The sequence below is a fragment of the Brevibacillus borstelensis genome, from assembly GCF_036700025.1.
GTDB classification, from domain to species: Bacteria; Bacillota; Bacilli; order Brevibacillales; family Brevibacillaceae; genus Brevibacillus; species Brevibacillus borstelensis.
Genome location: NZ_CP144922.1, coordinates 4,672,501 through 5,133,873 on the forward strand (window position 1 = coordinate 4,672,501; position 461,373 = coordinate 5,133,873).

432 protein-coding genes, 8 pseudogenes, 4 riboswitches and 1 other annotated feature (2 of these 445 cut by a window edge) are annotated in these 461,373 nt (G+C 51.0%); of the genes and pseudogenes, 151 read left to right on the top strand and 289 right to left on the bottom strand.

Annotation, left to right across the window (positions count from 1 at the left end):
- Positions 1–795, bottom strand: the 5' portion of a protein-coding gene (locus V5G20_RS22395; RefSeq protein WP_003391644.1) for a nucleotidyltransferase-like protein. 75 nt of this gene lie to the left of the window's left edge; 795 of the gene's 870 nt are visible here — the first part of the coding sequence; the start codon lies at positions 793–795; its stop codon lies off the left edge, out of view.
- 118 nt (positions 796–913) lie between these two features.
- On the opposite strand from V5G20_RS22395, the gene V5G20_RS22400 reads away from it, so the two are divergent.
- Complete coding sequence (locus V5G20_RS22400; RefSeq protein ID WP_003391641.1) at positions 914–1,288, top strand: YgzB family protein; 375 nt, start codon at positions 914–916, stop codon at positions 1,286–1,288.
- Positions 1,289–1,378: 90 nt separating this feature from the next.
- On the opposite strand, the gene V5G20_RS22405 is transcribed toward V5G20_RS22400, so the two are convergent.
- The 3 genes from V5G20_RS22405 to nth all read right to left on the bottom strand — a co-directional run bounded on the left by V5G20_RS22405 (position 1,379) and on the right by nth (position 4,695).
- Positions 1,379–3,118 carry a glycosyl hydrolase family 18 protein gene (locus V5G20_RS22405; RefSeq protein WP_003391640.1) on the bottom strand — a complete coding sequence of 580 codons (1,740 nt, stop codon included), beginning with the start codon at positions 3,116–3,118 and terminating at the stop codon, positions 1,379–1,381.
- Between the two features lie 275 nt (positions 3,119–3,393).
- Complete coding sequence (perR, locus tag V5G20_RS22410) at positions 3,394–3,828, bottom strand: peroxide-responsive transcriptional repressor PerR (RefSeq protein WP_003391638.1); 435 nt, start codon at positions 3,826–3,828, stop codon at positions 3,394–3,396.
- Positions 3,829–3,978: 150 nt separating this feature from the next.
- A complete protein-coding gene (gene nth, locus V5G20_RS22415) occupies positions 3,979–4,695 on the bottom strand; it encodes an endonuclease III (RefSeq protein ID WP_338462275.1) in 717 nt (238 codons plus the stop codon).
- Positions 4,696–4,832: 137 nt separating this feature from the next.
- On the opposite strand from nth, the gene V5G20_RS22420 reads away from it, so the two are divergent.
- Complete coding sequence (locus V5G20_RS22420) at positions 4,833–5,738, top strand: complex I NDUFA9 subunit family protein (RefSeq protein WP_227278508.1); 906 nt, start codon at positions 4,833–4,835, stop codon at positions 5,736–5,738.
- Positions 5,739–5,904: 166 nt separating this feature from the next.
- On the opposite strand, the gene V5G20_RS22425 is transcribed toward V5G20_RS22420, so the two are convergent.
- The 5 genes and pseudogenes from V5G20_RS22425 to bcp all read right to left on the bottom strand — a co-directional run bounded on the left by V5G20_RS22425 (position 5,905) and on the right by bcp (position 10,181).
- Positions 5,905–6,759, bottom strand: a complete 855-nt coding sequence (locus tag V5G20_RS22425) for a DinB family protein (protein ID WP_003391631.1) — start codon at positions 6,757–6,759, stop codon at positions 5,905–5,907.
- A 399-nt stretch (positions 6,760–7,158) separates the two neighbouring features.
- Entirely contained in the window at positions 7,159–7,707 is a 549-nt protein-coding gene (locus tag V5G20_RS22430; protein ID WP_024984685.1) for a cob(I)yrinic acid a,c-diamide adenosyltransferase, read from the bottom strand.
- A gap of 119 nt (positions 7,708–7,826) precedes the next feature.
- Positions 7,827–8,585 (bottom strand): annotated as a pseudogene (locus tag V5G20_RS22435) (class I SAM-dependent methyltransferase); the annotation flags it as partial.
- A 12-nt stretch (positions 8,586–8,597) separates the two neighbouring features.
- Positions 8,598–9,650 carry a M42 family metallopeptidase gene (locus tag V5G20_RS22440; RefSeq protein WP_003391626.1) on the bottom strand — a complete coding sequence of 351 codons (1,053 nt, stop codon included), beginning with the start codon at positions 9,648–9,650 and terminating at the stop codon, positions 8,598–8,600.
- Between the two features lie 57 nt (positions 9,651–9,707).
- Positions 9,708–10,181 (bottom strand): thioredoxin-dependent thiol peroxidase, encoded by a 474-nt coding sequence (gene bcp / locus V5G20_RS22445; protein WP_003391624.1) that lies wholly within the window; start codon positions 10,179–10,181, stop codon positions 9,708–9,710.
- A gap of 178 nt (positions 10,182–10,359) precedes the next feature.
- On the opposite strand from bcp, the gene V5G20_RS22450 reads away from it, so the two are divergent.
- Positions 10,360–10,980 carry a winged helix-turn-helix domain-containing protein gene (locus V5G20_RS22450; protein ID WP_024984688.1) on the top strand — a complete coding sequence of 207 codons (621 nt, stop codon included), beginning with the start codon at positions 10,360–10,362 and terminating at the stop codon, positions 10,978–10,980.
- Positions 10,981–11,117: 137 nt separating this feature from the next.
- A complete protein-coding gene (locus V5G20_RS22455) occupies positions 11,118–11,762 on the top strand; it encodes an HAD family hydrolase (RefSeq protein ID WP_122958746.1) in 645 nt (214 codons plus the stop codon).
- 89 nt (positions 11,763–11,851) lie between these two features.
- On the opposite strand, the gene proS is transcribed toward V5G20_RS22455, so the two are convergent.
- The 6 genes from proS to V5G20_RS22485 all read right to left on the bottom strand — a co-directional run bounded on the left by proS (position 11,852) and on the right by V5G20_RS22485 (position 18,511).
- The gene (gene proS / locus V5G20_RS22460; RefSeq protein ID WP_003391618.1) at positions 11,852–13,318 is read right to left on the bottom strand and encodes a proline--tRNA ligase; all 1,467 of its coding nucleotides are present in this window, start codon (positions 13,316–13,318) and stop codon (positions 11,852–11,854) included.
- A gap of 319 nt (positions 13,319–13,637) precedes the next feature.
- Positions 13,638–14,243 carry an ECF transporter S component gene (locus V5G20_RS22465; RefSeq protein ID WP_024984690.1) on the bottom strand — a complete coding sequence of 202 codons (606 nt, stop codon included), beginning with the start codon at positions 14,241–14,243 and terminating at the stop codon, positions 13,638–13,640.
- A gap of 261 nt (positions 14,244–14,504) precedes the next feature.
- A riboswitch (FMN riboswitch) is annotated at positions 14,505–14,657 on the bottom strand.
- Positions 14,658–14,919: 262 nt separating this feature from the next.
- Entirely contained in the window at positions 14,920–15,717 is a 798-nt protein-coding gene (locus tag V5G20_RS22470; protein WP_003391613.1) for an ABC transporter permease, read from the bottom strand.
- A 6-nt stretch (positions 15,718–15,723) separates the two neighbouring features.
- Entirely contained in the window at positions 15,724–16,518 is a 795-nt protein-coding gene (locus tag V5G20_RS22475) for an ABC transporter permease (protein WP_024984691.1), read from the bottom strand.
- On the bottom strand, positions 16,511–17,521 hold the full coding sequence (locus V5G20_RS22480; RefSeq protein WP_338462283.1) for an ATP-binding cassette domain-containing protein: 1,011 nt from the start codon (positions 17,519–17,521) through the stop codon (positions 16,511–16,513). Before V5G20_RS22480 ends, V5G20_RS22475 begins: the two co-directional genes overlap by 8 nt.
- Before the next feature lie 105 nt (positions 17,522–17,626).
- On the bottom strand, positions 17,627–18,511 hold the full coding sequence (locus tag V5G20_RS22485) for a PP2C family serine/threonine-protein phosphatase (protein ID WP_024984692.1): 885 nt from the start codon (positions 18,509–18,511) through the stop codon (positions 17,627–17,629).
- A gap of 198 nt (positions 18,512–18,709) precedes the next feature.
- Between V5G20_RS22485 and V5G20_RS22490 the strand changes: the two genes are divergently transcribed.
- The 6 genes from V5G20_RS22490 to V5G20_RS22515 all read left to right on the top strand — a co-directional run bounded on the left by V5G20_RS22490 (position 18,710) and on the right by V5G20_RS22515 (position 28,058).
- Positions 18,710–19,996, top strand: coding sequence for a glutamate-1-semialdehyde 2,1-aminomutase (locus tag V5G20_RS22490; RefSeq protein ID WP_003391602.1), 1,287 nt, complete (start codon positions 18,710–18,712; stop codon positions 19,994–19,996).
- Between the two features lie 242 nt (positions 19,997–20,238).
- Positions 20,239–20,379 carry a hypothetical protein gene (locus V5G20_RS22495; RefSeq protein ID WP_170208403.1) on the top strand — a complete coding sequence of 47 codons (141 nt, stop codon included), beginning with the start codon at positions 20,239–20,241 and terminating at the stop codon, positions 20,377–20,379.
- 257 nt (positions 20,380–20,636) lie between these two features.
- Positions 20,637–25,181, top strand: coding sequence for a glutamate synthase-related protein (locus tag V5G20_RS22500; RefSeq protein WP_338462286.1), 4,545 nt, complete (start codon positions 20,637–20,639; stop codon positions 25,179–25,181).
- A 368-nt stretch (positions 25,182–25,549) separates the two neighbouring features.
- The gene (locus V5G20_RS22505) at positions 25,550–26,233 is read left to right on the top strand and encodes a zinc metallopeptidase (RefSeq protein ID WP_024984694.1); all 684 of its coding nucleotides are present in this window, start codon (positions 25,550–25,552) and stop codon (positions 26,231–26,233) included.
- 140 nt (positions 26,234–26,373) lie between these two features.
- Positions 26,374–27,204, top strand: a complete 831-nt coding sequence (locus V5G20_RS22510; RefSeq protein WP_227278020.1) for a pyrroline-5-carboxylate reductase dimerization domain-containing protein — start codon at positions 26,374–26,376, stop codon at positions 27,202–27,204.
- Positions 27,204–28,058, top strand: coding sequence for an NAD(P)-dependent oxidoreductase (locus V5G20_RS22515; protein WP_338462290.1), 855 nt, complete (start codon positions 27,204–27,206; stop codon positions 28,056–28,058). The genes V5G20_RS22510 and V5G20_RS22515 overlap by 1 nt, the downstream gene beginning before the upstream one ends.
- Positions 28,059–28,100: 42 nt before the next feature.
- On the opposite strand, the gene V5G20_RS22520 is transcribed toward V5G20_RS22515, so the two are convergent.
- The 7 genes from V5G20_RS22520 to fabL form a co-directional block, all read right to left on the bottom strand.
- Complete coding sequence (locus tag V5G20_RS22520) at positions 28,101–28,331, bottom strand: hypothetical protein (RefSeq protein ID WP_003391591.1); 231 nt, start codon at positions 28,329–28,331, stop codon at positions 28,101–28,103.
- 49 nt (positions 28,332–28,380) lie between these two features.
- Complete coding sequence (locus V5G20_RS22525) at positions 28,381–29,667, bottom strand: MFS transporter (RefSeq protein ID WP_122957787.1); 1,287 nt, start codon at positions 29,665–29,667, stop codon at positions 28,381–28,383.
- A 138-nt stretch (positions 29,668–29,805) separates the two neighbouring features.
- Positions 29,806–31,014 carry an MFS transporter gene (locus V5G20_RS22530; protein WP_003391587.1) on the bottom strand — a complete coding sequence of 403 codons (1,209 nt, stop codon included), beginning with the start codon at positions 31,012–31,014 and terminating at the stop codon, positions 29,806–29,808.
- 20 nt (positions 31,015–31,034) lie between these two features.
- Entirely contained in the window at positions 31,035–32,819 is a 1,785-nt protein-coding gene (locus V5G20_RS22535; protein WP_003391586.1) for an ABC transporter ATP-binding protein, read from the bottom strand.
- Positions 32,820–32,947: 128 nt separating this feature from the next.
- On the bottom strand, positions 32,948–33,484 hold the full coding sequence (locus V5G20_RS22540) for a DUF402 domain-containing protein (protein WP_003391584.1): 537 nt from the start codon (positions 33,482–33,484) through the stop codon (positions 32,948–32,950).
- 47 nt (positions 33,485–33,531) lie between these two features.
- Positions 33,532–33,945: a GNAT family N-acetyltransferase gene (locus tag V5G20_RS22545; protein WP_003391582.1), complete on the bottom strand. Its 414-nt coding sequence runs from the start codon at positions 33,943–33,945 to the stop codon at positions 33,532–33,534.
- A 126-nt stretch (positions 33,946–34,071) separates the two neighbouring features.
- Positions 34,072–34,830, bottom strand: coding sequence for an enoyl-[acyl-carrier-protein] reductase FabL (gene fabL / locus V5G20_RS22550; RefSeq protein WP_024984700.1), 759 nt, complete (start codon positions 34,828–34,830; stop codon positions 34,072–34,074).
- A gap of 194 nt (positions 34,831–35,024) precedes the next feature.
- Here fabL and V5G20_RS22555 point away from each other — a divergent pair, with 194 nt between their 5' ends.
- Positions 35,025–35,249, top strand: coding sequence for a hypothetical protein (locus V5G20_RS22555; RefSeq protein WP_003391578.1), 225 nt, complete (start codon positions 35,025–35,027; stop codon positions 35,247–35,249).
- 198 nt (positions 35,250–35,447) lie between these two features.
- Here the strand turns inward: V5G20_RS22555 and V5G20_RS22560 are convergent, their stop codons facing one another.
- Positions 35,448–37,415 carry a methyl-accepting chemotaxis protein gene (locus tag V5G20_RS22560; protein WP_122957788.1) on the bottom strand — a complete coding sequence of 656 codons (1,968 nt, stop codon included), beginning with the start codon at positions 37,413–37,415 and terminating at the stop codon, positions 35,448–35,450.
- A 513-nt stretch (positions 37,416–37,928) separates the two neighbouring features.
- Here V5G20_RS22560 and V5G20_RS22565 point away from each other — a divergent pair.
- Positions 37,929–38,084, top strand: coding sequence for a hypothetical protein (locus V5G20_RS22565; RefSeq protein WP_170208397.1), 156 nt, complete (start codon positions 37,929–37,931; stop codon positions 38,082–38,084).
- A 134-nt stretch (positions 38,085–38,218) separates the two neighbouring features.
- Entirely contained in the window at positions 38,219–38,377 is a 159-nt protein-coding gene (locus V5G20_RS22570) for a YrzI family small protein (protein ID WP_003391572.1), read from the top strand.
- A 27-nt stretch (positions 38,378–38,404) separates the two neighbouring features.
- Here V5G20_RS22570 and mutY read toward each other — a convergent pair whose 3' ends face one another.
- Positions 38,405–39,517: an A/G-specific adenine glycosylase gene (gene mutY, locus V5G20_RS22575; RefSeq protein WP_251247235.1), complete on the bottom strand. Its 1,113-nt coding sequence runs from the start codon at positions 39,515–39,517 to the stop codon at positions 38,405–38,407.
- Between the two features lie 24 nt (positions 39,518–39,541).
- Positions 39,542–39,832 (bottom strand): MFS transporter, encoded by a 291-nt coding sequence (locus V5G20_RS22580; RefSeq protein ID WP_024984702.1) that lies wholly within the window; start codon positions 39,830–39,832, stop codon positions 39,542–39,544.
- Positions 39,833–40,044: 212 nt separating this feature from the next.
- On the opposite strand from V5G20_RS22580, the gene V5G20_RS22585 reads away from it, so the two are divergent.
- Together V5G20_RS22585 and V5G20_RS22590 are read left to right on the top strand one after the other, a co-directional pair.
- The gene (locus V5G20_RS22585) at positions 40,045–41,046 is read left to right on the top strand and encodes a metal-dependent hydrolase (RefSeq protein ID WP_171506091.1); all 1,002 of its coding nucleotides are present in this window, start codon (positions 40,045–40,047) and stop codon (positions 41,044–41,046) included.
- 144 nt (positions 41,047–41,190) lie between these two features.
- Positions 41,191–41,736 carry a pyridoxamine 5'-phosphate oxidase family protein gene (locus V5G20_RS22590; protein ID WP_003391564.1) on the top strand — a complete coding sequence of 182 codons (546 nt, stop codon included), beginning with the start codon at positions 41,191–41,193 and terminating at the stop codon, positions 41,734–41,736.
- A gap of 133 nt (positions 41,737–41,869) precedes the next feature.
- Here V5G20_RS22590 and V5G20_RS22595 read toward each other — a convergent pair whose 3' ends face one another.
- The 4 genes from V5G20_RS22595 to V5G20_RS22610 form a co-directional block, all read right to left on the bottom strand.
- On the bottom strand, positions 41,870–42,331 hold the full coding sequence (locus tag V5G20_RS22595) for a carboxymuconolactone decarboxylase family protein (protein WP_003391562.1): 462 nt from the start codon (positions 42,329–42,331) through the stop codon (positions 41,870–41,872).
- A gap of 80 nt (positions 42,332–42,411) precedes the next feature.
- On the bottom strand, positions 42,412–43,203 hold the full coding sequence (locus V5G20_RS22600; protein ID WP_122957790.1) for a dioxygenase: 792 nt from the start codon (positions 43,201–43,203) through the stop codon (positions 42,412–42,414).
- Positions 43,204–43,358: 155 nt separating this feature from the next.
- On the bottom strand, positions 43,359–43,835 hold the full coding sequence (locus tag V5G20_RS22605) for a DUF3221 domain-containing protein (RefSeq protein WP_227278023.1): 477 nt from the start codon (positions 43,833–43,835) through the stop codon (positions 43,359–43,361).
- A gap of 171 nt (positions 43,836–44,006) precedes the next feature.
- Positions 44,007–44,615 (bottom strand): superoxide dismutase, encoded by a 609-nt coding sequence (locus V5G20_RS22610; protein WP_003391556.1) that lies wholly within the window; start codon positions 44,613–44,615, stop codon positions 44,007–44,009.
- A 203-nt stretch (positions 44,616–44,818) separates the two neighbouring features.
- Between V5G20_RS22610 and V5G20_RS22615 the strand changes: the two genes are divergently transcribed.
- The gene (locus V5G20_RS22615) at positions 44,819–45,589 is read left to right on the top strand and encodes a TSUP family transporter (protein WP_003391553.1); all 771 of its coding nucleotides are present in this window, start codon (positions 44,819–44,821) and stop codon (positions 45,587–45,589) included.
- An 82-nt stretch (positions 45,590–45,671) separates the two neighbouring features.
- On the opposite strand, the gene V5G20_RS22620 is transcribed toward V5G20_RS22615, so the two are convergent.
- Together V5G20_RS22620 and V5G20_RS22625 are read right to left on the bottom strand one after the other, a co-directional pair.
- On the bottom strand, positions 45,672–45,857 hold the full coding sequence (locus tag V5G20_RS22620) for a hypothetical protein (RefSeq protein ID WP_003391551.1): 186 nt from the start codon (positions 45,855–45,857) through the stop codon (positions 45,672–45,674).
- A gap of 20 nt (positions 45,858–45,877) precedes the next feature.
- A complete protein-coding gene (locus V5G20_RS22625; protein ID WP_003391547.1) occupies positions 45,878–46,108 on the bottom strand; it encodes a YneF family protein in 231 nt (76 codons plus the stop codon).
- 150 nt (positions 46,109–46,258) lie between these two features.
- Between V5G20_RS22625 and V5G20_RS22630 the strand changes: the two genes are divergently transcribed.
- Together V5G20_RS22630 and V5G20_RS22635 are read left to right on the top strand one after the other, a co-directional pair.
- A complete protein-coding gene (locus V5G20_RS22630; protein WP_122957792.1) occupies positions 46,259–47,005 on the top strand; it encodes an N-acetylmuramoyl-L-alanine amidase family protein in 747 nt (248 codons plus the stop codon).
- Between the two features lie 16 nt (positions 47,006–47,021).
- The gene (locus V5G20_RS22635) at positions 47,022–47,372 is read left to right on the top strand and encodes a hypothetical protein (RefSeq protein ID WP_243014771.1); all 351 of its coding nucleotides are present in this window, start codon (positions 47,022–47,024) and stop codon (positions 47,370–47,372) included.
- Between the two features lies 1 nt (position 47,373).
- Here V5G20_RS22635 and V5G20_RS22640 read toward each other — a convergent pair whose 3' ends face one another.
- Entirely contained in the window at positions 47,374–48,201 is an 828-nt protein-coding gene (locus tag V5G20_RS22640; protein ID WP_003391542.1) for a metallophosphoesterase, read from the bottom strand.
- 178 nt (positions 48,202–48,379) lie between these two features.
- Between V5G20_RS22640 and V5G20_RS22645 the strand changes: the two genes are divergently transcribed.
- Positions 48,380–49,825: an IS1182 family transposase gene (locus V5G20_RS22645; RefSeq protein WP_024985259.1), complete on the top strand. Its 1,446-nt coding sequence runs from the start codon at positions 48,380–48,382 to the stop codon at positions 49,823–49,825.
- 69 nt (positions 49,826–49,894) lie between these two features.
- Here the strand turns inward: V5G20_RS22645 and V5G20_RS22650 are convergent, their stop codons facing one another.
- The 6 genes from V5G20_RS22650 to V5G20_RS22675 form a co-directional block, all read right to left on the bottom strand.
- The gene (locus V5G20_RS22650) at positions 49,895–50,524 is read right to left on the bottom strand and encodes a response regulator (RefSeq protein WP_003391540.1); all 630 of its coding nucleotides are present in this window, start codon (positions 50,522–50,524) and stop codon (positions 49,895–49,897) included.
- Positions 50,521–51,642 (bottom strand): HAMP domain-containing sensor histidine kinase, encoded by a 1,122-nt coding sequence (locus V5G20_RS22655; protein WP_003391538.1) that lies wholly within the window; start codon positions 51,640–51,642, stop codon positions 50,521–50,523. The genes V5G20_RS22650 and V5G20_RS22655 overlap by 4 nt, the downstream gene beginning before the upstream one ends.
- A 13-nt stretch (positions 51,643–51,655) precedes the next feature.
- A complete protein-coding gene (gene liaF / locus V5G20_RS22660) occupies positions 51,656–52,531 on the bottom strand; it encodes a cell wall-active antibiotics response protein LiaF (RefSeq protein WP_024984704.1) in 876 nt (291 codons plus the stop codon).
- 30 nt (positions 52,532–52,561) lie between these two features.
- Positions 52,562–53,125, bottom strand: coding sequence for a class I SAM-dependent methyltransferase (locus V5G20_RS22665; protein ID WP_024984705.1), 564 nt, complete (start codon positions 53,123–53,125; stop codon positions 52,562–52,564).
- Positions 53,126–53,215: 90 nt separating this feature from the next.
- On the bottom strand, positions 53,216–53,911 hold the full coding sequence (locus tag V5G20_RS22670) for a PspA/IM30 family protein (RefSeq protein ID WP_338462307.1): 696 nt from the start codon (positions 53,909–53,911) through the stop codon (positions 53,216–53,218).
- Between the two features lie 87 nt (positions 53,912–53,998).
- On the bottom strand, positions 53,999–54,409 hold the full coding sequence (locus tag V5G20_RS22675) for a LiaF transmembrane domain-containing protein (RefSeq protein ID WP_003391529.1): 411 nt from the start codon (positions 54,407–54,409) through the stop codon (positions 53,999–54,001).
- Between the two features lie 378 nt (positions 54,410–54,787).
- A riboswitch (cyclic di-AMP (ydaO/yuaA leader) is annotated at positions 54,788–54,926 on the top strand.
- Positions 54,927–54,931: 5 nt separating this feature from the next.
- Here V5G20_RS22675 and V5G20_RS22680 point away from each other — a divergent pair.
- The 3 genes and pseudogenes from V5G20_RS22680 to V5G20_RS22690 all read left to right on the top strand — a co-directional run.
- Positions 54,932–55,441, top strand: a pseudogene (locus V5G20_RS22680) (C40 family peptidase); the annotation flags it as partial.
- A 380-nt stretch (positions 55,442–55,821) separates the two neighbouring features.
- Positions 55,822–56,541, top strand: a complete 720-nt coding sequence (locus tag V5G20_RS22685) for a response regulator transcription factor (protein ID WP_024984708.1) — start codon at positions 55,822–55,824, stop codon at positions 56,539–56,541.
- Positions 56,542–57,912, top strand: a complete 1,371-nt coding sequence (locus tag V5G20_RS22690) for a sensor histidine kinase (RefSeq protein WP_003391524.1) — start codon at positions 56,542–56,544, stop codon at positions 57,910–57,912.
- A 211-nt stretch (positions 57,913–58,123) separates the two neighbouring features.
- Here the strand turns inward: V5G20_RS22690 and V5G20_RS22695 are convergent.
- From V5G20_RS22695 to V5G20_RS22710, 4 genes are all read right to left on the bottom strand, one after another.
- A protein-coding gene (locus V5G20_RS22695; RefSeq protein ID WP_155808037.1) for an IS3 family transposase occupies positions 58,124–59,472 on the bottom strand; the annotation gives its coding sequence in 2 pieces (ribosomal slippage) (positions 58,124–59,028 and positions 59,028–59,472; 1,350 coding nt in all).
- 87 nt (positions 59,473–59,559) lie between these two features.
- Positions 59,560–60,909: a cytochrome P450 gene (locus V5G20_RS22700; protein WP_024984709.1), complete on the bottom strand. Its 1,350-nt coding sequence runs from the start codon at positions 60,907–60,909 to the stop codon at positions 59,560–59,562.
- A 244-nt stretch (positions 60,910–61,153) separates the two neighbouring features.
- On the bottom strand, positions 61,154–61,717 hold the full coding sequence (locus V5G20_RS22705; protein ID WP_003391520.1) for a biotin transporter BioY: 564 nt from the start codon (positions 61,715–61,717) through the stop codon (positions 61,154–61,156).
- 82 nt (positions 61,718–61,799) lie between these two features.
- Positions 61,800–62,357: a hypothetical protein gene (locus tag V5G20_RS22710; protein ID WP_003391518.1), complete on the bottom strand. Its 558-nt coding sequence runs from the start codon at positions 62,355–62,357 to the stop codon at positions 61,800–61,802.
- 175 nt (positions 62,358–62,532) lie between these two features.
- Here V5G20_RS22710 and V5G20_RS22715 point away from each other — a divergent pair, with 175 nt between their 5' ends.
- A complete protein-coding gene (locus tag V5G20_RS22715) occupies positions 62,533–63,765 on the top strand; it encodes an aminopeptidase (RefSeq protein ID WP_003391515.1) in 1,233 nt (410 codons plus the stop codon).
- 1 nt (position 63,766) lies between these two features.
- Positions 63,767–64,072, top strand: coding sequence for a hypothetical protein (locus tag V5G20_RS22720; protein WP_003391512.1), 306 nt, complete (start codon positions 63,767–63,769; stop codon positions 64,070–64,072).
- 156 nt (positions 64,073–64,228) lie between these two features.
- Here V5G20_RS22720 and yhfH read toward each other — a convergent pair whose 3' ends face one another.
- The 7 genes from yhfH to V5G20_RS22755 form a co-directional block, all read right to left on the bottom strand.
- Positions 64,229–64,390, bottom strand: coding sequence for a protein YhfH (gene yhfH / locus V5G20_RS22725; RefSeq protein ID WP_003391510.1), 162 nt, complete (start codon positions 64,388–64,390; stop codon positions 64,229–64,231).
- A 211-nt stretch (positions 64,391–64,601) separates the two neighbouring features.
- Positions 64,602–65,849, bottom strand: a complete 1,248-nt coding sequence (gene ilvA, locus V5G20_RS22730) for a threonine ammonia-lyase IlvA (protein WP_327956938.1) — start codon at positions 65,847–65,849, stop codon at positions 64,602–64,604.
- Positions 65,850–65,942: 93 nt separating this feature from the next.
- Positions 65,943–66,208, bottom strand: a binding site (T-box leader).
- A 322-nt stretch (positions 66,209–66,530) separates the two neighbouring features.
- Positions 66,531–66,872 carry a hypothetical protein gene (locus V5G20_RS22735; protein WP_003391505.1) on the bottom strand — a complete coding sequence of 114 codons (342 nt, stop codon included), beginning with the start codon at positions 66,870–66,872 and terminating at the stop codon, positions 66,531–66,533.
- A 70-nt stretch (positions 66,873–66,942) separates the two neighbouring features.
- Positions 66,943–68,637: a DUF4179 domain-containing protein gene (locus V5G20_RS22740; protein ID WP_338462316.1), complete on the bottom strand. Its 1,695-nt coding sequence runs from the start codon at positions 68,635–68,637 to the stop codon at positions 66,943–66,945.
- Positions 68,618–69,178, bottom strand: a complete 561-nt coding sequence (locus V5G20_RS22745; RefSeq protein WP_024984713.1) for an RNA polymerase sigma factor — start codon at positions 69,176–69,178, stop codon at positions 68,618–68,620. Before V5G20_RS22745 ends, V5G20_RS22740 begins: the two co-directional genes overlap by 20 nt.
- A gap of 506 nt (positions 69,179–69,684) precedes the next feature.
- Positions 69,685–71,409, bottom strand: coding sequence for a DUF4179 domain-containing protein (locus V5G20_RS22750; protein ID WP_338462318.1), 1,725 nt, complete (start codon positions 71,407–71,409; stop codon positions 69,685–69,687).
- The gene (locus V5G20_RS22755; protein WP_003391496.1) at positions 71,399–71,962 is read right to left on the bottom strand and encodes an RNA polymerase sigma factor; all 564 of its coding nucleotides are present in this window, start codon (positions 71,960–71,962) and stop codon (positions 71,399–71,401) included. Before V5G20_RS22755 ends, V5G20_RS22750 begins: the two co-directional genes overlap by 11 nt.
- A gap of 256 nt (positions 71,963–72,218) precedes the next feature.
- Between V5G20_RS22755 and rlmD (V5G20_RS22760) the strand changes: the two genes are divergently transcribed.
- Positions 72,219–73,775, top strand: a complete 1,557-nt coding sequence (rlmD, locus tag V5G20_RS22760) for a 23S rRNA (uracil(1939)-C(5))-methyltransferase RlmD (RefSeq protein WP_227278279.1) — start codon at positions 72,219–72,221, stop codon at positions 73,773–73,775.
- Positions 73,711–74,094 (top strand): VOC family protein, encoded by a 384-nt coding sequence (locus V5G20_RS22765; protein WP_003391488.1) that lies wholly within the window; start codon positions 73,711–73,713, stop codon positions 74,092–74,094. Before rlmD (V5G20_RS22760) ends, V5G20_RS22765 begins: the two co-directional genes overlap by 65 nt.
- A 281-nt stretch (positions 74,095–74,375) precedes the next feature.
- Here V5G20_RS22765 and V5G20_RS22770 read toward each other — a convergent pair whose 3' ends face one another.
- A complete protein-coding gene (locus V5G20_RS22770; protein ID WP_338462322.1) occupies positions 74,376–74,957 on the bottom strand; it encodes a type 1 glutamine amidotransferase family protein in 582 nt (193 codons plus the stop codon).
- A 159-nt stretch (positions 74,958–75,116) separates the two neighbouring features.
- Positions 75,117–75,458, bottom strand: a complete 342-nt coding sequence (locus tag V5G20_RS22775; protein WP_031933154.1) for a winged helix-turn-helix transcriptional regulator — start codon at positions 75,456–75,458, stop codon at positions 75,117–75,119.
- Between the two features lie 138 nt (positions 75,459–75,596).
- Here V5G20_RS22775 and V5G20_RS22780 point away from each other — a divergent pair, with 138 nt between their 5' ends.
- The 4 genes from V5G20_RS22780 (at position 75,597) to V5G20_RS22795 (ending at position 78,001) form a co-directional block, all read left to right on the top strand.
- Positions 75,597–76,259, top strand: a complete 663-nt coding sequence (locus tag V5G20_RS22780; RefSeq protein WP_003391483.1) for an NAD(P)H-dependent oxidoreductase — start codon at positions 75,597–75,599, stop codon at positions 76,257–76,259.
- 328 nt (positions 76,260–76,587) lie between these two features.
- Positions 76,588–77,022, top strand: a complete 435-nt coding sequence (locus V5G20_RS22785; protein WP_039071387.1) for a MarR family winged helix-turn-helix transcriptional regulator — start codon at positions 76,588–76,590, stop codon at positions 77,020–77,022.
- Between the two features lie 3 nt (positions 77,023–77,025).
- A complete protein-coding gene (locus V5G20_RS22790; RefSeq protein ID WP_003391476.1) occupies positions 77,026–77,664 on the top strand; it encodes a nitroreductase family protein in 639 nt (212 codons plus the stop codon).
- Between the two features lie 34 nt (positions 77,665–77,698).
- Entirely contained in the window at positions 77,699–78,001 is a 303-nt protein-coding gene (locus V5G20_RS22795) for a putative quinol monooxygenase (RefSeq protein WP_081924438.1), read from the top strand.
- Here the strand turns inward: V5G20_RS22795 and V5G20_RS22800 are convergent.
- Positions 77,925–78,602 carry a hypothetical protein gene (locus V5G20_RS22800; RefSeq protein ID WP_338462326.1) on the bottom strand — a complete coding sequence of 226 codons (678 nt, stop codon included), beginning with the start codon at positions 78,600–78,602 and terminating at the stop codon, positions 77,925–77,927. The two genes, V5G20_RS22795 and V5G20_RS22800, sit on opposite strands and share 77 nt — an antisense overlap.
- A 367-nt stretch (positions 78,603–78,969) precedes the next feature.
- On the opposite strand from V5G20_RS22800, the gene istA (V5G20_RS22805) reads away from it, so the two are divergent.
- The 5 genes and pseudogenes from istA (V5G20_RS22805) to istB (V5G20_RS22825) all read left to right on the top strand — a co-directional run bounded on the left by istA (V5G20_RS22805) (position 78,970) and on the right by istB (V5G20_RS22825) (position 84,669).
- Positions 78,970–80,193, top strand: coding sequence for an IS21 family transposase (gene istA, locus V5G20_RS22805; protein ID WP_024982953.1), 1,224 nt, complete (start codon positions 78,970–78,972; stop codon positions 80,191–80,193).
- Entirely contained in the window at positions 80,190–80,993 is an 804-nt protein-coding gene (gene istB / locus V5G20_RS22810) for an IS21-like element helper ATPase IstB (protein WP_024982952.1), read from the top strand. Before istA (V5G20_RS22805) ends, istB (V5G20_RS22810) begins: the two co-directional genes overlap by 4 nt.
- A gap of 28 nt (positions 80,994–81,021) precedes the next feature.
- Positions 81,022–82,265 (top strand): annotated as a pseudogene (locus V5G20_RS22815) (IS3 family transposase); the annotation flags it as partial.
- Positions 82,266–82,438: 173 nt separating this feature from the next.
- Positions 82,439–83,944 (top strand): IS21 family transposase, encoded by a 1,506-nt coding sequence (gene istA, locus V5G20_RS22820; RefSeq protein ID WP_023555239.1) that lies wholly within the window; start codon positions 82,439–82,441, stop codon positions 83,942–83,944.
- A complete protein-coding gene (istB, locus tag V5G20_RS22825; protein WP_023555238.1) occupies positions 83,941–84,669 on the top strand; it encodes an IS21-like element helper ATPase IstB in 729 nt (242 codons plus the stop codon). Before istA (V5G20_RS22820) ends, istB (V5G20_RS22825) begins: the two co-directional genes overlap by 4 nt.
- A 326-nt stretch (positions 84,670–84,995) precedes the next feature.
- Here the strand turns inward: istB (V5G20_RS22825) and V5G20_RS22830 are convergent, their stop codons facing one another.
- The gene (locus tag V5G20_RS22830) at positions 84,996–85,373 is read right to left on the bottom strand and encodes a hypothetical protein (RefSeq protein ID WP_039071388.1); all 378 of its coding nucleotides are present in this window, start codon (positions 85,371–85,373) and stop codon (positions 84,996–84,998) included.
- Between the two features lie 392 nt (positions 85,374–85,765).
- On the opposite strand from V5G20_RS22830, the gene istA (V5G20_RS22835) reads away from it, so the two are divergent.
- Together istA (V5G20_RS22835) and istB (V5G20_RS22840) are read left to right on the top strand one after the other, a co-directional pair.
- Positions 85,766–87,274: an IS21 family transposase gene (istA, locus tag V5G20_RS22835; protein WP_251256056.1), complete on the top strand. Its 1,509-nt coding sequence runs from the start codon at positions 85,766–85,768 to the stop codon at positions 87,272–87,274.
- The gene (istB, locus tag V5G20_RS22840) at positions 87,271–88,014 is read left to right on the top strand and encodes an IS21-like element helper ATPase IstB (RefSeq protein WP_025846873.1); all 744 of its coding nucleotides are present in this window, start codon (positions 87,271–87,273) and stop codon (positions 88,012–88,014) included. The genes istA (V5G20_RS22835) and istB (V5G20_RS22840) overlap by 4 nt, the downstream gene beginning before the upstream one ends.
- On the opposite strand, the gene V5G20_RS22845 is transcribed toward istB (V5G20_RS22840), so the two are convergent.
- On the bottom strand, positions 87,989–90,163 hold the full coding sequence (locus V5G20_RS22845; protein ID WP_338462329.1) for a hypothetical protein: 2,175 nt from the start codon (positions 90,161–90,163) through the stop codon (positions 87,989–87,991). The genes istB (V5G20_RS22840) and V5G20_RS22845 overlap by 26 nt on opposite strands.
- Before the next feature lie 323 nt (positions 90,164–90,486).
- On the opposite strand from V5G20_RS22845, the gene V5G20_RS22850 reads away from it, so the two are divergent.
- Positions 90,487–91,296: a methyltransferase domain-containing protein gene (locus V5G20_RS22850; protein ID WP_003391191.1), complete on the top strand. Its 810-nt coding sequence runs from the start codon at positions 90,487–90,489 to the stop codon at positions 91,294–91,296.
- Positions 91,297–91,577: 281 nt separating this feature from the next.
- Here the strand turns inward: V5G20_RS22850 and V5G20_RS22855 are convergent, their stop codons facing one another.
- Positions 91,578–91,943, bottom strand: a complete 366-nt coding sequence (locus V5G20_RS22855) for a winged helix-turn-helix transcriptional regulator (RefSeq protein WP_003391188.1) — start codon at positions 91,941–91,943, stop codon at positions 91,578–91,580.
- Positions 91,944–92,085: 142 nt separating this feature from the next.
- On the opposite strand from V5G20_RS22855, the gene V5G20_RS22860 reads away from it, so the two are divergent.
- Entirely contained in the window at positions 92,086–92,634 is a 549-nt protein-coding gene (locus V5G20_RS22860; RefSeq protein WP_338462332.1) for a cysteine hydrolase family protein, read from the top strand.
- 213 nt (positions 92,635–92,847) lie between these two features.
- Here V5G20_RS22860 and V5G20_RS22865 read toward each other — a convergent pair whose 3' ends face one another.
- From V5G20_RS22865 to V5G20_RS22875, 3 genes are all read right to left on the bottom strand, one after another.
- Positions 92,848–93,276 (bottom strand): VOC family protein, encoded by a 429-nt coding sequence (locus V5G20_RS22865; protein WP_003391183.1) that lies wholly within the window; start codon positions 93,274–93,276, stop codon positions 92,848–92,850.
- Positions 93,277–93,544: 268 nt separating this feature from the next.
- Positions 93,545–95,359 (bottom strand): oligoendopeptidase F, encoded by a 1,815-nt coding sequence (gene pepF, locus V5G20_RS22870; protein ID WP_003391181.1) that lies wholly within the window; start codon positions 95,357–95,359, stop codon positions 93,545–93,547.
- A 45-nt stretch (positions 95,360–95,404) separates the two neighbouring features.
- The gene (locus tag V5G20_RS22875; RefSeq protein ID WP_338462334.1) at positions 95,405–95,812 is read right to left on the bottom strand and encodes an SRPBCC domain-containing protein; all 408 of its coding nucleotides are present in this window, start codon (positions 95,810–95,812) and stop codon (positions 95,405–95,407) included.
- 296 nt (positions 95,813–96,108) lie between these two features.
- On the opposite strand from V5G20_RS22875, the gene V5G20_RS22880 reads away from it, so the two are divergent.
- Positions 96,109–96,708 carry an undecaprenyl-diphosphatase gene (locus tag V5G20_RS22880; RefSeq protein WP_338462336.1) on the top strand — a complete coding sequence of 200 codons (600 nt, stop codon included), beginning with the start codon at positions 96,109–96,111 and terminating at the stop codon, positions 96,706–96,708.
- 169 nt (positions 96,709–96,877) lie between these two features.
- On the opposite strand, the gene V5G20_RS22885 is transcribed toward V5G20_RS22880, so the two are convergent.
- The 3 genes and pseudogenes from V5G20_RS22885 to V5G20_RS22895 form a co-directional block, all read right to left on the bottom strand.
- Positions 96,878–97,363, bottom strand: coding sequence for a methylated-DNA--[protein]-cysteine S-methyltransferase (locus V5G20_RS22885; protein WP_338462338.1), 486 nt, complete (start codon positions 97,361–97,363; stop codon positions 96,878–96,880).
- Positions 97,347–98,264 (bottom strand): DNA-3-methyladenine glycosylase family protein, encoded by a 918-nt coding sequence (locus tag V5G20_RS22890; protein WP_003391170.1) that lies wholly within the window; start codon positions 98,262–98,264, stop codon positions 97,347–97,349. Before V5G20_RS22890 ends, V5G20_RS22885 begins: the two co-directional genes overlap by 17 nt.
- Positions 98,265–98,316: 52 nt before the next feature.
- Positions 98,317–98,876, bottom strand: a pseudogene (locus V5G20_RS22895) (bifunctional transcriptional activator/DNA repair enzyme AdaA).
- A gap of 379 nt (positions 98,877–99,255) precedes the next feature.
- On the opposite strand from V5G20_RS22895, the gene V5G20_RS22900 reads away from it, so the two are divergent.
- The 8 genes from V5G20_RS22900 to V5G20_RS22935 all read left to right on the top strand — a co-directional run bounded on the left by V5G20_RS22900 (position 99,256) and on the right by V5G20_RS22935 (position 104,786).
- Positions 99,256–99,891, top strand: coding sequence for a TetR family transcriptional regulator (locus V5G20_RS22900; protein WP_031932143.1), 636 nt, complete (start codon positions 99,256–99,258; stop codon positions 99,889–99,891).
- A gap of 24 nt (positions 99,892–99,915) precedes the next feature.
- Positions 99,916–100,473, top strand: a complete 558-nt coding sequence (locus V5G20_RS22905) for a GNAT family protein (RefSeq protein ID WP_338462341.1) — start codon at positions 99,916–99,918, stop codon at positions 100,471–100,473.
- Between the two features lie 212 nt (positions 100,474–100,685).
- Positions 100,686–100,817, top strand: coding sequence for a hypothetical protein (locus V5G20_RS22910; protein WP_285850520.1), 132 nt, complete (start codon positions 100,686–100,688; stop codon positions 100,815–100,817).
- A gap of 120 nt (positions 100,818–100,937) precedes the next feature.
- Entirely contained in the window at positions 100,938–101,486 is a 549-nt protein-coding gene (locus V5G20_RS22915; protein ID WP_039071415.1) for a GNAT family N-acetyltransferase, read from the top strand.
- A gap of 334 nt (positions 101,487–101,820) precedes the next feature.
- Positions 101,821–102,717 (top strand): hypothetical protein, encoded by an 897-nt coding sequence (locus V5G20_RS22920; protein WP_003391154.1) that lies wholly within the window; start codon positions 101,821–101,823, stop codon positions 102,715–102,717.
- Between the two features lie 88 nt (positions 102,718–102,805).
- A complete protein-coding gene (locus V5G20_RS22925) occupies positions 102,806–103,552 on the top strand; it encodes an NERD domain-containing protein (protein WP_003391152.1) in 747 nt (248 codons plus the stop codon).
- 47 nt (positions 103,553–103,599) lie between these two features.
- The gene (locus V5G20_RS22930) at positions 103,600–104,271 is read left to right on the top strand and encodes a restriction endonuclease (protein ID WP_039071416.1); all 672 of its coding nucleotides are present in this window, start codon (positions 103,600–103,602) and stop codon (positions 104,269–104,271) included.
- A 110-nt stretch (positions 104,272–104,381) separates the two neighbouring features.
- Positions 104,382–104,786: an acetylxylan esterase gene (locus V5G20_RS22935; protein WP_003391148.1), complete on the top strand. Its 405-nt coding sequence runs from the start codon at positions 104,382–104,384 to the stop codon at positions 104,784–104,786.
- 173 nt (positions 104,787–104,959) lie between these two features.
- Here the strand turns inward: V5G20_RS22935 and V5G20_RS22940 are convergent, their stop codons facing one another.
- The 5 genes from V5G20_RS22940 to V5G20_RS22960 all read right to left on the bottom strand — a co-directional run bounded on the left by V5G20_RS22940 (position 104,960) and on the right by V5G20_RS22960 (position 110,386).
- The gene (locus V5G20_RS22940; protein WP_003391146.1) at positions 104,960–105,688 is read right to left on the bottom strand and encodes a hypothetical protein; all 729 of its coding nucleotides are present in this window, start codon (positions 105,686–105,688) and stop codon (positions 104,960–104,962) included.
- Positions 105,689–105,690: 2 nt separating this feature from the next.
- Complete coding sequence (locus V5G20_RS22945; protein WP_338462349.1) at positions 105,691–106,650, bottom strand: sugar phosphate isomerase/epimerase; 960 nt, start codon at positions 106,648–106,650, stop codon at positions 105,691–105,693.
- A gap of 295 nt (positions 106,651–106,945) precedes the next feature.
- Positions 106,946–108,244, bottom strand: a complete 1,299-nt coding sequence (gene ltrA / locus V5G20_RS22950; protein ID WP_024985477.1) for a group II intron reverse transcriptase/maturase — start codon at positions 108,242–108,244, stop codon at positions 106,946–106,948.
- A gap of 595 nt (positions 108,245–108,839) precedes the next feature.
- Complete coding sequence (locus tag V5G20_RS22955; RefSeq protein ID WP_003391143.1) at positions 108,840–109,682, bottom strand: 1,4-dihydroxy-6-naphthoate synthase; 843 nt, start codon at positions 109,680–109,682, stop codon at positions 108,840–108,842.
- Positions 109,682–110,386, bottom strand: a complete 705-nt coding sequence (locus V5G20_RS22960; RefSeq protein ID WP_251237662.1) for a futalosine hydrolase — start codon at positions 110,384–110,386, stop codon at positions 109,682–109,684. The genes V5G20_RS22955 and V5G20_RS22960 overlap by 1 nt, the downstream gene beginning before the upstream one ends.
- Before the next feature lie 598 nt (positions 110,387–110,984).
- Between V5G20_RS22960 and V5G20_RS22965 the strand changes: the two genes are divergently transcribed.
- The gene (locus tag V5G20_RS22965) at positions 110,985–112,148 is read left to right on the top strand and encodes a bis-aminopropyl spermidine synthase family protein (RefSeq protein WP_338462352.1); all 1,164 of its coding nucleotides are present in this window, start codon (positions 110,985–110,987) and stop codon (positions 112,146–112,148) included.
- Between the two features lie 243 nt (positions 112,149–112,391).
- On the opposite strand, the gene V5G20_RS22970 is transcribed toward V5G20_RS22965, so the two are convergent.
- Entirely contained in the window at positions 112,392–113,114 is a 723-nt protein-coding gene (locus tag V5G20_RS22970) for a class I SAM-dependent methyltransferase (RefSeq protein ID WP_003391137.1), read from the bottom strand.
- A gap of 228 nt (positions 113,115–113,342) precedes the next feature.
- Here V5G20_RS22970 and V5G20_RS22975 point away from each other — a divergent pair, with 228 nt between their 5' ends.
- Together V5G20_RS22975 and V5G20_RS22980 are read left to right on the top strand one after the other, a co-directional pair.
- A complete protein-coding gene (locus tag V5G20_RS22975; RefSeq protein WP_251237659.1) occupies positions 113,343–114,530 on the top strand; it encodes a glycosyltransferase family 61 protein in 1,188 nt (395 codons plus the stop codon).
- A gap of 104 nt (positions 114,531–114,634) precedes the next feature.
- A complete protein-coding gene (locus V5G20_RS22980; RefSeq protein ID WP_170208411.1) occupies positions 114,635–116,071 on the top strand; it encodes a glycosyltransferase family 4 protein in 1,437 nt (478 codons plus the stop codon).
- 31 nt (positions 116,072–116,102) lie between these two features.
- Here the strand turns inward: V5G20_RS22980 and V5G20_RS22985 are convergent, their stop codons facing one another.
- Positions 116,103–118,277 carry a hypothetical protein gene (locus V5G20_RS22985; RefSeq protein ID WP_251255744.1) on the bottom strand — a complete coding sequence of 725 codons (2,175 nt, stop codon included), beginning with the start codon at positions 118,275–118,277 and terminating at the stop codon, positions 116,103–116,105.
- Between the two features lie 316 nt (positions 118,278–118,593).
- Here V5G20_RS22985 and V5G20_RS22990 point away from each other — a divergent pair, with 316 nt between their 5' ends.
- The 4 genes from V5G20_RS22990 (at position 118,594) to V5G20_RS23005 (ending at position 121,466) form a co-directional block, all read left to right on the top strand.
- On the top strand, positions 118,594–119,007 hold the full coding sequence (locus tag V5G20_RS22990; protein ID WP_311067759.1) for a GNAT family N-acetyltransferase: 414 nt from the start codon (positions 118,594–118,596) through the stop codon (positions 119,005–119,007).
- A gap of 66 nt (positions 119,008–119,073) precedes the next feature.
- On the top strand, positions 119,074–120,081 hold the full coding sequence (locus V5G20_RS22995; protein WP_003391126.1) for a helix-turn-helix transcriptional regulator: 1,008 nt from the start codon (positions 119,074–119,076) through the stop codon (positions 120,079–120,081).
- A gap of 65 nt (positions 120,082–120,146) precedes the next feature.
- Positions 120,147–120,410, top strand: a complete 264-nt coding sequence (locus tag V5G20_RS23000) for a zinc ribbon domain-containing protein (RefSeq protein ID WP_003391123.1) — start codon at positions 120,147–120,149, stop codon at positions 120,408–120,410.
- Between the two features lie 171 nt (positions 120,411–120,581).
- Entirely contained in the window at positions 120,582–121,466 is an 885-nt protein-coding gene (locus V5G20_RS23005) for a YitT family protein (protein WP_003391120.1), read from the top strand.
- 63 nt (positions 121,467–121,529) lie between these two features.
- On the opposite strand, the gene V5G20_RS23010 is transcribed toward V5G20_RS23005, so the two are convergent.
- Entirely contained in the window at positions 121,530–121,976 is a 447-nt protein-coding gene (locus V5G20_RS23010) for an aminoacyl-tRNA deacylase (RefSeq protein WP_003391118.1), read from the bottom strand.
- A gap of 63 nt (positions 121,977–122,039) precedes the next feature.
- On the opposite strand from V5G20_RS23010, the gene V5G20_RS23015 reads away from it, so the two are divergent.
- The 4 genes from V5G20_RS23015 (at position 122,040) to V5G20_RS23030 (ending at position 125,042) form a co-directional block, all read left to right on the top strand.
- Positions 122,040–122,495: a GNAT family N-acetyltransferase gene (locus V5G20_RS23015; protein ID WP_003391117.1), complete on the top strand. Its 456-nt coding sequence runs from the start codon at positions 122,040–122,042 to the stop codon at positions 122,493–122,495.
- A gap of 178 nt (positions 122,496–122,673) precedes the next feature.
- Positions 122,674–122,760 (top strand): YjcZ family sporulation protein, encoded by an 87-nt coding sequence (locus tag V5G20_RS23020; RefSeq protein WP_031932133.1) that lies wholly within the window; start codon positions 122,674–122,676, stop codon positions 122,758–122,760.
- Positions 122,761–123,455: 695 nt separating this feature from the next.
- Complete coding sequence (locus V5G20_RS23025) at positions 123,456–124,139, top strand: ABC transporter permease (RefSeq protein ID WP_039071420.1); 684 nt, start codon at positions 123,456–123,458, stop codon at positions 124,137–124,139.
- Positions 124,140–125,042, top strand: a complete 903-nt coding sequence (locus V5G20_RS23030) for an ABC transporter ATP-binding protein (RefSeq protein WP_031932132.1) — start codon at positions 124,140–124,142, stop codon at positions 125,040–125,042.
- Positions 125,043–125,107: 65 nt separating this feature from the next.
- Here V5G20_RS23030 and V5G20_RS23035 read toward each other — a convergent pair whose 3' ends face one another.
- Both V5G20_RS23035 and V5G20_RS23040 read right to left on the bottom strand, forming a co-directional pair.
- Entirely contained in the window at positions 125,108–125,596 is a 489-nt protein-coding gene (locus V5G20_RS23035) for an HAD-IA family hydrolase (protein WP_338462359.1), read from the bottom strand.
- 304 nt (positions 125,597–125,900) lie between these two features.
- Positions 125,901–126,323: a thioesterase family protein gene (locus tag V5G20_RS23040; protein ID WP_338463490.1), complete on the bottom strand. Its 423-nt coding sequence runs from the start codon at positions 126,321–126,323 to the stop codon at positions 125,901–125,903.
- A 173-nt stretch (positions 126,324–126,496) separates the two neighbouring features.
- Here V5G20_RS23040 and V5G20_RS23045 point away from each other — a divergent pair, with 173 nt between their 5' ends.
- The 3 genes from V5G20_RS23045 to V5G20_RS23055 all read left to right on the top strand — a co-directional run bounded on the left by V5G20_RS23045 (position 126,497) and on the right by V5G20_RS23055 (position 128,610).
- The gene (locus V5G20_RS23045; protein WP_003391106.1) at positions 126,497–126,952 is read left to right on the top strand and encodes a DinB family protein; all 456 of its coding nucleotides are present in this window, start codon (positions 126,497–126,499) and stop codon (positions 126,950–126,952) included.
- On the top strand, positions 126,949–127,515 hold the full coding sequence (locus tag V5G20_RS23050) for a GNAT family N-acetyltransferase (protein ID WP_122958382.1): 567 nt from the start codon (positions 126,949–126,951) through the stop codon (positions 127,513–127,515). The genes V5G20_RS23045 and V5G20_RS23050 overlap by 4 nt, the downstream gene beginning before the upstream one ends.
- A gap of 177 nt (positions 127,516–127,692) precedes the next feature.
- On the top strand, positions 127,693–128,610 hold the full coding sequence (locus V5G20_RS23055) for a DMT family transporter (protein ID WP_338462362.1): 918 nt from the start codon (positions 127,693–127,695) through the stop codon (positions 128,608–128,610).
- A gap of 20 nt (positions 128,611–128,630) precedes the next feature.
- On the opposite strand, the gene brnQ is transcribed toward V5G20_RS23055, so the two are convergent.
- Positions 128,631–129,965 (bottom strand): branched-chain amino acid transport system II carrier protein, encoded by a 1,335-nt coding sequence (gene brnQ / locus V5G20_RS23060; protein ID WP_338462364.1) that lies wholly within the window; start codon positions 129,963–129,965, stop codon positions 128,631–128,633.
- Between the two features lie 202 nt (positions 129,966–130,167).
- On the bottom strand, positions 130,168–131,091 hold the full coding sequence (locus V5G20_RS23065; RefSeq protein ID WP_031932130.1) for a DNA-3-methyladenine glycosylase 2: 924 nt from the start codon (positions 131,089–131,091) through the stop codon (positions 130,168–130,170).
- Between the two features lie 107 nt (positions 131,092–131,198).
- Between V5G20_RS23065 and V5G20_RS23070 the strand changes: the two genes are divergently transcribed.
- Positions 131,199–131,777 (top strand): spore coat protein, encoded by a 579-nt coding sequence (locus V5G20_RS23070; protein WP_024985414.1) that lies wholly within the window; start codon positions 131,199–131,201, stop codon positions 131,775–131,777.
- A 74-nt stretch (positions 131,778–131,851) separates the two neighbouring features.
- On the opposite strand, the gene V5G20_RS23075 is transcribed toward V5G20_RS23070, so the two are convergent.
- A complete protein-coding gene (locus tag V5G20_RS23075) occupies positions 131,852–132,772 on the bottom strand; it encodes a proline dehydrogenase family protein (RefSeq protein ID WP_003391092.1) in 921 nt (306 codons plus the stop codon).
- 185 nt (positions 132,773–132,957) lie between these two features.
- Between V5G20_RS23075 and V5G20_RS23080 the strand changes: the two genes are divergently transcribed.
- The 3 genes from V5G20_RS23080 to V5G20_RS23090 are packed head-to-tail and all read left to right on the top strand — an operon-like array spanning position 132,958 to position 137,186.
- Positions 132,958–134,733: a sigma-54 interaction domain-containing protein gene (locus V5G20_RS23080; RefSeq protein WP_422387985.1), complete on the top strand. Its 1,776-nt coding sequence runs from the start codon at positions 132,958–132,960 to the stop codon at positions 134,731–134,733.
- Between the two features lies 1 nt (position 134,734).
- Positions 134,735–135,880 carry a winged helix-turn-helix domain-containing protein gene (locus V5G20_RS23085; RefSeq protein ID WP_338462368.1) on the top strand — a complete coding sequence of 382 codons (1,146 nt, stop codon included), beginning with the start codon at positions 134,735–134,737 and terminating at the stop codon, positions 135,878–135,880.
- A 55-nt stretch (positions 135,881–135,935) separates the two neighbouring features.
- Positions 135,936–137,186 (top strand): MFS transporter, encoded by a 1,251-nt coding sequence (locus V5G20_RS23090; protein WP_338462370.1) that lies wholly within the window; start codon positions 135,936–135,938, stop codon positions 137,184–137,186.
- Between the two features lie 59 nt (positions 137,187–137,245).
- On the opposite strand, the gene V5G20_RS23095 is transcribed toward V5G20_RS23090, so the two are convergent.
- Positions 137,246–137,866, bottom strand: a complete 621-nt coding sequence (locus tag V5G20_RS23095) for a PilZ domain-containing protein (RefSeq protein ID WP_122958439.1) — start codon at positions 137,864–137,866, stop codon at positions 137,246–137,248.
- A gap of 118 nt (positions 137,867–137,984) precedes the next feature.
- Between V5G20_RS23095 and V5G20_RS23100 the strand changes: the two genes are divergently transcribed.
- The gene (locus tag V5G20_RS23100) at positions 137,985–138,158 is read left to right on the top strand and encodes a YlaF family protein (RefSeq protein ID WP_003391083.1); all 174 of its coding nucleotides are present in this window, start codon (positions 137,985–137,987) and stop codon (positions 138,156–138,158) included.
- Between the two features lie 10 nt (positions 138,159–138,168).
- Here V5G20_RS23100 and V5G20_RS23105 read toward each other — a convergent pair whose 3' ends face one another.
- From V5G20_RS23105 to V5G20_RS23115, 3 genes are all read right to left on the bottom strand, one after another.
- A complete protein-coding gene (locus tag V5G20_RS23105; RefSeq protein ID WP_003391081.1) occupies positions 138,169–139,224 on the bottom strand; it encodes a tetraprenyl-beta-curcumene synthase family protein in 1,056 nt (351 codons plus the stop codon).
- Positions 139,225–139,382: 158 nt separating this feature from the next.
- Complete coding sequence (locus tag V5G20_RS23110; RefSeq protein WP_003391078.1) at positions 139,383–140,303, bottom strand: response regulator; 921 nt, start codon at positions 140,301–140,303, stop codon at positions 139,383–139,385.
- A gap of 4 nt (positions 140,304–140,307) precedes the next feature.
- Complete coding sequence (locus tag V5G20_RS23115; protein WP_003391076.1) at positions 140,308–141,585, bottom strand: sensor histidine kinase; 1,278 nt, start codon at positions 141,583–141,585, stop codon at positions 140,308–140,310.
- Between the two features lie 195 nt (positions 141,586–141,780).
- Here V5G20_RS23115 and V5G20_RS23120 point away from each other — a divergent pair, with 195 nt between their 5' ends.
- From V5G20_RS23120 to V5G20_RS23130, 3 genes are read left to right on the top strand one after another with little or no spacing between them, the layout of a single operon-like run.
- Positions 141,781–142,794, top strand: a complete 1,014-nt coding sequence (locus V5G20_RS23120; protein WP_003391074.1) for a TAXI family TRAP transporter solute-binding subunit — start codon at positions 141,781–141,783, stop codon at positions 142,792–142,794.
- A 7-nt stretch (positions 142,795–142,801) separates the two neighbouring features.
- Positions 142,802–143,332, top strand: coding sequence for a DUF1850 domain-containing protein (locus tag V5G20_RS23125; RefSeq protein ID WP_039069989.1), 531 nt, complete (start codon positions 142,802–142,804; stop codon positions 143,330–143,332).
- On the top strand, positions 143,313–145,274 hold the full coding sequence (locus V5G20_RS23130; RefSeq protein ID WP_031932127.1) for a TRAP transporter permease: 1,962 nt from the start codon (positions 143,313–143,315) through the stop codon (positions 145,272–145,274). Before V5G20_RS23125 ends, V5G20_RS23130 begins: the two co-directional genes overlap by 20 nt.
- A 178-nt stretch (positions 145,275–145,452) precedes the next feature.
- On the opposite strand, the gene V5G20_RS23135 is transcribed toward V5G20_RS23130, so the two are convergent.
- Positions 145,453–146,577: a cation:proton antiporter gene (locus V5G20_RS23135; RefSeq protein WP_003391068.1), complete on the bottom strand. Its 1,125-nt coding sequence runs from the start codon at positions 146,575–146,577 to the stop codon at positions 145,453–145,455.
- A 169-nt stretch (positions 146,578–146,746) separates the two neighbouring features.
- Positions 146,747–147,604: a CvfB family protein gene (locus tag V5G20_RS23140; RefSeq protein ID WP_228006766.1), complete on the bottom strand. Its 858-nt coding sequence runs from the start codon at positions 147,602–147,604 to the stop codon at positions 146,747–146,749.
- Positions 147,605–147,966: 362 nt separating this feature from the next.
- On the opposite strand from V5G20_RS23140, the gene V5G20_RS23145 reads away from it, so the two are divergent.
- A complete protein-coding gene (locus tag V5G20_RS23145) occupies positions 147,967–148,746 on the top strand; it encodes an undecaprenyl-diphosphate phosphatase (protein ID WP_003391064.1) in 780 nt (259 codons plus the stop codon).
- Between the two features lie 184 nt (positions 148,747–148,930).
- Here the strand turns inward: V5G20_RS23145 and V5G20_RS23150 are convergent, their stop codons facing one another.
- Together V5G20_RS23150 and V5G20_RS23155 are read right to left on the bottom strand one after the other, a co-directional pair.
- Positions 148,931–149,137, bottom strand: a complete 207-nt coding sequence (locus tag V5G20_RS23150; protein WP_003391063.1) for a hypothetical protein — start codon at positions 149,135–149,137, stop codon at positions 148,931–148,933.
- A 56-nt stretch (positions 149,138–149,193) separates the two neighbouring features.
- Positions 149,194–149,556, bottom strand: a complete 363-nt coding sequence (locus V5G20_RS23155; RefSeq protein WP_024985408.1) for a toprim domain-containing protein — start codon at positions 149,554–149,556, stop codon at positions 149,194–149,196.
- A gap of 165 nt (positions 149,557–149,721) precedes the next feature.
- Between V5G20_RS23155 and V5G20_RS23160 the strand changes: the two genes are divergently transcribed.
- From V5G20_RS23160 to V5G20_RS23180, 5 genes are all read left to right on the top strand, one after another.
- Positions 149,722–149,883, top strand: a complete 162-nt coding sequence (locus tag V5G20_RS23160; protein WP_338462376.1) for a hypothetical protein — start codon at positions 149,722–149,724, stop codon at positions 149,881–149,883.
- A 258-nt stretch (positions 149,884–150,141) separates the two neighbouring features.
- Positions 150,142–151,392 carry an MFS transporter gene (locus tag V5G20_RS23165; RefSeq protein ID WP_327970238.1) on the top strand — a complete coding sequence of 417 codons (1,251 nt, stop codon included), beginning with the start codon at positions 150,142–150,144 and terminating at the stop codon, positions 151,390–151,392.
- Positions 151,393–151,517: 125 nt separating this feature from the next.
- A complete protein-coding gene (locus V5G20_RS23170; RefSeq protein ID WP_031932125.1) occupies positions 151,518–152,855 on the top strand; it encodes an ammonium transporter in 1,338 nt (445 codons plus the stop codon).
- Positions 152,755–153,915, top strand: a complete 1,161-nt coding sequence (locus V5G20_RS23175) for a DUF294 nucleotidyltransferase-like domain-containing protein (protein ID WP_003391050.1) — start codon at positions 152,755–152,757, stop codon at positions 153,913–153,915. The genes V5G20_RS23170 and V5G20_RS23175 overlap by 101 nt, the downstream gene beginning before the upstream one ends.
- A gap of 12 nt (positions 153,916–153,927) precedes the next feature.
- Positions 153,928–154,659, top strand: a complete 732-nt coding sequence (locus tag V5G20_RS23180; RefSeq protein ID WP_024985405.1) for an exonuclease domain-containing protein — start codon at positions 153,928–153,930, stop codon at positions 154,657–154,659.
- Positions 154,660–154,738: 79 nt separating this feature from the next.
- Here V5G20_RS23180 and V5G20_RS23185 read toward each other — a convergent pair whose 3' ends face one another.
- The 9 genes from V5G20_RS23185 to V5G20_RS23225 form a co-directional block, all read right to left on the bottom strand.
- A complete protein-coding gene (locus V5G20_RS23185; RefSeq protein ID WP_003391046.1) occupies positions 154,739–155,212 on the bottom strand; it encodes a YbaK/EbsC family protein in 474 nt (157 codons plus the stop codon).
- Entirely contained in the window at positions 155,205–155,921 is a 717-nt protein-coding gene (locus tag V5G20_RS23190) for an MOSC domain-containing protein (protein ID WP_024985404.1), read from the bottom strand. The genes V5G20_RS23185 and V5G20_RS23190 overlap by 8 nt, the downstream gene beginning before the upstream one ends.
- A 31-nt stretch (positions 155,922–155,952) precedes the next feature.
- Positions 155,953–156,753 (bottom strand): NAD kinase, encoded by an 801-nt coding sequence (locus V5G20_RS23195; protein WP_003391042.1) that lies wholly within the window; start codon positions 156,751–156,753, stop codon positions 155,953–155,955.
- A 141-nt stretch (positions 156,754–156,894) separates the two neighbouring features.
- Complete coding sequence (locus V5G20_RS23200) at positions 156,895–157,344, bottom strand: NUDIX domain-containing protein (protein WP_003391040.1); 450 nt, start codon at positions 157,342–157,344, stop codon at positions 156,895–156,897.
- A 177-nt stretch (positions 157,345–157,521) separates the two neighbouring features.
- Positions 157,522–157,923, bottom strand: a complete 402-nt coding sequence (locus V5G20_RS23205; RefSeq protein ID WP_251237651.1) for a YugN family protein — start codon at positions 157,921–157,923, stop codon at positions 157,522–157,524.
- A 189-nt stretch (positions 157,924–158,112) separates the two neighbouring features.
- Positions 158,113–159,207 carry a hypothetical protein gene (locus tag V5G20_RS23210; protein ID WP_024985399.1) on the bottom strand — a complete coding sequence of 365 codons (1,095 nt, stop codon included), beginning with the start codon at positions 159,205–159,207 and terminating at the stop codon, positions 158,113–158,115.
- 116 nt (positions 159,208–159,323) lie between these two features.
- A complete protein-coding gene (gene thiO / locus V5G20_RS23215; protein ID WP_338462384.1) occupies positions 159,324–160,442 on the bottom strand; it encodes a glycine oxidase ThiO in 1,119 nt (372 codons plus the stop codon).
- Between the two features lie 95 nt (positions 160,443–160,537).
- Positions 160,538–160,650, bottom strand: a riboswitch (TPP riboswitch).
- A gap of 61 nt (positions 160,651–160,711) precedes the next feature.
- On the bottom strand, positions 160,712–160,957 hold the full coding sequence (locus V5G20_RS23220) for an excisionase family DNA-binding protein (RefSeq protein ID WP_003391033.1): 246 nt from the start codon (positions 160,955–160,957) through the stop codon (positions 160,712–160,714).
- Positions 160,944–162,305: a glucose-6-phosphate isomerase gene (locus V5G20_RS23225; RefSeq protein WP_003391031.1), complete on the bottom strand. Its 1,362-nt coding sequence runs from the start codon at positions 162,303–162,305 to the stop codon at positions 160,944–160,946. The genes V5G20_RS23220 and V5G20_RS23225 overlap by 14 nt, the downstream gene beginning before the upstream one ends.
- Positions 162,306–162,537: 232 nt before the next feature.
- On the opposite strand from V5G20_RS23225, the gene V5G20_RS23230 reads away from it, so the two are divergent.
- The 3 genes from V5G20_RS23230 to V5G20_RS23240 are packed head-to-tail and all read left to right on the top strand — an operon-like array spanning position 162,538 to position 165,734.
- The gene (locus V5G20_RS23230) at positions 162,538–163,803 is read left to right on the top strand and encodes an efflux RND transporter periplasmic adaptor subunit (protein ID WP_031932122.1); all 1,266 of its coding nucleotides are present in this window, start codon (positions 162,538–162,540) and stop codon (positions 163,801–163,803) included.
- A 27-nt stretch (positions 163,804–163,830) separates the two neighbouring features.
- Positions 163,831–164,550 carry an ABC transporter ATP-binding protein gene (locus V5G20_RS23235; protein WP_024985396.1) on the top strand — a complete coding sequence of 240 codons (720 nt, stop codon included), beginning with the start codon at positions 163,831–163,833 and terminating at the stop codon, positions 164,548–164,550.
- The gene (locus V5G20_RS23240; RefSeq protein WP_338462388.1) at positions 164,547–165,734 is read left to right on the top strand and encodes an ABC transporter permease; all 1,188 of its coding nucleotides are present in this window, start codon (positions 164,547–164,549) and stop codon (positions 165,732–165,734) included. Before V5G20_RS23235 ends, V5G20_RS23240 begins: the two co-directional genes overlap by 4 nt.
- A 132-nt stretch (positions 165,735–165,866) precedes the next feature.
- Here V5G20_RS23240 and V5G20_RS23245 read toward each other — a convergent pair whose 3' ends face one another.
- The 3 genes from V5G20_RS23245 to V5G20_RS23255 are packed head-to-tail and all read right to left on the bottom strand — an operon-like array spanning position 165,867 to position 166,528.
- Entirely contained in the window at positions 165,867–166,052 is a 186-nt protein-coding gene (locus tag V5G20_RS23245; protein ID WP_003391021.1) for a hypothetical protein, read from the bottom strand.
- A 54-nt stretch (positions 166,053–166,106) separates the two neighbouring features.
- Positions 166,107–166,253: a hypothetical protein gene (locus V5G20_RS23250; RefSeq protein ID WP_003391018.1), complete on the bottom strand. Its 147-nt coding sequence runs from the start codon at positions 166,251–166,253 to the stop codon at positions 166,107–166,109.
- Positions 166,253–166,528, bottom strand: coding sequence for a YqkE family protein (locus V5G20_RS23255; protein WP_003391016.1), 276 nt, complete (start codon positions 166,526–166,528; stop codon positions 166,253–166,255). The genes V5G20_RS23250 and V5G20_RS23255 overlap by 1 nt, the downstream gene beginning before the upstream one ends.
- 86 nt (positions 166,529–166,614) lie before the next feature.
- Here V5G20_RS23255 and sspK point away from each other — a divergent pair, with 86 nt between their 5' ends.
- The 5 genes from sspK to V5G20_RS23280 all read left to right on the top strand — a co-directional run bounded on the left by sspK (position 166,615) and on the right by V5G20_RS23280 (position 170,351).
- Positions 166,615–166,746, top strand: a complete 132-nt coding sequence (sspK, locus tag V5G20_RS23260; protein ID WP_003391014.1) for a small acid-soluble spore protein K — start codon at positions 166,615–166,617, stop codon at positions 166,744–166,746.
- A 22-nt stretch (positions 166,747–166,768) separates the two neighbouring features.
- Complete coding sequence (locus V5G20_RS23265) at positions 166,769–167,116, top strand: DUF3905 domain-containing protein (RefSeq protein ID WP_003391012.1); 348 nt, start codon at positions 166,769–166,771, stop codon at positions 167,114–167,116.
- Positions 167,117–167,265: 149 nt separating this feature from the next.
- The gene (locus V5G20_RS23270) at positions 167,266–167,568 is read left to right on the top strand and encodes an iron-sulfur cluster biosynthesis family protein (protein WP_003391010.1); all 303 of its coding nucleotides are present in this window, start codon (positions 167,266–167,268) and stop codon (positions 167,566–167,568) included.
- 119 nt (positions 167,569–167,687) lie between these two features.
- Positions 167,688–168,806 carry a site-2 protease family protein gene (locus V5G20_RS23275; RefSeq protein ID WP_031932121.1) on the top strand — a complete coding sequence of 373 codons (1,119 nt, stop codon included), beginning with the start codon at positions 167,688–167,690 and terminating at the stop codon, positions 168,804–168,806.
- Positions 168,807–169,004: 198 nt separating this feature from the next.
- On the top strand, positions 169,005–170,351 hold the full coding sequence (locus tag V5G20_RS23280) for a hemolysin family protein (RefSeq protein WP_172920609.1): 1,347 nt from the start codon (positions 169,005–169,007) through the stop codon (positions 170,349–170,351).
- A gap of 217 nt (positions 170,352–170,568) precedes the next feature.
- Here V5G20_RS23280 and V5G20_RS23285 read toward each other — a convergent pair whose 3' ends face one another.
- Positions 170,569–170,799, bottom strand: a complete 231-nt coding sequence (locus V5G20_RS23285) for a hypothetical protein (protein WP_003391004.1) — start codon at positions 170,797–170,799, stop codon at positions 170,569–170,571.
- A 4-nt stretch (positions 170,800–170,803) separates the two neighbouring features.
- The gene (locus tag V5G20_RS23290) at positions 170,804–171,847 is read right to left on the bottom strand and encodes a TIR domain-containing protein (protein WP_003391003.1); all 1,044 of its coding nucleotides are present in this window, start codon (positions 171,845–171,847) and stop codon (positions 170,804–170,806) included.
- A 497-nt stretch (positions 171,848–172,344) separates the two neighbouring features.
- Here V5G20_RS23290 and V5G20_RS23295 point away from each other — a divergent pair, with 497 nt between their 5' ends.
- Entirely contained in the window at positions 172,345–173,823 is a 1,479-nt protein-coding gene (locus V5G20_RS23295; RefSeq protein WP_003391000.1) for an Lsa family ABC-F type ribosomal protection protein, read from the top strand.
- Positions 173,824–173,917: 94 nt separating this feature from the next.
- Here the strand turns inward: V5G20_RS23295 and V5G20_RS23300 are convergent, their stop codons facing one another.
- The 3 genes from V5G20_RS23300 to atoS form a co-directional block, all read right to left on the bottom strand.
- Entirely contained in the window at positions 173,918–175,246 is a 1,329-nt protein-coding gene (locus tag V5G20_RS23300) for a short-chain fatty acid transporter (protein WP_003390998.1), read from the bottom strand.
- Between the two features lie 130 nt (positions 175,247–175,376).
- Positions 175,377–176,804, bottom strand: a complete 1,428-nt coding sequence (locus V5G20_RS23305) for a sigma-54-dependent transcriptional regulator (RefSeq protein ID WP_039069997.1) — start codon at positions 176,802–176,804, stop codon at positions 175,377–175,379.
- A complete protein-coding gene (atoS, locus tag V5G20_RS23310; RefSeq protein ID WP_031932119.1) occupies positions 176,801–178,627 on the bottom strand; it encodes a two-component system sensor histidine kinase AtoS in 1,827 nt (608 codons plus the stop codon). The genes V5G20_RS23305 and atoS overlap by 4 nt, the downstream gene beginning before the upstream one ends.
- Positions 178,628–178,721: 94 nt before the next feature.
- Between atoS and V5G20_RS23315 the strand changes: the two genes are divergently transcribed.
- The 4 genes from V5G20_RS23315 to V5G20_RS23330 all read left to right on the top strand — a co-directional run bounded on the left by V5G20_RS23315 (position 178,722) and on the right by V5G20_RS23330 (position 181,830).
- Positions 178,722–179,192, top strand: coding sequence for a low molecular weight protein-tyrosine-phosphatase (locus tag V5G20_RS23315; protein ID WP_039069999.1), 471 nt, complete (start codon positions 178,722–178,724; stop codon positions 179,190–179,192).
- Between the two features lie 94 nt (positions 179,193–179,286).
- Entirely contained in the window at positions 179,287–179,622 is a 336-nt protein-coding gene (locus V5G20_RS23320) for a VC0807 family protein (RefSeq protein WP_122958445.1), read from the top strand.
- Between the two features lie 76 nt (positions 179,623–179,698).
- A complete protein-coding gene (locus V5G20_RS23325; RefSeq protein ID WP_141334231.1) occupies positions 179,699–179,926 on the top strand; it encodes a hypothetical protein in 228 nt (75 codons plus the stop codon).
- A 965-nt stretch (positions 179,927–180,891) separates the two neighbouring features.
- Positions 180,892–181,830 (top strand): macrolide 2'-phosphotransferase, encoded by a 939-nt coding sequence (locus V5G20_RS23330; protein ID WP_003390990.1) that lies wholly within the window; start codon positions 180,892–180,894, stop codon positions 181,828–181,830.
- Between the two features lie 178 nt (positions 181,831–182,008).
- Here V5G20_RS23330 and V5G20_RS23335 read toward each other — a convergent pair whose 3' ends face one another.
- The 6 genes from V5G20_RS23335 to V5G20_RS23360 form a co-directional block, all read right to left on the bottom strand.
- Positions 182,009–182,830, bottom strand: coding sequence for an alpha/beta hydrolase (locus V5G20_RS23335; RefSeq protein WP_051925403.1), 822 nt, complete (start codon positions 182,828–182,830; stop codon positions 182,009–182,011).
- A gap of 177 nt (positions 182,831–183,007) precedes the next feature.
- A complete protein-coding gene (motB, locus tag V5G20_RS23340) occupies positions 183,008–183,826 on the bottom strand; it encodes a flagellar motor protein MotB (protein WP_003390984.1) in 819 nt (272 codons plus the stop codon).
- Positions 183,819–184,622: a flagellar motor stator protein MotA gene (gene motA, locus V5G20_RS23345; RefSeq protein WP_003390981.1), complete on the bottom strand. Its 804-nt coding sequence runs from the start codon at positions 184,620–184,622 to the stop codon at positions 183,819–183,821. The genes motB and motA overlap by 8 nt, the downstream gene beginning before the upstream one ends.
- Positions 184,623–184,736: 114 nt before the next feature.
- A complete protein-coding gene (locus V5G20_RS23350) occupies positions 184,737–185,468 on the bottom strand; it encodes a ZIP family metal transporter (RefSeq protein WP_003390979.1) in 732 nt (243 codons plus the stop codon).
- Positions 185,469–185,684: 216 nt separating this feature from the next.
- Positions 185,685–186,467 carry an IucA/IucC family C-terminal-domain containing protein gene (locus tag V5G20_RS23355; RefSeq protein ID WP_003390977.1) on the bottom strand — a complete coding sequence of 261 codons (783 nt, stop codon included), beginning with the start codon at positions 186,465–186,467 and terminating at the stop codon, positions 185,685–185,687.
- Positions 186,468–186,779: 312 nt separating this feature from the next.
- The gene (locus V5G20_RS23360; protein ID WP_338462410.1) at positions 186,780–188,507 is read right to left on the bottom strand and encodes a methyl-accepting chemotaxis protein; all 1,728 of its coding nucleotides are present in this window, start codon (positions 188,505–188,507) and stop codon (positions 186,780–186,782) included.
- Positions 188,508–188,702: 195 nt separating this feature from the next.
- Here V5G20_RS23360 and solA point away from each other — a divergent pair, with 195 nt between their 5' ends.
- Positions 188,703–189,833 carry an N-methyl-L-tryptophan oxidase gene (solA, locus tag V5G20_RS23365; protein WP_003390975.1) on the top strand — a complete coding sequence of 377 codons (1,131 nt, stop codon included), beginning with the start codon at positions 188,703–188,705 and terminating at the stop codon, positions 189,831–189,833.
- 93 nt (positions 189,834–189,926) lie between these two features.
- Here the strand turns inward: solA and V5G20_RS23370 are convergent, their stop codons facing one another.
- The 4 genes from V5G20_RS23370 to V5G20_RS23385 form a co-directional block, all read right to left on the bottom strand.
- Positions 189,927–190,757 carry a protein-glutamine gamma-glutamyltransferase gene (locus tag V5G20_RS23370; protein ID WP_003390971.1) on the bottom strand — a complete coding sequence of 277 codons (831 nt, stop codon included), beginning with the start codon at positions 190,755–190,757 and terminating at the stop codon, positions 189,927–189,929.
- Positions 190,758–191,003: 246 nt separating this feature from the next.
- Positions 191,004–191,423 carry a GNAT family acetyltransferase gene (locus tag V5G20_RS23375; protein WP_122958448.1) on the bottom strand — a complete coding sequence of 140 codons (420 nt, stop codon included), beginning with the start codon at positions 191,421–191,423 and terminating at the stop codon, positions 191,004–191,006.
- A gap of 472 nt (positions 191,424–191,895) precedes the next feature.
- Positions 191,896–192,120: a Spo0E family sporulation regulatory protein-aspartic acid phosphatase gene (locus V5G20_RS23380; protein WP_081787877.1), complete on the bottom strand. Its 225-nt coding sequence runs from the start codon at positions 192,118–192,120 to the stop codon at positions 191,896–191,898.
- Between the two features lie 188 nt (positions 192,121–192,308).
- Positions 192,309–192,617 carry a hypothetical protein gene (locus tag V5G20_RS23385; protein WP_338462416.1) on the bottom strand — a complete coding sequence of 103 codons (309 nt, stop codon included), beginning with the start codon at positions 192,615–192,617 and terminating at the stop codon, positions 192,309–192,311.
- 49 nt (positions 192,618–192,666) lie between these two features.
- On the opposite strand from V5G20_RS23385, the gene V5G20_RS23390 reads away from it, so the two are divergent.
- Both V5G20_RS23390 and V5G20_RS23395 read left to right on the top strand, forming a co-directional pair.
- A complete protein-coding gene (locus tag V5G20_RS23390) occupies positions 192,667–192,999 on the top strand; it encodes a transposase (RefSeq protein WP_025848869.1) in 333 nt (110 codons plus the stop codon).
- Positions 192,990–193,919 (top strand): IS3 family transposase, encoded by a 930-nt coding sequence (locus V5G20_RS23395; protein WP_283858068.1) that lies wholly within the window; start codon positions 192,990–192,992, stop codon positions 193,917–193,919. Before V5G20_RS23390 ends, V5G20_RS23395 begins: the two co-directional genes overlap by 10 nt.
- Positions 193,920–194,095: 176 nt before the next feature.
- Here the strand turns inward: V5G20_RS23395 and V5G20_RS23400 are convergent, their stop codons facing one another.
- From V5G20_RS23400 to V5G20_RS23460, 13 genes are all read right to left on the bottom strand, one after another.
- Positions 194,096–195,016: a helix-turn-helix transcriptional regulator gene (locus V5G20_RS23400; protein WP_338462418.1), complete on the bottom strand. Its 921-nt coding sequence runs from the start codon at positions 195,014–195,016 to the stop codon at positions 194,096–194,098.
- A 234-nt stretch (positions 195,017–195,250) separates the two neighbouring features.
- Complete coding sequence (locus V5G20_RS23405; RefSeq protein WP_251237644.1) at positions 195,251–195,946, bottom strand: LrgB family protein; 696 nt, start codon at positions 195,944–195,946, stop codon at positions 195,251–195,253.
- The gene (locus tag V5G20_RS23410) at positions 195,924–196,316 is read right to left on the bottom strand and encodes a CidA/LrgA family protein (RefSeq protein WP_338462421.1); all 393 of its coding nucleotides are present in this window, start codon (positions 196,314–196,316) and stop codon (positions 195,924–195,926) included. The genes V5G20_RS23405 and V5G20_RS23410 overlap by 23 nt, the downstream gene beginning before the upstream one ends.
- A gap of 99 nt (positions 196,317–196,415) precedes the next feature.
- On the bottom strand, positions 196,416–197,300 hold the full coding sequence (locus tag V5G20_RS23415) for a LysR family transcriptional regulator (RefSeq protein ID WP_024985382.1): 885 nt from the start codon (positions 197,298–197,300) through the stop codon (positions 196,416–196,418).
- Positions 197,301–197,314: 14 nt separating this feature from the next.
- Positions 197,315–197,653, bottom strand: coding sequence for a DsrE family protein (locus V5G20_RS23420; protein ID WP_003389248.1), 339 nt, complete (start codon positions 197,651–197,653; stop codon positions 197,315–197,317).
- A 323-nt stretch (positions 197,654–197,976) separates the two neighbouring features.
- Positions 197,977–199,419 (bottom strand): dipeptidase PepV, encoded by a 1,443-nt coding sequence (gene pepV, locus V5G20_RS23425; RefSeq protein ID WP_024985381.1) that lies wholly within the window; start codon positions 199,417–199,419, stop codon positions 197,977–197,979.
- Between the two features lie 36 nt (positions 199,420–199,455).
- A complete protein-coding gene (locus V5G20_RS23430) occupies positions 199,456–200,475 on the bottom strand; it encodes an ABC transporter ATP-binding protein (protein WP_003389251.1) in 1,020 nt (339 codons plus the stop codon).
- Positions 200,476–200,499: 24 nt separating this feature from the next.
- Complete coding sequence (locus V5G20_RS23435; protein WP_003389253.1) at positions 200,500–201,429, bottom strand: ABC transporter permease; 930 nt, start codon at positions 201,427–201,429, stop codon at positions 200,500–200,502.
- A gap of 4 nt (positions 201,430–201,433) precedes the next feature.
- On the bottom strand, positions 201,434–202,369 hold the full coding sequence (locus tag V5G20_RS23440; protein ID WP_338462426.1) for an ABC transporter permease: 936 nt from the start codon (positions 202,367–202,369) through the stop codon (positions 201,434–201,436).
- 71 nt (positions 202,370–202,440) lie between these two features.
- Complete coding sequence (locus V5G20_RS23445) at positions 202,441–204,099, bottom strand: peptide ABC transporter substrate-binding protein (RefSeq protein WP_003389255.1); 1,659 nt, start codon at positions 204,097–204,099, stop codon at positions 202,441–202,443.
- 198 nt (positions 204,100–204,297) lie between these two features.
- Entirely contained in the window at positions 204,298–205,479 is a 1,182-nt protein-coding gene (locus V5G20_RS23450; protein WP_031932108.1) for an ROK family transcriptional regulator, read from the bottom strand.
- Positions 205,480–205,833: 354 nt separating this feature from the next.
- Positions 205,834–206,751, bottom strand: a complete 918-nt coding sequence (metA, locus tag V5G20_RS23455) for a homoserine O-acetyltransferase MetA (RefSeq protein ID WP_003389257.1) — start codon at positions 206,749–206,751, stop codon at positions 205,834–205,836.
- A 255-nt stretch (positions 206,752–207,006) separates the two neighbouring features.
- Positions 207,007–208,530: an MDR family MFS transporter gene (locus V5G20_RS23460; protein ID WP_338462430.1), complete on the bottom strand. Its 1,524-nt coding sequence runs from the start codon at positions 208,528–208,530 to the stop codon at positions 207,007–207,009.
- Between the two features lie 651 nt (positions 208,531–209,181).
- Between V5G20_RS23460 and V5G20_RS23465 the strand changes: the two genes are divergently transcribed.
- The 3 genes from V5G20_RS23465 (at position 209,182) to V5G20_RS23475 (ending at position 211,018) form a co-directional block, all read left to right on the top strand.
- Positions 209,182–209,304, top strand: coding sequence for a hypothetical protein (locus V5G20_RS23465; protein ID WP_255320373.1), 123 nt, complete (start codon positions 209,182–209,184; stop codon positions 209,302–209,304).
- Positions 209,305–209,389: 85 nt separating this feature from the next.
- Positions 209,390–209,602: a hypothetical protein gene (locus V5G20_RS23470; RefSeq protein WP_003389263.1), complete on the top strand. Its 213-nt coding sequence runs from the start codon at positions 209,390–209,392 to the stop codon at positions 209,600–209,602.
- Positions 209,603–209,785: 183 nt separating this feature from the next.
- Positions 209,786–211,018 (top strand): MFS transporter, encoded by a 1,233-nt coding sequence (locus tag V5G20_RS23475; protein ID WP_003389264.1) that lies wholly within the window; start codon positions 209,786–209,788, stop codon positions 211,016–211,018.
- Between the two features lie 5 nt (positions 211,019–211,023).
- On the opposite strand, the gene V5G20_RS23480 is transcribed toward V5G20_RS23475, so the two are convergent.
- The 9 genes from V5G20_RS23480 to V5G20_RS23520 all read right to left on the bottom strand — a co-directional run bounded on the left by V5G20_RS23480 (position 211,024) and on the right by V5G20_RS23520 (position 221,501).
- The gene (locus V5G20_RS23480) at positions 211,024–211,917 is read right to left on the bottom strand and encodes an AraC family transcriptional regulator (protein ID WP_003389265.1); all 894 of its coding nucleotides are present in this window, start codon (positions 211,915–211,917) and stop codon (positions 211,024–211,026) included.
- A gap of 228 nt (positions 211,918–212,145) precedes the next feature.
- Positions 212,146–213,411, bottom strand: coding sequence for a cytosine deaminase (locus tag V5G20_RS23485; RefSeq protein WP_338462434.1), 1,266 nt, complete (start codon positions 213,409–213,411; stop codon positions 212,146–212,148).
- A 49-nt stretch (positions 213,412–213,460) separates the two neighbouring features.
- Positions 213,461–214,717 carry a cytosine permease gene (codB, locus tag V5G20_RS23490; protein ID WP_031932101.1) on the bottom strand — a complete coding sequence of 419 codons (1,257 nt, stop codon included), beginning with the start codon at positions 214,715–214,717 and terminating at the stop codon, positions 213,461–213,463.
- Between the two features lie 302 nt (positions 214,718–215,019).
- A complete protein-coding gene (locus V5G20_RS23495) occupies positions 215,020–216,474 on the bottom strand; it encodes a nicotinate phosphoribosyltransferase (protein ID WP_003389268.1) in 1,455 nt (484 codons plus the stop codon).
- A 219-nt stretch (positions 216,475–216,693) separates the two neighbouring features.
- The gene (map, locus tag V5G20_RS23500; RefSeq protein WP_122959021.1) at positions 216,694–217,443 is read right to left on the bottom strand and encodes a type I methionyl aminopeptidase; all 750 of its coding nucleotides are present in this window, start codon (positions 217,441–217,443) and stop codon (positions 216,694–216,696) included.
- Positions 217,440–218,096, bottom strand: coding sequence for a TetR/AcrR family transcriptional regulator (locus tag V5G20_RS23505; RefSeq protein WP_122959022.1), 657 nt, complete (start codon positions 218,094–218,096; stop codon positions 217,440–217,442). The genes map and V5G20_RS23505 overlap by 4 nt, the downstream gene beginning before the upstream one ends.
- A 185-nt stretch (positions 218,097–218,281) precedes the next feature.
- Positions 218,282–219,556, bottom strand: a complete 1,275-nt coding sequence (gene eutH / locus V5G20_RS23510) for an ethanolamine utilization protein EutH (protein WP_003389271.1) — start codon at positions 219,554–219,556, stop codon at positions 218,282–218,284.
- Between the two features lie 692 nt (positions 219,557–220,248).
- Positions 220,249–221,178 (bottom strand): IS3 family transposase, encoded by a 930-nt coding sequence (locus tag V5G20_RS23515; protein WP_283858068.1) that lies wholly within the window; start codon positions 221,176–221,178, stop codon positions 220,249–220,251.
- Positions 221,169–221,501, bottom strand: a complete 333-nt coding sequence (locus V5G20_RS23520; protein WP_025848869.1) for a transposase — start codon at positions 221,499–221,501, stop codon at positions 221,169–221,171. The genes V5G20_RS23515 and V5G20_RS23520 overlap by 10 nt, the downstream gene beginning before the upstream one ends.
- Positions 221,502–221,676: 175 nt before the next feature.
- Between V5G20_RS23520 and V5G20_RS23525 the strand changes: the two genes are divergently transcribed.
- Together V5G20_RS23525 and V5G20_RS23530 are read left to right on the top strand one after the other, a co-directional pair.
- Positions 221,677–222,003 (top strand): helix-turn-helix domain-containing protein, encoded by a 327-nt coding sequence (locus V5G20_RS23525; protein WP_024985204.1) that lies wholly within the window; start codon positions 221,677–221,679, stop codon positions 222,001–222,003.
- Positions 221,943–222,827: an IS3 family transposase gene (locus tag V5G20_RS23530; protein WP_155808033.1), complete on the top strand. Its 885-nt coding sequence runs from the start codon at positions 221,943–221,945 to the stop codon at positions 222,825–222,827. The genes V5G20_RS23525 and V5G20_RS23530 overlap by 61 nt, the downstream gene beginning before the upstream one ends.
- Positions 222,828–222,907: 80 nt before the next feature.
- On the opposite strand, the gene V5G20_RS23535 is transcribed toward V5G20_RS23530, so the two are convergent.
- Complete coding sequence (locus tag V5G20_RS23535; protein WP_003389272.1) at positions 222,908–224,608, bottom strand: DUF262 domain-containing protein; 1,701 nt, start codon at positions 224,606–224,608, stop codon at positions 222,908–222,910.
- 128 nt (positions 224,609–224,736) lie between these two features.
- A complete protein-coding gene (locus V5G20_RS23540) occupies positions 224,737–225,162 on the bottom strand; it encodes an NUDIX domain-containing protein (RefSeq protein WP_003389273.1) in 426 nt (141 codons plus the stop codon).
- A 307-nt stretch (positions 225,163–225,469) separates the two neighbouring features.
- Here V5G20_RS23540 and V5G20_RS23545 point away from each other — a divergent pair, with 307 nt between their 5' ends.
- Entirely contained in the window at positions 225,470–226,111 is a 642-nt protein-coding gene (locus V5G20_RS23545; protein WP_003389274.1) for a TetR/AcrR family transcriptional regulator, read from the top strand.
- The gene (locus V5G20_RS23550; RefSeq protein WP_003389276.1) at positions 226,108–226,803 is read left to right on the top strand and encodes an MBL fold metallo-hydrolase; all 696 of its coding nucleotides are present in this window, start codon (positions 226,108–226,110) and stop codon (positions 226,801–226,803) included. The genes V5G20_RS23545 and V5G20_RS23550 overlap by 4 nt, the downstream gene beginning before the upstream one ends.
- A gap of 116 nt (positions 226,804–226,919) precedes the next feature.
- On the opposite strand, the gene V5G20_RS23555 is transcribed toward V5G20_RS23550, so the two are convergent.
- Positions 226,920–227,771 carry an alpha/beta hydrolase family protein gene (locus tag V5G20_RS23555; protein ID WP_338462441.1) on the bottom strand — a complete coding sequence of 284 codons (852 nt, stop codon included), beginning with the start codon at positions 227,769–227,771 and terminating at the stop codon, positions 226,920–226,922.
- 12 nt (positions 227,772–227,783) lie between these two features.
- Positions 227,784–228,209, bottom strand: a complete 426-nt coding sequence (locus V5G20_RS23560) for a PH domain-containing protein (RefSeq protein ID WP_338462443.1) — start codon at positions 228,207–228,209, stop codon at positions 227,784–227,786.
- Between the two features lie 228 nt (positions 228,210–228,437).
- Between V5G20_RS23560 and thrC the strand changes: the two genes are divergently transcribed.
- Entirely contained in the window at positions 228,438–229,700 is a 1,263-nt protein-coding gene (gene thrC, locus V5G20_RS23565; RefSeq protein ID WP_031932097.1) for a threonine synthase, read from the top strand.
- Between the two features lie 237 nt (positions 229,701–229,937).
- On the opposite strand, the gene V5G20_RS23570 is transcribed toward thrC, so the two are convergent.
- Both V5G20_RS23570 and V5G20_RS23575 read right to left on the bottom strand, forming a co-directional pair.
- Positions 229,938–230,378: a GNAT family N-acetyltransferase gene (locus V5G20_RS23570; protein WP_003389281.1), complete on the bottom strand. Its 441-nt coding sequence runs from the start codon at positions 230,376–230,378 to the stop codon at positions 229,938–229,940.
- Between the two features lie 34 nt (positions 230,379–230,412).
- Positions 230,413–230,841, bottom strand: coding sequence for a CPBP family intramembrane glutamic endopeptidase (locus V5G20_RS23575; protein ID WP_338462446.1), 429 nt, complete (start codon positions 230,839–230,841; stop codon positions 230,413–230,415).
- 425 nt (positions 230,842–231,266) lie between these two features.
- On the opposite strand from V5G20_RS23575, the gene V5G20_RS23580 reads away from it, so the two are divergent.
- The gene (locus tag V5G20_RS23580) at positions 231,267–232,022 is read left to right on the top strand and encodes a DUF2087 domain-containing protein (RefSeq protein WP_003389283.1); all 756 of its coding nucleotides are present in this window, start codon (positions 231,267–231,269) and stop codon (positions 232,020–232,022) included.
- A gap of 67 nt (positions 232,023–232,089) precedes the next feature.
- Positions 232,090–232,431, top strand: a complete 342-nt coding sequence (locus V5G20_RS23585) for a GIY-YIG nuclease family protein (protein ID WP_003389284.1) — start codon at positions 232,090–232,092, stop codon at positions 232,429–232,431.
- 277 nt (positions 232,432–232,708) lie between these two features.
- Here the strand turns inward: V5G20_RS23585 and V5G20_RS23590 are convergent.
- The 3 genes and pseudogenes from V5G20_RS23590 to V5G20_RS23600 form a co-directional block, all read right to left on the bottom strand.
- Positions 232,709–233,922: pseudogene (locus V5G20_RS23590) on the bottom strand (IS256 family transposase).
- 117 nt (positions 233,923–234,039) lie between these two features.
- Complete coding sequence (locus V5G20_RS23595; protein WP_171505749.1) at positions 234,040–234,543, bottom strand: hypothetical protein; 504 nt, start codon at positions 234,541–234,543, stop codon at positions 234,040–234,042.
- A 64-nt stretch (positions 234,544–234,607) separates the two neighbouring features.
- On the bottom strand, positions 234,608–235,201 hold the full coding sequence (locus tag V5G20_RS23600) for an amidase domain-containing protein (protein WP_338462450.1): 594 nt from the start codon (positions 235,199–235,201) through the stop codon (positions 234,608–234,610).
- A gap of 20 nt (positions 235,202–235,221) precedes the next feature.
- On the opposite strand from V5G20_RS23600, the gene istA (V5G20_RS23605) reads away from it, so the two are divergent.
- Positions 235,222–236,730, top strand: coding sequence for an IS21 family transposase (gene istA / locus V5G20_RS23605; protein WP_024985261.1), 1,509 nt, complete (start codon positions 235,222–235,224; stop codon positions 236,728–236,730).
- Positions 236,727–237,470 carry an IS21-like element helper ATPase IstB gene (gene istB, locus V5G20_RS23610; protein WP_227278642.1) on the top strand — a complete coding sequence of 248 codons (744 nt, stop codon included), beginning with the start codon at positions 236,727–236,729 and terminating at the stop codon, positions 237,468–237,470. Before istA (V5G20_RS23605) ends, istB (V5G20_RS23610) begins: the two co-directional genes overlap by 4 nt.
- 74 nt (positions 237,471–237,544) lie before the next feature.
- On the opposite strand, the gene V5G20_RS23615 is transcribed toward istB (V5G20_RS23610), so the two are convergent.
- The 6 genes from V5G20_RS23615 to V5G20_RS23640 all read right to left on the bottom strand — a co-directional run bounded on the left by V5G20_RS23615 (position 237,545) and on the right by V5G20_RS23640 (position 242,754).
- Complete coding sequence (locus V5G20_RS23615; protein ID WP_338462452.1) at positions 237,545–238,330, bottom strand: hypothetical protein; 786 nt, start codon at positions 238,328–238,330, stop codon at positions 237,545–237,547.
- A 590-nt stretch (positions 238,331–238,920) separates the two neighbouring features.
- Positions 238,921–239,484 (bottom strand): DUF4825 domain-containing protein, encoded by a 564-nt coding sequence (locus V5G20_RS23620; RefSeq protein WP_171505751.1) that lies wholly within the window; start codon positions 239,482–239,484, stop codon positions 238,921–238,923.
- Position 239,485: 1 nt separating this feature from the next.
- Positions 239,486–240,154 carry a permease prefix domain 1-containing protein gene (locus V5G20_RS23625; RefSeq protein WP_338462454.1) on the bottom strand — a complete coding sequence of 223 codons (669 nt, stop codon included), beginning with the start codon at positions 240,152–240,154 and terminating at the stop codon, positions 239,486–239,488.
- Positions 240,151–240,507 carry a PadR family transcriptional regulator gene (locus V5G20_RS23630; RefSeq protein WP_171505753.1) on the bottom strand — a complete coding sequence of 119 codons (357 nt, stop codon included), beginning with the start codon at positions 240,505–240,507 and terminating at the stop codon, positions 240,151–240,153. Before V5G20_RS23630 ends, V5G20_RS23625 begins: the two co-directional genes overlap by 4 nt.
- 364 nt (positions 240,508–240,871) lie before the next feature.
- Complete coding sequence (locus V5G20_RS23635; RefSeq protein ID WP_338462457.1) at positions 240,872–241,213, bottom strand: cupin domain-containing protein; 342 nt, start codon at positions 241,211–241,213, stop codon at positions 240,872–240,874.
- A 176-nt stretch (positions 241,214–241,389) separates the two neighbouring features.
- Positions 241,390–242,754 (bottom strand): glycoside hydrolase family 10 protein, encoded by a 1,365-nt coding sequence (locus V5G20_RS23640; RefSeq protein ID WP_327925926.1) that lies wholly within the window; start codon positions 242,752–242,754, stop codon positions 241,390–241,392.
- A gap of 314 nt (positions 242,755–243,068) precedes the next feature.
- Here V5G20_RS23640 and V5G20_RS23645 point away from each other — a divergent pair, with 314 nt between their 5' ends.
- Complete coding sequence (locus tag V5G20_RS23645) at positions 243,069–244,220, top strand: hypothetical protein (RefSeq protein WP_338462460.1); 1,152 nt, start codon at positions 243,069–243,071, stop codon at positions 244,218–244,220.
- Between the two features lie 113 nt (positions 244,221–244,333).
- Here the strand turns inward: V5G20_RS23645 and V5G20_RS23650 are convergent, their stop codons facing one another.
- A complete protein-coding gene (locus V5G20_RS23650) occupies positions 244,334–244,864 on the bottom strand; it encodes a GNAT family N-acetyltransferase (protein WP_003389292.1) in 531 nt (176 codons plus the stop codon).
- A 276-nt stretch (positions 244,865–245,140) separates the two neighbouring features.
- Here V5G20_RS23650 and V5G20_RS23655 point away from each other — a divergent pair, with 276 nt between their 5' ends.
- Both V5G20_RS23655 and ltrA (V5G20_RS23660) read left to right on the top strand, forming a co-directional pair.
- Positions 245,141–246,658, top strand: coding sequence for a class I adenylate-forming enzyme family protein (locus V5G20_RS23655; RefSeq protein ID WP_024984262.1), 1,518 nt, complete (start codon positions 245,141–245,143; stop codon positions 246,656–246,658).
- Between the two features lie 564 nt (positions 246,659–247,222).
- Positions 247,223–248,521 (top strand): group II intron reverse transcriptase/maturase, encoded by a 1,299-nt coding sequence (gene ltrA / locus V5G20_RS23660; RefSeq protein ID WP_024985477.1) that lies wholly within the window; start codon positions 247,223–247,225, stop codon positions 248,519–248,521.
- 238 nt (positions 248,522–248,759) lie between these two features.
- Here the strand turns inward: ltrA (V5G20_RS23660) and V5G20_RS23665 are convergent, their stop codons facing one another.
- The 7 genes from V5G20_RS23665 to V5G20_RS23695 form a co-directional block, all read right to left on the bottom strand.
- Entirely contained in the window at positions 248,760–250,766 is a 2,007-nt protein-coding gene (locus V5G20_RS23665) for a PAS domain S-box protein (protein WP_338462463.1), read from the bottom strand.
- Entirely contained in the window at positions 250,708–251,517 is an 810-nt protein-coding gene (locus V5G20_RS23670; protein ID WP_003389295.1) for a CheR family methyltransferase, read from the bottom strand. The genes V5G20_RS23665 and V5G20_RS23670 overlap by 59 nt, the downstream gene beginning before the upstream one ends.
- Positions 251,518–251,571: 54 nt before the next feature.
- Positions 251,572–254,271 (bottom strand): ATP-binding protein, encoded by a 2,700-nt coding sequence (locus V5G20_RS23675; protein WP_338462465.1) that lies wholly within the window; start codon positions 254,269–254,271, stop codon positions 251,572–251,574.
- A 182-nt stretch (positions 254,272–254,453) separates the two neighbouring features.
- The gene (locus tag V5G20_RS23680) at positions 254,454–254,666 is read right to left on the bottom strand and encodes a hypothetical protein (protein ID WP_003389297.1); all 213 of its coding nucleotides are present in this window, start codon (positions 254,664–254,666) and stop codon (positions 254,454–254,456) included.
- A gap of 108 nt (positions 254,667–254,774) precedes the next feature.
- The gene (locus tag V5G20_RS23685; protein ID WP_285843918.1) at positions 254,775–255,521 is read right to left on the bottom strand and encodes an amino acid ABC transporter ATP-binding protein; all 747 of its coding nucleotides are present in this window, start codon (positions 255,519–255,521) and stop codon (positions 254,775–254,777) included.
- Between the two features lie 14 nt (positions 255,522–255,535).
- Positions 255,536–256,195 (bottom strand): amino acid ABC transporter permease, encoded by a 660-nt coding sequence (locus V5G20_RS23690; protein WP_003389300.1) that lies wholly within the window; start codon positions 256,193–256,195, stop codon positions 255,536–255,538.
- 123 nt (positions 256,196–256,318) lie between these two features.
- Entirely contained in the window at positions 256,319–257,098 is a 780-nt protein-coding gene (locus tag V5G20_RS23695) for an amino acid ABC transporter substrate-binding protein (RefSeq protein WP_003389301.1), read from the bottom strand.
- A 338-nt stretch (positions 257,099–257,436) separates the two neighbouring features.
- Here V5G20_RS23695 and V5G20_RS23700 point away from each other — a divergent pair, with 338 nt between their 5' ends.
- The 4 genes from V5G20_RS23700 to V5G20_RS23715 all read left to right on the top strand — a co-directional run bounded on the left by V5G20_RS23700 (position 257,437) and on the right by V5G20_RS23715 (position 259,909).
- Positions 257,437–257,637 carry a hypothetical protein gene (locus V5G20_RS23700; protein ID WP_141334151.1) on the top strand — a complete coding sequence of 67 codons (201 nt, stop codon included), beginning with the start codon at positions 257,437–257,439 and terminating at the stop codon, positions 257,635–257,637.
- Positions 257,638–257,762: 125 nt separating this feature from the next.
- Positions 257,763–259,055 carry a helix-turn-helix domain-containing protein gene (locus V5G20_RS23705; protein WP_024984258.1) on the top strand — a complete coding sequence of 431 codons (1,293 nt, stop codon included), beginning with the start codon at positions 257,763–257,765 and terminating at the stop codon, positions 259,053–259,055.
- A gap of 13 nt (positions 259,056–259,068) precedes the next feature.
- Complete coding sequence (locus V5G20_RS23710; RefSeq protein ID WP_155807985.1) at positions 259,069–259,209, top strand: hypothetical protein; 141 nt, start codon at positions 259,069–259,071, stop codon at positions 259,207–259,209.
- Between the two features lie 523 nt (positions 259,210–259,732).
- Entirely contained in the window at positions 259,733–259,909 is a 177-nt protein-coding gene (locus V5G20_RS23715) for an aspartyl-phosphate phosphatase Spo0E family protein (protein ID WP_122957607.1), read from the top strand.
- A 78-nt stretch (positions 259,910–259,987) separates the two neighbouring features.
- Here the strand turns inward: V5G20_RS23715 and speD are convergent, their stop codons facing one another.
- The 22 genes from speD to V5G20_RS23825 all read right to left on the bottom strand — a co-directional run bounded on the left by speD (position 259,988) and on the right by V5G20_RS23825 (position 282,662).
- Positions 259,988–260,806: an adenosylmethionine decarboxylase gene (gene speD, locus V5G20_RS23720; protein WP_024984257.1), complete on the bottom strand. Its 819-nt coding sequence runs from the start codon at positions 260,804–260,806 to the stop codon at positions 259,988–259,990.
- Positions 260,807–260,982: 176 nt separating this feature from the next.
- Entirely contained in the window at positions 260,983–261,531 is a 549-nt protein-coding gene (locus V5G20_RS23725) for a DUF2812 domain-containing protein (RefSeq protein WP_003389305.1), read from the bottom strand.
- Entirely contained in the window at positions 261,524–261,871 is a 348-nt protein-coding gene (locus V5G20_RS23730; protein WP_024984255.1) for a PadR family transcriptional regulator, read from the bottom strand. Before V5G20_RS23730 ends, V5G20_RS23725 begins: the two co-directional genes overlap by 8 nt.
- Before the next feature lie 176 nt (positions 261,872–262,047).
- On the bottom strand, positions 262,048–263,313 hold the full coding sequence (gene ltrA, locus V5G20_RS23735; protein ID WP_024985202.1) for a group II intron reverse transcriptase/maturase: 1,266 nt from the start codon (positions 263,311–263,313) through the stop codon (positions 262,048–262,050).
- Positions 263,314–263,940: 627 nt separating this feature from the next.
- On the bottom strand, positions 263,941–264,540 hold the full coding sequence (locus V5G20_RS23740) for a response regulator transcription factor (protein ID WP_003389308.1): 600 nt from the start codon (positions 264,538–264,540) through the stop codon (positions 263,941–263,943).
- A complete protein-coding gene (locus V5G20_RS23745; RefSeq protein WP_024984254.1) occupies positions 264,537–265,673 on the bottom strand; it encodes a sensor histidine kinase in 1,137 nt (378 codons plus the stop codon). The genes V5G20_RS23740 and V5G20_RS23745 overlap by 4 nt, the downstream gene beginning before the upstream one ends.
- Before the next feature lie 66 nt (positions 265,674–265,739).
- Positions 265,740–266,795 carry a fatty acid desaturase gene (locus tag V5G20_RS23750; protein WP_338462474.1) on the bottom strand — a complete coding sequence of 352 codons (1,056 nt, stop codon included), beginning with the start codon at positions 266,793–266,795 and terminating at the stop codon, positions 265,740–265,742.
- Positions 266,796–267,046: 251 nt separating this feature from the next.
- Positions 267,047–268,285, bottom strand: coding sequence for a winged helix-turn-helix domain-containing protein (locus V5G20_RS23755; protein ID WP_338462476.1), 1,239 nt, complete (start codon positions 268,283–268,285; stop codon positions 267,047–267,049).
- A gap of 29 nt (positions 268,286–268,314) precedes the next feature.
- Entirely contained in the window at positions 268,315–270,216 is a 1,902-nt protein-coding gene (locus tag V5G20_RS23760; protein ID WP_227277695.1) for a DEAD/DEAH box helicase, read from the bottom strand.
- A 191-nt stretch (positions 270,217–270,407) separates the two neighbouring features.
- The gene (locus tag V5G20_RS23765; RefSeq protein ID WP_122957602.1) at positions 270,408–271,193 is read right to left on the bottom strand and encodes a 2-keto-4-pentenoate hydratase; all 786 of its coding nucleotides are present in this window, start codon (positions 271,191–271,193) and stop codon (positions 270,408–270,410) included.
- A 12-nt stretch (positions 271,194–271,205) separates the two neighbouring features.
- Entirely contained in the window at positions 271,206–272,234 is a 1,029-nt protein-coding gene (gene dmpG / locus V5G20_RS23770; RefSeq protein ID WP_003389314.1) for a 4-hydroxy-2-oxovalerate aldolase, read from the bottom strand.
- 16 nt (positions 272,235–272,250) lie between these two features.
- Complete coding sequence (locus V5G20_RS23775; RefSeq protein ID WP_338462480.1) at positions 272,251–273,135, bottom strand: acetaldehyde dehydrogenase (acetylating); 885 nt, start codon at positions 273,133–273,135, stop codon at positions 272,251–272,253.
- A 20-nt stretch (positions 273,136–273,155) separates the two neighbouring features.
- Complete coding sequence (locus V5G20_RS23780) at positions 273,156–273,941, bottom strand: 2-keto-4-pentenoate hydratase (protein ID WP_003389316.1); 786 nt, start codon at positions 273,939–273,941, stop codon at positions 273,156–273,158.
- 33 nt (positions 273,942–273,974) lie between these two features.
- On the bottom strand, positions 273,975–275,444 hold the full coding sequence (locus V5G20_RS23785; RefSeq protein ID WP_003389317.1) for an aldehyde dehydrogenase: 1,470 nt from the start codon (positions 275,442–275,444) through the stop codon (positions 273,975–273,977).
- Positions 275,445–275,455: 11 nt separating this feature from the next.
- On the bottom strand, positions 275,456–275,917 hold the full coding sequence (locus V5G20_RS23790; RefSeq protein ID WP_031932080.1) for a RidA family protein: 462 nt from the start codon (positions 275,915–275,917) through the stop codon (positions 275,456–275,458).
- Between the two features lie 7 nt (positions 275,918–275,924).
- The gene (locus V5G20_RS23795) at positions 275,925–276,923 is read right to left on the bottom strand and encodes an amidohydrolase family protein (RefSeq protein ID WP_031932079.1); all 999 of its coding nucleotides are present in this window, start codon (positions 276,921–276,923) and stop codon (positions 275,925–275,927) included.
- Positions 276,914–277,450: a 3-hydroxyanthranilate 3,4-dioxygenase gene (locus V5G20_RS23800; RefSeq protein WP_243014518.1), complete on the bottom strand. Its 537-nt coding sequence runs from the start codon at positions 277,448–277,450 to the stop codon at positions 276,914–276,916. Before V5G20_RS23800 ends, V5G20_RS23795 begins: the two co-directional genes overlap by 10 nt.
- 43 nt (positions 277,451–277,493) lie before the next feature.
- The gene (locus V5G20_RS23805; protein ID WP_338462484.1) at positions 277,494–278,054 is read right to left on the bottom strand and encodes an NAD(P)H-dependent oxidoreductase; all 561 of its coding nucleotides are present in this window, start codon (positions 278,052–278,054) and stop codon (positions 277,494–277,496) included.
- A 127-nt stretch (positions 278,055–278,181) separates the two neighbouring features.
- Positions 278,182–279,690: a 4-hydroxyphenylacetate 3-hydroxylase family protein gene (locus tag V5G20_RS23810; protein ID WP_338462486.1), complete on the bottom strand. Its 1,509-nt coding sequence runs from the start codon at positions 279,688–279,690 to the stop codon at positions 278,182–278,184.
- A 147-nt stretch (positions 279,691–279,837) separates the two neighbouring features.
- The gene (locus tag V5G20_RS23815) at positions 279,838–281,124 is read right to left on the bottom strand and encodes a TRAP transporter large permease (RefSeq protein ID WP_003389324.1); all 1,287 of its coding nucleotides are present in this window, start codon (positions 281,122–281,124) and stop codon (positions 279,838–279,840) included.
- Positions 281,121–281,600 carry a TRAP transporter small permease gene (locus V5G20_RS23820; protein ID WP_338462488.1) on the bottom strand — a complete coding sequence of 160 codons (480 nt, stop codon included), beginning with the start codon at positions 281,598–281,600 and terminating at the stop codon, positions 281,121–281,123. The genes V5G20_RS23815 and V5G20_RS23820 overlap by 4 nt, the downstream gene beginning before the upstream one ends.
- 21 nt (positions 281,601–281,621) lie before the next feature.
- Positions 281,622–282,662, bottom strand: coding sequence for a TRAP transporter substrate-binding protein (locus V5G20_RS23825; RefSeq protein WP_003389326.1), 1,041 nt, complete (start codon positions 282,660–282,662; stop codon positions 281,622–281,624).
- Positions 282,663–283,092: 430 nt separating this feature from the next.
- On the opposite strand from V5G20_RS23825, the gene V5G20_RS23830 reads away from it, so the two are divergent.
- From V5G20_RS23830 to V5G20_RS23840, 3 genes are all read left to right on the top strand, one after another.
- Positions 283,093–283,932 (top strand): methyl-accepting chemotaxis protein, encoded by an 840-nt coding sequence (locus V5G20_RS23830; protein WP_338462491.1) that lies wholly within the window; start codon positions 283,093–283,095, stop codon positions 283,930–283,932.
- 64 nt (positions 283,933–283,996) lie between these two features.
- Positions 283,997–284,644 carry a Crp/Fnr family transcriptional regulator gene (locus V5G20_RS23835; RefSeq protein WP_003389328.1) on the top strand — a complete coding sequence of 216 codons (648 nt, stop codon included), beginning with the start codon at positions 283,997–283,999 and terminating at the stop codon, positions 284,642–284,644.
- 41 nt (positions 284,645–284,685) lie between these two features.
- Positions 284,686–285,339, top strand: a complete 654-nt coding sequence (locus V5G20_RS23840) for a Crp/Fnr family transcriptional regulator (RefSeq protein WP_003389329.1) — start codon at positions 284,686–284,688, stop codon at positions 285,337–285,339.
- Positions 285,340–285,387: 48 nt separating this feature from the next.
- Here V5G20_RS23840 and V5G20_RS23845 read toward each other — a convergent pair whose 3' ends face one another.
- The 21 genes from V5G20_RS23845 to V5G20_RS23945 all read right to left on the bottom strand — a co-directional run bounded on the left by V5G20_RS23845 (position 285,388) and on the right by V5G20_RS23945 (position 311,228).
- On the bottom strand, positions 285,388–287,268 hold the full coding sequence (locus V5G20_RS23845; RefSeq protein ID WP_171505763.1) for an ABC transporter permease: 1,881 nt from the start codon (positions 287,266–287,268) through the stop codon (positions 285,388–285,390).
- Positions 287,269–287,280: 12 nt separating this feature from the next.
- Positions 287,281–288,048 carry an ABC transporter ATP-binding protein gene (locus tag V5G20_RS23850; RefSeq protein WP_003389331.1) on the bottom strand — a complete coding sequence of 256 codons (768 nt, stop codon included), beginning with the start codon at positions 288,046–288,048 and terminating at the stop codon, positions 287,281–287,283.
- 403 nt (positions 288,049–288,451) lie between these two features.
- A complete protein-coding gene (erm, locus tag V5G20_RS23855) occupies positions 288,452–289,393 on the bottom strand; it encodes a 23S ribosomal RNA methyltransferase Erm (RefSeq protein ID WP_243014508.1) in 942 nt (313 codons plus the stop codon).
- Between the two features lie 510 nt (positions 289,394–289,903).
- On the bottom strand, positions 289,904–290,218 hold the full coding sequence (locus V5G20_RS23860) for a metal-sulfur cluster assembly factor (protein WP_003389334.1): 315 nt from the start codon (positions 290,216–290,218) through the stop codon (positions 289,904–289,906).
- Positions 290,219–290,421: 203 nt separating this feature from the next.
- On the bottom strand, positions 290,422–295,317 hold the full coding sequence (locus V5G20_RS23865; RefSeq protein WP_338462495.1) for a collagen binding domain-containing protein: 4,896 nt from the start codon (positions 295,315–295,317) through the stop codon (positions 290,422–290,424).
- 368 nt (positions 295,318–295,685) lie between these two features.
- Positions 295,686–296,489 (bottom strand): transglutaminase-like domain-containing protein, encoded by an 804-nt coding sequence (locus V5G20_RS23870; RefSeq protein ID WP_003389336.1) that lies wholly within the window; start codon positions 296,487–296,489, stop codon positions 295,686–295,688.
- A 14-nt stretch (positions 296,490–296,503) separates the two neighbouring features.
- Positions 296,504–296,590: riboswitch (cyclic di-GMP riboswitch) on the bottom strand.
- Between the two features lie 91 nt (positions 296,591–296,681).
- A complete protein-coding gene (locus V5G20_RS23875; protein ID WP_251255227.1) occupies positions 296,682–297,359 on the bottom strand; it encodes a class D sortase in 678 nt (225 codons plus the stop codon).
- A gap of 22 nt (positions 297,360–297,381) precedes the next feature.
- Positions 297,382–298,521, bottom strand: a complete 1,140-nt coding sequence (locus V5G20_RS23880) for a response regulator (RefSeq protein WP_122957596.1) — start codon at positions 298,519–298,521, stop codon at positions 297,382–297,384.
- A 210-nt stretch (positions 298,522–298,731) separates the two neighbouring features.
- Positions 298,732–299,712, bottom strand: coding sequence for a hypothetical protein (locus V5G20_RS23885; RefSeq protein ID WP_227277704.1), 981 nt, complete (start codon positions 299,710–299,712; stop codon positions 298,732–298,734).
- Positions 299,713–299,779: 67 nt separating this feature from the next.
- Positions 299,780–300,313 carry an RNA polymerase sigma factor gene (locus V5G20_RS23890; RefSeq protein ID WP_003389340.1) on the bottom strand — a complete coding sequence of 178 codons (534 nt, stop codon included), beginning with the start codon at positions 300,311–300,313 and terminating at the stop codon, positions 299,780–299,782.
- Positions 300,314–300,624: 311 nt separating this feature from the next.
- Positions 300,625–301,371: a 4'-phosphopantetheinyl transferase family protein gene (locus V5G20_RS23895; protein ID WP_024984245.1), complete on the bottom strand. Its 747-nt coding sequence runs from the start codon at positions 301,369–301,371 to the stop codon at positions 300,625–300,627.
- A gap of 128 nt (positions 301,372–301,499) precedes the next feature.
- Positions 301,500–301,760: an acyl carrier protein gene (locus V5G20_RS23900; RefSeq protein WP_003389343.1), complete on the bottom strand. Its 261-nt coding sequence runs from the start codon at positions 301,758–301,760 to the stop codon at positions 301,500–301,502.
- A 13-nt stretch (positions 301,761–301,773) separates the two neighbouring features.
- The gene (locus V5G20_RS23905) at positions 301,774–302,811 is read right to left on the bottom strand and encodes a 3-oxoacyl-ACP synthase III family protein (RefSeq protein ID WP_024984244.1); all 1,038 of its coding nucleotides are present in this window, start codon (positions 302,809–302,811) and stop codon (positions 301,774–301,776) included.
- Positions 302,812–304,494 carry a thiamine pyrophosphate-binding protein gene (locus V5G20_RS23910; protein WP_031932069.1) on the bottom strand — a complete coding sequence of 561 codons (1,683 nt, stop codon included), beginning with the start codon at positions 304,492–304,494 and terminating at the stop codon, positions 302,812–302,814.
- Positions 304,491–305,717, bottom strand: coding sequence for an aldehyde dehydrogenase family protein (locus tag V5G20_RS23915; RefSeq protein ID WP_003389346.1), 1,227 nt, complete (start codon positions 305,715–305,717; stop codon positions 304,491–304,493). Before V5G20_RS23915 ends, V5G20_RS23910 begins: the two co-directional genes overlap by 4 nt.
- Positions 305,699–307,153 carry a class I adenylate-forming enzyme family protein gene (locus V5G20_RS23920; protein WP_003389347.1) on the bottom strand — a complete coding sequence of 485 codons (1,455 nt, stop codon included), beginning with the start codon at positions 307,151–307,153 and terminating at the stop codon, positions 305,699–305,701. The genes V5G20_RS23915 and V5G20_RS23920 overlap by 19 nt, the downstream gene beginning before the upstream one ends.
- Before the next feature lie 10 nt (positions 307,154–307,163).
- Positions 307,164–308,075, bottom strand: coding sequence for an ACP S-malonyltransferase (locus V5G20_RS23925; RefSeq protein WP_024984243.1), 912 nt, complete (start codon positions 308,073–308,075; stop codon positions 307,164–307,166).
- Between the two features lie 12 nt (positions 308,076–308,087).
- Positions 308,088–309,023 (bottom strand): ACP S-malonyltransferase, encoded by a 936-nt coding sequence (locus V5G20_RS23930; RefSeq protein ID WP_031932066.1) that lies wholly within the window; start codon positions 309,021–309,023, stop codon positions 308,088–308,090.
- Positions 309,024–309,042: 19 nt separating this feature from the next.
- Positions 309,043–309,795: an SDR family NAD(P)-dependent oxidoreductase gene (locus V5G20_RS23935; protein ID WP_003389350.1), complete on the bottom strand. Its 753-nt coding sequence runs from the start codon at positions 309,793–309,795 to the stop codon at positions 309,043–309,045.
- Positions 309,785–310,432 (bottom strand): GNAT family N-acetyltransferase, encoded by a 648-nt coding sequence (locus V5G20_RS23940; protein ID WP_024984241.1) that lies wholly within the window; start codon positions 310,430–310,432, stop codon positions 309,785–309,787. Before V5G20_RS23940 ends, V5G20_RS23935 begins: the two co-directional genes overlap by 11 nt.
- Before the next feature lie 148 nt (positions 310,433–310,580).
- Entirely contained in the window at positions 310,581–311,228 is a 648-nt protein-coding gene (locus V5G20_RS23945) for a response regulator transcription factor (protein WP_003389352.1), read from the bottom strand.
- Positions 311,229–311,460: 232 nt separating this feature from the next.
- Here V5G20_RS23945 and V5G20_RS23950 point away from each other — a divergent pair, with 232 nt between their 5' ends.
- Positions 311,461–312,507 (top strand): helix-turn-helix transcriptional regulator, encoded by a 1,047-nt coding sequence (locus V5G20_RS23950; protein ID WP_338462505.1) that lies wholly within the window; start codon positions 311,461–311,463, stop codon positions 312,505–312,507.
- On the opposite strand, the gene ltaE is transcribed toward V5G20_RS23950, so the two are convergent.
- Genes ltaE through fabF form a run of 8 tightly spaced genes read right to left on the bottom strand, consistent with a single transcriptional unit; the run spans position 312,455 to position 331,579 of the window.
- Positions 312,455–313,501, bottom strand: coding sequence for a low-specificity L-threonine aldolase (ltaE, locus tag V5G20_RS23955; RefSeq protein ID WP_003389354.1), 1,047 nt, complete (start codon positions 313,499–313,501; stop codon positions 312,455–312,457). The two genes, V5G20_RS23950 and ltaE, sit on opposite strands and share 53 nt — an antisense overlap.
- Complete coding sequence (locus tag V5G20_RS23960) at positions 313,482–314,738, bottom strand: ATP-grasp domain-containing protein (RefSeq protein ID WP_024984239.1); 1,257 nt, start codon at positions 314,736–314,738, stop codon at positions 313,482–313,484. The genes ltaE and V5G20_RS23960 overlap by 20 nt, the downstream gene beginning before the upstream one ends.
- Positions 314,713–315,768 (bottom strand): cysteine synthase family protein, encoded by a 1,056-nt coding sequence (locus V5G20_RS23965; protein WP_003389356.1) that lies wholly within the window; start codon positions 315,766–315,768, stop codon positions 314,713–314,715. Before V5G20_RS23965 ends, V5G20_RS23960 begins: the two co-directional genes overlap by 26 nt.
- Positions 315,768–316,658, bottom strand: a complete 891-nt coding sequence (locus V5G20_RS23970; protein ID WP_003389357.1) for a hypothetical protein — start codon at positions 316,656–316,658, stop codon at positions 315,768–315,770. Before V5G20_RS23970 ends, V5G20_RS23965 begins: the two co-directional genes overlap by 1 nt.
- The gene (locus V5G20_RS23975; protein WP_003389359.1) at positions 316,655–318,160 is read right to left on the bottom strand and encodes an argininosuccinate lyase; all 1,506 of its coding nucleotides are present in this window, start codon (positions 318,158–318,160) and stop codon (positions 316,655–316,657) included. Before V5G20_RS23975 ends, V5G20_RS23970 begins: the two co-directional genes overlap by 4 nt.
- 4 nt (positions 318,161–318,164) lie before the next feature.
- Positions 318,165–322,112 carry a non-ribosomal peptide synthetase gene (locus tag V5G20_RS23980; protein ID WP_003389360.1) on the bottom strand — a complete coding sequence of 1,316 codons (3,948 nt, stop codon included), beginning with the start codon at positions 322,110–322,112 and terminating at the stop codon, positions 318,165–318,167.
- Between the two features lie 29 nt (positions 322,113–322,141).
- Positions 322,142–330,319, bottom strand: coding sequence for an amino acid adenylation domain-containing protein (locus tag V5G20_RS23985; RefSeq protein WP_338462509.1), 8,178 nt, complete (start codon positions 330,317–330,319; stop codon positions 322,142–322,144).
- 18 nt (positions 330,320–330,337) lie between these two features.
- On the bottom strand, positions 330,338–331,579 hold the full coding sequence (gene fabF, locus V5G20_RS23990) for a beta-ketoacyl-ACP synthase II (RefSeq protein ID WP_024984235.1): 1,242 nt from the start codon (positions 331,577–331,579) through the stop codon (positions 330,338–330,340).
- A 438-nt stretch (positions 331,580–332,017) separates the two neighbouring features.
- Between fabF and V5G20_RS23995 the strand changes: the two genes are divergently transcribed.
- From V5G20_RS23995 to V5G20_RS24005, 3 genes and pseudogenes are all read left to right on the top strand, one after another.
- A complete protein-coding gene (locus V5G20_RS23995; protein WP_003389363.1) occupies positions 332,018–332,668 on the top strand; it encodes a hypothetical protein in 651 nt (216 codons plus the stop codon).
- Between the two features lie 272 nt (positions 332,669–332,940).
- Positions 332,941–334,380 (top strand): serine hydrolase, encoded by a 1,440-nt coding sequence (locus tag V5G20_RS24000; protein WP_338462512.1) that lies wholly within the window; start codon positions 332,941–332,943, stop codon positions 334,378–334,380.
- A 182-nt stretch (positions 334,381–334,562) separates the two neighbouring features.
- Positions 334,563–334,822, top strand: a pseudogene (locus tag V5G20_RS24005) (GNAT family N-acetyltransferase); the annotation flags it as partial.
- 56 nt (positions 334,823–334,878) lie between these two features.
- Here V5G20_RS24005 and V5G20_RS24010 read toward each other — a convergent pair.
- A complete protein-coding gene (locus V5G20_RS24010; RefSeq protein WP_031932061.1) occupies positions 334,879–335,451 on the bottom strand; it encodes a GNAT family N-acetyltransferase in 573 nt (190 codons plus the stop codon).
- A 295-nt stretch (positions 335,452–335,746) separates the two neighbouring features.
- Between V5G20_RS24010 and V5G20_RS24015 the strand changes: the two genes are divergently transcribed.
- A complete protein-coding gene (locus tag V5G20_RS24015) occupies positions 335,747–336,628 on the top strand; it encodes a GNAT family N-acetyltransferase (RefSeq protein ID WP_327925936.1) in 882 nt (293 codons plus the stop codon).
- A gap of 185 nt (positions 336,629–336,813) precedes the next feature.
- Here V5G20_RS24015 and V5G20_RS24020 read toward each other — a convergent pair whose 3' ends face one another.
- The 12 genes from V5G20_RS24020 to V5G20_RS24075 all read right to left on the bottom strand — a co-directional run bounded on the left by V5G20_RS24020 (position 336,814) and on the right by V5G20_RS24075 (position 351,059).
- Positions 336,814–337,737 carry a hypothetical protein gene (locus V5G20_RS24020; protein WP_338462514.1) on the bottom strand — a complete coding sequence of 308 codons (924 nt, stop codon included), beginning with the start codon at positions 337,735–337,737 and terminating at the stop codon, positions 336,814–336,816.
- 37 nt (positions 337,738–337,774) lie between these two features.
- Complete coding sequence (gene istB / locus V5G20_RS24025) at positions 337,775–338,503, bottom strand: IS21-like element helper ATPase IstB (RefSeq protein WP_023555238.1); 729 nt, start codon at positions 338,501–338,503, stop codon at positions 337,775–337,777.
- Positions 338,500–340,005 carry an IS21 family transposase gene (istA, locus tag V5G20_RS24030; protein WP_023555239.1) on the bottom strand — a complete coding sequence of 502 codons (1,506 nt, stop codon included), beginning with the start codon at positions 340,003–340,005 and terminating at the stop codon, positions 338,500–338,502. The genes istB (V5G20_RS24025) and istA (V5G20_RS24030) overlap by 4 nt, the downstream gene beginning before the upstream one ends.
- 636 nt (positions 340,006–340,641) lie before the next feature.
- Positions 340,642–341,253, bottom strand: coding sequence for a TetR/AcrR family transcriptional regulator (locus tag V5G20_RS24035; protein WP_003389369.1), 612 nt, complete (start codon positions 341,251–341,253; stop codon positions 340,642–340,644).
- A gap of 593 nt (positions 341,254–341,846) precedes the next feature.
- On the bottom strand, positions 341,847–342,275 hold the full coding sequence (locus V5G20_RS24040; protein ID WP_003389374.1) for a VOC family protein: 429 nt from the start codon (positions 342,273–342,275) through the stop codon (positions 341,847–341,849).
- 274 nt (positions 342,276–342,549) lie between these two features.
- Positions 342,550–343,293, bottom strand: coding sequence for an IS21-like element helper ATPase IstB (gene istB, locus V5G20_RS24045; RefSeq protein ID WP_227278642.1), 744 nt, complete (start codon positions 343,291–343,293; stop codon positions 342,550–342,552).
- A complete protein-coding gene (gene istA / locus V5G20_RS24050; RefSeq protein WP_024985261.1) occupies positions 343,290–344,798 on the bottom strand; it encodes an IS21 family transposase in 1,509 nt (502 codons plus the stop codon). Before istA (V5G20_RS24050) ends, istB (V5G20_RS24045) begins: the two co-directional genes overlap by 4 nt.
- Positions 344,799–345,053: 255 nt before the next feature.
- Positions 345,054–345,563, bottom strand: coding sequence for a tetratricopeptide repeat protein (locus V5G20_RS24055; protein ID WP_003389375.1), 510 nt, complete (start codon positions 345,561–345,563; stop codon positions 345,054–345,056).
- Between the two features lie 198 nt (positions 345,564–345,761).
- Positions 345,762–347,459 (bottom strand): AlwI family type II restriction endonuclease, encoded by a 1,698-nt coding sequence (locus tag V5G20_RS24060; RefSeq protein ID WP_338462517.1) that lies wholly within the window; start codon positions 347,457–347,459, stop codon positions 345,762–345,764.
- Positions 347,460–347,469: 10 nt separating this feature from the next.
- A complete protein-coding gene (locus V5G20_RS24065; protein ID WP_338462519.1) occupies positions 347,470–349,374 on the bottom strand; it encodes a Dam family site-specific DNA-(adenine-N6)-methyltransferase in 1,905 nt (634 codons plus the stop codon).
- A 432-nt stretch (positions 349,375–349,806) separates the two neighbouring features.
- Complete coding sequence (locus tag V5G20_RS24070) at positions 349,807–350,736, bottom strand: IS3 family transposase (RefSeq protein ID WP_283858068.1); 930 nt, start codon at positions 350,734–350,736, stop codon at positions 349,807–349,809.
- Complete coding sequence (locus V5G20_RS24075; RefSeq protein ID WP_025848869.1) at positions 350,727–351,059, bottom strand: transposase; 333 nt, start codon at positions 351,057–351,059, stop codon at positions 350,727–350,729. Before V5G20_RS24075 ends, V5G20_RS24070 begins: the two co-directional genes overlap by 10 nt.
- Before the next feature lie 49 nt (positions 351,060–351,108).
- Between V5G20_RS24075 and V5G20_RS24080 the strand changes: the two genes are divergently transcribed.
- From V5G20_RS24080 to V5G20_RS24090, 3 genes are all read left to right on the top strand, one after another.
- Positions 351,109–351,297, top strand: a complete 189-nt coding sequence (locus V5G20_RS24080; RefSeq protein ID WP_338462521.1) for a hypothetical protein — start codon at positions 351,109–351,111, stop codon at positions 351,295–351,297.
- Positions 351,294–351,590 (top strand): hypothetical protein, encoded by a 297-nt coding sequence (locus V5G20_RS24085; RefSeq protein ID WP_338462523.1) that lies wholly within the window; start codon positions 351,294–351,296, stop codon positions 351,588–351,590. Before V5G20_RS24080 ends, V5G20_RS24085 begins: the two co-directional genes overlap by 4 nt.
- A 106-nt stretch (positions 351,591–351,696) precedes the next feature.
- A complete protein-coding gene (locus V5G20_RS24090) occupies positions 351,697–352,434 on the top strand; it encodes a helix-turn-helix domain-containing protein (RefSeq protein ID WP_338462525.1) in 738 nt (245 codons plus the stop codon).
- A gap of 232 nt (positions 352,435–352,666) precedes the next feature.
- Here the strand turns inward: V5G20_RS24090 and V5G20_RS24095 are convergent, their stop codons facing one another.
- Positions 352,667–353,887 (bottom strand): IS256 family transposase, encoded by a 1,221-nt coding sequence (locus V5G20_RS24095; protein ID WP_025845625.1) that lies wholly within the window; start codon positions 353,885–353,887, stop codon positions 352,667–352,669.
- Between the two features lie 145 nt (positions 353,888–354,032).
- Positions 354,033–355,247 (bottom strand): IS256 family transposase, encoded by a 1,215-nt coding sequence (locus tag V5G20_RS24100; protein ID WP_338462527.1) that lies wholly within the window; start codon positions 355,245–355,247, stop codon positions 354,033–354,035.
- Between the two features lie 610 nt (positions 355,248–355,857).
- On the opposite strand from V5G20_RS24100, the gene V5G20_RS24105 reads away from it, so the two are divergent.
- From V5G20_RS24105 to V5G20_RS24115, 3 genes are all read left to right on the top strand, one after another.
- The gene (locus tag V5G20_RS24105) at positions 355,858–356,643 is read left to right on the top strand and encodes a recombinase family protein (protein WP_338462529.1); all 786 of its coding nucleotides are present in this window, start codon (positions 355,858–355,860) and stop codon (positions 356,641–356,643) included.
- An 86-nt stretch (positions 356,644–356,729) separates the two neighbouring features.
- Entirely contained in the window at positions 356,730–357,062 is a 333-nt protein-coding gene (locus tag V5G20_RS24110) for a transposase (protein WP_025848869.1), read from the top strand.
- Positions 357,053–357,982 carry an IS3 family transposase gene (locus V5G20_RS24115; RefSeq protein WP_283858068.1) on the top strand — a complete coding sequence of 310 codons (930 nt, stop codon included), beginning with the start codon at positions 357,053–357,055 and terminating at the stop codon, positions 357,980–357,982. The genes V5G20_RS24110 and V5G20_RS24115 overlap by 10 nt, the downstream gene beginning before the upstream one ends.
- Before the next feature lie 247 nt (positions 357,983–358,229).
- Here V5G20_RS24115 and V5G20_RS24120 read toward each other — a convergent pair whose 3' ends face one another.
- The 5 genes from V5G20_RS24120 to istA (V5G20_RS24140) all read right to left on the bottom strand — a co-directional run bounded on the left by V5G20_RS24120 (position 358,230) and on the right by istA (V5G20_RS24140) (position 362,275).
- Entirely contained in the window at positions 358,230–358,352 is a 123-nt protein-coding gene (locus V5G20_RS24120) for a hypothetical protein (RefSeq protein ID WP_338462531.1), read from the bottom strand.
- Positions 358,353–358,730: 378 nt separating this feature from the next.
- Positions 358,731–359,660: an IS3 family transposase gene (locus V5G20_RS24125; protein ID WP_283858068.1), complete on the bottom strand. Its 930-nt coding sequence runs from the start codon at positions 359,658–359,660 to the stop codon at positions 358,731–358,733.
- On the bottom strand, positions 359,651–359,983 hold the full coding sequence (locus V5G20_RS24130) for a transposase (RefSeq protein ID WP_025848869.1): 333 nt from the start codon (positions 359,981–359,983) through the stop codon (positions 359,651–359,653). Before V5G20_RS24130 ends, V5G20_RS24125 begins: the two co-directional genes overlap by 10 nt.
- Positions 359,984–360,257: 274 nt before the next feature.
- On the bottom strand, positions 360,258–361,037 hold the full coding sequence (istB, locus tag V5G20_RS24135) for an IS21-like element helper ATPase IstB (protein WP_024985201.1): 780 nt from the start codon (positions 361,035–361,037) through the stop codon (positions 360,258–360,260).
- Positions 361,034–362,275: an IS21 family transposase gene (gene istA / locus V5G20_RS24140; RefSeq protein WP_024985200.1), complete on the bottom strand. Its 1,242-nt coding sequence runs from the start codon at positions 362,273–362,275 to the stop codon at positions 361,034–361,036. The genes istB (V5G20_RS24135) and istA (V5G20_RS24140) overlap by 4 nt, the downstream gene beginning before the upstream one ends.
- Before the next feature lie 128 nt (positions 362,276–362,403).
- Here istA (V5G20_RS24140) and V5G20_RS24145 point away from each other — a divergent pair, with 128 nt between their 5' ends.
- On the top strand, positions 362,404–363,762 hold the full coding sequence (locus V5G20_RS24145) for a recombinase family protein (protein ID WP_338462533.1): 1,359 nt from the start codon (positions 362,404–362,406) through the stop codon (positions 363,760–363,762).
- Between the two features lie 12 nt (positions 363,763–363,774).
- Here V5G20_RS24145 and rlmD (V5G20_RS24150) read toward each other — a convergent pair whose 3' ends face one another.
- Both rlmD (V5G20_RS24150) and V5G20_RS24155 read right to left on the bottom strand, forming a co-directional pair.
- Entirely contained in the window at positions 363,775–365,154 is a 1,380-nt protein-coding gene (gene rlmD / locus V5G20_RS24150; RefSeq protein ID WP_338463492.1) for a 23S rRNA (uracil(1939)-C(5))-methyltransferase RlmD, read from the bottom strand.
- 403 nt (positions 365,155–365,557) lie between these two features.
- Entirely contained in the window at positions 365,558–366,448 is an 891-nt protein-coding gene (locus V5G20_RS24155) for a diacylglycerol kinase (protein ID WP_003389377.1), read from the bottom strand.
- A gap of 142 nt (positions 366,449–366,590) precedes the next feature.
- Here V5G20_RS24155 and V5G20_RS24160 point away from each other — a divergent pair, with 142 nt between their 5' ends.
- Entirely contained in the window at positions 366,591–367,556 is a 966-nt protein-coding gene (locus V5G20_RS24160; RefSeq protein WP_024983571.1) for an ROK family glucokinase, read from the top strand.
- 195 nt (positions 367,557–367,751) lie between these two features.
- Positions 367,752–368,219, top strand: a complete 468-nt coding sequence (locus V5G20_RS24165; RefSeq protein WP_338462537.1) for a helix-hairpin-helix domain-containing protein — start codon at positions 367,752–367,754, stop codon at positions 368,217–368,219.
- Positions 368,220–368,470: 251 nt separating this feature from the next.
- On the opposite strand, the gene V5G20_RS24170 is transcribed toward V5G20_RS24165, so the two are convergent.
- From V5G20_RS24170 to V5G20_RS24190, 5 genes are all read right to left on the bottom strand, one after another.
- Positions 368,471–369,385 (bottom strand): DMT family transporter, encoded by a 915-nt coding sequence (locus V5G20_RS24170; protein WP_024983569.1) that lies wholly within the window; start codon positions 369,383–369,385, stop codon positions 368,471–368,473.
- Positions 369,386–369,528: 143 nt separating this feature from the next.
- Complete coding sequence (locus V5G20_RS24175; RefSeq protein ID WP_003389382.1) at positions 369,529–370,710, bottom strand: ABC transporter permease; 1,182 nt, start codon at positions 370,708–370,710, stop codon at positions 369,529–369,531.
- A complete protein-coding gene (locus V5G20_RS24180; protein ID WP_003389384.1) occupies positions 370,710–371,438 on the bottom strand; it encodes an ABC transporter ATP-binding protein in 729 nt (242 codons plus the stop codon). The genes V5G20_RS24175 and V5G20_RS24180 overlap by 1 nt, the downstream gene beginning before the upstream one ends.
- A 133-nt stretch (positions 371,439–371,571) precedes the next feature.
- Positions 371,572–371,922, bottom strand: a complete 351-nt coding sequence (locus tag V5G20_RS24185) for a hypothetical protein (RefSeq protein ID WP_003389386.1) — start codon at positions 371,920–371,922, stop codon at positions 371,572–371,574.
- Positions 371,923–371,996: 74 nt separating this feature from the next.
- On the bottom strand, positions 371,997–372,680 hold the full coding sequence (locus V5G20_RS24190; RefSeq protein WP_003389388.1) for an MOSC domain-containing protein: 684 nt from the start codon (positions 372,678–372,680) through the stop codon (positions 371,997–371,999).
- A gap of 215 nt (positions 372,681–372,895) precedes the next feature.
- Between V5G20_RS24190 and V5G20_RS24195 the strand changes: the two genes are divergently transcribed.
- Positions 372,896–374,614 carry an RNA polymerase sigma factor gene (locus V5G20_RS24195; protein ID WP_122957620.1) on the top strand — a complete coding sequence of 573 codons (1,719 nt, stop codon included), beginning with the start codon at positions 372,896–372,898 and terminating at the stop codon, positions 374,612–374,614.
- Between the two features lie 242 nt (positions 374,615–374,856).
- Here the strand turns inward: V5G20_RS24195 and gatB are convergent, their stop codons facing one another.
- From gatB to gatC, 3 genes are read right to left on the bottom strand one after another with little or no spacing between them, the layout of a single operon-like run.
- Positions 374,857–376,293 carry an Asp-tRNA(Asn)/Glu-tRNA(Gln) amidotransferase subunit GatB gene (gene gatB / locus V5G20_RS24200; protein WP_251255303.1) on the bottom strand — a complete coding sequence of 479 codons (1,437 nt, stop codon included), beginning with the start codon at positions 376,291–376,293 and terminating at the stop codon, positions 374,857–374,859.
- A gap of 5 nt (positions 376,294–376,298) precedes the next feature.
- Positions 376,299–377,771, bottom strand: a complete 1,473-nt coding sequence (gene gatA / locus V5G20_RS24205) for an Asp-tRNA(Asn)/Glu-tRNA(Gln) amidotransferase subunit GatA (protein WP_024983566.1) — start codon at positions 377,769–377,771, stop codon at positions 376,299–376,301.
- A 35-nt stretch (positions 377,772–377,806) separates the two neighbouring features.
- Positions 377,807–378,097, bottom strand: a complete 291-nt coding sequence (gatC, locus tag V5G20_RS24210; RefSeq protein WP_003389393.1) for an Asp-tRNA(Asn)/Glu-tRNA(Gln) amidotransferase subunit GatC — start codon at positions 378,095–378,097, stop codon at positions 377,807–377,809.
- An 861-nt stretch (positions 378,098–378,958) separates the two neighbouring features.
- On the opposite strand from gatC, the gene V5G20_RS24215 reads away from it, so the two are divergent.
- Positions 378,959–379,390: an SRPBCC family protein gene (locus V5G20_RS24215; RefSeq protein ID WP_338462545.1), complete on the top strand. Its 432-nt coding sequence runs from the start codon at positions 378,959–378,961 to the stop codon at positions 379,388–379,390.
- Between the two features lie 143 nt (positions 379,391–379,533).
- Here the strand turns inward: V5G20_RS24215 and asd are convergent, their stop codons facing one another.
- Positions 379,534–380,382, bottom strand: a complete 849-nt coding sequence (gene asd, locus V5G20_RS24220) for an archaetidylserine decarboxylase (protein WP_039070043.1) — start codon at positions 380,380–380,382, stop codon at positions 379,534–379,536.
- A gap of 157 nt (positions 380,383–380,539) precedes the next feature.
- On the opposite strand from asd, the gene V5G20_RS24225 reads away from it, so the two are divergent.
- Positions 380,540–381,451, top strand: coding sequence for a diguanylate cyclase domain-containing protein (locus V5G20_RS24225; RefSeq protein WP_003389397.1), 912 nt, complete (start codon positions 380,540–380,542; stop codon positions 381,449–381,451).
- On the opposite strand, the gene V5G20_RS24230 is transcribed toward V5G20_RS24225, so the two are convergent.
- The 7 genes from V5G20_RS24230 to V5G20_RS24260 form a co-directional block, all read right to left on the bottom strand.
- Positions 381,441–382,406 (bottom strand): MraY family glycosyltransferase, encoded by a 966-nt coding sequence (locus V5G20_RS24230; protein WP_003389398.1) that lies wholly within the window; start codon positions 382,404–382,406, stop codon positions 381,441–381,443. The genes V5G20_RS24225 and V5G20_RS24230 overlap by 11 nt on opposite strands.
- Before the next feature lie 139 nt (positions 382,407–382,545).
- On the bottom strand, positions 382,546–384,093 hold the full coding sequence (pruA, locus tag V5G20_RS24235; RefSeq protein WP_003389399.1) for an L-glutamate gamma-semialdehyde dehydrogenase: 1,548 nt from the start codon (positions 384,091–384,093) through the stop codon (positions 382,546–382,548).
- Positions 384,094–384,357: 264 nt separating this feature from the next.
- Entirely contained in the window at positions 384,358–385,425 is a 1,068-nt protein-coding gene (locus tag V5G20_RS24240; protein ID WP_003389400.1) for a CamS family sex pheromone protein, read from the bottom strand.
- Positions 385,426–385,476: 51 nt separating this feature from the next.
- Positions 385,477–386,358, bottom strand: coding sequence for a hypothetical protein (locus V5G20_RS24245; RefSeq protein ID WP_003389401.1), 882 nt, complete (start codon positions 386,356–386,358; stop codon positions 385,477–385,479).
- Between the two features lie 41 nt (positions 386,359–386,399).
- Entirely contained in the window at positions 386,400–388,415 is a 2,016-nt protein-coding gene (gene ligA / locus V5G20_RS24250; RefSeq protein WP_122957583.1) for an NAD-dependent DNA ligase LigA, read from the bottom strand.
- A gap of 102 nt (positions 388,416–388,517) precedes the next feature.
- Positions 388,518–390,848: a DNA helicase PcrA gene (gene pcrA, locus V5G20_RS24255; RefSeq protein ID WP_024983561.1), complete on the bottom strand. Its 2,331-nt coding sequence runs from the start codon at positions 390,846–390,848 to the stop codon at positions 388,518–388,520.
- Positions 390,849–390,986: 138 nt separating this feature from the next.
- Positions 390,987–391,799 carry a VanW family protein gene (locus V5G20_RS24260; protein ID WP_338462551.1) on the bottom strand — a complete coding sequence of 271 codons (813 nt, stop codon included), beginning with the start codon at positions 391,797–391,799 and terminating at the stop codon, positions 390,987–390,989.
- Between the two features lie 348 nt (positions 391,800–392,147).
- Between V5G20_RS24260 and V5G20_RS24265 the strand changes: the two genes are divergently transcribed.
- Positions 392,148–392,978: a glycerophosphodiester phosphodiesterase gene (locus tag V5G20_RS24265; RefSeq protein WP_003389407.1), complete on the top strand. Its 831-nt coding sequence runs from the start codon at positions 392,148–392,150 to the stop codon at positions 392,976–392,978.
- 255 nt (positions 392,979–393,233) lie between these two features.
- On the opposite strand, the gene V5G20_RS24270 is transcribed toward V5G20_RS24265, so the two are convergent.
- From V5G20_RS24270 to V5G20_RS24280, 3 genes are all read right to left on the bottom strand, one after another.
- Positions 393,234–393,920, bottom strand: coding sequence for a heptaprenylglyceryl phosphate synthase (locus tag V5G20_RS24270; protein ID WP_003389408.1), 687 nt, complete (start codon positions 393,918–393,920; stop codon positions 393,234–393,236).
- 16 nt (positions 393,921–393,936) lie between these two features.
- Positions 393,937–394,227 carry a YerC/YecD family TrpR-related protein gene (locus V5G20_RS24275; protein ID WP_003389409.1) on the bottom strand — a complete coding sequence of 97 codons (291 nt, stop codon included), beginning with the start codon at positions 394,225–394,227 and terminating at the stop codon, positions 393,937–393,939.
- 114 nt (positions 394,228–394,341) lie between these two features.
- Positions 394,342–395,388: a DUF3048 domain-containing protein gene (locus V5G20_RS24280; RefSeq protein ID WP_031932046.1), complete on the bottom strand. Its 1,047-nt coding sequence runs from the start codon at positions 395,386–395,388 to the stop codon at positions 394,342–394,344.
- A gap of 169 nt (positions 395,389–395,557) precedes the next feature.
- On the opposite strand from V5G20_RS24280, the gene V5G20_RS24285 reads away from it, so the two are divergent.
- The 3 genes from V5G20_RS24285 (at position 395,558) to V5G20_RS24295 (ending at position 399,139) form a co-directional block, all read left to right on the top strand.
- On the top strand, positions 395,558–396,265 hold the full coding sequence (locus tag V5G20_RS24285) for a response regulator transcription factor (protein ID WP_003389411.1): 708 nt from the start codon (positions 395,558–395,560) through the stop codon (positions 396,263–396,265).
- The gene (locus V5G20_RS24290; protein ID WP_003389412.1) at positions 396,262–397,662 is read left to right on the top strand and encodes a sensor histidine kinase; all 1,401 of its coding nucleotides are present in this window, start codon (positions 396,262–396,264) and stop codon (positions 397,660–397,662) included. Before V5G20_RS24285 ends, V5G20_RS24290 begins: the two co-directional genes overlap by 4 nt.
- A gap of 235 nt (positions 397,663–397,897) precedes the next feature.
- Entirely contained in the window at positions 397,898–399,139 is a 1,242-nt protein-coding gene (locus V5G20_RS24295) for a branched-chain amino acid ABC transporter substrate-binding protein (protein WP_039070048.1), read from the top strand.
- Positions 399,140–399,315: 176 nt separating this feature from the next.
- Here V5G20_RS24295 and V5G20_RS24300 read toward each other — a convergent pair whose 3' ends face one another.
- From V5G20_RS24300 to V5G20_RS24330, 7 genes and pseudogenes are all read right to left on the bottom strand, one after another.
- Positions 399,316–400,452, bottom strand: coding sequence for a M20 family metallopeptidase (locus V5G20_RS24300; RefSeq protein WP_338462559.1), 1,137 nt, complete (start codon positions 400,450–400,452; stop codon positions 399,316–399,318).
- 12 nt (positions 400,453–400,464) lie between these two features.
- Entirely contained in the window at positions 400,465–401,265 is an 801-nt protein-coding gene (locus V5G20_RS24305) for an ABC transporter permease (RefSeq protein WP_003389417.1), read from the bottom strand.
- Complete coding sequence (locus tag V5G20_RS24310) at positions 401,262–402,104, bottom strand: ABC transporter permease (RefSeq protein WP_024983555.1); 843 nt, start codon at positions 402,102–402,104, stop codon at positions 401,262–401,264. Before V5G20_RS24310 ends, V5G20_RS24305 begins: the two co-directional genes overlap by 4 nt.
- A 2-nt stretch (positions 402,105–402,106) precedes the next feature.
- Positions 402,107–403,201, bottom strand: a complete 1,095-nt coding sequence (locus V5G20_RS24315; RefSeq protein ID WP_024983554.1) for an ABC transporter ATP-binding protein — start codon at positions 403,199–403,201, stop codon at positions 402,107–402,109.
- 8 nt (positions 403,202–403,209) lie between these two features.
- A pseudogene (locus V5G20_RS24320) lies at positions 403,210–403,920 on the bottom strand (extracellular solute-binding protein); the annotation flags it as partial.
- A gap of 137 nt (positions 403,921–404,057) precedes the next feature.
- On the bottom strand, positions 404,058–405,356 hold the full coding sequence (gene ltrA, locus V5G20_RS24325; protein WP_024985477.1) for a group II intron reverse transcriptase/maturase: 1,299 nt from the start codon (positions 405,354–405,356) through the stop codon (positions 404,058–404,060).
- Positions 405,357–405,859: 503 nt separating this feature from the next.
- Positions 405,860–406,288: pseudogene (locus V5G20_RS24330) on the bottom strand (ABC transporter substrate-binding protein); the annotation flags it as partial.
- Between the two features lie 200 nt (positions 406,289–406,488).
- On the opposite strand from V5G20_RS24330, the gene V5G20_RS24335 reads away from it, so the two are divergent.
- The 3 genes from V5G20_RS24335 to V5G20_RS24345 all read left to right on the top strand — a co-directional run bounded on the left by V5G20_RS24335 (position 406,489) and on the right by V5G20_RS24345 (position 409,029).
- The gene (locus V5G20_RS24335) at positions 406,489–407,265 is read left to right on the top strand and encodes an IclR family transcriptional regulator (RefSeq protein ID WP_003389421.1); all 777 of its coding nucleotides are present in this window, start codon (positions 406,489–406,491) and stop codon (positions 407,263–407,265) included.
- A gap of 135 nt (positions 407,266–407,400) precedes the next feature.
- Complete coding sequence (locus tag V5G20_RS24340) at positions 407,401–407,847, top strand: MerR family transcriptional regulator (protein ID WP_122957580.1); 447 nt, start codon at positions 407,401–407,403, stop codon at positions 407,845–407,847.
- 6 nt (positions 407,848–407,853) lie between these two features.
- Positions 407,854–409,029, top strand: a complete 1,176-nt coding sequence (locus tag V5G20_RS24345; RefSeq protein WP_122957579.1) for an MFS transporter — start codon at positions 407,854–407,856, stop codon at positions 409,027–409,029.
- Positions 409,030–409,858: 829 nt separating this feature from the next.
- Here V5G20_RS24345 and V5G20_RS24350 read toward each other — a convergent pair.
- The 13 genes from V5G20_RS24350 to V5G20_RS24410 all read right to left on the bottom strand — a co-directional run bounded on the left by V5G20_RS24350 (position 409,859) and on the right by V5G20_RS24410 (position 425,055).
- On the bottom strand, positions 409,859–410,821 hold the full coding sequence (locus tag V5G20_RS24350; RefSeq protein WP_122957577.1) for an aminopeptidase: 963 nt from the start codon (positions 410,819–410,821) through the stop codon (positions 409,859–409,861).
- Positions 410,818–412,017 (bottom strand): aminotransferase class V-fold PLP-dependent enzyme, encoded by a 1,200-nt coding sequence (locus tag V5G20_RS24355; RefSeq protein ID WP_024983552.1) that lies wholly within the window; start codon positions 412,015–412,017, stop codon positions 410,818–410,820. Before V5G20_RS24355 ends, V5G20_RS24350 begins: the two co-directional genes overlap by 4 nt.
- Positions 412,018–412,043: 26 nt before the next feature.
- Complete coding sequence (locus V5G20_RS24360; RefSeq protein WP_003389428.1) at positions 412,044–413,132, bottom strand: M24 family metallopeptidase; 1,089 nt, start codon at positions 413,130–413,132, stop codon at positions 412,044–412,046.
- Between the two features lie 47 nt (positions 413,133–413,179).
- Positions 413,180–414,778 (bottom strand): OPT/YSL family transporter, encoded by a 1,599-nt coding sequence (locus V5G20_RS24365; RefSeq protein ID WP_003389429.1) that lies wholly within the window; start codon positions 414,776–414,778, stop codon positions 413,180–413,182.
- Between the two features lie 66 nt (positions 414,779–414,844).
- Complete coding sequence (locus V5G20_RS24370; protein WP_338462566.1) at positions 414,845–415,618, bottom strand: IclR family transcriptional regulator; 774 nt, start codon at positions 415,616–415,618, stop codon at positions 414,845–414,847.
- Between the two features lie 195 nt (positions 415,619–415,813).
- Positions 415,814–416,131, bottom strand: a complete 318-nt coding sequence (locus V5G20_RS24375) for an AzlD domain-containing protein (protein WP_003389432.1) — start codon at positions 416,129–416,131, stop codon at positions 415,814–415,816.
- Positions 416,124–416,807, bottom strand: coding sequence for an AzlC family ABC transporter permease (locus tag V5G20_RS24380; protein ID WP_003389433.1), 684 nt, complete (start codon positions 416,805–416,807; stop codon positions 416,124–416,126). Before V5G20_RS24380 ends, V5G20_RS24375 begins: the two co-directional genes overlap by 8 nt.
- A gap of 229 nt (positions 416,808–417,036) precedes the next feature.
- Positions 417,037–418,692: a PLP-dependent aminotransferase family protein gene (locus V5G20_RS24385; RefSeq protein ID WP_338462568.1), complete on the bottom strand. Its 1,656-nt coding sequence runs from the start codon at positions 418,690–418,692 to the stop codon at positions 417,037–417,039.
- Between the two features lie 232 nt (positions 418,693–418,924).
- The gene (locus V5G20_RS24390; protein WP_024983547.1) at positions 418,925–419,632 is read right to left on the bottom strand and encodes an ABC transporter ATP-binding protein; all 708 of its coding nucleotides are present in this window, start codon (positions 419,630–419,632) and stop codon (positions 418,925–418,927) included.
- 17 nt (positions 419,633–419,649) lie between these two features.
- Positions 419,650–420,426, bottom strand: coding sequence for an ATP-binding cassette domain-containing protein (locus V5G20_RS24395; RefSeq protein WP_039070053.1), 777 nt, complete (start codon positions 420,424–420,426; stop codon positions 419,650–419,652).
- 19 nt (positions 420,427–420,445) lie between these two features.
- A complete protein-coding gene (locus tag V5G20_RS24400) occupies positions 420,446–421,720 on the bottom strand; it encodes a branched-chain amino acid ABC transporter permease (protein WP_024983546.1) in 1,275 nt (424 codons plus the stop codon).
- Between the two features lie 9 nt (positions 421,721–421,729).
- Positions 421,730–422,680 carry a branched-chain amino acid ABC transporter permease gene (locus V5G20_RS24405; RefSeq protein WP_024983545.1) on the bottom strand — a complete coding sequence of 317 codons (951 nt, stop codon included), beginning with the start codon at positions 422,678–422,680 and terminating at the stop codon, positions 421,730–421,732.
- Positions 422,681–423,291: 611 nt separating this feature from the next.
- A complete protein-coding gene (locus V5G20_RS24410) occupies positions 423,292–425,055 on the bottom strand; it encodes an adenine deaminase C-terminal domain-containing protein (RefSeq protein ID WP_338462572.1) in 1,764 nt (587 codons plus the stop codon).
- A gap of 162 nt (positions 425,056–425,217) precedes the next feature.
- Between V5G20_RS24410 and V5G20_RS24415 the strand changes: the two genes are divergently transcribed.
- The 4 genes from V5G20_RS24415 (at position 425,218) to V5G20_RS24430 (ending at position 427,748) form a co-directional block, all read left to right on the top strand.
- The gene (locus V5G20_RS24415) at positions 425,218–425,760 is read left to right on the top strand and encodes a YgaP family membrane protein (protein ID WP_081924285.1); all 543 of its coding nucleotides are present in this window, start codon (positions 425,218–425,220) and stop codon (positions 425,758–425,760) included.
- A 15-nt stretch (positions 425,761–425,775) separates the two neighbouring features.
- Complete coding sequence (locus tag V5G20_RS24420; protein ID WP_003389442.1) at positions 425,776–425,913, top strand: EYxxD motif small membrane protein; 138 nt, start codon at positions 425,776–425,778, stop codon at positions 425,911–425,913.
- A gap of 93 nt (positions 425,914–426,006) precedes the next feature.
- Positions 426,007–426,450 (top strand): MarR family winged helix-turn-helix transcriptional regulator, encoded by a 444-nt coding sequence (locus V5G20_RS24425; RefSeq protein WP_003389443.1) that lies wholly within the window; start codon positions 426,007–426,009, stop codon positions 426,448–426,450.
- A gap of 11 nt (positions 426,451–426,461) precedes the next feature.
- Positions 426,462–427,748 carry an MFS transporter gene (locus V5G20_RS24430; RefSeq protein ID WP_243014217.1) on the top strand — a complete coding sequence of 429 codons (1,287 nt, stop codon included), beginning with the start codon at positions 426,462–426,464 and terminating at the stop codon, positions 427,746–427,748.
- 248 nt (positions 427,749–427,996) lie between these two features.
- Here the strand turns inward: V5G20_RS24430 and purD are convergent, their stop codons facing one another.
- From purD to V5G20_RS24450, 4 genes are all read right to left on the bottom strand, one after another.
- Complete coding sequence (purD, locus tag V5G20_RS24435) at positions 427,997–429,265, bottom strand: phosphoribosylamine--glycine ligase (protein WP_003389445.1); 1,269 nt, start codon at positions 429,263–429,265, stop codon at positions 427,997–427,999.
- A gap of 27 nt (positions 429,266–429,292) precedes the next feature.
- The gene (purH, locus tag V5G20_RS24440) at positions 429,293–430,840 is read right to left on the bottom strand and encodes a bifunctional phosphoribosylaminoimidazolecarboxamide formyltransferase/IMP cyclohydrolase (protein ID WP_338462575.1); all 1,548 of its coding nucleotides are present in this window, start codon (positions 430,838–430,840) and stop codon (positions 429,293–429,295) included.
- Positions 430,841–431,022: 182 nt separating this feature from the next.
- Complete coding sequence (locus V5G20_RS24445; protein ID WP_024983539.1) at positions 431,023–431,397, bottom strand: hypothetical protein; 375 nt, start codon at positions 431,395–431,397, stop codon at positions 431,023–431,025.
- 137 nt (positions 431,398–431,534) lie between these two features.
- Positions 431,535–432,002, bottom strand: a complete 468-nt coding sequence (locus V5G20_RS24450) for an SRPBCC family protein (RefSeq protein WP_003389449.1) — start codon at positions 432,000–432,002, stop codon at positions 431,535–431,537.
- Positions 432,003–432,195: 193 nt separating this feature from the next.
- On the opposite strand from V5G20_RS24450, the gene V5G20_RS24455 reads away from it, so the two are divergent.
- Together V5G20_RS24455 and V5G20_RS24460 are read left to right on the top strand one after the other, a co-directional pair.
- Positions 432,196–432,771 (top strand): sigma-70 family RNA polymerase sigma factor, encoded by a 576-nt coding sequence (locus tag V5G20_RS24455; RefSeq protein ID WP_003389450.1) that lies wholly within the window; start codon positions 432,196–432,198, stop codon positions 432,769–432,771.
- The gene (locus tag V5G20_RS24460; RefSeq protein WP_172921204.1) at positions 432,755–434,218 is read left to right on the top strand and encodes a hypothetical protein; all 1,464 of its coding nucleotides are present in this window, start codon (positions 432,755–432,757) and stop codon (positions 434,216–434,218) included. Before V5G20_RS24455 ends, V5G20_RS24460 begins: the two co-directional genes overlap by 17 nt.
- A 109-nt stretch (positions 434,219–434,327) precedes the next feature.
- Here the strand turns inward: V5G20_RS24460 and purN are convergent, their stop codons facing one another.
- The 7 genes from purN to purC are packed head-to-tail and all read right to left on the bottom strand — an operon-like array spanning position 434,328 to position 441,320.
- A complete protein-coding gene (purN, locus tag V5G20_RS24465; RefSeq protein ID WP_375338684.1) occupies positions 434,328–434,942 on the bottom strand; it encodes a phosphoribosylglycinamide formyltransferase in 615 nt (204 codons plus the stop codon).
- The gene (gene purM / locus V5G20_RS24470; protein WP_024983537.1) at positions 434,936–435,976 is read right to left on the bottom strand and encodes a phosphoribosylformylglycinamidine cyclo-ligase; all 1,041 of its coding nucleotides are present in this window, start codon (positions 435,974–435,976) and stop codon (positions 434,936–434,938) included. The genes purN and purM overlap by 7 nt, the downstream gene beginning before the upstream one ends.
- 60 nt (positions 435,977–436,036) lie before the next feature.
- Complete coding sequence (gene purF, locus V5G20_RS24475) at positions 436,037–437,455, bottom strand: amidophosphoribosyltransferase (RefSeq protein ID WP_024983536.1); 1,419 nt, start codon at positions 437,453–437,455, stop codon at positions 436,037–436,039.
- Complete coding sequence (gene purL, locus V5G20_RS24480; protein ID WP_338462579.1) at positions 437,440–439,683, bottom strand: phosphoribosylformylglycinamidine synthase subunit PurL; 2,244 nt, start codon at positions 439,681–439,683, stop codon at positions 437,440–437,442. Before purL ends, purF begins: the two co-directional genes overlap by 16 nt.
- Positions 439,664–440,356 carry a phosphoribosylformylglycinamidine synthase subunit PurQ gene (purQ, locus tag V5G20_RS24485; protein ID WP_003389458.1) on the bottom strand — a complete coding sequence of 231 codons (693 nt, stop codon included), beginning with the start codon at positions 440,354–440,356 and terminating at the stop codon, positions 439,664–439,666. The genes purL and purQ overlap by 20 nt, the downstream gene beginning before the upstream one ends.
- A 3-nt stretch (positions 440,357–440,359) precedes the next feature.
- Positions 440,360–440,608: a phosphoribosylformylglycinamidine synthase subunit PurS gene (gene purS, locus V5G20_RS24490; RefSeq protein ID WP_003389459.1), complete on the bottom strand. Its 249-nt coding sequence runs from the start codon at positions 440,606–440,608 to the stop codon at positions 440,360–440,362.
- Positions 440,601–441,320, bottom strand: a complete 720-nt coding sequence (purC, locus tag V5G20_RS24495) for a phosphoribosylaminoimidazolesuccinocarboxamide synthase (protein ID WP_031932028.1) — start codon at positions 441,318–441,320, stop codon at positions 440,601–440,603. The genes purS and purC overlap by 8 nt, the downstream gene beginning before the upstream one ends.
- Positions 441,321–441,578: 258 nt before the next feature.
- Here purC and V5G20_RS24500 point away from each other — a divergent pair, with 258 nt between their 5' ends.
- Together V5G20_RS24500 and V5G20_RS24505 are read left to right on the top strand one after the other, a co-directional pair.
- Positions 441,579–443,297 carry a methyl-accepting chemotaxis protein gene (locus V5G20_RS24500; RefSeq protein WP_039070057.1) on the top strand — a complete coding sequence of 573 codons (1,719 nt, stop codon included), beginning with the start codon at positions 441,579–441,581 and terminating at the stop codon, positions 443,295–443,297.
- 61 nt (positions 443,298–443,358) lie between these two features.
- Positions 443,359–444,231 (top strand): MBL fold metallo-hydrolase, encoded by an 873-nt coding sequence (locus tag V5G20_RS24505; RefSeq protein ID WP_227277838.1) that lies wholly within the window; start codon positions 443,359–443,361, stop codon positions 444,229–444,231.
- Positions 444,232–444,309: 78 nt separating this feature from the next.
- On the opposite strand, the gene V5G20_RS24510 is transcribed toward V5G20_RS24505, so the two are convergent.
- Positions 444,310–445,086, bottom strand: a complete 777-nt coding sequence (locus V5G20_RS24510; protein WP_024984821.1) for a hypothetical protein — start codon at positions 445,084–445,086, stop codon at positions 444,310–444,312.
- A gap of 139 nt (positions 445,087–445,225) precedes the next feature.
- Between V5G20_RS24510 and V5G20_RS24515 the strand changes: the two genes are divergently transcribed.
- Together V5G20_RS24515 and V5G20_RS24520 are read left to right on the top strand one after the other, a co-directional pair.
- Positions 445,226–446,425, top strand: a complete 1,200-nt coding sequence (locus tag V5G20_RS24515; RefSeq protein ID WP_003389466.1) for an iron-containing alcohol dehydrogenase — start codon at positions 445,226–445,228, stop codon at positions 446,423–446,425.
- A gap of 171 nt (positions 446,426–446,596) precedes the next feature.
- On the top strand, positions 446,597–447,712 hold the full coding sequence (locus V5G20_RS24520) for an aminopeptidase (RefSeq protein WP_171506113.1): 1,116 nt from the start codon (positions 446,597–446,599) through the stop codon (positions 447,710–447,712).
- A 241-nt stretch (positions 447,713–447,953) separates the two neighbouring features.
- On the opposite strand, the gene V5G20_RS24525 is transcribed toward V5G20_RS24520, so the two are convergent.
- Positions 447,954–448,799, bottom strand: a complete 846-nt coding sequence (locus tag V5G20_RS24525; RefSeq protein WP_243014221.1) for a DUF169 domain-containing protein — start codon at positions 448,797–448,799, stop codon at positions 447,954–447,956.
- A gap of 210 nt (positions 448,800–449,009) precedes the next feature.
- On the opposite strand from V5G20_RS24525, the gene V5G20_RS24530 reads away from it, so the two are divergent.
- Positions 449,010–449,594: a hypothetical protein gene (locus tag V5G20_RS24530; protein ID WP_039070060.1), complete on the top strand. Its 585-nt coding sequence runs from the start codon at positions 449,010–449,012 to the stop codon at positions 449,592–449,594.
- Between the two features lie 171 nt (positions 449,595–449,765).
- Here the strand turns inward: V5G20_RS24530 and V5G20_RS24535 are convergent, their stop codons facing one another.
- The 9 genes from V5G20_RS24535 to V5G20_RS24575 all read right to left on the bottom strand — a co-directional run bounded on the left by V5G20_RS24535 (position 449,766) and on the right by V5G20_RS24575 (position 458,314).
- The gene (locus V5G20_RS24535; protein WP_243014222.1) at positions 449,766–451,376 is read right to left on the bottom strand and encodes a gamma-glutamyltransferase family protein; all 1,611 of its coding nucleotides are present in this window, start codon (positions 451,374–451,376) and stop codon (positions 449,766–449,768) included.
- A 22-nt stretch (positions 451,377–451,398) separates the two neighbouring features.
- A complete protein-coding gene (locus V5G20_RS24540) occupies positions 451,399–451,929 on the bottom strand; it encodes a chromate transporter (RefSeq protein WP_024984816.1) in 531 nt (176 codons plus the stop codon).
- On the bottom strand, positions 451,926–452,507 hold the full coding sequence (locus tag V5G20_RS24545; RefSeq protein ID WP_039070062.1) for a chromate transporter: 582 nt from the start codon (positions 452,505–452,507) through the stop codon (positions 451,926–451,928). The genes V5G20_RS24540 and V5G20_RS24545 overlap by 4 nt, the downstream gene beginning before the upstream one ends.
- Before the next feature lie 33 nt (positions 452,508–452,540).
- The gene (locus V5G20_RS24550) at positions 452,541–453,017 is read right to left on the bottom strand and encodes an Lrp/AsnC family transcriptional regulator (protein WP_024984814.1); all 477 of its coding nucleotides are present in this window, start codon (positions 453,015–453,017) and stop codon (positions 452,541–452,543) included.
- A gap of 230 nt (positions 453,018–453,247) precedes the next feature.
- Entirely contained in the window at positions 453,248–455,143 is a 1,896-nt protein-coding gene (locus tag V5G20_RS24555) for an FtsX-like permease family protein (RefSeq protein WP_003389474.1), read from the bottom strand.
- Positions 455,118–455,888, bottom strand: a complete 771-nt coding sequence (locus V5G20_RS24560; protein WP_003389475.1) for an ABC transporter ATP-binding protein — start codon at positions 455,886–455,888, stop codon at positions 455,118–455,120. The genes V5G20_RS24555 and V5G20_RS24560 overlap by 26 nt, the downstream gene beginning before the upstream one ends.
- Before the next feature lie 98 nt (positions 455,889–455,986).
- Positions 455,987–457,003, bottom strand: a complete 1,017-nt coding sequence (locus V5G20_RS24565) for a sensor histidine kinase (RefSeq protein WP_243014225.1) — start codon at positions 457,001–457,003, stop codon at positions 455,987–455,989.
- On the bottom strand, positions 457,000–457,698 hold the full coding sequence (locus V5G20_RS24570; RefSeq protein ID WP_024984812.1) for a response regulator transcription factor: 699 nt from the start codon (positions 457,696–457,698) through the stop codon (positions 457,000–457,002). Before V5G20_RS24570 ends, V5G20_RS24565 begins: the two co-directional genes overlap by 4 nt.
- 103 nt (positions 457,699–457,801) lie before the next feature.
- Complete coding sequence (locus V5G20_RS24575) at positions 457,802–458,314, bottom strand: sigma-70 family RNA polymerase sigma factor (RefSeq protein WP_003389478.1); 513 nt, start codon at positions 458,312–458,314, stop codon at positions 457,802–457,804.
- Between the two features lie 337 nt (positions 458,315–458,651).
- Here V5G20_RS24575 and V5G20_RS24580 point away from each other — a divergent pair, with 337 nt between their 5' ends.
- Both V5G20_RS24580 and V5G20_RS24585 read left to right on the top strand, forming a co-directional pair.
- Positions 458,652–459,836, top strand: a complete 1,185-nt coding sequence (locus tag V5G20_RS24580) for a hypothetical protein (RefSeq protein ID WP_227278014.1) — start codon at positions 458,652–458,654, stop codon at positions 459,834–459,836.
- A 63-nt stretch (positions 459,837–459,899) separates the two neighbouring features.
- A complete protein-coding gene (locus tag V5G20_RS24585; RefSeq protein WP_024984810.1) occupies positions 459,900–460,406 on the top strand; it encodes a hypothetical protein in 507 nt (168 codons plus the stop codon).
- Positions 460,407–460,611: 205 nt separating this feature from the next.
- Here the strand turns inward: V5G20_RS24585 and V5G20_RS24590 are convergent, their stop codons facing one another.
- Positions 460,612–461,373 carry the 3' end of an FtsX-like permease family protein gene (locus tag V5G20_RS24590; RefSeq protein WP_338462591.1) on the bottom strand. It continues 3,441 nt past the right edge of the window, so the window shows 762 of its 4,203 coding nt (coding positions 3,442–4,203); its start codon lies off the right edge, out of view — the gene reads right to left on this strand; it ends in the stop codon at positions 460,612–460,614.

Sequence of the window (461,373 nt, forward strand, 5' to 3'; positions counted from 1 at the left end):
TGAGCGTTGAACCATCTTTTCTATAAGAAGAGAAAGCTCGATCCCGGATTCGCCTATCGCCGTATGTTCGGCCAATTCATGCAGCTTCCACGGACTCGTCCGAGTCTCCATCACTTCTAATAAATAGCGAACCGATTCCTTTAATCGAGAAGAAAGAAAAAAATCCATTGGCAGCAAAATGAGCTCAATTCTCTTTTCCAGCTCTTCGTGGTTTAGTGTCAGTTCTTCGTATAATTTATAAACGGAAGGATCCAAATTCTTTACCTGCGTCCATAACGCAGATTCCGGCTGCTCCCCCGCCCGAAACACAATCCATTTCGCCCATACGTACAAGGCTTTCAATAAAGCGTGGTAGGCGTCGAGGACCATTCCTTCTTGAAGGTAATCCCTTGTTTCCTGAAAGGCGTGCAGCAAACGCGAATATTCTTTGAAAAGCATCCGTTTCTGCAGAGATTCGGGAAGCTTGCTTAACCGCTGGCGCAAACGGTAAATGAAATCATCTTTATCCCATAAAACCTCTCCGCGCTGCAGCCATGTGACCAGCTTTTCATCAAGTCCCTGAACAAGCCCTTTCTCCAATTCCCATGCGCTTACTTTCTGTTCCCATATGACTTTTTCTTCTGTTATCACCTGACGGACTCCCGCTTGATTCTGGGCGCCGTTGACCACGACCAGATAACCGGCTCGCTCGTAAAAGGGAGGGACTTTTACGTGATCGGGCAAGACAAGCACTGCCTGAACTTCCTGCCGCTGTTGAAGTGACTGCAGAAATTGCTTGTGCTCCTCTCTCAGCAAAGTGCTTCCCTCCATTCCTCCGTAGTTTGAACATATGGATTCTACATGGTCTGTCTGTTTCCTGCTTGTCAACAGACAATTCCTTTGTATGCTATACTGGAAACCAGGAGGAATGATAATGAAGAAAACTGACCGCCTAAGCAAAATTAAAAGAATGCGTTCCTGGGGCAACTGGAGCATGGGAATCGGCATTTTGTCGATGTATACAGGCTACGCGTTTTTCGCGGGATATCTCGATTTTATCCCTTTCCTGGGAACTTTGTTGAAGGGTTCTTATGTATTTATGACTCTCCTTTTAATCATCGGTTTTTTGCTGACTATGGGGGCGACCGTTATGTTTATGATTTCCGGAATGGTCTCCACCTCGGCACCGCAAGTGGAATGCCCCTCCTGTAACAAGGTAACAAAGATGCTCGGAAAAGAAGACGCTTGTATGTTTTGTGGACAGCCTTTAAAGCTGGACGATGAACAGCCTCAGCAAAACCACACCTGAGGGGCTCGACACGAAACAAAACATCACAAAAAACCACCCGTCACAGTCAAGTGATCCAGGTGGTTTTTCGCATTTTTCACCGCTTTCCTCTTATTCCGCCGCATTCAAGCTTGCATCGATCGCTTCCCAGATAGCCGGCTGCTCATAGCCCCGCCGCCATGAGGCTACCCCCGCGAGATCGTATTTCTTTACAAGCTCCATGCGCTTTTTCATCGACGAGACATCCTCCATCCACATCTTGTAGACAGCTCCGTCAGCCGGGTCCTTGTATTCAACATAGAGCTGACCGGTTGCTTCATCCGGTTTTGGCGTCAGCTTCCTCTCTTGCACCCATTTCTCAGCCGTCGGCATCGACAATGCCTTTGACGTTACTTTAATGCTGCCATCCTGCTGTTTGGCCTCTTTCCACAAGCGCGTATAGAATGGAACGCCCAGCAGCACCTTTTCCGCCGGCACTTCTTCCAAGACTCCCTTCAGTCCGTTTTCGGTCCACGGCAGTGAAGCGACGGAACCGGCCTTCGGACTCGATGCCCAGTGCTCGTCATAGGTCATCACAGCCATGTAGTCTACGACTTCGCCCAAAGCCTTCCGGTCATAAAAGCGAGACCACATGTCACTGGTCGATTTAATCGTGACATCCACAGAGACGACCAGCCCCTGCTGATGAAGGTATGGCGTCAGCTCCCGAACGAATTGGACAAGCTTGTCCTTTTCCTCGATGTAGACATTTTCAAAATCGAGATTGATCCCATCCAAATCGTACAGATAAGCGTAGTGAAGGATTTGGGAGATGACCTTGTCACGTTTTTCATAACTGGACAAAACGGACCGCGTCCAATCCGGATTAAATCCGTTGGTTACAAGCCCCCACACCTGATAACCCCGCTTGTGGGCCCATTGGACGTACGCAGGATCAGCCTTGTTAATCAGTGTTCCTTCGGCATCGCTTAGCTCAAACCAGGTCGGGGATACGACATTCACGCCTGGCATGCTGCCGATCTCGGCCGTATTCGGATTTCGCTTGACGACTTGTTCCCAGGTGAGATTGACCTTTTTCCCTTTCGGTGTCCATAAAACAGGCAAGGATTCTGCCGGCTGTTCCAAATTGACCTTTCTTACATCCCCTTGCTCGACGACCTTCTTGGGCAAATAACCGGATATGCCGTCAGCGGACAAGACCTGGTACCACTCCTCTTCTTGTCCCAGCACGTCCACTACGGCTCCTCCCGGCAGTTCTGCCAAATAAGGGGAACGATGCGTCGGCTCTAAACGAAGCCGGACCTTCTCTTCATCCTTTAGTACATGTGCCTGCTGGATTTCGTACTCGTTTTTCTCTACGCGCAGCACCCCGCTTGTCTCATGCCGCGTAAAGGCATACGGATACAGCTTTTCCAGAGGGGCAAGCGGGATGTAGCGGTGGCCGCCAATGATGGAGACTGGCACCTGCAAATCCACCGGCTTCTTGTTCAAATAGGCCACCAATTGGCCGCTCTGCATGCGGAGAACCTTGTCCTTGGTTGTAATGATCAGCATCTTGGTCGGCTCTTCCCAATGAATGTGCGGGTCGAGGCGCTCCTGAATAAATTCAAACGGCAGCAAAATCTGATCGCCTTCCATTGCATACGGCTGCTTAAAAGGCTCGCCCTCGAAGACAATGGGACGTTCGTTTCCTAAATAGGGCAACACCTGTTCATTCGACGGCTTCAGTTCAAAATACCAATACCCAAACCCGGCAGCCAAAACCAGGAGCATCAAAAAAAGGAGCGGAGCCCTGCGCTTTCGTCTCTTGCGTCGTCTCGCTCGTCTATCCAAGGCTACTTCCAGACTCATCGACTACTCCCTCCGCTCAACCGCTTCTTGACTTGACCATATGTATAACATGCATTGACGGCTGTATTCCTCTTATCGTACCTTCTGTTCACTCTATTCACAACCTTCGAGAAACTGGAAATGGCTAAAACCTTCCTTCAAAGATGACGTGGCAATCGCCAAAAGGTTACATGTCTCGCCCTAATTTGCATAAACATCTCAGCGCAACAAAAAAACACCCTCTCTCCAACGAAAGCCTGTTGGAAGCAGAAGGTGTTCTTTGAGCGACACATTCCTCAATGCGTCTTCTTTTGACAATCTTCGCATACCCCGTATACCTCCATCCGGTGTCCGGTTACACGAAATCCAATGGTTTTTGCGGCCGAAGCCTCGGCATCTCGGAGATAAGGGTAGTGGAAATCCCGGATCGAACCGCATTCCGAACAGATCGCGTGGTAGTGATCTTCCTCCACATTGGCGTCAAAGCGGCTGGACGCATCTCCGTAGGTAAGCTCGCGCACCAGACCCGCATCCTTAAAGACGCGCAGGTTATTGTAAATAGTCGCCACGCTCATATTGGGGAATTTCCCCTCCAGAGCCTTGTAAATCTCATCAGCTGTCGGATGGGTCATCGTCCCCAACAAATAGGATAGAATGGCATGACGCTGAGGTGTCATCCTTACCCCGGTGTTCTTTAGGATTTCAACAGCTTTTTCTACACGCTGTGACATTGTGCTACACCTCACAGTCTTTCGCACGATGAATGTACATGGTTTGTCAAACCCTTTGATTAGAATTACTTTAAATTAAGTGTACTTCTAATCAAGGAAAACTGTCAATATACATTCACCGGAAATCGGAATCGATGATTCAGACATTCATCAGCCCTGCGATGCTGCCGTTTTTTTGGCGGTGGCAGCTGTTTTCGCCGTCTCTTTTGTCCGCGATGACTTCGCCTTCTTCTCTTCGGCCAGGGCGTACCTGCACATGTCCTTCAAAGGACAGATGCTGCACTGTGGAGTACGAGCGGCACAGATGCGTCGTCCATGCCAGATGAGCCAATGATGGGCATCCGACCACTTTTCCTTGGGGATCCGCTTCATGAGCTGACGCTCCACCTCGTCCACATTGTCGCTTTTGGCCAAGCCGAGGCGATTGGCAACCCGAAACACGTGTGTATCGACTGCGATGGCTGGAACTCCAAAGGCGTTGGACAAAACGACATTGGCGGTCTTTCTGCCTACGCCGGGAAGCGCCTCCAGCTCCGCATGGTTTTGCGGAACCTCCCCGTTGTACTTTTCGTAAAGGATCCGGCAGGTCTCCAGGATGTTTTTACTTTTATTTTTATACAATCCCAGCCCTTTTATATGCTCCTCCATTTCCTCTTGTGTCATGTGGAGAAAATCTTCCGGTTTATTGTGTTTTTGAAACAAGGGCGCAGTAATCTCATTTACCCGTTTATCTGTGCACTGGGCTGACAGGATCGTCGCAATCAACAGCTCAAAAGGCGAGGTATAGTTCAACTCACAGTGAGCATCTGGGTATGTTTGGTAAAGTATTTCCAAAATGTCATCTACGGGTACTTTGCGTTGAGCCAAAGCTTGGACCTCCTCTCTTTCTATTAGTATTATACGCTCTTTTGTCAATCCACCGGGAGAGCGCATCAGCAATGGAGCAAGCTGTCTATCTGGTGTACAATGGAACCTGGGAGTTTTTTACTTTAGGGGGGATATGGATGAAAGTGTTCCTGACGGGCGGTACCGGCTTTGTAGGAAAGGGTATATTGGCAAAACTGGCAGAAGACGGACATGAGGTCGTTTGCCTGGTTCGTCCCGGTTCGGAGGAAAAATGGCGCAAGCAAAACCAGGCAAGTGAAAATGCTAGAGTCGCCGCCGGTGATCTGTTCGACCCCGATTCACTTTCCCGGGCGATGGCTGGCTGCGACGCCGTTATCCATCTGGTAGGCATTATCCGTGAACAAAAGCAAAAGGGCATTACATTTCCCCGGATTCATGTGGAGGGGACCCGAAATGTTTTGCAAGCCGCCAAGAAAGCAGGCATCCGGCGCTTTGTTCACATGAGTGCGCTTGGAGCGAGAGCCAATGCGACGAGCGGGTACCATCAGAGCAAATACGAAGCAGAACAGCTCGTGAAGGGCAGCGGCATCCCTTACGTCATTTTCCGTCCCTCCGTGATCTTCGGTCCGGGAGATGAATTCGTCAACATGCTGGCCGATCTTGTCCGTATGCCTGTGACCCCCGTGATTGGAGACGGCTCCTATCTCCTGCAGCCCGTTGCCAGCCAGACAGTAGCAGATGTATTTGTCCAGGCTCTCTCCCGAGAATCTGCTGTCGGACGAATTTTCGAGACGGGCGGACCGGAACCAGTCTCCTATGGAGCGATTCTCGACGCTATTGGCGAAGCCATCGGCAAGCGCAAAGTACGGAAAGTGCATATTCCGCTGGGATTGATGAAGCCGGTCATTAATCTGATGGAAGGTTTCTCCTTCTTCCCGATCACCAATACCCAACTGACGATGCTGCTGGAAGGAAACGCATGCTCGGATACGGAATCGCTGTACGACATATTTGACACAGAGAAAATTCCTTTTTTGCAAGGAATCAAAGCGTACTTGCGCTAAAATGTTAGCGGAATATCAACGGAGATGTTCAAACCTCCTTCCCGCCCGAGAAGACATAAAATACGGCCGGCCACCCCGAACTAAACCGAGGGCAGGCTGGCCATCGTGCTCCTCTCCCCTTTTCAAGATCTCTAACCGCTTTTGGTTCCTTTCATTACCTGGCCTTTTATACTCCATGAACCTTCCGGGTTTCAAGAATTTGCCCGATATGATGCAAAGCATGTCCCATGAGCGGCTCGATCCGCTGGCGAACGGATACGATGTGTCCCGATGACAGAGAGACCGTTCTGTCCATCGCGTCGGGCAGGTGCTTCAACAGGCCGCCGATATGAGAGCGGATCGCGCAAAACAGCTCGACCTCCGCTTGTATGCTGCGATGGGCATAATCCAATCCGGCCGCCCATACGTCAGGGTCGTAAGCATTCCCGTGAAATACCCTCCCTGGCTCCGCCAGAGCGAACTTCACCATCGCCAGCGAGGTTGCGTCCGAGTCTACCATATGTAAAACGATTTGGCGAATCGACCATTTTCCGGGAGCACGGGACAAGTCAAGCTGCTGATCGTTCAGTCCCTCCAGCGCTTTCTTCAGACGAGTCGGGGCTTCGTCGTAAAAGGCTATGATCTGCCCGTCACTCAGATTCCGCCCGCCCCAGAATGTGATCACATAGCCTTCCGGATCAGTCACACTGAGACGTTCCCAGCCCCATTCCGTTTCTACCCATTCCGCATTGTGCTGCTTTTGAGCCAGTACCCGATCGCGATATTCATAAAATGACGAAGGTGCGGAAAGATAGAAGCTCTGTCCAAGGATTGGCTGGTCAAACACTTCCGTCAAATACAAAGAAAGGTCTTTTTGCTCTGTTCCCGCCAGTAAAATCCGCTCACCGCCAGGGGCAATCAAAAATGTCAGCTGCTGCTCTCCCTCCACCTGCTCAACGTCAAATCCCATCAATCTGCGGTAAAATTCCAACTGTTCAGTAAATTTATTCGTCCGCAAGCACTTGTCCGCTTTCTGAAACATACGAATCCCTCCTTTTCAAAAATGGATTGCCTCGGGAAATGTCTGGTTCCCTTTCATGGCTTTAGAAAAGGGATGCAAGCTGCTCTGGATTAGAGAGCAGCCTCATCGGAATTTGCATCGGAATATACGTTACAAGCATGCTGCGACGTCCATCATTTTTGTATCGGACTAGAGCAGAACGCTGCCCGAAAAGCAAGCCGGAATCGGAACCCCGGCGCAAAAGCTTGGTTCAGAAGTCTGGATCGGGAGCCTGGTTCAAAAGCTTCGGTCGAAGCCTACTTCGGAAACCCGGTCGAAAGTATAGTTGAAGTATGGTCAAAAGCATGGTTCGAAAACTGGTTCAGAAGCCCGGACTGGAAGCCCGCATTGAAAGCCTGGACAGGTACACGCCGCCCTTCTCTATTCGTGCAATTGAAGCTCTTCATGCCCTGTCTCGCGATTGACATACCTCGCCACGACAAATAAATAATCGGACAAGCGATTCAAATATTTCACGACAGCGGCGTTTACCTCTTCCTGGTTTGCGACCATTACTGCCTTGCGCTCAGCCCTGCGGACTACGGTGCGGGCTATGTGAAACGCGGCGGCAGCCGGATGCCCGCCCGGCAAAATAAAGTTGGTCAGTTGAGGCAAAGCAGCGTCAAGCTTGTCGATTTCCCCTTCCAAAAAGAGTACATCCTCTTCCTGGATCGGCCATCCCACCTGTTTTCCCACAGGGGTGGCAAGCTCCGCTCCAATGTGAAACAGCTTGGTTTGAATGACGTGAAAAACTTGACGAAGTTCCTTCCATTCGTCCCCGGCAGGCAGGAGAGAAAGTGCAAGGCCAATGCTTGAATTGGCTTCGTCACATGTTCCGTACGCTTCTACGCGATCCGCAAACTTCGGGACGCGAACGCCAAACACCAGTGACGTTTCGCCCTTGTCCCCTGACTTTGTATAAATTTTCACCGTCAGTCCCCCATTCTTCTTATTTCCCCGGAAATCGACACGGGGACATCCCGCTTGCGCTTTATCCATTCGCTCCCTTGAAAGCAGTTCGGTCGCTTGAAAGAAGTTCGCTCCCTTGAAAGCAGTTCGGCGACTACTATCAATTCGCTGCTGGAAGAATCGAACGGCTTTTTGTCAAAGGAGCCGTAACGCTGCGTCACCTTGAACCCATTGAGCCGAAGCAAATGGTGCAGCTCGGCGGGGAAGATGTAGCGCAGCGTAAATCGCCCGACAACTCTTTCGGTCACGACACCGTCCGGTGAAGTCCGTTCATAAGTCCGAGTCACCTCGGATAGCTGCTGGAAATGGTCGTAGCGTGTGTAGTCCCACATTGCAACCTCTTCTCCCGTTTCCAATCGGAAAGTGCCGCGGAGCGACATCTTTTCGCTCTCCTCATACAAATGGCTGATTTTGGGCACAAACACATTAAAAACCAGCTTTCCTCCAGGTGCCAGGTGCTTTCGGATGCAAGCCAGCGCCTTCATCTGCTCCTGGATATGCAGCAGATGCAAAAAGGAGCGAAACGGGATCATAATCAGTGAAAACGTCTTTTGCAGATCAAAGGAGCGCATGTCTCCCTGGATCAGCCGAAGGCGATCCGCTACACCGTGTTTTTCCGCCTTTTCCTGCGCTCGCTTCAGCATCTCGGACGACAAATCCAGCCCGGTGACGGACAAACCCGCTTCTGCCATCGGTATGCTGGTACGGCCAGTCCCGCATGCCAGATCCAGCACCTCGCCACCTGCATGACGAGCCATATCGAGGTAAAACTCCACGTCACCTGCCATGCCGCGCTGTGTCAAGTCGTAGTAGTCGGCCCAGCGGTACATATCACTCATAGCAAAGTCCTCCTATGCTTGCAGCTCTTCAGACTGGATGTAGGCCAGGACCAGTTTTCCCGTATTCTCCAGCGCCTCTTTGTGTGTTCTTTCATGGGAGTGAGAAGCGTCCACGCCCGGACCGATCAGGCCGTGAACGATGTCGTATCCGGCTCTCAGCGCCGCGCTGGCGTCCGAGCCGTAATACGGATAAATATCGACCTGGTAGTTGAGACCCTGCTCCTCGGCCAGGCGCACCAAATGCTTGCGCAAGCCGTAATGGTAAGGGCCGGAGGAATCCTTGGCACAGATGGACACGCAGTATTCATCTGTCGTCTGTCCGTCTCCGATCGCCCCCATGTCGACAGCCAGATATTCGACCACTTGTGCCGGAACGCTGGAATTGCCGCCATAACCGATTTCCTCGTTGTTGCTGATCAGGAAATGCGTCGTATACGGAAGCTCGATGCCGCTTTCTCCGATATGCTTGAGCACCCCGAACAAAATCGCTACGCTCGCCTTGTCGTCGATATGGCGCGATTTGATAAAGCCGCTCTCGGTAACTGTTACACGCGGGTCAAAGGAGACAAAATTGCCTACGCTGATGCCAAGCGCAGCCACGTCTTCCTTTGTTTTTACTTTCTCGTCCAGCCTGACTTCCATGTTGCTTTCGTTGCGCTCCATTTTGCCAGCTTCCCGGCCATACACATGTACAGATGCCTTGGTCGACAAAATGGTGCCGGTAACAAGTCGGCCGCTGTCTGTCTCAATCGTGCAGTGCTCCCCCTCAATGGCATTGAATTCAAAGCCGCCGATCAAAGCGAGCTTCAGCCGGCCATTGCTCTTGATTTCCTTTACCATCGCGCCCAAGGTATCGACGTGAGCCGTCAGCAGACGATGCTTTTCCTTGTTTTTGCCCGGCAGCGTCGCCAGTACCGCTCCTTTGTTGGTTTTTACATAGTTGACGCCCAGTCGATCGAGCTCGTCTGCCACCCAGGACATCACCTTGCCCGTATTTCCCGATGGGCTTGGCGTGTTGGCCAGTTGGCAAAACGTTTCTACCATATATGCAGTGGACAAAGTCATTATTTGTTCCCCCATTGATTTATTGGTTGTCCCCCGTTCTCTCCATTGAGGAACGGATTACGGCCTGTGCAGCTCTTCCCGGATAAACGCGAGCACCTCCTGGACGTGCCCTTTTACCTTAACCTTGGGCCAGACCTTGGCGATGTTTCCTTCCGCATCGATGACAAAGGTCGTCCGCTCGATGCCCATGTACTCGCGCCCGTACATCTTTTTCAAGACCCATACGCCATATGCTTCCGCGATCTGATGGTCGGTGTCGGCCAGCAGCGGAAAGGGCAGTTCGTGTTTGGCGACGAACTTGTCATGGGATTTCACATCGTCGGGGCTAATGCCCAGTACGACCGTATTCAGCTTGGCAAAATCGGGATGATAATCCCGGAAATCGCATGCTTCTGTCGTACATCCCGGCGTCATGTCCTTTGGATAAAAATAGAGCACCACATTTTTCCCGCGAAAATCAGCCAGAGAAAGCTCCTGACCGTTGCTCGCCTTGAGGGTAAAATCTGGTGCAGCTTGTCCTGCAGCGACCATTTTTGATCCCGTCCTTCCACTAAAAACTGCTTTTCATTTGGTCTCATTTTACCACAAGCTTACAGCTACTTCATCCGCTTGCACGTTGCGCTTTTGCACAGAAAACGATAATATGGATGGATAGTAATGATAAAGAAATATAAAATTTGCGTAGGTAGCTGGATGGTGAAGAATGGCGATGAAAGAATTTTTTAACGTAACAGACCCGGAAGCCCTCAAATCCCTTGCTATACCAGAACGTGTAAAGATTTTGGAATTGTTTGAGGATCTTGAGCCCCGTACAGCCAAGCAGATTGCAACCGAGCTGGGGGAAAACGCCGCCCGTCTTCACTATCATGTGAAAGAACTTGTGCGCGTAGGCTTGTTGCAGCAGGTAGACACGAGAGTAAAAGGCTCGATCGTGGAAAAGTACTACGAGCCTGTAGCCAAAGTCATTCAGGTGAAGCTGCGGCTGATGATCGAGGAAAACGCACAGCAGCTGAGCGATATCATGTTTACCCCTTTCCGCACGACGGAAAAGGATCTGGTGCGTACGCTCAACCGGTTTGTAGCCAGCGACGTGGATGTGCGCAAGGAGTACAAGGATACGTTCGCTTACAACCTGACTGAATTTTATTTAAGCCAAGAAGAAAGAAATGAATTGGTTGCCGAGATTAGCGACCTTCTCCAAAAGTACAAAGGACTGAAAAATGAAAACGGACGACGGAAGTTTAAGTTCTTTGATGTCTTGTTTCCCGTTACTCCTCCTGACCCGAGTGAAGACGACGAGGACGACGACTTTGAAGACAACGAGGCATGAAAGAACTCATCTTCGCATAAGACTGAACGAACAATCAGAAATCGCAGCAGTATGCTGAAGCTGACCAGTATGCAAAAACAACCATGAAAACCATCCGCTGTGATGGTTTTCTCCATTTTTGACCAAGGAGGCTTACGATGCGCACCATTCTATTCGATTTCGACGGGACCGTAGCCGATACGCTGCCGATGATCTTCAATTCCTTCCGTTCTACCTTTCAGCACTTTCTTCAGCGCCACTACACGGATCAGGAGATCGTCGCGATGTTTGGCCCGCCTGAGATGGGGATTCTGGAAAACATGATTGCCAGCGAGCAATTGGCGGATGCCGTGACCCATTTTTACGACTTCTACGCAGCCGAGCATCGGCGCGTGTCCAATCCGCCGGAAATGATCCGGCTGCTCGACCGCTTGCAGCAAGCCGGCATTTCGATGGGGATTGTCACAGGAAAGGGCAGACGAAGCGCAGATATCTCTCTGAAAGAGTGGGGGCTTGCCCCTTATTTTGATGTGGTGATCGCCGGGGATGAGGTGACAAATCCGAAGCCCGATCCGGAGGGGATTTTGCTTGCGATGGAGCAGCTTGGTGCAACGCCCGAACAGACCATCTACGTCGGCGACAGCAACGCGGATATTATAGCCGGGAAGGCTGCCGGACTGGTGACAGTAGGAGTCACCTGGCTTCCGGTCACGCAAAAAACGGGAGGCTTTCAGCCGGAACCGGATTACGAGTTTACGGATACGGATGCGTTTGCGGAATGGGTATTGGGGCGTCAAAAATAAGACGCCCCCTTTTTCATTTCGTATTTGTTGGTCTAGCTTGGCCGTAAGCGTTCTTTCGTCGGGTTTGATTTTGGCCTGATGGCCTTGCCTTAGTAAGCCCGGGCAAACCAGACCGTGTGCATCGCCTCTTTGCCGCAGCAGATGCATGCGGATTTTTGTGCAGGCGGCTCGAACGGGATGTTGCGGGAGGTGAACTTGGTCTCTTCCTTTACCTTTGCTTCGCAGCCATTGTCGCCGCACCAGCCCGCAAGCACCCAACCCGCGATGCCGTTTTCTTTCTCGGCGGTCTCCGCGTGCTGCTTCAATTCTTCGAGCGTGTTGATCTCCAGATGCGAATGGGCATTGCGGAATTCGACTGCCCGCTGGTACATGTTTTGCTGGATTTCCTCAAGCAGGTTTACGACCGCCTCTACTGCATCCGCAAGCGGAGCCGTGATCTTTTCCCCGGTATCGCGGCGGGCCAGAATGACCTGACCGTTCTCGACATCGCGCGGACCGATTTCCAGACGGATCGGAACGCCGCGCATCTCCCATTCGTTGAATTTCCAGCCGGGAGTCTCCTCGCGCAGGTCAGCCCGGACCCGTACGCCTGCCGCTTTCAACTGATCAAAGAGCGGATCGAATGCTGCCATCACCCTTTCACGCAGCTTTGGCGGTCCAACCGGAATCATCACGACCTGCGTAGGCGCTACACGAGGCGGCAGCGACAGCCCCCGGTCGTCCCCGTGCACCATGATCATCGAGCCGATCAGGCGGGTAGAGGTCCCCCAGGATGTCGTATGCACGTATTTGAATTGATTGTCGCGGTCCAAGTACTTGATCTCGAAGCCCCGCGCAAATTTTTCTCCCAAATAGTGCGAGGTGCCGGCCTGTACGGCCTTGCCGTCCTTCATCATCGCTTCGATGGAGTAGGTGTCGACAGCGCCAGCAAACCTCTCGCTCGGCGTCTTTTGCCCCTTCCAGACCGGGATCGCGAGCAGTTCCTCCACGACCTCGGCGTAAATGTCCAGCATCTGCATCGTTTCCTGACGGGCTTCCTCCTCTGTGGCATGGGCGGTGTGTCCCTCCTGCCACAAAAATTCGGAGGTGCGCAGGAACGGCATCGTCCGCTTTTCCCAGCGGAATACATTTGCCCACTGATTGATGAGTACCGGCAAATCTCTGTAGCTTTGAATCCATTGACTGTACATATGGCCGATCATCGTCTCCGAGGTCGGCCGCAGCGCAAGGCGCTCCTCCAACTGTTCCCCCGCAGCTTCCGTAACCCATGGCAGTTCCGGGTTGAAGCCTTCTACGTGCTCTTTTTCCTTCTGAAAAAAGGATTCGGGAATCAGCATCGGAAAATAGGCATTGCGGTGGCCGGTTTCCTTGAACCGCTTGTCCATCGCCTCCTGGATCCGCTCCCACAGCTCAAATCCGTCCGGCTTGAAAACGATACAGCCGCGCACAGGCGTATAATCCATCAGATCCGCTTTTTTGATCGTGTCGATGTACCAGCGCGAAAAGTCTTCAGACTGCGGCGTGATTTCTTTGACAAATGCTTTTCCTTCTTTCAATGCCCTTCACTCCTTCATGAGCTTCTTTTCAAAAACGCAAAAAACCCCTATCCCAAAAAGGGACGGGGGAAACTCTCCCGCGGTACCACCCTGATTGACCGCTGCTGCCACAAGCATCTGCGATCCGCTCTAACCCGTTAACGGAGGGAATCCGGCATGGCTCGTCGCCAGCAGCTCCAGGATGGGGAGCAGGTGCATTCGTGCATCGACCTTTCAGCCAAGGGCCGACTCTCTGCGCCACATTCGCTACCTGCGGGTCCTTTCACAGCCATTTTCGCCTGTTTCTTGGGCAATATGGTAGCAGACCCGCCGGGCAATGTCAATTTCTTGCATAAAGGCTGAGTCTCGGTGCCAGCTTCACGTAGAGCGGATAAGCGACTACGGAGACCATGATTCCTTTTATCAGGTTAAACGGCACGATGCCGTACAGGATCAAAGACCATACGCTCTCAGCCTGGAATTGCGCGACCAGCTGCTCCAGCGACACCTGATACAAAGCCGCATAGGCGGGCAGCAGGAAGTAGGCGTTGGCTACCGCCATGACAGCCGTCATCAGTACAGTACCGATAGCAAGACCGGCCATGAAGCTCATTTTCCCCTGTTTCATCCGCTGCAGCCAAACCGCTGCGACGATGAAGCTCGCACCCGCCACTACGTTGGCCAGCTCGCCGATCAAAAGGCCGTCCGTATTTTTAAACAGCATGTGCAGCGCATTCTTCATCACTTCGACGATAACGCCTGCCATTGGGCCGTAGAGCAAGGCGCCGATCAATCCGGGCAGCGTACTGAAATCGAGCTTCAAAAACGTAGGCATGAGCGGCACCTGAAATTCCAGGTACTGCAAGACAAATGCGACCGCCGCCAGCATGGGAATCGTCACCAGCCGCTGCGTCGCTTGCGATGTGGGAATCGCGGTTCCTTTCATCTGTACCATCTCCTCATTGGTTTCTTCCTTCTTGAGGAATGGCAACAGCATACACCCGGACGTGCCCGCGTTCGGTCCTTGCACAGCAAAAAGCCCTGAGAAACAACATCTCCTCAGGGCTTTGGCACACATGCAAAGACAACGAAACAGACCTGTGCTCTTAAAAAAGGGTACGTAAACAGAAGGGCCGAAAAGCGGCACCCAGCCCGTCGTGCAATACCCATGCACAAGCAAACAAGCACGCACAGCGTACGTACTGTCGTCATCCTTCTCCCATCCAGACTGTACTGTCGGCTCTGGATTTGCACCAGATCCTGCACTCCGGAAGCTTTCGCATCGCGGAGGCTCGCGGGCTTACGCGCTTTTGGCGCGATCACCGCCGGTCGGGAATTTCACCCTGCCCCGAAGGAATGTATGTGATTTTACATGGATATTATACAGTGCCGCACTCGGATTTGACAATGCTGGAAGTGTTCCCTGCTATGGTCGTTGCGAATCTCCTGCGTAGCTCCCATCGCTTTTGGGAAACCTGCCGCAAATTTCGGCTATCATTTGCGGAGCAAACATGATCAGCCAGGGGAACATAGCGAGGTAGAAAGAAAGCAATTTTTCCCAATACGACAAAAGCATGCAAAAACCCTCCCCCAAGACGGAGGAGGGTCAGGCAGCAAGCCGATTACGACCCTGCTCCGCTGTATTTGCGCACACCCCAGTTCCAGACGACCAGTCCGATGCTGAAAAAGACGATTCCCACGACGGGAGTAAACGCCGCATACGCGTACCACGTTTCCTTGCGGAGAAAATACGCCGCCGGATACACGCCGACAAAGGCAAAGGGCAGCACGTACGTGAGCACAAACCGGATTACCTTGTTGTACACGTCGACCGGGTAACGCCCATACTGCTGAATATTCCAGATCATCGGCGAAATCCCTGTCCGGGAATCGGAGAAAAAGCTGATGGCCGCAATGGCCGTGTAGACCCCGCCATAGATCAGCATGCCGCTGACGACGAGACCGACAAACAGGAACGGGTCGTACCACGTAAAGGACAAATCCAGCTGAATAGCCGCATAGCCCATAATGATCAAACCGGTGATGACGCCAAAAATCCGGTCCGGTGCGATCGACTCAAGACAGACCTGTGCGAGATTGTGCAGCGGCCTGGTCAGGACGCGGTCCATCTCTCCGCGAATAATGTACCGCTCGTTGAAATCCCAGAAGCCGAAAAACATCGAAAACAGCGCGTACGGGATGAGGAAAAAGCCGTAAATGAAAATAATCTCGTCGCGCGTCCAGTCATTGAGCAGCGGCACGTGCTGAAAGACGACGACGATAAACACGAGGTTGATCAGCTCATTGATCAGATTGGACACGAGCTCCCCGAAAAAATCAGTCCGGTACGCGAGACGCGTTTTGAAATACTGTCCCAAATAAGTGGCAAAAATGCCCAAGACATGCTTGATTTCACCCATTGCTTCTTATCCTCCCTGCACGACCAGCTTGGTCTGGGCTCTGCGCCACAAGACGAAGATCGGGATGAGAATGACCGCGACCCAAATCGCCTGGAATCCGATCATTTGCCACGCGCGGGACGCCGGTATAGCCCCGGTGAAGATGACGCTGGGATAATAGTTGATCGCCTGAAACGGCAGATATCCCATCAGCGTCTGGGCCCAGCCGGGGAAAAAGCTGATCGGCAGCACCAGGCCGGAAAGAAGGTCGACGACTACCCGCTTGGCCCGCATCATCCCGTCATTGCGGAAGAGGAAAAAGGTAACGAGACCGGTCAACAGATTCAACTGCGTGTTGATGACAAACGCGAACATCAGGCTGAGCAGATACATGCCCCACGCTTCGGGCGTGCTCGGGAATTGAAACGGAATGAACAGGCTGATCAGGAAAATGCCCGGCGCGGCGAAAAACAGCATGCGGAAAATCCCTTCGCCGAATGCCTGCGCCGTCTTGACCGAGAGATAATTGTAGGGGCGGATCATCTCGATCGCCACTTTTCCCTCCCGGACCTCCTGCGCCATCTCCATGTCGATGTTATTGAAATAAAACGCCCGCGACATCCAGGCGATGGCGACATACGCCGTCATCTGCTCTACCGAAAGACCGCCGAGCTGCTGCTGTCCGCCGTAAATCGCCCCCCAGAGGAAGTAGTACGCCCCGATGTTGATCGCGTAGATGATGATGCCGCTGTAGTAGTTGACGCGATACGCCAGCAAGGTCAGAAAGCGGATGCGGATCAGTTCCAGGTAAAGCTTACCCATGGCTGACTACCTCGATGTCTGTAGAGTAGATATTGCGGACGATGTCCTCCGTGCTCGCTTCCATAATTTTGACGTCGCTGATGTCAAACGAGGCCATCACGGTGGACAGGACGAACGGCAGCATTTCCTGGCTGCGCGACACTTTTACGCGCAAAGCAAAGTCGTTTTCCCGAATGATCTCACAGGGCAGCTCGCCGAGGACCGTCCGCAGCTCTTCGGCTGACGTCCGCTTTTTGAACTGAAAGGCCACTTCCGTCCCATTTCCCCATTTTTCCTTCAGGTTTTCGAGCAGCCCGTCAAAAATAAGCTTGCCTTTGTCCATGACCAGCACTCTTTTGCACAGCGCTTCGATGTCGGTCACATCATGTGTGGTCAACAGAATCGTCATATGCTCGGTATCGTTTAAATTTCGCAAAAACTCGCGAATCTTTTGCTTTACGAGTACGTCCAGACCGACCGTAGGTTCATCCAGAAACAGCAGGCGAGGCTTGTGGATCAGCGCCGCCGCCACCTCACAGCGCATCCGCTGGCCGAGGCTCAGCTTGCGTACAGGCTGGCTGACGAACGAACCGATGTCGAGCTCCTCGATCAAACGGTCGAGCCAGCGCTGTCCTTCATGCTCTTCGACCTTGTAGACGCTTTTCAGCAGACGGAAGGACTCCAGCGGGGACAGGTCCCACCAAAGCTGCGAGCGCTGGCCAAACACGACGCCGATGGAGCGCACGTAGTCCTCCCGCTGTTTTTGCGGGACAAAGCCGTTGATGACGATCTCCCCGCCGCTCGGGTTCAGGATGCCCGTCAGCATTTTGATCGTGGTCGACTTCCCTGCCCCATTTTCTCCGATCAGGGCGAACATTTCCCCTTCTTCTACGGAAAAGGACAGGTCGTCGACCGCTTTGACCGTCTTGTATTCCCTGCTGAACAGGTCGCGAAACGCGCCTCCCAGACCGGCGCGGGCTTGATGAATGCGAAACTCCTTTTGCAAATGGTTGACTTGAATCATGATTAACCGCCCTTTTGTCGCTTTTGAGTAGGATTCCACTGCTTAGTGTATATGAGCAGGCTGATTTCTGCAAAAATCAATGTGCTGCCAACTGCAACCTTCAATCTAAAGCCTTGGAAGACCATACGGCTCAGTCGCAGGCTCGTTCTCGGGAAGGCAAATGACGACACCGGTTTTGTCATCGGCAGGCTTGAACCGCGGGTAGGCGATGCACTCCGGATCGCTTTTCTCCAACTGGACCAGTTCATCTGTATACGCCTGCAGCCCTTTTTCCAGGATGGGACAGACCGTTTTCTCCCAACCGATGCTCCCTTCTCCGCGCGCGGCCGGCCAGAACAGTCCATCTGTCAGCAGGAGCACTGCCTTCAGGCCGATCCGGTTGATCCTCCCGTACTCCAGAAAGTCTCCGCTGAGCGGCTCGCCGTTCAGCACGCCGTATCCTCCCGGCGTATTTGCCTGATAGCGGTTGTGAACGAGGATGTCGCGAACGCTTTCAATCAGTTCAGCCCTTGTGCTTAAGCCTTGGCGAATGCCTTCTTCCCACTTTTCCATCGCGGCTGCTTCCAGGTGATTTACCTGCAGATGAGTCAGGACGCGGATCGAATCGTCGGCATACACGGCAAAGATCATGCAGTCTCCCGTCTGGGCATAGTGAAGGTGTGTCCCATCGAGCTTCACTACGGCGGCGGCTGCACCCCACAAAGCTTCCTTTTGGCTCAAATCGATTTCTTCGGAGATCATATAATCCCGAAGGCGCTCGTTGGCTGCGAGCAGTACAGACGGCAAATCGGCGTCTTTTCCGACAGCCGCCAGATGATCGTGAACGATCCGGGCCGCCATTGCCCCTCCACTCTGCCCGGTCCTGGTGACAAACGGCACCAAAGACGAAACACCGTCAATCACGGCAAATATCTGCTGAGCCGTGTTTATCAAAAAACGATCCTCATTATTGCCGCTGTAACCGGGTATGGACAACGCTTCGACGTTCATTCGCCCTCTTCCCTTCCGCTCTTGTTTTTACAATCCGTCCAAGCCGGAACAAGTCGTTATCAAAGGCTGGCTTGGAAGCTGACAGGCTGAATTGTATCACTTTTCCAAATACGGTTCCAGCTGCAGCTCTGCCGATTACGCCAACCTTCAAGTGTGATAAGATGAGGATGGACTTATGGACGAAAAGAGGGAATGAACATGAACCGCGAAAAATCTGCCCGCCTGCATGAACAGGCGATGGACGTCATCCTCGGCGGGGTAAACAGCCCCTCCCGCTCTTTCAAAGCTGTCGGCGGCGGCGCTCCTGTCACGATGGAACGCGCGCAGGGAGCCTATTTTTGGGATGTCGACGGAAACCGCTACATAGATTACCTGGCTGCATACGGTCCGATCATCACGGGCCACGCCCACCCGCATATCACAAAAGCTATCTCGGAAGCGGCTGCAAACGGGACGCTGTACGGGACCCCTACTCCTTGGGAAATCAAATTTGCGACGATGATTCGCGAAGCCATCCCGTCGATGGAACGGATTCGCTTCAACAACTCCGGGACGGAAGCGGTGATGACCTGCATCCGCGTGGCTCGTGCCTATACAGGCAGAGTCAAGGTAATCAAGTTTGCCGGCTGCTATCACGGCCACTCCGATCTCGTGCTGGTCGCTGCGGGTTCCGGTCCATCCACACTGGGCATTCCCGACAGTGCGGGCATCCCGCAAAGCATCGCGAGCGAAGTGATTACCGTACCGTTCAACGACACGGAGGCGTTCAGAGAGGCGATCCGCGTCTGGGGAGCGGAGACGGCGTGCGTGCTCGTCGAACCGATCGTCGGCAATTTCGGGATCGTCCCGCCGAAACCGGGCTTTTTGGAAAGCGTAAACGAGATCGCCCACGAGGCAGGTGCGCTCGTGGTTTACGATGAAGTGATCACGGCCTTCCGCTTCTGCTACGGCGGCGCGCAAAACCTGCTCGGCGTTGAGCCGGACTTGACGGCTCTGGGAAAAATCATCGGCGGCGGACTGCCTATCGGCGCTTACGGCGGGCGACGCGAGATCATGGAGCAGGTGGCACCGCTCGGCCCTGCTTACCAGGCCGGGACGATGGCCGGTAATCCTGCCTCGATACGCGCCGGTATCGCCTGCCTGGAGGTACTTAAGCAGCCAGGCGTATACGAGGAATTCGAACGCCTCGGAGCCTTGCTTGAGGCAGGAATTCGGAAATCGGCAGACGCCCACGGCATCAAGGTGCAGGTCAACCGCGTAAAAGGAGCGCTCGCCGTATACTTTACGGACCATCCGGTATATGACTACGATACGGCCCAGGCGGCAGATGGCGAACTGTTTGCCCGATTCTTCCGGCTCATGCTGGATGAAGGCATCTGCCTGGCACCATCCAAGTACGAAGCGTGGTTTGTCACGACCGCCCATACAGAAGCGGATATTCGGGACACGATCGCGGCTGTGGATCGCTCGTTTGCCAAGCTCTAAGATCGTAGATGTTGCTGTCGCAGCATGCGGTTCAACCCCGTATCATACAACGCAGCGGTGCCAGCGGGAATAGGCAGGTGCCGGAGAGAATAGCCCGATGCTTGCGGGAATAGCCCGGTACTTGCGAAATAGCCCGATCTTGGTTGTATAGGTCTCCTGCCGGGGAAGATTTTCCTGAACGAAAACCGCAGCTTCCTCCACATACTAAGCGGGACAGCATACCACCGCAGGAGGGATTTTACGTGTCCAAAGGGGAAAAAACCTACCCGCAAGCGCCGGAAAAAACGTTGGACCCCAAAATGAGCTCCAAGATGATGGAAGTCGTCGGCTTTCAAAATCCGCGAAAGACGGAGCACCACAAAACGCAAGACCACGACCGCTAGCATTTCATACCGCAACGCAAAAAGCATGCTCTGCCGCGGAGCATGCTTTTTTCCTTTTGAAAACGCTATATTCCATGAATAAAAATACATTTTTTATCGAGAAAAAACATTTTATTCTAATTAAAACGCTTACATTTACATGATTATCCAAACCCCGATTGTGTACTCCATTCATTCATGTTATTCTTAGCACTACTATTTTGAAGTTTCCGACTATTGGTAAAGGAGGTGGAGGGTCAGTTCGTCTGACCGCAACCATGAGAAACTACCTGCAAAGAGAAGCAATCGAAACGTTTCAAAACTATCACAGGATTGAGCACGATAGCTGCGGAATCATCTGTGTCATCGAAAAAGCGGGAGCCCCTACGCGAGCTAACGTGGATGAAACCATCCGGTCGCTGATTCAAATGGAGCATCGTTCCGGATTTATCGACGGGGAAGGAGACGGCTGCGGCATCCTGACGGACATCCCTCGTGCCCTCTGGTCCACATACCTCCATCAGGCAGGGCTGGACGGCGGTTTTGCCTACGACAAACGATTCGCAGTGGCCCATCTCTTCGTGCCTCAAGCCAGTCATGACCCTGAGGAGGTTCAAAGGCAGGTACGGCAGCTTTTCGCCGAGTATTCCATCGACATTATGCTTGAGCGGGTACAAGAGGTGGACTCTGCCGCTCTCGGGAAAAACGGCAAACGCGACGAACCGCTTTTCTGGCAATTGGCCTTGTCCTCCCAAGAGGAATTGACTGGCTACCCGTATGCCCAGCGGCTGTTTGAATTGCAGATCGCCATCGAGACGGCTCACCATGTTCATGTCGCTTCGCTCAGTCCGTACACTGCCGCGTACAAGGTAATGGGCGCCGCCTCCATCCTGCCCCGCTATTTCCGCGATCTGGCTGATGATCGCTTCGCGTCGTCCGTGACGATCGGACACAATCGCTACTCGACCAACACCCTGTCCAACTTCTTCCGTGTCCAGCCGTTTTCGCTGCTTGGCCACAACGGAGAGATCAACACCATCAGCAAGCTGGAGGAGGAGGCGCTCCTGCTCGGCGTTCCGCTCGTAGACGGTGGAAGCGATTCGCAAAATGTCAACCGGACAGTCGAAACCTTCATCCACCGTTATGAACTCAGCCTGTTTGAAGCGATGGAAATTGTCTTCCCTCCGATCCATCACGAAATGAAAAACCTGCCTGTCCATCTGCAGGACCTGTATGCCTATCTGCGCCAGGCCTGGGGACATTTTGCCCAAGGTCCGGCCGGCATCGTGTCGCGCTACGGAAATGAGTGCCTGTTCAGCGTCGACGCGCTTGGCCTGCGGCCGCTGTGGATGGTGGAAAGCGCAACCTCCTACTACTTCTCCTCGGAGCAGGGAGTCATCCCTGTCCACCAGATGACGGCCGAGCCGAAGTCCCTGGCCCCTGGCGAAAAGGTGGGCGTCCTTCTGCACCCGGATCGGGAAGCGGAAGTCGTGCCTCACCACAGCCTGCAGCAACTGGTCCATGACCGTTTCACGAGCAAGGTCAAGAAGGATGGCTGGCGGCAGCATCTCTATTTCGCATATGAGGCAAATGCGCTCGTCTCCGAGCCGGATGCAGAACCCCCTGCCTCGTCGGTGTACAGCGCATTCGGCTGGGACCGGGAGCAAATCCAGTTGGTCGAGCAGATGTCTGCCAACGGCGTCGAGCCGATCCGTTCCCTCGGACATGACGGCCCCCTCGGAGCTCTGTCCAAGGAGCGGCAAAACCTGGCCGATTACCTCAAGGAGAGCGTTGCAGTCGTCACCAATCCGGCGATAGACCGCGACCGGGAAATGGAGCACTTCTCTACCCGCGTCGTCGTCGGCTCGCGCGTCCCGCTCTCGGCAAAGCCGGTTCCCGGATTGCGCCTGGAGCTGCCTTCTCCCGTACTGTTTGAAGGCCAGTCGCTGCAGGCCGCCGCTGCGCAGCAGGGCACCTTCTCCTTGGAGCAGGTCCTCCACTATTTGAATAACCACCCGTCCAGCATTTCGCTGGTGTCCACTTCTTTTTCCAAAGAGGAAGGGCTGGAAGGCGGTCTGAAGAGAATAAAGCAGACGGTTGTGCAAGCTGTGCAGGACGGTGCAGTGCTGGTCGTTCTGGACGATACGGAAACGCATCGCAGCGACAAGTTCTGGATCGATCCGCTGCTGGCGGTGGCAGCCTCTGACCAGGCGCTGAAAGCCGTTTTTCTCGAAGACGGAGACAATTTGCGCCGCCGCGCCTCTCTCGTGCTGCGCTCCGGCTCGATCCGCTCGCTGCACGATCTCGCTCTGGCAGTCGGCTTCGGTGCGGACGCGGTGTCGCCGTATTTGATGTTCGCCACAGCCTTTGCCAAGGATGGGGTGACATCGGCAACAAACTTGTACAGCGCGTTGAACAAAGGGCTGGAAAAAGTAATTTCCACCATCGGCATTCACGAGCTGCGCGGATACGGACGATTGTTTTCTTCTATCGGTCTGCGCCAGGAGCTTGCTTCCGCCCTGTCCATCATCAATTTCTGCGGATCGGCCGAGTCGGGGCTTTCCTTTGCCGACCTGGAAGCGGACAGTATCCAGCGCTCGCGCGATTACGCAAGCGAGACGGCCCGTGAAGCCAAGACCTTCCACATCTTCCCGCGCCTGTGGAAGCTGATCGGACAGGTCGCGGCGGGAGACATTCCCTACGCCGACTACGCGCAAAAGCTGGAGGAAAACGAGCGGGAGAATCCGATCGCTATTCGCCATACAACCGACTTCGCCTTTGACAAGAACGCTCGACAGGAGCAGGGCAGGGTCGAAGCGGAACAGGTGGATCTCAGCGTAGGCAGCCATTCCCTGCCGTTCCTGATCTCCTCCATGTCCTTTGGTTCACAGAACGAGACGGCATTCCGCGCCTATGCCGAGGCAGCGGAACAACTGAATATGATCAGCATGAACGGGGAAGGCGGCGAGATCAAAGACATGCTCGGCCGCTACCGGAAAACACGCGGAATCCAGGTTGCTTCGGGCCGTTTCGGCATCAATATCGAGCTGGCAAATGCGGCAGACATCCTGGAGATCAAGATCGGCCAAGGCGCCAAGCCAGGCGAAGGGGGACACCTTCCCGGCTCCAAGGTAACAGCCAAAATCGCCGCTGCCCGCAATGCGACGATCGGCTCTGACTTGATCTCTCCGTCCAACAACCATGACATTTACTCCATCGAAGATTTGGCGCAGATGATCACCGAGCTGAAAACAGCCAATCACGAAGCAAAAGTATGCGTGAAAGTGCCAATCGTCCCCAATATCGGCACGATTGCCGTCGGGATCGCCAAAGCAGGTGCAGATTTCATCACGCTTTCCGGTTTTGACGGTGGTACGGGAGCGGCCCGCGTCCACGCCTTGCAGCACGTGGGACTCCCTGCGGAAATCGGCGTCAAAGCCGCTCACAACGCACTGCTGGAGGCGGGATTGCGCCACAAGGTGGAGCTGTGGGCGGACGGCGGCGTGAAAAGCGCCGCTGACGTCGTCAAGCTGATGCTGCTGGGGGCAAACCGCATCGGATTCGGCACACTGGCTATGATCGCAGTCGGCTGCACAACCTGCCGCGGCTGCCACCTCGATACATGCCATGTCGGGATCGCCACGCAGATTGACTCGCTCGAAGAAGCGCATGAAAAAGGTCTGCGCCGCTTTGTTCCCCGCCAGTTTGATATGGCGGTGGAGGGCCTGAAAAACTTCTTTACCCTGTTCGGCGAAGAGGTCCGGCGGATTACAGCCGCACTCGGCTTTAGCCGTACACAGGATCTGGTCGGACGCTCCGATCTATTGGTGCAAAGCCGTCTGCTGGAGAAGATCGACCTTTCGTCTTTGCTTGCGCTCCACCCGCAGTTTGGCACTGCCGAAAGCGTTGACGCGGAACAAGAGGAAAGCCGTGTGCTCGTAGCTGCCGGTGCCCACGCAGGAGAGGCGCAGGGGCGCTATTATCAGGCGGATAGGCCCATCCAGGAAACCTTCAGCAGCGTTCTCTCCGGGCAGCGGGTCCTCGGCAGCCGCTGGTCGGGGGCACGGGTGAAAGACCATCTGGACGGAAGCTATGCCTCCCTGCCGGAGGTGTCGCTTCACTTCACCCACGGCAGCGTTCCGGGCAACGGTCTGGCTGCCTACAATGCGCAGGGCGTCAACATCCGCGTCCAGGGCGGCGCACAGGACGGGGTAGGCAAAACCAGCTTTGGCGGCCGCGTCTCGATCCTTAAGGCAAAGGGATTGAACGGCGCTTACATCAACGGCTCAGTGGGCAAAAGCTTTTGCTACGGGGCACAAAAAGGGCTCTTTATCGTCCAGGGCAACGCCGACTCCCGCGCCTGCATCCGCCTTTCTGGCGCCGACGTGGTCTTTGGCGGCGAAATCACCCAGCCGATCAGCGACCAGCTTGGAGGCATCGGGGCTCGCGCCAACCTGAAAGGCTTTGCCTTTGAATACATGACAAACGGCCGAGCTGTGGTGCTCGGTGATCCAGGGCCGTGGATCTGCGCCGGGATGACCGGAGGCGTCGTCTACGTGCGGCTTCAGCCGGAGCTCGGCTTTGGCCGCGACGCATTGGAGCGCCGAATCGCCAAAGGAGCCAAAGTGTTTTTGTATCAGCTCGACGACAAAGGGACGAGCGATGTTCAAGAGCTGCTTTCCGCTTACAAGGAAGAGCTGCTCGCTACCGAGCAATATGAAACAGCCAGCCGCATCCAAAAGCTGATCGAGAATCCGGCGGACAACTTCCTGATGATTTCGCCAAAGAAAGAGCAGGCCGATCCGTCTGTCTCGACCGAGTGACGCTCCGCCAAACCCTTTATTCCCAACTCTTCCCCTGCCAGGGAGGAGTTTTTCTTTTTTGCACATATAAACGTCCATTTATATTGTCAAAGATAGTCAGAGATTGTACAATAGAAGGAAAGATGCGATCATGAACTGATCATGTCTTGCATGTTTCAAGGGTCAACAGCAATTTTCCGACAGTCAGGCAGCTAATGGCATTCGCCTCGGCCAGGGAAACACGCTCCCGGGAGAAGCAGGGATGTTTTGCACAGAAAAATGAAACTAGCGCCCGCCATAATCGTAGATGTAGGTAATGGGCACAATAGATGGATGCTTTTATTCATGGAAAAATTCATTATGAGAAAATGAGGAGTGATCACTTCATGCTGTTGTTTCACCCCATGGATTTCCTGATTTTCATTGCCTTTGGTCTTTCGCTGTGGGCCCAGTTCCGCGTGAAGGGGACCTTCAACCGCTTTGCGGATGTGCCCGCATCCTCTGGTCTGACTGGGGCCGAGGCTGCCCGCCGAATGCTGGACGAAAACGGCTTGACCAATGTCCCTGTCGAACACATTCCCGGTACGCTTACCGACCATTACGACCCGATTTCCCGTGTCGTTCGTCTGTCCGATCCGGTATATATGGGCAATTCGATATCCGCTATCTCGGTCGCCTGCCACGAGGTAGGCCATGCGGTCCAACATAAGGTGTCCTATCCGATGCTGGTTGCCCGCCATCGCATTTTCCCTGTCGTCAACCTGGTATCCGGCGTTGCGCCTCTGCTGCTGTTGGCCGGCTTCTTTTTCAAGGCTGCCAATCTGCTGCTTCTGGGGATTTTGTTCTTCTCCGCAGCAGTAGCCTTCCAGCTGATCACACTGCCGGTGGAATTCAACGCCAGCAGCCGCGCGAAAACGATGATGGTGAAAATGGGCTTCATCCGCAACAACGAAGAAAGCGGCGTAAACAAGGTCCTCGGTGCCGCAGCCCTCACTTATGTGGCGGCAGCTCTGATCTCTGTTCTGGAACTGGTCAAGTACGTCATGATCTTTACCAACACGAGAGAGGAATAACCACTGCTTTGACTTGACGCCTATGACGCGTTAGGCTTTGACCGTTGCGATCATTCACTCAAGGTACAGCTCCCTTTTTCGGGACTGTACCTTTTTCATTCCCGATTTGTTAGGATAGGATTGGAAGGAAGGGAAGCAAAATGGTCATCGGAATTATCGGATTAGGAAACATTGGGCAAATGCTCGTCAAAGGTCTGTCCAGGAGCCGGGTTGTCTCCCCCAGCGATATGATCGTCTTTAACCGCAGCCGGGATAAGGCCGCGGAATTGCAGCGGCTTTATCCGTTTGAGCTCGCCGCTACCGCCCAGGAGACAGCAGACAAGGCAGACATGCTGTTCATTTGTACCAAGCCTCTCGATGTGCTGCCCGTCCTGCGGGAGCTGACTCTCCCTGCAAGGCTGCATCTCGTCTCCGTAGCTGCCGGCGTCAGCCTGCAAGACCTGGAGACGGTACATAGCGGCCCTGTCAGCAAGGTAATCCCGACTGTCACCTCGGAAGAGCTCCGCGGGGTGTCCCTGTTTGCAAGCAACCGCCTGGTGAACGATACGCAGCGAGATAGCCTGCGGCTCCTGCTCGACGCACTCGGCACGGCTAAAGAGGTTTCCGAGGAAAGCATCGAGACCGCGACAATCCTGACAAGCAGCGCTCCCGGGCTGATCGCGGGCATACTGGAAGCCTTCGCACAAGCCGCGGTGAGGACATCCCCCGAGCTTGGGATTGATACCGCACGGCGGATGCTGACAGAAACACTGGCCGGCACCTCTCTGTTGCTGAAAGGCCAGGAGCTTGGATTTGACCAGCTCATTGAGAGAGTCGCTACAAAAGGCGGCATTACCGAGGAAGGTCTCGCTGTTTTGGGGCGGACGCTGCCGCAAGCTTTTGACGACCTTTTTGCAATGACAAGCGAGAAGCACGCCTTGTTAAAACAGAAAGTACAGGCACAAATTATCGATCGCAAAGGAGAACAGTGATGAAAGTCGGATGGATTGGACTTGGCAACATGGGCATTCCGATGGCGAGCAATCTGCTGGCGGCCGGGTATGACGTTTGTGTATGGAACCGGACTCCCGCAAAGGCAAAGCCGCTTGTGAGCCTTGGGGCTGTCATCGCCGAGTCGATGGAGAAATTAGTAGAGAATTGCGACATCATTTTTACGATGGTAAGTGACGACGATGCCGTTCGATCCATTTATACAGGAGCTGGCGGATTGCTGTCTGCCGCTGTCCGGGGCAAGCTGGCTGTGGACATGAGCACCGTTTCGCCGGAGACCTCCCGTTTTCTCGCACAGAAATGCCGGGGAGCCGGTCTGCGTTTTCTCGATGCACCCGTTTCCGGCAGTGTGGGGCCAGCAAAGGAAGGAAAGCTCGTCATCATGGCAGGAGGAGAGCAGCAGGATTTTGAGCAAGCGAAGCCTATGCTGGACAAGCTGGGAAAAACGGCTCTTCACCTCGGACCGAACGGAGCCGGAACCTCGGCCAAGCTGGCGATCAATCTGCTGCTTGGCATTACTGTGCAGGGCGTGGCGGAAACGCTGCTGTTCGCACGTGGAATGGGCATCACTACCGAACAGATGCTGACGATCATCTCCGAGAGCGCTGTCGGAACGCCGCTCATACGCGGGAAGGCCGCTTCCATTTTGGCCGATGACTATCCGGCTGCTTTCGCTTTGAAGCACATGGCCAAAGATTTGCGCCTGGCACGCGAAGCGGGAGTCTCTTCCCCTCTGGCAGAGTCTGTAGCAGCCAGCTACCGGACCGCACTGGAGGAAGGCATGGGGGATCTCGATCTGATGGCTATCCTCCGTTTTCTCGATCCGGAGAAATAAGAAAAGGCCCTTTACAACAAGGGCCAATTAGCAATTGTTCAATCAAGTCAACACGCTGGAGACAAGTAGCAGGAGAACAAGGAGAAAGAATGCAGCGAGAAAGGAATAGCCAAAGACTCTCAGCCATTTCGGCATGGAGCGCATATCCACTGGCTTTGGCGGTCCCCCTCCTTCTGCTGCCTGGGCCTGTTCCAGCAGCGGATTGACAGGCTGATCAGCTATCGGGGGATTGCCTGCAGGCTGACTCTCATGTATTTTGGTCTTTCCCGTCATCCAGACTCACTCCCTTAAAAAAAAGCTGGGGCAAACACCTCAGCTTTTTCTATTTTTCACTCCATTCGGCTTGAGCGGAAAATGCTCCATTTCTTCGCAGCTTTATTCCGACAACAGCCGATGTGCCGAGCAGGACAAAGGCGAGTATATATACGGAGCGGACACCGGCCAAATCGGCAAGTCCCCCCATGATCAGTACGGATAAACCAAACGTAACCGAGTCCAATGTTCCCTTGGCTGACAGTACGAGCGGCAGGGAAGCAGGCGGAGACGCTTCCTGCAGCATCGTTTGCTTGGCTACCTGCTGGAGCTGGTAAAAAGGGCCGAGGGCAAAGGACAAAAGAAGCGCACTCCACGCCCATGTGCCAAGACCGAACAAAAGCGTGATCAGCCCGGAGAACAGCGTGCCTGTCAGAACAGCAGCCAGGAGCCGCGTGCGCATGCGATCAGCGCAAGCCAGCACTACAGCTCCGCCAGCGACCGAGCCCAGCATGTAGGCAGCATTGATGTATCCCCACCACTCTTCGCCTCTCTCAAGTACCGTATGAACGTAAGGAAGCAGGATGGCGGCCATCCAGACGGCTCCTGCCAAGCCTTCCAGCACTTCCATCTGCACGAGCAGCCGCAGCGGCCGCTGATTTGTGATCAGACGCCAGCCAGTCGTCCAGGACTGGGCTGCGTTATCATGCTCTTGCACAGCGCCTTTCAACGCTTTGTCGGGGTTGTCGGGTGTGGTGGCGGTGGATTTGTCGACGCTTTTTCCAAGCGGCCAAACCGCAAGCGTAGCTGCCACATAGGCAAAAAACGTTCCCCACAGCACATGCGCATATCCGAGCATAGCCACCAGCAATCCGCCAGCCGCCCAACCGGCAAACTGCAGCGTCTGGTCAGAGGTCGCCATCAGTCCATTCGCCCTTACCAGGCCGTCGCGCGGCACCAATGACGGAACCATGGCATTTCGCGCAGGGGAAGCCCAGCCGTCCAAAAAGGCGTTGGCAAAGACAAAGCCAAAAACAAGGAGCAATTTTCCCGTACCGAGCTGCTGGTCCGCCGCACTTGCATAACTGAGAAACAACGCGAGCAGGCCGAGCAGTATCGTTTTCAACCCTTGCGAAGCAAGCAAGGCCCCAGCCAGCGTGACCCGCCTGAAGAACAGCGGCGCGAGCAATCCGCTGAGCGTTTGTGCCGCGACAAAGAGAATCGGGACAGCCCCCGTGTAAAGAGCCGATTGGGTCGAGACGTACACGGCTGATACGACTGCCACCACGTAAAATACATCGCCAAGATTGGCCAAAGACTGCCCGGAAAACAGCAGCCAATACCGTTTTGTGAACATGACAAATAAACCTCCTGTCGGTCTTCCAAACAAATTATGCTTTTGATAGCTTCTGTTTGGGTGAACAAGCCGACAAGAGGTTTACAATGGAGGAATACTCCTTTCACGAACAGTGTTATGTAAATCAATCTTACTTGATCAGGTCCCTTCCTGCAAGACTTCCTTTTTCCGGAAAAAGCTGAAGTATACCCAGCCTGCATTGATGAGCAAAAACGCACTGGTCATCCAGAAAACGCCGTTGATGCTCACGTAGCCCGCCATAAAGCCGCCGATCATCGGCCCCAGCATGCTTCCGATGCTGACAAAGCTGTTATTGTATCCGTAGACCCGGCTGACCATATGAGTCGGGGTGGCACGGCGGAGCAAGGCATTGACCGATGGGAGCAGTCCTCCGAGCGACAAGCCCAAAAGGAAGCGCAGCAGCACCAATTGCCATACGGCGGTGACAAAGCCTTGAGGGATGAACAACAGTCCGGCAACCAGCAAGCAGCCGAGAAGCACTTTTTGCGAGCCGAATCGGTCGCCAAAACGGCCCAAACGAGGAGCTGCCAGCACATTTGCCGTTCCCATCGCGGCTTGGACGATCCCCGCCCAGAGGGCTACGTTGCCCGCACTGCCCAAGAGAATACCGATGTAGACTGGCAGGATGGGGATGATGCTAAAGAGAGCAAACTGAATCATGACCGTCACAAAAAACAGAACAGGGAGCTTCTTGGATGAAAAAATCATGCGAAAATCATCGCGCAGACTGGTCCGCTCCTTTTCTTCCGGCGGAACGAACGTCTCTTTTACCGTAAAGGTGATCACGAGTGTAGCCAGTAAAAGCAGGGAGCCTGTAACGACAAATATCATCCGAAACCCGATACGTGGTTCCAAAAGCCCGCCAAACAGCGGACCCATGATGGACCCTGCTGTAATAAAGGATTGCAGAAGTCCCTGAGCCCAGCCAATCTGCTCCTTCGGCGTTGAAGAAGCGACGAGGGCGGTACTCGCCGGGATAATACCGCCAACCATCCCGTTCAACAGCCTGAGGCCAAGCAGCATCCACAGGGAGTTGGCAAAGCCAGTCGCTGCGATTATGATGGACATGAAATAGCCGGAGCGCAAAATCATGATTTTGCGCCCGTACTTGTCAGCCAGATTGCCCCAGATCGGAGAAACGAGACCAGCCGTCAAAAAGTTGGCGCCAAAAATGACTCCTGCCCAGGCAGTCACTTCATGAGGGTCTTCGACGCCAAAATCCTGTTGGATGTACAACGGCAAAAACGGCATGATCATGCTCATTCCCATCATCACGACAAAAAGAGCCCCGCACAGTACGTATAAGTTGCGTCGCCAAGATTCCATTGGCGCTTCCCCCCTCCTTCTTACAAGGCCGGCTGCTGCTCGCCGGGAGTGCCCAGATCCTGCACGTGCCACAGATTGTGATACACGCCTTTTTGCTCCAGCAGCTCTTCGTGGCGACCCTGTTCCACAATTCGTCCTTCTTTCATCACGACGATCTTGTCCGCGTGGGTGATCGTCGACAATCTGTGCGCCACAATGATTGTCGTCCGTCCATTAGTCAGGCGGGCGAGCGACTCCTGGATCATATGCTCCGACTCCAGATCGAGCGCCGAAGTCGCTTCATCCAGGATGAGAATGCCCGGGTCCCGCAAAAAGACGCGGGCTATCGCGATCCGCTGCTTTTGCCCCCCGGACAGCTTTACACCACGCTCGCCAAGCTCCGTGTCATAGCCCTCCGGCAGGTCCATGATAAAGTCATGCGCATTGGCAGCCTTGGCCGCTTCGATCACGGCTTCCTCCGTTGCATCCGGATTGCCCATCATGATATTTATGCGTGCCGATTCGCTGAACAAAATATTGTCCTGCAGCACCATGCCGATATGGCTGCGCAGGTTTTGCTGCTTGACGTCCCGAATGTCGACGCCGTCAACGGTAATGCGCCCTTCCGTCACATCCCAGAAGCGGGGCAGCAGGCTGATCAAGGAAGACTTGCCTCCCCCCGACATCCCGACGATGGCTACTGTTTCGCCAGGCCGAATCGTCAGGTTTATCTTTTCCAGCACCAGCGGCCCTTCATCCCGATAGCGAAACGAAACGTCTTCAAAGCGAACCTCCCCGCGAATTCTGCCTGTCTCCGGATTGACGGGGAGCACGCCAGCATCGGGTTTGTCCGTAATATCATAGGATTCATCAATAAATTCAAACATCCGGTCCATCGAAGCCACGGCTTGCGTCAATGTCGTCGAGGAGTTCACGAGACGGCGCAGCGGTGTATAGAGACGGTCCAGGTATGCGTAAAAAGCGACCAGCGTCCCGATCGACATCGTGCCGTTGATGACCTGATAGCCCGCATAAGAAATGACGAGCAGCGGGGCGATATCCGTAATCGTGTTGACAACGGCAAACGTATTCGCATTCCAGCGTGTCAGCGCCAGCGCCTTCTTCAGAAAATGATTGTTCTCTTTGGCAAACTGTTTGTTTTCATGCTCTTCGAGAGCAAAGCTCCGAATCATCGACATCCCGTTGATCCGCTCGTGCAGATGGCCTTGCAGATGAGCCAGCGCTGCCGATCTTTCCCGCGTCAACTGACGCAGCCTTTTGTAGAAATACTTGACGGAAAATCCGTACAGCGGGAAAACGAGGATGGACACTACCGTCAACTCCGCGTCCATGTAAATCATCACCCCGAGCGTCATCCCGATGGTGATCAGATCCAGCCACAGATTCATCAAGCCCGTATCGATAAAGCTCTTCGTCGACTCGACGTCGTTTATGACCCGCGAAATGACCTCGCCCGTCTTGTGATTGTTGTAATAGCGCATCGACAGTCGCTGCAGGTGATCAAACAGCTGGTTGCGGATGTCAAACAAAATGCGGCTGGACACCCATTGGGCAAAGTACTGACGATAGTATTCCACAGGGGCGCGGATTACAGTAAAAACGAGAAACGCTCCTGCCATCAGCCAAAACAGATGTGTCAGCTTTTCCGACTGGGGCATCGGACTGGGCAATAGATCATCGATTACATACTTGATGATCAGCGGCAGGAGCAACGGTATGGAAAACTTGATGATGCCGATAAAAATCGTCCCGATAATTTGCTTGGCATACGGCTTTACATACTTCATGTAGCGACGGATACTCAAAGCCCGTTCCTCCTTTTACATGCTCCGTCTAATCGAAAACCTGCCGGATTTTATTTTTGCCATTCATAGAAAACCCGAAAGCAGGCCGCCAAACAAGGAAATCCCTCCCCCGTCAATCGGGAAAGGGATTATTCCTCGTCCTCACGCACCAAAAGGTAGCGCTCATACCAGCGTTGGACAAATCCGTTTTGAAAAGGGCCTCGTCTCAGACGCACCCATTCCAGCACCTCCCGCAATGCGCTTTGTACGCGCTCAACGACTACAGGCGGATAATTCATCTGCTTGCCGTGCAAGAGAAACTCCTCTTCGTCGAGAATCGTGTACGTCATATCGGGAAACACCTTTACGTCCAGATCGTAATCGATGTAGCTCAAGAGATTCCCCTTCAGGCTAAACGGGGAACCGATGTTGCAATAGTAGTAAATCCCATCGTCCCGAATCATGGCGATGGTATTAAACCACTGCCCGCGACCAAACGTGCAGATTGCCGGCTCACGTGTACGCCACTCCCGGCCGTCAGACTCTGTCACTTTTACTCGATCGTTGCCGCCAATCACTACTGCATCACTGGTGTGGATTAGTGTCGTCTTATCCCAGATGCGATGCAGGGAGTGGTCGTGTTTATAGCTTTCAATGCGGATAATGGAGCCCGGAGCTGGCGACATGACCCTCCCCTTTCTTCTCTTCTCTATCTGAATGGGGACAGCCTCCCTTAGGAAGAGAGCTTTTTGGAAAGTGTAACATATTTTTGCATCTCATAGCCAAGTGAATGATAAAAAGGAAGTACTTCAGGATTGCCTTGATTCACCATAATCAGGACGCGATTGACCCCACGCTGTTTGAAGCGCTTCTCGATCGCCTCCACCAGTTTCCGGCCTATACCTGCACCCTGCAAGCGGGGGAGAACTGCCAAACGGTAAAAATAAGCCCGTGTCCCGTCAATGGTACCGACAACCACACCGACCACTTCACCCTCTTTTTCTGCTACCATTACCAGATCGCTGTCCCATGCAAGCTGCTTGGCCAGATCATTCAGCGACTCTGCTTCTTGTTCCTCCAAACCGGTTTCTTGCCAAATGCGAGTAATTGCGGAATAGTCACCGAGCCGAAACGGACGAATCAGCATAAGTTGCCTCCTTCGATGCCTTCTTTTTCTATTGTACACCAAAAAGGACAAGTTTGTCTCCGTATGAAGATGCAAAAGAGGGGTGGAGGCTTGCTTGCCTTCCGATCCCCTCTGGCTTTTTTTGAATTATGTCAGCAGAGAAATGCCTCCATCGACAATCAGGGTTTGTCCCCGAACCATCGATGCTTTGTCGGAAAGAAGGAACATGACCGCATTGGCCAGGTCCTCCGGTTCCACGATCCGTCCCGCAGGCGTGCGCTTTGCAGAATCCGCGAGAAGTTCCTCCCGGTTAGGGAAATGGCGCAGCGCGTCCGTATCAACCGCACCGCCCGACACTGCGTTTACGACAATGTTGTGCGGCGCCAATTCTACTGCGAGATAGCGGGTGAGCGCCTCGACAGCCGCTTTGGATACGCCCACCGAAGTATAATTGTCCAGAACCCGGATCGAACCCAGGCTGGAAAGGCTGACGATCTTTCCGCCTTCGCCGGTCTTGATCATCAATTTCGCCGCTTCCTGGGCGCAGAACAGAAGCGCTTTGCTGTTGATATCCATCGTCCAGTCCCAGTGGCTCTCCTCCAGCTCCATCAAAGGACGCAGCACCCCGGAGGCTGCATTGTTCACAAATACATCGAGACGGCCAAATTCACGGTCGATTTCCGCAAACAGCTCTTTGATTTTTTCTACATCCCCGACATTGGCTTTGACCAAATGGACGCGAACCCCTTTTGCCTCCAGCTCTGCTGCCGCTTCCCGGGCGGCGGAACGGTTCCGCAAATAGTTCAAGACGAGATCATAGCCCTGTTCGGCGAGCTGCAATGCAATCGCTTTGCCGATCCCGCGCGTTCCCCCTGTCACCAGTGCCACCTTTTTTGTTGTATTCATAAGGTTACCCTCCTGCTACACCAACTATTAATATCAGGTACTAAATATTTCGTACTTATTATACATCTCCGCTTTGGCAATTGCCACCCGTCAAAAGACATAACGACAGAAGCCCGCTCCGTCCGGGATGGAAACGAGTCAGGTCAGCCATACTACGATAAGAACGGTTTGAGCGGAAAGGGGACTGTATTTCTATGTATATTGGCCGAGATTTGTCCGAATTAACGATGACATCGCTGGACGACTGGGAGTTGAATGAATTGCTTTACTACCACCACTCGATGTCGCAGTTGGCTGCCTATCTGAACGCAGAAGGAACCTCCATGCACGCCAAAATCATCAAAGAGCTGGAATCCCGAGGTCCTGTCGGCGGAGACGGCGGAGGCTGGGATCATTCTTCTGCCCCCATTTACGACTAAACGAAGGGAGGTCAGTTTCAGTGAAAACCAGGAACCGACAGCTCGGCGCCATTATTGCGATCGTCGCTTTCAGTCTCGCGGCAATGATCGGCTTGATTTTCATGTTTTGGGTCTAAACCTGGGGCCCGTGCAGCAGCTAAAGCTTTTCGGCTGGCAGCAAGCAGAAAAGGCCGAGGAATCCCCGGCCCTGCATCTTTTTTATGTCTGAAAGCGGGCGACCTGCTCCTGCAGATGAGCCGCCATTTTCTCCAGTTCCACCGCAGACGAGGCGATTTCCTCCATGGATGCGAGCTGTTCCTCCGCTGCTGCAGACACGCTTTGTGTACCCTCCGAGCTGAGTAGAGACAGCTCCGCTATACTGCGAATGGATTCGCTTACCTGACGGGTACGGGCGGACATGCGCTGGGTCGCTTCGGAAACCTCGCCGATTTGTTTTGCTACTTCCCCGACAGATATACGGATTTGGTCAAAGGACTGTCCAGCAATGGAAACCTTCTCGATCCCGGCAGTCACCTCTTCACGGCTTCGCTTCATCACTTCGACGGCTGTTTGCGTCTCTGACTGGATTGACTGGATCAGCATGGCGATTTGCTGGGCGGAATCCGACGACTGTTCCGCCAGTTTGCGGACCTCATCAGCCACGACGGAAAAACCGCGTCCAGACTCGCCTGCCCGTGCCGCCTCAATCGCAGCGTTCAAGGCGAGCAGGTTCGTTTGCTTGGCAATATTGGCGATCAGCTCCACGATGCTGCCGATTGCCTGGGAACGGCCGCCCAAGCTCTGTATCACTTCAGCCAAGTCCTGAATGCTTTGATTGGAGGCTTTCATCTGCAGAACAGCTTCCTGAACCGATTGATCGCCCTCGCTGGCAAGCCGGGCTGTTTGCCGGGCGGCAGAGGACACCTGGCTCGCATAGCTGGCAATTTGGTCGATCCCTTGTGCAAGCTGCTCCGAAGCTTCCGAGCTTTTCTGTGTGTGCTGCACCTGCTGGTCCCCTCCGACGGCCATCTCCTGGATCGTCGTGGCGATCTGCTCCGTTGCCTTGCTCGTCTGGTCTGCACTGGCTGACAGCTCCTCTGCAGACGAAGCCAATTGCTCTACCGAATGTTTGATCGTGGCAAGCAATGTTCGCAACGATTGCGCCATGTGGTTAAAACTGTGGCCAAGCTTGCCGAATTCGTCTTCGGCTTCAACGGTTACCTGCTGGGAAATGTCTCCCTGACCCATGCGTTCTGCTGCTGCAGTCAAGCGCTTGAGTGCGCCAAGCATCCTTCTTAAAATGACAAAGACGAGCACGCTCCCGAGAGCCAGCGCCATTGCCGTAATCCACAGCGTCTTCTGAAAAATCGGGCTGGCTACCCGATCGGCCTCTGCCTGATACATCAGCCCCATCAGCTTCCAGCCAGTTTGACGGTTCGTCACATAAACAGCACCTGCCGACTCACCAGCGTCGGCAAGATCAAACCGCCCCGTCTCTTCCGCATACAAGGAGTCCATCCACGGCTCCTTGTTTTCCTCCTCTGGCTTGAGTGAAGGATGGACGAGAATGCGGCGGGCTTTGTCATAAATGGCGACGTATCCCGTCTCGCCGATCTTCGCTTGCTTGACAGTCCCCTCCAAAGTACCGAGGTGCAAATCCATCCCGATTACACCCGAGCGGTCTGTCAGAGCCTGTGCAATACCGACGACGATGCTGCCTGATGCCGCATCTACATACGGATCGATGATAATCGGCTCATTCGGATTTGCCATGGCCGCCTGATACCAGGGCCTCGTTCGCGGATCGTATCCATCCGGCAGCTTCGTATCCGATCCCATCAGCATAATGCCGGTCTTTGTCCCGATGTATATCTCGCCCACCTCCTTATGGGTGGAAAGAAAGCTTTTTAATCGTTGCTTCAGAGCGGCAAGCTGGCCGGGTGCCAGTTGACTTTCCCCTGTTGTCTCGGCAAAGAAATGAATCGACTGCTCTTGTGCGGTAAGCATTCGCTCAAGCAGCTCGTCAACCAGCCGCACGTTTTCGTGAGCTGCGCTCAGCAGCTGCTCTGCGAGCTGTTCCTTTGCGCTCTGATACGATAGCAGTCCCAGTACGAGTGTCGGGATCATCAGTATCGCTGCAAATGTCGCTATCAATTTCGTTCTGACCGATGTCTTCCTCTTCCGCAATGGCGAACGCCCCTTTGTCTCTTTTGTCCTCTTCTATCTACCCTTTTCGTTGAAATGAAAAACTGGATAAAAATACTAATTACCTCCATATATTTTGTAAGCATATATAAAAAATTTGATCTGACTGAAATTGCTGAATTTGTTGTCAGAATTTATTTTCTTTTATTTTTTCGGCAAAAAGTCCTTTACAATGAGAAAAATTTGCCATATTCTAAGAGTACGATTTTTATCAACCATTTTAAGGAAGGAGGCAAACAACATGATGATGGTAACTATCGCAGCACTCGATCTAGCATTGGTTTCCAAAACTTCATATGACAGCGCCTCCTGGACGAACGAATTGTAGCATTGTAAGAACTGCCTTTCTTACTCATACCCTATTCGTTGCATACCAGACCGCAGGCGTTGTAGCTTGTGGTCTTTTTGATTCCCATTTTCTTCGTTACAAAGACCGTAGGCCCTGGCCCGCGGTCTTTTTATATCCATTTTCCCCTTGAGAGGAGGTGATTCGAGATGGTAGTCAACTTTTTGTTCTTCACGATCAAAATCGAGCGTAACAACGCTGCACAGCGCATGGCTGAGTACAACTGTGAACGCTACTTGCAAGAACGCGCAGACGCGCAAGCGATGCAAGCTGCCCAGTACCCTGATTTTGCGATTCGCGGGTAAGACTTTGAAAGGATAACCAAGGAGGGATGTCAGATGAGAAATAAAATTCGCCGTCAGAAAATGAGATTCACAGGAGTCAAATCGATAGAAGGCGGCTGACTGACTATATTCGTCCCTGTAGGAGGGGTAGCACCATGTATATTCCAATGATTTTCTTCAGCATTATCATCGAGAAGCGTGTATTGTCTCCAGAGGAAGTCGAGGCGCGTTACCAGCAGGAGCAATTCATCCGGGAATGGGAAGAGAAGCGCTTGCTTCAGGCGGCCCAGTTCCCTGAATACTGCCGCTGGTAAGCCATAAATAGCGAAAAAAAGCGACCATCAGCGGTCGCTTTTTAGCTTTTCCACAATTTTTTGATGGGCAACAGGGAGCGCGAGGGACGAGATCTCTTCCAGGGTAACAAAACGGGCATCGGAAGGGAGCTCCCCTCCGTCAATCCAGTCGCAAAGCCATACCTCCATGTTCCAATGCAGATGCGAGAACGTATGCTGCACCTCCATCAATGGCTCAAGCACCTCCGCATCCTGGCCAAAACGGCTGCTCAAGCCATCCAGCAGTGTTTGCTGCTTGACTGACGGCGTGTCTGCATCGGTTTCCACCATCGGAAACTGCCACATCCCGGCAAGCAGCCCCTGCTCCGGCCGCCTGTTCATCAATACGCGATCCCCGTGCCGGACAACGGCTACCTGCAGATTGACGGGGCGCGGCGGTTTCGCCTTGCCTTTTACCGGCAGTTCTTCCTGAACGCCTTCGCGACGGGCCAGACAGTAATCAAACACCGGGCACGTCAAGCACTGCGGAGTCCTCGGCACACACACAAGCGCGCCCAGCTCCATTAGCGCCTGATTGAAATCTCCCGCTCTGCCTTCGGGTATGACCTGTCTGACGAGATGCTCGACTTTTATCCGCGTTGCCGGTTTGGCAATGTCATCGGTCATGAGCAGCAGACGCGAAAAAACGCGCATGACATTGCCGTCCACGGCCGGCTCCGGTTTTTCGTAGGCGATACTGAGAATCGCGCCCGCCGTATACGGACCGATTCCTTTCAGTGTCGCGATTTCTTCGGGCTTGTCCGGCACGACGCCGCCGTAGCGGGTCTTGACCTCCCGGGCAGCGCTTTGCAAATTGCGGGCACGCGAGTAATACCCCAGCCCTTCCCATGCCTTCAGCACCTCTTCCTCAGGTGCGTCGGCCAAAGCCTCTACGGTCGGGAACTTTTCCATAAAGTTTTGGTAATACGGTTTTACCGTTTCGACTCTCGTTTGCTGCAGCATGATTTCCGAAACCCAGATCCGGTACGGGTCCCGATTGATTCGCCAGGGGAGATCACGCTTCTGGCCGTCGTACCAGGCCAACAGATCGCGTGAGAATCCAAAAACATGAAATTCCTCGGGTAGTGTATACGTCAATGCTTTTTTTTGCTTTCCTGCCATACTTGTCTGCACAAACTCCTTTTCTCACGCCAATTGGACAGGCTGAAACGCCCATACGTGCAATTTGGCTGCCCCTCCCGCTATACAGGCGCAGAAGTCCTGATCGGCAAGTCGCCATGCTTTTATCGCTTCGTATTGTTCGACACTCTCTACATGAAAGGCTTCGACGTACAATCCGGGCTGGTCATATCCTTCCCAGCAGCGGTATTCACGCGCTCCCTTCTCGCCGATTCTGTCCGGCATTTCTGCCAACAGGCGAAGATACTGGTCGCGCATGGATTCTTCGATTTTGTATTCGATGAAAACGATGAGCACGTTGCCCCTCTCCTTTCCGGTCCCTTTCATCATACCTGCCCATTTCCAAAGGAACAAGGATACTTTTTTTCAGCCGAAAAGGGAATTTTCCCATCTAACACGCTATAATAACTGATAAGAAACCTCAATGGAGGCACTCTCAAGATGCGCTACCGCGTTTGATGCGGCAACATATTTTTGCCCGAACGAAAAGGAGGGAGCATCCGCACCTCATGGATACTGCAACGCACTTTGCAATGGGCTTCGGCTTGGCCGGTCTCGCCCATCTTGATCCTGTCGTGGCTTCGACACCGGGATTGGCAGAGGCGGTCATGATCGGAACCGTCATCGGTTCACAAGCACCTGACTTGGATGGATTCACCCGTATTCGAGGAAGTGCCGCTTACATCCGCCACCACCGTGGAGTCTCTCACTCCATTCCGGCGCTGTCTATCTGGACAGCCGCGGTCTTCGCCCTCGTGCAGGCCATTTCCCCGCAAGTTCATTGGCTGCACCTGCTCGGCTGGATTTTTGTCGCTGTCTGTCTCCACGTATTCGTCGATCTGTTTAACGCCTACGGAACAAAAGGGTTGTATCCGTTTCACAACAAGTGGATCGCCTGGAATGTCGTTTTTATTTTCGATCCGTTTATCTTCGCCGCCCATGTGACCGGCCTGATGCTGTGGGGCGCGGGGGCTGATCCGGGACATGTTTTCTTATGGGTGTATCTGTCGCTTATTCCGTATTACTTCTGGCGCTGGCAAGTGAACAAACGAACGACCGAAGCGGTTCGCGCATACATCGGCAAAGCGGGAACCTACACAGTCATTCCTACGCTCTCCTGGAATCAGTGGACGTTTGTCGTCCAGACAAATCAGCATTGGTACGTCGGGGAAGTCCACGGCGGCGAGGTCAGTATCCTGGATGTTTTCACCATCAAGCCGGAGAATGAACTGATTGCCGTCGCCAAGACTGACAAGAAGGTACAGGCGTTTCTTTCCTTTGTGCGTCATGCGCATGTCGAGACCAGAAAGCAGCCGTTTGGCTACGAAGTAAGATGGTTTGATCTGCGTTATCGGGCCAGGTATTCCGGAAAAAGCCATTATATGTTCGTAGCCGTGGTCTATTTGGATAACGATATGAATATCCGCGACTCGTTCGTGGGCTGGATTCACCGCGGGGAAGAGCAGCTTGCCAAAAAGCTCGATCCGGACAAAGAAATTCAAATGGGATAATCGTCAAGCAAAGCGCTTGCTCTCGGGCAGGCGCTTTTTATTTGCCCAATCTGACCCGATGCAAAAAGAATAAATTGACCCTTTCCGAAAGGTCAGAATCCTCCTATCATGGACGTACATCCTACATCGAACGGAGGAGATCCTTTGTTTCCCATCCGCTATTCCAAACGCACAGTTACTGATCAAGACCAAATCGATGCCTTTCTCACGCAAGCCAGGATCGGCCACCTCGGTCTGACTGACGGAGAAGAGCCTTATGTCGTTCCGCTGAATTTTAGCTGGCTAAACGGCAATATCTACTTTCACGGAGCAGATTCCGGCAGAAAAGTCGAGATGATCGCCAAAAACGCCCGCGTCTGTTTTAGCGTTTGCGACGAATACGGAACGATCGCTGATCCGGTGCCGGCTCTCACCGACACAGCCTACATGAGTGCCATGGTTTTCGGCAAGGTGGAGCGGGTCGAGGAGCCGGAAGAAATGCGCGATGCCCTGCAAGCCATGCTGGACAAATACGTTCCCGGCTACTACCCGGAGCCGCTTTCCTTGCAGCATGTAGTGAAGTACCGCTCTTCGATGGGAAGCGTCGCAGCCGTTTTTCGGATCAAACCCGATGCGATCACCGCGAAAGGAAATCCGCTGCCGGAGAAGAATGCCTTTTATCCCGGCCGTACCCGGCAGATGGATGTGTAAACAACACCTCTACATCAAAAAGACACGTCTGATCCCCGCGGGCCGCGACCTGTAAGCTCGGTCGCCGCACACTGCAGGACAGCGTGTCTTTTTTGTCATTCATAAACATCTATCGCGTAGGGCGATTCATCCATTACCGTACCGGCAAGTCAGCAGGGGCGCTCATTCCGGTAGCAATCGCCAACCGGTTCCAGGAGTTGATCGTGTTGATAGCCATCAGCAGGGAGACGGTTTCCTCCTCGCTGAAATGCTTCTGTACGTTCTGGAACACCGCTTCCGGAACGCCCTCTTTTGCGATCAGCGTAACGGCTTCCGTCAGAGCCAGTGCCGCCCGCTCTGCTTCGGTGTACACATCCGCTTCTCTCCAGGCATTGAGCAGATAGAGGCGCTGCTCAGTCTCGCCGTTTTCTCTCGCTTCACGAGTGTGCATGTCAAGGCAGTATGCGCAGCCGTTCAACTGGGACGCCCGCGTTTTCACCAGCTCCAGAAGCTTGTGGTCCAACCCGCTGCTGCGGACGAATTTCTCCATTTGCAGCATTGTTTGGAAAGCCTGGGGATTTGCCTTGCGATATTCCATTCTCGGTTTCATTGCCATCGATCCTCTCTCTTGTGATTTCTCGTTCGTACTTGAAACGAGAAACCCCTCGAGTTTGTGACCGGTTTTTCGAGATTTTTTTATTTCGCCCCAAATTTCCAGATGACATGGCTGAGGCTGCCATAGCGAAAGCTGATATGCTCCCTGGCTGCCGTTCGGTCTTCATCGGCAGCGCCCATCGCATAGAGCAGGGGAACGAAATGCTCGCTTCCGTGCAAAGGAACAGCCTGCCGGGCATACGGAGCAAGCGTATCGTAGCGGAACAAGGACTCCAGATCCCAAGCCTCGATCCTGTCCCGCAGCCATTCTTCAAACGCAACGGCCCACTCGTCTCCCTCCTCCGTATCGGAGCGCATACTCATGTAGGCAAAATTGTGTACCGTTCCTCCGCTGCCGATGATCAAGACACCGTCCTCGCGGAAAGCTTGCAGGGCTTTGCCAATCGCATACTGCTCTTCCGCTGAAAGCTGCGGATTGACCGAGAGCGAGACGACTGGAATATCTGCTTCCGGGTACATCATCCGCAAGACGACCCATGCCCCGTGATCCAGCCCGCGGACCGGCTCGGCCGTTGCCGGAATGTTATTCTCTGCGAAAATGCGCAATGCCTCGGCAGCCAGAGCGGGATCGCCTTTGGCCGGGTACTGAATTTCATACAACTCACGAGGAAAGCCGCCAAAATCGTGGATGGTAGCGTTGAGCTTTGTCGTCCCGACAGCCTGAACGCGGCTCTCCCAGTGGGCGGAAAAAATCAGGATGGCCCTCGGACGAGGCAGTTCCTCTGCCAGCTGCTTCAGTGCTTCCGTATATTGATTCCGCTCAATCGCAAGCAGCGGCGCTCCATGAGCGAGGAAAAGCGATGGCATTTTCATGGTGCAAGACACCTTCCTTTTGTACACTTAATTACCTTTAGTAAGTATTATATCTCATTCCTTCCATACTTTCTATCCTTTCCTTTGCAGGCCGCTCTCCGACAGAGACCAAGTGTCAAATCGATCAACTGTCCCGGCATGTTTGATTTGCTTTTCTATTCCACGATGACGATCATCCCTGCGGTCGCCTGTACGGGGTAGGATTCGGCGACAGGCCCGTCGAAAGAAACCTCCACCCTGGTTCCCTCCCGCAAGTCATCCAATGTCGCCGGCACGAGCGAATCCCCTTGCTTTTTCAGCAGCTCCGGCGACTTTCGGAGAGAGACAGAGGCTTTATCATAGGGCGTTTTGCCGCTTTGGGAATCCGCCTCAACCATGATCGCGACAATCCCGGTCGGCTGAGCCGGATCGATACCATTGGGAGTGTCCTTGCTCGATACAGACGCGCTCGGATCTGCTGATTGATCCGGCTGCCCCCCGATCGGTCCGGTGATGACAGCGGTGACGGTTCCTGCGATGTCGATTTGCTTTTCTGCCTGCGGCGACTCGCCTGGCAGCATTTTGCCCGCAGCAACCACTGAACCCACCACCACCAGCAATAGCCCCAGCGCAATCCCTACCTGCTTCAACATTTTATCCACGGTGATCAACCACCCTTTTCGCTTATTTTTTCTATTCCTATGGCTAAGACGATGGCAGTTGACGTTTCGTTGCGAAGGCGAGGAAACAAACAAAAAAGGCATGCCGGTTTGTCCGACATGCCTTTTGTTCGTAAGCAGTAATGCTATCGCGTTGATTTCCGCTTAGCGGGCAGCTTCAAAGCGCTTGCTGACTTCGTCCCAGTTTACAACGTTCCAGAATGCACCGATGTAGTCAGGGCGTTTGTTTTGATACTTCAGGTAGTAAGCATGCTCCCAAACGTCCAGACCGAGGATTGGCGTTTTGCCTTCCATGATCGGGCTGTCTTGGTTTGGAGTGGAGGTGATGGCCAATTTGCCGCCATCTACGATCAGCCATGCCCAACCGGAACCGAAACGGGTAGTTGCCGCTTTCGCGAATTCAGCTTTGAAGTTGTCAAAGCTGCCGAATGCTGCGTTGATCGCATCTGCCAGTGCTCCAGCAGGTGCTCCGCCGCCGTTCGGGCTCAGGATTTGCCAGAACAGAGCGTGGTTCGCATGACCGCCGCCGTTGTTGCGTACAGCAGTGCGGATCGCTTCTGGCAATGCATCCAGGTTGCTGATCAGCTCTTCTACAGATTTCGCTTGCAGGTCAGCGTGGCCTTCCAATGCAGCGTTCAGGTTGTTTACATAAGTAGCATGGTGACGTCCGTGGTGGATCTCCATGGTTTGCGCGTCGATGTGAGGCTCCAACGCATTGTGTGCGTAAGGCAGTTCAGGAAGTTGATGTGCCATGATAACATTCCTCCTCAATGGTATGTAGTTCAAGCTCGCTTTTTATTATAATGCAAACCGCTCACTTTTACAACAAATCGGTATGCTAAGTATCGTAATCTTCAAAATCCCCCTATATCAGTAAATAGTATCTTGCAATGTACAAAAGCCGTGCTAGACTTGGATTATTCATGAACCCAATTCAACAAGCAAGGTGATCTTCTATGGACTTGGACTTATCAACGATTCTGTTTCTTGCCTTTTTTGGTTTTGTCGCTGCCTTTATCGACAGTACCGTGGGCGGTGGAGGCTTAATTTCGCTCCCTGCACTGCTTGGGCTTGGCATTCCGCCGTATTTGGCTTTGGGAACAAACAAGCTGGCAGGCACCATCTCCTCGGCCACCAGCTCCGTCACCTTTATTCGCATGGGTAAATTTGACAAGAAACTGATGGCGATCCTGTTCCCCGTTTCGCTTGTGGGCGCCTATTTCGGGGCGAAAACAGTACTGTTTGTCCCGCAAGAATTTCTCAAGGTGCTGGTCATCATCATGATGGCCGCAATTTTTGTCTATACCCTGCTGAACAAGCGGTTTGGCGAAAACACCACGTTTAAGGGATACACCAAGTTTACGCTCGGTCTGGGGATTCCGGTCACGTTTTTGATCGGCTTTTACGACGGCTTTTTCGGACCCGGCACCGGATCGTTTTTCGTCTTTCTGATGGTTCTTCTCTTTGGCTATGATTTTGTCATAGCCGCCGGCAATGGGCGCATCCTGAACCTGGCCAGCAACATCGCGGCTCTGCTGGTCTTTATGCTGGAGGGCAAAGTGATTTTCATTACCGGGCTGACCATGGGTGTGGCGATGCTCCTGGGGGCCACGCTGGGTGCCCGTGTTGCGATCAAAACAGGTGTGCGCTACGTTCGTCCCTTGTTTTTGCTGGTGTCCATCACCTTGATTACCAAGATGGTCTATGAGTTGTTCTTTACAAGCTGAAAAATGGATAGGGCAGCCGAGAAATCTCTGGCTGCTCTATCCATTTTTTGTACTGCGTATGCTCCTGTCAGCTCTTTTACGGCTACTCATTTTTCCCCTTGCGCTGCTTTAGGCGCAAGATGATGCCGTCAATCAACAAACCAAGCCCCGCTCCGTAAAAAGGAAAAGCAAAGCGAACTCCTTCACTGATCGGAAGCCCTTTTAAATAAACAACGACGACGCCGACAATGAAGCCGATCATCGTATAACGCAGACGGGTCGGACCCATGTCGACATCCCCTTTGCCAATTACTTGCCAAACTTTTTAGGCATCTTCATGTTTTTCATGTTGCGGCTCATTTGCTTCAGTTGTTTTTGATTCAGGTTAACGCCCATGGAACGAGCCATCGCTTGTAATTGTTTGTCATCCATCTGCATATTTTCCACCTGCTTGCGCAGATAGTACGTGCCGCCGAAAAATCCTCCGGCAAGGCCGATAATCAATGTCACGATCGGGATTACCCAGTTGTACCAAGCCATCAATACATTACCATCCTCTTTTGGGAATTAAATCTCTCCTATTGTACCACAACTGCGTGCTCTGTACATCGCCGCCCGGGGAAAATGAGCGAACTGTCCTTCGGCATGTTCGCACCTTTTCGCATATGCTGAAACAGGAGGTGACTTTATATGACCCCCATTTTGGTGATAGACCCGGGGCATGGCGGGATCGATCCGGGCGGCGGCTCCAATCAGCTCTTTACAGAAAAAGAGAAAAATTTGCAGATTTCCCTTTACCAATACTCGAGATTTCAGACCCTGAACATTCCTGTTGCCATCACCCGAACCGGCGATACCACCCTGACGAGCGATGATCGCGCCACTCTGGTCAGAAACAGCGGTGCCCGCTATTGTATCTCCAACCACGTCAATGCCGGTGGAGGACGGGGTGCGGAGGTTATTTACTCGATTTACTCCTCCCCTACATTTCCCCGTCTGATCCTCGATGACCTGGAAGCAGAAGGGATGCCGGGCCGCCGCATCTTTACCCGCACACTCCCCAACAACCCGAGCAAAGACTACTACTTCATGCACCGGGAGACCGGCAGTGTGGAGACAGTGATTATCGAATACGGCTTCGCCGACAATCCGCTGGATGCGGAAAAATTGGACCGGGATTGGCGAGAGCTCGCAGAGGGCGTGGTCCGTTCCTTTTGCGAATACACCAACCGTCCATACAAGCCGCCAACCCAGACAAATCCAGGAGACGGAGGAGGAGCAAACGTGCCTGAATGGAAGCAAGAAGCGATAGATTGGATGTTTAAAGAAGGCTTGCTTACAAACGAAGATTGGCGCCATGAGCCGGATAAACCGCTGCCTCTGTGGGCGGAAGCGGTCATCCTGAAACGGCTGTTCGAAAAATTGCGCACACCTTGAGCAAGGAGGGATTCTGATGGGTTTTGACCTCGGTCTGATCATTGCGCTGGCTTTGGCCGCCGCTGCAAGCATGTCGGATTTTCTCCGCATACCAAAAAAGCTGCGCGGTTGGGTCGCCATGGTGCTCATCCTCGGTCTTTACATGGTCAATCAATGGATCTACAGCCCCGGATTCGACTGGCGGATTGCCTTGCTGGAAGGCGGGACGGCTGCTCTGGCCGCTGTCGGCATCCACTCGACTGCCAAAAATACGATGCAGCAGGTCACCTTGCTCCGCAAGCGAAACGCTCAAAGCAGCCCCCCGGCAAAGGAGCAGGGGGAGACAGCCGCCTCACCCGGGTCAACTTCAGCCGATTGGAGAGTGTGACTCATCCAAACTCGGCCAAATAGCGTGTCAACGGCGTTTCTGCCAAGCCTGAGTAGTTTTCACGTGCTGGTACGCTCACAATCTCGTCCTCCGGGAAGCGATAGGCGGTAAGCATCCCTCCAAACACGCATCCCTGGTCGATATTGAGCGTGCCATTCTTTCTTTCCGGCTCGGGACGAGGATCATGTCCCCAGACGATAAGCGGCTCGGCTTTTACCCGTTCGGCTGCCCAATCCCTGCGGATCGGTCTCCCGTCGGCCCCTGTCCCGGCTACATCTCCGTACCGACAATAGCTTTGGATGGAAGGCGATTCTTTTCCGATGTAATCATCGCGTATCCCCGCGTGAACCGCTACGAGGACAAGCCGCCCCTGGTAGTGCACCATCATGTGCGAAGGGGAGGAAAACAGGAGTCTCCTGCTCTGCTCCTTTAATTGGTCGGCCCTCCTGGCCCCGTACTCCCGTTCGAATATTTGAAACTCGTCTGCTACCTTCTCGTCACCGTGCGCCAGCATGACAGGGCGTCCATCCAGCCAGCGGGCAATTTTCCACCCGTGGTTGCTGTCCACCATCTCCGCCAGGCCCGCTGCCACATGCCGGATGAAAAACTGCAGCATCTTGATCGATTGTGGCCCGCGGCTTGTAATGTCTCCGAGAGAAAGGAGCTTCCGGCCTTCAGGATGCCGGTGGGTCCCGTCGTGGCAACGTTCGTACCCCAAGCGCTGCAAGAGCTCTATAAACTCGTCGTAACAAGCATGGACATCGCCGACAATGTCGACACCCTGATCGGCAGCCATCACCCTGGAGCGTGTACGCGGTTTGTGCCTCATAGCCCGTTCTCCTTTCCGCATCATCTACATTCTATGATTGCCAAATTCAAGCAAAAAAACTCACCCAGAGGGTGAGTCAGCCTGTAGACAAAGTTCCGTAAGGAACAGGGTCTGCAGGCTTTTTTGTTGAATATAGAACATGTTACGTTTTCAAAAGTTATTTTTTAGAGGTGGCATTATGCTTAATAAGCAAGAGGCCGAAGGGCGTTATCAGATATCTGCATTCTCGCTAGATGAGTTGGTGCCAGAAGATCATCTCGTAAGAAAAATTGAAAATGCAATCGACTTTTCGTTCATCTATGACTTGGTGGAAAGCCTCTACTGTCATGACAATGGCAGACCCAGTGTTGACCCTGTAGTCTTAGTTAAAATTGCTTTCATCCAATATATTTTTGGAATTCGTTCCATGCGACAAACGATTAAAGAGATCGAAACCAATGTTGCCTATCGGTGGTTTATTGGCTATGATTTCAGTCAGCCCATTCCCCATTTCACGACCCTAGGCAAGAACTATGTTCGCCGTTTTCGGGATACTCAACTCTTCGAGTCGATCTTCCTTCGAATATTGGAGGAGGCGGTTCATCATGGATTCGTGAAGCCTGATGTGCTTTTCATTGATGCTACGCATGTAAAAGCCAGTGCGAATAAGCATAAATACGTGAAAGAAATCGTTGAAGAACAAGCGAAGAAATATCAAGAGCTGCTGGACGAAGAAATCAATCAGGATCGTATTGCACATGGAAAGAAGCCCCTTGAAAAAAAGACAGAAACTTCGAAGAAGGAGGTGAAAGTCAGCACAACTGACCCGGATTGCGGATTGTTTGTAAAAGGGGAAAAGGAACGTGTATTTGCTTATAGTTTTCATACAGCATGTGATCGAAATGGATTTGTGCTTGGTGCCAAGGTAACGCCAGGCAATGTGCATGACAGTCAGGTTTTTGAGGATGTTTTGAATCAAGTGCGAAAGACGTTTGCACAGCCTCAAGCTGTGGCAGTGGACTCGGGATACAAGACGCCTTACATCAGTAAAACACTCCTTGATGACCAGATTCGCCCCGTTATGCCCTACACAAGACCACGCACCAAAGAAGGTTTTTTTAAAAAGCACGAATATGTGTATGATGAATATTTCGACTGCTACATCTGCCCGAACGAGCAAATCTTAACATATGAGACAACAAACAAGGATGGGTACCGTATCTATCGATCAAATTCTCAAGTTTGCCGAAGTTGTCCGTTCTTGAAACAATGCACGGAAAGTAAAGACTACACAAAGAGAGTGAGTCGCCACATCTGGGCTGATTACCTCGAAGAGGTAGACCACCTCCGGCATACCGAGGAAAACAAACAAATCTATAGCAAACGGAAAGAAACGATTGAACGTGTATTCGCTGATATGAAGGAAAAGCATGGCATGCGTTGGACGACCTTACGAGGACTGGAGAAGGTCACGATGCAGGCGATGCTTGTTTTCGCTGCCATGAACTTGAAAAAAATGGCGACCTGGCTATGGAAATCAGGTCGCCAAAAGGTGAACGATCAAAACACCTTCGGTATTTTCATCAAATTATTAAACAAACTCCCTCTGCTGTTCGTTCAGCGAGGGAGTTTGTCTGCAACCTGACTCACCCAGAGGGTGAGTCCGAATTAGCGGAAAACGGGATAGCTATGGAAATGAGGAGCAGGGCAGCAGCTAGTCCAGATGATGCGTATGTACGTAGATGGCCGCCTGTGTACGGTCCTCGACGCCCAGCTTAGACAGGATGTTGCTGACGTGGGTCTTTACGGTCTTGATGCCGATGATCAGTTCGTCCGCAATCTCCTGGTTGGACTTGCCTTGGCCGATCAGCTTCAATACTTCCAGCTCGCGCGGCGTCAACTGTTCATGCGGCTGCGCTTCTTGTCCATGACGGAAGCGGGCCATGATTTTGCCGGCGACGCGAGACTCCAGGACCGGCTCGCCTGCGGCTGCCGCCCGGATCGCCCGGGCAATTTCGGCTGCACGCGAGGTTTTCAAGAGATAACTGAACGCTCCTGCCTCAATGACGGGATATACCTTTTCATCATCAATGAAGCTGGTCAAGACGATGACTTTGCTAGCGGGGCAGGTTTCACGTACCCGCCTGGTCGCTTCCACGCCGCCGATCCCCTCCATCACGAGGTCCATCAAAACCACGTCCGGCTGCAGCTCGACAGCCAGCTTCACTCCTTCTTCACCGCTGGATGCTTCGGCTACTACTTCAATGTCGTCTTCAGTAGACAGATAAGCAGCCAATCCCATTCGCACCATTTCATGATCGTCCACGAGCAATACGCGTATCATGTCAGCTCTCTCCCTTCCATTTCCGCTTGCAGCATGATCGGGATGCGCACCTCGATCTGCGTCCCTTTTCCGACTGCCGAGTAAATATCCAGCGAGCCGCCGAGCTCTGCCACCCGCTCCCGCATGCTTCTCAATCCGTACGAAGTCAGCTTCTCTCCCTCCGGATCAAAGCCGACGCCATCGTCTACGATGCGCAGCCTGACTTGCCCCTTCAGCGTAAACAGCTTGACCGCGATGTGGTTGGCACGGGCATGCCGGAGCGTGTTGGAGAGTGATTCCTGCAAAATGCGGAACAGATGGTCCTCGATTCCGCTCGGCAGGTTGTCCACTTCTTCGATCTCCCAGCTAATTTCCATCGCATTTTTGCGGGTCAGCTCTTCCAGCAGATCTTCAATGGCTTCCTTCAGTGCCTTGTTCTGCAAAGTCGCCGGGCGGAGGTGCAGCAGGAGCGCCCTCATCTCCGCCTGCGCAGCCGCGGCCATTTCTTCCACCAGCTCGATCTGCTGGGCAGCTCGCTGCGGATTTTTTTCGATCAGTCTTTTTAAGGCTGCAGTGGTCATCGCGATGGCAAACAACTGCTGGCTGACCGCGTCGTGCAGCTCGCGGGCCAGTCGCTGCCGCTCTTCGGTGACCGCTGTATGCTTCAATTGTTCCGCCAAAGCGGCGTTGTGATTGGACAGCCGTTGCAGGGAAGCGACCTGTTCTTCCCACTGGGCCGCCAGACGGTTCAGCTGCCAGCCCAGTTCACCGATCTCGTCCTCGCCCAGCTCAGGGACGCGCGAAGACAATATGCCGCGCCCCAGGCTGGTGGCTGCCTCCCAAAGCACCTGCAGTCTCTTTTTCAGCAAATTCCCGAAAATGTAGCCTCCGACCAACCCGACGACACTTGCTGTCAGGATCGCGAATGCAAACGAGGCCAGTTGTGTTTTCCAATCCAGCTTCTCCGGCAAATAGAGATGCAGGTAGGTCGCAAGCCATCTCGTGACGTCCGGGTCCCCGGCCACCACGAAATACAGAATCAAACTGCACAAAAAGGAGGCGGTAACCGCTCCTACGGCCAGCAGCAAACCGTAGCGCACGTACTGCCATTGGATACTTGCCAACCGCTGTCGTCGCATTTGTCAGTACCCCCTAAATGTACTTGACTTTAACATCGCCGACGAGCAGCGAAATCTGTACATGGATTTTTTGCGCTTCCTGTTCGTACTGTTCGGAGCGGATCATCACGCTGCGATTGATGCCCCCCTGCCTATGGCCAAACACTTCCAGATCGCCGATGCGCACCTCCGCAGATACGGCTACTGGCATGTCTACCGGAACGTAAATAGTGACGTCCCCCACCCAACCGTCGACTATCAGAAACGCTTCATCATCCATCAGCATCGCCCGGGACAGATCTATGACAACATTCCCGACTCCGTGCCAGATATGCAACTGGCTTAGCTCAAAGCGGCCGGATGTCAAGTGAAAATCACCGATCAGCGAACTGCGGGAATCTTTGGGCGACAAAATGCTGCCAGGGCCCGCGGATGAAGCAGTCCATCTGCTTCTTTCCGTTCCAAATGGATTGCGGTATCCCGCTTTCTGTCTCCAATGCCCTGATTGTTTGCCTGTTGCCGTATCTTCCGCTGAAGCAAAATTCGGATCAGCATCGGCTGCTTCGGCAGCCTCCGGTATTGTCGGCCGGATTCCTTTGTCAGCCGAACGCCCACGGATCAGCCGAAATCCAAAGTAAATGAACAAAAGCGGGATTACAAGCTGGAACAGATCATCCATGCCGATATGAAGCCACATGTCCAAAGCAATCATGATGCCGAGCCCGGCCAGCAGGCCTCCCCGAACACGCTTGTGATTTCCCCACATCTGTACGCCGAAATACACGAGAACCATCGGCCACAAATCAAAGAGGCCAAACGTGATTATATGCAAGCTGTCAAGAAAAAGGCCAATTCCTGTCAAAATGATCAAGACACCGACCGTCATTTTTTGTAAGCGGGACAATTTCACAAAGGTCTCCTCTCTTACGCCCCATGTCGGCTAATTTCCTACACTTCCGTCACGGCAAGTATAAATAAACGCAGGCGGAATATTCAACGGCGTAAATGTGGTTTCTACCCGCTGAAAGCGCGTCTGCAGCTCAGCTTTCAGTTGGAGGGAGTATTGAAACGTGATGAACAGGCCACCCGGAGCAAGGGCAGACTGGACTTCATCCAAGATCCCCGTCCGCAATTCCGCGGGAAAGTTGGCAAACGGAAGTCCGGAGATAATGGCATCAGCCTTGCCAATCCCGGCCTTACTCATGTACTCTTGCAGCTTCAGTGCCTCATCCCACATCGTGATGCCGGGAAATCGGCGAGTCAGCATTTCGCGAAACAACGGATCTCTCTCCACCAAAATGTATTTGGTATCGAGCCTTTTTTTCTTTAGAATGCTTTCCGTAAAGGCGCCTGTTCCAGGCCCCAGTTCTATAATCACGTCAGACTGATTCCAGTCCACGCTGCACAGCATCTTTTCGCATAAAAAACGAGAGCTGGGAATGATGCTTCCTACACGTCCTGGCTCCGCAAAAAATCGACGTAAAAAGACCATAAAGTCTGCCAAGGATAGAACCTCCTAGGGGAAAAGCAGCCTGCTTGGACAGGCTGCCTGGTTGCCACTTCCTATTCTACACGAGATGCCTGATTCCTGTCGTTACTCCTGAACTTTCGCAGGCTCGGCATCCTTTTTGCTTTGCAAAGACGCTTTGATTTGGGCCAGCTCCTCATCCAGATCATTCTTTTCAAGGGACTCGAGAGCTTGCTCCAAACCAGCGCTGGTCTGGCGCCACTGGCCGCTCAGATTGGCTTCCGCTTCCATCCGCAGCACTTTTTCTTCCATCCGGGAAAAGCCTTTGCCGGCAGATTGATTGCCCATGCCGACAATTGCATGGTTCACTTGTTTTTGCGTTTTCGCTACTTGCGCTCTTGCCATCAGAGTGAATTTTTTCGCTCTCATTTTATAAAATTCTTCTTTCAGCTCGGTCAGCTTCTCGCGCATTTGCTGAGCGGCTTCCGATGCTGTCAGATAAAGGGCTTCGTATTCCTGGGCACGCAGCTCGTATTGCTTCTTGTCGGCCAAAGCCCGGCGCGCGAGCAGGTCTTCCCCTTCGGTCAGCGCCAGCTTTACTTGACGATCGCGTTTTTCCGCAAGCGCCACTGCCTCTTCCCATTGCTGGTGGAATTTCTTCTCCAGGGCCACTTGCTTGGCTACTGCCACTTCTACTTGTCCGATCTCCACTTCCATGTCACGCATGTACTGATTGAGCATAACCACCGGATCTTCCATTGAATCCAAAGCGTCATTCACAGAAGCCACCGTCAAGTCACGCAGTCGTTTAAAAATACCCATTTTTTAGTCCTCCTTATCATATCACAAGAAATTTGATTGTCATGTACCTTGCACTTTTCAGGTTTGTTTCATCACTTGTCATCGATATCAAGGTTGTTGCTTCTTGGCCATTCTGTGCTCCCAGCCGTCCAGAGCATCCTCTTTCAATACCTGCCTTGCCCACTGCCGCTCCCATACTGTCGGCATGGAATCATGCGTCTTGTCACTGCGGCGGATAAAGCGGTACCCGAGGTAAATCACTCCGATAGCCAGTACGACATTGAACAGTAAATGCAGCTTGCCGATCAACATTAACAGCCCGAACAGAAAGACCAGTATCCCCCAGAAGCGGGAACCGGAGCTGCCAATCACTTTACGGGCTCCGTATAACATGATCAGCCCGGGGATCAGCACACCGAGGAAATCGCCGCCGTCGATACCGAGTTGGTCCAATAAGACAAACCCTCCGGTCAGCAGCAATGCGAGTCCAAGGAGCACCTTGCCAGACCGCTCACTCATGAAATGCTTCCCTCCAATCGACTATTTGTTGGTGTGTCAACCTTATGCCTTTATTCTAGACGGGGCGAGTGTTCGACATAACGGGCGAGCGGTTGGTTTTTGCCTCCGTCCCTGGACGGATAAAGTGTCGTCCCCCAATCGGACAAGGATCCCTCTTGATTGGATTCAGCCCTTTTCCGGCGCAGGGCGAGCCGTCATGGAGAAGAAAAGTCCGACACATGGTTTCCATTACATATAGAAGAAAAATGTCGTTTGCACGGTACTGACGAAACGTTACAGCTTATGACAAAATATTGTGACGAAATCGTGAACAAACAAGGGTAGAAAAAGGAAAAGTGGGACAAGTGTTGAATTGTGTGGAGGTGCGTGTAAAAAAATATCGAAAAATAGCCGAGTTCCGCTATGCGGAAACGGGGGACCCACTATCTTTGGGGTGAATGGCTGCGCTCTCGCAGTCTAGGGCATTCCTTTCGACCGAACCCTTCAGCTAACCTCGTAGGCTCAGGAGAGGAGCAGTATCTTTTGCGCAAGACAGTAGTTTCTTTGCTTATTGCCGGATTGCTTGCAATGGGTACCGGTGCGGCGCATGCTCAGGAGGGAACCCCCCTGATGACTGTCGTCAATGATCTGTACGGTGTCCCTTACAAGTCTTCCGGAACCACGAAAAAAGGCTTTGACTGCTCCGGTTTTACACGCTATGTGTTTGATGCGCTAGGTGTAGATTTGCCTCACAATTCTTCTTCTCAGTATCAAGTCGGCCAACCGGTTAGCCGCAAAGATTTGCAGCCCGGCGACCTCGTCTTCTTCAAGACGAATGGAAGAAGCATTTCCCACGTAGGAATCTACATCGGCAATGACACGTTTGTGCACTCGGAATCTGGCAGAGGCGTCGTCAATACCAAATTGAGCGACCCCTATTACTGGAGCAAACGCTATGTAGGAGCCAAGCGAATCGCTGCTCCGGCACTCCAGGCGAAAGCCACCGACACTCCTCCAGCCAAGAAAGCGGTACAAGCGGCTTCCTTGCCTGAAGCACAACCAGAACAACAAGCGAAAGCGCCCGAGGCAGCTCAACCAGAGCAACAGCCTGGGCAGCAGGCAGCAGCTGCAGCTGAGACACCAGTTGAGACACATACAGTGCCACAGCCGGAACAACAGCCGGAAGCGCAGCCTAGCAAGTAAGTGCAAGCACAAAAATGAAAGCCAGGGACGTTAGGTCTCTGGCTTTTTCTGACGAAATTTAGTACCTGGTGTCAATAGGAAGTAACACCCGCTATTCTTCATTATATGTCCTTTTTCCTGCCGGAACACGCTGGTAACGTTTGGTTTCTTTGTCCTTCACCAGTCAAACCGTGTTATGATAGGAGAGAATACAAATATTCAGGAGATTTGAGGTTACTGGGGGAGTACCTGTGAAAGACCATATTTTGCTTGTAGACGACAATCAGGAAATCATAGAGCTTCTTGAAGATATTTTGGAAAACGAAGGGTATGAGGTCACTTTTTCAGAGAGCGGGGAGCATGCCCTTACTTTGTTGAAGCAAGGCTTGAAGCCCAATTTGATTCTTTTGGACATCATGATGCCGAATATGAGCGGCTATGAGCTGTGCTCGCAAATTCGCCGCGAATCGGACCTGCCGATCCTGTTTCTCAGTGCGAAAGGAAAAGCGGTCGACAAAGTCGTCGGTTTTGAAATCGGCGCCGATGACTATATCACGAAGCCATTCGACACGGAAGAGCTGCTCGCCCGCATCCGGGCGCATCTGAGAAGGTACGAGCGGATTCGCAAGCATACCGAAGAGCACAGCGAAAAGGACCCATCCGGCTCCTCCATTACCGTTTTGAAATTTAAAGGACTGGAAATCCACAAGGAAACGTACTCGGTGTATGTAAATGAAGAAAAAATTGACCTTTCCACCAAAGAATTTCAGTTGCTCACCTTTCTGGCCGAAAATGCCGGCATTGTGTTTACCCGCGAACAAATTTACGACCGGGTATGGGGATACGGCTACGGCTCCCTCAATACTGTGACGGTTCATATCAAAAATTTGCGGGAAAAGCTGGAACGGGAGCGGCAGTACATCAAAACGCAGTGGGGGACGGGTTACGTTTTCATCGGGGAGAAGGTGTAGATGAGCATCCGCAACAAGCTGTTCCTCTCGTTCTTCGCACTGATTGCGCTGAACCTGTTCGTTTTCAAGTTTGTCTTCGAGGATATTATTGTCGTTCAACTGAAAACGGATCGCCACAATCAATATCGCTATGAAAAGGAAACGGCTGAAAAGGTTCGCGTCAATCAGCTGCTCAGCGCCAGCAATTTCAAGGACCCGACAGACCGCAGCGAGTTGGAAAAGCAGTTGCCGGAGGATTTGGTATACAAAATGTTAGTCAAGGACGCCAACGGCAACACGATCTTCATCAAGACATCCCAGGCATACAATTTGAAAAATCCGCCGAGGAAAATAAAAAAGGAAAATACCGATCTGAAGGTTGTGGCGGAATACCATTTTCAACACGAACCGCCGAAAAAAGGCGAAACCATCATCTACTTCTACACAGATGACTCCGATATTATGGCAACAAAAGGGGTCAGCATGATGCTCTGGTACATCTACGGGAGCATTGCCCTGGTCGGACTTGTCCTGCTCGGCTTCTTCGTCCGCTGGATTCACCGGCCGGTAAACGAGCTGTCCCGCGTAACGCAGGAAATTCGCGAAGGAAAACGGCTGGTTTCGTTTACGTACCATTCAGAAGACGAATTTGGCCGTCTGTTTCGCTACTTCTCCGACATGGTCGATCAGCTCCGGTTTTCCGAAGAGCGTCAATCCGAGCTGATTTCCGCGATCGCTCACGATTTCCGGACACCGCTGACAACAATCAAAGGATACGCCTCCTACATCGCCTCAGGGCGGGTAACCGATCTGGAACGGATCAAGAAGCAGATGAAAAAGATCGAACAGAAGACGGACGATCTCGACAAGCTGCTCGACGAACTGCAGGACTTTACCCAGCAAAGTACGGAGCTGAAGCTGAACCTGAGCCGCATCCACGTCAAGAGCTTTGCAAAAGGAATCATTGAGGACTACCTGGTCAAGATCAAGGAATCGGGACTAACACTCCAGTGGAAGCTGCGCATCTCCAATGATCTGTACATCGAGGCGGACGAGACCAAGCTCCGCCGCGTACTGGAAAATCTGTTAAACAACGCCATTTACTACAACAAGCCGAACGGATCGATCCTGCTCACCTGCGACCAGCGGGAGGGGCATGTGCTCTTTTCCGTGATCGACAAGGGTGAAGGCATCTCGCAGGAGGATTTGACCAAAATCTTCACCAAGTTTTACCGCGCGGAAAAATCGCGCAATCGCAACAATGGCGGAACCGGCCTGGGCCTGACGATCTGCCAAAGCATCGTCCAGCGGCACGGCGGTTCGATTTCCGTCAGCAGCGAGCTGGGGAGGGGGAGCTCTTTTTCCTTTACGATCCCCTTTTTCCAATCTTAATTTATATAGATTTATTCTCAGTTAATATATCCTTTATAATTGTCTGGTAGATTATCTTGTATAGCATGTTGCTTTCAGTGATAAATAACCCCAGTTCGGTATCTAACACCTTAGCGGAAATTGCAAAAATGGTGGGCAGATGCCTTTTTTTTATGCAAAAAGACACGAACCGTCAATGAAGTGACCCCAAAAAGTTAGACAGTCATTTTAATTAAGCAGCAAGTAAGGTTTGAGTTCGGTATTGCACTGGACTCAAGCCTTTTAATTTTGCCTTGATTCGTTTGTTGTTGTAGTAATCGATGTATTTTGCTAACTCTTGTTTAAAATGTTCAATGTTTTCAAACTCCTGCATATATAAAAATTCCGATTTTAAGATACCAAAGAAGTTCTCCATTACAGCATTGTCATAACAGTTTCCTTTTCGTGACATACTCTGCGTAATGTTCTTTTCTTTTAATGCCTGTTGGTACTTGCTCATTTGGTAATGCCAGCCTTGATCCGAGTGAATAAGCAGCTCGTCTTCATCTGTTAGTCGTTTAAAAGCTTGGTCCAGCATCGTTGAAACAAGAGAATACCTTGGTTTTGAATCAATCGTATAGGCGACAATTTCTCCGTTAAATAAATCTAACATTGGCGATAAATAAAGCTTTTCGCCAAATAATTTAAACTCCGTAATATCCGTTACCCACTTCTGATTTGGCTTGTCTGCGTGGAAGTTGCGATCCAAAATATTCGGCGCCACCTTTCCAACTTCCCCTTTATAGGAGCGATATTTTTTCATCCGAACCATGCTTTTTAAGCCTAACTGTTTCATCAATCGCTGTACTTTTTTATGGTTTACCTGATGTCCTAGATTCTTGAGTTCATCCTTAATACGACGGTATCCGTAGCGTCCTTTATGTTCATGGTAAATCGCCTGAATTAATGTTTTTAATTCAGCATGTTTATCTGGACGGCTGAAAGTTTTTACATAGTAATAATACGTACTTCGTGGAATACCCGCGAGTTTAAGTAGCGCTTTTATAGGAAATTCGGTCCTTAGTTCAAATACTACTTGCGCTTTGTCTTGCTTTGTAATTTTTCCTTGCTTTGAACTAAGGCATTCAACTTTTTTAAGTAAGCATTCTCCATGCGTAAACGCTCTAATTCTTCCTGCAGTGCCTCGACTGATCCTTCAACAGGTGTTCCTTTCTTGTGTCTCTTCTTCATGGCTGGACGCCCCTTTTTCTTTGAAATGAGAGCGTCTATTCCTTGTGATTGAAATTGCATTCTCCATTTTCGAATCAATCCAGGAGAGGTGATTCGAAAAATGGCGGCTGTTTCATTCGGAGACGTCCCATAAGTATTCATATAATTGAGTACGTCTAGTTTAAACTGTACCGAGTAACTTGTATAGGATTTTACAAAGGCTTTTTCACCCTGATGCTCGTACTGCAACACCCAGTTTCTCACCATATAGTCAGATGCACCAATGGACGCTGCGATCGAAGCATAACTCTCCACACCTTCTAAGTATCGTTGAACCGCAGCTAACTTAACATCCCCACTAAATTTAGTCATAAAAAAACTGCACCCCCAACTGTTGAATATGTCCAACAATTGGGGTGCAGTTCATCAATGGTCCGTGTCTTTTTCTGTGCCCTTTCGTTATTGCGACCGCGCCTCCAGCCTCATCATCAGACCGCCTTTCGGGCGAAGGGTGACAAGCGGCTCCGCTTCCACGGGCTTGCCCGGGTCGGCGAGCTGAAAGCGATACTTCTGTGCGAACGTAGCGAGCAGCAGCGCGGCTTCCATCAGGGCAAAGTTGTTCCCGATACAGATGCGCGGACCTCCGCCAAACGGAAAGTAGGCGTATTGCGGGATACGCTTCAGCAAGTCCCCCTCAAACCGTTCCGGGATGAAATCCTCCGGCCTGTCGTAGTACTTCTCGCTTCTGTGCATGACGTACTGGCTCATCATGAGCGTATCTCCGGGCTTGTACGTATGCCCCCCGATCTCTACTTCTTCGGCGACTTCCCGGTTGATCGTCCAAGCCGCCGGGTACAAGCGCAGCGTTTCGCTGATAATCTGGTTTACATACTTCAGATTCGGAATATCCTCTACCGTGGGCAGCCGTCCTCCCAACACCGCGTCCAGCTCGGCCCAGAGCTTTTTTTCCGCCTCAGGGTTGGTCGCCAGCAGATACCAGATCCAGGACATCGTGTTGGCTGTCGTCTCATGGCCTGCGACAAAGATGGTCATGACTTCGTCTCTTACCTGCTCATCCGTCATTCCTTTGCCGTCATCCTCATCTCTTGCCGCCAGCAGCATCGCCAATAGGTCAGTGCGCCCCTGATCTCCTTCACGGCGGCGCTCTTCGATGATGTTGTAAATCGTCTTGTCGAGCAGCTCGGCTGACTCGCGGAACTGCCGGTTGCTTGAGGTCGGAACGGTGAGCGGAATGTCGATGAAGGACGACGCTTTCGTCGAGACGTATTTCAGGCCCACATCGATGGCCCGGGCGATCTGGTCAGCGCCTTCCTTGAGACCTTTGCCAAACATCGTCTCTGTGATAATCGCCAGCGTCACTTTCATCATGTCTTCATGCACATCGCGTACATCTCCTGCTTTCCAGTCATCCATCAAGCTTATCGCCTGCTGGACCATGGACTCGCCGTAGGTCGCGATCCGCTCGCGGTGGAATGCCGGCTGCATCAGCCTGCGCTGGCGTATGTGCTTCTGTCCTTCGCTGGTGAGGATGCCGTCACCGACGACCGCCCGGGCGACCTGCAAGCCTTTTCCTTTGCGAAAATGGGCCTGCTTGCTCACCAGAATTTCCTTGATCATGTCCGGATTGCTGATCAAATACACATGCCGCGAGGGGCCAAAGCGAAAGTGGGCCACATCGCCGTGTTCTTTCGCAGCTTCGCGCAGGAAGCGGAGCGGGTCCCGGCGAAAGGCGAGCAGGTTGCCCGAGATCGGCAGTCCTTTTGGGCCAGGTATGGTGGTTATATTCACGATCATTCCCCCATTCTCAGTCGTGTTTTTCCCAATACTGTTTGTAGTATCCAACCAGTCTGGCCGTTTATACCATGAGTGCCATGTCTGAGAGAAATGACTGTCGATGCTGTTGTCGGAGGAGGTCTCGCAACCACCGAGGACACGGACAATGGACTGAACTGCCGTAAACCATCAAAATGTGGATACAAGGATTCGGGCAATAAAAAAAATCGCCCGAACTCGGCGAGCGATTTGGATTGTTTCAGGATAGCGGTCTGCTGTGTGCCTGAAGCAGATTTGAGGATACGAGCCGCTCTCGCACCTTGATGCCGATCCAGGCAGCCAGGACGGCTTTGACGACACCTACCAGCAGGAATGGTACGGCTCCTCCGGCAAAAGCCTTGTCCCACGGAATGTCCAGAACGTACTTGAGCTGGACCGACCCGAAGATGAGCGTAATAATCATGCCGACAATATTGGCGACCAGAGCCCATGTAAAGGTAAAACGCGTTTTTTCGAGAATGAGACCAGTGGCAAAAGCAGTAAAAATAAAGCCAAAAATGTAACCGCCGGTTTTGTCCACCAATACCTGTGGTCCACCGCTAGCACCTGAGAATACAGGAAGGCCTACTGCACCCAGCAGGACGTAGATGAGAATCGCTACGGTCCCCCACCTGCTCCCCAGAATCGTCGCGGTAAAGCCGACAGCCAGCGTCTGACCCGTAATCGGAATAAGCGGCAGCGGAATCGTAATTTGCGAAAAGACAGCCGTTACAGCGGCAAAGATGGCCGAAAGCACCAGCCATTTCAATCGTTCGTTTCTCATGATAGCCTCCATTTTGTCAACTTAAAAATAAAGTGCGTTAACAAAATGATACTGCCTGTTTTTCTGCTTGTAAACAGTTACTTCACGATCTTTTCGCAAGGACGGCATGCAGTTGTGTGAGCGATGCGATTGTATGATCCACCAAGCCGCGGAGATCCTCGATGTTGCCCTCGTCGATTTTGCGATGAAAGTCGAGTGTGATCTGGTTTTCGTACTGTTTGGGCGGCCAGTGGAGCTGATACTCGTCCAGCTTGGCTTTAATGGTTTGCGTTATGTACGGCCGATTCCCCCAGATATCATTCAGCATCTGTGCTACGGCTTCTGTCTCCCGCTGCACATCGGTGACTGTCATGAAAAAATGGATGCAGATCGTACAGCCGATATGCTCTGTCAAAGGCTGCTCCAGCTGTTCGGCCGCAATATCGGCAAGCGACGTACGCAGCTGCATCTGGGCGAAGACACCCTTTGCCTCCCCGAATTCGTCTGCCAGCCGAAAATCGATCTGAAACTGCCTGTGGAACGTCGCCAGATCCATGGTGTCCGAACGCCCGATAATCGTGATGCTGCCTTCAAAGTCCCTGTCGTACACGGCTCCTTCCAGCACCACTTTGATATTGTCAAAAACAAGCGGGTGAAACATGTCCGCTCCTCCTTTTCCCTTGCACCTCTTTCTCCATAGAGTGCCCCTAAATTCTTTTCATTGCAAGCGAAGTCTCAAGTTCAAGAGCATGCCAGCTTTACGCTCTGTTATAATAAGCTCATTCATCACTGCGATCCCTGAAAAAGAGAATCCGTTGTTGTGAGGAGGTTTTTTCATGAATGCATTCGATACCATGCTGGACCGGTATGCGTCATTGGCGGTAAAAGTCGGCGTAAATGTGCAGCCTGGACAGACTCTGGTGATCACCGCTTCCCTTTCCTCCGCCGATCTGGTGCGAAAAATTGCACGAAAAGCGTACGAAGCAGGGGCAAAAGACGTACATATGGAATGGCGCGATGACGAGCTGACACGGATGAAGTACGATCTCGCACCGGACGAGGCCTTTCATGAGTATCCGCTGTGGAAAGCAAAAGGGATGGAAACGATGGCAGAAGAAGGGGCGGCCTTTCTCAGCATCATCGATTCCGATCCGAATCTGTTGAAGGGCGTTCACCCCGAGCGTCTGGCTGCCGCGAAAAAGTCAGCCGGTCAAGCGTTAAACAAATTCCGCAGCTATACGATGAGCGATCAGGTGAGCTGGTCCGTGATCGCCGCACCGAACCCTGCCTGGGCGGCGATGGTCTTCCCCGACCTTCCCGAGCAGCAGCGAATCGTGGCGCTCTGGCAGGCCATTTTCCGCGCTACCCGCGTCGATCAGGACGATCCGGTTCAGGCCTGGAGAGAACATCAGGAGAATCTGAACCAAAGAGTCGAATATCTCAATGCGAAGCAGTACCACGCCCTGCACTACAAGGCGCCGGGTACCGACCTGACGATCGAACTGCCGACATCTCACATCTGGATCGGCGGAGGCGGCGTAAACGCCAAAGGGGTCCCCTTCATGGCCAATATGCCGACAGAAGAGGTTTTCACCGCTCCGAAGAAGACGGGCGTTTCCGGTGTCGTACGCAGCACGAAGCCGCTCAGCTACAACGGAAATCTGATCGAGAATTTTTCGCTCACCTTTGAAAACGGTCGGATTGTCGATTTCTCTGCGGAAACGGGCTATGAAGTATTGCAGCAGCTGATCGAGATGGACGAAGGCTCCCATTATCTCGGGGAAGTCGCCTTGGTTCCGCATCAGTCTCCGATTTCCCAGTCAAATATGATCTTCTTCTCCACGCTCTTTGACGAAAACGCCTCCAACCACCTCGCGATCGGGAATGCCTACCCCGTCTGCATCGAGGGAGGAACCAGCCTGTCGCCTGAGGAGCTGGACAGGCGAGGCATCAACACCAGCCTGGCTCATGTCGATTTCATGATTGGATCAGATGAAATGGACATCGACGGTATTGCTGCCGACGGTACGAGAGAGCCTCTGTTCCGCGGCGGCAACTGGGCCTTCTAGCATGTTTTTAATCGGAATATTGGTCGTAGTCGCGATCGTGGCAGAAATTTTCCACCGGTTGAATCCGTGGAAAAAGCCGGAGCCGCCCTACGAAGAGCTTATCGAAAAGATCAAGCAGGCTGACTGGTACCAGGAGCTGTGGCAGGATGAAGCGTGCCGCCACGTGCTGGAAACTGATCCTCACGTACTCGCTTATTACTCGGGAACGTATGAAGCAAAACGGCTGCTCGAAAATCGCGGTTTTCAGCTCGGCTTGATCGATTACGTCAAGGAACAGGCAGAAAAAGTCGTTTTGAACAAAAGGTAGCGAAAACGAGAAGACTTGTCTTCCCCAAACCGATTTGAAAAAAAGATGGATAGAGTCGACAGAGACATTTCTCTGCTGCTCTATCCATTTCTTTGCAAGCGCTGAATTCTTTCTATATACATGGCAGTTGCTCCTCATATGCTATCGCGGGGCTGCCTATTTCTTTGTGTGATAATACAGGTATGCATCGTGTGTGGCCTTTTCCTGGCAAGCAAAGCACTCTGTCATATAAGACTCGGCCTGCTCGACCATCGTTTGGCCGCAAGCTGCGCAGCATTTCGATTCGAGATTGCGAAAGAACGTCGTGATTGGCGTCATGACCATAACCCCCCGATTTTGTTCGTTGAGGTTATTGTATTATAACAGCACTTGTTTTATAAAACTTTGTTATAAAACATTATGCTGTATTATCACAGACTTGCTCGCTCTCGCTTCTGTTTGCTCCTGTTTTCTCTGTATTAGCACTTTTTTGACTATTCCTTACTGTATTACAACAATTGTTTGTACCATAATTTCAGGCATCCCGGGCCTAGATCAGCAGATTAAACAGATACGGATCATGGGTAATTTCCACATAGCGGATGCCGTGCTTTTTCATCCGATCGATCAAGGGCTCGTAATCCTCCTGAGACTTCAGTTCGATCCCGACCAGTGCAGGGCCGTTGTCCTTGTTGTTCTTTTTTGTGTACTCAAACCGGGTGATATCGTCATGCGGCCCCAGTACCCCGTCGATGAACTCGCGCAAGGCTCCGGCACGCTGCGGGAAGTTGATGATGAAGTAGTGCTTCAGCCCCTCATACAACAGCGAGCGTTCCTTGATCTCCTGCATCCGGTCGATATCGTTGTTGCCGCCGCTGATGATGCAGACGACGTTTTTCCCTGGGATTTGCTCCCGGTACAGATCAAGAGCCGCAATCGGCAGGGCTCCGGCTGGTTCCACGACGATGGCATTTTCATTGTACATCTCCAAAATAGACGTGCAGACCTTCCCCTCCGGAACAAGCACGATGTCGTCCAGCACTTCCTTGCATATTTCCCGCGTAAGCTGTCCCACCTGCTTGACCGCCGCTCCATCCACGAACTTGTCGATTTCGTCAAGCGTAACCACATCATCGTGGGCCAGCGCTTCTGTCATAGAAGCCGCTCCCGCAGGCTCCACGCCGATGATCCGCGAGGACGGGCTGATTCCTTTTACATACGTTCCCACACCTGCGGCAAGCCCTCCGCCGCCGATGCTCATGAAGACATAATCGACAGGCTCGTCCATGTCGTTCATGATCTCTGCCCCTACCGTCCCCTGTCCGGCCACTACGTACGGATCGTCAAACGGGTGGACGAAGGTCATGCTTTCCTGCAGACAAAATGTCATGGCTTCCGCAAACGAGTCGTCAAACGTGTCTCCGCCCAAGACAACATCCACGTAGTCTCCGCCAAACAGCTTGACCTGTGTTACCTTCTGCCTGGGCGTCGTGGCCGGCATGAAAATCGTGCCGCGAATCTGCAGCAGTTGGCAGGAATAGGCCACACCCTGCGCATGGTTGCCTGCGCTGGCGCAAACGACACCCCTTTGGCGTTCTTCGTCGGACAAATTGCGGATGAGATTGTACGCCCCTCTGATTTTGAAGGAACGGACTACCTGCAAATCCTCTCGTTTCAGATACACATGACAGCCGTACCGTTCCGACAGCCGCTTGTTTAGCTGCAGCGGCGTTTTTGCGATCACATCCTTCAGTACGTGATTGGCAACGATGATATCTTCCATACTTACTGTTTTCATGGTCTTGCTCCTCTCCTGGTGCACACCCTGTTTCTTTTTCGAAAAGAAGAAAGCCCCCGCCGTCGGCCAGCTGTGCAAAAATTGCGCACGACTGGCTGAGGCGAGGGCATCGCGGTACCACTCAGCTTCTCTGTTTCCTTGCGAAAAACAGACTTTGAGAGTCTCCGGTGAAATCTAGAGACTCCGCCGGATAACGGTGGCGGCTTCCGTTGTCCTTTACTCGGATCGCATCCGCGAAACTTTCAAGAACACAGCTCCAAGGTGATTTTCACAGCAAGCTGACGTCCATCCTTTCAGCACAGGGGGATGGCTCTCTGCGCGTCGCCTTTGCTCCTACTCTTCCTTTTCTACGCTTCTTTTCGTCCTTACGTAATATTTTAAATTAGTTAAAAATTATAGATTTTTGTCTGCTCTTTGTCAATAGGATGTGCTTATTTCAAGGGAACAGGTCTATCATGAGTCCGAGCAAAAGGGAGCCACTCAAAAGGGCTCAACTTAGAGGTCGCAACCAGCTTTTTATAAAAAAGCGGAGAATGCTTGCCGCATCCTCCGCCTTCTTGTGCGCTCAGTTGCTTCCGGGGTTTCCCCTCGGTTTGCTTACACTGCCTTGCTATTTGCTTACACTGCTTTGCATCTTGCCTACACCGCTTCGCAATTTGCTTATGCGGCTTCACAATTTGCTTATACGGCTTCGTAAATCGTTTCGTAGCGCTTGCCGATTTCTTCGTCGGTCAGGCCTGCTTCACGCAGACGATTGATCAGAGCGGTCGCCCAGATTTCGCAGCGCTGTGCCATTTTGGCGTACTTCTTGGCTTCCTTGGTCTTGCGCTTGGAACGGTCTTCCCCGTTGGACTTCAGGTTGTCTAGGATGAACAGCATATGCATGGTGTCGTCCTCGCCCAGGCCGGTCCAGTTGTCGTTCAGGAACGCTGTCACCTTTTTATAGTAACCGTCAAACTCTTCAAAGGAAATTTCCGTGTCCATATTCAAGTATTCCTTCATTTTGTCAAACAGCTCTTGCATCCTCCGTCACAACTCCCTCAATTTTCTCTGCCCTATTATAGCAAAAAGAGAGAGCGCACGAAAGCTGGCATTACTTGTCAAGCTGGATGGGAACTTCCCAATTGAGGTCGCGGTACTGACGTTCCTGAATGCCGTAGGTGATGGTCAGCTCCTTCGGCTGCTTCTCGAGGCCGCTTATGAATAGAGCACTCTTGATTTGCACGCGTCCGTCTTTGTCGCGGGTATACTCTCCGTCGCCGTTGTCCATGCTCATACGGTATACGTTGCCTTTGTCGTCTGTTGCCTTCCAATCGGTAATATATACGATGTCATTCGGCAGGGTTGCTTCAAACTCGATGATTCCGCCTTTGCCACGAGACTCGTGCCTTCCGAACCTCTCCTTTTCTTCCGTCGTCTTCAATTTGCTGAATGTAAAGGTGCTTCCGCTGTTTTTAACCGTCACCGGCTGTTTGCTTAATTCATCGAGAGAAATCTTGGCCTCAAAGGACGCCGGTTCATTCAGATAAATCGAGTGAAGCTTGAAGGTCAGCTTTTCATGGCCTGTAAACGGTGCAAAACCGTCCCACCACACCCTTCCTTGTCCTTCGCCTTTTCCTTTGCCTTTGCTGGTGTTGCGCACCTCATTTTTTCTAATGCCGTTCAAGGTTTCGAACATGGTATCATCCCGACCTGCGATCAGATTCCCCTTTTCGTCAAGAATTTCATAGGCCAGACCGTAATCAGTCAAGTAGTACTGCATCAGTTCTCCAGGAGTTAACCGCATTTCCTTCCTGGGCCCCTCAGGCGCATCATTCCAGCCTTTCTCCTCGATCAGCTTCCTATACTCCTTGTTTTTCTGTTCGTTCCAAGCCGTCTCTAGGGTAAGCAGACTGGCGCTGGGAACGGTCATGATGTTATCCAGCTTGATGACGACCCCCTGCGGCGAAGTATACTCCTGATTGATCACTACCGTTTTCGCCACTTCTTTTGCCTTTTTCATATCGATGGGAATATCGAGCTTCCACGAGCCTTCGGTGTCCATGATTTTATTGAACTCAACGCCGACCCTAAGCTCGTCTGGCACTTTCTCTACTGAGTCAAATATGTCATACAAATCCTGTCTGACAAGCATGTAATCCCCGTATTTCCCACGTGCCCAGCCATCTCCCTCGGGATTCAGGTCGTTGCCGGCCTTGTCTGTAAGCGTAAAGCTCTCTTCGTAATTGCCCGCCTTGAAATCCAGCTTCTTTCCATCCTTATCGACAATCTCAAAGATCAGGGCTATGCGCGTCGGATCGGCGAGCACTTCCTTGACGGTCACGGTGTAGCCTTTATCCGTTACCTGCTTGTTGATTTGCTGGGCGTAGCCCTCGACCGCTGCTTGTTTCAAGCCCCCGTCCACATCTTTAACAGTATTGAACAAACTGTTTACGTAATTGGCAAACGTCGGCGAAACCATCGTTCCGAATGTAACGGCAGCCGTAAGACCGGCTACGGCAATCGCTGTCTTCTTCATAATATCCATGCTCCTTTTTTTCCACGTTTTTCTTTTGTTCCTGCTTTTCTCTTGCCTGGCAATATCCTCCATGACCAGCTCTGTAAAACGAGGAGAGAGCAGCTCCTCTGCCAGCAGTTCTTCCGCTTCTGGCGTACCCTCCATGATGTGAGCCAATTCTTCCTGACAAGGGATGCATAGATCGACATGCTGCTCCAGCCTGGCTGATTCCAGCGGGGAGAGCTTCCCGTCGAAATACGGCTTCAACTGGTCAGATTTGTGACATTTCATACAAGGAAGTCCCCCCTTTCTCCAAGCTCTCCCGCAGCTTCTTCTTCGCCCGGTGAATCCGCATCTGGACAGTCGTCATCGGAAGCGCCAGCGCCTCGCTGATCTCCTTGTAGCTGAGCTGGTCGATGTAGCGCAGCACGAACACTGACCGGTATTCCTCTTCCAAGTCCATAATCCGGCGGAGAAGCACCTGTTTCTGCTCTTTTTGCAAGAAAGCTTCCTCCGGCGTCTCCATTTCGATCAGTTCCACTTCTTCGCCAGTGGTTTTAACGGTGCGCTTCCGCCGTCTGAGTTCATCCAGACAGTGGTTGGCAGCAACACGGTAGAGCCACGCTGAAAAATTGCGGTCCTGTTGAAACTTGCCTAGTTGGAAATACGCCTTCGTAAAAACCTCCTGGGCCAAATCCTGGGCATCCTGCTTCTGTCCAATCATCCGGTACAGGTAGGCAAATATTTTTCCTTTATACTTGTCGACAAGTCGTGCATAGGCTTGCTGGTTTCCCCCTAGCACCAGACGAACGAGCTCGTTATCGTCCTGCATGTTTTTCTTTTCCTCCTATGCAAAAGGCTTGCTGCGCAGCGATTGCCTTTTTGCCAAAACAGGTCTGCAAATTTTCCCTAACGGAAATGCCGCTGTTCCAGACGCCATTGTCCCGCTGGCTTCCGATAACAAATTGGCTGATCCCTTTTTGCATCCAGGTTATCGTCGCCGCTCCTCAGGCATGCGGCTGATACTGGCAGACTGTTTGGCTGTGTTCATGAAGTATAACGAACGTTTTCATCCTTTTCTTTCAAATCTTAGGGAAATTTTTAGGGAGGCTCTTGAACGAGTATGCTTTCTGATGTTTTAACGTTAGGGGGGAGTAGGAGGATTACAGCAGGTGGAGGCAGTTCGCGTGCCGGTGCGGAAGGACAATAACAAAAAAAGAGGGACATCACGCCCTCTTTTTCGTCGAAATTTGATATTCACGCGGGAGGGGAGAAATTTTACAACTCCCCCCGCAATTTCGCTGCCCTATTCTTGCAAAAAGAGAGCGAAAGCTTGCCTTACTTGTCAAGCTGGATGGGTACTTCCCAGTTGACGTCGCGGTACTGGTGTTCCTGAATTCCGTAGCTGATCGTCAACTCCTTCGGCTGCTTTTCCAAGCCGTCTATGAACAGAGCGCTTTTAAACTGCACGCGTCCGTCTTTGCCGCGGATGTACTCACCGTCGCTGTGGTCCATGCTCACACTGTATACGTTGCCTGCCTCGTCTTTTGCTTTCCAATCGGTGATGTAGACGATGTCCTTTGGCAGGGTTGCCTCAAACTCGATGATCCCGCCTTTCCCCTCCGACTTGTACCCTCCGATCTTTTCCTCTTCTTCCGTTGTCTTCAGGTGGAATTTGCTAAAGGTAAAGGTGCTTCCGCTGTTTTCAACCGTCACCGGCTGCTTGTTCAATTCATCGAGGGCAATCTTGGCCTCGAAGGAAGCCGGTTCATTCAGATAGATCGAATGGAGCTTGAAGGTCAGCTTTTCATAGCCTGTAAACGGTGTAAATCCGTGCCACCACTCCATTGTTTGGCTATCGCCCTCTCCTCTTCCTGAACTTATGCTGTGTACGCTATTTTTTTCAATACCGTTCAAAGTCTTGAAAAACGTATCATCCCGACCGGCGATCCGCTTTCCCTTTTCGTCGAGAATTTCATACGCCAGATTATAGCTAGTCAAAAAGTCTTGCATAATCTCTCCAGGGGTTAACCGCATTTCCTTCCTTGGCTCCTCTGGCGCATCATTCCAGCCTTTCTCCTCGATCAGCTTCCAATACTCCTTGTTTCTCTGCTCGTTCCAATGCGTCTCCAGGCTGAGCAGACTGGCGCTGGGCACGGTCATGATGTTGTCCAGCTTGATGACGACTCCCTGCGGGGATGTGTACTCCTGATTGATCTCTATCGTTTTTGCCACTTCTTTTGCCTTCTTCATATCAATAGGGATATCCAGCTTCCATGATCCTTCGGTGCCCCGGATTTTATTGAACGCAAATCCAACCGTAAGCTCGTCAGGTACCTTCTCTGCACTGTCGAATACGTCACGCAGGTTTTTGCTAATAAGCATGTAATCCCCGTATTTTCCCCATCTCCAGCCATCTCCCTCGGGATTCAGGTCTTTCCCGGCATTGTCCGTAAGCGTAAATTCCCCACCGTATTCGCCTGCCTTAAAGTCAAGCTTCTTTCCATCTTTATCGACCATTTCAAAGATCAAAGCGATACGCGTCGGATCGGCGAGCACTTCCTTGACAGTTACAGTGATGCCTTTGTCTGTCACTTTCTTGCCTACTTCCTGTACGTAGCCTTCGGCCGCCGCATTTTTCATGCCGCCGTCCGCTTGATTTACGGTATTGAACAAACTGTTTACGTAATTGGCAAACGTCGGTGAAACCATCGTTCCGAATGTAACGGCAGCCGCAAGACCGGCTACGGTAATCGCTGTCTTCTTCATAATATCCATGCTCCTTTTCTTCCAATTGATTGGTTTATTCAAGGCAACCTGCATTCGTTCATCCTGCGCCTGAAAGGGAAATGGAAGATGCGCAAGCTTGTTTGCCACTTCCTCCGTGAACGCATCCGGCAACGGCGGGATGTCCCCCAAAACCCGGATCTCTCGCAGTTCTCCTCCGATCTTTTCCAACTCGCTTTGGCAATAGCTGCATTCTTCAACATGACGTTCTACCAGCAGGCTCTCCGAGTGAGGCAGGTCGTCGCTCAGATATGCCTTCAGTTGATTAGACTTCACGCACCTCAACAGGACCACCACCTTTCACGGGAATCATATACTGTCGCAATTTTTTATGTGCCCGAAAAATCCGCATCTGCACCGTCGTTACCGGAATGGACAGGACTTCTGCAATTTCCTTGTAGCTTAGCTGCTCTACATAACGAAGGAGCAAAATGACCCGATGATCGTCCTCCAGTGCCAGCAGTTTCTCGTGCAGCACTTCATGTTGCTCTTTGGCCAGCAAAATTCGTTCAGGTGTATTCTCATGAACCAGTTCGCTTTCTTCCGCTGTTGTCGCAGGCAGGCGCTTTCGCTTTCGCAGCTCATCCAGACAATGATTGGCGGCAATCCGAAACAGCCAGGCAGAAAAGCGGAAGTCCGGCCGATAATCGCCAATTTTGCAATACGCCTTGATAAATACCTCCTGCGTCAAGTCCTGAGCATCCTGCGAGTGGCCGATCATTCTGTACAGAAATGCGTAGATTTTCCCTTTATAGCGCTCGACAATCTCTGTGTACGCCTGTTTGTTTCCCCTTCGAAGCTGTTCGATCAGCTCCCATTCCTCCTGCATGTGGTATCCTCCCATCCAAAAAGGTGACTGCGCAGTTTTTAGCCTTTTTGTCTGTTCATCAGCTATAACGGATAAACCGGCATTATCTTTCTCCCTATTTCCATCATTTTTTTCTGCAATGGATCAAATAAGTACGAAACAGCTTCCTCCCTCCCGAGGAAAAAGCCATTCTTGCCCTGCCTGCTTGCCAAGCTTGGGTCAGAGGGCTGAGACAAGGTATAATAGAATCATCACAAAGTAAGGAGAGCTGCACCCCATGAAGTCACCTGGCAAGCATCAGAATAACACTCGTCCCAGAAATGATAAACAACCGGACGCAAAACTCGCGGTCGGCCAGCAGATGACCCTGACGATCAAAAGTCTGGGCATCAACGGAGAAGGCATCGGCTATTTCAAGCGAAAAATTGTGTTCGTAGAAAAGGCGCTGCCAGGTGAGGTAGTCCATGCAGAGGTAACCGAGGTAAAGGAAAAATACGCAGTCGCCAAGCTGCTGCGTGTCGTAGAAAAATCGCCGGCTCGCGTCGAACCGCCCTGTCCCGTGTATGAACAGTGCGGCGGATGCAGCCTCCAGCATATGGACTATCAGGCACAGCTCGCCTCCAAACAGGAGCTGGTCATCGAATCGCTGCGAAAGTACGCCCGTCTGGAAAATCCCCCGGTAGCCCCGACAATCGGTATGGACAACCCTTGGGGCTACCGCAACAAGGCACAGTTTCAGGTCGGCAGACAGGACGGAAAGCTGGTGGCCGGACTGTATCAGACCGGGTCTCATCAGCTTGTGGACCTGGAGACCTGCCAGGTGCAGCACGAAGCTACTACGATCATTGTTCGCACGGCAAAAAAGGTCATCGAGGAACTGGGAATCCCCGTCTACGATGAACGGAAGCGGACGGGCGTGATCCGGACGGTGGTGGCACGTGTGGCGTTTGCCACCGGTGAAACGCAGCTGACGCTTGTGACGGCCACACCTGACATTCCGCGAGTCAAGGAGCTCATCCTCGAGCTGCGGACGCGCCTGCCTGAGCTGGTCAGCATCGTGCAGAACGTCAATCCGAAAAAGACTTCGGTCATCTTTGGCGATACGACCCGCGAGCTGTGGGGGCGGCCGTCCATCGCCGAAAAGCTGGGCGAGCTTTCGTTTGACCTGTCGGCCCGGGCCTTTTTTCAGCTGAATCCGGAGCAGACCCGCAAGCTGTACGACGAAGTAAAAAAAGCCGCCGGACTGACCGGCAGCGAGCTTTTGCTGGATTTATACTGCGGGACGGGAACGATCTCGCTTTGGCTGGCCCCGTATGCACGTGAGGTTCGGGGTATTGAGCTGATCCCCGAGGCGGTGGAGGATGCCCGGACAAACGCCGAGCGCAACCGGGCCCAGAACGTACAGTTTCATGTAGGCCGCGCCGAGGTGCTGATGCCCAAGTGGGCCAAGCAAGGGATAAAGCCGGACGTCGTCGTGGTGGACCCGCCTCGAACGGGGCTGGACGACGCTTTGATCCGTTCGCTGCTGGAGGTACAGCCGAAGAAGCTTGTTTATGTATCCTGCAATCCGTCTACGCTGGCGAAGGATATTGCCAAGCTGTTGGCCGAGTATGAGCTGGTGCAGGTGCAGCCGGTGGATATGTTTCCGCATACGGCGCATGTGGAGGCGGTATCGCTGTTGGTGAGAAAGAACAAGAAAATCGGAGATGGATCGGCGGGAAAATGCAGAGGGGGAACCAGCGTCAAAATATCAAAGGAGGCAAAATATGATGAAAATCATTGTCACCAGCATATTCGTAGACGACCAAGACAAGGCACTCGAGTTTTATACTGAAAAGCTGGGCTTTGTAAAAAAGCATGACGTTCCCGCAGGAGAATTTAGATGGATAACGCTTGTTTCTGCCGAAGAACAAGACGGTACCGAGCTTGTACTCGAACCGAACAACCACCCTGCCGCCAAAGAGTATCAACAGAGGTTATTAGCCGATGGCATTCCAGCAACGATGTTTGGCGTTGCCGATATTCAAAAAGAGTACGAACGATTAATCGCCAAAGGCGTAACGTTTACAATGGAACCGACAAAAATGGGCGAAGTCACAATAGCTGTCTTCGACGATACATGCGGCAACCTGATTCAAATCTTGCAGCAGTAACTCCATGACGAAGTGACCTAGTTCTTAACAACTTTACGGGTAAGTTTGGTGAAGTGTTTTTTGCAACCGAAAGCAGTATGCAGAACCACTCTCAATAAAGCTGATGGCTCGGTGAACATTCATCATAAATTCACCCCCACCCTCTTCTTTCGGCTTCATTTACAGTGACCGACACTCAAGCCATGTAGAGGCATCTGTGAGGCTTGCCTGATTTGAGAGCTGAAAAATAGGAAAGCACTTCAGCCGTGTACGCTCTCGTGCTTTCCTATCAATCGTAAATATTATGAGGGGAAGTAGCCCTTTTTAAATATTTCGTACCATTCATTCAATTCATCGCCTTCTAATACACCCAACCTCTCCAGGATATGCCTTGAAAACTCCAATGCACCGCTCCCATTCGCAGTGATGAGATTCTCGTCACGGACAGACTGCGCATCTACATAATGCTGATCCCCTCTGTAGTTCGGAGCTCCTTGCTTCAAATAAGGCAACGTATTGCCTGTATGTTTATGATTATCCAAATATCCGTGGTTTCCCAAGAAAGTGGTCGCATCGCAGATCGCCGCGACAGGAATATCCTTGCTCACACAATAGTCAACGATTACTTTTGCTTGCTGATTCTTTGCTTCTCTCCATCCCGTTCCACCAGGGATGATCAACATTGCGATATCGAGATTCGGATTGAATTCGCCTACGCTGTAATCAGGAAGGACTGTTAATCCCCCCATCGAAACCTTGGGCTCCCGATCAATCGCGATCGTCTTTACACGATATCCTGTTTCTGGCTTGTTCAGCTCTGAACTGACGTAGCTTGCCTCCCAATCAGCAAAACCATCCGTTATAAAAATCAACACTTCCATCAAAGTGATTCCCTCCTTGGTAAAGTTTTGTGCAACTTAATAGTAAACCAGCTTCACTGACAAGCATGGTCAGGCAAGATAAGTTTTCTTTGAGCCGATATCATTCCTCTTTTCGAACACGATACTCCCTGTAACCTCCATACATGTGGAGTGCTGTAGTTGTCACTTTTCAGCCGCTACAGCCCCCCGGTTTTGCTCCCCCCACTGCTTCATCTGGAGAATGATCGGCGTCAACGTTTGACCTAAGTCGGTTAAGGAATATTCCACCTTGGGAGGCACCTGCTGATAGACCTCCCGGTGAATGATGCCATCCTCTTCAAGCTCGCGAAGCTGCAGCGTAAGCATCCGCTGGGTGATATTCGGGCAGATTCGCCGAAACTCATTGAATCTTTTGGGCCCGTCAATCAAATGATATAACAGGATTCCTTTCCACTTGCCCCCAATGACGCTCAATGTAAATTCAACGGGACATCCTTGGCTGGAAGGACCTAATCCGATAGACATCTTCCCCATCCTGCTTCCTCCCTGGTATAAAAATTGATACTACCTATCAAAAATGTGCGTACTTACGTAGACCCAATATAACTCTTATAATCGACTGTGAAAAGATGGATATTCAACAGAAATGGAGTGGATGATCGCATGAATAAAGAACAGATTTTGGAGGCGTATCGCTTCCGGCACGCCTGCAAAGAGTTCGATCCCGGACGGAAAATTTCCGAGGAAGATTTCGCTTTTGTACTGGAAACAGGACGCTTGTCTCCGAGCTCTTTCGGTTTTGAGCCCTGGAAATTCGTCGTGCTGCAAAACCAAGACATACGTGAAAAGCTGCTGCCGGTCACCTGGGGAGCGCAGCGGTCGCTTCCAACAGCCAGCCATTTTGTCATTATCCTGGGACGGACGAAGGAGGATCTGCTGGCGGATTCACCATACATCCAGCATATCATGAAGGACGTGCAGCAGCTGCCTCCGGAAGTTGTTCAGCGCAAAGGGGAGATTTATCACAATTTCCTGGAGCATGACTTCCATCTCCTCGATAATGAAAGGGCTATGTTCGAGTGGGCCTCCAGACAGTGCTACATCGCTCTCGGCAATATGATGACAGCCGCCGCTCAGATCGGCATCGACTCCTGCCCGATTGAAGGCTTCGATAAGGATAAGGTCGAGCAGGTTCTGCGTGAAATCGGCGTCATGGAAGACGGCCATTTTGGAATCGCATGCATGGTGGCTTTCGGCTACCGTGTCCAGGAACCACGCGAAAAAACACGCAGGCCTATCGAAGAAGTTGCGCAATGGGTACGCTAAACAGGGAATTGCACAAAATAAAAACGACCTTGGTCTATCATGGTCGTTTTTATTTTGGATTTCCGTAATCTCCTGTGAGCTGTTCGGTGAAAATAATGCCATGGGAACAGATTTTCTTTGTAACAAATGCAACAGATCAGCCGAAGCAGCCACGCACTTTATTTTCTGTGACAGCAAGTAACCATCTTATACAACACCGATTTATCCAGATTAGGGAAAGCTGGCACGTTCTGCCGTTGACAAATATTTATGCCTGCACTATTATTTGATGCGTCAACTATTGACATGGTCAACGATTGGCTGCACGTGTTTACGGGGAGGTGTTTTGTTGACGGATTCAAAAGAAACTTCCATTATTGATAAACTTCAAAATCTCTACCTCCTGCTAAGCGCCCAATTTGGAAATTGCACAGGTGTCAGCCCGTCCCGGTTTCGGCTGCTTCAACAGCTCTACCATGCCGATGAATTCAGCCAGGCTGCTCTGCAAAAGGAATTGCAGATCGACAGTGCGGCAATTACCCGGCATCTGAAGCAACTGGAAGCCGACGGCATTGTCGCTCGCCGGATGAACCCGAGCGACAACCGGGTCACTTTGGTCCGCCTCACGGATCATGGGCGGAAAGAAATCGTCCTTTACCGAAAGGAAATGGAGCGTTTCCTGGCGCAAATGCTCCAGGATTTCAGCATGGAAGAACAGCAGCAGCTTTCCCGGATGCTTGCGCGCATGCAATCCAACATACGAAACTACACAGAAGGGGAATGACAGATGAACACTTCAGTACTCAATAACGATTTTCAAGAAATCGTCACCGGACGCCGTTCCATTAAAAGATACGATCCCACCGTCAAAATCAGCCGCGAAGAAATGACGGAAATTCTCAGGAAAGCCAACATGGCTCCTTCCTCTGTCAATTTGCAGCCTTGGCGTTTCCTGGTGATTGACAGCCCTGAAGGGAAGGCGAAGCTTGCTCCCCTCGCCCGGTTCAACCAGACCCAGGTAGAAACATCATCTGCCGTGATTGCCGTCTTTGGAGATCTCGACAGCTTTGCCTATGCCGAGGAGATTTACGGAAAAGCCGTGGAGCTTGGCTACATGCCGGCTGATGTCAAAGAAAGACTGATGGAATCCATCACCCAGTATTACGCCAACATGACTCCCGAGGTCAATCTGCAGACCGTCCTGATTGACTGCGGCCTGGTATCCATGCAGCTGATGCTGGTCGCCCGCGCCCACGGATATGACACGAACCCGATCGGCGGATACGAAAAAGACAAGATTGCCGAAGCTTTCGGGCTCGATCCGAAGCGCTACTTCCCCGTCATGCTGATCTCCATCGGGAAAGCGGCCGATAGCGGTCACCCGTCCTACCGCTTACCGGTGGACAAGGTCGCAACCTGGAAGTAACGAATAAACGACACGCTGAGAGGATGAACGCACCATGATCATCATTCACGCCACCATGCACGTAAATCCGGAGAAGACCGAGACATTTTTGCAGGAAATCCAGCCGCTGATCGAAGCCTCCCGAGCGGAAGCTGGAAACATCTCGTACAACCTTTATCAATCCGCGGAAAAAGAGAATACCTTCTTGATGGCCGAAGTCTGGAAGAGCCCTGACGCGGTCGCTTCCCACAATCAAAGCGATCACTTCAAAGCCTTCACAGCTAAAGCCCAGGAATTTCTCTCAGCCCCGTTGCAAGTCGACCTGTATCAGGGAGAGCCGTTACAGACTTCCCGCTAATCAGTTCAAAAGGTCCAGCCCGCTTGATGGCAAGCGAGTTGGACCTTTTTTCTAATTTGGCAAGCGAGTTGGACCTTTTTTCTAATTTACAAAGTGTTACAGTGCCTACGTTGGGGGATTTTTCTCCCTTCATCTCCATCCGCAAATCCACAGCTTTTGCCGCCGCAATCTCTTCATCCGTCAGGGTCGTCGGTACGCCATGTTGTCTCAGAAGATCGTAAGGGTCGCCCGTTCCCTCACCTCGCAGCACAGCCTTCAGACTATCCTCGGCCTGCTCAGCACCACTCTTCACCACAGTCTGTACCGTTTCCTGCCCGGTAGAATACGCTTTGTTTAGTCCAATCGATCCGCCGGTCACCAGCAGCGCCCCGATGGCCGCAGCAATCACGGCTTTGCGGTAATTCACCTTTTCCCCGCGCGCCCGGTCATCCATCACGCTAACCGCAAAGCCTTCGCCAGCCCCCGCCGTTTTGCTCCGCAGGACCGTCGTTGCCAAGCTCCGCGAGATCGCACTGCCAATTTGCCGGAAGCCCTGGCTGATTTGCGTGCCTGCTTTTCGCGTGAACCCTGCGATTGCCCGGACGGGTGCCGTGTTTTTCACGGTCTGGACCGAGATAAAATAAGAAAAGTTAATATAACAAAACCAGGTCAATTATAGTGGTATCTGACCATAATCGACCTGGTTGATGTAACGATGTTAAGTTAAATGAACTGCACCCCAATTGTTGGACATATTCAACAGTTGGGGGTGCAGTTTTTTTATTACTAAATTTAGTGGGGATGTTAAGTTAGCTGCGGTTCAACGATACTTAGAAGGTGTGGAGAGTTATGCTTCGATCGCAGCGTCCATTGGTGCATGTCACCGCCGGGTTAAAATTGACCCAGGTTCGCCGGAATGAAAATGACCCACCCCTGTAGAATACCTCTCTCTGAAATTACCGACCAAAGTAGCTTCAGAGGGGAGACATATGCTAAGGAGTGGGACTGTGATCAGATTACACGAACTTCAAGTGAGCGGCAAGAGTATCCGCGAAATCACAAGGGAAACGGGTCATTCCCGTAATACCATACGAAAATACCTCCGCGCAGAAGGAATTCCGGAACCTCGTCCGCGTAAGAAGAGAGTCTCAAAACTCGATCCGTTCAAAGCCTTGCTGGATCTATACCTCGAAAAGGGAATTTTCAATTGTGAAGTGCTGCTGCGTCTCTTGAAAGAGCGAGGTTACACGGGGGGCATTACGATCATCAAGGACTATGTGAAGCCCCGTCGACCTCCAAAACAGGCACCTGCGGTGCAACGCTATGAGACAAAAGCCGGACACCAAGCCCAAGTGGACTGGAAGATTTGCGAGTACATCGATTTAAACGGTGAAGTGCGTAAAATCCCCGTTTTTACGATGGTGTTGGGTTACTCCCGAGCGATGTACATCGAATTTACAAAGCGCTGTGACATCCACAGTTTCTTACGCTGCTTGATGAACGGTTTGGAATACTTCGGCGGTGTTCCAAAGACCATGCTAACCGACCAAATGAAGACCGTTATTCTTGGCATGGGCGATGATCGAAAGCCGAGATGGCATCCGTTGTTTGAAGATTTTGCTGCGGCTATCGGCTTGATCCCCAAAGTTTGCCGCGTACGACGTCCCCAAACGAAAGGAAAGGTCGAGAGAAGCGTTCAGTTCATCGAGCAGAACTTCATGCCAGGGCGATCATTCACCGATCTTGGTGACCTAAATCGCCAAGCCAGACACTGGTGCGATGAGCAAAACCGTCGTATCCACGGTACAACTGGGGAAAGACCGATCGATCGCTTGGCACAAGAGAAGCTCGGTATGCTTCCGTCTCCGGAACGATGGGCAAAGTACCGGTTTGAACCGAGGAAAGTAAGCCGTGACGGATTTGTGAGCTACGACGGCGTTCGTTATGGCGTTCCATGGCGGTATAGCGGACGTGAAGTAAAGGTACGAGAGGTAAACAGATTCGTCGAAATATACTGCGAGAAGCAGCTCATCGCCCGGCACGAGAAGCAGTACCAATCCCGAAGGCTAGTGATGTGTGAGGACCAATACACGAATTTGAGTACAGCTCAGGGATATGCTTATCCAAAGCCGCAAGGCGTTCAGATTCCTGTACAAGACGTGGAAGTGCGTCCGTTGGACGTGTATGAACGTCTTGTGGAGGTGGGCGCATGATTGAGCTCGAACAAGCCCGCCAGCGTCTGGAGGAACTTGGTTTGGGTCAAGCCGCCCAATCGCTTGATGCCAAGCTGGAAGCTGCCAGCCGGAGCCAAAGCACGTATCTCTCTTTCCTCAATGATCTACTGGACGCTGAGATTCAGGATCGCCAGCGCCGAAATGTAGAGGTCCGCATGAAGCTGTCTCACCTCCCTTATCGGCGTACGCTCAACGAATTCGACTTCTCGTTTCAACCGGGGATTGATGAACGACTGATTCGTGAACTGGCTGCGCTGACGTTCGTTGGGAGGCAAGAAAACGTGTTGTTTCTCGGGCCTCCCGGCGTGGGGAAAACGCATTTAGCCGTTGCTATCGCTATGGAGGCCATTGGACAAGGATTGCCTGTGTATTTCGTCTCTCTCGCGCAGCTCGTGGGCGATTTACGAAAAGCTTATGAAGAGAATCGCCTGGACAAACGAATGAGGGTATATCTCAGGCCACGCATCCTCATCGTGGACGAGGTGGGCTACCTCCCCCTCGATCCGCTCGCTGCAAACCTGTTTTTTCAGTTGGTTTGTGCACGCTACGAGAAAGGAAGCATGATTCTGACTAGCAACAAGAGCTTTGGCGAATGGGGCGAACTCATGGGCGATCCCGTTCTTGCTACAGCTGTTCTCGACCGCTTATTGCATCACTCCCACGTCGTGAACATCCGGGGGAACAGCTACCGGCTCAAAGAAAAACTAAAAACCGGAATCTATTCGACACCAGGCGCACAGGTGGGTCAAAATTATACCGGCGCTCGTGGGTCAAATTAATTCCGGCGTTGACAGTGCATCTGACTATATGGTGAGAAACTGGGTGTTGCAGTACGAGCATCAGGGTGAAAAAGCCTTTGTAAAATCCTATACAAGTTACTCGGTACAGTTTAAACTAGACGTACTCAATTATATGAATACTTATGGGACGTCTCCGAATGAAACAGCCGCCATTTTTCGAATCACCTCTCCTGGATTGATTCGAAAATGGAGAATGCAATTTCAATCACAAGGAATAGACGCTCTCATTTCAAAGAAAAAGGGGCGTCCAGCCATGAAGAAGAGACACAAGAAAGGAACACCTGTTGAAGGATCAGTCGAGGCACTGCAGGAAGAATTAGAGCGTTTACGCATGGAGAATGCTTACTTAAAAAAGTTGAATGCCTTAGTTCAAAGCAAGGAAAAATTACAAAGCAAGACAAAGCGCAAGTAGTATTTGAACTAAGGACCGAATTTCCTATAAAAGCGCTACTTAAACTCGCGGGTATTCCACGAAGTACGTATTATTACTATGTAAAAACTTTCAGCCGTCCAGATAAACATGCTGAATTAAAAACATTAATTCAGGCGATTTACCATGAACATAAAGGACGCTACGGATACCGTCGTATTAAGGATGAACTCAAGAATCTAGGACATCAGGTAAACCATAAAAAAGTACAGCGATTGATGAAACAGTTAGGCTTAAAAAGCATGGTTCGGATGAAAAAATATCGCTCCTATAAAGGGGAAGTTGGAAAGGTGGCGCCGAATATTTTGGATCGCAACTTCCACGCAGACAAGCCAAATCAGAAGTGGGTAACGGATATTACGGAGTTTAAATTATTTGGCGAAAAGCTTTATTTATCGCCAATGTTAGATTTATTTAACGGAGAAATTGTCGCCTATACGATTGATTCAAAACCAAGGTATTCTCTTGTTTCAACGATGCTGGACCAAGCTTTTAAACGACTAACAGATGAAGACGAGCTGCTTATTCACTCGGATCAAGGCTGGCATTACCAAATGAGCAAGTACCAACAGGCATTAAAAGAAAAGAACATTACGCAGAGTATGTCACGAAAAGGAAACTGTTATGACAATGCTGTAATGGAGAACTTCTTTGGTATCTTAAAATCGGAATTTTTATATATGCAGGAGTTTGAAAACATTGAACATTTTAAACAAGAGTTAGCAAAATACATCGATTACTACAACAACAAACGAATCAAGGCAAAATTAAAAGGCTTGAGTCCAGTGCAATACCGAACTCAAACCTTACTTGCTGCTTAATTAAAATGACTGTCTAACTTTTTGGGTGTTTATGGCAGGATAAAAGTGCAGAGAATTGCGGCGGAAAACTGCAGAGTTCCACCGCAATTCTGAGGCCATGAAAAAGGCACTTGCCAACATCCCCCTACAAAATCTACCCTTGGATTTGGCTAGAATCTGAGGGAGTGAGAGGAATGTTGAAAGTGCCACAACAACAGTATATCCGATTTTTGCGGGAAGTCGAAGGGTGTTCGATTCAGGAAATTGCGGAACGTGTCCAGGTGAATTGGCGAACCGCCAAGAAATATGCGGATCGCGACGATTGGAATGAACCGGTATGCAAGCGAAAAGGCCGCCATCCGGTGTTGGGACCGTACTTAGAGATTATTGACACATGGCTGGAGGATGATGAGCGTCTTCCACGCAAGCAACGCCATACAGCCGTCCGCATGTTTCAGCGGTTACGGGATGAGTACGGCTTCCCTGGCGGGCAGCGAACGGTATCCGAATATGTCTCCAAACGGAAGAAAGCCATGGCAGCCGAACGAGCCGAACATTTTGAGCGTTTGGAGCATCCAGGCGGGGAAGCCCAGGCTGACTTTGGGACGGTGTACGTGGTCAAGTCGGGAGAACTGGTGGAGCGGAAAGTATTGACCCTGTCGTTTCCGTACAGCAATGCCGCCTTTGTGTTCCCGGTTCCGAAAGAAAACACGGAATGCTTTCTGGAGGCCTTAGGGCGGCTATTTCAGCAAATGGGAGGGGTTCCTCGCAAGATTTGGTTTGACAACTTGTCCGCTGCTGTTGTGTCCATCCAGCAAGGCGGAAAACGAGAGTGTACGGAAGCGTTTCGGCGTTTCTGCGCCCATTACCGCTTTGAGCCCCTGTTTTGCAATCCATACAGCGGCCATGAGAAAGGCCATGTGGAAAACAAAGTGGGGTATGGACGCCGGAACTGGTGTGTTCCGCCACCGGTTATCGATACGCCGGAACAACTGGAGACGTATTTGGCGGAAGCTGCCCGTGCGGATATGCAGCGCCCTCACTATGTGAAAAAGCAAACCATTGCCGAGTTGTGGAAGCAAGAAAAATGCAAGCTGCTGACGCTGCCGACGACACCGCTGGAGATTTTCCGGCTGGAGACGTGCCACCTGAACAAATACGCTGAGCTGTCGTTTGACGCGGCTCTCTTCCCGTTGCCGCAGTGTCGGGCCATGCAGCCGGTTTTGGTGAAAGTCAAGTGGGATGTGCTGGAGGTGTTAACGGCAGACGGGACATACACCCCGATTGTGACATTGCCTCGTCCCTATACGGAGAAAGTCATTCCAGTAGATTGGAAGGCGGTATTGAAGAGATATGAAAAACGCCCGCGGGCGGTGATGTATTCTTCCTTTACCAATATGATGCCTCAGGCGCTCCAAACGTTTTTGACGGTGGAAGACATGAATGCACGAAAAGCACGAATTCGCCTGCTCCATCGATTGCTCGACACCTATACGTTGAAGGAAATCGGGCAAGTACTGGGAGAATTGTCGCATCAGCAAGAGCATCTGGCTGTTGCCTTGGAGCATGCCCTTTACGCGATAAAACACCCTGTTTTCCGCCCGGAACCGTTTTCAGAGTCGCATACACCCCCTGCCCTTCACGGGCAGATACCCATACTGGATGAGTACGACCGGATCCTGGGGGTGAGGGTGGAATGAGAGAAGAGCTGGCAAAGGTGTGCAAAACTTTGCATTTGGCGCATGTGATGGAAACCTATGAACAGGTGCCGTTTGAAGATCGGGAGAGCTTCTTGCTGGGAGTCTTGCGGATGGAGATTCAACGGCGGGAGGAGACAAAGCTGAAGCGACTGATAAAGAAAGCCGCGTTTCCCCAACTGAAGACACTGGAAGATTACGCTTTTGAGGCAGTCACCTTACCGGAAACATGTACAAAGGAGGGATTGATCGACCTACGTTTTTTGGAGCGCAAGGAAAATGTGCTGATGCTGGGAAAAGTGGGCACGGGGAAGACCCATCTGGCAACAGCGCTTGGCGTAGAGGCGTGCCGAAGGGGATATGCCGTTCGATTCTTCCGTGTTCCCGATCTGGTTGCGCTCTTGCAGGAAAAACACGCGAATGGGGCACTGATGCGGTTTCAAAAAGAACTGGCAGACTGTGAGTTGTTGATTTTGGACGAGGTTGGGTTTGTTCCCTTTCACCAAACGGGGGCTGAGCTGTTGTTTCATGTTATCTCGGCCTGCTATGAGAGAAACAGTGTGATTGTGACGTCGAATTTGGAGTTTGGGCAGTGGAATACGGTGTTTGGAGATACGCGATTGACGGCAGCCCTTGTGGATCGCCTCGTCCACCACGCCCATATTCTGGCGTTTACCGGAGAAAGCTACCGACTGCGCCATGCTCTATCCAGCATGAAGTCTTCCTAAATTCTTTTGTATTGATGTTGGCAGTGTTCTGCATAAATTGGCCGCCAAACTCTGCATTTTTGAGTTGCAAAATACATTTTTGGGGTCACTTCAAAAAAGAGCGTGCCTTTTATTCCTAGTTGCACATTCAAAATTACACAAATTTCCTAAAGGTATAATAACAGAATGTTTTATTCGGTACAGCAAAGCACCAACTCATATTTTCAAGTACACATTTGTCTTTATTTATAGTTCATAAAAATTGATTTCTATTAGGTTTTCCTTCCTGATAAATTTTTCCCAACGAGCAAATATAAAGATAGTAAAATTGGAACTTAAGAATTTATTCAACTCATTCTTGGTGGATTATAACCCTCGAAGGCTATTTTTCGAGCTATGTTACGGGTTTCTTCATCAACTAAAAAACTATAGTAAAGACCATTTTTTTCAATAACGAAATATTTCCCAAACAACTTATCTTCTTGAACCAAAATTACAAGGTTTTTACACCATGGGTAATTTTCATTAAGGCTAAGAGGTTTGGAATGCATACTTCTTCGATCCCATATATGCACTCTTTTATACTCTAATTTTAACCAATTAACAATATTAAGCAGGACACCTCTTAGCATATCACTGCCTATCTTCTCTTCTGCTGTTTCTAATAATGAGGATTTTTCACCATTTTTTAGGTAAAATAGCATACTCCGAACAAATTCATCCAATTTTTATCACCTACTCGTACGGATTATATGGTTTATTTTTATAATTAAGATATATGTGCATTAGCATGTCTTCAATTTTCTCAAACTCAACTTTCCCACCTGTTGCTTTCTGGAACTGACGTTCATAAAACCATGCACGTTTTTCCCATTGCCATTCTGTCTTCGTTCCTTCAAACCCATACATATTTCTGAAATCAAGAGCATGCGTTCCCTCATGTACTGTTTCACTTAACAAGCTACCCGAACTTTTCCGAAGATATATCTTATCATGTGAATGCTAATCTAATAATTGACCACCTAGTGGTACATCGCTCATAAAAAAGTTGACCACCTGAGCACCTCTTTCCTGTATCTTGTAGTTGTCTAGACAACAAGATATAGGAGGAAAGGAAATGCTTCAGATGGCTAATTATGAGTTTATCAGGAAACAACACTTTCTGCTAGGGAAGTCGATTCGTCAAATTTCTCGCGAAACTGGCTACTCGCGTCAAGTGATACGAAAAGCCTTGACATCAACGGAAATCCCTGTATACCAGCTTTCAAAACCGAAGCCGAAGCCAGTCATTGATTTTGTCAAGCCCATCATCTTGGAATGGCTGCGTCAAGATGAACAGGCTCCCCCGAAGCAGCGTCATACTGCCAAACGTATTTACCAGAGACTCGTTGACGAACATGGATTCACCGGCGGTGAATCTACTGTACGACGCTACGTCAGAGAGTTGCGGGTTTCTCCTCCTAAAGCATTTGTCCCTCTTGATTTCCCGCCAGGGCGATTTGCCCAATTTGACTGGGGTGAGGTTACGGTTCATTTACAAGGGAAACAAGTGAAGGTTCAAGTCTTTTGTATGCGTTGCACATACAGCAGAAAGATTTTCATCAAGACATTTGCTCATCAGAAGCAAGAGGCTCTTCTCCAAGGTCATGTAGATGCTTTTGAATTTTTCGGTGCTGTTCCCCAAGTCATCACATACGACAACCTGACAACAGCCGTTAAGAAGGTATTGGAAGGCAAAAATCGCGAGGAACAAGAGCGATTTATTCAGCTACGTGCCCACTACCTGTTTGAAAGCTATTTCTGTGATCCGGGAAAAGGGCATCAAAAAGGCCAAGTGGAAAACCTCGTACAGTTTGCCCAGAGGCAATTTTTTGCACCTGTTCCTAGTGTTTCTTCTCTGGAGGAGCTAAATCAAATCCTCCTCGAAAAATGTATCTCTTACGAGAATACAACCGTTCCCCGGTCTTCCCTAACGGTTGGAGAAGCATTTGTTCAAGAGTTGCCCATCATGCTTCCATTGCCTCCACGGCCATTGGATTGTTTCCGTGTTGTACCCGTGAAAAGCAATACGCTATCCATGATCCACATTGAAAAAAATGCCTATTCCGTCCCGGTTTCCTATGCATCGACCCAACTTATTTGCCGAGTATTTGCTGAAAAAATTGAGGTGTATCACGGAAAAAGCCTGATTGCGACGCATGAGCGGTGCTTGGAAAAAGGAAAGGAGATTTTGCAATACGATCATTATCTGGATTTACTTCTTATTCGCCCAGGAGCAGTTCTTTATGCTAGACCATTGCATCAGGCAGGATTACCCGCCATTTACCAAAAGTTCTTGGACAAGTGCCGTAACCGACCAGGAGGGATGAAGGAGTTCGTTCGACTCTTGCTTTTGCACCGTGAATTCGATACTTCTCTCGTCGAAGAAGCACTGGGGGAGGCCTGCCAAAAAGGGATGTTCCAGTATGATGCCGTAAGGCAATTATTGTTTCAGCGAACATTGCCGGAACACCGTTTGCCCCAACTCTCGTTGGCGGAGGATAGCTCTGTTCCACGTATTCAGGTAAAGGCCCCAGATCTTAGCCAGTACAATCGTTTGTTACAGAAAAGGAGTGTGGTTCATTGAGTACGAGTTTCCTGCTTGAAACCTACGCGAAACGCCTTCGCTTACCTGCGATTAAACGTGTCTATAAGGAAATCGCCCATGATGCTGCTGAACGGCAAATTCCCTACGAGGAGTTCCTCTTAGCCCTACTAGAGCAAGAAGTTCAGCAAAGGGATGCTAACCAAATCGCGAGTCGCATCAAGCACGCCAAATTCCCTTCTATGAAAACGCTCGATCAATTTGAATTCTCGGCGATTCCGTCCCTCAATAAGCCCAAATTGCTTCAACTGGCTCGTTGTGAGTACATCGAAAAGGCAGAGAACATCATGTTTATCGGAAACTCTGGCACTGGCAAAACTCATCTCTCCATTGCACTCGGGAAGGAAGCTTGCCATCATGGCTATTCCGTTCAGTTTTGGACTGCCGCTAAAATATGTAACGAGCTTATGGAAGCTCAGTCCCAAAAGCGAATCCTCCAGCTAGAGAGGCAATGGTTGAAAACAGATTTGATTATTTTGGATGAAGTCGGGTTTGTCCCTCTGAGTCGGACCGGGGCGGAGTTATTATTCCAATTTTGTGCGGCCCGCTATGAGAAAGGAAGCATGATCATTACCAGTAATCTGGAATTTACGGAATGGACACAGATTTTCAAAGATGAGCAAATGACGTCAGCCCTGGTTGATCGGCTTACCCATCGTGCCCATATCTTTGCAATGAATGGAGACAGCTATCGCTTTAAGCAGAGCATTCAAAGATCGTGATCATGAAAAAGTTACCCACCCGACGGGTGGATTGATTTTTGCCATGGTGGTCAATTTTTTGATGAGCACGGTGGTCAACATTTTGATTGACATTCACATTATCACCTACTGCCAATGCCAATTCTTCCCCAAAATACCTGTCAAATAGCTCATCTCCAAGTATGCTAACTTTAATGTCTCCATTTTTAATAGCCTGAGCAATTTTAGTAGACTGAGTGGTGGTCCCCTCAAGCGCTTTAATGATATTATTCTTGTTTATATTGTCTCCCGTAGGAGCTTTCGCTCCAATCTTGGCAAGATCAACTTGCCGCTCGACCCGCAGCATCCCCTCCAAACTATCCTCGGCCTGCTCAGCACTGCTCTTCACCATAGCCTGCGCGGTTTCCTGCCCGGTAGAATACGCTTTGTTTAGTCCAATCGATCCGCCGGTCACCAGCAGCGCCCCGATGGCCGCGGCAATCGTCGCCTTGCGGTAATCTACCTTTTTCCCGCGCGCCCGGTCATCCATCACGCTGACGGCAAAGCCTTCGCCAGCCCCCGCCGTTTTGCTCCGCAGGACTGTCGTTGCCAAACTGCGGGAGATCGCACTGCCGATTTGCCGGAAGCTCTGGCTGATTTGCGTGCCCGCTTTTCGAGTGAACCCTGCGACAGCCCGGACAGGTGCCGTCTTTTTCACGGTCTGGACGATGGACTGCATTTTGCTGCCCGTCGTCTTCGCCACGGTACGCAAGCCGCTTCCCACGTTGCTTGCCAGCTTCCCGATGCCTTTCCCCGTATTTCGTCCGAGGCTGGCCACTGCCCGGTACACACTGCTGTTTTTCACAGCATTTCCTGCGCTGCTGGCGGCACTTCTTACATTCTTCGCTACAGACGCTGCGCTCTGGGCCAGGCGCGTTTGCCCGATGCGTGCTGCAACAGCTCTCAGAGCGCCGCCTGCTTGCTTCGCTGTGCTTGCCAGAGCGCTGCGAAGAGCATTCCCCGCCTTGCCTGCCGCGCTCGTTGCCGACCGTACCGCATTTGCTGCTTGTGTTCCCAAGCGGGCTGCGGCACGGCCAACCGAGGTTTGCCGCACCCATCTGGCTGCCGCCCCTGCCGCTTGCGCTCCTTTGCCAACGGCGGTCCGGACAGCGCTGGTAGCCCGGCTCGTCAAAGCGGATGCTTTGCCAAGGGCATTTGCCACCGGTTTGAGGCGAGCGACTGCCGTAGCCGCCTTTCCAATTAAAGCGCCGGCCCCAAAGCCCGCTGCCGACAGTACGCCGCCCAGCGCCATTTCCCGCAGCAGTTCATCGCCGCGCATGCCAAAGGCGTACCCGATCACACCGGATATCCCTTCGCCGACCAGGATCGAGACGCCAAACGGCAGCAGCGGCGGAAAGAACACGCCGCCCACGGTGAGGGCGACACCTGCTGTCGTGACCAACACGACCTCCCAGTGGTCCTCGACCCATTTTCCTGCATCGACGACCGCGTCTACGACGGTAGTTACGACGTCCTTCACAGTATCTACAACGGTGTCAATGGCGTCCCTCACTGTTTCCTTTACGCTGTCCACGGTGGACTCCCAAAGCTCCAAGCCTTTGTCGAGCGCTTCGGAGGCTCCGCCGATCAGCCAGTCCCAAAAGCCTGGCTTACCCTCTTTTGCTTTCAACTCATTGCCTTTCCCATCGGAGTCGCCGCTTTTTGGGTCATGATCGCTGGCTGTGGGGTCAAAAGGAGTGCGGGTGTTTTCATGGGTCGGAGTACCGTGCTCTGGGTCTCCCCCTTTCCCCAGGTTGTCTCCGTCTCCACCTAGGTCGTCTCCGCCTTTGCCTAGGTCGTCTCCGCCTCGGCCTAGATCGTCTCCACCCTTGCCCAGGTCGTCTCCACCCTTGCCTAGGTTGTTTCCGCCTCTGCCCAAGTCGTCCCCATCCCCGTGCAAATGGCCCGGTATCCGCCCGTCCCACATACTTTCCGCATATGTCGCGTACATGATCCTGAATCTCATCAGTTCGTCGGGAGGTGCCCCAGCTCTTCTGGTTCCGCCCGAAATCGCATCATTTCGCTCATCTGCACGCAGCATGTTTGGCTTTGGCTTGTCTGCCGCATACGTGGCCAGCGGCAGGCAAAGAATCATTGCCAGAATCAATAACAAATAGTGCTTCCGAATCACCAGTGCCCCTCCTTACTCCTCCGGACATTCCTTTTCTGCAATCGTCTCTTTTTCATAATGGTAGTATTTAGGTGAAAAGGCTACATCCAGCAAAAGTACAAAAAACTTGTAGGCACTATGGATTAGGGGGGACAACGGCTCCCTGCAAATTATCATATGTTTCCGCTCAACCCTCCTTGGTCATCTCCAGACAGCAAAAACGATAGTTCTCTCGCAAACCTATAGTTAATACCTATCGAATTAATAAAAGTTTAATATTTTATCTATACCACTCGCAGGGGTAGAATAAGTGGAAAAATCTGATTGGTCACGGAGGACTCCACATGGACACAAATACTGCTCGAAATCGTGCGGAATTGTCGGGAAAGCTGACCAATGTTTTAGATTCGCGGTCATTGGCAACATCCCACAGAAGGCTTGCACAAATCCTGACGGAAGGAATGACCGTTCTTGATGTTGGCTGCGGTACTGGAGCCATTACACGCGGAATCGCCGAAGCGGTAGGTCCGAGTGGACGTGTTGTCGGAATCGACAGCAATCCGGCCCTCATCGAAAAAGCCCGGAAAGCTCATGGCGATACCCCGGGGTTGACTTTTGAAACAGGTGACATTTACACGCTTGCCTGTGAGCAGGAATTTGATATTGTTGCCTCGGCTCGCGTTTTGATCTGGCTGTCTGATCCGCTAGAGGCTTTGAAATCAATGGTATCGGCTGCAAAAATAGGTGGAAGGATTGTGGCTGCCGATTATAATCATGAAAAAATACAATGGGAGCCGCAGCCGCCCGCGAGTATGCTCGCCTTTTACTCGGCATATTTGAAATGGCGTTCCGATGCAGGAATGGACAACGGAATTGCCGACCGCCTTTCAGATTTGTTCCAAGCAAGCGGCCTCAAAGAAATCACGATAACGCCCCAACATGAAGTCATGAAGCGATCGGACCCGGATTTCCAAAATAGAATTGGCATTTGGGCGGATACCGCTTCAAGCAGAGGCGTCCAGATGGAAAGAGACGGATATATAACGGAAGAGGAATATGTAGCAGCGGAAAGCGAATACCGGGAATGGATAATCCGGGATGCCCAAGCTTTAACGATGTATATGTTGGCTGTTGAGGGAGTAAGGGATAAATAAGCTGCCGCGTTGAAGAAGGATTTTGATGCTGCCTTTCGAGATGTGGCTAAACACGTCGCAGAAGGTTCCCTCTGTGGCGTTGTTTTGTGGTAAAGATCGTTCATGAAATGAAGCCAGTCTCAAACTTTTTTCGTGTTTGGACTGGCTTTTTGTTTGGAAGGATGGAGCAGTCGACGGTGGATTGTCCACTAACCATCATGTTTGAGACTCACTTGAATGATTGCGCAAACGGGCAAATTCATTTAGCAAGACATCCATTCAAATTGAACAAAGTTCATGTTTCAAATCTTATAACTGATGCCTTTGCGATCAAGAAGTTCGGTTTGCCCCCGTTCCACCATGTATTCAATGCCGATCTCCTGCATGATCAGTACCGCGTCCAACAGCTTTCTCCCGCGTTCAGTAAGAAAGTACTCTACATGCAACGGATACCCTTCCGTTTTGATTTTATCGACGATCCCACAAGATTTGAGTTCTCTTAAATGCTGTAACAACATCTTTTGGGTTATCTGGTCGATTTCTCGCTCCAGTTGAGCCAAAGACATATTCCCGTCTTTCAATTGATAGATGATCATTGTTTTCCATTTCCCTTTTATAATGTCGTGAACAATTTCCAAAGGGCAGGTGCATACCTCTCGAATGATCATGGAACTCACCTCTGTGTAATCATATCAGACACAAAAGATCCTTTCCCATACCCACAAAAAAGTGGGTAATTCACCATTCCATTTACTGAAATTACAATGCTGTTTAGAAACAACTTTAACCTGCGGAAGGGAGCCATGTACCATGAATACAGCGTTGGTATTGGTAGACATTCAAAATGATTATTTCAAAGGAGGGAGAAATGAATTATTCCAACCCGATAAAGCGGTAACTCACGCAGAAGAAGCATTGTCGCTGTTCCGCGAAAAGAATCTGCCTATTGTCCATATTCAGTGCATTCTTCTGGAGAAAGAGGCTGCCTTTTTTCTGCCCGATACCCACGGGATAACCATTCATGAACGCGTAAAGCCCCAATCTGACGAAAAAGTGATTGTGAAACATACGCCAGACAGCTTTTTTCAAACTGAATTGCAAAAACATCTTGAGTCGATGAAAGTAACGCGGTTAGTCATATGTGGCATGATGAGCCACATATGTATTGACTCGACTGTGAGAACCGCGCATCGTTTGGGCTATGAAGTGATATTGCTCAGTGAAGCGTGTGCCACCAAGGATTTGGTATGGAACGATACAGTGATTCCTGCAAAAACCGTTCATGATACTTTTATGGCATCATTGCAGGATACCTTTGCCCGGGTAATTGACACTAGCAGCCTTTATGACATGGTTTAAGTTTTTCCATTATAATCGTTCTGCCGCAAATTTGGCAGTCGGCATTCTGACAGCTTTCTTCCTTCTCACTCCGAAAAAAAGAAAATGGCAAAGCACAGCTGACAAAGCCCGCTCGGAACATACACAAAGAACGGCCAACTGTAAAAAGCTGCGAAGCTGGCCGTTCTTTTTTATGGATTCCCTATGCGCTTTTTTCAATTAACCTGCACAATGTTAACTGTGGTGACTTTCCGCGTATACCTGGAAGACCACGCCGAACTTGTCCGTGACGATCCCGTAGGCTGGACTGAAATGCGTTTCTTGCAGAGGCATGTTGACTTGACCGCCCTGCTGCAAGGCTTCATACAGTTGCTTTGCTTCCTCCGGGCTGTTGGTTGTAATGCAGATCGTCACTTGATTTCCAACGTTGTGCGGCTGACCCGGGAACGTATCGGAGAACATCAACTCGGATTCGCCAACTTTGATTGTTGCGTGCGCTACCCGGTCCTTTGCCTCTGCCGGCATCGGGAACTCCGGATTTTCCGGCATTTCACCGAAGGTCTGGCTGAAAAGCAACTGCGCTCCCAAAGCAGTTTGATAGAATTGAATCGCTTCCTTTGCATTTCCGTCCATCATCAAATAGGGGATCAGTCGTTTTGCCATCATCAAACAACTCCTCGTTATCCGAATTTTCCTTCTTTTATCTACTACTATATCCGAAGCTCCTTCATTTTAAACGCTCTTATCTTCTTACGTAGCAAAAAGATATTTACAGTCCGATAGTCGCTCGGCCGTATAGTGCAGGCAACTGGAAGGTTTAGGGAAAAACATCTTTGCTAGTCTATCTGTTCGAACGTTCGACGAAACCCCCCCGACTTTCCTGCCTTAAAAAACAGGGGGACGAGCCCCCTGCGTCCATGCCTGTTAGCCACTATTCAAAGGAACGTTCCAGCTCGTCGATAAGCGATCCGATGTAAGCGACAGCTTTACGGATCGGCTCCGGGTTCGACATGTCCACACCGGCATGCCGCAACAGTTCCAGCGGCTTCATCGTTCCGCCTGCACGCAGGACGTCCAGCCATCTTTCCACGGCCGGCTGGCCTTCTTCCCGGATCATCTGGGCGACAGTCGTAGACGCTGTCAATCCGGCAGAGTACGTGTACGGATAAAGGCCCTTGTAGTAATGCGGCTGGCGCATCCAGGTCAAGCGGGCGCCTTCGTCCAAGTCGACAGCATCCCCCCAGAAATCGGAGAGAACCGATCCTTTTATTTCGGAAAGCGAAGCCGCCGTAAGTGCTCCACCCTTTTCTGCCAGGCGGTAGACGCGACGCTGATACTCCCCTTCGAGGGCGTGGGTAACAAAGTTGTGGTAGTACGTCGCGAGCAGTTGGAGCACAATCCAGCGGCGCATTTGGCTTTCATTCGTACCTGCCAGCATATGCTGTCCCAAGAGAAGCTCATTCAGTGTAGACGGCGCTTCGATAAAATAGAGCGACGGCCGGGTATTCATGATTCTTTGGCTCTTGTTCGCCAAGAAGAAATGACCCGCATGCCCCAGCTCATGCGCCAGCGTGAACGTATTGCGCATCGTGTTTTGCCAGGTTATGAGGATGTATGGATGGGCTCCGTACGGGCTCGAACAGAAGGCCCCCGTCGATTTGCCGATGTTATCAGAGCGGTCCACCCATCGTTCCGTCAATCCCCGTTCCATGATCTGAAGGTACTCCGGCCCCATTACCTGCAAAGCATCCAGGATCATTTTGCTCGCTTCCTCGTAGGAGACCGAGGGATGATAATGCGGGTCCAGCGGCGCTTTCAAGTCGCAGAAGCGCACGGTCTCGAGGCCGAGCACTCTTTTCTTGAGTCGGGCGTATCGGCGCATATGTGGAGCAAGCTCGCTGACAATGATATCGAGCTGATTGTTGTACATCTCCAGCGAAACCTTTTGCGGCTCCAGCAGCATTTCCGTGACCGATTCGTACCCTCTGAGACGGGAGAGGGCCACTTGTTTTTTCACTTCCGTCGCGTAGACGGCGGCAAATGTATTTTTGTACTGCTGCAGCGTATGGACAAAGGAGTCGTACGCTTTTTTGCGCAGCTCGGCGTCGGGCGAGAATTCATAACGGGTTTCAAACAAGGCAAACGAAACGGGCAATTCATTCCCTTTCTCGTCTTCTACCGGGGAAAACTGCATATCCGTCAGTTTGCTCATGCTGAAGATGTGATACGGCGCTTCCAGAACTTCTCCGAGTGCAGCGAGGGCTTCTTCCGTTTCCGGGGAAAGCCTGTGCCTTTTCTGCTCCAGAAGCTCATGCAGGCTTCGGCGGAAAGGCTCAAGCCCTGCTTCTTGCTGGATGTAGGCTTCCACTGTTCCATCCGGCAGCCGAAGGATTTCGGAATCGATAAAAGACAAGGCGGCGCTTACCATTGTCCGAACTGCGGAAAGCTTGGACGAGTTCGCCTGATTGACAGGGTCTGTTCCATCCGCTGATTGCCGCAGGCTGGCAAAAGTCCAGGCCTTGATCAGCTTCATCGAAATCTGTTCCTGGGCTTGCAAGCATGCGAGCAAGACACTCGCCCCTTCTTTCAGCTTCCCTTTGTACGCTGCCATTTCCGCTGCGGCTTTTTCGATTTCTGCCAGCTCAGCCTCCCAGGCTTCGTCAGACGCGAATAAATCCCGGAGATCCCAAGTCAATTCGACAGGCACTTCGGAGCGGGTCGGACGCGTTTCTACCGTTTTTTCCATGTGAAATGTCTCCTTCCGTCAATTTAAACTGCCCATGCAAAAGCGTTAGATATTTTCCCTGATCCTGTCCAAAACAGCCTCCCAATGTTCTTTCATCGCTTCTCTGACCTTCTCGTCTGCAAGGTGCTCCTGATGAAAGCTGATTGTCGTCTTGTTTGCCTCCTTCGCTATTAGGCGAACCTGAACAGTAGAAGGCCGCTGCCACCCTTCTTTCTGCCAAGTAAGGCGGAGCTGCTGGAGCGGTTTGACAATCCGGAATTCACCTGTCCCTTCCTCAGAATAATATTTCTGCCCCGGCTGCAGCATGACACTGATGCCCGCTCCCAGCCAAGATTCCAGCCCTTCTGCCGAGGTGAGAAGCTCCCACGCTTTCTCCTGCGAGACGGGTAGCGTTCTCCTTACGCCAATTTGGAACCCCACTGATTTTGTCTTCCCGACGATTTTCTGGTTCATTTCGCCTTCTCCCGTCTTTTTTCGAATTTTCCCCCAATCATCTCCTCTTTCATTTCCATACAAGGCGTATCCTATCCTGTTTTCTTCCTGCATTTCGCACGATCATTTTCGATTGAACCTATGTTTGGGAGAAAAAGTGGGGTGACTTACAAAAATGTAAGATTAACGCGGTGTTTTGTAAGAAAGTTCGATTTCACAAGCAAAGCTCCATCTGTAAATTATTAGGTAGGAAAACTGCTGAGCACGCGTTTTCCTAAAAGTTGCGTATTAAGCATGAGTTTAGGAGGAATCTAGTCATGTCCTTTGCGGAATTACATATCGAAGTGTTTCGATGGATCAATGATTTGGGGAAGCATTACGCCGCGCTGGATCCGATCGCCGTCTTTTTTGCGGAATATATGATGTACGTTTTGGCAGCGGGAATGCTCGTGTATTGGTTCACGAGATCGAATCAAAACCGCATGATGGTTATTCAGGCGGTCGCAGCCTTTGTTTTGGCTGAAATCCTCGGAAAGTTGGCAGGGCAGTTTTACTTCCATAACCAGCCGTTTGCTGTATTGTCGGACGTCCATAAGCTGATTGAACACGACATCGACAATTCCTTTCCGAGCGACCATACGATCTTGTTTTTCTCCATTTGCATATCCTTCCTGCTCGTTCGCAAAAAGGAAGGGTGGCTCTGGCTTGCAGTCGCTATCTGCGTGTCCCTCTCCCGGATTATGGTAGGCGTCCACTATCAGATTGACGTCGCAACAGGTGCGCTTTTCGGCTGGCTGGCCGCTCTGGTCAGCTATTGGGCTGTACCGAAGCTCTCTTTTATCAAGCAATTGCTTTCGTTTTATGAAAAAGTGGAAGGCCGCATTCTGCCCGCAAAAAAGAAGTCGACGAACTTTTAGAAGCAGATGGGCATTTATGATTGGGCTCCAAAAGCGGGTTGCGTTATTGCAGTGCATCACATAGCATCGCAGCAGCTACTGGCTGCGATGCGCCATAGCCCGGGAGTGATTGAGGAAGGAATGCGGATCGGGGAAAAAACGGTTACGGGCCCTAATTGAATCGTATGTGTCACTGGTCGGTTCTAAACGTTTTTTCATGCTGAATCAGCCATTCCTTTCTCCATATTCCCCCCGCATATCCGGTCAGCTTTCTGTCCGAGCCAATCACGCGATGGCAGGGCACAACGATGCTGATCGTATTTTTGCTATTGGCATGTCCCACTGCCCGAATCGCCTTCTCATTTCCGATGTCGGCTGCAATGTCTTTATACGCAACCGTTTGGGCATAGGGAATTCTGGTCAAAGCCTCCCACACTGTTTTTTGGAAGCCAGTCCCGTCTAGCGTATAGGGAAACGTAAACTCCCGGCGTTCGCCTTGAAAATACTCCTCCATCTGCCGATAGCAGTCCTTCAACACCTGAGGGGTATCATCGCTGGCTGCATACCGCGGCTCGCCTCCCTCACGAAACATGATGGAAAGCACACTGTCATCCGAACTGATCAGCTCCAGCACACCAATCGGCGAATCGTAATCCAGTTTATACAGCTTGCTCATACAGAGACCTCCACAGATAAAAGGTAGCGTATGCTTGCCACCCTTCCCAATTTGCTCCCAAGTCCATGATTTCATCGACGGTAGGCTTGCGCTGCAACCCGAGCCGGGACTTCAATGCGTTTTGCAGTCCGACGTCCGCTACGGGAAAGGCTGCCGGATCAGCAAAGCATTTCATCATGACATAGTCCGCCGTCCACAACCCCACTCCGCGAATGCCCAGCAGCGTTTTCTGCACATGCTGGCGATCATTCATGTGCCGCAAGCTTTCTTTTGTTACTTGTCCCGTCGCCATCGCTTTCGCGACCTCAATGATGTATTCCGCCTTCCTGGTCGTAAATTGCAGGCTTCGCAGCTCATTGATGTCAATAGCTGCGATCTTGTCAAAGGCAGGATACAACCAAAAGACTGTCCCCTCGTAAACAAGCTTTTCTCCAAACTGCTCAACAAATCGCTTTTTCAACGTGTAGGCAAACGGCAGATTGATCTGCTGACCGATAATCGCCCACGTGAGCGCTTCAAATAAATCGGGGATGCGAATGATCCGCAATCCGTAATAGTTTTGGACAAGCTGATGCAATACCTTGTCCTGACGGGCCATTTCATAAAAGCCGCTCAAATTTTGCTCCAAATCAAACCATTCCCATACGTACGCCGCCACTTTTTCACGCACCTGCTCGGACGGGGTTCCCAAGGGAAAATCAACGCGAATCGTCTGACCCGCACACCCGATTTTCAAGAGAACAAGCTCTTGATCGACTTTCACCAGCTTGTACAAATACCCGTCTTTGATCTGATGCAGGACCTCCAGCTCTGATCTGCCCAAAAAAACGAGGCATTCGCCGAAATGGAACTCCCTGGGCGGAAAGAGTTCAATGGAAGATCCATGACAGGTCCAATTCATAATCGTTCCCCCTCGCGAAGACGTTGACTATGCAAAGACATAAAAGTACGTGCTAACTCCCGAGCATGCGATACTCGTTCGGAGAACACTGTTTGACATGGCGAAATGCCTTGTAGAAGTTGGACGGACTTTGAAAACCGACTTCGTAGCAGACTTCGAGGTTCGTAAGCCTCGTATTGGCAAGCAGATGTGCCGCCTTGTCTACTCTGATTTTCTCCAAGTAGCTGCGGGGAGTTTCCGATGTAGCCTGTTTAAACAGTCTTTCCAAATAGTGCGGACTGACGCCGACGTGCCTGGCTATATCCTGCAAAATAAGCTTTTGCTTATAATGCTCCACTAATAACGCCTTCACCGCGGTTACCAACTCGATCTGCGGAGAAGCTCGACATCGGGCTGGCATCTTTTGCACGAGCGAAAGCCTGCCTTTTCTACAGCATCGATGCTTTGGTAGAAGACGACGTTTTCTTTTTTCGGCTTTTTCGACCGACAGGACGGACGGCAATATATTTTCGTCGTTTTGACTGCGTTATAAAATAACCCGTCATATGAGCGATCACAGGCCAAAATAATTTCCCACTTCTCGTCAAATGTGAGATTCATATGATTCGTCATCGTTCAACTCCTGCCTTTTTGGGAAGTTTCATGCGACGTGGCACCCCGGCCTTCTTGGGAAGTTTCATGTAACGCGGCACCCCGGCCTTCTTGAGAAGTCTCATGCAAACGTCGCACCTCGGCCTTCGCTCTTAATCAAAACCTCTCAAGGATGCAGCAGATATGAACAACTTTACCAAGGAAGATCATCACATTCATCCTTTTTCTTGCTCTTATGATCGAGCTTTCCTAGGGATTCCCGTTGCAGAAAGAGCTTGCGCTTGAAAAACGACATCAGTGTCGTTTATAATCACAAAAAACGACACTAGTGTATATTTTGTTTGCACAAGCGTTTTTTCCCTTTTTACAAACATGATCCCCTGCGAAAGGAGGAGTGCTTATGGCTCCAAGAGTAAGCGAGGACTATAAAAATCGAAAAAGACTGGAACTGCTCCGTGCCGCCAAGCAAGTCTTCATGAAAAAGGGCTACACCCGGACAACGATGCAAGACATCATGGATGAAGCCGGAGTTTCGCGAGGGGCCTTGTACGCCTACTTCGACAACATCGAGCATGTCTACCGCGAGCTGCTGCGGCACGAGGATGAACAAGAACTGCACTTCTTCGATCCGGACGATACGTCCACAGCCTGGCAGCAACTGACCAGCTGGATACAAAAACAGCAAAAAGAGATCGAAGCCATCGAACGCTCACTGCTGCTGGCCAATTCGGAGTTTTTTTTATCCATCCACAGCCAACCGGAAAATGAAAGCCGCCGCTATTTGACGGACCGCTACCAGCGTATGGCCGAAGCGATCGTCGATTTTGTCCAAAAGGGGACAGCCCGGATGGAGCTTCAGCCCCGCCTGCCTGCCGAATCGATTGCTCTGTATTTGATCTCGTTCATCGATGGCTTGATGCTGGACACTTTTCAGTTGGGCCCGGAAAAGACGCGGGTGAGCGCTCAAATCGATGTGCTTTTGTTTTCGCTGAAGGAAATGCTTTGCCCGGTCGAAGAAACAGCAAGCCCTTCATAAAACAGAGGAAAGGAAGAAAGCCTGATGCTATTTGAATCCGCAAGAGTTCGCCTGCGAAAAATGACCCCCGATGATGCAGCCGTCTATCATACATGGAGAAACGACCTTGCTGTCATGCAATCAACCAGTCCGACTCTCGATCTGTTTACATTCGAGGAGACAGCCTCGTTTGTAAACCAGGTGATCTTGGGGTCGCCTTCCGGAAAGAGCTATATCATCGTCGACAAGGAATCGGGAAAACCGGTCGGGATTACGTCGCTGATCAACCTGGATTACAAAAACCGCAACGCGGAATGCATCATCGATATTGGAGAAAAGGAATGTTGGGGCAAAGGCTATGGAAGGGAAGCCTTGCAGTTCCTCCTCGACTACGCCTTTTTGGAATTGAATTTGCACCGGGTGTCCTTGCGTGTTTTTTCCTTTAACGAAAAAGCGATCAGACTGTACGAAAGGCTTGGTTTCAAGGACGAGGGCCGCTCACGTCAGAGTCTCTATCGAGATGGTCGCTGGCATGACATTTGCCATATGGGGATTCTTCAGGAGGAATATGTGACGAGCAAGCGATCCGTCCCGGGCAGTTGAAGGCTCCCTCTTTGTGCGTTCGGTTCGTAAGCTCGACTGTCAAGCTACAGTCATTTTCTGCTTGACAAGACACTCTCTGCTGCTGCAGCCTCATTTTATTGAGCAAGACGTTACTGACTACGGCCGCCCTTTTATGAAAGCAGCATCATTTGCGCCGAGAAGCTTTACCTGTTATCATACAATTTAGAAAACGCGAAAGGAGAGTGCCGCTGATGAAAAAAAGATCGCTTCTGTCGTTGTCCAAAGGCATCGGGTACTCGACTGCCGTTTTCTTTTCTGCAGCTAACCAAGGGAGAGGTCTGTCCAAAATTGGATATACATGCGACTCGTCATCCTTTGATTAGCATTTTCTCAAAAGAAAACGCCACGGGTCGCTTCCCTGTGGTTTTCATCGTTTTGCTGTCCGGCATCACAGGGAGTACCTGTGGTGTTTTTTATTTCTTTGAAAAAGGGAGGCCGACCAAATGAAACGAAAAGGCAATCTGATTTTTGTACGACCGTTTGAAGCCGAAGATGCAGAAGCTCTGCTCGATCTGGAACTGCGGAATCGGGACTTTTTTCAAACCTACACAGCTCTGCGCGAACCGGAGTTTTACACGTTGGCAGGACAGCTTGACCGCATAAACAAAAACAATGAAAGGATGGCTCTCGATCAGTATTACTCCTTTGGCATTTTTTTGCTAAAATCAGGAGAATTGATCGGAAGCGTATTTCTGTCAGAGGTCGTACGCGGCCCTTTGCAAAGCTGCTGGATCGGCTATTATCTCGACCAGCAGCACAATGGGAAAGGGTATACGACAGAGGCCGTCCGTCTCGTAGTATCGTATGCTTTCGACGAGCTGAAGCTGCACCGGATTGAGGCCGGCGTCATGCCGCACAACCTCAGATCGATGAAGGTATTGGAAAAGGCAGGATTCCACAAGGAGGGCATCGCCAAGGAAAACGTGAAGATAAACGGCAAATGGGAGGATCATCAGATCCTTGCGATTGTGAATAAGGATGACAGCAACTGAAGAAGCGCATAGCCGCTAATAGAAAGACAAGAGACATTACCGTGATTGCCTTCCAAAGCAACCCATACAAATAGCAGGACGTGAACCCTTGGTCGATACTAATGACCACCGGGCCGCGTCCCTTTTCTTTTTATACCATCAGTCCTAAGTAAGTAGAACCAATGAAAGGTACTAGGTTACGAAATTTTATGGTTAAAAAAACCACTTCTTTACAGTTATTTTGCCAAATAATGAAGGTTTTAGTATTATTTTGACGAACCATGTAATTTGAACTAGTTTTTTTATGAACAATAATTCCCTCTGCACTACAGGGATGTATTTCAGGAGGAAGGAAATGGGTAATACGAAGTACATTTCAACAACCGCTCTTTCAAAATTAATAAACATTCCCACCAGTGAGCTTTTTTCTCTATTAATGAAAATGGGCTGGATTGAAAGAAAAAATGATACTTGGTGTTTGACGGAAAAAGGAAAAATGAAAGATGGACAATTGAGATCGGACTCTATACGAGGAACCTGGATTGTATGGCCGGAAAACATTCATGAAGACAAGGATTTTCTAGAGTCATTTCATAAACCGGAGACAAAATTTATAAACGCCACTGCATTGAGTCAAATTTTTAACATCTCCAAGTTTCGTATTAATCCGATTCTGTCGGAACTAGGATGGGTAGAAAGAGACAGGAAAGGATGGATATTAACGAATTTAGGCAAAAGCATTGGCGGAAAGCAGTTGGAGTACGAAAAAACCGGAATCCCCTATGTAACCTGGCCGGAGAGCATCCTAAAAAACAAGCGTCTTGTTGAAACCTTTCAGCAATTGATTGGTGAACCTATGGAAGAAAAAGACGAGGTGCAGGAACAAAACGATGTAAGTTTTCGGGAAAAATTTGAAGCGAAGCATCGAACCGCTGATGGCCATTTTGTGCGTTCGAAAGCGGAGATGATCATCGATAATTGGTTGTATATGTCGGAAATCGTCCATGCCTACGAACGAAAATTGCCGATCGAAGAGGATGTGTATTGTGATTTCTACCTCCCCATAGGAAAGGTTTATATCGAATATTGGGGGATGGAAAATGACCCAAAATACCTCGACAGAAAAAAAGCAAAGTTGGACATCTATCAAAAATATGGGTTTCATCTTATCGAACTGACGGATGCAGATATTCAAAATCTAGATGACGTTTTTCCAAAAAAATTACTGAAATTTGGTATACAAGCTTATTAATTTCCCGGGATAACAAATGTTGCTCCCATTGAAGCCTTGATTTTTTAGCAGCTTTCCATTGACGCAATGAAAGTTTGGAGGCACAAACATGGCGTTTACTTATACGCTTCTGATAATTCTGCTGATCATCGCCTTTATTTTGAAGCATCCGTCGGTAAAAGGATTTGTCGGAGAAAAAACTGTGCAACTTCTCCTAAAAAAACTCGATCCAAATGAATATTATCTCGTTAATGATCTACTCATTCCTGGTACAAAAGGAAAAACAACACAAATCGACCACGTTGTCATTTCAGCTTACGGTATTTTTGTGATTGAAACAAAAAACTATAAAGGTTGGATCACCGGTACGGAGAATTCCCAATATTGGACACAAACCATTTATAAAAAGAAAGCACGACTATTCAATCCAATTTGGCAAAACAAAGGACATGTGGAAGCACTTAAAGCTCTCTTATCGGAGTTTGAAAACATCCGTTACATCCCCATCGTAGTATTTAGCGGCAGAGCTACTCTGAAAGTGAGTGTTTCTTCAACAGTCATTTATACTAGTCAACTCGTTAAAAATATCCTTTCGTACAAAGATCCCGTCCTTTCGAAAGCAGATCGAGAAGCCATTGTTCGGAAGCTCGCCGTATATAATTTGCAGGATAAGGATGCGAGAACAAAACACGCCAAAACATTGCAAAAAGAAAATGAAATCCGTAATCAACGTATAAAAAATAATCTGTGTCCCTCTTGTGGCGGAGAATTAGTTGAACGGAATGGAAAATACGGAAAATTTATTGGATGTTCAAACTATCCAAGTTGCAAATTCACCCTCAAAAATCGTGCCTGACGACAGATGATTAACTTGTTCAGTAGCACCGGAAAGGCTGACATCTTATGGCGAAATGGTCAAAAAAAGAATTAACGAATATTGAAAACCTGATACGGGGGATACTCGTTATTTCCTCGGCATCAATTTGCTTTGCCTATAATCTTGGCTACCTATTTTTCTTCGGTTCTATTGGCGTTAGTCTCGTCTTGTCTGTAATCATTGGAAGTTGGTTAGCTAGGGTAAACAATCAAGGAAAAGCAAAGCAAAAAAAGAATGGGGCAAAGAAAGAACTAACCAAGAGAAATCACAAAACTGAAAAACAATCTCGTAAGCCACTTTCGGATCAAGAGTTGTTAACCGCAGATATTGATTCCCTTTCCGGACCGGACTTTGAAAGATTAATGGAAGCTTATTACCGAGACAAGGGGTATCAAGTAGAAAGGGTTGGAGGTTCAGGGGATAACGAGGTTGATTTGATTCTCCAAGATAAGAAAGGCTACAAGATCGCCGTACAGTGCAAACGCTGGAAAAAGAACGTAGGAAATGACATAGTGCTGCGATTAAAGGCTGGCAAGCAGGTGTACGGTTGCTATGACGCTTGGATTGTCACAACAAGCCATTTTACCAAGACAGCAATAGAAATCGCAGGTCCCCTAAATATTACATTAATTAATGGGGCTCAAGTCCATGATATGATTCGACGTTGGAGAAAGGAAAAAGCAAAAAATATGAGCTGACGTTCGTCACCCTTTCCTTATTGTGGAAAGGGCTTTTTTTTCACTTATACTAAGAACGTACATTCCCACTAAGCTGCTCTACTCATCGCAGATCACAGGAGGAACTTTTCATGCAGCCATATGATTTGCCATTGGACCAATTGCAGACATACCGTCCGGCGCTTACGCGAAAAGACGATTTTGCAGACTTTTGGGAAGCCACCAAAGCGCTTCTGGATCAGGAACCGCTCACCTATGAACTTGCGCCGCTGACATATCCCGCAGACGGTGTTCGCTTGTATCAGCTCAGCTACCGTGGATTTGGAGGTGCAAGGATTCAGGGGTATTTCGCCGTTCCGGACAAGGCGGGCGCACATCCGGGGCTGATTCTCTATCACGGCTATGACTGGTGCTTCGACGGCGGCATCCATGACGTGGTCAATTGGGCGTTGCACGGCTATGCTGCGTTCGGCATGCTCGTCAGGGGGCAGCACAGCAGCGAAGACAACAGCTGGCATTTTTGCGTGATCATTTGAAAAAGTAACGTTTGTCTGCACGGGCCATTTTCACAATCCAGCCAAGCGGCAGGAGGTATTGGCTTTCCATGCAAAACGAGCAGATCGAGAATCCCAGCGTGTTCGCGGCTGTCCCGCAATAGAAGAGGCGAAAACCTGCTAATGAATACTCCAGGTTTCCGCCTCTTTATCCTTTATCCTTCCTCGTCCGCAACCAATTCCTTGGCAAGCGCCACCATCTGCTTCTGCACATTTTCGTCAAACTGATTCCCGTTCACCAAATAACCGATTTGATACATGACCCCGTTGTGGTAGAAATCGATTTCATTTGCCATGGTTTTCACCATTTGGACAGAGCGCTTCTGCTCATCCCAGTCATAGTAGGAGTACACGTAGCCGCCTCCTGTTTGCAGGATGTGATGGTACAGGCGTATATTGTCGTCGCCAATGGTCTCCACTTCAATCCTGTTTCCCATATCATCCGTCCCTGACTTGCGCCCGACGAACCCCACAAAAGGATCGGAAGCTGTTTCCGTCATGCGGACGATAACGAACTCGTTGCCATATCTGCCGTATTCGTCCTTGTCTTTTAAATAGGAGAACTGCACCTGATGCAAATGTCCGCTTTCTTGTCCACTTTGAAAGCTGACGAGATAAGCGTTTTGTTTTCCCACCGGAAAAGGAAGCTTGCCCGGGTCGATGAGTTTTGCATTTTGCTTCAGCTTTTCAGGCAGATACGGAAACACCTGATTGAATTCAACCGGCCGGTAGTACATTGCCTCCGTGTCGCCTCCGTACACATGGTAATGCTCGCTTTGCGCCAGATTGCCTTTTCCCGCTTTGGGCAGCGAGCTGTCCGATTCACACCCGGTAAGGCCAACTGCTAGGTACATGCACAGGAATAGCCAAAAAATTTTCTTCACGTCTACTGCTCCCTTTCCTCCCGCTCTTGCAGCGTTTCCACTACCGCTCCCTTGCCCGCGGATTTGTCGATGATGCCTGCGACCCATGCATAGCAGCTTTCCAACTGTTCATCAGCGATCAGGTCAGAGCGGTGCTCGAACATGATTCGCACGCTGTCGTTCTCTGCGGCGATGATGTTCAAATACTCTTCGATGGGAGCCCATCCGTCCGCAGGATTCTGATCAGGGAGCACGGGGTAATGATAGTGCTGTAAATCCCCTTCTTCATTCACCCGAAGCGTCCATAGATGGATCGTCGCTGCATATTTGGCGTACTTTTTGATGACCTCTTTGGCCCGGAAATGCGGATCCAGCTTTTCCTGAAAAAAGAGCCGTCCCGTATCCAGGCATAGCTTGATGGCCGGATAGCGCACGAGCAAGCTTTCCAAAAAATCGGCCTCGTACACATACCGATTGAGCGCGTCGAACTCAAGCACCGGAACGAAGCCGTACTGTACGCTTTTCTCCGTGAGCCACTGAAACAGCTCCTCGCTTTTCGCCGCTGTCTCTTCAAAGCTGCAGGCACTTTCATACATGTATTCCGCCGAATCGTAAAAGCGCCATTTTTCCCAATCTACCCTGTCGTCCAAGATAACCGGTTTGGGGTAATGAAACAGCACATATTCTGGCTGGACCGAAGCGTATAAATACGCCAGCTCGTTCTCGATATAGGCGTACGCGTTGGCTCGAATTTCATCATCAGAAGACAGGAAAAGCGCGTCTCTCAGCGGGGAGAAGCCGGAGCGAAACGGAAAGTGCACCCCGATCCGAAAGCCCCTGCGCTTTGACTCCCCGACCAGTTTGGCGATATCCTCCGGTGCGGAAAACAGACACGCTTCGATTCCGTAAAAGCCGTCCCGGAAATCACGCTTGTATTTTTTCTCGTCAAAACCTGCGTATTGGCCAATCAAAAAACGGTTCATCACGGTCACCTCATCGCGAGAGATAAGCAGCCTTCCCCTTCATCCCTCTTCTGTGCACACGTATGGATCGAACGGCTTGCCTATCACTTTGGGTGTTGATCACACTACCGTTATTCATCCCTCTCCCGTATTCGACAAGTTCCGACCTTTCCCTTTTTTGTAGAGTAGAGAACTGAAACTTTCGGGCGACCGTATGGTCGCCTTGCTCATTTCAGCTCCCCCTCATCAAACCGTACGTGAGGTTTTCCCTCATACGGCTTTCCGATGTTCTTCTTTCTTTGGCATTCGGCTTACTTTATCCGGCTAATTTCAATAAACTACCCTGCGTGTTTTGTATGACCTTCAGCTTTCCGGCATGTTTATTCCGCTTGCTTCTTTTCTTGTTGCAGAAGATTGTAAGGCGTTCAATCACATACCAGTCTATCCGTCTTGCCCATCGTTTGGCGATGGGCGAGATGAAGTAGTAGTTCTTGAACCCCCTTAGCTTGCGATTTAGCCCTTTCACTAGCTCTTCTAGAGACAGAAACAGTTTGTTCCTTGGTGCAGTGTATTCCTTAATTTTACGTCTCATTTCCTTCATTGCTTTCTTAGCTGGTACATGAGACATAGCAAATACCTTGCTCCCCCCTTTGTTGAACACGGGGAATTTGCGATGGTGCAGCCCAAGAAAGTCAAACCCAGTGGAATTGTCCCAAATATTAACGAGTCTAGATTTCTCTTTACTGAGACTAAGCTCCAGCTTGTTTAGAATAGCCATCAGCACTTGAATGCTTTCCAATGCTTCTTGTTTGGTTCTGCACATGATAACGAAGTCATCCGCATAGCGGATAAGTGTGCCAAGATGGGAGAATTGATTTTCCCAAATGGTGTCCATGTAGTTTAGATAGATGTTTGAAAGAAGAGGCGAGATTACCCCTCCTTGCGGAGTTCCCAGTTCTGTTTCATGGAATTGATCATTTTCCATGACCCCAGCCTGCAGCCATTGTCGGATAAGTTTCAGAACACGTCTGTCGCTGATTCTCATTTCGACCAGTTTCATCAACTTCTCATGGTTGATGTTGTCGAAATACCCTTTAATGTCAACATCTACGACCCAATAACACCTCTTGCTTGCTTTGCGTATCTGTGCAATTGCCTGGTGAGCATTTCTTCCTGGCCGAAAGCCATAAGAACAGTCCCGAAAATCAGCTTCAAAGATCGGTTCAATGACTAGCTTAGTAGCCATTTGGACCACCCGATCCTTGATCGTCGGGATGCCGAGTGGACGTTTCTTGCCATCCGGTTTAGGGATGTAAGTTCGACGAACCGGATGTGGACGATACCGCTTTTCTTTTAAATCTAGATAGATCTCGTTAAGAAAACGGCTCTCCCCATACTCCTCCACAATCTGTGCGATGGATTGTCCGTCGATTCCTCCGCTCCCTTTATTTGCTTTTACTCTCCTCCAAGCTGTCGCTAGAATATCCGGGCGGTAGATTTTGTCATACAAGGCATGAAATCGCCGTTTTGAGTTTGCCTTGGCACAAAGATATAGGGTTGTCCAAAGTTGTCGAGCTTTTACATCGGTGTAGTTAGCAAGTTTACTTGCATTCACTCACTCTTACCTCCTTCGACCCGTGAACAAAGCAGGGCTCCTTCCCTCCATAAGGTTGTGTTGTCCTTATGTTCATCGGTACTATGAACCCCTCCGACTCCCTCTCTGCCATCCACCACTTCCCTTACGGTTATAGGTTTCCGTTTTACGCTCCTGACGGGGCGTGCAGAGTAGGGTCTCCCCAGTTCCGTTAACTACTTTCTCAACATACCGCTCCCCATACCCCGAGGGATTCATAGGTGCTGTATTCCAAGTTCTCCACACCGTCCTTGGCCTTCGCCCATATGAAACAAGCTCGGCTTCCCTTTGTCCACCTCTCGGTGGTCTTTCTTAACGAGGCTGCAGGATTCACTTTATGTTACGGCCTGCTGATTTGCTCGCACTCTTTCGAGTTACTTTGTCACAGGGCTTCAACCTTAGGATTTCTCCACCAGTTGCCTGTCAGCTACGAGGTGACTTGGCTCCTGCCTCGGTTGGACTTTCACCAACTAGCAATTAACGGCTTGCTGGGCACGCTCCATAAAAGAAAGCCCCTGCACTTGTTCGTTTGAACAAATGACAGAGGCTTCAGCCTTCCTTGTTGCATCAATCGCTTTTATACTCGCAGCGCCGCCAGATCGAACTTCGGTACGAGTCCTTCCTCGGCAGCGCGGCCCAACAGCGCCGTCACCGCGGCATAGCCGTCTTCTCCCAAATTTGCCGTGAAGCTGTTCACATACAGATTGATGTGAGCTTTGGCTACCTCAGGGTCCATTTCTTGTGCGTGGCTCATCACGTAGTCTTGAGATGCCTCGGGATGCGCCCAGGCGTACTCGACAGACGCCCGCGTCCACTCCGCCAGCTTGTCCAGGTCGAGCGAACGGCGGGCAATGATCGCACCGAGCGGAATCGGCAGGCCGGTGTCCGACTCCCACCAGCTTCCCATATCAGCGAGCATTGTCAGCCCATACGTCTGATACGTAAAGCGGGCCTCGTGAATCACCAGTCCCGCATCGATCAATCCATCGCGGACGGCGGGCATGATTTCGTGAAACGGCATGACCACGATTTCGCCCACGCCTCCGGGTACATTCTGGGCTGCCCACAAGCGGAACAGCAGATACGCCGTGGAGCGTTCGCTAGGGACAGCCACGCGTTTGCCCGACAGCACGGACGGATCGTTCGTTCCAGCGAGACTGCCTTTCGTCAAAACAAGCGGGCCACAGCCCCGGCCAAGCGCCCCGCCGCATGGCAGAAGAGCATAGTCATCGAGCAGCCACGGAAGAGCCGCATAGGAAACCTTCAGCACTTCCGGCCCCTGTCCGCTTGCCGCAAGTCCGTTGGTAATGTCAATGTCTGCATACATCACATCCAGCTTTGGAGCGCCGGGAACCAGTCCGTGCACCCAGGCGTGAAAAACAAATGTGTCATTAGGGCAAGGAGAAAACGCAATCTTCATCATAGTACCTCCCGAATTACTTTGCATGCGGCTTCGAGCGCCTCAAAGGCCTCTTTCATACGCCATGCCGCCTTGTTTCGCGGACCGACCGCATTGGAGATTGAACGGATTTCCAGGACAGGCAGGCCGCTGTCCTTTGCAGCTATTGCGACGCCGTATCCCTCCATCGCTTCGGCGGCTGCTTCCGGGACTCTGGCCTTCAGCTCAGAGGCGGTAGCCGCTGTGCCCGTTACCGTCGACAACGTCAAGATCGGACCGTGACAGACGGGAAGTCCCGCTGCCCGCAAGGCCTCGGTCAGGCGGGATGCGAGCTTATCTTCGACCTGCACGCGGGCGGAGCCGAAGCCGAGCTCGTCCACGCTGCAAAAGCCATCCGGCGTCTCGGCTCCGAGATCGGCCGCGATAATCTCGGCAGCCACGACCAGAGAGCCTACCTCCGCCTGGCCGACAAATCCGCCGGCGATTCCTGCGCAGATGACCAGGCTGTAACCGGACTCTGCTGTTGCCAGTCTTCTGGCCGTCCTGGCAGCAGCCGCTACGGAACCGACGCCCCCTACCAGGACGTCAAACCGGCTGTCGCCGCCCAGTCCGCGCAAGACCGCTTCTTTTTCAGGCTGAACAGAGACAACCATGAGAATTCTCCCCGCTCCTGCCTCTCGATCGGGTGATGCCCAAGAGTTTTCCGTGTTCTTATCAACATTCATCTGTGTAGCTCCTTCGGGTTGATCCACAGGATCGATAATCGTTCGATATAAAACTCCCATCCTTTACGTTATCTTTATCTCCCTCTTGTGTAAAGGGATCGAGTGCATGGAAATAAGGCCTATTCCTGCCACTGTCTTCTGATGCGAATCCGGGCTTCCGCCGATATGGAAAAAATGGAAGCAGCCTTGCAATTCCATCCGCTTCCAGCTATACTATGAATAACTTTACTGAAATTAAGGGGATGTCTTGATGTCCGCGTTGGTTCTTAACTAATCAAATTTGATAGGGTGTTTTCCTGCTTTCCTTGCAAAAAACCCACATTTTTCGTGGTCTATTTGTGCTGGGAACATGAGGGGATACCCAATTAGTTAAGAACCGGCCATCCCATTCAATATCTTTGTTGACTGCAGACGACCGTGCTCTTATGCGCGGTTTTGTTTGTTTACACGCATGTCCCGGAGGAGCGTTTATTTGTCGTACCCTGCTCCCTGGAATCCGTGTATCGTCAACACATGCCCAAACAGGCAGAAGATGGACGCTGTGTTCATTTTCTGCCTGTTTGTTTTTTGAAAAATAACGATGAAAAGAGTGATCCGATTGAAAAATTATATAGAACTCGCAAGCAAACGCATAACCCTGCAGGAAGGTGTACAGGCGATCGAACAGCTCCTGCTGGAGTCTTTTGTCAATCCCGGCATCTCTACGAAAGAATTGGCTCGCAAGCTCCTGCTGCCTGTTCCCGTGACGGCTGCAATCAAAAAGGAGCTGATCAAATTGGGCGCGCTTCGCCAGGATCGCGGAGTTTGCTGCACCGAAGAAGGGGCAGAATACGTTCGGCAAAAGTGGGGCTTCGACGGTTTGGACATGGATTTGTACCGCAAGCTGCTGGAGGACTGCGATTGGAAGGCCGAGCTCGCCGACATCCTGTCTCGTCTCTACGAATGGTTCCCTGCTCGTCCGCAGGTAAATGTAGAGATTGACCAGTCCAAATGCACGCCGGAGACCAGCTTGAGGCGGGCGATTCTTTGCCTGAAACATCATGCGCTCATCGGCAGCAGGATTCTGTGCGTCGGCGATGATGATCTGGTGAGCGTATCTCTCGGACTGCTGCTCAAGCGTTTGTTCCCGGAAGCGGTCCAGCACAAGGCATGGATCACCGTCGTCGACATCGATGATCGGTTCCTTGCGTTCATCGCGGACATCGCTTGGCGCGAAGGCCTGCCGATCAGCGGTCACCGTGCAGACCTCCGCAAGCCTCTGTCCCAGAAGCAGCTCGGCACATTTGGCTGTTTTTTCACCGACCCGCCCTATACGCTGCCAGGCATGAGCCTTTTCGTTTCACGGGGAATCAGTTTGCTCAAGCAAAAGACAGGACTGCCTATCTTCCTGTCCTTCGCCCATAAATCGCCTGGCTTTATGCTCGATATGCAGCGCGAGTTTATCCGGATGGGGCTGATGGTCAGCGAGATCATTCCGCATTTCAATGAATACGAGGGGGCGGAGATGATCGGGAACAGAGGCCAGATGATCGTACTGAAAACGACTGAGCAGACAACTCCCAAAATAAAAGGAGGCTTCGACGATGCGCTGTATACCGGCGAGGTGAAAAGGACGATGCGGACATACCGCTGCAGGGAATGCAATGGAAGCGTGCAGGTCGGCTTTCAGCAGCGCTTTTCTACGATTGAAATGCTAAAAATGCGCGGCTGCCCGCGCTGCCAGCATCATACGTTTGATCTCGTAAACAAGAAAAGCGTTTGACGGATTGCCTGACGAAAGATAAGAAAAGATAGCTCCACCTCTTCCAAGCATGTCTTTGCCGAAGGGGAAAGCTATCTTTTCTCGTTTTTTAGCCCGACTGCGCGGCGTTTTACGCTTACGCTCGCACAGCCGGGCGTTTTCTTTCTAGATGATCAGCTTTCTTTCTGTTCATCAGCGTTCCTTCTGCTTCTGTTCAGATGCCGCCGGGATTTCTCCCTTCTCGATGACGACAGCATGCCGGTTTCACTTTCTCCCGGAAAGCAGCAAGAACAAAGGGATTCTCATCCGCCGCTCATACGTCTCCTGATGAAGAAAGTTTTCCCTGAGCGGCCGGGATTCCCTTAGCTGTTCTACAGTAAAGCCGGCCTTCTGCAGCCCGAGGAAGTAGTCTTCGATCGTACGATGGTACTTGGAAACTGTTCCACCCATCCAGTGCTGCTGCCTCGGTCCGTTGACAAAATACTGATCGACCAGCCAATTCGTCCGTTGCCCTGCTGTCTGCAGCGTAGACGTAATGACGGGGTGTTCGACAGAAAAAAGAAGTCTCCCGCCCGGCTTCAAGGCTTGATGGATACGGCAATAAAGCGAATCGAGATCTTCGATGTAGTGAAGCACCAATCTGGAGAGCACAAGATCAAAGCGGCCTGCAGGAAATGGCCAATCCTCGATGGTGGAATGGACCACCTTTGCGGGATAGCCATGCAAATTTCCTGCTGCCGCTTCGACCATGTTGTGTGATCCTTCCACCCCCAGATAGTCCGCACATCCCGCTTCCAGCAGTTCGATGCCGAACCGGGCGTCGCCACAGCCAAGATCCAAAACCGACAAGCCGCTCACGTCACCCATCATTTCCCGTATCAGCGGTTTTTCCAAAGTATCGTTGGCATTCTCCTGTCCTTCGCGCCGCGCCATATAGTTTTGAAAAATGCAATCGTCGTCAAAAAAATCAGATCCTCGAAAGCCCACGGCAAGCCCCTCCCTTGTCCGCTCCGGTTTTTACCAACCGTGCATATGCCGGGTTGATTCCCAGTCTCTTCTACTTCCACAGCAGACGCCATCTCCCCTTTTCAAGCACCGCGAGACAGCGGCCGCTGGTCAGGAGATGTTTTTTCGGCAGGCTCCATGACTGCGTATGCAGACGCGAATGATTGTACATACACTATCAAGAGTTTTTTTGAAAGGAGGGCCGGTTTCATGAGCCAAATCACCGATGGCCATCCCGCTCCAGACGGTTTCTACCGAACGATGGGGGAATGGGTAGCCTACCATCTGGCGAGAGGCCGATCCATGGACGGGCTGTTTCAGGAATATTACGCCGACCATGAGAGCGACTTCGCGCTGCCCATTGGCCTGGATGAGCCTGCTCCCTGGGAATTTAGAGAAAAACCGTTTACCAGCCACCCCAGCCCCTTTGTAGGGATCATCCCGGACGGACGGCTCTGGGGGACAAAAGGAGCGGTGGTTACGCCGGAAAACAAGCTGGTGTGGGATGTGTCGGTCGAGCATTCGTCAGAGCCTCCGGAGCAGCATTCTGTTTTTCGCCAATCCTCTCTGCCTGCCCCGCAGCATTATGATGAGACCTGGGCAGTACTTACCTACACCGCCAGCGACAGCTATTTTCACTGGATGCTGGACGTGCTGCCCCGGCTTGATTTGATCCGGAAAAGCGGCCTGTCGATCGACAGGTACGTCTTTAACTATATGTCCATCCCGATCCTTCCCTTTCAGGATGAGACGCTGAACATGCTCGGCATTCCAGCCGGAAAAAGGTTCCAACCGCAAGCGGACAGCCATTGTCAGGTAAAGCAAGCAGTCATCCCGTCGCTGATCGGCTATACGTCCCATTATCCCAAATGGGCTGTCGATTTCTTGCGCAAGGAACTGCTGCCCTCTTCCATTGGACAGACAGCGCCGAGCAAGGAAGCGAGCGAGTCTTTCCGTCCAGGTCCATCGGGGGCCCTGAACCACAAGCGTATTTACGTCAGTCGGGCAGATGCATTTCACCGGCGCGTATCCAATGAACAGCAGATTGTCAGCCTGCTTGGGTCTCACGGTTTTGTCACCATTACTCCGAGCGAATACAGCGTGTCCGAACAAATACGTCTGTTTGCCTCCGCCGATGTCATCATTTCCCCTCACGGAGCCAATCTGACCAATATCGTCTTTTGCAAACCGGGGACACTCGTGATCGAGCTGTTTTCACCCGGATATGTGAATCCGATCTACTGGGCATTGAGCAATCACGCACAGCTACGCTATGCCTACCTGATCGGCAGCGGCAGACGATCTCCAGAATCGGTGCACGAGCTGCGGGGGAAGGAAGACTTGACGATCCCGCCGGATTCGCTGCAAAAGCTTTTGAGTTTGCTGGGCGTTGTATGACAGAACAATAAAGCGGGTCTGTAACAAATATGCAAGGAAATTTGCATAAACCGAAAAAGCAGCAAATTTCCGCTGAAGAGTCAAAAAGAAAGCAGGCGATACGTGTGAAAATCCTGTTTGCCACCTATGGCCAAATTCCGCAAGCTGGCAAGCTCCCATCGCCTTTTTCCTTGCTGCAAAAAGAGCTGGAGCAGCGCGGGCATCAAGTCGATGTCCTGGGCCACCATCCTGACATGCAGCGCGTCTATTTGATCTCCCAGACAAGATCGGGTCCATGGACGCTGAATTTGCAAGGCCAATCCGTCCCAAAAGCGCCAATCAAAGAGCGGGTGTACGATGAAGTATTTCGTTACTATCAAAAATATCTGCCCCATGTCCATCCATGGATTCGCTGGAGAGAAATCGAACGGTACACCTTTGAGCTGATCCTGTCCCTCTTTGATCTGGGGAAGTACGATCTGATCCATACCCATGACGCGCTGGCGACAAGGGCTGTTTGGCGGGTAAAGCCTTCTCATGTCCCGCTATTGTATCAGTGCGGCGGACTGCTTCGGCACGATCCGGCGGTGGCGGCGGAAGTCACATCCCCGGACAGTCTGAAAGCGAGGTATGTCGCCTGCGAGGAGTACATGGCTGCCACTTCCTGCGATCAGGCCATCGTTCCCAGCGCATGGCTGAAAAAAGTATGGCAGGAGGAGTTTTTTATACCGGACGGGCATTCAGCCGTGATCCATCGAGGAATGGAATTTACCCCTTTTCTTCAATGGCTCCAATATGAACCGTATCCTCCCGTCGAAAAAAAGAAAGGTGTGCAGATCATTGCCTGCCCGCCCGGACTGGATTTTCAAAGCGGATCTGCTACGCTGCTGGACGCTCTGGCAAGGCTCAAGCAGCAGCGGGACGATTTTTTGTGCTGGATGGTTGGAGACGGTCCGTGGAGAGGGGAGCTTGAAGCGTATTGCAGGGAAAAAGACCTGACTCGGCATGTGCTGCTTCTCGGCGAACGGACAGACTGGCCATCTCTCTTGGCGAAAACGGATATTGTCGTGTGGCCCGCACCTGCTGTCGACTTCCCTCTTCCGCTTATGGAGGCACAGGTCGCTGGAACAGCGATCGTAGCTTGTGACAGCAGCGTGATCCAGGAAATGGTTCGACACGGCGAAACGGGCTTGCTGTTTGAAGCCGGCAACAGTCTGGAGCTTTCAGAGAGGCTTCTGCAGCTTTTGGACACCCCGGAGCTGGCAAGTCATCTGCGAAACAGCTCCAAGACTTACGGGATGAACGAATGGTCGTCTGCCAAGTGGGCCGAGCAGGTCGAGCAGCTCTACCTCCAGATGAAGAGGAAACACCGGGTCGCTGCGCCTGCGGGGGAGAAGAAAAAAAGCCGGGATTCAGTTGCGCAGCTCTTCGCCTTCCGCCTCCGTCACCGCTTGGATGAGGGCGGATGGAATGAGTTTGCACACCGTCTCCCGGCTTCCTATCTCGTTCCTGATTTTGACTTTTTGCGCGTCTTGACCGAAACCAATCAGTTTGACGAGTGACTGGCGCCTTTGTCGGAAGCGCCTTGCCTTCTCATCTGTTCACAGCAGGTGTTGTTTTGGCCGGGGCTGTCGTGCTAGCCGGAGTTGTCGTACCGGCCGCTTTTGGCATGCTGGCCGCAGCACTTCTCGCAATCACGGCGTGGGCATGGGGCTCCAGGTCAAACCAGAAGATCAGGTCTCCCTGGTCCTTCTTTTGCGGAGGCTTTTTCCCGTTTACGTACACCTCCGCACCTCTTACAGCCATCGAAAGCCCGGATATTTTCGCGGGTCCGTCATTGTAAACCCGCACCGTACCGTTTGCATCGTACTCCATCCGCACCTGCTCCAGCGCCAGCCAGTACTTCATCAAATCCCGCACGGTAGTGAGATAGAGCTTTTGCTGATCGCGGAGAGAAGCCATCTTTTTCAGCAATTGATCAAAGCTTGGCTGGATGACCAGCGCTCCTTTTTGATCCCGTTTCAAAATTTTCCCCGCGGCCTTGCCTTGCGGGATTCTGGCGATATAGGCATGGCTGATAAAAACACCGCGATCATTGATTAATTGAAGTAAATTTTGTTCATTGTACCTATACATCGTATTTTCGGGAACGATCGCTGCCGCCCATGAGTAAAACGGGCCTGTCACTGTCGGATGGGCCCAATACAGGGGCGTTCTTCTGCTGTCTCCATTTCTCGTTTGCAACAGGTCAAATGCCTGGTTGACGTTGGTCACGTCCTCCGAGCTGTAGTGCCAGAAATACCGGGTGTCGTACTTTTGCCACAAATCGGCGATATAATAGGGAGTTTTGATGTCCAAGCCTTGAAAGCCAAAGCTGTATTTTACGTAGCCATGATCAATCCAGGTCACGCTATGAAACTCATTTTTCATAAAAGCCAGGATGTTCTCCGCCACATCCCGGTACAGGTGCAAATCGAACGGATAAGCCGTGTGCAGCCCGATTTCTATTCCGCGCTTGTGCAAATCCTTCAAGAACTGCAGGAATTCCTGGTTCTCATGGAGCGCTACATTCATCGGCTGCTGCAGACGGTAATACGGGTTCGAATAAAAGACGCTTTTGGTCACAGGTATCTTGTATTTGACAAAACCACCCACTGCTTTATCCGGGCTCGCAATCTTCTCCGAGCCGTAGTAAGCCGCCCTGTTGCTTGCCAGCGACTGTTCATCCGCATGCTCCGTCCAGACGTGCGTCGCGAGAAACCCATGAGGCTGGTTCATCAGCCGAGGCATCAGTGACGGTTGAAAACCGACTATGAGCGAAAATGTATTGATCCGCTGTTCCTGTGGCTTGTATTCGGAGGCGTGTCTCACCTTCCCGACCTGCTTGCCTACGGTCTCCTCTACGTATCGGTGATCTCCCATATGATCCAGATTGACGACCAGCTGATTTTGGACCGTGTTCAACTCCAGCGACGATACGTGCGGGGTGTGGTACAGAAAAGCCGACTGCTTTCCTTGCCCGAACCGGACGCCTTCCCGGTCCAGCCAGTATTGCTTTTGAAAAGAATGCGTATCTACCTTCCTGTTTTTCCGATAGACCTCTGACACCTTTGGCGCGAAGCTGAGTGTCAGCGCCTCGCGAAAAATCTGTATTTGACGCTTGTATGTAGTCTTCACTTCCACATCGACGACCGGGCTGTTTTGGCGCAGCAGGTAATTCGTTTCTACCTGGGCAGCCGGAGTATCTCCGATCACCTTGACGAGCAGGCCGTCGGGCTTTTGCTCGGTCAGCACCGCTGTCTTCTGATACTGGCGGACAATCGTATGCTCCCGCCGAATAAACATATTGGTATCTATCGGTTTTGACACCGGCGGCGAAAAGGCGAGTTCATTTCCCTGTACGCTTGTTACCTTGGCCTGATGAACGAGCGGCGCATTCAGCCTGCCCGCGAACGATTCCGAGCGAATTTGTATCATGCTTCCCACCGGAATGGCTGGCGGCGCGTCCAGTTTGATTTTGCTGGTCCCAGCGGGAAGCTGCGGAACGAGCAGATTGTAAATGTCCCCGTACTCAGCCACATACTGGACTGAACGAAGAATCTCCTTGCCTCCAGCGTCCGTAATCCTGAGTTGTCCCTTTGCGTCCCACGCAGCTTTGTAATACGGATTTTGAAAAGATGTCTGCCCCTCGCTGGAATGTGTCGTGAATGGACTGAACGCAAACAAAAGCACACATACCAGCCATGCTGTCATTACCTTCCGAATCATTGTTGTACCCTTTCTCCTTTTCTATGGTCTTACTCCGCCCCATCCTCTCGTCGTTTGGCTAAAATGGCAAACCGGATTTCGAAGCCAAGGTAAGCTTATGCCGCGGGTTCTGTCCACTTTCTCTTTTAAAGCAGATGTTTCCACTAATTTTTGGAAGTTTCTTGCAGAACTTACGAAAATGTCCCTATAATACCAAAAGAATGATAACGTATATCGGGGGTACCTTGTGAAATTTACATGAAAAAAAGCCGCTCTGGAAGAAAAATCAATTATAAGCAATTTGCTTGAGCTGTACAATCACGACTTTAGTGAATATATGGACTTGGATGTGGACGAACAGGGCCGATACGGATATCCTTATTTGGACAACTATTGGACGGAACCGGATCGCTTTCCGTTTCTCATCCAGGCCGAGGGCAAATGGGCCGGGTTTGTGCTTGTGAGAAAAATTGCAGACGAGAATCACTTGGGCAGCAGTTATTTTTCCATTGCAGAATTTTTCATTATGCGGAAATATCGCAGGTCCGGGATTGGCAAAGCCATTGCTCACCAGGTATTTCGCATGTTCCCTGGCCACTGGGAGGTTGTTCAGTTGGCTTCCAACGTGCCTGCCCAACTATTCTGGAGGAAAACAATAAGTGAGTATACCAATGGCGACTTTCAGGAATGGGAAGAGCCCGGAAAAGTGTATCAATCCTTCGTTTCACTGGAAAAAGCGGATTGCTCGTAAACGGTTTCACCTGTCAGCCATGCAACAGGTATCGGGTCCGCAATCTGTAGAAAGGGGGCCTGAACGATGAAACTGGACAGACTTCTTGCCATCACGATGATCCTCATCCAGAGGAGGCGTATACCTGCCAAAGAGCTTGCCGACATGTTTGAGGTATCTGTCCGAACGATTTACCGGGATATCGAAGCGATCAATCAGGCAGGCATCCCGATTGTCAGCTATCAGGGAGCCAATGGCGGCATCGGCATTATGGAAAACTACCGGCTCAACCAGCACATTTTGACCCAGGAGGAGCTGGCCTCAGTCACGATGGCTCTGAAAAGCGTTGCCTCGACCTACCGGGATGCACGGGCTGAGGTAGTACTCGGGAAGATTCGCGGCATAGTGGAAAGCACACAGTCCGAGGCGTTCAAGATGATGTCCGAGCAGATCTATATCGATTACAGCCCATGGGGAGGAGATGCTCCGCAAAAAGAAAAGATCACGCGGATCAAGCACGCAATCCAGACATCCAGCCTGCTCTCCTTTACCTATCACAACGTCTCCGGGACGATTTCCGAGCGAATCGTGGAGCCGCACACTCTCGTTTTAAAAGGACGCCAATGGTACCTTTACGCTTACTGTACAAACAAGTGCGAATTCCGTCTATTCAGGCTGTCACGGCTGAAGGAGCCCGTTCTGCTGGAAGACGCCTTTCAACGCAGACCGATCAATCTGGAGGAGCTGCCATGGGACAATGAATGGAGAAAACCGGGGCAAACCGTCCAGCTCGTCCTCCGGTTCGTTCCCCAGATCCGTTCCATCGTGGAAGAAATGTTTGGCGTCGATCACATCCGTATCGACGAACAAGGGTATTGCTGGGTCTCTGAAGCTTATCCCCTCGACGACTGGCTGTACGGGTTTGTCCTCAGCTTTGGTCCCAGGGTAGAAGTCGTAGAGCCGCTCTTTTTTCGGGAAAACATTCAGAAGCTGGCTCACGAGATCGGGAGCGTCTATTCGGGCAGTTCGTCACCGACATGTTCTTCCATCTCGGCAGAACAAAAAGCTGGAGGAAAAAAACGCGACGAAACATGACAGACAGTTGTCAGGTTTGCTTCATTATCATGGAGACATCCCCAATAAAAGGAGGCAGTTGTTCAATGACGAAAACCTTTTGCCAAAGCTGCAGTATGCCCATGGTGGATGCCCACATCCTCGGAACCGAAAAAGACGGCTCCAAAAACAGCGAGTATTGCCTCTACTGCTACGAAGAAGGAGCCTTCAAGCAGCCTGACATCACGATGGAGCAAATGATCGAGATTTGTGTTCCCTTTTTAAAGGAAGAAGGCATGGAAGAAAATGCGGCCCGCGCGATGCTGCAAAAACATCTTCCCGAGCTTGCCAGGTGGAAAACAGTCAGCTAATCCGGGTTTGGTAAAGCCAAGCTTGCAGGCAGGATATCCTCTTCTCAGGCGGAGGGTATACTGCCTGCAACAGTTTGAACATTCCGAACTTTACATGCAGCTAAAATGTTGCCTACAATAAATGGTATAATAAAGCGAAGAGAAAATCTGGACATCCGGGAGGAGTTGCCTTTGGAAGGTGTGCAAGGAAAGTCATCGCATCATCAAAAACTGTCTGTTGCCAAACTTATCAAGCGAATACTCTTTATCCTGATCGGATCCGCCTTATTTTCTGTTGGGCTGGAAATTTTTTTGGTCCCCAATCATATTATTGATGGCGGAATAGTCGGTATCTCCATTATTATCGCGCATCTGTCGGGACTGCCGTTGGGGATGTTTTTATTTCTGTTGAACCTGCCTTTTCTCGTAATTGGCTACAAACAGATCGGAAAAACCTTTGCGATTTCCACACTGCTCGGAGTCAGCACGATGTCGATTGTGAGCTCCCTGCTTCACGATGTGAAAGGAGTCACCGAAGATCCCCTGTTGGCTGCTGTCTTTGGCGGAATCATCCTGGGCATTGGTGTGGGGCTGGTGATTCGTTACGGCGGGTCTTTGGACGGAACAGAGATTGTGGCTATCTTGATCAACAAAAAGACTCCGTTCTCTGTCGGTGAAATTGTGATGTTTTTTAACCTGTTCATCCTGGGTAGCGCAGGACTCGTATTTGGCGTCGATCGCGCCATGTACTCCCTGATGGCTTATTACATCGCATTTAAAATGATCGACTTGACAATCGAAGGATTTCAAGGGTCGAAATCAGTCTGGATCATCAGCGACAACCACAAAGATATCGGTGACGCCATCGTCGCCCGCCTGGGCCGCAGCGTTACCTATTTGAAGGGCGAAGGCGGTTATTCCGGGGATGATAAAAATGTGGTGTTCTGCATTATTACCCGTCTGGAAGAAGCCAAGCTCAAGTTGATCGTTGAAGAAGTCGATCCATCGGCATTTTTGGCAGTTGGCAATATTCACGATGTACGGGGCGGACAGTTTAAAAAACGTGACATTCACTAAATGGCATAGTGTGAATGCAAAAAACGCGGAGGCAGTTCAAAGCTGCTTTCGCGTTTTTTCGTTTTATGCAAGCCTTGCAATTACATTGCTCCCCTTTTCAAGAGCTTGTGGAGTCAGCTTTAGTGTCCACGTTGGGTGCCCTGATCCCCCATATACTTCAGGGTAGTTGAACAGTTCTTCATCCAGAATGACCGGCAAACCGTGCCCGATGAGCGGAATACTGCCTGGCTCGTACCCGGTCAATCCCTTTACCTCATCCATCCGGGTCATTCTTATGCTTTGGTAGCCAAGTTGAGCGGCGAGGGACTGGAAACTTATGCGCCCACGCTTGCCCGACAAAATCAGGGCGACATGTGAATCATCAGCTATTGCGATCAATACCGGTGCAGTCTGCCCCATGTCAATGCCGAAAAGAGCTGCTCCCTCCTTGGCCGAACGAACCGGACGCTCGTGTTCAATCAGCTCATACTCCAATCCCAGCTCTTCGAGGATCGCTTTCACACGTTCCATCTTACACCTCACTATGGGAAATATTGTATACTTTCTGTATAGATGAAAATTGGAGGTCCTGCCATGATTATTCGTTCTCCCCGCCCGGAAGAAACACCTGCACTCAGCGACCTGGCATTTCGCTCAAAAGGATATTGGGGCTACGATGACGATTTTATGGAGGCATGTCGGCAGGAGTTGACGATTACCCCTGCGTTTCTTCAGACCTCCCATGTGTTTCTGGCCGAGGAGGCTGGAAACATTCTGGGATTTTACCGTTTATCCGTAGACGAAACCGGGGCAGAGCTTAGCGATCTGTTCGTAGACCCTGCTGCCATCGGCAAGCGGGTCGGAAAAGCGTTGTGGAACCACTTGATGGATACCGCCCGCTCCCTCAGCATTGACCATTTTCTCATCCACAGCGATCCGTACGCAGAAGGTTTTTATGAAAAGATGGGAGCTGTTCGGATTGGCGACATCCCTTCCACTGTTTTTCCGGACCGTCGACTCCCCTTGATGAAAAAACAAGTCGCCCCCTGACGCCTGCTGCTTTCGCCACATGAGACACGGCAACCAACATGCCCGTGTCTTTTTTGTTCCTACCAGTTTTGAAAGGCGCTTTTGAAATTCCACTCTGCTTTTGTCCTCTTTTCAGGCACCCGCTCAAGCAAAAATAATCTGCGGACATATAGTGTTACTGTTGAAAGGGGGGAGGAGAATGGGGCTCTTTAACGGATCTGACGACTTTACTCTCATCCTGGTACTGTTCATCTTGCTGGTCATCGTAGGCTGCGATTGTGATTGATGATGACCTTTGGAGCAGAAAGTGTGTGCAAAGGGAGAATGAACAGGCTTTCTCTCTTTGCATTTTTTCATTTGCGAATCGAGGTGAAAAGAAGATTTGGCTAGACGAACAAACCAAAAAAGCGACTCATTTTCACCGGAATTTATGGATTGGCTAAAGGGAAAGAAGGTTTCAAGGAGAAGGCTGCAAAGAAATCCCGAACTGTTCGATCAGTATTATCAAGAGTGGTCGAAAACGCAGCGGAAAAATAGGCCGCGAAGACGGTCGCTGTTTCAGCTTCCGAACCTAAACATTGATCTTGGAACCATTCTCAATGGCATGCAAATGGCAACCGAGGTCATGAGAACATTCCAAGGGACAAAACTGCTCAATCATTCGTCCAGAAGCGATGATTAGGCGGGAAAATACGGAGCAGCCATTACCGGCTCATGGAAAACAGGCCAAGGCGATGGAAGCTCTGCATCGCTTCACTTTTCGGAACGCAGGTCTCATGGGATCTGCGTCCTTTACGTTTACTGGGCAACTACGGTCACTGCTTGCTTTTTTCACAACACGCTGCAATTTTTCCGCTCCGCCCCCCCTCCCTGTCATCCTTCCACGGCTGCTGACACCGAGCGTTAAGGAAATGGTAAGGCAGACATTCGGTGCTGATAAGGTTGCTCCTTTACACTGACGGTGAAAGGAGAGTGGAAACCATGTGGGCTATCTGCATTCACGAATTTATCCGACTGTTTCGAAGCGTCAAATCCCTGATCACCATCGCTTTTATTGCCGGCGTATCGTACTGGGTGTCCGATCTGGTCAACCAGGCCGCCGGCTTCATCTCCCAGCATGAGCTGACAGAGGGCCATGCGCTCGGCGTTTTTGCCTTGGTCATGCTGTTTGGCCCTTTGTTTGTCTTTGGATTATCGCATGACATGATCAACCGGGAAGTATCCAGTCGGACCGTCCGTTTTTTAGTCACCCGCACTTCCCGCTTCCGCATTGTGCTGGGCAAATGTTTCGGCGTTCTGCTTTTCTGGCTGTGCTGCATGCTGGTCACCTTTGGAACAGTCTTGGCCTCTGTCCATACTTTTGATGAGAAGACCTTCCTGGAGTGCATGTCCATGCTGGTGTACAGCGTTTCGTTGTGCCTGTTGCTTTCTGTGCTGATCGCCCGTCCCAGCTACACCATGTTCGGGGGGATCATTCTCGGTTTATTCCTCCCGATTCTCGGCATCTGGACGCTTGCCTCCAGCCAGCCTGCCGCCAAGTGGATCGGCTATTTGCTGCCTTATGCGTATTTGGAAAAAGGCGAAGCGTACATCGGCGTGATCTGGCTCTATGCGCTTCTCTTTCTCGCCGCCTCTGCCTTGCTGTTTCAAAGGAGGGATTTTTAAATGCCGCTTATAGAGACTGTCCAGTTAACCAAGCGATTCGGGGAACGAACGATTGTCAATTCCGTGTCGCTCACCGTACAGCAAAATGAAATTTTCGGCTTTCTAGGAAAAAACGGAGCCGGAAAATCCACCTTTATCAACATGCTGACCGGTATTGTCCGTCCCTCTTCGGGGACCATTCGCCTGTTTGACGGAGACGGAAACACCGCGGAGTGGAAACGCAGGATCGGTGTACTGCCGGATTACTCCACCTTTTATGATTCACTGACGGCCAGAGATCATCTGTTGTACCTGAGCCGTGTGAAAGGAATACGCGTCACGAAGAAGGAGTGCGACCGCATCCTGGAAGAAGTGGGATTGGCCGAGCATGCCGGGAAGAGGGCCAAGGCGTTTTCCTTCGGTATGAAAAAGAAGCTCGGCATTGCGCAAGCGCTCCTAGGTGACCCGGAGCTGCTGTTTTTAGACGAGCCTACCTCTGGAGTGGATGTGGAGTCCTCGCTTCAAATCCAGCAGTTGCTGCTGCGTTTGCAAAAAGAAGGACGGACGATCTTCATGACCTCGCACAATCTGCATGAGATCGAAAAAATCTGCACCCGCATGGCGATCATGAAAGCAGGCACGATTGCTGCAGCGGGCAGTCTTTCCGAGCTGCAGGCCAAGCATCGCAGTTGGCGTACCGTTACTGTGCGCCATGCAGCGTTGGCCGACAAGCCGTATGAACTGGTTTCGTTTGTGGAAGGACTGGGCAAACACCTCGAATGGCGGGAGGAGGCTCTTTCCCTTGAGGTCGATGACAAACGAAAGGTGGCCGCGCTGATTCGCGCTTTCGTCCATGCGGGAGTCGATATTTACCACGTCTGCGGGGACGAGCCTTCGCTCGAGCGGATCTTCCTGGAGGAGTAGCTTCTTGGATGGAGTAGCTTCCTAGAGGAGTAGCCAGGGGGCACTGCCCCCTTTTTCGTGACATTTCAGGTGAGGATGTCCGCCAACTGTTCCAACCGCTCCACGACAGCGAGCGGCACGTGGCCGGTAGCCGGCTGAAGCTTGCCCGGATTGATCCAGACTGCGTCCATCCCTGCCTCAATCGCTCCGGCGACGTCAGCTTCCCAGTTGTCTCCGACAAACAGCGTCTCTTCCGGTTTGGCGTCGAAAAGCCGCAATGCCGCTGAAAAAATCCGCCAATCCGGTTTGTGATAGCCGACGACTTCAGAGATGACGATCGTTTCTTTCGGAAAGAGCCTGGACAGGCCGAGCCGCTCCAGCTTGGTATAGGCCATATCCTCCGGTCCGTTTGTCACGATGCCGAGCCGGCAACGTTCGGCAAGCTTGCTCAAGCATTCCTCCACAACCGGAACTGGCGCGATCACCTCAAAGCAAGCCGACATAAACATATTCTGAAAATCATCCATCTCCTCCGGCTTCGCAGCACGTCCAAAGTCGGCAGTGGCCTTCTCCATCCGTTGGTGGCGATACTCCCGCAGCGAAATCCGGTTCTCCGTGAAATCCGGCCACAGCTCATCGCTGTATGTTTTCAGCTTGCAAAAAAAGTCGTCTTCATTCAGACCCGCGGATGGTCAGGCGCATCCCCGACTCCCAGCTCTGCGAATAGTCAAACAGCGTATCATCGAGGTCAAACAGGATCAGCTTGTATTCTTTCTTACTCACGGAAATACGGCCTCCTTGCTTCCTGGTATGCTTCTTTCATTCTACCATTTCGCCCGTACCGGATCGCCGTTTCCTTTTTCCTCTGCGAAGAAGCTTTTACCCCTCCTGCTCACCCTCCGCAGCCTTTGCCAATTCGCCCAGCCAATCTTCCGGCAACGCTACCGAGCGGCGCGTCTTCGCATCGATCATCACCATCGTCACATCGGCATCGGCTGCAAGCTCCCCCTTCTCCTTGTACAGCTCGTGCCGGATGACATAGCTTTTCTCGCCGATCCCCAGCACCCGCGTCCGCACCTGCACCTGCTCAAGCATGCGAAGCTCCCTACGGTAGTTGATATTGATGTTCACCACTACCGGCATCAGTCCTCTGCGCTGCAGCTCGTCTAGTGTAAACCCCCTTTGGCAAATCCAGTCAAAGCGCGCCCACTCCATATATTCCAAGTACTTGGCGTTGTTTACATGCCCGATAAAATCAATATCGGTAGAACGGACAACCAGATCAAACAAGTGCTGCTGCATACTCATCGCTCCCTTCTTTTCCCCTAGTATACCGAAACAAAACAACTGAGTGAACATTCACTCGGAATCTATTTCGGAATATTCCGAAGGATGCGGCTGTATTTTGTTTCAGTCTTCACTATAATAGAGCTAACACAAACGCTTACAGTACGGACACGGAAGGGAAGATGCCGATGTTTGAACAAATGCTGCTGCCTGCACTGCAGATGGCGCGCTCCCGCTACCAGGATGCTCTCGCCAATCTCACCGAGGGCGAGCTGGTCTGGAAGCTGGCTGACGGCTCCAATTCTGTCGGGTTCCTGATCCGGCACATCGCAGAAGTCGAGTATCGTTTTTGCCTGATGTTTTTTGGCCGCCCGCTGCCAAATACGGTAACCTTGGACACGATTGGACCGGTAAAGGATGAGGGTCAATTTACCGACCTTTCCGCTCTGCTTGCATTCCGCGAACAGTCGTATGCATACTTGCTGGAATCACTTCGTCAACTGCCCAGCGAAGCCTGGGACCACCCTGTGGAAGCTCCGATCGGAACATTATCCCCCCGGCAAGCGTTGGGCCGGCTGATCTACCATACAGGGTATCACGCGGGCCAGATCGGGCTGATCCGCAAATACGGAGGCAAACGGTGAGTCTTTTGCTTCAAGGAAAACATGTATGGCTTCGGGAGATGACCCCGGATGACCTGGGTGCTGTGCTGGAAGTGTACAACAGTCACCCCGCCTACAATCTTTGGCGAAACGGAACTGCCGCGCTTAGCCTGGCAGAGCTTGAGCAGGAGTACAAGGCGATGCTGGATATTCCTTCCGGCCATTGGATGATCGTAAAGACTGTAGAGACTGCTCAGACCGCAGAAACTGCACAGACCGCTCACGCCGCCAAGCCGGAACCGAAGATTATCGGGGTTGTTCACTTCTCCACAGCTCATCCTTCCCCGGGAAAAGGGTGGATTGGCCTGTTTCTCATTCACCGGGATTGCCAAGGCCAAGGCTTTGGTCGCGAGGCTTGCTCGCTTTTGGAGCAATACTGTGCAGAGCAAGGGTGCTCACAGCTCCATCTCGGCGTAATTGCCGAGGACGAGCAGACTCTCCGTTTTTGGGGAAAGCTCGGCTTTGAACAGTATCGCCAGGTCACGGCTCCCGTCGGACGCTTGACCCAGCCTGTCCTGCTCCTGGCCAAGCAAATTACGGATTGACCGCGTTCCCCAGCACAGCTTTGTCCTTTAAAGGAGGTGAAACCATGCTCGCACGTCCGCGTTTTGAATGTGATGTACCCGTCGTTCTCCTCACCTAGTCGGAGAGGGAATGTGTGAAATCGTCCCCCCGGCTACGGAAAAGAAACAGTACCATTTTTCCGGGAGGGGCACGTTGATATGAATGCGATGTGGAAACAGCAGTTGTTTGGAGCACTTTGCCTGACTTTGGCAGCAGCCATTTGGGGCGGCGTCTATGTGGTAAGCAAGGTAGTGCTGGAAGAAATTCCGCCATTTACGCTCTTGATTATCCGTTTTGCCATTGCTTCCGTCGTGTTGGGGGTATTTGTAGTGGCACGGCGCGAGTTCATCGCCAAACAGGATTTTCCCATGATCATGGCGATCGCGTTTGTCGGAGTGACAATTTCGATCGGCGCGCAATTTTTGGGGACCAAGCTTTCGACGGCGCACATGGGAGCGCTGATTACCGCTGCTTCCCCGGCCTTCATCGCGCTGTTTGCCGTCTGGCTGCTAAAAGAGCGCATCCACAAGCTGCAGCTCGCGGGCATCCTGCTGGCTACGATCGGTGTCCTGATTGTGATCGGTTTTCCCGACGAGGCGGACGCCCAATCTTCCCTGCTCGGCAACCTCATTCTTCTGGTCGCCGCGGTGAGCTGGGGGCTGTATACGGTCATGAGCAAAAAGGCGACTTTGCGCTACTCCTCTTTGGCGGTAACGACGTATGTCGCTCTGTTTGGTCTCATCTTTACCAGTCCGGTCATGGTGTGGGAGCTGTCCGTCACAGCTGTATCCTGGGATTTCAGCTGGAAAATCTGGGCCGGTGTCCTGTATATCGGGATTATCTCTACGGCAGGCGCCTTTTACCTGTGGAATAAAGGCTTTGAACTGCTCCAGGCGGGTAGCGGAGCTGGATTTTTCTTCGTTCAGCCGATCGTCGGCGCTGCTCTGGGCTGGCTTCTGCTTGGAGAACATCTCGGCATTGGATTTTTCGCCGGCGCAGTCTTTATCTTTTTGGGCGTCGCGCTTTCCAATCTCCAACAATCTGCTGCCAAGCAAAAAGCAGGCACACCCGATTAGGGTGTGCCGTTTGTTTTTTCCTAGTAGATGGTTTTCTGTTTCGTACTTCCCTGGCGAAGGCTTCCCCAAAGGTAGCCAAGCATTCCTCCGACGAATGCTGGCAGAAGCCAACCGATCCCCTCCGCGTAAAGCGGCAGGTGTTTATACAGCGCAGTTATCGCGTCCATCGGAACGCCGAGCTGCTTCAGTCCATCCGTCAGGCTGACAGCTGCAGTAGTGACGATTGCCCCGATGTAAACCGAAGAATATCCTCTGAATACCCGGTGCAAAAAGGACAGCAGCATCAGCACGATTGCCAGCGGATAGATGGCAACAAGCACTGGTACGGACAAGGCAATAAGCTGGGTCAACCCTACATTGGCTACGGCTGTGCTGAACACGCACAAGACCGCGACCATCGTTTTGTAAGATACAACCGGAAAGCGATCCGAGAAAAATCGGCTGCAGGCAGTCACCAGACCGACCGATGTCGTGATGCAGGCGAGTGTAACAGCCAGGCCAAGCAGCAAAGATCCCATCGAGCCAAACAAGTATTGGACGACAGCAGTCAGGATTTGCCCTCCGTTGTCCGAGGCACCCAATGTCTTGCTGGTAGCGCCAAGGTAGCCGAGCGCCAGATAAACCAGGGCCAGGCCGGTTGCCGCAATAATGCCGGCTTTGATCGTAGACAGAGACAATTTCGCGCGGTCAGTGATGCCAAGTTCCTTGATCGCAGTCGTGACGACGATTCCGAAGACCATTGCAGCCAGCGCATCAAGGGTCAAATACCCTTCCAAAAAGCCTTTGAAAAACGGTGTCGATTGATATGCTTCGGCAGGTGCTCCCACATCGCCGATCGGATGTGTCACTCCCTGGAAAAACATGACCGCAATAATCAGCAGAAGCGCCGGTGTCAGAATTTTCCCGATGCGATCCACCAATTTCGACGGATGCAGGGAAAGCCAGTAGGTCAGGGCAAAGAAGACCACGGTGCAGATAAACAGCGGTACCCAACTGCCTTTCACCGACTCGGGCAAAAACGGCAATACCCCCATTTCAAACGTAACCGTCCCTGTGCGGGGAAGCGCCAGAAACGGGCCGATCGCCAAGTAGACGACAACCGTAAACAGTACGCCAAATACCGGATGAACGCGGCCAGCCAGTGCGGACAGACTCCCTCCGCCGAGGCTGACAGCCACCACGCCCATCAGCGGCAGCCCCACTCCGGTTATGATAAAACCGAGCATGGCAATCCAGACATTTGTCCCGGCGGATTGCCCCAATGCCGGTGGAAAAATCATATTCCCCGCTCCGAAGAACAAGGCAAATAGCATGAGTCCTATCGATATGGTTTCCTTTTTGGATAATTCTTTCATATTTTCCTCTCCAATTGCCTTTCTTGTTTTTAAATTTTGCGAAAGTTTTTTATAATGTAACTGAACACAGATTATAGTACGTATTAAGATCTTTTTCAAATATATTTTTTTCCAACACACGGACAAACGCTGTCATATCAACAAAAAAGCCTGCATCCGATCAAGCGGCTTGCAAGCTTTGCTTCACTGACCGATTTGGTGATTACCAGGCTTCTTTCCGCTTCAGAGCCCCGACTGTTTCCCATACGTACAAGGAGACATAGCTGCGCCAGGGTGCCCAGCTCTCCCCGATCCTTCTCATTTCAGCTTCATCCGGTCTTGCCTCCAACTGGTAAACAAGCTGCATCCCGTTTTTCAGTCCGATATCTGCTACAGGAAGCAGATCGGGCCGCCCCATGCCGAACATCATCATGCACTCGACAGTCCACTTGCCAATCCCCCTAAGCGGGGTAAGCGTGGCCATAATTTCCTGCTCGTCCATTTTCCACAGTCCCTCCAGGTCTACACGGCCATTCACGACCGCTCGTGCCAAATCGATGATGTATTCCGCTTTTCTCTGGCTAAACTGCAGGGGGCGCAGTGCCTCCGGCTCCATGACTGCAATCCGGTCAGCGGCGGGAAAGGCATAGTGGAGAGTGCCCTCTGCATCCTGGACGCTTTCACCCGCAAGCTCCAAGAGCCTCTCGGTCAATGTCGCTGCAAAAGCGAGGTTGATCTGCTGCCCGATAATCGTCTTGACCATCGATTGAAACAGGTCGTCATCCAGTACAAAACGCAGTCCGCGAAACCGTTCTGCGAGCGGAGCCAGTTTGGCATCTGCCTGCATAAGCGCGTAGAGTGGAGCCAGATCCACATCTGCACTGAACATATGCCGGATGTGTTTCTCCAGCCCCGCTGCCTCGGCGGCACTCAATGCCGCGCTTGTCTCCCAGGAAAGGCTCGGATGGTCCAGCTCGCCTGTGAAACGGATGCTGGCCAAAATGGGACGGTTGTTTACACGAAATACCCGCTGAAGCGATTTTTGCTCGAAGACTACCTTTATTTGCGGGTCGGGATGGGTCTCAAGCCGCCTTAAAAGCCGCTCAAACGAATAGGGGGCCTTTAGTTGAATGATTTGGCTGCTCACGGGTAGATTACACCTCTCTTTTCAATCCATTGGAAAAATGAAACAGGAGCAACTGGGCATACTATGACAGGCATTTGCCGGACTACTGCCAGAAGGAGAGATTTTGCATGCGCCTTGCCTCTCATGAAGCAGCCGAATTAAACGAACTGCTGATGAGCTGCACCAACTCGATCCAAAGCATGGCCTTGTTCATCAACCAGGCTCAGGACCCGGAGCTGCGCTCGATGATTCAGCGCCATTACTCGGTTCATGTACAAGACTACAACATGAAGGTAGAATTTGTCACACAGCAGATGGGCTCCCGCGATCAATTGAATGTCCCGGCGATTACAGGACAAGCCTTCACACCTGCTCCCGGCCATCAATATCAGCCGATACAGCCCCAAGTAAAGCTTGCTCAACTGGATGACCGCGCGATTGCCACCTCGTATCTGCTGACGTTGAAGCGGGCAGGACGGGAATACGCCTGGTCAGCCTTTGAGACGACGACTCCGCAGCTGCGCATTTTCCTCGAGGATGCATTCCGGATGTGTTCCCATCAATCGTTTGAAGTGTGGCAGTACATGGTCAAAAAAGGCTGGTACGCCGTCACGATGGCACCTCCGCAGGCTGTCTCGACACTCGGGCTGGTGTACCAGCAGGTTCCGTATCATCAGCCGATGGAAGCCTATCAGCAACAGCCATAAACGGCAAAAAACGCACCCTTTGTCCCCTTTTTTGGAGACGGGTGCGTTTTTGCAAAGCAACGATAGCTGTCCGATTACTTCGTGAACATCCCTTTCAAGACAAAAGCAACGTTAGCCGGGCGTTCTGCCAGACGGCGCATGAAATAGCCGTACCAGTCGCTGCCGTATGGCACGTATACACGCATCTTGTAGCCTTCGCGCGCCAGATCGATCTGCGATTGCACACGGATGCCGTACAGCATCTGGAATTCAAATTGCGTGCGCGGAATGTTGTATTCCTTTTCCAGCTTTTTCACGTAGTCGATGATCGCGTCATCGTGAGTGGCTACAGCAGCATAGCAGCCATTCAGCAGGTGCTGCTTGATGATTTTTTTGTAGTTCTCATCCACATCGGCTTTGTTCGGGAACGCCACCTCAGGCGATTCCTTGTACGCCCCTTTTACGAGACGCAGGTTGACCTTTTTCTCTTTTACACCCTCGATGTCAGCAGCGGAATCGTACAGGTACGCCTGAATGACAGTTCCGACGTTGTCGTAATCCTGCAAAAGCTCGTGCAGGATTTCCAGGGTAATATTTTTATGGGCATAGTCCTCCATATCGATCCGGACAAAAATATTTCCGTGGTTCTTGGCATAATCGAGAATGCGGCGCATGTTGGTCATGCACAGCTCGCGGCTGATATCCAGACCGAGACTCGTCATTTTCAGAGAAAGGTTGCAATCGACACCGGACTTGTGAATCGCTTCCAATGTTTTGATGCAGTAGTCAGCCGACTCATTTGCCTCTTCCGTGCTGAATACGAACTCGCCCAAATGGTCCAGCGTGCAGACAAGCCCTTTCTGATTCAATTCGCGGACCTTCTTGATCGCCTCGTCAATCGTTTCACCCGAAACAAAACGGTTGGCTCCGAACCGCAACCCCCATTTTTTCGCAGCAGCATTCAACGCTTTGTTCTTGGAAAGGAACAGGAAAAAGTCCTTCATAAGTTGTTCCATCGTAAATCTGTCTCCTCCTCAACAATACATCTGCGAGATTTTATTAGCATAAACCGTGCCAACACCACAAATTCGAAAAAAAAACAACAATTTCTTTCCTGGTTGTTCACCATTTTTACACATATGTACAGAATGTGTTTATTGTTGTACACTTTTGCTTAGACAAGATCCGACATAAGACGTACATGAAAAGATTGAAACCGTTTTCCTATCTCTTAGTGTGGATTGGAAGTGAGGATTTGAAACCGCTGTTTTCATTGGATGCCCGTATTTCCAGCCTGGCAAGGCCCATCGATCCTGCTCTGGTCAGTATACGCGAGGGAATCACGCCGGGTGTAGGTCTGCTGCGGATAAACGATCAGGAGTCACCCGTGCTCATCTTGCCGGAAGCGATGTCTATGGCTGATGCCGGAAAAAGACTGTTGGCTGAAGCCGACGACAGCGCCTTTGCGCCCGACATTGTCACCGTCAACAACGAGGGACATGTGAGCGGGTTTGTGGAAGCAAAGCGCTTGCTTGGAGCCTTCGTCTCCATCGCAGGCAATCAGGCTATCCTGCTCAAAACTTTGCTCGATACGATGAGTGAAGCGATCACGATTGTGGATACCGATAATGTCGTCCAGTATTGGAACCCCGCCGCCGAAAAAATTTATGAAATCGACCGGAGTCAGGTGGTCGGGACCCGTCTGGACGTGCATTTTGCCAGCGAATCGATCCGTCTGCTGGATGCCCTTAAGCAAGGGGAGACCGTCTACCGCCTCTACCACGTTCCGAGGCCAGACCGCCATGTGCTGATCAATGCCGCTCCCATCCGCCGGGAAAACGAAATCATCGGCGCCATTTCGATCGAGCAGGACATTACCGAATTGGTCCGCTTAAATGAGGAGCTTGCCCATACGACTGCCCACCTGCACAACCTGCAGCAGGAGATGAGCCGCTTTCATCCTGCCGACGATCCATTTTTTCCGATCAAAGGACACTCCGCCTCTATCCAGACTGCGATACAGGCTGCCCGCAAAGTGGCGCAGACGGATGCCACCGTCCTGATAAACGGCGAAAGCGGCGTAGGAAAAGAACTGTTCGCCCAGGCGATTCACCAGGCCAGCCGCAGAAGAGACAAACCGTTTATCGCGATCAACTGTGGCGCGATCCCCGCAGCGCTGTTCGAGAGCGAGCTGTTCGGCTATCAGGGCGGCGCTTTTACAGGTGCGGAAAAGAAGGGCAAGCCCGGGAAGCTGGAGCTGGCCCATGGAGGGACGCTGTTCCTCGACGAGATTGGCGAACTGCCGCTTGAGCTTCAGGTGAAGCTGCTGCGCGCCCTGCAAGAACGTCAATTTTATCGCGTCGGCGGTACGGAACCGATCACGGTCAATACCCGGATCGTCGCCGCTACCAACCGGCAGCTGGAAAAAATGGTCGCAGATGGGCTCTTCCGCGAAGACCTTTACTACCGGTTAAACGTCTTTACGCTGGAAATCCCTTCCTTGCGCGAGCGGCGCGAGGATATTCCCGAGCTGGTGCAGATCTTCCTGCATGAGTATGCAATCGCTCACGAACATCCGGTGCCACGGGTCTCCCCCGAGGTGATGCAAGCCTTGTACGACTACAGCTGGCCGGGAAATATCCGGCAGCTGCGCAACGTGATCGAGCGGCTGTCCATCCTGCAGGAAAACGGTTTGATCTTATACGATCAGCTCCCCTCCTCGATCAGGATGCAGCAGCTCGAACAGCCTGTTATTCCACAGCCGAGGTTCTCTTCAGCAGACACTCATCCCATCGCTTCTGCGTCATATGCCGCATCGCGCCCTGGCTTCGAGCCCGGCGGTAGTGAAAAGGAGCGGATTCTGGCTGCGTTGGAACGAACTTACGGGAACAAAAAAGCGGCCGCGGTTCTTTTGGGATTTTCCCGGGGAACGCTGTACAACAAAATGAAAAAATACGGAATTGATGAGGGATTCTGAAGTGGCGACGCTCCATTTTTACGATGACGCTTATGAGGTGTGCCTAAATAGCGAGAGAATAGCCCTTTTGCCAAGGGAATACGCGCTTCTGCGCTTTCTCTATACGAGGCGCAATCAGGTCTTCCGCCGCAGCGATCTGCTCGATCTGGTATGGGGACAAGACGAGATGCCGACGGACCGGACAGTGGATGATCACGTTTATCGTCTGCGCAAAAAACTGCATGGGTGGCGGCATCTGTTGACCATCGAGACGGTGCGGGGGATGGGCTACCGGCTCACCTGGAAAGAGCCGAAAGGGCAAAATCTGCTCGAGAACAATCGTGAATTCGCGGGACATGTCAGGCACATGCTGGAGATGTATCACGGTCTCGGGATGGGGGCTGCGATGCAAACGCTGTCGGCAAACAAGGACGTGCTCGGGTTTGAGCTGGACCCGTTCTACGCTGTTTATTTGCGTTTTGTCTCAGGGGATTTCCGGTGGTTTTTGACCACATCGGACCTCCCCTTCAACGAGAAGCTGTTCTATTTGGCCCATCTCTACTTCATTGCAGAGGAAGACTCCGCAAAAGTATTGGACCTCTACAAGCGGATCGTTGACGGCAAGCAGCAGTTGCCAGGCTTGTGGGAAGAAGAGCTTCAGATCAACATGATCTCGCTCCTCGTTGAGGCCAAGCAATGGCAGCAAGCTGCCGACCAGATTCAAAAGGTTGAGAAGATTGTCGCCAGAATTCAGTCGCCTAGCTATACGTTGACCTTTCTGTTTCAGCACATCTGCTATCTGCTGGATCGGCAGGATGTAGCCGGGGCAGAGGAAGCCTTTACGCAAGCAAACGCTTTGCTCGCTGCAAAACCGATGCAGCGCGAGCAGGGAATGCTGGTCATTTTAGAAGGCATGTGGCAATATCTGCAGGGTCTTCCTGAACAGGGGCGGCTGTCTTTGGATAAAGGCATCGAGATTTTGCAGCGGACCCGCTTTATTCCCCACTACCTTTTTGCTGTCCGCAAAATTGACCGCTTCTTTCAAGCCTTCCCAGTCGACAGCGTCTGGCAGCAGAAGTACAAAAAAGAGTGGGCCCGGGTAAGCGAAGAGTACCAATTTCCACTTCTGCGGCGTCAATTAGTCGATGTCTTTGCCCGCCATCTCTGATATTGCTCTGACAATTCCCCCTTATTCTAACGTCAAGGAAAAGGGGGAATTGTTCATGATGCTTTTGAAAAACCGCGTATTTGCCAAAATGTTTGCCGCTTACGGGCTTTCTACGCTGGGCGATTGGTTCGATTTCATCGCCCTGTCCATGCTGCTCGGCTACGTCTGGAAAGCCGAACCGATGACACTCGCCTTGCTGCCTCTGGCGTACGCGCTGCCCAGCGTTTTTTTGAGCCAGTTCGCCGGGATTGCCGCAGATCGTTTCGGCAAGCTGAAGGTGATGATCATCACGGACTTGATTCGATTTGGTTTGACTCTTCTGTTGATCCTCGCGCCCAACCCCTGGTGGCTGCTCGGCATCGTGCTGATCCGCTCGACGGCTGAAATCTTTTATGCTCCAGCCCATCAGGCGCTTACCCGTCATGTCGTTTCTGAAGACCAGCTGCTCCAGGCGGCTTCGCTGAACGGGAGCGTGTTTCAGTCGGGAAAGCTGATCGGTCCGCTTTTGGGCGGGATCGCTGCCGCCTTTGTCTCGCCTGCTGTCTGCCTTCTGATCAACGCGCTCAGCTTTTTGGGCTCTGCTGCCTGCTTGCTTGGGATCGGGAGCATACGCGAGTCTGCGCAGGGGGAAACCAACACCGCAGAGACCCCGGAACATACAAGCTGGATCGCGACCTGGCTGGAGGGCTGGCGCATTCTTTTGCACAACCGTACGCTATTTTTTAGTACGCTCTTTTTTCTCGTTTCGCTCACGGCCATCCAGCTCGTTGACGCGCAGTTTGTCGTCATCCTGCGTGAAAAGGCACCGGGTCAGCCCGAGCTTTTGGGCTATATGATCAGTGCGATTGGAGTAGGAGCTTTGTTTGCCGTGATGTGGCTTTCCCGCTTAAAAGAGATTGTTTCGTACGGCTGGGTCCTCGGCGGAGGCGTGCTTTTGATCGGCGTCATGGTAACGTGGGCCGGCTTGTACCAGCCGGGAAGCGGGGTCTCGTGGCTCTTGCTGGCGGCTTTCCTCGGAGGGATTGGAACAGGTCTTGCCTCCGTCGGCTCCAATTACCTTCGGCAGAAAGAGACGCCAAAGGAAACGATCGGCCGTGTCACCGGCATTCTCGACTCGCTCAGCAGCTCTATTTTTATCGTCGCGCCGCTGCTCGGCGGGGCCGTCATTCAAACATGGGGCGTAAGCCTGAGCTTTCAGTGGACGGGTATACTCATCGGAGGCATCGGCGCAGCTGGCATCCTCCTGCAGAAAGTCATTTGGAAAAGAAAATCGGTACAAAGCGAAAGCCTGCAAGGCTGGGGTTGAGAAAGAGTTACAATCAAAAAAATTGGTCCACCAGGAACCAATTCAGACGTCTGCTTATTTTATTCTGGAAAGAAATGGCGTCGCTCTTCCAGTTGTCTCTGCAGGATATACTTGCGCAGAGCATGGAAGTAACGCGCTTGAATACGGACGATTTTACAGCCGTAAAAGTAAAAGCCCCCTTCCATTCTCTCGTGTATCACCTGCAGCTCGGCCAGGACCACGCCGTCTTCCCGATGGCGGCCGTACAGTTCTGTGGAAAAGGTGATCGTTTGTTCGCGCGGGATTGGCCGGTCCACACGCAGGGCCAGTCCCCCCAGACTCAGGTTGATCAAGGCCACCCTCTGTGTATGGAGAGAAAATCTATGCTGTCCGGGGTCCGCTTTATACCTGATCCATCCACTCATATCGACGTCGAACCTGGGATACCGACGCCTTTGTTCGCGAAATTCGATCACAGTCGGGGAATGGAAAAGAAACAGGCGATTTTTCTCTTTCGCCACAACGACCGCCTCAAAATTACTGATTGTCTCGTAATTATCGGTCATTAAACATGGCAGCTGATCGCCCACCACTACCTCTGTAATCTCAGGGAAGACGGCTTCGATCAAATCACCTTCTTCATAGATGACACTGCCTTCGAACAATTGCTTTCCTTTTTTTATTTGTAAGAAGCTGTCCATCCGAGTCTCCACCACTTCACGTAAAGATTTGCTGCTTTCTTCCATGCTAACGGAATTCAATCATTTTCAAGGAAAATAAGGTATAATGGGAACATTGACAGATAGGAGGTTACGACCGATGAATCGATATCAATGGGTTACCTTAACGCTGGCTCTGGGCGTAGCAGCCTGCTTCATCGGGGTTGGTGTCGCTATCGGTGAACGCAGCCCGCTGGGTGTCATCGGAGGAATCCTCGGTGCCTGCGCCCTGATGGGGTATGGCTTTTCGTACAAGCGGAAGCACTTGCGTTAAAACCGAGACCCTACCGCCTGACGAGCAGACTATTCACGTAGAACAATACTGAAGGCAACCCCCTGGCCTGTTTCAACAGTTCTCTGGCAATGGTGTATATGCGCGGCTGGTTCCGGTTTACCTTGCGATCAACCAGGTAAAAGGCGACCAGTCCGTCTACGATCATACGGTGAAAATCCGGATTGGGCAAGCGGTCTACGCTTGCCTTTGCTTGCTTGATAAAATGCCGCAGCCGCTCGGTAGCTTCCCGCTCGGAAGTGTAGTAGCTGACAAAATTCAAATCTCCGCCGAGCCGATCCTCTTCCATATCAATCAAGTAATCAAGCAAAATATGTAAGCCGCTGATCCAGGGAAAGTACGCCCCGTTTATCGCAAGAATTTGCTCATCCGGGACATCCTCGTCCGTCGCCAAGCAGAACAGCGCAAAGATGTTGATCGTCGATCCCGTTACCGCAGCGAATTCCTGCCAGTACAGCTCGGAATTCTCTTCCTTGTGCTCATCCCACCAGGCGAGCAGCCGCGCTTCCCGCTGATCGTGAGCAATATGCTTGTACACTTGCAAATCGCTGTATAGACGAGACAATCTCAGAACATGCGGCTTGATTTTCTCATAGCCGGACAGTTGTGCCGTATACCGCTGACAAGCCAAAACCAGCTCCGCGAGAAAACCGCTATCGTCCTTTTCGTCCCGGTATCGATAATAGTCCTGCAGCGGCGCTCCCGGCGTCAGCGCATCCTGCATGGATACGTGAAGCTGCCGGAAGTCAACGGGATCCAGCGACGTACTCCGGTCGCACAGGTTGTCCAGATAGTCGCTGATCGTCTGGTAGGCCACGATTAGCGGTACAATCACTTCGATGTGAGGTACTACCTGTGCCGCGTAAACACATCCTCCCTGACAGTGAAACTTCTTGCTTTCCATGCTAGCCATCGCCTGTTTGCGCAATTCCGGGTCCTCAATTCTTTGGGCCCGTCCATACCAAGCGTCAAACTCCCGCTCCAAAACCGGCTGCACATGGCGATACATCCGATACAGCAATTGCCACGGATGTCGTAGCTCCCTCACGCAATTCCCTCCTAACCGACAGCGCGATTCCGCCGTGTCACATGCCTTTGCTGCCTGATCGGCATGCGCAGGCTCTCTTTCTATTAATAGTGCTATCTTACCATAAATACCGGCATGATCAAAAAGATTGGACGCTTACGCCGCCTCGTTCTTTATTGTTATCCCATCAAGCGCTTTGCTTCCAGATAAAGCACCAGCATAAACTTTTTTGTGTTGATTTTCGTCGACGACGGGCCGGGCTCGATCTGGTTTTCCAGCTCCCTCATCCGCTTGCGCACTTCGGTAAAATCAAAAAAAGTGGAGGCGTAGGTCTCGAATTTCGGATTCGCGTAGTCAGTCAGTCCAAGTGAGGCCAGATGGGAAAGCGCCTGGTAAATCGCCCGGCGTACCCGTTGCTCCGCCGCTTTTACTTCCTTTTGCAGTTCATAGCCGCTCGCCTGATCGCCCAGCTTTTTTTGCGCGACAGCCAAAAAGATTTCTTTTAATGCAGGGAATTTGTAAACGCCTGTTTGCATACCTTCTTGACGATGGAGATAATCGAGCATTTCCAGCAGGTCCTTGCTTCCGCTCTCTCCGATCATGCCCAGCTCGGTCAGCAAAAACTTGCCAGGTGTCTGGATTGTCTTCTCGGTAAACGGCTGTTCTCGCGGCTCTCTTGCCGCACCGCCCTGGAGCACGCTGAGCGAGCGTTGAATCCCTTCAATGGAACGCTGCAGCAAGATCCTCTCCTGCACTTTTTGCAAGACGCTCAAAACCTCCAGACGGTTGATCGGCTTTGTAATGTAGTATTCGATTCCAAGCGAATACGCCTCCGCGATCATTTCCTTCGACTCGATCTGGGAGATCATGACGATCCTCCCCTCGAAGCCGATCAACTGCCGGATCGTTTCAATCCCGTCGCGGTTCGGCATCAGAAGATCGATCAAGAGAATGTCGACCTGTTTCAATCGCAAAAAATCTCCGTCAATTTGCGAGCCGTCTTCTGCTTCTCCCGCTATTATTCCCAGATCGGCATCTTCGATAATGTGAGCGAGCATCGAACGCACCGCCTGATCGTCATCCGTGATGAAGTAACGCATGCTATCAACCTTTCTGGACCAGATTTGCAACCGGCAAACGGATCGTAAAAACCGTTGTGTACCCGTCCGTTCCTTCCAACAGCTCCACCTGTCCCCGCAAGTTATCCGCGACTTCCTTGACATAGCAAAGGCCGATTCCCGTAGAAGGATTTCCTGACACGTCGTATTTGGTCGTAAAACCGGGCACGAAGAGAAGCTCCCGATTCTTCGGAGTAATGCCGGGACCATCATCCTTTACTGTAAAAAGAAGAAACTGGCCTTCTTCCAGCGTCACAGTGATGGCGATCGCACCGCGCTCGCGGATCGCTTCCACTGCGTTTGCTGCCAGATTGTTTAAAAGGGACAATGTCGTAAATATATGGCAGGCGAGGAAAGGAACATCCACCCGATAGGTCAGCCTGATATCCTTTCCGAGCAGCCTGGCGTACTTTTCGTTTGCCCGCACAATCACTTTCAGCAGTTCGCCCAGAGGCATGTAATCCCGGTCGTTTTCGTCCGAGATGAGCTTGGAGAGGCCTGCATAGATCCGCTGGTTGTCCTTTTTCACTTCGTGCACCTGTCCGGCAATCCGGAGCGCCTGCTTGGCGTAGCCCTTTCCCTGTCCGTCCGTTTCCTTTAGTCCCCGATAGAGCTCATAGCAGTCTCTGGTGATCTCCTCCACATCCTGGAGCGTCTTTTTGAGATGAATGGACTCCTCGTACAGACTGGAAACGAGCATGAGCATGTGCTCATTTCGAGTGCGCTGCTGCTCCTCCATCCACTTGGCCTGCCGAAGCTGAATCATATTGAAGAAGCTCAGCACGAAAAAGCTGCGGATCAGAGCGATTACGGCGACAGAGCTGATCACTTCCCACTGAAAAACGGCATCCCACTGCGGAGAGCGGAAAGCCAGCTCGACCAAATTGGCGGCGATTTCGGCAACAGTAGCGAGCAAACCGACTGCTAACGGAACATGATGAAGCTGATTGACGCGAAACAGCGCAAAAATAACCGAAAAAGTGACGTAAAAGAAAAAAGCAGGAAGATGCATCTGGAACGATGCGAGCAAGTCAAAAGGCTCATCGGCGATCCAATCGAGTCCCAGCCGAAACAGGATGACCATGCATCCCGTAAGCGGCCCACTTATATAGGAAGGGATTTTCCTCAACCATAGCAAAAAAAAGAAAAAGGCCGTCGTTCCAAAGCTGATCCGAAAGTCATCCTGAAACGGGTGAAACTTCAGTTCTCCGGCAATAGGGACGGCTATCAGCATCAGCAGCAAAATGTATACGCTTTCTCTCATAATCGTTCGCTTTCTTTTGTCGAATGGTTTCGACATTTATTTTACTATATTTTCGTATAGTTTTTTGTAGTTTTTTATAGGTATGCGCTTACACTGCTTGATGGTAGTACCTTTGTCTTCGCATAAATATTGTATTCTTGCGAAAAAGAGGTACTATAGGAAATGAACAGATATTTTAAATAAGGGGGAATTTTCATGAAAAAACGCAGTCTCCTTCTTTCTCTGACACTGCTTCTGACCATGTCTTTGGTCACAGCCTGTGGCGGCGGTGGCGGAAACAGCGCCCAAGGCGGCAATGGTGGAAGCACCGGCGGAAGCGGTGGCGGAAGCAACGATCCTTCCCAGTTGATCATCGCAACCGGCGGAACCGGCGGAACTTACTATCCTCTGGGCGGCGGTATGGCTGACCTGATCGGCAAAAATGCCGGCGTAACCGCTACGGCGCAAGCAACTGGAGCTTCGGCTGAAAACATCCGCCTCATTCGCGACAAGAAAGCTGATATCGCTTTCACACAAAGTGACATCGCCGATTACGCCAGCAAAGGCGAAAATATGTTCCAGCAAGATGGCAAAATCGATGCATTCCAGGCGATGGGTGCTCTCTATAACGAGACGATCCAAATTGTTGTTTCCAGCGACAGCAACATCGCAAGTGTAGCTGACCTGAAAGGCAAACGCGTATCTGTAGGCGCACCTGGAAGCGGTACCGAGATGAACGCACAGCAAATTTTGGAAGCATATGACCTGAAGTTTGACGATCTGCAACTGCAGCGCCTCTCCTTCGCTGATTCTGCGAAAGCAATCCAGGACGGCAAACTGGATGCGGCATTCCAAACTGCTGGAACTCCAACCGCTGCGATTACCGAATTGGCTGCGACCAAGGGCGTAAAAATCATCCCGATTGACGCAGACAAGATCGATGCGTTGATCGCAAAATATCCGTTCTATGTAAAAACAACAATTCCGGCCAACACGTATCAAACGGTTCCGGAAGAGATCAACACTGTTTCTGTCAAAGCCATGCTCGTTATTCGCGCTGACCTGAGCGAAGATCTGGTGTACAAAGCGACCAAAGCGATCTTCGAAAACACTGACAAGCTCGGCCATGCCAAGGCAAAAGAAATCACCATTGAAGAAGGACTTGCCGGCGTGAGCTTGCCTGTACACCCTGGCGCGAAGAAGTTCTTTGAAGAAAAAGGCGTAAAGTAATTACCCTATGTTTCTGCAAACGCAAGTAGGAACCGGGAAAGGGCGGACGTCGTTCCGCCTTTTCTCCTTACTGTGTCTCATCGCTGTGCTTTCCCTGGTTGTCATCCCCTTCTTCCCGTCTCTGGTCATCCGCGACACGGAGACAAACCGGCCGATCTGGAGCGGCCGCATCGAAGAAAATGGCACATTTTCCATACGTTGGACTCATTCCATTCACCGCACGCCCGTGGTAGAGACCTACCTCATCCGAGACGGGCACATCCTTTTATCCGAAATGTCTTTTCAGGATTACGGCATTGGCATGGAAAGCGAACTTGCTCCCGGAGAAAAGCTGATCAGCCAAGACGGCCAGTTTCGCGTTGTCAATATGAATCGCGCCTTCCCTGCCTTGCACCTGTTCATCGGTCAGGTGAGGGCTAATCATACACTGCTTTTCGCTGGAAGGGAAATACCGCTCGCAAGCGTCGACAGGCCGGGAGCGGCCGTTACCATTCAGGTGGAGAAGCGTTCCATTTTGAATGAGATTGGAGGGTACTAGATTGAGCACACAAAATATGAGTCAGCAAGAGATGGACCAGCTAATTGCTCAGTACGACAAGGAATCGGCCGTACGGAATTACATCGGCCCGATGAAATGGATTACCTTTTGTCTGTTGGTTTTGTTTACGGTTTATCAGCTAGTCAGTACGATCTTTTATGCCCTGCCCCCGCAAATCCACCGTCCGATTCACTTGGCCTTCGGTCTGGGTTTGATCTTCTTGTTGTATCCGCTCAGCACGAAAAGAAATAACCATAAGATTGGCATTTTCGGAATACTGCTGGCAGTCATCGCCTTTGTCCTCCCTCTCTATTGGGTATACGATTACGAGGGACTGGTCGTACGTACGGGGAACTTTACCACGCTCGATCTGGTAATCGGCGGTATCGCCATCGTACTCGTACTGGAAGCTGCTCGCCGCGTTGTCGGACTTCCGATCGCCATCATCGCCTCTCTGTTTTTGCTGTACACATACTTCGGTCCGTATATGCCCGGTTTCCTTGAACACCGCGGAAACGATGTCGACCGGATCATCGGCCACTCGTTCTTTACGCTGGAAGGGATTCTGGGCACACCGCTTGGCGTATCATCTACGTTCATTTTTCTGTTCATCCTGTTTGGGGCTTTTCTTGAAAAGACTGGCGTAGGGCAATACTTCAACGATCTCGCCCTCGTCGTCGCTGGGCGCCGCATTGGCGGACCGGCAAAAGTGGCGGTCTTCTCCAGCGCTCTGCAAGGAACGATCAGCGGCAGCTCGGTCGCAAACGTAGTAACTTCGGGGTCCTTTACGATTCCCATGATGAAACGCCTCGGCTACCGCAGTGAATTCGCCGGTGCCGTCGAAGCCGCTTCATCTACTGGCGGACAGATCATGCCGCCAATCATGGGGGCGGCAGCCTTTCTGATGTCCGAGTTTTTGAACAAGCCTTACTTCGAAATTGCCAAAGCAGCTGCACTTCCAGCCATTCTCTACTTCACCGGAGTTTGGATCATGACCCACCTGGAAGCAAAACGCCTCGGCTTGCGCGGGCTGAAAAAAGAGGAATTGCCCGATAAAAAAGAAGTATTGAAACGGATTTACCTGCTTTTGCCGATTTTTGTGATCATCTTTACCTTGATGAGCGGTGTTTCACCTGAGATGTCCGCCATTATCGGGATTGCTTCTACGGTTGTCGTAGGCGCCTTCCGCAAAGAGACACGCATGTCTATTTCCGATATTCTGGAAGCCTTCGCTTCCGGCGCCCGGACGGCGTTGGGGGTAGTTGCCGCTACCGCTTGTGCGGGAATCATCGTAGGTACAGTCACCCTTACCGGTATCGGTCTCAAACTGGCAAACGGTCTGATTGATATGGCAGGCGGCATTCTCTTCCTGACCCTGTTCTTCACGATGATCGCTTCGCTGATTCTTGGTATGGGTACGCCAACGACAGCCAACTACATCATTACGTCGACGATCGCAGCACCTGCCTTGATCCAGATGGGTGTTCCCGATCTCGCCGCTCACATGTTTACGTTCTACTTCGGTATCGTTGCGGACATTACGCCGCCTGTCGCCTTAGCGGCCTTCGCCGCCGCCGGCTTAGCCAAATCAAAGCCGATGCAGACCGGGGTACAATCGACCAAGCTGGCGATCGCCGCCTTTATGGCTCCGTACATTTTCGTCGTCTCACCGCAATTGCTGTTGATTGATACCACCTTTATGGAATCGCTCTGGGTAATGATTACTTCTGTACTCGGCATGATTGGTGTCGGTGCCGGAATTATCGGTTTCTGGATGTCCAAATTGAATCCGTTGGAGCGCATCCTGGCAGCAGCCGGCGGCATTCTGGCTGTTATTCCTGGATTGACCACGGACATTGCCGGTCTCGCTCTTCTGGCAGCAGTCTTCGCTTATTCCATTTACAAAGGGCGTAAAGAAAAGCAGGTTACTGCATCTGCCTAAAAAGCGAATAAACCAACTGCATGTTTACGAAAAGCGGGCTCCTCTTTTAGAAAGGGGGCCCGTTTTTCGTATCAAGTTGAGCATAAATGATCAGGTCTGGCAAAGCTTGATCATCAGCAGCCGTTTTTTATCACCCCGGCATTCTCTCAGGGCTTCATTCTCTACGGCCTTCACTTTCTCATGCCTTGAAAAACGCCTTCATCATCGGCGGGGTTACCACCGTTGTTACTAACACAACGATCACGATGACCGGAAACAACTGCTCCGCCAATAGCCCGCTTTCCAGTCCGATTGCGGCAATGATCAATGCCACCTCGCCTCTGGAGACCATCGCCGAGCCTATGCCAAATGAGCTTCTCCAGTCAAATCCGGCAAAAAAGGCGCCGACAGCCGAGCCAAGCAGCTTTGTCAATATCGCCAAAAGGCTGAGCGCTGCAATGACCCCTATGTAGCTGCCAAGTCCTTCGAAGTCGACCGCGATCCCGATAGAGGTAAAGAAAACAGGCACGAATACCGAGTAACCAATCGTTTCCACCTTTTCGAACACTTCATGCTTGAAATCGGTCAGGCTGATCGCCACTCCCGCGATATAAGCTCCAATAATATCTGCAACACCTGCGTATTCGGCCATTGCGGCATAGAGAAAACAGATGATCAAGCCTGCAGAAATCACCGATTCTGTCACGCGGAGAGGGGCAAATCGTCTTAACAGCCAAGGAACGGCGATCCACCCCAACAAAATGGCGACCACAAAAAAACCTGCCTTTTTGGCAATCAGCATGCCCAGGTTCACTTCGCCTCCGGCCGCACTCATGAGAAACGCCAGGATGATAATCACCAGAACGTCATCGATTACAGCGGCACCCAGAATGGTCATGCCTTCCCTGGACTTTAATTTGTCCATCTCTTTAAGGGCTTGCACGGAAATGCTCACACTTGTCGCTGAGAGCAGCAGTCCGAGAAAGATCGCTTCAAAGGTCGACATATCCAGAAACAGTCCGGTTGCATACCCCAGCGAGAGGGGGACGATGATGCCGATAACGCCCACATAGGCGGATGCCTTGCCAGTCCGCTTGAACTCTTCGATATCCGTCTCTAGCCCAGCGAGGAACATAAGCAAAATAACGCCGATTTCGCTGAGCTCATCGATAATTTCCGTGCTTGTGATGATGCCCAAAACCGCAGGGCCGAGGATAATCCCGATCAGAAGCTTTCCGAGAACCGATGGCTGTCCGATTCTGGCAGCGAGATCACCGGCTATTTTCGATGCGAGCAAAATAATCGCCAGCTGAAAGATAATCATGCGTACGACCACCACTCCTCCATGCCTAGCTTTTGAAATCGGGACCATTATTATGTCCAGATTCAGCTATCGAGACTTGGCAAATACAGCAATAGGCAACGCCGCGATTCCAAAAGAAAAACGGGCTCCTTTTTTAGAAAGGGGGCCCGTATCGTGTGAGATATGTTTTTCAAGAATGAGGCGGTGTGGGGATGTCCACCAGTCTCGTCCATCCATTTGCCTGCTCTACTCTCCGCTCTTTCATCAATTTTCCCAGCGCTCGTTTGAAGGCGGATTTGCTCATGCCAAACTTCTCCTTGATGACATCGGCAGGCGTATCATCTGTGTACGGCATAGCGCCATCCCGATTGCTCAAATACTGAAGCAGCTTGTCGGCATCTTCTCCGTACTGCACTTCTTTGCGAACGCGCATCGATCCGTTGATCCGTCCGTCTTCGCGAACGTAGCTGACTCGGCAGCGGATGGACTGGCCCAAGCGGAGGGGTTCTGTCATTTCGTCCCTGTGAATGAACATGACGTGCTCTTCCTCGGTGAATAAAAACGCCCCGGCCGCAATTACTTTGTAGACTGTTCCCTCGACCCACTGATTGTGCATCTCGCTCGTCGCTGGTACCGAGATTTTGGTGATTTCTTCCTCTGTGACCGGCTTGGCCAAAAGGCGCCCCAGCTTGTCCCGCTTCAATGTAACCAGCAGCCTGTCGCCGATCCGCGGCCACTCCGCCTTCAGCTTGGGCAGATCATCTGTGAACAGGAGCAAGTGCTTTTCGATGCCGTTGTCCAAAAATACGCCCATCCGCGGCATAATATCCACTACTTCCAGCCAGCCGTATTCATTCAAGCCTACATAGGGCATGTCCATGGTGGCCGCCAGCCGATTCTCGTGGTCATGATACAGAAAAACCTCTGCTGTGTCGCCTATGGAGAGCCTTCCTTCCGCTTCTCTGCGGTGGAGGAACACTTCATCTTCTCCGGCTCGCAGAAAGTAACCCGGCTCGATCTCCCTTTCCACGGTCATGGTCAAGAGCATCCCTGCCTGCAATCCGGCGGGAGGCGTGTAGGCCTTCTTTTTTGCCGCTGAGCTGATCAGCCTGCCGCTCAAATCGCGCAGCGGCCGTTTATTTCGTTGACTCCGCTGGTCTGGACGATTCCTTTGATTCCTTGGGTTTCGTTGGTTCATTTTCGTTTATCCTCGCTTCCGTGCATGTGCACCCTAACTATACCTATTTTCCTTTGGTAAATTCCACAACTTTTTACAACAGACAAGCACGATCCAGTGAAAAGAGGCAAGTCTCCCTTTTTCCCACATACATATGGTGTACAAGGGGGCAGTATTTTGTCCTTTTCCCCCTAACAACAATGTACATGTATAAGGATGGGAGCGAACAGACGATGTTGGTTTTGCTTGAGCATATTTTTCTCGGAATCGTACAGGGCTTAACCGAATTTTTGCCGATTTCCAGTACAGGCCACCTGGTTTTGTTCCGGATGCTGTTTGATATGCAGGAAGCCGGGCTGCTGTTTGATACCATGCTTCACTTTGGCACCCTCATCGCGGTGGTGATCGTCTTTTGGTCCGAGGTTCGACACGTTTTATTGAATCCGACCGGCAAGCTGGCACGATTGCTGTTCGTCGGAACGATTCCTACGGCCGCCATCGGTCTTCTTTTTGAGGACTTCTTTGAAGAAATATCACGGACTGGTTTGACGATCGGCTGGGAGTTCCTCGCTACTGGAGCGATCCTGTGGGCGGTAGAATCCATGCGCAGAGGAACCCGCACCTTTGAACAAATCACCTACGCCGACGCCCTGATAATCGGAACGCTGCAGGGTGCCGCCATTTTGCCTGCCATCTCCCGTTCCGGACTGACTATCGCAGGATCACTGATGCGCGGGATTGCCCGTGCGGATGCGGCCCGTTTTTCGTTTCTCCTGTCGCTCCCGGCTATTTTGGGGGCATCGGGTTTGCAAACGGTGAAGCTGATAAAAACTCCACTGGAAACAATCGATCTCATACCGATGATTGTAGGAACGGGATTTGCTGCAATTGCCGGCTATGTAGCCATTCGCTGGATGCTGAAAATTATCAGCAACGGTTCGATGAAGGGCTTCGCCGTCTACGTATGGATACTGGGAGCCGTCATCCTTGCCATGCAATTCATGGGACATTGATCGGACAGACAGGTGGCCGTGTAACAGGGTCCGACCTGTCTGTCCGACCGCCATGCAGCGCCGCCACACAGCCTTGCAACGGATCGAAACCTCATCAAGCGGCCTGAAAAACGGCATCAAAAACGGCATCAAAAACGGCATCGAAACGGCATGAAAAAAGCCGGCCCTAAGCCGACCGACTCCTTCATTTGCTTTCTTCCCTGTCGTCATAACGGCTGGCGACCAGTTTGGCTACAAGCAGGACAATCCCGTAAAACGCCGTGGCTAACAGCGAGGTAGCGAGCCAGGTCGCCGTTCCCAGAAACAGATACAGCAGTGCGTGAGCGGCAAAGATGCCGATCAACCAGACGAACACATTCATTCGGTTTATAAAGGACGCCAGGCTGTGCAAACTACGACACCTCCAACAAGAGCATCTCTTGTTGTTATTGCCGTTCCCGACTGAAGTTATCCCCGCCCATAATCACTTTCCTCATTTCCCCCAACCACCGAAAAGCCCGCCCGCTCGAGGATGTTTGCCAGCACGTCCAGCGGAGTGTGCGCCACCTGGGCGTAAAGTGCCTGGGTATGCAGGTGAGTGGCATTCGGAAAATCCTCCTGCAACTGGGAGCGCAATTTCTTGCCGCTGTCATCCTCGTCCGTAAAGATGTAGATCTCTTCTTCCTCTTCCAATTGCTCTTCCAGATGGGCAGCTTTTTCGGCGCTGTATGACCCGTACGTACAGACGATCAGGACCGGCTCCGCCAATACTTTTCGGAGCCTTTCCCTGTCTGTTTTTCCCTCGACGATAATAGCCCGTTCGTGATCCATCCCGGAGGCCTCCTTTCCCGGTTGTTCCACAAGTTATTTTATAGACTTAGTATACCTTACTTGTGTAAAGCGGGAGCGATATTGCGGCAAAAAGTGGCTGAGTAACGAGGTGATCGGGATGGAAACGTAACAGTGAGATGAACCCCGGAAAGGAATGAGTGCCACATGGCAAAGTGGAAAAGCGCGAAAAACCTGAACCAAAAAGGCTTGGCAGTCACGGGCTTGACGAGCAGCACAATAGCTGACGACACGCATACAGAAGACAATCAGGGCCATTCCAAAGCGCATAATCAAGCGGATCGTACAAACGACAATCGTCCCATGTAGCAGGGACTGCTGGCTGAAGGAGCCTGACGGAACCTGAATAAACCGATCATAAGCAAAGAAGCCTGCTATCAAACAGGCTCCTTTGCTTTTTCATAAATTACCGCCGTATAGACGCGGCTTCACCCACCTATGCCCAGCAAGCGAACCGTGAATAAAAAGCGATGAGCAGCGTCTGCGGATATTCCTTTACTTTATCTAGGCTGCCTGCTATTCTGATCTGGTAAAAATATTTTGTCTGAATATTCGCAGGACGGAGAGATGGGTGTGGAATCGTCAGCATTGTGGAAAAACCGTTCGTTTCTGCTGCTGTGGCTGGCTCAGCTGACTGCCAATATCGGCGACCAGTGCTACAGCTTTGCCTTGCTGTGGTATCTCCTGCAAGCCACCCAATCAGGGACAGCGCTGAGTCTGCTGGCCATCCCTGAAATGGCAGCGGGCTTGTTGTTCTATTTAATCGGAGGCGTACTGGCGGACAGATACAATCCTCGTTCGCTCATGGTCGGAGCTGACCTGGCCCGCATCAGTGTCGCTGTCCTCGTTGGAATCATGACAGCACTCGGCGTCAAGCAGTTCGCTTTTTTCCTGGCCGCCCAATTTTTGATCGGTGTTTTCTCCAGCCTGTTCCACCCAGCTCGTACGGTCGCATTGAAGGCAATCGTCCCTATTGAACAATTAAGCAGTTCCAACGCCATCCTGGATACCACCTTCCGGACCGTGCGTATCGCCGCGCCAATGACGATCGGTGTAATTGCAGCGAGGGTGCCCTTGTCCACCCTGTTTTTTATCAATGCGTTTGCTTATCTGCTGTCCGCATGCTTCCTCTATGCCCTGGGGAAAATCCCGCGAAGCGGTCAGGAAACGGTGACGAGCCGTTTATCTGCGGGGCAGTACATTCGCGACATCGGATATGGCTTAAAAGAGCTTCAAACCAATCGCTTGTTGTTCGTTATCCTGCTATTCAGCAATATGGGCTTCCTCGTCTGGCAGGTGTGCTGGAACGTAGGATTTCCTTTTCTCGCAAACGAGATGGGGCAAGGCGACAGCAGTATGCTCGCAGTCCTGATCGGCTTCTACGGGATAGGAAATCTGCTGGGCAGTCTCTTTATGGCCCGCCTCCAGTATCAGCGCCACCTGCTGGTCATCATCGCCGGTTGGCTTGTTCAGGCGGTCGGATTTCTTCTGCTGACGCAGGGGCTCGCCCTCCATTGGCTCGCTTTTTTGGCAGCCGCCATCGCGGGCGTTGGCGGACCTTTGATCGGAATCCCCACCGTTACCGCCATCCAAACAAAGGCGGCCGATTCCAACACCGGCAAAATCTATGCGCTGAATATGCTGATGTTCACCGGATTTTCCATGCTCTCCAGCAGCATGGGGGCCCTGTGGCTCGGAACATGGCCCGTCAAAGAGCTATTTTTCGCAAGCGGATTGTTCCTGGCCATTATGTGTGCGCTCGGATTGGCACTTGAGCGGAAGGCCAGACAGGACAAACACCAGTCATTCTCGGCATGAGCCGGGGGCTGGTGTTTTCTTTTTGCAGTTTTCAGAAAAAACGGATTGCATTCTTTTTTCTTATGTCATATAATCTGACACAAATATACAATGTCAGATAAACTGACATAAAAGGAGTGGAAAGGATGGAACCGACATTCGCTTCTCTTGCCTCTGCGATTGATGCTACATGGGTCATGGTCGCAGCCATACTGGTAATCTTGATGCAAGCCGGCTTCGCCCTTTTGGAGGCAGGCTCGACCCGGATGAAAAATGCCGGCCACGTAGCAGGAAAAACCGTGCTCACCTTCGGACTTTGCACGCTTGCGTTTTGGGCCCTCGGTTTTGGACTTACCTTCGGAAACGGCAATGAATTTATCGGGCTTGGCGGATTTTTCTTCGATCCCTCCGGCGAAAACGCTGCTGATTCCTTCAGCAATGCCTTTGCCGCCGACATTCCCATCTCCCTCTTTTTTCTGTTCCAGCTCGCTTTCGCAGCCGTGTCGCTGGCCATCGCCTGGGGCGGCTTTGCCGAGCGGGCAAAGCTCTCCATTTACGTCATTTTCAGTTTTTTGTTTACCATTGTCATTTATCCGGTCATCGGCCACTGGGTATGGGGCGGCGGCTGGCTGGCAGAACTCGGCATGCAGGACTTTGCCGGGTCTACCGTTGTTCATCTCCAGGGTGCCGTTGCGGCTCTGGCGGCCACCATCCTGCTGAAACCGCGGATCGGCAAATACAACCGAGACGGCAGCTCCAACCCGATCCCCGGACACAACCAGGTGTACACCGTACTTGGCGTGATTCTCCTCTGGATCGGCTGGTTTGGATTCAACGCCGGCTCGACACTGGGCAGCACCTCGGGCTTTTTTGCGTATGTCGCATTGACGACCAATCTCGGGGCTGCCGCCGGGGCTGTTGCCGCCATGGCGATCGCCTGGTCCGTCACGGGCAAGGCGGATATTCCGACCATGCTGAACGGCGTCATCGCCGCACTCGTAGCGATTACTGCTTCCTGCGCATTTGTGGAGCCTTGGGCCGCCGTAGTCATCGGTTCTGTGTCAGGTATTCTGACATACTTTACTGCAATCTGGTTTGACAGAAAAGGAATTGACGATCCGGTTTACGCCTTTTCCGTCCATGGCGTGGCGGGTATCTGGGGGACATTGTCCACTGGATTCTTTGCCACTCCCGAATTAGTCGAACAGGCAGGCGTAGGCGCTCCCGGCCTGTTTTACGGCGGCGGCTGGCACCAGCTCGGCGTTCAGGCGCTTGGTCTGGTCGGGTCCCTCTTGTACGTCTTTATCGTTTCGTATGTCATTCTGGCAGCCTTAAAAGCGACTATCGGCCTGCGAGTAACCGAGGAAGAAGAGGTGATCGGTCTTGACCTTAGCGAACACGGGGGATACGGATATCCCGAGCTGCTTCCCGCAGAACATATCTCCTCCTTCAAACGAAACGGCTCTCATTCTCTCACCCGATGATGTCCACCGGATCAGCGAAGCCTCTACTTTTCGCGAGCTTGCCCTCCTGTGCGGGGAGCTGCTGGAAACGTCGCGGCTGGAGGGCATCCGGAGAGCTGCCGAGCTGGCTCCGTTTGCCGTACTCGTCAATCTCATCCACGAGCGTCTGATCCGGCAGGGTGTTCTCCTCGCCGTCCGACAGCTGGCAAAAATGGGCGTAGGTACCCCGCCCGTCCCCTTTGCCTATCTGCAATTCGGCAGCGGCGGCCGGTGTGAACAGGCAGTCGCAAGCGATCAGGACAATGGACTCGTTTATCAATTGCCGCATGGCTTATCGACAAAAGAACGGGAAAATATCGAAGGCTATTTTCATCTTCTGGGAGCCGTCATTGTACAGGGGCTGGAGCAGGTAGGCTATCCCCCCTGCCACGGGAATGTCACATGTGTCTCCGCCCGCTGGCGCGGAAGTACGGAGCAATGGATGGAGCGCCTGGAGCACTGGGCCTCTCACCCTACCTGGGAACATTCCCGCTATCTCCTTCTTTTCAGCGATGCGCGCGTCATTTGGGGGGAGCCTTCCGCCTTCGCCACCGTTGCCGGTTATTACCGGACCCTGCTTACCAACAATCCTCTTCTGATCGAAAGGCTGGTGAGCAATACGCTGTACCATCGCATCCCGCTCACCTGGCTTGGACGGCTGGCGCCTGATCAGAGCGGACGGTATCAGGGGGCCGTCAATGTAAAGGAGGGCGTCTATCTGCCTTTCGTCAATTGCGTCCGCCATTTCTCCCTGGCCCATGGAATTTACGTCACCTCAACGCTGGAAAGACTGCTTGCGCTGCGTACGCGCAGGATTTGGCCAGAAGCGTTTTGCCGGGATGTCGAACAGCACTTCCGCTTGTTGATGGGACTTCGGCTGATCACCCCCTTGCATTGGAGAGACGGGCAATACGGCAGCAACAGCTATGTCAAATTGGGGGAGCTGTCCCAGGACACTTTGGCGATGCTGCGCCGGGCGATGAAGCTGGCCTTGAAGCTGCACGGGAAGACGAAGAATCTGCTCGATGTCTATCGTCAATAGGGGGGCACCTGCATGGCAAAATGGAATGGCCTCGGCCGCTTGTGGCACCTGAGCGGCCGAACCTGGGGAAAGGGAGTTGCTTCCTGGTGGGAAAACAGCGGAGATCTGGGGGCACATGCCTTTCTGCGTTTTTTGGAAAGAGAACAAGAGCACGCTCGCAAATGTATTGATCTGCCGCTTGCCAATCTGGAGGTCGTCGTGGTGGATCTGGAGACGACTGGCTATGATCCTGACCGCGGTGATGCGATCTTGTCTATCGGCGCCGTTGCCATGCGAGGTGACCGGCTTGTACTGGGCGATTCTTTTTACAGTCTGATCGACCCTTGCCGTCCTATCCCGCCGCACGTCTCCTCGCTTACCGGCATTCGCGAGGAGATGGTGCGTTCGGCACCCGATTTGGCTACCGTGCTGACTCGCTTCTTCCAATTCGTCGGCGACCGGCCGCTGGTCGCCCATCACTCTCGCCACGAACGCAATTTTTTGCGGGCGGCGCTCTGGAAGACGAGCAGGCGGAAGTTTACCCATCGCTTGCTGGACACGATGCTGCTCATCCGGCTGTCGGGCGAGGTGATTGGCAACGGATCGCTGGACGCTTTATGCGCCAGACACAATATTGTTATCTCCCGGCGGCATCATGCTTACTGCGATGCGTTCGCTGCAGCCTCGCTCTGGGGAATCTACTTGTCGCTAGCCCGCCAAAACGGATATACGGATTTGCGGCAGGTCTATGAAGCATTGCGCTAAAAAGAGGGACCGCTCTCGTCTCACACCCAGACACGAGAGAAGGTCCCTCTGCTTTTCAACGTCTTAAAACATACACTTGTTACTCGGCAGACTGAGCGTCAATGACCCGGGCTCCCGTCATCTCGACGAGAGCTTGAAAAGAGACCGGCAGCAGCGATTCCGCAATCCCGGCAGCCGTATAGACGACCGGAAACCGCTCCAGAGAGGAGTCGACGAACACCGGCACCTCTGTTTGCAATGCAAACGGGCAGACCGCCCCCACCTGAAAACCGGTTATCTCTGCTACTTCATCAGGCGAAGCCATCTTCGGCTGACCGCCTTCCAGACACTTTTTTACCCGCTTGGGGTGAATTCTCACGTCGCCTGCCGCCACAAACAATCCGTAGCGGTCACTGCAGCGGAACAGGATGGATTTGGCAATCTGGCCTGCCTCCACACCCAATGCCTGGGCTGCTTCCTCCGTTGTGTTCAGCTTCTCCTGAAAGATCAGAGGTTCGATAGCGGGATCATATTGTTTTACAAAACGGGACACGCGTTCCAATGGATTAGACATAAAATACAACATCCCCTTCGGTCACTTGCCCCGGTCGAACGACAGACGCATACACCCCGAAATGATTGTCATGCCGTTTTACGCAAGTTTTTAATACAGCCGGATTCATCTGGAGCGTATCCGGATCGATGTTGACATAATGGCAGCGCTCACAGTGCTTGTTTACCTGCAGGACAACATCGTTGATCTGCAAGTGCTTGCCGATCCATTCGTCCTCGGCAAACGGACGGTCTTCGTCCAATGCGACTACCAGATTGGCCCGGAACCGTCTCGGATCGATACTTTCCCAGCCGATCAGTCTGGCGATTTCCCTCAGGGAAGCGTCCGTCACCAGCAGGATATGGTCTTCCCAGTTCTTCCCGCCTTCTTGCGGCGTGCTCATCAACGGCGTGATCTGGCGATTGGCAGTACGCGCGACATCAGCGAACAGCGCTTCCTCCCAGCCGTACTCCGCCCCATTCGGCGTTTGAATCCGCACCTCGGGATAGGCGTCTTCACCAGACTCGCCCAGCAGACGTGCTGAATACCCGAGCAATCCGGGGATGATATCCGCACTCAAGTATTTTCCGTTGCGGGATTCGTCCAGAAAAGCATATCCTCTGTCACCGTACAAGCCGAATCTGTCCACCAGGCTGGTCTGAAGCTGCTCGCCTTTCATCGCCTTGACAGGATGACGGAAAATGTTCGTTACTGCCCCGACTCTCTTCATCCCCATACTCCTCCCCACAAGCGTTCTTTTTTTATCCGGTGATAAACGATTTTCTCACCCGACTCCAGAAGGTGAGCTTCTTATACCTGGCAAACTTCACTTTCTCTCCCCCTACCCGACAAGTAATCGAGCGGACGTCTTTCCATACCCCTTGCTCCCTGTCCAGCCCAATCATGATCTCCGGGTTCATGACAATCAATTCTACTTCGTGATGATTGGGCAGGACGAGCGAGCTGTTTACCGTCCGATAAGCCTGATTGTTGATAGAAGCAATCTCCGATAACTGAATAGCCTCGATAGAAGGATGCACCAGCGCCCCGTTGACTGCTTTGTTGTAGGCGGTACTGCCTGACGGAGACGAGACGATCAGGCCGTCTCCGCGAAAGGTCTCAAACTCATCCCCGTTTATGTACACACAGGCAACCAACGTAGAGAGCGAGGCATTGCGGATCACCAATTCGTTCAGCGCCCATTTGTCATAGGTGATGCCCTGTTTGGTATGAATCCGGCATTGAACCGTCGGATATTCGACGATAACCGGCTCCGTACGCTGTGTCAGCACCTGTACGAATTCGTCCAGCTCATCGGGGTGCCAATCCGCGTAAAAGCCCAAATGACCGGTATGAATGCCGACATAGGCCGGTTCAAAGCCGTATTGGTGGACGGCCTCCAGAAGCGTTCCGTCACCCCCGATGGACAACACCATATCCGGTTTTTCTTCGGGACTTTCGACGAAACGAAATGGACAGTCCGGCTGCAGCAATTTTTCCCGCAATTGACGGCAAACTTCCCTTGTATAATCATCTTTCCGCAGTACGGTAGCTATTTTCATGGTGCAAACCCTCGCTTTACATAGAACAAAAAGCCTCTTCAAAAAGGCCCTTTGGATATCCTCATCTTGATTTGTCGTTACTAGCCTACGCTCGCTATCACTATATCACAGCTGATGCCGGGATGCATGTTCTTTCCAGCTTTACCATCGGTCTGTCGTGTATTGCTGTCGGCAAAATTCCTGAAGCCGCCGTTTTGTCGCCGGCGTCAGCTCCTCGGGAAGCCCATCCCACGTAAAAAAGCGCATTTCCTCTACCTCGGGGTCACTCGTGTCGCGTTCGTGCAAACGGTATTCCCCGACATGAAAAAGGGCAATGTAATCCCGTTTTCCTTCTCTTTCGCTGTAATACAAATGGCATAGCGACAGCGACTCTGCTTCTGCGCGGCACTCTTCCCACAGCTCGCGTCTCGCCGCATCGGCAAATGATTCCCCTCGCTCGACACCTCCCCCTGGCAAGTACCATCCCTGGACATAGGTGTGGCGAACCAGCAGTACACCCTTGTCCCTGTCTGTCACGATGATGCGCACTCCCAGTGTCAGAGGCTTTCTGAGACGCCAGTACCATCTAAGCAGCGAATGATACCATGCCACGGTCCTCCACACTCCCTGTCTTTGAAAACTTGCTTTCATCTGTCACCATTTTACATTACCTTTCTTCTCCCTGCTATGCGGACAGAAGCAACAAAAAACGTCGGGCCCTTGGAGAAATCGTCACATCGAACAAGAAAACGGGCCAATCGTGTCGATGGCCCGCCGCATGTCTGCGATTCACGCAAATCTTCTTTCCAATTCCCTTACCATGGCTTCCGCTTTTCGCATCCAGTGCTCATCGACTGCGGCATCCTTGTCTACCGGCTCCTGAAATTGATTCATGGCCGCAGACGCAACGGCAGAGTAGTAGCCGATGTCCGATTCAATCCCCTCTCGGTAGACGTGCTTCAGGACAAACGGCGTTCCGAGCTCCAGCCAGGCGTCTTCGCTGTCCAGCTCGCCCTCCTGCACCCGAACGGGAATCCGCAGAAAGACCATGCCCGCTTCGTCCAGCTTTTTATCCAAATAACCCGCATTGTAATCCCAGTTTGCCAAGGTAAAGCCGTCCGGCTCCAGAGCTTCCCGAAAAAAACCATACGTCCCTCTCGTTCCCGGCAAACTGCTTTGAATGGTTTGCATCCAATCCCTGCCTTTCCGACATTTTGCCGTTAGTGTGTGACAAATGGGGGAGAAGTAGTCATTGAAGGACGTTTGGAAAACCTGGCTTTGCCAGGCTTTATGGCGCAGCCTCAGTTGGACCAAAAAAAGCCTCAAGGCGGCTTTGCCTGGAGGCTTTTTGCACTTGGATGCCCACACCTGTACACTCGCCTAGATCAGCGCGATGGACAGCAGAGAGAACAGCGTCAAAGGAATGACTCTTTTCCGGCAGCGGCGACGTGGAATCGGTGCCACGCAGGATGATTCCAACGTTTTTACGACGGGCGGACATGGTACGGGTGGCGGCGGTGGCGGCGGAGCTGGTGCGATCGGTCTGTACGGCGGAAATGGCGGATACGGAGGAAATGGGTACGGAGGGTACGGTGGATATGGCGGGAAAGGACTGACACCCGGGCGGACATCCTCGGCCGGACTGACCCTTTGATCTTTCGGTTTTTCCGTTTCCGCCGGACTTACCCGTGTCGGTCTTTCTAATGGCGCCACCAAGGGAACGCACGGTATGCAATAAGGCTGTACAGGCGGCTGTATGAAAGACTGTACAAAGGACTGTACAAAAGGGAATGGTCTTGTGACACTTTCCGGAGAAACAGCTGTGTAGGGGCTGACCTCAGAATAAGGCATCATTCCGGGATACGGACGGGCGTTCGGTCCCGTCGCGAATGGACTGACTGCTGTATACGGACTTACGCCAGGATAAGGACGACTGTTGGGCCCTGTTTCATACGGGCTTACCGCCGTATACGGGCTAACCCCTGGATACGGTCGGGCGTTGGGCCCCGTTGCATATGGACTGACTGCTGTATATGGACTAACCCCCGGATGCGGTCGGGAATTGGGTCCCGTTGCATATGGACTGACTGCTGTATACGGGCTGACTCCGGGATACGGACGGGCGTTCGGCCCTCCGCTCGCAAATGGGCTGACCGCTGTAAAGGGCGGACGCATATTGGGATCGGCCGGGTCGTACGGGGAACTGTAGGACACTTGCTCTACATCCAGCTCATAGCCATCCCAGTCTACTTCCTCCGCCTCGTCGTCATCCACCTCTTCTTCGACTTCCAGATAGACGTGGTCGTTGTCCCAGTCTACGATCTCTCCTTCGTATATCTGTCCATCCAGCGCTTCGATCCGAACCTTTTGCCGGGCATGCTCCTGGCAAACGTTTTGGACCGTATGGCGGATATCCTTGATCATGCTGACAGCGGCAGTGTCAACATGAAACAATTGCTTCTTAGACTCCTCCATCTATTTGACTCCTCCCCTCTGGTGTTTCTTTATTACCATATACGCCAGCCTATGGGGAGGTGTCTATTTTCCAGAGGGGACCAGCCCATTTTCCGATCAGGCCGTACCCATGAGCCTTATCTGTTTGTTGTCGACCCGAGGAACCGGGATGGCAAAAAGGGTTGCAGCGCATCTTCGCGTCCGCTCTCCACATAATCCGCCATCACCTTTGCTGTGACCGGAGAAAGCAAAATGCCGTTCCGAAAGTGGCCGCCCGCAATGGAAACGCCCTGCCATCCCGGTACGGGTCCAAGCAGCGGCATGCTGTCTGCTGTAGCGGGACGCAAGCCTGCCCACGCCTGCTGGAAGGCTGCTGAATGCAGAGCGGGCACATACGGCATCACACCGTCCAATACTTTCGCAAGACCGCTCAGCGTGACATGCCGCTGAAAGCCCGCTTCATCCTCGGTCGCTCCAAGGACGATCTTCCCATCCAGCTTGGGCGTGATGTACCCGGATGTGCCGAAGATGACGGTACGCAAAGGGATTCCGCTGGACGATACCGATGCCACCTGCCCGCGTACCGGTCTGACGGGCACAGCAAAATGGAGCCATTCGGCCATAATCCCGGCCCATGCGCCAGATGCGATCACGGTATGCCCGGCTCGCAGAGGCCCCGTGGTCGTTTCTACACCGACGATCCTGCCCCCTTCTTTTGCCATTCCGGTTACAACAGAGCCGGAAAGAAGCGTCGCTCCCATTTTTTTGCAAGCGGCTACCAGAGCATTCAGCAGCATGCGGTTGTTGATGTGCCCTTCTTCAGGCGAGTAGATCCCCGCGATCGCCTGCTCGGTCAAGAGCGGCTCGACTCTCCGCATCTCTTCCCCTGTCATCCACTCAACCGCATAGCCCGATGCCTTTTGCCACTTGTATTTTTCCAGCAACGCGCCCGACTCCGGCTCGGTAAGAGCTACTGTCAGCAGTCCGGATTTGCACGCCTGCACGTCAATGCCTGTCCTCGCTTCCAGCTCCTCTGCCCATTTCGGATAGAGCTCCAGCGACTTCATGCCCAGCTCCAGCATCGGCCCTGGCTGCGAAAATTCCTTCAGCGGCGCCAGCATTCCCGCTGCTGCCGATGAAGCCTGGCCTCCCCATTCTCCTTGCTCCACTACAGTCACGGCCATTCCTCTACAGGACAATTCATAGGCGAGACTGAGTCCGATGATGCCTCCGCCAACAAGTAAACAGTCGGTCATGCTGCTTCCTCTCCTTATCAAATGGAAAAGCCCACCCTCTCCGGCAGGAAAAGGTGGGCACAACACGCATCCAACGCATCAACGGGCGAAAAAATATCCGCCTGTAACCACTTCCCTGCGCCAGCATGATCTGGATCAGGTGCAAAGGGTCGACGGTCATCGCTTCCGTCCTCTCAGCCCAGCAAGATGGACTCCCCCAGTTACTTTTCATTCTATCAGTTGTCTTCTTCAGTATAGTCCTCTGGCCGCAAATCTGACAAGGGCTGAACTTAATCTTCGTCCTTCACGTCGTAGCTCTCCGGGATCGGCTCATGCTTCTGTTCATCCTCAAACTCCCGGAGCTTTCGGATCTGTTCCAGATGATGCTGAAACTGCTCCTTGTTGATCAGATACTCTTCCCCGTTGTGAACGGCACGGATTCGCCCTTCGCGGATTTTTTCCAGAATGAACGTCTCCGGCAATTCCAGATACTCGGATGTTTCGGCTACAGTCAGGTAGGTTTTAGTCGTCTCCACGAATTCTCGCTTCCAATTCTTCTTTCATTTTTTCAAAGCCGGGCCGCCCGAGCAATGCAAACATGTTGGCTTTGTAGGCCTCTACCCCGGGCTGGTCAAACGGATTGACCCCCAAGAGGTAGCCGCTGATCGCACAGGCTTTTTCAAAAAAATACACCAGCTCACCAAAATGATACGCTGTCAGCCGGGGAATTTCCACTACGAGATTCGGAACACCCCCATCTACGTGGGCCAGCATCGCTCCCTGCAGCACCTTTTGGCGGACGAAATCCATCCCTTTTCCAGAGAGATACTGCAAGCCGTCCAGATTGGCCGGGTCGTCTCCGATGGTGACGTCAACGTCAGATTTATGCACGGTCAAGACGGTTTCAAACAAGTGCCGTGTTCCGCTTTGCAGATATTGGCCGATGGAGTGGAGATCGGTTGAATACTCTGCGGATACAGGAAAAATCCCCTTGTTGTCCTTCCCTTCCGACTCGGCAAAGAGCTGCTTCCACCATTCCGCGAAAAAACGGAACCGGGGTTCGTAGCCGACCAGCACTTCAATCAGCTTGCCCCTTCGATACAGAATATTGCGGACAGCGGCATATTGGTAGCAAGGATTGTCTGCCAGCACCGGCGACAAAAACCGCTCTCTGGCATCTGCCGCTCCTTGCATCAGCTCATCCATATCGATTCCGCCGACAGCGATCGGCAAAAGACCGACGGGAGTAAGAATCGAAAAGCGTCCGCCCACATCCTCGGGAATGACAAAGGTCTCATACCCCTCGCTCTCGGCAAGCTGGCGGAGCGCTCCCTTCGCTCTGTCTGTCGTAGCGTAAATCCGGCTGCGGGCTTTTGGTCGTCCGTACTTTTTCTCCATCCAGCTCCGAAACAGGCGAAAAGCGATAGCCGGTTCCATTGTCGTTCCCGATTTGGAAATGACATTCAAAGAGACTTCTTTTCCCTCCAGCAGCTCCAGAAGATGAGCGAGGTAGACCGGACTGATGTTGTTGCCGACAAAATAAATCTCCGGTACCCGTCGTTTGCCCGCAGGCAGAAGATTGGTGAAGTGATGCCCGAGCATCTCCAGCGCTGCCTTGGCTCCAAGATACGACCCGCCAATGCCGATGACCAAGAGCACATCCGAATTCTCCTGGATTCTCGTCGCTGCCTGGACGATACGTTCCCGTTCACTTTTCTCGCATTTGATCGGCAAGTCCAGCCAGCCGCGAAGCTCGCTCCCTGCTCCCGTCCCCTGATGGAGCTGTATGTGCGAGCGCAATACTTCAGGAGCTAGCTGGTCTAAATCTGTCTGCTCGAAAAATTTGCACGCATGGGAGTAGTCAAAACGAAGCGTCTGGTTCATAGCTCCCTCCCTTGGAAATCCTGCTATGCTCCCTACATCTTATCGCTTCGGCCGGGCAAGGGTTCGACAAAGACAGCGCCCCATTTTTCCTTCACTTCTCCCTGCTCCCATGGTTTTGTGAAATTGTGAACATTCCATGAACAAAAAGGTTACCTTGTTACTTTTTTACTTGCCCCCCGTAAAACAGTTTCGTAAAGAAGGTATACATTATTTGGCAAGGGGATTAGAAGACATGAAAAAACGATGGTGGATGATCGGGTCCGTCGCCGCCGTACTGGTGATCGGAACCGTTAGCGTAAATCTTTTGAGTCCCGGTCAGGCGATGGGCATGCCTGTCCAGATCGGGACAGTAGCCACATCTGCGCTGGAAAGCCGCATCCTGACCTCCGGCAGTGTAGTCGTGGAGGATAAATACAGGGTGTACGCAAATGTGAACGGGACGCTGCGTGAATTCTCCGTCAAAGAAGGCGATCTCGTTAAAAAAGGGCAGGTTATCGGGAAGATTGACACCTCTGACGTAGAGAGCCGACTCCTGGAGCTGGACGCACAGATTGAACTGGCACGAGCGAATCTGTCCAAAGCGCAAGCAGGAAATGAACCGGAAGAGCTGGCACAGGAAAAAGAACGGGTCGCCCAAGCCCAGCGCGAGCACGATGCCGCTCAAAAGGAATACGATCGGCTGCAGCAGCTGTTCGCATCCGGGGCCACTACGCAGCAAGAGGTGGACAAGGCAAAAAGCCAGCTCGATTCTACGCTCTCGTCACTGAACGTCTCCAAGCAGCAGCTGGCATTGAAGCAAAAGGGACCGCGCAAAGAGGAGCTCGCTTCTCTGCAAGCGCAAATCAACAAGCTTCAGGTGGAGAAGGCGCAACTGGAGAAGGAGCGCACCCAAAGCGTGTTGGTCGCTCCCGAAAACGGCACCGTCATCAGCCTGGCTGCAGACAACGGCCAGTACGTAAACAAAGGAACGGAGATCTTTACACTCGCGAACCTGAACAACCTGCTCATCCAGGCCGATATCAGCGAGTCCGACGTAAGCAAAATAAAGCTCGGTCAATCGGCAGTCATCGAGGGCAGCTCTCTTGGAAAGCAGAAGCTGAATGCCAAAGTGGTGCGAATCTCCCCGATTGCCGTAACCACGCAAAACAGCTCCGGGCAAGGTGAAAAAACACGCGTCAAAGTCACTCTCCAGCCTGATGGCGACGTCTCGGCTCTCAAGCCCGGGTTTCACGTCGACATCAATATCCTGACGGAGAAAATCGACAATGCCATGCAGGTGCCGATCGAAGCGATTCAACAGGAGGCGGACGGCAGCACATTTGTCTGGGTAGCCGACAATGGCACGGCCAAGAAGGTAAACGTCGAGGTCGGCATGGAAAATGAGCTTTCCTCCCAGATCAAGTCGGGACTAACCGGCAATGAGCAAATCATCCTGAGTCCTCTGGATGCGATCCAGGAGAATGCGCCGGTCACCCCGTCCCCCATGGCAGGAATGTAACTACTTTGCAAAAAAGGAGGTCGGCCCATGCTTTACGTGGAAGGCCTGACGAAAACATATAGGACGGGCGATTCGGAACTGCCCATATTGCGAGGGGTAAACCTCTCCGTGGAAAAAGGGGAATTTGTCGCCATCATGGGACCGTCCGGCTCCGGAAAATCAACCTTCATGAACATGCTCGGATGTCTCGACCGGCCGGATTCAGGAACCTACGTGCTGGACGGCATCGAGGTCAGCAAGCAGAACGACCAGCAGCTTGCTCTCGTCCGCAACCAGAAAATCGGCTTTGTGTTTCAATCGTTCAATCTGCTGCCTCGCTCCACTTCCTTGCATAATGTCGAACTGCCGATGATGTACGCGGGCATCAGCCGCTCCGAACGAAGAAAGCGGGCGATGGAAGCATTGAAGCGAGTCGGGTTGGGCGAGCGGATGAACCACAGGCCGACACAGCTCTCCGGCGGACAGAAGCAGCGGGTGGCAATTGCCCGTGCGCTCGTAAACCGGCCAGCCATTTTGCTTGCAGACGAACCTACGGGAAATCTGGACAGCCGCTCCGGTACGGAGATCATGGCCATGTTTCAGGAGCTGCATGAGCAGGGTGTAACGATCATTCTCGTTACGCACGAGCTGGATATCGCCCAGCATGCAGAGCGCATCGTCACCTTCAAGGACGGTGTCATTATGAAGGACGAGCGCGTGGAAGAGCGCCTGACCGCCGTCCCGTCCGATGAGGTGATTCTGACATGAATTTTTGGGAAGCGCTGCGTACCGCCATCGATGGCATCTGGGCCAACAAAATGCGCTCCGGACTGACCATGCTCGGCATCATTATCGGGATCACATCCGTCATCGCCGTTAACACGCTTGGCGAAGGCGGACAGAGGGCCATCACCAGCGAGATGGAGAAATTCGGGCAAAACAGCTTTAACATCTATACCGATTGGGAGAGCAAGGAAGAGCACTCCAATGACGACCTGACGGTGGAAGACGCCGAAACCTTGAGCCGTATCAGTCCCTACATCGAGCGGCTCGTCCCGTACAATCAATCCAACTCGATCGTGAAGGGTCCGAAAAAGGAAGAGCGGGTCAATATTTATTCGACAACCGCTCACTACCTGGAGATTCAGCCTACGGTAAAAATAAGCAAGGGACGCTTCTTCAGTGAAGCTGACGACAAGGAGCTTCGAGCCGTCATCGTGCTTGAGGATGAATTGGCAGGGAAGCTGTTCGGACAAATGAACCCGCTCGGCCAGCGGGTACGGATGGGAGACAACTCGCTTGTCGTAATCGGCACCTACAAGGAAGAAAAGTTCCGCTTTGACATGAGTCAAACGTGCGGCGCCTATATCCCGATCCGCTACGACCTGAGTTTTCAAGAGGAGCCTTTTGTCAGCACGCTGATCGGAAAGGCAAAAGACAAGGAGTCGGTCGAAGCCGCGATGAAGCAGGCTACCCAATATTTGTCCCGCAAGCATCAAAAGGAGAATCATTACCGCTCCTTTAGCATGCAGGAGCAGGTCAATCAGTTCAACCAGCTGACCGGAACGCTGACGATTATTTTCAGCGTCATCGCCGGCATTTCCCTGGTCGTAGGGGGAGTCGGCGTCATGAACATCATGCTCGTCTCCGTTACAGAACGAACGCGGGAAATCGGCATTCGCAAAGCACTGGGGGCCCGCCGCCGGGATATCCTGATGCAGTTTTTGATCGAATCGCTGATCGTCTGTCTGATCGGCGGCCTGATCGGGGTACTGCTCGGGCTCGGAGCCGCAGCGCTGGTTTCTTACTTCGCCCAGCTCCCGCCGCTGTTGTCCTGGAACAGCATCTTCATCGCATTTGGCTTTTCCAGCGCCATCGGGATCTTTTTCGGATTGTACCCCGCAAACAAAGCGGCCAAGCTTGATCCGATCGAGGCGCTGCGCTACGAGTAAACTTTAACTTTACTTGCAAACATGAAAAGCAGCTGATCAATCACCTCACGATTGAGCAGCTGCTTTTTTACGTCTGCCAACCTGTATCATCGTTCAACCGGCACAAAGACTGGATCGGCCATCAAAGCTTTCTCATGACAAGGTCGGGGTATCCGCCACGAGCTTCAGGACAAAGAACAGCGTAATGCCGAAGCTGGCTACCGCCCACCACAACACTTTTCCACCGGGTCTGCCCGCTTTGTAGATGCGAAGCAACCGCCAGGTACCCACCGTTACACAGATGACACTGACAAAGAGCAGGATGGTCCCCACGGTCATTCCCCCTTTCCCCTTCTACTAGCTATATGGGAAAAGAGGAGTAAAAATCCCTGTTTATGTTTTCTTCTTCCCCAGACGGGAGAGGATTGCTCTGCCCCGCTCCTTGACGGCATCGTCCTTGACGTGAAGCTCCCGGCGCTTCAGCATGCCGTTTTTTGACGTGTCGGGCCGGCCTTCACGCTGATTTTTTTCCTCGGTCATCAGCTGTACTTGCCTCCGCCTTTTTTCTCATACTCTTCCAGGAGCTCGCCAAAGCTTTTGTTTCGCTCCCGCTCCTCTTGCTCACGCCGCTTCCGTTCGGCGGCTGCCTGCTCCGCTTTTTCCAGTTCTTCCTTCATCTGGCGCTCCAGCTGCTTCAATTTTCCAAGCGCGTCGTCACTCAACATTTCCTTTACGTTCACACCGTTTTTTTCAGGGGTTTCCGCCTTGGCGAATTTCGGCGCCTGGCGTTCTTGCTTGCGCTGTTTCTTTGCCATACATACGTGCTCCTTTCACAATGCTATGATCGAATCTGCCCGATTGGGCCATACTAAGCCCATGTGACAATAGAGGAGGGCAGACAATGGTACGAAACAAAGCTAAGGATTTCGGGAAAACTGCCGAGATTCGCGGTCCCAAAGCCCAGTCGGAGGCCGTTCGTTCTGATGGCTCCATCAATAGTGAACCACAAGAGAGACTAAAAGAAAACCGGTAACTCCACCAAGGAGGGCACCTGCATGGCTGATCATACTTCCAAAGAGGTAAAAGACGTGTCCCTTGACGGCACGCTCCCCCATCAAATCAGCTCCCCCGACTACAAGGACTCTTCCCGCACCATGCAAAAGCCATTTGTAAACGAGCACGGTGTGGTCATCGGGGACAGCTACTACAACTCCGAGGATTCTCCGCTCAACCAGTGGAGCACAGACACGGACCCATCCGTCATGGCTGGGGACGGCTGGGTCCATCCGACCAACGACATCGGGTGGAACACGACGGAGAACAGGGAGCTGCTTGAGGACGTTCCGCCCAATCGGGCCCGATTCATGCACCCGACACTGGATGTAAGCAAAGGTAAAGATTAGGAATTCGTTTGAAGCTGTCCAAACGTGGACCAAAGAAAACGCCGCCACCACCAGCGGCGTTTTTCCCTTTTTCCAGGCGGAAATTGGCGGAACCGCGTTTTCTAATGGTAAACTAGACGGATAGACAGATGTTTGAGAGGAGTCTCGTCATGAGTATTCACCTGCAAATTCAACCGGCATTCGCCCTCGCCTATCAGCAATACGCCGACTTTCGTCCCGGAGACACACTTCGGCTGTACGTACGCACCGGAGGCCCGGGAACAGGAGGCCTGTTTTTCGCGATTGAAAAGGACGAGGTCGAGCCAGGCGACGCTGTTTTCGAAGTAGAAGGGATGCGGTTCGTCATTCGCCCGAACGATTTTTGGTATTTTGACGGCGGCGAGCTGCGCTACGACAGAAGATACGGGGAGTACGGCTTCTCCTTTGTCAACCCTCGTCTGCTGGACGAATAGGAAACTTTCCGCTGCTCTGTACGTATGAAAAGGATGATCGGCACTTTGCTTATCCTCCTTTTTGCACATGCACGTTTTTCCCGGAGGGCAGCTTTGAAAACCGTACAGGAGGAAATGGCATGAATAAAACCAGGTCGGCGCTGCTGGCCATCGGCGCTTTTCTCTTGACCAACCTCAAGTGGGTATTGGGTTTGTTGAAATTCTCCAAATTTGGAACCACGCTTTTGTCGATGGCTCTCAGCCTCGGCGCTTATGCGATGTTTTACGGCTGGAAGTTTGCCGCTGCGCTGGTCTACCTCATCTTTGTCCATGAGATGGGCCATGTGATTGCCGCGAGACAAAAAGGAATTGCTACCTCACCGGCCGTCTTTATTCCGTTTGCCGGTGCCTTTATTGCGATGAAGGATCATCCGCGGGACGCGAGCACCGAAGCGTATCTGGCCTACGGCGGGCCGTTGGCAGGCATGCTAGCCTTTCTTCCCGCTCTGCCGCTGTACTGGTGGACACAGGATCCGTTTTGGGCATTGGTGATTTATTTGGGGGCGCTGTTGAACCTGTTCAACCTGCTTCCGGTCTCCCCGCTGGACGGCGGACGCATCGTCTCCGTCTTGTCGACAAAAATCTGGCTGATCGGACTGATCGGACTGGGAGCCATGCTGTTTGCAAGACCGGGACCGATCATGGTCTTTATCTTTATCCTCGGCCTGGTTACCTGGTGGAACCGCGCCCGGGAAGGGTATAAAAAACAGGTGCTGGCATACGAAAAAGAGAAGCTCCACACCCTGCTGGAGACGATGGCCGGCTGGCCGCAGCTTGAATCGACATGGGAAACGCGGGAAAGCCTGAACGCCAAACATCTGGAGGCTGCTAAAAAGAAAGCACCGGAAGGCTTTGCCATTCCCTTTTTGCAGGACGAAAAACGGTTTGCCAAGGATCGGGTACGCCTGGACAAATTGTTCGCGGAACAAACCTGGGAGCTGTTCCGCAAATGGGAGCGGGAACCGATGGAATTCTACGACTACGAACGGACGCAGCCTGTTCCCTCCCGCCTGCTGACCGAGGCCGAAAAACAGGCCCGGGAACGGATTGCCCAGATCGATGAGCTCCTGCACCGTCTGACGACCTATTACGAGGCGCCCGCTTCTACCAAGTGGAAGGTACTGGCCGCCTATCTCGGATTGGCAGCCGTTCTGTCGGTCTTTTTCGTTTACGCGCAGCAGCTGCTTCAGATTCGATGAGGCTAAAGAACTCTGTTTTGACCTCTCTGGCCACCCCAGCGCTCAAAAACGTGTGAGCCGGACACCCTACTGCCGTTTTTCGGTCGGAATGGGGGTGAATTGCTCACAATGGACGGAAATCGCCTTTGAGCAAATAGGGAAAAGGCTGTACCATAGTAGTATACATTCAAAATAATTCCAGAGAGGATGACTTCTTGCTTGGACAGTATTCCGATAGTGCTTAACCTGCTGCTTGTATTGTTTCTGGTTGTGTTGAATGGCTTTTTCGTAGCCGCCGAATTCGCACTCGTCAAAGTACGGCAGACACGCTTGACTCAGCTCGTAAACGAGGGGAACAAGCGAGCCGCTTTTGCCCAGAAGGTTACACAAAAGCTGGACGCGTACTTGTCTGCCTGTCAGGTAGGGATTACGCTCGCATCGCTTGGTCTCGGATGGGTGGGTGAACCCGCGATCGCTCACATGATCGTGGAGCCGCTGCTCGGTTCGTACCAGCTGCCTTCCTACCTTGTGTCGACGATTTCCTTCGGCGTGGCGTTTGCGATCATCACCTTCCTGCACATCGTGCTCGGTGAGCTCGCTCCGAAATCACTCGCTATTCAAAAAGCAGAAACAACTTCGCTGTGGGTTGCTGCACCATTGATGCTTTTCTATAAATTGCTTTACCCGGCTATTTGGGTGCTGAACGGAACCGCCAACAGACTGCTCAAATGGGTAGGCCTGGAACCGGTATCCGAACATGAAGCGGCCCATACGGAAGAAGAGATTCGCTTGCTGGTCAACCAGAGCCACCAGAGCGGCCATATCGATCAGACAGAATTGTCGCTCGTGGAGCACGTATTTGATTTTTCGGAAACCCTCGCACGGGAGATCATGATCCCCCGGATCGATATGGTGTGTCTATATACGACGAATACGTTTGAAGAAAACCTGGAGATTATCAGCACGGAGCGTCACACCCGCTTCCCTGTGGCCGCAGAGGACAAGGACAATCTGATCGGTTTCGTGCATGCGACCGACTTTTACTTGTCTGCCCTGCAGGATGAAACCGCTCGTCTGGAGGATATGCTTCGTCCCTTGCTGACTGTTCCCGAATCGATGGAAATCAGCCATGTGCTCCGTCTGATGCAGAAAAAACGTTCGCAGATGGCGATCGTCATCGATGAATACGGTGGCACTGCCGGCCTGTTGACGATGGAGGACATTTTGGAGGAAATCGTCGGCGACATTCAAGACGAATTCGATACCGACGAACGCCCTGAGCTTGAGAAGCTGGAAAACGGCCTGTCTGTCGCAGGCAAAATGCTCCTGAGCGAACTCAATGACCACTTGCCGTTTGAGCTCGTTTCCGAAGACGTCGATACTGTCGGAGGATGGCTCTACAGCCAGTTGGAAGAGGATATCGCCGTCGGAGCGTCCGTCGAGCTTGAGGATCACGTGTTCACAGTCGCTCAAATGGATAACCACCGCGTCACCCGGGTCACGATCAAACAACTGGTCTGCCCGCAGGCCGAAAAACAGGAAGAACCGGAAATGAGCGCTGTGTAACAGCGACCACGATATGGTTCAATCGCGTTACCATATAAAATAAGTGCCAATCATTCAACATTGCTGAAAAAGCCGACGCCCTCCTCTGGGGCTGTCGGCTTTTTCTCTGTCTTTCCGTATATTCTGTCTCTCTTTTTCCGGGACCACGCAATGACCGTGCACCCGCGATGGATTCATGCCTTTCAGCCAACAAAAAACGAGGGGAGCTCCCTCGTCCTCAGCCGAAAGTCGGTTCGTCAAAGTTGATTCTCCGCGTCGCTACAATCCGTACACCTTCCGCTGATTTCAAGACGCTCGGTCCCTCGGGAAACACTTCGTCCAGCAGGGTCTCCGCCTCCTGGGCGTACTGCTCGCGAGCGACTTCGGCGATCTCTACTGTTTTCTTGCGCTTCCATGTCACATCCGTCTCGTCTGGACCAAACGGGTGTCCTGTCAATGTCAATCGCATGGTTTTACCTCTTTTGCGTGGATGGTTGTTGGCTAGCATACAATTCCACCCCCCTCTCCAGAAATACATTGAATGTATCAAGAAGTGGCTTATTCACTGTCGTAAACTGTTCGAGAAAGTGATCGTACTCGGACTCGGCTATCTGCGTGTGTGTTACGAGATGGAACGTGATCACGTATGTTTTCGCAATGGGGATGGAGATGATGTACTCGTATTCGCCAAGCAGACCAAACTGTCCCTTGCAGCCCATCACTGACTCATTGGACAAAAATGCGGCTACCATCCAGTTCTGGTTCTGCGGGAAGAGTTCATTATGATCCAGGCGAAAGCGGTGGTCTTCATCGACGTCCCGGGCGTGACCGATCTGAACAAGCTCACGGTCGACCAGGGAAAACAGCGTGGCTGCCGAAGGACTGAACGTCTCCGGGATGTGACAGGAGCCGAGCATTTTATCCAGAATCCGGTTGACATGATTTCTCGTCTCCACGGTATGCTTGCTGTACTTAATCAGTGAATACAAAAAGTGCAATTGTGCCTCTAGTCTCTCTTTTCTTTCAATAATATCACGAATCTCTTGCCTGCGTCCCCATTTTTTGATAATCCGGGCCAGCTCGCCCGTGAAAACGCCCAGCGCGGCAGAAAGATTCCCGTCATCCCGGTCGGCCTCGTAGTCTCCTGCCTGGATGCCGAACAGATCGGTGGGAATGCGGAACATCGTCATCCCGCGAGGCTTTACAAAAAAGGCCCGGTTCGGTCCCAGCTTGCCCATGGACAGCCCGAGCTCAAACAATACATTATCGCGAGCCGTTGTCCACTCCTCTCCGCGCAGACGAACCTGATCGTCGGGGGAAAAGACAAACACGGCAAAATCGGTTGATTCCAAATGTTCCAGCAGACTGGCAAGCGCCGTTTGGTTCAGGGCAAATACGCCCTGTGACCAGAGTGTAACCTGTGCAACGTATGAGAGATTGGCCTGGATCGCTTGCGCCAGAGGTAACCCCTCGACCGAGGAGCCGACAAATACCCGCGGTTTTGCACTAGGGCTCATGGTTTTGTACCCCCATCATTTGATTCCATGTCCGTACGCCTATGTTTGCCGTCTCTCTATGTATATTAGCAGACCATCCAGATTCATCCAACAAATTTTCCGGTCCGAGCATATTTTGTTGGCGGAGACAAAACAGACGTTTCAACTTGCTGATTTGGAGGATAACTCCTGTTGGGAGCTGTGCGTGCCGGACGGCGGCCTCGATCACCCCTTTCGTTTTTGTTGAAATGAAAAGAAGCGCATGATATGATACATGTAATTTACTGATATGGAGTTGAAAAGAATGTAATTTTTCTTGCTTATGAAATGAAAACAATAAAGCGAATCATGTTTCGCATGTTTTATTTCGTATGTGCAAGAAAGTTACGATATCTTTTCACTCAAATCATATATCCTCATCCGACTCCGAAGCGGGTTGGATTTGCTGTATGTTTTTTGAGCTGCAAGAAGGTAACTTTCTTGCGGCTTTTCTATTTTCCATACAGGGGGATATGTCCATGTCATTGATCAAAGTGGCAAACCTGACGTTTGCCCATGACGGCAGCTTCGATCACATATTTGAAAACGTAAGCTTCCAAATCGATACCGATTGGAAATTGGGATTTACGGGAAGAAACGGCAGAGGCAAGACGACCTTTCTCAACTTGCTGCTCGGAAAATATGAATACAGCGGAACCATTTCCGCCGCTGTCAGCTTTGAATACTTTCCTTTCCACGTCGACAACAAGGAACATCATACGCTCGATGTCATCAACGAGATGATTCCCGACTATCAGAACTGGCAGCTCATGCGCGAGCTTTCACTTTTGCAGGTTTCAGAGGATGTATTGTACCGGCCCTTTGCCACATTGTCCAACGGGGAACAGACGAAGGTGCTATTGGCTGCTCTGTTTCTCAAGGAAAACAGCTTTTTGCTGATTGATGAACCAACCAACCATCTGGACATGGCTGCAAGAAAACTGGTCAGCGACTATTTGGGTACAAAGAGCGGTTTTATTCTGGTGTCCCACGACCGGGCATTTCTCGATAACTGCGTGGATCACATCCTTTCCATCAACAAGACTAACATCGATATTCAAAAAGGCAACTTCTCCGATTGGTGGGAAAATAAAAAGAGACAGGATCACTTTGAGCTTGCAGAAAACGAAAAGCTGAAAAAAGACATCAAGCGCTTGTCCGACGCCGCCAGACGAACGAGCATCTGGTCCCATGAAGTGGAAAAGACGAAAAACGGCACTAGGAATTCCGGTTCAAAGGTGGATAAAGGGTATATCGGCCACAAGGCAGCCAAAATGATGAAACGCTCAAAAGCAATTGAGCAGAGGCAGCAAGCTGCGATCGAGGAAAGGAGCAGGCTCCTGAAAAATATCGAGACCGCAGACAGCTTGAAAATAACGCAGCTGCCCTATCATAAAAACCAGCTTGCCGAGCTCAAAGACGTTTCGATATACTATGGCAAAAAGCTGGTGTGCAGCGATGTCAGCTTTACGATTGAGCAAGGGGAGCGAATTGCCCTGTCAGGCAAGAACGGCTCCGGCAAAACAAGCATTCTCAAACTGCTTTGCGGCGAGAACATCGACTATACGGGGACGTTCAACAAGGGAAGCCAGTTGAAAATCTCCTATGTTTCCCAGGATACCTCGCATTTGCAGGGCAATTTAAAGGACTATGCCCGAATGAACGGGATAGACGAAAGCTTGTTTAAATCCCTGCTGCGAAAGCTTGATTTTTCCCGGGATCAATTTGAAAAGGATATGGCAGCCTTCAGCGGCGGCCAAAAGAAGAAAGTGCTGATCGCCAAAAGCCTTTCCGAGAACGTCCATTTGCACATTTGGGATGAGCCGCTTAATTTTATCGACGTCATCTCCCGCATGCAAATCGAGGAGCTGCTGCTTGAATACGCGCCTACCATTCTGTTTGTGGAGCACGACAGTGAATTTTGCAAAACAATAGCGACGAAGACGATTGAACTTTGACCAAATAGACGGCTTGTCTTCAAAAAACAGGCGGCGGAAACGAGCATCGCTCAGCTTCCAGCCGCCTGCGGCATTTTTCTTTCAAACGTTGATACTAGAATAGCAAAAATCCGAGGCTGATGATGGCTCCTGTGACGAAGAGCATCATCAGACAATAACCCATAATATCCCTTGCCCCGAGTCCTGCCAGAGCGAGGACGGGCAGCGCCCAGAACGGCTGGATCAGGTTGGTCCATGCATCGCCCCAGGCGATGGCCATGGCTACCTTGGCATGCGATACGCCCAGCTCCGTCGCTACGGGCATCATGATCGGCCCTTGTACAGCCCACTGGCCGCCGCCCGAAGGAATAAACACGTTCAGTAGACCGGCGCTCCAGAAGGTAAAGAGCGGGAACGTGGTCGGAGTCGAAATGCTGATGAACCATTGGGAAATGCTTGCAGCCAGTCCCGAAGCGGTCATCATCCCGATAATGCCGGCGTAAAACGGAAACTGCACGACAATCCCGGTCGTGGTCTTGATCGCCTCTCCCATCGCATCGAGGAATTTGCGCGGCGTCCCGTGCAGGAAAATTCCCAGGAACAAAAAGGCGAGGCTGACGATGTCGAGATTGAGCTTGAAGCCCTTTTCCACAAAATAAGAGATCAGATACACAAAGCCGATGGCCGAAATCAGATAGGAAATGATGCGGCTGTTCTCCATCTTTACTGCCGGGCTGTTTTCATCCGCTGCCGGAGCGGCAGTGGCAGCCGTTTCCTCACGCCCCAGGTCTGCGCCCTTGAAGACGATTCTGTCCTTCTCGGCTGGCAGCATCAGTCGGTTGACCAGCGGCAAAATCACCATGATCGCGATTACAATGGTCAGGTTCATCGCGGAAAACATCGTTTCGGACGTAGGAATGACGCCGATCACATCCTGAAGGCTGTGCTTTTCCGTCGCTACCGTGAGCGGAACCGAGCCGGCAAGGCCGCCATGCCAGACGACAAATCCGCCGTATGCGCTGGCTACCAGCAGGCGGTAGTCGACTTTCTCCACACGCTTGGCGATCTCGCGGGCCAACAGAGCGCTGACGACAAGTCCGAAGCCCCAGTTGATCCAGTTGGCGATACAGGAAACCAGCGTGACGAGAACAATCGCCCGTCCCGGAGTCTGGGCCATGGAAGCGACTGCCCGCAGGCCCTTTTTGCAAATGTCTGTCTCGGCCAGTGTATGTCCGGTGACCAGAATCAGCACCATCTGCATGGTGAAGCTGAGCAGTCCCCAGAAGCCGTCTCCCCAGAAGCTGACCATTTCCAGAGGCGATTTTCCGTTGACGACAATACCTGCCACAAAAACGAGAAAAGTAAGAATGACCGCGAATAAAAAGGCGTCAGGCAAATAACGCTGCACCATCCGGACGGAGGCGTTGGTCAACGCTTGAAACACAAGGCATTCTCCTCTCCAAAAAAGATTGATGACTTCTTTGTCAGGAGAATGCAACTGGCGTGCCAGTCTTTTCAGAGAGCCAACCCCACGCCATGTATGCGCTTTCATAAAGCATCTGACAACGAACTGGCTACTTTTTGCGCACTTCGCCTCCATTTTGCACACCGTCTGTCCCGTTCAATCCGTACATCTCCAGCTTGTACAACAGCGCCCGTCTGGAAATCCCCAGCCGTTTCGCCGTTTGCAGCTTGTTTCCCCCCTCCTTTTGCAGCGCTCTGACAATCGCCTCCCGCTCTACCTCCTGGATAATTTCCCGCATCGTCCGATCCTCCCAACGGAGCATGCTCCCCATCCTGCCCGTCTCTGCCGTTTCTGTTTCCTGCAAAGGACCCTCGACGTGCTCAGGCAAAATAGCGGAGCCGCCCGCGATGACCAATGCCCGCTCAATCGTATTCTCCAATTGGCGGACATTGCCCGGCCAATGATAGGACAGCAGCGACTCCATCGCAGCCTTTGACAGATAGCACGGCCCCTTGCCCATCTCCCGCCCGTATTTGGCTAAAAAGTGCTCAGCAAGCAGCGGTATATCTTCTTTTCGCTCCCGCAGCGGAGGCATGTGGATCGGAACGACATTCAGCCGGTAGTACAAATCCTCACGAAACAGCCCCTGGCGGATACGCTCCTGCAAATCGCGATTGGTCGCGGCTATAATTCTCACATCTACGGATACCGGCTCTATGCCGCCCAGCCTGACGAAGGTGCGCTCCTGGAGCACTCTGAGCAGTTTTACCTGAAGGCTTGGACTGAGCTCGCCGACCTCATCCAAAAACAGCGTCCCGCCATCCGCCAGCTCGACCATGCCCGGCTTCTGCCCCGTCGCTCCTGTAAAAGCGCCGCGCTCGTACCCAAACAGCTCGCTCTCCAGCAAATTTTCCGGAATCGCGCCGCAATTGACGGCGATCAGCGGCTTTCCTGCCCGCGGACTGTTGCTGTGAATCGCTCGGGCAATCAGCTCTTTTCCTGTGCCGCTCTCGCCCTGGATCAGGACCGTCGACTTTGTCATACTCACCCGTCCGACCAGTTTGTATACCTCTTGCATGGCCGGGCTGAGACCGACCAGACCGGGGCCCTCCCACGGCTCGTCGAGAGATGCCTCGCTCAGCCGGTTGGCCTGGTCGCTTTCCCGCTGGCGGAGCGCCTGTGCCACTACTTGTTTGACCCGTCCAAGATCGAACGGCTTTTGCACGTAGTCGAATGCGCCCAGCTTGATCGCTTCCATCACGTCCTTGGCCGTGCCGTAGGCCGTCATCATCACTACGCTGGGACAAGCGTCTTCCATCTGCTGCATGTCTCTGAGCCGCCGTAATGTCTCCATTCCGTCCTGCTCCGGCATGCGCAAATCGAGCAGCATGACTTCAGGGCGGAAGTCTTTCAAAAGCTCCAGCGCTTCTCTTCCGCTGGATGCTTCTTTCGTCTCATATCCCACCTTCCGAAGCGCCGTGGTCAGCGCTTTTCGGACATTGATTTCGTCATCGACCAGCAGCACTCGTTTTTTCATCGCAATGCCTCCTCCTTATTGGCGGGCAGCACCACAGTGAACTGCACGCCCATGTCCACATTGCGGGCGAAAATTTGCCCGCCGTACGCCTGCACGATCCGTTGCGATATGGCAAGGCCGAGCCCGGTTCCCGACTTTTTGGTCGTAAAAAACGGCTCAAACACGGTCAACAGATGCTCTTCCGCGATAGGCGGTCCTTCGTTGGTGATCTGAATGCAAACATGTCCATCCACTGCCTCTGTCTCCACCAGCAGCAGTCCCCCGTCCCTCAATGCTTGCAGGGCATTGATCAAAATATTGAGAAATACCTGCTTGAGCAGCTCGGGTGAAGCCAGAACAGTTGCAGGCGCATCCCGATACACCTTTTGCAAGAAGACTCCTTGGCTGACGGCGCGGCGCTCGATGAGCAGCAGCGTCTGATCGAGCACCTCTCCGACACGCGAGGGCACATGATGCTCTTCATTGGGCCGGGAAAAGAGCAGCAGCTCATCGGCAAACCGATTCAGCCGTTCCACCTCGTCGACGATGATCCCCGTGTATTCCCGACTGTCATGCCCAGCAGGCAGCTCCTCCTCGATGATTTGCGCAAAAGCCTTGATCGAGGTGAGCGGGTTGCGGACTTCATGGGCAATGCTGGCCGCCAGCTCCCCGATCACCGCCAGCCTTTTGGCCTGAGCCAGACTCGACTCCATCCGTTTCCATTCGGTTCGGTCATCCATCACAATGATCGCGCCAAGCACCTGCTCCATCGGACTCTTCCAGATAAACGTGCCGATTTTTACGAACAGTCTGGCTCTGCCCGCGCCCCGAGGGCTCCATTCCGCATCCCGTGTCGTTTTTCCCTCGCCAAGCGCATCGGACAGCGCTTTCAAAATCTCCTCTTCTCCGCGAAACACATCCTCGTAGTCCCGGCCCATCGCCTGTTCCAGACTGACCCCTGTAATGCGGGTCGCCGCTTCATTCCATGCCGTGACGCGGCCGCGGTGGTCCAGTGCGATGACACCGCTCTCCATGCTGTGAATGATCGTTTCCGTATGGCTGCGGCTCGCCTGCAGGTCGCCTGCCATTTTGTTGATCGCCTCGAATATCTCGCCCGGTTCGCCCTTCGCCGGTTTCATCCGAAAGGAAAGGTCGAGACTGAGCCGCCGCAAGCCTTCTTTGATTTCCTGCAAAATAATCTCGCCTCTGTGTATCATCAGTCCGCTGGCTACGGCTGCAATCACACAGCCAATCCCTACGATGGAGTAGATGCCTTGGCGCATTCCGGCGAGCTGTATATCAATGCTTTGCATCAGTTCATTTGCCCATGCGTAGCCGATCACCTCTCCGTTCCGTTCGATCGGATACATCGCATTCATAATTTCGCCGCGCACCTGCGGACCGACGACAACATCGGCTGACCGCCGGCTCATCACCTGTCTTCCCGGATGATCCGGCGCGATGGGCATGCCCACATGCTGGCCCATTTCCCGGCTGGGGCCGTATGTAATGATCGCGTCCAGCCGCCTCGCATAATAGCCGACACCGATGCCCGGATGAGCGGTTGCGATCTGATCGGTTAGCTGCTCAAGCTTCCGGTTCAGCGCTGCGATCTGCTGCTCGCGCGAGGCGTTCTGCAGCCCCTCTTCACGCAATACGTTTTCAAAATCTTGCGACAGGGCAAAATCAAGCTGCTCTGTGATCGCCAGCAGCTTTTTCTCCTTCTCCTGCAAGAGCGCCTGCTCCGCCGCTTTCAACAGCACAACTCCTGTCACGATGATGGGCAGAACGGTAACGGCGATGACGGACACGATAAAGCGGATGCGGTACACATATGACTTCACAATAACCTTCCCGTCCCTCTCTTTTTGTCCCTCTCTATGGTATTCTATCATACAGAAGTTTCGAGAACGTTTTGCAAGGAAAGGAGCAACAGCCATGACACATGTCCTATTTGTTTGCCTGGGCAACATCTGCCGCTCTCCGATGGCCGAAGCCGTTTTTCGCCATATGGTCGCGTCGGAAGGGATGAGCGGCCAGATCTCCATCGACTCGGCGGGTATCGGGGGCTGGCACGCAGGCGAGCCACCCCACAGCGGTACGCGCAAGGTTCTGTCCGGGAAAGGAATCGCCCACGAAAGCCTGAAAGCTCGTCAGATCACCCAAGACGACTTTTCCACCTTTGACTACATCGTCTGCATGGATGAAGAAAATCTGGCCGCTCTAAAGCGGATGGCCCCTCCAGGAGTGCATGTCCACCGCTTGATGGACTTTGCCGCACATTTGCCGGAGAGAGACGTCGAGGACCCGTATTATACCGGACGGTTTGAGTATGTATATCAGCTAGTGGAAGCTGGATGCCGGGGGTTATTGGAGGAAATCAAAAAGAGCGAAACCCCGGCTAAGTGAGAGATTTCACTTGGCATAGGTATCGCTTCTTGTCTATAATCATGTGGTAAATCCTGTAGCTTCAAGGCTGTTTTTCGGGAGTGGAGTGTTACAGATGAAAAGAGTCTTTTTGGAAGCTGCTTTTTTTCTGGCGCTGCCTCTCCTCGTGTGGTCTTACGGCAGGCCTGTCCTCGGGGACTACAGCGCGATTCTCTTGTCAGGGCTGCCAGGCTTTTGCTATGGCCTTTACGTGCTGTTCAAAGACCGGCGCTTCACGTTTACGGGTGTCTTTTTGCTCGCGACACTGCTTATCCCCCGTTTCCTCGACCTACTTTCCGATTCCCCTGAATGGCTGCTGCGGAACAATATATACACCGATGCAGCACTCGGCCTGTTCTTTTTTCTGTCGATTGCAGTAAAAAGAACCCGCCGCTATGCTCTTTTCTGTTGATGTCGCTGCTTCCATAGGCTATCCCGTTCAGAGCAGCCTGCGGTTATTTCGACACCCGGAGGCATATCGCTGGTTTTTGTTGCTTACCTTCCTTATGGGACTACCGGTCTTTGTCAAAGCCGGGATCCGGGCGCTGCTCATCAGCCGGTTCGGCATCGAGGGCTACGGCGTGTACCTATCGGCGCTATCCCTTGGAAGCTGGCTGACCTACGGCATCATCTTGGCCGCTTACGGATACATTTTCCGCAAGCATATCTATCCATTGGCTGAACGGCTGGAGAAGGAAGGCTACTTCAGCGGCTAACCCCGTCATTTCTTCCTCTGAAACACCATCTAAAACAACGTCCAGGTCTTGAGCTCCAGACATCACATTTACGAGCGGCTTCAGATTGCGAAATGCCTCCATGTAACGGATTAAATCTGTACCCTGTGTCAGTAAAAGGAATGCGTACTGCTTCTTTCTCCCGATCATATCAGGACCGGCAGTGCATATATTGATCCAATACGGGCTTCTGGCCTTTTTTGATCTTTTCCATCTCTTCCATCGAGGAGATCAAGCTGTCAGCCTGTCATACATGACCTCACCGCCTTCCTCAATGCACAAGTAAAATTGTATGATATTTTCCCTATGCACGAACATAATGGACGTCATTTTCCAAGTATTGCAACTGGAACGAAAATCTGTTAGAATTAAACAATCTTACAGGAACGGAGGGTTACGTGTGTTAGACCATTTTTCCCGCTTGCGAACTTTGCGCCACTAAAAAATCATAGTGCTCAAAGGCTCTGCCTGTGTGCAGGGTAATCGGGATTGGTCTGCCTATTTTTCGTAACCTAATCTAACTAAGTTGCAAAATGAGATGGCCTTGCAGCCTCCTCTTTGTACTCATTGTTTCTACACGCATGATCGAATAATTGAACAATTCCAGGTTTTGGTCTTGAAGGCCGCTTTGTGTCCTCATCGCTTTTTTGCACCTCGCATCGCAGTAGGGATGGTGTGGACGTCAGAGGAATCGTGCCTGTCAACATACCGCACTTGTCGGTGGTTACTGTTCATTTCATTTGATCTCGGCCAATCAGTCAGCCGTCAGGAGTGTTTTTCGCTTTCCGTAAACAAGCGACTCCTCCTGCAGCTGTCCCATCCCTTCCGATTATCCCAAACACAGGCAGCAGCAGCCTGTGTTTTTTCGTTTTGGCGCAGTTCTCGGGCAGCCAAGAGAGCAAGTTTTACTGCCAGACAAGAGCAAAATAAAAGGAGGACTCGCCCTTATGAACCCCATTCAACCAACAAATCATGAAACAGTTGTCGCTGATATGCTGCGTATCGCCAAAAACAACGGTCTTCGGATTGATCCGAGTCGCGTAGAGATCAATGAGTCCGGCATGGACTTTCAAGTCGCATTCGTAACCGATGAAGACGGCAAGCCTTGGGTTTTACGCAAGCCAAGACGGCCCGACGTAATGGACAGAGCGGATAATGAATACAAGGTTCTGCAGCTACTCCAACGTCATCTGGCTGTTGCCGTTCCGAACTGGCGTGTATACACGTCTGAGCTGATCGCCTATCCGTTGCTGGAGGGAACTCCCGCTGCCACGGTAGATCCGGTGTCCAATGGATACGCTTGGAAAATGGAGCACGACCCGCTGCCCGCCGCTTTTGTCAGCTCTCTGGCCCAGGCACTCGCCACCCTGCATGGGGTTGACCATGATCTGGCGGCTTCTGCCGGTATCCGCGTGAAGAGTCCAGCCGAAGCACGAGAGACCTTCGCTAAAAATATGGATGACATCAAGCGCAAGATCGGAGTGTCTGATACGCTGTGGGACAGGTGGCAAAGATGGATAGCTGACGATAGCTACTGGCCTCAGCATTCCGCGCTGGTTCATGGCGACCTGCACCCGCCGCACATTCTGATAAACGAGGGTAATCAGGTGACGGGACTTCTGGATTGGACAGAAGCAGAAGTGACGAACCCCGGAACGGATTTCACCATTTATTACGCGCTGTTTGGAGAAAGCGGACTTGATGTCTTGTTGAACCAGTACCAGGCTTTTGGCGGCCGAGTGTGGCCCCGCATGCGCGAGCATATCGCCGAGCAATGGGCCGCCTATCCGGTACTGATCGGCATGTTCGCCTTGCACACGGGCAAAGAAGAACACATGGAGATGGCTCAGGGAGCGCTTGGTCTGCTCGAACAAAAACAAGAGTAACCTCACTCGAGAGAGAAGCTCTTTCCAGATTGGTACTGAAGACAAAGAGGATTATAAACAAAGAGACAAAGACCGTTCCCTGCGATCTTTGTCTCTTTCTCTTTTGTGTCAACCTCTTTTGTACCAAAATCTTTTGTGCCAAGGCAGAATCTCTTCAGCCAAACCCCTGGCCCTTTGCTTATATCGCCACGGTTTCGCTTCCGGCAAATACGCTCAGCCAGCTGCTCGTTCTCCCGACCAGCCGCTGGTAGGCGTCTTGCGCCGAAAAAGTATGATCCCCCCGTACGATAATCTCCGTCTCGCAGTGTCCGCTCTTGCGGAGACGAAATTCGCGTTCATAGTGAAAGAGAGAGTCCAGCGGGATGACTTCGTCCCTGTTTCCGTGAAGCAGCAGGACATCACCGTCAAATTGACCCGCTTGCTGCAACGGGTCGTAGGCATGGAGCGACTGGAAGAATGTCTCCTGCAAGGAGTACCCCCGGTGATCGGTCCGGCCGTATTGCACAGCCTCCTCGTACCCTTGCTCGCCCACAATCCGCACAATATCCTCAAACGGACGCGGGACAGGGGCCCAGAGGATCAAGCCGTCGATGTTCTGCTCCAATGAAGCCGTAATGACAGAAACGGCTCCGCCCAAACTGTGTCCCAGCAGAATAACTCTGCGGGCAGCACGGCCCTGCTCACGGCAGCGTACATAAGCAAGCACCTCACGAGTCTGTCTGACCAAAAGCTCCAGTCCTCCGGCACCGTAATCTCCTTCGCTTTCCCCGCATCCGCCGTAGTCAAATCGGACCACTGTCAGACCAGACACTGCCAGATCGCGGGCCGCTTTGACGAAGAGCCGGTCCACCCCAATCCGGTTGCCCACAAATCCGTGACATATCAACAATGTTGTATCAGCAAGGCTGTCGTCTTTCCGTACCAGCTCAGGCTCATGAATAGTGGCAGCCAGCTCATATTGGTCAAAAGGAATCCGAACCGACCGTTCTACATATCTCACCTGAACTCCCCCTCTTTATTAAAAGTATTCCGATTAATTTACTTTGTTATACATCTGTATTATTCCTTTTTCCTCTTTGATTGTCAAGGCTTCCTGCCTGGTCAGCCAAGCCCTTCAAGAAAAAAGAACAGCGGCGAAAAACCGCTGTCCTTTAGCCAGTTGGTCTTTTGTTTTCATCTACTCGGTCGCCGGCGGAGGGCTGCTCTTTGGCGGCGATGCCAGATCACGCAGGATCGCCACCTCAACACGCCTGTTTTTCGCTCTTCCCTCCGGTGTCGCATTGGATGCCACCGGATGGTACTCGCCCATCCCCGTCGCGCTGAACTTGGACGGGTCCAAATTGCTGTTTTCGAGCAGGACCTTCAAAAAGTTGACGGAGCGCTTCACGCTGAGATCCCAGTTGGACGGAAATTCGGCACGATGGATCGGAACGTTGTCCGTATGGCCGGTAACCGTCACCTTTTTCGGATGCGGCACCAGCATGGAAGCCATCTCTGCGGCCAATTTGCGGGCCTCCGGCTTGAGGTCTGCTTTTCCGGAATCGAACAGGGCATTGTCCAAAATCGTAATCAGCAGGCCTTCGTCCGTCAGCTGAGTCTGCAGCTTGTCTCCCAGATTGTTTGCCTTGATGTAGTCTTCCATGCGCTGCTGAAGCTTCTTCAGATCCTCCGTCTCTTTGCGGATGGCCTCTTCCATCTTCTTTTCTTCCTCGGTCTTTTCCTTGTCGTCCGTCTCCTTGCCCATATGCAAGGTCTGCTGGGGCAGCGACGGGTCGAGCGGCACGGGGCTCGGCTGGTTAAACACGCCGATCCCGCCATTCAGCGCCACATCAAAGGAACGAACCATTTGGTCGAATTTTTTCGCGTCCATCTTGCTGGAGGCAAACAATACGATAAACAGGGCCAGCAGCAAGGTCAGCAGGTCCGCGTAAGGAATCAGCCAGGATTCATCCATGTGCTCTTCATGATTGCCGTGACGTTTGGAATGCTTAGCCATTTACTGCGGCCTCCTCCTCCTTCTTCTCCTCCTTCACTGCTGCACGTTCCTGCAAAGGAATGTAGACAAGGAGCTTCTGCTCGATAGCCGCAGGGGAAACACCCGCTTGAATGGAAAGGAGTCCTTCCACCATAATTTTTTTGATCTCGATCTCGCGCTTGGATTTGCGCTTCAGCTTGGTCGCGAACGGGTGCCACAAAACGTACCCGGTGAAAATCCCCAGCAGCGTCGCCACGAATGCCGCCGCAATCGACACGCCGAGAGCATCGATATCGCTCAGGTTCCCCAGGGCGGCGATCAAGCCGACTACCGCACCCAATACCCCGAGCGTCGGCGCGTAGCTTCCCGCCTGGCTGAAGATCAGTGCGCCGGACTGGTGCCGCTCTTCGATGGCGTAAATCTCTTCATTCAAGACGTCCCGGACAAACTCCGGCTCTCCGCCGTCGATGATCATTTTCATGCCGTTTTTCAGAAACGGGTCCTCGATCTCGTCCGAGGTGTTTTCCAGCGCCAGCAGGCCTTCGCGGCGAGCGATGGAAGCCCAGTTCATAAACTGGTCGATCAGCTCCCGCTTGGACGGCAGCTTCTGTTCGGTGAACAAAATTTTGAAGAGTGCAGGAATCCGTTTGATTTCCGAAAGGGGAAACGCGTTCATCAGAGCCGCAACCGTACCGACGATAATAATCATGAAGGCTGCCGGATTCAGCAAGGCACTCGGACTCGCGTGTTTCAAGATCATCCCGACGACAACTGCAATAATCCCTAATACAATACCGAGCAAGGTCGATTTTTCCATTGTGACACTCCCTAACTACCGTGTTCGAAAAATATCTCTATATATGGTTTCGGTAATTCTGCCGTCGGTTGTGAGAGAAAGTTGCGGAAAATCGGGACAGTTTTGTGAAAAACCTCATCCAAACCATCTGATCAGGCAAATCATCACGAGCAGTCCGACGATAAAAGAAAAGGTAGCGGAGCGCTCATGGCCGTCTCCGTGGCTTTCGGGAATCAGTTCCTTGTACACGATAAACAGCATCGCTCCGGCCGCAAACGCCAGTCCGTAAGACACCAATCCCTCTACGAAGGACGTCAGGTAATACCCGGCAAACGAAGACACAATCTCGACTGATCCCGTCAGAGTCGCGAGCAAAAAGGCTTTAAAGCGGCTGACCCGCTGATTGATCAAAAACAAGGCTACGAGGAAGCCCTCCGGCGCATTCTGGACGCCGATGGCAAAGGCGATCAGGCCGCCCAGGCCGCTCTGTTCGGATGAATAACTGACGCCGACGGAGAGTCCCTCCGGAATGTTATGCAGCGTAATGGCCGACAAAATGAGCAATGACTGCGAGTCCATCGAGATATTCGCCCGCGTGTGTTCGAGATCGATGTGCGGAATGACGCTCTCAAGCAGCGTCAAGAGGATGGTTCCCGTCAACACCCCGAGACAGACGACGATCAAGCGTTCATTTGCCAATGCCTGCGGGATCAGGCTGAACGTAGAAGCAGCCATCATGATTCCGGCTGTAAACGCCAATAAAATATCCCGCCAGCGATGGGTAACCTGTTTAAAGAAAAGAATGGGAAGAGCGCCTGCTCCCGTTGCCAATGCAGATAATAAACTGCCCACTACCAGTTGTTCCATGAATATACCCCCAGGGCCGAGTACGATGATTCCAACATCATATCACGGATGCACAAGTCCGTGGAAAAACTTGCGAATATGCCAAGGTCCTGCACTGCCATCCCTGTACTTATACGACGAAATCGCGATTTTATACATGTCGGGGACCTATCAGTGAACAAAACTAAAAACAGTGCCGTCATCAGACAGCACTGTTTATGATCGTAGTGGCAATGCTTAGTGGCCGAGCGCGAGAATCTGCTCGACGCGCTGGGTTTCATTGAGGTGCGGACATGTATAGCAGCATCGCCCGCCCTCCAGCCGGTATTGGAAGCAGCATTGGTGCCGGATCTGGATCGGCTCTCCCTTGCCCGACGGATGGGGAATCATCGTATAGGAAGTGTCGAGGGGCTGGCCTTTTTTCAGGCCAAACACGGACGGATCGGCTGCTTTGGTCAGGTAGTGATAGTCGTCGGCAATCTGCCTCTTGAGCTCTGCAGACTCCGCCGCATCCTGCCAGCGCTTGTAGTAAAAATGCACAAGGTACGAAGCGTGGGCCCACAGAACATGGGCTTTAACAGAAGTAGCTGCACAAAGCGCGGCAATCAATGGCTGGATCGTACCCGCAAACAGTTCGCGGACGACCTGCTCCCGCCACTGTGCGCGGCTTCCGTCTTCCGGTCTGCTGACGGATTGATCAAGCAGGACAAATCGCGGAATGCTCCAGCTTTTTTCTCCTGTTAACACAACATTGGCAAGAGAAAGCTGCAAGCCCACCGAATCATGGGACATGGCATGCAGAGCGCCGGTCATCAGAGCGAGGAACCGTTTAAAGAAGAGGGATGCCGTCACAACGCTGCCGGGAGATCCGATCTGTTCTCCTACCTGCCGCAGAAACATCATGCTTGTCTCTTTTCGAAGCAGACCTTCGGCTGAAAAGACAAGCGGAGCATTGATCTCATCGGCAAACGAGATGCGGTATTTCTGCTCAAGTACGGCTGTATTCCAATCGGTTCCCATCGGTTCCATCCTTCCACTGTGTTGATTCATGCCGTTATCAATGATTTTCATTATCAGTTACAACTTATTATATGCCTCCGTCTTCTCGGTTACAAGTGTTTGCGAAAAAAACTTGAAGATCTTGCCGATTGTACCTGTCTGCAAGAGCTCCGCCTTCTGTTGTTTTTTGAAACAAGCTGTTATCATCCGGATTTACATGAAAAAGGCCGTAGAGACTTACCGCCCTACAGCCTTACACCAAACTATTCACCAAACTATTCGCGTTCTATGCAGCAATCTGCATCCATCCAGCTCTTCAACCAACGACTGGCGCTATATTTTAAATGCGGAGACAGTATCCTGCAGCTCCTCCGCCAGCTTGGACAGCGATGTCGCCGAAGCGGCTATCTCCTCCATGGAAGCCAGCTGCTCTTCCGTAGCGGCCGAGACATTTTGCGTGCCGTCTGCCGTGACGTCGGATCCTTCGGCGATCAAGCTGATCACTTCGACTACCTGATCGGTATGGGCTGACACCTGCTGAACTGCGGCGGAGACATCCTGGATCTGCTCGGTGACGTCCTGGATCGAGTACTGGATTTGTCCGAAGGTTTCTCCTGCCTGATGAACGGCCGCGATGCCGGACTGCACTTCCCGATTCCCCGCCTGCATGGAATCGACTGCCCGCACGGTCTCCTCCTGAATCGTATTGATCAACTTGGCAATCTGTGCGGCCGACTGGGAAGACTGCTCGGCGAGCTTGCGGACCTCGTCCGCTACGACGGCAAAGCCTCTTCCGTGCTCACCGGCGCGGGCCGCCTCAATCGCCGCATTCAATGCCAATAGATTGGTCTGTTCTGCAATTCCCGTAATCACTTCGATAATGTGGCCGATCTCTTGGGAATGTTTGCCCAGTCCTTCTACAGCCCCCGTCAGATTGCGTATGGAATCGTGAATGGCGCTCATTTGCTGTACCGCGGCTTGAATAGCCTGATTTCCTTCGCCTGCCAGCTCCGCCACCTGAACAGCTGTAGAAGACGCACTCTGCGCATTGGCCGCGATATGCTGGATGCTGGCTGTCATTTCACGAACCACTCTGGAGCCTTCATCGACGCTCCTGACCTGCCTGTCCGTTCCTGCTGCTACCTCCTGAACGGTCACGGCAATTTGTTCTGTCGCCTTGCTCGTTTGTTCCGCGCTTGCCGTCAACTCCTCGGCAGATGCCGCCACCTGCTCTGATGACGTGCTCACCTGACGGATCAAGGTTTGCAAGCTGGCTGTCATTTCATTAAAGGACTGCGTCAGGCTGGCAAACTCGTCCCGATTCTTGATGATCAACGGTTCCACGCGCAAATTTCCAGACGCCACCTCTTTTACGTTTGCCACCAGCTTAACGAGCGGATTGCGGATATTTCTGGTCAAACCAACCGCCAGAAGAATCCCGCCAGCGAGCGAGATGACAAGCAGGAGCAGTGTATCCCGCATGCCGTCCCGATAAAGCTGATAGCTTTCCGCGACCGCTTGATTGGCCCCCTCGCTGTTTCGTTTCTTTAATTCATCCACGTATTGCTGCCGTTCCTTGAACAGCATGTCGGCTTGCAGGCGTAGCTCTTCCAACCGCTTCAAATCCTCCGGCGTAGCCACGGTGGACACGTCTATTTCCTTCCCGGACTCGACAATGCGATTATTGAACGTCTTATAAACCTCAAGGGTTCTTTGCAGGTTCCCAAAAATTTCAGCATCTTCACTGGTTTGAACCGTCTTTTCGTAATCCTTGGTTTTTTCCTCCACATAGAGAAACTGCTCTTCGATTTGTTTGACGATTTTCTCTTTGTCGGCCGCATTTACTGTGGCATACAGGCTTTGATCGTAGGCGTAGATCGTCTGGAGTGCGGCATTTATTTCCAGCACCGCCTGCAGACCGGGCATCCAGCCGTCGGTAAACTCCGAAACCTTCGCGTTCAGCTTGTGCATTTTGTATACGGCCAAAAAACCGGAAAGGATCATGATGACTAGCAAGATCGAAAAAGCCCCGCTTAATTTTTTCCCTATGGTCATTTTCATGCAACCACCCGCTTCGTTCGGTTAAATTTTTTGGTTTAGCTTGCTATGTATTTCCCGATTTTTTTACAAATGAAACCAGAGGGAGAAAACTTTCTGAAAGTACCAACAATGCCGCCTCGACCTCGCGATGCATCTGTAGGATAATAGTTTGAAAAACAGTATGAGTCAGCACTGTGGGAAGAGGAGGAAGCCACTGTGAAACACTATGATGTCATTATTGTCGGGGCCGGTTCCATGGGAATGGCAGCCGGCTACTACCTGGCCAGGCAAGGGGTCCATACCTTGCTGATCGACGCCGGCGACCCGCCGCACCAGATGGGAAGCCACCACGGCGACACGCGCATCATCCGTCATGCATACGGAGAAGGCGAGCTGTATGTGCCATTGACGATTCGGGCCATGGAGCTGTGGAAGGAGCTGGAGGAGGCATCAGGAAAGCGCCTGTTTGTACAGACAGGCGTACTAAGCGGCGGTCCTCGCGACTCTCGCTTCGTGCAAAATGTGCAAAAGAGTGCAGAGCGCTATTCGCTTCCGCTGGAGGTTCTCAGCGCGAAAGAGGCAGCTAAGCGTTGGCCGGGGATACACATGCCGGACGATTTCACCGGGTGCTACGAGCCTACCTCCGGTGTCCTTTACAGCGAAGACTGCATCCGGGCCTATCGCCAGCAAGCGCTTCTCCACGGTGCAGAGCTTCTGGTCAACGAACGGGTAAAAGAAATTTCTGCGGCGCCAGATGGAGCGGTGGTCGCAACCGAACATGGCACCTACGCCTGCGACAGGCTGCTGATCAGCGCCGGAGCATGGAACCCGGATGTACTGACTTCTCTCGGCCTTTCCCTGCCACTGACGCCTACGCGAAAAACGGTCTCCTGGTTTGAAGCAGACGAGAGCCTGTACCGTTCCGACCGGTTTCCCGCATTTATTTTTGATTTGCCGGACTCGATCTTTTACGGCTTCCCCAGCTTTGACGGGGCTGGTGTCAAAATCGGGCGCCATGACGGCGGCCAACCGGTGCACCCCGATCAACTCGACCGCACGTTTGGGACGTGTCCTTCCGACGAAGCGGATACCCGCTCGTTTCTGGAAAAATTCATGCCGCAGGCAGCCGGGCCGTTGCGTCAAGGCAAGGTATGCTTGTACACCTTTACTCCGGACGAGGATTTCATCATCGACAAGCATCCAGAGTACCCGCACATCGTCATTGCCGCCGGTTTTTCCGGACATGGCTTCAAGTTTGCAAGCGCGGTCGGAGAGGCTGCCAGTCAGCTGTTGACCAGCGGAACTGCGGTCCATGACCTGTCCCGTTTTGCCATCGGCCGCTGGTAGGCGCCCCATAACAACAACAGGCCGGGAAGAGTAGAAACCTCTACCGGCCTGCTTTCATAACGGCTTTCATAACGGCTTTCGTAACGGCTTTCATCACAGCTCCCATACTGCCGACCCGATCTCCGCCCTGATTTTCCCGGCTTCTGTCTCCGTGCTTCCAGACATGAAGCGGATTCCCCCGGTATCCTCAAAAGCAGCCAGGTATGCAAAACCAGGCCGCGTCGCCTGGCTCAGCAGTTGGGCGCGTCTCGTCGCTCCGGGTCTGCGCTTGCCGTTCAGATGATGGAGGATCCCCTCCGCGGTTTCGACACCGATCCCATGCCCAAAATATCTGCCATTGCCCAAGTCGACGGCATTTTCCCCCTGCCACTCCGGCTCATCCAGCCGGTACTCGGGATTTTCAAAGTAGAGAATATCCCCTGGCAAAAAGGTGCGCGTTTGCTCTGTAGTCAGCCGAAGATCCTGATCATACCTCCAGTCATAAAGCAAAATGCCTCTGAACAATTGGTCAAAATCTGCCCTGCGAATCGTCTGCAAAACTGCGTGATACAAAATAATGACCATTGCGGTCGCGCATTCAAACGCATAGGCATGGCCGTTTCGGAAAATGTCTTCGATAGCGATGGACGGAGGCACCTCGGGCCGGAGCATGCACCCTCCGTAATCCGTCCGCACCCAAAACCTTTCGTTGCATCTCGTCTCCTCAAAGGTGGCAAAAGCCAGGCCGCTCCGGAACAGCTGCAGGGAGGAAACGACAATTTGATTGCGCAGTCTGAGCTCGTAGCGGAGCAATTCGGCATTTGGATAGTCAAACACTTCCCCCGCCCGAGCCATTCTGTCGACAGTCTCGCGCTGGACGCTGTTCAAACGCCATTCGCTGGCCAATGCCGCCGGGTCGACTGGCATTCCTGCGATACTGATCACGCCTGATATTCCCCCTTCCTGACGCATTGCTACACTGTATGCAGGCTGGGCGGGATTATCACTGTTCTGGCTCGGCGTTGGGAAAAACGTTCGTAGTTCCGGCTGCAGTGGAGGAGATGAAAAAGGGAGAAAACGCTTCAGGTTCGGTGGGACACCGCATGGGGCTGACCTGCCTGGGATTGTGTCCCAAAGACCTTCGCTGTTTTCTCCCTTTTTCATCTCTACAGCGTTTGGTGTTTTCTAGGTTTATGACAGCCGATTGATCCACTTTCCCATGAAAAATACGTCATCGCGGGTGAAGCCTAGCTTTTGATAGAACGCTCCGACTCGCACGTTATCTTGGGCCACCAATAAATTCATCTTATCGCAGCCGACCGCCCGCATCCGCTCTTCCAGCTCGTTCATCAGCAGGCGTCCGATTTGCTTGCCCTGGCATTGCGGATCGACGGCCAGGTGGTAGACCCATCCCCGGCGACCGTCGAAAGCGCCCATGACGGCACCGATTAATTGGTCTTGCTCGGTGGCTACCAGAAACAGCTCCGGGTCGCGCTGCAGCTTTTTTTCGATCGCTTCCCGGCTGTCGGAGGGCGACAGGGTCAGCCCTGCACGCATCCATAGCTCTACTACCGCCTCATAGTCTGTCATCTGGAAAGAACGAATGTCCATCGTCTCATCACCTTGGTGGAAGATTTGAAATATTGAATGATTATACTACAAATTTTGGCGGCTTATCGGCCAAGGTTTGGAATAGAAGGGACTTTAGACTTTATTCCGCTCGTTTGGTTAATCGTAGATGCGGCATAATAAGGCTCGGGTGATCACAATGGTACGGTTTATGAAGGGAAGCTTGACGGAGATGAGATCATCATCGGTTCTTTTGTGGCAACCACCTCATTCCATACAACCTTGTACAGAATGGAAGACGGACATCTGCTTTTTACTGACCTGAATAAACAACTTCATGGGGCAGATAGTGTTCGCGTAACCGATGACCTTTTCTTTGAAGTGCGTCAAGAGACAGACTCGAGTCCTGACATGTACAAATACAGGAATAAGAAGCTGATTCCTATTTTTTAGCGTGATTTTCTGAGCTATGGGAACTTTATTCTGAAGAGGCAGAAGTCACGGAAAGAGAAATCTAATCCGGTAAACTGGAAGATCGAGATAATGACTGCTCCCCAGCTTTTGAATTTCTCCCCCCATATTGTCGAACATATTGAACAATGTAGTTATCAAGTTCTTGACTTAATTCAATTACAGAATGATGGGAGATGCCTTTTTCCTTTGCAAGGTTGCATAATTGCATTCGTAACTGTTCTATTTGGAATATTAGTTTATTCTGTTCCAATTTCAATTCCCCCAAAATTGGAGTCTTCTCATAGGTTCTAGGACATACCTAGTTTTTTATTATAAATTCTGTCGCAAAATTTATTTAACAATCGGATAATTATAGACGTTTTACAAAATTCAACAAAATTCGTCTAATTGATAAAAAAATACCCCATCTCCTAATCGAGAGGGGTATCCATTTTTTATAGGGAAACACTATGCTTACATTATTAATTTCAGGGCACCGATCTTCTCAAAGTAATAGATGCTTTGCATATAGGCTTCCATCCCTTCATCAATAAGTCCATTCGTCATGAAATAATTACCTTTTAGCTTGTAAAATCTCCCTAACTCAGAATATTGATAGGGGTCGTTATCGAAAATCTGAATTTTTTTCTCCTCTTCCTCAAGAAAACTTTTAATCGAATTAAGGTCACTCACTTTGCACAGTGCATCAAATAACTCGGTGAGTCTAAATATCCGGTTAACTTCTGTGGTCTCTTTTAAGCCCCAAAATTGGATTTGAGTCATACCCCCTTATCTTGTTAAGCTGATATCAGAAGAACAGGGGGATATTTTTATGCAACGGAGACGCTATTCAATCGAGTTCAAACAACAATTGATCCAGGAAGCCCACGAAGTAGGAAACGCTAGCCAAGTAGCCAGACGGCATGGGATAGACCCTAAAATGCTGTATCGATGGATACGTGACTCCAAACACGCAGATTGGCAGAATACGTCTTCCGAAGCTAAAGCTGTAACAAGCTATACACCAAGTCCAGGAGAGTTTCGGGAACTGGAAACGGAGAATGATAAACTGAAGAAATTACTGGGAGAAAAGGACTTGGAAATCGCGATCCTTCGTGATCTTGTAAAAAAGGTGAACCCAGCTTATCGGACAAAATGGAAATAGCCGACAAGTGGATACAGCTGGGGTACACAGCCAAACTAGTGCTACGTATTGTCGGCATCCTGGAAGCAACCTACTATTACCGAAAAAACAAAGCCTCCCAAAAACCTCGCGTTTATCACGGAGGAAGACCTATACCCGGTTATTCGTTGTCAAAAGACGGACAACCTGTCAGTGACGAACAAATCAAAGAATGGCTATCCGAGTTGATTGCCGATGAAGAATCTGCTTATGGATATCGAAAGCTTACCGTCTGCCTACGGCGAGACCACCAACTGGTCATCAACAAGAAAAAGGTTTACCGCTTGCTGAAAGAAGAAGAACTCCTGCAACCACAACGACAAAAGAAAAGGAAACATCCTCGAAAGTTGGCAAACAACCGAGAGATTACCGCTCCGAATCAATTGTGGGAGATAGACGTAAAATACGGATTTATCGTAGGAGAACAGCGTTTCTTTTTCCTGATGAGTCTCATTGATGTCTATGATCGAGCGATCGTGGACTACCATTTCGGACTGACCTGCGAAGGAAAACATGCTGCTCAGATTCTCCAACGTGCTTTGTGGAAACGGCAGCAATTCAATTGTGATGATCGCCCTGTTATCCGTACGGATAACGGTCCACAGTTTATTAGCCATGCCTTTGAAGAAGCCTGTCAGCATTTCCAAACGGTGCATGAGCGAATTCCTCCAAAGACACCCAATAAAAACGCTCACATTGAGTCATTTCACAGTGTTTTGGAGAAAGAATGTTTGCAGCGGAATGAATTTCAGAGCTATCAAGAAGCCTATGAAATCGTGACAAACTATCTGCTCTTTTATAATCAGCGACGGATTCATGGAAGCTTGTACGATTTATCACCTGTAGAATTTGGTAAAGCCTTTGCCTTGCAACTCATTACACCATTTGTTGTGAAAGTGTAGTATGGCAAAGGATTGCAGAATGATCCCTACTTCAACCTAGCTGACAAGCAGGAAGGAAAACGTCTGGGGTCAAGTGATCTCCTTGACGCTAGGCGTTTTCCTTCCTAGACTCCTAGGTGGTTGAAGGAGGGAAGAAGCATATGAAAATGCGAGAATAAGGGAGAAAGACTCAAATTTTAAGGGGTTAAACCGGTCTCAACCAGACATTCCCTTAACAAGGGAATAGCTTCCTCATATTTGCCTGTTCTTGAATAAACAGTCCCGCGAAAAAATTTAATCCGTTCAATGATAAATCGGTAATCTAGCTTTTCAAATAAATCAAGGTGTTGTTCTAAAGCCCTATAATCTCCCAGGAACATATATGAATTGCAGATTGCCAAGGCTACTCGCTCTTTTAGCTCATTGTGTGTAAGATCTGCGGCGTGTCCCATCTTTCCGAACTCAATACATTTTTCATACTTTTTCATAGCATGAGCATGAAAAGCCATTTTGTAATAAATGGTTACCTTTTCCTCATTACTCAAAAAATCAACATAGTGCAAGATTTCTTCTCCGGTGTAATAGGTCTCTTCTAATCGATTGAAATCATCTCTTTCTATCAGGTATTTGTTCAATAGTCCTTTTGCCAGAAACCGCTGCATTCCACGTTCTCTGGCATACTTTATAATTACGTGGTATAGCGGCAGCTGAAATCTTAGATCTGATAAAGAGGAAACAAAGTTGTACAGTCGTTCCATTAAGGAATAGCTTTCCTCATAAGGTGTCTCAAGAATCCGCTGAGCAACTCTTGCGGCCAGTGGAACATTGAACAACCGAATTGCCTCATTAAGCAGTCCAAATAACACCTCAGGACGTTTATCGATTTCAATATAGAGTTCAACAATCTTATCAGTCGGAATATTCAATACCTTAGCTAAGGGCATTGTTATTTTTAATCCCGGACGCCTGGTACTTCCGTTTTCAATCTTTGCAATGACTCCTTTGTGAACACCCGTCAATCTAGCTAGTTGTGAAATACTTAAGTTAGACTGTTTTCTATATTTTTTTAGGACATCTCCGATGGTTGCAAATTCAAGTGTATGTACACTTTCCTTCACGACTGCCACCTTCCAATAAACTGTTCCCATTTCTCTAACAGTCAGTTTTCACCCAAATATTAACATTTGTGCATTTGTTTTGTAAATTGAAGGTTTCTTTTATTACCCAAGTTCAGTAAAGCAAAAGTATAGAAATGAAAACTATCATTCCAATCCTAAAAAATAAAAAGATAGAGCAGCAAGAACTTTCCCCTTGCCTCTCTATCCTTAACTACTCTTATCTTTTTCCATCCCTCACAACAACCACGACTGCACGACAGGGAAAAACACGTACGCCCAAACAACCGTGATCATCGCCCCGGCGATGACCGCCAGCGTGGCGCTGCTTCCCTCAACATCACCGCGCTCGAACGCTTTTGCCATGCCGAGCGCATGGGCGCCCATCCCGTACATCAGCCCGACGGCGAGCGGATGCCGGAGACGCATGCGCTTGATGATTTTCGGTCCCAGAAAGACACCGGCAAAGCTGGTCAGCATGACAAATGCTGCAGTCAGCTCAGGCTCTCCGCCCAACGCCTTCGATAGATTGACCGCTACCGGCATGGTAATCGAGCGAGGAATGACGCTGACGGCGGCTTCACTCCCCAATCCGAGGAAGAAGGTGCTCACCACCCCGGCCAATACAGCCGACAGAGAGCCGAGCGCCAGGCTGCCGACGATCATCCGCCAATTTGCCGCAAGTATCGGCCAGTTCCGATAGAGCGGGATCGCGAAGGCGACCGTCACCACGTCGAGCATGTCTGCAAAGAACGACGTCGCTTCTTTGTATCTTGCAAAGGGGAGATCGAACAGCAAAACGAGCAAGACGATTCCCAGCGGTGCCAGGATGGCCGGAGAAAAGAGCAGACCCGCCTTTTTGGCGCTGATGCGCTTGGCTCCCCAATACAAGGCGAGGGTAACAGCAACGCTACAGGTTTTCCACAGAATCACGCTGCTCGCTCACCCCGCTCCATCGGAACAGCCGCTGGGCCAGAACTCCTGTGGAGATCATCACCAAGGCCGTTCCGCTGACGACCACGGCCAAAACGAGAAGCCCTTTTACACCCAGCATCCACGGGTATTGGACAATGCCCGCAATCGAGGGGATAAAGAACAGAATCATTTCGGACAGCAGCAAAGCCGCTCCCGCTTCCACCCATTTCAGGCGGACCAGGCCCGATTGCAGAGCCGCGAACAGCAGGCCAAGGCCGATCAGGCTGCCAGGTATATGCAGTTGGAAAAACGCTGCTGCCACTTTTCCCAGCCAGGCAAACACAAACAAAATCAATATCTGCGGCAATGCCGTCAGCCATTTTTTCATCGAGACCACCCCCGGTGCCAGCTAACTGATAGCACCATTGTAAGGGGCCCTCTTGCTATTCGTACAATATATAAACATCATCAAATCTATGCAAAAAAGTTATACATAGGCGTGCTCGCGGACAAATCCGATAAACGCCCGGGCGGCGTGGGACAAATAACGATCTTTGCGGCAGATCAGCGCATACGTCCAATCGATGGGCGGCCAGGAAAGGGCGACGACGTGAAGGCGGCCTTTGTTCAGGCGCTCGGCCACAGACCGCGGTACGAGGGATATGCCCATCTGCGCGGCGACCATCTCCCCGACAAAATCCCACAGCGAGCTCATGTAGGCGACCTTCGGCTCAAAGCCGGCCCGCAAGCACGCTTGCCGGACCACGTCATGCATCGCGTACTCCTCTGTAAACAAGACGAATGACTCGTCTTCAAGCTCCTTCAGATCGACGCTCTCTCTCCCGTACAGCCAGTGCTCCTGGTGCACGATGGCGACCATCTCCTCGGACCGCAGCGGGATTGCCTCGAAGCGTCCCTCGTCCACGGGCAGCACGGTCAAGCCGATGTCGATATGGCCTTGCTCGACCTGTACTTCCAATGGCCTCGCGCTGTACTCCCTCATTTCAAGCTCGATATGCGGGTAGCGCTTTTTGAAGCCGGCAATAGCCGCCGGCAGCAGAAACGCACCTACCGTCGGCAGCAAGCCAAGCTTGACGAATCCCCGCTCCACCTGGCGCAGCTCTTCGATGGAAGCCGTCAAGTCGCCCATGATCTGCAGGACTCGCTGGGCGTACTCAAAGACGAGCTGTCCGGCATCGGTCAATTCGATTTTCCGCTCGGTCCGGTCGAGCAGGATAACATCCAGTTCCGTCTCCAGGCTCTTGAGCATTTTGCTGATGGACGGCTGCGAGACATGGAGCACCTCTGCCGCCCGGGTAAAGCTTTTCTGCTTCGCCACCTCGGCGAAGTACTGAAGCTGCTTGATGTCCATGACAATAGCTCCGATCAGGAGATGGTGAACACTTCATGCTTGCCGGACAGCTCGACAAAGAGGTTCATGCCCGCGATCTGTCCCGCTTTCAGCTTGTCCGCCACCCCGTAATGCTCCACGCAGGTCTTGCATCCGTACACGGGGACTCCCTGCTCCTCCAGCTCCTTTAAATGAAGATGGGCGAGCGATTGCTCTGTCAGGTTGAAGACGCCGCGGTTCATGCAGAAGATGGCGGCCGGTTTTTGCTCTGCCTGTTTGACGTGTACGAGAAAGGTCTCCATCACGATTTCTCCGAGCTCGGGCTCTCCTTTTCCGAATTGGTCGGAAGCGAGCAGGATGACCTTGTTATGCATGGTTTGTTCCTCCTTTTGCAGGTATCGTTGTTACCAGCTTACCATACATGAGCGGTGGATCAGAAATGCTTTGGCTGGTTTTGACCAGTTGATGAAAACGAACATGACAAATTTAACATGCTTGTAAAAAAGACCGCTCCGAAATAGAAAATTTCTACTCGCGGAACAGTCTCTCATTTTACGGATAGATAGTCGGATCACATGCAATTCTTAAAAAAGTTGCAGCAAGTTGACTATAACAATAAAAATTTCAATTTGGTAGTTATCGTTTCAATATGGTAGTAAGGTTTCAATATTCACTACCTTACCTATTCCCTCTCAACTTACAAATCCTCGTTAGCCAACTCATACATTGCCCGCGCATACATCGCGGCGGACTTGAAGAGATCGTCCAGCCCGATAAACTCATCCGGCTGGTGGGCAAGCGACACTTTGCCCGGGAACAGCGGTCCGAAAGCGACGCCGTTCGGAATGTGGGCGGCATATGTGCCTCCCCCGGTGGAGAGCAGCTTGGGCTCTTCGCCCGTGGCGTCACGATAGACGCGCTGCAGCACCTGGATGACCGGATGCAAGCGGTCTACGTGGTGCGGCTTTTTGATGATCGGCGGCTCAACGATGAAGCCGTACTTGCCGACGCTCTTTTCGATCTGCGGCAGGATGCGGCTGTCATCGTCGCAGACGGGGAAGCGGAGGTTGATATGGAAGAAAGACTCGCCCTCCGGCTCGTACTGGATGATCCCCGAGTTGATTGTCAGCGGACCGGTAATCTCGTCCTCGCTGGCGATTCCCAGCGCCCGGCCCCGCCAATCCTCGAACAGATAGGCATCCGTGCAGGCCAAAAAGCGCTGCGCATCCTCCTGGAACGAATAGTCCTTGAGAAAATGAATCAGCAGAAGGCCCGCGTTGATCCCTTGGTCGGGCTCCATCCCGTGGGCTGATTTGCCCTCCAAATGAAAGCTCGCTTCTCCGTCTTCCAGCAGCACCTGTCCGGGGCGGCCGCAAGCAGCCAGATAGGAGCGAAACTCCTCTGCCAGCGCCTCCAGCCTCTCCTCTGGACCTGCTACCCTGGCCCGGGCCGCTTCCGGCACCATATTGGGAACGCCGCCTGCAAAAAACGATGCCAGGAAAAGCCCGGATCGGTCGTTTTCATTTGCCGAGGCGCTTGCCCCTATTTGCCGCAAAACCACTCTCGTGTTGATCTGCCCTTTCTCCGCATGGACGATCGGGAAGTCCGCATCGGGCGCAAAGCCGGTCAGCGGCTTCTTCTCCATCACCTTGTAGTGCTCGATGCAGCGGCACTGATTTTCTTCATTGGTCCCGAAAATGAGGCGGATGTTCCGCTTGAGGGCAAGCCCGGACTCCTTGACGATTTTCAACGCGTAAAAAGCAGCCAGCGTCGGTCCCTTGTCGTCGATAGCGCCGCGCGCATACAGCTTTCCGTCGCGGATGGACGGCTCATACGGCGGGCTTGTCCATTCTCCGGTCGCCGGTACGACATCCAGATGGCAGAGGACGGCGATATAGTCGTCATCTGGCGCTCCCGGGCCGTACTCGGCGTAGCCGTAGTAGCCCGCCTCATTTTTTACGCGAAAGCCCTCCCGGCTGGACAGCTCGAGCATATAGCTCAGCGCCCGCGCCACCTCGGCCCCCATCGGCTGATCCGGTCCTGCCGTCGACAGGTCGTACGTGCTCGGGATGCGCAAAAGGCCGCCCAAATCCTCCAGCAGCTCCTCTTTTCGCCGTTGTACCTCATCCATCCAGTCCATGCTCTTCACCCTTTTCCGTCTCGTTCCCTTTATCTGTCAGGTCAAGCTTCGTTCTCTCCAGCCGACCGTGTCATCCATTTTCGGCGCCCGCTCATCCAAAAGCCAGCAAGCCGCCTGATGCGTATCCGAGCAGCGCATGTGCTCCGGCTGATACGACAGGCAGATCTCCAGCGCGTACGGACAGCGCGAGGCGAATCCGCAGCCCTTCGGCGGGTCCAAGAGGTCCGGCGGCGTACCCGGAATCGCCATCAACTGCTCCTCTTGCATGTGCAGCTTGGGCATGGAGGCCAAGAGTCCCATCGTATACGGGTGCTTTGGCTGGTAAAAGATTTCGTCCACCGTGCCGACCTCGACGATTTTTCCCGCGTACATCACCGCCACGCGCGAGGCCATGTTGGCGACGACCCCCAGATCATGGGTAATCAGGATGATGGCCGTCCCCGTCTTTTCCTGCAAATCTCTCATCAGGTCGAGAATTTGCGCCTGGATGGTAACGTCGAGTGCGGTCGTCGGCTCGTCCGCGATCAGAATTTTCGGGTTGCAGGCCAGCGCCATGGCGATCACCACACGCTGCCGCATGCCCCCGGACATCTGGTGGGGATACTGCTTGTACCGCGTCTCCGGCTGCGGGATGCCGACCAGCGCCAGCAGCTCGACCGACCTTTTTGCCGCCTCTGCCTTGCTTACCTTTTGGTGCTTCAAAATGACTTCGTCGATCTGCTTCCCGACGGTCATCGTCGGATTGAGCGAGGTCATCGGGTCCTGGAAAATCATCGAGATTTCCGCGCCGCGAATGTCCTGCATCTCCTTTTCCGACAGCTTGGCCACATCCCTGCCCTCGAACAGGATTTCTCCGTTCTTGATCCGTGCCATCGGGCTGGGCAAAAGACGCATCAGGCTTTTGGAGGTGACGGACTTGCCTGAGCCGGATTCGCCCACGATGGCGAGCGTCTCTCCCTTGTCAAGCTCCAGGCTGACGCCGCGCACCGCCTTCACTTCCCCGACATACGTCGAGAAGGACACTTCCAAATCCCTGACTTCCAGTAGTTTGTTCATGTCGCTTCGCTCCTCGTCATGATGCTATTTGCGCATTCTCGGGTCAAGCGCGTCCCGCAAACCGTCGCCCAGGATGTTAAAGGTAACCATGATGGCGATGATCACGATAGCCGGATACAGGAGCAAATGGTACTGCGTATTGATCGCCTGATATCCGTCGTGAATCAGCACGCCCAGTGAAGCCATCGGCTCTTGCAGGCCAAGGCCGATAAAGCTCAAAAACGCCTCGGTAAAGATCGCCGACGGAATCGTAAACATCGTATTGATCACGATAATCCCGATCGTGTTGGGAATCAAATGCTTCAAAATAATTTGCGTATTGGATGCTCCCAGGGAGCGAGCCGCGAGCACATATTCCTGCTCCTTCAGCTTGAGGATTTGCGCACGCACCAGACGGGCCATGTTTACCCATCCGGTAATGACCATCGCCAGCATGATCGTCATGATCCCCGGCTCCATCACCATCATCAGCAAAATGATGATGATCAGGCTCGGAATCCCGATGATGATCTCGACGATCCGCTGCATGACATTGTCCACTCTGCCGCCGATCAGGGCGGAGATGGCTCCGTACGCGACACCGATCACCAGATCAAGCACCGCTGCCAGCACAGCGATCAACAGCGAAATGCGGGTGCCTTCCCAGATGCGGGCCCATTGATCGCGGCCGAACTTGTCCGTCCCCAGCCAGTGATCGGCGTTCGGCGCCTTGTACACTGCACTGTAGTCGGTATCGTAATACGTATAGGACGTCATCCACGGCCCGATGATGGCCAGCACCCCCAAAAGGATCAGGATGATCAGACTGACGATGGCCGCCCGGTTTTTCCGCAGCCTCCGAAAGCTGTCCTGAAAGGCTGTGAGAGGGGGCCGTGAAATTTTTTCCGGTTCTTTCGCGCTGACGCTGGCGGGTCGAAATAAATGGTCCAGACTCGCTTTTTCTTGCTGCTGCATGTTCTCACTCCCCTCCCGAAGCCAGACGGATTCGCGGATCGATCACGCTGTACAACATATCGACGATCAGCATGATGAACACGTAAAACGCGCTATAGAAAATGGTGATACCCATGATCGTGGAATAGTCGTTCATTTTGATTGAATCCACAAACAGGCTTCCGATGCCGGGTACCCCAAAAATGTTTTCGATAACTAGTGATCCGGTCAACAGATTGACGACGATCGGACCTAAAATGGTGACGACAGGAATCAGCGAGTTGCGAACGGCGTGCCGCATGACTACTGCCATATTGGTCAATCCCTTCGCCTTTGCCGTCGTAATGTAGTCCTGCTGCAGTACCTCCAGCATTTCATTGCGGGCAAATCTGGCAATGATCGCGACTACGCCCACGGAGAGTGCGACGGACGGCAGGATCGAGTTTTCGTAGCTGTCCCAGAAAGCGACAGGCAACAGCCCCCACTTGAGACCGACGTAGTATTGCAAGAGTGCTGCCAGAACGAAGTTGGGGACCGAGACCCCCAGCACGGCGATAAACATCGTGAAGTAATCCCAGGCGGAATTATGCCGGTAGGCTGCGATAATTCCCAAGATCAGGCCGATCGACAAACCGAGTACGACCGCCTGCAGACCGATCAGGGCGGATGGCCCGATCCGGTTTGCGATAATGTCTTTGACGGGCATGTTTTTATAGGTAAAAGAAGTACCAAAATCGCCTTGAACGACGTTCGCCAGGTAGCGCACATATTGAACGTACACCGGCTGATCCAAACCGTAGCTGGCGTACAAGAGCTGCCGCTCCTCTACGGGCAGTCTGTTCAGTTTTTCCTCGTCAAACGGCGTACCGGGAAGCTGTTTCATCAGAAAAAATGTAGCCGTCGTGATGACAAACAGGGTGATGAAGAGATACACCAGCCGCATGCCGATATATCGTTTCATGCGTACACCTCCTGTAGCAGAAAGATAAGGAAGAAGAGAAGGGGCTTCTCTTCTTCCCGCAAGTCAAGCTGTTATTCCACAGTTGCGTACTTGTATTCCACCGGGGAACCGTACGGATGGAAAATCAGGTTTTTCACGTGCGGCTTTTGCAGGAAGGAGTTTCCTCTGTAGAACAGCGGAGAAACTACCGCGTCTTCGGCCAGGAGGATTTTTTCTGCTTCCAGCAGCATGTTGATCCGTTTTGTTTCATCGACTTCTTTTTTCGCGGATGCGATCAGCTCATCGTACTTCGGATTTTCGTAGTTGCCGCGGTAAGGCGTATGGTTCGCCCACAGGTCGAGGTACGTCATCGCATCGTCGTAGTCCGCTCCCCATCCGGTCACGCCGAACTGGTAGTTGCCTTCGTCCATTTGCTGGTTGCGTGCTTTTACGGTTTTCGTTTCAACCGTTACGTCAATCCCGAGGTTTTTCTTGTATTCGCTTTGCAGGAAGGTACCCAGGTCCTTGGAAAGGGAATCATCCGGTACCAGAAGCTTCAATTGCGGCGCTTTGCCCAATTCCTTCACGCCTTGCTCCCAGTACTCTTTCGCTTTCGCCGCATCGGCCTTGATCAGATCGCCCTGCAGGTCGCGGAACGATTTGTGGTCGACACCGCTCATCTGGACCGGAATCATGCCGGTTGCCGCTTTGGAGCCGTTGTTTAAGATCACTTGCTCCAAAATGGTCGCATCATAGGCAAGCTGCAGAGCCTTGCGGATGTTCAGGTTAGACGTGCCTTCCCCTTTGGTGTTGAACTGGATGTAGTTGGTACGGAACTCGATGTCTGTCGTATACTCAGGGTCGTTTTTGAAGGTGTCAACGTCTGCAGAAGAGAGCATTACGCGGTCGAGCTCGCCTGCCTTGTAAGCGTTAAGCGCTGTGCTTTGCTCCTTGATGACCTTCAGGTTGATTTTTTCCACTTTTACATTGGCATTGTCCCAGTAGTTTTCGTTTTTCACGAGCGTCGCTCCGGAAGCCGGGTCAAACGAGGTCAGCTTGTACGGACCTGCATACAGCATGTTTTCCGGTTTCAGTGCGTAATCCGCGCCCTTCTCTGTTACAAACTTCTCGTTGAGCGGGAAGTACAGGATGAAGGTAGTCAGACGCAGGAAGTACGGTGTCGGCTGGTTCAGCGTAACCACCAGTGTCTTGTCGTCTTTCGCATCGATTGCGACAGCATCCGCGCTGCCTTTTCCGGATGCGTATTCAGCGCCGCCCTTTATGTAGTCGGACAGGATGAAAGCATAGCCGCCTTTGGAGGTTTGCGGGTTCATCGCTCCGAGCCAGGCGAATTTGAAGTCGGCTGCGGTGATCGGATCGCCGTTGCTCCACTTGATCCCGTCACGCAGGGTAAATGTATAGGTCAAGCCGTCTGGAGAGACTTCCACGCCTTTTGCCAATGCAGGCTGCGGCTCGTGCTTCTCATCGAGGCGGTACAGACCTTCACTGACGTTGTTCAGCACGGAGAACGAAATGTTGTCCGAGGTAGAGAACTGGTTCAGGTCTTTAATCTCGTTTTCAAAGGAAAGGTTGATAACGCTTTCTTTTTTCGCTTGCTGACCGTCTGCCGCAGGTGCTGTTCCTCCGGGAGCACTGCTCGATCCCTTATCGCCGCTGAAGTTGCATCCCGTGGCGACGAGGCTGACCAGCATCAGTAGACATAGCAAGGATGTGGACCACTTCTTCTTCATTGATCTGTCCCCCTATTTTTGGTGTCAGAAGTATATTTGCATAAAGACGGCGCTTTCACTTTCATGACGAAGCGCTGTCTCATACACGAGTAACAGCATCGCACGGCTCTTTTCTCAAGCGGAGAAAGCCAGACGATCAGCAGGAGAGAAACAGGCCGACTGCCTCATGTAGCCAACTGCCTTAGGGAACCGACTGCCCTAGGCAAAATCGGCTCCGGCCAGCGGGGCGAAGTGCTGCAGCGCCAGAGCGCCCGCGCCGATCACGATGGCTTCTGCCTTCAGCTCCGAAGCGATGATGCGGAAGGTTCCCTTGAACGGCTCCCAGATCACTTGCTCGCAGTGCTCGTGAACCAAATCCACGATTTCGGTGTAGTTCTCGATCAAGTCTCCGCTAAGAATCACCGTATCCGGGTTGTACATGCAGACGATATTGTTGATCGTAATCCCGATGTACAGGGCTGTGCGAGAGACGATCTCCCTGGCCCAGCGCTCGTCGGCACGCGCCGCTTCGAACACTTGACCGATGTCAGTGATCTCCTTGACGCGCCGCGCTTCGGTGATGAGGGCGTTTTCGTCTACATAGGTCTGCAGGCAGCCGCGCTTGCCGCATTCACACAAATTGCCGTTGGGGTCCAGGGTCGTATGCCCAAGCTCCCCGGCACTGTTCGATCCTCCTCGGAAGATCTCCCCGTCGATAATCAGTGCCGAACCGATACCGGTACCGATCCCGATCAAGGTCGTCTTCGTCGACCCCTTGGCCGAACCGTACAAGTATTCAGAAAGGATTTTCACTTTCAGGTCGTTGTCGATCACCGTCTTGATCCCGAGGATTTGTTCCACCAGAGCTGCAAACGGCACGTTTTTCCAACCGAGCGTACTGGAAAACTGGACAATCCCTTTTTCGTAATCGATCACGCCAGGGACACCGATTCCGATGCCTACGACTTTCTCGGGTGAAATCTTGCATTTCTTGATCAGGCCGGAAATCTCTCGGCCAATCAATGCTGCCGTTTCCTCAGGCGAGGACTCCAATGCCGTGTGAGCGACGCGGTGATGCTCTACCACCGTTTCGCTGAAATCCATCATCCCGAATTTGATGCGCTTTTTTTCGATTTCGACTCCCACGGTATAAACGGCGTCCGCTATGATGTCCAGCTGGACCGCCTTGCGTCCGACACCCGAGGATGTCAAATCCGTCTCCTGCACCAAGCCCTCCTCGCACAGCTCGCTCACAAAGCGGCCGACGGAGGTGGCGCTCATTTTGGTGATCTTGGCCAGTTCGGCCCGGGAAATCGGACGCTGCTTTTTAATGATGTCCAGGATCATCTGCTTGTTGTGCTGCTTGATGACGTCCTGGTCCTGCTTTACGATTTTTTTCATCACGGACATGCTCCTCTTCCACATATTCGCGTTTCAAGGTTTATTTATCCAACAGTGTTATAAATTGTGTGATTAAAGATGGATAATACTCCGATCAAACACGAGGAGCAGACGATTTTTGCTTTATTTCGGTCGGATAGCTTTTTTAATTTCTCCATTGGTGTTAATAATGAGTTTATCTGGCATCCTGTATGAAGTCAACTGTTATTTCCAAATGGTGCGACGCTTTTTATTTTTTTGAAAATGCCTCTCACGCCATCCCTCCCCATACTTGATTTTGAGCCGACCGACCGCGTCTTTTCCTCTCTTGACCGCAGAAAAAACCACCCGGCAAATGCGGATGGTTGGCAAGCCTTATTTGATCGAATTCCAATCGTAGGGCGTTTCCTGATACACATAGTAGTTGAGCCAATTGGAAAACAGCAGGTTGGAATGAGCGCGCCACCTGACCACTGGCGGTAGGCTCGGGTCATCCCCCGGGAAATAGTTTCTGGGAATGGCAATCTCGAGGCCTTTGCTCACATCACGTTCATACTCTTCCCGCAGCGTGCACGGATCGTACTCGGAATGTCCGGTGACGAAAATTTGCCTGCCGTCTTTCGTCGCAACGATGTACACACCCGCCTCCTCCGATTCGGACAATATCTCCAGCTCCGGCACTTTCTCGATGTCCTCCCGCCGATTCTCCGTGTGACGGGAGTGCGGAATGTAGAATACGTTGTCAAACCCGCGGAACAGCTTCACATTCTGCTTGTTCAAGGTGTGCGGAAAAACGCCGAACAGCTTCTCGGGAAGCGGATGCTTCGGAACGCCGAAATGATGGTACAGCCCTGCCTGTGCGCCCCAGCAAATATGCAGTGTCGACGTCACGTTGGCCATCTTCCAGTCGAGAATTTGCTGCAGCTCCTCCCAGTAGTTCACCTCGCAAAAATCCATCTGCTCCACGGGCGCTCCGGTAATAACCATTCCGTCAAACTTCTCGTGCCTGATTTCCTCAAAGGTCTTGTAGAAGGTGGCCAGATGCTCTTCCGGCGTGTTCTTGGAGGTATGGCTGGACGGGTGCAGCAAAACGACCTCCACTTGCAGCGGGGTATTCCCCAAAAGGCGGAGCAGTTGGGTCTCCGTAGTCTGTTTCACTGGCATCAGGTTGAGAATGACGATGCGCAGCGGGCGAATGTCTTGGGTAAACGCCCTGCTCTCCTTCATCACAAAGATGTTTTCATTCTCCAATATCTCTGTCGCCGGCAACTCATCAGGCAATTTGATTGGCATGTTTCTCCCCCTTTCAGTCCGTCACAACGCTGTCGTCAGACAATAATCCGACTAATTCGCCATGACTACTTAAGATTCCTGCTTCACTTTTCCCTGCATTCAAAATGTTCTGTCTCTACTATAGCAGGAAAACGGACTACAGGGGGTACTGCCTTAGGCAGGCATTCGCTTTGGCTTGCATTTTTTCCGCGTACGTCTCTATCGCTTTCATTTCTCCGCCGTCCGCTTTTCATCAGACTCAGACATCCGCAGCCGTCAGTGCACAGATACTCGCTTCCCGCCTGGCTCTTTTTCCGGTGCGGCTGCCCGTCTGAGAAACAGCGAGCAGGCCCAAGCGACGGCAATCAGCGCGAATGCCAGCAGGAACGCGCTTTTCATCCCGGCAAGCATAGCCAGGATTTTTCCCGTAGCATCATTTTGCGCGCCTGACGGACTTTCCAGAAACCGCTTGGAGCCATTCGTCATGACCGTCACGAGAAGCGCTGTCCCGACCGCACCCGATACCTGCTGGAGCGTGCCGATAATCGCTGTGCCGTGGGGGTATAGCGGCGGCGGCAGTTCATTTAGGGCATTGGTCATCACGGGCATCATCAGCATGGAGATGCCCAGCATGAGCAGCGTGTTCAACAGCATGATCATCCCGTAAGAGGTAGACAGCGTAATGATGGCAAATTGCCAGAGCGTATTTCCGATCAGCGCCAAGCCGATGACCGCCAGCCACCTCGCGCCGAATTTATCAAACAACCGTCCGGTGATCGGAGACATGATCCCCATCACCACTCCGCCGGGCAGCATGACCAGACCCGCTTCCAGCGGACTGTATCCCAGCGCGTTTTGCAGAAAAATCGGCAGCAGCATCATCGCCGAGAACATCGCCATCATGACGATCATCATGATCAGCGTCGAGATGCGGAATACCTTGTATCCAAACGCCCTCAGATCCAGCAGCGGCTGCGGAATGACGAGCTGTCTCCATACGAACAGCCCCAAAGAAACGGCCCCGGTGACAATCGGAATGAGGACGCCATTGCCTGTCCATCCCCCGTGACTTTCGCCAGCGCTGCTAAAACCGTACACAATCCCTCCGAATCCGAAGGTCGAGAGAAGAAGAGAGATGACGTCAATTTTGGGATTCGTCGTCTCTGTCACATTCTTGAGCTTGGCATAGGCAAAGCCAATTACAAACAAAGCGATAGGCAGCACACCGTAAAAAAGCACCCTCCAACTGAAATGCTCGACGATGATGCCGGACAGCGTAGGTCCGATCGCAGGGGCAAAGGTGATTACAATCCCGATGGTCCCCATCGCTGAGCCTCTTTTTTCAATAGAGACGATGGCAAATACTACATTGGTCAGCAAAGGAAACAACAGTCCAGTCCCGGCAGCCTGCAGCACCCTGCCGGTTACCAGCAAGGCGAACCCTGGCGAGATCGCCGCGATGAATGTTCCCACTGTGAACAAGCCCATCGCCGACATGAACAGGCTCCTTGTCGTGAACCGCTGGAGCAAATAGGCGGTAATCGGTATGAGGACTCCGATCACGAGCAAGTACCCGGTCGTCAGCCATTGCGCTTTGCTTGGTGAAATGCCGATGTCGGCCATGATTTTGGACAAGGCAACGTTGAGCAGGGTCTCGTTCAAGATAGCTACGAACACGCCCAGAATCATGACCATGACCACGACAAAATTGCCTCTGCTCCCGAAAGTCCCTCCTGTATGCTGCACTTCGCGTTTTTCCACAATCGCTCTCCTCTCCTTGGCAAATGCGCCCTGTTTCATGGACTCTCTTGAACCGTTGCCGCCCTCCCGCTTCGTTTTTAGAACCTTATTCTAGCCTGAAATGCCTGCACAGATTTCTTACCGATTGCTATGTTGCTGACGGCGGTATGCATGCCCGAAAGCTCTGAAAATACGCTCCACCGAAAGCATGCGGGAAAGAGTCCTGCCAAATGAGGCCAGCGTGGCTCCAATCTGGAAATCACCCTTTTTTTTGCGTATGATAGAGGGTAATGATCTTTTGCTAGAAGGGAGACAAAATGGCCCCCCGCTCAAAATGGTTGATATATAAATGGATTCTCGCGATAATCATCGCTTGCTTGTGCATGTTCCCGGCGACCCCCTCGCCAGCCGATACATTTGCTTCCGATGCAACGGCCAAGTACACGTCCGTAAAAAGCGAAGCCGTCCAGATTGTCAGCTACCGGCCTCATTTTACGGTCAAGTTTTTGAAGCAAAAGCTGCAAGGCTCCCTGTTCATGGACCAGTTGCGGAATTTGCAGCAAACGTACGCCGCCCCGCTCGTGACATTCCTGTTTGTGATCCAGACGCTGCTAAAATGGACCTTGCTAATGCCGATCCGATACGGGTCGATCTTCGTGGGCAGCTCCCCTTTTGGAACGCATTACATTCCAGAGAGGGGAAAAGCGGAACATGAAACATACAAAACAAGATGCCGAAATGATTCGGAGAACCGTAAAAGATTTGAAAATATTTGTCATCTTCATCGGGTTCGTGGTGGCAGGTTTGCTGGCCGCCAAATATTACTTGGGCTAACATGCAAATCCTCCCCTTGTTTTTGGGGGAGGATTCATTCATTGTCACGACGAGCCTATCATCAGAGCAAAAAGGAGTCTGTTCCGTGGAAAAATCACTTTATTTCGTCGTTAGCTGGGCGGACGCTAAGCAGTATTCGGACGCACTGAAAAAGCTTGGTATCGAACATATCATTGAAACGCCTGAAGAGATTCCTTCTCTCGTGCCGGGAGAGCTGGCTTTTGTATTTCCGAGCTTGCCCGTGCGCATTTATGCCAAAGTCAGGACGCTTTTTTCACATAACGGCAAAAGATATTAATGCTGTGCCTGCCATGTAGAGCGTATTCGTCCTCCTGTTTGCGTCCCTCACACGCCATTCCTCCGCAATCAAAACCAGATTGTCAAACATCCCAAGCCGGTCCCGGCAATGTCTCCCATGATCGCAAATTTGGAACAGAAATCATTTTCCTCCCCCTCTATAATCAAGCCGGGAGGGAAAGAAATGAAGCCATTGCAAACAAGAGATCCATTTCACGTATACATCTATACGTGTTTCCTGTCACAGCTATTTTTCACCTTTGTATTTACGGTGAATCTGCTCTATCAAGTACAAGTCGTGAAGCTCGATCCGTTTCAGCTCGTTCTCGTTGGAACGGTATTGGAACTATCCGTTTTTCTTTTTGAGATTCCAACGGGAGTTGTTTCAGATTTAAAAAGCCGGAAGCTTTCTATCATCATTGGCTATGCGTTGATCGGCATTGGCTTTCTGGTAGAGGGGCTCTTTCCGCATTTTATACCCGTGCTGTTGAGCCAAGTCCTTTGGGGGCTCGGCTATACATGTACAAGCGGCTCGCAACAAGCCTGGATTGCCGATGAAATAGGGGAGGATCGCGCTTCACTTGCCTTTATGAAAGGGGCTAAAGCGAACAGGCTTGGGGAAATCATCGCGATCCCTTTAAGTATGGCCACAGGTTTTTTTATGGTTAATCTGCCGATCGTTATCGGCGGGAGTTGTATGATTGGGCTTGCTGTATTTTTGAGTTTTGCCATGAGAGAAGAAAATTTCAAACCTGCGGATCGCGAGGAACGAATATCGAGTTGGCAGAGCATCAAGGGGAATATGAATACGATCATTCATTTTACGAAAACAAGCGCGATCATCCGCATCCTATTTCTCATTGCCTTGTTTGTCGGATTTTATAGTGAAGGATTCGACCGGCTGTGGATATCCCAGTTTTTGAACGTATCCCATTTATCGGACGTAATGGATGGTAGTTTCGTGGCGGTAGTTGGCAGCATTCAGCTCATCATCGTGCTCATTTCCTACGTGATCCTGCACTTTGTAAGTCGAAGCCCGATCCATCAGCATCTGCGCCTGATTTATGTATCGCTGTTTATCGGGAGCAGCGTGATTATCGCCTCATTGCTCGGTTTTGCGTTCTCTTCGCTTGGCGCTGTTTTAATCGCATTCTACGTCATCATCCAGGTGACGCGATCTGTGATGCATCCTTTGGAGGACATCTGGTTAAATAAAATCATTCCCGACTCGTCCACGCGTGCGACCTTCTTTTCCGTCAAAGGGCAAGTCGACGCCATCGGGCAAATCAGCGGCGGACCCGTAATCGGCTATATCGCTTCGAGCTTTACCATCAGGACGGCCATTGTGGCAAGCGCCATTCTGTTGACCCCTGTCCTAGTTTTCTACCATAAGCTCTTGAAAAAACGGAAAGGGTGAATCGATCACCCTCTTTCTTTTTCGATAATGGGAATATGGATTTCCATATAGATTTTTTCGTAATCCCAGTAATGGCAGTGTTCATCGTAGTATTCGAAATCAAAGCCGGCTTCATCTATTTCGTAAGACGATTGCGGCAGCCAATCTTCAAGGATGTATTGCCACGTTCCTTTAATGGAGGGGACGAACTGTGCGGGTTCCACGAGCGGCGTCCGAAAGATTGCGTACGTGGTTTCCGGGATGAGAAAGGCCGTCAGTTCCTTTGGAAGAGGGCGATCGTTATCGTAGTGTACGGCAAATAAATACGTAAATCGGTCCTTGTCCTGCTCGTTGCTTATATTGATGCAGTACTCGCCATGCTTTTCAGGGGATAATAATTGATAGAGAAACCGTTCTATCGAGCCATCGGTTAACCCTCGTTGCTGCCAAAATGCCGGGGCGTCCCTCGTATAACGGACATTTTCAAAAGCGCCTTCGAACGCTTTACCCGCTACATAAAACGCGCTCCGCTTCGCGATCTTCGGCTGCATAATGATTCCGCCTGTATTTTTTTCATGGAGGCTTAAGAGATTTAATTTTTGCGGCAGCGATAGCGGACAATGCAGCTTGTATAAGCTTGGAGGGCTGCCAAAGCATTTCTTGAATGCCTTCGTAAAGCCGGAATGGGTCTCGAAGCCATAATCCATCGCGATTTGAATGATCTTTTCGCCGTTCGCCAATTCATACATCGCGTATTGCAGCTTTCTTTTGACAACGTAGTCCATGATCGTGAAACCGGTATGCTTGTGAAAAATCCGATAAAAATGGTAGGGCGAATATCCAGCCATCGCCGCCAGCTTTTCCGGATCGATTTCATCTTTAATATGATCTTCGATATAATCGATTGCTTTTTGAAGCAAGAGTAATTGGTGGATACAAGCACCCCCTTGTAGACATACGATGGACCCTATTCAGATACCGGGCAATCCGTTCATTGTCTAGAGTATCAACAGCATCGGCAGACGTCCGCGTCCAGGCCGGCTTTCAAAGCGAACTAAAATAAAAATAACAGATAAGCGGCTTGATCGCATCAGGCTGCTTATCTGTCGTAGAACATGTTTCTCTGGCGCAAAAGCAAACTGCTTTTCCTATTTTTTAAACGTCACGATTTCACTCGTATCTCCAAACCGGAGAACAGGCTGGCTCGGCTCCGTCTCGGCGATGATCTTCCCGTGCCGAATCGAGTAACGGACGGTAGCCTGGCGGCGAATCGCATCGTATTCGTCCTGTGCGTTGAGAATGATCAGATTGCCCGGCTTTCCTTCCTCGATGCCGTACTCCGCTTCGATATGCAGCGTCTTCGCGCTGTTGACGGTAATCAGATCAATCGAGTCGGCGATTTGCTCGTAGCCCATCAGCTGGCAGGCGTGAATGCCCATGAACAGCACCTGCAGCATATTCCCGGTACCGAGCGGATACCACGGATCGAAAATGTCGTCATGGCCGAAGCAGACGTTGATGCCCTCCTGCACCATCTCTTTCACGCGCGTGATGCCGCGGCGTTTTGGATAGCTGTCAAACCGCCCCTGCAGGTGGATGTTGACCAGCGGGTTGGCCACGAAGTTGATGCCGGACAGCTTGAGCAGACGGAACAGCTTCGACGCATAGGCATCATTGTACGAATGCATGGCCGTCGTATGCGAAGCCGTCACCTTTTCCCCGATCCCCAGACGGAGTGCCTCGGCGGCTACCACCTCGACGAAGCGGGACTGCTCATCGTCGATTTCGTCGCAGTGAATGTCTACGAGACGGTCGTATTTCTCAGCCAGGCCAAAAGCGAGCCGCATGGATTCGACGCCGTATTCGCGGGTAAATTCGTAATGCGGGATTCCTCCGACAACGTCAGCGCCGAGACGAAGCGACTCTTCCAGCAGCTCCGCTCCGTTGGCGTAGGAAAGAATGCCTTCCTGCGGGAAAGCGACGAGCTGGAGATTGACGTACGGAGCCATCTCCTCCTTAACCTCCAGCATGGCGTGCAGCGCGGTCAGGCTGGGGTCTGTGACGTCCACATGCGTGCGAACATGCTGAATCCCCTGTGCCACCTGCCATTTGACCGCTGTTTTGGCCCGCTCTTTGACATCTTCCTTGGTCAGCGTCTGCTTGCGCTCCGACCAGCGTTGGATGCCTTCAAACAGCGTTCCGCTCACATTCCAGCTAGGCTCTCCTGCTGTCAAAGTCGTATCCAGATGGATGTGCGGCTCGATGAACGGCGGCAGAACAAGCGCCCCACCCGCATCCACCACTTTTCCTTCGAAACCTGTGATCTCCGTGGCGATTTTGACGATCTTGCCGTCACGGATGGCGATTTGCCACAGCCCTTCGCGTCCGCGAAGCTTTGCGTTGGTAATAAGCACAATCTTTCACCTCTTCATTTTTGTCGCTTGCTTCTGTGTCTGCTTTATTTTACCTGTTTTCCGTCAGATTCGCTGAACGGTGCGCTCCCATGGCTCGCATGACGACGACATAGATCAGCGCCGAGCCGATGATTGCATTGAGCGGCGGAATCCCCGGCACGAATGTCGCGAGCAGGACGCCCGCTACCCAGGCAATGATTGCGACTACATTGACGCTGGCAAATGTTGCTGTCTCAAAATGCTTGTACTTCTCCCGGTTGACGAAGAAGTAATCCGCCAGAATAATGGCTCCGATCGGCGGCAGCGTGGAGCCGAGGAAGGTCAGGAAATCGACGAAGTTGTTGTAGAGCCACCAAGCCAAGGCGGTCCCGACCACGCCGTTGAAAATGACCACTTTTTTGATTTTCACTTTGGTAATGTTGGACAGGCCAAGGCCTGAAGCGTAGAGCGCATTGTCGTTGGTCGTCCAGATATTCAAACCGAGAATGATAATGGCCGGCAGAATCATTCCCTGCAAGAACATCACTTCAGAAACATCGGACTGTCCCGTCGCGATGGCCCCGATCGCCCCGAAGAAGAACATCAGCGAGTTGCCGATGAAAAAGGCGATCACAGTCGCGATCACGCTGTTTCGCTTGGAGTTGGCAAAGCGGGTAAAGTCCGGCGTCAGCGTTCCGCCGCTGATGAAAGACCCGACGCAGATCGTCAGGGCTGTCGCCATGGAAATCGCTTGCGCCGGTTGATATTGCAAAAGTCCCTGCAGTCCCCCCACAGAGTTCGCTGCATCAGTAACCGAAATCATGCCCAGTACGGCAATGGACGGACACGCGATAAAGCTCAGTATGGCCAATGCCTTGATGCCGAAATAGACAGTAGCCGTCATCACAATACCGAACACCACGATCAGCAAAAGCGTATCGATTCCCGTCACCTTGTTGACTGGCAAAGCAAACATCGCTACCCCTACGCCGAACCAGCCGATCTGCGTCGCCGCCAGCATGAACGAAGCGAGGTACGAGCCCTTTTCCCCGAAGGCAAAGCGGGCCAAAAGATGCGTGGACAGGCCCGTATCAGCGGCCATATACGCCAATGCCCCGGTGTAGATGCCAAGAATCAGATTTCCTGCAAGTACGGCCAGTACGAACTGGGTAAAGGTAAGCCCCGTCCCGAGCTGACCGCCCGACCACATGCTGGCCGAGAAAAACGTAAAGCCGAGCATCACGACGAGAATGTGCCAAAAACTGCTGCGCTGCGATTTCGGAACCGCTTCGAGTGAATATTCCTTATCGACGGATGAAGTGCTCATCTGTACCACCCCTGTTGTTATTTTGTAGACCGGCACCCAACCAAAAAGAGGCCTCCTGCCGTATTTCCTGACAAGAGGCCTCTTTCACCACAACGACAGAAAGGGACACAAAGATTCCCAGCCTGCCATCAGCGGATTTCCGACTTACCTTGTCAGCCTCACGGGACTGATTTAAAGGTACCGTATCTAGTTCATTGGAATTATCTGCGATTCTTGTCCATCTGTCAATGAAAACCTGCCGACGAGACCCCGCTAGTTTTTTCACAAGTGTATGCGGACCCTTTCATCGCTATGACAAGAACTTATTTTCCTTTGTCGATATAGCGCTGCATCAGGCTCGCTCTGGTCAGCCAGACCTGGTCGCTCAGATGAATCCGGTAATGCTCGGGATTCATCATCCGCAAGTACTCCGGCCAGAACATCTGCAGCTGCTCCTTGTGATGACGGCGGATTTCTGCCAGATCAGGCAATTGATACACACGCTTGCCTTCCACAAAGACAGGGACGAGCAGCGGCTCGGCCACGTAGTTTTCCACCAGCTTGCTCAAGTACGTGTGGCTCGGGTGAAACAGCTTGATCGGCGCCTGCTCCTGGATGTCCGTCTCTGACGGATAACAGAGATAGTCCGCGATCGCTTTTCCGGTGCTTCTGTCGATCAGCCGGTAAATGTCTTTCGCTCCCGGAGTCGTCACTTTCTCCGGGTTGGCCGATATTTTGATCGTCGGGATGTACTCGCCGTCGTCACCTTCTCGGGCGACCAGCTTGTACACACCGCCCAAGGTAGGCTGATCTGCTGCCGTAATCAGCTGCGTCCCCACTCCCCAGGAGTCGACCCTCGCCCCCTGCACCTTCAGGCTCAAGATCGTATGCTCGTCCAGATCATTGGACGCGACGATTTTCACGTCGGAAAGCCCTGCCTGATCGAGCATCTCCCGCGTTTTGATTGAAAGAAAGGCAATATCGCCGCTGTCGAGACGAACAGCCCGCAGCCGTTTGCCCTGCCGCTGCATCTCCAGGCCGATATTGATCGCATGCGGCACCCCGCTCCCCAGCGTATCGTACGTGTCCACCAGCAATGTCACTTGGTCAGGCAGAGCGGCTGCATAACGGCGGAACGCCTCCTCCTCGTTTTCGTGCGACTGGACCCAGGAATGGGCATGCGTCCCTGCCGTCGGGATACCAAACAGCTTTCCTGCCAGCATGTTTGACGTAGAGTCAAACCCGGCGAGATAGACAGCCCTCGTTCCCCAGAGCGCAGCGTCCGCTTCCTGGGCGCGCCGGATGCCGAATTCCATCAGCAAATCGTCTTTGGCTACCTGACGGATCCGCGACGCCTTTGTGGCAATGAGCGTTTGGTAGTTCATAAAATTAAGCAGCGCTGTCTCCATGAGCTGCGCTTCAAAAATTCTGCTTTCCACGCGAACCAACGGCTCGTTTGGAAACACCAGCGAACCTTCCTTGACAGAATGGAGCGTCCCCGTGAAGCGAAAATTGCGGAGCTCCTCGAGAAAGCCGGGATCGTAATTTTCCTCCTGCTCGCGCAAATAATCCAGATCGCTTTCTTCAAAGCGAAGATCCTCCACGTATTTGACGATCCGCTCCAAGCCCGCAAATACGGCGTAACCGTTTCCAAACGGAAGCTTCCGAAAAAACGCCTCGAAAACCGCTTTGCGATTGTGGGTGCCATTGATCCAATGCGCATACATCATGTTTATTTGATACTTGTCTGTATGTAAAGCCAATCCTGGTGAAAGCAAGCTGCTTCGCCTCCTGTTGTTGCAGCGCCTGTGCGGAAAACCGGCGGACACCGCGGCGCTGGACGCCCTCCTCGAATCTGGCGTATACGAAAAACGCATGAATACTTCTCTCTATTTTAGCCTTTGTCGATGACAAGGTATAGCTTTGAAATGCAAAAGAAGGCCTGCCGGACGACAATGCGCCATCGCATCCGTTCGCCAGCAGGCTTTCGCTTTGATCTAGTTTTGATCCGTCAGCACGATTGGTCCGTCGCTCGTGATCGCAATCGTATGCTCGTACTGGGCTGACAGCTTGCCATCCAGCGTCCGGGCTGTCCAACCGTCCGCGTCAATCTTCATCCGATGGGTTCCTGCATTCAGCATCGGCTCGATGGTTAGCACCATTCCCTCTTTCAGCCGGAATCCTTTGCCTGGCACTCCGACGTGATTGTAGTTGGGCTCCTCATGCAGCTCCCGGCCTACTCCATGCGCCAGCAGATCACGCACGACAGAATACCCGTTTTCCTCGGCATGACTCTGAACCGCGTGCATCACGTCTCCGATCCGGTTTCCCGGCACAGCTTGCGCGATCCCTTTGTACAGGCATTCCTTGGTCACCCGCATCAATCTTTTCGCTTCGTCGGAAACCTCGCCCACCGCATAGCACCAGCAAGAATCTCCTACCCAGCCGTTGTACGTGGCGACGATGTCGATTTTGACGATATCCCCGTTTTTAAGCGGCTTTCTGCTCGGGAAGCCGTGTGCAATGACGTCGTTGACCGATGCGCAGATCGCTGCCGGGAATCCGTTGTAACCGTCCGTGTACGTCCCTCCACCTTGCTGCCTGATCAGCTTTTCGACAAAATCGTTGATCTCCTGCGTAGTGACGCCCGGCTTGATTCTTTTGGCGATTTCCTTGTGGCATGTCGCCACGATCCGGCCTGCCGGTCTCATCTGCTCGATCTCTTCGCGAGACTTCAAGTAAATCACGCCCGGCTCCTCCCTTTGCTCTCTCCGCTCTCTGAGAGGCGGCGCTCACTTACGCTCTTTCGGATCATCAGCAGCACTCCCTCCGGTGAAAAGTCTGCATCCTTGTGGTACATGGAGATGCCGAAGCATCCGACCATGGTGCCGATGATAAAATTGGCGATTCGGCCGGGATCGGTCCCCGTCGCGAGCGCTTCCGACTGAACCTGCATCTGCGTGATACACTCCAGCAGAGGCTGATACAGGGTATCGTCGAATCTCTGTTTGGCTGTGCGGCGAAGCTGCTCTTCCATTCCCACGAAGTTTTCCGCGGCCCATTTGTAGACGATAAACGCTGCGGGTGCCTCCAGCCACAGCCGCAAAAGCCCGGCACAGAACTCATCCAGCAGTTCCGCCGACTTTTCTTGCCGAGAAAAGAAAGCGCTTGTCAAAGCTTCCGACAGTTCAAAGCCTCTATCCAGCAAATCACTGACGAGACTGTTCTTGTTGCTGTAATAATGGTAGACAGTGCCATAACCGAGTCCCGCTTTTTTGGCGACGTCGCGAATATCAAAGAGAAGGCCTTTCTCAAAATAGATCTGTCCTGCAGCCTCCATGATCTGTTGAATGCGCTTTTCCCGCAACTCTTCACATTGTTCCTTTGTTCGCGGAGACATGGATATCCTCCTTATTTTTAGACCTACAAGTATGTCGATAATAAAATACCACTTTTTGGACTGAGCTGCAAGCGATTTGGCCAGCCATAGTGCGCCCTTTTGAAAAAACGCAATAAAAATCCCCCTGGATTCATGAAAACCGCGTGAGTTTTCGATGAATAGCAGGGGGAAGGAAGTTCTTTTATTTACGACGCCGCAACATCCTTCGCAGCGGCAGCCTCTTTTTGTCCCTCGAGATACTCCGTTGGACCGATAATACCTTTTTCACGATCCTGTTTCTCCAGCTCCAGCGCTTTTGGCACGGACAGCCAGTAGGCCAGACCGATAGCGATCACGCCGGCACCGAATTTCCCGATAATCAGAGGCAGGATGATCGTAGGCTGGAAGTTGGCGGAGAACGACAGGTGGTCGCCCAGCAAGAACGCCGCACATACCCCAAACGCGATATTGATCACCTTGTCTTTTGGCGGCATGGAGCGAACGAGTCGGAACATCGCCAGGATGTTGGCGATCGTCGCGAGCAAACCGGCGCTTCCCGTCGGGCTCAGGCCCATCCGGTTGCCCATCGCCTGCAGAGGCTTCGCCGCGTATTTCCGCAGCATGTACACCATCGGGAAAGCACCCGCCAGCATGATACCGATATAACCGGCCGTTTCCAGGGCGCGGAACTGATCGGTCGGATCGGCAATGATCGGATCGAAGCCCCAGGAGCCAAATACCTTGGAAAAGACGCCTGTGAAGTATTCCACGATCGAGAATACGAGGACGAGCTTGATGCCTGCATCCATCGTCTTCCCGAAAATCATGAATGCCTTGATCATCAGGTCGGGCAGGAAGCGCAGACCGAGCGCAATGGCGACCACAAACACCAGGATCGGCGACAGATTGATCAGAATTTTTCCGTATCCGATGGCAAAGGCGTAGGTGGATTCCGCATCAGTCGAGATTGTTTCGCGCACCTTGGTATTCGTCATTACGAGGATAGCACTGGTGATAAAGGCGCCGATAGGAACCGTCAAAATCCCGGACATCACGCCAAGCGCCATGTATTTGTGATCCCGTTTGTCGAGCATCGCCAGGCCCATCGGAATGGAAAACACGATGGTAGCTCCCGCCATGAATCCGACGATCATCGCCATGATCCAGCCCTCATAGGAGCTTTTCAGCACGTTGGCCAACTGGTAACCGCCCATATCGCTGGCCAAAATAGCGGTGGCCGCAAGCGCCGGATCGGCTCCGATCTTGTTGAAAATCGGCCCGCAGACCTTGTCGATAAACCAGGAAATATACGGAATTGAGGCCATGATACCTGCTGCCGGTACGAAGATATAACCGGTGGAATGAAGACCTTCCATAAATTCTTTGCCGAGCCCTTCATCACTGTTGCGGATCGCTGCGATTGCGCCGATCACCGCACAAATCATGATAAAGTAAATGACGTAACTGCCGATTTGGTCCATGTATCAACCCCACCTTTTCTCGCGCGTTCTATCGTCTGTCAGGCATAAAACGATCCTAAACCAGCGTGACACCCCATTTGCCTGCGGGCTTCCCCGGCTGTCGGGGGCTTCCGTCGGCAAGCCGCACGGACTTGGACAGCGGCTGCTTGCTTTCTCCCTCATGGTTCTCCTCCTTCGCAAAGGCATGGAAAAAATTAACAATAAAGGCGCCTAGTAATCTGGTAGCAGATTACCCAAGCGCCTTTGCTTTTTCGTATACACTTGTGAATTGTGAACAAGCGGGACAAAACTGGAACCGCTTACAATCAGGCAAAAAAATAAAAGCGGTACGCATAATTTATACTTCTTCATATACTCTGAAAATTCATCAGTAAAGCTCCATTGCTTTACTCCCATCGTAACCCAATTATATGGGCGGTAAGTCACGATGTCAACACTCGTTTTTTGCCTGACTCACAAACCTCGCCCCCACCATGCCGCCTCGAAAATGATGGGAAAAGCGGTTTAACCCCTTAAAATTTGAGTCTTTCTCCCTTATTCTCGCATTTTCATATGCTTCTTCCCTCCTTCAACCACCTAGGAGTCTAGGAAGGAAAACGCCTAGCGTCAAGGAGATCACTTGACCCCAGACGTTTTCCTTCCTGCTTGTCAGCTAGGTTGAAGTAGGGATCATTCTGCAATCCTTTGCCATACTACACTTTCACAACAAATGGTGTAATGAGTTGCAAGGCAAAGGCTTTACCAAATTCTACAGGTGATAAATCGTACAAGCTTCCATGAATCCGTCGCTGATTATAAAAGAGCAGATAGTTTGTCACGATTTCATAGGCTTCTTGATAGCTCTGAAATTCATTCCGCTGCAAACATTCTTTCTCCAAAACACTGTGAAATGACTCAATGTGAGCGTTTTTATTGGGTGTCTTTGGAGGAATTCGCTCATGCACCGTTTGGAAATGCTGACAGGCTTCTTCAAAGGCATGGCTAATAAACTGTGGACCGTTATCCGTACGGATAACAGGGCGATCATCACAATTGAATTGCTGCCGTTTCCACAAAGCACGTTGGAGAATCTGAGCAGCATGTTTTCCTTCGCAGGTCAGTCCGAAATGGTAGTCCACGATCGCTCGATCATAGACATCAATGAGACTCATCAGGAAAAAGAAACGCTGTTCTCCTACGATAAATCCGTATTTTACGTCTATCTCCCACAATTGATTCGGAGCGGTAATCTCTCGGTTGTTTGCCAACTTTCGAGGATGTTTCCTTTTCTTTTGTCGTTGTGGTTGCAGGAGTTCTTCTTCTTTCAGCAAGCGGTAAACCTTTTTCTTGTTGATGACCAGTTGGTGGTCTCGCCGTAGGCAGACGGTAAGCTTTCGATATCCATAAGCAGATTCTTCATCGGCAATCAACTCGGATAGCCATTCTTTGATTTGTTCGTCACTGACAGGTTGTCCGTCTTTTGACAACGAATAACCGGGTATAGGTCTTCCTCCGTGATAAACGCGAGGTTTTTGGGAGGCTTTGTTTTTTCGGTAATAGTAGGTTGCTTCCAGGATGCCGACAATACGTAGCACTAGTTTGGCTGTGTACCCCAGCTGTATCCACTTGTCGGCTATTTCCATTTTGTCCGATAAGCTGGGTTCACCTTTTTTACAAGATCACGAAGGATCGCGATTTCCAAGTCCTTTTCTCCCAGTAATTTCTTCAGTTTATCATTCTCCGTTTCCAGTTCCCGAAACTCTCCTGGACTTGGTGTATAGCTTGTTACAGCTTTAGCTTCGGAAGACGTATTCTGCCAATCTGCGTGTTTGGAGTCACGTATCCATCGATACAGCATTTTAGGGTCTATCCCATGCCGTCTGGCTACTTGGCTAGCGTTTCCTACTTCGTGGGCTTCCTGGATCAATTGTTGTTTGAACTCGATTGAATAGCGTCTCCGTTGCATAAAAATATCCCCCTGTTCTTCTGATATCAGCTTAACAAGATAAGGGGGTATGACTCAAATCCAATTTTGGGGCTTAAAAGAAAGCACCCCTGCCAGCTTTTGAAGTGCACCCCTTAGAATGGACATTGGATTAAACCCCTGGTAAATCCGATGAAATTTAAGGGGTGCATTTTTTATGGTGAAAAAGGGGCAAACGTTTAGAAGTTATTCTCACGAATTAAAGGTGGAAGCCATACGACTGCATATCGAAGAAGGATGGACATACCGTCGAATCATGGAGCATCTGGGGATTCCGGACCGCCACCGGCTTAAAGTATGGATGAAAAAATATAAACAGTTAGGCGAATTTGGGTTGATGGATCAACGAGGTAGACGTGAAGAATATGTTGATCAAGATCGATATGTTAAAAAGCTAAAACGAGAGAACTCGATGCTAAAAAAGTGTTTGAAAATCTGGATGCGGGAGGTGCAGCCCATAAGTATGAGGCGATCAAGCAAGTAGCTGGTGAGTATACGACTAGTGAACTTTGCAAGCTGTTTGGAGTCTCAAGAAGTGGATACTATGCATACTTGAAACGGCAACAAGCGGACCGGGACAAGCCCGTGAAAGACCTCATCAAAGTAGTTTATAAGAAGTATGATGGTAAATATGGGTATCGACAAACCCAGCTGTTTCTCTTACGAGATCACGGGGTATGGGTCAACCATAAGAAGGTACTACGTCTGATGCAAGAAATGAAGCTCCGTTCTCGAATACGCCGCAAATATCGAGGTCACTATGCTTCAACCGAAGGTGGACGAGTCGCTGAGAATGTGATGCAGCGGAATTTCAAAGCGGATGCACCTAATCGAAAATGGGTAACCGATGTCACACAGTATCGTGTCGCGGATACGTGGCTCTACCTGTCTGCTATTAAGGATTTGTTTAATAATGAGATTGTGGCTTACCACATTGGAGTTCGCAACGACAATCAGTTGGTCCTACGGACCTTTGAGAAAGCCTTTAAAAAGACGAAAGACGTGACTGGACTGATCGTTCACAGCGATCAGGGATTCCAGTACACGTCCTACGCTTACCACGACATGTTGCCGAAGGTTGGCGCCCAAATCAGCATGTCTCGGAGAGGCAACTGTTATGATAATGCCTCGATGGAGAGCTTCTTCTCGCATCTCAAAACGGAAGGGCTCTACCCTTATGATATCCGAAGTGTGGATGAGGCACAAAGGCGAATTGAGGAATATATTCAATTCTACAACCAAAGTCGACCACAACGAAAATTAAAAAGGCTGACGCCTGTTGAATTCAGACGTCAGCTGTCGGTCTAACGGTCGGGTTTTTTCTTACTGTCCACTAAATGGGGTCTTGACCACTTTGTAACAGGGGTGCTTTTCCTGCCGAGAACGAACTAGTCCGCCTTCTTCAGCAGGTCGATGATTTTCGCTTGTCTGTCCCGCAATACATCAGGCGTCCACTTTGCATGCTGCTCGATAAATACCTTGTTGGCGTGGAAAGCGTCGATCCTCTTTTGCAAATACAGCTTCTTCTTGTCCTCGAAATCGTGATTGCCAAGCGCGCTGTTTTTCTTCTGGCTGATGAGTACGAGATTGGCCAGGCGATTGGTCCAATATTCTCTCTCTTCATCCGTGAAATCCCGTTTCCACTGACTCGAATCAGCCGGGTTTTGCGGCAGCACGTGCTCCACTGTTATGTAGCTGTGTCCGGAGAGATGCACGGTGTTGTCACTCAAAAGGTATTCGAGCTTCAGCAGCAGATGACGGGCGAACTGCTTTTTGTACACATGTCCTTCAATGTTCCGGACAAATTCATCCTCATCAATCTCGAAGAGCTCTTTTTTCTTGAACAACTCTTCCACCTGATTCGCAGGGGTGCTGTCGATGGCCTTCAAAATGCTGTTCATTGCTTCCAGACGCAGCGTCGGTGTGATTCCGCACACCCAGTCGCCCGTAAATTTATGCTCCAGCTTTTTCAGGAATCGTTCCAGATCGGCGGCACCGAATTTGGAATAGTAGTGCATGAGCGGCGGTATCCAATCCTCCGAGCGAAGGCCGATCCGCATGACAGTGATGAGGTTCTTGTAGCCATTGCTCAGGTTTGAGCCTTGCAGCTCGATGATCTCTTCGTAAATCGCATTGTATCGCTCAATCAGTTCAAACGTGTCTTTCCCCATCCTCAGGCTTGGCTGCTTCGGCGCTTTTGGGTGATAAATGTGGTCGTGGAACTCTTCCAGCAGATTCGCGCGCGCTTTTTCCTGCACCAGAATCGTCCGGATGAACTGGAGAAAGCGGTCAAAATTTTCTCCGTGCTTTCCTTCGATCTCTTCCCAGACCTTGGCGTATTTGTTTACTTCCTTTTCCGATGCGAGAGCCCCGATGTTTTGCGATTTGAGAATGTCCGCGTTGGTCAGGGGAATGCCCCGGTTGTTCAGGATTGTAAACATCCGAAACGCATCTTCCGTATTGTCCGTGGAGACGTAGATAAACAACGCCTTGTTAAAAATGAAGCGTACGAACTGGGGCAAGTCCCCCGCCGCAATTTTGTCCTGCAGTTCGGCACGAAGCACGAGCGTGGCATTCGCCATGTTTTCCAAAGAGACGTTTTCGCTCTCCCGCAAGGCCTGCAGCTCTTCTTCCTTCGCTGTTCCGCCGTGGGCGATCAGATGCGATTGAATGAAGTCTTCTACCTTGTCGCGGATTTTGTATGTAATTCTCATCCTGGCCGGAACGTTCTCCAGCAGGTTCTCTTCCTGATAAATCTTCTTTTGCAGCGTCTGCTTGAATTGATCACTCCCGATCAAATCGCGCAGTACGGCCATCATGATAAAGAAAGTGGTCAGCCGCTGCTGCCCGTCCAGCACCTCGTACTCCGGATAGGAACTCGCCTTGATCCGCTTCAGTACGAGCGACCCCAGGAAGTAATCATTGTCCGGTTTGTTTTCAAACGCAAACACGAGGTCATCGACCAGTTCGGTCAGATTGTCTGTTTGCCATACGTAAGACCGTTGGTACTCGGGAATGACAAACCAAAAATCCTCTGAAAAGATTTTCTGCAGAATCTCTTTATTTGCATCAATCGTCCCTGCCGTCATTTCTGCCGCTCCCTTTTCTATTATTTTCACATACTGCCAGTAGTACTATATTCCTATCATATACGAGCGGACAGCTTTGCTCCAGGTGCAATTCGGCAGGATGCCAAGAAGGGGGCCGCCATTTGCAGCTAAGCTTGAGACCGCGCTTCCCCGAGCAGCTTCTCGACCGCGGGCACTGTGAAGCAAGCCAGGTTTTCCGGCAGCTCGTCCAGTGCAAACCAGCCGATCGCCCCGATGGCTCCGCCCTCTTCCCTGTTCCGCGCCTCTCCTGATACGATGCGGGTCACATAGATAGCGGAAATCCAATGCTCGCCTCGCTCCGGTCGAATCGTTTCCGCCATGCAGAGCAGCCTCTCTACCTGCACGTCCAAATCTACTTCCTCTCTGATTTCCCGCACCACTGTCTGCTCCAACGGTTCGTAGGGATCTACCTTCCCTCCCGGAATGCTCCAGGTCCCTTTTTCCGGTTCGCGGTTTCTGTAGACGAGCAAAAGCCTGTTGTCTGAATCGAGGATGACGGCGCCGACGCCGATCCGGGGTGCTTGTTGGGTCATAGCCAATCTCCTGTCCATTTTTTCGAGAACGACTACAGCGGTTCGTTCACTGTCCTTATCAGCCTTATCTGCCTTATGTATCTTATCTATACTTATCTATACGATATTGTACACTTCACACACGAGCTTTGTCTTTCTTGGGAATCCCCACGTTTATATGAACAAAAATCCTCCAACCATATTTTGGGCAAAAGCTGCTTGACAAAAAATATAACCATCGGTTACATTATAACCATCGGTTAGTAACCGTTGGTTATGAATTTTGTCTTTCTCTTATGAAATGGACTTCGAAAGGGATTGTGATCATATGACAAACAAACAGGAGCAGCGTTCGGAGGAGACCAAGCGATCGATACTGACAGCGGCGGGCAGGCTTTTCGCGGAGCGGGGCTACGACGCGGTGACCATGCGGGAAATCGCCAAAGCGGCGGGATGCTCACATACGACGATCTATATTTACTTCAAGGATAAAGAAGCACTGCTCCACCACCTCGCTATGGAGCCTCTGCAAGCCTTGTTTGCGGAAATGGAGGCGGGCGTGCAAAATCACTTGCTTTCAGCAGACGAAAGACTTTTGGCTGTCAGTACCAGCTTCATTCGTTTTTGTTTGCTGAATCGAAGCATGTATCCGCTTTTTTTCATGGCGAAGTCCTCCCGCGTGGACGAAAAAGAGCCTTCGCTTGAACTCCAGCATTTGCGAAACCAATTGTTTGGACTGCTGAAAGACGCCGTGATCGCTTGCCTTCCGCCCCACCTTACAGAAGAGCAGTCATGGGCCTATGCCCGCGTCTATTTTTTCACGCTGCACGGCGTGATCGGCACGTATTCCCAGTCGGACGAAACGTTTGACATGCTGATGGAAAGACTCGCTCCCACCTTTGAGCTGGCTCTGCGGGTCGCTCTGGCTGGCTGCAAGCAAATTGCACATGAGGAGGCTGCTGCGAAATGAAAGTGGAGAGAATCTCGGAGCACATCTGGAGCATCCGTTCCTGGATGCTGATTCCCGTACACGTATGGGCCGTAGCGGATGAAGAAGGGGTAACGCTGGTGGATGCGGGGATGCCGTTTATGGCAAAAGGGATTGAAAACGTCGTGGATCAGTTGGGGGCGGGACCTCTCCGGCGAATTCTCCTGACTCACGGTCATTCCGACCATACCGGTTCCGTCAAGGCACTCGTGGAGCGCCGATCCATTCCTGTCTACGCTCACCGTACGGAGATTCCGTACATGGAAGGCCAGCTTCCGTATCCGCGCCGCAAGAAAGCGGAGAAAAATGTAACCCCCGGCCTCGCGCAAGCGCTCGGCGAGAACGAGCATGGACAGTTAATGACCGTAGCCGGTCTGCGGCCGTATCTCACCCCGGGGCATTCGCCCGGACACGTCGTCTACTTTCACGAAGAAGACCAGGTGCTGTTGGCTGGCGATTTGTTTACCTCGAAGAAAGGAAAGCTTCACAGACCAATGCCGATGTTCACGGCTGATATGGGCGAGGCCATTCAAAGCAGCGCGATCGTCAGGGAATTGGCCCCTCGCCGTCTGGAAGTATGCCACGGTGGGCCCGTCATGAATGCAGTTGAACAATTGGATGCGTATATGGAGAAGACGGCGCGGGCCTACTCGGTTGATTTGCGGACTTCTTAAAAAGGGGGAGTGTGAAAAACACTCCTCCTTTTGCTGTCTGGTTGTTCAGGTCTTTCAGACAAGAAGCAGGACTGGGCTCCTCTATCTGCACGCACTCTCGTCGCGTCTCGTCGCGTCTACCCCAGCTGTTTGAGCAGCCAGTCTCTCCGATCGGCCTCGGCCTCCCCGCAGCCTGTGAAAAGATGGTCGCTCTCATACCATTTGACCTCTCGGGGAGTGCTGGCGGCAGCGATATACTGATCCGCCTGCTCCTTGTCGATAAATTCATCATTGTGCACAAATTGAAACAAGACAGAAGCTGGTGCCGCATTCTTTATGTAATGGACCGCATCCAGCGCTTCCAGCTCGGCAAAAACCTGCTCAAACCGCTCCTTGGGCAAAATTTGCCGGACCAGATCGGCTACCGGGTGCCCGCTCGTCCTGTGCCAGACTGTGGACCGGGAGTAGCCAGCCATGAGGACAAAGGCCTTGACCCGCTTTTCCACACCTGCGAAGACACCGCCCCAGGTCGCTCCATAGCTGTGGCCGACATAGCCGATCCGATCCGCATCGACGATGTCCAGGCTGGTCAAAAGGTCTACCGCTCGCTGCAAATCGACCACGGTTTGGATATACAACTCTTTTTTTACCATCATCTCGACGAGCTGCACAGCTCTTTCCGCCTGAGACAGCTCCGAGGAAAGCTCCTGCCGTAAAAACGGAGCGTCAATCGACAAAGAAACGATCCCTTGGGCCGCAAGTCTTTCCGCTTCCGGCAAAAACGAAGAGCGGTTCCCTTGTCCCGGATGCAGAAACAGTACAGCCGGGAGCGGTGTTTGCCCTCTTCCGTCCGGTGTCACCAAATATGCAGGAACCTTCCCTCCGTGGGGGCTGTCGTAGGAAATATCCCGTACGCTGTACCCTTCTTTTTCCGCAACAGAATGTTCTTCCCAACTGAGCGGCAATGTTTTGTCATAGAAAAACATCATTCTTTCCTCCCTTTACTCAATGAAAGCCCCGGGGCATTTTCGGCGCAGCTCCGTCAAAAACGCATCCCGGTCCTTCGGTGAAATCAGGACTATGCTGCCGTTCCCGTATGAGATTTCCAGCCGTTTCAGGGGCAAAGCCGGACTTGAAGCGGGATTGGAGGTTTTTCGCACTGTTTTTATGCTGTCCAGCGGAACTGCTCGGCGAAACGGGCCATAGCGGATGAGCAGCTCCTTGTCCCCGATGACGTAGTACGTGGAGGAGAACAGCCACAGGATAAAGCAGGGAACGGCAAAATGAACGATGAAGAGCACTGCTCTTTCACCCGTGCTCATCAAGCCTCCTGCAAACATGGTCCGCAGTCCCTCTAAAATGACTAACAGCATCGTTCCCACGATCAGTACAGCCAGCCACATATCTACCTTGGAAGGAAATTTCACGTTTTTGCTTTGCCTCCGTTTTTTCATGATGAGGACGATGAGCCTCGCAAGCGCAGTCTTCCACTTATTGTAACATATCGCTCATCCGTTTTTTACCTGATGGCCCATCTCCTGGGTTTGCCGGACTTGACCCTTTGACGTATAGTAATTGACAAGACAGAGTTGTAGATATATTCCGAAAAGAGGTGGAGAGAGCCCTGCTGCGTCTGGTCAGGGATCTCGCAACAAATGAAACTGGTATGCGTGAATTGTAGCCGGGAAGTGGCTTTGGATGCGTTCGATTATCAGTGCGGATGCGGCGGTTTGTTCGACATCGTCCACGATATGAAAGACTTGGATGCCGACCGACTGAAGCGCGTTTTTGACGAACGCCTTTCAGAACGCATGACCCCTTACGCAAGCGGAGTATGGCGCTACAAGGAGCTGATTTTCCCCGAGCTTCCCGAAGAGTTTATCACGACGAAATACGAGGGAAATACCGGGCTGTATTCCTCCGAGCTGCTGCAAGCCTATACAGGGATTCGCAAAATTTGGCTGAAGGCCCAGAGCGAGAATCCAAGCGGCTCCTTTAAAGACAACGGCATGACCGTGGCTGTCTCGCACGGGCGCTCGCTCGGCTATAAGCGCTTTACTTGCACTTCGACAGGCAACACGTCTTCCTCTCTGGCGATGTACGCCGCGCTTGCGCAGGGCTCATCCTACGTGTTTGTTCCGAACAAGAACATCTCGCTGAACAAAGTGCTGCAGACACTGGCCTATGGGGCAAAGGTGATCAGCTTTAGCGGCACCTACGACGACGGCATCCGCTTTTATGAACAGTACAGCAAGGAGCTGGAGCTGTACATTTGCAACTCGATCAACCCGTTCCGCATCGAGGGGCAAAAGAGCATCATTTACGAAATCTCGCAATATCTGAAGTGGAGCCTGCCCGACTGGGTCGTTATCCCCGGCGGTGCGCTGAGCAATGTAACGGCACTCGGCAAAGGGCTGCACGATCTGAAAACGCTCGGCTTGATCGACAAGGTGCCAAGAGTAGCCCTGATCCAGGCTGAGGGGGCAAGCCCGTTCCACAAGATGGCGGCTGCCGGAAAGCAGGAGCTGACTCCCGAGCCAAGCCCGTATACACGCGCTTCCGCCCTCAACATCGGAAATCCGCCAAGCTGGAAAAAAGCGCTCCGCACGCTGGAGCAAACAAACGGCGTGACCTGCTCCGTGACCGACGCGGAAATCCTCGACGCCAAAGCGAAGGTAGACCAGAGCGGAATCGGCTGCGAGCCGGCCTCTGCTGCGACTGTAGCCGGACTGCGCAAGCTGGTCGCACAGCAAATCATCGACAAGGACGAGACAGCAGTATGCATCCTGACCGGCAACATGCTCAAGGATACCGATGCTCTGCACGAATATCATCTCGGCGAAGCCTCGGCGGGCAACTACCGGAACGGCATCTTGTCGGCTGACCTTGCCCTGGAGGACATTCAGCGCCTTCTGTGATTGTCAGCTTGCGATTTACCCTTTGTTGATTGACCCCCGGGTATCGGCTCTCAGGTATTGGCTCACATTTTCCGGGCAATATTGCTCCCGGCTGGCGATCCTTCTTACAAACAGGCAACAAAAAACAGGCGTGCGCGAAATTGCATGCCTGTTTTTCTTTACCTGCGGGCAATGCAGACAAGTACATCTTGAGCTGTAACGCAGCCACGAAGAGTGGTACGCCGACCACTTCGCCGCCTATTTTAGCGGCATGCTCATCGTGACGTTTCTTTCTGTGAAGCCCAGCTTCCGATAAAGCCCGACAGCGTGGTTTTCCACAAAAACGCTCAAGCGAACCTCCGGCAACCCCGCCTCTTTCAACTGCTCGATCGCCCGCTCCATCAACTGCTTGGAGATTCCCCTTCCCCGGTACTCCTCGATCACATACAGCTCGTAGATAAATCCGAACGGAATGTCGGTGAACTGATCCCTGCTCGTCCCGAGCAAAACCCAGCCCATCAGCCGATCTTCCTCTGTCGCGATGAGGTAGTAGCCTCCTTTGGCCAGCAGCGGCTCAACCAGCTGTCTGACCTTCTCTTCTGTCGGTCTCGCTCTCCCGATGGTTCCATCGAACAGCGCTTGCACAGACAACTCCAGAATCGCTGCAAGCTCGTTCCCGGTTGGCTTTCGAATGTCCATTACTCTTCTTTCCTTCCTTTTTGCTTCAGCAAAACTAAGTTAAAAACAATAGATAAACAGCCATAATGCCGCCATCGGCCAGAATATGGCTGACGATCCCTCCTGCCACAGCATCGCTTCTCGCCCGCATGTATCCCCAGATCAAGCCCGCCGCAAATACCGGAACGACCATAAACACGTTATACGGCCAGGCAAACAAAGGAATGACGGACAGGAAGTGATACAAGGTGTAAAACGATGCCGTAAAGAAAATCGCTGTATGCTGTTTGTATGTATTTGCTAATCTATGAAATATGTACCCTCTCCAGTACAGCTCTTCCAGAAAGGGATTCACCGATAAAAGAATCAAAATGAGCCATATGAGATGATCGCCTGAAAAATTCCACTCGATCAGCAGGCTTTGCAGCTTCTCCCGATGGAAAACATGCGAGTGAAAGAAATAACCTCCCAAAAGAATAGCCAAAAAAAAAGAAGATTCCCGTACTCATTCCACTATACATATTTTTCCGTCTAAACACGAGCCCGCAGTCTCTCATCGCTTGCGAAAGCTTCTTTTCCTTCCTCAGCAGCATGTCCACGAGAGGAACCAGCAGGAGCCAGCTATAGAAAAGGACAAACGTAACCGGCACGCTCCCCACTCCCTGCAGTCCAATCAAGATCATGACAGCAGGTCCGCACAACAGCAGCAACAGCTTCATCCCAGCACCACCCATTTCCGCATCAGATGTATCTTCACAAATTTTATCTCCTCAAACAAAAATAAAGCAGTACCAAATTCTTGTGGTACCAGCGCAACCGGTGGAATCAACTTCCGACACTCGACAAACAATAGACGATTTAGTAAAATGTTTATATTAATACAAACGAAAAATAGGATGTGTTTATTTAATGACTGTTTCCGAACGCTTTTGGAATGCGTCACTGGATGAGCTGAAGCGCGGATATGTTCAAGAGGAGGATCGCTTTGTTTGCCTGCTCTGCGGAAAGGCTTTTGAGAAGGGAATTATTTATCCGGAAGATGGTGTCTTGTATGAAACAGAAAGATACGTGCGCCATCATATTGGGAAAACGCATCAATCGGTGTTTGACTACCTGATCAAGCTCGATAAAAAGCTGACCGGTCTGACCGAGCACCAAAACAGCCTGCTTCACCTGTTTTACCAGGGTAAAAGCGACGCCGAGGTGCAAAAGGAGCTGGGCATCGGCAGCGCCTCCACAATCCGCAACCACCGTTTTGTCCTGAAGGAGAAAGAGCGGCAGGCCAAGGTATTCCTCGCATTGATGGAGCTGCTGAAGGAAAAGGACAAGCACGCTCCCGCTTTTATCGACGTGCATCAGACCGCCACCATGGTGGATGATCGGTACAACGTAACCGCGGAAGAAAGCCAGGCCATTTTGAAAAAATACTTTCCCGAAGGCACGGACGGACCTCTCAAGACGTTCAGACTGAGGGAAAAGCAGCGGGCAGTCGTTCTCCGGCAAATTGCCACCAGATTTGAGGCGGATCGCACCTATACCGAGAAGGAAGTCAATGAAATTTTGAAGGCTGTTTATGACGATTATGTAACCGTCCGACGTTATTTGGTTGATTACGGTTTTTTGGACCGCAAAGCAGATGGCAGCCAGTATTGGCTGAAGAAATGACGATCTCCCTGTGCACGTTGTGGCGCTGCATGGCAGTAGTCGACAGAAAGAAAGGAAGGTATTTCCCATGAACCGCAAAGAGGAATTGAAGCAGCAATTTAAAGAAATCAAGACGGAAGCAGGCGTTTATCAGATCAAGAACATTAAAAACAACAAAATTTTGATCGAGAGCACGAAAAACTTAAAAACGATAAACGGCAAAAAGTTTCAACTGAAGGCGGGCAGCCATTTTAACAAACAGCTCCAGAAGGATTGGAATGAGTACGGCGAGGACGCCTTTGTCTTTGAAGTGCTGGAAGTGTTGAAAAAGAAAGAAACGGGCTATTTTGATGAAGCCGACGAGTTGAAAAAGCTGGAGCAGAAATGGCTGGAAGAGCTTCAGCCGTACGGTGAGCGCGGGTATAACTGATGAGACTTTACATGGAGAGACGGGCATGATGGCTTGCTGATCATGCCCGTTTCCATGTAAGGTCGGCACAATAGTTGAATGATCCGGTTAGTTCGTTCTCTTGGGGTCTGTCAAGATTTTTGTGTAAACTCAATCAACCGATATATGAACAGGTTTCATCCCCCTAATTGGGACATCTTTTTCGGAGCCAATAGAGTCAAGGGCGTGAGGCGAAGCGAACCCTTGACGCGTTGGTGGAGAGAAAGATAATCCCTTCGGGGATGAAGCCTTTCATTTGTTAACGGATGTACGGCTGTACCCGATCTTCAAAGAAAACGGATAGCTGTAAGAGAATCTGGCCCCAGTTCTGGACTCGTCCCGTCCATTTTCGCAGAACATCCATGGTTACGAGATATAACATCTTCAAAAGGGCATCGTCTGTGGGAAACATGGCTTTTCCCTTTGTCACCTTTCGAAGCTGTCGATGATAACTCTCGATGACGTTAGTTGTATAGATCAGCTTTCGAATCTCGGGAGGATATTTAAAGAAAGTGGCGATCTCGTCCCAGTTATTCCGCCAGGAACGAACCATCAAGGGATATTTACTGCCCCAGGTTTGTTCAAACTGCTCAAGCTCTTCCAACGCGGCTTGCTCCGTTGGAGCTTTATAGATGGGTTTTAGCTCGGACGTGATCTTTTTGAGATCCTTATAGGAAACATATTTGATGGAATTTCGGATTTGATGGATGACACACTTCTGAATCTCCGTTTTCGGATAACATGCTGAAATGGCTTCTGTAAAGCCACGAAGGTTATCGACGCTTGTAATAAGAATATCCTGGACCCCACGATTTTTCAGTTCATTGAGTACATGCAGCCAGAATTTTGCCGATTCATTCTCCCCAATCCAGATCCCAAGCACATCTTTATGACCGTCAAGGTCAATACCAATTACCATATAGGCTGCTTTATTGACGATAGCTCCGTCCTGTTTTACCTTAAAGTGAATGGCGTCAAGGAAAACAACAGCATAAACCGCTTGCAAGGGGCGATTTTGCCACTCTTTGATCATCGGTACAATCTTATTGGTTACATTCGATATGAGCGTTGGTGAGACTTCGATGCCATAGAGCTGCTGCAGATGGTCTTGGATATCGCGTGTGGATACGCCTTTGGCATAGAGGGCAAGAATTTGATCTTCGATCCCTGTCACGTTGGACTGATGTTTCTTTACAATGTTTGGCTCAAAATCACCCTCTCGATCTCGAGGGACTTGGATGTCGACATCCCCGTACTCAGAACGGACGGTTTTCTTGCTATACCCATTGCGGCTGTTGGTTGTCCGCTTGTTTTTCATGTCATGCTTGGGTATCCAAGAGAAGACTCGATTTCAGCTTCCAGCATTTCTTGGATTGTGTCTGCGAATAGATCCTTTAACGCTGACTGTACGTCGTCCACTGACTTCATGTTTTTCTCTTTGATCCACTGCTTGATCTGCTCTTTTGACATCATAAAAATCTCCCAACCTTTCTACTCCTAATTGTAGTTTAGAGGTTGAGAGTTTACACAAAATATTTTACAGACTCTTCTCTTGTAATGCCCAGAATCGGCGGTGCTGGGGATACTTTATCAAAACTTCCTTTTGAACTCTTTCACTACCCATTTGTCTTTTTCTTTTACTAAAATAATTTGTCCGTAGCTTATTCTTTCCATGCCAACATCATTGATAGATAACGGAGTCTTTGACTGTTTTGTGTAAAGTTTTGCCCCCACTAGAAAACTATGGTCGCTCCCTTCACCATCATCCGAAATGCTCAGCACGATCTGATTGTCTTTAACTACCTCACCATTTTTTCGCAACCACTCTTTTGCAATATTTACTTGTTCAGCATTCTTTTTATCGGCAAGCTTGACTGCTGGCAAAACGTCGTGGATTTCAGAGAATATGGAATCCACTTCATCCATATATTGCAGGATTATTCTTTGGGTTATTTCATCATTTACATTGTCGGAATCTGCGGCTTCGACAGAAGCAGGAGTGGCAGCAGTAGTATTATTATCTCGTGGGATCACTAGATAAAAAACAGCCCCAAGTAGAACAATCAATACTAATATCCCGTACATTTTTTTCACAGTTTCGCGCCTCCCTAATTAAACAATATATAGTGTCAAGGTTACCCTCGACACTATATATTGTTTAATACTCTTCTACATTCCACTTATTTCCGTAAATAAACACGAATTTCATACCTAATTTGTCTGGAGAAGCTCCCCCATAGAGTGCTTTTAGATTTTTATCCTTTTGGTTATTTGTATGAGCACTAATATAAATTTCTTCATAGTCAGTTATCGAATTATCATTGTCGTCATCAACCCGTGTAACGAACATCACGTGCCCTGGTACATAAATATAGTCACCAATTTCAATTAAGTTTGGTTTTTTTGACTCCCGTCCATGTATTCCATAATCCTCATTAGCGTCATTATAAGTTATCCAATTGAAAAAATACTTAGTCCCTGTCCAATTCCAAGTATTTGTTTCCCCTTTTGTATTTGCCCACCAATCTCTTCTCATTGGGTAATCCTTAGAAGAGCTATCTCTGCCTCCTAAGCCATACCAAATAGCTTGGGAAACATAATTTTGACAGTCGGTATCTCCATATGCTTTAAATTGACTATTATTGTAGTTTGTGAATGCTAATCTAATAATTGACCACCTAGTGGTACATTGCTCATAAAAAAGTTGACCACCTGAGCACCTCTTTCCTGTATCTTGAAGTTGTCGGACCACAAGATATAGGAGGAAAGGAAATGCTTCAGATGGCTAATTACGAGTTTATCAGGAAACAACACATTCTGCTAGGAAAGTCGATTCGCCAAATTTCTCGAGAGACCGGCTATTCCCGTCAAGTGATACGAAAGGCTTTGAAATCCTCTGAGATTCCTGTGTATCAGCTTTCAAAACCGAAGCCAAAGCCAGTCATTGATTCTGTCAAGCCCATCATCTTGGAGTGGCTGCATCAAGATGAACAAGCTCCCCCGAAGCAGCGTCATACTGCCAAACGCATTTACCAGAGACTCGTTGACGAACATGGATTCACCGGCGGTGAATCTACTGTACGACGCTACGTCAGAGAGTTGCGGGTTTCTCCCCCTAAAGCATTTGTCCCTCTCGATTTCCCGCCAGGGCGCTTTGCTCAATTTGACTGGGGTGAGGTTACGGTTCATTTACAAGGGAAACAAGTAAAGGTTCAAGTCTTTTGTATGCGTTGCACATACAGCAGAAAGATTTTTATCAAAACATTTGCTCATCAGAAGCAAGAGGCTCTTCTCCAAGGTCATGTAGATGCTTTTGAATTTTTCGGTGCTGTTCCCCAAGTCATCACATACGACAACCTGACAACAGCCGTTAAGAAGGTATTGGAGGGTAAAAATCGCGAGGAACAAGAGCGATTTACTCAGCTACGTGCCCACTACCTGTTTGAAAGCTATTTCTGTGATCCCGGAAAAGGGCATCAAAAAGGCCAGGTGGAAAACCTCGTACAGTTTGCTCAGAGGCAATTTTTTACCCCTGTACCCAGTGTTTCTTCTCTGGAGGAGCTCAATCAAATCCTCCTCGAAAAATGTATCTCTTACGAGAATACAACCGTTCCAAGGTCTTCACTAACGGTTGGAGAAGCATTTGCTCAAGAGTTGCCTATCATGCTTCCATTGCCTCCACGGCCATTGGATTGTTTCCGTGTTGTACCCGTGAAAAGCAATACGCTATCCATGATCCACATTGAGAAAAATGCCTATTCCGTCCCCGTTTCCTATGCATCGACCCAGCTTACTTGCCGAGTGTTTGCTGAAAAAGTTGAGGTGTATCACGGAAAAAGCCTGATTGCGACGCATGAGCGGTGTTTGGAAAAGGGAAAGGAGATTTTGCAATACGATCATTATCTGGATTTACTTCTTATTCGTCCAGGAGCAGTTCTTTATGCTAGACCATTGCATCAGGCAGGATTACCCGCCATTTACCAAAAGTTCTTGGACAAGTGCCGCAACCGACCAGGAGGGATGAAGGAGTTCGTTCGACTCTTGCTTTTGCACCGTGAATTCGATACTTCTCTTGTCGAAGAAGCACTGGAGGAGGCCTGCCAAAAAGGGATGTTCCAATATGATGCCGTAAGGCAATTATTGTTTCAGCGAACATTGCCGGAACACCGTCTACCCCAACTCTCGTTGGTGGAGGATAGCTCTGTTCCACGTATTCAGGTAAAGGCCCCAGATCTTAGCCAGTACAATCGTTTGTTACAGAAAAGGAGTGTGGTTCATTGAGTACGAGTTTCTTGCTTGAAACCTATGCGAAACGCCTTCGCTTACCTGCGATTAAACGTGTCTATAAGGAAATTGCCCATGATGCTGCTGAACGGCAAATTCCCTACGAGGAGTTCCTCTTAGCCCTACTAGAGCAAGAAGTTCAGCAAAGGGATGCTAACCAAATCGCCAGTCGCATCAAGCATGCCAAATTCCCTTCTATGAAAACGATCGATCAATTTGAATTCTCAGCCATTCCGTCTCTCAACAAGCCCAAATTGCTTCAACTGGCTCGCTGTGAGTACATCGAAAAGACAGAGAACATCATGTTTATCGGAAACTCTGGCACTGGCAAAACTCATCTCTCCATTGCACTCGGGAAGGAAGCTTGCCATCATGGCTATTCCGTCCAGTTTTGGACTGCCGCTAAAATATGCAATGAGCTTATGGAAGCTCAGTCCCAAAAGCGAATTCTCCAGCTAGAGAGGCAATGGTTGAAAACAGATTTGATTATTTTGGATGAAGTCGGGTTTGTCCCTCTCAGTCGGACCGGGGCGGAGTTATTATTCCAATTTTGTGCGGCCCGCTATGAGAAAGGAAGCATGATCATTACCAGTAATCTGGAATTTACGGAATGGACACAGATTTTCAAAGATGAGCAAATGACGTCAGCCCTGGTTGATCGGCTTACCCATCGTGCCCACATCTTTGCAATGAATGGGGACAGTTATCGCTTTAAACAGAGCATTCAAAGATCGTGATCATGAAAAAGTTACCCACCCGACGGGTGGATTGATTTTTGCCATGGTGGTCAATTTTTTGATGAGCACTGTGGTCAACATTTTGGTTGACATTCACAGTAGTTTTTTGTTGATGTTGAATTTGTTGCATCTGTATATTTTCTCGCATAATAAACAGCATCCTCTCGGGCAGATTGGTCAAATCTATCCCACTTATCTCCTGGGACACCTAATACTGATACATTATCAGATGACCTATGTCCTGATACGTTTCCTTCAATTTTCAATCTTTTTTCCTCCCATGTTTGAGGGACATCCGCATCTTCAGCCTGTGACATCACCTCATTTCCTAACTTACTAATACTATTAAAATCTGTTCCAAAGCCGAACAATTCTTTTAAATTATCCGAATAATCATCTTGTGAAATTAGCCACTGGTCATTTTCTTTAACTAATTTCACCTTATGATTTATTTCATTTTCGAATGGCTCTTTTAAAAAGTTGTAATCAATACTTTGATTAAGAGAAAGCTCAACGCTTGCTTCCTTATCCTTAATACTAATTGACAAGATGTCAATTTTATTGTTGAAGCTACTAATTTCAGTCCCATCCTCTTCATGAGAATTAATTAGAAATTCGGAACGATTGATCTCATACTCTAAGAATTTCCGGCTAATAATGTCATCATTATTAAACAATTTGCCCAAATCCTGTAGAGCATCTTTGTCTTTATCTTTAATAGAGGATAGTTCTAAATCAAAATACTCCTGTAGTTTTGATTTAATTTTTGTTTCCTCAGATTCATTCTGAGTTTTTGCAAAAACCGTAACTGGACTTAAAGCAAGTGTCAAAACCATAAGTATAAAGATACTTTTTTTCATAAATACTAAGCCTCCTTTGATTCTTTTTTGTTATAATAAAAAATCTACTCTATTTCAAACACCTCCTTTATGAGAACTATAGAAGACATTCGCCCCCTTTACCTAAGTGGTAACTATTGGAAGTGATTAGACAAATTTTACCAACAATAAATCGGTTTTTCAAGTTTATTTTTTGATTTTTAACCCTTATACAACTTTAAAAAATTATTTTTATTCACCAACTTGTATTAGTTTCACTCCCATGAAAAAAGAACGAAACAATACTTCTCTAAATCTGCCTTTTAACATCGAACATCTCCTGCTTTTGTAATAGTCAGTAAAGTTTTTCTACTCTAAGATGGGAAAACTTTTAAAAAGTATGAGTGGACTCTGAAAAACATGTTCTGATGACCCATTGTTACCGTAGCAAACAGCATAGTATAACCGATTAGGAGCTTTTACGAGTAAACAATGAACAATAATCATATATTGACCATTAAAAATTCGAATCGTAAAAAAGCCGTACACGACATGAAAGCAGTTGCGTACGACTTTTTTTATGAGTGCATTCACTTTTCATTTCGACCAAAAGATCACGACCTCTCGAAACTTCACTCCACTTTCTTTACAACCTGCGTAAAGAAGCGCTCCACATAGCTTGCATCTGCCAAAGGATCTCGTACGATTTGGTTCCACTTTTCCTTCTCTTGAAGATCGGCAAAGGAAACCCCGTACCATTTTTCTGCCGCATCTCTCGAGATGGAATAGGCACCATCGGTAAAGCTCATTTGATACGTTTGCAGGTTGTCGATGAGGACAAAATTGGCTGTCGCATTGTAAAGCAGCGCTTGCTTGAGCAGCCTTTCATCAATGTTGGCGGCGTCCAGTTCGAAAATAAGCTCCACCTTGTATTCCTCAGGAAAAAGCTGAAAGGTCTTGGGTATGTCGGAAAGCGGAAGATGGTAGTTCAAGTTGCCCAGATTGCCCGCGTCCCCCATATATTTATGTTTATAGGGCAGGACACTTTCAAAATCATGAGTCAAAGGGTTCTTCTGCTCCATTCTGTACTGCTCTTCCTTTGCTTCTGCTTCAGGCTTCAGGTAGCCTTCTACCATTGTCAGTGAAACGGCGCCTACGAGGAAAAGAATCACAATCCATACGTTTTTGCTTTTCATCTCACTCTTTCACCTCGCATTTCTCCGCCAAATGGGACGCCTTCCAAAACATCAGCGGCACGATAATCAGAAGGAAAGGAGGCGCATAATCCGCGATGAGAAGCCCAAACTGATACGGCCCGTCGATACTGATCGGGCGGCCAAACCAGAGGTGGCTGCCAAATTTGATCGCCGTCGTATACAGGATCATGATTGCTGCATACAGCCCCCATACAATCCATGCCGCTTTCTTCGTTTTTTCCAATCTGGCAACGTTCATGACAGCGACGGCCTGAAGATCGTGGCTCTTTCTCAGCAAACCCGCAACGTAGATGCCCCCGCAAAGCAGCACCGCCATCGTAGCCATATTGTTGAACCACATGCCCGACAGGGTAAACCGAAGCGGTATCGACAAAATCCAGACGACCAGCATGTAAAGCAGCACGGACTGGGCAAGCTCGACTTTGTAGCGGTTGACATAGATCGGCTGGCTGCCGTCCACGAGAAAATCAACGGTATCCAAGCTTCTTGTCGCACGCGAAAAGGCTTCGGGAAAGGGCAGTCCCTCTTCCATCAAGTCTGCTACCTTCGCTTCCAGATTGCTGATGATCTCCTCTTTCAGCTCACGGGTTTCTCTGCTCTCTTTATGGGCAGCGAACAGTCTGTCTACGTATTCCCGTAATTCTTTCATCGCTCTTCCACATCCTTTTCCACACGAATCAGACGATCGATCAGATTGCGGGCCAGCTCCCATTCCGCGCAATTGGTGCGGTACAGCTCCCGGCCAAGCTCCGTAATGCTGTAGTACTTCCTGCGCCCTCCCTGCGTTTCTTCTCCCCAATAGGACTCGATCATTTTCTGTTTTTCGAGGCGGCGCAGGCTTGAGTAAAGGGTCGGCTCCTTCAGCTCAAACCGGTTTTGGCTTTTTCTATAGATTTCCTTGATGATTTGATAGCCGTAGTTATCGCCCGTCAGAAGCACAGACAAAATGATCGTATCAATACTTCCACGGACTAGATCGCTATTGTTTAAGGTTTCATCCAATCGCACACGCCTCCAATCAGTTGCTGAGTATAGCATAACATATATTACTATGTGTGACAAAGTACATTGGCACAGATAGGCGGTTTTGTTCTTCGCTTCGTTTGATGTTTAGTGCTTATGGTTGGAAAAAGCGTGTTGGACGGGCTTTTTTGAGCCCATCCGGGAAACGAAAGGAATGCTGCTTCCGGTGTCAGAACCATGCCACCAGCCGATTGAAAAAACGGGTTTCCGCCGTATGAACAGTAAGAGATAAGCTGCTCCATTACTACTCAGGAACAAGTTTGTTCGCCATGTTCGTTTTGCTCAAAAAGAAAACCGCCCTTTATTTAGATAGGCGGTTCATGCAGCGCTTCCATACTTGTCGTTACTCTACTGTGATCCTGTCACCTTTACTGGTTGGCTGCGAGATTACCAAGAATTCAATTTCCTCGTTTGAATTGTTACACATTTGATGCGAAATCAGGGGTGCAATCTCGATTCCCTCTTGTTGATTGAGAACAAACTCCTTGTCGCCAACGATCATCGTTGCTGTGCCTGACAGGACAAAGAAAAATTGGCGGGACTTTTCATGATAATGCTTCACTTCGGAAGTATTTGCCGGCATCCGTTCGTGGATAACGCTTAGATCCTGGCCTTTCACTAAATGCCAGCCATCGCAATTGTCGCCCCAAATATAGTGTTCGGCACTGTGTTTGCTTATTTTCATTTAAGCAGCTCCCCCTCATCCGCTTTTCTTGTTAACGTGATTTAACAACGTACCCTTTCTTATATAGAAAAATGCTTCTTGGCGCAGCGGTACGATTCGCTGTTTGCGGCCAAGAAGCATTTATTCTGCATTTTTCCGTATGACCGGCCTGGATTACGGCATCCTAGCCCGAATGGTTATTGATTCTCTGCCGAATAGTATTGCTTCAGGCTGGAGCGTATCCCGGCGGTATCCTTCATCAGCGTTTTTGCACTGAAGAAAATGCTGCCCTGCACTTGCGGGAAGGCTTTGTTGAACTTGAGCTGCTGGATGATGGCGTTGCTCGACGCCCAATCTGTCGTGTTGGTGCCGACCTTGTACGCGCCTTGCCCGATGTAGAGCTTGACCGGCGTACCGTTCGTCTCCATAGACCACCATTGAACCAGCTTGTCATAGGCTGCCGGCTTGTAGCCGATGCTCCAATAGAGCTGCGGAGCCACGTAATCAAGCCAGCCGCTGCGAATCCATGTACGGACGTCGGCATACAGGTTGTCGTAGGAGCTTTGACCGTTTGTATCCGAGCCGGTTGGATCATCTTTTGCATTGCGCCAAATGCCAAACGGACTGATTCCGAACTCCACCTGCGGCTTCACGCTTTTGATCGACGCATACAGGTCTCTGACAAAAGCGTTGACGTTATCGCGGCGCCAATCTCCTTTGGTGGCAAAGCGCCCCTGGTTGTAGGCGGCAAAGGTGGCGGCGTCCTTGAAATCTTCTTTTCCGTACGGATAGAAATAATCGTCCAGATGCACGCCGTCAATATTATAGTTGTTTACGACCTCCATAATGGTGTCGATGATATGCTGCCGAACCTCCGGCATGCCCGGGTTGTAAATCAGCAAGTTGTTGTGAGCGACGACCCAGTTCGGATGGAGCCTGGCTGGATGCTGCGGCGCAAGGGTTTCCTTTGCTACCGTAGTGCTGGCCCGAAACGGGTTGAACCAGGCGTGGAACTTCATGCCGCGCTTGTGCGTTTCTTCGATCATGAACGCGAGCGGATCGTAGCCGGGGTCTTTCCCCTGTGTGCCAGTCAGCCACTTGGACCATGGAACGAGCTTGGACGGGTAGATCGCGTCTGACTCCGGTCTTACCTGGACGATAATGGCGTTCATACCGGTCGCCTTCAGCTCGTCCAGCATGCGGATGTACTCCGCTTTTTGCTGCTCTACAGGGAGGCCGGCTTTTGACGGCCAATCGATGTTGAACACCGTGCTTACCCATGCTGCACGCATTTCTTGCTGCTGACCTATTGTGTTGATTGGTGCGGTGTTTGTTCCGTTCGCCGAAGCGCCAGAACCAGCATTGATCGCAGGAGCTGGAGCTACTACAGAACCATTGCTCACGATGTCAGGCGGTGCTGCAGACAGACCCAGCTGTACATTGCCCGCTGCAGACGCGGCGATGGAAGCGCCTGCCGCCGTTTGCGGCTGAGCTGCTGCAACGACTGGCGTAAGCCCTAACAGCAGTACGAACAAACCCATGAGAAAGCCTTGTTTCTTCAATTTCTAATCCTCCTAACAGCCAAAAAAATTCCCCGATATGTACTATACGAGCTTGTCTGTTTTATCTATCAATCTAGTAGACGCACCAAGGAAGATTTTGTTGCTTGAAATGGCTGAAAAAAATGGATAGAAAACGCGAAGGGTGTCAACATGGAACCAAACATGCTACTTATTTCCCAATTTTCATCAGATTCAGGAAAAAATTGATGATTTTCGCTGGAAGAAACCCGTATACTTCATGGTAATGCGGGCTGCAGGCTCCTATCATGAACTTCCGATTTTTTTTCGCAAGTCGTCACAAAGAGGTGATTTCCTTGATCGAAATGCAGCGAAAAACAAACCGCCTGTTTACCAATGAACTTCCGAAATGGGCCCTCATCGTACATAAGGTGATGATTTCCCTTCTCTTTCTTATTGCCGTCCCCCTCTGCGTACTCAGCCTGATCGCCTTGTTTACCGAGGACGACCTGTCTATTTTTCTGTTCTTGGGCATTATCGGCGGGGGGGTTTTCTGGTTCGGGCGTTTTTGCTACAAAAATTTGCTTCAATATACGCAGCAGCGGTTGATCGTGGAGCTGCGGGAGGACGGGTACTTTACGTCTTTTTCCAACCAAAAAACGAACGAGAAGCAGACCATCTTTCTCCCGTTTGCCGGGATGGAGTACGTTTTGCTGGGGATGGATTATCAGTATGCGGTGAAGGCAACCCCCCGCTCTACTGGCCCCGGCGGCAAAGTTGTTTTTTACCGGGTCGTCAAACTCATGATAAGCGGCATCAGTTCAGATAGGAAGCATGAAGTGGTCAGCTTTCCCATCGGTGATCAGCCTACGCTTGACGAATGGGTGAACGTGTTTCAAGCCAATCAAGTCCCGGTCCTTGTTACAGATAAAGCATTGAGCGCTGTTCCTTATACAAAAGAAGGGATCGATGAGGTACCGAAAGCTCCATACCAGGGTACCCTCCCGTTTCGGATCGGCTCGGAAGCAAAAGAGCTCGACAACGTGTTCCTGACAGAAGAGCAGCAGAAACAGCAGGCGGAGAAAAAGAAAAAAAACCGGAAGAGAATGCGCGGCTTTCTCATCGGCTTGGGGATTTTGCAAATGTTGATGGTCCGTTATTGGTTTATCGATTGGCGCGTTGTAGACGAATCTGTCTTTAGCGATAAAGCGGATGATACCCTGGTCTTGTTTCTCACTTTGATCGGATTGCTTGTGATCAGGTTCTTCACGCAGTCGAGCCGGTGGTTCGACCCGTTAGTTGACATGCTGGTGCTCTTTGGCGGTTTGACTGTCGGCCTTCTCTGGACTCTCGTCAGTGTGTCAGTGCCGGATGGTTTTTCGTTCGCTGTCTACTCGCATTGGCTTTTGAACTGCTTTCTCTACGCGCCGTTTGCCATTTTCATGATCGTTCGGCAGCTCTTGCGCGATCGAAAAGAAAAAAAGCAGCAGCGCGAGCAAGCTGTGTAATGCACAAAGGAAAAAAAGGCTTGTTTGACGTGATCATGCAAGGTATGCCTGCACAAGCAAAGAAAGCTTGCAGAATCACCAAATGCCTTCGGAATTACAGAATGCCTGCAGAATCACAGAATACTCGCCTCTTTTATGGGCAGCCGGTAGCTTTTTACCAAGGTCGGACCGCTTTGAATATCCTTTTCGGGAGCGCGCTCAAAACCGAGGCGTTCATACAGGCTGATGGCAGATGCCATGATGTCTGTCGTGTGCAGATGCAGTGCGGATGCACCCAGCTTGCGCGAACGCCTGACGCTCTCCTTGATCAATTCAGTGGCTACCCCTTTTCCTCTCGCTTTTGGCAGAACCGATAAATAGCGAATAATCGGGGTGTCGATCTGCAGCTCCGGCAAGCCATATGCCTCTTTGGCTGACATGTACAACTGCACGGCGCCAACGATCTCTCCATCGTATTCGGCTACGATGCGCGCGAGCGGACGGTCATCTGCCGCCGACTCGCGCAGCTCTTCCCGATACTCCTCCCATCTTCCTTCCGGCAACAGGTGCTCATACTCTTCATACGCTTCCACCAAGAGCTTCTGAATTGCTTCCCGGTCCCCGGGAGCGGCGACGCGAACACGAATTTGACTTGAACCGCCCATCTGTCACACCCACCCTTCCTCTTTTCGTCCATGCTTTGCCTGAGACCCGCGAAAAAGGAGTCTTCGCTTGGAAGCTGTCGCAATTATAACCATAAATTCATATAGGTTATATAGGAATTATGATTGTAACTATACATGCGCCATTTTTCGGCGTCAATGCGCATTCTAATAAAGTTATTCCATCATAAAATAGAAAGAATTTATAACGAGGCTGACTCAAGCAAATACTTGGGGGAGAGAGTCTCACACTATTTTTCCTGCCAGGAGGTTTACGTAATGGGGGGCCTGCACGTTTATTTGCGCGATCGTGCCGAGCGAACGCCTGATGCGGAGGCAGTCGTTTCCGGCGACAAACGTTTTACTTATCAAGCTTTTTTTGAGCGTGTAAACCAGCTTTCGATGTATTTGCAATCGATTGGAGTGCAAAAAGGAGACCGTGTCGGAATCCTGTGCAAAAACAATCACCCCTTCCCGACGATTCTGTTCGCCGTCTTGCAGGCAGGAGCGGTGGCGATGCCGATCAACTGGCGACTTACCGCCTACGAAATGGAAGGAATCATTCAGACAGGAGCTCCCAAGGTTTTATTTTACGACGAGGAATTTGCCCATTCTCTGTCTCATGTCAAAGGAATGATCGAGTTTGCGATCGCTGTCGAGGCAGGCGGCGAGCTGACCGATGCTTTCGCTTCTATTTTTGAAAATTCTCCTCCTCCCGAGCCCCCTGCCGTTCCCGTTTCGGATGAAGATCTCGCTTTGATTCTGTTCACCTCGGGAACGACCGGGATTTCCAAGGGCTGCATGATTTCCCACGGATGCTACGACGCTTATTTGCGGTGCATTGATCCCGATCTGCGTTCCGGCTTCCGCTTTCTGGCCGTTCATCCGCTCTTTCACATGAGCAGTACGTCCATGATCCTGTTCAACGTCTACCTGGGAAATACGATGGTGTTTCTCGACGACGACGCTCCGGTTTCGATCCTGAAGACAATCGAAAAGGAAAAGATCAACGCGATGTTTGCCTTTCCTTCCGTATACACCTATCTGCTGGAGGAGATCAGGCAAAATACGTGGGACCTCTCCTCTCTTGTCCACGTGGCATCGGGAGGCACGCGTGTTCCTGCCTCGCTCATCCGGAGCTATGCCGAACTGGGGATCCCGATGGGGCAAGGATACGGAAGCACGGAGGCATCCTTCGTCAGTCACTGGAATTTGCAAATGGGGCTGGATACGGCAGAATCCGTGGGCAAGCTCTTTCCCGGCGTCCAGCTGAAGATCGTCCATCCCGACACAGGCGAAGAGCTGCCACCGGGACAAACAGGAGAACTGATGGTGAAAAGCCCCTATATTTTCAAGGGCTATCTCAACAATCCGGAAGCTACACAAAAGGTTTTAATCGACGGCTGGGTACGTATGGGCGATGCCGGCAGACTCGACGAAAACGGGTTTTTGTACATCTCCGGACGGTACAAGGAGATGATTCTCTACGGGGGAGACAATGTATACCCGGCTGAAATCGAAGAAGTGATTCACCAGATCGAGGGCGTGATGGAAGTGGCCGTCATCGGAGTCCCGCATGAGACGATGGGCGAGGCGCCCCGGGCGTACGTAATCAAAAGCGGAAACAGTCCGCTGACGGAGTCGGACATCGTTCGCGCTTGCAAGGAAAAGCTGGCGGAATACAAAATCCCCGAGGTGGTGTTTGTCGCTGACCTCCCTAAAAACGGACTGGGAAAAGTCATGAAGCATGTGTTGCGAGAGCAAGCCCTGTCCGAAATGCCAGTACGTTCCACCTGACGAAAAAACCGTCCCAGACTTTAGAGTGGGACGGTTTTTCACTATGGCGCGTGCCCAGCAAGCCGTTAATTGCTAGTTGGTGAAAGTCCAACCGAGGCAGGAGCCAAGTCACCTCGTAGCTGACAGGCAACTGGTGGAGAAATCCTAAGGTTGAAGCCCTGTGACAAAGTAACTCGAAAGAGTGCGAGCAAATCAGCAGGCCGTAACATAAAGTGAATCCTGCAGCCTCGTTAAGAAAGACCACCGAGAGGTGGACAAAGGGAAGCCGAGCTTGTTTCATATGGGCGAAGGCCAAGGACGGTGTGGAGAACTTGGAATACAGCACCTATGAATCCCTCGGGGTATGGGGAGCGGTATGTTGAGAAAGTAGTTAACGGAACTGGGGAGACCCTACTCTGCACGCCCCGTCAGGAGCGTAAAACGGAAACCTATAACCGTAAGGGAAGTGGTGGATGGCAGAGAGGGAGTCGGAGGGGTTCATAGTACCGATGAACATAAGGACAACACAACCTTATGGAGGGAAGGAGCCCTGCTTTGTTCACGGGTCGAAGGAGGTAAGAGTGAGTGAATGCAAGTAAACTTGCTAACTACACCGATGTAAAAGCTCGACAACTTTGGACAACCCTATATCTTTGTGCCAAGGCAAACTCAAAACGGCGATTTCATGCCTTGTATGACAAAATCTACCGCCCGGATATTCTAGCGACAGCTTGGAGGAGAGTAAAAGCAAATAAAGGGAGCGGAGGAATCGACGGACAATCCATCGCACAGATTGTGGAGGAGTATGGGGAGAGCCGTTTTCTTAACGAGATCTATCTAGATTTAAAAGAAAAGCGGTATCGTCCACATCCGGTTCGTCGAACTTACATCCCTAAACCGGATGGCAAGAAACGTCCACTCGGCATCCCGACGATCAAGGATCGGGTGGTCCAAATGGCTACTAAGCTAGTCATTGAACCGATCTTTGAAGCTGATTTTCGGGACTGTTCTTATGGCTTTCGGCCAGGAAGAAATGCTCACCAGGCAATTGCACAGATACGCAAAGCAAGCAAGAGGTGTTATTGGGTCGTAGATGTTGACATTAAAGGGTATTTCGACAACATCAACCATGAGAAGTTGATGAAACTGGTCGAAATGAGAATCAGCGACAGACGTGTTCTGAAACTTATCCGACAATGGCTGCAGGCTGGGGTCATGGAAAATGATCAATTCCATGAAACAGAACTGGGAACTCCGCAAGGAGGGGTAATCTCGCCTCTTCTTTCAAACATCTATCTAAACTACATGGACACCATTTGGGAAAATCAATTCTCCCATCTTGGCACACTTATCCGCTATGCGGATGACTTCGTTATCATGTGCAGAACCAAACAAGAAGCATTGGAAAGCATTCAAGTGCTGATGGCTATTCTAAACAAGCTGGAGCTTAGTCTCAGTAAAGAGAAATCTAGACTCGTTAATATTTGGGACAATTCCACTGGGTTTGACTTTCTTGGGCTGCACCATCGCAAATTCCCCGTGTTCAACAAAGGGGGGAGCAAGGTATTTGCTATGTCTCATGTACCAGCTAAGAAAGCAATGAAGGAAATGAGACGTAAAATTAAGGAATACACTGCACCAAGGAACAAACTGTTTCTGTCTCTAGAAGAGCTAGTGAAAGGGCTAAATCGCAAGCTAAGGGGGTTCAAGAACTACTACTTCATCTCGCCCATCGCCAAACGATGGGCAAGACGGATAGACTGGTATGTGATTGAACGCCTTACAATCTTCTGCAACAAGAAAAGAAGCAAGCGGAATAAACATGCCGGAAAGCTGAAGGTCATACAAAACACGCAGGGTAGTTTATTGAAATTAGCCGGATAAAGTAAGCCGAATGCCAAAGAAAGAAGAACATCGGAAAGCCGTATGAGGGAAAACCTCACGTACGGTTTGATGAGGGGGAGCTGAAATGAGCAAGGCGACCATACGGTCGCCCGAAAGTTTCAGTTCTCTACTCTACAAGCAAACCATATTGGACGTGTGCCTCTCCCGGCCCGCATTGCAGCGCTCCATGGCGGCAGTCGGGCCAAATGGAGCGGTCTCTTCCGGCCTTGCCTGTATATTAATCAGGTATCGGAAAATGGACATAAAACGTACTGCCTTCTTTGCTTGTCTCCACATCAATTCGCGCCTGATGCCGGTTTGCGATGCTGTAGCAAACAGCCAGCCCCAAGCCGGTGCCTTCCGCCTTTGTCGTAAAGAACGGAGTCCAGATTTTGTCCAAAAGGTCTTCCGGGATTCCAGGTCCTTGATCCGCGACTTCCAAAACAGCTTCTCTGCCCTGCACATATGTCTTGATGGTCAAGGTGCCGCCACGCTCCATCGCTTCGAGCCCGTTCAATGCCAGATTGAGGAAAAGCTGGCGAATTTCTTTGCCATCCAAATAAAGCTCGGGACAATCCTCCAGCATCGTCTGCATGTTTTTTCCGCTCAGAGCCGCTTCCGCCTGAACGAGCGGCAGCAGCGGTTCAATCGTATGGAACAAATGCTGCTTTTTCAGATCGCTTGTCTTGTTTTTGGCGAGAGTAAGAAATTCGGTAATGATCGTATTGGCACGATCCAGCTCGGTAATCATAATATCGACGTATTGGAGCGACCCTTTCTCCTGATTTCCTTTTTCCAACTGCAAAAATCCCCGGACAGTCGTCATCGGATTGCGGATCTCGTGGGCAATCCCGGCTGCCATCTCGCCGATCAGATGCAAGCGATCCAGGCGAGCGATCTCTTTTTCCAAATAGACTCTCTCGGTAATATCGGTGACCACGCTAAGGATGCACCGTTCACCCTGAATTTTGATCGTCTCGGTAGACAACAATCCTTCCCGGATGTCACCCGTTCTTGTCATGTACGTAATTTTTTCGTTTCGGATCGCGTCCTCCAGATCGATGGCCCGCTCCCGTTTGCGCAAGTCCCCCGCCAAAACGAGCCGGTCTTCAGAGACATTCTTTACTTCCTGATAATCATAGCCGGTGTAAGCCAGCCAGCTCTTGTTGACATCGATATATCTGCGGTCCTCGCATGACCGGATCGCGATCAGACAGGGGCTCGACTGGAAAATCTTCTGAAACAGCTCCTGCGAGAGCACCAGTTCCTGTGTCCGTTCGCTCACCAGTGCCTCCAGGTGCTGGTAATGCTGTTTCCGCTCAATCTCCAGCTGCTTTCTCTCCGTAATATCCCGAATCGAACAAACGTAGACGTGCTTCTGCTGAATCGTCGCCTTCCTGATCTGCACATCAACCGGAAAGACACTTTTATCCTTCCTGCCGGCAACAGTTTCCACGATATTGTCTACCGGAATCTCATCGGCCCCTCCGAGAGCGGATAGCAAAAGGCCGATCGGCTTTCCGACAACCTCCTCCACCCGATAGCCAAACATGCTCTCGATGATCGGGTTTGCAGATAAAACAATCCTCTCCTGATCAAAGGTAAGAATGGTGTCGGCAGACGTTTCGACGATCGTCCGGGAAAGCGCTTCGCTTTTTTGCAGCTCCAGCATGGTGTGCTGGTGGCTCTTGTTCGCTTCCTGCAGCTCCAGCGTGCGAATGCGGAGCATTTCCCGCTGGTACTCGATCTGCTTCTGCTTCCGGTACAATTGGATAAATCCTTCTACCTTCATGCGCAAAGTGTCCGGGTGAAACGGCTTGAAAATGTAGTCAATCGCTCCTGCTTCGTATCCTTGGACGACGTGCTCGGTCGCCTTGCTGATCGCCGTGATGAACAAGATGGGAATATGCCTCGACAGCTCCCGCTGCTTGATCAGCTTCGCTGTCTCAAAGCCGTTTATCCCCGGCATCTGCACATCGAGAAGGATGCAGGCAAAGTCCTCCTTCAGTACCCAGCGAAGCGCCTCTTCTCCGGACTGGACAGAGATGAGATGATACCTGGGAGAATCAAGCACGGCCTCCAGCGACAGCAAGTTCTCTCTCCGATCATCCACGAGCAGGATATTCACCTTGTCTTCCGGCTCCCCCGCTCCCTCACTTTGCTTGACAAGCATGCTTGCAAAAGGGTCATGGCAATTTGCGATAAAGCTTTTCCGTTCCGAAAACTTCCTCGTAGCAGTTCGCATGGGTTGTAAATACAACTCCTTCCTTATCCCCAAGACCGAGAAAACCATTGGCGCAAAGGCTTTCATAAAATAACTTGTGAACGTGGTTCTGAAGAGTCTCATTGAAATAGATCATGACATTGCGGCAAATAATGACGTGGAACTCATTGAAGGAACGGTCCGTAACCAAATTGTGCTGGGCAAATACCATGTTATCCATCAAAAAGGGCTTAAACTGGACGGAACCATTGATCACGTTGTAGTATTCGGAAAAAGCCCGCTTCCCCCCGGCACGCATATAGTTTTTTGTGTACTGCTGCATTTTTTGTATCGGAAAGATGCCTTTTTTCGCTTTTTGCAGCACCTTTTCATTGATGTCGGTTCCATACAGCCTCGTTTTCGGCAACAGTCCTTCTTCATGCAGCAGAATGGCCATCGAAAAAACCTCTTGTCCGGTAGAGCAGCCAGCATGCCATATTCGAATAAACGGAAGTCTCCGCAGCTCAGGCACAATTTTTTGCCGAAATGCGAGAAAAAAGAGCGGATCGCGAAACATCTCCGTGACGTTAATCGAAAAGTCCGATAACAGCTTATCCATCATCTTCGGGTCATGCAGCACCTTTTCTTGCAGGGCTGAGATCGTGGGGACTTGTTCGATCCGTATCCGGTGCCAAATCCGGCGCCGGATCGATGAGTAGTTGTAATTTCGGAAATCGTATCCATACTGACGGTATATTCCCTCCAGCAGCAGGTTGATCTCGATCTTCTCCAATTCTTCAAATTCGTCTGGTTTCAGATCCGGATGACTTTCGCCAAGAATGGATACTCACTCCTTTCCTTCCATTGGACTGTACAGCCATACTCGCATAAGCGAGATCAGCTGTTCCATTTCAACTGGCTTGCTGATGTAGTCGGAAGCCCCTGCTTCGATGCATCTTTCCCTGTCGTGCTTCATCGCCTTGGCTGTCAGGGCGATGATCGGGAGCTTCTCCATCGAAGGCATTCTGCGGATCGCTTCGATAGCTTCATACCCGTCCATTTCCGGCATCATGATATCCATCAGCACGATGTCGACGTCGGGATTGTCCTCCAGAGCCTGGATGCCTTCCCTTCCATTTTCCGCATAGATGACCGTCATTTTGCGCTCTTCCAAAGCGGCGGTCAACGCAAATATATTTCGCATGTCATCGTCGACCACCAGTGCCTTTTTCCCGATCAGCCCTTCGCCATCAACACTGACAGGCGGCTGATCCTCCGCCGCGGTCATCCCCGCCGCGACTGGCGGCAGGGAATAGGGGTCGGAGCCGGTACTGATTTGCTCCTCAATCGGCAGATACAGGGTAAACGTGCTTCCCATCCCTTCGACGCTCTCCACCTGGATGAAGCCGCCCAACAGCTTGGCCATCTCCCGGCTGATCGAAAGTCCCAACCCCGTCCCTCCATACTTGCGGCTGGTGGTACCGTCAGCTTGTTGAAACGCTTCAAAAATAATTTCCTGTTTTTCCGCAGGTATGCCGATTCCCGTGTCTTGTACCGCGATGGAGACGTACGCAATGTAGTCGATTTCCTCCCGTAATAGCTTGAGGCGAATCTCGCCTTGAGACGTAAATTTAAACGCATTGGACAGCAGGTTGGTGATGATTTGCTGCAGGCGCTGCTCATCGGCCCATAGTTTGTCTGGCACATCGTCAGCAATCTCTACGGAAAACCCGAGTCCTTTTTGAATGGCGAGCGGCCGAAAACCGCGTTCGGCATAAATGGCAATCGACTTGATCGACACCTCGCCTCTGTTGATCTCCATTTTTCCCGATTCGACCTTGGTCAGGTCCAGAATTTCGTTGATCAAGGTAAGCAGGTTTTTCCCTGAGGTAAAAATGGTGGTGGCATATTCCACCTGCTTGTCTGTCAAGTTTTTCTCCTTGTTCTCGGACAGGATTTGCGACAGGATCAGCAGGCTGTTTAAAGGCGTTCGCAGCTCATGGGACATGTTGGCGAGGAATTCGGACTTGTACCGTGATGCCTTTTGTACCTGCTCGGCCTGCTTCTCCAGCTCTTCCTTCACCTTCTCCAGCTCTCTGGCTTTCAACTCGGAATTTTTGTACTGTTCCTCCAGCTTTTCGTTGATGCTGCGCAGCTCTTCCTGCTGCAGCTGCAGCTCCTCGGACTGGCTTTGCAACTCTTCTGTCAACGTCTGTGACTCCTTCAGCAGCTTGCGGACCTGCATGTGAACAAAAATACTGTTGATGGCGGTTCCCATCGTACCGGCGACTTCCTCCAGCAGATTTCTTTGCAGCTCCGTAAACGGGAGAAACGAAGCGAGCTCGAGAACAGCCAGCACTTGTCCTTCGTGTGAGACCGGCACCAGGATGAGCGAACTGGGGGCCGAGCTGCCCAGTCCGGATGAAATCTTCACGTAATGCTCCGGCAGCTTGGAGATCTGGATGACCTTATTCTCCACTGCGCACTGCCCTACCAGCCCTTCGCCTTCCTCAAAAGCAAGGCTCCCGATTTCTTGTGAATCCCTCGCGAAAGTGCCCGCCTTTACAAAACGCCAATGATCGGACTGTCCTTCCCTGATGTAAAATACGCCGTAACTCGCTCCGACCAAGGGGGTAATCTTCCGAATCAACAGCTCCGCCAGCTTATTGATGTCGTGCACGCCTTGATAGGTGGCTGTGATATCGGCGAGCTGTGTCTTCAGCCAGCTGTGCTCCTGCATGGCCAACGTGAATTCTTTTTCCTGCTCGGCATGCTCTTCCAGCGTCTGGGCCATTTCATTAAAAGCTCTGGCTATGTCTCCGATCTCATCCCGACTCGTGACGGGAATGCGCGGGAACTTGTCCGTTGACCTGTACCCGACTGACGAAATAATGGAAGTGATTCCCGTCAGATTTTTGCTGATCCCTCGTATGACCCAGGCCGTTACAGCGCTCCCCGACAGCAGTCCGAAGATCATCAGGTAAAAGGATAGCTTTTTGATAAACTCGTACTGTTCCATGGAGCGGTCGTAAGCGTCGTCCAGGAGCGATTCCTGCAGGGCCTTTACGTTGTCGATCATATGGAATAGCTCGTCCTTCTGACCTTTCATATCAGCGTTGATCAGGGCGATCGCCTCTGTTTTCTGTCCGGCTTCTGCCAGCTCGCTGATCCTTCTGGACAATTGCGTATAGATTTGATATTCGGAAGCAATTTGGCTCAGCAATACCTTTGTACGGTCATGTTCCGTTTTTTGCGTGAGGACATCGAATGCGGCGGACGCTTTGCTAATCGATTCTTCCAAAGCCCGCTTGTCTTTATTAATGCTCTGCGGCGTTTCATCGATGACGATCCCGGCTACCAGTCTGCTCATGTTGTTGACATGATTTTGCATATTATTGGCTGCTTTCAGCTTCATGTACCTGTCATCGACTATCTCATTGATGTTTTGAGTCAGGTGTGTCAGCGCATTGGAAATGGTGCCCAAAAGCACCAGCATGAGCACTAGCAAGAAGCCAAAGCCAATCAGCAGCTTCGTTTTATATTTCATGGAAGGTTCCTCTCTTCCTCGAAATGTGTAAAGGTTTTGACAATTTTCTATTCTTCTCTATCACATTAGTGAATCCTTCCAGTCCTTTCAATTCTTCTCGTTTTTTTGTTTCGCAATCCGAAATTGTGCATAAAAAAGCCAGTTGGTTTCCCAACTGACCTTGTCAAACTTTATTTTGTTCCTTATACGCCCATTTTTCTGCGCTGATTGCTGATTTTCTTTGTTTGCTGGCTCTTCATCATTTGATTGCCCGCCGCTTGATGCTTCTGTTGGCCTTTCGCACCTTGCTGCGCTTGCTTCTTCTGCTCCAGCATGCGCTTTGCGGCTTCGGCCAGACTTACCTTTTTCACTTCTTCTCCTGCTCCGGCAACGCTCGATTTGTCGTTTTGCTCCATCTACTTTTCACCTCAAGGTTCTTGTGCCATATGTCTGAAATTTTACCATCTCCGGGGTAAAATTTCCAGCCATGTTGCCCTGAGATTGAGCGGATTTTACAATAGCCGCTACTTTAATGACCGGTGCAGGAACGATTTTGTCCGCTCGTGTTTGGCATTGTGGAACAGCTCGTCCGGCGAGCCCGATTCGACGATCTCGCCGTTGTCCATGAAGACGATTTTGTCCGCCACCTCTTTGGCAAAGCCCATTTCGTGCGTGACCACGACCATCGTCATACGTTCCTCGGCCAACTGCTTGATCACCTGCAGCACCTCGCCTGTCAGCTCGGGATCGAGGGCGGAAGTCGGCTCATCAAACAACATGATGGCCGGATTCATCATCAGCGCCCGGGCGATCGCCACCCGCTGCTTTTGGCCGCCTGACAGCTTGGCCGGATACGCCTCTTTCTTGTCGGTCAGGCCTACCTTCCGCAGGAGCTCATCCCTTTTGCGGCGACTCTCTTCTGCCGGCTCTCCCCTCACAAGCCGGGGAGCCAGCTCGAGATTCTCCTGTACCGTCAGATGGGGAAAGAGGTGAAAGTGCTGAAATACCATCCCCATTTTCGATGTGATGCGCTTGATCCCCTGAGGATTTGCATAAACGCCGTCCTTTACGAGGTACTCGCCTTCCACAGCGATGCTCCCGCCGTTCACCTGCTCCAGGTTCACAAGGCTTCTGAGCATGGTGCTCTTGCCCGAGCCGGACGGACCGATCACAGCGACGACCTCGCCTTTGCCGACCTCAAAGGTAACATCCTTCAGCACATCCAGCGTACCGAATGATTTTTTCAAATTGGTTACTTCGATGATCCCCATTCGTCTCCAGTCCCTTACTCAAATTTGAACCGTCGCTCCAGCGATTTGAAAAACAGTGTCAATACGAAAGCCATGAGCAAATAGATAATGCCGGCTATGAAAAAGGGAGCGATGGTAAAGTCGCGGTTGACGGCGGTCTGCGCGAAATAGAGCAGCTCGGGCACAGCCACGGCATACAAAAGCGCCGTATCCTTGACCAGCGTAATCGACTCGTTGGCGATCGCCGGCAGTGCGACGCGAACCATCTGCGGAACAATAATCTTGGTAGTGGTTTGCCATCTGTTCAAGCCGAGCACCTGGGCAGCCTCATACTGCCCCTTGTCAATCGCCAGCAGCCCGCCTCTGAAAATCTCGGCAAAATAGGCCGCGTAGTTCAGGATGAAGCCGAGACAAGCGGCGACGAAGCGATCCATGACGAGGTAGTCGCCGATGACGGGAATGATCGGCAGCCCGAAGCAGATGAACAGCAGTTGCAACAGCAGCGGCGTTCCTCTGACCACGTATATATACGTGTGGGCAAACCAGGCAAGCGGCTTGCTCTTGCTGTTTGCCATGAGCGTCAGTACAAAGCCGAGCGGCAAAGACGCGATGATCGCGATGAAGAACAGCAAAACCGTCATCTGTGCCCCTTCCAGCATCGGCACCGTAATATTGATTAGATAATCGATGTTCATCTTTGATTGGCTCCTTGCGATACGCAGCCCGCCTTCTTTTTCCCTTCAAGAAACATGACTGCGCGAAATCTTCCGTTCGTACAAATGGCAAAACCGGATTTGAAAAACAATCCGGTTTCCCTATTATTTTAAAACCTTGTCCTCGCCAAACCACTTCTCGGAAATCTTTGCCGCCGTACCGTCCTGGTTCATGGCATCGAGCGCTTTTTGAAGCTGCTCCAGCAGCTGTTCGTTTCCTTTTTTCACGCCGACTCCGTACTCTTCAGGCGCCAGGCTTTCATCCAGCAGTTTGAAGGTGTCTTTTTCCTTGGACATGTAATAGCGCGCCACCACTTCGTCGATGACGACCGCATCGACGCGGCCGATCTTCAAATCGCTCAGCGCCAGTACATTGTCTTTGAATTCCGTGACGCTGTTCAGCTTGTCCTTAATCGCGCTTGCATTCAGCGCATCGGCGGCAGAAGACTGGGCCTGCAGGCCGACCTTTTTCCCTGTCAGGTCGTCCAGCCTGCTGATATCGGATTTCGCCAGAACCGCTACCACCTGCGCATTTTTCAGATAAGGCTTGGTGAACAGCACCTTTTGTTTTCGCTCGTCCGTAATTGTATATCCATTCCAGATCAGATCAATGCGTCCGCTGTTCAGCTCCGATTCCTTCGCATTCCAATCAATCGGCTGGAAGGTCGCCTTGTAGCCCATCTTTTCTGCTGCCGCCCGCGCGTAATCAATATCAAAGCCGACAATCTCGTTTTTCTCATCGCGGAAACCCATCGGCGCAAACTTGTCGTCAATCCCGATCACCAACGTCTTGTCGTCCCCATTGGCGGAATTGGCGCCGGAACATCCGGTGATCAGCGAGAGGATGATCCCGCACGCCAGCCACAGTGCTCCTATTTTCTTCATCTTGTATACCCCCTGAATAATGGACCGTGTTTAGTAGTTATAAACATTTTTAAGTGCTTCACGTTTAAGAGTGTATACTTTATTACGGTAAATTGCTAATTCGATAATATACTAAAATATCTTCTTTTTGCTGTTTTAGTTCTATCATTCTCGTGATTTCTCACGTTTTCTTTTGTTTTCACCTTTATTGAACTCCTTAAAGGAAAAACTCCCCCATTGATTTACAAGGGAGGAGATGCATTTGCTATTTGTGATTGTGGTTCGACTATCGCCATGCAGCACCGGCCGACAGCTTCTTGCCGGAAAAAAGCAAACAGGCCCGTTACCCGGAAACCTCCTTGGCAAAAGCCAAAGCGCTGCTTGAGGAAGCGGAGCGAGCACGGATCATCGACCGAATCGAGCAGCTGATCCGGGATGAAAACTGGCTCCTGTACGGCTTTCACAAGCAGAAAGAAGCACGCTATCACCCTGCACTGAAAGGATTGTCCATTGAGTCGTTCAGCTGGGTAGACTTTTCGAAATTGTGGATCAAGCGTTGAGGGAGTTGTGGCTTTGCATAGGATAAAAGAACTTTATAAAATTTTACAAATTATGAGAAATGTGCTATTTTCATAAATGGGAAAAATCAGGAAATCAAAAGGTATAATCGGAAGGTGAAAGTATCATGGGGGACAGTGTAGGCGTACTTCACTATACGACCATCGGTGATATGATAAAGAGATACCGTGAACGGGAACAACTGACTATCACACAACTTGCCAATCTATCCGGAGTTCACAAAGGTGTAATTTCAAAAATAGAATTGGGCGACACGAAACGCCCTGAACTCAGAACGATCAAACCCATTGCAAATGTTCTGGGAATCCCCTTTCCGGAAATAGTCGAGCAATACATCGAAGTAGAGCGGCGGGTCGATGTGCTACGTGAGCTTTTATTGGAGGTCATTCGTTTTTCGAACCAGACATTGATTTCAAAGGTGGCTCTGAAACTCCTCGAATCGCCTCTAGAAGATACTAATACTGCAATTGAGCAACTGTACGATCTAGCTGATACCCTTACCGATACTGACTCGAAATTAGCGCTGTTTAAATTGATTGTGAGATACTCTCGCGAACGAGGAATCCCTCTATTTATTGCAAAGGGATTGCTGCAAACCTATATGATCGAGCGCCTTGATCTGAAGCGCATGGACGAATCCTATAAAGATGGAGAAGAGATATTACATTATATTGAGTTTCTTTCCAAAGAACAAAAAATTAATTATTACTTCAGAATGGCGCTCCAAGCCTTTGCAATCAAAAAATACAAGCAATGTATCAAATTATGCGAATCGGGTCTTGCACTGGAAACGAATGATACTGAGCTCAAAGCTAGAGCTTATCTGGCTATGATCAACTCCTACTACTTCCTGGATCAATTTGATGCCGTAGAAAAACATCTGGATGTATTTGAAAAATTTGAGTACGACTTTGTTAGCGACTCGACCAAGATCAATCGTGCCGCTACCAAGGTAAGAAAGAAAGAGTATGACGAAGCGATCCCAATGTTGAAAACGTACTTGTGGGAGCTGGCACAAGAAAACAGAATCCATATGGCGAACGAGTTGCTTGATATTTATTTAGAGACCGGAAACTTGGATAAAATCACCGAGTTAATAAAAAAAGAGAAGGACCTACTGCCAAGAAAAGTAGAGACACCCTACAAGCATTTGTCACTAGGGATATATTACCAGAGAAAAGGCTCCTACCAGGTACAAACCGGATTGATTCCCGAAGGAATGGAAAGCTTCATCAAAAGCCTACGAGCATACGGAGAGATTCATGCGCTTGAGGAGATCATGAAATGCATAAATGACATCTTCTCCTTTTTCTCGAAAAATTCCATATCTATTGACATTCAATATGTCACGGAACTAAGCAATGTGTATAATAGTATTACAGGTAAAATTAGGAAGTAGGGAGGAAAGTGAAATGAAAAAAGCACTGATGACTATGTTCTTATCTCTAGCCCTGATGGTAACGGTAGGCTCGTTCACCGCGGGGAAAATTGTCGTTTCCCCTCCTGCCAATTCTGCACCGATTGTTAAAAATGTAGCAGACCCAGGTTATTAATGCGAAACAGTTTTTAGACGAAACGATTGTCGAACGTTCCGTAGAATGTAGGTAAAACTCCCTCGGTGTACCAATAACTGAGGGAGTTTTACTTTATTTTTATATATAGGGTAGAAACCGGGAAAGTAGACGAGAATTGTTGTCCCTCTTCATGCTAATGTAGTACCGATTGTTGGGCGGCACCTAGGTTATTCATTCAACTATCTTTTTACGGAACGCTTGTCAATGCGTTCCTTTTTGATTTACTCCCTTGTAGATTCTCGTCGAATATTGTAAACAATCACCCATCTCCAATTTTTGTAAATAAATGTGCGACGGCTTGTATACTGGCAAAGAAGATGCATTTATTTCTGTAAAGGGGATGATCCTATGACCGCTCGATGTATCAATGAAAAAATGAAAGAGACATTCCTCATATTTCGCCACGCAGAAAAGAAACGTCTCATTTTGTTGCAAGTTTAACCAAATTAGCGAGATGAAAACAGGCAAAACCTCCAAATCTAAAACTGTAAAGAGTGACGATATGGATACAACAGATGAAGTAAAGATTAGTAAAATCATTGAGGACTTAAAAAAACAACTGCTTCATTTGGTCAAAAACAAGGGACTTCAGGATGAAGCCGTCATTGAACTGAGTCAGAAGTTGGACAAATACATCGTGCTGGCTCAACGCAACATGAAAAAGTACAGCCGTCGCTGAAAACTCCCAACCTGCTCCATCACCGGATTGAAAACAGACTGGGAGTTTTTCATCCATTCTTCTGATTAACTTATGAGTTTATATTCCATTGGCCGGGATGTTTTTTCCGTAAAAAATCTCATCCATCTCGATTGTCAAACGATTGGTTATTTCCTCCTGTTGCCGCTCGCTCAACTGCTCCTTTGTCCGTCCGAACAGGTAGTTGTTCAGGTCAAAATTTTTCAGCTTGCATTTTGTATGAAAAATATTCTCCTGGTACACGTTGACGTCGATCATGTGGTACAAGCTTTTTACTTCATCCGGTATGTAATTTTGGATCGAGCTGATGTCGTGATCAATAAACAGCTTGTGGCCGCAAATATCTCTCGTAAAGCCTCTTACGCGGTAATCAATCGTCATGATGTCCGTATCAAACGAGTGGATCAGATAGTTGAGCGCCTTCAACGGCGAGATTTCCCCACAGGTAGATACGTCAATATCGGCGCGAAATGTGCTGATCCCCTCATCCGGGTGGTACTCCGGGTACGTATGAACGGTAATATGGCTCTTGTCCAGCGACATGACGACAGATTCAGGGAGGGGGCCCGGCGATTCCTCGAATGACTCCTCAGGGACTTCTACGACAGGGCCTTCCGATACAAGAAAAGTCACACTCGCTCCCTGGGGAACATAATCCTGTTTTGCGATATTCAAAACGTGGGCCCCGATAATCTCTGCTACGTTGTTCAAAATCGTCGTTAGCCGGTCGGCATTGTACTGCTCATCGATATACGCCAGATAGGCTTCGCGCTCTTCTTTCGTTTCTGTATAGCAAATATCGTACATGTTGAAGCTCAACGACTTGGTGAGATTGTTGAAGCCATGCAAAGTAACGCGCTGCTCAGGTGTCAGATTCATGTTTTTGCTCCTTTGACTGATCTGATGGCTGCGGTTGATATTCCGTCCAGATTGTGGCCATTGCTGTCTGCCGAAAAAACACATTATTTGGTAGGATACCCCGCCTTACCATGAAAATACCACGATCAGCATGTATGGAGAAAAACCGTACCGGTCTGGTGTCTTTAATGCCTGCTTTATCGGAATCTCCTGCGCCTGACAAGAAACGCCGTAAATGTCATCAGGGAAGGGACAGCCAAAGCAAAGCACAGTGTCGCCAGAACGAGAAACACATTTGACAACAGTGTAATCCCCTGCGCTTCGACAATCTGACGGTAGATCAGGTGGAAAACGATACTGAAAATGACGAAAACCGCAGCGAGCATCCTCCAGACACCGATTACCCGATTGTACTTTTCATACATCGTGTTTTTATCCGAGTAAATCGGCACTGTTCCGGGAGGCGCTGAAAAGATATGAAGTTTCCCTTGCGTGCAAACGTGGGACCAGCCGCCCGCTTCGAACATCTCAAAGTACTCGTTCTGTTCTGACGGCTTGAGTTCATGGACGTCCAGGCTGTATTGCAGTTTTTGCGCTTCACCCTTCCGGAGCCTGTACCCCAAGAAGGCAAATGATTCAAGCAGCCACCCCTGCTCAGCCATTTCGCCAAGCTTTTTCATTTCCTTTTCCTCGGCAAATGCGAGGCCCATCGAACTCATGTAGCGCGTTTTGCCTGTCCTATTCATGATTGATCCCCTCCGTCGCTGATTTCCATGCTGCTTTCCCGTGATCCACCATCCTGGAACGCCGGTTGATCTCGCCTTCGATGATGGTCCTTCCCTTTTCTGTGGCAGTGTAGGTTTTTCGCCGTTCGTCCTCGCCTTCGCCGAGAACGATGTAGCCTGCTTCCTGCATTTTTTTTATCAGCGTATACAGGGTCGCCGGTCCGATCGTAACCTCTCCCTCTGTCAGCTCCTCCACGTATTTCATAATGCCGTAACCATGCCTGGGAGTGAGCAGGGACAACAGGATATAGTAAGCAGAGTCGGTAAGCTGCTCTGTGGCAAACGTATTATTCCGGGACAAGAAAGCACCTCCTATCGTATATCCATTTTCAATGCATCCATTCAGGATATATCCATTAACGATATAGTAAACCACCGTTTTTTCTTTGTCAATGGACGCCTTGCCAATCGAGTAGGAGGGGGCGACTAACCCCCGTCCTCTCACACCACCGTACGTACCGTTCGGTATACGGCGGTTCACCAAGCTTGACGAATTTGAGAATATCGTTGCACTAAGCTTTTCAGCCCTTGTTGTTGCCAGTAGGCAATGCCGAGGGCTTTGTGTATATGCGGAGATTTTGTGGTACGCCATGCACCCTTGCGGGTATTTGCAATTTCAATGGCTTTTACGTGAGATATGCCAAGAGAACGAAGTTCTCGATATCTGGTTCTCACGCGTTTCCACTGCATCCACAAACAAAGACGGAGCCTGCGCCTTGTCCATTCCTCAATGGATTGTAGAATGCCCTTCGCGTCTGCAAGGGCGAAATATCCAATCCAGCCCATGAGGTACTGATTTATTCTTTCAATCCGCTTCTCCATCGAGATGCTCCACACCGGATTCGTGATCGTGCGGATTTTCTCTTTTAGCTTGAGGAGGGATTTGGGGTGGATGCGAATCCTTGTCTGTTTTGCAAAGGTAAAACTAAAGCCCAAGAATTTTCGTTTCCATGGTCGGTCTATCGCGCTTTTCTCCTCATTTACTTTTAGCCTTAGTACCTTCTCCAAGTGGTTTTGAATACTCTTCTTTACTCGTTCCCCTGCCCGTTTTGTTTTCACGTAGATATTACAATCGTCTGCGTAGCGGCAGAAACGGTGGCCTCTCTTTTCGAGTTCCTTGTCCAAATCATCAAGTAGGATATTTGCCAAAAGTGGGCTTAACGGCCCACCTTGCGGTGTTCCTTCACTTGATGTTGTACAGACGCCATTTATCATGATCCCCGCATTCAAGTAGGAACGAATCAGTCTTAAAATTCTCTTGTCCTGAACTTTTCGAGCCACACGGCTCATTAGAATATCATGATTTACGCGATCAAAGAATTTCTCTAGATCGATGTCCACCACGAAACGATATCCTTCGGAGATATACGCTTGCGCTTTCCTTACTGCCATGTGAGCGCTACGTTTTGGACGGAACCCATAGCTAGATTCCGAGAAGGTGGGGTCGAAGATCGGCGTTAACACTTGGAGGATGGCCTGCTGAATAAAGCGGTCTACCACGGTGGGAATGCCTAATAACCTTACACCACCGTCAGGTTTCGGGATTTCGACTCTGCGAACAGGTGAAGGTCTATAGGTTCCCCTTTCCATCTTCTCGCGGATGGCTTGCCAGTGTTCACGTAGATAATCGCGTAGTTGTTCGGTTGAAACACCATCGACTCCACCGACACCTTTGTTTTCCTCCACTCGTTGGAGTGCCATCCGTAAGTTTTCCCGTGATAAGACTTTTTCCAGCAAATCCATAATGATGTTCCTTCCTTCGCACATGCGGACTCCGTGCTTGCTGTACGATACTCAGCCCTCTTTTGTACCCTCGGGGCTTCACCCCTGCTCTTCAAAAGTAGTTCCTTGACAGAATTCTGCTTCGACGTACCGTATCAAAAGACATGGATCGCATGCTGACTTGATGTTCGGCCCTTCCCCATTCAAGCGTCCTCTACTCGGGTACTATGGCCTCTGCTGACTTCTGCATGTTCAGCGTCTCCTTACGGAGACGGTTACCAACAGTTGAAGGCGTTTCATGCAGACCTCCCCAGGTAAGAACGATAACTTTCATCCCATGTACCTGCCCAAGTTTACTACTGTATCCCTTGGCTGTATGGGGCTTTGTCTTGTTTGGCAGACTCGCCCGGATACAACAGCCTCAAATTGGGTTCGTGTACCTCAGGTCGGGATTTTGCCGCCGGCTTCCTTCAGATTCGACCTCGCGGTCGACACCCTTGCCTTGAGCTAACGGTTGGTACAGCCAACCCCCGTTCGGGACTTTCACCCTATAGCTATCGCCCATGCTGGGCGCACAAAAAAGAAGACACCGGCTCCCGCTCCGGTGTCTGGTCCATACCGTATTCATGAAATATCCGCTTTGGCCGGTTATTTAAACCAGCCCTTCTCCTTGAAATGCATAATCGCTTCGATCCGGTTGCTGACCCCCAGCTTATCCAGGATGACGGAGATGTAATTGCGGACCGTCCCGGTTGTCAGGTACAACTGGCTCGCGATTTGCTTCGTATTTTTGCCGTCGGCGATCAGCAGCAGGACTTCCTTTTCACGCTCGGTCAACGGATTTTCCTGACCGTACGCCTCATCCATCAGCTCCGGCGCGTAGATGCGTCTGCCCGCCATGATGCTGCGGATCGAGCTGGCCAGCTCCTCGCTGGGACTGTCTTTCAGCAGATAGCCGTCCGCTCCCGCTTTTAATGCACGCTCAAAATATCCGGCTCTGGCAAACGTGGTGAGGATCATGACCTTGCAGCCGGATGTCTTCAGCTCCTCCGCCGCATCCAGCCCGCTCTTCACCGGCATCTCAATATCCATGATGCAAATATCCGGCTGATGCTGATGGACGAGCTTCACAGCGTCCTCGCCATTGCTGGCTCTGCCAACGACCTTCATATCCTCTTCCAAATCGAGCAGGGACGCAAGAGCACCCAACAGCATCCGCTGGTCCTCGGCAATGACGATCCGAATCATATCCCCGCCTCCTTTTCCGGTTGTTTGAAGACGTTTGGCACACGCAGGACGATCGTCGTCCCGCCGTCTGAAACAATTTCCATGCTCCCGTTTACGAATTCGAGCCGCTCCCGCATGCCCCGCAGACCGTTTCCGCGGTAGCAAGCCGACTCGTCGGCGATGCCGATCCCGTCGTCCTTCACTTTGACCACCAGATCGGTCCGCGATGGCTCGATTACGACCGAACAGGCTGACGCACTGCTGTGCTTTACCACATTCGTCGCTGCCTCCTTTATGCACATCGAGAGCACCGTCTCGGTCATCAGGGAGGTTTTCGTCAAGTTGGGGTCGCCCTCTAGCTGAAAATCAATTTGGGCCGCTTCGAGAATCTGCTTGATGCGAAACATCTCTTCCTCAAGCCGCGTACCGCGCATCTGGGTTACCATTTCCCTGACTTCCTTCAATGCGATCCGCGCCGTCTGGCGAACTTCATTGATTTCAACTTTCGCCCGGTCCGGGTCCTTGCTGATCAGCTTGCCCGCCAGATCGCATTTCAACCCGATCAAAGAGAGCTTCTGTCCAAGCGTATCGTGCAGATCGCGTGCGATCCTCTGGCGTTCCTCCAGCTTGACCAGCTCCGATATCCGCTTATTGGCGTCCTCCAGCTGTCCCTCCAGCTTTTCCCGCTTGTTCCGGTTGTAGGTGGTGACGGGAAGGAGGATCACGGCGATCATGCTGACAAGCACAAACGGCAACTGGTTGATCATCTGCGCGTTTTTCATGATAAACCCGAGATTGATCGTGACCACGGTACTGACGAGATGAATCGAGTACAGCGTATAAAAACCGACCTTGTTCTGAATATTCCCGATAAAAAACGCCAGGAACAGCGAGAAATATACATAGCCGAACAGCAGCGTCATCGTGATGGAAATGATGATTTGCACACTCGTCCAGAAGTAGATCAGCCATCCCTTGGAGAGAAACGAAAACACGTAGCAGACAAAGAACACGAGAATCATCACAATTCCGCTCACAACCTCAAGTGTAGAGGAGGAGCGGAAGATGAAATAGAACGGAAGGATATAAAAGACGACCCACACATAAGGGCTAAGACCGGTGTTTTTGTGAAGAATTTGATACCACTTCTGCATGATCGCCCACCTTTTCCACTACACTGTCTACATTAAGTGTATATGAAGAGAAAGGTTTTCGCAGGTTTATTTTCCTTCCAGACTGGGACTTCTTCTTGGCAACGGCTCTGGAGCAGATCCTGTTTTATCCAGCAAGTCCTTGATCTCCTTAAAGCTGACAAACGCCTTGTTGCGCTCATCCCACAGCCGGAACTGAAGCGATTTCAAGCTGGTGGCAAGTGTAATCGTTGTGGCCTTTTGCAGCGGAGGCGTGGCATTATGCGCCTTCTCCAGATTGTAGTTCGGAACTTTCGGACTTAAATGATGGACGTGGTGAAACCCGATGTTTCCCGTGATCCATTGCAATGGCTTGGGCAGCTTGTAATAGGAGCTCCCCTCCACGGCCGCTTTCACGTAGCTCCACTCTTCCTCGTTTTCAAAGTAGGAATCCTCGAATTGATGCTGCACGTAAAACAGCCAGATGCCGAGCAGGCCGGAGATGAAGAAGATCGGGCCTTGGATGAACAGAAACGCTTGCCAGCCCACCGCCCAAATCATCAGTGCATACAGCGCGATGATGGCAACATTGGTCAAATACGTGTTCATCCGTTCCTTGGCTCTCGCTCCTTTGCGGTTAAAACGGTACTGGAGCACGAAGACGTAGATCGGACCGAGCCCAAACATGACAAACGGATTGCGGTAGATCCGATAAGCGATCCGGAGCCACAGCGGGGACGACAGGTATTCTTCGACGGTGAGAATCCAGATGTCGCCGACACCCCGTTTGTCGAGGTTGCTGCTCGTCGCATGGTGGATCGAATGACTATGCTTCCACTGCTCATACGGACAGAGCGTGATCACACCTGTAATGGTGCCAAGTATATCGTTCGCCAGGCGATTCTTGAAGAACGACTGGTGACAACAGTCATGAAAGATAATGAACGTCCGAATCACAAATCCGGCAGCGATAATCAAAAGAGGAAGCGTCAGCCAATACGAAACGGCCAGGCTTTGATACGCTGCGAACCATAACAACAAAAAAGGAACCAGGGTGTTGAAAAGCTGTCTGATACTCGACTTCGTATCGTTCTTCTCATAGGGGGCGACATTCTTTTTCAGAGTAGCTATGTTGGATTCGTGCATTGCGTATTGCCTCCTCGATTTGACGCTTAGAAAACGTTCAGGAACGTAGGGCGCAAATTTTTCTTACTTTCATTATAGAAAGCGCATCCTGTTCACTGTAGTCATAAACGTCAACTTGAGGATATGACATTTGTCATGGTTTTTCAGATTTTATTTCCTGTTGTGGAATTAATTGCTGGTTTGCGGTTTTGAGCAGAGCCGTTCCTTTTTATTTTTGAGCGAGAAAGCATGCATGACGAAGAGACGCTTGTCTATTTCAGCCTTGTCTGTTCAATGGAGAAGGTATCTGCGCCATGGCTGACGGCGAAAGTCTGCAAAGCGTTCAATACCTGTTTTTTCAGTGGTCCGGTGAATTTTACATGAGGTTCGATTTGCAGCAATTGAACCGTCAAATGGCGGCTTTTTTTATCCAGCCGGGGGTCCATGCGGCCGATCAGCCTGTCCCCCGCCAGTATCGGCATCGCGTAATAACCGTACTTTCGCTTTGCGGCCGGCGTATAAATTTCCCAGCGGTACTCAAATGCAAACAGGTCTTCCAACCGCTTGCGGCTCCATAACAAATTGTCCAACGGCGGCAGGAAGTAAACGGAAATGTCTTTGTCGTCATCGGCAATCCCGTCCTGCTCTGCTTCGATGTGAGAACAGAGGCGGCCGCTGTCAGAAGCGAGGATAAAATACGGCTTGGCAAGTCCCTCCACCTCTACTCGCACCACTTCACCCGCTTGAATTCGCCGATCAATCGCCTCCCGCCGTTCTCCCGCACTCAGCCGCTGCCAGCCCAGCCGCGGATCGCTCGGTTCGAATACCCGGTACGCCCGGAAATACTTGTCCAGGAGCGCGCTTAGGGCCTCTCCTTTTTCCATCTTCCGGCCCTGAAGCTCGCCAGGAACGATCCGGCTGGACAGATCAAACAGGCGCTGGTTCCCTTCTCTCCCCACGACCGCTATATGCGCCGCATCCAAAAGCAGATTCAGGACATGGGACGTCGCCTTTGTTTTGGCGCTCACATTGTCCCAATAGCCATGAACTCGCTGATCGGATTCAAATGCTTTGGACGGCAGCGGGCCTTCCTCGCCCAGCTTTTGCAGGACGCCGTCCGCAATCGCTTTGAACTGGTCGAGCTGAGGCTGCACGCGCTCGCGCAGCCGCTGGCGAGTCGGTTCAAAGATCGGGTAATCCTCCATCGGAATGATGCAGGCGGCATTCGCCAGGTACTCGAAAAAAGCTCCGGCCCGAAGCAGCTCATCCAGGACCTCTGGTTGGTAGCCGGGAATCCGCGCTGCCAAGACCAGATGTTGATTGGGGCGGACGGCATTCACCGGATCGATCTGCACGCATTCGAGCCGCCGGATTGCGTCTCGCACGCGGTCTTGCAGGACTTGTGCCGAGTCAAATGAGGTGCCCTTCTCCGCTTCCGGGCTGCCGAGCAGCATTTGCGTCTCCAGCAGAAAACGCCGGACCGCTCGTTTGGTTGATTTGATCGTTTTCATTAAAGGAACCTCCGAGGCTGGTCATTTCGTTATCCTAGCTCTTTTACCTTCGGGTTTGACAGCTTCTTTTTCGCCGCCACTTCATCCAAAAATTGCGTAAAGGTTGAATGACCACTGTATGTTAAAAATAACCATTCCAAAGCTCGGGTCATGGCTATATAAAGCAGCGAAACCTCTCGTTCTTCTATTTCTTCCAGCGGGAATGGCATATTTTCGACTGCCACGATAAAAACCGCTCGGAAATCGAGACCTTTTGCACTATCTATGGTAGATATTTTCACTTTGTTTTCTTCACGCGAGAAATTTCTTTTCGTTTCGGCGTTTTCTGTAACCCATGTGTACGGCAGCCCGTGTTGTTCCAGACTGTTTTTGATCTCATCAATATAGGAGACTCGATGGGTATTTTTCACTCGGTATAATATGGCAATTTCACTATACGGTATATTTTTCTCTCGTGTTAGAAAGTTAATGGACTTGGAAACAAAGTTCATCTCTTCTTGAATGTTTTGAAATCGTTGAATGAACGGTTCTGGACCTTTCCTTTTGGTTGACTGCGGAGGAATGATCTCCACACCTTCTGTCGTCCCGCTTTTTACTTTGTTCTGCAGATGGGAGTGTGCCTGAAAAAAGTTCCAAGCAAATTGCACGATTTGAGCCGTATTTCGATAATTAATCGTCAGTATTTTTGACCGCCCACGAAAATCAAGGCCAACATCTTGAGCCAAACTCGTTTTTCTCCTGAAAATAGATTGGGCGCGATCCTCTACCAGCAACAAAGACTGCGTGGTCGGGTTCAAACATTGGCACAACAATTTCAGCCAATCAGGCTCAAAATCTTGCCCCTCGTCGATTAATATTGCGTCGTACATCGGAAGGACCGCTTCTTTACGCTGCGCCTTTTCCAAAAGGATGGGAATATCAGTGTCGCTCATCTTCAGATGCTGGGTGAGCCATTCATGAAAATTGTAAACCTCTATATTGGCAGCGGAAGGAGTTCCTGGGGCATTCATCATCTCATACAGATCTTCCGGTTCATTCAGCATTTTTTCAATCATTTGCTTTAAACTTTTTGACAATGTAATCCCGTAGCAGAGAACGAGAATTCGCCAATCAGGATGTGCTTTCGCAAGCAGCCTGGCTCGACTAGCCAAGACAAGTGTCTTGCCGCTGCCAGCGACCCCGCGGATTAAACGATGCTTATCTCCCAACTGCTTTGCTAGGTTCTCTTGATGCAAATCCATTGTTTTGATATTGTGCAGAGATAAAAGCAGTTGGTCCTGATGGCGAACCGGTGATGTAAACTCGGCACCAATTCGAACCTCGGGAAACAGGTGGAAACGAATTGCCTGAATGTCTTCATTGGTCAATATATATCTCTTCGTGTTGCGAACAGTGAACATCCCGCGTATTTTCTCCAATAGTATTTCAGGAGAAAATCCGTCCTCATCAGGGTCAACCTCGTCTTGGCAAAGAACAAACTGTGGTTCAATCACATGATAAAGATTATGCTTCAAAAAATACTCCTGTTTTAAGCGGGTAAAAACCGTACCATAGCCGTAGGAAAATTTTAAATATGAGCTGTTGTCCTGTAGCAAATTCCGATCTTTTTTCAAGTGATCAGTAAGCAAACGGGCATTGTCCCTCGCTTGCTTTAAGGGACTTTTCGTTGTGACCATCCCACCGCCCTCTTTGTGCAGTATCCAGTCATCGTGATTTATTTGATAGATGGTGTTGCTCTTGTAATCTTTCACTTCTAAAACTACAAGACCAAGGTCAGGCCCTATTATGACAAAATCCGGCCTTCTTCCCCGTATCTCCGGTTCGTAGTAAACGATATAATCACTTGGTAAATGGTTTTTCAGGCACTCAAATAACATTCTCTCTCCAGCCGTCGCTCCCCTTGGGATTGTTTCCGGTACCATATAAGCCACGATCTGTCTCTCCTAGTACATTATTCCTAATTTCATTTTATTATAGTATAAATGACAGCAAAGAAGCAGACGAAAATACAGATGAGCCGGAACGGGCCACTGGCTAGTCGCAGAAAAAAACAAAAAACACGAGCCCGCCCAAACCAGCGCAAACTCGTGTCCATTCCGCTTCGCCGCAGCAGGCAAAGCGCTTACTCTTTCACCACAAAATCAATACCGCCCAGTCCGTCCCAGTGTGCGGATACGACGTTACCTGCAAACAGCTGATGTGCGCCTGTAATGCCGCCGGATAAAATGACCTGCCCCGCCCGGAGCTTCTCCCCTTTTCTTGCCAGCATATTGGCCAGCATCGCGACAGAGTGGGCCGGGTGCCCAAGTACAGCGGCTCCCGCCCCCAAGTCCTTCATCTGTCCATTAATCGAGAGAGTCACTCCGACGAGGTCCAGCTCCAGTTCGTCCGGCCTTTTCAGGCGGGAGCCAAAAAAGACCCGGGATGACGACGTGTTGTCAGCGATGACATCGGGAAGCGTGAACTCGAAGTTTTTGTACCGGCTGTCGATGATCTCCAGCGCCGGCAGCACATACTCCGTCGCGGCCAGCACCTGCGCTCCGGTGACGCCCGGTCCCGCGATGTCTTTGCCCAGAACAAACGCGATTTCCGCCTCCACCTTTGGATGAATCAGCTCGCCCAATGGGAGAATGCCGTTGTCGATCGCCATATAATCGAAAATGACGCCGCAGATCGGCTCATGCACGTTCATCTGCTTCATTTTGGCCTGGCTGGTCAGGCCCATTTTCAGCGCCAGTACACTGTGTCCCTGCTCGTTCTTGAGCTTGATCAGCTCTTCCTGAATCAGGTAGCCGTCCTCAACGGACAGCTCGGGATACTCTGCCGTCAATTTCACGATCTCCTGCTTGCCAAGCTCGGCGTCGACCAGCTTTTGCGCGAGCGCTCTGCATACTTGTTCCGCGAGCATGCCGCTTCCCTCCTATCTGCTTTCAACCGCTGCCTGTCGCTTCGCGATCTCGGCGGCGACATCGATGATCATGTCTTCCTGCCCGCCGACAGCCTTTCGCGCTCCAAGCTCGATCAAAATGTCGCGGGAATCGATCCCGAAGCGCTTTGCCGCCCGTTCCGCATGCAGGCGGAAGCTGGAGTAGACGCCGGCATAGCCGAGCACGAGCGAGTTTCTCGTAATCTCCTGGGGCACCTGGATCAGAGGCGCCACGATGTCTTCCGCCAGGTCCATCATTTTGTACAGATCGATTCCGGTATGGATGCCCATCCGCTCCATCACGGCAACGAACACCTCTGTCTGCGTGTTGCCTGCCCCGGCCCCAAGGCAGCGGACACTGCCGTCGATGCGGGTAGCGCCTTCCTTGATCGCGGCCAGCGTATTGGCCATCGCCAGAGACAGGTTGTTGTGCGCGTGAAAGCCGACCGGGACTTCCAGGCTTTCCTTGAGCGCCCGGACTCGCTCCGCGACCTGGTCGGGGAGCAGCGCTCCTGCGGAATCGACGATATAGACGACATCTGCTCCGTAGCTTTCCATCAATTTTGCCTGCTCCGCCAGCTTGGCGGGCGGGGCCATATGGGCCATCATCAGAAAGCCGACCGTTAAAAGCCCCAGCTCCTTGGAACGGGCGATGTGCTGTGCCGAAATGTCCGCTTCGGTGGAATGGGTGGCAATCCGTGCCATGCCTACACCAAGCTTGGCGGCGGCATTCAAATCCTTGATCGTGCCGATCCCCGGCAGCAGCAAAACGCCGATGGTCGCCTGCTTGCAGACGGAGACGGCCGCTTCGATCAATTCCATCTCATTTGTACGCGACAAGCCGTATTGCAGAGAAGAACCGGCCAGCCCGTCTCCGTGAGAGACCTCGATAAAGGGCACGTTTGCTTCGTCGAGCGCACGAGCCACACGGACGACCTGCTCGACGGTAAACTGGTGGTTGATCGCGTGACTTCCGTCGCGAAGCGCTACTTCGGTGACGAGAATCTCCCGTTTATCAGTCATTTCTCTTCCCTCCCTTTCAGACAGACGCCGCCCCGACGTGAGGCTTGGCGAATTCCTCCGCCACTTTGACCGCAGTCGCAGTCATGATGTCCAGATTCCCTGCGTATTTGGGCAGGTAATCTCCCGCGCCTTCCAGCTCCAGTACCACCGTTATGCGGTTGCCGTCAAACAGCGGCTCTGTACGGAGGCGATAGCCGGGCACGTATGACTGAATAAAGGCAACGGTCTGCTCGATGGAAGCGGTTATTGCCTGTTCGTCCACCTCGCCCTCCACCAGCGCGTACACCGTGTCCCGCATCATGATCGGCGGCTCGGCCGGATTGAGAATGATGATCGCCTTGCCCTGCTTGGCCCCGCCAATCACTTCCAGACCGCGGGCGGTCGTTTCGGTAAATTCGTCGATATTGGCACGGGTGCCCGGACCTGCGCTTTTGCTGGAGATGGCTGCGACGATCTCCGCATAGCTGACAGGGCAAACCCGGTGGATCGCATGGACGATCGGGATCGTGGCCTGCCCGCCGCAGGTGATCAGATTGATATTGCATTCATGCAGATGTTCTCCCAGATTGACGCTTGGAACGACATACGGGCCGACTGCTGCCGGAGTCAGGTCGATGGCAAGCTTTCCGGCCTCCTTGAGCGCCTTGGCGTGACGGATATGCGCTTTCGCCGAAGTCGCGTCAAAAACGATGTCGGCAAGCTCCGGGGCATTGTCCAAAAACTGCTTCAGCCCTCCGTCAAACACCTCGCACCCCGCTTTTTTCGCGCGCAACAGTCCGTCTGAGTCGGGATCGATCCCGATCATCGCCGTAACCTCCAAATATTTGGAACGCTCCAGCTTCATCAGCAAATCCGTGCCGATGTTCCCCGATCCGAGGATCGCAACCTTTTTCCTGGACATGGCTCTCCCTCCCTTGACACTTAGCTTGTAAACCGGACACCGACTTCGCCCAGATGGGCAATCCTGGCGCGGAACGAATCGCCCGGCTCCGCCGCGATGGCCGCAGACAAAGCACCGGATAGAATCACTTCCCCCGCTTTGAGCGGAATATCGAATTCGGCCAGTTTGTTGGCGAGCCAGGCGACGCATACAGCCGGATTGCCCAATGCCGCCGCGCCCACACCCGTATTCATAACCTCGCCGTTTTTGTACAGCACCATGCCGGCCATGACGAGGTCGATCTGGTCTGGCTTCACCGGACGCCCGCCCAATACGTAGAAGCCGGAGGACGCATTGTCCGCAACGGTGTCCTCCAGCTTGATCTTCCAGTCGGCGATGCGGCTGTCCACGACTTCGAGTGCTGGGACCACATATTCGGTCGCCAGCATGACATCGAGAGCCGTCACGCGCGGGCCTTTCAAGTCGCGCTTCAGAAAGAAGGCGATTTCCGCCTCTACCTTCGGCTGCAGCACTTTTTTGCAGGAGATGTGACCGTGATTTTCCACAGCCATGCTGTCAAGCAGATGACCGTAGTCCGGCTGGTCTACCCCGAGCAGGGTTTGCATCGCCAGCGAGGTTAGACCGATTTTTTTACCCGTAATCACATCGCCCGCATTCACTTTCCGCCCGACGGTCAAAAGCTGCACGCGATACGCGTCTTCGACCGAAATCTCCGGCTCTATTTTCGTAATCGGCTCGACAGCCAGGCCGCTTCTCTCCGCCTCCGCCAGATGGTCGGCGAGCCGCTTGATTTTTTCCTCGTCCATTGCCGTATCCCTCCCGCACGTTGTTTCCGACCGCTATCTTTTCATCGTGATCGTCTTGGCTTCCGTATAAAATTCGAAGCTGTGCCGTCCGCCTTCCCGGCCGATTCCGCTCGCTTTTGCTCCACCAAAAGGCGTTCGCAAATCGCGCACATACCAGCAGTTGATCCACAGCAGCCCGGACTGCACCTGATCCGCCACGCGGTGAGCGCGTCTGAGGTCGTTCGTCCAGACGACGCCGGCCAGCCCGTAGATGGAGTCATTGGCGATCTGGATGGCTTCTTCTTCTGTTTCAAACGGAATGATGACGATGACCGGACCGAAAATCTCCTCTTGGGCTACCCTCATTTTGTTGTCCACATCGTAGAGCACGGTCGGCTCGTAAAAATTGCCGTCCCCCAGACTGGTGATGCGCTTGCCGCCAAAAGCGAGCTTGGCTCCCTCTGACAGTCCGATCCGGACGTATTCATCCACCGTGGCCAGGTGGCTGCGGGAGACAAGCGCCCCCATGTCGGTATCCGGGTCGAGCGGATTGCCAACCTTGATTTTTTTCACCGCCTGCACAAATTTGTCCAGGAATTGATCGTAGATGCTCTTTTGGACCAAGAGGCGCGATCCGGCCAGGCAAATTTCGCCCTGGTTGCGGAAAATCGCCTCGATCGACCCTTTCACCGCCTCATCCAGATCTGCGTCCGCAAAGACGATGTTGGCTGATTTTCCGCCCAATTCGAGCGAAACGGGAATGAGCTGGCTAGCAGCGTTCCGCATTACGGTTTTGCCTGTCGTGGTCTCCCCGACGAACGATATCCGGCGGACATGCGGGTGTGTGGTCATCGCGGTGCCGACTGTTCCGCCCGGCCCCGTCAGGATGTTCAAAACGCCCGGCGGCAAGCCTGCCTCGTTGGCGATTTCGCCCATCATGACCGCGCTCAGCGGCGTATAGGAGGCGGGCTTGACGATGACCGTATTGCCCGCCGCCAGTGCAGCCGACGCTTTCCACGTCATCTGCATAAACGGCAGATTCCACGGAATGATCAGGCTGGTCACGCCTGCGGGAGCGTATTTGGCGTAGGACATGAAGCCGTTCATTTCGTAATGTTCATGTACGAGATACTTGGCCATTTCGGCGAAAAAGCGCAAATTCCAGGCGGCTCTGGGGATGTCAAAGCCGCGGCTCTCCTTGATCGGCTTGCCGACGTCAAGCGTCTCCACCAGCGCCAATTCCTCCACCCGCTCCATGACGAGATCGGACATTTTGCAGAGAATCTTCGCTCTTTCTTCGACGGGCATCCTGCTCCAGACGCCGCTTTCAAACGTGCGCTGGGCTACCTCGATCGCCTTTCTCACATCCTCTTCGCCCGCATTTGCCACCGAGGCCAGCTTGAGATTGGTCGCGGGATCGAGCGTGTCAAATGTCTCCCCGGAGATCGCGTCCACGTATGCTCCGTCGATAAACAGCTTTGCGTCCTTCAACTTTCGCTGATTTGCCTGTGTAGTCTGACTCATGTGAAAGCCTCCTACTCTTCGATTTCCAGAATCATTTCGACTTCCACCGCATTATTGTGCGGAAGCTGGGCCATCCCGACGGCGGAACGCCCGTGCCTCCCCTTCTCCCCGAAAATCTGCACCAGCAGATCGGACGCTCCGTTCATGACCTTGGGCTGATCCGTAAAATCGGGGGCGCTGTTGACAAACCCGAGGATTTTCACCACCCGCTTTACGCGGCTCAGCTCGCCGATCTCCGCCTTGACGACAGCCAGCAGGTTGAGCATGCATTGCCTGGCTGCCATGTAGCCTGTTTCCACCGACACATCATCGCCGAGCTTGCCGCGGTATTCATCTGTCCCTTGTCCGGCGGTAAACAACAGGCTGCCTGCGCGGACACAGCCTACGTAGTTTCCTGCTGCCTGCCGTGGGGCCGGAAGCGATAGCCCCAATTCCTGCAATCTTTGTTCCGGTGTAGCCGCATGTGTAGTCATCTCCCTCTCACCTGCCCTCGCTCATATTCAGGAAGCGCAGCGCGTTTTCGCCCAGCATCGCCCGCTTCTGCTCCTCGGTGAGCGAAAGCGCATTGTCTATGACCTCGCCCGGAGGAATTTCCCGCAGCAAGAACGGGTAGTCCGACCCCATCAAAATGCGGTCGGCGCCAAAGCGGTCCACCATGTATTGAATGTTCAGCGGATCGTAGTTCAGCGAATCGAAATAAAAGCTCTTGGCGTAGTGGCTTGGCGGCTGCTCGGTCAGCCTCAGATGCGGCCATACCTTCCAGCCCTGGTCCAGGCGGGGAAGAATGTAAGGAAATGACCCTCCGCCGTGGGCAAAGCAAATCTTCAGCCGAGGGAATTTTTCCATCACGCCGCCGAGAATCAGGCTGGCAGCAGCCAAGGCCGTCTCGCTCGGCATCCCCACCGTATACATCAGGTTGTGCCGCGGCATCCGCTCTCGGCCGAGTGTCTCCCACGGGTGGACAAACAGCGGCACCTCCCACTTCTCGCACATTTCAAAGAAGGGAATCAGAGACGGATCGTCCAGGTTGTTGCCATTCACATTCGTACCGATCTCGATCCCCTTGAGGCCGAGCTCATGCATGCAGCGGTCCATTTCACGAATCGCAATCTCCGCATTTTGCAGGGGCACGGTCCCAAGCCCGAGAAAGCGCTCGGGATGCTGCCTGACCGTGTCCGCGATAAAATCGTTTTGGATGCGGGCCATCAGCTCCGCTTCTTCAGCAGGGGCCCAGTAGGAGAACGTGACCGGAATCGGCGAGATGACCTGCATGTCGACCTTTTCCCGCTCCATGTCAGAAATCCGCTTGGCAGGGTCCCACACCTGATCGGTCACTTCCCGGAACACTTTGCCCGCGACCATGATGTTGGCGCCGCACGCGCAGGTCCGCTGCAGGACGGGCCAGCGCTCGCCTTGAAATTTCTCAGCCAGATTGGGGAGGTCTTCCGGAATGATGTGCGTGTGGAAGTCTACTCGCATTTCCACTCACTCGCTTCCGGAGGCATGACGTGCCCGCAATTTTTGCATGTCCGCAGCTCCAGATTGCTGTTGAAGCCGTGAATCGCTTCTTTCACCTGAACCTCGATATTGGTCAGCTGCACGGTGGCGCGATGCATTTCGCTGTCGCACTCGTCGCAGAACCAGACGAAGTCCTCCAGCTCTCCTTCCGCCCGGTTTCGCTCGATGACCAGCCCGATCGTATCGGCTACCCGGTGCGGCGAATGCGGAACGTTGGGAGGAAGCAGGAGCATCTCTCCCTCCTTGACCGTAATTACTTCGCGTTTTCCCTCGTAGTTGATGATCTCCACATAGCAGTCGCCCTTGATCTGATAGAAAATCTCCTCCGAGGGGTCCACGTGGAAGTCGCGCCGTTTGTTGGGGCCGCCGAGCAGCATGACCATCAGCTCGGCGTCTTTCCAGATCACCTTGTTGTTGACCGGCGGCTTGAGCTGGTCTTTGTTCTCCTCAATGAACTTCGCCAAATTTATCGGTGCCAGGATGCTCATGCAAATCACTCCCGTTCGCTTTTGATGGTTGCTTTTCAGCGGATTACCGCTGCGCTGACAGATCGGCCGCGCCCTTCAGCGCTTTTTGCAGCAGTACGACTTCTTTTGCCAGATGGCTGATGCGGCTCAGAACATCCTCGTCCACAATCTCGTTTTGCTGATTGAAATGGTCCGGGTGGGCGTAGACGAAGCCCGGGGCCACATAGGCCCGGAAATATCCTGCGATAGGCTTCAGTTGGTTCTCCACCACCAGGTAATGCTGGTACGTCCCGCCATTGGCGACAAATCCCATCACCTTGTTGCGCAGCGCCTGCGGCGGAATGTGGTCAAACAAGTTTTTCAGGGCGCCGGTCAGCGACCCTTGGAAAATCGGCGTTCCAATGATGTAGCAATCAGCCGACGTTACGAGATCAATTACCTTTTTCGTGTCATCGGGATAGGTGGACGGATCTCGCCCATCACACAGCGACATTTTGAAGTCCCTCAGGTCCAGCAGCTCTGTCTCAAGCTCAGGGGCTTCCTTTTTCACTTCTTCCAAGATTTTATGCACGAGGATGCTCGTCTTTGCTCCGATAATGGTTCCGGATATACCCAGCACTTTCACCGGAAACCCTCCCTTCAGGCAGATTCTTTCGGTAGACTTACACTACGTTTGCGGCTTTTGCGGCTTTTGCGGCTTTTGCGGCTTTTGCGGCTTTTGCGGCTTTTGCCGCTTTTACCGCTTTCGCCGCTTAGTCAGCTCCGCTTGCCCGCTTGACCGGAAGCACCGACTCCGCTGTCTTTTTCCCCTCAAACACACTGAGAGCGTCATCCACAAGGGAAAAAGAACGTTCGCGTTTGTAGTTGTTGTAGAAAATCGCCCTTTTTCGGATCGGGTCGCCCGTGTAATAGCGCTCGTACTGGAGCAGCCGCTGCCCGAACGCTTCGCCGCACAAATCCCAGGCCAGCTTGAACAGTCGGACGCGCTCCGATCCGGAGATGCCCGCCCGTCCGGCGTAGTACTTCTCCATGTCCTCGGCCAGTTCCGGGTGAACCATATCGGCATCCGTCGGAGACATGAGCAATCCGCCTGCGCCGATGATTTGCAGCACTTCGATCGCCCGCGGGTACATTTTCGGGAGCAGTCCGCGAATCGTCTCGAGCGGCACCCAGCCTGGCATCATTTCACCCGAAGGCAGCACATCGCACTCCCGCTCGGCTGTCCGCAGCAGCGCCCGGATGCACTCGACGGACTGAATCAGCTCTCCCAGGTCATTTTGGACGTTCAGATACACGTCTACCCCGATGGAGTCAGCCAGGCGGACCGCCACCTCCGTGGCAAACTGCAGCTTGATCAGCCCTCTCACTCCGGTCTGGTGCGCCGGCTGCTGGGCGATTCCCGTTTTCGGATAGAGCCCGTTCGCCGCTTCCACGTTGTTGTACAAAAAGACGCGATCCCATGGAACCAGCACATCGTGGAAGACGAGCACCGCATCGCTTTCCTCGAACCGCGACGCCAGCGGATGATCGTAGACGGAGCGCTTTCCGTCCTGCATCGGCTCGCGGCACAGGATGCGCAGTCCCGGCGTATCGATCGGGATGGCAAACACAAGCGCGTAACGCTCGTCGCCAGGCTTGAAGCCGGGGAACGAGTAGATGATCACTTCATCCGTGATCGGCGCCAGCGTGGCCAGCATTTTCGCCCCTCTGACGATCAGCCCTTCCGGTGTCTCTCTGACTGCACCCAAATGCGTAAACATGTCCTGCTGTTCATGCGAGGTCTTGCTCCGGTCATTTTGCGGGTTGATGATCGCATGTGTAAGGAACAGGTCATTGTCGCGAATGTACCGGTAGTAGCTCTTTACATTTTCCGCCCATTGTGGGTTGTACTTTTCCAGAAACGAAGCATTGCTGTACAAGGAAGTCAGAACGATATTGAGAAAATCCGGCGTTCTCCCCATCAGGCCGAACGTTGCCTTGGCGTACGCCTCATACAGATTTCTCCTTGCTTCCAGATCCTCCGCGCTTTTTACCGGGAGGAAGGCGTTGTTTACTCTCTCACCGGTTTCCTCGCAAATGTGCGTGATCTTGTCCTGATACTCCGGGTCATGCTGCATGTCGTACAGCTTGGCGATTTCGAGTATAGGCTGCTTGAAAACCGCCTCATCGTACACACTTGTCACTCTGCGCCCCTGCAGCCAAATCTCCGGCTGCCGGGATTGCAAACCTTTGATGTATTCAGCACCTGAACGAATTCCCATAAACAATCCTCCCCTGGCAATGTTGTTTTTTCACCTTGAAACGGATTATAATATCCAATTTTTTCGAAAATTGTAGCGCATTTAACGTTTTTCACCGTTTTTTGGCGGGCAGATGAAAATCTTGGCATCAGCCTGACAAAGGGGGGGTTATTGGGACAAGCCCAATATTTTCGGCACGAACAGGACGGCATCTTCCCAATAGGTGATCACAAACAAAATGGCAATCGCCATCACCAAAAACGGCATTGTCGCTTTTACAAGCCGCTCAAATTTGACCTCCGCAATGGAGGAGACGATAAAGAGTCCCGTACCCACCGGCGGTGTCAACAGACCGATCGTCAGGTTGATGCAGATGATCACGCCAAAATGGATCGGATCGATCTGAAATGCAGTGACGAGCGGCATCAGCACCGGCACCAAAATAATCAGCGCGGCAATGCCGTCCAGGATCATCCCGAGCAAGAGCAGCAGCAGATTGACCAGCAGCAGAAACACAAACGGACTGTCGGACACGGAAAGCATCGTACCCGCGATCAATTGAGGGATTTGCTCAAAAGCGATCATCCAGCCAAAAATGTTGGCCATCGCGATCAAAAAGGTGACCGTAGCCGTGCTGATGACGGTATTGATCAAAATTTGCGGCAGCTTTTTTACGTGCAGCTCCTTGTACAAAAACGTGCCGACAAGGAATGCGACGACACAGGCAATCGCCGCCGATTCAGTCGCCGTGAACGCCCCGCTCAAAATCCCGAAGATGATGATAAAGGGCACCAGCAGCGCTGGCAAAACTTGAACCGTACTTCTCAGCATCTCTTTTCCCGACGCGCGTTTGCTCTTCGGAAAATTGTTCTTATACCCCAAATAGGCGATCAGAGCCGTGAAGCCGATCCCGTAAATAATGCCGGGAACAATCCCCGCCATAAACAGCCCGCCAATCGAGGTCCCTGACAGCGTCCCGTAAATAATAAAGATCATGCTCGGCGGGATAATCGGCGCGACGATGGACGACGCCAGCGTCAAGGCCGAGGAGAATTCCCGGTCATAGCCCTCCTTTTCCATTTCCGGAACCATCACCTTGCTCATCATCGCAGCCTGCGCATTGGCCGATCCGAGAATCGAAGCCAGAAACATGTTCGACACAACTGTCACATAAGCCAGCCCGCCGCGAACATGCCCCACGAACACCTTGGCGAACTGGACCAGCCTGGTCGTGATGCCGCCTCCGTTCATCAGCTCCCCGGCAAGCATAAACAGCGGGATCGCCAGCAAGCCGAAATTCTCCAGACCGGAGTAAAGCCGCATCGGTGTAGATGTGAGCAGTGTTGTGTTCCCCATGAGTAAGAAATAGACGATCGTGATCATGCCCAGGACAAGGGAAATCGGGATGCCCATCAATAAAAAGAGCAGAAACAGCAGGATTACCAATGTGGTCAACGGAATTCCTCCTCTCGGATCAGCTCGATCAGATTGGACAACAGATGGATGGCGGCAAACGTCAAGCCGACCGGCACCGCGCTGAACGGAATCCACATCGGGAGGAGGATGGCTGTCGACTTTTGAAAAGCAACGCCTGGCGACAGCACCCATGTATAGCTGTAATAGAGCATCACCGCGAGAAATACGAGCATCAGAATATGCCCGGCGATGCCTGCCATTTTCTTTACCTTCGCCGTCGCGTACTCAAGGACAATGGTAACGGCGGCCTGAGACTTGTACTTCAGTCCCAGGCTGCCGCCGATAAAACTGCTCCAGATCAATAAAAAGATCGACACCTCCCCCGCCCATGACAGGGGGGCATTCAGCACGTAGCGAAACACGACTGCGAGTGCAACAATGACAGCCATCGCAAACATGAGGACAATGGCTAAATACTTTTCCACCGTAGAAATGAGGTCGCTCAATGCTTTCATGGTCTGTTCCCCTTTGGCTGCCTATTTGCGGAATGTATCGATAAACTCTTGGATGAGCGGGTTGGTCGGTCCGTATTTTTGGTCAAACTCCTTCATGATGGGACCAAACAGAGCCGGATCGATCTCATAGATTTTCATTCCTTTGTCACTGAGCGTTTTTTTGAACTCTTCTTCCTGCCCCGCTCTGGTCGTTGCGGAAAAATCAGCCGCCGCGGCAATGGCGTCGCGAACAATCTGCTTGTCCTCATCCGGCATCTTGTCGAACGTCCCTTTGCTGACCATCGCGACCGCAGGCCACACCATATGATTGGTCACAGCCCCGTACTTCACGACTTCGTAGTATTTGTTGGTGATGGTCGCATCGAGGTCCATATCCATTCCGTCGATCACGCCGGTTTGAACGGCCGAATACACCTCGGGCAGCGGCAGTCCTTCCGTCGATGCGCCTGCAAACTTGTAAAAATCCTGCAGCGGAGGGCTCGGGGTGACCCGCAGCTTCAGTCCCGCCATGTCTTCCGGCTTCAGTACCTCTTTGTCTTTAAACAGCATCACGCGCTGCCCGGCGAATAAATAATCAAGGCCCACCAATCCCTGCTGCTCCAGTGTCGCGAGAATTTTTTTGGCTACGTCCGTATGCCTGGCTTCATTTGCCGCCTTCAGATCAGGAAATGCATAAGGCGTAAACCAGGCAGAAAATGAAGGAGACCTGGAGCTGAGATAGGCCGCTGTAATCAAGCCGAAATCGACCGAACCGGCACCGATTTGCTGAACCATGTCAGCTTCCGTTCCCAACTGGCTGGACGGATATATCTCCAGCTTCATCCGGCCTCCGGAACGCTTGTCCAACTCTTCTTTAAACTTTTCCGCCGCCAAATGCCATGTGTGTGTAGGCGGCGTAATATGGGCCAGCTTGAAGTTGTAGCTCGGCTTGGAGTCGCCGCCTGCTGCCGCAGGCTGATTGGAAGTACCGCTTGGCGCCGCATTTCCGCCGCAGCCTGCAGTCATGACAATCATCAGACAAGCCGTCAAAAGGGATGCCCCCCATTTTTTTACCTTTTTCATTGACTACCCCTCCATTTTTTCATGTACGAACCCATTCATGAATCATTGAACAAGCTGCTTTCGTCTAACCTGCCGGATCGTTTCGCCGGATAGTTCCCTTACCCCCTATTCAATATCGGAATGTTTCGATAATTTTGTGCCCGCTTTCCGTTTCAGGCAAAAAGGACGGTGCTATGATTTTACTAAATGGGAAGCTGGAGTATTGTAAAGCGCTTAACGTTTCAACCACATTTTTTGACAAAAAACGGCTTGATATCGCATCTGAATGTAAACCATTTAACATGATTTCTGTTTTTTTGTTTTGTCCATGCTCCATAGATTGAAAATACTATTTTTCTTCATCTATAATATTCGTGGAAGGTTCTGAAAATTTAGAATTGGTGTGGCAAAACGATACGGAAAACGTTTTTGGTGAAGGGGTTTGAAGGCAATGAGCCTGTTGGAAAATGTCGTCCGCGTTTCTTCTCTCATGCATAAAATGGTCTTATGCTTTGAAGAAGACTTTACGCTGGGAGTAACGGATCGGGAAAAATTTATAACCTATATTCCTGGAAAAACCCTGCAGTTTGGCTTGTCTCCTCACGCTCCGATCAAGGAGGGCAGTCTTGCCAAGCACATCCTGGAGCAAGGGATGCCCGTCAGCAAAGTCATGGATTCCTCCGTATACGGGATTGCCTATCTGGCCGGCGGACTTCCCATCAAGGAAAATGGAATCATTGCCGGTGTCCTTGTCTTTGGAGTCGGCCTGGATCGACAAAATACGCTGACACAGATCGCCGGGCATTTGTCGTCGATCGTGGAAGAGGTTTCTGCACAATCCATCGAAATGCAGAAAGGCTCTGAAGTCTTATCCTTGCAGAGCGAAAAACTGCATACCGTCACGACCGGGATGCTGGAGCAGTTGAAAACGACTTTTACCGTATTGAAATCGATCTCGCAGATTGCCAAGCAGTCCGAAATTCTCAGCCTGAATGCCTCGATTGAGGCCGCACGGGCTGGCGAACACGGCAGAGGCTTCAACATCGTCGCCGGAGAAATGCGCCGTTTGGCAACGATGTCCGGAGATTTTGCCAAAGAGATTTCTCAGAACCTCTCTTCACTCCAAGCAGAAATGGCCTCGATCTCGGAAATGGTCCTGGACTCGAAGAATCTGACCCAGGGACAGACAGAAGGCATAAGAGAGCTGGCTTCGGCCATACAGGAAGTAAACCAGGAAGCCACCCTGCTCCAGCAGATGTCAAAAATTCACTCAAGCTCCCCGACCGGGTAGTCGAAACCGCCAACCGAGCCCGTTTTTCGAGCATCCACAATTCCAATTGTAAGGAGTGTTCGATATGGTATCTCCGTTTGAAACCGATGTGAAATGGGAATCGTTCCTGAAGTACGGGACCCGGCAATTTTGTAAAGGAAAAACGATCATATACAAGCAAGGCACGATGGGAGAAGGTTTTTACTACCTCCATAAAGGTCTCGTAAAAATCATTTCCACAACGGCAAAAGGGAATGACCGTCTGTTAAACATCGTCGTTCCCGGCCAGATCATGGGCGTCCAATCCATGGATCGTCATACGCACTTCACCACAGCCGTTGCCGTAAAGAACTCGGTCGTCTACCACTTCTCCTGTGCCCAATTTCAAGAAATGCTCAAGGCTCAACCTGAATTGCTCTCGCTGTTCACACAAACTGTCAGCCAGAAACTGCGTATTCTCCTTTTTGCCATCAACATGAAAGCGCTTACTTCGGAAGAACAGATCGCCTCCCTTCTTTTGAATCTTTGCGACGATTTTAAGAACTACGAGGTTCCACTCACCCAGCAAGACCTGGCCGACTGTGCCGGTCTGACGCGGATCACCGTCTACAAGATTCTGAAGCAGTGGAAAGAAAGCGGAATTATCGAGATCAAAAACCGGACCTTTGTCATCCAGAAACCGGAATTGCTCCGCTATCCGTATCGATACACCCAGACGGCGTTGACTGTCTAGCTTCCGCTGTCCAAGGCAGATCACGAGAAAAGGAGATCGCCATGACCAATCTGCGCTACAAATGGGCCCCGTTTTTGATGTATGGCCAAAAGCTGGAGTATAAAAAGAACGCCACCGTCTATCGCCAGGGCGAACAGGGAAACGGTTTTTACTACCTGGATCGCGGCGGTTTAAAAATCATCCTCTTATCCGCGAACGGACACGAGCGCACCATCGACTACGTGCCAACCGGCGGATTGTCTGGCGAGCACGGGGCCTTTAAAGGGCCCTACGTGACTTCCGCCATCACCACCTCCCCTTCCGTTTTGTACTTCTTCTCCGATGAAGCGCTGTCCAATATATGCAAAGATCACCCCCAGGCCGCCGTCCTTTTTACCAATTCGCAAATATACAAGGTTCGGCTGCTGGCTGAAATCATCGCATTCCAGGACTGTCCGGTCGAACAGCAGATGGCCCATTATTTGATCAGACTATACACCGTTCATGAAAATGAAAACGTCCCGATCGATCAAACGTCATTTGCCCGCTACATCGACACCTCCCGCATTACCGTAAACAAGATTTTGCAAAAATGGCGGCAGCAAGGGCTGATCGAGCTTTCCAACCGCGGTGCGATTCGCATTGCAGATGTCGAAAAGATCAGGGAAATTGCTTATAAAACCGGGGAGTTGGAGGGAATGAGCCTTTGGCAGTAGGCCGCTTCCCTCCATAAAAAAACCCCCGGGAAATCGGGGGATTTTCGCTTATGCTTCTTTCGGCAGGACAATTCCTTTGTAAAGCTGTACCGTAATCCAATAGTAAAATGTGTAGATGACCAGGAAAATGCTGATCGGTACCCAAATGCCCACATACGGTTCTTCCAGGATAAACGAGAACATGTTCATCCCTACGAGAACGTGAACCAGACCGATCAGGGCAGGAAACACGAAGACGACGAACAGCTCCTTGTAAATCGAACCGACAAGCCATTCCTGGCGAACTCCGATTTTGCGAAGCATGCTGTAGCGGTCTTTGTCCCGGGTAGCCCCGGACAGGATTTTAAACATCAGGCAGCTAGCCATCATCGCCAAAAAGGCAATTCCGAGGAAGAAGCCCATGAACATCGTCCCGCTCGTAAAGGCATAGAGGCTGGCATATGTGGTGTATTTCGAATAAAGCTGGGGACCCTCGGCTCCAGTCTCATCAGCATACAACCGGGTTTGCCGCTCATCGATTTCTTTCAGCTCCTGCTTGTACTTTAAAAAGTCATCCACCTTGGCGAGCACGACCGAGCGCTCTTCTCCCTGGATACCGCTATACGTCGTTTGATCGACGATGCGGACTGCCTTGCCGTTGATCATCTCGTAGCTGTTGATAAATTCGCCCGTGACCGCTTCCTGCCAGTCAGGGGGCATCGACTCGATGTCCGGCCCCAGGTTTTCCTCAGGATGATCATACACGCTGTACACCTTGGACGGGAGAGGCGTTGACACGCGCTTGACCCGGTTGTCCGGATCGTAGTCCTCCAATCCGATCGTGTTGATTAGCGGCGGATCCGCCAGCAAATCGTCCTTCAGGTAGTAAATCCCCGCATCATCCACCTTGTATCGGTACGTGTTTTGTTCCTCGACCGTCATTGCTTTCAAGGCTTCATAGTCTGCAGGCACAGGCTTGTGAATAATGACGTCATAGACTTTTCCCATTTCCGCCATCAGGCTCACGTTTTTCTGAAAAGCCATGCCCCCAGCCATTGCCCCAACGCCGAGCGCGATCAGCATCGCTACCGTTCCGAGCACCTTTGTCAGGTTGTTTACGCGAAAGCGAAGCTGCGCGAATGTGAAAGCATTTAGTTTACGCTCATTCCACACCCGATTCTTTTTCAACGCATTTACAAACACCGGCAGCAGGGTGATGAAAATCAAATAGGTTCCAATGGTGGTAGCTGATGCCGCGATGAAGAGTCCGATTTCCCTGAGCTCTTCCATATGGACAAGCGCATAATAACCTGCTGCGAGTCCGGCAAGGCCGATCAGTGCAAGCAGAACCGTAGCGAAGCCCTTTCGCTGTACCCTGTCATTTTGCTGTTCGGCCCGGATGAGGTCCAGCTCTGTCGTACGGGCCAGCTTGATTGCATTGACCGATGACGTCAGCAGAAAGAGCACCAAAAAGAACCCGCACGTCATCATGATCGAAGGGAGATAGAAGGGCTGGTAGCCTTCAAGCGAGATATCGAGCTGCTTCATCAGCAGGCTCCCTACCCCGCTCGCCAGCCCTGCTCCCGCGATGGTGCCGATGACCAGGGAAATGATCCCGAGCACAAGCGTTTCCAAAAACAGGATTTGGCTGATCTTCCTCTTCTTCGCGCCCAATATCATATACATCCCGAGTTCTTTGCGTCTGAGCGACAGCAAGAACGAGTTGGCGTAAAAGATATAGAAGAAGGTAATGAACGCCAGCAAAACAGAGCCTACATTAAAAACGAGCTGGATCGAGCTGATCACCGAATTTTGTTTCGTAAAGTCACCATTCAGCGCCAGCGTCTGGAACATGTAAAAGATCGTAATCGAGATGACCAGACCGATCAGGAGAACCAGATAGTCCTTCATCATTTTTCGCATACTTGAAAGCGAAAGCTTCAACAGCATGTGCATTCCCTCCTAGCGCACATCATGCGATGCACCCAGCTCGGCAAGTACATCCAGGATTTGCTTGAAGAATTGCTGACGGTCTTGTGTGCGGTGAATTTCCGTATACAATTTTCCGTCCTGAATAAAGAGAATGCGCCTGCAATAGCTTGCACTGAAAGCGTCGTGCGTGACCATCATGATCGACACGCCGTGGTTCTCGTTCAGATCGGTCATCGTCTCCAGCAAGCTTTTCGCGTTTTTGGAGTCAAGCGAACCGGTCGGCTCATCAGCCAGCAGAATGGCCGGATCATGCACCAGCGCACGTGCGGCCGCAGCCCGCTGCTTCTGTCCGCCGGAAATCTGGACCGGGTACTTCTGCAATATCTCCTGAATCCCCAGCGTTTGCGCCACCTTGTGCACCTTGGGGGCAATCTCGCTCGAAGAGACGCCTTGCAGCGACAGGGGCAGGGCGATATTTTCATACACCGTCAAGTTTTCCAGCAGGTTGAAGTCCTGAAAAATGAAGCCCAGCTTTTGCGAACGGAAGTCCGCAAGCTGATTCTGTTTCATCTGGGTGATGTCCGTTCCGGCGATCTGAATGAATCCGTCCGTGGGGCGATCCAGTGTGGAAATGACATTCAGCAGCGTCGTTTTTCCGGAGCCGGAAGGACCCATGATTCCGACAAATTCGCCTTCCTGGATAGTCAGCGATACTCCTTTCAACGCATGCGACTGACTTTCTCCTCGATTTCCGTATATTTTTTGAACGTCTCTGACTTCAAGTACAGATGCTTTCACATTTATTCCTCCCAAGCTTATTCCCGAAACTCAAATGGCAGTCGGTTTGCTTCTCGTTGTATTAACTGTAACCAGTTTCCAGACAAGTAGCTATTGATCTACCTTACATTTTGCTTTCGGTTTTGTAAGGAAAACTTTGTTCGAGCTTGGGTGGAGAGATGAAAAAGGAGAAAACCGCTTAAAGTACGGTGGGACACCTGCTCGAGGGTTGTACTGGCCGGCTGCATTCCAAAAGCGGAACCGCGTCCAAAGCAGCCGGTTCCCGGTGCTTTTCAAAGGTTGGACTCTTAAAAGAGTGTTCCGCTTTTTCCATTTCGCCTAGGTAGGTGTCCCAAAGACTTTCGCGTTTTTCTCCTTTTTCATCCCTATCGCTTTTCTTGTTTTTCTTGCTTTGTTTTAAAGATTATTTCTTTTGTTTTGGGTTTTTTAGCATCCTTGGCTTTGATATCTTTGGCATTTTTGGCTTTGGCATCTTTGGCGCCTTCGCCCTCGGAATCTTCGGCATCTTCTTCTTTGGCACCTTCGGCCATCGGCTTGGGTCAACATACCGGAGCATCGAGTGAAAGAGCTCCCCCCACTGTTGCTCATTTAGAGAAGACACCGCTTGATTCCGCTCCAGTCTCAACGCTTTTACCACATGCTTGATTTGGGAAGGGGTAAAAACTCCCTGTAAGGCCGCAAAGACAGGCGCTTGCGGCTGCTGGAGGATATAAGTGGCCAACGCCATAAACCTTGCATGAGCATGCAGTGGAACCAATGGACTTTGCTTTCTGAAGATCGTTACTATTGCTGACTCGACCTTTGGCGGCGGTGAGAAATGGTCTGGCGATACCGTCCGGACGAGCCTGAGATCAAACCACATCCGCCATTTCAGGATTCGTGGATTCGTAATCCGCACACTGGTAAACCGTTTGGCCGCCCCTTTTTCCATGATGAGCACGGCTCTTTGCAACGGAACAGCAGGGTCGTCCAGAAGCTTCCCGAGTATCGGCGTGGTGATGGAGAATGGAATATTGGCCACGACACTGAACGGACTTTTGGGAAGGTTGAACTGTAAAAAATCTTGCCTGTTCATCCGAATATTCGCTACTCCTTGCATCTTATCGAGCAGCTTCTCGGCAAAAACCGGATCGTTCTCCACAGCGATGACTCTTGCCGCTCTTTTTGCCAACGGGAATGTTATCGCCCCTTTGCCGGCGCCGATGTCTATTACCGTATCATTCGGCGTTATCTTCGCCATGTCGATCATGTCTTTGCTCAATTGTTTATTAATCAACAAATGTTGTGCAGAGAAGTTTGAGGAGATCCGGGATTTTCCCCTGGATGTCCGTCTATTTTTGGGCATAAAAAGCACCTCATTCATTCGTAGTAGGGAATGAAAAAGGCACAGCACAAATAAACCTGGACCATTTCTAAAAAAATGGACAGGTTATACATGTTCTGTACCTTACATTACCTTGTACGCATGAATGCGATGCAACACATAAAATCGGGTCCTCCCTAATGGGAATTCATAAAGGATGTACATCTATCGGTTAGCAACATCGTTCTACATGAGTGCAGTTTTTTCGGGGCGCACTCAAGTTATAGAGTAACTTACGGGAAAGAACAAGTCTATTCTTTCCTTTGAATTCCCGATTTATTTTCTATGCTGCTTCCGCGGGCCAGCAATCTTGCATATCACTGTGCAAAAAAGGGTGCGTGTAGAAATCTTCAGGGTTTCACTGATCCGCTGCTGCTGTTGGCTCCTGATCGGACCGCCCGTTTTGGTGAAGCGGCAAAAAGCTCAAGTATGTCAGGCTTGAGCTTTTTGTCATGCTGTTTGGAGCTTGTTGTTCAGACTTTTCCCGGCCGCTTACACATGGGCCCTTCGATTTCTGATCTCTTCCCTCGCACGGTCATTCATTCGGGCCGGACTCCATCTTGGCTCAAAAACGAGGTTGACATGAACGTTCCCTACCCCTGGAATGCTTTTGGCTTTGGCTTCCACATTGCTGACGATCATATCGCGAAGCGGGCATTCGGGAATGGTCAACGTCATAGTGACAGTCACATTGTTTTCCTCATCGACCGCAATGTCGTATACCAGGCCCAGATCGACAATGTTCACACCTACTTCCGGATCGATCACTTCTTCGAGCTCTGCCCAGAGCTTTTCTGTTACATCCATCATTCCATCCCCCTTCATGAGGATAGGTTTTCCTTTGTCGCCCTGTTTATTGCATTGGCCGCGCGATTCCATATCCATATGCTTCAAGCCGTAGCATTCCCGCAAATAAAAAGAGGCTGCCCCGCCAGCAGTACAACTACTTGCGAGACAGCCCCAAGCAGGCTTATGGTTTATTGATGTCCGTTTGAATGTGCGTAATTCCGTTACATGTTGCGCATGGAACGGGTTCTTCTGTAGAGCCACGCTCCAAGAACAATGAGGCCGGCTCCCGCCAACTGAAGCGGGAGGTGGCTCTCTTCTCCAGTCTTCGGCAGGACCTTTTTGGCTGCCTTGTCCGGATGGATGCCGCCAGTTGGAACATCTCCATCTACCTCATACAGCATTTCCTCTTCATTGCCGTCTTTATCTTTGACAATAATCGAGAACGAATCTTTTTGTTTTTTACCGCCGTTAGGCGTGTATACCCATTTGCCGCTCGGATCGACTGTGACAGTACCATGCTTAGGCTGTTTGCCGATGGTTGCCGTTCCGCCTTCTGGCACTTTCACCGAGCCGACAGGCTTGTCTACTTTCTCAACGGGCTTCGTTGGACTCGTAGGCACGCTCGGGCTTGGGGTAGTTGGCTCCGGATCTACCGGTGTCACCGGCGCTGGATCTACAGGTTTTTCCGGTGTTGGTTCTACCGGAGTTGGCGTGACAGGCACTTCCGGCATGGAAGGCTCGCCAGGCTTGGACGGCTTGGACGGAACGCCCGGTATTTCTGGTTTCTCTTCAGGCTCGTCCCGATCCGGTCTGTCCGGCTTGTCCTTGCCTGGTTTCTCAGGCTTTTCCGGTTTCTCCGGGTCTACCGGCGGATTCGGCGGATCAACCGGTGGGTTTGGCGGGTCTACCGGTGGATTCGGTGGATCTACCGGAGGATTTGGCGGGTCTACTGGTGGATTGGGTGGGTCTACCGGTGGCGTTCCACCGCCGCCTCCGCCAGAGTAGCGGACGTTCCCGATCGTTACGGTTGTAATCTCATTCTTTTTAATCTCGAATTCAGTTAGTCTGTCTTTGATGACATAACCGCTGGGTGCTCGTGTTTCCTCGAAATAATAAAGGCCAGGTCTGAGATCTGGAACGTGCAATTCACCGTTTTTGTCCGTGGACAGTCCGCTCAGGATCGGCTTCTTGTTCTCGTCCAACACTCTGAACTGCGCACCTTCCAGCTTGACGTCTGGTCGATTGGAATCGACTTTGGTCAGTGTTGCAGAACCCGGGATCAGCTTGTTCGTAAAGATTTTCTGTACGACTTCGCCTTCATTTACGATCTCGAACTCCAATGTTTCCTGACTGACCAGATAATCAGTTGGAGCTGTAATTTCGACAAATTGATACTTTCCTGCCTTCAGGTCTGGTATCACCAGTTTGCCATTTTCATCTGTTGAAAGGTTCGACTGCAGCGTTTTGCCGTCTGCATCGCGGAGCTCAAATACCGCTCCTGCCAGCGTAATGTTATGGTCAAACTCGTCTACCTTCACGAGTTCTACTGAACCGCGATTCGCAACATTCTTCATCGTCCATGGAATCACGGCAGTCTGATTTGGCCGAATCGTGAAAGGAATCGGTGTTTCATCCAGCTTGTACCCTTTCGGCGCACTTGTTTCGATTAACTGATAATCTCCAGGCTCCAATTTCGCGAGATAGAGCTCTCCGTTTGCGTCAGTTACAAGCGAAGTGTGGTCAGCAACGTCTTCAAACTTATCGCCGTTTTTCCGCTGGAGTTTGAAGACAGCGCCTTCGAGCTTCTTCTCGCCATCCTCCGAATCGACTTTCGTCAATTTAAAGCTCCAGTCGCCTTTTTGGTTTGTAACCGAAATTTCTTTGTCTTCTTTGAAAGCAATCAATTTGCCGCTTGCGTACGCTTCATCGACGAGATACCCAGATGGGGCCGATTTTTCTTTGAGTACATACTCTTTAAAGCTGTATTTTTTCTTTGTTACTGCTACTCCCTGTTCATCGGTTACAAGCGTTTCAAGCAGCATTTTGCCTGTCTTGTCATACAGTTCGAATGTGGCTCCTGCCAATAATTCACCTGATGCGGCATCCGTTTTCACGATTTTGATGAATGCTTTCCCAGCAGGGAACGCCCCTCCGCCAGCTCCTGACAAGCTGACTTTGATTCCACCTTGTCCACTGCCATCGTCAGCCAGGGACGTTCTTCCGGCAAAAGCGGCGCTGTTCTTGATGTATTCTCCATTTTCCGCGATGATGAACGACTTGTATTCCAAAATATAGGCGCTCTCAATCGGCTTTTTGAAGATCAATTCAAAGCTATGCTCCCCATCCGCTGGCGTAAGAACTTTCAGTTCGTAGTCCGCGGGATCGGCTGGTTCGCCTTTGCTCACTACCCCGTTGGCATCCACCACCGTCTGATAGAGCTGGAAGGATTCCGGAAGGAGCACTTGATTGTCAGACAGCTTGTCCGTTACTTTCGCACCGGCATCGATCCAGGACTGATTTCGATTCAGGTAAATGGTCCAGAACGCATTTTCTGCATCTGCCCCTGTTCCCTGCTTGCCTTGTTTAAGGATATACTCCCCACCATGCTTTGGCTTCACCGAAGCGGATTGGGCAAACAACGCCGGCCCGCCGCCATCGCTCATGGTTGCATCGTTCATGTATTCTGCCAAGACCTCATGGCCTTTCAGGCTCGTCTGGTACGTGATGCGATATGCAGAGTCGATGGGATCTTTAAACGTCAGTGCAAAGCCTTCGTGACCTTCACTGTTCTTCAGCCCGCCTTCAAACGAATACGCACTGCTAGGCAGCTCTTCTTTAACCTCTACCTGGTCGGCTCCACCCTGGAGGTTCAAACGATTCACCTTCAGGGATTCCTTGACAAATGTTTGCTCTCCCTGATAGAAATCCTTGATCACCGCCTGGTTAATCTCTTGCAGATTGTAGTTTACATCGATGATCCAGGTGATGGTTTTCGTTTTAGGGTTATACGTCCCCGTTTTATTCCCGTTGTTCTTGGTGTAACGGTCCGAGGAAACCGTTGCCGAATCTTCCCTCTCGTATGACACTCCGTTTTCAAGCCATGTCAGCTTTCCATGGTTGGTAATGTCATGGGCATTGAAGTAGTTCGGGTCAAACTTTGTCTTGTACTCGATGTCCACTTTCGTGCTGATCGGATGATTGAACTTGATCGTAAACCCTTCGCGATAATTGTTGATGGGCTCGATCGTGTAATCTGTCCCCTCTGTCAATCCGGAAATTTTCAGGCAATCTTTGTCAAGCTCAATCCCTTGGCCCTTGTAGTGGTCGGTGATGACAACTTCGTCCATTTGATAGTTGTCATAGTTCAGATACATCTTCCAGAGAATGGTCTTGGTGCTGTAGTTGATGTCCTCGTTTTTGGCGTCCTTCCAAAAGATGACCTGGTACATCCCTTTCGTTGCCTGTTTAGTCGTGCCATCGTACATCTCTGCCTTGTTCGTCACATTGACACTCTTGCGAACACGGTCCTTCGCTTTTGTGTCGTAAATGATTTCATAGGCAGACTGAACGCCGTTCGGAAAGTCCAGTTTAAAGCCGTTTGGAAGCGTATCGTCTATGATGTATTCATTAGAAGCCACTTGGTTTCCCCGGGTCGCCTTACCGTTTTCGTCGATGGTAACCTCGTAGACTTTCAGTGTGTCCTTGAGGAATTCCTGAGTCTGCTCAGTTTCAAAGGTATCGACAATCCAGGCACTTCCCGGTGCGATCACTTGCTCATTGTAATTGTACTCAATGGACCAAGTGAGGGTTTGTGTAGAAGACTTGTAATCAAGAGACTTTTTCGCGAGCGGTTCGCTGAATGCCACACTGACGGATGCTGAATCGTCCTTTGCGTACGAACCGCCCGTAACCGACACATTGTTGGTGTATGTCGTATTTTTGGCCTCAAGGATATTTGTTTTGTACTTGACGCGATACGCTTTATCGATATCTCCAAAGACCAGCTGGAACTGATTGCCGGAGACTGTTGGCTGTATCGTCACAGCACTTCCCTGCCTTACGCTTCCGTCCAGCATGACCTCCAGCTCATATACCTCGACAGAAGAAGAAACGAGTTCAAGTCCGGCAGGTATGCTATCCTGGAAGGTCGCGCCTGTAATCTTTTGCTCGCCCTTGTTAAAATCGACAACCCAGTCGATCTCGCTTGGGTTCATTTTCTTGGCTGTTCCTTGCTTGTCCATTTCTTCCCGGATATTGGCTTTGAAATGAACGTTGATCGTTTCTCCGAACGGAAATTCGATCTGCTGCTTCGTTCCCCCGGAAAATTTGCTTTCGTCAAAGGTTCGCCAAACCTCAAACGTACCGACGAATTCGTCATTCTCCACATCTTCGCTAAAAGTGAAGGTAACGGTGCCTTCCGGTGTTACTTCAAATGTCCCTACGTCCCCCGTGAGAGGTCCATCCAAAAGTCGGTCTACCTTAAATTTGTCCGGCAGATCGAAGGTAAAAGTGTCGCCACCCTTATAGGTGTGCCCCTCCGGAAGATGCCAGTCGAAGATGATCTTTACCATTGATCCCTGATCAGGACGAATCTCGGTAATGTTATTACCTTCCTCATCCTTCATCGCCACTTTTGTTATGATGTTCTCTGGTGATTTTTCGGGCTCTACAGGTGGTGCTGGGGGTAGTGGCGGTGGTGGCGGTGGCGGGTCTGGCACCGGATTCGTTCCGGTTCCTGGATTTTCCGTGCCTGGCTGCGGATTCTCCGTGCCTGGCTGCGGATTCTCCCCACCCGGCACTGGATTCTCCGCACCCGGCTCTGGATTCTCCGCACCCGGCTCTGGATTCTCCCCACCCGGCTCTGGATTCTCCCCACCCGGCTCTGGATTCTCCCCACCCGGCTCTGGATTCTCCGCACCTGGCTCTGGATTCTCCGCGCCTGGTTCTTGATCCGTTCCCGGCTCGGACACCTCGCCACTTGTTGGGGCACCTTCTTCACTGGTGATTCCTGCGTTCATCGGTACTTCATTGGCACTGACAAACGCGGATGGCAAGAAGAGATTCACCAGCAAAGCGAATACTAAGTAAACAGATAAAAGCTTCTTTCGCTGCCACATCTTAACTACGTTCACCTCGCATGTTTAAATTGGCAAGGTCGTACGACTCTAGCAGCGATTACCCATATGAAGTTTTGATAATGCTGCCAGTCCCCTTTTCGCCGGGGAAGAAGAATATGACACCTTGCACAATCCTGAGAGCATGTTTTTTTCGTTGCTTCCTCCTCTCCATTGTTCTTTATTTGTAAGTGTCTAAAGCTGTTCTTTCCTGGTGGCGACTTACATCAAAATTTGTATGGTTTTGGCTGTTAAGCCACAAAACACACTATAAAAGATCACTCTGAATTTATTCTGAATAGGAGAAAACGAAAAGCCGCCCGCCTCTTTTATGAGAGGGAGCGGCTTCTGAGCAGTTCCTGCATCGTGTCCTAATACTGCTTTTCTATGACATATTCACTTTTATTCTTGATCATGGCCGGCTTTTTCGTTCCCTTTACCATAATCGAATCATATGTTGTATCGACCGTAATCCATTCGTTCGTCTCTTTCAAGTAAATCTCATTCCAGGCATGGTATTGCGGGATGTCGTTTTTCCGTCCCATCACCAGCTTGGCAGGAATCCCCTGGCTGCGCAGCATGGCGGCAAACAGCGATGCGTAATCGTAACAGATGCCTTGCCCTGCAGTCAATGTCGCATCTACCGAAGGGATGTATTCACTCGTAACTTGATTGGCTTTTGCGTAATCGTACTGGACGTTTTGGATCACATAATTGTAGATAGCTTGTACCTTTTCCTTGTCGGTCTTCAAGCCCTTGGTCAGCTCTCTGGCTTTTGCGGTCGCATTCGTCTTGTCGTTCCAGTAGATCATCTGGATCGGTTGCAGGAAAACGGCCTGCGGGCTTGATGCCGTCAGGTTCACTTCCTTGCTTTCTATCGAACGGTATTTATTGTTCGCAACGTGTTGCAGGAGTGTAATCGTATATTTGCCATCTCCTAGCTGTAGTGGGAAACGGTTGTTGTCTTTTACGCTATAATAGAAGTTCTGGTTGTCTTTCGTGATTTTTACTTTTTCATTGACTGGCTGTGCCGAATGATGGTGTTGAACTTTGACGATTCCATTATTGAGCTCGCTTACATCAATAAAGGAAGGAGCGGAGCTCGCCCACGCAGTCGCTGGAGCCGCCAGCAAACACATGCCTACCACTGTCATCGAAAGTCGTCGAAAAAACACAAAAAAACTCCCCTTTCGGTAGCTGGCTGCCATCTTGCATACACAAGGAAGGCCCTATAGCTTTGCGTCTCTAATTTTCATTAGATTTGCCATTATCGTTTGAAAGTTTTAAAATCAAATATACTAAAAAAATAATAGCATAACTTTACTAGAAAAGGGAGCCTCATCCTATCTTTTCTTGAAAAATATCAATCACTCTGTCATTTTTCCCCTAATAATCAGTCGGTGTGTCGGATTGTGCATCGGATGGCAGGTGATGAGCGTAATCTCCTTATCTTTTCCGTTCCCTTCCAAAACCCACACCTCTTCGGGCTTTACATACAATTTTTCTGTAACGGTATAGGAAAATTTGCTCTTGCCGTTGTCAACCTCGATCTTGTCTCCTGCAGCCATCTCATCCAATCGATTGAAATTTCGACCGTATGTAAAGTTTCTGTGTCCAGCGATGGCATAATTGCCGACTTCCCCGGCCCTCCCGGTGTTTTCGATGCTCGCAACCGTCGTTTTCATATTGTTGTCTGATGCACCGTGCAAAATGGGCAGCATTAGACCAATCTTTTCAATCGTCAAAATACCTTCCATATTCTTATAGCTGCCAAAGTCCGGTGCCGGCTTTTTCCCGTTCTCCTTCTCGGTCGCAGCATCGGCACTTTCTATCGCTGTCTCGCTATCTTCTGTTGAGGAAGGAATTGCCGGTGCCGGCTTTGATCCAGCGGCCTCTTCCCCATTGGAAATATTCTGCAAACTGTTTTGCCATTCCTCGACAAGCTTTTGCTGCCGGTAGTCCTGATACTCTTCAGCCAGTGTTGGATAGCTCAGCACAACGATTCCGGCCACGATCAGAAGCATTGATAACAGTCTCATTTTCATGGTTTGCCCGTCCCTGTCCGTTTTAGGTTTGATCCCCTTTTTTCCATTGTTCATACCACTCCGTCAGTTCCTTGCTGGGAGCAACATCGAATTCCTCTCTCAGCTTGGTCGAGATCAGCTTGAACTGCTTGCTCACCTCGCCTTGGTGGTTCAACATGGCGTATATCTTCATTAAATAGAAGTAGCCCTCTTCCATTACTGGAAACTTTTCACGTATCTTTTGATAAATCAAAATCGCCTCGGTATATTGTTCAACCGATACGTAATATTCAGCAATTTGCTTGACATGGTTCAACCAGAGCAACCGCAAGCGCTCCTGCTCGTACTCTGCCCACAAATACGGATGCTCCTCCAGAAAATCGCCTGTGTACTTGGCCATGATAGACAAGTGCTGTTCCAATGTCTCTTCTGTAACTTTGGGAGCATCTCGCACCAAGGCTTCCCATTCCTCAACATCCAGCTTCACATCTCCCCACACCAGCCGATACCCTTCATCCTTGTATTTAATCTCCAAATCGAAGCCAATGCTCTTAATCATTTTCCGAATCTGATAAATGGCCGTATGCAGTTGTGTCCTCGACCGGACTGAATCGTAATCAGGCCAGAGCAAATCTATCAAAACCTGCTTGCTCACTGTCTTATCCCGATAGTGTACCAGATACGCAAACAGCTCCTGCCCCTTCAGTGTTTTCCAGGGAAGATATTGTTCGTTGCCTTGTTGATCGAGATAATGCAAGCTTTGCAAGCAGCAGAGTGTCATATGTTTTTGGCTGCTGTAGCTGACCGGGGTCTTCCCGGCGGATTCTGCCACCCGTTGCAGGGTCACAGCCAATCTGCCCTGATGGACAGGCTTCAACAAATAGTCGAGTGCGTTCATTTCAAAGGCTTTCACGGCATACTCTTGAAAGGCGGTAACGAAAACAATGTGAAGTTGCGGCTGAATGTTCAACAAGTGCTCAGCCAATTCAAATCCATCCATATCGATCATCTGAATATCCAGGAACGCTACATCCAGTTTTTCTTGCTTCGCGGCCTCCAATGCGGCATGCGGATCTTGAAAAGACCCCATCAAGTGAATGGGAGTGTTCGCGTTCTGTTCCTTCAGGAGCTTTTCCATTCTTCTCAATGCAAGCCTCTCATCGTCTACGATAATCGCTTTCAAGCATATCTCTCCTATTTTGCTTCAGCTGTAACTATTTTTGGGACAACAGCCGCTAACAACTCTCCCATATTATTGTAGCAATAGGTCAATGAGATGTCCAAGCTGTATAAACCATTTTGGCGGTTGCTGGCAAAGGGGGATAAATGCTGCCGATCAAAACCAAGACACAAAAAAGCTACCGACCATGCAACAAGTCAGTAGCTTTTCCCGTCATTCGTCCCATTCAACGTAAATGCCTGAGATATCGCCGATATGTAAATCATGAATGATAACCCTGATAACCGGCTTCCCTTCGCTGGTCAACACATAGCCTCCCCAATCTTTGCCGCCATCCGCCTTGTACCCGGCGATATCGATTCCAAATATGCTTGCAATCAGCGGCTTAGTCACTGAGATCGCTTCTTCTTTCGAGTTTATTTTATATCGGTCCGTTACGTGGTCAACCTTGTATATTCGGGAGGATTTCGCACCGATCCGGACAGTATACCGCTCGTTTTCATTCTTGAGTGTCCACACTTCTTCTACTTTACCCGAACGTTTATTGGCATGCGAAAATGAGAAGCTCTGCTTGCCCGTTAGGAGCATGAGCGCTTTTTGGGCCTGATACACATACTTTTTATCCACATCATCCAGCTTGTAATCCAGGGAGTAATCGGTCACTCTGTTTGTATTCACATCGACGCTGACGTATTGTTGATTTTCTAAATAAAATGACAGGTCTGTTCCTTCATCGCTTTTAAAGAAACGGGCTTGTTGAAAAACGACTTGTTGATTGGCCTCTTTGAATGCCTTTTGGGCGGTATCGACATATTTTTGATAACTCGTCGGCAACTCATTGACCGCACACTCTACCAAGATGGTACGAACTTTTGTCGTATTCGGGTAAAATGTCACAATGGCCTCTCGATCCGCTTTCCGGATAATATCGTAATCTCCATCTTTCTCAAACTCATCAAAGAGAATTTCCTTGTTGATTCCTGCCGATTTAATTGCCTTTTGGGCAGCCTCAACATAGGCCGGGTCGATAGAAGCATGACTCGCCGATGTTTCTACCGGAGTAGAGAATGGTTTCATCCAGATAACGAAAAACACCGCTGCGCATGCGACAAGCCCGTTCGCCACCCATACGTATTTTGCTCGCTTTTGCTGCTTGCTGATCTTTCTTCGCTCTTCGCGAATGTTCTCCAACATCACTTGTTTTCGCTCCCAAGAAAGTTTTTGATCAGGAAAACTCCTTAAATCCTCCCAGATTCTCTGTTCATCTCGTGACGGCATTTTTCATCGCCTCCATAACAGAAACTTGCCTGCTGCTCTGAACAGCTTTCATCGCCCGATGCATAGTGAGATTCACTTTGGCTTCGCTCCATCCCAATATCTCCGCAGTCTCCTTGCTGGACAATCCCTTGATCCCGCGCAATATCAACACATCTCTGTAAGAGGGTTTCAACTGATTGATGATGTCGTAGAGCATGCGCTTGTTCTCGCTCAACTCTAAAGACTCTTCGGGTGTCTTGTCCCGGGAAATAAGATGCTGCAGGAATGTTTCCGGCAGCAAGCTGATCAGTTTTTTTCTGCGCCTCTCATCAATGGCCGCATTTCTGGCAATGGCAAACAGCCATGTTTTCGGGTTTGCAATCTCTGTTTGCTGAGGTGATTTCAGGGCGCGAATAAAGGTCTCTTGTACAAGATCGTCTATATCCGTGCGTCCGGTATAGTAAACGAGAAAGCGATAAATATCGCTGCTGTATGCCAGAAACCATTGCTCGATACGTGCGCCGACATTATCATCCAACTGGGTTCCACCTCCTTGTCACTGTATAGACGGAGGGCCTTCCGACTATCTTTCACTTTTATCGTAAATTTTTTTGGCTCTTCCTATTGCTGAGTTTTTCTTAGCTTCTTTTCAACAGCTTCCTGTTTATATGGCAATAGCAATGACACTGACAGACGATAAAGCTATTGCAACAAAAAAGACACCTGCCCGAATCATAAGCCCCCCAATCGCAAGACCTGTGTTCAACAATTGGAGACCTGTTCATTCGAGTGGTATCTTCTGGATTTTGGTATACGATAAGATCGATGTGAACCGCGTCTATAGATATTTTATCCGTAGAATGCACTGCTGGGTGTACGGGACCGTACGCTTGCCTTCAATTCGGCCAACCCGACTTTTTGGACCTCGTACCGAATGTCCGCTCCTTCCTCTCGCTCTACCGCTGCCGAAACCATATACCCTTCCAAAGGTGCACATGTATAATAGGAAAACGGCTGCTCGTCGACTCTGCCCCGGGCAAGCGGCACGGAAAAAGACAGAGGCGGCAGCGAGAAGCCTTTCCCAAGCGCCTTCATCACTGCTTCCTTTCTCGTCCAAACCTGATAAAATGCCTCTCGCTTCATGGAAGGTGTCTCTTGCTGCTCGACGTAGGCTATTTCCTCTGGCACGAAAACAGTCCGCATTACTTCAAAACAGCAATCCTTTTTGACCGCTTCGACGTCGATCCCCGTCTTCTCGATCTCGGAAAAGGCGCATACCAGCATTCTACCTGAATGGGACAAATTAAAAAACAACGGTCGCTTGATGCTACCCGCCACGTGGCGGCTGTCCAGGAACAACTTCCCGTACTCATTTTTGATAAACCTGACTTCTTCCGGGAGGACTCCCCTTTTTTGTCCGATCATGCTCTTGAGCAGCATCCGTCCAAGCAAAAACTCTACTTTTTTGAAATCGACGAGATATCTCTCATACACCGTTCTTTCTTCTTGATCCAGTACTTCCAAACAGCTCTTCAGATGTGCAGGCTGCATTTCTTCATCGACATGAAGCCAATAGATTTCAACCCTCTTTTCCATTGGTTCCCGACTTCCTTCACGATAGTTTGCATGTAGAAACGTTCTTTATCTGAAACGGCTTTGCCTCCTTAAACCGGCAATTATCCGCATCCATGAAAAAAAGGGGGAGGCCCCCCTTCTTTCTGCGATCATTTTGACAATTGTGCGCCCTTTTGCTTTTCAATAAAGGCCACAATGCTGTTAATCGTTTTAAACGTGTCTGTATTGACAGCACCAATGTCCAGATCATATTCCTTTTTGATCAGATTGATGAACATCAGAACATCCATGGAATCAAGGCCATAGGGCGAGTCGGGACCAAACAATGGCTGATCATCCTTCACTTCTTCCAAAGAAACGTTCAATTTATATGTTTCCAAAAATTTTTCTCTTACCGTTTGTTTAATCATAACCCATTCTCCTTTACTCGTTTTTTGTATATTGCAAACATAGTGAACCCCATAAAAATCCGGCGCCAATGGCGGATATCACCAGATAATCCCCTGGTTTAATGGCTTTTTCCTCCAAAGATTTATGCAGAGCGGAAAAAATGGAAGCAGCCCCCGTATTTCCATAGTCCTGAATGGTTACGGTCGTTTTCTCCATCGGCACGTCCAATGCCGCCATCGTTTTCTTGATGATATTCAGGTTGGCTTGATGCAGAATAAAGTGATCAATATCCGATACTTGCAATCCGGCCTTATGCACGGCATTTTTAATCGAGAGGGGCAAGTTTCGGGTGGCCGTCTTCCAGACCTCTCTGCCGTTCATCCTGATAAAATGGCTGGTTTTGAGGTCTGCTCCCTCTGGCATCCGTGCAGTACCTCCGCCGTGCAGGGTGACTGCCAGATTTAAATAGGAGTCTAGATCCCATGCCAGCAATCCGCTGCCTTCACCTGTTTTTTGAAGGAGGATCGCTCCGGCAGCGTCCCCAAAAAACGTCTTGGTAATCCGGTCTGTCGGATCGATGTATCGAGACAGGACTTCTGCCCCGATAACCAGCACATTGTTGATGAACTGATTCTGTAAAAGATGGGAAGCAAAAAGGATGGAGTAAATGCCTCCTGCACAAGCCCCCTGCGTTAAATCAAAGGGAATCGCGTTTTTTGCACCTATTTTTTCCTTGACGATCAGCGCGGTAGAAGGAATCTGTTGATCCGGAGTCGTGGTACACAGGACAATCGCATCGATATCCTCACTAGTAATGCCTGCATCACTTATCGCATCTAAGCTGGCATGGACGCACATATCAGATGTGGCCATATCGCTTTGCAAGTACCTGCGCTCGCGAATCCCGGTTTTATCCTGAATCCATTCGTCAGTCGTGTCCAAGGTTCGCGTGAGCATTTCGTTTGTCACAATGTCTTCTGGTACGTAAAAGCCTGATCCTTGAATGCTAAAGGAAGTGGCCAGCCCACTTTGGTTGACAGTGGATGGCTTCGTTAACGTTCCCGTCTTCATTCACACCAGCTCCTTTGCGGGAAAATCCCCATGTAGTCTTTTTATGGGATCAGGTACGTCATCAAGCGACACAATCGCTTCGATCACGACGATTTGATTTTTCTCATATGCTTCTAGAGCTTGCACAACAACATGTGTGATCTCTTCGCTTTTTTGCAGCGGTATCACTGTCAAATGTGGATGAAGAGTGTCGATCATCTGCAAGGTCTGGTTTAAAAATCGGGGGTTCCCCTGTCTTCCCGTATTGATATGCTGGAATTCAAGCCACCCGTACCCGCCGTTTTTCAACACGACATAGATGAGTGGAATCTGGTACGTTAACGCTGTTGGCAGATCGCTTCGGAACAGATTGAATGCGCCATCTCCTACGAATGCAACGACAGTCTGCCGCGGCTTGGCCTTGGCTACCCCGATGGCGGCAGATGCCCCAAAGCCCAGGCTTGTCTGTTCACTCGGGACAAAAGCATTTTGCTCTTTGCCAAGCCCGAGATACGGAAAGAAATAAGACCACATGTCCTGCAACCCGTTTTCATGCACATAGATGCTGTTGGAAGGAAGGCGGGCTTGCAGTTCATCGAGAATATCCGCGATTCTCAACCGGGAGGAATCTCGCTGCCTTTCCGCCTTTTCCAAAAACATGTCTCGCTTGCAGCCCTCTATCTCCGCTTGCCATTGGCGATTAGCCGGCTGCTCCCGAACTTGCGCGAGGAGCTCATTTGCGACTGCTTCCACATCACCAACCATGTACATGCTGCTGTAGTCCAGATGAAAATGCTCTTCGTTTAGATTCACTTGAATGCTGTCTATGGCCTGGAGCTTCTCCTCCCAGCCAAACAGAGCCGTTTCCTCCAGCTTGCTGCCCATGGCAATCACCAGATCCGCCTCGTGCAATAGCGTTTTGACACGCCGGTGCAGATACAGCCCCGCCAGCCCGCAAAAGAGCGGATGTTCTTCATCAAAACTGCCTCTGCCTGAAGCAGTGACAAGAACCAGAGCTCCCAATCGTTCGGCGAGTGCTTCCAGGACGCCGCGGGTTTTGATCCGTTTGCATCCTCCGCCCAGCAATAACACCGGCTTTTTGGCAAGCATGATCTTTTCGCAAGCCCGCTTGATGCCAGATGGTTCTGGCAACGGCCTTAAGACAGAAAGAGGAAAAAAGTTCAGCTTTGCCTCATCAAGCAGCTGGCTGCCAATATCTTCGGGAATCTCGACGTATACCGGACCGGGTGTTCCATGTTCAGCCATAAATACCGCTTTTCGCAAGACCCATCCGATCGCGTCTTTGTTCTCCAAGCGATGACTCCATTTCACCAGTGGGGAAACGAATGCCATTTGGTCTGCTTCTTGAAATGCTTTTTGGTTTCCATAGGAGCGCGTTGGAGTGCCTGATGAAATGATCAACAGCGGGCAGCTTTGGGAGTTTGCCTCCAACAAGCCTGTGATCGCGTTGGAAACGGCAGGGCCTTTTCCCACGATGCAAACGCCCGTTTTTTGCGAGGCTAATGCGTAGCCTGTCGCCATAAACACGGCGTTGCGCTGATCCTTGGCAACCAAAAATTCAATCCCGCAATCCTCGATGGCATTCATCATGTAAAGCTCGTCATTGGGAAGCCCAAACACCAATTCCACTCCATACGCTCGCAGTCCCTGCGCTATTGCGTCGTATACACTGATTTGGTTCATTGGTCACCTCGTTGCCAATATTCATGCAAGATTTGCGAAATCAAAATGGGTTTAATGATCAATTCCCCCTGGTAGTACACAAAGTTGGCCATGGGACCGTAGCCTCCGAAGGGAGCGTTGCCATTTTCAATATCAAACAGTGTTTCATTGACGGAAACGGTATGTTTTTTCCGAAGAAGCTCAATGATCGGGCTGTCTGATCGGCCGTAGAAGGTAGCCCCCAATGCTCTTTCCACAAAATACTCCTGGGTTACGATCCGTTTTACATCCTCTTCCTCGCTATAGATGACTACATTAAATACCGGCGAAAAAAACTCGAGGATTTTCAATTTCTCTGCAATTGTGCTTACGAGAACTGTCGGCTGAATGATCCTATCCCGGTAATCGATCCTCCCCCCGTACACAATATTTTCGCTGTATTGGGTCAGATGCTGACCTACCATTTCCAGCGTTCCGGTATAGTGTATGGGACCGTATGCCGCGTCCTTGTCCACATTGCTGCCGTATTTGAGCGCGTCCAGCTTCTCTGTCAATAAAGACAGAAACGAATCCTTTATGGTTTCCGGAACATAAATGACATCCGGTCCCATGCAGTCTTGTCCTGTGTTGTACAAACGGGCTTGGATGAGATCGTGAACCGCTTTTTCCAATTCAGCCGTTTCGGATATGATAAAAGGATTGATTCCCTGACCAAAAAAGATAAACATTTGCGTTTTGGCCAATTGGAATTTGATGCTTTCCGCATTTTGATACGTACCGGTAAACACGACGACATCTGCATGCAAGACGGACGCTTTCATATATTCTCTGTGGGAGAGTTCCAATAGTTTCAATGGCAACTGGTGTATGTTTTGCAGCAAATGATGAAGTTTCCTTACTTGGGGAAGCACCGAAGCAGAACTCCGAAATTCAATACTCTCGGTATACAGCGAGGGAATCAGCAAATACAAAACGTAAGAATACAGAATAACATTTGAAGGCATAAATACGGACATTCGATTGATGAGGGGAGGCCGATTGTTGTGCACCTCGTTGAAGGCATTTTTCAAAGCCCCCAATGATGCTTGAATCTCCAGTTCCGCCGTCTGGTACGTCGAGATTTCCGTCAGGATCTCTCTGATCATTTCCGGATTGGACTCGATGAAATGAATGCAGCGGATGATCGCTTCTCTGCGCTGGCCAAGCGGGATAGACAGCTCCAGGTCTACTGTTGTACCATGCACTTCCCTTCCTCCTCTCTAGCGTTCTTCCATTGAATTGCCTGATTTTGCAATGCCACAAAATCAACCTTTCCGTTTGGACGATAGGGAAAAGCGGGCAAAAACATGATTTTGTCCGGTTTTAAAATAGATCCGAGTGCCTCATTGATCGCATTCTCGATCTGCTGCGTAAATGGTTGCCGGGTTTCAACGAAAAGGATCATGTATGCGCCCTTTTTCTCATCCTGAAGAGATACAACTCTCGCCCGCAGCTTCAGTTCATTCTCCAGCCTGGTCTCGATATGCGCCGGGTAGATGACATAGCCTTTGCGGACAATTTCATTTCCCTTTCTCCCCAAAACATGCAGATTTCCGCGTTCATCCAGGTATCCCAAATCGTTGGTTTTGAACCAACCATCGGCCAACACTTCTTCCGTCTTTTCAGACAAATGAAGATACTCTTTCATGACGCCCGGACTATTGACATAGATTTCGCCTGTTTCCCCTGATGGAAGCTCATTTCCCCTGTTGTCCACCACCTTGATCTTCACGCTGGGCAGCGGTTTTCCGCAGCCATCCCGATAATCTCCCGTGTTTAGAGCGACATTGCCGACTTCGGACAAACCATATCCGTCCAGCAACGGCTGTTTTATCAAGTCGTAAAAGCTTACAGCCAATTCCTCGGATAGCGGCGCCCCGCCCACACACCACATGCGAACCGCGGAATCCCTTACTTTTGCACACAGCTTTTCCCGCTTTTTGCACATTTGGGTCAGCATATAATAGGTCGAAGGAATGCCGTCTACAACGGTAACTCCTCTTTCCGTTACTGCTTTCAGAACGGTGCGGATGTTTTTGTAATTGCATAAAATCAAGTCGCATCCCGCAAACCACCAGATGAAAACGATCGACAATCCGTAAAAATGCGTAAACGGGATAAGGGGCAGCAGCACGTCCTCGCTTTTGTATTTCATGACTTCCATGCTTTCCTCCAGGTTGGAAAGAAAAGAATGGCCGGACTTTACAATCCCCTTTGGCTTGCCGGTCGAACCGGACGTATAAAGGATGAGGGCATCTTCTCTTGTTGACCAAGTCGAAAATGACAGTTCGCTGGCTGGATTCCCTCCCCCGTCTCTCACGATTTCCGAAAGCAGAAACGTCCTGATCGGATCCGATAGCAGCAAAGGACGGTCGGAAATGCATATTCGACTCTCTGAATCCAGGGCAATTTCATTGATTTCCCGCGCATCTGCCATACAATCAACCAAAGCAATGGAGCAGCCTATTTCAACCAGGGCGAAAAAGGCGACTAAAAATTCATAGGAGTTCTCGGCTGTGACGATTACCCTGTCCTCATCAGTGATATGACTGCCTCTCAATTGGGCGACACAGCTTTGTACATCCCCCAAAAACCTTTCCTTTGAGCAGCTTGTCTCATCCGACTTTATAATATGAGCCATGGATTGCACCTCATGAAATTCCCACCTGATGCATGACGGTGTCAGGCGATATTCCAATCGTTTCAAATTCGTATTTCAACAACTGTGTAAACAAATTCCGTGGACCAACCACATACGCGGTCTCGATATGCTCTTGCTTCATGGATTTGCTGACGAGATCCCACCTGACGGGATGGTCGTAGCCATCCAGAAGCATTTGCTTCAGCTCTTCGGATTGTTTGTAAATATGTCCGTCAACATCGGAAATAATAGGGACTTGCAGCGGCTTGAAGACAACCTGGCTATAGAATTTGTCCCGCAGCTGGTGCTTGAGCTCCGTCAGCAATCGGCTGTGAATGGGCTGTTTCATCGTATGTAACGAAAAGCACTTGCTTCTTTGATTGATGACTTCCTTTAGAGATTGGACAACGCTTTTCTCGCCACATAAGCAAACGACTTTTTCCAGATGCCCGACCAACTCCAGCTCCATTCCCTTTGCTTGGAAGTCGTTTATTAACTCCTCCGTCTCCTCAAGGGACAAATTGAAAATAAAATGAGTGTGATACTCCGCATCCATTTGCTGGAAGTAGGTTTTTGAATGTTTTGCGCTTTCGTGTGTCAGCCACAAACATTCCCCAAAGGTCAAGCCGCCTGACTGAACGGCAACGGACATGCCGCCAAAACTTGCTCCAATCGAATAATCCGGGTGCAAACCGTATCGTTCGTAAAAATAATCGAGCAAAGCAATCGAGTTCGCCAAAAAGGCGGATTCAATCACTTCGTGCTGGTCTTCTGTCGCCTCTCGAAACGCCTCGGCCAAGGAGTACCCGATGATGTCGCTTGCTTCTTGGAAACGCTTTTTCGCAAACGGGTTTGTTTCAATAAAATCCTTCACTTCTTCATAGCTTGAAGGAGCTAGACCGGGCAATACCAATCCAATCATGTACGGGCCTCCTTACTTCTGCTTTGCTGTCAGGGCTGCTTCAACATCATGACTGTCCAGCAGCTTCTGAACGGCAAATGGTATATCCGTGAATCCCAAAGATTTGTGAATAAAGTTTCCGGGACCGAGCATGATTACTTTTTCCACACCCTTACTCCACAATTGCTGCAGGCATTTATACCAGCAGACACTGTTGGTATATTGCTCTGTCAGTTCGGTTGCCAGGCCGGCAGCATCGGAAATTTCCTCGGCATTCACATTGCTGATCAAGGGAACGTCGGGAGAGCGGAAGGTAATATGCGGCAGCACCTCTTTTTCCATACGCATCCTGACGTTTTGAAGAAGCGAGCAATGTCCAGGCGGGCCATACGGAATCGTGACACCCAGACCACCGTAAGGACTTATTTTTTGGTGAAGCAGCTCCAAGCTCTCCTGATCACCGTTCACGATCATTTGCGTGGCGTTTACCGTCACACAGGGCTCGACAAATCTGCCCATCGCTGTAAGCTCTTGGATCGATTGCTCCAGAATAGCGATATCAATGTTGTAGAAGAAGTAGACGCCGTATCGCTTGTCAGGAAACTCCTCTTCCTCCATTTCACACATCCTTTTCAGCATGCGAAGCGTTTCCGGGAAGGGCAATCCCCCTGCGCAATGAATAGCCGTTACTTGACCCAGGCTTGGACCGAGGAAGTACGCCGGCTGCCCGATCTCCTCCCGCAGCAATTCAAACAGAGCCGTGCTGATTGTGACGATGCTGGGCCTGGCAATCACGCCGAAATTCGTCATCGCTTCACTCTCAAAAAAGAATTTGGCGGCAAGATCGACTCCCATAATTTCGCTTGCCTCTTCAAACTTGGCCCTTACGCTGGGAAAGCTCTCGTAAAGGTCCAAAAAGCTCCCCTGCTTCAATTTCACCAAAGGCGGAAAGATCAGTGCCGTTTTCATTGTTTCTCACGCTCCTTCTTTACATAAAGCCTCCATCGACGACTAGCGTTTGCCCAGTTATATAGCTGGCCTTGTCCGATGCTAGAAAGGAAACCGCCTCTGCTACTTCTTTGGCAGTTCCCAGCCTTCCCATGGCAATGCGCTTCCTGAAATTGTTCATCTGGTCTTCAGGAATGCGATCCACCATGCCTGTATCTTCCGTATAGCCGGGAGCAACCGCATTCACTCTCACGTTGTACGGGGCGTACTCTTTCCCCAATGAACGCGTCAGCCCGACAACCCCTGCTTTACTCGCGCTATACGCGCTTAAACGATCCACCCCGATCAAGCCAGCGACCGATGCGATGTTGACGATTGCTCCTTTTTGTTCCAGCAGCATGTGAAAAGAAACGGCGTGGATGCAATTGATGGTCCCCATGACATTGATCTGGACGATTTCCTCCCATTTTTCGAGAGGATTGCTCGGAATCAGCGCCCCTCCGTAGCTGACTCCCGCGTTGTTTACAAGAACGTCTATTCTTCCAAATTGCCCAATGATTTCTTTCACGGCATCCTGTACTTGCTGTCTGTCAATTACGTCGAGTTTGACGAATGAAACTGCCTCATTGCCGGTTTTCGCCTTAATCTCTTCAACTGCTTGGGCAGCTTCCTCCAATGAACTCCTGTATCCCAAGATGACCTGATCTCCGGACTCGGCGAAATGCTCTGCAATCGCCTTGCCAAGACTCTTCGAAGCGCCGGTTACAAGCACGACATTTTTTTTAGCTTCCAACCTTCTCACCTTGCCTCAACAAATTTGGCAAACACACTTCCTTCCAATACCCTTGAAGATACTCGTACAGCTCCTCCCGGATTTGCTGCTTTTCGCTTTTCGGAATCATATCTTCTGGTTGCGGCTCACCGTAACTGTAGTATTCCTCGCGCAAAATGGATGAAATAACCGCGTCATGGTATTCTCCATCCAAAAAGAAGTAATCGCGCAGGATCCCTTCAATCACCACTTTGTTCTTGATCAAAAAGCGGATGGATCTCATGTTGAATAAACCGTTAATGAATTGAATCTTATGCGCATTTTTAAAGTGGAACAGGTAGTCCATGAGCAATACCGAAGCTTCCGCACCGTAGCCCATGTCCCATAATTCCGGATCTCCTATCACGCCGCCTAGCATGTAGCTCCCCTCGTATCTCAGCGTTTGCCAAGATACGAACCCGATTTTTTTCCCGTCGTGGGTTACCACTGTGGCGTAGCGTGTATTTCCGTTTGCGATATCTCTTCTGACCTCTTCCTCAGTCACAAAGTCTTGCCCCCCTCTTGCCAACGCACTGACTTTGGATGGGCAAACCCATTGAGAGAAGAGCTTGTAATCTTCTTCTTCGAGAGCTTGCAATCTAACGAAATTACCCCTCATCGATTCTTCTCCTCCGCTTTAGAGTCGTATCTTCATCATAAACAAGCAACCCGGAGAGTGCCCCCGTAATTCCCGCAAAGTATGAACAGCTCTGCCATTTTTCATGACAGAGCTGTTCATCGTCGGCACCGCTACTTTGCGAAACCTGTTAAAGTATTCGTTTATTCAATATTTGTCTAAACAAATTGGCTTTTGTCATTTTCACAGCTAACCCTACCCTGCTTTTTACCCCTAATTTTTGCATGCATGCAGCAATATGGTACTCCACCGTTCTTTTGCTGAGATAGAGCGTGTCTGCTATTTGCTGATTGGTTCTGTCATTCGCCAATTCCTCAGCCACACGAAGTTCCATTTCTGTCAACGTTTCCGGCAAATGGAGATCCATCTCGATATCATCTTCGATCCCTTCTCTTCCCCAGCTAGAAAAGAGAGATTCCATGAACTCACTGGAAAAATAGCAGCTTCCTCTTTCCACAGCATTGATCGCGATCATTAGTTCACTGGGGCAGTCCTTCATCAAGATGGCTTGTGCGCCTTGTATATATTTTACGTAGTGCTTATATTTATTGCTCAGCAGGATAATCGTCCGAGTGTGCTTATTTTTTAAATGGAACGAGAGATTATCCTTCGTGAGACTCAAAATGACCAAATCGAATTTTTCCAAAAAAACGGGATCCGAGAGCAAATATTCATTGTTCAAAAAATGGCAGTCATATCTATTTTCGGACAGTAAATTTGAATAAAATGGCTGTTTTCCTTCTCTCTCATCTACGATTAAGATGTTTCGGACACCCATTCTTTATTCACCTCTACTTGATTGTAGCTAGTAATCTGATGTCGGTTCCGCAAACAGGCGTTTGCTGAAACAACGGGAATAACTGAAGCGAATTTACTAGTATTTTTTTCCTACCCATCTTATTCCTCCCATTTTTGAAAAATTATACTTCAAATATACGGGAGAATTCTGTTAAAATGTATATGCAAACATGCAATATTTGGTAAAAGAGGATATACAAGGGAGACTGGTCATGAAAACGCTTGGGGATAAAATTCAGTATTTTCGAGAGAAACGAGGCTATTCCAGAAAGTATGTCGCCGAAGACATTTGTGACGAGTCCACTCTGTTTCGGATTGAAAAGGGGAGCCATATACCACGTTTGGACATTTTGCAGAGCATATGCCGGAAACTAAAGATTCCCGTGGATTATCTGCTTTCTTATGAAAACGAGACGCTCATTCATTTTGTTGCAAAGATTCATCGGTTGTGCCGGGAAAGTCTATATTTTCATGATTACACCACTCTCCAGTACCTCGTCGAGGAAGCTACCGCTTTTATCAAAAAGAACCAAAACTTTCGAGACAGCAGCTTCCTGAGATTTATCGAATGGCAAAAGGGCATTCTGTATTACCGGATTGACCGCCATCCGCGAAAAGCGGAGCAAACCTTTCGAAAGTTGATTTCCAACAACAAAATCGTCAATGAGCTGGATATCAATATTGCCAACACGCTCGCGCTGTTACTGATCGAAATGGATCAAAAAGCGGAGGCATACCAACTGTTAACAAGCAGCATGCATGTATTGGAGAACCTCCCTTTTGTAGAGGACAAAACCCTTTTCCCCAGATTGGGCTACAACTTGGCCTACATGCACTACCACCAAAACCGATTTGATCTCTGCCTGGAGCTGGGCTATCGATTGCTCAACTACTTATATTCTCATCACTTGCATTATTCGGCAGGAGAAATCTATCATATGCTGGGCATTGTTTATGGCCATACGGGCAACCTGGAACATGCCAGAGAATATCTGGAGCATGCTGTTTCCATCTTCAAATATGAGCTTCGCGAGCGATTGTACGCCCGAGCAGGAAGAAGTCTTGCAGAAATCCATTTCCAGCTTGGAGAAAAAGAAGAAGGCCGCATCATTTTGCAAAAAACCCAGAAAATATGCAAGCGTCTTGCGGATCGAAACCACTTGGATGAAGGGGAACAAAAAATAGAGCATACCGAGAATGAGTATGCTATGACGGGCCTTTCTTCATCATCTCTTCTACTAATTGAACCGCTCTATTAATATCATCACTCGTTATATGCCTGTGAACAACTGCTCTAATCCTCCCATAGCCCATCTCTGAAAAAATCACGCCATGAGACTTGGCCATCTGCAAAAATGAATTCCATGTATAACGAGGATCTGTTACGCGAAAGATGACGATATTTGTTTGCACTTCTTGGGCATTCAATTCAATTCCGTTTATCTTTGCCAATCCATCGGCCAATTGTTTCGCATGCCTGTGGTCCTGATCCAACCTCGTAATCATTGTTTGCAAAGCTACAATACCAGGCGCTGCGGCGATTCCCGCTTGCCTCATTCCTCCGCCCAACATCTTTCTTACTTTTCTCGCTTTGTTTATATGGGACTGAGTTCCCGCTACAATCGAACCAATTGGGGCAGACAATCCTTTTGATAAACAAAATTGAACCGAATCGGCATATTGTGTGATTTCCCTGACATCCACATCAAGGGCAACTGCCGCATTAAAAATGCGGGCACCATCCATGTGGACAGGAACATTGCGTTCTGTTGCAAATTCCTTTACCTCTTGCAAATAAGCGATCGGCAAAACTTTTCCACCACAGCGATTGTGGGTATTTTCCAGACAAATTAAAGCAGGCAAAGCAAACTGAGGGTCCTCTTCATCAACGGGGAACGCTCTTTCAAGATCCTCCAGCAACAAGCGTCCATCCGCTTGAGTCGGTATGGGCTCATAAACAATCCCGCCGCATACGGAAGCGCCGCCTGCTTCATAAATGTAGATGTCTGATTCATTGCCTACCAAAACCTTTGATCCACGAGGGCAATGGGCCATGATCGATGATAGATTCGCCATTGTGCCGCTGGGCATAAAGCAAGCAGCTTCCATCCCCAGCATGCTGGCGGCTAATCGCTCCAATTCATTTACGGTTTGATCCTGTCCGTACACGTCATCTCCCAGCATGGCATGTTGAATGGCATCCATCATTTCCTGCGTCGGCAAGGTAACTGTGTCACTCAGAAAGTTTAGCAACAGACACACGCTCCTTCATCTTTAGTTCGACTTTTTCAATTAGATTCAGTAGCTGATGAAGCTTGCTTGCGTCTGCTTCCACTGCGATTATGTAACCCAAGCGTCCGTATGCATTTACGATTCTATCCACCAGCTTTCCCGGCTCTGCCCTGCATACGACTTCCTTCACACCTGGCATTTGCTGAAGCTGTTCGATACCGGTCACTTCCTCAATTTCGCCTGTTTCTTGCGGGATCAGAAAGCGAATCCCTGCATATTGAATAGGCGGACGGCCAAGCTCGGGGGACAAGCCAACCGCTGCTTTGAGCTGATCCTTCAACACGTCCATACCGGTCGCATGCCGGATCAGTTCCGGAATCATCCCCCCGGCCAATCGTCCATTGCACTCAACCAGGAAAACCTTTTGATTGACGATTTTTATTTCCAGATGACACGGGCCAAAACGCCAATCCAGCTTTTCCAGCAGGGACAGCACACCCGTTTCCACGATTGTTTTGATCTGGTCGGTAGACAAGGATGGGAAAATATGGCCTGTTTCTATGAAGTAAGGCTCTCCCCCAATGCTTTTATCTGTAATTCCGATGATCGAATGTCGGCCTTCATAAGAGAAAACTTCGACACTGTACTCAGGTCCTTCCACGTATTCTTCGATCAAAGCAACCCCAGCCGCCGGTTGCCTACGGACATTCTCTTTCACAGCCAATATGTCCGTCACCCGCTGATACAGCTCTTCGTAGGAGAGACACTTTACCACCTGATTGGAGCCACTGTCATCCACTGGCTTCACGATGCACGGGAATTGTATCTGCTGCTTGATCTCCTCTAGTTTCTGCACGTTGTCGACTGTAAAAAACCAGGGCTGATAAAGCTCGGGAGTGTCCCTCAGCAATGCGCGAACAGCAGCTTTGCTCCTGCACGTTTTCACCGTATCGGGAGAATTGCCACGCCAACCGAATCGCTTAGCCAGAAGCGCAACGGTATAAATATAATATTCGCTTGTCGTCGTAATTCCTGCGATATCCTCCAGGGTAAAACGGAGCTGAATTGTATCAGCCAGCTTTTCCGTATCGTTTGTATCGCAGATGACGATTTCGCAGCTTTGGTCAGACAAGCCCTCATAGCGGCTCGGCTTATTGGTCAACAGCACGGGATCATATCCCAATTCCTTTGTTTTGTCCAAAGCAAGCATGCCTGTGCCAGTCGTATTTGACTCAATAAACAGCAGTTTTCTCTTCATGCCGAAATTTCCCCTTGTTAAAGTGAAAGTAGGTCCAATCGGAGACATCCTTTAATTCTTCCATGCGATTGGGTGAAAGACGCAGGTTGTCCTTATTCAGATGATGGACATTGAAAAAATCATCGTTGTAAATCGAGTGAATATATCGGTCCCCCCTGTCCGGGAAGATGCACGCGATCACTGAATGTTCGGATACCTGGCTGCTGAGCCACCTTGATACGGCGTACACGCTGCCTGAGCTGTTCCCCGCAAAGATTTTTTCCTGTTTGGCGAGCTCACGTGTCCATGTGAAGGCTTCTTCATCGTTTAACCAGTGAACTTCGTCGATTACGGAAAAATCAACATTGGGTGAGCGCAAACTGTTGCCCAGGCCGCTTTGCAATCGCTTCGGATTGTCTGTTTGGTAGAAGATAACGCTGCCTACGGCATCTACAGCTATGACCGTCAAGTCGGGATTTCTTTCCCGCAACGCTTTGGCAGTCCCGCATAAGGAGCCTCCACTTCCAACCGATCCGACAAGATAATCGACGCGTCCCAGCTCTTTAACCAGGTCATCGGCCAGTTGTTGATAGGCCAGCGGATTTTGCGGATTTTCGTACTGTTTTGGCCAATAGGCATTTGGATATTTGTCCAGCAAACCTTGCAAGTAGTTCAGCCTTGCTTTTTGCCAGCCGCCATCCTGCTCCATTTTCTCTACAATATGGACCTGCGCTCCCAATGCTCTGAGTTTTGCCAACGTTAGTTCATCGATGCGCGGGTCGGTGACAATGTGGACTTCATGTCCCAAATAAGTGCCGATCATGGTTATGCCCAAAGCCAGCGTTCCTGACGAGCTTTCCACAATCGGTGCATTTTCTTGCAGCTGCCCGGTTCTCTTGGCATCCATAATCATTTCTTTCGCTACCCTGTCTTTCATGCCGTAGGGATTAAGCAGCTCTAGTTTCGCATAGACAGGGGCTTTGCTGTTCTCGTCCAACCGCAGCCGAATTAACGGCGTTGTTCCAATCAGTTCGATCAGACTCTTGTCCATTACACCAGAACCTTCTTTCTTTCGATAGTGGACATGGAATGGAATATTTCTGTCGGGCAGCCAAGCTGTTTCAACAAAGACAGTCCTTCTTTTACTTTTTCAGAATACGCACTGTCGTTTTCAGAAAGGAGGATCCCGATAAATGTTCCGCTATGAGCCGTTACAATCCCCGTTCCTTCAATTGAACGGCATATTCTTTTCACCTCGGCAAACATCTTTTTCGGATGCAGCTTCTGGTTTAATTCCGCGCTTCTGGTAGCGACCTCGCCAATTGCCTCTGCATCTTGAGCACGTATGGCAGCTGTTATCTTCTCAAGCAGCATGCCATATTCTTGCTTCTCTTCATCAGTGAATGGTTTGGGCTTGCAATTGAAATCGACTGTATTTACTTCTCCTCCCTCATCCAAAGCAATCACAGTCAACGGTGGGCATTCTCCTATCCATTCTCTCAGTTTCACTTCTTTGTGATAATAAGAGACGATGCCCGGGTACATGATGCCGTCGGATGGTTCGATATCGCGAAGGATCTCCTCGATCACCTCGGTAGGAACGTTTATGTCATAGCAGGATTCAATTGCTTTCACAGTCGCCATCATATCTGCTGTAGAACTCGCCAATCCCTTTCCTTGTTGAAGCTGGCTTTCCAGATACAATGTGCCTTTGATGGGCAAGTGGTAATAATCAAGAATTCTCTGGCCAAAATACAGAGATTTCCTCTTCCAGGAAGGATGTACACACAGATCTTCGTCCTGAGCGGAATAGACAAACTGGCATGTCGAGTACCTGTCAACAGGAAACGTTACCAAAAAGTCCTGACCGCTTGGCAAAACGCCTTGCAACAACTCACCAAATGTGCCATGAGCTTCCCCTTTGCCTACTTTCAGTCTCATCGGCTATACTCCTTACCTTCAGACATCATCCATCTATCCAATTCTTCCAATCTCCGTTTGACCTCGGTGGAAATCCCATTGAATACCTGCTTGCATTGGGCTGCCTCCTGCATTTGCAAGGCAATCATGTCTTTTACGGCATCCGGATTTGTGGACCCTGTTGATCGCTTCATGGTTAAGGCAGAATGGACCGCAAAGAGCGCTTGCAACTCTTGCTGTGTAATTTGGTTTTCAAAGCCGTACTCATGACAAATCTCTTGCAAGGTCTCAACCGAAACATGCTGAGGGGAGTGTCCGGCTTGGATCGACTGTGTGATAAATCGTCCTGCTATCACCTGCGCTTGGCGATACGGTATCCCGCTTTTTTCAGTGATTCGATTTGCCAGTGAAAAACCTCCGTAGTAATCCTTTGTGCAGCATTGCTGCATCTTTTCTTTCTGAAAAGAAATGTTTTCAAACACCAGCATCAGTAAATCAAACAATACGTGCGTCTCATTGAAAAGGGAGAGGAGATTTTTGCTTGATTCTTTGGAAACTTCGACCAGATTGCTATAGGCCGTATTTCGTTGTCCCAGCAAAAAATCCACATGGTAGGTGATGAGATGGCTCGTTTTTCCTCTCGCTCTTTCCAAGATAGGAAAATTGCGTTTTTGTGGCATCGATGATGAAATGCCAGCGAGTTCATCAGGAAAATCAATAAATTGGTACTCGCTGCTCCCCCAGTTCATCAGGTCAGTCAAGAAGCGGCTCATATTGTTCGCAAAGAAAGTCAGGCAGCTTCCAATGTCCAATAACCAGTCCCGCGAAGCAACCCCGCTCAAGGCGTGACCTATGTATGATGAAAATCCCAAAGCATTTGCCAATTGCAGGTTGTCCACTGGATACTCCTGACCAGACATAGCCCCGGAACCGAGTGGGCAGTACCTGTTCATTGATTCTAATGCGCCCAGCATCCTCTTTTCTGTTTCAAGAAGGTGTTTGCTGACTGCCGTAAGATAAAAGGCAACACTAATAATTTGAGCTGACTGAAAATGTGTGTACCCGGGCATGATTACGGAATCATATGTCTTGGCTTTGTCCAGGATGACATCCCGCAGTATTTCAACTCTTTCAATCAGATGCATCCATTGCTCCCGGGCAAACATCAGTTGGGCGCATGCCTGAAAATCGTTGCGGCTTCGATCAATATGCCATTTCACCACGGGTTGTTCCAACTGTTTCTCTATCGCTCTTTCCAACGTCAAGGCGATGTCTGTTAGATTTTCTTTCGAGTTTTGCAACAAAGCATCTCGCTCAATCCTGTCTATTGCTTGCAAGAGGGAACGGACCTCATCCTTTGAGAGAATGTTCGCTTTCTCGTAAGACTGCAAGAGAGCCTTTTCTATGTGGATATAATGCTCTGTGTAGTTTTCCAGTTCATATTCAAACTGCGGGTAAAGAACAGCTGCTGTATACGTGTCATGCGGTGCTTTTTTCACGCGCCCGGTCACCTGTGTTTTCATGAGCTTATCCCCGTTTCAAAGTTTCTGAGATTTTCTGTCCGAGATACTCGACTTGAGGAGACGACATGAGATTATTGTGATGCCCCATTATCGGGTAGGTGTACACTTTCCCTGTTGTTCTTCCCCTCCATTTATCAACATCCACCAGCTCATGGAGTTTTCTGGGATCGACTTCCTGACAAGTGAAGGCATGTAAATCTGTTTTAATCGGAGCAGAAAATGTATAGTGATCGCTTGCCATGTTATTTGCTGCCATTACCGTAATAATTCGAAATACGTCTTCCAATTCAGCCGTTTGAGGCAATAGCTTTTTTTGTTTGGCAGCTTCCAAAATAATCTGGCATTTTTCCAATTTCGGTTTGCTGCTAAACTGCTCGATATCTATGGACAAGCTGTCTGCCCACACGCTTAACGGATCCAAGCGGTGCTTTTTTTTCGCTACTTGATCAAACGGGTAGGCATCCAGCAATCCCAGGAACGACACCTTTTCCCCTTTTGATTCAAAAATTCTCGCCATCTCAACCGCGATTGTTCCTCCAAAAGACCACCCTGCCAACTGATAAGGGCCCTTCGGTTGAATCTTTTGTACCTCATGGACATACAGCTTTGCCATCTCCCGTATATCTTGCAGAGGTTCAACATTTTTTTCATACCCTAGTGATTGAATGCCGTAAATGTTGATATCCCGAGCTATATTTCTTGCAAGAGGAACGTAGCAGATTGCTCCCCCTCCCCCTGGATGAACAAGAAACAGTGGGGGATCACCGGAACGGCCTTCTTTTAATTTGAGAATCAGTCCGCTGCCAGCTTGAGATTGATCACTCTGTATAAACTCGCTTAACGTTTCGATTGTTCGATAAAGAAATAATTGAGAAGGGGACAGCTGAATGTTCATTCTTTTTCTCGTTAGACCCACGATCTCGATGACCTTGATGCTATGCCCACCCAAATCAAAAAAGTCTTCGTTTATTCCAATGTCGTCGATAGCCAGAACTTCCCTCCAAATATCAGCTAATTGTTGCTCAATCTGATTGCGAGGCGGTATTTTCTCGCCACTTGCCAAGTCGCTGACGTCAAATGACAACCGCTTTTTATCCAGCTTTCCATTAATGGAAACCGGCAGTTCCGTGAGCCACCTGATTACATGCGGAACCATATAATAAGGCAGCTTTTTGGCCAGGCGTTTTTTCAATTCATTCGCAGAAATCTCCACGCCGGGCTCCTTCACGGCAAAAGCAAAGATCTTTTTATCCCCTTTTACCTCTTCAACAAGAACAGCGGCCTCTTCAATCTCAGGCTGTTGCTGCAATACATGACGAATTTCATCTAGTTCGATACGGAAACCCCGAACCTTAACCTGCGTGTCCTTCCTTGAAATGAAGAGGTAATCTCCTGTATCCAGCTGTTTAACCAAATCTCCCGTGCGATAATATCGACGTGTCACACCTGCCACGTCTAATAGGGGGAAGGCCTCAGCCGTCAACTCTGGATTGTTCTCATACCCCTTGGCAACACTATGCCCGCCAATAAACAACTCCCCGACGACACCTTGTGGGACTGCCTGCAAGTTTTCATCCAACACAACGAGATGATAATTCGGGAAGGGGATGCCGATTGGAGCGGTAGGGTATTGTTGCTCAGGATGACATCTCCAATAGGTTGCGGCCACACACGCTTCTGTTGGTCCATATAAATTGACGAATGCAACCTCCCCTTTCATATTTTCATAAAATTTCCGAACAAGCTGATTAGGCAATGCTTCGCCCCCGGTAAATATATACTTGAGGGTTTTATTTTGCCTGAAGGAAGGAAGATCCAACAGCTTTTCTATCAAGCTATGGAACAAATGTGTTACCGTAATTGCTTCATGCGCTATCACATCTGCTAAATAATCAATGTCAAATTGCTTGTCGGGATGAGTAATTACCAATGTTCCCCCACTTACCAGCGAGCAAAAAATCTCACTCATGGATGGATCGAAGCTGGAGCTGATGTTTTGCAAAAACATCTCGCCTTCCCCGATCTGGAACTCCTGAATAAATCCTTGAACGTGGTTGATTAAGGCCGCATGCGTAACGCTGACACCCTTGGGTTTGCCTGTTGTTCCCGAAGTATAGATGACGTAGGCAACTGCCTCTTCCGGCGGCAGAGAAAGTTCCACTGCATCTTTGGCAGTCTGATTGTTAAAAACCACATCGGGTTCCAGGATTGTTTTCTCTTTCCATTCATTGAATGAAAGATCGTCTGTAATAATTACGGCCGCTTTGGAATCCTCTACCATCATTTCAACCCGTTCAACCGGCAAGGAAGGATCAATCGGCATATACACGCAGCCGCTTTTCAAAACACCCAATATACAAGCAATTTGATCGGGGGAGCGTTTCAACCGGATTCCCACGATGCTCCCCGGCTGAATATCGCGTCGAATCAGCTCATGGGCTATTTGGTTCGACTTTTTATACAATTCCTCGTACGTAAACGAATGATCATGTCCCTTTACTGCAATCTTGCTTGCGTGTTTGAGGGCTTGTTTATCTACTAGATGGTGTATGAGATCTGTTCCCATTTCGGCAAGAATGACGTTATTTTCAATAACATGGTTTTTCTCTTCCTCTGTCAAAATGTTCAATTTGCAAATGGGCTTGTCAGGATTTTTCAAGATTTCTCGGATCAACGTAATATAGTGTTGAGCGAAACGCTCCATTGTTTTTCGATTGAACAAATCCGTGCTGTATTCGATCTCACCCGACATCGTTTGTTTGCTGCATGACATGTACAGCACGAGATCAAATTTCGAAGTATTTGTGCTGATTTTTTCATATTCCATCGTAAACGGAACTTCTACTTCCTTTTTCTGATAGTCTTGGAGAGTGAACAGCGCTTGAAAAATGGGATGGTAGCTGCTGTCCCGATCAGGTTTTAACTCCTGAACTAATTTTTCAAAGGGAACCTCGCTATTTTCATAGGTCTGCAGAAATGATTTGATCGTGGTTTTCAAGATATTCAAAAAGCTGCTATACGGTCTGATAAACGTCCGCACCGGTAGTGTATTTACAAAAAAACCGATTAAATCTTGAATCATCTGATTAGGCCGATTGGTGATCGGTGTCCCGATCACAATATCTTTTTGTCCCGTATACCGGTAAAGCAACACATTAAACGTGGCAAGAAAGAATGTATAATGGGTAGCTTGATGGGTCCGGCAAAAAGTCGTTATGGGCTCAATTACATCCAATGGCAAGTCAAATTTGACAATGTCTCCTGCGTAAGTTATTTCTTTAGGCCTCGGCCGATCCGTTGGAAGCTCCAGCAAGGAGGGGATATTATCCAAATGCTGTTGCCAAAAATTCAACTTTTTTTGCAGCGTTTCTCCCTCGAACATTTCCTTTTGCCAGTTTGCGTAGTCTGCGTACTGGAGGGGAAGTTCCCCGCATTCAGCTTCTCGGCCTTGTTCAACCATCGTATAGATGGTAACAATTTCCTTCTGCAATACTTCCAAGGACCAAGCATCAAAAATAATGTGGTGAATATTCACTAGCAAATAATATTGGTCAGCGCTTAGCTGGACAAGCTGGAATTTGATTAACGGACCTTTTTCCAAATCAAATGGCTCAAGAGCAAATTCCTTGAGATGCTCCGTCAAAGGCTTCTCTTCTTCCAGCTCCTCTTTTGTCTTCACGTCTAATCGAAAAGAAGGGAAGTGAAGGGAAACCTTTTGTTTCAGTTCCCCTTCGACTTCTAAAAAAGTAGTGCGAAGAACTTCATGTCGTTCTATTATTTTTTGAATCGTTTTCTCTAATACGGCTGGCTGTAGATCTCCTGTTATTTTCAGGAGAATCGGTATATGGTAGGTAGGACTATTTGGAAGCATTTGTTCAAAAAACCAAATTCGGTTTTGACCATAGGAAGACGGAAGCAGATAGACTTCATTTTCTACGGATAGCGAACCCATGTTATCCCTGCCTTCATTCATAATGAAGTTTATAACTTTTGCTTAATCCGTGTGACTTTTCGAATAGATAGATCCTTTTTCTTTCTCTCTGGCATGAGGGCAGCTAAGCCTCTGATCGTGGGATATTCGAAGACATCCATTAAGCTGATCTCATAACCGAGGCTGTCTATGCGTGATATCATTTTTACAATGAGCAGAGAATGCCCCCCGCATTCAAAGAAATTGCTGTTGGGCCCTACGGATGACACAGGCAACAACTTTGTCCAAATTTTTCCCAGCTCCATTTCCAAAGGAGTTTGGAAAACGTCATCTGATTCTGCCTCTTCAAAAACTTCAAGAGCCGCCAGTTTTTTTCGATCGATTTTGCCTATGGAGGTTACAGGCACCTCATCAATCTGGATAAATCGGTTCGGAATCATAACCAGTGGCAATTCATTGCGCAAAACTTTCCGCAGCTGATCCGGATAGAGCTTGTGGCCGTCCTCCATTACGATATAGGCATTCAACTGGATCTCATCTGCTTGTTTTGCATCTAAAATGATGCACTGTTTCGTGTATGGCTGTCTCAGAATAGCTGCGACAATCTCGTTTTTATCGATACGGACGCCCCTTATTTTGATTTGATCGTCTGCTCGACCTATGATTTCCAAGCTTCCATCCGGTCGATAGCGTCCCATGTCACCGCTGCGATACAAGTAAATATCATCTTCTGGATCAAAAAAGTTGGGGATAAACGCCTCTAGTTCCTTATTCAAATATCCTTTCGTCCGATAAGGAGTGCGAACCATTATCTCTCCAGGTTCCCCAATCCCGCATAGCTGTTTTTCCTGATTGACAATCAGCAATTGCGTGTCTGGCATTGGATTGCCTAGCGGCTGGACCTCTTCGGCAAGCTCCTTTGGAACTACATAGAAGCACTTGATCAGAGTCGTCTCTGTCTGGCCATAGAAATTATTCATTTGGGCATCCGTGATTTCACGCCAAGCATGAACGAGACTGGCAAGCAAAGGTTCTCCTGAAAAAAATACATGTCGCAATGACGGCAATGACTTTGTCTTTGCTGGTTGCTTGAGCCAATGGCCCGCGAGCGATGGGACCGTATGGAGCATCGTAATCTCTTTTTTCGCCAGCCAATCGAGCATATCTGTTTCTTGCTTCGAAGGAATGAAGAGAGACGCTCCACTTGTCAATGGCAAAAAGACATCTCGCAGGTACGCATCAAATGTAATGTGAATGAGCTGCGCGTTGCGATCCTTAGTCGTGACACCGAATTCTTGCCGCTGCCAGTTCAAGAAGTGAGAAATACTGTTGTGCGTACCCAGGATTCCTTTCGGCTCTCCCGTTGTTCCTGATGTAAAGAAAATATAGGCATCCGGACAAGTATATGCTGGAGGCAGATCAGTGCCCGTCTCCGCTTCTTCTTTTAGCAGGTCGCTCACTTCAAATGATTGGACTCCACTTGCTGCCAGTGCGTCTTTGTATGTTTGGCCCAGTGTCTCGCTCGTTACGATCACGCGTGCGTTTGCAATCTGTAGCATGGACTCGAATCTTTTTTCCGGTACTTGCGTGTCCATGTTCATAAAAATGGCATCTGCCAAATGTACGCCCATCATCGAGATAATCATTTCATAGCTTCTATCTCCATATAGAGCTACTACATCTCCGGAATGTACATTTCGGCGGCGCAAACCTTTTGCAATCCGCAGGGAATCTTGGAACAATTCCCGATAGGTATACGATTTTTCGTTATCTTCTACGGCAACCTGATGGGGAGCCTGCTCACTCCAGTACTTCACTTGTTCAATAATACGTGGATAATCGATCTGTTGAAGTCTCGCCGTTGGGTCAGGCAAAATGCGTTTGGCTTGTTCAGTGACCAATGAGTAGGATTGGATGGATTGATCTGCCAGTTTCATCGCCTGCTGCAACAAGTGGATATACTGATTCAGAAACTCAGCCATCCGCTCTTTTTCAAACAATTGATTTTGATAGGCGAGCGTTAGATGGAATCCGTCTGCGGCTTCCTCAATATAGAGCGTCATGAAGAACTTCGATTCAATTTCATCCACTTCGATCTCTTCCACGACCACATTATCGGCTGCGTATGTCTTAGGTTCATCGAAGCTGCGATAGTTAATGGACACATCAAATAACGGATTGCGGTTAAGGTTCCGCTTCGGATTCACTTCTTCCACAATTTTTTCAAAAGGAATATCCTGATTGGCAAACGCCTCCAGCACCGTCTGTTTTGCCTGATCCAACACATCTCTGTATGTCGCATTTGCATCAAGTTCCATCCGCAATGGCAATGTATTCAAATAGAGACCTACGGACTTCTCCAATTCTGAGGTATTCCGATTGACTACGGGAGTGCCGATGATCAAATCGGTTTGCTGGGACAGTCTGGACAGCAGTACGCCGAATACGGATAGCAGCGTCATAAAAGGTGTGACTCTCTGTTCCTGACTGAAAGCTTTTATGTCGCTTGATACTTGCATGGACAAAGATTTTCTCAGCGTTTCATTTCCCGTCTTGCTCTCTCTTTGCCGGCTTCTGCTAATGGGAAGCTGAAGCAAGGGAATCTCTCCGTCAAACTTTTTCTTCCAATAGGAAAGCTGCTCCTGATATTCCGCCTGATTGATAAAATCGTTGTGTCTTAACAGGTAGTCCACATATTGCACAGGCTTTTCCTCTAAAAATGTCCGTTCACCCGCATACAGCTTCAGAAGCTCTTCTTTCACAACCTTTAGAGACCAGCCATCACTGATAATATGATGGAAGGTAAGCACCAGGACATCCGCCGACTTCCCTTTCACCAGAGTGCCTCTGACCAAGGGTGCCGCAGCAAGATCAAACGGACTGGACATTTCTCGTCGCACGATCTGTTGCAATTCCCGATCTCCCCACTCTTCCACCTGCAAAGATATTGTGGCGTGGGGCAAGATGCGTTGGATTGGCTCGCCGTTTTTATTGAGAAAAGCGGTGCGCAATGATTCATGCCTGTCAATCAGTTGGTTCAGGCAATCCTGCAATCTCTCTGAATCGACAGATCCATGGAATTTTAAAACGAGCGGCATATTATGTTTTGTGTCTTGGTAGAGCTGGTCTAAAAACCAAATCCGCTTTTGGGCATCCGAAAGAGGGAACGGTTGATTGCGATCAGCCAATTCCATAACCGGGCTGCTCGCATCACTGTTCTTGCGCTTTTCCAAAACGCCAGCCAATGTTTCAATCGTTGGATTTTCGAACAGGTCTTTCACGTAAAGCCTTGACTCAAACTTTTTATTTACTTCCGAGATAATCTGAACCGCTAATAAGGAATGTCCGCCTAACTCGAAGAAGTTATCTTGGACTCCTATTTTTTGTACGCCCAATTTCTCAAGCCAAATGGACAAAATAGCTTGTTCCTTGTCGTTCTTGGGGGCAACGTAAGCGCCAACAGCAGCAAGATTTTGCTCGGATGGTTTTGGCAGTTGGTGCCGATCGATTTTCCCATTCGCATTTAACGGGAACGCCTGCAGTTGAACGTAATAGCTGGGAACCATATAATCAGGCAGCACCTTTTTCAGCTCATGCTTTAATACGCCGGGTTGTATGTCGCCTTCTGCGGACGTATAGTAGGCAGCCAAATATTGAATGTCAGACTCGGTTTTATGGACGATGACGACAGCTTCGGAAACCCCCGCGATAGCCCTCAGCGTGGTTTCGATCTCACCGAGTTCGACACGCATTCCTCTTAGCTTGATTTGATTGTCCTGGCGGCCGAGGAACATAATGTTTCCATCTGGTTTCAAGTACCCTCTATCACCGGTTCGGTACATGAACTCCCCCGGATAAAACGGATCGGGAATAAAGGACTGAGCCGTTCTTTCCGGATTGTTGATATAGCCTCTGGCCAGGCCGATGCCGGCAATGTATAAATCACCAGGGACGCCAGGCGGAACCGGTTCTAAAAACTTGTCCAGTACATAAATGCGGTTATTGTCGATCGGACGTCCGACGGAAACAATTTCAGAGCTGTTCTCCACATCCGGCTCGCAATCAAAACATGTGGAATCAATCGAGACCTCCGTAGCTCCCCATGTGTTGAACAGCTTGCCTGGCATCTTTTCATAGAACGAGCGGACCACGTCGGCATGCAATGCTTCCCCGCTGGATACGACAATGCGCAGGTTCGTCAACTGCTGTCTTTGAACCGGTGTGATTTGCTCCAGCACCATTTTCAGCATGCTCGGAACAAACTGAAGCAAGGAAACGTTGTGCTTGATTGCATATTCGATAATACTGACCGGGTCCCGGTGCGCTCCTTTGGGCAGAAACGCGATCTTCGCTCCGACTGTCAACGGCCAGAAAATCTCGACGGCGGAATCATCAAACGTCAGGATTGTTTTCTGCAATGCGACTTCGTGTGCCTGTAGACGATGCTTGTTCTGCATCCAATTCATCCGGTTAACCCAGCCTTTATGCGTGTTGCTGACGCCTTTGGGTTTTCCCGTTGAGCCTGATGTGTAATAGATCGAAACGAGATGGTCAGGGGTGACTTGAACATCCGGTTTCGTGACTGGATATCCTTCCAAAAGGCTCTCCTGCATCAGATAGGAAAGCAGCTCGATATCTTTTGTTTCCTGCAGCCTTGTCCCTGGCTGCGTTATGCAAATCGAAGCCCCCGCATCCCGCAAAATGGCGTAAGCCCGTTCCCAAGGGACTTCCGTATCAATCGGCAGAAAAGCACCGCCCGCTTTCAGGATTCCCATCATGGACACGACCAGTTCCAAAGACCGTTCCATGCATAAGCCTACCGGCGTGTCGGGAGCTACGCCCTTTTCACGGAGCAAGTGAGCCAGTTGATTCGCCTTCTCATCAAGCTCCCTGTAGGTCAGGCACTCCCCTTCATACTCGGCGGCGATGTTGTCCGGCGTTTTCATCGCCTGGGCTTCAAACCATTCATGCAAGGCAACATCCGGAAATTCGCATGCTGTCTCATTTAACGTGTGAATCATGAACGCCTTTTCTCTCTCGCTCAGCACGGGAAGCTGTTCAACAGCAGTATATGGCTGTGCCAATACTCGCTCACATAGCTGCAGGAAATGCGAACTAAATCGTTTGATCGTCTCTTCCTCAAACAGGTCTGTCCGATATTCCCATTTTCCGATATATTCTTCGCCACTCCGTTCCATGAACAGCGTCAGATCAAACTTGGCGGTGTCGTTATGGAGCGAAATCGGTTCGCTGACCGCCAGTTGATTTCCCTGCGCCGGGTCAAACGCGAAATCCTGGAAGGTGAACATATATTGAAACAGAGGCTGCTGGTTGACTGAACGATGCGGTTGAAGCTCCTCCACCACTTTGTCAAAAGGAACGTCTCCATGGGAGAACGCTTTTACCGCCGTATCGCTTACTTGCTGGACAAGTTCAACAAAGCTGGTGCCTTCGCGAATTTCATTTCGAATCACCAATGTGTTTACAAAAAATCCGAGCAACCCTTCCAGTTTGGCGTGATTTCGCCCTGCAGCCGTTGTCCCAATCGCAATGTCCTTTTCCTGTGACAAGCGATAAATCAACAATTTAAAGAGCGAAAGCATCGCCATGAAAAGGGTCGTATTGTTCTGTTTGCAAAACGCTTTCAGTTGCTCTAACACCTGGTTCGGAATCTGGAACGTGCTGACGGCCCCATTATGACCATCCGGATGCGTCTTCTTCTGATTCGCCATCAACTTGATAGAAGGAGCCTCGGTGCCCAGTTGTGTTTTCCAAAAGTCCATCTGCTCCCGGTAAACCGGGGAATCAATAAAAGCATTCTGCCAGGTCACGTAGTCACTATATTGGACCTGCCCTTCCATAGCTTCCTGTACTTCACAGTCTGTGCCGCCTACTATTTCGTTGTATTTCTTGAGAAGGTCTGATTGGAAAACATAGTTCGACCAGCCATCCCAGACGATATGATGAACATTGTAATAAAAGAGATGCTGGTTATCAGACAGCTTATACAGCTTAAACCGATACAGCGGGTCGGATGTCAGTTCGAATGGAATCTTCGCGTCTTCTTCCATCGCTTGCAGCGCTGTTTGTTTCGCTAACTCATACGGCTGATCAGATAAAGAGATCCGTTCCAAATTGCTTTTCTTCGAATCATCAATCACTTGGAAAGGACGACCGTCCTCTTCGATAAAGTTGACCCTTAATACTTCATGCCGCGCAAGCAAATGCTCCAGACTGGCAAGAAAAGCATCGTACTGCAAGGGTCCTGTTATTTCGAAATAGGTAGGCAAGTTGTACAAGGAGCTGGTTCCCTGCCATTCATTAATAAACCAGAGCCGCTTTTGCGCAAACGACAACTCTCTTTTCTTCTCGTCGTTCTTCGCCGGCAGCAAAGTCTGCTCTTCCGAGATAAAAGATTGTGAATCGATAAATGCACTCAATTGACGAATGGTAGGATGCTGAAAAACATCTTTCAACGTAAGATGGATTGGCAGCCGCTGCTTTAAGCGAGTCACAAAACGGGCAGCAAAAAGCGAGTTGCCCCCCACATGGAGAAACGGTGTATCAATACCTACATCGTCTAAAAACAGAAGCTCTTTCCAAAATGAAGCCACTATTTTTTCGGTCTCCGTTTGTGGTTGACGCTCTGCAGGAACAATCCTGTTTTTCTGGGGAGCAGGCAGACTTTTTCGATCAACCTTTCCATTGGACGATAAGGGGAACCCATCCAAGCGGACAAAAAATGAAGGAATCATATAATCAGGCAGCTGCTCCTCCATTTGTTTACGAACGCTATTTTCTTCCCATTTCTCGTCGTCCAGGACGGTCACATAAGCAACAAGGAAGGTGTGGTCGCCTTCGCGAACGGCAGTAACGACACACTGCTTGATATTGGGCAAGCGCTCCATGGCTGCTTCAATTTCACCCAGTTCAATCCGGTATCCGCGTATTTTTACTTGGAAATCGATCCTGCCGATATATTCGATGGCACCGTCTTCGCGGTATCTGCACAAATCGCCCGTTTTGTACAGACGCTCGCCTTCGTGGAAGGGATCAGCAATAAATTTTTCCTCGGTCAGCTCCGGTTTGTTATGGTAGCCTCTTGCAAGTCCGATTCCGCCAATATGCAGTTCGCCTGCGACCCCTGGCTCCGTTATCAGGTTTTCCCCATCGATAATATGCAAGCGAATATTGCTGATCGGAAACCCGATGGGCACTGCCTTTTCACGTTTATCGCCTGTGCACTTCCAGTAGGTGACATCGATAGCCGCTTCTGTGGGACCGTATAAGTTGTACAGCTCAACCTTGTCAAATTTTGAGAAAAAGGCGAGCTCCATCGACTTCGTCAGTGCTTCCCCGCTGCAAATAATCCGCTTGAGAGACGGGAGCGGCGTTTCTGTTTGATACGTATCGAGAAAAATTTGCAGCATGGACGGTACGAAGTGCATGGTCGTAATGTTCATCGCTTGAACGGTTTGGATCAGATATTCGGGATCTTTATGCGCTTCTGGTCTGGCCATGACAAGGGTTGCCCCGGCAAGCAACGGCCAAAAAAATTCCCAGACTGACACATCGAAGCTGAACGGCGTTTTTTGCAGGATGCGATCAGAACTGTTTAATTGAAACTCTTTTTGCATCCACTGCAGACGGTTGTTTAAAGCCCGGTGTGTATTCATGACCCCTTTGGGATTTCCAGTGGAGCCCGACGTATAAATCATGTAGATGAGGTTGTCGCCTGTCATTGGTATGTCAAGATTACGGGAGGGCTGCTTGCTCCATTCCTCCCCTTTGTCGACAACAACAAGCTTTGCATCTCCCAATTGCTGATCCGCAAAGATCATTTCTCTGCTCTGCGTCGTAACAATGATGGGGGCCTTCGCATCCGTCAACATATATTCCAAACGTTTTTTCGGATAGTTCGGGTCAATGGGAACGTAGGCGCCTCCGGCCTTTAGCACTCCCAGCAATACAATGACCATCTCCAGAGAGCGGTCCATGCAAACAGCGACAGGCTCTTCAATTTGCAGCCCGCATTGTACCAGGTAATGAGCAAACTGATTGGCTTTTTCATTCAACTGCTGATAACTGAGCTCACTTGCTTCATAAATGACTGCTGTCTGATTGGGTGTCATCGCCGCCTGCTGTTCGATCAAATGATGAATGCATGCGTCCATGTTGGAAAACTGCTCTAGCTTCATGCGATTTTCTTGTATATGAATCACGCTCATAGCTCTCCCTCCCACAACTTACCCTTGCCATTCCTTAACAACGATACAAGCATTGTACCCGCCAAAACCAAACGAGTTGTTCAAAACGGCCCGTACTCGATGCGCCTGCGCCTCATTTGGCACATAGTTGAGATCGAATCCTTCATCGGGCTCGTGGAGGTTAATCGTTGGCGGCACGATTTGATGCTGCAGAGTCAGGATGCAGGCAATCAGCTCGACTGCACTGGCCCCTGCCAGCAAATGCCCTGTCATCGACTTTATGGAGCTGACGGGAATGGACCTGGCCTTTTCACCAAACAGCTTCTTTATCGCCAGCGTTTCGATTTGGTCGTTCAATCGCGTACTGGAACCGTGGGCATTGATGTAGTCGATGTCAGCAGGTGCAAGATTGGCATCCGCAATTGCATTTTTCATCGCCATAATCGCGCTTTTCGCTTCCGGATCAGGTGCCGTGACGTGATAGGCATCTGTAGTGGAGCCGTATCCGGCTACTTCCGCGAGGATCGTGGCTCCTCTTTTCTTGGCAGACTCCTCCGACTCCAGCACAACAATTCCCGATCCCGCACCAATCACGAAGCCGTCCCGGTCCTTGTCAAAAGGGCGGCTGGCCGCTTGCGGATTGTCGTTCCGAGTGGATAAAGCCTTTATTTTACAAAAAGAGGCCAAGTCAATAGGCGTGAATTGGCCTTCCGTTCCGCCGGCAATCATAACATCTGCTTCTCCGTATTGAATCGCTCGGCAGCCTTCGCCAATACAGTTGTTTCCTGTTGCACATGCGGAACCCCAGGCCCCGCTTTTGCCTTTTGCCCCTACCATGATCGAAACTTCGCTTGTCGGGGCATCCACCAGCGAGGCAAATGCCAAGTAAGAGCTGACTTTTCGATACCCGTGCTGAAGCAGGTCCTGATAGTTTTCCAGAATGAGCCTCGTTCCACCCATGCCTGTTCCGACAATCACTCCCACGCGGTAGGGGTCTAGTTGACGCATGTCCAATTTTGCCTGGGAGATAGCTTGCCTGGCAGCCACGATCGCATACTGTGTAAAAGTTTCCATCCGGTTTTTTTCTTTTGGGGTAAACCATTCATCGAGGTCAAGGCCTTTTACTTCTGCACCGATAGTCGTCGGAAACCCTTCGGCATCAAAAGCTTGAATGTAGTCAACCCCGCTCACGCCCCGTACAACGTTTTCCCAAAAAGTTTTGACACCTACTCCTATTGGCGTAACGACACCCATCCCGGTAACAACTACACGTTTTTTCATGATGAGTCCCCTTTATTCCAACAATTTACACCTATCATACAAAGGGAGGTTTTCTCAGACATCCGTAAATCCCGCAACAATTTACAACCCAACGATTGCAAGGGAAGTAATTCATTCATCCCATAGCTGGGAGCATACAAAGTATCTAAATCCCTATTTTTACATTATTTTCTTGATAAAAGCACCATGTGGTGTATACTCTCAGTATATAAATCGTGAGCAACAGCCAATGATTACTGCAAAAAGCCCGGCCACATACAATTCAGTAGGGAATGGCGAAAGGATTGCTCCATTCCTTGAAAAAAGGAACAGTGCCTTCCTGGCAAGTTCATCTATGTTCAGGGAAAAAAGGATGGGAGGGATTGTTTACCTGGTTATATCAGCATGTTGAATAAACACAGCATGTACTCGCACACTTTTTTTAAAAGGAGGCAGCAAATGGATTATATTTTAACGCATAAATGGGCTTTCCTTATTGTCGCGGAAGTCATCTTTTGGGTTTCCATCATTACGTTCTTGATCGCCAGATATTGGTTCGGCAAAAAAACTCTCAGCTTTGTTTTTTTTCTGCTGTTTATCGTCAATGACCTATGGATCGCTTCTTTAGGTTTTTTTGACTACTTGCATACAGGGCAGTTTTCCAGTTATCAAATCGTTGTGCTGGTTGTTTTTGTATATGCCATCACGTATGGAAAAAGCGACTTCAAAAAGCTTGATTACTATATCCAAATCTATGTTGCCAAGTGGAAGGGACTGCCTGCTCCCAATATCGAACCGCCGAAGAAGCTGGTGGGAAGGGAACACGCCCAAAAAGAACGGAAACATTTTTACATTCACTTCTCTGTCTATGCAATAGCCCACCTGGTTTTCTATTTTTTGTTCGGGCTGTCCTCACGGTTCTACGAAATAACAAGTATGGGCGATTTTTTCCGTGAATTTTTCTCAGCCAAGGAAGGCCTCCTGCCTTTTGCCAATCCGACAGTCAATAACCTCAGCAGGATTTGGACCTTGATTTTTGTCATCGACAGCATATTCGCTCTGTCGTATACCGTATTTCCGAAAAGCGAGAAGTCTCGTGGCCTGTTATGAACACACATTCCATACTCCAAACAGAAACAACCGCCAAGAAATGTCCTCTATGCTTCTTGGCGGTCGCTTTTTTTCATGCAACTATCTCAAGAAGCAAGAGTTTCCACTCTATTTCAAGAACACTCCAGTGGCCAGAAGTCTAACGGTTTTTTAAAGAATTTTTTAAAAGTTTTTATATTTTCAAATAAATTGTTGTTCTTACCGGAATTGCAATGTAATATATATACATATTTGTGATGTTGTTACAAAATAAAAAGGAGTGTTTTCTATTCATGTCCAAGAAAAAGAAGTTGTTGCCACTGGCAGTCAGCGCCTTGTTGGTAGGTGTACTCACCACTCACTCTTTTCTTTTGCCATCGCATGCATCTGCACAAACACCTAATCCTGATTCTCAGATCGGACAAGACCTCGACCAAGAGGATGATCGTGTCGGAGATTCTGATACCGCAGAAGATAGTCTCGGAGATTCCGTTACTGAAGAAGACAGCCTGGAAGATTCCGTTACCGAAGAAGATGGCGTCGGAGATTCCGTTACCGAGGACGGCAGCCTCGACGATTCTGTTACCGAAGAGGGCAATCTCGAAGATTCTGTTATCGAAGAGGATAACGAGTCTTCCGTTCGTTCCAAGTATGATCACACCAAATTTTTAACACTTTTTGACAAAGATAAAATCATTAAAAACTTCCGATCCATGAATAAAATTTTTCCCAGCCACAAGATCAAAAACGATAAGAAGAACACCTTTACGTTCAAAAAGAAGCTCCGCGATTTGCCCAATTTCACCTATACCTACAACAAGCAGCAGCACAAATTTGAAGATCTGCTGAAGCGAACGGTAACAACCGGCCTGCTTGTCATCAAAGACGATAAAATCGTTACCGAGCGATATTACCACGGAAATAGCCAGAAAACATTGAATACATCCTGGTCCATGTCCAAGTCGTTTACCTCTGCGCTGGTCGGCATCGCCATTGACGAAGGCTACATAAACAGCGTCGATGATCCCATCACGGATTATCTTCCGGAGCTGAAGGATTCCGGTTATGACGGCGTATCGATCAAGGATATTCTCAACATGGCTTCCGGCGTCAAATATCCGGTCTATGAAGAGCCTTTTATCACCGAATGGTACAATCGACTATTTGTGGAGAAGGAATCCTTCAATGAGATGATGACGACCCTGCCTTCGGACGCATCCCCCGGCACCTTTACCTACAAAGGGTCCGATACGCAAGTGCTTGGCATGCTCATCAAGAAAACAACAGGCAAGCAGCCATCCAAATATCTGGAGGAAAAAATCTGGAAGCCGCTCGGCATGGAACACTCCGCATACTGGAACACCGACCTGCACGGCGATGACATGACGTTTGCCTATCTGAATGCCTCCCTGCGGGATTACGCCAAGTTTGGCCGGCTGTACTTGAATAACGGCAACTGGAACGGAAAACAGATCATCTCCGAGGATTGGGTAAAAGAAACGTATATCGGCAGTGAAGGTTTCCCATTCTACAAGTATCAATGGTGGATTCCGCCAAGCCCCGACCCGGACAATAAGGAAATTTTGGCCAATGGCATTTATGGACAAAATATTTACGTCAACCAGAATGAAAATATGATTATCGTGAAGACTAGCGTGAATTCTTCTGAAGAGGATTTGGGAGAAGAGATTACGGTCTTCCGGGAGATTGTTGAATTGTTCAAAGACGAGTAGGATTATCTTTTCGTATAACAGTTCAAGCATTTTGAGACAAACAATCTGAACGTTGGATTTATGCCGCTTCGCTACTCGCAAGATGTGCAATGTGAAGGAAATACGATGGCAGGAAAAAAGGATTCAGCCTCTTCTCGTTTGAAGAGGCTGATTTGTTTGTCAGCATATTATGGGAGGGTGAAATTGCCGGCTGCCAAGAAAAAGATCATGAAAGATTGGTAGATATTTGGTATCGGGCTGTAGTTCCACCCACACTTTCCTGACAGAAGAAGATATTCAGTTTTACAAAAACATCGTTCAAAACGAAGCAATGAAAGAACTTGAGGTCTGGGTGGCAGTAAACGAGCTTCAAGAACCAACCGGATTTATTGGACTGAATGGGCCGAAATTCGAGATGCTGTTCGTCGCCCCTGATCAGCACGGGAAGGGAATTGGTACGCGCCCTTTTTTCCCCGCTTTCCGTTTTTTTGTGTCAAATACATATCAAACCCTTTTGTTTTATTCATTTTTATACTCATTTTTTAGAATGCTGTAGATCTCCAGATCAACTACGCCCTTCCCCGACCATACGGTTGCTTGTCGCAGTGTGCCTTCTTTGACAAACCCATTCTTTATCAATACCTTCTTTGAAATTTCGTTTGGAGGCATGACTTCGGCCTGTATTCGGTTTACGTTCACTTCATGAAACAGAAATCGTACCAATGCTTTCACAGCCTCTGTAGCAATCCCTTTCCCCCAGTGCGCTTCCGCCAAAAAGTACCCGATCGTCACCATATTCACCTTCTGGTTAAAATCGAATGCTTCGATGATGCCAACCAGTTTGTCGCTTTCAACATGAGTGAATATGCCCCATTTTACTCGGGACTTTTTATTGAAGTCCCTCTCAAAATGCCCGATCATCGACTTCACCGTCTCTTTATTGTGCTTCGGGATGATTCCGCAATATTCAAACACCTTGTCATTGCTGTAAATCTCAAATACATCCTCCAGATGATTGGCATCAATCTTTTTCAGGATGAAACGGTCGGATTTTATGATCGGAAACTCATCGAAAACGGCATTCATATCCATACGTGATCCTTCCCTTTCGGCGTCGTTGGTATCGTGCTACAAGTATTGTAACAGCAGGCTTTTCGCAATTGCCTAAGATCATCCCGAGAATTACGGTGAAATGGCTGATTGGGATAATGTTACTTTCGCTCACTCTCCACTTTTTCCCTTTTCCTTTTTGCTGAAACACGCTATATTCCACGCAAGTAATCGTCAATCTTCATAAGCCGGCGAGGTGTGACAGTGGTAAGCTAGGAGAGAAGCTTGCTCGAACTGCCTGTTTATCCTCAACTTTTTAATTCAGGGGGCAACTGGAATGCGTGAACTTGCATTTATGAAGGATTATAAAACCAACGAGGCACTTCGAAGGAGTTTATCCGAACTTGCTGCCAGCACTTTTGGCATCCAATTTGAAACGTGGTATCAAAAAGGGTTTTGGAATGAACGGTACATACCCTTTTCATTTGTTGAGGGAGAAACCGTTGTCGCAAATGTTTCTGTTAACCTGCTTTCGCTCATTATGGATGGCGAGAAGAAAAAAGCGATACAAATCGGAACGGTCATGACTCATCCGGAATATCGAAAACAGGGACTGTCTGCAAGGTTGATGAACAAGGTTTTAGAGGAATATGAAAATCAGTATGATTTCATGTACCTTTTTGCGAACAAAACGGTTCTCGATTTTTATCCCCGGTTTGGATTCAAACCGGCAGAAGAGCATCTCTTTTCGATGGATTTTACGCCAAGTCCGAGCCCTAGTGCGGATACAGGCATTCGAAAGCTTACTGTAAAGGATGAAGCTGATCTTCGTTTCATTTACAGGCTTGCTTCAGAAAGGCTGCCTGTTTCTCAGCGTTTTGGAACGGATGGCGCTCAAGGAATCTTCATGTTTTATTGCCTGAACGTATTTGGCGACGATCTGTATTACTTGGAAAACGAGGACGTTCTTGCGATCTATAAAAAGGAAAACAATTACCTCGATCTTTTCGATGTCATTAGCACGAAGGAAGTCAACATTCACGATATTTTGACCAAGATTGCAGGCAGCGATACGGAAAAAGTAACGTTCCATTTCACTCCTGACTATGAGGGGATCGAAGTAAAAAGCGAGATCTATGATGGCGGTTTATTTGTAAGAGCAAATGAGGGTAACATCTACCCCCCATACGTTAAACATCCGATCACATCCATTGCTTGATGTCAAAACTGCCCGCTTTTGGTCGGGCAGTTTTTTTGAAGCATAATTTCTTTCGAGGGACTTTCGGCTGCCTTTCAGACCAGCAGTTCCCCCGCTTTCTCCCCTGCTGTAGTGTAAACCTCTCAGTTGTTCCATTTGTCGACCCGATCATTCAGCAATACACTCTGTCGGGAGGGCTCCGTGTACTAGAATTGTAGCTTCTCCATAGCTTCGTCTAGTATTTGTTCTTTCACATTCCTGGACAGCTCATATGTGTCATGCTTCAAAGCGTAAGGGTTTACTTCTACCTTTTTTCCTGCCTCTGCCTCTTTTTGAACGAAGAGAGCTAATGAATCCACTGGATTCGATGATTCTTTCAGCAGTTGAGTCTTCAAGGTCTCCAGCAAGTGATGGTGGCTCATATCCTGGAACTGCAACAGCCCGTCTGTACACCTGCATTGCGATTCGTAATCTCCATAATGATTGACAACCTCCCAATCAGACCATTTCTCTTGAAGTTGTTGGGAGATGTTTGGGATTACATTTGCATGCCAAAATTCCAATCTTCTCCGTTCCATATCAATATGGAAGCCTCCGATCGGAAAATCATGGGACCATTCACTTAAAGATATACGTGGATACCCATAGGCTTTATCTATTCGATTTACCAAATCAGGTCCATATGGCAAATAATTATCGATCCCTCCCCATAATGGAAACAGTAGCATTTCGTTTGGAGAAAACTTTACGCTTGCCACTGTATCAACCCAGTCTTTCTCCTCCGGAGGAGCTAAGCTCGTATGAGCGCAATCGTTTTTACGACCCGTTAGCACTTTTTCCTTTGGGTAACCTACGTAGGCTGCCAGGTCTACAATACCTTCGTAAGCCCATTTGATTTCCCACCCCTCCCAAATGTATCCCATAAGTTTTACATAGAGATCTCTTAGCGGAATGTTGTAGCGTATATCTTCGCCCCCATAGAACATTACCTTTTTTTTATCTGCATCAAGAATGGCTCCGCCTTCAGCCCAAGCATCATTCAACCATCCAGACTCATCTACCTTCGTCTGCATTTCGATAAATTTGATAGCTGTATTTTGCAACTCAAAAATGCAGAGTTTGGCGGCCAATTTATGCAGAACACTGCCAACATCAATACAAAAGAATTTAGGAAGACTTCATGCTGGATAGAGCATGGCGCAGTCGGTAGCTTTCTCCGGTAAACGCCAGAATATGGGCGTGGTGGACGAGGCGATCCACAAGGGCTGCCGTCAATCGCGTATCTCCAAACACCGTATTCCACTGCCCAAACTCCAAATTCGACGTCACAATCACACTGTTTCTCTCATAGCAGGCCGAGATAACATGAAACAACAGCTCAGCCCCCGTTTGGTGAAAGGGAACAAACCCAACCTCGTCCAAAATCAACAACTCACAGTCTGCCAGTTCTTTTTGAAACCGCATCAGTGCCCCATTCGCGTGTTTTTCCTGCAAGAGCGCAACCAGATCGGGAACACGGAAGAATCGAACGGCATATCCCCTTCGGCACGCCTCTACGCCAAGCGCTGTTGCCAGATGGGTCTTCCCCGTGCCCACTTTTCCCAGCATCAGCACATTTTCCTTGCGCTCCAAAAAACGTAGGTCGATCAATCCCTCCTTTGTACATGTTTCCGGTAAGGTGACTGCCTCAAAAGCGTAATCTTCCAGTGTCTTCAGTTGGGGAAACGCGGCTTTCTTTATCAGTCGCTTCAGCTTTGTCTCCTCCCGCCGTTGAATCTCCATCCGCAAGACTCCCAGCAAGAAGCTCTCCCGATCTTCAAACGGCACCTGTTCATAGGTTTCCATCACATGCGCCAAATGCAAAGTTTTGCACACCTTTGCCAGCTCTTCTCTCATTCCACCCTCACCCCCAGGATCCGGTCGTACTCATCCAGTATGGGTATCTGCCCGTGAAGGGCAGGGGGTGTATGCGACTCTGAAAACGGTTCCGGGCGGAAAACAGGGTGTTTTATCGCGTAAAGGGCATGCTCCAAGGCAACAGCCAGATGCTCTTGCTGATGCGACAATTCTCCCAGTACTTGCCCGATTTCCTTCAACGTATAGGTGTCGAGCAATCGATGGAGCAGGCGAATTCGTGCTTTTCGTGCATTCATGTCTTCCACCGTCAAAAACGTTTGGAGCGCCTGAGGCATCATATTGGTAAAGGAAGAATACATCACCGCCCGCGGGCGTTTTTCATATCTCTTCAATACCGCCTTCCAATCTACTGGAATGACTTTCTCCGTATAGGGACGAGGCAATGTCACAATCGGGGTGTATGTCCCGTCTGCCGTTAACACCTCCAGCACATCCCACTTGACTTTCACCAAAACCGGCTGCATGGCCCGACACTGCGGCAACGGGAAGAGAGCCGCGTCAAACGACAGCTCAGCGTATTTGTTCAGGTGGCACGTCTCCAGCCGGAAAATCTCCAGCGGTGTCGTCGGCAGCGTCAGCAGCTTGCATTTTTCTTGCTTCCACAACTCGGCAATGGTTTGCTTTTTCACATAGTGAGGGCGCTGCATATCCGCACGGGCAGCTTCCGCCAAATACGTCTCCAGTTGTTCCGGCGTATCGATAACCGGTGGCGGAACACACCAGTTCCGGCGTCCATACCCCACTTTGTTTTCCACATGGCCTTTCTCATGGCCGCTGTATGGATTGCAAAACAGGGGCTCAAAGCGGTAATGGGCGCAGAAACGCCGAAACGCTTCCGTACACTCTCGTTTTCCGCCTTGCTGGATGGACACAACAGCAGCGGACAAGTTGTCAAACCAAATCTTGCGAGGAACCCCTCCCATTTGCTGAAATAGCCGCCCTAAGGCCTCCAGAAAGCATTCCGTGTTTTCTTTCGGAACCGGGAACACAAAGGCGGCATTGCTGTACGGAAACGACAGGGTCAATACTTTCCGCTCCACCAGTTCTCCCGACTTGACCACGTACACCGTCCCAAAGTCAGCCTGGGCTTCCCCGCCTGGATGCTCCAAACGCTCAAAATGTTCGGCTCGTTCGGCTGCCATGGCTTTCTTCCGTTTGGAGACATATTCGGATACCGTTCGCTGCCCGCCAGGGAAGCCGTACTCATCCCGTAACCGCTGAAACATGCGGACGGCTGTATGGCGTTGCTTGCGTGGAAGACGCTCATCATCCTCCAGCCATGTGTCAATAATCTCTAAGTACGGTCCCAACACCGGATGGCGGCCTTTTCGCTTGCATACCGGTTCATTCCAATCGTCGCGATCCGCATATTTCTTGGCGGTTCGCCAATTCACCTGGACACGTTCCGCAATTTCCTGAATCGAACACCCTTCGACTTCCCGCAAAAATCGGATATACTGTTGTTGTGGCACTTTCAACATTCCTCTCACTCCCTCAGATTCTAGCCAAATCCAAGGGTAGATTTTGTAGGGGGATGTTGGCAAGTGCCTTTTTCATGGCCTCAGAATTGCGGTGGAACTCTGCAGTTTTCCGCCGCAATTCTCTGCACTTTTATCCTGCCATAAACAATAGCGTATTGTTCTCCCCAAAATATATTTTTTGGCAAGGTGTTTGCACACCAGTGGCTGTAATACAACTCGTATGAATGATTTCTCACAATGATCAGATTCGCTCGGTGTCCCATTGTACTCCTCCGTTCAATCGGCTTGACTTGGACTATTATTCCATTTTAAAGACAAAAACCCTTCCAATGGTTGGAAGGGGATCGAACCGGTAGAACTTGTTATGAATCATTCCTGACGCATAGTAAACAACACAATTGAAGCGTCCTGTCCAATAAAATAGCCTGATTCTAGTAAAGATGTTTTCGTTTAGGTTTGGGCAATAGAACATCAAAATAGTAGCGCCACACTCCCCACATGACTTGTGTACGTAAATATTGGGAAATTACCTATATCTTTGGTCTGTGTGGTGAGACAAGGGAGAATCTAACCCTAAACCGTATCGTTGCCAGCGATGCGTTCTCCCACTCACCAATTTCACTACCATAAGCTGGTTCACGTCGCACCGGGGGAGTGAATTGTATTTTGCTTGAATCCTTCCAAGAAAACAGAAAGAACCTCCATTGTTTCATCCAAAGCTTTCGGCTGCGCGGATTCATTGGCAAGCCAGAGGGCCGCTTCATTCAAACCGCCCGAAATAAAATGGGTCAGGACATCGAGGGGAATCATTCGAAAATGTCCTTGTTTCTGCATGATAGCAAGCTGCTCTCTCAATAAACGCATGGAGTGGTTCTGGTCCATTTCCCTCCAGGTTTCCCAACCGAGAACCGCCGGACCGTCTACCAACATGATTCGCCTATTGCTCTCTTCAACAGCAGCCATAATGAATGCCCGGCAACCTAAGTAGAGCTGCTGCCATGGATCTTCGCTCGTCGAGGCTTCCGCTTCCACTCTCTTGGCAACTTCTCGTTGGACATCTTCCAATACGGCTCGAAACAATTCCTTCTTGCTGCGAAAATGATGATAAACCGCGCCTCGCGTTAGTTTCGCTTCATGGACAATCGATTCCAATACCGTATTCGCATAACCATACTCGGTAAAATGGGTTCTGGCGATTTCGATCAATTTACGTATCGTTTCCGTTGTCTCCGCTTTGCTTCTCCTCATGTTAAACAACTTCTCCATTCATCAACACATATGCTCCCAAGATTACTACAGTTCCTTTATTATTGCCAACGCATCCGGATCTCCGGACTTCACTTGCGACCTTAATGCAAGGCGGACCACGCTCGGACCATGTTCCCACCCCCTGCACAGCTTATCGGCTATCCATGTTATAGTGACCCGTTTGTAATCCTTCGTCAAATCATTCACATGATTGGCCACAGACCGTCTGACATAGCCCAAACCGTCATTCAACAAAGGCTCAAGCAAGTCAAGATTTCGCAAGGGATCTCCGCCGAGTGCGTTCATCCGCTTCGCCCAAGGAAGACGAGGTCGAGTTTCTTCACTGACCAAACGACGCACATGAAAATTGGGATCGTACGACCAGGTTTTAAGTGTCTCCATACATTTCTCCGGATAGCAGTAGAGATAAGGGCGGATTGCATATTCCGCGGTATGGCGTTTTGTAATTTCATACAAGGCGTCCATTAAAATCTGGAAATGCTCACCCCATATGGTTCCACGAAATTGGCGACAGGCATCAGGAAGTAACCTTCAGTGAACATTCCCTGCTCACTCCCAATGTTGGCGGCCCCTTATTTCCAGATTTCTTCGACATATTGGCTGTTGAAATCACCTGTCGGAGGAATGACGGTTATGACATCGATCAAGACTCCGTTGGGGTCGGAAGTAATGAAATGCCGCTGTCCAAAATCCTCGCTTCGGATCTCAAGCTCGAGGGGAAGCTTGGCTCCCCGTATCAGACGTTCGTATTCGGCATCAACGTCGTCAACTTCAAAGTTAAGGATTAACCCTTTTACTTTCTTTCTATACTCGTCGGGAATGGTTGGATGAGCTGCGTCGAGAATTGCCAACTCGAATGGGATGTCATTGCCGGACATTTTCAAGCTTACATACCAATCCGCCTCGAAGACCTTCTCAAATCCGAAGTGTTCTATGTAAAATGCGGCCGTGGTTGCAACTTGCTCTGTTAGAACGACGGGATAAAAGCTGGATACTTTCATGATAAAACCCCTTTCGGTATGGTAAGCTCATTATACATACATACAGAATGTATGTAAATGAGTAATTCTGACTTCTGGATCGTCTCGTATTGTTGCACCCAGCAATTTCATCGACAATTTCGTTGTCTTGCTCGTCCTGCCAGGCAAACTACGTGTGGAACGAAGCATCCGATCTGTGTGAATGTCAACCAAAATGTTGACCACAGTGCTCATCAAAAAATTGACCACCATGGCAAAAATCAATCCACCCGTCGGGTGGGTAACTTTTTCATGATCACGATCTTTGAATGCTCTGTTTAAAGCGATAACTGTCCCCATTCATTGCAAAGATGTGGGCACGATGGGTAAGCCGATCAACCAGGGCTGACGTCATTTGCTCATCTTTGAAAATCTGTGTCCATTCCGTAAATTCCAGATTACTGGTAATGATCATGCTTCCTTTCTCATAGCGGGCCGCACAAAATTGGAATAATAACTCCGCCCCGGTCCGACTGAGAGGGACAAACCCGACTTCATCCAAAATAATCAAATCTGTTTTCAACCATTGCCTCTCTAGCTGGAGAATTCGCTTTTGGGACTGAGCTTCCATAAGCTCATTGCATATTTTAGCGGCAGTCCAAAACTGGACGGAATAGCCATGATGGCAAGCTTCCTTCCCGAGTGCAATGGAGAGATGAGTTTTGCCAGTGCCAGAGTTTCCGATAAACATGATGTTCTCTGTCTTTTCGATGTACTCACAGCGAGCCAGTTGAAGCAATTTGGGCTTGTTGAGAGACGGAATGGCTGAGAATTCAAATTGATCGATCGTTTTCATAGAAGGGAATTTGGCATGCTTGATGCGACTGGCGATTTGGTTAGCATCCCTTTGCTGAACTTCTTGCTCTAGTAGGGCTAAGAGGAACTCCTCGTAGGGAATTTGCCGTTCAGCAGCATCATGGGCAATTTCCTTATAGACACGTTTAATCGCAGGTAAGCGAAGGCGTTTCGCATAGGTTTCAAGCAAGAAACTCGTACTCAATGAACCACACTCCTTTTCTGTAACAAACGATTGTACTGGCTAAGATCTGGGGCCTTTACCTGAATACGTGGAACAGAGCTATCCTCCACCAACGAGAGTTGGGGTAGACGGTGTTCCGGCAATGTTCGCTGAAACAATAATTGCCTTACGGCATCATATTGGAACATCCCTTTTTGGCAGGCCTCCTCCAGTGCTTCTTCGACAAGAGAAGTATCGAATTCACGGTGCAAAAGCAAGAGTCGAACGAACTCCTTCATCCCTCCTGGTCGGTTGCGGCACTTGTCCAAGAACTTTTGGTAAATGGCGGGTAATCCTGCCTGATGCAATGGTCTAGCATAAAGAACTGCTCCTGGACGAATAAGAAGTAAATCCAGATAATGATCGTATTGCAAAATCTCCTTTCCCTTTTCCAAACACCGCTCATGCGTCGCAATCAGGCTTTTTCCGTGATACACCTCAACTTTTTCAGCAAACACTCGGCAAGTAAGCTGGGTCGATGCATAGGAAACGGGGACGGAATAGGCATTTTTCTCAATGTGGATCATGGATAGCGTATTGCTTTTCACGGGTACAACACGGAAACAATCCAATGGCCGTGGAGGCAATGGAAGCATGATAGGCAACTCTTGAGCAAATGCTTCTCCAACCGTTAGTGAAGACCTTGGAACGGTTGTATTCTCGTAAGAGATACATTTTTCGAGGAGGATTTGATTGAGCTCCTCCAGAGAAGAAACACTGGGTACAGGGGTAAAAAATTGCCTCTGAGCAAACTGTACGAGGTTTTCCACCTGGCCTTTTTGATGCCCTTTTCCGGGATCACAGAAATAGCTTTCAAACAGGTAGTGGGCACGTAGCTGAGTAAATCGCTCTTGTTCCTCGCGATTTTTACCCTCCAATACCTTCTTAACGGCTGTTGTCAGGTTGTCGTATGTGATGACTTGGGGAACAGCACCGAAAAATTCAAAAGCATCTACATGACCTTGGAGAAGAGCCTCTTGCTTCTGATGAGCAAATGTTTTGATAAAAATCTTTCTGCTGTATGTGCAACGCATACAAAAGACTTGAACCTTTACTTGTTTCCCTTGTAAATGAACCGTAACCTCACCCCAGTCAAATTGAGCAAAGCGCCCTGGCGGGAAATCGAGAGGGACAAATGCTTTAGGGGGAGAAACCCGCAACTCTCTGACGTAGCGTCGTACAGTAGATTCACCGCCGGTGAATCCATGTTCGTCAACGAGTCTCTGGTAAATGCGTTTGGCAGTATGACGCTGCTTCGGGGGAGCTTGTTCATCTTGATGCAGCCACTCCAAGATGATGGGCTTGACAGAATCAATGACTGGCTTTGGCTTCGGTTTTGAAAGCTGATACACAGGAATCTCAGAGGATTTCAAAGCCTTTCGTATCACTTGACGGGAATAGCCGGTCTCTCGAGAAATTTGGCGAATCGACTTTCCTAGCAGAATGTGTTGTTTCCTGATAAACTCGTAATTAGCCATCTGAAGCATTTCCTTTCCTCCTATATCTTGTGGTCCGACAACTTCAAGATACAGGAAAGAGGTGCTCAGGTGGTCAACTTTTTTATGAGCAATGTACCACTAGGTGGTCAATTATTAGATTAGCATTCACACGATCTGCCCCTTCATCAACTCCACGAACTGCGAAAAAAACACAGCCGAATTGGCTGCGTTATGTATACGTATGGTGGAGTTTAGAAATGTATCTCGTCAAACTTAACAGTACGTTTAAACTTGGTTGCTCATTCATGATGATCTTTCGTCAAGATGCGTTGAGTAGTATAATAGTCCTCGTTTGAAATACTGAAGTTTCTCATCATTTGTGGTCTCCAGCAAATTAGTCAAAACGATTTCCATTGCTTCCTTGTAACGCTCCGTATTGTACAGAACCATCGCGTACAAAACCTGGATCGCCCGGTTATGCGGAAACTCTTTCACACCTCGTCGCAGTACCTCCTCCGCTTGCTCGTAGTTTCCCAAATAGCGGCAGGTGCTGCCCAGACCGAGCAAACATCTCTCCAGGTCCGGTCCCGAGAGGCCCAATTCAAGGGCACGTATATAGTACGGCACGGCCTGTGCCCCCAACCCGGAGTTGTCATGCGCCACACCGGTCTGAAAGAGTATCTCCGCGTCATCGGGGTATGCTGCCGCCAACTCTAAAAGAAGTGTTCTGGCTTCCTGCAGAATCACCTGGTCTTGCTTGGCCCGCCCTTCTTCCCGCAGGCGAATGGCTTCTGCTAAACGATCTCTTGTCATCGTTTACCTCCTGTTCTGCTCAGCCCATAATGCCTCTTTTTTATAGTGGGGAATATATATTTTTTAGTTTACAGCAATATCCCTCCGCACTAACAGCGAGCAACACTCCACATGTGTGGAGTATCCACTGATAACAGCATCATTATACGATTGTGTCCCTACCAAATGTAGCCTGAGGATTCCCTCAGGCTACAAAGCTTATGAACTTCTTTGGAGTTGTAGTACAGTGGTCTTAATTTGTTCATCAATGCGTCTTTTCCACTCAGGAGCCTCAGACCTGCTCTCGACAAGACAATTCCTAATGACTTGCTCAACTAGCCTATAATCAAGTTTCCTGTTACCTGTGAACCCTGCCTCGAATAAATCAGCAAACTGTGTCAACGTCAAAGGAACAATATCTAATGCCATTCTTGAATCATCTGGCCTGTACCAAACACCGATTCTATAAGTTTCTGCTGTATTAGTGTCCACCTTGTTGGCAACAAATAGACCATAGACTCGTTTGCCTTGTTGAGAATAGTGATCTACAAGTTGAGCAACGTGCCTTCTTACTGGTTCCCCTTCAGCCGCTTCTTGCCTAGATGAGGTAGTTAGTGTTACTTCAGCCACAAGCACAAACGTATCAAACTCAAATATCATATCTGGCCCCCCGCCTGGAGCGGTTCCGACAGGCAAAAACTCTTGGTCAATCCTAAAGCGTCTTGCTTCCCAAGGTTTATTTACCAAAGAGTTAATTGCCAGAAATGCTCTCCATAAAGCCCATTCAAAATAAGCAGGAGCCTCACCTTGAGGTATCAAACCTCCGCTTGTGCGAGTTGACTGAGTAAGAGCACGTAAATAAGTTAAAATTTCTTCCCATTCCTCAGGTTGTCTTTTCGCATACTGCATCTCCAAGACCTTTAACCAATCATCCTCAAGTTGTAAACGGAGATGCGATAGGTCAGCTACATCTAATTCATCTAAATTCGGAATAGTGACAGATTCACCATTTCTTTCCAATAAATGAATCGTCGCTTCAATAGCTTCAATAGCCTGAGGGGCGCTGTCAGTTGGCAATTTTGCCCCATTCCACAAAGTTTCTAAATAATCTTCATCAGATATTGGAGAGTATGGTTGGGAAACAATTTGCTCCACTATTGTCTTTTTGTGATCTGCTATGATTAGCCTTCTTCCATTCTCAACAAATAATCCTGTCAGTTTGAGATAACGGAAGTTAGTATCGGCATAATCTTTCAAGGTAGAAGCTTGCTGACTATCCAAATAGGATGCTACCGACTCTCTAATTTCGTTTATAAATGCCCGCCGTTCCCGTAAGGTAGCGATTTCGGTCAATTTTTCTCGAAATTCCCCTATTCGTTTTACCGCATCGCCAACGTCTTCAATTCTTCGGACTAACTGCACGATAGAGGCCATTTCATCCATGCTAATCCATGCCTCTAAACCAGATCTCTCAAGCCCTGTGATTATCTCAAGAACTATCCTTAAAGGACTGAACTTTGGTTTAGGAAAGTTTTCAATTTGTGAAGGAATTTGATGAGCTAATAATGCCCTTAGAAAACATTCTTGTTCAGATGGTAGACTATTCGCATTTATTAAGCGTAATCCATTGGGTGTAACCGTAAAAGGGCGATCGGCAAAAGCTGGCTTGATAAATCCCAATTGCATTAGAGCGGCACGCCATTTTCTCCCTACATCACTGGCGTCTCTTGGTGGAGTTTCATGAAGCCGCTCGACTCGGACAACTTCCTCTGAATCCAATAGCTTTGCAAATTCAAGCTCATTCTCTCTACCAATAAGATTACCGTGGAGGGGAGACTGGGAAAGCGCTCTTAGACCGTCTTTCAACCTTTTAGGATTTCTTATTGTTGTATTGCCAATGTACCATGCCTTTTTCATTTGAGCCCTCCTATCTGTCAAAGCCAACAAAGAGGTACTCTTTCACTTCATTCTTGTTGTCGCCTACTTTATGTCCCTGATTTCCGAAAGAGTATCGATGATCGACTTCGATTACTTCAACGTGTGTTTTATACTTTGCCATTAGTTTCAACATATCGTCTTTCGTTGGTAACGAATTAGATGAATATGAAACTATTAAGATACTCTCTCTATGTCGCTTAAATAGTTGATTAAACGCATCATAGGCTCCTTTTTCAGTTGAGAAGGGAGTTGGATAGCTCTTAAACTTCTTAGTCTTGGTATGCCACTGCATCTCAACGCCCTTCCAATCACGTATAAGCCCTTCAATAAAATGATACCGCCTTACATACTCATTATCGGAAAGTGGACTATAATACGGCGGGTCAATATAGACAATGTCTGCTTTAAAACGAACATCCATAGCATCCCCATGCCGTGCTTTATTTGCTTTTCCATTATCGAACACCGCACTATTGATCTGAGTAACCGCCTCAATAAATTGTTCCTCTAAAGATAATAACAAGTCTCTGCGTCCATCATCGTAACGATGTCCTGTATAGGTAAATATGCCCCGTGGCCTTTTCTTTAGACAAGCACGCGCCAAAGCAGATTGGGCAACTGCCCTCTTATATTCATTTTTAAGCATCTTTATGTTTGCACGTACAGTATCAATAAAGTTATTGTCTTCTTCACAAAAGTACAAATCCCTAAAGGTCTCCGTAACAAAACCATCTGCATTAGGATTAGGTGCGCAAAGTGTTTTGACATCATTGTCTGTGAGCATATACTTGTTATTTTCAATCATAGCTTTTGCGAAACAAGACGAAAAAGCCATATAATCATTACTGAAAACTTGTTTGTTTTGCGTTTTGAACATATAGCTTACTACACTGCTTCCGCTAAACAAGTCAAGAACTGAATCAAACTTAAATGCCGAAGCAACAGACCATATGTCCTTAAGTAAACTTTGCTTGCTTCCCATGTACCGAGTTGCTGGGAAAGCTTCCATTTGTTTAGGTAGCTCAACGGGTTTAGGAATAATTATCAGTTTCTTTTGAGGTTCAACCTTGACTAATATATCTTCCCCTGTTCTTTTAGAAGCATCACTATTGATGTATCTTTTTGTCTGATGAACACTAATTTTATATTTTCCATATAGCTCATGTACTAAAGGATGATTAGAATTTGTTAAAAGAACATGACAACCCATTTCAGCCAACCTGTCAACTTCCTCAGCCAACTCACGTTGATCTTCTTCATAGAACTGTTCTTTTGTGTATCGCTTAAAATCAGAGTACTTAGAAATTGGCAAATAAGGGGGGTCTAAATAGATGAAATCCCCAGGTTCTGCATGTTCTTTCAATATATCTTTATAATCACCTTGGACGATTCTTGTTCTTTTCAGGACTACACTTGCCGCTCTTAAATTCGGTTCATCACAGATATTGGGATTCTTGTACCTTCCGAATGGTACGTTAAATTGCCCTTTACGGTTAACGCGATACAAACCGTTATAGCATGTCTTATTAAGATAGATAGTTCTAGCAGCTTTCTCGATAGCAGACATCTTTGTTACATCTAAACTTCTTATTTTATAAAAATCTTCTTCAGAATTTTTCATTTCTTTAAGCAGTGCAATTAATTCATCCACGTTATTTGCCACTACAGTGTATAGGTTTATTAGCTCTGGATTCGAATCCGCTATTACTGCTTGGTCGGGTTGTAGTGCAAAAAAAAGAGCCCCTCCACCGATGAAAGGTTCAATATATTTATTAAACTGTTTAGGTGCGTTAGACAGTAGTATGTCAAGCATTTGTTGCTTGCCGCCCGCCCATTTTAGTATGGGTTTCGGTTGAAGTGATTCATTATATAATTCAAGCTGAATAGTATTCATAGGCTACACCTTGTCCTTATTGGTCTAGCTTGATTGTATCATAAGGCAACAGATTAAGTCGAAAAAGTTTTGTACTCGTTAACAGTCAATTTGTTGCGTATTGGCGCAGGGAATTTTTTGCGCAACATGCACCTTCAATTGGATTCGAAAGCGAAAGCGAAGCTAAGACTTCTTACGATATGTGACAAATTCAAGCTTATCTCAATAGGACAATATCTTACTCGGTCAGTTACCCTCTATCGGTTTAACCCCTTAAAATTTGAGTCTTTCTCCCTTATTCTCGCATTTTCATATGCTTCTTCCCTCCTTCAACCACCTAGGAGTCTAGGAAGGAAAACGCCTAGCGTCAAGGAGATCACTTGACCCCAGACGTTTTCCTTCCTGCTTGTCAGCTAGGTTGAAGTAGGGATCATTCTGCAATCCTTTGCCATACTACACTTTCACAACAAATGGTGTAATGAGTTGCAAGGCAAAGGCTTTACCAAATTCTACAGGTGATAAATCGTACAAGCTTCCATGAATCCGTCGCTGATTATAAAAGAGCAGATAGTTTGTCACGATTTCATAGGCTTCTTGATAGCTCTGAAATTCATTCCGCTGCAAACATTCTTTCTCCAAAACACTGTGAAATGACTCAATGTGAGCGTTTTTATTGGGTGTCTTTGGAGGAATTCGCTCATGCACCGTTTGGAAATGCTGACAGGCTTCTTCAAAGGCATGGCTAATAAACTGTGGACCGTTATCCGTACGGATAACAGGGCGATCATCACAATTGAATTGCTGCCGTTTCCACAAAGCACGTTGGAGAATCTGAGCAGCATGTTTTCCTTCGCAGGTCAGTCCGAAATGGTAGTCCACGATCGCTCGATCATAGACATCAATGAGACTCATCAGGAAAAAGAAACGCTGTTCTCCTACGATAAATCCGTATTTTACGTCTATCTCCCACAATTGATTCGGAGCGGTAATCTCTCGGTTGTTTGCCAACTTTCGAGGATGTTTCCTTTTCTTTTGTCGTTGTGGTTGCAGGAGTTCTTCTTCTTTCAGCAAGCGGTAAACCTTTTTCTTGTTGATGACCAGTTGGTGGTCTCGCCGTAGGCAGACGGTAAGCTTTCGATATCCATAAGCAGATTCTTCATCGGCAATCAACTCGGATAGCCATTCTTTGATTTGTTCGTCACTGACAGGTTGTCCGTCTTTTGACAACGAATAACCGGGTATAGGTCTTCCTCCGTGATAAACGCGAGGTTTTTGGGAGGCTTTGTTTTTTCGGTAATAGTAGGTTGCTTCCAGGATGCCGACAATACGTAGCACTAGTTTGGCTGTGTACCCCAGCTGTATCCACTTGTCGGCTATTTCCATTTTGTCCGATAAGCTGGGTTCACCTTTTTTACAAGATCACGAAGGATCGCGATTTCCAAGTCCTTTTCTCCCAGTAATTTCTTCAGTTTATCATTCTCCGTTTCCAGTTCCCGAAACTCTCCTGGACTTGGTGTATAGCTTGTTACAGCTTTAGCTTCGGAAGACGTATTCTGCCAATCTGCGTGTTTGGAGTCACGTATCCATCGATACAGCATTTTAGGGTCTATCCCATGCCGTCTGGCTACTTGGCTAGCGTTTCCTACTTCGTGGGCTTCCTGGATCAATTGTTGTTTGAACTCGATTGAATAGCGTCTCCGTTGCATAAAAATATCCCCCTGTTCTTCTGATATCAGCTTAACAAGATAAGGGGGTATGACTCAAATCCAATTTTGGGGCTTAAAAGATACTTCTTCAATTCCACAAAAAATCATTTGTGTCATGATTCAGAATGGCTTTGATGAAAAAGAAGCTCAGGCACAATATCTTAAATGGCGTAAGTGGAAAGTCGAACAGGAGCTTATCACTCCCTTCGCCAGGAAAGAAGGGAGGTTGAATCCATGAAAAAACTGCCGTTAGATACTGTGTTATCCCTGATGCGGCGCGAGAACGTGCTCGGTCATGGTTCTGATATGGACGAGCTTTCCCGCTTCTTTGCGAAGTATGTTATAGACACGTTGTCACAGGAGCAAGCCGAACTAAGCCTAGCTCAATACCTCGCCAAATCCACACACAAGGATGTCGTTCATCGAAATCAAGTATTAACAAAGGTAGCTAGGTTCCTGAATCAGTACGGATGGAATCTATCCGATTATCATGTAGACTACTACAAAAAATATTTGCCGTTGTTTCGATAAACTTGTTCCCCCGCCGTTGTGCGGGGTTTCTTTTTTGAAAGCCTTAACTATCAAATCTGCAAGTCGTATAGAGAAATTAAAGACATCAATGAGGAGGAAATAACATATGAAATTGCCAGATTACTTGAAAACACTTGCTGAGGGAGCTGATATTGAGGTTTGTACCAATAAAGGGTATGTAATTACACCAAATTGCGTCAGAAGGTGTATTCGAGTACCACAAGAGGAAAAATTAGTACTTTTCGAGATTTACAGCCATTATAACGATGAAAAAGGGTACGCTTTTCCAACCCAACAAACCTTAGCCTTATATCTAGGGATTTCTGCTTCAACGGTCAGTAAACACCTGAAAAGTTTAGAACAAAAAGGATTTATAAAAAGCAGAGGAGGAAAAGGAAAGTCCAAAAACTATATCCCATCCTTTGATTTGAAGGATAACGCTTATATTATTCTGAGCGAATGGTTTTTCTTTGCTGTTAGCGTAATTAGAAAAAAACTCCATGATTCGATGGGAGCTGAGTGGGCAAATCAGTTACTACAATTCGTTAATGTTAAAACCACTAACGAGAATGACCTCTATGGTAAATTTCTAGTTAAACTGAAAAAGGAAATGGGCTTTGCCTTGGAGAACGTCATTTTGGAATTCTTGAACTGTATGAAAGAATATGTTGAACAAATTACAAAGCAACAACTGGTAATTTGCTGGAACGAAGAGATAAGTGCCGCGATTGAGGCAGAAAAAGTGAGGAGATCGGAGAAGAAGATGATTAACCACAAACGAAGAACCCCGAGAAAAAATGGGAAGACAACTTATGGGTCCGAAAACTATTTTGAATTGGGATAACCCGCGTCATTTATGATGGTTTGACGGTTATTATAGAAAGGGTAATTTGCATGTTTGAATGTTGGCTTGCATTTGTGGGGTCTGTCAAGATTTTTGTGTAAACTCAATCAACCAATATATGAAAAGGTTTCATCCCCCTAATTGGGCCATTTTTCGAAACCAATAGAGTCAAGGGCGAAAGGCGAAGCGGGGTCTGTCCAGTATTTTGTGTAAACCCTTTTGGAATAAAAAACTAGCGTAAGTATTGGCCGATCCGATCCGGGAAGAAAACGGAGAGCTGGAGGAGCATTTGCCCCCAGTTCTGCACTCGTCCAGTCCACTTCCTGGTGACGTCCATGGTAGCCAAATAGAGCATTTTGAGCAGGGCTTCATCGGTGGGGAAAATGCTCTTGCCCTTCGTCACCTTTCGGAGTTGCCGATGGTAACTCTCAATCATATTGGTCGTATAGATCAATTTACGAATCTCTGGTGGATACTTGAAAAAAGTAGCTAGCTCGTCCCAGTTGGTACGCCAAGAGCGAACGATGAGGGGATATTTGTTACCCCATGTTTCCTCAAAACGATCCAATTCCAGTAAGGCAGCCTCTTCTGTTGCCGCTTTGTAGATTGGCTTTAAATCCGCCGTCACTTTCTTAAGATCCTTGTAAGAAACATAACGGGTCGAGTTGCGGATTTGATGAATGATGCACTTTTGGATCTCCGTATTCGGATAGCAGGCAGAGATGGCCTGAGAGAAGCCCGTTAGGTTATCCACGCAGGTGATGAGAATGTCCTGAACCCCACGGTTCCGTAAGTCGTTCAGTACGCTCAGCCAGAACTTTGAGGATTCATTCTCTCCAATCCACATGCCTAATACGTCCTTGTTGCCGTCCAAATCAATGCCAATGACCATATAAGCCGCTTTGTTCACAATAGCACCGTCTTGCTTGACTTTGTAGTGAATGGCGTCCATAAATACAACCGCATAGATGCTTTGTAGCGGTCGGTTCTGCCATTCTTTGATGAGTGGCACGATCTTATTCGTCACATTGGAGATCATGGTAGGAGAAACGTCAATTCCATACAGATGGTTCAGATGGTCCTGAATATCCCGTGTGCTGACACCTTTGGCATACATGGCGATAATTTGGTCCTCAATGCCGGTAACGGTAGACTGATGCTTTTTCACGATAACGGGCTCAAATTCGCCATTACGGTCACGTGGCACCGCGATCTCCACCTCGCCGTATTCGCTTGTCACCGTCTTCTTTGTCTTCCCGTTACGGCTGTTTGTTGTTTTCTTTCGCTTCACATCGTGCTTTTCATAGCCGAGTTCCGTGTCAAGCTCCGCCTCTAGCATCGACTGCAGCGTTTCTGCAAACAGTTCCTTCAGTGCCGACTGCACATCGTCCATCGTCTTGAGGTTGTTTTCCTTCACAAACGCCTTCACTTGTTCCTTACTAAATCTCGCCATAGGTGTCATCCTCTCAAACCAACCTTTCTCTTATTGTAATAGGTTTTGAGAGTTTACACAGAATATTTTACAGTCCCGCGAAGCGAACCCTTGACGCGTTGGTGGAGAGAAAGATAATCCCTTCGGGGATGAAGCCTTTCATTTGTTAACGGATGTACGGCTGTACCCGATCTTCAAAGAAAACGGATAGCTGTAAGAGAATCTGGCCCCAGTTCTGAACTCGTCCCGTCCACTTTCGTAGAACATCCATGGTTACGAGATATAACATCTTCAAAAGGGCATCATCTGTGGGAAACATGGCTTTTCCTTTTGTCACCTTTCGAAGCTGTCGATGATAACTCTCGATCACGTTAGTTGTATAAATCAGCTTTCGAATCTCTGGAGGATATTTAAAGAAAGTGGCAATCTCGTCCCAGTTATTCCGCCAGGAACGAACCATCAAGGGATATTTACTGCCCCAGGTTTGTTCAAACTGCTCAAGCTCTTCCAACGCGGCTTGCTCCGTTGGAGCCTTGTAGATAGGTTTTAGCTCGGACGTGATCTTTTTGAGATCCTTATAGGAAACATACTTGATGGAATTTCGGATTTGATGGATAACACATTTCTGAATCTCCGTCTTCGGATAACATGCAGAGATGGCTTCTGTAAAGCCACGAAGATTATCGACGCTTGTAATGAGAATATCCTGGACTCCACGATTTTTCAGTTCGTTGAGGACATGCAGCCAGAATTTTGCCGATTCATTCTCCCCAATCCAGATCCCAAGCACATCTTTATGACCGTCAAGGTCAATACCAATGACCATATAGGCGGCTTTATTGACGATAGCTCCGTCCTGTTTTACCTTAAAGTGAATGGCGTCAAGGAAAACAACAGCATAAACCGCTTGCAAGGGGCGATTTTGCCACTCTTTGATCATCGGTACAATCTTATTCGTTACATTTGATATGAGCGTTGGTGAGACTTCGATGCCATAGAGCTGCTGCAGATGGTCTTGGATATCGCGTGTGGATACGCCTTTGGCATAGAGAGCAAGAATTTGATCTTCGATCCCTGTAACATTGGATTGATGTTTCTTTACAATGTTTGGTTCAAAATCACCCTCTCGATCTCGAGGGACTTGGATGTCGACATCCCCGTACTCAGAACGGACGGTTTTCTTGCTATACCCATTGCGACTGTTGGTTGTCCGCTTGTTTTTCATGTCATGCTTGGCGTATCCAAGAGAGGACTCGATTTCAGCTTCCAGCATTTCTTGGATTGTGTCTGCGAATAGATCCTTTAACGCTGACTGTACGTCGTCCACTGACTTCATGTTTTTCTCTTTGATCCACTGCTTGATCTGCTCTTTTGACATCATAAAAATCTCCCAACCTTTCTACTCCTAATTGTAGTTTAGAGGTTGAGAGTTTACACAAAATATTTTACAGACTCCATTTGTGCATATTACCCCTTCATTTTTGCAGACATACTAATATCAGCTATTATTATCAGTTAAGACTATGAATTACTACTATTTACACTATCCGCTTAGGGGGAGAAAAGAAAACCTAGGGAAGGGCTATGAAAGAAGTAAGTTAAAGGAAGCTCTATTCACTAGAATAAAAATGAAATCCCCTTCCCCCGCCGCCACGCACCAAACTTTCACCGAAAATTTCCCGTAGGAATCATGCCATCCCCCCGTCCGAAGGGGAAAGCCTTTCTCCTCCAAGGTATCGGGGGGGGTTGATCGAATCTCCGCTGATTAATATAAAAAAATAAATTCCAACCCCTAAGACTCTCTTTACATATCATCCTGACTTGTGGTTTACCTATTCTCGCAGTAAATTGATTTCGCTCTTTGACAACTGCATAAGACAATCATACGAACTATCCCGCCACCTCCCAGATTGACCTTGGGGAATACGCGGCGGCAGTTAATGATTGCATGGGCGTTACGATAACTGTAATTTACGAAACGAGGGATAACTATGAAAGATCGTGTTGTCGGTTATGTCCGTGTTTCTACGAAAGGACAAGTCAAGGATGGCTATTCCCTTGGCTATCAGACGGAAGAAATACAGCGGTTTTGTGACTCCAACAACCTTGAACTATTGGGCATTTACAAGGATGAAGGGATTTCAGGTGCTAAAGTGGATGAGGACGAGTTAACAATAGAACGCGAAGGGCTTCAAGAAATGTTGTCTGACCTGAAATGGCAGGATGTGAAATATGTTGTTGTCCTTAATACTTCCCGCCTTTGGCGTTCGGATATAGTCAAAGTGTTGATTCAAAGAGAACTTAAACGGAACAATGTCGATGTTAAAGCCATAGAACAGCCCTTCTACAGCATCAATACAAGTGACCCTAGTGATTTCCTTGTCAACGGCATGATGGAGCTATTAGACCAATATCAGAGGCTTGAGATAGCCTTGAAACTAAGCCGAGGGCGGCGTAAAAAGGCTCAACAAGGTGGATATGCTGGGGGACGGACTGCTTATGGGTACAATGCAAAAAAGGGGCAGAAATCGATTGAGATCAACTGGGATGAAGCTCTAGCCGTACAACGATTGTTTGAACTTCGAGAGCTATTCCCGAAATGGTCATTGTCCGAACTCGCCTATCAGTTAAATTACGATGGCTATAAAACAAAGCAAGGTAGCCGTTTCACCAAAGTACAGGTAAAGCGAATCCTTGACCGTGAGGATTTCTACAGAGGATTGTATTCCTATGGGAATGTTGAAGTGCAGGGATGTCATACGCCAATTATCTCTTGAGTGTTCCTTTTAAGCCCCAAAATTGGATTTGAGTCATACCCCCTTATCTTGTTAAGCTGATATCAGAAGAACAGGGGGATATTTTTATGCAACGGAGACGCTATTCAATCGAGTTCAAACAACAATTGATCCAGGAAGCCCACGAAGTAGGAAACGCTAGCCAAGTAGCCAGACGGCATGGGATAGACCCTAAAATGCTGTATCGATGGATACGTGACTCCAAACACGCAGATTGGCAGAATACGTCTTCCGAAGCTAAAGCTGTAACAAGCTATACACCAAGTCCAGGAGAGTTTCGGGAACTGGAAACGGAGAATGATAAACTGAAGAAATTACTGGGAGAAAAGGACTTGGAAATCGCGATCCTTCGTGATCTTGTAAAAAAGGTGAACCCAGCTTATCGGACAAAATGGAAATAGCCGACAAGTGGATACAGCTGGGGTACACAGCCAAACTAGTGCTACGTATTGTCGGCATCCTGGAAGCAACCTACTATTACCGAAAAAACAAAGCCTCCCAAAAACCTCGCGTTTATCACGGAGGAAGACCTATACCCGGTTATTCGTTGTCAAAAGACGGACAACCTGTCAGTGACGAACAAATCAAAGAATGGCTATCCGAGTTGATTGCCGATGAAGAATCTGCTTATGGATATCGAAAGCTTACCGTCTGCCTACGGCGAGACCACCAACTGGTCATCAACAAGAAAAAGGTTTACCGCTTGCTGAAAGAAGAAGAACTCCTGCAACCACAACGACAAAAGAAAAGGAAACATCCTCGAAAGTTGGCAAACAACCGAGAGATTACCGCTCCGAATCAATTGTGGGAGATAGACGTAAAATACGGATTTATCGTAGGAGAACAGCGTTTCTTTTTCCTGATGAGTCTCATTGATGTCTATGATCGAGCGATCGTGGACTACCATTTCGGACTGACCTGCGAAGGAAAACATGCTGCTCAGATTCTCCAACGTGCTTTGTGGAAACGGCAGCAATTCAATTGTGATGATCGCCCTGTTATCCGTACGGATAACGGTCCACAGTTTATTAGCCATGCCTTTGAAGAAGCCTGTCAGCATTTCCAAACGGTGCATGAGCGAATTCCTCCAAAGACACCCAATAAAAACGCTCACATTGAGTCATTTCACAGTGTTTTGGAGAAAGAATGTTTGCAGCGGAATGAATTTCAGAGCTATCAAGAAGCCTATGAAATCGTGACAAACTATCTGCTCTTTTATAATCAGCGACGGATTCATGGAAGCTTGTACGATTTATCACCTGTAGAATTTGGTAAAGCCTTTGCCTTGCAACTCATTACACCATTTGTTGTGAAAGTGTAGTATGGCAAAGGATTGCAGAATGATCCCTACTTCAACCTAGCTGACAAGCAGGAAGGAAAACGTCTGGGGTCAAGTGATCTCCTTGACGCTAGGCGTTTTCCTTCCTAGACTCCTAGGTGGTTGAAGGAGGGAAGAAGCATATGAAAATGCGAGAATAAGGGAGAAAGACTCAAATTTTAAGGGGTTAAACCGGTTCAAGCAAATAGAAGCATAAGAAAGGGACACTTAAAAGTGCCCCGAACCTTCACTATTCATTATCTGTATCATCATTTATATAAATCACTCCAGACTTAATTAAAGCAATAACAAGTTCCTCCATAACATCTTGAAGGGACTGGTTGCCGACAAATTCATGTTGAGTATTATTCATTCTTTCCACCCCCTCATTGGCTCTATACGAGACAACACGGGGATTGTTAAGGCTTAACTTTGGTGGGGAGCACTCGTATAGCGAAATTAGAGACCTATATAGGAGGATTACTAGCTATGCGTTGTGCTGTGTATGCAAGGGTTAGTACAAAAAGAGATGAACAACGTAACAGTCTTGAGAATCAAACGGTTTAACCCCTTAAAATTTGAGTCTTTCTCCCTTATTCTCGCATTTTCATATGCTTCTTCCCTCCTTCAACCACCTAGGAGTCTAGGAAGGAAAACGCCTAGCGTCAAGGAGATCACTTGACCCCAGACGTTTTCCTTCCTGCTTGTCAGCTAGGTTGAAGTAGGGATCGTTCTGCAATCCTTTGCCATACTACACTTTCACAACAAATGGTGTAATGAGTTGCAAGGCAAAGGCTTTACCAAATTCTACAGGTGATAAATCGTACAAGCTTCCATGAATCCGTCGCTGATTATAAAAGAGCAGATAGTTTGTCACGATTTCATAGGCTTCTTGATAGCTCTGAAATTCATTCCGCTGCAAACATTCTTTCTCCAAAACACTGTGAAATGACTCAATGTGAGCGTTTTTATTGGGTGTCTTTGGAGGAATTCGCTCATGCACCGTTTGGAAATGCTGACAGGCTTCTTCAAAGGCATGGCTAATAAACTGTGGACCGTTATCCGTACGGATAACAGGGCGATCATCACAATTGAATTGCTGCCGTTTCCACAAAGCACGTTGGAGAATCTGAGCAGCATGTTTTCCTTCGCAGGTCAGTCCGAAATGGTAGTCCACGATCGCTCGATCATAGACATCAATGAGACTCATCAGGAAAAAGAAACGCTGTTCTCCTACGATAAATCCGTATTTTACGTCTATCTCCCACAATTGATTCGGAGCGGTAATCTCTCGGTTGTTTGCCAACTTTCGAGGATGTTTCCTTTTCTTTTGTCGTTGTGGTTGCAGGAGTTCTTCTTCTTTCAGCAAGCGGTAAACCTTTTTCTTGTTGATGACCAGTTGGTGGTCTCGCCGTAGGCAGACGGTAAGCTTTCGATATCCATAAGCAGATTCTTCATCGGCAATCAACTCGGATAGCCATTCTTTGATTTGTTCGTCACTGACAGGTTGTCCGTCTTTTGACAACGAATAACCGGGTATAGGTCTTCCTCCGTGATAAACGCGAGGTTTTTGGGAGGCTTTGTTTTTTCGGTAATAGTAGGTTGCTTCCAGGATGCCGACAATACGTAGCACTAGTTTGGCTGTGTACCCCAGCTGTATCCACTTGTCGGCTATTTCCATTTTGTCCGATAAGCTGGGTTCACCTTTTTTACAAGATCACGAAGGATCGCGATTTCCAAGTCCTTTTCTCCCAGTAATTTCTTCAGTTTATCATTCTCCGTTTCCAGTTCCCGAAACTCTCCTGGACTTGGTGTATAGCTTGTTACAGCTTTAGCTTCGGAAGACGTATTCTGCCAATCTGCGTGTTTGGAGTCACGTATCCATCGATACAGCATTTTAGGGTCTATCCCATGCCGTCTGGCTACTTGGCTAGCGTTTCCTACTTCGTGGGCTTCCTGGATCAATTGTTGTTTGAACTCGATTGAATAGCGTCTCCGTTGCATAAAAATATCCCCCTGTTCTTCTGATATCAGCTTAACAAGATAAGGGGGTATGACTCAAATCCAATTTTGGGGCTTAAAAGCAAATAGCGTTCACTACGGGTTTAGTAGCCGAAAAAGGATGGCAGTTAGTTAAAACGTATGTTGATGATGGGATTAGTGTCAACTGCAAATGAAAATTCCCCATTATCTGCACTCGAATTTTCCCCATTATAGGCAATAGGTTTGTCTGAATGATGCCCCCTCTGAGGGGGGCGGGTGGCGACCAAAATTCCGTTTATTCTGTTTTATCTTCGGTTGACTCGGGTCGAAAGAAACCTGCTTTTTTCTTCTCCTTTATGCGATAACTTTCCCCTTTAATGTTGATCGTGTGGGAGTGATGCAATAATCGATCAAGGATGGCTGTAGCAAGTACTGTATCCCCAAATATCTCTCCCCACGAACCATAGGATTTGTTCGAAGTAAGGATAATTGAGCCGGATTCATAACGTTCTGATACAATTTGAAAGAAAAAGTGAGCTGCGGTTTCATCCATTTTGCGATATCCAATTTCATCAATGATGAGTACATTCGGTTTTATAAATGCTCGCATTTTTTGTTTGATGCTATTGTTTTGATGAGCAATCTGGAGCGTCTGAACCAAATCATGAGCAGTTGTAAAGTAAACCGTCAACCCTTGTTTGATAGCTTCGAGAGCCAAAGCAACAGACAAGTGAGTCTTGCCGACCCCTGGCGGACCAAGTAAAATGAGATTCTCTTGTTGTTGTACAAACCGGAGGGTTGCCAAATCACGAATCCGTCTTTCATCAATGGAGGGCTGGAAACTGAAATCGAATTGCTCCAACGTTTTATGGTAGGGTAAATGAGCCAATCGCGTTTTCATGCGGATAAACCGATCCCTCTTGGCCATGATTTCTTCTTGCAAAAGCTTGTCCAAGAACTCCAAATACGATATATTCTGAGCAGCAGCTTCTTCTGCGTGGTGGTGAATAATTTCCGGGATTCGTACCCATCCCATCTGTACAAAGGCTTCTTCTAAACGGGCCTGGAGTATCATTGTACGATTACCTCCTCGTCAGCAAACTGCTCATAGACAGACAAATCACGTTCCACCACTTCGGGGCTTGGATTGGGAACCAAACGCGGCATAGGTTGGGGAGCCTTCGCGCCAATTTGGTTTTGAATCCCCTCGAAGTGTTTTTTATTGGTTATGACTTGCTTGGTACGAGTAGCTTTAGGATGTTCAGCGATGATCATGTTGCCCTGATAGATCCGGATATGGCCATTCTGGAGATCTTGTACTTCTACCGTATGACCTACATAAACATAGGGGACTGAATACCGGCTTCCTCCGTAAGAAACGAGTGAATCATTCGATACTCTTCGAGTATGGCGTTCTACCTCTTCGAATGGGATCGGGTTAAGTGGCTTCAACTGTTCGTGTTTCCATCGATCTACTGGTTTTTCATGCGTGGTGCCGTGTACCCGTACATTAGCCACCGTATCCAACCAATGACGTACTTGCTGATTCAAGTCACGAAGGCTGGTAAACGTCTGCACCCGAGGCCAAAAGTTCTTGCGAACATATCCTACTCCATTTTCCACTTTCCCTTTTGTTCGTGCACGGTAGGGAGCGCAGCGTCGCAGCGTAAGACCGTGATGGCTTGCAAACTGGGAAAATCGTTCATTCCACAATACATGCCCTTGATCGTCGTAACCGACAATGACGGTTTTCATATTGTCATACAAGCATGTTTCCGGTCTGCCGCCAAAGTATTGCATGGCACGCAAGTGGCAGCCGATGAGGGTATCAAGCCGTTCATTCTCTGTAAATTCCACATACAACATTCTCGAGTATCCCAAAACCATGACAAAGGCGTACAGCCGTTTATATCCACCATTCCACTCTACCTTAAAATGTCCCCAGTCTACTTGCGCTTGCTTTCCGGGTGCCGTTTCATAACGGAGCGTTGCCTTGGTCTTAACAACCGGGCGCAATGGTTCCATGAATGAGCGAAGGAGCCGAATTTGCCCTGGATAACCTTGGGCTTTGATCTCATCAAACAAAACGACAGCATTGAAGCAGCCTTCTTCCATTCTCGCTTTGATATAGGGTTTAAATGGATCGAGAATGCTTGTTTTTTTAACAGATCGTTGGTATTTCGAAGGCTCATCCTTTTTCAGCCACTTACGAATTGTTTTTCGATCCCTCCCTAATGAATCAGCAATTTGTGTGATATTCATTCCTCTTTGTCTCATGTCTTTGATCAAGTAAAACTCCCCATTCTTAAGCATATTTTCTCTCCTCCAGGGAGAGATTTTCTGCCGAAAGTGGGGAATTTTCAAGTGCCGTTATTGAGGATTTTAACAGTGCCGTTCACATTAGCGGAACAACTTTCTCAAAGCGTGAAGCCATTCAACAATTGATATATGACGCTAAAAGAAAAAGGTTCGATGTGGTTATCGCAAAATCAGTTTCCCGATTCGGTAGAAACTCAGTTGAGAGTATGACTGTAGCTGATGAACTTGAACGACTAGGCATCCGACTTATATTCCCCGAAGATAATTATGATACTAGTACGAGTGATACGAAGCTGATGTTTAGGCTGAAAGCCATATTAGCTGAGGAGGAAAGCCGAAAACTCTCAGACCGTATTAAGATTGGAAGGCAGACTAGTGCCCGTTTAGGAAAGTATCAAGCTTCATTAGTTGCCTACGGTTATAGACGAGGGGAAAACGGTCAACTAGTCTTAGACGAACAATACAGCCCAATCGTCAGAGAAATCTTTGACCTATACCTTTACAAGGGGTGGGGATGGTACAAAATCGCCAGTTATCTTAATTCACGCAAAATCCCAACTCCTAGAGCGGTATCAGGAGGTAGTAATGCAGGAACTATGTGGCATGAAAGTAGTATTCGAGTCATCTTGCAGAATGTCGTTTATACGGGAGCACTTGTACACCATCGAGAAGAAACTGTTGACTTCCTATCCAAAAAACGAAAAGCAATTGAACCTGAAAAGCAAGTTGTAATCGAAAATGCACATCCTGCCATTATAACGAAAGAGGAGCACCTTGCCGCCTTGGAAAAGATGAGAACAAAAGGCAGACATAAAAGTAATGGACAAGAAAGTCTCTTTGCTCATATTGCCTGCTGTGCTGACTGTGGTAAAGGTATGATGTTCCGCAAAGATCGAAACAGACAAGAAGGCGGGGCTTATGTTTGCGGCGGTTATGTTAAACATACATCTTCTTACTGCTCTTCTCACATTATAGGGAACAGAAAACTACGTCAGGCTGTAATTGATGACTTACAAGAACTAATCTCAAACAACTTGAAATTGGAGCAACTATATAGAGTTGTGGGCGGGGAAATTGCAATCCATCAAAACTCTTATACGAAAGAGCTACAAGGAGTTAATAATCAACTTGCCAAATTGGAAAGTGAATTCCGCTCCCTACTCACTTTGTTTCAACAGAAGGTTGTTGGTATTGAGCAATTTAGGTCTACCAACGAAGCCATCGAAGCCGAACGTAGGCGGTTAACTGAACGTAAGGTTGAGTTGGAAAGAATTCTCGAATCAAAGAAAGATACAGAACGCAATCTGCAAGATTTTCAACGTCAAATCAATAAAATAGCGAAACTGGACATTCATGACGAGCAGGTGCTGAAACAAGTCATCCAAAAACTCATTCATAAGATCGAAGTTCAAGTCGACGGTAACATCAAGATTCACTACAACATAGCCCGCCCCTTAAATATCGGGAATATAGGGGCGTGATAAAGCGGGGGATTACTCTTTCCCCCGCAAAGTTAGTAACACTGAGCACTCCACATGCCCCGTATGCGGGAACATATCCACCGGCTGCACTTCCTTCACCTCATACAACTCCGCCAGCACCTTCAAATCCCTCGCCAGCGTCGACGGATTGCAGGACACATACACTACACGCTCCGGCTTCATCTCCAGGATCGTCGTCAGCAGCGCCTCGTCACAGCCCTTGCGCGGCGGGTCGACCACGATCACATCCGGGCGGATGCCCTGCTCCTTCCAGGCCGGGATGACAGCCTCGGCTGGTCCGGTCTCAAACGTCACATTTTCAATCCCGTTCAGCTCGGCATTGCGATTCGCGTCGGCAATCGCCTCTGGCACGATCTCCACCCCGTACACATGGCGGGACTTCTGCGCCAGAAAGAGCGATATCGTCCCGATCCCGCAGTAGGCGTCGATCACGGTCTCTGTTCCCGTAGCCCCGGCATACTCCAGCGTCTTGTTGTACAAAACCTCGGTCTGCACCGGATTCACCTGATAAAACGAGCGGGCAGAGATAGCGAACTTGATCGGACCGATATAGTCGTAGATGACCTCGCTTCCCCACAGCGTAACCGTCTTGTCCCCGAAAATGACATTGGTCCTGGCCGGGTTGATGTTTTGCACGATGCTTTTCACATCGGAAAGCTGCTCACGGATGGACGCGACCAGCTTTTCCTTTTGCGGGATAAATTCCTCCGTCGTCACCAGGACGACCATGACCTCGCCTGTGCGAGCGCCGACCTTGACGACCACGTGTCGCAAAAGTCCGGTATGGTTCACTTCGTCGTATGGCTTGATCTGCAGCCTTGCTGCGAGCTTCTTGACGGCCGCTACCGCTTCGTCGTTGGCGGGATGCTGGATCATGCACTCGTCCATATCGATGATCTCATGGGAGCGCTCTGCGTAAAAGCCGCCGACCAAAGCCCCGTTCTGCTCGCCGATCGGGACCTGTGCCTTGTTGCGGTATCTCCACGGATCGCTCATCCCCAGTGTCGGATGAACCGTCACAGCACCCTCCCCTTCTACGGAGAAGCCGCCGATGCGGCGCAGGTTGTCCTTGACGATCTGCTGCTTATGGACGAGCTGCTCCTCGTAGGCGAGATGCTGCAGCGAACATCCGCCGCAGCGGTCGTACACCGGACAGGGCGGGAGAGCCCGGCTCGGACTCTTCTCCACCACTTCCAGCAGCTCGGCAAAACCGAAATTCTTTTTGACGTGATTGACCTGGACGCGAACCCGTTCTCCCGCCAGTGCTCCCGGCACAAACAAGGTGTACCCTTCCACCCGTCCGACACCGGCTCCTTCGTGGCTCAATCCGGTAATGTCCACGTCTACGATTTGCCCCAATTGCACGGGCAATCCCGCTAGCTGCTTGGGGTGCTTTGGCCGCGCTGGCTGTTTTGCCTGATTTCGTTGCTCTGCAGGATTGTGCTGGTTCCTCTGGTTTTGCTGCTTCGCATCGCTTTGCTGTTTCGGCTGCTTTAGTCTCCCCTGCTCTATTTGCCTTGGCTGCTTCGGCTGTTTCGCCTTGGCTGCCGCCTGTTTTCCACGCTGATCCTTTGCTGTCTTAGCCACAAATCTTTTCTCCTTTTAGAAAACGGAAGCGGCGCCATTTCGCTGCATGACGCCCCGTCATTTTTGCACGTTTGACCCACATGCCTGTTACTGCTTCATTATTGCTAGTTCACTGTTCATTTTTCTCTGTTCACTATTCACTTTTCCTTGTTCACTGTTCATATTCTCTTCTTCCCTGACATTTCCGCTACGGCACAAACAACTCCAAATGCCCCGGCAGCGCCTTGATCTCGCAAGGAAGCTGTCCTCCGAGCTCGCCGTCCATGTTGAGCTGCACCGTTTGTCCTCCCGGCGTGGTCGCTTTCAGGTAGTCGGTCTGAAAATACAGGATGGACGGGTCTTTCAGGTGTTCCCCTCGCATAGCCTGCGTCGCCAGACGGATAAACTCGGCGATGTTCGTTTTCTTCACGACGATGAGGTCGAGCTTGCCGTCGCTGAGATTGGCGTTTGGCGCCAGGCGGTCGAAGCCGCCGAACGAATGGCTGTTGGCGATCAAAAAGACCATGATCTCTTCGTCGATGAGGACTTCATTTTTCGTCTCCAGCCGCACGTGAATCGGGTGCAGAAAAGGCAGTTTTTCCAGCCCTTTGACGTAATAGGCGAGCTGGCCCATGACGGTTTTCAGCTTGCTCGGCACTTCATACGTCAGGTTGGTCAATGATCCCCCGCCGGCAATATTGATAAAATAACGGTTATTGATCCGTCCGATGTCGACTTTTTTCTTTTTTCCAGAAGCGATGATGCGGCATGCTCTGCCAACAGAGCGGGGGATGCCGAGGGCTCGGGCGAGATCGTTGCTGGTGCCGCACGGGATGATCCCGAGGGCAGGGCGAGTCTTTTTCTCGGCCATGCCGTTGACGACCTCGTAAATGGTACCGTCTCCGCCTGCAGCGATGATGACGTCAAAACCGCGGGAAACGGCACGAGCAGCTTCCTCGGTGGCATCGCCTTCTCCTTTTGTCGCGTGGCACGACGTCTCATATCCAGCCGATTCCAGCAGATCCAGTATCTCCGGAAGACGGCGGCGAATGATTTCCCGCCCGGAGCTGGGATTGTATATCAATCTGGCTCGTTTCAACGCATTCCCTTCTTCCTGTCACGCTCTTGGTATTCTCTCTACTCATCATATCCTGTATAGCCATTTTTGGGAATCGCTATGCTGCTGACGGCATGATAAGATAGGAAAAGATAACCTTCGGGTATGAATGGAGGAGCTTGATGTGAATACGGTCATCGTAGGCGTCGACATCGGTGGCACTGCAATCAAAATGGCTTTGCTGAACATGGACGGGATTATGCTGGTCAAAACACAGGAGCCTACGCCGGTAGCAGAAGGCGAAGACGGAATCGTCCAAAAAGTAGCCGATATGATGGATCATTTGCTGCAAGGTCAAGGTTTGCATAGAGAGCACGTGGCAGGAATTGGCGTCGGGGTGCCTGGCACTGTAGACGGAAAAAACGGAATCGTCCGGGAAGCGGTCAACCTGAACTGGCGCAGCCCTGTTCGACTGCGCGACAAATTGGCCGCCTGTACAGGACTGCTGGTAGCTGTAGAGAACGATGCCAACACCGCCACTTTGGGCGAAATGTGGCAAGGCTCCGGCCAAGGCGCTCAAGACCTGGTGATGATTACGCTCGGAACAGGTGTGGGCGGCGGCGTCATTTGCAATGGCCAGATCGTCGAAGGCATCAACGGCATTGCCGGAGAGATCGGCCACATCTCGATGGCACCGGAGGGCGGTCCGCTCTGCAACTGCGGAAAAACGGGCTGTCTGGAGACCTACACGTCAGCTACTGCTTTCATACGCGCTGGACGAGAAGCGGCTGAAAACGGAACAAGCCCTTATCTGGCCGAGCTGCTTTCCCGCAACGGAGAGGTCAAGGCTAAAGATGTTCTGGATGCCGCCAGGGCAGGAGACAAAGGGGCGCTTGCCATCGTTGACCGGGCGGGACTTTATCTCGGGCTGGCATTGTCCCATTTGGCGATTCTGCTGAACCCGGCCAAGCTGATTATTGGCGGAGGGGTTGCGGCTGCGGGCGACTTTCTCTTTGCCCGCGTTCGCGAGTCGTTCTGCCGCTTTGTGCCGTTCCCATATGTCGTGGAGGCGACGGAGATTCTTCCCGCGACCTTGGGCAATGACGCCGGTGTGATTGGCGCGGCTTGGCTGATCCGTTCCCGTACGTAACTGTTCCCGGGAACGAAAAAAGGACGCTTCGAGGGCTTCTGTTCTCCCGGCGTCCTTTGCATACATAGGAAGCTAGTCCTTCCCTTTACGACTGTCTTCTTTCTTGCCTCCGTCTTTGTTTGGCCCGCGATACTTGGCACTTAACAATGAATAATGAACAATAAATGATGAATAGAAAAAAAGGAGAGTTCTCCCATGCCGATCCGTTCAAAAGCAAAAACAAAAACGCCAAAATTGCCGCTGACCCAGGCAGAACGAACCCAACTGCGCCGCGCCAAGCTGCTGCTGACAGAGGTCGGTTCACAGCATCCCGAACACTTGTCGGCTCAGCTCGGCACTTCTTTTGAACGAGCAAGGGAGCTGATCGCTCTCGCCGCCTTCCAGTCCGTTCCCTCCATTGGCCCGAAACTGGCCGAGGATTTGGTGCTGCTCGGCTACTACAGCCTAAGCGAACTGCACGGTCTAAAAGGCGCCGACCTCATCGACGCCTTGGAGGGCAAATACGGCTGCCAGATCGATCCGTGCGTCGAGGACCAGCTCCGCTGTGTCATCCACCATGCGGAAAATCCGGGAAGCGATAAACAGTGGTGGGATTTTACCGGGGAGCGAAAAGCATACCGGGAGCAGCACGGCTATTCGCCGACCCGTCCCAAGCCCCGGTAGATGCCGATACACTGAATGCCCCGGCAAACGCCGATAGACCGAACTGGCCCGTCACTAGCCTCGGCAAACACCGATAAACCGAACTGGCCAGCCCCTAGCCCCAGCAAACACCTTTAAACTGCCTCTGGCCCACCTCTAGCCCCTCGCAAACACCGATAAACGGACCATACCACTCCTAGGGAGCAGGGGAAATCTGTTAAACAAAATTCGTACAAGGCCTTTTCTCCAGCTAACCAATATCCCCCAGCCAATCACGTAATCTGTTTTGCATCTGCTTCCTCCGTCTGCTGGCCTGCCTGCCTGTTTTGGCTGCGCACGATCAGAACGGCTCCGAGGAGAACCGCAAACCCGCCCAGCATCTGCAGCCACCCCAGTCTCTCCCCGAACAGCAGTGCCGAAAAACCGATTGTCACCACGGGCTCAAGCGTGCTGAGCACGGACGCCCGCGTAGAGCCGATGAGCTGAATTCCGCGAAACAGGCAGCCCATCGCGAGGATCGTGGAAAAGAGAACGATGCCCCCCAATGCGAGCCACCCCTGACCGCTGAAATCCAATGCCGGCTCCCCGTCCTTGAGCGCCAGCCCAAAGGTAGAGATGGCCGCAAACAACGACACATAGGCGCTCGTTACATATGGAGAAAGACCTGTCACGACGCGGTTGCCGACGATGAAGTAGACGGAGTACAGTACTGCCGCAGCCAGAGCCAGTCCGACTCCGAGCGGCTGAATGCCGTCAAATGAAAGGCCGAGAACCAGAACAAGTCCCGCAAGCGATAAAGCCATGGCACCGATCGTCTGCTTTCGCAGCGCTTCTTTATTGACGAAATAGTTCAAGACCGCCACATAGACGGGAAAGGTGTACAAAAGCAGGGCCGCCATAGAGGCCGGAATGTACTGCACTGACGAGAAAAAACTCAGTGACTGCAGCGTGTACAAGACTCCTCCCAGGCAAAACAGGGCCAATCCTTGCTGCCTGCTAATCCTGAGCGGCTCCCGCTTTACCGCCATCCAGACAAAAAACAGCAGCGCCGCCAGCAAAAAGCGCAGGAACAACAGGGTAGACACCGACGCCCCTGCCTCGTAGGCGTAGATCGCAAAGATGGACATGACGCCAAATCCTGCTGCGGACGCAAATACGTAGAGCACTCCTGCATAGAGCGCGTTCATTTTCTGTCACCAGCTTTCTGCGTATTGATCCAGCTTGTGAAAAATATCCGAGCGATGTCGCCCGTCATTTGGCCTTTCTGAGCGTTTCACCTCTCCCGGCCTACGCTGGGGCACTGCATAGCGGCGTAGGCCGAACAGCCTGCCTATCCTTTAATCACTGCACCCTCCCGGCGGAAGAGGCGGGCGGACAAGGCCAGAATGCCAGCCACATACAACAGCGAGGTCCCTAATCCGACGATCACGTGCCAAGGGTCAATCGCTCCGTAAAAGACCTCTTTGCACAACGCAACACCGCTGAAAACGGGAAGTACGTAATACCACTCGGGGATGTCCACGGGATTGAGCGGCATCATCATGTAGGAGGGGATCATGGCCAGAACGACCACACCAGTCATATAGGTCTGTCCTTCTTTAAACGATTTGGCTATCGTGCTCAAAGTCAGCTCCAGACCGGCAAACATCGCCGCCAGCAAGAGAATGGTTCCCGCCAAAACCACGAGCGAGCCAGGCTCCAAAAAGCTGAAGGAAAACGCCGCTTCCGCTTTGGTCAGCGGGCCCATCCGAAACACAAACGAGAGGGAAAGCAGCGATGCTGTCGCGCTGATACAGCTCATGACCATGACCGCGAGAAGCTTCGCTGTCAGCAGTTGATTCGCCGCGATGGGAGCAGTCAACAGCGCCTCGAGTGTCCCGCGTTCCTTTTCTCCCGCCACCAGGTCTGTAGCAGCAGCGATTCCGCCAGAGGCCAGCGACAGCACCAGCATCAAGGGGATGATCCCGGCCAGCATGCCGCCCGCCTGACGGTCCTTGGACGCCGTATTGTCATATACGGTCTCGATCGGCTTGATCGCCTGCTCGGACAAGCCCGCCTGACGCAACCGCTTGGCCACAATCTCGGAGCTGTATTTTTTTACCGCTTCTTCAATGATGGAACGGGCGTACACTGATTTTTGGTTGGTGGAATCGTAAGCGACCGCCAGCTTTACGGGCTTCCCCGCTTTTACCTGCTGATCGAAGCCGTCCGGGATGGAGATGATGGCCCGCAGCTTGCCCTGCTGCAAGTCCGCTTCCGGATTCGGCGAGTTCAACAGTTTCACACCAGGAGTCTGTTTCAGGTAGTCGACAAGCACAGACTGACCGCTGATCGAAATCGGTACGTAGGAGCGTGCTTCCTTTTCAACGTTGTTGTAAGACGTGCCCAATAAAAAAAAGACAAAAGGAATAACTACCATGGGTATGACAAATGTGCCAATCAAGGTTTTGCGGTCGCGAAGAAGATCGGTCAGCTCTTTGCGGAAAACGGTCCAGACGATGTTCGTTCCCACTACCGCCCCCCTCCTTCTACCATGGTCATGAAGATATCGTCCAGATCATTCATCTTCACCTGGTCACGGAGGGCGTCAATCGTCCCCGCATAGCTCAGCCTGCCCTTGTGCATAATGGCGATCCGATTGCACAGCCTCTCGATTTCCCCCATGTTGTGACTGGAAAACAGAATGGTCTTGCCCTCCTCCTGCAAATGGGCCACCATCCGGCGAAACATGTTGGCGGCAGTCACATCAAGGCCGGTCGTCGGCTCATCCAGCAAAATGACATCCGGATCGTGCACCAGCGTGCGGGCAATGGCTACCTTTTGCCTCATCCCGCGTGAAAAGCCGCCCACCCGGCGATCCATAAACTCGCTCATATGCAGCATTTCGCCCAGCTGTTCGACCCGCTTTTCGAGGGCATCGTCGGCCAAGCCGTACAGCTTGCCAAAATAAGCAATGTTTTCCCGAGCCGTAAGCCTGCTGTAAAGGCCCACATCTCCGCCAAACAATATCCCGATGCGGCGGCGTACCTCCACCGGCTCGCTCAGAACTGAGTAACCGCGAATCCGGATATCACCTGACGTCGGTCGGAGGATGGTAGCCATCATCCTCATCGTCGTCGTTTTGCCCGCTCCGTTTTCTCCGAGCAGCCCGTACACTTCTCCCTTTTCCACGAAAAAGGAGACGTCATCGACCGCTGTCAGGTGTCCAAACCGCTTGCTTACCCGGTCTACTTCGATCACCTGTATTCCTCCCGCCCTTTTTGGTCAAGGTTCAAAAAGAAAGATCTCGCTCCCGAAAGAGGAGATCCTGCTCTTATAGTCTACCCATATCCAAACAAAATCAGAATCTTGCAAACACTTTCATTTCTCCTCCCTAAGCGAGGGAGAGAACCGGGTATTTCTCCTTCCATTTGCTTAGCGAGAAGCCGGAGAACAGCTTCAAAAACGCTTCTGTATCATTGATGTAATGGCGGTTTTCCCTGGCCTCGCCGTGGTGCTCCAGATAGAGGATGGCCACCAGTCGGTTGACCGGCACCCCTTCGGCTTCCTGGTCGTAGATGCCTTTTTCCGCCAACACTTTTTCAAAATAACGCACATACGTGACTGTTATGCTTTTTTGCTGGCCGTCTTTTTCATAGCTGGCCATCGAACGCTCAAAGGTATCGGCAGGCGATCCGCCCTTGCTCGGCGGCACGCTTTCTCCCGCCACAGACAGGATTTTCATGCTTTAGAAACCTCCTCCACGCAATCTACTTTCCATTATAGGGGAGCACTTCCATTCTTACAAACGAAACAATCTCACCCGTACAGTCTCTTGGCCGGGTCTGTTTCGTCGCCGTTCAGGCGCTTTTGAAAGGTCTTGCGCCAGTTTTCGGACAGCTCCGCCACTGCCAGGATTCGTTCGGCCGCTTCCCGGTTATTCTTGTCCCGATGCATGATATGGTTTGCCTCCGCCACGGTGATGCCCGCCGGATGGCGTTCGATCAACGTGATCTCGCTGGCCGGAGATACGTTTCCTTCTTGCAGTACACGAAAATAAAAGCCGGTATATCCCGTCTCCTGGACCCACAAGGCCAGCTGTGGCAAATCGTAGCGCTTTGCCAGCTTGTGACAGGGCTGTCGCGGCTGGGTTACTTGCACAATCGCTTCGCCAAGCTGGTAGGTATCTCCGATGCACACGTTCGTTTCAAGCATGCCTGCAACCGTCAAATTTTCTCCGAAAGCGGCGTATGGCAGCTTGCGGTTCAAGCGTTCCTCCCAGTACGCATAATGCTCATGAGCGTATACACAGACCGCCTTTTCCGGTCCGCCGTGGTGGACGAGATCAGCCTGTCCGTCTCCCGTCAGGTTTACAGCCGAGAGGAAGAGTGTCTCCGCTGCCGGCTGTTTAAACATTCCCGTCAAAACCTCTTTGCCTTGGTAAAAAAAGCGCTCCGGCTTTCCTACATTGAGCGAAACAAGCTTGATTGGACCATGACTCATCGAGCCATACCTCCCTGTTTCATCCTGTGATGAATTCCTATACAATCATGTCAGAACTGAAAGTTTCTGTAAATGACAAAACACGCACGATTTTGTTCATTATTTTTGATAGAACGCAGTCATTTTGTCAGAAACTCTTCTTTCGAGGAGTCTATGTCGTAGGTCAACTTACTTGCGAGGTGTTTGTTTTGCAAAAGGAGCTTTTCCAATCCGAAATGATTGAAGCGCGGGAGGAACAGGAAGATTCGGCTTTGGTCGAAAAAGCCCGCAATGGGGACAGGGAAGCCTTCGGTGAGCTTGTCAGAAGGCACCGGGCCAAGGTGTACGGGTATGCCCGCTCGTTTACAAAGGAGCCGTTTTTGGCGGAGGACATCGTCCAGGATGCGCTCATCCGGGCGTTCCTCCATCTCGGCACACTGGTCGACAGCCGCCGGTTTTTGCCCTGGCTGCACCGGATCGTCCGCAATCAGGCATACACCCGTCTGAAGGCGGCGCCTCAAGCCAAGGAGCAGGTATTTTCTTCCTGGCATTCACCTGCTGAGGAGGAGGGAGAAACGGACTGGCAAAGCCTCGACAGCATCCTTTACCGGTTGGGCCGGCAGCATGCCCAGTCGCTCCGCGAGCAAACGGCTGCTCCAGAGGAGACCTTGATGCGTCGGGAGCTGCTGGAGACGATCATGCACATGCTCCGGTGCTTGAATCCAAAGGAGCGGCGAATCTTCGAGTCCCATTTCTTCGACCATCTCTCCCCACAGGAGATTGCCGGAGTATTTGGCATGTCGCAGGCCAATGTCTACCAGATTCTGTCCCGCTCACGGAAAAAGCTCTTGCGGGAAAAAATTCGTCTCGCTGTTGACCAATACATACTCAATCGAAAGGATGAGGGACTCATGAATAAGGTCACGTTGAAAAAGCCCGAAGCATTCTCGCAGCGCGTATGGACGACTGCTGCAGCAGCGATGTATGGACTGACGGAATACACGGAAAAACGCTTTTCCCTGCCCATGGTGATGGGACTTACCGGGCACGCTTTTCGGATCAATGTCGTTCCCGGCGAGATTCACATTGCCGGACCAACCATGTTCGACTTTGACAATGTGCTGTCGGAAGGAATGCGGAATCTCGGCTTTGAGGTAAAAGTCGTTCAACAGCATACGCAAATGGCCCCCGGTCCTAATGCCAATCAGGCGGACCCATCCTTGTTGACGGCGGCGGCGCGTGAAAAAAGAAGGCTTCCCGAGGTATTGCCTGAAGCTCTTTCGCTCATCCACGACGCCATCGACCGGGGACATGCCGTGCTTTCCTGGGATTTGTTCATACCCGAATTCGGCCTGATCTACGGCTATGACACCGAGACCCGCCAATTTCAGGCGGGAGACAACTGCGGGCATGATAAGCCCATTGCCTACGACCATCTCGGACGCGGTCTGGTTGAAGAACTGTTTGTGCTGGCCATCGACAAGCAGCTGGACATCGACCAAAAGACGATGCTGGCAAACGCACTCAGAACGATCCTGCATCACTATCGTCAAGAGACGAGCGGGCCTGCCTGCGCTCACGGATTGGCCGCCTACGATGCTTGGCGGGAAGCGTACCTGCAAAAAGGCATCGAGCCAAACGGCAACGCCTACACGACCGCTGTGGTCGGAGACGCTCGCCGTCACGCTTCGCTTTTCTGGAAGGAAATCGCGGAAACCTGGACCGACGCCCAGTTTGACAAGATTCGCCCGCTAGTAAAGGACGCCGGTGAGCTTTACACCCAAATCGCGGATGAATACGCCACTCTTGCCCATAGGTTCCCGTTTCCAACTGGAGGCAACCCCAATGATCCCGATGAGTCCCGGGAAGCCGTACAGGTGCTGGATAGGATCAAAAAGCTGGAGGAACAGGCTGTCGCTGTGCTGGAGCAAATGCAAGAGAAGCTTTCGGTGTAAGGCGAACGCCAGATAGCCACGCAGCAAGTCATACGCATATGCAAAAAAATTTGCACAGCAGATCAAATACGAAATGGCTCTAGCCGCAAGTTAAAGGCTCTAGCTGCAAGTTAAAGGATTTAGCCGTAAGTTAAAGGCTTTAGCCGTAAGTCAAAAGCTTTGGCCGTTGGCCCAAATGAAAGAAGGCCCGCATTGCCGTATCTTGGCAAAGCGGGCTTTCGTGTTGCGATTTTTTGCTTCTGCTACACATTTTTCAGTGCTTCTACAAGCAGCTTGTTCACCATGGGCGGGTTGGCTTTTCCGCGGGTTTGCTTCATCACCTGTCCGACGAAGAAAGCGACTGCTTTGTCGTTTCCTGCCTTGTAGTCGGCCACGGCTTGCGGGTTGTTGTTCACCACTTCTTGTACGATGGCGAGCAGAGCGCCCTCGTCGCTGATCTGGACGAGCCCCTTTTCCTCGACGATTTGCTTTGGCTCTTTGCCTGTCTCGACCATTTCCTTGAAAACGGTTTTGGCAATCTTGGAGGAGATCGTGCCGTTTTCGATCAGCTTGATCATTTCGCCCAAGCCGTGCGGCGTGATTTTTACATCAGCCAACGTCAGGTTGCCGGCATTCAAATAACCGAGCAGCTCGACCATCAGCCAGTTGGCTGCCGCTTTAGGATCAGCCCCTGTCTTGACGGTTTCGTCGAAGAAGTCGGCCGTATCCTTGGACATCGTAATGACGCCGGCATCGCTTTGCGGCAAGCCGTACTCGTTGACATAGCGGGCCTGGCGGGCGTCAGGAAGCTCGGGAATCGTAGCCCGGACCGCCTCGATCCACTCCTCGGAGATTTGCATCCGCACCAGATCCGGGTCCGGAAAATAGCGGTAGTCGTGCGCTTCTTCCTTGGACCGCATGCTTATCGTTTTTTTGTTGGCCTCGTCCCAGCGGCGTGTCTCCTGCACGATTTTTCCGCCGGAGGTCACCACCTCTTTTTGCCGCTCGACTTCATATTCCAATGCCACCTGTACGTTGCGGAACGAGTTCATGTTCTTCAGCTCGGTTTTGGTACCGAACTCCGCTTGGCCTGCCGGACGGATCGATACGTTGGCATCGCAGCGCAGCGAGCCTTGCTCCATTCGGACATCGGATACCTCGGTGTACTGGATGATCGCTTTCAGCTTTTCCAGGTACGCGCGAGCCTCTTCAGGCGAGCGGAGGTCCGGCTCGGAAACGATCTCGATCAGCGGCACGCCCACACGGTTGAAATCGACCAGGGATTCGCCGCCGAAATCGCTGTGCGTCAGCTTGCCCGCATCTTCCTCAAGATGGAGGCGGGTAATGCCGATCCGCTTTGTCACCCCGTTGACCTCAATATCAATCCAGCCGTTATAGCCGATCGGCTGGTCGTACTGCGAGATCTGGTACGCTTTTGGCGAGTCCGGATAAAAGTAGTTTTTCCGGTCAAATTTTGTCTCTCTGGAGATTTCGCAGTTGAGCGCAAGCGCCGCCTTCATCGCGAACTCCACCGCCTGCCTGTTGGTCACAGGCAAAACGCCCGGATGTCCGAGGCAGATCGGGCATACATGTGTATTTGGCGGCGCGCCGAACTCGGTCGGGCAGCCGCAAAAGATTTTGCTATTCGTCGAAAGCTCGGCGTGAACCTCAAGGCCGATGACGGTTTCAAACTGGCTCATGACTCTTACCCCCTCACCCATTCCGGCTTGCGCTGGTAAAATCCAGCCGTTTGCTCATAGGCATGAGCGACGCGCAATACCGTGGATTCGTCAAACGCCTTCCCGACGATCTGCATGCCGATCGGCATTCCGTTTTGCGCAAATCCGCACGGAACGCTGATGGCTGGCAAGCCCGCCAGGTTGACCGGAACGGTGCAAATATCCTCCAGGTACATCTTCACCGGATCGTCGACGTTTTGGCCGATCTTGAAAGCCGTGGTCGGCGTGGTCGGATGCAAAATGACGTCGTAATGGGCAAAGACATCGTTGAAATCCTGGATGATCAGCGTACGTACCTGCTGTGCCTTTTTGTAGTACGCATCGTAGTAGCCGGACGACAGCGCGTACGTGCCGAGCATGATGCGGCGTTTTACTTCCGGTCCGAAGCCTTGGCTGCGGGATTCCTTGTACATTTCAATCAGGTTCTCGGCGTTGTCCGCACGTACGCCGTAGCGCACCCCGTCAAAACGGGCCAGGTTGGAGGATGCCTCCGAGGACGAGAGCAGGTAGTAAGCCGGTACCGCGTATTCCGTATGCGGCATCGACACCTCGCTCCAGGTGGCGCCCATGCTCTCCAGCTGCTTCAAAGCGGCCAGCACGGCATCGCGCACCTCGCTGTCGATTCCTTCGCCGATCAGCTCTTTCGGAACGCCGATCCGCAGCCCTTTGACATCGCCGGTCAAAGCAGACAGGTAGTCGGGAACGTCTACCTTGGCGGACGTGGAGTCGTACTCGTCGTGTCCGGCAATCGCCTGCAATACGTAAGCGGAATCCTCCACGTTTTTCGTGATCGGACCGATCTGGTCAAGCGACGAGGCAAACGCCACCAGACCAAAACGGGAGACGCGGCCGTATGTCGGCTTCAATCCGACGACTCCGCAAAAAGCTGCCGGCTGGCGGATCGAGCCGCCCGTGTCGGAGCCGAGCGTAAAGAAGAAGTGGCGGGAAGCCATCGCAGCTGCAGAGCCGCCGCTGGAGCCGCCTGGCACGTATTCGGTATTCCACGGGTTTTTGGTCGGGTAAAACCCGGAGTTTTCATTGGAGCCGCCCATGGCAAACTCGTCCATGTTCAGCTTGGCGACGATCAGCGCATCGGCGTCCTTCAGCTTCTTGGAGACGGTCGCATCGTAGATCGGATCGTAATTGCTCAAAAATTTGCTGGCGCAGGTCGTACGCAGACCGCGGGTTACGATGTTGTCTTTCAAACCGACAGGCAAACCGTACAGCAGCCCCATCTCTTCGCCTGATCCTGCCAGACGCTCGTCCAATGCCTTTGCTTGGGAAAGAGCGCCTTCCTCGTCCACATGCAGGACCGATTTGATTTCGCCGTCGTGCTCCTTGATGCTGGCGATGGACGCTTGCACCAGTTCAGCAACGGACAGCTCCTTTGAGCGCAGTGCGCTATGTATTTCCGACAATCGCTTGTCAAACAGCGACACGTGGGTGTCCTCCCTTCAGGTGATAACCGTTTCGTCTATTCAAACACAGCCGGTACTTTAAACTGGCCTTCCTCATGCTCTGGGGCGTTTTTCAACGCTTCTTCATTGGAAATGCTTGGACGATTGACATCTTCGCGCATGACGTTTTTCACGTCTGTTGCATGACTGGTCGGGACGACGTTTGACGTGTCCAGCTCATTCAGCTTGGCTGCGAATTGCAGAATCGAGTTCAAATCCTTGGTATACCGCTCCGCTTCTTCTTCTGTAAGGTTCAGGCGGGCGAGATTGGCTACGTGCTCTACTTCCTTGCGGCTGATCGCACTCATGGTTCCACCTCCGAATCTATCACATAATTTTGATCTTACTTGAAAAGAGCGGGTGCAGTCAATTTTCGGGGGGATTTCTTCCTTTGGTGATATGTGGGTCGGGCTTTTCGTATAACGCTGGTCGGGTTTTACGTTTTGCGTAGACCGGTTCTTTGCGTGATGTTATCGGGCTTCGGTTGTGACGTTGGTCGAGCTATAGTGCAGGAGATGAAACAGGGAGAAAACGCTCAAGGTTCGGTGGGACACTGCGGGGGCTGGACTGGCCGGCTTCATTCCAAAAGCGGAACCGCGTCCAAAAGCAGATCTTTCAGGAGGCGTCTCAGAGTTGGACGCTGAAAACGTGTTCCGCTTTTTCCATTACGCCTGGGGAGTGTCCCAAAGACCTTCGCTGTTTTTCTCCCTGTTTCATCTCTACACTGGTTGGTTTTATTCGATCTCGATGAAAGAAAGCATAGTCAAAGCGGATACAATCTCTAAAGCCTTTAGTAGCCGAACAACGTTACATTATGATTTGCGTGCCGATACTCCTTGTTAAGGATCACCGGCCTGGCCAGTAGCCGAAGATATTAAAATTTTTGACACGTGACTGCAGGATAGTTGAGGCTCGTACGGAATGTAAAGGAAAACAGTTTGCTTACAACCCGTTTGCCGCTTCGCAGTACGCTGATATTCAATCAGACAACGCAAGCAAAGCTGCCTGCGGATCGTTCAGTGTCCCTGCCTTCTTACGGGCTGATTTTCAGAATAGCAATCGAAAAGAAATCTCGTTTGCGGCTTTCGGTTATAGTAGGTGTAGGCAGATTGTTCTTCATCTATTACGGAAGGCATTATTACACTTTCCATATAAAGGAGGCTTTTTTCATGGCAAATGTGAATCCGGCAACGATAACAGTAGAAGCGGTCGTTCATTCCCCCGTTGAAACGGTGTGGGAGTATTGGACAGACCCGAAGCATATCACGCAATGGAATTCGGCTTCGGATGACTGGCACACGCCATATGCCGAGAATGATCTAAAGGCCGGCGGCAAGTTTGTTTCGAGAATGGAAGCGAAAGACGGCAGTGTTGGATTTGATTTCAGCGGGGTATACGACGAAGTGAGCATAAATGAGCGTATAGCCTATACGATCGCCGACGGCAGAAAAGTGCAGATCTCCTTTATTCGCCAAGGTAACGACACGTTAATCATCGAATCGTTCGATGCGGAAGAAACCCACACAATCGAGATGCAGCAAGCCGGATGGCAAGCGATTTTAGACAATTTCAAAAAGTATGCGGAGTCGGTCGAAAAGTAAATAGGGACTTTTTAGTCATAGAAGCGCGCATGCCATCATTGGCATGCGCTTTGCAATGCATATCTTGTGGAACCAAAAAGGCCTTTGCAAGCGCATGTTGCTTGCTTGGGCCCTCTGGTTATCGGTCACCGTTCACGGCCTTGTTATTCGCTTGCTTTCAGTTGTGCCAGCTTTTGGCCCATCAGAACCGGGCTGCCGATCTTTACGTCATCGGCCCATTCCAGTTGTTTGGATTCGAACAGCAGGATGACGGTGGAACCGAATTCGAACCAGCCTAGCTCGTCTCCCTTTTGGTAGTGTGGGGTTCCGGGGATGTCCTCGCTGGTTTTGCAGCCGCGTTTGACGTTGGTCGTCGCTTTGTTGTACATGACTTTGACGCTGCCGACAAAAAGCGCGCCGACCTTGACGACGGCTACTCGCCCCAGCTCGCTTGTTTGGACGTGGGTGACGAGGCGCTCGTTGCGGGCGAACAGCTTGTCGACGTGCTCAATGCCGAGCTGATTGACCGGATAGAGTCGGCCTGGCACGTACGTGTAGCGGATGAGATCTCCTTCCACCGGCATGTGAATCCGATGGTAATCGCGCGGGCTTAAATAAATGGTAATAAACTTTCCGCCGTAAAAGCGCTGGGCCGCTTCCGTCGTATCTCCGAGCAGATCAGCCAGACTGTACTGTTTTCCTTTTGCCTGGATCAAGGTACCTTCGTGAATATCTCCCATCTGTGAAACCGTACCGTCGACGGGACTGGCTACTACGTCGTCGCCAGGAGCAATCGTCCGGACTCCGGGCTTCAGCCTGCGCGCAAAAAATTCTTTTAACGATCTGTATTCACGTATCGGCTTTTCAACGATCGAGGGGTCGATATTGTAATGTCGTATATAGTGGCGGATCGCCAACCGGCTGAAACGCGAAGCGGTAATTTTGCCCATGGTCCGCGACATGACGTTCTGCGGCAGCCGATGAATGAGTCCGGGAAGGATTTTCTTGTTCATAAGCATCCCCTTGTTCTTTCCGTTCAAAATCTATCCATACTGTACCATCTCGGGGTACCGCCAGTAAAGCCCACTCCGACTATGGCCTCATCATTTTCTTGTCCTTCATTTGCTATACTAAGATGGAAATACAGCATGACTTACAGGAGAGACAATCATGACAAAGCGCGATATTGAGAACCTCATCCATCAATACGGCGATGTATTATCCTGCTTTTTTCAATATATGTCCGATATGGTTTTTCTTATGTCGGTAGAAGAGGGAACCCGTTTTCGCTACGTCCTGATGAACCCTCCTGCCATGCAGGCCGCCCGGCTGACAGAAGAAGCCTACGGCAGGCTGATCGAAGAAGTGTATTCCGACGAAAAAGCAGCCAATTTGAACAGCATGTATCGGGAGGCAGTGGCAAGCGGCAAACCGACACATTATACGACTTACGACGAAATCATTGGCGAGTCCGTTCTCACCCCGATCTATAACAGTGAGGGTGTCTGTACCCATGTGTTTGCTGTGACCCGGGATATTACAGAGCGCAAGCAGTTGGAGACCCAGCTTGAATTCATGGCGTACCATGATGTTTTGACTGGCCTTCCCAATCGCCGCCTTTTGCTGGATCGGATGCAGCAGGCGATGTCTCAGGCGACCCGAAAAGGCAATCAGCTCGCCGTCCTCTACCTGGACTGCGACTACTTTAAAGAAATCAACGATACCTGGGGACATGACGTGGGAGATGAGTTTCTTCGCGTACTCGCCAAACGGCTCACCTCGTGTGTACGGGATGTGGATACTGTTGCCAGGCTGGGCGGGGATGAATTCGTCCTTTTGCTCACCTCTTTGGATACGGCCGAGGAGGCAGCCAAAGTGGCCAGCCGCGTACTGGAGGCGTTGAAAAAGCCTTTTCTGATTCAGCAGCATCGTTTTCACTTGACGATGAGCATCGGCATTGCCCTTTTTCCAAATGACGGCCCAGATTCCTCCCAGCTCCTCCGCCACGCAGACAAAGCCCTTTACCGAGCCAAGGAAGCCGGACGCAACCAATTTTGTTTTTACTCTGCTCCTACGGAATAATCCAGAAGAACAACAGCAGCGAAAGCGCAGAAAAGATAAAGCTCACCACATACAGGACGACAACCGTTTGTTTGGCGGACAAGCCAAGCGACATCAAACGATGGTGCACATGCCGACGGTCGGCCTGGTACATCGGCGACCCTGCCAATGCCCGGCTGATCATCACTTGGACGGTATCAACGACCGGCAGTCCCAATGCGAGGACCGTCACGACCAGTGTGATCAGAGTCGCTCCCTTCATCGCACCCTCCAGAGAAATCAGAGCCAGGGCATATCCGAGAAACATCGAGCCCATATCCCCCATGAACATTTGTGCAGGAAAAAAGTTGAATCGCAAAAAGGCAAGCGCGGCACCTGCCAGAACGACGGCAATCAAAGCTGTAAGGCCCTGTCCTTTAACATATGCGAGAAAAAACAGCGTGATCGCGGAAAAGACCGTCGCTCCGGAAGCCAGACCGTCAACGCCATCCAGGAAGTTGACCATGTTGATCAAGCCCGTAATCCAGATCACTGTTGCCAGACAGGAGAGCCAGACGGGAAACAGATAATAGTCACCCGTGTCACCGCCCAGCCACGGAAAGGATATGCCGCGAAAACGGATATCGCAGACGAAAGCCAGCAAACCTACCAATACCTGTACCAACAGCTTGGGCAGAGCAGGGAATTCCTTTCTACGCGCCTTATACGCGTCATCGGCCCAGCCGACAGCCATCAGGAGCAAGCTGCCAATGATCAAAACTGCCACCAATTTTTGCAGTCCTGCAAAAAAAATGGTCACCACTGCGACTCCGACGAACATCGCCAGTCCCCCGGACAACGGCATTGGCCGGGTATGACCTTTCCGTCCCTGGGGAATATCGAGCAGCTTTGTCTTCCATGCTATGGCTCTGGCTGCAGGCATCAGCAGCCAAACCAGAAAAAACACCGCTACCCCCGGGACCAAATAAGATAGCATGCCTTTCACCCACCTAGACCATTTTTGCTTAGTGTGAACAAAAACGGGATGAAATAGCGATGCAAATCGCGATTGGGTCACAGGCTCAACATAAAAAAGCTGCCCGTAAAACAGGCAGCTTTTTGTAAAGCAGAACGAACTACAGTTTTTCGGAAACAAGCTTTGCTTGCGTGAACAGCAGCAGGTAATCCGGGCCGCCAGCTTTGGAATCCGTACCGGACATGTTGAAACCGCCGAACGGATGCACGCCCACCAGTGCGCCTGTACATTTGCGGTTGAAGTACAGGTTCCCTACGTGGAATTCGCTGCGTGCCTTCTCCAGATGTGCACGGTTGCGGCTGAACACGGAGCCGGTCAGGCCGTATTCGGTGTTGTTGCCGATTTCCAGCGCATGATCAAAGTCTTTTGCTTTGCAGAAGGCCACGACTGGTCCGAAGATCTCTTCTTGCATGATGCGGGCTTGCGGCTCTACATCAGCAAATACGGTCGGCATGATATAGTAGCCGTTTTCTGGCCCTTTCTCTCCGCCTGCCATCAGCTTGCCTTCTTTTTTCCCGATCTCGATGTACTCGAGAATTTTGTTGTACGCCTTTTCATCCACAACCGGACCGGTGTAGAAATCAGGGTTTACCACATCGCCGACAGTCAGCTGCTTGGTCAGCTCAACCACCCGGTTCAGGACCTTGTCGTACACGTCCTGGTGAACGATGGCACGGGAGCAAGCAGAGCATTTTTGGCCGGAGAAACCGAATGCGGAAGCAACGATTGCTTGAGCAGCCGCTTCCAGATCGCAGTCATTGTCTACGATGATGGAGTCTTTTCCGCCCATTTCCGCTACGAGACGCTTCATCCATTTTTGACCCGGACGGTGTTTCGCAGCCAGTTCATTGATGCGCAGACCGACGTCACGGGAGCCTGTGAAGCTGATAAAGCGGGTTTGCGTATGTTCAACCAAATAGTCGCCGATTTCACCGCCGGAGCCTGGTACGAAGTTGACAACCCCTGCAGGTACGCCTGCGTCTTCCAGGATCTCCATGAATTTCGCAGCAATTACCGGAGTGGTGGACGCCGGCTTCAGCACGACAGTATTTCCCGCTACCAGAGCTGCAGTCGTCATCCCTACCATGATCGCGAGCGGGAAGTTCCAAGGCGGAATGACAATCCCTACGCCAAGCGGCACGTAATACAGCTCGTTGTCTTCATCCGGGATGCGGGTCAGCGGATGGCGCTCGGCGAGCTTATCCATTTGACGGCCGTAGTACTCCATAAAGTCGATTGCTTCAGCCGTGTCGGCATCTGCTTCCGCCCAGCTTTTGCCTGCCTCTTTTACCAGCCAAGCAGAGAATTCATGCTTGCGGCGACGAAGGATGGCAGCCGCTTTGTACAGATAGCGGGAACGCGCTTGCGGCGGTACAGCCTTCCAGGTTTCAAATGTCTGAGCGGCAGTCTGGATTGCTTTTTCAGCCAGGGCTTGGTCAGCCTGGGATACTACGCCGATTACTTGCTCTTTATTGGAAGGGTTGATGGAGCGGGATTTCTTTTCGGTTTTGATGCGCTCTCCGCCGATGATGATGTCGTATTCACGGCCCAGCTCGCTCTCTACCTTTGCGAGCGCCTCTTGAAATGCCTTTTTATTTTCCGGCAAGCTAAAATTGGTAAACGGTTCATTTTTGAATTCGACTTGCATCTGGAAAACCTCCTTATCATTCTTCCATTCTTGTCATCCAAATTTATATGCAAGGATCATACCAATTTGGCTGGATTCTTTTCGCCGTGTTAGTATTTGCATTTTTCTCGAAAAACAACAGGGTTTCTTATGTATCGGGTTATGAACATTCGTGTCCAAATCACTGAACACTTCTAAACAAATGTGTTCATATCATCTGTCATTCTACGCGAAAAAACGCCCTCTCCGTTCCGAATGAAAAGGAAAGGGCGTTTTTGCTCTTTGTTATTTTCTGTAAATATGCATGTATGGTTCCCCGCTGGTTGGCCGAACATACAAGGCCAGCGGCTGATTAATCGTCTGAACATACAGATTGACGTGGACGTTCTTGTCAAAGGTCTGTTCAATTGCGGAAGCTGCAAATTGCGTAAATTGCAGGACTTGCGTCCGGGAATCGTACTCAGCCGTAGCCGTAATCGTCAACTCGGTGAGTCTGCCGCCCATAAAACGGCCGATTCCGGTCATTCCGATATACTCTTTGAAGTAAGACTGCGTTTGACGCTTCAGCTTGTCGTACTGCAGGGCTTGCTGGGGATATGCTTTTTCGGCGTCGCTGCTCGGGAACAGGTAGAATTCTTCGTCAATGGGCTGCCATTTTCCGATTGAAGACTCACCTGCATTCACCGTACCGGACATGATGAACTTGCCCGGAATCAGCGTGGAATTTGGCTCTGGCACCTGGAACAAAGCGATTACAATCGGGACTTCTGTAGAGTTGGCTCGAACACTCTGTACGATTTTTGACGCCAACTGCTGTCCCTTTGCCCGCAGTTCGTCCGTCGTATAGGTTTTCTCCTGCCCCGTCGCATCCTGGTAAACCGGGGACAGGGAGAGTCCGAGTACCATTCCGGCCAGTTGCTGCTTGTCCTTGCTCAGATAATCGTGCTCAAGCACGTGAACAAGGCTGCTGGTTTTCCCCTTGCCGTTGGGACCCCCGGCCTTTTCTTGCGCGATCCAGTCCCTTACCTGATCTTTTGTGATGAACTGGCCTTCCTGGAACAAATAATCGGACGTAGGGAAGGTATCGCGCGCAATCTCCATCAGTCCGAGCTCCAGGTGGCTGAAGTCGATCCGATAAATCGTGCTGGCCAGTATTCCGCGCGTTTGGTTTGGTTGGTAGGGCGGAATGCTGCCGTAATAATCCTCCGAAACTTCCACAACAGGGGAAAGCGAAGGGCTTGCGGGCTGCGATTCCTCTTGACCTTTTCCTCCTGGCAGAAGCGAGCAGCCTGCAGCCGTCATGGCCAAAATCAACGTCAGCGGCAACATGTACATCCATCGTTTTGCTTTCATCCATCCAAACTCCTTACACAACGAAAGAGGCCGAAGCCTCTTCATGTTTTATCAATTCCATTTCTTCCATTTGCCGTTCGACAATGTATAGACAAAGGCCGACTCACCGATCCCGACCCACCTGTAATCACCGGCGCCGGGAGAGATCACGATCAGCGTCTCAGGAGACTTGGCATCCAGCTGCTGCCAGCTGCCATCTATTTTTTCCATAATCCCCTGATCTGTTGCGACAGCGAGGATTCCGCTCGTTCTGTCCACCGTGAGCGAATATACCTGCTGGGCATTCGGGACGACTTCTGTTTTCCACTGCCCATCTTCATGATAGAGAAGGTTGAATTGGGCAGCCACATACAGGCGGTTTTCCATCGGATCGTAATCCATCGCATACACTTCCTGATCAAGCGGCAGCCATAGGCTCCACTCGTTGCCCCCGTTCGACGACTGGTAAATCCCCTCACCCGTTACAAATGCGAACAGGCGGATCTGATCGCCTTCCCGAATGCCTGCAAAGCTGCGGATTTCGGCAGGCTCAGGCAAGCCTTTCCCCAATTTGGCCCACTTCTTCCCGCCGTCAGTCGAGCGCAGCACACCGTTGTTTCCAGCGGCAAAAATGTGCTGGGGATTATTCGGATCGACAAACCAGCCTGTCACGTCCTTCTGCTCAAGCTCGGGAGACAATAGTCCCCAGACTCCTCCGCCTGCCGAATGATAAAGTCCGGCATGTGTTCCTACCCAGATGTGCTGGGCATCCGGAGTCATGGATAAGTTGTGTACGACCTCGCCCTTTTGCAGAACATCCTGATAGGTCAAATCTCCGGGCAGAGCCGCGGCAGTTACGGGCGGCTGTATCGGCTTGCTCCGCCCGCTTTCGCCGCAACCTGCCAAAAGTGCCCCTGCCATCAAGATCATTCCCCATCGCAGCAAGCCTTTCATGCCGACTACACCCCTTCCCGTTCTCTCCCACTAGCCAGGTCTTATCCTTGACTCTCCAGCAATTCTCTAAAGCCTGCTTCATCCATGACAGACACTCCCAGCTTTTCCGCTTTCTCCAGCTTGGAGCCTGCCTTTTCACCGGCGATGACCAGGTCCGTTTTCTTGCTCACGCTGCCCGTCACCTTTCCGCCCAAACGGGCAATCGCTTCTTCGGCTTCCTGCCGCGTCATCGTCGCAAGCGTACCAGTCAATACGACAGTCTTGCCGGAAAGCGGCAAATCCGCTCCAGCCTCGACACGAATGCCTTTGTAGCTCATATTGACACCGGCAGCCTTCAGCCGCTCGATTACCGCCTGGGCCTGCGGCTGGCGGAAGTAGCCTACGATGCTGGACGCCATTTTCGGTCCGATCTCATCAATCACGGTCAAATCTTCTTCGTTTGCGGCCATGATGCCGTCCATCTCGCCAAAGTGCTCGGCAAGTACGCGCGCCGCCTTGGCACCCACGAGGCGAATGCCCAGTCCGAAGAGCAGCCGCTCCAGGGAATTTTCCTTGCTGGTCTCGATGGCGGTAAGCAGGTTGTCAACCGACTTTTCCCCCATCCGCTCCAGCCCGAGCAAAACGTCGCGCTGCTGGTGCAGATAGTACAGGTCGGCTACGCTGCGGATGATGTCCTTTTCAAAAAGGGAAGCGACGACCTTTTCTCCCAAGCCCTCGATGTTCATCGCCTGACGGGAGACAAAATGAATGATGCCTTCGCGGATTTGCGCCGGACACATCGGATTGATGCAGCGGAGCGCCACCTCTTCTTCCAGGCGCACCAGCTCGCTGCCGCACTCAGGGCAGTGCGTGGGCATCGCAAAAGGCGTCTCGCTTCCGTCGCGTCTCTCTGGCAGGACAGCGATAATTTCCGGGATGATGTCGCCTGCTTTTTTGACCATGACATGGTCGCCGATCAACAGTCCCTTTTCCCGGATGATGTCCTCGTTGTGCAGCGAGGCCCGCTTTACCGTGGTGCCAGCCAGACTGACCGGCTCCAAAATCGCGGTAGGAGTAACCGTACCAGTGCGTCCGACAGATACTTCGATCCCTTTCAATACGGTAATCGCTTCCTCTGCCGGGAATTTGTACGCCACCGCCCAGCGCGGGCTTTTCGCCGTAAAGCCAAGCTCCTGCTGCTGAACGTAGCTGTCTACTTTAATGACCATACCGTCGATATCGTATGCGAGCTGCGGTCGTTTTTCCACCCAACTGTTCACAAAATCAATCACGTCATCAATGTTGTCAAATGTGCGCCGTTCTTTATTTACTTTGAAGCCGAGCGACTCCAACAGATCCAGCCCTTCGCTGTGGGACTCGACATCGACTCCCTGCAAATCGCCGATGGCATAGATGAAGGTGTCCAACTGGCGGGAAGCCGCAATCCTCGGATCGAGCTGACGAAGCGATCCGGCTGCGGAGTTGCGCGGGTTGGCAAACAGGGCTTCTCCGCGTTCCTCCCGTTCCTTGTTCAGCTTCTCAAAGGCTGCACGCGGCATAAACGCTTCACCGCGCACCTCGATAGTCACTGGGCGGGTCAGCCGGAGCGGAATCGAACGGATCGTCCGCAGATTTTGCGTAATATCCTCGCCTGTCGTCCCATCGCCGCGAGTCGCTCCCTTGACAAATACTCCGTCCTCATAGTGCAAGGAAATCGCCAAGCCGTCAATCTTTAATTCGCAGACATAGCGGACGTTTTGATTGCCTACCGCCTGGCGCACACGGCGGTCGAAATCGCGCAAATCCTCCTCGCCAAAGGCATTGCCCAGGCTGAGCATCGGCGTTTTGTGAACCACTTTTTCAAAAGCGGCCAGCGGTGCGCTGCCCACCCGCTGCGTCGGAGAATCGGGCGTGACCATGTCGGGAAAAAGGTCTTCCAAGCCTTGCAGTTCCCTTACCAGATTATCGTATTCCTGGTCGGTAATTTCCGGGCGGTCTTCTGTATGATACAGACGGTTGTGATGCTCAATTTGTTTCCGCAATTCAAGAATTCGTGCTTCCGCCGTCAATCGATCCATTTCGTTCATCCTTTGCTATTCCGTATCAAGCCCGAGCGCTTCCCGGGCAAATCGCTTTCGTGATTCAGCTTGCTTGCAAAAGATTCTGTACCGTATAGAATACTATCCCCGCTCGATCGGAGCAAATTTTGCCAGCAGCTTTTTGATTCCGGTCGGACTCGGGAAAGCGATATCCAGCTCCGTATCGTCTCCGCTTCCTTTCACCTTGACGACCGTACCGGTGCCCCACTTGCCGTGCTTTACCTTGTCGCCTACCTTCCAATCGATGCCGGAGCCGCCGCCATGGCCTTGCAATTTGGTCGGAGCGGCCATGGCCGGACGGGAAAAGGCAGAGGTGCCTGTAGTGCCGGTGCGTTGTCCAAAAGCGGACTTTGTCCCCGCATCCGCCTGACCCGCTCCATAGCGGCCAAACCCGTCTCGCTGGCCGTAACCGCGCTGTCCAAAGGAGCCTCCCTGCATCCCGCCTGATTCTTGAACAGGGCTTCCTTCCAACAGCTCGGCAGGAATCTCCTTGAAAAAGCGCGAGGGCGCATTCACATTGGTACGGCCAAACAAGGTCCGCATCCGCGCCGATGTCAAATACAGCCGCTCCTCGGCCCGGGTAATCCCTACATAGGCGAGGCGTCTTTCTTCCTCCATCTCCGCGTCGTCGAACAGCGAACGGCTATGAGGGAATACGCCTTCCTCCATTCCCGCCAGAAAGACGACCGGAAACTCCAGACCCTTGGCGCTGTGCAGCGTCATCAGGACGACCTGGCCTTCAGCGGATACCTCCTCCTCGGTCTGGCCGTCATCCGACAAAGTGTCAATGTCGGCTACCAAAGCGAGGTCGGTCAGGAAGGCAAGCAGGCTCTTGTCCTCGTTCTTCCGCTCAAACTCCTGGGTAACGGACAAAAGCTCCTCGATGTTCTCCAGCCGCGCCGCGGACTCCAGCGTTTTTTCTTCCTTCAGCATCTCGCGGTATCCGGTGCGCTTCAGCACTTCCTCCACCAGCTCGGTCACGGACAGGTAGTCGGTCATCTGCATCAGGTTGGTGATCAGGTCATTAAATGAAAGGATCGCATTGGTCGTGCGTGCCGGCAATCCCATATAGCCCGCCTCCTGGATCGCTCCGTACAGGGATTGACCGTGGGCATTCGCGTAAGCCTGCAGCTTTTCCACTGTCGTATCGCCGATATTTCGCTTCGGCACGTTGATAATCCGCGTCAGGCTGATGTCGTCATCCGGATTGGAGATCACCCGCAAATAAGCCAAAATGTCTTTAATCTCTTTGCGGTCGTAGAACTTCGTGCCGCCAACGATCGTGTAAGGGATATTCGATTTGATGAACACTTCCTCGACCACCCGGGACTGGGCGTTGGTCCGGTACAGGACGGCGAATTTGTCGTACCGCTTGTAAATGGGCATCTGCTTGCGGATCGTATCTACGATGAAATACGCTTCGTCGTGCTCGGAATCCCCCTGGAAGCAAGTGATTTTTTCCCCTGCTTCGTTTTCCGTCCAGAGCTTTTTCTCCTTGCGCATGACGTTGTTTGCGATCACCTGGTTGGCCGCCTGCAAAATCGTTTTGGTCGAGCGGTAGTTTTGCTCCAGTTTGATCAATTTCGCTTCCGGATAATCCTTTTCAAAGTTCAAAATGATGGATATATCCGCCCCGCGCCACTTGTAAATGCTCTGGTCGGCATCCCCGACGCAGCAGACGTTGCGGAATTTGTCCGCGAGCATGGAGATGAGCATGTACTGGGCCCGGTTCGTATCCTGATACTCATCGACATGGATGTAGCGGAATTTCTTTTGGTAGTATTCGAGAACCTCCGGCACTTCCTTAAACAGCCGGACAGTTGTCATGATGAGGTCGTCAAAGTCCAGGGACTGGTTGTTTTTCAGTTTCTTTTGGTACAGCTCGTATACCTTCGCGACGACCATCGAGTAGGCATCTCCGGCAAGATTCGAGTAACGGATTGGATCTGTCAGCTCGTTTTTGGCCCCGCTGATCGCCGCCAGGAGGCCGCGCGGCTCGTACTGCTTCGGATCTATGTTCAATTCTTTCAGACATTGCTTGATAACGGACAGTTGATCGCCGGCGTCGAGGATCGAGAAGCTCCGGTTTATGCCCAGACGGTCAATATCTTTTCGCAGGATGCGGACGCAGAGCGAGTGGAATGTAGAAATCCAGGTGTCCTCCGCTTCGCGGCCGATGATGGCGGCCACGCGGTTCTGCATCTCCCTGGCCGCCTTGTTGGTAAAGGTAATCGCCAGAATGCTCCAGGGGGCCACGCGCTTTTCCTGGATCAGATAGGCAATCCGTTGGGTCAGCACCTTGGTCTTGCCGCTGCCTGCACCTGCGAGTATAAGAACCGGCCCTTCTGTTGTGAGGACCGCTTCCCGCTGCTGCGGATTTAGTCCGGCGATAATTCGGTCAACTGTAGACATATGTATAACTTCCACCTTTCCTGCCTCTCAAAACGCTCCCGAACGAAAGCATATGTTCCTATTTTCTCACAGATCGAGGGAGAGTTCCAGTCAAACCAGAGGAGGGATTGCTGGCAAACAGAGTAAACATTTGAAGTCTTACCCTGCAGGCTCGCGGCCGGGCAAAAGCGGCTCATACATCATATACGCGAGGTTTTCCGCAATAAACTCGTCTCCAATCAGTTCGCCCTCCAGGTCATACACGCGCCGGTACAGAAGGTTGCGGCGTTCGTAGCCGCCCCAGAGCCCTGGAGTGATCGCGTGTTTCTTTTCATATACTTCGTATCGCCGCGTCGGCGGGTACTCGCCCAGCCACTCTCCGACGAGGCAGCCACCCCCAAGCGAAAGACGCAACTGAAAGGCCTGGTTCGTCTGATTGGCAATTTGAAGATCGAGGTAGTTGTAAAAACACGTCGCTCCGCTGCCAAATGGCTGCGTGCGGCTCGCGTCAGGAAAGACGTCGTAGCTGTGCCGGTGGCGCTCTGTCACGGTAAGGGGTGTAAACAGCGTCATCCAATAGATCAGGTTGGACAGCTGGCACAAGCCTCCCCCCACACCAGCCAGCACCTGCCCATGCGACAGCAGCATCCCTTCCAGATACCCTTTGCGCCGCGTCGGCTTTCCGATCAGCTTCCAGTACGAGAACGTCTCTCCCGGACGGACGACGATTCCATCCAATCGCTCCGACGCAATGCGGAGGTTCGTTACTTTGTTGTGCTGCATCCACATCTCGACGTTTTGCAGTTGCCTTAGCAAAGGGGTCTGATGATGTTTATGCAGGCAAGGAAGTCTCTCCGGTTTTCTCAGTCTGGCATACTTTTTTCGGCCAAAGAGCCATTCTCTATAACGTTTGATGCGGTAATAGCAGATACCCGCTGCCAATCTCCAGCGGCTGCGCTTGATCGGTCTCATGGAGCCCCCTCCTTTTTTGTTGATGAACAGGTTCAAAAGACCTGCATCCCCCCTATCTTCCGTCGTGCCAGCAGCATGAGAGTTTAGGCTATAAGGATGATTTTTCCAAACCGTGTAGATTTGAGGGAAGAGTTCGTGTAAACTGGAACTCAGCAGAATATTTTGAATATTGTGATGGAGAACAGGAGATTCACAGTATTCCATTCAGCTTACACGCTGGGGGGAATCTGTGATTTTTTGTTTTTGGGGCCCCGAAAACACCATCGCATATTCCAGCCTGCAGACCATGCTCCCTCTTTTCTTTGTCATCGCCTGTGGGAGCCAAAAAACGTCGAGGAGGAGATTTACATGATTCGCTTGGGAAAAACGTTGATGGCCGCAGTACTTGTTGCCGGATTGCTCCAGCCGCTGGCAGCTATGGCAGCACCCAATGAACATGCCCACCGCGTAGACACCGTCGCCCACCGTGGCGCTTCCGGCTATGCACCCGAGAACACCATGGCGGCGTTTCGCAAGGCAGTGAAAATGAAGGCTGACTACATCGAAATCGACGTGCAAGTGACAAAGGACGGGCAAATGGTCGTCATACACGACAATACCGTGGACCGCACTACCGACGGCACCGGAAAAGTGAAGGATTTGACCTTTGAAGAAATCCGCGAGCTGGATGCTGGCAGTTACTTCGATCCGGAATTTGCGGGCGAACAAATCCCCACTTTTGAAGAGGTGCTCGATGAATTCCGCGGCAAAACCGGCATCTTGATCGAATTAAAATCTCCTGAGCTGTATCCGGGCGTAGAAGAGATGGTAGCGGATGCCTTGCGCGAGCGAAACATGGACAAGCCCGCAAATAACAAGATCATCGTGCAATCGTTTAACTTCGACTCGATGAAAACATTCCACGAGCTTTTGCCGGACATTCCTGTCGGCGTTTTGACCAACAAGCCAGAGCAGTTGACCGATGAGATGCTCGACGAATTTGCCACTTATGCAGATTATGTGAATCCCAGCCTGAAAATGTTTTCCCCGGAATTGCTGGAACGCGTGCGCGAACGCGGAATGAAAATGTCGGTCTGGACCGTGCGGAAGCCGGAAGAAGCGGAACCGCTGCTGGACGCCGGCGTTGACGGCATTATCACGGATTACCCGGATTACGTGCCGCGCAACAAGCACAAGTAAAACCTGTTCAAAAGATCGTTCATTTGTCTGAACGCGCCTGTTTGTCACGGAAGAACAGATTGAATCGAGCGCGTCAGCCGATTATACGGCCTTAGTCCTTGTACACATGGACGCAAGGCCGTTTTCATTTTGCATGGAGCGAAACATGCATGCTTCCAATTTCAAACACATGCTCCCCAACAAAACAGGAGAGACCCGTTTCTGAGTCTCTCCTGCTGAACACACTATGCCTGTTTCCAACTACAGCCCTTCCGCCTACCTTTTCACAGCGCGAACGGTAGACAAAGCCGCCTGCAAGTCTTCGTAAATCACATTGCCCACGACAATCGTATCAGCCAAGGCCGCCATTTCCGCTGCCTGCTCCGCCGTCCGGATGCCGCCGCCGTAAAACAGATGCGCTTCCCCGGCGCCGCTTTTGCATGCCCGGACTACAGCCGGATCTCCATAGGCCCCGCTGTACTCCAGATAGACAATTGGCAGGCGGCAAATTTTTGCGGCTGTCTGCGCATACGCCTTGGCTTCCGCAGCGCCTTCTATCGGGCGGGCTTTTGTCAGTCTGGCAACACCCGAATCAGGGTTGGCTACCAGATAGCCTTCGGCAATGATCTCGTCCCAATGTATGTACTGGCCGAAAGCCTTGAGGCCGCTGACGTGCGGGGCAAACAGCCAATCTGCATCCCCCGCGTTGATCACCAGCGGAATAAAATACGAATCGAAGCCGGGTACAACCGCATCCAGCGAAGAGATTTCCAGGACTGCAGGTACCGCATAACGCCGGATCCGAGACATCAGCTCAAGCGTGTTGTCATATGTCACGCCATAGGTGCCGCCGACAATAATGGCATCCGTACCGGATTCGCATAAAGCCTCCAGCTCATCGTCTCCGATGGTTTTATCCGGGTCCAGTTTAAAGGTATGGCGCCAACTGCGATAATCAATCAACGGTGCTGCCTCCTGCCTATTTTCCGATCCGCTCAAGCGCCAGCTGATAACCGTCGTTGCCGTAGTTCAAGCAGCGCTTGACGCGTGAGATGGTCGCCGTGCTCGCTCCCGTCTCCGCTTCGATCTGATTGTAGGTGTAGCCCTTGCGCAGCATGCGTGCCACTTCCAGACGCTGTGCGAGCGACTGCATTTCATTGATGGTGCAGAGATCATCAAAAAACTGATAGCACTCTTCCATCGTCTCCAAGGAAAGAACGGCCTCAAACAGCTGCTCGATCCCTTTTCCTTTTAGTTTTTCCAATTGCATCAGGATCACCCCGTCATAGGGAAGTTTTTTCACTGTAAAATTTTTAAGCGTTAAAGCTTACAAGATTATCTTAGAAGAAACAGGGCCACCCTGCAAGCCCCTATTCTCCGAAACCTATTCAAACTTGAGGTAGCTCGTCATCGCCGGGGCATTCGGCACGATCGAAACCCATGTATTGCCGCGCAAAAGCGGCACTTCCTTGGTCATGGAAGCGTCCTCGTAAGCCCGGATGACGCCGCCAGCCCGCTTCCATTTGATTTTTTTCGCCTTGCCCTGCTGGAACAGATATCCATCTCCCGGACCGACGACGTCCACCTGACGGCGGCCTTCACTATCCAGCACGCGATGCTTTGCGGCAATGACCAGCAGATTGGTCGTCGAGAGCTGCTCGTCTGTCGTCAGATCAAGATGCGGTTTGCCCTCTGTAAGCCGCATGTACTTTTTCTTTTCTGCATCGTAAACAAAGCCTGCTTTGTTGAGCGAATGAAAGACGAGATCGACCTTTGTCGCCGGCTCCCCTTCCGTGATCTCGGCATCTTCCGGCAAAAACGGAAAGTACGGCAGCTCGCCTGTCATGCGAATGCCTTTGTCCAGCATCGCCTGCTCAATCAGCTCCGGTTTGGTATACAGATTATGCGGGGCGTGGCGAAACTTCTCCCGCCAAAAATAGCGGCCGTTGGGAATTTCGTCGAGGTGGCTGTAATCGGAACGAGCCAGCGTGTTGAGCGCATCCGGACTGCCGCCGGCATGAACCAGCATGGCATCGATCCCAACTCCAAGCTGAATAAAATAGGGACGGATGCTGCGGACCGGTCCGATCACTTCCGGCCTTTGACTGTGGAAAACGGCGAGAAGGCGGGTCATTTCCCCTTCTGCCAGCACTTCGTATACCAGATCCGCCTTGTTAATCCCTGATTGCGGGCGGGCCTGCGGTGCATTGTTGATCATGACCATAATCGGCCGCTGGTCCAGCCTTGTCTGGCTGCCCAGGCCGGTAAACGGCGCAGTGTAAGGAAGCTTTGGCGGTTCCGCCGAGGGCGGCTGCACAATCGGAGCGGGCGGCTGCTCGGGCTGCGGCGTCGTGTCAGCCGGTTTGTTCGAACACGCTGCAAGCAGCGCCAGAGAAAGCAACATGAGAGTTCGTGTGATGCGTCTTTGCATGAAAACGCTCCTTTCCGGTTTTCTCTCGCACCCTCTTTTTTTCTCTGAAAGGAAAACAGAATCCTGCTTCCACACGTTTTCCACGATTCTCATACGCCGCTCCCACACATCCGGCCCGCGACTGTGCTACAATTTATGCAAACTCAGATGAAAAGCGAGGAAGTAAGCCATGCAAACTCCCTACCTCGTCTATCTGGTAGATGACGAAACCAGCCTCTTGGAGCTATTGCAATCGTATCTGCAAAACGCCGGTTTTCAGGTTCGCGCGTTTCAAAGCGGCGCCGAGGTTCTCCCCGTCCTGGAAGAACCGGAGCAGCCCCATATATGGATTCTCGACATCATGCTCCCGGACATCGATGGCTATGAGCTGCTGCGCCTGATCCGGGGCAAATCCGACGTGCCCATCGTCTTTATTTCCGCCCGTGATCAGGACATGGACAAAATCATCGGGCTTGAGCTGGGCAGCGACGATTATCTCGCCAAGCCGTTTCTGCCGCGTGAACTCGTCATTCGCGTGCAAAAGCTGCTGCAGCGCACCTATGAAAAAGGAGGGGCCGCAGTCCCTGCTCCCATTCAGGCTTCCTACGAGGACTGGGTGACGATCGGGCCGTACCAGATCTCCGAAAAGGGACGGCAGGTAAAAGAAAACGGGAACCAGATCGAGCTGACGACTAAAGAATTTGAGCTGATCGTCTACCTCCTCCACAATCAGGGCCTGGCGCTCAATCGCGAGCAAATCCTGACAGCAATCTGGGGAGAGGACTACATCGGTTCCGATCGGGCTGTGGACGATCTGGTCAAGCGCATCCGCAAGAAAATGCCCAAGTTTCCGCTGGAGACTGTCTATGGCTTCGGCTACCGGATGACCCGCACATGAGCAAATTCCGACTGAAAAACCTGCCGCTCTCCCGGCAAATCCTCATCCTGTTCATGCTCTTGACCAGCGTGCTGGGGATCGGAGTCGGGATTGTTTTTCCTTTTGCCGTCAAGCAGTACCTGGTCAACAATACGTATTCGCTTCTGGAGCAGGAGTTTTACACCCTGTCCGACCACATCTCCTTTAACGAGCACAACGAGCTGTTACCGGTACCGGCAGCCGCCCCTTACTTTTTGCAGGTGCTGCTGTCTCGTTATGAATACTCGTTTGACATGATCGTCTTTTCGACCGACGGCGTAGAGCTGGGCAGCCGCATTACGGAGAGGGAACGGTTTTCCTATAACGACGCGGCCGCACTCTACAAGAAAGCGGCCTCCTATCCCGGCAACAAGCTCCAGCACGGGACCCTGGAGCGCGGGGGAGAAGACTATCTGTTCGTCAGCAGGCTGATGGACTACCACGGCTTTCCCTACTATATGGTGCTGTTCTCCAAAGAACGCGAGCTGAATCAAATCAACTCGCTGCTGACCAGGCAGTTTCTCATGATCTTTGTCGTGCTGCTCCTGATCAGCTGGCTGCTGGCCGTCTGGTTCAGCCGCTACCTGAGCAAACCGCTCCGATCGCTGGACGAATCCTGCCAGAAAATCGCCCGGCGACAGTTTGATACGCCGCTCACGCTGGATCGCGGGGACGAGATCGGCCAATTGGCGCGCTCCTTTGAAACGATGAAGGATCAGTTGAAGGAACACGACGAATCTCAGCGCCATTTTGTGCAAAATATTTCCCACGAGCTGAAGACACCGATCATGGCGATACAAGGCTACACGCAGGGCTTGCTGGAGGGAGTCTTCCAGGGCCCGCAGGCGGAAAAAGGATTGCAAACGATCATGCAGGAAAGCAAGCGACTGGAAAAGGTCGTGGGACAGCTCTTGTACTTGACCAAAATCGAATCCGTCTCGCAAATGATGCAGATGGGCAGAGTCGATGTGACGGAGATGTTTCAATTGCTGGAGCAGCGGCTCTCCGTGCTGAACCCGGACATTTCCTGGCAGCTTGATCTGCCGCCCGCCCTCATCCTCGAAGGCGATGGCGAGCAGTTGAGCACTGCCTTTGTCAATATCCTGGAAAACCAGCTGCGCTACGCAAAAAGCCGGTTGGTCGTGACCGGCCGGCAAGCGGACGACAGGGTCGTCATCACCATCGCAAATGACGGTCCGCCGATCGAAGAAGCTCTGCTCCCGCAACTGTTCCAGCGGTTCCGCAAGGGGAAATCGGGCAAGCACGGACTCGGTCTGGCCATCGCCCGCGCTGTCTTTGAAGCCCACAAAGGCAGCATCGCTGTCCGCAATGAAGCGGAAGGCCCCTGCTTTACGATTACGCTACCCGTAAAGAGATAGCAAACCAGCAGAAAAGCTCCGGACCTCCCGGAGCTTTTTGGCCTTTCATTTATTTTGGGTCTTACATTTATTTAACCGGGGGCGGCCGAGTTGTTTTTGCATGGAATAATTCTATTTTATCGTTTTGTATTTTTTTATTATTTCAACTAGAAAGAATATTCGTTGACGCGGCCACTATCAGTTGATATGTTTATAAAAAATATATATTATTCACAAATTACTTGGGGGTCTCATTGTGAAAAAGAAAACGATGCTCTTACTCTCCGCTCTACTGACCAGTTCGCTCGTTGCCGGATGTGGTACGGGCGGCGGCGGGAATACCGCTTCGTCACCTTCCACCGCTCCATCTTCTGCTCCATCAGCTCCGTCTTCCGAAGGAGGGGCCGGAGGCGGAAGCTCGAACGTGATCAAGATTGCCACCCAAAGTCCGCTGTCCGGAGCCCAGTCGCTCGAAGGCGACGGCATCAAGCTCGGGGCGCAAATGGCCGTGCAAGAGCGTGCCGAAGCGTTTAAAAAGCTTGGTTTTGAGATCCAGCTCTTCCCTCAGGACGACCAGGCAGACCCGAAAATCGGCGTATCCAACGCGGAAATGCTGATTTCCGACCCGGACGTGTACGCGGTGGTCGGCCACTACAATACAGGCGTCGCCATCCCGTCCTCTGTCAAGTATGAAGAAGGCAAGCTCGCAATGATCTCCCCTGCAAATACCGGGGTCGAGCTGACGGAAGCGAACAGAAAGAGCGTAAACCGGCTCGTCGCTCGCAACGACCAGATCGCTCCTGCCGCAGCCAAATACGCAAAAGACAAGTTGGGAGCCGCAACGGTCTACCTCGCTCACGACAAAACGGCCTATGGCCAAGGCTTGACCGACGAGGTCCGCAAAGCATTCAAGGACCTGGGTGTAACCGAAGTCGGCTACGAAGGGGTCACCGCAGGCGAAAAGGATTACAGCGCAATCGTCAACCAATTGGTGGCGAAAAAGCCCGATCTTGTCTTCTACGGCGGCATGTACGCGGAGATGGGCATCATCGCCAAGCAAGCCCGCGAAAAGGGCTTCACCGGCAAATTCATGGGCGGCGAGGGATTGGAGTCGGCGGATATGTATAAAATCGCCGGACCCGCTGCGGAAGGGATCGTTTATGCGACTGTCGTAAGCGACATCCGTTCGCAGGAGCAAGGCAAGCAATGGGTAGAAAAATTCAAGGCAGCCTTCAACAAAGAGCCAGGCGCGTTCTCTCCTTTTGCTTATGACGCTACACTAGTCGCCTTGAACGGAATGGAAAAGGCGATTCAAGAAAACGGGGGCAAAAAGCCTACCCGCGAGCAGGTCATGAATGCAATCCGCGCCACGAACGAGTTCAGCGGTCTGTTTACAAAGGTCACCTTTGACGAAAAAGGCGACAACAAGCACTCCCAGGTTTACATCTATCAATACGGAAAAGAAAAAGCCGAATTTTTGGGCGAAGCAGGAAATTAAGGGGACACACGAAAAAGCACCTGTCTTGAAAAAAAAGACATGGTGCTTTTCTTTTTTTATGGAACGAAACGGCCCTCTGCCGCCAAAACTAAACCCTTCATCCTTGTCGCCAGGATGAGGGGTTTGTCTGTCATCATCTTTCAGCAGTCTTACCAGAAGCGCCGACCGGACTGTTATCAGCATCTTTCGATCAATCTCGCCAAGAGAGCCGACCGGACTGGGATCTGGTCGATCTCGATGAACTCGTCCGGGGAATGGGCATAGCCCCCTTTGGCCCCCAGCCCGTCAAGCGTTGGGACACCGCATGCGGCAGCAAAGTTGCCGTCGCTGACACCGCCCGTACCGGACTCCTCCAGCTCGATCCCGATTTCTTGCTCGGCAATGCTTTTTGCCAAAGCGAACAGCCTGCCGATCTCGTCTGTCCTCTCCATCGGCGGTCGTCGCATGCCTCCGGTCACGGTCAGGCGGGTACCGGGAAGACTCGGCTGCAAGGAGTGGAAAAGCTGTTCCATCTGCCTTGCCGCCTCCAGCGTCATCACCCGTACATCCACCTCTGCCTCGGCAAAGTCCGCCACGACATTCGAGCCGATTCCTCCTTTGACAAGCCCGACATTCACCGTCGTGCCCACCTCGTAATCGGTAAAGGTATGCAAGTATTGAACGATCCGGGACATCTCCTCGATAGCCGATACCCCTTTGGCGTGATCGACACCGGCATGCGAGGAGACCCCGTGCACGCGAAGCTGGAAGTGGGCGCTCCCCTTCCGCCATGTTTTGAGAGCGCCGTGCGGTTCTGTTGGCGGCTCCAGAACAAAGCTGGCTACCGCCCCTTCCGCCTCCCGTTCTACCAACCGTCGCGAGGTCGGACTGCCGATTTCTTCGTCGCTGTTCAGAAGGAGAACGACCTGCTTGTCAGCGGGGAATTGCCCCAGCTCCTGCAGGGCCCGCAAAGCGTAGAACGCCTGCAGTACGCCTGCCTTCATGTCGTACACGCCGGGGCCGTACGCTCTGCCATTTTTTATCGCAAATGGCCTGCGGTCCGCCTCTCCCTCCGGCCAAACGGTATCGTAATGTCCAATGACGAGCACCCGCTTCTCGCCGTTTCCGAGCACACAGCGCAGCTGATCTCCATACTGTTCATTGGCGATACGCTCCGCTTGCCCGCCTGTCAGCTCGACAAACCTTTTGCCAAACCAGTCTGCCATCCGGTCCCCCAGCGCTTTGCTGCGCGAAGGCGAATCCATGTTGACACACTGCCTGAGATCCTCGATCAATTGCTGTTGATACTGTTGCAATAATAAGTGGATGTCCATTGTGCCTCTTCCTTAGTGGGATTGAGAATTGAGTCCAAACAGCCGTTCCAGTCCGTACACCTTTTCCAGGATGACGATAAACAAAAGACTGAGCAGGATGACCACTGAAGAGATGGACGCAACCAAAGGATCGAGCGTCTCCTGCATGTAGGTGAAAATAGCCAGCGGCAGCGTTGTCGTGTCAGGCGCCACTAAGAACAGGGATACCGTCACGTTGTCAAAAGAAGTCAAAAAGGAAAAAATCATCCCTGACACAATAGCCGGACGCAGCAGAGGCAGGGTAATGTCCCAGAACACCCGCAGCGGACGCGCTCCCAGCATGTAGCCCGCCTTCTCCAGCGTATAGTCAAACGTGCTTAATCCGGTCAACACGAGACGAACGACATACGGAATGGAAATCAGTATGTGCGCAAGCAGCAGCCCGGTAAACGTACCGGCTATCCCGATACGCGTAAAGAACAGCAGCGCGGCAATCCCGATAATGAGCGATGGAACGGTCAAAGGAGACAGCAGCAGGCCGTTGATGATTCCTTTTCCGCGAAACTTGTATCTGTGCAGGGCCATCGCTGCCAGCGTGCCGATCAGGGTTGCCAGCACAGCGGTGATGGCCGCGAGCTTGATGCTGAACCAGAACGATTCGATAAATTCCGGCCGTTCGAGAATCATCGTGTACCACTGCCAGGAAAAGCCTTCGGGAGGAAAAGAGAGATATCCCGCCGCGGTAAATGAACTCGGTATGATAACCAGAAACGGCAGGTTTACCAGGATGAGTACAAAAAAGGTGATAAGGCCAAGCGGTTTCAGTTTTGTCATGACGAAAACACCTCTTTGTATCGCTTGGTCTCAATCAGCCTGGTGTAGAGAGTCACAAGCAAAATCGTACTGCCCAAAAGCAGAAATGCCAGCGCCGCTCCCAGCGGCCAGTTCAGCGTAGCCATTATCTGTTCATAAGCAATTACCGGCATGACTTTCACCGACGTTCCCCCCATCAGTGCAGGTGTGACGAATGCGCTCATGGACAGGCTGAAAACGAGTGTCGTCCCGGCGACAAGCCCCGGCAGACTGAGCGGCAGTGTCACGGTAAAAAAGGTCCGCACCCGGGATGCCCCGAGGATCGAGGCGGCCTTGGACAAGGACGGATCAATCGCATACAGGCTGGTCGCAATCGCCAGTACCATATAGGCGATAAAGGAGTCCGTCAGACCGATTACGACGCCTAGCTCGTTGTACAGCAACCGGAGCGGCTCTTTGATCAGTCCGAGCGCAAGCAAAACCTCGTTGATCCAGCCCTTTTCCCCGAGCACGACCACCCAGCCGAAATTGCGGATGACGACACTGATCAGGTGGGGAGCGAGGATCAGCATGGTCACGATGCCCCGCATCTTTCCCGTCGCCTGAGCCATAAACATCGCCACCGGAAAGCCGAGGACCAGCGAACAGAGTACGGTCCAAAGGCTGACCCGTATCGTCCTCCACATGATCTCCGCATAATACGGGTCCTTTGCAAACAACAAGTAGTTTTCCACGCTGAAGGCTTGCTCGTCATTTTGAAAGCTGAGCAGCAGCATGAGCAGCATCGGGAGAAGAAAGACGCCGAGCAGAACGACCATGCTCGGTGCCGTCAAAAGAAGAATCGACAGCCTTTTGTTCATCGTCATCCCCTCTCCGCCGGCATGACCAGCACATCTTCCGCATCCCAGCTGCAAGAGACAGCCTTGCCGGGGACGAGCTCCACGCCTTTATCGACCGTTTGCAGCTTGACAGATATGCTGTGCCCGTTTGCCTGCACCTCGCATTCCGTATAGGAACCGAGGAACGAGCTGAGCTTCAACTGACCGTTGACCCGATTTCTTCCTTCCGGCGCCGTATCGGCAGACAGTCTGATTTTTTCCGGACGGATAAAAACGGTTGCTTTTTGCCCGGGGAGAAGCATCAGGTTTGCAGACTTTGCCTCTACGAGAAGACCGCCGATTGTCTGGATGATCAAGGAGTCGCCTTCATGCCCGGCGACTTCTCCCTCGAGACGGTTGGTCTTGCCGATAAACGTATGGACAAATTCGGAAGCAGGCCGGTTGTAAATATCCTTCGGTGTGCCGATCTGCTCGATGAAGCCGTGGTTCATCACGACGATCCGGTCTGACAGGGAGAGCGCCTCTTCCTGATCATGTGTCACAAAAATGGTCGTAACGCCGATTTCCTGGTGCAGCCGTTTCAACTCATCGCGCAGCTCTTCTCTCAGCTTCGCGTCGAGATTGCTGAGCGGCTCGTCCAGCAAGAGCAGAGACGGCTCGATGACCAGCGCACGGGCGATGGCGATGCGCTGCCGCTGCCCTCCGGACAACTGCTTCGGGTAGCGGTCTGCGACATGCGGCAGCTTGACCAGATCAAGCACGCGTCCCACCCGCTCCTGGATCTGCGATTTGCTGATTTTTCGCAGCTTCAGCCCGTAGGCGATATTCTCCGCTACGGTCATGTGCGGAAAGAGCGAGTAGGTCTGGAACACCATTCCCAGCTCACGCTTGTAGGGAGGGACACCGTTCATCCGCTGTCCCTTGATCAGCAGATCGCCGCCATCCGGGTCAAGGAAACCGGCGATCATATTCAGCGTGGTCGTTTTGCCGCAACCCGACGGCCCTAAAAACGAGACGAACTCTCCCTGCTCCACTTGCAGGTTGAAGTCCTGAACCACGATATTGTTCTGAAACTTCTTCATGAGGCTGCGCAGTTCGACATCAATCACCTTGCTCAAACAGACACCTACTTTCCTGTAATGGGTGCGATTTCTTTATTGAAGCGGTCCAGCCAACTGGCCGTTTCCTTCCCGATGACATCGTAGTCGAAGTTTACGACCTTGCTGCGGTCAAACTCCAATTGCTTCGCCACATCCTCCGGAAGCTTCACAGCAGTGGCAGGATTGTAGTACAGCTCCGTCGCGTACATGGTCTGTACCTCGTCACTCAGCAAAAAGTCGATAAATGCCTTTGCCGCATTCGGATGCTTGGCCCCTTTTACCAATGTCGCTACGTTCGGAACGATGTTTCCGCCCTCTTGCGGGAAGACGAATTCCAGCGGAAGTCCGGCGTCTTTTTGGGTCAGGCTGCGAGCCATCGTCCAGGTAGTGTACGCCGCGCTCTTGTTTTGCAGGTTTTGCTGCAGCTGGGCCGCGCTCTTCGCAAAGGTAGGCATATATCCCGCAATCGTTTTCATTTTTTCAAAGCCGGGCTCGATGTTTTTCTCGGAGCCTCCGTCTGCATAGGCCATCATGATCATCGCGGAGCGGCCGAAGTTGCTTGCTACATCAGTCATCGTAATATAGCCTTTTACTTCCGGCTTGGCGAGGTCATTCCAGGAAGCCGGTACCGGCAGATTTTTTTCTTTGACCAATTCGCTGTTGTAGGAAATGCCCATCGGGGTAAAGTTGACGGTTACGCCGCTGTTTTCCGCGATCTTCAAGTCATCCGGGACATTTGTAGAGTAGAGAACTGAAACTTTCGGGCGACCGTATGGTCGCCTTGCTCATTTCAGCTCCCCCTCATCAAACCGTACGTGAGGTTTTCCCTCATACGGCTTTCCGATGTTCTTCTTTCTTTGGCATTCGGCTTACTTTATCCGGCTAATTTCAATAAACTACCCTGCGTGTTTTGTATGACCTTCAGCTTTCCGGCATGTTTATTCCGCTTGCTTCTTTTCTTGTTGCAGAAGATTGTAAGGCGTTCAATCACATACCAGTCTATCCGTCTTGCCCATCGTTTGGCGATGGGCGAGATGAAGTAGTAGTTCTTGAACCCCCTTAGCTTGCGATTTAGCCCTTTCACTAGCTCTTCTAGAGACAGAAACAGTTTGTTCCTTGGTGCAGTGTATTCCTTAATTTTACGTCTCATTTCCTTCATTGCTTTCTTAGCTGGTACATGAGACATAGCAAATACCTTGCTCCCCCCTTTGTTGAACACGGGGAATTTGCGATGGTGCAGCCCAAGAAAGTCAAACCCAGTGGAATTGTCCCAAATATTAACGAGTCTAGATTTCTCTTTACTGAGACTAAGCTCCAGCTTGTTTAGAATAGCCATCAGCACTTGAATGCTTTCCAATGCTTCTTGTTTGGTTCTGCACATGATAACGAAGTCATCCGCATAGCGGATAAGTGTGCCAAGATGGGAGAATTGATTTTCCCAAATGGTGTCCATGTAGTTTAGATAGATGTTTGAAAGAAGAGGCGAGATTACCCCTCCTTGCGGAGTTCCCAGTTCTGTTTCATGGAATTGATCATTTTCCATGACCCCAGCCTGCAGCCATTGTCGGATAAGTTTCAGAACACGTCTGTCGCTGATTCTCATTTCGACCAGTTTCATCAACTTCTCATGGTTGATGTTGTCGAAATACCCTTTAATGTCAACATCTACGACCCAATAACACCTCTTGCTTGCTTTGCGTATCTGTGCAATTGCCTGGTGAGCATTTCTTCCTGGCCGAAAGCCATAAGAACAGTCCCGAAAATCAGCTTCAAAGATCGGTTCAATGACTAGCTTAGTAGCCATTTGGACCACCCGATCCTTGATCGTCGGGATGCCGAGTGGACGTTTCTTGCCATCCGGTTTAGGGATGTAAGTTCGACGAACCGGATGTGGACGATACCGCTTTTCTTTTAAATCTAGATAGATCTCGTTAAGAAAACGGCTCTCCCCATACTCCTCCACAATCTGTGCGATGGATTGTCCGTCGATTCCTCCGCTCCCTTTATTTGCTTTTACTCTCCTCCAAGCTGTCGCTAGAATATCCGGGCGGTAGATTTTGTCATACAAGGCATGAAATCGCCGTTTTGAGTTTGCCTTGGCACAAAGATATAGGGTTGTCCAAAGTTGTCGAGCTTTTACATCGGTGTAGTTAGCAAGTTTACTTGCATTCACTCACTCTTACCTCCTTCGACCCGTGAACAAAGCAGGGCTCCTTCCCTCCATAAGGTTGTGTTGTCCTTATGTTCATCGGTACTATGAACCCCTCCGACTCCCTCTCTGCCATCCACCACTTCCCTTACGGTTATAGGTTTCCGTTTTACGCTCCTGACGGGGCGTGCAGAGTAGGGTCTCCCCAGTTCCGTTAACTACTTTCTCAACATACCGCTCCCCATACCCCGAGGGATTCATAGGTGCTGTATTCCAAGTTCTCCACACCGTCCTTGGCCTTCGCCCATATGAAACAAGCTCGGCTTCCCTTTGTCCACCTCTCGGTGGTCTTTCTTAACGAGGCTGCAGGATTCACTTTATGTTACGGCCTGCTGATTTGCTCGCACTCTTTCGAGTTACTTTGTCACAGGGCTTCAACCTTAGGATTTCTCCACCAGTTGCCTGTCAGCTACGAGGTGACTTGGCTCCTGCCTCGGTTGGACTTTCACCAACTAGCAATTAACGGCTTGCTGGGCACGCTTCATATTCGGAATGTCCGCTTCGGAGATCGCTTCCCAAAGCCCCTCCTGGCGGCCTTTTTCCTGCTCGCCGCCCTCGATGACGGTCATGTCAATTTGAGGCGAGTTTTTCTGCGCCTTCACCTTGGCGACAATTTCCGTGGAAACGCCAGACACGTACGTCAGCTTGACATTCGGATATTTCTCGTTGAACTTTTTGAAGATCACGTCTTTCATCAGCTTTTCGACAGTGGCCCCGTTGCCCGCGATGACCAGCGTGTCCTCCAATTGAGCCTCGGCTTGTCCGGCACTCTTGTTGTCTGCCGGTTGGCCCTGTGGCGCAGATGATTGCGGTGCAGAAGTGGACGAACCACAGCCTGCGAGTAGTGAACCTGTCAATGCAAGAACAGAGAGCAGCGATAATGTCTTTTTCTTCACTTGTCTTCATCCCCCGTATCTCTAATTGTTGTTCACGAATAGAGAACGATGTTTGCTATTCAAGAACATTGGTGTTATACTACCATAAGTATACTGACAATTCAAGATAGTCTGAGTAGAGGGAGGATTCTCCCCTTTCCTTTTGAAAGCTTTTCGATTATGCTTGACTACTATCAATGCCTGTTACGGAGGAATGACCTATGGATCAGGTTTTGTCTTCAGTACGAAATGGCTGCAAGCTATTGAAAATGTTCCTGGACGGTCCCCCGGAGATGGGAGTGACAGAGCTCAGCAAAAGGCTGCAGCTTTCCAAGGGGGCTGTGCACAAGCTGCTCACCACATTGGAGTCGGAGGGATTTATCCGGAAAAACGAAAAAACCAAGCAGTACACGCTTGGCTATACATTGCTGGAATTAGGGGACAAAGTGATCAAAAACCATGACATCGTCGCATTTTCAACGCCGTATATTCAACGGTTGCTGGCCCGCACCCAGGAGCTCGTTGTCCTTTGCATACAGGATGGAAAAGACGCCATCTATGTGAGCAAAGCGGATTCGCCCCATCCGATCCGGTTTACGCTCGAGACCTACCGGCGCTTTCCCATGTATTCGACTTCCGCCTCCCGCGTGCTTTTGGCATACCGGACGCCAGAATTTCAGGATGAAATTTTGCGGGAGGAGATCAAGGGCTACACGCCGCATTCTTTTACCTCCGTCGAAGAAATCAAACAAAATTTGCAGGACATCCGGGAGCGCGGCTATGAATTCAGCTCTAACCGGCGAAACGTCGGAGTAACCGGCATGGCCGCGCCGATCTTCGATTCGACTGGCGAGGTGGTTGCCTCGATCAGCGTAATTGGACCTTCAGATCGCGTGCTTCCTCAGCAAGATGTGATTCGCAATGAGTTGCTTACAACCGTACAGGAGATGTCTGCCGAGTTGGGATACAGGTATCAACTGACAAGACCAGTCTTATGATTGGTCTTCTTTTTTTAGGAAAACTAGGAAAAGTACACGTTTCATAACCTTTCCCATAGTTTTACGTTTACGTCAACGTTAATGTCTGTTAAGATAGGAGATGTCATTTTTTATTTGTGATTGGAGGAACCTTTCATGTATCAAATCGAGGAGGTCGCCAAAAAAACCAATCTCACCAAACGGGCCCTCCGCTACTATGAAGAATTGGGCCTGGTCAGTCCGTCCGGCCGAACGGAAAGCGGGTACCGCCTGTACACGGACGAAGACGTCACCCATATTCTGCACGTCAAAAACACCCGTGATCTCCTCGGCGCTTCCCTGCAGGAAATCAAGGAAATCATGGATCTTGGCAAACGCTACGAGCTTTTGAAGCAGGACTACTTTTCCGATAAGCATGCGAATGACCAGCATGTGGGCGAAAAGCTGCGCTTGCTGACAGAGCTGGAGGTAACGCTGAGAGCACAGCGGGACGTTCTGCAGGAAAAGCTGAACAAGCTGACGGAGATGCTGCAGGGATACGATGAAAAGCTGACTCGCATTACGAATAAGAAGCGGGAATTGGAAAAAGAGAGCAAGGAGTGAACATCAGTGAGCAGTCATGGAGCTTCTTTCCAAACCTTGTTTAAACAGCCCAAATCGGCCTGGGCTGTCGCTTTTGCTTGTATCGTCGCCTTTATGGGCATCGGTCTGGTCGACCCGATCCTGCCGGCGATTGCCGAAAAGCTGAACGCCACCCCCAGCCAGGTATCCCTGCTGTTTACCAGCTACATGGTGATGACCGGGATTACGATGCTCGTAACCGGGTGGGTATCCAGCCGGATCGGTCCAAAGCCTACGCTGTTGTTCGGTCTTTTGGCGATTATCGTCTTTGCCTTTATGGGCGGAATGTCGAATTCCGTTACGGAAATCGTTTGGTACCGCGCCGGGTGGGGATTGGGAAATGCCTTTTTCATTTCCACCGCACTCGCCGTTATCGTCAGTGTAGCCAGCGGCGGTACGGCCGGAGCGATCGTTCTGTACGAAGCGGCGATCGGACTGGGCATGTCCGTCGGGCCGCTGCTCGGAGGATTGCTTGGCGGCATTAGCTGGCGGGGACCGTTCTTTGGCGTTTCCGTACTGATGGCCATCGCTTTTCTCGCTGTTTTTGTCCTGTTGAACGAAGTCCCAGCTCCCAAACGGCGCAGCTCGATTGCCGATCCGTTGCGGGCCCTGACTCACCGGGGACTGTTTACCCTGGCCGCCACTGCCCTTTTGTACAATTACGGATTTTTTACTCTGCTGGCCTTCTCTCCGTTTGTCCTGCACATGGATGAACACAGCCTCGGCTTCGTCTTTTTCTTCTGGGGCGTAATGCTCGCGATTACCTCGGTGATCATAGCGCCGCTGCTGCAAAGGAAATACGGATCGATCCCGACGCTGAACATGATGCTGTTCTTGCTGGCCATCGTCCTTGCTGTTATGGGATTCGGCGTAGAATCGCAAACGACTCTGGTCGTCGCCATCGTCATCGCTGGCGCCATACTCGGCATCATCAATACGGTTTTGACTACCGCGGTGATGGATGTAGCCCCGGTCGAACGGGCAGTCGCTTCCTCAGCGTACAGCTTCGTCCGCTTTTCCGGCGGAGCGATCGCACCGTGGCTGGCAGGGAAGCTGGCCGAATGGTATTCGCCGCATGTGCCTTTCTATGCGGGGGCGGTTGCGGTGATTGTCAGCATTCTGGTGCTCGCCGTGGGGAAAAAGGTTTTGGCGCATGTCAATTGATCCCTTTTGCTGAGGATTTGCGAGTGTTGCTTACGCCCATGAAATAAGATATTAACCGGGCAGCTGCATTTGAACAAACACTGGGGCATTTTTCTCACTTCCACTCCGAAAGCTGCTGCGGTGAAGAGAAGCCTGTTTCCATTCTCTGCTCCGGTCTACGTCCCACAAGGATGCGGAAACTGTCCGCTCCGCAATGATCCCGAGGGAATCGCAAAACGGCGCGCAGCTACGCAGTGGATTCATGGGTTGCGATTCTGTTTCCTCGGGATCACTGCTCCGCTGGGCTGGACTTCGCTAGTCGCTTCGACTGGAAACAGGCTTCTCTGTCGAGCGGAATTGCTTCTTCCAGCTTTAAAAAGCATGTGGGATATTTCAAGGCTGGCCAAGGTTCATGGCAGCCTCTCTCAAAACCGTTCGGGCCGAACGGTTTTTTGATTTAAACCAACAGCTGTAGAGATGAAAAAGGAGAAAACCGCGAAGGTCTTTGGGACACCTCCCAGGCTCCATTCCAAAAGCAAAACACGCCTTTAGCGTCCAACTCTGAGATGCTTCCTTGAGCAGGCTGCTTTTGGACGCGGTTTTGCTTTTGGAATGGAGCCGGACAGTCAATCCCCCTCGCAGTGTCCCACCGAACCTGGAGCGGTTTTCTCCTTTTTCATCTCCTCCCCCAAAGCCTGTCCAACAACACAAAAACCAAAAAAAGTGGCTGCGAAAGAAAGAAGCCTATTCCCTGAAAAACGAAAAACCCCGCTAGCACGCAGGGCTTTCCAAACAATCTGAATCATAGGGAAACACTCAAGCTCCCAAGCCGTCTCTGCCGCTTGGCTCGCTAAACCAGAATCGTCCCGTTCTCCACAACCAACCGATTGTCAATCCACATAGTCGGCTTCAGAATCATCCCGTCAGTATGGAAAGGCGCATCGACATTCCCACCGATGTTCAAGCTTTTGCCAATCCCGACATGGAAGGCCCCGAGAATCCGCTCGTCCTCGATCAGCTTTCCGCTCAGTACAGCCTTGTCATTGGTACCGATACCGATCTCGGCAATGTTGTAAACATTCGGGTTGTTGAAGGAACGCAAGAGAGCCTCGAATTCCACCGCTGTGTTGCCGCCCTCAATTTCCGTGATCATGCCGTCGGCCACTTTCAGCACGACCGGCTTGTCGACAATGCCGAACGGCGCCAGGCTGCCGTCAAACACCATGGTTCCGTTGGTGGCTCCTTCAAGCGGCGCAGTCGCAGTCGTTCCGGCCGGGGCGAAATTCCATTGGCCTGCTTCCTCGCAGATGCCGTCTACCGCCATCGTGGAGCGTCCTTTGATCGGGAAGGTGATGTCCGTCCCGTTGGGGCAGGTCACGCGAACGGTCTCGGCGGATTCGAGCATAGCGACGAATTGGCTGGTCAATTCGCTCATTTTTTCGTAATCGGCGTTGACGGCTCCCGTCATCATCCGTTCATCCAGACCGCTGCAGACGAGCACGCGTGTCCCTTGCTTGCGCGCCTGGCGAATGGCCTCGACATGCGTAATCGAGACAACGGGCAGCACCACGGCCGCATCGGCGCTTTTCAGACTCTCTGCTACGATTCCCATCGGTTCCTCGTTTTGCGTGGAGACAACCGGATAGATCACCTTGCCCGTTTTCGCTCCCAATAGCGCTCCCGCTGTGGTGAATGCGTCGACGAGCTGCTCGTTTTGCTTGTCATCCGCGACAATGACGACCTCTTCGCCCCGCTTCACCTTCAGCCCGTTTTTCATCACATTGAAAGCAGATTGAATGATGAATTTATTCATTGCTGCCCCTCCTTCTGCAAAAGGTCCAGAATCAACTGCACCGTTTTGTCAATCTCTTCTTCGGTGTTGAAATAATGGAGCGATACGCGGGCCATTTTATTGATGCCGTACTGCTGCAGCATCGTGTTGGCCATAAAGGTGCCGGATTCGATGATGATGCCGTTCTCTTCCAGATACTGTGTAATCCGGTCGGGCGACAAGCCCTTTACGTTGAACGGGATCAGCGCCAGTCTGTCTTCCAGCCGCTCGGGTCCGTAGATGACCATGCCCGGAATCTTTTCCATTTGTCCCACCGCGTACGCCGTCAGCTTGCGAACCCGCTCGTAAATCGCTTCGACGCCGATCGCTGAAGCGTATTCCAGAGCCGCTCCCAGACCGAGAATGGAAGGAACGATCGGGCAGCCGGCTTCGACCCGCTTGGCGATGGGCAGGAAGCTGTACTCGTTGGTGTCAAAATCCCAGCTCGTTCCGCCCCATCCGATCAAGGCGGGCGTGATGGACTCGATCCATTCGCTTCTGATAAAGAGAATCCCTGAGCCTTCCGGGCCGCGCAGTCCTTTGCGGCCACATGCGGCGAGGAAATCGCATTTCACCTTTTTCACATCGATGGGGACCATCCCCAGGCTTTGCGAGGCGTTTACGAGCGTCAGCACGCCGTGCCTCTTGGCCATTTCGCAGATCGCTTCGATCGGCTGGAGGGCGCCTGAAGCATTGGGCAGGTGAGAAACAGAAATCAATTTCGTCCGGGGAGTGATCAGCTCTTCCAGGGCGGCTGGGGAGATAACCCCGCTTCTGTCCGTCTTGAGAACCTTCAGCTTGATCTTGCCCTCGCGCTCCAGCCGCAGCCACGGTACAAAATTGCTGTGGAATTCCAGATCGGCGATGATCACTTCATCTCCTTCCGACCAAGTCAGGCCGCTGGCGACGAAATTGATCGCTTCCGTTCCGTTTTTGACAAAGGCGATTTCATTGGCCCCCGCTCCGATGTAGCGGGCAGCCGCCTCGCGGATGGCATCCACCCGGGCATAGGTCTCCCTGCGAAAAGAGGGCAGATAGGGGCCCAGCTCTGTTGTTTTGCGCAAATAGTCGGTCATGGCCTCAATCACTTGGCGTGGAGGTGCAGATGCTGCCGCAGTGTCCAGGTATGCATAGCGTTCATGCAGAGGCGTATCCTGTCTGATCTGTTGGATATTCATGATTCCACTCCCCCTTTATTGGGCGTTTACAGTGTGATCAGTTCCTTGGAGGAGGTCATGAGATTGAGATAACCATCCTTGGTGACGATGATGTTGTCTTCGATCCGTACGCCGCCTTTGTCAGGCAAATAGATTCCCGGTTCGACCGTAAACGCCATGCCCGGCTCAAGCACGAGCTGGTTGTTCTGCATCATGTACGGCGCCTCATGCGCTCCCAGTCCGATTCCGTGGCCGGTACGATGAGTAAAGTAGGTGCCGAAGCCCTTGCTCTTGATGATGCTCCGCGCCTTGTCGTCTACCTCGTGAGCGGTAATGCCCGGCTTGATAATGTCAATGGCAGCCTGCTGTGCTTCCCGGACCGTCTCGTAGATCAGCTTCAGTTCGTCCGAGATCTCTCCTACGGCGACCGTGCGTGTAATATCCGCCACATATCCTCCGTAGATGGCGCCGAAATCAAGAACGACCAGCTCGCCTGCTTCGATTTTCTTGGAGGCAGCGCGTCCGTGCGGCAGTGCTCCGCGATAGCCGGAGGCGACAATCGTTCCGAACGGCGTGCCCTCGGAGCCGCGTTTGCGCATTTCGTATTCCAGCCGCGCAGCGATCTCCAGCTCGATTGCCCCAGGCTTGATGTACGGCAGTGTCGCTTCCAGACTTTCTTCCACGATTGCTACCGCTTTTCGCAAATACTCGATTTCCGCTTCGTCCTTGCACATGCGGAAGGAATCGAACAGCTTGCTGACATCCTGAGTGTCCGTGCTGCCCAGTTGCTCTACCGCTTTCAGCTCGGCAACCCGCATCGTACCGAACTCGACGCCGACCTTGCCCAGCTTGCCCTTGGCATCGACCAGCTCCTGCAGCGCCTTGGCGGAGCCTTGTTCATCGGTGTACCAGAAAATATCTCCTTTTACCGTGGACTGGACCTTGCTCAGCTCCACCTGCGGAGTCACGAACAGCCATTTTCCCTCCGCCGTCACAATGGCGAGTGTAAGCCGCTCGCTCTGCTTCAGCTGCAGGCCGGTAAAGTAGTAGAGGTTGGGACCGGGAACCAGTACGGCTGCGTCCACCCCTGCTTCCCGAATCTTTCCTGCCAGAGCTTGCTGTCTTTTATCGAACATCTTTCCTCATCCTCCTGTTCGTTGTTGCAGGGACTTGCCGCCCCCGCCTACAGTTTTTTCAGTTTAAATACGGAGCTAAAGAAGCTGTACAGCGCATCTCCGGCGATAAACCCTGCCGCGAGAATGCTCATGGTCGTCTCAGCCTGCTTGCCTCTCACCTTCAGCACGACAGCGCGGATGACGATGCCCGCCAGCACGGCCCAGCCTGCCGGCACGTTGAGCAGCAGCAATCCGGTCGCGAACAGGACGCCCATCTGACGCTTGGAACCGCCGACGATTTGCAGGATCGCGCCAGGAATCGCCCACAGGAACAATTGACGGGCAATGTCGCCGGAGACGCCTGCCTCAATCGTCGCCGCATATACCTTGTCGACCGGCGGCACAAGGTTTTGGGCAAAGTAGCCTTTGTATGCGATCAGTACAGCGATCGCCGCTACGCCAAATGCGATCATCCCGGCGATAAATTGCTGTTTGCGTCCATCCAGCTCATACGCCATATCCTCTCCGTTGCCGCGAAGAATGTAGCCTGTCTTCAGGTCGTAGCCCATGTCGGCAAATGCCGGACCCGTAGCGGCGCTAAAGCCGACCAGAAGGCCCAAAGCAAGCGGCGGGAAGCCGATCAAAATCCCGATGATCAAGGTGATCAGCGCGACTGCGAAAGCCGGAAACCAGCCGGAGTGCATGGCGGCAATGCCGACGATGACTTCATGGACAAATGCGGCAAAGGCAGCAAACAAGAGAAACAAAAGAAGCATGCCAAAGGACATTTTTGTAATCACGCCGCCGATGATCGCGATGATGAGGGCGATCACCAGATAAGCGATAAATCCAAATCCGAGCGCTCGCGAGGTATCTTTCTCTGTACGCGTATACGGCTCTTCTTTTTCCACTGCAGAAGCTGCGTCTGTTTTCTTTTTCTTTAAAATGATCGTCGTTACTTGAATCAGTGCAACAACACCGGCACCAATCATAAAGCCGTGGGGAATGTAGAGTTTGTTTACGTCTACGCCGAACAGCGGAACGGAGTAGCCGCGAAGCAGAAGACCGACCCCAAACATGAGCAGAGCCCAGATGTTTCCGATGAAGGCTACGCCAAACGCTGACATCGGGATGCCCATTGCCGAACCGGCGATTCCCCCGAGGGCGCCCAGCCCGAGCCAGCCAGCGCGCTTGCCTCCCTGATCGCCTGCTTTGATCGATTCAGCCGTGGCAATGCCCGGAGGCCATGCTCCGCTGGCGGGAAATACTTTGGAGTCAAAGAGGCGATACAAAATGGCGGCGTCTACAAACATCGCCAGGACCGCGCCGATCAGCATCGGGATGATCAGCTCGTGATGGCCCATCATAAACGGGATGCCGATCGGAATCATCAGGCTGTTCCCGGCCCCGAAAGTCGCCGAGGAGATCGCCGTCTGGATCAGGTTTTGTCGATGGACAGAGCGGTATTTGCGAAAGAGAGTTACCGGGATGCGAGAGATGACCATGGCGATCAGTGCCCCGATAATGGCCGTGTTCGCTGATATGCCGAGTGTCACGATCAGCTGCATGCCGATAATGGCCCCGATTACGGACAAACCGATGGTAAGGAGAAGCGTAAACGGTTCCAGAGCTCTTGGATGCTTTTTGTTTTCCGGCTGCTTTTCCATATTTTTTACCCCCAAAATTGATTAAGTGTTGTACGGAACCATTTTTATCTGGGTTGATGCAGCTGCTTACAAGTACCGGAAAGAGTAATCATTCAGCAGTTGTTGAATCTCGTCTCTGGCTTTCATCAGATGGCCCAATAGCTCGGGCACTTTTTCTTCAGCCAGCCGGTGGTCCGGGCCGGCGATTCCCAGGGAGCCGAGGATTTTGCCATTTTTGTCAAACAGAGGCATATGCAGCCCCGCAACCCCTTCGTTGTACTCCCCTGCCGAATAGGCCCAGCCGTTTTTGCGAATCATCTGCAACTGTTGCCGCAAGACTTCGGGATTTACGATCGTCCTGGATGTAAGCGGATTTAATCCTCTGGAGATAATCTCTTCCTGCTTGTCTTCGGGGAGATGCGCCATCATAACCCGGCCAATCGAACCGGCGTACAGCGGAAATCTTCTGCCCACGGTTACGGAATACTTCAAAACATGAGAGCTTTCCACGATTTCTACATAGACCCCTTCGAGGCCATCCAGCCAGCTCAGGAAGACGGATTCCCCCGTCTGTTCTGAAAGCCCTTTCATAACCGGAACCAAAACATCCCCGGGCTGAATGCGTGCCTTGACTTTCTGGGCGATCTGCAAAAACTCCAGTCCCAGCTCGTACTTCTTGTTCTCCGGATTTTGCCTCAGGTAGCCAAACTGTTCAAAGGTCGCCAAAATGCGGTGGACAATCGTATGGCTCATGTCGAGCTCTTTTGCGATTTCCCTGACTCCCCAGGCTGGTTTTTCCTCAGAAAAGCATCTGAGCAGTTCCAAAGATTTTTCCAACGTTTTCAGAGACAACGACTTCATACCCCCTTCGCACACTGTACCGATAATCGAACCATTGTACCTTTTTATAAATTTATTATATTGAATGACTTTGCCGATTTCAATCATTATTCTCAACATTCAGGCTGGAAACGATCCCCTTTTGCAAAAGGCAACGAAAAAAGCAGGAATCGCAAAGGTTTTTCCTCTGCAACACCTGCTTATGCTACTTTCCCTCTACAATCCCAAAAAAAGCCGCCAGCCAATCAGCACCGCTACTCCCGCGAGCAGCGCCCAGACGATGTGTTTCCTCCACAATCCCACCGCCAAGGCAATGACTCCGGCTGCCAGATACTCGGGACTCCACTGCCCGTCTCTCAAATGAAACAGGATCGGCGGTACCGTCAGCGAGCTGAACACCCCGACCGGCACCATCGCGAGCCCTCTTTTCAACCAATCGGGCACAGACCAGCGGGTACTGATCAGCAGCATCGGGAAACGCGTCAAATACGTAACGAGAGCCATCAGCAAAATGTAAAGAACGACATTATCCATCCCGCTTCACCGCCCCTATAGCTACAGCCGTCAGCGTACCCCCGATCACCGCGGCCACCCCTCCTCCCAGCCAGTAGGCCAGACAAGCAACCAATGAAGCGGATACGGCTACCTTCACGTGAAAGGATGAGACCAGGTTTACGGCAAGAAACCCTAAAAACGTCGCGATAAAGGCAAAATCGAGACCAAACGCCTCGGTCTCTGTAAATACTGTCCCGAACCAGGCACCAGCAAGGGTACTGGCATTCCAGATGACGTAATCCGCGATGCTCGCTCCGGCGAAATACGGAAGGCTCGGCTTGTTTCCCGCTGTCAGGTACGTAATTTTCAAGGCATAGGTCTCGTCATTTAATGAACCTGCCATCAAGGAAAGCTTCCACGGAGGGGTTTCGCGAAAATAGGGACCGAGAGACAAACCGTATAACAGATGCCTTGCATTTAGTAGCGCGGTTGAGACCAAAATCGGCCACCCTACAATTCCCTGCGAGATCAGGCCTACTGCCGCAAACTGGGACGAGCCCGCATTTACAAGCAACGACAAAAGCATGGCCTCCGTAATTCCGAGCCCTGCTTGTCTGGCCAAGATCCCGAATACCAACCCGTCAATGATGCCGGCAGACGCAACGGGCAGGATTTGTTTCATCCCTTGTACGAACAAATTTTTCGATGAATGCAAGCAGTCCACCCTCCTGACACACCCACTCTATTATTGTCTGTACATTCTGTCAATTACTGTGCAAAGGCGCTTCTGCTTGTTCCTATACCTGTATGCCGATCGGGTTCGGGTCGGATGGATCTCGGCTTCGTACCGAATCGTCCACAAGTACGGAATCGTCCATGAGTACGAGTAGCTCATTTGTCACCTTCGTCCGGGATACCGGGCAGACTCAATCAGCGTAAGTGCGTCAATCTCTTTCATGGCTGGTCAAATACGGCTTCCACACTTCTTCAAGCAGGCATATCCCCTGCTCGATAGCTTCGGCGGACATGCCGCCAAAGCCAAATTGAAAGGCAGGCAAGCTGTCCTTTGGCTGATGCAGCCATTTTCGGGTCGTAGGATAGACGCGGATTCCCACTGATAACGCGTGCTGCGCCAGCTCCTCTGCCGAGAGGTCTGATACTGCTTCCACCGTCGCGGATAATCCGGCATTCTGTCCGGTCACATGAATCCGCTCCCCGAAATACGTATGCAAGCTTTTGAGCATGGCCTCATGTTTTTTGCTGTATAAAGTCCGCATTTTGCGTATATGCCGCTCCCATTCCCCGCTTTTCATGAAGAGAGCCAGCGTCTCCTGATGGATGCGGGATGCGGTTTGATCGTATTCATACAGCTGACTTCCGTAGATCTGCAGCAGCGCCGGGGGCAAAACCATATAGCTCATGCGAATCGACGGCAACAGTGATTTGGAAAACGTGCCGAGATAAATGACTCGTTCATGCGTGTCCAGTCCCTGAAGCGAGGGAATCGGTTTCGTCTGATAGCGAAATTCTCCGTCGTAATCGTCCTCAATGATGTACGCGCCCGATCTGGCCGCCCACTGCAGCAGTCTGATTCGCCTTGCGTAAGGCATAACGGCTCCGGTAGGCTCCTGATGGGAGGGCGTGATGTAAATCAGCGGCGCTCCGCTTGCCTCCAGCACCTCTACATCGATGCCGTCTTCGTCCAATGGAATCGGGGCTATTTTATATCCGAGATGCTGGAAAACAGTCCGCACCCCGTCGTATCCCGGCTCCTCCATTGCGACCACGCGTTCCTCCAGGGTGAGCAAAAAGCAAAGCACCTGGATCAGCACCTGCGTTCCTGCCCCGATGACAATCTGATCTGGCGTGCAAGCAACCCCGCGGGCCCGCTGCAAATAACGGGCAATCTCCTCCCGCAAGGCGCGCTCCCCTTGGCGGTCCCCGTAATTGAGAATATTCCTGTTTTCCGGCCGCATGCACTGATTGCTGTACTTGCGCCACAATCCGTACGGAAAATGCTCGGCATCGACCCGGGCCTGATGAAAGTCGTAGAGAATATTCGGGTTCTTCCCCGCTGGCAGACCGGCCGTATCACTTTTGGCGATCGCTTTTTCGGGAAGTGGAGTCGTGCCTGTACCAGGTAACGTATGTGCAGCCGCATGCTTGGCCCCGGCTGTATGCCCGACTCCAGCCGTATATCCGGCTCCGGCTGTATCCTCAGCCCCAACTCTATATCCGACTCCTGCTGGCTCCGCTTCGGCTGCTTGTCCGGCCGTATTCCCAATCTCGTTCATAGCGCCGTTCGCGGCCGCTTTTCCTCCGTGCTTCCCGGATGGAACGGCTACCTCGTCCTCTTCCCACTCCACCACGTAAAAACCGCTTCTTTCCCTGCTCTCGATGTATCCTTCCGCCAGCAACTGATGGTAGGCCGTTTCTACCGTTGTTTTGCTCAGTTGAAGATTGCGGCTGATCGATCGAACCGAGGGCAGCCGGGTTCCCGGCAATATCCGTCTAGTCTGGATTTCCTCGCGAAAGTATGCGTAGAGCTGCAGGTAGAGCTTTCCTGATCCGGCCTTCGTCCAATTCGGGTGAATCTCCATCAATAACCTCCAGGCTGACCCGCTTTCTATTTTGGAATCTGACCATTCGTAGAAGGTCAGCTACTTCTTATGATGATAGTAGCAAAAACATAAAGATATGGGGAGAGCGCATTCTTGTTGCACATTCGTTTTCCTCCAAAAGCCGTCGGTCAGTATGCCGGAAGCGACTCCCTTTAGAAAAAACAAGACCCGACGGAAGTCCATACACTCCATCGGGTTTTCTTCGTTTCCATCAAGCAAGATACGCTTCCCGCACCTGAGGATTGGTCAGCAGATTTTGCGCTTCATCCTGCAGAATGATTTCGCCTGTCTGAATGACGTAGCCGCGATTCGCTACAGAAAGGGCCTGGTTGGCGTTTTGCTCAACCAACAGGATCGTCATGCCTTCGCGGTTCAGCTCTGTCACGATGTCAAAAATTTGTTCCACCAGAATCGGGGCAAGACCCATAGACGGTTCATCCAGCATCAGGATTTTCGGCTTCATCATCAGACCGCGAGCAATCGCGAGCATCTGCTGCTCACCGCCGGACATCGTTCCGCCCTTTTGATCGATCCGTTCCTTCAAACGGGGAAAATAGCGAAATGCACGCTCGATGCCTTCTTCAATGATCTGTTTGTCCTTTACGGAAAATGCACCCATCTCCAGGTTTTCCCGAACCGTCAGCTTGGGAAAAATCCGCCGTCCCTCCGGCACATGGGCGATCCCCATCGCTGCGACATCGTGCGTCCTCATCTGCGTAATGTCCTTGCCGTCAAACACGATCCGGCCTTCCCGGGCACGGGTCTGTCCGCAGATCGTTTTCAGGGTGGTCGACTTCCCGGCGCCATTGGAGCCGATCAGCGTCACGACCTCCCCCTCGTTTACTTCAATACTTAATCCTTTCAACGCGTGGATACCGCCGTAATAGGTGTGAACGTTTTGCAATTCAAGCAACGGCATTGTTTCTCCTCCCCCTCTTACGACACTTCCGTCGCGCTTTTGCCCAGGTAAGCCTCGATGACGTTCGGATTGTTTCGAATCTGTTCCGGCGTACCCTCGGCAATCTTGCGTCCGTAGTCCAGGACGTGAATATACTCGCTCAATCCCATGACGAGCTTCATATCGTGCTCGATCAAAATAATCGTCAAGCCCAGCTCATGCTTCAGCTTGCGGATAAATTCAGTCATTTCTACCGTCTCGCGCGGGTTCATCCCGGCTGCCGGCTCGTCGAGCAAAATGATTTGCGGATTGGTCGCAAGCGCCCGGGCGATCTCCAGACGGCGCTGCAGTCCGTACGGCAGGCTGCCTGCCGCTTCGTTCGCCACATGGGCAATGCCGACGTATTCCATCAGCTGGTAGGCTTCAACCTTGGCCCGCTCTTCTTCCTCGCGAACGCGTTTTGTATTGAACATAATGCCCAGGATCCCTGCCGACAGGCGGCTGTGCGTGCCCACCATGACGTTCTCCAGGGCTGTCATCTCCTTGAACAGGCGAATATTTTGAAAGGTCCGCGTAATCCCGCGCTCCGCGATTTGATCGGGGCGCAGCCCCTTGATGCTTTTCCCGTTCAGCAAAACATCTCCCTCGTCCGGCTCGTAAAAACCCGTCACCATATTGAAGAAGGTCGTCTTGCCCGCACCGTTAGGGCCAATGACGGCGGTAATCGTTCCTTGTTCGATTTTTACGGTCACTTCCTGATTGGCAACCAGACCGCCGAAACGCTTGGTCAACCCATTGGCTTCCAATAATGCCATCGTGCTCCCTCCTTCTTCGCTACGACTGTTTCCCCTGGGTAAGCTTGCTCAAGATGCCAAGCTTGCCTCCAGCGTATTTGCTTCCTTTGATGGCCTCCAGATCGTTCTTCTTGCGCCTGGCCGGGATCAACCCGTTTGGCCTGTAAAGCGCCACCAGGATCAGCATAATCCCGAAAATCAAACGCTGGAATTTGGACGGGTCAAGCTGGTTGGGCAGATTGATGACTCCCGATTGCTGCAGCGAATGCAGGAAGTTGGAGAACTCTTTCAAGAGCTGTACCTGAAGCACTGTGACAAAGGCGGCCCCGAGAATAACCCCAGGGATGCTGCCGCTGCCCCCGAGAATGACCATCACGAGAATCCCGATCGACTCCATCAGGGTAAAGGACGTCGGATCGATAAACGTCTGTTTGGCAGCAAAGATGACTCCCACGACACCGGCAAAAGAGGCGCCTGTCGCAAACGCAGCCAGCTTGGTGTTCAACAGGGAAATACCCATCGACTGCGCGGCCAGCTCGTCCTCCCGCACCGCCACCCACGCGCGGCCCAGACGGGAGTGCTCAAAGCGGATGTTGGCGATAACGATGAAAATGATCACGAACAGGACGATAAAGTAGAAGTAAAACGGCGTCCCCATCTTGACGCCGAACAGCTCCGGAGACGGAATCGGCGTAATCCCTTGGGGACCGTTCGTAATATTGATCGGCTTATCCAGGTTGTTAAAAATAATCCGAATAATTTCACCAAAGCCCAGTGTAACGATGGCGAGGTAATCGCCTTTTACCCGCAGTACCGGCAAACCGAGCAAAATCCCGAATATAGCCGCCACGATCAGGCCGACGATGAGAAATGGCCAGAACCAGTCTCCTGACAACGGAAACAATCCGCCAGGAATAAACTCGTTTGCCTGAGAGGTGGAGAAAATTGCATACGCGTAAGCACCCGCTGCAAAAAAGGCGACATACCCCAGGTCAAGCAGACCGGCAAAACCGACTACGATGTTGAGGCCGAGCGCCATCGCCACATAGATGCCCACCTGCGAAGCCACTTCCATATAGTAGCGGTTGTCCCCCGCCACCAGCGGAATGATCAGCAGCAAAACGGCGGCACCCAGGATCAGGCGAACCCGCTTGTCCGTGTTTGTATAGTAGATCAGAATAATCGAGAACAAAATTCCCAGAAACGCGATGACGGACTTTTCCATGAAGTGCAGGGCTGCTGCAGAGACAGCGATCCAGATCAGTGTAACGACCAGCGGGATTCCTTTCATCGACTTCCATCCGATGTTTGCCATGATTCTCACCTACACTTTCTCTTTCACTGCTTCGCCAAACAGACCTTCCGGCTTGAACAGAAGCACGAGAATTAAAATACTGAACGCAAATACATCCTTGTATTCGGCACCGAAGGCTCCGTTGGTCAACGGTCCCATATACGCGCCGGACAGTGATTCCAGAAGGCCCAGCAGCACGCCGCCCACCATCGCTCCGCGGAGGTTTCCGATACCCCCGAGAACCGCAGCGGTAAAGGCTTTCAGGCCGAGGATAAAGCCGATGTATGGGTCAATCGTACCGTAGTTTTGCGAAAACAGAACACCCGTTGCTCCGCCAAGGCTCGAACCGATCAGGAAGGTAAGCATGATGACTTTGTCCACGTTGATTGTCATCAGCGATGCCGTCGACTGATCCTGCGCGACCGCCCGCATTGCGATGCCCCACTTCGTCTTGTTGATGAACAGCGTCAAAGCAATCATCATAACAATGGCAAGAACGATAACGATAAAGCCTTTTGTCGGAATCGAAGCAATCCCGAGAGAAATGCTGCCCGAGAAAAGTGCGGGAGTATTCAGATAAAATTCGTTGCGGGCAATCGCCTCGGTAAAGCGAACCAGGTCTTGCAGCAAAAAGGAAACGCCAATCGCCGAAATCAGAGGAACCAGACGCGGCGCACCCCGAAGCGGCCTGTAAGCGACCCGTTCTATGAGCACACCGAGTCCCCCTGTCAGCGCCATCGCGATGACGAGCGTCAGGAAGAAAGCCACGTACGGGTTCATTCCTTCAAGAGCGCCCAAGGAGTCAGAGATCAACAAAACCTCTGTCCCTACGAAGGCACCCACCATGAAAATTTCCCCGTGGGCAAAGTTGATAAATTCCAGAATACCGTAAACCATGGTGTAGCCGAGAGCGACGACGGCGTACATGAATCCCAGTGTCAACCCGTCAACCAACACCTGAGGCAAAATGTTGAGCAGCATGCTTCCCATCCCTCATTCCTTCGTAAACTTGTGGTGAATTTCAATTTTTTGCATGCGACAACGCCAATAAAGAGGGACCGCACGGAATGTGCCGCCCCTTTTGCTGAATGAGGCTCGTCAGATGCGTCTATGATGCTGTTTCCTCGCGCCCTATGAACCAATACAGTCCGAAAGCGAATCTTGTCCATTTGCGCAACAGTCGCCTTTCTTTTCGCCTATTACGAATGGCCTGCTTCTATCCGCAAAATAGTGTGATTTGACTGAAAAATCAGCTACCACTATCATATCAAAAGATTCAGTAAGCTCGCTACCTGGAATTACCGGTATCTCCCTTCATGCCAATTGAATCCCCCTTTTATTTCTCTTTATGTTTTCTTCATCATCAATCAAGCTGTCTGATCTGCCAGTTTGAACCTATGTAAACACCGGATCAATCAGCCTATATCATTGACGCAGCTTGATTCTTTTTCATTTTAAAAGAAATTAGAAAATTTACAAGAGAAAAAATTATTTTTTTACGCTACATATAATTCCAATACATAATCGTAAAAAGCAAGCGAGGAAAGAATATATCAATGCTATGTCACATTAAAGAATGTAAGTATTTTCCATTACAAGAACTCAGAAGGAACGAGGATCTTCCCCGACTTTACCTCCACGATTCCTTCTGCTGTTATCCGCACATACGGCAGATGAGTAGCCGTAAAGAACAGCAGGGAATAGAGCGGGTCCAGATGCTCGTGGCCTTTTTCCCGGATCAATCCCGTAAACCTCTCAGCCATGTCAATCACTTCCTCCATCGGTGCGGGGGAGAACTTGCCTCCCAGCGGAAGCGGGCATTCCAAGACTGCCTTTCCTTTTTCGTACATGGCTACCCCGCCGTCCATTTCCATGACCCTCTGCAGCGCCTGCGCCATAGACTGGGCACAACGTCCTATCACCAGCCAATCGCTCGATGCCGTATAGGTGCTGGCCAGCCCCTTTAGATCCCTGCCATATCCCCTGACGACTGCCCGGGTCAAACGTTTTTGCACAGGGTTAATCAGACAGAGCAGCGCGAGCTCCGGGTCGTTTTCCAGCGAAACATATCCCTGCGTATCCACGGGTAAGCTCGCTTGCTCCATTTTGGTGATGACTGCGTTCAGCATGCAAATGACAGGGACCGGCACTCCTTTGTCCTTCATGCGGAACCATTCTGTTTTCACCTGCATTTCCTTCATTTCCCGGGAGACGGACGGAAAATCGTAGTCTGTCCATACTGGCTGGACCGTCGGGACGAGCAGCTTTCCATCTTTCCCCGAGAGCTGTCCGTTTGCGATGACCTCTTCCGGCGTCGGCTCCCCGGGTTGCGTCAGAAGCAGAATATCGGCCAGCCGTCCGGGAGCTATGCCGCCCACTTCGCTGTCGATCCCGTAGTAGACGGCCGGATTGAGCGAGGCCATCGCATACGCTTCGACTGGCGGCATGCCTGCTTCAATCGCCACGCGGATCGTATAATCCATCAGGCCATGGCGGTACATCGGCGGCGTGCTGCCGTCTGAGGTCAGCATCATCCGGGATGACCAGGGAATCCCTGCTTCCAGCAACCCTTGCACCAAAGTCGGCAGGTCGGGGCGAATCGATGAATGGCGGAGGGTCGCGTACATCCCCACTCGCAGCCGCTCCAGCACATCCTCGGCCGTAATGCTTTCATGGCAGGCAGTGATGCCCAGAGCCGCTGCCGCATTCAGCGTTTGCACAGAGGCGCCGGGGTGATGCCCCTCCATTCGCTTGCCCACATCCAGTGCTCGCTTGATGCCGTACAGCAAGGTTTCATCCTCGGCCAATACGCCTTGCCAGTCGGTCAACTCTCCGCCCTGAATGACACGGGGGTGCTCCAGCATCCGGCCAATGCCTTCTCTGTCGAACGGCGGCGATGCCATTGTGCGTCTCATCTGGGGATCAAGCCTTGCCCAGAAAAATTGCTTTACGGGATGCTCCGCCAGTTTTTCCATGATGTCAGCCACTTGCGCAAAAGGCAGCGTCATAAGCATCAAAGAGTCCGATATCAACGTCGTCGTCCCGCGCGCCAAAGCAAAATCCGCCATCGTGAACGGATTGTACCATTGAAAGGGATGCGCATGAGGTTCAATGTATCCGGGAACAGCGCACTTGCCATCGGCCTCCACAATCGTCGTCCCCTCGCAAGTCACCGGCTCTTTTTCCCCGACATACGCAATCCTCTCGCCGGAAACGGCTATGTGGACCTCCCGCCATTCCTTTGTATAGACATGCAATACTTTTGCTCCCCTGATCCACATATCTGCCGGCTCTTCCCTTCTTGCCACCCGCAGAAGCTTTCGATGAGCAGCCTCATCTATCGAACGAACTCGCATGAATATCCCTCCTGTTTCCCTTTAAAAACGATTTCAGTCATTTCTTCTGATGCCCTTCTTGTTACCTTAAAGCTTCGCCATCTTAGAAACATTTTCCTTGGCTGTTTTCCCAAGACCCGCACACACTAACCGGTAGATACAAGTTGGACAGGAGGAATCCACATGCGAAGGAACGTCGGAACTGTAGATGCCATGATTCGCATCACTGCCGGACTTGTTGGACTTGCATACGGGGTCGGCAAAATGAGCCGTCGCCCCTATCGTACCCCCTGGCTGCTCATGACCATGTCGGCCATGAAGGTAGCGGAGGGTGCGACCCGATTTTGTCCGATGCTGTATGCGATGAATACCGATACAGTTACCAAAAAGGGAATGAACAAGATTGTCGGAAAAATGACCGAAGCCGGCGTCCGCGCAGCCATGCGGCAAATGACGGGGTCAAAGGGAGGCGGCAAGCAAGGCGAGAATGCGGCCATGACCTCCGAGATGTCTCAAGCGATGGCAGCCGGGATGTCGCCTGAGAAAGGGGCAGCCACTGCCACAAGGGAGCTGTCCCAGGAGGATAAACAACTGGAAGCAGCCCTGCGAGAACACGTCACCTATCCGACAGCCGATCAGTTCATGGAAGACGAAGACAGCGATCTGGAGAAAAAACCTTCGGAACGGTACAGTCGGGACGAGCATCTGTACCCTACCTATTCATAAGAGGAGGACTGCTTTATGACGATTGTCGGCCCTCCCCTGTACGAATGGTTTTCCCACAATGTGTTTGTCATCGCCATCATCATAGCCTGCGTGGCGGCGATGGGATACTTTTTTTACAACACGCGCAAAAACAAAGGGAGATACCGCCAATAACAGGCGTATCTCCTTTTGTTAATTTTGGTTTACAAGAAAATATGTTATACATATAATTGTTATGACAATCATTTTGGATAGGAGCTGTCCCTCATGGTTTCTACGCCTCACTATCAATCAATCGGATTTCTTCTCGGTATCACTTATCGGCGGGTGAGCCATCTTGTCACCATCCGCCTCAAGGAGCTGGATATTACACCGGAACAGCTGGCTGTGTTGCTCAGGCTGTGCGAGCAGGACGGCATCAACCAGAAGGAGATCGCCATCCGCACAGCCAAGGATCAACCGACGACTGCCCGGATACTCGATGTTCTTTTGCGGAAGGAATTGATCGAGAAAAAGGTGAGTCCTGCTGATCGGCGCGCTTTTTTAATCTATCTGACCGAAAAAGGAAAATCGTTTGTCGAGCAGGCTATACCTCTGGAGAAACAAGCGATTGATGAAATGCTTGCAGGCATAGACCCGGAACGGCTTGAGCTGTTGAAGGACACTCTTTTGACCATTCAAAACAATGTCAACCAAGTCATCATGGAGTAGGAGTGGAATAGGTGGAAGAGAAACCAGAGACAAATGAAAAGCTATGGACGGGCAAGTTTGTCCTCCTGACGCTTTGCAACCTGCTGTTGTTTTTGAATTTGCAAATGATGACGCCATCATTCCCGGCGTATGTAAAGGATCAATTCGGCGCGAGTGATTTCACGGTGAGCCTGGTGATTAGCCTGTTTGCCTTTGCGGCTGTGGTCGCCCGGATTTTTACTGGCAAGGTTTTGCAACCGAAAAACAGCAAAACGATTTTGCTGCTCGGACTGTCTATCGTTATTCTTGCGACAGCCGGTTACGTTTGGGCAGGGACAATCGCCTTTCTGCTTGTCATGCGTATTGTATTCGGCGTCGGATTCGGGATGACGAGCACGACCTTTCCTACTCTTGCGTCCAATGTCATCCCGCCCAAACGGATGGGGGAAGGCATGGGGTACTTTGGCCTCTCGTCCAGTCTGGCGATGTCGATTGCGCCCGTGATCGGACTTTGGATATTGGGACAATTCGGGTTTGTCGCCCTTTCCGCTTCGGCTGTTGTGCTCGTAATCGCCATCATCCCTATGCTGCGGATCATACAGCCGGCGGCACCGGTCCATGCCATGCGTGAAAACAAAGAGGGGCAGGCGAATCAAACCGGCACGCCACAGATTCCGAGTAGCAAGCAACAGATCAGCAAGCAGCCATTTCCAACCGGCAGCGGTACCAGTGGAGCTTCCGGCCGGGGCATTTGGCTTCCAGCCTTTTTAAATCTTTTGCTCTCCATCACGTACGGAGGCCTGATCAGCTTTTTGGCGCTGTTCGGAAAAGAGGTTCATATCGACAACGTCGGCTGGTTTTTTCTTTGCAACGCCTTTGCCATGGTATTGATCCGGCCTGTCTCAGGGAAAATATTTGACAAAAAGGGGCACTGGGCCGTTCTTCCTCCCGGAGCCCTGCTGACCGTGATCGGGCTTGTGCTGGTCTCCCAAGCATCCTCTGTCCCGACGCTGCTGACAGCCGCCTTATTTTACGGTCTCGGCTACGGAATTATACAGCCGTCGATTCAGGCCTGGATGATCAAGCAGGTCTCTCCGGCAAAGCGCGGGATGGCCAACGGGCTTTTTCTCAATTCGATTGATTTGGGAATTGCGCTGGGGGCCATGCTGCTGGGAGCCGTCGCTTCGGCATCCAGCTATGGAGTGATGTACCGCCTGTCTGCAGGGTGCATGGTGCTGTTTCTCGTCGTTTATTTACTGTCTCAGCTTTTGGAGAGACGGGCAAAGGCAGCGGCTTCCCGGGAGGAGATTGGGGTTTAATAGCGTTGGTTGGGTCGGGAAAGCGTGTTCCCCTTTTTCCATTCCGCCTGGGTTGTGTCCCAAAGACCTTTCGCGTTTTCTCCATTTTCATCTCTACGGCTTTTGGCTTTTGCCGGACTATCACAAAACAAGACAAGCCTTCAATCCGCTTCTCGGGATTGGAGGCTTGTTTGCTTTTGCACAAGCTTTTTGGAAGCAGGTCAAGCCCATTCGAACAGACCCGTTCTCGCTTCTCGTACGCCCTTACCTTACCGGTTTCCCAGCGCCTTGGCAGCGATGTCGGTGCGGTAGTGGGCGCCTTCGAAGGAGATGGAACGTACCGCCTCGTAGGCAGACGCTCTCGCTTCCTCCAGGTCTTTGCCGATGCTGGTCACGCCGAGTACGCGGCCGCCGCTCGTGACTGTGCCCTCTGGCGTTTGCTTGGTGCCGGCATGAAAGACGGCTACGCCTTCTGCTTGCTGCTCCAGTCCGGTGATGAGCGAGCCCTTCGGGTACTCACCGGGGTAGCCGGGAGCAGCCATGACGACGCAAACCGCACTCTCCTGCTTCCACTCAACATCCAGGGAAGCCAGTTCGCCGTTGACCGTCGCCGTGCAAATATCCACCAGATCGGTCTTGAGGAGCGGCAGAATGACCTGCGTCTCCGGATCGCCGAAGCGGGCGTTGAATTCCACAACCTTCGGCCCCTCCGAAGTGATCATCAAACCGGTGTACAGCACGCCGCGAAACGGAATGCCGTCCCGCACCATGCCGGATGCCATCGGCTGGACGATTTTTGCCACGATTTCATCTACCAGCTTGGCTGACATGTGCGGTACCGGCGCATAGGTGCCCATTCCCCCGGTATTCGGTCCTTGATCGTTGTCAAACACCCGCTTGTGGTCCTGGGAGGTGATCATCGGCTTGACCGTCTCTCCATCGACAAAGGAGAGGAGGGACAGTTCTTCTCCGCGCATGCACTCTTCGATGACCACACGGGCTCCTGCCTGGCCGAATGCGTTCTCTTCCATGATGCTGTACAACGCCCGCTCCGCTTCTTCCAGCGTCTCCGCCACCACGACCCCTTTGCCTGCGGCAAGTCCATCCGCTTTTACCACAATCGGCGCTCCCTGCTCACGCACATAAGCAAGTGCAGACTCATAGTCGATAAAGGATTCATACTTCGCTGTCGGTATGTTGTAACGCTTCATCAGATATTTGGCAAACGATTTGCTTCCCTCGATTTTCGCAGCTTGGGCAGTCGGTCCGTAGATCGGCAGGCTGCGCTCCAGGAAAAAGTCGACAATGCCTCCCAGCAGCGGGTCCTCCGGGCCTACAATCGTCAAATCGATGCCTTCGTCCTTGGCAAACTGTGCCAGTGCGGCAAAATCATGAACGGGAATCGGCACGTTCTTCGCCAGCAGGGCTGTTCCTCCATTGCCAGGGGCACAGAAAATCTTTTTCACCTTGGAGCTTTGCGCCAGCTTCCAGACAATGGCGTGTTCACGGCCGCCGCTGCCGATTACCAGTACGTTCATCGTATTCCCTCCTGTATTCTCTCTCTTCTAATGCTTAAAGTGTCGCACACCAGTAAAGACCATGGCAATCCCAAAACGGTTGCAGGCATCAATCGATTCTTGGTCCCGTACAGAGCCGCCTGGTTGGATAATCGCCGTAATTCCCGCTTTTGCCGCTGCTTCGACGGTATCGGGCATCGGGAAAAAAGCATCGGAAGCCATTACGGAACCGCGGGCTTTTTCACCAGCCTGCTCGATGGCAATCTTGGCAGAACCGACTCGATTCATTTGACCGGCTCCTACCCCGATGGTCATGTTATCTGCGGCCAGTACGATCGCGTTGGATTTGACGTGCTTGACCACCTTCCAGGCGAATTTCAACTGCGCCAGCTCCTCGGCTGTAGGCTCTCTGTCGGTAGCGACGCGAATCTCCTCATCGGCGAGCTGCTTGAGATCGTAATCCTGAACCAGCGCTCCGCCCGCTACCGGCGCTACCCGGAGAACAGCGGCATCTTTTTGGACAGGCGCCAGATCCGGCAGGCGCAAGAGGCGCAGGTTTTTCTTTTCAGTCAGGACATTCAATGCCTCCTCGGTAAAATCGGGAGCGAGGATAATTTCCAAAAAGGTTTCTTTCATCAACAGGGCCGTCTCTTTATCGATCGGCCGGTTGGCAGCGACGATCCCGCCGAAAATCGAAACCGGGTCGGCTTCAAACGCTTTTTGATACGCCTCGCGGACATCGCCGCCAATGCCGACACCGCACGGATTGGAGTGCTTGATCGCGACGACTGCCGGCTCTGTAAATTCACGGACGATAGCGAGAGCCGCATCCGCATCATTAATATTATTGTAGGAAAGCTCTTTTCCATGTAATTGCTCAGCGCCAGCGACAGAAGTCAGCCCCGCAAGCGGTTCCTGATAGAAAGCTGCACGCTGATGCGGATTTTCGCCGTAGCGCAAATCCTGTACCTTTTCATACGTCACGGTCAGGCTTTCCGGAAATGCTTCTCCCACCTGATTGTTTAGGTAGCGCGCGATCAGGGCATCATACGCGGCCGTATGCCCGAATACCTTGGCAGCCAATAGACGGCGTGTTTCCAATGTAGTATCGCCGGCTGCTTCAATTTCTCCGGCCACTTTCTCGTAATCCGCTGCGTCCACAACCACTGTGACGAATTGGTGGTTTTTGGCGGCAGAGCGAAGCATCGTCGGACCGCCGATATCAATATTTTCAATTGCGTCGGCATAAGTAACGCCGGGTTTCGCAATCGTTTCTTTAAATGGATACAAATTGACTACGACCAGATCAATCGTGTCGATGTTCAGTTCTTTCATCTGCTGAAGATGCGACTCGTTGTCGCGAACAGCCAAGAGACCTCCATGAATATTCGGGTGCAGCGTCTTGACGCGTCCGTCCATGATTTCTGGAAAACCGGTCACATCTGAAATGCCAATGACGGGGATGCCCGCTTCCTTGAGCAGAGAAGCTGTCCCGCCGGTAGAAATGATCTCGACCCCAGCGGCAGCCAAGCGGCGCGCAAAAGGTACCAACCCAGTTTTGTCCGAAACGCTGATCAGTGCTTTTTTCACACTCACGAATAGAACCTCCTGACTTTTTTCAAAAAGGTTGTAAAAACACGAACATTACATATACATTAAAACATAATTGTACGTTTTTATCAAGATTGTTCGGACAAAACAAAACGCAGCCTTCGGTGCCGGGGCACAGTCGGCTGCGTATCTTTTTTGTTCTCGTTATCGATACAGCGTGTATCCTGTCATGTCCGCTTCTTTTTGCGGCTTTGCATCTTTTTGATCCGTTCCGCCAAAGAGAGGTTTTTCACTTTTCCGCTGCCCTTCGGGGACGATTTTTTCTTTTCTCCCGATTCCTTCTTCTGACTGGTCGTCATGAGCTCCCCGATTGTATCCGCGGAAAGGGATTTGCCGTCTTTTACCTGCTGCCTGACTTTGTCTTTCGTTTCGTCCGAAAGATCAAGTCCCATATCCGACAGCTCACTCAAGACGGATTCAATATTTCCGTTCCCGTTTTTAGGGAGTTTCTCCGCAAGCTTCATAATGTCGGTCAGCGTCCACTCCCGACCCGTTCGTTTACTCAGCTTCCCCAACAGATCGGCTACGAAGTCCCCGTTCATTTGGCCCCTCCTTATTTCCACCTTCCCTTTACTGTATGTCGGGGCATGCGAAAAGTTTTTGTTGACGAGCGTCTATACGCTCGGTTTTTTTGGGGGACAGCTTATAGGTCCAACCGTTCTGAGAGGATCGCCGTTTTTTATTCACAGCACTTTGCGACCGGCTGCGCACTCGCGTACTTTTCAAGCCCGGCCAACGCCATGTTCCATGCCTGCTCAAACCAGCCGCGTGCAGCGTCCCATTCTTCTGTGCTGCCCCATCCGTTATGCACAAGCTGCACGTTGGTTCCTTCTCCGTCCGGAATGAAGGATACGACGACATGGGTGAGCGGACGCGCTTCGTTCATCAGTGAGGCAAACTGCCTTGTCCCCTTCCATTCAAAGACCAGCAGTTTGTTCTCCTCGATGGCCAGCACCTTGCAGCCGATAGTGCTGTCGTTTTCGCGATCGTCCGGTGCCCAGAACAGCTCGTATTTGCCTCCCGCCACAGGCTCCACCTCCGCCGCATTGGTCAGCCAGCTGGCCAGATGCTCGCTCCCGGTAAAGAATTGAAAGGCTTGCGCAGGGCCGCAAGATAGCTTTACGCTTTTATGTATGACCTTATCCATGTTATTCCTCTCCTTCCAGGTACTTTGTTTGATTATACCGGAAAGACTGAACATTCCGCTTCTTCTTGTTTGCTCTTTTGAGCGAGATCGCGAAAAGTTTTTTGAAGAGTGTCTGAGTGTTTTGCCAAAATCGAAACGTAGTCATTGATACATAGATGAAACGAACGTTGAAAGGGGCCCGGCGTGGATCGAAATGAACATCAGCGAAGAGAACCTTGCAAGCGAACTAAAGAACCGCAATCCGATTGCTTTGGAATACGCAATGAACGTATACGGAAAAAACGTCTACACCCTCGTGTACCGGATCATCGGCGGCATCGGGAGCCGGGAAGACATCGAAGAGTGTGTAAGCGACGCTTTTATCACCGCGTGGAAAAAAATTGCCGAATTCGATGAAAGCCGGGGAACATGGAAAACGTGGCTGCTGATTCTCGCCAAATACAAAGCGCTGGATTATCGCCGCAAGCTTCAGGAGCGGGGCAATGGAGCGCCATTGGCTGCAGAACCGACTTCCCGTACAGACCTGGAGACCGTTGTCCTCTCCCGCGAGCGTTCCGCACAAATTGTCGCTCTGATTCGCTCCTTTCCCGAACCGGACAGACGCATTTTTATCAAACGGTATTTTTACTACGAGACTTTGGAGAACATCGCGGCTGAGACGGGGTTGACCAAAAAGGCGGTCGAGAATCGGCTGTTTCGCTCCCGGCAAGCCCTCAGGCAGCAGATGCACCTTTTGGAACAGGAGGATACGTATGAAGGGAAGAGATGAACAAGCCGTATTTGACCTGATTGATCAAATAAGCGAAGAAGACTGGCGTGACTTCAAGGACTTCCGTGATTTCCCGGACTTCCGAGAATCCCCGGACTTCCGAGAATCCCCGAACTTCCTCGATTTCCCGGACTTTTACGATTTGCATGAACCCCCTTCCCATGCGGCTCTTCCTCTGGACAACGCTGCGTTGGACCGGATCAAAACGAGAACATGGCATGAGCTGGGCATTCATCCGCATGCCCAAAGCTCCGACTCTGTCCAAAAGAAGCTCGCAACGCCCCGAAGACGCTATCATAAAAGGGCTTTCGCTGCAGCCATCCTGCTTGTTTTGCTGGGAGCCGCTATCGGTTTATCTGAAGAGGTACGGGCAGAACTCAAAAAGATACTGCAGTTCCTCCCGGGATTTGGCACAGTAAGCGAAGGGAACGGGCATCCCGTCTATGTGCTGGAGAAGCCTGTCTCGGCAGAAGCGCGCGGTTCTGAATGGAAGGTGGACGGCATCATGATCGGGGAGCAGGAAGCCTCGATCAGGCTGAGGGGAACAGGCGGACATGCCCCCGACAAGATCACCCTGTCTACGGGCCAATCCGATAAGGAGCGCTATGAATTTAAGCACGGCACGTTCACCAGCTCAAGCAATGGGTGGAAGGCATCATATACGTATCGGGGAGCCATTCCGTTTTCCGGTCATGAGGCCGTATTCGTAGAGCTGCCAGTGGCTGTTATCGGTCCCTTGCCGCTTGTGTTGGCCAAGCAGGCTGGCAATCTAGACGGTCTTGGCCCGACCGCAGCAAAAAACGGCGTCACGATTACGGCAGTGACGACCCCGATGGCGCAGAAACGGATCAGGGTAAACCTGCTGTCCATCCTGCCTGACGGTCTTGAACTAGACTCCTTCGGCATAGATCCGCTCAATAAAAGCGAGGAGACAAGGCTGAAGCTGACAAATGAACGAGGCGGCAACCTCGAGATCCAAAAAGATTCAATTTTTGCCAATCAGAACGAGTTTTTCTTCACAGGGTCACCGCAGGATTTAGAGCGTTACCGCTTGTCGATCCCGTATATTCGCGTCGCCGATAAACATGCACCGCAACAGCAGGTAACAGTGCCTGTTCCTTTACAGGAAGGATCGGCAAATATTGATCAAACAGTGCTCCTGGCAGGCTTTCCTGTCGATTTTACAAAAGTGGAGCGAGTCGATTCCGAGACTGTCCGCGTGCACGTAAATGTCCGCTTTGATTCCGGTCTGGCGAAGACGCTGCAAAGCTTCAAGGTCTATACACAGAACGCCGACCGGATGTCCTATATGTGGAAAGCAGCCGAAGATACGGGAGCGATCGAATACTTGGAGCTGGAGGTGCAGCCTGGCATGGAGGAGCTGACCTTTTCCATCGGGGAACCGCGCTACCTCTTGAAGGGCCCGTGGCAAATGGTGATAGAATAAGAGCCTGCCCTTTCATCTTCCCCCTTCTGCAACGCAAAAATGGGTGCCCATTGTCAGATCTGACTTGTGGGACACCCATTTTATTCAGATTGTACTGTACAGTGAAACACTATTTCGTTCCTTGTCGTACATGACGCCCTTCCACTTTTACCCGGCCTGTGAGCAATTTGTCGATGACGTCAACGAGCAATCCATGCTCCACCTGATGAATCCGGGCGCTCAGGCTCTCGGCTGTGTCATCCTCCAGCACCTCTACAGGTGTCTGCGCGATGATCGGACCGGTATCCAGTCCGGCATCGACCATATGCACCGTTACCCCCGTTATCTTTACCCCGTAGGAGAGTGCCTGGCCGACGGCATCCTTGCCCGGAAACGCGGGGAGCAGCGACGGGTGAAGGTTGATCATGCGCCCCTCGTATGCCTGAAGCAGCGTATCTCCGACCAGCCTCATATATCCGGCCAATACGACAAGCTCTACTTCTCTCTTCTGCAGCTCGGCGACGATTTCCCGCTCGAAAGCGGCCTTGTCCGGATATGCTTTCGGATCGAACACAAACGCATCTACGCCAAGCCGAGCAGCCCGTTCCAAAACGCCGGCGCCCGGTTTGTCGCATACGAGCAGGGCAATCTCGGCTCCCGCCAGACGGCCGCTTTTTGCCGCTTGCACGACCGCTTCAAAATTGGAGCCGCTGCCAGATGCAAAGACGGCTATCCGCTTCACCACGCCACCCCGTTGTATACGACCTTTCGTTCCCCGGCAGCGATATGGCCGATCCGGTACGGCTGCTCGCCCGACTGCTTCAGCGTCTCCATCGCCCGCTCGGCATCCTCCGGCTTGACGACCGCGATCATGCCGATCCCCATATTGAAAGTGCGGTACATGTCGCTCCAGGAAATATTCCCGGATTCCTGCACCAGGGAAAAGATCGGCAGCACCGGCCACGTCCCGACGTCGATGACCGCCTGCGTCCCTTCCGGCAATACGCGCGGAATGTTTTCCGTAAAGCCGCCGCCGGTGATGTGGGCCATCGCTTTCACCTCGACCGCATCCAGCAGCGACAACATCTGTTTTACGTAGATGCGTGTAGGAGTCAAGAGCTCCTCGCCCAATGTTTTGCCGAGGACGTCCATATGGTCGCTCAGAGAAAGGCCGCGGTCAGCCAGCAGAACCTTGCGGACAAGCGAAAAGCCGTTGCTGTGGACTCCACTTGCGGCCAGCCCGATCAGCACGTCGCCCGGCTTCACCGAAGCGCCGGTAATCAGCTTGTCTTCGTCAGCCACGCCTACCGTAAACCCGGCGATGTCGTACTCGCCTTCCGCGTACATGCCTGGCATTTCCGCCGTTTCGCCGCCGATCAGGGAGCAGCCTGCCTGGGCGCAGCCGTCGGCAATCCCCTTGACGATGGCTTCGATTTTCTCCGGAACGACCTTGTCGCACGCCAGATAGTCGAGGAAAAAGAGCGGTTCCGCTCCTTGCACCACTACGTCGTTGACGCACATGGCCACCGCGTCGATCCCGATCGTGTCGTGTTTGTCCATGGCAAAAGCCAGCTTCAGCTTGGTGCCGACTCCATCCGTTCCCGAGACGAGCACCGGCTTTTTGTATTTGGTCGTATCGAGACGAAACAGAGCGCCGAACCCGCCCAGATCAGTGAGCACCTCCGGCCGGAATGTCCGTTTGACGTGCTTTTTCATGCGCTCGACCGCCTGATTGCCCGCCTCTATATCTACTCCCGCTTGCTTGTATGCATCACTCATGGTTTCTCCTCCATCGGTAGAGGTTGGTTGTTCGCTTTGCAAAAACACGCAGCTTGCCTGTCAGCACTTATCTGCAGGCAGCGCCGCTTCGTATTCCACTTCTGTCGGGTAGTCTCCGTTGAAACATGCCAGACAGTGACCGCGGTTGGGAGAGCCATCCTCGCGGCCGATCGCGTCGATCATGCCTTCGATTGTCAAAAAGCTGAGCGAATCGGCGCCAATGAATTGGCGGATTTCTTCCACCGATTTGGACGAAGCGATCAGCTCGTCGCGCGTCGAGGTGTCGATGCCGTAAAAGCAGGAGTTCATGACCGGCGGCGAACTGATGCGGACGTGGACTTCCTTTGCCCCCGCGTCTCGGAGCATTTGCACGATCCTGCTGCTCGTCGTCCCGCGGACAATCGAATCGTCAATCATGACCACCCGCTTGCCTTCGACCACCTTGCGAACGGCTGACAGCTTCATGTACACGCCGCGCTCGCGCAGCTCCTGGGTCGGCTGGATAAAGGTGCGTCCCACATAGCGGTTTTTGATCAAGCCCAGCTCGTAAGGAATTCCCGTCGCCTCCGCGAAACCGATTGCGGCAGAAATGCTCGAATCGGGAACGCCGGTCACGACGTCGGCTTCCACAGGCGCTTCGAGAGCGAGCTGTTTCCCCAGACGCTTGCGGGCCATGTGGACGTTGATGCTGTCGATGTCGCTGTCCGGACGGGCAAAGTAAATATATTCAAATGTGCAGATCGAGCGTTTGGTGTTTTCGGCAAATGTGGACTCGCGGACGCCGTCCTCGTCGACCACGATCAATTCGCCCGGCTGAACGTCCCGCCAGTACTCTGCGCCGATGATGTCAAACGCGCACGTCTCCGACGCCACGCAAATCGCATCGCCGAGACGCCCCAGCGAAAGCGGACGCAGGCCGTTGGGATCGAGCGCGATGATTAGCTGTTTTTCATTCATGACGAGAAGTGCGTAGGCTCCCTTGATATGCTGCAGCGCCTCGCGGACAGCCTCGGTCAAATCGCTGCTTTTGGAACGGGCGATCAAGTGCGCGATCACCTCAGTGTCGCTGGTCGTCTGAAAGATCGAGCCTTTTGCCTCCAGCTCCTTTCTGAGAACCGAAGCGTTGACCAGGTTGCCGTTGTGAGCCACAGCCATGCTGCCGTGAGCGTAGCGGAAAAAGAGCGGCTGCGCGTTCTCGATCTTGCTCGAACCCGCAGTGGTGTAGCGTGTATGACCGATGGCAATGTTGCCGCGAAAGGTTTGCAGATCCACACCGGCAAACGCTTCCGCCACCAGCCCCATCCCCCGGTGTTTGTACCAGCGCTCGCCGTCGGAGGCGCAGATGCCTGCGCTCTCCTGACCGCGATGCTGCAGGGCGTGCAGCCCCAGATACGTCAGCGGGGACGCTTCCTTGTGGTTGTAGATGCCAAAAACGCCGCATTCTTCGTTCAGTTTGTCCCAGATTACCCGATCAAACATGGAATCGCATCCTTCCATGCGGCCTTCAAAGCTGTCAGCGGTGCGTGTACAGCTTCGACCCCGTTGATGTTCACCACCAGTTGCTCTCCGCCAGTCTGTCCGATTGCCTGCGCAGGCACGCCCATTTCGCCGGCCAGAGCCAGCACCTCATCGGCCTTTTCCGTGGCGACACTGATCAGGATGCGGGACTGCGATTCGCTGAACAACAGCACATCCGCTCTCAGATCAGAGGACAGGGAAACTGTCGCGCCGATGTTTTCGCCAAAGCACGCTTCCGCAAGAGCCACGCCGAGGCCGCCTTCCGACAAGTCGTGTGCCGATTTGACCAGCCCGTTGCGGATGGCGTCCAGCACCAGCTTCTGCACAGCCGCCTCTTTTTTCAAGTCCAACTGAGGCGGACGGCCGGAAATCGCGCCAGTCGCATATTTTTGATACTCGCTTCCGCCCAGCTCGGCAAAGGTTTCGCCGAGCAGGATGACGACATCTCCCTCAGCCTTGAAATGCTGCGTGGTGATATGATCCACATCCGTGATCAGACCGACCATCCCGATCGTCGGGGTCGGGTAGATCGCATCGCCGCTCCGCTCGTTGTAGAAGGAGACGTTTCCTCCGATGACAGGCGAATTCAGCGCCAGGCACGCTTCGCTCATGCCGTCAACGGCTTTTTCAAACTGCCAGAACACCTCCGGCTTTTCCGGACTGCCAAAATTTAGGCAGTCTGTGACCGCGAGCGGCTCGGCACCAGAGCAAACGACGTTGCGCGCCGCTTCCGCCACGGCGATGGCACCGCCCACCTGCGGGTCCAGATACACGTAGCGTCCGTTGCAATCCGTGCTCATCGCCAGCGCCTTGCGGGTACCGCGCACCATCACGACAGCGGCGTCGGAGCCTGGCTTGACGGCTGTGCCTGCCCGGACGATGTGATCGTATTGTTCATAAACCCATGCTTTGCTCGCGACCGTCGGCTGGGCCAGCAAAGCCTTGAGCGTTTCATTCAAATCCTTCGGCTCGCTGATCGCCGCCACCGGGTCCACCTTGGCATTCGCCTCGTAATAGGCGGGAACCTTGGAAGGGCGATGGTACACAGGAGCGTCATCCGCCAGCGTTTTCACCGGCACCTCTGCGACCACCTCGCCGTGATGGAGCAGTCTGAGCAGGCCGTCATCCGTCACTTTTCCTACGACGGCAGAAGCCAATCCCCATTTGTCAAAGAGAGCGATTGCCTCTGCTTCTTTGCCCTTTTCCACGACGACGAGCATGCGCTCCTGGGATTCGGACAGCATCATTTCATACGCGGACATGCCCGCCTCCCGCTGCGGCACCAGATCGAGGTTCATCTCGATTCCATTGCCCGCCTTGGAAGCCATCTCCGCGCTGGAGCAGGTCAGGCCGGCCGCCCCCATATCCTGAATGCCGACGACGATTCCGGTGTCGATCAGCTCCAGGCATGCCTCGAGCAGCAGCTTTTCCATGAACGGATCGCCTACCTGCACAGCGGGGCGCTTTTTCTCCGATTCTTCATTCAATTCCTCGGAAGCGAAGGTAGCCCCGTGAATGCCGTCACGGCCGGTGCTCGCTCCCACGTAAATGACCGGGTTGCCGATGCCGCTGGCCACCCCTTTTTGAATCTTGTCGTGGTCGATCAGACCGACGCACATTGCGTTGACGAGCGGGTTTCCTTCATACGTAGGGTCGAAGTTGACTTCGCCGCCTACAGTCGGAATCCCGATGCAGTTGCCGTAGCCGGCAATCCCGGCGACTACGTTTTCAAACAAGTATTTGACGCGCGGGGTTGTCAGTTCCCCGAAGCGCAGCGAATTGAGCAAAGCGACCGGACGCGCTCCCATCGAGAACACATCGCGGATGATGCCGCCTACTCCTGTTGCCGCTCCCTGGTACGGTTCGATGGCAGAAGGGTGGTTGTGGCTTTCGATCTTGAAAACGACAGCCTGATTGTCGCCGATGTCGACGATGCCGGCGCCTTCACCCGGTCCTTGCAGGACGCGCGGGCCGGTCGTCGGGAAGCGGCGCAGGACAGGGCGGGAGTTTTTATACGAGCAGTGCTCCGACCACATCACGCTGTAGAGCCCTGTTTCCGTCCAGTTGGGCTGGCGTCCCAGAATGTTGACGACGCTCTTGTATTCTTCGTCTGTGAGACCGATTTCGCGATAAAGCTTTTCTTCGGCAATTTGCTCGGCAGTCGGTTCTTTATGAGTGAGCTTGGACACTGTTTCGTTCCCTCCATGTCTGTAGAATCGAGGTAAACATGCGCCGTCCGTCGGCAGAACTCATCCATTCGTGAACAGCGCGCTCCGGATGGGGCATCATGCCCAGCACGTTGCCTTTTTCGTTGCAGATGCCAGCGATATCCTCCAGTGAGCCATTCGGGTTTTCCCCGTGATAGCGGAACACGATCTGATTGTTGGCTTTCAGTTTTTCCAGTGTTTCTTCGTCACAGTAGTAGTTGCCCTCGCCGTGTGCGATCGGGATCTGGATGACTTCACCCGCCGCGTAATCGCGGGTAAAGGCGGTGTCATTGTTCTCGACGCGGAGCGCGGACAGCTTGCAGCGGAATTTGAGCGAACGGTTTCTCAGCAGCGCTCCCGGCAGAAGCCCTGCTTCGGTGAGAATCTGGAAGCCGTTGCAGATGCCCATGACCAGCTTGCCTTGCTCGGCCGCCTTGATGACCTGCTCCATCACCGGGGAAAAACGGGCGACGGCGCCGCAGCGCAGATAATCGCCGTAGGAAAAGCCGCCCGGCAGCAAAATGACATCGTAGCGGGACAAGTCGTTTTCTGCGTGCCATACGTAGTCGACCGGCACTCCCATCACGTCTTCCACTGCATTGTACAAATCCACGTCAGCATTGGAACCGGGAAATACGATAACGGCTACACGCATCGCTCAGCCCTCCACAATCTCGAAGCGATAGTCTTCGATGACAGTGTTGGCAAGCAGCTTCTCGCACATTTCGGAAACCCGTTCCTCCGCTTTGCTCAGGTCGGAAGTATCCAGCTCCACTTCGAGATACCTTCCGATGCGAACGTCCTTTACCTCGTCGAATCCAAGCGAATGCAGCGCTCCTTTTACTGCATGGCCTTGCGGGTCCAATACGCTTTGACGCAATGTAACGTAGACGACAGCTTTATACATGTGCCTCTCCTCCCAATCGTTTGAGCATTTCCTGATACGCTTCCTCTACTTTGCCGAGATCGCGGCGAAAACGGTCCTTGTCCAGCTTTTCTCCCGTCTCGGCATCCCAGAACCGGCACGTGTCCGGCGATATTTCATCGGCGAGGAGAATCTCTCCTTCCGGTGTACGACCAAACTCCAATTTAAAATCGACGAGAAGGATGCCCCTCTCCCGCAAATACGGCTGCAATACGTCGTTGACCATCAATCCCAAACGCTCCAGTGCAGCCAAATCTTCTTCGCTGGCGATACCCATCACCTTGATGTGAGAAGGATTGACGAGCGGATCTCCGAGCGCGTCGTCCTTGTAGTAAAACTCGACGACCGGCTGAGGAAGCACAGTGCCTTCCTTCATGCCCAGGCGCTTGGCCAGAGAACCGGCGGCGATGTTGCGCACGACAACTTCCAGCGGAATGATCTCCACCTGCCGTACCAGCTGCTCCGTGGGCGACAACAGGCGTATGAAGTGATTGTCGATGCCGCGCTGTTTCAACATCGTGAAAAAGATTGCGGTAATCCGGTTGTTCAGTTCTCCCTTGCCGGTGATGGTCGCTTTCTTTTCTCCGTTAAAAGCAGTGGCGTCATCCTTGTACTCCACCCAATACTGATTGTCCAAAGACGTACGATAGATACGCTTTGCCTTGCCTTCGTAAAGTTGTTCTCGTTTTTCCACTTCCGGAGCCACCTTCCCCCGATGATATGGGTTTGATCAAACCAATTCACGAACGATTCAATTTCATTTAAACATAATTATACGCCATTATCAACGGAAATTAACAAATATACCTTCGACAAACGTTCGGGAATTATTGTATAAAAACATCATTTTCTCTCTTAATATTCGTTTACATTACATCCACACCAGCTTTACATTCCTTCACTACAATGGAAATGGGACTATCTGACTACGCAATTTTTCAGGGGGACAAACATGATCAAGAGACAATCCGTTTTTACGCCTCTCGCAGCTCCATTCGCCCGCCTGCACAGGAACATACGGCTACAGACAAAGATCACCGTTCCGCTGCTGTGCCTGCTGCTTTTTTCCTCCATCATCATCGGCGGCGCGTTTTATTCCCAAGCCAAACAGATGATTATCTCCCAGATGGAAGCAAGACTGGACTCTGAAACCGAAAAGATTACGGAAAAAATCGCGCTGATGAAGTTCACGTTTGCCTCCGACGACAAAACATACAAAAAACGGCTGCAGTACGAGCTGCGACAGCAGCAGGCCGGTCTGGCCCAAAAAGGATTGGACATCCAGCAGTTTGTGGTCCGTGACGGCCGTTTCGAACCGATTGAAAACATTACGAAACGGGCGATTGACTTTCCCGGGGAGCTCGCCGCGCAAATACAGGCCCAGCGCTTTGGCGTTACCCATATAAATGCAGGCGGGGCCGTACATACACTGGCTTTCAGTCACTCGCCCGAAGAAAATTTCATCTACATCATTGCCGTTCCGCAAAAGCAGTACCTCGCTCCCCTGGACCAAACAGGGAAATTTATCTTGTTTACCATCGCAGTTTGCCTGATCCTTTCCTTGATTCTTTGCTGGTTCATTGTTCGCGGCATCACGGCACCCTTTCAGACTCTGATTGCCAACATGCGCCGGGTTAGCTCCGGAGATCTGACCCAACGGACCGACCTCAGCCATGAAGGGCCGGAAATCCGCTCCATCGCAGACAGCTTCAATCACATGGTCGAACAGATGGCGGATATCGTGACCGAGATCAAGCGGATGATTGTCGAATTAAACAGAGACGGTCATGAAATTCGGCTCGCTGCCGAGGAGGCCGGAGAGCGCTCTTCGCTGTTGGCCCTGCGCCTCGATACGGTGAACAAGGGCGTCGAGGAAACGGCCAGCTCCACAGAATCTGCCACCGCCTCTTTTCAACGGATGAAGACGGACATGGATGAACTGTTTAAGGAGATCGCCTCTGTCCTTGCATCAGGAAAAGAGATGGAGCAAGTGGCGCTCAACGGCCAGGAAAGGATCGACGATCTAACCTCCATGATCCGCCGCTTTTCCGGGAGATACGAGCAGCTTTACAACCGGATGTCCGCCCTTCGGGAGCAGTCTGAATCGATTGGAGCCGTCGTCGGGCTGATCCAAAACATTTCCAAGCAGACAAAGCTGCTGGCGCTGAACGCCACGATCGAAGCGGCAAGGGCAGGTCAATACGGCCGGGGCTTCGCCGTCGTCGCGGACGAAGTAGCCAAGCTGGCCGGGGAGTCGGAAACAGCAGCGGTCGAAATCTCCCACATGATGCAAAGCATCCGGGGTGAAGCGCACTCCGTTTCTGCGGAAACGACAGAGGCTGCCGGACAATTGCAGCAAAGCATGGAAAAGCTGCACGAAGCGGAGAAAGCCTTTCTTCTGCTCAGGCAGACGATCGACCGGACCGCCGTACAACTGGAGGCTGCAAGCAAAGGCTTGTCCGGTATCTCAGATGATTTGGATGAAGTCGATGCTACACTCGAAACGTTCGTCGCTGTCTCCCAGGAGACCAGGACAAGTACGGAAGAGATGCTGCACACGTCCAGGGAGCAGCTGGCCTCGATCGAAAAGTCGCGCAGACTGGCAAGCGAACTGTTGGCCCTGTCTGGCCGCCTGCATGAGCTGAGCGACAAGTTTCGGGTTGCGTCATGATAATTTCGCTTCCAACTGCAAACAGTAAGAGGGAAAATGGACAGATCGGGAGGGAATATCATTGCGGGATACCTATATTCCGGTTACTTCGGCGGCAAGCGGCATCGGCCAGAAGATCGCCTCTGACGTGTTTGCCCTTTGCATACAGGTCGTAAACCTCTGCTTTGTCGGAGAACCTCAGTCCGGGCAGTGGGTGCTCGTCGATGCCGGGATGCCCAAGTCGGCTCCCGACATTGCGGCTGCGGCTGAAAAACGCTTTGGCTCGGGAGCGCGACCAAAGGCAATCGTCCTGACCCACGGCCATTTTGACCACGTCGGCGCGGTGATCGATCTGGCCGATCGGTGGGATGTCCCTGTATATGCCCACGAGCTGGAAAAGCCTTATCTAGATGGCACCTCCGATTATCCCGAACCGGATCCGGGCGTAGAAGGAGGTCTGGTCGCGAAGCTGTCGCCGCTGTTCCCGAACGGAGGCATCGATCTGGGCAGCCGGTTGCAGACCTTGCCGGCAGACGGAACCGTTCCGTTTATGCCGGGGTGGCGCTGGATTCATACGCCCGGCCACTCCCCCGGCCATGTCTCTTTGTTTCGGGAGCAGGACCGGGTGCTGATCGCCGGGGATGCTTTTGTCACAGTGAGACAGGATTCTCTCTATAAAGTGCTGACGCAAATGACCGAGATTACCGGCCCGCCCCGGTACTTTACGACTGACTGGGAGGCCGCCCGGGAGTCAGTGGCAAAGCTGGAAGCGCTGCGTCCGTCGATAGCCATCACGGGTCACGGTCTGCCCGTCTCGGGTGAAGAGCTGGCAGAAGGACTGGCGCGGTTGGTGCGCGACTTTGACAGCATAGCGCTTCCCGATTACGGGCGGTATGTGCCTGAGCGCTCCGTTCAGACCGACTCTGCGGGCCAGGGGGATCATGCGCTTTTTTAGCAAACAGAAAAAACGCGGGGAATTTCCCGCGTCAGATTCAAAAAGCCCCTTTCGGATGAAACGGGGCTTTTCAATGGTTTAGTATGAATCTGTTTTGATTACAAATCCAAATGGGTGTTCTTGATCATCCTTATAGGCATTGATTCGAAAACCTCTGTAAACTGTTTTACTCTTCTTAGGATTCGAATCCAGCGCAGAAGCGAAGTGCTTCTCTAATTTGAATTGATAGTGATTGTCTTCATGGGTATAGGGCACCTCCTTGATCTCTTTATCCGTATATAATTGTTTCCCCTCTGAATCGAGGAGAACGTCCAAAATCGCTATATGATCGAATTCTGTACCGCCAAAATCAATGGTAACTGTCTCGCCGCTTTTGTAGTATGCAATCTCTGGATGAACCGTTGGATCAAACGCAAATGTGAATTGGTCTTTGAAATTTTGTACACCTTTCAAATCATGCAAGGGAAAAGTATCCTCTCCGATCATTATATTTTTTGCCTCTTTCCCGACTGGATTCTCAACGACTGCACTGTTTTCTTCCTTCGTCTCAGAGGCATCCCCGCATCCGCTGATTCCTGCCAGGATCAAAGCCACTAGCAGGAAGCCTTTGAAGCTGTTCATTTTTTTCATCTCCCCTTCTATTAATTTATTCCGAATTGAAATGAGCCCCTGCGATAAGTCTGGCGACCTATCTGTTTCGATTGCGTCCCACGATATCCAAAGCTGTACCGTTACCAGAATCATGCTCCAGAATTTTTTCCGAATTTCTATGGCTTCCTCGCCACTGATGTATTGTCCCGGCAGCTCGTGAAACAGCAGGAGATATTCCAGAAGCTCCGGATCGTCCGGCGACAACTCTGCTGCCTTTCACGTGTGAGAAAGAGCCGACTCATAATCGCCCTCATAATGATTGAGTGCCATCGTTCTCCAAGCCCGCTCCCTTTTTGTGATACACTATCTAATAGAAAGAATGCGTGAAAGGATGGGATTTGTCATGTTGCCGTTTGAATTGTCGTTTCCGACTCGCATATTGTTTGGAACCGGGGAAATCGCAAAGGTTGGACAGGAAGCAAAGAGTCTCGGGCAAAAGGCGCTGCTCGTCACCGGCGGAAGCTCCGCAAAGCGAACGGGCTTGCTGGACAGAGTGCAGGCCTTCTTGAACGAACAGCACGTTTCCCATGTGCTCTTTGACAAAATCGAACCGAATCCCCGTACTTCGACCGTCGATCAAGGAGCTTCCCTTGCCCGCGAGCACGGTTGTGATTTTATCATTGCCCTCGGCGGAGGTTCGGTGATGGACGCGTCGAAGGCGATCGCGGCTGCCGCTTTATCCGGCCGCCCGATTTACGATTACATGCGCGGAAATCCGAGCGGAACCGCAAAGGATCTGGTCCCTGTACAGGAGGCCTTGCCGCTCATGGCGATCCCGACAGTCGCGGCGACCGGCTCCGAAGCCAACAACATCAGCGTACTGACGCACTGGGACACACATGAAAAATCGTCGATCAACGGGCCTGCCCTGTACCCGCGGGTAGCGATCCTGGACCCCGCCTTGACGTACACCGTACCCGCGCATGTGACGGCTGAAGCGTGCGCCGATATTTTTTCGCACATGTTTGAATCGTATTTGATTAGCGCTCCGGGCACACATGTGCAGGATGGAATCACCGAGTCGCTCATCCGTCTCGTCGTCGAGCACTCGCTGACAGCGATTCGCCAGCCGGATCACGAAGAGGCCCGTGCGACGCTGCTATGGGCCAGCACCCTTGGGATCAGCCCCTTTGCCATCGGCGGACGCGGGGCAGGCATGCCGCTCCACCAGATCGAGCATCCCCTGAGCGGCCATTACGACATGGCTCATGGACGCGGGCTGGCGATCCTGTCGCTGCCTTATTTTGAGCAGATCATTCTGCAAGACCGTCCGGAACGGCTGGCGCGAATGGGACGGGAATGCTTCGGCGTATCCGAAACGGATGAGCTGGCAGCAGCGCGGGCAGCGATCAAGGCCGTACAACGTTGGTATGAGGCGATGGGCATCACACAGCGTCTGTCCGACTTCGGCGTCGACAAACATGCTCTGGAGGAGCTCGCCCGCGAGTCGATCGTCATTGGCGGCAGAGGAGCCGGCTATCTCCCAAGCTCCCGCCCTCTGTCCGAGCAGGATGTAATCTCCATCTACGAAGCATGCTTGTAAACGCCTGACGCTGGCGTTCGGACCAGGGCCGCTTCGCTATGCATACCTCACGAGCGGTTTTTTAGCGGCCCGGTAAATCGTAAATATGCTCGTCCTAACGACTGGCACGGCTGTTTCGGCTATGCGATAATATGATGGATAAAAATTTTTTTACTATGGAGGTTACACACAATGGCAGATCCGCGCATTAACGAGCTAGCCAGTCGCCTCATCCGTTACTCGCTCAACCTGCAAAAAGGGGAAAAAGTCCTCATTGAAAATACCGGCATCCAGGTGCCGCTGGTGCGCGCACTGGTGCGGGAAGCGTTCGCTGTAGGCGCACTCCCTTTGGTAACGCTGAAGGATCAGGAGATTTTGCGTGCCTTGAAGCAAGGGACAAGCAAAGAGCACATGGAGCTGATCGCCAAGCATGAGCTCGCCCGTATGAAGGACGTCGATGCCTACATCGCCGTTCGCGCTTACGACAATATCAATGAATACGCAGACGTGTCCGAAGAAAAGATGGGCCTGTATTCCCGTCACTGGTATCAGCCGGTTCACACGAACGAGCGTGTACCGAACAAGCGCTGGGTCGTGCTCCGCTACCCGAACAAGTCGATGGCCCAGCTGTCCAACATGAGTCTCGAAGGCTTCGAGGACTTCTACTTTGATGTGTGCAACCTGGACTACTCCAAAATGTCCAAGGCGATGGACCCGCTCAAAGCGCTGATGGAGCGCACAGACCGCGTCCGGATCGCCGGACCGAAAACGGACCTGTCCTTCTCGATCAAAGGCATCCCCGCGATCAAGTGCGACGGAAAGCGCAATATTCCGGACGGCGAGGTATATACCGCACCGATCCGCGATTCTGTGGAAGGAACCATCTTCTACAATGCCGCCTCCAACTACCACGGCATCTCGTTTACCGATGTCCAGTTTACGTTCTCCAAAGGAAAAATCGTCGAGGCCACCAGCTCCAACACGAAGGCCCTGAACGAAATCCTGGATACGGATGACGGTGCCCGCTATATCGGCGAATTCGCGATTGGCTTTAACCCGCACATTCTGCACCCGATGCTCGACATCCTGTTCGACGAGAAGATTGCCGGCAGCTTCCACTTCACCCCCGGCAATGCCTACACCGTGGCAGACAACGGCAACCGCTCCTCGATTCACTGGGATTTGGTGCAAATCCAGCGCCCAGAGTACGGCGGCGGTGAAATCTGGTTTGACGATGTACTGATCCGCAAAGACGGACGGTTTGTCTTGCCGGAGCTGGAAGGTCTGAATCCGGAGAATTTGGTGTAAAACTTTTTTACACAGCAGAAGACTGCTCGCTTGAGGTGGCGTGCAGTCTTTCTTATTCTCTTTCTTCTCCGTTTCTTTTGGCTTTTTTCGGGCCTTTTGCTTTTTTGAGGCCTTTTTCTTTTTTGGGGTCTTTTTCCTTTTCGGGGGGGCCTTTGCCTTTTTTTAGCTTCTTTAGCTCTTTTAGCTTTATTGGCTCTTTTGACTCTTTTGGCCCTTGAGGCCCGCTAAGGCCACTTTTGCTTTATTCCTTCCCTTCCGTCTGAACCAGCTTGCTCCCTTGACTTACCTGCTCCTCCCCCGCGCTTGCCTCTGACACCGCACCGGGAAACATGCTTGCCAGCTTCTGATAGGTCGGCGGAAACTCTGCCTGGTAGCGAAGGTAGGTGGGAATCGGGTAGCGAATGCCGCCCCGGTTCGTACCCTCCAAGCCCTCGACCAGCTCCGCCGCGTCGCGGAAATGAAAGCTGAAAGCCATCTCGTGATCCTGTGTTTGCGCAAACAGCCTGTCGCCATAGCAAGGAACGATCACCTGCGGCTCTCCGGTCTGCAGCGGCTTGATCGCAATATCGGCGCAGTCGGCCCGGCTGGAAAACGTCGACGGGATCGATCCGCCCCGTTTGTACAGCATTCCCGCCACCAGACGCATGACTTGGGCGGAGTTTCCGTAAATGACGACCACGTCCGGGTCAAAAGGAGCACGCTCCAGCGGAAACGAGACGTAATACCCGCTCTCTTCCCGCGAAAGCTTGGGTACATCCTGCTCGCTTTTGGCGCCAGCCTCCAGAGAATCCGTGTACATGCCACAGGCGAGATGACCTTCGGAATAAAACGGAAGCTGCTCCTCATAGCCGAATGCCACCTGGGCGATCGGACAGGAGAGATCGTCGCCGTTCATGGCAATCGTCCAGCCGTAGCGTCGGGAAAAGCTGACCGCCTGGCAGATGGTGATGAGATAGCCCAGATCCTGTGACGGGCGCTTTGCTTTTGCAGGCAGCTCGCTCTGGCTTTTGACAATTTTAATCCCCACCGGAAAAGTGTCAGGACGAATAAACGATTGGATGGCTTCACGCAATTGCTGTATGCTCATAACTTTTCCCTCCGGTCGCTTTTTTTGAATATTTCTGCAATGTTAGTCAAAAAACCTGTTTCTTCCCCACAAATTACGGGATGATGCCAAAACATATGCACATTACAGAAATGTAAGGTGAGGGAAAGGTAAATCGATTTATTGTCGGCTGTTTGTATAGTACCTTTGTTAGTAGAGAAAGTTTGACACTTGGTGGAGGAAACGAAAGAAATGAAGAAGTTGGGGATTGTCGTAATAAGTATCGTATTGTTGCTGCTGACCGGCTGCGGGCGCCAGTCCTCCCCTGAGCAGGTCCAGGGCCTTGGAAAGGCTGAGGCTGCCGCCATCGCCCAAGCGGCGGTGAAGAAATTCTTTCAAGCCGAAGTAGATATAGAGGACCGGGAAGTGACTTTGGAAGATCCCGACTCCTTGATTGACAGCGATACGCACCAGCCTATCTACCGAGGAGTGCCCGTCCATGCCGTTCTCAAGCGAAAGCCGCAGGACGGAGAAATCGCGGCCTTCCATGCGGTTATAGACCCAAAGACGAAGCAAATCCTTTCCCTTTCCATAGATCGAATGAACAAACAGACAACACAGACAACATCGCTGTCGACCGAAGAGCTGGAGCGGATCGCGGCTGATTACGTCCGCTCTCGGGCGCTTTTGAGCCCGCAAGCCGTGAAATTGGTGAAGTGTTCTCCCGTCAGCACGGGCGACCGAAAGCAGTACTTTTATTTTACAGACGATCAGTATACCGTGGCTGTCGGGGTTGATACAGAATCGCGGCAGATCGTAACCTTTACGTTTGACTGACGGCTCCCGGAGGGCCGTCAGTCGTTCACTTTCCAATAGCGATCCTATTTTTTTGAAATCCACGGCTCGATAAGCGCATTTACCACAAAGTCTCATCACCTCTCCTCTGCACTACGCATCCTGTACAGAAAAAAGGACGCGACTGCTCGCGCCCCCTCCCTTTTACTTTGTTTACCACGACGCGATGCAGCTGTCCGTCCGCATGTCGGTCCCGCCGATCAAGACGCCGTTTTCATCCCGCCAGATGATCTGGCCGCGGCCAAATCCGCCGAAGCCCGTCACCCGCTTGATGTCATGGCCCTTTTTCTTCAGCTCCTGTGCGATCTGTTCGGGAAAATGCTGCTCGACCTCCACCGTTCTTCCTTCCACCCAGCGCCATCGCGGAGCATCCAGGGCGGCCTGCGGATTCAAATGAAAGTCGACAGTGCTCATCACCACCTGCACGTGACCCTGCGGCTGCATGTATCCGCCCATGACCCCGAATGGTCCAACCGGTTTCCCGTCTTTGGTCAAAAAGCCGGGAATGATCGTATTGAACGATTTTTTCCCCGGCTCCAGCCGATTGTCGTGCGCGGGATCAAGCGAGAAGTTGTTCCCCCGGTTTTGCAGAGCAATTCCCGTACCCGGAACGACAATCCCTGATCCGAATCCCATGTAGTTGCTCTGGATAAACGAAACCATATTTCCCTCGCCATCCGCTGTCGCCAGGTAAACCGTACCGCTGGCAACCGGTTTGCCGGGTTCGGGTATTCCGGCATGCTCCCCGATCAGGCTGCGGCGGTACACTGCATACTCCTCGGCCAACAGGTCCTCCACCCTGACGCTCATCCTGTCCTCCTGCGTGATGTAGCGCAGTCCATCGGCAAAAGCCAGCTTGATCGCCTCAATTTGCTTGTGGCAGGTTTCGGCCGAATCCCTGGCGTCAAAATCGAAGCCCTTCAGCATATTCAGCGCCAAAAGCGCGACCAGCCCCTGACCGTTCGGCGGTATTTCCCACACATCGTAGCCTCTGTAGTTGACGCTGATCGGCTTGACCCACTCGGGCCGGTACGCAGCCAAGTCGGCCAGACGAAGATACCCGCCAGATTCGCGGGAAAAGGCGTCGATCCACTCAGCCAATTCCCCGCTGTAGAAGCTTTCTCCCTCGGTCTCGGCAATCTTCCGAAGCGTCTTTGCGTGTCCGGGCGAGCGCCAGATTTCCCCTGCTTTCGGAGGACCTCCTGCGGGAGCAAACGTGGAAAACCAATGGGCGAATTCCGGGCCCGTACAGAGCTGCTTGAATTTGTGATAGGCCACTTCCCAAAAATGAGCGAGTGTCGGCGACAGCGGATAGCCTTGTTCCGCATAGTCGATTGCCGGCTTTAGCACGACTGCAAGCGGAAGCCTGCCGAATCTTCTGGAAAGCTCGACCCATGCTGCCGGCGCACCTGGTACTGTTACCGGAAGCCATCCGTACGTCGGCATTTTCTCATGCCCCTCCGCTTTTACGGCCTCGATGGAAATGCCGTTTGGCGCCGGGCCGCTTGCGTTTAAGCCGTGAAGCGTGCCTTTCGTCCAGACAAGCGCGTACGCGTCGCCGCCAATCCCGTTGGAGGTGGGCTCTACGACAGTCAGACAGGCGGCGGTGGCAATCGCGGCATCGATGGCATTTCCGCCTCGCTTCAGCATATCAAGTCCCGCCTGGGCCGCCAGCGGCTGCGAGGTTGCCACCATCCCGTTTCTGGCATAGGCTGTCATCCGGCGGGACGCATACGGGTATTCCATCGGGTCAAAGAATGTCATAAGACGTGCTCCTTTCAACTGGTCAGTTGATAAAGAAAAACCCGTACGCCATCGCGAGCAGAATAACCAGGGCGGGATGCAGCTTCCACTTTTCCAAGAGGAGAAAAGCGGCGACCGAAAGGATAGCGGTCTGCATCCACCCGATCCCTTCGACGGCTCCGAGCAGGAACTCGTAGGTCATGATCCCCAGCAGCACCGTCACGATCGGACGAACCGATTGCGTCATCGCCTTTACCTGGGGGGCATCGCGAAACAGGTTGAGAGCGCCGAGCAGCGCAATCATGGCGATAGCTGTCGGAGCTACGGTAGCGAGAAGGGCGACCGCCGCTCCGGGGACGCCTGCCACCTGGTAGCCGACATAGCCCGCCAGCTTGGTCGCGATCGGGCTGGGAAGCGCATTGGCGACGGCCAGCACCTCTCCGAACTCCTGCATCGTCATCCAGCCGTAGTGGTCGACGACTTCATTCTGAATCAGCGGGATGCTTGGCGGCCCGCCTCCGTACCCGAGGATGTTGGAGATGAAGAACGCCCAAAACAGCTGCAGGTAGATCATGCTTCTCCCTCTCCTTCCCCTCCGCTCCGCTGCTTGCGGACCGCCCAGGTGGCGTAGCCAAAGGAAAAGATCAGGGCGATGCCCACCACGATCCCTGGATGCAGATCAAGAAACAGCAAAGCCACTACCGATAAAAGCAAAGCGGCAGCGGCTCCGCTCTTGTTCTTGCTCCCCTGCCAGCCCTTTTGCAGAAACTCCCAGGTCAGTACGGCCGTCATCACAGCAATGACTGGCTGGATCGCCTGAATCATGCCGTATATGCCCGGGGAATCCTTCCACTGATAGATCACCTGCAGCAGCGCAATCATCGCCAGCACAGTGGGCAGCACCACCGCACAGTTGGCGACCAGCGCGCCCATCCAGCCTTTTACGCGGTAGCCGATATATGCGGCCAGCTTGGTTGCGATCGGGCCTGGAAGCGCGTTTGCCATCGCCAGGTTGTCGGTAAAATCCTCTTCGCTTACCCATTTGTATTTCTTCACGCATTCGGTATAAAACAAGGGGACCATCGTCGGTCCTCCTCCATAGCCAAAAATCCCGATTCGAAAAAAGGCAAGAAACAACTTCCAATAAATCATGCTGTCCTCCCTTTCTGTTTTCTGCCTTCCATTTCAACGAAGATATGTATGAGATGATTTCAATAATTTCAATTCATGAATGACATTCATGCGGACAATACCGGAAATCTTGTTCAGCCTGCCCAGTAAAAAGCCGGACAGCTCCTCGTAATCCCTGTGCAATACCTGGATCATGATCTGATATTCTCCCGAGGTCAGGACGATCTGCCGGACCTCGTCAATAGCCTGCAGCTCGGCTGCCGCTTCATCGAGCCTGCCTGCCTCGACTGCCAACTGGATCAACGATGACAGCGTCAGTCCCGCCTTGGCCGGATTCAGTACGCCGATCAGACTGAGCACTTCTTCCTCCTGCATCTGCTGTACCCGCATCCGAACTGTCTTCTCTGTCACCCCCAGTTCCTTGGCGATCTGGGTAAACGGCAGCCGCGCATTCCCCTGCAAAGCTTTGGCGATACCGTAATCCAAATCGTCCAACTCAAAATATCGTGAACCTTCCAAACTCGTTGACATGCTCCCCCTGCCTTTTTCTACTCGTTTTCGCTTGATCAGCGCCTATCACACGAAGATATGCGCCGGACAAGGACGATAATCAGATTTTTAGTTAGCATAATATGGAACCTGCCCAAGCGCAATATTTTCCCTAAAATTCTGATAAGCCCGCCTGCCTGAACAGACGAAAGCAGGCGCCGCATGCGGAGCCTCTCTCCGCTGCGACGCCTGCATATCGTAGCTCTTGGACGTTACTGCATGGACCGCTTCAGGTTGAACAAGTAGCGGTTGCGAATAATCCAGAAATAGACAAATTGTACGAGAACAAAGCTCGCCAGCACGATCGCCGTCGGCTTTACCACGGACGCGATCATCATCAGCTTCAGAAGGCTGTTTAGCGAGACAAACGCGACGGCACTGTGTACGATGGCCACGATGATCGGAACGAAGAACAGCAGCCCGATCTGCGTCGTCACGATGCGGGAAAGCTCCTTCTCGGAAAGGCCAATCTTTGTTATCGCGCCGTATTGTCTGCGGTCGCTCTCCAGATCAGTGTACAAACGGAAGTACAAGAAGCTTCCTGCCGCTACGAAAAACAGAACGCCGACAAACAATCCGATGAACAAGCTCGTGTTGGCCATTTGCTTCAACTCTTGATAGATCGGAGCGCGGGCTCCGAAGGAATACGCCCCGTCATGCTCCTCGGAAATTTCTGCTTCCAGCTTTTCACTCAGTTCTTTCGTCTCTTTCCATCTGTCCACTTGGTAGAAATAGTTGTGTTCAAAATTGCTCTCTTTTGCTTGGGCATAAACGCTGTCTGCCACAATCACCAACTGATTGCCGCTCAAGGATCTTATTACCGAAAACCCTTCGATACCTCTGGGCTTCAATTGTTGACCGGCGACTGTCAACGAGCCGTCTTCTGCACCGCTTACATCCTCGCCCGGCCAGCGTTGATAGTAGACAGCTTCTCCGTCGCCTACCTGCACCTCATCCGCGTCCGCAGCACGGGCCGCGCGATTGTACTCGGTGACCCCGACAATGGATATCCCTTGATGCTCTTCTTTGTTAAAAGACAGATACTTCGTTGTTACCTCCCATTTTTCAAACGGGAAGCCGCCGTCCTTGAGCGCGTTCTCAATCCTGGCCGCCGTCGCTTCCCGCTGGTTCGCGTCTGCGCTCGTCACATATTCAAACGCATACGGATTCGTCCTCACGGTTGTCTCCGTGATCGAGGACGCCAGTGCAGCCAGTGTCCCGATCGCGCAAAACGCCACGGTAGAGACGATGCAGACGAGGAAAAACATGCGGGCGTTGTCTTTCATCCGATAAGCCAGGTCAGACAAGGTGACCAGGTTGGTCTTGTTCCAGTAAAAATGTCGGTTGCGCTTCATCAGTCTGATCAAAAATACACTGAGCTGCGTGAACAGCAGATAGGTCCCGGCGATCGTCAGCGCGATGACCGGAAACATCAGGACCATCACAAACGCGCCTTTGGCCCAGATCGCCAGCGCATACGCCATCACGAGGAGAGCAGCTGCGAGCAGAGACAAGAAAACCGATGCTTTTGGTTCCTGCTTCGGACGCTGGCTTCCTTGCAAAAGCTCCAGCAGGTTGCTTCGTTTCAAAAACAGCACCGTAAAGACGGAGATCGCCACAAACAGGCACAAGAAGCAAACAATGGTCAGCACCATGGCGTCCAACGGAAGATAAAAGGGCAGCGGTTCCACATCGAGCAGGAACCCGGCAAATTGGAAAAACAGTTTACCCAGAACCATCCCGAGCCCGATTCCAAACACAATGGACAGCGATCCGATCATCATGTTTTCCATAAAGATCAGCCTGTTCCTCTGGCCTTGCGTCATGCCGTGCATCATTAAAATGCCGAACTCTTTTTCCCTTCTTTTCAAAAACGCTCCGACACAATAGAAGAGAAAGAAGAAGGCAAACAGAAAAATAATGTACTCCGCCGCCACCATCCCTTGGGCGACAAAGCGGTGAATCTCGCCGTTTTCAACGCCAGGATGGTAGATGAACATCGCGTAGATGAAAAAAATCATCACCGAAAACACACTGCTCAGAAAAAATGCGGCATAGGTTCGCTTGTTCCGGGAAACGTTGTTAAACGCGAATTGACGAAAGGTCATGCGTATTCCCTCCCAGAAGCGACAGCGCATCGATGATTTTCTGGAAGAATGCCTGTCTGCTTTCTCCGCGATACATCTCGTTGTGTAGCTGGCCGTCCTTGATAAAGATGACGCGGTGGCAATAGCTGGCCGCAAGCGGGTCATGCGTGACCATCATCATCGTCGTGCCGTCGTTTTTGTTGATCGTCTCCAATGTTTCCATCACGTTGCGGGATGCTTTGGAGTCTAGGTTGCCGGTCGGCTCGTCAGCCAGCAGGAGGGAGGGCGTATGAATAATCGCCCGGGCGATGGCTGTCCGCTGACGCTGGCCTCCCGATATTTCGTACGTCCGCTTTTCCAGAATGTCCACGATCCCGAGCTTTTCCGCGACGGTCTGAAGCTTTTCGTCCATTTCAGCGACGCTTTTGCCGTCGAGGGTCAGCGGCAGCACGATGTTTTCGCCAACTGTCAGCGTATCGAGCAGATTGAAGTCCTGAAAGACAAATCCCAGCTCTCTTCTGCGGAACAAGGCGAGCTGGTTCCGTTTCAATTCATGCGGATTGGTGCCATTGAGCAGCACCTCGCCCGACGTCGGGGAGTCAATCGTCGAAATCATGTTCAGAAGCGTGGTTTTCCCGCTTCCGGACGGACCCATGATGCCGACGAACTCCCCTTTTTTAATTGTAAAGTCGATGTCGGTCAACGCCCGATACGTGACCCTGCCGCCGTATATTTTGCTGAGGCGCTTTACATGCAGCATATCCATGTGCGCTTCTCCTTTCATTTCATGCCTGATCTTATAGATTAGGTAGCATCCTTTACTGCTTACCACTATACGGAAAGCGCGCATGTTCATCCATCGAATTAGCTTTCATCCAGCTTACGTTCTTGTAAGGTTGGCACAACAGCCGAAAAGACGATGCGGACTTTTGTTCCCACACCAACCTCCGACTCCAGCTCTACGGAATGATGAAGGCGTCCGCAGATCTCCTTCACCAAGTAAAGCCCCATACCGGTCGACTCCGCGTACTTGCGGCCGTTTTCTCCGGTGAAGTACGGTTGATACACGCGCTGGATATCCTCCGGCGGAATGCCGATACCGCTGTCCTCTACCTCCAGGACTGCAAGCTGTCCCCTGGTATACGAGCGGATCGTCACCTTGCTGCCCTTTTTGTCCGAGTAGCGCACTGCATTCGTCAACAGCTGGTTTAGCACAAAGGAGAGCCATTTTTCATCCGACTCTACCACCAAGTGTTCAGCTACAGCCAGCTCGGGATACACCTGATTGCGTATAAACAGCCGCTTGTTCTCCGACACAACGCTTTGCGCCAGCTTTCTGAGAGACACCGGCTCGATCAGGTAATCCTGCTCAAAACGGTCCAACCTGGCGCTGTACAGAACCGTCTCCAGCCCCCTTTTGATCCTGTCCACTTCTTCACGCACGCTTTCAATCCGCGAATCGTCATCGTCCTGCAGCAGGAGGTGAATGACAGAAATCGGGGTTTTCATCTGATGGACCCACTGCTGGATAAAGGTCGTATGGTCCCGCTGCTTGGTCTCATACGTATGGAGCTGCTCTTTGAAGAGCCGGTACTGGTTTTGGAACGTTTGATCCATCGCCTGTCCGAGCGGAGCATTGCCATGCGTCAGCGTCAGTTCCTCGAGGTTTCGAATTGGCGTGCTCAGCCGCTTGTATACGTACCGGTTGGCCAGATAGCGGATCACTAAAAAGCACCCGGCGAAAAAAATGCACAGGAAAATCGCATAGCTGATCAAAGAAGGATTCCAGTAGCCGTCCAGGCCGAAAATCAGGATCAAGAGGAAGAGCTGAATGAAAAACATCGCCAGAAATGCCCATTGGTCGCGCAAGAACAGCTTCATTCCGCATCCTCCCACGTGACCTTCAGGCGGTACCCGGAGCCGCGGACAGTTTCAATCGCCCCGTCCAGCCCCAGCTCCTTCAGCTTGCCGCGCACACGCGTGATGTAGACGTTGAGCGTATTTTCATCGACGAACTGCTCATCCCACAGCTTTTCCAACAGGCGCTCGCGGCTGACCACCCGGGGATATTGATTGAGCAGCGCCTCCAGAAGCAGTGCTTCCTTTTTGCTCAGCTCTACTTTTTCGTCCCCCATCATCAATTCCATCCGCTCCAAAAACAGCCGCAAGCCTGCTACCTCAACGGTTCGCTCCGTTTCCTGGGGAGCGTACATCCCGTAAGCGCGCCGCAGCTGACTGCGAATCTTCGCCAGTACGACATCGTAATCAAACGGCTTGGTAATGTAGTCGTCCGCTCCATTCTCCAATGCCATCACCTGATCCATCTTGCTTTCCCGCGCGGAAATGAACAGGATCGGACAGTTCGACACCTGGCGAATCTGGCGGCACCAGTAAAACCCGTCAAACTTGGGCAAATTGACATCCAGCAGGACCAAATCAGGCTGGCCCTGGGCAAATACATCCATCACCCGGTCAAAATGGTCCACGTTTATCGTTTGGTACCCGTATTTTTCCAACTGCCCTTGAAGCAGCTGGTTAATCTTCGGATCGTCTTCCACGATCATGATTGTCGACATTGATCATCCGCCTCACTTCCGTCATCTCTATTTTTTACTATACCAAAAAAACGGGACAGATCCTGTGATCCATCCCGTTTTTTCTATGCTGCCTCCCGTTCTCTCATACACGAGACATCATTTTTTGCAGCTTTTTGATCCCGCGGAAATGCAGAATTTTTACTGACGCTTCCGTCTTTCCGAGAATCTCGGCAATTTCGTTCATCCTCAAATCGGCCAGGTACCGAAGTGAAATTACATTTCGCTGGTCGGCTGTCAGCGTCTTAACGTTTTTCCACAGGTCTTCATGAGACTCTTGGTTCAATACCCGTTCCTCCGGCAGCTTTTCGCTTGTGACCAGGCTGGAGAACACCTCTTGGTCCGCCGGATATTCCCGTTTTTTGCGAAGGTAGTCGATCAATGTATTGTGGGCGATCCGGAAAATCCATGCCCCGAAAGGATGGCGTCCGTCGTACTGGTCGAGCTTGGAGTACACCTTGACAAACACAGTCGTCGTCAAGTCCTCCACGTCCCAAACATTGCGGACGCGGTAGCGGAAATAGCGGTAAATTTTCGCCGAATATTCTTCATATATGTGCCCGTGGTCGGTTGACTCAAGTTTTCTCACAGTATTCATGGTCCTTGCTCCCGTATGTTCGTTTTTTCCTGTATGAAGGTTCGTATGAATTGTCTTTATTGTAAAAGGCCCGGGAGATTGGAACCATCGAGTTACATTTCATCTTCCTTACAGTTTTGTAAGGTGGGAGCTGCGTTGAAGGCCGGAGAGTTATTCCACTTCACAAACTGGGATTCTCCTTGGACACTCGCTTGCATGGGGCTTAAAGAAATCACTGTTAAGCTGAGGAAGCTTAAAAACGCAAACGTGAAATCTGTGTGAATGACAAAAAGCGACATTCTTTTATGATGCAAATATGTTAATTTATTTTTGTAAAATATTTGAAAGGATGGTACTAATGAGAAATAACTTTTTGAAAGCATCGTTACTCTCTTTACTAGCAGTGGGCCTTTCCGCAAGCTCCTTGTTTAGCAGTACACCGATTCTAGCCAAAGATACCCCCTCAACATTTGAGGATCTCCCACAATTCGCAACGAAACAAAGCGTAAATATTATGCTTTACGATGAAGACGGAAAAATCGAAAAAGAGTTTCATGCCGATGGGCTTGAAGTGACTTATCATTATCAAAACGGGATCATGACTGAATCCGTGGATAACAAAGGGAGAACACAAAGATACAAAAAGCGGGACAACTTCGTCGAAATAACCGAGTATGAAAACGGAAAGGAACTTTTTACTCATAGTCTTTCTCAGAGCGATTATAATTTTCCGGAATTTACAACCCTCGATCACGAAGACCGTGAGAAAGAAAAATTGGACAACCAGATCAATCTGGAAAACAAACCAAACGATGAAGACTCCTTACATATCGAAAGTAAAACCACCTACGAAGATTATTTTGTGAATGGAGTCCTTATGAACAACCTAGTTCCTGGTTCTTGCCCCTGCTCATCAGGTGCATCAGACAAATTTATCAACCATAACTCTATGACAGAAAGGGAGATTCAGTCGTTTTTTGAAGAGAAGGGTTCCATTTTGAAGGATCCTGTGCAAATTTGGAGGAAAGATTCCAACGGAAAAGTTTATAATACCAACAAAACCATCCTTCCATCCAAAGCTATCTACGACGCTGCGCAAACACACAGAATGAATCCGAAAGTGGTTATTGTCACCCTCCAAAAAGAGCAAAGCCTTGTTTCCGCAAAGCCCGGAAGCGAACCATACTCGTCTCGCCGTTTTTACTACGCGATGGGGTACGGTGCCACGGATGGTGGAGATTTGAAGGGAACCAGCGGTTTTGATATTCAGATCGATAAAGGAACAAAACTGTTTAAGGATTTGTGGTATCAATCTCCAGGCGGTAGTTACCCCGTTCTGTTTGAAAACATCAATTACGGAAGCACCAAAACCTCCAATGGTGTCACTTATAAAAACTACATCTGGGTTAAAAATTATGGAACATGGGCTCTCTATAAATACACGCCTCATACCCTGGATATTAAGCAACTTCCAAATATTAAAGGAGGAAACTATTTGTTCCAGAGTCTCTTCAAATCATATTGGGGAGCAGACTGGGATTGAGTTAATAAGGCATGCCCTTCGCTATAAGCGAGGGGTGTTTTCAATATGAGGGAGGTAATATCTGTGAAAAGTAAGCTCTTGCTAATTTTCATATTCGTACTGTTCCTATCGGGCTGCACTTCCCAAGAAACTACACCAAATAATGCCCCACAAGAGACACCCGCCCAATCCTTGGCAAGTCAATTTCCGGGGACAAACTTACACGCCATACAGGAGCATATTTACAATTCAGACTCTATAAAAGCCCAGCCGGAATTAGCCGCGATATGGTTTGAAGAAAATGAGAAAAAAAGTATGCTCCAATGGTTGGAAACAGCCACAGAAATTACTACTCTTACTCAAAAGATTAAGAAGATTGGATGGTATGACTTCGAATATCAAATTGGCAAACAGGTAGTAGATAGAAAATACCTAGCATACGTTCAAGATGAGAATGGCCGATTCTATGTCAAGCCCTTTGAAGTAGTGAAGGAGTTGAATCTGGAGGAATTTACAGAAGAGTCTATTGAGCCGATTTTACAGATACTAGGCAAAGATAACTGGTTTGTTGTAGAAGAGGCACCCTTTTAGAACAATACAGATTAGTGCCTGCAACCAATTTTTTGAGCTGTCATAGCAACGCCAGAATGTAAAGCAAAGGAGGTGTCCCTTGGTACCAAAGACACCTCCAACAATTGCAAAGCATACTGGTATTAACGTCAACATTACCCCCGACATTTGCCGGGGGTGTTTATATTTTTCTTTTATTCCTTCACATTGCCTTAAGACAACCTTCTCAAAGCTTGAGCCACTCCGCAAAATACGTCTCCGTCACCGGAAAATACGCTGTGGCGAACCGGACAAACTCCTTTGTATCCACCTCTTGGTAGGAATACCGCTCGCAGTAGGCCTTCAGAAAACGCCAGCCGTCCTCTGCAGTGCCATAGGTGGAGATCAGCTCCCATAGACGCAGGGGCGGCACGGAGTAGAAATAAGCATAGGTTTCGCCCTCGTATTGGTCCAGCGGCAGGTTTGACGGTTTATCAACGGCAGCTCGGGCGGCCTGTTTCATGGCGGCAAACACTTCGTCCTCCGATTGCTTCCGGTAGTCGAGGAAAAACATCGCGGAAGCCAGCTCGGTCAAGCCTTCATCCAGCCATCTGTCATGATAGGCGTCATTGGCGATCATGCCGTAGAACCACTGGTGCCCGATCTCGTGGACGACTGTATGCTCCAGCGACGAGCCGGTCTTGTTCGCGGCTACCGCGACCACTCCGGGATACTCCATATCCACCCTGCCATCGAGCAGAATGTCCAGCTGCTTGTGCGGGTACTTGCCGATTTTCTCTGAGAAAAACGGAACCGCTTCCGCCGCTGTCCGCAGGGCTTCCTCCATTTTCTGCCGATTTGCCTCCTCGCCGATGACGCGTATCTGTACGCCATCCACCGTTTCCGAAATGGACGTGACATCTTTGACCACGGCAGCAAATGCTTCCCGGACGCGTGAAATGGCAACCTCGCCGCTTTGCCGCGCTTCCGCCGGGTCTTCGTCCGAGGA

Excerpts from the sequence above, each read along its gene's own strand:
- V5G20_RS23975 (WP_003389359.1), bottom strand. The coding sequence starts at position 318,160 with ATGAAAACACAGGTGACCGGGCGCGTGAAAAAAGCACCGCATGACACG.
- V5G20_RS22875 (WP_338462334.1), bottom strand. The coding sequence starts at position 95,812 with ATGAACCAGAAAATCGTCGGGAAGACAAAATCAGTGGGGTTCCAAATT.
- V5G20_RS22955 (WP_003391143.1), bottom strand. The coding sequence starts at position 109,682 with ATGAAGATTGCGTTTTCTCCTTGCCCTAATGACACATTTGTTTTTCAC.
- V5G20_RS22405 (WP_003391640.1), bottom strand. The coding sequence starts at position 3,118 with ATGAGTCTGGAAGTAGCCTTGGATAGACGAGCGAGACGACGCAAGAGA.
- V5G20_RS22625 (WP_003391547.1), bottom strand. The coding sequence starts at position 46,108 with ATGGCTTGGTACAACTGGGTAATCCCGATCGTGACATTGATTATCGGC.
- sspK (WP_003391014.1), top strand. The coding sequence starts at position 166,615 with ATGGTACGAAACAAAGCTAAGGATTTCGGGAAAACTGCCGAGATTCGC.
- V5G20_RS23525 (WP_024985204.1), top strand. The coding sequence starts at position 221,677 with ATGGTGAAAAAGGGGCAAACGTTTAGAAGTTATTCTCACGAATTAAAG.
- V5G20_RS22440 (WP_003391626.1), bottom strand. The coding sequence starts at position 9,650 with ATGACTTTGTCCACTGCATATATGGTAGAAACGTTTTGCCAACTGGCC.
- V5G20_RS24500 (WP_039070057.1), top strand. The coding sequence starts at position 441,579 with ATGATCAAGAGACAATCCGTTTTTACGCCTCTCGCAGCTCCATTCGCC.
- V5G20_RS23350 (WP_003390979.1), bottom strand. The coding sequence starts at position 185,468 with ATGGAACAACTGGTAGTGGGCAGTTTATTATCTGCATTGGCAACGGGA.
- V5G20_RS23390 (WP_025848869.1), top strand. The coding sequence starts at position 192,667 with ATGCAACGGAGACGCTATTCAATCGAGTTCAAACAACAATTGATCCAG.
- V5G20_RS22780 (WP_003391483.1), top strand. The coding sequence starts at position 75,597 with ATGAATAAAGAACAGATTTTGGAGGCGTATCGCTTCCGGCACGCCTGC.
- brnQ (WP_338462364.1), bottom strand. The coding sequence starts at position 129,965 with ATGAAAGAATTATCCAAAAAGGAAACCATATCGATAGGACTCATGCTA.
- perR (WP_003391638.1), bottom strand. The coding sequence starts at position 3,828 with ATGTCACAGCGTGTAGAAAAAGCTGTTGAAATCCTAAAGAACACCGGG.
- V5G20_RS24375 (WP_003389432.1), bottom strand. The coding sequence starts at position 416,131 with ATGGATAATGTCGTTCTTTACATTTTGCTGATGGCTCTCGTTACGTAT.
- V5G20_RS22450 (WP_024984688.1), top strand. The coding sequence starts at position 10,360 with ATGAAAGAATTTTTTAACGTAACAGACCCGGAAGCCCTCAAATCCCTT.
- V5G20_RS23020 (WP_031932133.1), top strand. The coding sequence starts at position 122,674 with ATGGGGCTCTTTAACGGATCTGACGACTTTACTCTCATCCTGGTACTG.
- V5G20_RS23980 (WP_003389360.1), bottom strand. The coding sequence starts at position 322,112 with ATGGGTTCGCTATCCGTAGAAAATGAAGTCTATCTGCTTCCGTCTTCC.
- V5G20_RS24080 (WP_338462521.1), top strand. The coding sequence starts at position 351,109 with ATGACTCAAATCCAATTTTGGGGCTTAAAAGATACTTCTTCAATTCCA.
- V5G20_RS23780 (WP_003389316.1), bottom strand. The coding sequence starts at position 273,941 with ATGGACGAGGAAAAAATCAAGCGGCTCGCCGACCATCTGGCGGAGGCG.
- V5G20_RS22850 (WP_003391191.1), top strand. The coding sequence starts at position 90,487 with ATGGACACAAATACTGCTCGAAATCGTGCGGAATTGTCGGGAAAGCTG.
- V5G20_RS22400 (WP_003391641.1), top strand. The coding sequence starts at position 914 with ATGAAGAAAACTGACCGCCTAAGCAAAATTAAAAGAATGCGTTCCTGG.
- pruA (WP_003389399.1), bottom strand. The coding sequence starts at position 384,093 with ATGCAAGTCGAATTCAAAAATGAACCGTTTACCAATTTTAGCTTGCCG.
- V5G20_RS22790 (WP_003391476.1), top strand. The coding sequence starts at position 77,026 with ATGAACACTTCAGTACTCAATAACGATTTTCAAGAAATCGTCACCGGA.
- V5G20_RS23800 (WP_243014518.1), bottom strand. The coding sequence starts at position 277,450 with ATGAGCATCCTGGCACCGATAAATTTGGCGAAGTTCATTGAGGAGAAC.
- V5G20_RS23170 (WP_031932125.1), top strand. The coding sequence starts at position 151,518 with ATGGAACCGACATTCGCTTCTCTTGCCTCTGCGATTGATGCTACATGG.
- gatC (WP_003389393.1), bottom strand. The coding sequence starts at position 378,097 with ATGAGTGCGATCAGCCGCAAGGAAGTAGAGCACGTAGCCAATCTCGCC.
- V5G20_RS23165 (WP_327970238.1), top strand. The coding sequence starts at position 150,142 with ATGGGTGTGGAATCGTCAGCATTGTGGAAAAACCGTTCGTTTCTGCTG.
- V5G20_RS24290 (WP_003389412.1), top strand. The coding sequence starts at position 396,262 with ATGAGCAAATTCCGACTGAAAAACCTGCCGCTCTCCCGGCAAATCCTC.
- V5G20_RS23885 (WP_227277704.1), bottom strand. The coding sequence starts at position 299,712 with ATGTTGGAGAACATTCGCGAAGAGCGAAGAAAGATCAGCAAGCAGCAA.
- V5G20_RS23515 (WP_283858068.1), bottom strand. The coding sequence starts at position 221,178 with ATGGAAATAGCCGACAAGTGGATACAGCTGGGGTACACAGCCAAACTA.
- V5G20_RS22715 (WP_003391515.1), top strand. The coding sequence starts at position 62,533 with ATGAATGCATTCGATACCATGCTGGACCGGTATGCGTCATTGGCGGTA.
- purQ (WP_003389458.1), bottom strand. The coding sequence starts at position 440,356 with ATGCGTGTAGCCGTTATCGTATTTCCCGGTTCCAATGCTGACGTGGAT.
- V5G20_RS23285 (WP_003391004.1), bottom strand. The coding sequence starts at position 170,799 with ATGCGATTGACATTGACAGGACACCCGTTTGGTCCAGACGAGACGGAT.
- V5G20_RS23725 (WP_003389305.1), bottom strand. The coding sequence starts at position 261,531 with ATGAATAGGACAGGCAAAACGCGCTACATGAGTTCGATGGGCCTCGCA.
- V5G20_RS24010 (WP_031932061.1), bottom strand. The coding sequence starts at position 335,451 with ATGGATATGAATGCCGTTTTCGATGAGTTTCCGATCATAAAATCCGAC.
- V5G20_RS22620 (WP_003391551.1), bottom strand. The coding sequence starts at position 45,857 with ATGGGTCCGACCCGTCTGCGTTATACGATGATCGGCTTCATTGTCGGC.
- purM (WP_024983537.1), bottom strand. The coding sequence starts at position 435,976 with ATGAGTGATGCATACAAGCAAGCGGGAGTAGATATAGAGGCGGGCAAT.
- V5G20_RS24040 (WP_003389374.1), bottom strand. The coding sequence starts at position 342,275 with ATGAAAGTATCCAGCTTTTATCCCGTCGTTCTAACAGAGCAAGTTGCA.
- V5G20_RS24240 (WP_003389400.1), bottom strand. The coding sequence starts at position 385,425 with ATGAAAGCAAAACGATGGATGTACATGTTGCCGCTGACGTTGATTTTG.
- V5G20_RS23740 (WP_003389308.1), bottom strand. The coding sequence starts at position 264,540 with ATGATTCGGATCGTCATTGCCGAGGACCAGCGGATGCTGTTGGGTGCT.
- V5G20_RS24110 (WP_025848869.1), top strand. The coding sequence starts at position 356,730 with ATGCAACGGAGACGCTATTCAATCGAGTTCAAACAACAATTGATCCAG.
- V5G20_RS23125 (WP_039069989.1), top strand. The coding sequence starts at position 142,802 with ATGTTTCTGCAAACGCAAGTAGGAACCGGGAAAGGGCGGACGTCGTTC.
- V5G20_RS24545 (WP_039070062.1), bottom strand. The coding sequence starts at position 452,507 with ATGATTTATTGGAAGTTGTTTCTTGCCTTTTTTCGAATCGGGATTTTT.
- yhfH (WP_003391510.1), bottom strand. The coding sequence starts at position 64,390 with ATGACGCCAATCACGACGTTCTTTCGCAATCTCGAATCGAAATGCTGC.
- V5G20_RS24555 (WP_003389474.1), bottom strand. The coding sequence starts at position 455,143 with ATGACCTTTCGTCAATTCGCGTTTAACAACGTTTCCCGGAACAAGCGA.
- V5G20_RS24525 (WP_243014221.1), bottom strand. The coding sequence starts at position 448,799 with ATGAGCATACAGCAATTGCGTGAAGCCATCCAATCGTTTATTCGTCCT.
- V5G20_RS23445 (WP_003389255.1), bottom strand. The coding sequence starts at position 204,099 with ATGAAGAAGAAGTGGTCCACATCCTTGCTATGTCTACTGATGCTGGTC.
- V5G20_RS23835 (WP_003389328.1), top strand. The coding sequence starts at position 283,997 with ATGGTATCTCCGTTTGAAACCGATGTGAAATGGGAATCGTTCCTGAAG.
- V5G20_RS23430 (WP_003389251.1), bottom strand. The coding sequence starts at position 200,475 with ATGAACAAACTACTGGAAGTCAGGGATTTGGAAGTGTCCTTCTCGACG.
- V5G20_RS22985 (WP_251255744.1), bottom strand. The coding sequence starts at position 118,277 with ATGATTCGGAAGGTAATGACAGCATGGCTGGTATGTGTGCTTTTGTTT.
- V5G20_RS22570 (WP_003391572.1), top strand. The coding sequence starts at position 38,219 with ATGTATATTCCAATGATTTTCTTCAGCATTATCATCGAGAAGCGTGTA.
- V5G20_RS22775 (WP_031933154.1), bottom strand. The coding sequence starts at position 75,458 with ATGTCTATCGGATTAGGTCCTTCCAGCCAAGGATGTCCCGTTGAATTT.
- V5G20_RS24070 (WP_283858068.1), bottom strand. The coding sequence starts at position 350,736 with ATGGAAATAGCCGACAAGTGGATACAGCTGGGGTACACAGCCAAACTA.
- fabF (WP_024984235.1), bottom strand. The coding sequence starts at position 331,579 with ATGAAAAAACGTGTAGTTGTTACCGGGATGGGTGTCGTTACGCCAATA.
- V5G20_RS23265 (WP_003391012.1), top strand. The coding sequence starts at position 166,769 with ATGGCTGATCATACTTCCAAAGAGGTAAAAGACGTGTCCCTTGACGGC.
- V5G20_RS23090 (WP_338462370.1), top strand. The coding sequence starts at position 135,936 with ATGATGCTTTTGAAAAACCGCGTATTTGCCAAAATGTTTGCCGCTTAC.
- istB (WP_023555238.1), top strand. The coding sequence starts at position 83,941 with ATGAGAGAAGAGCTGGCAAAGGTGTGCAAAACTTTGCATTTGGCGCAT.
- V5G20_RS23535 (WP_003389272.1), bottom strand. The coding sequence starts at position 224,608 with ATGACGGCAGGGACGATTGATGCAAATAAAGAGATTCTGCAGAAAATC.
- V5G20_RS22500 (WP_338462286.1), top strand. The coding sequence starts at position 20,637 with ATGAGAAACTACCTGCAAAGAGAAGCAATCGAAACGTTTCAAAACTAT.
- V5G20_RS24395 (WP_039070053.1), bottom strand. The coding sequence starts at position 420,426 with ATGGCATTATTGGAAGCCAATGGGTTGACCAAGCGTTTCGGCGGTCTG.
- V5G20_RS23395 (WP_283858068.1), top strand. The coding sequence starts at position 192,990 with ATGGAAATAGCCGACAAGTGGATACAGCTGGGGTACACAGCCAAACTA.
- V5G20_RS24385 (WP_338462568.1), bottom strand. The coding sequence starts at position 418,692 with ATGGAGATTCACCCGAATTGGACGAAGGCCGGATCAGGAAAGCTCTAC.
- V5G20_RS23785 (WP_003389317.1), bottom strand. The coding sequence starts at position 275,444 with ATGAGTCAGACTACACAGGCAAATCAGCGAAAGTTGAAGGACGCAAAG.
- V5G20_RS23205 (WP_251237651.1), bottom strand. The coding sequence starts at position 157,923 with ATGCAAACCATTCAAAGCAGTTTGCCGGGAACGAGAGGGACGTATGGT.
- V5G20_RS23765 (WP_122957602.1), bottom strand. The coding sequence starts at position 271,193 with ATGCTCGCGGAACAAGTATGCAGAGCGCTCGCGCAAAAGCTGGTCGAC.
- V5G20_RS23940 (WP_024984241.1), bottom strand. The coding sequence starts at position 310,432 with ATGAGGGGTAATTTCGTTAGATTGCAAGCTCTCGAAGAAGAAGATTAC.
- V5G20_RS23410 (WP_338462421.1), bottom strand. The coding sequence starts at position 196,316 with ATGAAAAAATGGCTGACGGCATTGCCGCAGATATTGATTTTGTTTGTG.
- V5G20_RS22905 (WP_338462341.1), top strand. The coding sequence starts at position 99,916 with ATGCTATTTGAATCCGCAAGAGTTCGCCTGCGAAAAATGACCCCCGAT.
- motA (WP_003390981.1), bottom strand. The coding sequence starts at position 184,622 with ATGGAAAAATCGACCTTGCTCGGTATTGTATTAGGGATTATTGCAGTT.
- V5G20_RS22880 (WP_338462336.1), top strand. The coding sequence starts at position 96,109 with ATGTCCTTTGCGGAATTACATATCGAAGTGTTTCGATGGATCAATGAT.
- V5G20_RS22670 (WP_338462307.1), bottom strand. The coding sequence starts at position 53,911 with ATGGGTATTTTTAAACGACTGCGTGACTTGACGGTGGCTTCTGTGAAT.
- V5G20_RS22605 (WP_227278023.1), bottom strand. The coding sequence starts at position 43,835 with ATGTTGAAGCAGGTAGGGATTGCGCTGGGGCTATTGCTGGTGGTGGTG.
- V5G20_RS23440 (WP_338462426.1), bottom strand. The coding sequence starts at position 202,369 with ATGAAACGATATATCGGCATGCGGCTGGTGTATCTCTTCATCACCCTG.
- V5G20_RS23015 (WP_003391117.1), top strand. The coding sequence starts at position 122,040 with ATGATTATTCGTTCTCCCCGCCCGGAAGAAACACCTGCACTCAGCGAC.
- V5G20_RS23160 (WP_338462376.1), top strand. The coding sequence starts at position 149,722 with ATGGCAAAGTGGAAAAGCGCGAAAAACCTGAACCAAAAAGGCTTGGCA.
- V5G20_RS22595 (WP_003391562.1), bottom strand. The coding sequence starts at position 42,331 with ATGGCAATGAAACCGAGAATGGAATATCGCAAGGCAAATCCCCAGGCT.
- V5G20_RS24260 (WP_338462551.1), bottom strand. The coding sequence starts at position 391,799 with ATGAGACCGATCAAGCGCAGCCGCTGGAGATTGGCAGCGGGTATCTGC.
- V5G20_RS22540 (WP_003391584.1), bottom strand. The coding sequence starts at position 33,484 with ATGTCGCCAGCTCCGGGCTCCATTATCCGCATTGAAAGCTATAAACAC.
- ligA (WP_122957583.1), bottom strand. The coding sequence starts at position 388,415 with ATGGATCGATTGACGGCGGAAGCACGAATTCTTGAATTGCGGAAACAA.
- V5G20_RS23135 (WP_003391068.1), bottom strand. The coding sequence starts at position 146,577 with ATGATTATCTTTCAGCTGGCGATTATTTTGCTCGCATCGAAAATAGCC.
- istA (WP_023555239.1), bottom strand. The coding sequence starts at position 340,005 with ATGTTGAAAGTGCCACAACAACAGTATATCCGATTTTTGCGGGAAGTC.
- V5G20_RS22645 (WP_024985259.1), top strand. The coding sequence starts at position 48,380 with ATGCTTAATAAGCAAGAGGCCGAAGGGCGTTATCAGATATCTGCATTC.
- V5G20_RS23080 (WP_422387985.1), top strand. The coding sequence starts at position 132,958 with ATGAAAAGATTGAAACCGTTTTCCTATCTCTTAGTGTGGATTGGAAGT.
- V5G20_RS23825 (WP_003389326.1), bottom strand. The coding sequence starts at position 282,662 with ATGAAAAAGGTAAAAAAATGGGGGGCATCCCTTTTGACGGCTTGTCTG.
- V5G20_RS23030 (WP_031932132.1), top strand. The coding sequence starts at position 124,140 with ATGCCGCTTATAGAGACTGTCCAGTTAACCAAGCGATTCGGGGAACGA.
- V5G20_RS23450 (WP_031932108.1), bottom strand. The coding sequence starts at position 205,479 with ATGAAAAAAATCGTAAAGCAGGACCAGGACGTCATCAAGCAGCACAAC.
- V5G20_RS24275 (WP_003389409.1), bottom strand. The coding sequence starts at position 394,227 with ATGCAATTGGAAAAACTAAAAGGAAAAGGGATCGAGCAGCTGTTTGAG.
- motB (WP_003390984.1), bottom strand. The coding sequence starts at position 183,826 with ATGGCTAAGCATTCCAAACGTCACGGCAATCATGAAGAGCACATGGAT.
- V5G20_RS22910 (WP_285850520.1), top strand. The coding sequence starts at position 100,686 with ATGAAAAAAAGATCGCTTCTGTCGTTGTCCAAAGGCATCGGGTACTCG.
- V5G20_RS23910 (WP_031932069.1), bottom strand. The coding sequence starts at position 304,494 with ATGAACCAAATCAGTGTATACGACGCAATAGCGCAGGGACTGCGAGCG.
- V5G20_RS24515 (WP_003389466.1), top strand. The coding sequence starts at position 445,226 with ATGTTGCCGTTTGAATTGTCGTTTCCGACTCGCATATTGTTTGGAACC.
- V5G20_RS22585 (WP_171506091.1), top strand. The coding sequence starts at position 40,045 with ATGGATACTGCAACGCACTTTGCAATGGGCTTCGGCTTGGCCGGTCTC.
- V5G20_RS24565 (WP_243014225.1), bottom strand. The coding sequence starts at position 457,003 with ATGAAGCTGTTCTTGCGCGACCAATGGGCATTTCTGGCGATGTTTTTC.
- gatB (WP_251255303.1), bottom strand. The coding sequence starts at position 376,293 with ATGAGCCAGTTTGAAACCGTCATCGGCCTTGAGGTTCACGCCGAGCTT.
- V5G20_RS23995 (WP_003389363.1), top strand. The coding sequence starts at position 332,018 with ATGGATTATATTTTAACGCATAAATGGGCTTTCCTTATTGTCGCGGAA.
- V5G20_RS24185 (WP_003389386.1), bottom strand. The coding sequence starts at position 371,922 with ATGAAAATCCTGTCTGTGGCGGGAGAAAGCGTGCCGCCGAGCAAGGGC.
- V5G20_RS22510 (WP_227278020.1), top strand. The coding sequence starts at position 26,374 with ATGGTCATCGGAATTATCGGATTAGGAAACATTGGGCAAATGCTCGTC.
- V5G20_RS22470 (WP_003391613.1), bottom strand. The coding sequence starts at position 15,717 with ATGGGTGAAATCAAGCATGTCTTGGGCATTTTTGCCACTTATTTGGGA.
- V5G20_RS22530 (WP_003391587.1), bottom strand. The coding sequence starts at position 31,014 with ATGGAATCTTGGCGACGCAACTTATACGTACTGTGCGGGGCTCTTTTT.
- V5G20_RS22865 (WP_003391183.1), bottom strand. The coding sequence starts at position 93,276 with ATGGCAAAACGACTGATCCCCTATTTGATGATGGACGGAAATGCAAAG.
- pepV (WP_024985381.1), bottom strand. The coding sequence starts at position 199,419 with ATGGACTGGATGGATGAGGTACAACGGCGAAAAGAGGAGCTGCTGGAG.
- V5G20_RS23920 (WP_003389347.1), bottom strand. The coding sequence starts at position 307,153 with ATGGCTCATATTATAAAGTCGGATGAGACAAGCTGCTCAAAGGAAAGG.
- V5G20_RS23120 (WP_003391074.1), top strand. The coding sequence starts at position 141,781 with ATGAAAAAACGCAGTCTCCTTCTTTCTCTGACACTGCTTCTGACCATG.
- V5G20_RS24280 (WP_031932046.1), bottom strand. The coding sequence starts at position 395,388 with ATGCAAAGACGCATCACACGAACTCTCATGTTGCTTTCTCTGGCGCTG.
- eutH (WP_003389271.1), bottom strand. The coding sequence starts at position 219,556 with ATGGACCAAATCGGCAGTTACGTCATTTACTTTATCATGATTTGTGCG.
- purF (WP_024983536.1), bottom strand. The coding sequence starts at position 437,455 with ATGTTTGATCGGGTAATCTGGGACAAACTGAACGAAGAATGCGGCGTT.
- V5G20_RS22925 (WP_003391152.1), top strand. The coding sequence starts at position 102,806 with ATGGCGTTTACTTATACGCTTCTGATAATTCTGCTGATCATCGCCTTT.
- istA (WP_024985261.1), bottom strand. The coding sequence starts at position 344,798 with ATGCTTCAGATGGCTAATTACGAGTTTATCAGGAAACAACACATTCTG.
- V5G20_RS24425 (WP_003389443.1), top strand. The coding sequence starts at position 426,007 with ATGGTTTCTACGCCTCACTATCAATCAATCGGATTTCTTCTCGGTATC.
- V5G20_RS23790 (WP_031932080.1), bottom strand. The coding sequence starts at position 275,917 with ATGACTACACATGCGGCTACACCGGAACAAAGATTGCAGGAATTGGGG.
- V5G20_RS23705 (WP_024984258.1), top strand. The coding sequence starts at position 257,763 with ATGGGGGACAGTGTAGGCGTACTTCACTATACGACCATCGGTGATATG.
- ilvA (WP_327956938.1), bottom strand. The coding sequence starts at position 65,849 with ATGAAAACAGTAAGTATGGAAGATATCATCGTTGCCAATCACGTACTG.
- V5G20_RS22975 (WP_251237659.1), top strand. The coding sequence starts at position 113,343 with ATGAGCCAAATCACCGATGGCCATCCCGCTCCAGACGGTTTCTACCGA.
- V5G20_RS24340 (WP_122957580.1), top strand. The coding sequence starts at position 407,401 with ATGTATCAAATCGAGGAGGTCGCCAAAAAAACCAATCTCACCAAACGG.
- V5G20_RS22690 (WP_003391524.1), top strand. The coding sequence starts at position 56,542 with ATGAGCATCCGCAACAAGCTGTTCCTCTCGTTCTTCGCACTGATTGCG.
- V5G20_RS23755 (WP_338462476.1), bottom strand. The coding sequence starts at position 268,285 with ATGAAAACGATCAAATCAACCAAACGAGCGGTCCGGCGTTTTCTGCTG.
- speD (WP_024984257.1), bottom strand. The coding sequence starts at position 260,806 with ATGAATCTGACACCTGAGCAGCGCGTTACTTTGCATGGCTTCAACAAT.
- V5G20_RS23295 (WP_003391000.1), top strand. The coding sequence starts at position 172,345 with ATGTCATTGATCAAAGTGGCAAACCTGACGTTTGCCCATGACGGCAGC.
- V5G20_RS22475 (WP_024984691.1), bottom strand. The coding sequence starts at position 16,518 with ATGGGTAAGCTTTACCTGGAACTGATCCGCATCCGCTTTCTGACCTTG.
- V5G20_RS23155 (WP_024985408.1), bottom strand. The coding sequence starts at position 149,556 with ATGGATCACGAACGGGCTATTATCGTCGAGGGAAAAACAGACAGGGAA.
- V5G20_RS24060 (WP_338462517.1), bottom strand. The coding sequence starts at position 347,459 with ATGAAAAAGGCATGGTACATTGGCAATACAACAATAAGAAATCCTAAA.
- V5G20_RS23240 (WP_338462388.1), top strand. The coding sequence starts at position 164,547 with ATGAATTTTTGGGAAGCGCTGCGTACCGCCATCGATGGCATCTGGGCC.
- V5G20_RS23320 (WP_122958445.1), top strand. The coding sequence starts at position 179,287 with ATGAAAAGAGTCTTTTTGGAAGCTGCTTTTTTTCTGGCGCTGCCTCTC.
- V5G20_RS23985 (WP_338462509.1), bottom strand. The coding sequence starts at position 330,319 with ATGAGCGTGATTCATATACAAGAAAATCGCATGAAGCTAGAGCAGTTT.
- fabL (WP_024984700.1), bottom strand. The coding sequence starts at position 34,830 with ATGAATACAACAAAAAAGGTGGCACTGGTGACAGGGGGAACGCGCGGG.
- V5G20_RS23000 (WP_003391123.1), top strand. The coding sequence starts at position 120,147 with ATGACGAAAACCTTTTGCCAAAGCTGCAGTATGCCCATGGTGGATGCC.
- V5G20_RS23290 (WP_003391003.1), bottom strand. The coding sequence starts at position 171,847 with ATGAGCCCTAGTGCAAAACCGCGGGTATTTGTCGGCTCCTCGGTCGAG.
- V5G20_RS23330 (WP_003390990.1), top strand. The coding sequence starts at position 180,892 with ATGAACCCCATTCAACCAACAAATCATGAAACAGTTGTCGCTGATATG.
- V5G20_RS23520 (WP_025848869.1), bottom strand. The coding sequence starts at position 221,501 with ATGCAACGGAGACGCTATTCAATCGAGTTCAAACAACAATTGATCCAG.
- istB (WP_024985201.1), bottom strand. The coding sequence starts at position 361,037 with ATGATACTCCAGGCCCGTTTAGAAGAAGCCTTTGTACAGATGGGATGG.
- V5G20_RS24420 (WP_003389442.1), top strand. The coding sequence starts at position 425,776 with ATGACGATTGTCGGCCCTCCCCTGTACGAATGGTTTTCCCACAATGTG.
- V5G20_RS22755 (WP_003391496.1), bottom strand. The coding sequence starts at position 71,962 with ATGCAGGAGGAATGGGAGCTGATCGAACAGCTTCGAAGGGGAAACAAA.
- V5G20_RS22635 (WP_243014771.1), top strand. The coding sequence starts at position 47,022 with ATGGGTTTTGACCTCGGTCTGATCATTGCGCTGGCTTTGGCCGCCGCT.
- V5G20_RS22455 (WP_122958746.1), top strand. The coding sequence starts at position 11,118 with ATGCGCACCATTCTATTCGATTTCGACGGGACCGTAGCCGATACGCTG.
- istA (WP_024982953.1), top strand. The coding sequence starts at position 78,970 with ATGCTAAGGAGTGGGACTGTGATCAGATTACACGAACTTCAAGTGAGC.
- V5G20_RS23055 (WP_338462362.1), top strand. The coding sequence starts at position 127,693 with ATGAATGCGATGTGGAAACAGCAGTTGTTTGGAGCACTTTGCCTGACT.
- V5G20_RS23715 (WP_122957607.1), top strand. The coding sequence starts at position 259,733 with ATGGATACAACAGATGAAGTAAAGATTAGTAAAATCATTGAGGACTTA.
- V5G20_RS23950 (WP_338462505.1), top strand. The coding sequence starts at position 311,461 with ATGAAAACGCTTGGGGATAAAATTCAGTATTTTCGAGAGAAACGAGGC.
- V5G20_RS23315 (WP_039069999.1), top strand. The coding sequence starts at position 178,722 with ATGACACATGTCCTATTTGTTTGCCTGGGCAACATCTGCCGCTCTCCG.
- V5G20_RS22890 (WP_003391170.1), bottom strand. The coding sequence starts at position 98,264 with ATGAATTGGACCTGTCATGGATCTTCCATTGAACTCTTTCCGCCCAGG.
- V5G20_RS23775 (WP_338462480.1), bottom strand. The coding sequence starts at position 273,135 with ATGTCCAGGAAAAAGGTTGCGATCCTCGGATCGGGGAACATCGGCACG.
- istA (WP_251256056.1), top strand. The coding sequence starts at position 85,766 with ATGCTTCAGATGGCTAATTATGAGTTTATCAGGAAACAACACTTTCTG.
- V5G20_RS24305 (WP_003389417.1), bottom strand. The coding sequence starts at position 401,265 with ATGACAAAACTGAAACCGCTTGGCCTTATCACCTTTTTTGTACTCATC.
- V5G20_RS23095 (WP_122958439.1), bottom strand. The coding sequence starts at position 137,866 with ATGGACAGCTTCTTACAAATAAAAAAAGGAAAGCAATTGTTCGAAGGC.
- V5G20_RS22935 (WP_003391148.1), top strand. The coding sequence starts at position 104,382 with ATGCAGCCATATGATTTGCCATTGGACCAATTGCAGACATACCGTCCG.
- V5G20_RS23375 (WP_122958448.1), bottom strand. The coding sequence starts at position 191,423 with ATGGACATTCGTTCTTTCCAGATGACAGACTATGAGGCGGTAGTAGAG.
- V5G20_RS24560 (WP_003389475.1), bottom strand. The coding sequence starts at position 455,888 with ATGGATATGCTGCATGTAAAGCGCCTCAGCAAAATATACGGCGGCAGG.
- V5G20_RS22960 (WP_251237662.1), bottom strand. The coding sequence starts at position 110,386 with ATGAATGTTGATAAGAACACGGAAAACTCTTGGGCATCACCCGATCGA.
- V5G20_RS23070 (WP_024985414.1), top strand. The coding sequence starts at position 131,199 with ATGCGCCTTGCCTCTCATGAAGCAGCCGAATTAAACGAACTGCTGATG.
- V5G20_RS22525 (WP_122957787.1), bottom strand. The coding sequence starts at position 29,667 with ATGTTCACAAAACGGTATTGGCTGCTGTTTTCCGGGCAGTCTTTGGCC.
- V5G20_RS24570 (WP_024984812.1), bottom strand. The coding sequence starts at position 457,698 with ATGTCGACAATCATGATCGTGGAAGACGATCCGAAGATTAACCAGCTG.
- V5G20_RS22615 (WP_003391553.1), top strand. The coding sequence starts at position 44,819 with ATGGACTTGGACTTATCAACGATTCTGTTTCTTGCCTTTTTTGGTTTT.
- V5G20_RS23275 (WP_031932121.1), top strand. The coding sequence starts at position 167,688 with ATGAATAAAACCAGGTCGGCGCTGCTGGCCATCGGCGCTTTTCTCTTG.
- V5G20_RS22745 (WP_024984713.1), bottom strand. The coding sequence starts at position 69,178 with ATGCAGGACGATAACGAGCTCGTTCGTCTGGTGCTAGGGGGAAACCAG.
- V5G20_RS23130 (WP_031932127.1), top strand. The coding sequence starts at position 143,313 with ATGAGATTGGAGGGTACTAGATTGAGCACACAAAATATGAGTCAGCAA.
- V5G20_RS22710 (WP_003391518.1), bottom strand. The coding sequence starts at position 62,357 with ATGTTTCACCCGCTTGTTTTTGACAATATCAAAGTGGTGCTGGAAGGA.
- V5G20_RS23505 (WP_122959022.1), bottom strand. The coding sequence starts at position 218,096 with ATGTCTCCGCGAACAAAGGAACAATGTGAAGAGTTGCGGGAAAAGCGC.
- V5G20_RS24015 (WP_327925936.1), top strand. The coding sequence starts at position 335,747 with ATGCGTGAACTTGCATTTATGAAGGATTATAAAACCAACGAGGCACTT.
- V5G20_RS23905 (WP_024984244.1), bottom strand. The coding sequence starts at position 302,811 with ATGAAGACGGGAACGTTAACGAAGCCATCCACTGTCAACCAAAGTGGG.
- V5G20_RS23875 (WP_251255227.1), bottom strand. The coding sequence starts at position 297,359 with ATGAAAATGAGACTGTTATCAATGCTTCTGATCGTGGCCGGAATCGTT.
- V5G20_RS24410 (WP_338462572.1), bottom strand. The coding sequence starts at position 425,055 with ATGCGAGTTCGTTCGATAGATGAGGCTGCTCATCGAAAGCTTCTGCGG.
- V5G20_RS24575 (WP_003389478.1), bottom strand. The coding sequence starts at position 458,314 with ATGAATACTGTGAGAAAACTTGAGTCAACCGACCACGGGCACATATAT.
- pepF (WP_003391181.1), bottom strand. The coding sequence starts at position 95,359 with ATGGAAAAAACGGTAGAAACGCGTCCGACCCGCTCCGAAGTGCCTGTC.
- V5G20_RS23625 (WP_338462454.1), bottom strand. The coding sequence starts at position 240,154 with ATGAAAGAATTACGGGAATACGTAGACAGACTGTTCGCTGCCCATAAA.
- ltrA (WP_024985202.1), bottom strand. The coding sequence starts at position 263,313 with ATGGATTTGCTGGAAAAAGTCTTATCACGGGAAAACTTACGGATGGCA.
- V5G20_RS24100 (WP_338462527.1), bottom strand. The coding sequence starts at position 355,247 with ATGATGTCAAAAGAGCAGATCAAGCAGTGGATCAAAGAGAAAAACATG.
- V5G20_RS22945 (WP_338462349.1), bottom strand. The coding sequence starts at position 106,650 with ATGAACCGTTTTTTGATTGGCCAATACGCAGGTTTTGACGAGAAAAAA.
- V5G20_RS22655 (WP_003391538.1), bottom strand. The coding sequence starts at position 51,642 with ATGCGACGACAGCGGTTGGCAAGTATCCAATGGCAGTACGTGCGCTAC.
- V5G20_RS23235 (WP_024985396.1), top strand. The coding sequence starts at position 163,831 with ATGCTTTACGTGGAAGGCCTGACGAAAACATATAGGACGGGCGATTCG.
- asd (WP_039070043.1), bottom strand. The coding sequence starts at position 380,382 with ATGAACAAGAAAATCCTTCCCGGACTCATTCATCGGCTGCCGCAGAAC.
- V5G20_RS22610 (WP_003391556.1), bottom strand. The coding sequence starts at position 44,615 with ATGGCACATCAACTTCCTGAACTGCCTTACGCACACAATGCGTTGGAG.
- V5G20_RS23185 (WP_003391046.1), bottom strand. The coding sequence starts at position 155,212 with ATGTCTAATCCATTGGAACGCGTGTCCCGTTTTGTAAAACAATATGAT.
- V5G20_RS23665 (WP_338462463.1), bottom strand. The coding sequence starts at position 250,766 with ATGCGAACTGCTACGAGGAAGTTTTCGGAACGGAAAAGCTTTATCGCA.
- V5G20_RS23860 (WP_003389334.1), bottom strand. The coding sequence starts at position 290,218 with ATGGATGTAACAGAAAAGCTCTGGGCAGAGCTCGAAGAAGTGATCGAT.
- thrC (WP_031932097.1), top strand. The coding sequence starts at position 228,438 with ATGAAACTGGTATGCGTGAATTGTAGCCGGGAAGTGGCTTTGGATGCG.
- V5G20_RS24350 (WP_122957577.1), bottom strand. The coding sequence starts at position 410,821 with ATGAATAAATTCATCATTCAATCTGCTTTCAATGTGATGAAAAACGGG.
- V5G20_RS23245 (WP_003391021.1), bottom strand. The coding sequence starts at position 166,052 with ATGACCGTGGGGACCATCCTGCTCTTTGTCAGTGTCATCTGTGTAACG.
- istB (WP_024982952.1), top strand. The coding sequence starts at position 80,190 with ATGATTGAGCTCGAACAAGCCCGCCAGCGTCTGGAGGAACTTGGTTTG.
- V5G20_RS24170 (WP_024983569.1), bottom strand. The coding sequence starts at position 369,385 with ATGAACGCGCTCTATGCAGGAGTGCTCTACGTATTTGCGTCCGCAGCA.
- V5G20_RS22425 (WP_003391631.1), bottom strand. The coding sequence starts at position 6,759 with ATGTTTCAGAAAGCGGACAAGTGCTTGCGGACGAATAAATTTACTGAA.
- V5G20_RS23025 (WP_039071420.1), top strand. The coding sequence starts at position 123,456 with ATGTGGGCTATCTGCATTCACGAATTTATCCGACTGTTTCGAAGCGTC.
- V5G20_RS23305 (WP_039069997.1), bottom strand. The coding sequence starts at position 176,804 with ATGAAAAAACGAGTGCTGCTGGTCGATGACGAAATCAATGTCCGAAAA.
- V5G20_RS23075 (WP_003391092.1), bottom strand. The coding sequence starts at position 132,772 with ATGGAACAACTTATGAAGGACTTTTTCCTGTTCCTTTCCAAGAACAAA.
- V5G20_RS23635 (WP_338462457.1), bottom strand. The coding sequence starts at position 241,213 with ATGAAAATAAGCAAACACAGTGCCGAACACTATATTTGGGGCGACAAT.
- V5G20_RS22740 (WP_338462316.1), bottom strand. The coding sequence starts at position 68,637 with ATGAAATGTCACAAATCTGACCAGTTGAAGCCGTATTTCGACGGGAAG.
- V5G20_RS24450 (WP_003389449.1), bottom strand. The coding sequence starts at position 432,002 with ATGGATAAGGTCATACATAAAAGCGTAAAGCTATCTTGCGGCCCTGCG.
- V5G20_RS22705 (WP_003391520.1), bottom strand. The coding sequence starts at position 61,717 with ATGAGAAACGAACGATTGAAATGGCTGGTGCTTTCGGCCATCTTTGCC.
- V5G20_RS22520 (WP_003391591.1), bottom strand. The coding sequence starts at position 28,331 with ATGACGGGAAAGACCAAAATACATGAGAGTCAGCCTGCAGGCAATCCC.
- V5G20_RS22860 (WP_338462332.1), top strand. The coding sequence starts at position 92,086 with ATGAATACAGCGTTGGTATTGGTAGACATTCAAAATGATTATTTCAAA.
- V5G20_RS23195 (WP_003391042.1), bottom strand. The coding sequence starts at position 156,753 with ATGAAAATAGCTACCGTACTGCGGAAAGATGATTATACAAGGGAAGTT.
- rlmD (WP_227278279.1), top strand. The coding sequence starts at position 72,219 with ATGAAGTCACCTGGCAAGCATCAGAATAACACTCGTCCCAGAAATGAT.
- V5G20_RS23925 (WP_024984243.1), bottom strand. The coding sequence starts at position 308,075 with ATGATTGGATTGGTATTGCCCGGTCTAGCTCCTTCAAGCTATGAAGAA.
- V5G20_RS23745 (WP_024984254.1), bottom strand. The coding sequence starts at position 265,673 with ATGCAGAAGTGGTATCAAATTCTTCACAAAAACACCGGTCTTAGCCCT.
- V5G20_RS24085 (WP_338462523.1), top strand. The coding sequence starts at position 351,294 with ATGAAAAAACTGCCGTTAGATACTGTGTTATCCCTGATGCGGCGCGAG.
- V5G20_RS22545 (WP_003391582.1), bottom strand. The coding sequence starts at position 33,945 with ATGCTGATTCGTCCGTTTCGGCTCGGTGACTATTCCGCAATTACTCGC.
- V5G20_RS23820 (WP_338462488.1), bottom strand. The coding sequence starts at position 281,600 with ATGAAAGCATTGAGCGACCTCATTTCTACGGTGGAAAAGTATTTAGCC.
- V5G20_RS23960 (WP_024984239.1), bottom strand. The coding sequence starts at position 314,738 with ATGAAGAGAAAACTGCTGTTTATTGAGTCAAATACGACTGGCACAGGC.
- V5G20_RS24035 (WP_003389369.1), bottom strand. The coding sequence starts at position 341,253 with ATGAGGAGAAGCAAAGCGGAGACAACGGAAACGATACGTAAATTGATC.
- V5G20_RS24335 (WP_003389421.1), top strand. The coding sequence starts at position 406,489 with ATGGATCAGGTTTTGTCTTCAGTACGAAATGGCTGCAAGCTATTGAAA.
- V5G20_RS23710 (WP_155807985.1), top strand. The coding sequence starts at position 259,069 with ATGAAAAAAGCACTGATGACTATGTTCTTATCTCTAGCCCTGATGGTA.
- V5G20_RS24355 (WP_024983552.1), bottom strand. The coding sequence starts at position 412,017 with ATGAATATCCAACAGATCAGACAGGATACGCCTCTGCATGAACGCTAT.
- V5G20_RS23900 (WP_003389343.1), bottom strand. The coding sequence starts at position 301,760 with ATGATTAAACAAACGGTAAGAGAAAAATTTTTGGAAACATATAAATTG.
- V5G20_RS24530 (WP_039070060.1), top strand. The coding sequence starts at position 449,010 with ATGAAGAAGTTGGGGATTGTCGTAATAAGTATCGTATTGTTGCTGCTG.
- V5G20_RS23035 (WP_338462359.1), bottom strand. The coding sequence starts at position 125,596 with ATGGAGAAGGCCACTGCCGACTTTGGACGTGCTGCGAAGCCGGAGGAG.
- V5G20_RS23460 (WP_338462430.1), bottom strand. The coding sequence starts at position 208,530 with ATGAAACAGGGCGCATTTGCCAAGGAGAGGAGAGCGATTGTGGAAAAA.
- V5G20_RS23810 (WP_338462486.1), bottom strand. The coding sequence starts at position 279,690 with ATGGGAATTCGTTCAGGTGCTGAATACATCAAAGGTTTGCAATCCCGG.
- V5G20_RS24310 (WP_024983555.1), bottom strand. The coding sequence starts at position 402,104 with ATGAACAAAAGGCTGTCGATTCTTCTTTTGACGGCACCGAGCATGGTC.
- V5G20_RS23580 (WP_003389283.1), top strand. The coding sequence starts at position 231,267 with ATGACTGTTTCCGAACGCTTTTGGAATGCGTCACTGGATGAGCTGAAG.
- V5G20_RS23360 (WP_338462410.1), bottom strand. The coding sequence starts at position 188,507 with ATGAAAATGACCATAGGGAAAAAATTAAGCGGGGCTTTTTCGATCTTG.
- V5G20_RS22765 (WP_003391488.1), top strand. The coding sequence starts at position 73,711 with ATGAAAATCATTGTCACCAGCATATTCGTAGACGACCAAGACAAGGCA.
- V5G20_RS23545 (WP_003389274.1), top strand. The coding sequence starts at position 225,470 with ATGACAAACAAACAGGAGCAGCGTTCGGAGGAGACCAAGCGATCGATA.
- V5G20_RS23465 (WP_255320373.1), top strand. The coding sequence starts at position 209,182 with ATGAAACATACAAAACAAGATGCCGAAATGATTCGGAGAACCGTAAAA.
- V5G20_RS24105 (WP_338462529.1), top strand. The coding sequence starts at position 355,858 with ATGAAAGATCGTGTTGTCGGTTATGTCCGTGTTTCTACGAAAGGACAA.
- erm (WP_243014508.1), bottom strand. The coding sequence starts at position 289,393 with ATGCCCAAAAATAGACGGACATCCAGGGGAAAATCCCGGATCTCCTCA.
- V5G20_RS24190 (WP_003389388.1), bottom strand. The coding sequence starts at position 372,680 with ATGAGTCATGGTCCAATCAAGCTTGTTTCGCTCAATGTAGGAAAGCCG.
- V5G20_RS24520 (WP_171506113.1), top strand. The coding sequence starts at position 446,597 with ATGGCAGATCCGCGCATTAACGAGCTAGCCAGTCGCCTCATCCGTTAC.
- V5G20_RS24055 (WP_003389375.1), bottom strand. The coding sequence starts at position 345,563 with ATGACAAGAGATCGTTTAGCAGAAGCCATTCGCCTGCGGGAAGAAGGG.
- V5G20_RS23965 (WP_003389356.1), bottom strand. The coding sequence starts at position 315,768 with ATGGACAAGAGTCTGATCGAACTGATTGGAACAACGCCGTTAATTCGG.
- V5G20_RS22855 (WP_003391188.1), bottom strand. The coding sequence starts at position 91,943 with ATGATCATTCGAGAGGTATGCACCTGCCCTTTGGAAATTGTTCACGAC.
- V5G20_RS22515 (WP_338462290.1), top strand. The coding sequence starts at position 27,204 with ATGAAAGTCGGATGGATTGGACTTGGCAACATGGGCATTCCGATGGCG.
- V5G20_RS22480 (WP_338462283.1), bottom strand. The coding sequence starts at position 17,521 with ATGATTCAAGTCAACCATTTGCAAAAGGAGTTTCGCATTCATCAAGCC.
- V5G20_RS23180 (WP_024985405.1), top strand. The coding sequence starts at position 153,928 with ATGGCAAAATGGAATGGCCTCGGCCGCTTGTGGCACCTGAGCGGCCGA.
- V5G20_RS24580 (WP_227278014.1), top strand. The coding sequence starts at position 458,652 with ATGAGAAATAACTTTTTGAAAGCATCGTTACTCTCTTTACTAGCAGTG.
- V5G20_RS24215 (WP_338462545.1), top strand. The coding sequence starts at position 378,959 with ATGGCAAATGTGAATCCGGCAACGATAACAGTAGAAGCGGTCGTTCAT.
- V5G20_RS23840 (WP_003389329.1), top strand. The coding sequence starts at position 284,686 with ATGACCAATCTGCGCTACAAATGGGCCCCGTTTTTGATGTATGGCCAA.
- V5G20_RS22995 (WP_003391126.1), top strand. The coding sequence starts at position 119,074 with ATGAAACTGGACAGACTTCTTGCCATCACGATGATCCTCATCCAGAGG.
- V5G20_RS22915 (WP_039071415.1), top strand. The coding sequence starts at position 100,938 with ATGAAACGAAAAGGCAATCTGATTTTTGTACGACCGTTTGAAGCCGAA.
- V5G20_RS24300 (WP_338462559.1), bottom strand. The coding sequence starts at position 400,452 with ATGGACATCCACTTATTATTGCAACAGTATCAACAGCAATTGATCGAG.
- V5G20_RS24445 (WP_024983539.1), bottom strand. The coding sequence starts at position 431,397 with ATGAACGGGGACTTCGTAGCCGATCTGTTGGGGAAGCTGAGTAAACGA.
- V5G20_RS22555 (WP_003391578.1), top strand. The coding sequence starts at position 35,025 with ATGTATATTGGCCGAGATTTGTCCGAATTAACGATGACATCGCTGGAC.
- V5G20_RS23945 (WP_003389352.1), bottom strand. The coding sequence starts at position 311,228 with ATGGGTGTCCGAAACATCTTAATCGTAGATGAGAGAGAAGGAAAACAG.
- V5G20_RS22640 (WP_003391542.1), bottom strand. The coding sequence starts at position 48,201 with ATGAGGCACAAACCGCGTACACGCTCCAGGGTGATGGCTGCCGATCAG.
- V5G20_RS24370 (WP_338462566.1), bottom strand. The coding sequence starts at position 415,618 with ATGAAGTCGTTGTCTCTGAAAACGTTGGAAAAATCTTTGGAACTGCTC.
- V5G20_RS24390 (WP_024983547.1), bottom strand. The coding sequence starts at position 419,632 with ATGCCGTTGCTTGAATTGCAAAACGTTCACACCTATTACGGCGGTATC.
- V5G20_RS23435 (WP_003389253.1), bottom strand. The coding sequence starts at position 201,429 with ATGCAGCAGCAAGAAAAAGCGAGTCTGGACCATTTATTTCGACCCGCC.
- V5G20_RS24285 (WP_003389411.1), top strand. The coding sequence starts at position 395,558 with ATGCAAACTCCCTACCTCGTCTATCTGGTAGATGACGAAACCAGCCTC.
- V5G20_RS23230 (WP_031932122.1), top strand. The coding sequence starts at position 162,538 with ATGAAAAAACGATGGTGGATGATCGGGTCCGTCGCCGCCGTACTGGTG.
- V5G20_RS23685 (WP_285843918.1), bottom strand. The coding sequence starts at position 255,521 with ATGGGGATCATCGAAGTAACCAATTTGAAAAAATCATTCGGTACGCTG.
- V5G20_RS23210 (WP_024985399.1), bottom strand. The coding sequence starts at position 159,207 with ATGGAGGAGTCTAAGAAGCAATTGTTTCATGTTGACACTGCCGCTGTC.
- V5G20_RS22565 (WP_170208397.1), top strand. The coding sequence starts at position 37,929 with ATGGTAGTCAACTTTTTGTTCTTCACGATCAAAATCGAGCGTAACAAC.
- V5G20_RS24120 (WP_338462531.1), bottom strand. The coding sequence starts at position 358,352 with ATGAATAATACTCAACATGAATTTGTCGGCAACCAGTCCCTTCAAGAT.
- V5G20_RS24535 (WP_243014222.1), bottom strand. The coding sequence starts at position 451,376 with ATGACATTCTTTGACCCGATGGAATACCCGTATGCGTCCCGCCGGATG.
- V5G20_RS24265 (WP_003389407.1), top strand. The coding sequence starts at position 392,148 with ATGATTCGCTTGGGAAAAACGTTGATGGCCGCAGTACTTGTTGCCGGA.
- V5G20_RS23115 (WP_003391076.1), bottom strand. The coding sequence starts at position 141,585 with ATGAGAGAAAGCGTATACATTTTGCTGCTGATGCTGATAGCCGTCCCT.
- V5G20_RS22630 (WP_122957792.1), top strand. The coding sequence starts at position 46,259 with ATGACCCCCATTTTGGTGATAGACCCGGGGCATGGCGGGATCGATCCG.
- V5G20_RS24415 (WP_081924285.1), top strand. The coding sequence starts at position 425,218 with ATGCGAAGGAACGTCGGAACTGTAGATGCCATGATTCGCATCACTGCC.
- V5G20_RS23145 (WP_003391064.1), top strand. The coding sequence starts at position 147,967 with ATGTTGGTTTTGCTTGAGCATATTTTTCTCGGAATCGTACAGGGCTTA.
- V5G20_RS24360 (WP_003389428.1), bottom strand. The coding sequence starts at position 413,132 with ATGTTCGATAAAAGACAGCAAGCTCTGGCAGGAAAGATTCGGGAAGCA.
- V5G20_RS23550 (WP_003389276.1), top strand. The coding sequence starts at position 226,108 with ATGAAAGTGGAGAGAATCTCGGAGCACATCTGGAGCATCCGTTCCTGG.
- V5G20_RS23140 (WP_228006766.1), bottom strand. The coding sequence starts at position 147,604 with ATGCTCTTGACCATGACCGTGGAAAGGGAGATCGAGCCGGGTTACTTT.
- V5G20_RS24165 (WP_338462537.1), top strand. The coding sequence starts at position 367,752 with ATGCCGATCCGTTCAAAAGCAAAAACAAAAACGCCAAAATTGCCGCTG.
- V5G20_RS24405 (WP_024983545.1), bottom strand. The coding sequence starts at position 422,680 with ATGCTGCTCAACATTTTGCCTCAGGTGTTGGTTGACGGGTTGACACTG.
- V5G20_RS23570 (WP_003389281.1), bottom strand. The coding sequence starts at position 230,378 with ATGGACATTCGAAAGCCAACCGGGAACGAGCTTGCAGCGATTCTGGAG.
- metA (WP_003389257.1), bottom strand. The coding sequence starts at position 206,751 with ATGCCAATCAAATTGCCTGATGAGTTGCCGGCGACAGAGATATTGGAG.
- V5G20_RS23675 (WP_338462465.1), bottom strand. The coding sequence starts at position 254,271 with ATGAAATATAAAACGAAGCTGCTGATTGGCTTTGGCTTCTTGCTAGTG.
- V5G20_RS23750 (WP_338462474.1), bottom strand. The coding sequence starts at position 266,795 with ATGCACGAATCCAACATAGCTACTCTGAAAAAGAATGTCGCCCCCTAT.
- V5G20_RS23475 (WP_003389264.1), top strand. The coding sequence starts at position 209,786 with ATGAAGCCATTGCAAACAAGAGATCCATTTCACGTATACATCTATACG.
- V5G20_RS23385 (WP_338462416.1), bottom strand. The coding sequence starts at position 192,617 with ATGACTCAAATCCAATTTTGGGGCTTAAAAGAGACCACAGAAGTTAAC.
- V5G20_RS24400 (WP_024983546.1), bottom strand. The coding sequence starts at position 421,720 with ATGGCAAACATCGGATGGAAGTCGATGAAAGGAATCCCGCTGGTCGTT.
- V5G20_RS23970 (WP_003389357.1), bottom strand. The coding sequence starts at position 316,658 with ATGAGACTGAAAGTAGGCAAAGGGGAAGCTCATGGCACATTTGGTGAG.
- V5G20_RS22735 (WP_003391505.1), bottom strand. The coding sequence starts at position 66,872 with ATGCAAGAGCTGTTTGACAAAATGAAGGAATACTTGAATATGGACACG.
- codB (WP_031932101.1), bottom strand. The coding sequence starts at position 214,717 with ATGAGCACTTCATCCGTCGATAAGGAATATTCACTCGAAGCGGTTCCG.
- V5G20_RS22600 (WP_122957790.1), bottom strand. The coding sequence starts at position 43,203 with ATGAAAATGCCATCGCTTTTCCTCGCTCATGGAGCGCCGCTGCTTGCG.
- V5G20_RS23355 (WP_003390977.1), bottom strand. The coding sequence starts at position 186,467 with ATGGGAACCGATTGGAATACAGCCGTACTTGAGCAGAAATACCGCATC.
- bcp (WP_003391624.1), bottom strand. The coding sequence starts at position 10,181 with ATGGTCGCTGCAGGACAAGCTGCACCAGATTTTACCCTCAAGGCGAGC.
- V5G20_RS23255 (WP_003391016.1), bottom strand. The coding sequence starts at position 166,528 with ATGGCAAAGAAACAGCGCAAGCAAGAACGCCAGGCGCCGAAATTCGCC.
- V5G20_RS23845 (WP_171505763.1), bottom strand. The coding sequence starts at position 287,268 with ATGCTGTTGAAGCTTTCGCTTTCAAGTATGCGAAAAATGATGAAGGAC.
- V5G20_RS24065 (WP_338462519.1), bottom strand. The coding sequence starts at position 349,374 with ATGAATACTATTCAGCTTGAATTATATAATGAATCACTTCAACCGAAA.
- V5G20_RS23830 (WP_338462491.1), top strand. The coding sequence starts at position 283,093 with ATGAGCCTGTTGGAAAATGTCGTCCGCGTTTCTTCTCTCATGCATAAA.
- V5G20_RS23795 (WP_031932079.1), bottom strand. The coding sequence starts at position 276,923 with ATGCGAGTAGACTTCCACACGCACATCATTCCGGAAGACCTCCCCAAT.
- V5G20_RS23695 (WP_003389301.1), bottom strand. The coding sequence starts at position 257,098 with ATGAAGAAAATAGGAGCACTGTGGCTGGCGTGCGGGATCATCCTCTCG.
- dmpG (WP_003389314.1), bottom strand. The coding sequence starts at position 272,234 with ATGACTGATAAACGGGAGATTCTCGTCACCGAAGTAGCGCTTCGCGAC.
- V5G20_RS24195 (WP_122957620.1), top strand. The coding sequence starts at position 372,896 with ATGATTGAAGCGCGGGAGGAACAGGAAGATTCGGCTTTGGTCGAAAAA.
- V5G20_RS23650 (WP_003389292.1), bottom strand. The coding sequence starts at position 244,864 with ATGGGCGGTTCAAGTCAAATTCGTGTTCGCGTCGCCGCTCCCGGGGAC.
- V5G20_RS23655 (WP_024984262.1), top strand. The coding sequence starts at position 245,141 with ATGGGGGGCCTGCACGTTTATTTGCGCGATCGTGCCGAGCGAACGCCT.
- V5G20_RS23040 (WP_338463490.1), bottom strand. The coding sequence starts at position 126,323 with ATGCAGCAGCACTTGTTTGATCTGGTTGTCCGTTCTACCGATATTGAT.
- istA (WP_023555239.1), top strand. The coding sequence starts at position 82,439 with ATGTTGAAAGTGCCACAACAACAGTATATCCGATTTTTGCGGGAAGTC.
- V5G20_RS23615 (WP_338462452.1), bottom strand. The coding sequence starts at position 238,330 with ATGAAAAAAAGTATCTTTATACTTATGGTTTTGACACTTGCTTTAAGT.
- V5G20_RS23190 (WP_024985404.1), bottom strand. The coding sequence starts at position 155,921 with ATGAAGAGAGTCGGGGCAGTAACGAACATTTTCCGTCATCCTGTCAAG.
- V5G20_RS23555 (WP_338462441.1), bottom strand. The coding sequence starts at position 227,771 with ATGATGTTTTTCTATGACAAAACATTGCCGCTCAGTTGGGAAGAACAT.
- V5G20_RS23680 (WP_003389297.1), bottom strand. The coding sequence starts at position 254,666 with ATGGAGCAAAACGACAAATCGAGCGTTGCCGGAGCAGGAGAAGAAGTG.
- V5G20_RS24550 (WP_024984814.1), bottom strand. The coding sequence starts at position 453,017 with ATGTCAACGAGTTTGGAAGGTTCACGATATTTTGAGTTGGACGATTTG.
- V5G20_RS24095 (WP_025845625.1), bottom strand. The coding sequence starts at position 353,887 with ATGGCGAGATTTAGTAAGGAACAAGTGAAGGCGTTTGTGAAGGAAAAC.
- istA (WP_024985200.1), bottom strand. The coding sequence starts at position 362,275 with ATGCTTAAGAATGGGGAGTTTTACTTGATCAAAGACATGAGACAAAGA.
- V5G20_RS22490 (WP_003391602.1), top strand. The coding sequence starts at position 18,710 with ATGAACCGCGAAAAATCTGCCCGCCTGCATGAACAGGCGATGGACGTC.
- V5G20_RS23585 (WP_003389284.1), top strand. The coding sequence starts at position 232,090 with ATGAACCGCAAAGAGGAATTGAAGCAGCAATTTAAAGAAATCAAGACG.
- V5G20_RS24130 (WP_025848869.1), bottom strand. The coding sequence starts at position 359,983 with ATGCAACGGAGACGCTATTCAATCGAGTTCAAACAACAATTGATCCAG.
- V5G20_RS23865 (WP_338462495.1), bottom strand. The coding sequence starts at position 295,317 with ATGTGGCAGCGAAAGAAGCTTTTATCTGTTTACTTAGTATTCGCTTTG.
- V5G20_RS24075 (WP_025848869.1), bottom strand. The coding sequence starts at position 351,059 with ATGCAACGGAGACGCTATTCAATCGAGTTCAAACAACAATTGATCCAG.
- V5G20_RS22675 (WP_003391529.1), bottom strand. The coding sequence starts at position 54,409 with ATGAGTGAGCGGTCTGGCAAGGTGCTCCTTGGACTCGCATTGCTGCTG.
- V5G20_RS22900 (WP_031932143.1), top strand. The coding sequence starts at position 99,256 with ATGGCTCCAAGAGTAAGCGAGGACTATAAAAATCGAAAAAGACTGGAA.
- V5G20_RS22930 (WP_039071416.1), top strand. The coding sequence starts at position 103,600 with ATGGCGAAATGGTCAAAAAAAGAATTAACGAATATTGAAAACCTGATA.
- V5G20_RS24455 (WP_003389450.1), top strand. The coding sequence starts at position 432,196 with ATGAACATCAGCGAAGAGAACCTTGCAAGCGAACTAAAGAACCGCAAT.
- istB (WP_023555238.1), bottom strand. The coding sequence starts at position 338,503 with ATGAGAGAAGAGCTGGCAAAGGTGTGCAAAACTTTGCATTTGGCGCAT.
- V5G20_RS22795 (WP_081924438.1), top strand. The coding sequence starts at position 77,699 with ATGATCATCATTCACGCCACCATGCACGTAAATCCGGAGAAGACCGAG.
- purD (WP_003389445.1), bottom strand. The coding sequence starts at position 429,265 with ATGAACGTACTGGTAATCGGCAGCGGCGGCCGTGAACACGCCATTGTC.
- V5G20_RS24125 (WP_283858068.1), bottom strand. The coding sequence starts at position 359,660 with ATGGAAATAGCCGACAAGTGGATACAGCTGGGGTACACAGCCAAACTA.
- V5G20_RS23270 (WP_003391010.1), top strand. The coding sequence starts at position 167,266 with ATGAGTATTCACCTGCAAATTCAACCGGCATTCGCCCTCGCCTATCAG.
- V5G20_RS22485 (WP_024984692.1), bottom strand. The coding sequence starts at position 18,511 with ATGAACGTCGAAGCGTTGTCCATACCCGGTTACAGCGGCAATAATGAG.
- istA (WP_024985261.1), top strand. The coding sequence starts at position 235,222 with ATGCTTCAGATGGCTAATTACGAGTTTATCAGGAAACAACACATTCTG.
- V5G20_RS24225 (WP_003389397.1), top strand. The coding sequence starts at position 380,540 with ATGACAAAGCGCGATATTGAGAACCTCATCCATCAATACGGCGATGTA.
- V5G20_RS24460 (WP_172921204.1), top strand. The coding sequence starts at position 432,755 with ATGAAGGGAAGAGATGAACAAGCCGTATTTGACCTGATTGATCAAATA.
- V5G20_RS23690 (WP_003389300.1), bottom strand. The coding sequence starts at position 256,195 with ATGAACATCGATTATCTAATCAATATTACGGTGCCGATGCTGGAAGGG.
- thiO (WP_338462384.1), bottom strand. The coding sequence starts at position 160,442 with ATGACCGACTGTTTACTTGTTGGCGGAGGCATCATCGGACTCAGTCTC.
- V5G20_RS23110 (WP_003391078.1), bottom strand. The coding sequence starts at position 140,303 with ATGCGTTACTTCATCACGGATGACGATCAGGCGGTGCGTTCGATGCTC.
- V5G20_RS23540 (WP_003389273.1), bottom strand. The coding sequence starts at position 225,162 with ATGACCCAACAAGCACCCCGGATCGGCGTCGGCGCCGTCATCCTCGAT.
- V5G20_RS23045 (WP_003391106.1), top strand. The coding sequence starts at position 126,497 with ATGTTTGAACAAATGCTGCTGCCTGCACTGCAGATGGCGCGCTCCCGC.
- V5G20_RS23010 (WP_003391118.1), bottom strand. The coding sequence starts at position 121,976 with ATGGAACGTGTGAAAGCGATCCTCGAAGAGCTGGGATTGGAGTATGAG.
- V5G20_RS22920 (WP_003391154.1), top strand. The coding sequence starts at position 101,821 with ATGGGTAATACGAAGTACATTTCAACAACCGCTCTTTCAAAATTAATA.
- pcrA (WP_024983561.1), bottom strand. The coding sequence starts at position 390,848 with ATGTCTACAGTTGACCGAATTATCGCCGGACTAAATCCGCAGCAGCGG.
- V5G20_RS22420 (WP_227278508.1), top strand. The coding sequence starts at position 4,833 with ATGAAAGTGTTCCTGACGGGCGGTACCGGCTTTGTAGGAAAGGGTATA.
- V5G20_RS24090 (WP_338462525.1), top strand. The coding sequence starts at position 351,697 with ATGAAATTGCCAGATTACTTGAAAACACTTGCTGAGGGAGCTGATATT.
- V5G20_RS24245 (WP_003389401.1), bottom strand. The coding sequence starts at position 386,358 with ATGAAAGGCTTGCTGCGATGGGGAATGATCTTGATGGCAGGGGCACTT.
- V5G20_RS23930 (WP_031932066.1), bottom strand. The coding sequence starts at position 309,023 with ATGAAAACGGCACTGATCTTTCCGCCTTTGGTGAAATTGAAGCAGGGG.
- V5G20_RS24000 (WP_338462512.1), top strand. The coding sequence starts at position 332,941 with ATGTCCAAGAAAAAGAAGTTGTTGCCACTGGCAGTCAGCGCCTTGTTG.
- V5G20_RS23225 (WP_003391031.1), bottom strand. The coding sequence starts at position 162,305 with ATGAACCAGACGCTTCGTTTTGACTACTCCCATGCGTGCAAATTTTTC.
- V5G20_RS24230 (WP_003389398.1), bottom strand. The coding sequence starts at position 382,406 with ATGCTATCTTATTTGGTCCCGGGGGTAGCGGTGTTTTTTCTGGTTTGG.
- V5G20_RS23250 (WP_003391018.1), bottom strand. The coding sequence starts at position 166,253 with ATGACCGAGGAAAAAAATCAGCGTGAAGGCCGGCCCGACACGTCAAAA.
- V5G20_RS22885 (WP_338462338.1), bottom strand. The coding sequence starts at position 97,363 with ATGAGCAAGCTGTATAAACTGGATTACGATTCGCCGATTGGTGTGCTG.
- V5G20_RS22465 (WP_024984690.1), bottom strand. The coding sequence starts at position 14,243 with ATGAAAGGAACCGCGATTCCCACATCGCAAGCGACGCAGCGGCTGGTG.
- V5G20_RS22650 (WP_003391540.1), bottom strand. The coding sequence starts at position 50,524 with ATGATACGCGTATTGCTCGTGGACGATCATGAAATGGTGCGAATGGGA.
- V5G20_RS23420 (WP_003389248.1), bottom strand. The coding sequence starts at position 197,653 with ATGCATAACAAGGTCATCCTGCTCGCTTCCGACCAATTCGGAAAAGGA.
- purS (WP_003389459.1), bottom strand. The coding sequence starts at position 440,608 with ATGTATAAAGCTGTCGTCTACGTTACATTGCGTCAAAGCGTATTGGAC.
- V5G20_RS23415 (WP_024985382.1), bottom strand. The coding sequence starts at position 197,300 with ATGGACATCAAGCAGCTTCAGTACTTCGCCGAGGTGGCGAAGCAGAAA.
- V5G20_RS24540 (WP_024984816.1), bottom strand. The coding sequence starts at position 451,929 with ATGATCTACCTGCAGCTGTTTTGGGCGTTCTTCATCTCCAACATCCTC.
- V5G20_RS22990 (WP_311067759.1), top strand. The coding sequence starts at position 118,594 with ATGGACTTGGATGTGGACGAACAGGGCCGATACGGATATCCTTATTTG.
- V5G20_RS24115 (WP_283858068.1), top strand. The coding sequence starts at position 357,053 with ATGGAAATAGCCGACAAGTGGATACAGCTGGGGTACACAGCCAAACTA.
- V5G20_RS24365 (WP_003389429.1), bottom strand. The coding sequence starts at position 414,778 with ATGGAAAAGCAGCCGGAAAACAAAAAGCATCCAAGAGCTCTGGAACCG.
- mutY (WP_251247235.1), bottom strand. The coding sequence starts at position 39,517 with ATGGCAGGAAAGCAAAAAAAAGCATTGACGTATACACTACCCGAGGAA.
- V5G20_RS23100 (WP_003391083.1), top strand. The coding sequence starts at position 137,985 with ATGAATCGATATCAATGGGTTACCTTAACGCTGGCTCTGGGCGTAGCA.
- V5G20_RS22720 (WP_003391512.1), top strand. The coding sequence starts at position 63,767 with ATGTTTTTAATCGGAATATTGGTCGTAGTCGCGATCGTGGCAGAAATT.
- V5G20_RS23620 (WP_171505751.1), bottom strand. The coding sequence starts at position 239,484 with ATGAAAAGCAAAAACGTATGGATTGTGATTCTTTTCCTCGTAGGCGCC.
- V5G20_RS23895 (WP_024984245.1), bottom strand. The coding sequence starts at position 301,371 with ATGGAAAAGAGGGTTGAAATCTATTGGCTTCATGTCGATGAAGAAATG.